At 30.3% G+C, this 461,373-nt stretch carries 368 protein-coding genes, 1 other RNA gene, 2 pseudogenes, 1 riboswitch and 7 other annotated features (2 of these 379 running past the window's edge); of the genes and pseudogenes, 333 read left to right on the plus strand and 38 right to left on the minus strand.

Annotated features, from left to right (window positions below; all coding sequences use genetic code 11):
• Both UF10_RS02625 and UF10_RS02630 read left to right on the plus strand, forming a co-directional pair.
• Positions 1 to 373: the 3' portion of a Fur family transcriptional regulator gene (locus tag UF10_RS02625; RefSeq protein ID WP_106776267.1), read on the plus strand. 17 nt of this gene lie to the left of the window's left edge; 373 of the gene's 390 nt are visible here — the last part of the coding sequence; its start codon lies off the left edge, out of view; its stop codon occupies positions 371 to 373.
• 12 nt (positions 374 to 385) lie between these two features.
• Positions 386 to 772 (plus strand): desulfoferrodoxin family protein, encoded by a 387-nt coding sequence (locus tag UF10_RS02630; RefSeq protein ID WP_106776268.1) that lies wholly within the window; start codon positions 386 to 388, stop codon positions 770 to 772.
• A 123-nt stretch (positions 773 to 895) separates the two neighbouring features.
• Here the strand turns inward: UF10_RS02630 and UF10_RS02635 are convergent, their stop codons facing one another.
• Positions 896 to 1,978, minus strand: a complete 1,083-nt coding sequence (locus UF10_RS02635) for a DEAD/DEAH box helicase (RefSeq protein WP_106776269.1) — start codon at positions 1,976 to 1,978, stop codon at positions 896 to 898.
• A gap of 995 nt (positions 1,979 to 2,973) precedes the next feature.
• On the opposite strand from UF10_RS02635, the gene nifV reads away from it, so the two are divergent.
• From nifV to thrS, 6 genes are all read left to right on the plus strand, one after another.
• A complete protein-coding gene (nifV, locus tag UF10_RS02640) occupies positions 2,974 to 4,131 on the plus strand; it encodes a homocitrate synthase (RefSeq protein ID WP_106776270.1) in 1,158 nt (385 codons plus the stop codon).
• A 157-nt stretch (positions 4,132 to 4,288) separates the two neighbouring features.
• Positions 4,289 to 6,220 (plus strand): aconitate hydratase, encoded by a 1,932-nt coding sequence (locus tag UF10_RS02645; protein WP_106776271.1) that lies wholly within the window; start codon positions 4,289 to 4,291, stop codon positions 6,218 to 6,220.
• Between the two features lie 91 nt (positions 6,221 to 6,311).
• Positions 6,312 to 7,349, plus strand: a complete 1,038-nt coding sequence (locus tag UF10_RS02650; protein ID WP_106776272.1) for an isocitrate/isopropylmalate dehydrogenase family protein — start codon at positions 6,312 to 6,314, stop codon at positions 7,347 to 7,349.
• 396 nt (positions 7,350 to 7,745) lie between these two features.
• A complete protein-coding gene (locus UF10_RS02655) occupies positions 7,746 to 8,972 on the plus strand; it encodes a glycosyltransferase family 4 protein (protein WP_106776273.1) in 1,227 nt (408 codons plus the stop codon).
• Positions 8,973 to 9,146: 174 nt separating this feature from the next.
• Positions 9,147 to 9,887, plus strand: a complete 741-nt coding sequence (locus tag UF10_RS02660) for a DUF6873 family GME fold protein (protein WP_106776274.1) — start codon at positions 9,147 to 9,149, stop codon at positions 9,885 to 9,887.
• 440 nt (positions 9,888 to 10,327) lie between these two features.
• Positions 10,328 to 10,540: a binding site (T-box leader), on the plus strand.
• Between the two features lie 58 nt (positions 10,541 to 10,598).
• Complete coding sequence (thrS, locus tag UF10_RS02665) at positions 10,599 to 12,524, plus strand: threonine--tRNA ligase (protein ID WP_106776275.1); 1,926 nt, start codon at positions 10,599 to 10,601, stop codon at positions 12,522 to 12,524.
• A 275-nt stretch (positions 12,525 to 12,799) separates the two neighbouring features.
• Here the strand turns inward: thrS and UF10_RS02670 are convergent, their stop codons facing one another.
• Positions 12,800 to 13,420 (minus strand): ECF transporter S component, encoded by a 621-nt coding sequence (locus UF10_RS02670; RefSeq protein WP_106776276.1) that lies wholly within the window; start codon positions 13,418 to 13,420, stop codon positions 12,800 to 12,802.
• A gap of 494 nt (positions 13,421 to 13,914) precedes the next feature.
• Between UF10_RS02670 and UF10_RS02675 the strand changes: the two genes are divergently transcribed.
• From UF10_RS02675 to rplT, 4 genes are all read left to right on the plus strand, one after another.
• Positions 13,915 to 14,781: a methionyl aminopeptidase gene (locus UF10_RS02675; protein ID WP_106776277.1), complete on the plus strand. Its 867-nt coding sequence runs from the start codon at positions 13,915 to 13,917 to the stop codon at positions 14,779 to 14,781.
• Positions 14,782 to 15,031: 250 nt separating this feature from the next.
• Complete coding sequence (infC, locus tag UF10_RS02680) at positions 15,032 to 15,523, plus strand: translation initiation factor IF-3 (protein ID WP_456299414.1); 492 nt, start codon at positions 15,032 to 15,034, stop codon at positions 15,521 to 15,523.
• 26 nt (positions 15,524 to 15,549) lie between these two features.
• A complete protein-coding gene (gene rpmI / locus UF10_RS02685) occupies positions 15,550 to 15,747 on the plus strand; it encodes a 50S ribosomal protein L35 (RefSeq protein WP_106776279.1) in 198 nt (65 codons plus the stop codon).
• A gap of 33 nt (positions 15,748 to 15,780) precedes the next feature.
• Positions 15,781 to 16,137, plus strand: a complete 357-nt coding sequence (gene rplT, locus UF10_RS02690) for a 50S ribosomal protein L20 (RefSeq protein WP_106776280.1) — start codon at positions 15,781 to 15,783, stop codon at positions 16,135 to 16,137.
• Between the two features lie 255 nt (positions 16,138 to 16,392).
• Here rplT and UF10_RS02695 read toward each other — a convergent pair whose 3' ends face one another.
• Both UF10_RS02695 and alr (UF10_RS02700) read right to left on the minus strand, forming a co-directional pair.
• Positions 16,393 to 17,481: an Ldh family oxidoreductase gene (locus UF10_RS02695; protein ID WP_106776281.1), complete on the minus strand. Its 1,089-nt coding sequence runs from the start codon at positions 17,479 to 17,481 to the stop codon at positions 16,393 to 16,395.
• A 418-nt stretch (positions 17,482 to 17,899) separates the two neighbouring features.
• Positions 17,900 to 19,063, minus strand: a complete 1,164-nt coding sequence (gene alr, locus UF10_RS02700; protein WP_106776282.1) for an alanine racemase — start codon at positions 19,061 to 19,063, stop codon at positions 17,900 to 17,902.
• 387 nt (positions 19,064 to 19,450) lie between these two features.
• Between alr (UF10_RS02700) and UF10_RS02705 the strand changes: the two genes are divergently transcribed.
• Complete coding sequence (locus tag UF10_RS02705) at positions 19,451 to 20,116, plus strand: TetR/AcrR family transcriptional regulator (RefSeq protein WP_106776283.1); 666 nt, start codon at positions 19,451 to 19,453, stop codon at positions 20,114 to 20,116.
• A gap of 265 nt (positions 20,117 to 20,381) precedes the next feature.
• Here UF10_RS02705 and UF10_RS02710 read toward each other — a convergent pair whose 3' ends face one another.
• Both UF10_RS02710 and UF10_RS02715 read right to left on the minus strand, forming a co-directional pair.
• Entirely contained in the window at positions 20,382 to 20,720 is a 339-nt protein-coding gene (locus UF10_RS02710; protein WP_106776284.1) for a hypothetical protein, read from the minus strand.
• Between the two features lie 17 nt (positions 20,721 to 20,737).
• Positions 20,738 to 21,223 (minus strand): YtxH domain-containing protein, encoded by a 486-nt coding sequence (locus UF10_RS02715; RefSeq protein WP_106776285.1) that lies wholly within the window; start codon positions 21,221 to 21,223, stop codon positions 20,738 to 20,740.
• A 439-nt stretch (positions 21,224 to 21,662) separates the two neighbouring features.
• Here UF10_RS02715 and UF10_RS02720 point away from each other — a divergent pair, with 439 nt between their 5' ends.
• Positions 21,663 to 22,382, plus strand: coding sequence for a 3D domain-containing protein (locus UF10_RS02720; protein WP_106776286.1), 720 nt, complete (start codon positions 21,663 to 21,665; stop codon positions 22,380 to 22,382).
• Positions 22,383 to 22,814: 432 nt separating this feature from the next.
• Here UF10_RS02720 and UF10_RS02725 read toward each other — a convergent pair whose 3' ends face one another.
• Positions 22,815 to 23,384: an XRE family transcriptional regulator gene (locus UF10_RS02725; RefSeq protein WP_106776287.1), complete on the minus strand. Its 570-nt coding sequence runs from the start codon at positions 23,382 to 23,384 to the stop codon at positions 22,815 to 22,817.
• A 554-nt stretch (positions 23,385 to 23,938) separates the two neighbouring features.
• Here UF10_RS02725 and ruvA point away from each other — a divergent pair.
• The 43 genes from ruvA (at position 23,939) to UF10_RS02940 (ending at position 79,540) form a co-directional block, all read left to right on the plus strand.
• A complete protein-coding gene (ruvA, locus tag UF10_RS02730; protein WP_106776288.1) occupies positions 23,939 to 24,553 on the plus strand; it encodes a Holliday junction branch migration protein RuvA in 615 nt (204 codons plus the stop codon).
• A 72-nt stretch (positions 24,554 to 24,625) separates the two neighbouring features.
• Positions 24,626 to 25,639: a Holliday junction branch migration DNA helicase RuvB gene (gene ruvB / locus UF10_RS02735; protein ID WP_106776289.1), complete on the plus strand. Its 1,014-nt coding sequence runs from the start codon at positions 24,626 to 24,628 to the stop codon at positions 25,637 to 25,639.
• Between the two features lie 20 nt (positions 25,640 to 25,659).
• Positions 25,660 to 26,685 (plus strand): tRNA preQ1(34) S-adenosylmethionine ribosyltransferase-isomerase QueA, encoded by a 1,026-nt coding sequence (gene queA / locus UF10_RS02740; RefSeq protein ID WP_106776290.1) that lies wholly within the window; start codon positions 25,660 to 25,662, stop codon positions 26,683 to 26,685.
• Between the two features lie 29 nt (positions 26,686 to 26,714).
• Complete coding sequence (gene tgt, locus UF10_RS02745) at positions 26,715 to 27,833, plus strand: tRNA guanosine(34) transglycosylase Tgt (RefSeq protein ID WP_106776291.1); 1,119 nt, start codon at positions 26,715 to 26,717, stop codon at positions 27,831 to 27,833.
• A 188-nt stretch (positions 27,834 to 28,021) separates the two neighbouring features.
• A complete protein-coding gene (yajC, locus tag UF10_RS02750) occupies positions 28,022 to 28,342 on the plus strand; it encodes a preprotein translocase subunit YajC (protein ID WP_106776292.1) in 321 nt (106 codons plus the stop codon).
• Positions 28,343 to 28,422: 80 nt separating this feature from the next.
• Positions 28,423 to 28,566, plus strand: coding sequence for a six-cysteine ranthipeptide SCIFF (scfA, locus tag UF10_RS02755; RefSeq protein ID WP_106776293.1), 144 nt, complete (start codon positions 28,423 to 28,425; stop codon positions 28,564 to 28,566).
• A gap of 258 nt (positions 28,567 to 28,824) precedes the next feature.
• Positions 28,825 to 29,781, plus strand: a complete 957-nt coding sequence (locus UF10_RS02760) for a cell wall-binding repeat-containing protein (RefSeq protein ID WP_106776294.1) — start codon at positions 28,825 to 28,827, stop codon at positions 29,779 to 29,781.
• Between the two features lie 16 nt (positions 29,782 to 29,797).
• Positions 29,798 to 32,077, plus strand: a complete 2,280-nt coding sequence (locus tag UF10_RS02765; protein ID WP_106776295.1) for an LTA synthase family protein — start codon at positions 29,798 to 29,800, stop codon at positions 32,075 to 32,077.
• 365 nt (positions 32,078 to 32,442) lie between these two features.
• Entirely contained in the window at positions 32,443 to 33,816 is a 1,374-nt protein-coding gene (locus UF10_RS02770) for a TrkH family potassium uptake protein (protein ID WP_106776296.1), read from the plus strand.
• Between the two features lie 63 nt (positions 33,817 to 33,879).
• Positions 33,880 to 34,545, plus strand: coding sequence for a potassium channel family protein (locus UF10_RS02775; RefSeq protein ID WP_106776297.1), 666 nt, complete (start codon positions 33,880 to 33,882; stop codon positions 34,543 to 34,545).
• A 23-nt stretch (positions 34,546 to 34,568) separates the two neighbouring features.
• Entirely contained in the window at positions 34,569 to 35,351 is a 783-nt protein-coding gene (locus tag UF10_RS02780) for a TrmH family RNA methyltransferase (protein WP_207654560.1), read from the plus strand.
• Positions 35,352 to 35,486: 135 nt separating this feature from the next.
• Positions 35,487 to 35,704: a binding site (T-box leader), on the plus strand.
• A gap of 109 nt (positions 35,705 to 35,813) precedes the next feature.
• Complete coding sequence (pheS, locus tag UF10_RS02785) at positions 35,814 to 36,845, plus strand: phenylalanine--tRNA ligase subunit alpha (protein ID WP_106776298.1); 1,032 nt, start codon at positions 35,814 to 35,816, stop codon at positions 36,843 to 36,845.
• Between the two features lie 15 nt (positions 36,846 to 36,860).
• Complete coding sequence (pheT, locus tag UF10_RS02790; protein ID WP_106776299.1) at positions 36,861 to 39,257, plus strand: phenylalanine--tRNA ligase subunit beta; 2,397 nt, start codon at positions 36,861 to 36,863, stop codon at positions 39,255 to 39,257.
• Positions 39,258 to 39,444: 187 nt separating this feature from the next.
• Positions 39,445 to 40,086, plus strand: coding sequence for a cell division protein ZapA (zapA, locus tag UF10_RS02795; protein ID WP_106776300.1), 642 nt, complete (start codon positions 39,445 to 39,447; stop codon positions 40,084 to 40,086).
• A 245-nt stretch (positions 40,087 to 40,331) separates the two neighbouring features.
• Positions 40,332 to 42,812 carry a U32 family peptidase gene (locus UF10_RS02800; protein WP_106776301.1) on the plus strand — a complete coding sequence of 827 codons (2,481 nt, stop codon included), beginning with the start codon at positions 40,332 to 40,334 and terminating at the stop codon, positions 42,810 to 42,812.
• Between the two features lie 19 nt (positions 42,813 to 42,831).
• On the plus strand, positions 42,832 to 44,364 hold the full coding sequence (locus UF10_RS02805) for an NAD(P)H-hydrate dehydratase (RefSeq protein ID WP_106776302.1): 1,533 nt from the start codon (positions 42,832 to 42,834) through the stop codon (positions 44,362 to 44,364).
• 27 nt (positions 44,365 to 44,391) lie between these two features.
• Positions 44,392 to 44,847: an NfeD family protein gene (locus UF10_RS02810; protein ID WP_106776303.1), complete on the plus strand. Its 456-nt coding sequence runs from the start codon at positions 44,392 to 44,394 to the stop codon at positions 44,845 to 44,847.
• A 98-nt stretch (positions 44,848 to 44,945) separates the two neighbouring features.
• Positions 44,946 to 46,052 (plus strand): SPFH domain-containing protein, encoded by a 1,107-nt coding sequence (locus UF10_RS02815; protein ID WP_106776304.1) that lies wholly within the window; start codon positions 44,946 to 44,948, stop codon positions 46,050 to 46,052.
• Positions 46,053 to 46,407: 355 nt separating this feature from the next.
• Positions 46,408 to 46,758 carry a DUF6483 family protein gene (locus UF10_RS02820; protein WP_106776305.1) on the plus strand — a complete coding sequence of 117 codons (351 nt, stop codon included), beginning with the start codon at positions 46,408 to 46,410 and terminating at the stop codon, positions 46,756 to 46,758.
• Positions 46,759 to 47,075: 317 nt separating this feature from the next.
• On the plus strand, positions 47,076 to 48,575 hold the full coding sequence (locus tag UF10_RS02825) for a DUF1846 domain-containing protein (protein WP_106776306.1): 1,500 nt from the start codon (positions 47,076 to 47,078) through the stop codon (positions 48,573 to 48,575).
• 339 nt (positions 48,576 to 48,914) lie between these two features.
• Positions 48,915 to 50,174 (plus strand): 30S ribosomal protein S1, encoded by a 1,260-nt coding sequence (locus tag UF10_RS02830; RefSeq protein WP_106776307.1) that lies wholly within the window; start codon positions 48,915 to 48,917, stop codon positions 50,172 to 50,174.
• A gap of 107 nt (positions 50,175 to 50,281) precedes the next feature.
• Positions 50,282 to 51,670 (plus strand): DUF3329 domain-containing protein, encoded by a 1,389-nt coding sequence (locus UF10_RS02835; RefSeq protein WP_106776308.1) that lies wholly within the window; start codon positions 50,282 to 50,284, stop codon positions 51,668 to 51,670.
• A gap of 51 nt (positions 51,671 to 51,721) precedes the next feature.
• Entirely contained in the window at positions 51,722 to 52,204 is a 483-nt protein-coding gene (gene ybaK / locus UF10_RS02840) for a Cys-tRNA(Pro) deacylase (protein ID WP_106776309.1), read from the plus strand.
• Between the two features lie 11 nt (positions 52,205 to 52,215).
• Entirely contained in the window at positions 52,216 to 53,055 is an 840-nt protein-coding gene (locus UF10_RS02845; protein ID WP_106776310.1) for a fumarate hydratase, read from the plus strand.
• A 10-nt stretch (positions 53,056 to 53,065) separates the two neighbouring features.
• On the plus strand, positions 53,066 to 53,590 hold the full coding sequence (locus tag UF10_RS02850) for a Fe-S-containing hydro-lyase (RefSeq protein ID WP_106776311.1): 525 nt from the start codon (positions 53,066 to 53,068) through the stop codon (positions 53,588 to 53,590).
• Positions 53,591 to 53,696: 106 nt separating this feature from the next.
• Entirely contained in the window at positions 53,697 to 54,872 is a 1,176-nt protein-coding gene (locus UF10_RS02855) for an NAD(P)-dependent malic enzyme (protein ID WP_106776312.1), read from the plus strand.
• Between the two features lie 13 nt (positions 54,873 to 54,885).
• The gene (locus UF10_RS02860; protein ID WP_106776313.1) at positions 54,886 to 55,731 is read left to right on the plus strand and encodes a CvfB family protein; all 846 of its coding nucleotides are present in this window, start codon (positions 54,886 to 54,888) and stop codon (positions 55,729 to 55,731) included.
• Positions 55,732 to 55,898: 167 nt separating this feature from the next.
• On the plus strand, positions 55,899 to 56,648 hold the full coding sequence (gene nagB, locus UF10_RS02865; RefSeq protein ID WP_106776314.1) for a glucosamine-6-phosphate deaminase: 750 nt from the start codon (positions 55,899 to 55,901) through the stop codon (positions 56,646 to 56,648).
• Between the two features lie 600 nt (positions 56,649 to 57,248).
• On the plus strand, positions 57,249 to 59,612 hold the full coding sequence (secA, locus tag UF10_RS02870; protein WP_106776315.1) for a preprotein translocase subunit SecA: 2,364 nt from the start codon (positions 57,249 to 57,251) through the stop codon (positions 59,610 to 59,612).
• A 2-nt stretch (positions 59,613 to 59,614) separates the two neighbouring features.
• Complete coding sequence (locus UF10_RS02875) at positions 59,615 to 60,973, plus strand: DUF5009 domain-containing protein (RefSeq protein WP_106776316.1); 1,359 nt, start codon at positions 59,615 to 59,617, stop codon at positions 60,971 to 60,973.
• A 13-nt stretch (positions 60,974 to 60,986) separates the two neighbouring features.
• Complete coding sequence (locus tag UF10_RS02880; RefSeq protein WP_242969026.1) at positions 60,987 to 62,339, plus strand: phosphatidylinositol-specific phospholipase C/glycerophosphodiester phosphodiesterase family protein; 1,353 nt, start codon at positions 60,987 to 60,989, stop codon at positions 62,337 to 62,339.
• A gap of 207 nt (positions 62,340 to 62,546) precedes the next feature.
• On the plus strand, positions 62,547 to 64,412 hold the full coding sequence (locus UF10_RS02885) for an N-acetylmuramoyl-L-alanine amidase (protein ID WP_106776317.1): 1,866 nt from the start codon (positions 62,547 to 62,549) through the stop codon (positions 64,410 to 64,412).
• Positions 64,413 to 64,808: 396 nt separating this feature from the next.
• On the plus strand, positions 64,809 to 65,906 hold the full coding sequence (locus UF10_RS02890) for a cell wall-binding repeat-containing protein (protein WP_106776318.1): 1,098 nt from the start codon (positions 64,809 to 64,811) through the stop codon (positions 65,904 to 65,906).
• A gap of 245 nt (positions 65,907 to 66,151) precedes the next feature.
• Entirely contained in the window at positions 66,152 to 66,814 is a 663-nt protein-coding gene (locus UF10_RS02895) for a sugar transferase (RefSeq protein WP_106776319.1), read from the plus strand.
• Between the two features lie 13 nt (positions 66,815 to 66,827).
• Entirely contained in the window at positions 66,828 to 67,598 is a 771-nt protein-coding gene (locus tag UF10_RS02900; protein ID WP_106776320.1) for a glycosyltransferase family 2 protein, read from the plus strand.
• Between the two features lie 10 nt (positions 67,599 to 67,608).
• A complete protein-coding gene (locus UF10_RS02905; protein WP_106776321.1) occupies positions 67,609 to 68,421 on the plus strand; it encodes a glycosyltransferase family A protein in 813 nt (270 codons plus the stop codon).
• 91 nt (positions 68,422 to 68,512) lie between these two features.
• A complete protein-coding gene (locus UF10_RS02910) occupies positions 68,513 to 69,619 on the plus strand; it encodes a hypothetical protein (RefSeq protein ID WP_106776322.1) in 1,107 nt (368 codons plus the stop codon).
• A gap of 28 nt (positions 69,620 to 69,647) precedes the next feature.
• Positions 69,648 to 70,412: a glycosyltransferase family 2 protein gene (locus UF10_RS02915; RefSeq protein WP_106776323.1), complete on the plus strand. Its 765-nt coding sequence runs from the start codon at positions 69,648 to 69,650 to the stop codon at positions 70,410 to 70,412.
• 94 nt (positions 70,413 to 70,506) lie between these two features.
• A complete protein-coding gene (locus UF10_RS02920; protein WP_106776324.1) occupies positions 70,507 to 71,964 on the plus strand; it encodes a polysaccharide biosynthesis protein in 1,458 nt (485 codons plus the stop codon).
• Positions 71,965 to 72,065: 101 nt separating this feature from the next.
• Positions 72,066 to 73,619, plus strand: a complete 1,554-nt coding sequence (murJ, locus tag UF10_RS02925; protein ID WP_106776325.1) for a murein biosynthesis integral membrane protein MurJ — start codon at positions 72,066 to 72,068, stop codon at positions 73,617 to 73,619.
• Between the two features lie 469 nt (positions 73,620 to 74,088).
• Complete coding sequence (locus UF10_RS02930) at positions 74,089 to 75,618, plus strand: C40 family peptidase (RefSeq protein ID WP_106776326.1); 1,530 nt, start codon at positions 74,089 to 74,091, stop codon at positions 75,616 to 75,618.
• 354 nt (positions 75,619 to 75,972) lie between these two features.
• Positions 75,973 to 78,093: a family 10 glycosylhydrolase gene (locus UF10_RS02935; RefSeq protein ID WP_106776327.1), complete on the plus strand. Its 2,121-nt coding sequence runs from the start codon at positions 75,973 to 75,975 to the stop codon at positions 78,091 to 78,093.
• A 97-nt stretch (positions 78,094 to 78,190) separates the two neighbouring features.
• On the plus strand, positions 78,191 to 79,540 hold the full coding sequence (locus UF10_RS02940) for an alanine/glycine:cation symporter family protein (protein ID WP_106776328.1): 1,350 nt from the start codon (positions 78,191 to 78,193) through the stop codon (positions 79,538 to 79,540).
• A 114-nt stretch (positions 79,541 to 79,654) separates the two neighbouring features.
• Here UF10_RS02940 and UF10_RS02945 read toward each other — a convergent pair whose 3' ends face one another.
• From UF10_RS02945 to UF10_RS02955, 3 genes are all read right to left on the minus strand, one after another.
• Positions 79,655 to 80,227, minus strand: a complete 573-nt coding sequence (locus tag UF10_RS02945; RefSeq protein ID WP_170062433.1) for a YdcF family protein — start codon at positions 80,225 to 80,227, stop codon at positions 79,655 to 79,657.
• A gap of 192 nt (positions 80,228 to 80,419) precedes the next feature.
• Complete coding sequence (locus UF10_RS02950) at positions 80,420 to 81,394, minus strand: LCP family protein (RefSeq protein WP_106776330.1); 975 nt, start codon at positions 81,392 to 81,394, stop codon at positions 80,420 to 80,422.
• Between the two features lie 373 nt (positions 81,395 to 81,767).
• Entirely contained in the window at positions 81,768 to 82,811 is a 1,044-nt protein-coding gene (locus UF10_RS02955; RefSeq protein ID WP_106776331.1) for an LCP family protein, read from the minus strand.
• Positions 82,812 to 82,970: 159 nt separating this feature from the next.
• On the opposite strand from UF10_RS02955, the gene UF10_RS02960 reads away from it, so the two are divergent.
• From UF10_RS02960 to UF10_RS02990, 7 genes are all read left to right on the plus strand, one after another.
• Complete coding sequence (locus tag UF10_RS02960) at positions 82,971 to 83,765, plus strand: HAD family hydrolase (protein WP_106776332.1); 795 nt, start codon at positions 82,971 to 82,973, stop codon at positions 83,763 to 83,765.
• An 8-nt stretch (positions 83,766 to 83,773) separates the two neighbouring features.
• Complete coding sequence (locus UF10_RS02965) at positions 83,774 to 84,814, plus strand: N-acetylmuramoyl-L-alanine amidase (protein ID WP_106776333.1); 1,041 nt, start codon at positions 83,774 to 83,776, stop codon at positions 84,812 to 84,814.
• Positions 84,815 to 84,833: 19 nt separating this feature from the next.
• Positions 84,834 to 86,546 carry an Eco57I restriction-modification methylase domain-containing protein gene (locus UF10_RS02970; RefSeq protein WP_106776334.1) on the plus strand — a complete coding sequence of 571 codons (1,713 nt, stop codon included), beginning with the start codon at positions 84,834 to 84,836 and terminating at the stop codon, positions 86,544 to 86,546.
• A gap of 151 nt (positions 86,547 to 86,697) precedes the next feature.
• Positions 86,698 to 86,961, plus strand: coding sequence for an HPr family phosphocarrier protein (locus tag UF10_RS02975; protein ID WP_106776335.1), 264 nt, complete (start codon positions 86,698 to 86,700; stop codon positions 86,959 to 86,961).
• A 135-nt stretch (positions 86,962 to 87,096) separates the two neighbouring features.
• The gene (ptsP, locus tag UF10_RS02980) at positions 87,097 to 88,815 is read left to right on the plus strand and encodes a phosphoenolpyruvate--protein phosphotransferase (RefSeq protein WP_106776336.1); all 1,719 of its coding nucleotides are present in this window, start codon (positions 87,097 to 87,099) and stop codon (positions 88,813 to 88,815) included.
• Between the two features lie 736 nt (positions 88,816 to 89,551).
• The gene (locus tag UF10_RS02985) at positions 89,552 to 90,205 is read left to right on the plus strand and encodes a hypothetical protein (RefSeq protein ID WP_106776337.1); all 654 of its coding nucleotides are present in this window, start codon (positions 89,552 to 89,554) and stop codon (positions 90,203 to 90,205) included.
• 593 nt (positions 90,206 to 90,798) lie between these two features.
• A complete protein-coding gene (locus UF10_RS02990; RefSeq protein ID WP_106776338.1) occupies positions 90,799 to 91,821 on the plus strand; it encodes a helix-turn-helix domain-containing protein in 1,023 nt (340 codons plus the stop codon).
• A 63-nt stretch (positions 91,822 to 91,884) separates the two neighbouring features.
• Here UF10_RS02990 and UF10_RS02995 read toward each other — a convergent pair whose 3' ends face one another.
• Positions 91,885 to 92,952 carry a hypothetical protein gene (locus UF10_RS02995; RefSeq protein ID WP_106776339.1) on the minus strand — a complete coding sequence of 356 codons (1,068 nt, stop codon included), beginning with the start codon at positions 92,950 to 92,952 and terminating at the stop codon, positions 91,885 to 91,887.
• Positions 92,953 to 93,268: 316 nt separating this feature from the next.
• Here UF10_RS02995 and scfB point away from each other — a divergent pair, with 316 nt between their 5' ends.
• The 20 genes from scfB to UF10_RS03095 all read left to right on the plus strand — a co-directional run bounded on the left by scfB (position 93,269) and on the right by UF10_RS03095 (position 120,954).
• Positions 93,269 to 94,642: a thioether cross-link-forming SCIFF peptide maturase gene (gene scfB, locus UF10_RS03000; protein WP_106776340.1), complete on the plus strand. Its 1,374-nt coding sequence runs from the start codon at positions 93,269 to 93,271 to the stop codon at positions 94,640 to 94,642.
• A 136-nt stretch (positions 94,643 to 94,778) separates the two neighbouring features.
• On the plus strand, positions 94,779 to 96,455 hold the full coding sequence (locus UF10_RS03005; RefSeq protein WP_106776341.1) for an ABC1 kinase family protein: 1,677 nt from the start codon (positions 94,779 to 94,781) through the stop codon (positions 96,453 to 96,455).
• A 55-nt stretch (positions 96,456 to 96,510) separates the two neighbouring features.
• Positions 96,511 to 99,027 carry a single-stranded-DNA-specific exonuclease RecJ gene (gene recJ / locus UF10_RS03010; RefSeq protein WP_106776342.1) on the plus strand — a complete coding sequence of 839 codons (2,517 nt, stop codon included), beginning with the start codon at positions 96,511 to 96,513 and terminating at the stop codon, positions 99,025 to 99,027.
• A gap of 24 nt (positions 99,028 to 99,051) precedes the next feature.
• Positions 99,052 to 99,573 (plus strand): adenine phosphoribosyltransferase, encoded by a 522-nt coding sequence (locus UF10_RS03015; RefSeq protein ID WP_106776343.1) that lies wholly within the window; start codon positions 99,052 to 99,054, stop codon positions 99,571 to 99,573.
• Between the two features lie 58 nt (positions 99,574 to 99,631).
• Positions 99,632 to 101,857, plus strand: coding sequence for a RelA/SpoT family protein (locus tag UF10_RS03020; RefSeq protein WP_106776344.1), 2,226 nt, complete (start codon positions 99,632 to 99,634; stop codon positions 101,855 to 101,857).
• 18 nt (positions 101,858 to 101,875) lie between these two features.
• On the plus strand, positions 101,876 to 102,325 hold the full coding sequence (gene dtd, locus UF10_RS03025) for a D-aminoacyl-tRNA deacylase (protein WP_106776345.1): 450 nt from the start codon (positions 101,876 to 101,878) through the stop codon (positions 102,323 to 102,325).
• A 9-nt stretch (positions 102,326 to 102,334) separates the two neighbouring features.
• Complete coding sequence (locus UF10_RS03030; protein ID WP_106776346.1) at positions 102,335 to 102,961, plus strand: MBL fold metallo-hydrolase; 627 nt, start codon at positions 102,335 to 102,337, stop codon at positions 102,959 to 102,961.
• Complete coding sequence (hemZ, locus tag UF10_RS03035) at positions 102,961 to 104,637, plus strand: coproporphyrinogen dehydrogenase HemZ (protein WP_106776347.1); 1,677 nt, start codon at positions 102,961 to 102,963, stop codon at positions 104,635 to 104,637. Before UF10_RS03030 ends, hemZ begins: the two co-directional genes overlap by 1 nt.
• Positions 104,609 to 105,871, plus strand: coding sequence for a histidine--tRNA ligase (hisS, locus tag UF10_RS03040; RefSeq protein ID WP_106776348.1), 1,263 nt, complete (start codon positions 104,609 to 104,611; stop codon positions 105,869 to 105,871). The genes hemZ and hisS overlap by 29 nt, the downstream gene beginning before the upstream one ends.
• Before the next feature lie 15 nt (positions 105,872 to 105,886).
• A complete protein-coding gene (gene aspS, locus UF10_RS03045; protein ID WP_106776349.1) occupies positions 105,887 to 107,680 on the plus strand; it encodes an aspartate--tRNA ligase in 1,794 nt (597 codons plus the stop codon).
• Between the two features lie 57 nt (positions 107,681 to 107,737).
• Positions 107,738 to 108,196 carry a SoxR reducing system RseC family protein gene (locus UF10_RS03050; protein WP_106776350.1) on the plus strand — a complete coding sequence of 153 codons (459 nt, stop codon included), beginning with the start codon at positions 107,738 to 107,740 and terminating at the stop codon, positions 108,194 to 108,196.
• 35 nt (positions 108,197 to 108,231) lie between these two features.
• On the plus strand, positions 108,232 to 109,203 hold the full coding sequence (gene pta, locus UF10_RS03055) for a phosphate acetyltransferase (RefSeq protein WP_106776351.1): 972 nt from the start codon (positions 108,232 to 108,234) through the stop codon (positions 109,201 to 109,203).
• Between the two features lie 313 nt (positions 109,204 to 109,516).
• Positions 109,517 to 110,725 (plus strand): CDP-glycerol glycerophosphotransferase family protein, encoded by a 1,209-nt coding sequence (locus tag UF10_RS03060; protein WP_106776352.1) that lies wholly within the window; start codon positions 109,517 to 109,519, stop codon positions 110,723 to 110,725.
• A gap of 43 nt (positions 110,726 to 110,768) precedes the next feature.
• On the plus strand, positions 110,769 to 112,073 hold the full coding sequence (locus UF10_RS03065; RefSeq protein ID WP_106776353.1) for a UDP-glucose dehydrogenase family protein: 1,305 nt from the start codon (positions 110,769 to 110,771) through the stop codon (positions 112,071 to 112,073).
• Positions 112,074 to 112,095: 22 nt separating this feature from the next.
• Positions 112,096 to 113,253 (plus strand): glycosyltransferase family 4 protein, encoded by a 1,158-nt coding sequence (locus UF10_RS03070; RefSeq protein WP_106776354.1) that lies wholly within the window; start codon positions 112,096 to 112,098, stop codon positions 113,251 to 113,253.
• Positions 113,254 to 113,255: 2 nt separating this feature from the next.
• The gene (locus tag UF10_RS03075; protein ID WP_106776355.1) at positions 113,256 to 114,464 is read left to right on the plus strand and encodes a nucleotide sugar dehydrogenase; all 1,209 of its coding nucleotides are present in this window, start codon (positions 113,256 to 113,258) and stop codon (positions 114,462 to 114,464) included.
• A gap of 106 nt (positions 114,465 to 114,570) precedes the next feature.
• Positions 114,571 to 115,671: a non-hydrolyzing UDP-N-acetylglucosamine 2-epimerase gene (gene wecB, locus UF10_RS03080; RefSeq protein ID WP_106776356.1), complete on the plus strand. Its 1,101-nt coding sequence runs from the start codon at positions 114,571 to 114,573 to the stop codon at positions 115,669 to 115,671.
• A complete protein-coding gene (locus tag UF10_RS03085) occupies positions 115,672 to 116,880 on the plus strand; it encodes a glycosyltransferase (RefSeq protein WP_106776357.1) in 1,209 nt (402 codons plus the stop codon).
• Positions 116,870 to 118,432: a murein biosynthesis integral membrane protein MurJ gene (gene murJ / locus UF10_RS03090; RefSeq protein ID WP_106776358.1), complete on the plus strand. Its 1,563-nt coding sequence runs from the start codon at positions 116,870 to 116,872 to the stop codon at positions 118,430 to 118,432. The genes UF10_RS03085 and murJ (UF10_RS03090) overlap by 11 nt, the downstream gene beginning before the upstream one ends.
• An 8-nt stretch (positions 118,433 to 118,440) precedes the next feature.
• Positions 118,441 to 120,954 (plus strand): cell wall-binding repeat-containing protein, encoded by a 2,514-nt coding sequence (locus tag UF10_RS03095; protein WP_106776359.1) that lies wholly within the window; start codon positions 118,441 to 118,443, stop codon positions 120,952 to 120,954.
• A gap of 51 nt (positions 120,955 to 121,005) precedes the next feature.
• On the opposite strand, the gene UF10_RS03100 is transcribed toward UF10_RS03095, so the two are convergent.
• On the minus strand, positions 121,006 to 121,968 hold the full coding sequence (locus tag UF10_RS03100; protein WP_106776360.1) for an Abi family protein: 963 nt from the start codon (positions 121,966 to 121,968) through the stop codon (positions 121,006 to 121,008).
• 978 nt (positions 121,969 to 122,946) lie between these two features.
• Here UF10_RS03100 and UF10_RS03105 point away from each other — a divergent pair.
• The 9 genes from UF10_RS03105 (at position 122,947) to aroD (ending at position 132,439) form a co-directional block, all read left to right on the plus strand.
• Entirely contained in the window at positions 122,947 to 123,789 is an 843-nt protein-coding gene (locus tag UF10_RS03105) for a pirin family protein (RefSeq protein ID WP_106776361.1), read from the plus strand.
• Between the two features lie 187 nt (positions 123,790 to 123,976).
• Complete coding sequence (locus tag UF10_RS03110) at positions 123,977 to 124,552, plus strand: nitroreductase family protein (RefSeq protein ID WP_106776362.1); 576 nt, start codon at positions 123,977 to 123,979, stop codon at positions 124,550 to 124,552.
• Between the two features lie 551 nt (positions 124,553 to 125,103).
• Positions 125,104 to 125,412, plus strand: coding sequence for a hypothetical protein (locus UF10_RS03115; RefSeq protein ID WP_106776363.1), 309 nt, complete (start codon positions 125,104 to 125,106; stop codon positions 125,410 to 125,412).
• Positions 125,413 to 125,911: 499 nt separating this feature from the next.
• Entirely contained in the window at positions 125,912 to 127,297 is a 1,386-nt protein-coding gene (locus UF10_RS03120; protein WP_106776364.1) for a TldD/PmbA family protein, read from the plus strand.
• An 11-nt stretch (positions 127,298 to 127,308) separates the two neighbouring features.
• Positions 127,309 to 128,637, plus strand: a complete 1,329-nt coding sequence (locus UF10_RS03125; RefSeq protein WP_170062435.1) for a TldD/PmbA family protein — start codon at positions 127,309 to 127,311, stop codon at positions 128,635 to 128,637.
• A gap of 440 nt (positions 128,638 to 129,077) precedes the next feature.
• Complete coding sequence (locus UF10_RS03130) at positions 129,078 to 129,611, plus strand: GNAT family N-acetyltransferase (protein ID WP_106776366.1); 534 nt, start codon at positions 129,078 to 129,080, stop codon at positions 129,609 to 129,611.
• 620 nt (positions 129,612 to 130,231) lie between these two features.
• Positions 130,232 to 130,519, plus strand: coding sequence for an amino acid permease (locus tag UF10_RS09495; RefSeq protein WP_334293813.1), 288 nt, complete (start codon positions 130,232 to 130,234; stop codon positions 130,517 to 130,519).
• Entirely contained in the window at positions 130,510 to 131,592 is a 1,083-nt protein-coding gene (locus UF10_RS03135) for an APC family permease (RefSeq protein ID WP_330403913.1), read from the plus strand. The genes UF10_RS09495 and UF10_RS03135 overlap by 10 nt, the downstream gene beginning before the upstream one ends.
• 118 nt (positions 131,593 to 131,710) lie before the next feature.
• The gene (aroD, locus tag UF10_RS03140; protein WP_170062436.1) at positions 131,711 to 132,439 is read left to right on the plus strand and encodes a type I 3-dehydroquinate dehydratase; all 729 of its coding nucleotides are present in this window, start codon (positions 131,711 to 131,713) and stop codon (positions 132,437 to 132,439) included.
• A 454-nt stretch (positions 132,440 to 132,893) separates the two neighbouring features.
• On the opposite strand, the gene UF10_RS03145 is transcribed toward aroD, so the two are convergent.
• From UF10_RS03145 to UF10_RS03155, 3 genes are all read right to left on the minus strand, one after another.
• Complete coding sequence (locus tag UF10_RS03145) at positions 132,894 to 133,952, minus strand: M42 family metallopeptidase (protein WP_242969027.1); 1,059 nt, start codon at positions 133,950 to 133,952, stop codon at positions 132,894 to 132,896.
• Positions 133,953 to 134,179: 227 nt separating this feature from the next.
• On the minus strand, positions 134,180 to 135,037 hold the full coding sequence (locus tag UF10_RS03150; protein ID WP_106776368.1) for a threonine/serine exporter family protein: 858 nt from the start codon (positions 135,035 to 135,037) through the stop codon (positions 134,180 to 134,182).
• A gap of 1 nt (position 135,038) precedes the next feature.
• Positions 135,039 to 135,815 carry a threonine/serine exporter family protein gene (locus UF10_RS03155; RefSeq protein ID WP_106776369.1) on the minus strand — a complete coding sequence of 259 codons (777 nt, stop codon included), beginning with the start codon at positions 135,813 to 135,815 and terminating at the stop codon, positions 135,039 to 135,041.
• A 734-nt stretch (positions 135,816 to 136,549) separates the two neighbouring features.
• Here UF10_RS03155 and UF10_RS03160 point away from each other — a divergent pair.
• The 19 genes from UF10_RS03160 (at position 136,550) to UF10_RS03245 (ending at position 159,218) form a co-directional block, all read left to right on the plus strand.
• Positions 136,550 to 138,196 carry a cell wall-binding repeat-containing protein gene (locus tag UF10_RS03160; protein WP_106776370.1) on the plus strand — a complete coding sequence of 549 codons (1,647 nt, stop codon included), beginning with the start codon at positions 136,550 to 136,552 and terminating at the stop codon, positions 138,194 to 138,196.
• Positions 138,197 to 138,532: 336 nt separating this feature from the next.
• Positions 138,533 to 139,831 (plus strand): cell wall-binding repeat-containing protein, encoded by a 1,299-nt coding sequence (locus tag UF10_RS03165; RefSeq protein WP_106776371.1) that lies wholly within the window; start codon positions 138,533 to 138,535, stop codon positions 139,829 to 139,831.
• 370 nt (positions 139,832 to 140,201) lie between these two features.
• The gene (locus UF10_RS03170; RefSeq protein WP_106776372.1) at positions 140,202 to 140,741 is read left to right on the plus strand and encodes a helix-turn-helix domain-containing protein; all 540 of its coding nucleotides are present in this window, start codon (positions 140,202 to 140,204) and stop codon (positions 140,739 to 140,741) included.
• Between the two features lie 22 nt (positions 140,742 to 140,763).
• Complete coding sequence (potA, locus tag UF10_RS03175; RefSeq protein WP_106776373.1) at positions 140,764 to 141,807, plus strand: spermidine/putrescine ABC transporter ATP-binding protein; 1,044 nt, start codon at positions 140,764 to 140,766, stop codon at positions 141,805 to 141,807.
• Positions 141,808 to 141,809: 2 nt separating this feature from the next.
• Positions 141,810 to 142,685 (plus strand): ABC transporter permease, encoded by an 876-nt coding sequence (locus tag UF10_RS03180; RefSeq protein WP_106776374.1) that lies wholly within the window; start codon positions 141,810 to 141,812, stop codon positions 142,683 to 142,685.
• A 103-nt stretch (positions 142,686 to 142,788) separates the two neighbouring features.
• Positions 142,789 to 143,472: an ABC transporter permease gene (locus tag UF10_RS03185; protein ID WP_242969054.1), complete on the plus strand. Its 684-nt coding sequence runs from the start codon at positions 142,789 to 142,791 to the stop codon at positions 143,470 to 143,472.
• A gap of 50 nt (positions 143,473 to 143,522) precedes the next feature.
• Positions 143,523 to 144,551, plus strand: coding sequence for an ABC transporter substrate-binding protein (locus tag UF10_RS03190; protein ID WP_408633953.1), 1,029 nt, complete (start codon positions 143,523 to 143,525; stop codon positions 144,549 to 144,551).
• A 249-nt stretch (positions 144,552 to 144,800) separates the two neighbouring features.
• A complete protein-coding gene (locus UF10_RS03195) occupies positions 144,801 to 145,541 on the plus strand; it encodes a glycoside hydrolase family 73 protein (protein ID WP_106776376.1) in 741 nt (246 codons plus the stop codon).
• A 136-nt stretch (positions 145,542 to 145,677) separates the two neighbouring features.
• Positions 145,678 to 146,013: RNase P RNA component class A (gene rnpB / locus UF10_RS03200), an RNA gene on the plus strand.
• 183 nt (positions 146,014 to 146,196) lie between these two features.
• Positions 146,197 to 149,394: an SPOR domain-containing protein gene (locus UF10_RS03205; protein WP_106776377.1), complete on the plus strand. Its 3,198-nt coding sequence runs from the start codon at positions 146,197 to 146,199 to the stop codon at positions 149,392 to 149,394.
• Between the two features lie 41 nt (positions 149,395 to 149,435).
• Positions 149,436 to 151,421: a hypothetical protein gene (locus UF10_RS03210; RefSeq protein ID WP_106776378.1), complete on the plus strand. Its 1,986-nt coding sequence runs from the start codon at positions 149,436 to 149,438 to the stop codon at positions 151,419 to 151,421.
• Between the two features lie 204 nt (positions 151,422 to 151,625).
• Complete coding sequence (locus UF10_RS09190; protein WP_170062430.1) at positions 151,626 to 151,784, plus strand: hypothetical protein; 159 nt, start codon at positions 151,626 to 151,628, stop codon at positions 151,782 to 151,784.
• 17 nt (positions 151,785 to 151,801) lie between these two features.
• On the plus strand, positions 151,802 to 152,824 hold the full coding sequence (gene galE / locus UF10_RS03215; RefSeq protein WP_106776379.1) for a UDP-glucose 4-epimerase GalE: 1,023 nt from the start codon (positions 151,802 to 151,804) through the stop codon (positions 152,822 to 152,824).
• Positions 152,788 to 153,972 (plus strand): DUF3798 domain-containing protein, encoded by a 1,185-nt coding sequence (locus UF10_RS03220; RefSeq protein ID WP_106776380.1) that lies wholly within the window; start codon positions 152,788 to 152,790, stop codon positions 153,970 to 153,972. The genes galE and UF10_RS03220 overlap by 37 nt, the downstream gene beginning before the upstream one ends.
• An 11-nt stretch (positions 153,973 to 153,983) precedes the next feature.
• On the plus strand, positions 153,984 to 155,171 hold the full coding sequence (locus UF10_RS03225) for a DUF3798 domain-containing protein (RefSeq protein ID WP_170062438.1): 1,188 nt from the start codon (positions 153,984 to 153,986) through the stop codon (positions 155,169 to 155,171).
• A 39-nt stretch (positions 155,172 to 155,210) separates the two neighbouring features.
• Entirely contained in the window at positions 155,211 to 156,215 is a 1,005-nt protein-coding gene (gene asnA, locus UF10_RS03230) for an aspartate--ammonia ligase (RefSeq protein ID WP_106776382.1), read from the plus strand.
• 196 nt (positions 156,216 to 156,411) lie between these two features.
• Complete coding sequence (gene hpt / locus UF10_RS03235) at positions 156,412 to 156,942, plus strand: hypoxanthine phosphoribosyltransferase (protein WP_106776383.1); 531 nt, start codon at positions 156,412 to 156,414, stop codon at positions 156,940 to 156,942.
• A 98-nt stretch (positions 156,943 to 157,040) separates the two neighbouring features.
• Positions 157,041 to 157,826: an HAD-IIB family hydrolase gene (locus UF10_RS03240; RefSeq protein ID WP_106776384.1), complete on the plus strand. Its 786-nt coding sequence runs from the start codon at positions 157,041 to 157,043 to the stop codon at positions 157,824 to 157,826.
• Positions 157,827 to 157,982: 156 nt separating this feature from the next.
• Entirely contained in the window at positions 157,983 to 159,218 is a 1,236-nt protein-coding gene (locus tag UF10_RS03245; protein ID WP_106776385.1) for a BaiN/RdsA family NAD(P)/FAD-dependent oxidoreductase, read from the plus strand.
• A gap of 283 nt (positions 159,219 to 159,501) precedes the next feature.
• On the opposite strand, the gene UF10_RS03250 is transcribed toward UF10_RS03245, so the two are convergent.
• Positions 159,502 to 159,966: a hypothetical protein gene (locus UF10_RS03250; protein WP_106776386.1), complete on the minus strand. Its 465-nt coding sequence runs from the start codon at positions 159,964 to 159,966 to the stop codon at positions 159,502 to 159,504.
• Between the two features lie 234 nt (positions 159,967 to 160,200).
• Here UF10_RS03250 and UF10_RS03255 point away from each other — a divergent pair, with 234 nt between their 5' ends.
• From UF10_RS03255 to UF10_RS03270, 4 genes are all read left to right on the plus strand, one after another.
• Positions 160,201 to 161,979, plus strand: coding sequence for a GAF domain-containing SpoIIE family protein phosphatase (locus UF10_RS03255; protein WP_106776387.1), 1,779 nt, complete (start codon positions 160,201 to 160,203; stop codon positions 161,977 to 161,979).
• A 511-nt stretch (positions 161,980 to 162,490) separates the two neighbouring features.
• On the plus strand, positions 162,491 to 166,027 hold the full coding sequence (gene nifJ / locus UF10_RS03260) for a pyruvate:ferredoxin (flavodoxin) oxidoreductase (RefSeq protein ID WP_106776388.1): 3,537 nt from the start codon (positions 162,491 to 162,493) through the stop codon (positions 166,025 to 166,027).
• 252 nt (positions 166,028 to 166,279) lie between these two features.
• A complete protein-coding gene (gene licT, locus UF10_RS03265; protein ID WP_242969028.1) occupies positions 166,280 to 167,128 on the plus strand; it encodes a BglG family transcription antiterminator LicT in 849 nt (282 codons plus the stop codon).
• A gap of 345 nt (positions 167,129 to 167,473) precedes the next feature.
• Entirely contained in the window at positions 167,474 to 169,618 is a 2,145-nt protein-coding gene (locus tag UF10_RS03270; RefSeq protein ID WP_106776389.1) for a PTS transporter subunit IIABC, read from the plus strand.
• 154 nt (positions 169,619 to 169,772) lie between these two features.
• Here UF10_RS03270 and UF10_RS03275 read toward each other — a convergent pair whose 3' ends face one another.
• Positions 169,773 to 170,375: a Maf family protein gene (locus tag UF10_RS03275; protein WP_170062439.1), complete on the minus strand. Its 603-nt coding sequence runs from the start codon at positions 170,373 to 170,375 to the stop codon at positions 169,773 to 169,775.
• A gap of 488 nt (positions 170,376 to 170,863) precedes the next feature.
• On the opposite strand from UF10_RS03275, the gene UF10_RS03280 reads away from it, so the two are divergent.
• The 4 genes from UF10_RS03280 (at position 170,864) to UF10_RS03295 (ending at position 175,634) form a co-directional block, all read left to right on the plus strand.
• Positions 170,864 to 171,952: a putative ABC transporter permease gene (locus tag UF10_RS03280; RefSeq protein WP_106776390.1), complete on the plus strand. Its 1,089-nt coding sequence runs from the start codon at positions 170,864 to 170,866 to the stop codon at positions 171,950 to 171,952.
• 226 nt (positions 171,953 to 172,178) lie between these two features.
• On the plus strand, positions 172,179 to 173,396 hold the full coding sequence (locus UF10_RS03285) for a carboxylate--amine ligase (protein WP_106776391.1): 1,218 nt from the start codon (positions 172,179 to 172,181) through the stop codon (positions 173,394 to 173,396).
• A gap of 19 nt (positions 173,397 to 173,415) precedes the next feature.
• Positions 173,416 to 174,129: a cysteate racemase gene (gene cuyB / locus UF10_RS03290; RefSeq protein ID WP_106776392.1), complete on the plus strand. Its 714-nt coding sequence runs from the start codon at positions 173,416 to 173,418 to the stop codon at positions 174,127 to 174,129.
• Between the two features lie 11 nt (positions 174,130 to 174,140).
• Entirely contained in the window at positions 174,141 to 175,634 is a 1,494-nt protein-coding gene (locus tag UF10_RS03295; RefSeq protein ID WP_106776393.1) for a UDP-N-acetylmuramoyl-L-alanyl-D-glutamate--2,6-diaminopimelate ligase, read from the plus strand.
• Positions 175,635 to 175,759: 125 nt separating this feature from the next.
• Here UF10_RS03295 and UF10_RS03300 read toward each other — a convergent pair whose 3' ends face one another.
• Positions 175,760 to 176,323 (minus strand): HdeD family acid-resistance protein, encoded by a 564-nt coding sequence (locus tag UF10_RS03300; RefSeq protein ID WP_106776394.1) that lies wholly within the window; start codon positions 176,321 to 176,323, stop codon positions 175,760 to 175,762.
• A 345-nt stretch (positions 176,324 to 176,668) separates the two neighbouring features.
• Between UF10_RS03300 and UF10_RS03305 the strand changes: the two genes are divergently transcribed.
• From UF10_RS03305 to trmD, 77 genes and pseudogenes are all read left to right on the plus strand, one after another.
• Positions 176,669 to 178,072, plus strand: coding sequence for a sulfurtransferase (locus UF10_RS03305; RefSeq protein WP_106776395.1), 1,404 nt, complete (start codon positions 176,669 to 176,671; stop codon positions 178,070 to 178,072).
• A gap of 742 nt (positions 178,073 to 178,814) precedes the next feature.
• Positions 178,815 to 179,912: a redox-regulated ATPase YchF gene (ychF, locus tag UF10_RS03315; protein WP_106776397.1), complete on the plus strand. Its 1,098-nt coding sequence runs from the start codon at positions 178,815 to 178,817 to the stop codon at positions 179,910 to 179,912.
• A gap of 515 nt (positions 179,913 to 180,427) precedes the next feature.
• Positions 180,428 to 180,883 (plus strand): leucine-rich repeat domain-containing protein, encoded by a 456-nt coding sequence (locus UF10_RS03320; RefSeq protein ID WP_106776398.1) that lies wholly within the window; start codon positions 180,428 to 180,430, stop codon positions 180,881 to 180,883.
• 16 nt (positions 180,884 to 180,899) lie between these two features.
• Complete coding sequence (yfmF, locus tag UF10_RS03325) at positions 180,900 to 182,159, plus strand: EF-P 5-aminopentanol modification-associated protein YfmF (RefSeq protein WP_106776399.1); 1,260 nt, start codon at positions 180,900 to 180,902, stop codon at positions 182,157 to 182,159.
• A 183-nt stretch (positions 182,160 to 182,342) separates the two neighbouring features.
• Positions 182,343 to 183,650 (plus strand): EF-P 5-aminopentanol modification-associated protein YfmH, encoded by a 1,308-nt coding sequence (gene yfmH, locus UF10_RS03330; RefSeq protein WP_106776400.1) that lies wholly within the window; start codon positions 182,343 to 182,345, stop codon positions 183,648 to 183,650.
• 129 nt (positions 183,651 to 183,779) lie between these two features.
• On the plus strand, positions 183,780 to 184,517 hold the full coding sequence (lgt, locus tag UF10_RS03335; protein ID WP_106776401.1) for a prolipoprotein diacylglyceryl transferase: 738 nt from the start codon (positions 183,780 to 183,782) through the stop codon (positions 184,515 to 184,517).
• Positions 184,507 to 185,442, plus strand: a complete 936-nt coding sequence (gene rsmH / locus UF10_RS03340; RefSeq protein ID WP_106776402.1) for a 16S rRNA (cytosine(1402)-N(4))-methyltransferase RsmH — start codon at positions 184,507 to 184,509, stop codon at positions 185,440 to 185,442. The genes lgt and rsmH overlap by 11 nt, the downstream gene beginning before the upstream one ends.
• Before the next feature lie 212 nt (positions 185,443 to 185,654).
• A complete protein-coding gene (locus UF10_RS03345) occupies positions 185,655 to 187,067 on the plus strand; it encodes a UDP-N-acetylmuramoyl-tripeptide--D-alanyl-D-alanine ligase (protein ID WP_106776403.1) in 1,413 nt (470 codons plus the stop codon).
• On the plus strand, positions 187,061 to 188,026 hold the full coding sequence (gene mraY, locus UF10_RS03350; RefSeq protein ID WP_106776404.1) for a phospho-N-acetylmuramoyl-pentapeptide-transferase: 966 nt from the start codon (positions 187,061 to 187,063) through the stop codon (positions 188,024 to 188,026). Before UF10_RS03345 ends, mraY begins: the two co-directional genes overlap by 7 nt.
• 10 nt (positions 188,027 to 188,036) lie before the next feature.
• A complete protein-coding gene (murD, locus tag UF10_RS03355) occupies positions 188,037 to 189,434 on the plus strand; it encodes a UDP-N-acetylmuramoyl-L-alanine--D-glutamate ligase (protein WP_207654561.1) in 1,398 nt (465 codons plus the stop codon).
• 24 nt (positions 189,435 to 189,458) lie between these two features.
• Entirely contained in the window at positions 189,459 to 190,565 is a 1,107-nt protein-coding gene (gene murG / locus UF10_RS03360; protein WP_106776406.1) for an undecaprenyldiphospho-muramoylpentapeptide beta-N-acetylglucosaminyltransferase, read from the plus strand.
• Between the two features lie 210 nt (positions 190,566 to 190,775).
• Positions 190,776 to 191,945 (plus strand): cell division protein FtsZ, encoded by a 1,170-nt coding sequence (gene ftsZ, locus UF10_RS03365; protein ID WP_106776407.1) that lies wholly within the window; start codon positions 190,776 to 190,778, stop codon positions 191,943 to 191,945.
• An 86-nt stretch (positions 191,946 to 192,031) separates the two neighbouring features.
• A complete protein-coding gene (nrdR, locus tag UF10_RS03370) occupies positions 192,032 to 192,502 on the plus strand; it encodes a transcriptional regulator NrdR (RefSeq protein WP_106776408.1) in 471 nt (156 codons plus the stop codon).
• Between the two features lie 24 nt (positions 192,503 to 192,526).
• Positions 192,527 to 193,192 carry a response regulator transcription factor gene (locus UF10_RS03375; protein ID WP_106776409.1) on the plus strand — a complete coding sequence of 222 codons (666 nt, stop codon included), beginning with the start codon at positions 192,527 to 192,529 and terminating at the stop codon, positions 193,190 to 193,192.
• 150 nt (positions 193,193 to 193,342) lie between these two features.
• Positions 193,343 to 194,698 carry an ATP-binding protein gene (locus UF10_RS03380; RefSeq protein ID WP_242969029.1) on the plus strand — a complete coding sequence of 452 codons (1,356 nt, stop codon included), beginning with the start codon at positions 193,343 to 193,345 and terminating at the stop codon, positions 194,696 to 194,698.
• Positions 194,699 to 194,776: 78 nt separating this feature from the next.
• Positions 194,777 to 196,102, plus strand: a complete 1,326-nt coding sequence (gene der, locus UF10_RS03385; RefSeq protein ID WP_106776410.1) for a ribosome biogenesis GTPase Der — start codon at positions 194,777 to 194,779, stop codon at positions 196,100 to 196,102.
• Positions 196,103 to 196,117: 15 nt separating this feature from the next.
• The gene (gene plsY, locus UF10_RS03390; protein ID WP_106776411.1) at positions 196,118 to 196,729 is read left to right on the plus strand and encodes a glycerol-3-phosphate 1-O-acyltransferase PlsY; all 612 of its coding nucleotides are present in this window, start codon (positions 196,118 to 196,120) and stop codon (positions 196,727 to 196,729) included.
• Positions 196,730 to 196,779: 50 nt separating this feature from the next.
• Positions 196,780 to 197,790, plus strand: a complete 1,011-nt coding sequence (locus UF10_RS03395; protein WP_106776412.1) for an NAD(P)H-dependent glycerol-3-phosphate dehydrogenase — start codon at positions 196,780 to 196,782, stop codon at positions 197,788 to 197,790.
• 136 nt (positions 197,791 to 197,926) lie between these two features.
• The gene (locus UF10_RS03400; protein ID WP_106776413.1) at positions 197,927 to 198,628 is read left to right on the plus strand and encodes a YggS family pyridoxal phosphate-dependent enzyme; all 702 of its coding nucleotides are present in this window, start codon (positions 197,927 to 197,929) and stop codon (positions 198,626 to 198,628) included.
• Between the two features lie 29 nt (positions 198,629 to 198,657).
• Entirely contained in the window at positions 198,658 to 199,173 is a 516-nt protein-coding gene (locus tag UF10_RS03405; RefSeq protein ID WP_106776414.1) for a cell division protein SepF, read from the plus strand.
• Positions 199,174 to 199,193: 20 nt separating this feature from the next.
• Positions 199,194 to 199,451, plus strand: a complete 258-nt coding sequence (locus UF10_RS03410; protein ID WP_106776415.1) for a YggT family protein — start codon at positions 199,194 to 199,196, stop codon at positions 199,449 to 199,451.
• A 7-nt stretch (positions 199,452 to 199,458) separates the two neighbouring features.
• The gene (locus UF10_RS03415; RefSeq protein ID WP_106776416.1) at positions 199,459 to 200,244 is read left to right on the plus strand and encodes a YlmH family RNA-binding protein; all 786 of its coding nucleotides are present in this window, start codon (positions 199,459 to 199,461) and stop codon (positions 200,242 to 200,244) included.
• Between the two features lie 13 nt (positions 200,245 to 200,257).
• Positions 200,258 to 200,902 (plus strand): DivIVA domain-containing protein, encoded by a 645-nt coding sequence (locus UF10_RS03420; protein WP_106776417.1) that lies wholly within the window; start codon positions 200,258 to 200,260, stop codon positions 200,900 to 200,902.
• 125 nt (positions 200,903 to 201,027) lie between these two features.
• Positions 201,028 to 201,256 (plus strand) — a binding site (T-box leader).
• An 84-nt stretch (positions 201,257 to 201,340) separates the two neighbouring features.
• Complete coding sequence (ileS, locus tag UF10_RS03425; protein WP_106776418.1) at positions 201,341 to 204,463, plus strand: isoleucine--tRNA ligase; 3,123 nt, start codon at positions 201,341 to 201,343, stop codon at positions 204,461 to 204,463.
• Between the two features lie 231 nt (positions 204,464 to 204,694).
• Positions 204,695 to 205,894, plus strand: coding sequence for an exodeoxyribonuclease VII large subunit (gene xseA / locus UF10_RS03430; RefSeq protein ID WP_106776419.1), 1,200 nt, complete (start codon positions 204,695 to 204,697; stop codon positions 205,892 to 205,894).
• A 12-nt stretch (positions 205,895 to 205,906) separates the two neighbouring features.
• Positions 205,907 to 206,131, plus strand: coding sequence for an exodeoxyribonuclease VII small subunit (gene xseB / locus UF10_RS03435; protein WP_106776420.1), 225 nt, complete (start codon positions 205,907 to 205,909; stop codon positions 206,129 to 206,131).
• Positions 206,131 to 207,021, plus strand: coding sequence for a polyprenyl synthetase family protein (locus UF10_RS03440; protein WP_106776421.1), 891 nt, complete (start codon positions 206,131 to 206,133; stop codon positions 207,019 to 207,021). Before xseB ends, UF10_RS03440 begins: the two co-directional genes overlap by 1 nt.
• Positions 207,022 to 207,041: 20 nt before the next feature.
• Positions 207,042 to 207,476, plus strand: coding sequence for a divergent PAP2 family protein (locus UF10_RS03445; protein ID WP_106776422.1), 435 nt, complete (start codon positions 207,042 to 207,044; stop codon positions 207,474 to 207,476).
• Between the two features lie 13 nt (positions 207,477 to 207,489).
• Complete coding sequence (dxs, locus tag UF10_RS03450; protein ID WP_106776423.1) at positions 207,490 to 209,406, plus strand: 1-deoxy-D-xylulose-5-phosphate synthase; 1,917 nt, start codon at positions 207,490 to 207,492, stop codon at positions 209,404 to 209,406.
• Positions 209,406 to 210,284, plus strand: coding sequence for a TlyA family RNA methyltransferase (locus UF10_RS03455; protein ID WP_106776424.1), 879 nt, complete (start codon positions 209,406 to 209,408; stop codon positions 210,282 to 210,284). Before dxs ends, UF10_RS03455 begins: the two co-directional genes overlap by 1 nt.
• A gap of 13 nt (positions 210,285 to 210,297) precedes the next feature.
• On the plus strand, positions 210,298 to 211,983 hold the full coding sequence (gene recN / locus UF10_RS03460; RefSeq protein ID WP_106776425.1) for a DNA repair protein RecN: 1,686 nt from the start codon (positions 210,298 to 210,300) through the stop codon (positions 211,981 to 211,983).
• Positions 211,984 to 212,018: 35 nt separating this feature from the next.
• Positions 212,019 to 213,140: a putative cytokinetic ring protein SteA gene (gene steA, locus UF10_RS03465; RefSeq protein WP_106776426.1), complete on the plus strand. Its 1,122-nt coding sequence runs from the start codon at positions 212,019 to 212,021 to the stop codon at positions 213,138 to 213,140.
• Between the two features lie 55 nt (positions 213,141 to 213,195).
• Complete coding sequence (locus UF10_RS03470) at positions 213,196 to 214,062, plus strand: copper transporter (RefSeq protein WP_106776427.1); 867 nt, start codon at positions 213,196 to 213,198, stop codon at positions 214,060 to 214,062.
• A gap of 12 nt (positions 214,063 to 214,074) precedes the next feature.
• Complete coding sequence (locus UF10_RS03475; RefSeq protein WP_106776428.1) at positions 214,075 to 214,764, plus strand: glycosyltransferase family 2 protein; 690 nt, start codon at positions 214,075 to 214,077, stop codon at positions 214,762 to 214,764.
• A gap of 2 nt (positions 214,765 to 214,766) precedes the next feature.
• Positions 214,767 to 215,594: a glycosyl transferase gene (locus tag UF10_RS03480; protein WP_106776429.1), complete on the plus strand. Its 828-nt coding sequence runs from the start codon at positions 214,767 to 214,769 to the stop codon at positions 215,592 to 215,594.
• Position 215,595: 1 nt separating this feature from the next.
• Entirely contained in the window at positions 215,596 to 216,681 is a 1,086-nt protein-coding gene (locus tag UF10_RS03485; protein ID WP_106776430.1) for a DUF3866 family protein, read from the plus strand.
• 98 nt (positions 216,682 to 216,779) lie between these two features.
• Positions 216,780 to 217,592, plus strand: a complete 813-nt coding sequence (locus UF10_RS03490; protein WP_106776431.1) for a purine-nucleoside phosphorylase — start codon at positions 216,780 to 216,782, stop codon at positions 217,590 to 217,592.
• 20 nt (positions 217,593 to 217,612) lie between these two features.
• Positions 217,613 to 218,776 carry an endolytic transglycosylase MltG gene (gene mltG / locus UF10_RS03495; protein WP_242969031.1) on the plus strand — a complete coding sequence of 388 codons (1,164 nt, stop codon included), beginning with the start codon at positions 217,613 to 217,615 and terminating at the stop codon, positions 218,774 to 218,776.
• Between the two features lie 107 nt (positions 218,777 to 218,883).
• Positions 218,884 to 219,540, plus strand: a complete 657-nt coding sequence (locus UF10_RS03500; RefSeq protein WP_106776433.1) for an O-methyltransferase — start codon at positions 218,884 to 218,886, stop codon at positions 219,538 to 219,540.
• Between the two features lie 113 nt (positions 219,541 to 219,653).
• On the plus strand, positions 219,654 to 220,886 hold the full coding sequence (locus tag UF10_RS03505; RefSeq protein ID WP_106776434.1) for a peptidase U32 family protein: 1,233 nt from the start codon (positions 219,654 to 219,656) through the stop codon (positions 220,884 to 220,886).
• 101 nt (positions 220,887 to 220,987) lie between these two features.
• Positions 220,988 to 221,353, plus strand: a complete 366-nt coding sequence (locus UF10_RS03510) for a hypothetical protein (RefSeq protein WP_106776435.1) — start codon at positions 220,988 to 220,990, stop codon at positions 221,351 to 221,353.
• Between the two features lie 151 nt (positions 221,354 to 221,504).
• Complete coding sequence (locus tag UF10_RS03515; protein WP_106776436.1) at positions 221,505 to 222,032, plus strand: hypothetical protein; 528 nt, start codon at positions 221,505 to 221,507, stop codon at positions 222,030 to 222,032.
• Positions 222,033 to 222,047: 15 nt separating this feature from the next.
• Positions 222,048 to 222,530 carry a hypothetical protein gene (locus tag UF10_RS03520; RefSeq protein WP_106776437.1) on the plus strand — a complete coding sequence of 161 codons (483 nt, stop codon included), beginning with the start codon at positions 222,048 to 222,050 and terminating at the stop codon, positions 222,528 to 222,530.
• A gap of 231 nt (positions 222,531 to 222,761) precedes the next feature.
• Positions 222,762 to 223,289, plus strand: a complete 528-nt coding sequence (locus UF10_RS03525; protein ID WP_106776438.1) for a hypothetical protein — start codon at positions 222,762 to 222,764, stop codon at positions 223,287 to 223,289.
• A 163-nt stretch (positions 223,290 to 223,452) separates the two neighbouring features.
• Positions 223,453 to 223,920 carry a ribosome maturation factor RimP gene (locus UF10_RS03530; RefSeq protein ID WP_106776439.1) on the plus strand — a complete coding sequence of 156 codons (468 nt, stop codon included), beginning with the start codon at positions 223,453 to 223,455 and terminating at the stop codon, positions 223,918 to 223,920.
• An 18-nt stretch (positions 223,921 to 223,938) separates the two neighbouring features.
• Positions 223,939 to 225,099: pseudogene (nusA, locus tag UF10_RS03535) on the plus strand (transcription termination factor NusA); the annotation flags it as partial.
• Between the two features lie 372 nt (positions 225,100 to 225,471).
• Entirely contained in the window at positions 225,472 to 225,765 is a 294-nt protein-coding gene (gene rnpM, locus UF10_RS03540) for an RNase P modulator RnpM (protein WP_106776441.1), read from the plus strand.
• A 1-nt stretch (position 225,766) separates the two neighbouring features.
• A complete protein-coding gene (locus UF10_RS03545; RefSeq protein ID WP_106776442.1) occupies positions 225,767 to 226,078 on the plus strand; it encodes a L7Ae/L30e/S12e/Gadd45 family ribosomal protein in 312 nt (103 codons plus the stop codon).
• Positions 226,079 to 226,121: 43 nt separating this feature from the next.
• Entirely contained in the window at positions 226,122 to 228,062 is a 1,941-nt protein-coding gene (gene infB / locus UF10_RS03550) for a translation initiation factor IF-2 (protein WP_106776443.1), read from the plus strand.
• 35 nt (positions 228,063 to 228,097) lie between these two features.
• Positions 228,098 to 228,445 carry a 30S ribosome-binding factor RbfA gene (rbfA, locus tag UF10_RS03555; protein ID WP_106776444.1) on the plus strand — a complete coding sequence of 116 codons (348 nt, stop codon included), beginning with the start codon at positions 228,098 to 228,100 and terminating at the stop codon, positions 228,443 to 228,445.
• Positions 228,446 to 228,560: 115 nt separating this feature from the next.
• Positions 228,561 to 229,559 (plus strand): DHH family phosphoesterase, encoded by a 999-nt coding sequence (locus UF10_RS03560; RefSeq protein WP_106776445.1) that lies wholly within the window; start codon positions 228,561 to 228,563, stop codon positions 229,557 to 229,559.
• Positions 229,560 to 229,605: 46 nt separating this feature from the next.
• The gene (truB, locus tag UF10_RS03565) at positions 229,606 to 230,523 is read left to right on the plus strand and encodes a tRNA pseudouridine(55) synthase TruB (RefSeq protein WP_106776743.1); all 918 of its coding nucleotides are present in this window, start codon (positions 229,606 to 229,608) and stop codon (positions 230,521 to 230,523) included.
• Positions 230,524 to 230,533: 10 nt separating this feature from the next.
• A complete protein-coding gene (locus tag UF10_RS03570; RefSeq protein ID WP_106776446.1) occupies positions 230,534 to 231,535 on the plus strand; it encodes a bifunctional riboflavin kinase/FAD synthetase in 1,002 nt (333 codons plus the stop codon).
• Between the two features lie 123 nt (positions 231,536 to 231,658).
• Positions 231,659 to 231,916 carry a 30S ribosomal protein S15 gene (gene rpsO / locus UF10_RS03575; RefSeq protein ID WP_106776447.1) on the plus strand — a complete coding sequence of 86 codons (258 nt, stop codon included), beginning with the start codon at positions 231,659 to 231,661 and terminating at the stop codon, positions 231,914 to 231,916.
• A 200-nt stretch (positions 231,917 to 232,116) separates the two neighbouring features.
• Positions 232,117 to 232,962 (plus strand): DegV family protein, encoded by an 846-nt coding sequence (locus UF10_RS03580; protein WP_106776448.1) that lies wholly within the window; start codon positions 232,117 to 232,119, stop codon positions 232,960 to 232,962.
• A gap of 22 nt (positions 232,963 to 232,984) precedes the next feature.
• A complete protein-coding gene (gene pnp / locus UF10_RS03585; protein ID WP_106776449.1) occupies positions 232,985 to 235,078 on the plus strand; it encodes a polyribonucleotide nucleotidyltransferase in 2,094 nt (697 codons plus the stop codon).
• Positions 235,079 to 235,388: 310 nt separating this feature from the next.
• On the plus strand, positions 235,389 to 237,392 hold the full coding sequence (locus UF10_RS03590) for a cell wall-binding repeat-containing protein (protein WP_106776450.1): 2,004 nt from the start codon (positions 235,389 to 235,391) through the stop codon (positions 237,390 to 237,392).
• 300 nt (positions 237,393 to 237,692) lie between these two features.
• Positions 237,693 to 238,955: a M16 family metallopeptidase gene (locus UF10_RS03595; protein WP_242969032.1), complete on the plus strand. Its 1,263-nt coding sequence runs from the start codon at positions 237,693 to 237,695 to the stop codon at positions 238,953 to 238,955.
• A 12-nt stretch (positions 238,956 to 238,967) separates the two neighbouring features.
• On the plus strand, positions 238,968 to 241,619 hold the full coding sequence (locus UF10_RS03600) for a DNA translocase FtsK (RefSeq protein WP_242969033.1): 2,652 nt from the start codon (positions 238,968 to 238,970) through the stop codon (positions 241,617 to 241,619).
• Positions 241,620 to 241,637: 18 nt separating this feature from the next.
• On the plus strand, positions 241,638 to 242,960 hold the full coding sequence (gene rimO / locus UF10_RS03605) for a 30S ribosomal protein S12 methylthiotransferase RimO (RefSeq protein WP_207654572.1): 1,323 nt from the start codon (positions 241,638 to 241,640) through the stop codon (positions 242,958 to 242,960).
• 207 nt (positions 242,961 to 243,167) lie between these two features.
• Positions 243,168 to 243,707 (plus strand): CDP-diacylglycerol--glycerol-3-phosphate 3-phosphatidyltransferase, encoded by a 540-nt coding sequence (gene pgsA / locus UF10_RS03610; protein WP_106776452.1) that lies wholly within the window; start codon positions 243,168 to 243,170, stop codon positions 243,705 to 243,707.
• Between the two features lie 286 nt (positions 243,708 to 243,993).
• Positions 243,994 to 245,082 carry a recombinase RecA gene (recA, locus tag UF10_RS03615; protein WP_106776453.1) on the plus strand — a complete coding sequence of 363 codons (1,089 nt, stop codon included), beginning with the start codon at positions 243,994 to 243,996 and terminating at the stop codon, positions 245,080 to 245,082.
• A 344-nt stretch (positions 245,083 to 245,426) separates the two neighbouring features.
• On the plus strand, positions 245,427 to 246,965 hold the full coding sequence (rny, locus tag UF10_RS03620; RefSeq protein ID WP_408633954.1) for a ribonuclease Y: 1,539 nt from the start codon (positions 245,427 to 245,429) through the stop codon (positions 246,963 to 246,965).
• A gap of 152 nt (positions 246,966 to 247,117) precedes the next feature.
• Complete coding sequence (locus UF10_RS03625; protein ID WP_106776455.1) at positions 247,118 to 247,816, plus strand: MBL fold metallo-hydrolase; 699 nt, start codon at positions 247,118 to 247,120, stop codon at positions 247,814 to 247,816.
• Between the two features lie 357 nt (positions 247,817 to 248,173).
• Positions 248,174 to 252,484 carry a PolC-type DNA polymerase III gene (locus UF10_RS03630; protein ID WP_106776456.1) on the plus strand — a complete coding sequence of 1,437 codons (4,311 nt, stop codon included), beginning with the start codon at positions 248,174 to 248,176 and terminating at the stop codon, positions 252,482 to 252,484.
• Positions 252,485 to 252,495: 11 nt separating this feature from the next.
• Complete coding sequence (locus UF10_RS03635; RefSeq protein WP_106776457.1) at positions 252,496 to 253,365, plus strand: DMT family transporter; 870 nt, start codon at positions 252,496 to 252,498, stop codon at positions 253,363 to 253,365.
• A 226-nt stretch (positions 253,366 to 253,591) separates the two neighbouring features.
• The gene (gene efp, locus UF10_RS03640) at positions 253,592 to 254,152 is read left to right on the plus strand and encodes an elongation factor P (protein WP_106776458.1); all 561 of its coding nucleotides are present in this window, start codon (positions 253,592 to 253,594) and stop codon (positions 254,150 to 254,152) included.
• A gap of 167 nt (positions 254,153 to 254,319) precedes the next feature.
• Positions 254,320 to 255,030 (plus strand): ribonuclease III, encoded by a 711-nt coding sequence (gene rnc / locus UF10_RS03645; protein ID WP_106776459.1) that lies wholly within the window; start codon positions 254,320 to 254,322, stop codon positions 255,028 to 255,030.
• Positions 255,030 to 256,100 carry an elongator complex protein 3 gene (locus UF10_RS03650; protein ID WP_106776460.1) on the plus strand — a complete coding sequence of 357 codons (1,071 nt, stop codon included), beginning with the start codon at positions 255,030 to 255,032 and terminating at the stop codon, positions 256,098 to 256,100. The genes rnc and UF10_RS03650 overlap by 1 nt, the downstream gene beginning before the upstream one ends.
• Positions 256,101 to 256,115: 15 nt before the next feature.
• Positions 256,116 to 259,667: a chromosome segregation protein SMC gene (smc, locus tag UF10_RS03655; RefSeq protein WP_106776461.1), complete on the plus strand. Its 3,552-nt coding sequence runs from the start codon at positions 256,116 to 256,118 to the stop codon at positions 259,665 to 259,667.
• 9 nt (positions 259,668 to 259,676) lie between these two features.
• On the plus strand, positions 259,677 to 260,927 hold the full coding sequence (ftsY, locus tag UF10_RS03660; protein ID WP_106776462.1) for a signal recognition particle-docking protein FtsY: 1,251 nt from the start codon (positions 259,677 to 259,679) through the stop codon (positions 260,925 to 260,927).
• Between the two features lie 113 nt (positions 260,928 to 261,040).
• The gene (gene ylxM, locus UF10_RS03665; protein ID WP_106776463.1) at positions 261,041 to 261,400 is read left to right on the plus strand and encodes a YlxM family DNA-binding protein; all 360 of its coding nucleotides are present in this window, start codon (positions 261,041 to 261,043) and stop codon (positions 261,398 to 261,400) included.
• Positions 261,400 to 262,758 (plus strand): signal recognition particle protein, encoded by a 1,359-nt coding sequence (gene ffh / locus UF10_RS03670; protein ID WP_106776464.1) that lies wholly within the window; start codon positions 261,400 to 261,402, stop codon positions 262,756 to 262,758. The genes ylxM and ffh overlap by 1 nt, the downstream gene beginning before the upstream one ends.
• A 164-nt stretch (positions 262,759 to 262,922) precedes the next feature.
• Positions 262,923 to 263,195, plus strand: coding sequence for a 30S ribosomal protein S16 (rpsP, locus tag UF10_RS03675; protein WP_106776465.1), 273 nt, complete (start codon positions 262,923 to 262,925; stop codon positions 263,193 to 263,195).
• Positions 263,196 to 263,215: 20 nt separating this feature from the next.
• On the plus strand, positions 263,216 to 263,449 hold the full coding sequence (locus UF10_RS03680) for a KH domain-containing protein (protein ID WP_106776466.1): 234 nt from the start codon (positions 263,216 to 263,218) through the stop codon (positions 263,447 to 263,449).
• Positions 263,450 to 263,495: 46 nt separating this feature from the next.
• On the plus strand, positions 263,496 to 264,014 hold the full coding sequence (gene rimM / locus UF10_RS03685; RefSeq protein WP_106776467.1) for a ribosome maturation factor RimM: 519 nt from the start codon (positions 263,496 to 263,498) through the stop codon (positions 264,012 to 264,014).
• 13 nt (positions 264,015 to 264,027) lie between these two features.
• A complete protein-coding gene (gene trmD, locus UF10_RS03690) occupies positions 264,028 to 264,780 on the plus strand; it encodes a tRNA (guanosine(37)-N1)-methyltransferase TrmD (protein WP_106776468.1) in 753 nt (250 codons plus the stop codon).
• 21 nt (positions 264,781 to 264,801) lie between these two features.
• On the opposite strand, the gene tyrS is transcribed toward trmD, so the two are convergent.
• Positions 264,802 to 266,031, minus strand: coding sequence for a tyrosine--tRNA ligase (gene tyrS / locus UF10_RS03695; RefSeq protein ID WP_106776469.1), 1,230 nt, complete (start codon positions 266,029 to 266,031; stop codon positions 264,802 to 264,804).
• Positions 266,032 to 266,383: 352 nt separating this feature from the next.
• On the opposite strand from tyrS, the gene rplS reads away from it, so the two are divergent.
• From rplS to UF10_RS03730, 7 genes are all read left to right on the plus strand, one after another.
• Positions 266,384 to 266,737, plus strand: coding sequence for a 50S ribosomal protein L19 (rplS, locus tag UF10_RS03700; RefSeq protein ID WP_106776470.1), 354 nt, complete (start codon positions 266,384 to 266,386; stop codon positions 266,735 to 266,737).
• Between the two features lie 94 nt (positions 266,738 to 266,831).
• Positions 266,832 to 267,725, plus strand: a complete 894-nt coding sequence (gene ylqF / locus UF10_RS03705; RefSeq protein ID WP_106776471.1) for a ribosome biogenesis GTPase YlqF — start codon at positions 266,832 to 266,834, stop codon at positions 267,723 to 267,725.
• Positions 267,726 to 267,746: 21 nt separating this feature from the next.
• Positions 267,747 to 268,910, plus strand: coding sequence for an alanine racemase (alr, locus tag UF10_RS03710; protein WP_106776472.1), 1,164 nt, complete (start codon positions 267,747 to 267,749; stop codon positions 268,908 to 268,910).
• Between the two features lie 24 nt (positions 268,911 to 268,934).
• On the plus strand, positions 268,935 to 269,732 hold the full coding sequence (locus UF10_RS03715; protein ID WP_106776473.1) for a ribonuclease HII: 798 nt from the start codon (positions 268,935 to 268,937) through the stop codon (positions 269,730 to 269,732).
• A gap of 16 nt (positions 269,733 to 269,748) precedes the next feature.
• The gene (locus tag UF10_RS03720) at positions 269,749 to 270,771 is read left to right on the plus strand and encodes an alpha-hydroxy-acid oxidizing protein (protein ID WP_106776474.1); all 1,023 of its coding nucleotides are present in this window, start codon (positions 269,749 to 269,751) and stop codon (positions 270,769 to 270,771) included.
• Between the two features lie 39 nt (positions 270,772 to 270,810).
• Positions 270,811 to 271,182, plus strand: coding sequence for a VOC family protein (locus tag UF10_RS03725; RefSeq protein WP_106776475.1), 372 nt, complete (start codon positions 270,811 to 270,813; stop codon positions 271,180 to 271,182).
• 716 nt (positions 271,183 to 271,898) lie between these two features.
• Entirely contained in the window at positions 271,899 to 273,374 is a 1,476-nt protein-coding gene (locus UF10_RS03730) for an aldehyde dehydrogenase family protein (protein ID WP_106776476.1), read from the plus strand.
• Between the two features lie 151 nt (positions 273,375 to 273,525).
• On the opposite strand, the gene mgtA is transcribed toward UF10_RS03730, so the two are convergent.
• Positions 273,526 to 276,243, minus strand: coding sequence for a magnesium-translocating P-type ATPase (gene mgtA, locus UF10_RS03735; protein WP_106776477.1), 2,718 nt, complete (start codon positions 276,241 to 276,243; stop codon positions 273,526 to 273,528).
• 736 nt (positions 276,244 to 276,979) lie between these two features.
• Between mgtA and UF10_RS03740 the strand changes: the two genes are divergently transcribed.
• From UF10_RS03740 to UF10_RS03765, 6 genes are all read left to right on the plus strand, one after another.
• Positions 276,980 to 277,333: a YraN family protein gene (locus tag UF10_RS03740; protein ID WP_106776478.1), complete on the plus strand. Its 354-nt coding sequence runs from the start codon at positions 276,980 to 276,982 to the stop codon at positions 277,331 to 277,333.
• 222 nt (positions 277,334 to 277,555) lie between these two features.
• Positions 277,556 to 279,145, plus strand: a complete 1,590-nt coding sequence (locus tag UF10_RS03745; protein ID WP_330403917.1) for a YifB family Mg chelatase-like AAA ATPase — start codon at positions 277,556 to 277,558, stop codon at positions 279,143 to 279,145.
• A gap of 4 nt (positions 279,146 to 279,149) precedes the next feature.
• Positions 279,150 to 280,328 carry a DNA-processing protein DprA gene (gene dprA / locus UF10_RS03750; RefSeq protein WP_106776479.1) on the plus strand — a complete coding sequence of 393 codons (1,179 nt, stop codon included), beginning with the start codon at positions 279,150 to 279,152 and terminating at the stop codon, positions 280,326 to 280,328.
• Between the two features lie 15 nt (positions 280,329 to 280,343).
• Positions 280,344 to 282,404 (plus strand): type I DNA topoisomerase, encoded by a 2,061-nt coding sequence (gene topA / locus UF10_RS03755; RefSeq protein WP_106776480.1) that lies wholly within the window; start codon positions 280,344 to 280,346, stop codon positions 282,402 to 282,404.
• A 300-nt stretch (positions 282,405 to 282,704) separates the two neighbouring features.
• Positions 282,705 to 283,481 carry a GTP-sensing pleiotropic transcriptional regulator CodY gene (codY, locus tag UF10_RS03760; RefSeq protein WP_106776481.1) on the plus strand — a complete coding sequence of 259 codons (777 nt, stop codon included), beginning with the start codon at positions 282,705 to 282,707 and terminating at the stop codon, positions 283,479 to 283,481.
• A 65-nt stretch (positions 283,482 to 283,546) separates the two neighbouring features.
• Positions 283,547 to 284,806, plus strand: coding sequence for a replication-associated recombination protein A (locus UF10_RS03765; RefSeq protein ID WP_106776482.1), 1,260 nt, complete (start codon positions 283,547 to 283,549; stop codon positions 284,804 to 284,806).
• A 306-nt stretch (positions 284,807 to 285,112) separates the two neighbouring features.
• Here the strand turns inward: UF10_RS03765 and UF10_RS03770 are convergent, their stop codons facing one another.
• Positions 285,113 to 285,301, minus strand: coding sequence for a hypothetical protein (locus tag UF10_RS03770; protein ID WP_106776483.1), 189 nt, complete (start codon positions 285,299 to 285,301; stop codon positions 285,113 to 285,115).
• A gap of 25 nt (positions 285,302 to 285,326) precedes the next feature.
• Positions 285,327 to 286,652 (minus strand): MocR-like pyridoxine biosynthesis transcription factor PdxR, encoded by a 1,326-nt coding sequence (gene pdxR / locus UF10_RS03775; protein WP_106776484.1) that lies wholly within the window; start codon positions 286,650 to 286,652, stop codon positions 285,327 to 285,329.
• 180 nt (positions 286,653 to 286,832) lie between these two features.
• Between pdxR and pdxS the strand changes: the two genes are divergently transcribed.
• The 8 genes from pdxS to UF10_RS03815 all read left to right on the plus strand — a co-directional run bounded on the left by pdxS (position 286,833) and on the right by UF10_RS03815 (position 296,553).
• Positions 286,833 to 287,672: a pyridoxal 5'-phosphate synthase lyase subunit PdxS gene (gene pdxS / locus UF10_RS03780; RefSeq protein ID WP_106776485.1), complete on the plus strand. Its 840-nt coding sequence runs from the start codon at positions 286,833 to 286,835 to the stop codon at positions 287,670 to 287,672.
• Positions 287,673 to 288,110: 438 nt separating this feature from the next.
• Positions 288,111 to 288,572: an RrF2 family transcriptional regulator gene (locus UF10_RS03785; RefSeq protein ID WP_106776486.1), complete on the plus strand. Its 462-nt coding sequence runs from the start codon at positions 288,111 to 288,113 to the stop codon at positions 288,570 to 288,572.
• Positions 288,573 to 288,790: 218 nt separating this feature from the next.
• Entirely contained in the window at positions 288,791 to 289,849 is a 1,059-nt protein-coding gene (gene mnmA, locus UF10_RS03790) for a tRNA 2-thiouridine(34) synthase MnmA (RefSeq protein ID WP_106776487.1), read from the plus strand.
• 97 nt (positions 289,850 to 289,946) lie between these two features.
• Positions 289,947 to 290,153: a binding site (T-box leader), on the plus strand.
• A gap of 67 nt (positions 290,154 to 290,220) precedes the next feature.
• A complete protein-coding gene (gene alaS / locus UF10_RS03795; RefSeq protein ID WP_106776488.1) occupies positions 290,221 to 292,857 on the plus strand; it encodes an alanine--tRNA ligase in 2,637 nt (878 codons plus the stop codon).
• Positions 292,858 to 293,012: 155 nt separating this feature from the next.
• Positions 293,013 to 293,273: an IreB family regulatory phosphoprotein gene (locus tag UF10_RS03800; RefSeq protein ID WP_106776489.1), complete on the plus strand. Its 261-nt coding sequence runs from the start codon at positions 293,013 to 293,015 to the stop codon at positions 293,271 to 293,273.
• Positions 293,274 to 293,277: 4 nt separating this feature from the next.
• A complete protein-coding gene (locus tag UF10_RS03805) occupies positions 293,278 to 295,548 on the plus strand; it encodes a hypothetical protein (RefSeq protein ID WP_106776490.1) in 2,271 nt (756 codons plus the stop codon).
• Positions 295,542 to 295,964: a Holliday junction resolvase RuvX gene (gene ruvX / locus UF10_RS03810; protein ID WP_106776491.1), complete on the plus strand. Its 423-nt coding sequence runs from the start codon at positions 295,542 to 295,544 to the stop codon at positions 295,962 to 295,964. Before UF10_RS03805 ends, ruvX begins: the two co-directional genes overlap by 7 nt.
• Before the next feature lie 139 nt (positions 295,965 to 296,103).
• Positions 296,104 to 296,553: a Fur family transcriptional regulator gene (locus UF10_RS03815; RefSeq protein ID WP_106776492.1), complete on the plus strand. Its 450-nt coding sequence runs from the start codon at positions 296,104 to 296,106 to the stop codon at positions 296,551 to 296,553.
• 172 nt (positions 296,554 to 296,725) lie between these two features.
• Here UF10_RS03815 and UF10_RS03820 read toward each other — a convergent pair whose 3' ends face one another.
• Positions 296,726 to 297,454 carry a metal-dependent hydrolase gene (locus UF10_RS03820; protein WP_106776493.1) on the minus strand — a complete coding sequence of 243 codons (729 nt, stop codon included), beginning with the start codon at positions 297,452 to 297,454 and terminating at the stop codon, positions 296,726 to 296,728.
• 392 nt (positions 297,455 to 297,846) lie between these two features.
• Between UF10_RS03820 and UF10_RS03825 the strand changes: the two genes are divergently transcribed.
• From UF10_RS03825 to UF10_RS03845, 5 genes are all read left to right on the plus strand, one after another.
• Entirely contained in the window at positions 297,847 to 299,517 is a 1,671-nt protein-coding gene (locus UF10_RS03825) for a ribonuclease J (protein ID WP_106776494.1), read from the plus strand.
• A 172-nt stretch (positions 299,518 to 299,689) separates the two neighbouring features.
• Positions 299,690 to 300,295, plus strand: a complete 606-nt coding sequence (locus tag UF10_RS03830; RefSeq protein ID WP_106776495.1) for a site-2 protease family protein — start codon at positions 299,690 to 299,692, stop codon at positions 300,293 to 300,295.
• A gap of 15 nt (positions 300,296 to 300,310) precedes the next feature.
• Positions 300,311 to 301,159: a segregation and condensation protein A gene (locus tag UF10_RS03835; RefSeq protein ID WP_106776496.1), complete on the plus strand. Its 849-nt coding sequence runs from the start codon at positions 300,311 to 300,313 to the stop codon at positions 301,157 to 301,159.
• A 146-nt stretch (positions 301,160 to 301,305) separates the two neighbouring features.
• On the plus strand, positions 301,306 to 301,833 hold the full coding sequence (gene scpB, locus UF10_RS03840; RefSeq protein WP_106776747.1) for an SMC-Scp complex subunit ScpB: 528 nt from the start codon (positions 301,306 to 301,308) through the stop codon (positions 301,831 to 301,833).
• A gap of 196 nt (positions 301,834 to 302,029) precedes the next feature.
• Positions 302,030 to 302,470, plus strand: coding sequence for a MarR family winged helix-turn-helix transcriptional regulator (locus UF10_RS03845; RefSeq protein WP_106776497.1), 441 nt, complete (start codon positions 302,030 to 302,032; stop codon positions 302,468 to 302,470).
• Between the two features lie 78 nt (positions 302,471 to 302,548).
• Here the strand turns inward: UF10_RS03845 and UF10_RS03850 are convergent, their stop codons facing one another.
• Both UF10_RS03850 and UF10_RS03855 read right to left on the minus strand, forming a co-directional pair.
• A complete protein-coding gene (locus UF10_RS03850; RefSeq protein WP_106776498.1) occupies positions 302,549 to 303,286 on the minus strand; it encodes an NAD-dependent protein deacylase in 738 nt (245 codons plus the stop codon).
• A gap of 296 nt (positions 303,287 to 303,582) precedes the next feature.
• Positions 303,583 to 304,062 carry a QueT transporter family protein gene (locus tag UF10_RS03855; protein WP_106776499.1) on the minus strand — a complete coding sequence of 160 codons (480 nt, stop codon included), beginning with the start codon at positions 304,060 to 304,062 and terminating at the stop codon, positions 303,583 to 303,585.
• 378 nt (positions 304,063 to 304,440) lie between these two features.
• On the opposite strand from UF10_RS03855, the gene UF10_RS03860 reads away from it, so the two are divergent.
• The 10 genes from UF10_RS03860 (at position 304,441) to UF10_RS03905 (ending at position 318,065) form a co-directional block, all read left to right on the plus strand.
• A complete protein-coding gene (locus UF10_RS03860; RefSeq protein WP_242969034.1) occupies positions 304,441 to 305,934 on the plus strand; it encodes an SH3 domain-containing protein in 1,494 nt (497 codons plus the stop codon).
• 286 nt (positions 305,935 to 306,220) lie between these two features.
• The gene (locus UF10_RS03865) at positions 306,221 to 306,748 is read left to right on the plus strand and encodes a MarR family winged helix-turn-helix transcriptional regulator (RefSeq protein WP_242969035.1); all 528 of its coding nucleotides are present in this window, start codon (positions 306,221 to 306,223) and stop codon (positions 306,746 to 306,748) included.
• A gap of 308 nt (positions 306,749 to 307,056) precedes the next feature.
• The gene (gene gltX, locus UF10_RS03870) at positions 307,057 to 308,703 is read left to right on the plus strand and encodes a glutamate--tRNA ligase (RefSeq protein WP_106776501.1); all 1,647 of its coding nucleotides are present in this window, start codon (positions 307,057 to 307,059) and stop codon (positions 308,701 to 308,703) included.
• A 332-nt stretch (positions 308,704 to 309,035) separates the two neighbouring features.
• On the plus strand, positions 309,036 to 309,740 hold the full coding sequence (gene purC / locus UF10_RS03875; protein WP_106776502.1) for a phosphoribosylaminoimidazolesuccinocarboxamide synthase: 705 nt from the start codon (positions 309,036 to 309,038) through the stop codon (positions 309,738 to 309,740).
• 9 nt (positions 309,741 to 309,749) lie between these two features.
• Entirely contained in the window at positions 309,750 to 311,183 is a 1,434-nt protein-coding gene (purF, locus tag UF10_RS03880; RefSeq protein ID WP_106776503.1) for an amidophosphoribosyltransferase, read from the plus strand.
• A 297-nt stretch (positions 311,184 to 311,480) separates the two neighbouring features.
• A complete protein-coding gene (locus UF10_RS03885; protein ID WP_170062441.1) occupies positions 311,481 to 312,647 on the plus strand; it encodes an NAD(P)/FAD-dependent oxidoreductase in 1,167 nt (388 codons plus the stop codon).
• Between the two features lie 203 nt (positions 312,648 to 312,850).
• Positions 312,851 to 315,100: a type IA DNA topoisomerase gene (locus UF10_RS03890; RefSeq protein ID WP_106776505.1), complete on the plus strand. Its 2,250-nt coding sequence runs from the start codon at positions 312,851 to 312,853 to the stop codon at positions 315,098 to 315,100.
• A 45-nt stretch (positions 315,101 to 315,145) separates the two neighbouring features.
• Positions 315,146 to 316,066 carry a tRNA 2-thiocytidine biosynthesis TtcA family protein gene (locus UF10_RS03895; RefSeq protein ID WP_170062442.1) on the plus strand — a complete coding sequence of 307 codons (921 nt, stop codon included), beginning with the start codon at positions 315,146 to 315,148 and terminating at the stop codon, positions 316,064 to 316,066.
• A 93-nt stretch (positions 316,067 to 316,159) separates the two neighbouring features.
• On the plus strand, positions 316,160 to 316,681 hold the full coding sequence (locus UF10_RS03900; RefSeq protein WP_330403919.1) for a 3'-5' exonuclease: 522 nt from the start codon (positions 316,160 to 316,162) through the stop codon (positions 316,679 to 316,681).
• 82 nt (positions 316,682 to 316,763) lie between these two features.
• Positions 316,764 to 318,065 carry a biosynthetic peptidoglycan transglycosylase gene (locus tag UF10_RS03905; RefSeq protein ID WP_242969036.1) on the plus strand — a complete coding sequence of 434 codons (1,302 nt, stop codon included), beginning with the start codon at positions 316,764 to 316,766 and terminating at the stop codon, positions 318,063 to 318,065.
• 127 nt (positions 318,066 to 318,192) lie between these two features.
• On the opposite strand, the gene UF10_RS03910 is transcribed toward UF10_RS03905, so the two are convergent.
• Positions 318,193 to 319,275, minus strand: coding sequence for a PTS transporter subunit IIC (locus UF10_RS03910; protein ID WP_106776507.1), 1,083 nt, complete (start codon positions 319,273 to 319,275; stop codon positions 318,193 to 318,195).
• Between the two features lie 189 nt (positions 319,276 to 319,464).
• Between UF10_RS03910 and UF10_RS03915 the strand changes: the two genes are divergently transcribed.
• Positions 319,465 to 321,096 (plus strand): M3 family oligoendopeptidase, encoded by a 1,632-nt coding sequence (locus UF10_RS03915; RefSeq protein ID WP_106776508.1) that lies wholly within the window; start codon positions 319,465 to 319,467, stop codon positions 321,094 to 321,096.
• Positions 321,097 to 321,162: 66 nt separating this feature from the next.
• On the opposite strand, the gene UF10_RS03920 is transcribed toward UF10_RS03915, so the two are convergent.
• A complete protein-coding gene (locus UF10_RS03920; protein WP_106776509.1) occupies positions 321,163 to 322,662 on the minus strand; it encodes an IMP dehydrogenase in 1,500 nt (499 codons plus the stop codon).
• Positions 322,663 to 322,953: 291 nt separating this feature from the next.
• Here UF10_RS03920 and UF10_RS03925 point away from each other — a divergent pair, with 291 nt between their 5' ends.
• The 11 genes from UF10_RS03925 (at position 322,954) to UF10_RS03975 (ending at position 337,864) form a co-directional block, all read left to right on the plus strand.
• Entirely contained in the window at positions 322,954 to 323,526 is a 573-nt protein-coding gene (locus UF10_RS03925; protein ID WP_106776510.1) for a xanthine phosphoribosyltransferase, read from the plus strand.
• 58 nt (positions 323,527 to 323,584) lie between these two features.
• A complete protein-coding gene (gene fsa / locus UF10_RS03930; RefSeq protein WP_106776511.1) occupies positions 323,585 to 324,235 on the plus strand; it encodes a fructose-6-phosphate aldolase in 651 nt (216 codons plus the stop codon).
• Positions 324,236 to 324,333: 98 nt separating this feature from the next.
• Positions 324,334 to 325,833, plus strand: coding sequence for a phosphohexomutase domain-containing protein (locus UF10_RS03935; RefSeq protein WP_106776512.1), 1,500 nt, complete (start codon positions 324,334 to 324,336; stop codon positions 325,831 to 325,833).
• Between the two features lie 181 nt (positions 325,834 to 326,014).
• Positions 326,015 to 326,671, plus strand: coding sequence for a hypothetical protein (locus UF10_RS03940; protein ID WP_106776513.1), 657 nt, complete (start codon positions 326,015 to 326,017; stop codon positions 326,669 to 326,671).
• A gap of 233 nt (positions 326,672 to 326,904) precedes the next feature.
• Entirely contained in the window at positions 326,905 to 328,758 is a 1,854-nt protein-coding gene (gene asnB, locus UF10_RS03945) for an asparagine synthase (glutamine-hydrolyzing) (RefSeq protein WP_106776514.1), read from the plus strand.
• Between the two features lie 63 nt (positions 328,759 to 328,821).
• Positions 328,822 to 330,414, plus strand: coding sequence for a fibronectin type III domain-containing protein (locus UF10_RS03950; RefSeq protein ID WP_106776515.1), 1,593 nt, complete (start codon positions 328,822 to 328,824; stop codon positions 330,412 to 330,414).
• Between the two features lie 21 nt (positions 330,415 to 330,435).
• Complete coding sequence (locus UF10_RS03955; protein ID WP_106776516.1) at positions 330,436 to 331,287, plus strand: MurR/RpiR family transcriptional regulator; 852 nt, start codon at positions 330,436 to 330,438, stop codon at positions 331,285 to 331,287.
• A 57-nt stretch (positions 331,288 to 331,344) separates the two neighbouring features.
• Positions 331,345 to 331,570, plus strand: a binding site (T-box leader).
• A gap of 53 nt (positions 331,571 to 331,623) precedes the next feature.
• Positions 331,624 to 333,024, plus strand: a complete 1,401-nt coding sequence (asnS, locus tag UF10_RS03960; protein WP_106776517.1) for an asparagine--tRNA ligase — start codon at positions 331,624 to 331,626, stop codon at positions 333,022 to 333,024.
• 178 nt (positions 333,025 to 333,202) lie between these two features.
• Complete coding sequence (locus UF10_RS03965; protein ID WP_106776518.1) at positions 333,203 to 334,141, plus strand: alpha/beta hydrolase; 939 nt, start codon at positions 333,203 to 333,205, stop codon at positions 334,139 to 334,141.
• A 10-nt stretch (positions 334,142 to 334,151) separates the two neighbouring features.
• Complete coding sequence (gene glpK / locus UF10_RS03970) at positions 334,152 to 335,648, plus strand: glycerol kinase GlpK (protein WP_106776519.1); 1,497 nt, start codon at positions 334,152 to 334,154, stop codon at positions 335,646 to 335,648.
• A 20-nt stretch (positions 335,649 to 335,668) separates the two neighbouring features.
• The gene (locus UF10_RS03975) at positions 335,669 to 337,864 is read left to right on the plus strand and encodes an amino acid adenylation domain-containing protein (RefSeq protein WP_106776520.1); all 2,196 of its coding nucleotides are present in this window, start codon (positions 335,669 to 335,671) and stop codon (positions 337,862 to 337,864) included.
• Between the two features lie 83 nt (positions 337,865 to 337,947).
• On the opposite strand, the gene UF10_RS03980 is transcribed toward UF10_RS03975, so the two are convergent.
• On the minus strand, positions 337,948 to 338,847 hold the full coding sequence (locus tag UF10_RS03980; protein ID WP_106776521.1) for a D-alanine--D-alanine ligase: 900 nt from the start codon (positions 338,845 to 338,847) through the stop codon (positions 337,948 to 337,950).
• A gap of 309 nt (positions 338,848 to 339,156) precedes the next feature.
• On the opposite strand from UF10_RS03980, the gene UF10_RS03985 reads away from it, so the two are divergent.
• From UF10_RS03985 to UF10_RS04065, 17 genes are all read left to right on the plus strand, one after another.
• The gene (locus UF10_RS03985) at positions 339,157 to 340,431 is read left to right on the plus strand and encodes a competence/damage-inducible protein A (protein ID WP_106776522.1); all 1,275 of its coding nucleotides are present in this window, start codon (positions 339,157 to 339,159) and stop codon (positions 340,429 to 340,431) included.
• Between the two features lie 23 nt (positions 340,432 to 340,454).
• Complete coding sequence (locus UF10_RS03990; protein ID WP_106776523.1) at positions 340,455 to 341,258, plus strand: Cof-type HAD-IIB family hydrolase; 804 nt, start codon at positions 340,455 to 340,457, stop codon at positions 341,256 to 341,258.
• Between the two features lie 181 nt (positions 341,259 to 341,439).
• Complete coding sequence (locus UF10_RS03995) at positions 341,440 to 341,997, plus strand: DUF308 domain-containing protein (RefSeq protein WP_106776524.1); 558 nt, start codon at positions 341,440 to 341,442, stop codon at positions 341,995 to 341,997.
• The gene (locus UF10_RS04000) at positions 341,998 to 342,930 is read left to right on the plus strand and encodes a TIGR01212 family radical SAM protein (protein ID WP_106776525.1); all 933 of its coding nucleotides are present in this window, start codon (positions 341,998 to 342,000) and stop codon (positions 342,928 to 342,930) included. It begins immediately after the preceding gene.
• Positions 342,931 to 343,191: 261 nt separating this feature from the next.
• Positions 343,192 to 343,767 carry a zinc dependent phospholipase C family protein gene (locus tag UF10_RS04005; protein WP_106776526.1) on the plus strand — a complete coding sequence of 192 codons (576 nt, stop codon included), beginning with the start codon at positions 343,192 to 343,194 and terminating at the stop codon, positions 343,765 to 343,767.
• A gap of 118 nt (positions 343,768 to 343,885) precedes the next feature.
• A complete protein-coding gene (locus UF10_RS04010; protein ID WP_242969037.1) occupies positions 343,886 to 344,638 on the plus strand; it encodes a TVP38/TMEM64 family protein in 753 nt (250 codons plus the stop codon).
• 16 nt (positions 344,639 to 344,654) lie between these two features.
• Positions 344,655 to 345,308 carry a ribonuclease H1 domain-containing protein gene (locus UF10_RS04015; protein WP_170062443.1) on the plus strand — a complete coding sequence of 218 codons (654 nt, stop codon included), beginning with the start codon at positions 344,655 to 344,657 and terminating at the stop codon, positions 345,306 to 345,308.
• A 167-nt stretch (positions 345,309 to 345,475) separates the two neighbouring features.
• Complete coding sequence (locus UF10_RS04020) at positions 345,476 to 345,814, plus strand: hypothetical protein (RefSeq protein WP_106776528.1); 339 nt, start codon at positions 345,476 to 345,478, stop codon at positions 345,812 to 345,814.
• A 388-nt stretch (positions 345,815 to 346,202) separates the two neighbouring features.
• The gene (locus UF10_RS04025) at positions 346,203 to 347,648 is read left to right on the plus strand and encodes a VanW family protein (RefSeq protein ID WP_242969038.1); all 1,446 of its coding nucleotides are present in this window, start codon (positions 346,203 to 346,205) and stop codon (positions 347,646 to 347,648) included.
• A gap of 206 nt (positions 347,649 to 347,854) precedes the next feature.
• Complete coding sequence (locus UF10_RS04030) at positions 347,855 to 348,721, plus strand: YitT family protein (RefSeq protein ID WP_106776529.1); 867 nt, start codon at positions 347,855 to 347,857, stop codon at positions 348,719 to 348,721.
• 176 nt (positions 348,722 to 348,897) lie between these two features.
• On the plus strand, positions 348,898 to 349,857 hold the full coding sequence (locus UF10_RS04035; protein WP_106776530.1) for an MORN repeat-containing protein: 960 nt from the start codon (positions 348,898 to 348,900) through the stop codon (positions 349,855 to 349,857).
• A 33-nt stretch (positions 349,858 to 349,890) separates the two neighbouring features.
• The gene (folB, locus tag UF10_RS04040; RefSeq protein ID WP_106776531.1) at positions 349,891 to 350,253 is read left to right on the plus strand and encodes a dihydroneopterin aldolase; all 363 of its coding nucleotides are present in this window, start codon (positions 349,891 to 349,893) and stop codon (positions 350,251 to 350,253) included.
• A 287-nt stretch (positions 350,254 to 350,540) separates the two neighbouring features.
• Positions 350,541 to 352,364, plus strand: a complete 1,824-nt coding sequence (dnaG, locus tag UF10_RS04045; protein ID WP_106776532.1) for a DNA primase — start codon at positions 350,541 to 350,543, stop codon at positions 352,362 to 352,364.
• Positions 352,365 to 352,379: 15 nt separating this feature from the next.
• Positions 352,380 to 353,552 carry an RNA polymerase sigma factor RpoD gene (gene rpoD / locus UF10_RS04050; RefSeq protein ID WP_106776533.1) on the plus strand — a complete coding sequence of 391 codons (1,173 nt, stop codon included), beginning with the start codon at positions 352,380 to 352,382 and terminating at the stop codon, positions 353,550 to 353,552.
• An 88-nt stretch (positions 353,553 to 353,640) separates the two neighbouring features.
• Positions 353,641 to 354,342 (plus strand): tRNA (adenine(22)-N(1))-methyltransferase, encoded by a 702-nt coding sequence (locus UF10_RS04055; protein ID WP_106776534.1) that lies wholly within the window; start codon positions 353,641 to 353,643, stop codon positions 354,340 to 354,342.
• Between the two features lie 3 nt (positions 354,343 to 354,345).
• On the plus strand, positions 354,346 to 355,149 hold the full coding sequence (locus UF10_RS04060; protein WP_106776535.1) for a Nif3-like dinuclear metal center hexameric protein: 804 nt from the start codon (positions 354,346 to 354,348) through the stop codon (positions 355,147 to 355,149).
• Positions 355,150 to 355,326: 177 nt separating this feature from the next.
• Positions 355,327 to 355,579: a binding site (T-box leader), on the plus strand.
• Positions 355,580 to 355,680: 101 nt separating this feature from the next.
• Positions 355,681 to 356,232: a tryptophan transporter gene (locus UF10_RS04065; RefSeq protein WP_106776536.1), complete on the plus strand. Its 552-nt coding sequence runs from the start codon at positions 355,681 to 355,683 to the stop codon at positions 356,230 to 356,232.
• Positions 356,233 to 356,484: 252 nt separating this feature from the next.
• Here the strand turns inward: UF10_RS04065 and UF10_RS04070 are convergent, their stop codons facing one another.
• Complete coding sequence (locus UF10_RS04070) at positions 356,485 to 358,869, minus strand: YhgE/Pip domain-containing protein (protein ID WP_106776537.1); 2,385 nt, start codon at positions 358,867 to 358,869, stop codon at positions 356,485 to 356,487.
• Between the two features lie 402 nt (positions 358,870 to 359,271).
• On the opposite strand from UF10_RS04070, the gene UF10_RS04075 reads away from it, so the two are divergent.
• Both UF10_RS04075 and UF10_RS04080 read left to right on the plus strand, forming a co-directional pair.
• On the plus strand, positions 359,272 to 360,444 hold the full coding sequence (locus tag UF10_RS04075; protein WP_106776538.1) for an iron-containing alcohol dehydrogenase: 1,173 nt from the start codon (positions 359,272 to 359,274) through the stop codon (positions 360,442 to 360,444).
• A gap of 83 nt (positions 360,445 to 360,527) precedes the next feature.
• A riboswitch (Lysine riboswitch) is annotated at positions 360,528 to 360,698 on the plus strand.
• 144 nt (positions 360,699 to 360,842) lie between these two features.
• Positions 360,843 to 362,603 (plus strand): Na+/H+ antiporter NhaC family protein, encoded by a 1,761-nt coding sequence (locus tag UF10_RS04080; RefSeq protein WP_106776539.1) that lies wholly within the window; start codon positions 360,843 to 360,845, stop codon positions 362,601 to 362,603.
• 223 nt (positions 362,604 to 362,826) lie between these two features.
• Here the strand turns inward: UF10_RS04080 and UF10_RS04085 are convergent, their stop codons facing one another.
• Complete coding sequence (locus tag UF10_RS04085) at positions 362,827 to 363,483, minus strand: DNA-binding protein (RefSeq protein ID WP_106776540.1); 657 nt, start codon at positions 363,481 to 363,483, stop codon at positions 362,827 to 362,829.
• Positions 363,484 to 363,703: 220 nt separating this feature from the next.
• Here UF10_RS04085 and UF10_RS04090 point away from each other — a divergent pair, with 220 nt between their 5' ends.
• The 31 genes and pseudogenes from UF10_RS04090 to UF10_RS04240 all read left to right on the plus strand — a co-directional run bounded on the left by UF10_RS04090 (position 363,704) and on the right by UF10_RS04240 (position 402,612).
• Entirely contained in the window at positions 363,704 to 364,378 is a 675-nt protein-coding gene (locus tag UF10_RS04090) for a response regulator transcription factor (RefSeq protein ID WP_106776541.1), read from the plus strand.
• Positions 364,365 to 365,630 (plus strand): sensor histidine kinase, encoded by a 1,266-nt coding sequence (locus UF10_RS04095; RefSeq protein WP_106776542.1) that lies wholly within the window; start codon positions 364,365 to 364,367, stop codon positions 365,628 to 365,630. Before UF10_RS04090 ends, UF10_RS04095 begins: the two co-directional genes overlap by 14 nt.
• Positions 365,631 to 365,741: 111 nt before the next feature.
• Positions 365,742 to 366,059: a thioredoxin gene (trxA, locus tag UF10_RS04100; RefSeq protein ID WP_106776543.1), complete on the plus strand. Its 318-nt coding sequence runs from the start codon at positions 365,742 to 365,744 to the stop codon at positions 366,057 to 366,059.
• Positions 366,060 to 366,543: 484 nt separating this feature from the next.
• A pseudogene (locus tag UF10_RS04105) lies at positions 366,544 to 367,965 on the plus strand (alanine/glycine:cation symporter family protein).
• A 337-nt stretch (positions 367,966 to 368,302) separates the two neighbouring features.
• The gene (locus tag UF10_RS04110) at positions 368,303 to 369,997 is read left to right on the plus strand and encodes a phospho-sugar mutase (protein ID WP_106776544.1); all 1,695 of its coding nucleotides are present in this window, start codon (positions 368,303 to 368,305) and stop codon (positions 369,995 to 369,997) included.
• Positions 369,998 to 370,248: 251 nt separating this feature from the next.
• A complete protein-coding gene (locus UF10_RS04115) occupies positions 370,249 to 371,097 on the plus strand; it encodes a YihY/virulence factor BrkB family protein (RefSeq protein WP_106776545.1) in 849 nt (282 codons plus the stop codon).
• Positions 371,098 to 371,239: 142 nt separating this feature from the next.
• The gene (locus tag UF10_RS04120) at positions 371,240 to 372,598 is read left to right on the plus strand and encodes a 3'-5' exonuclease (RefSeq protein WP_170062445.1); all 1,359 of its coding nucleotides are present in this window, start codon (positions 371,240 to 371,242) and stop codon (positions 372,596 to 372,598) included.
• 705 nt (positions 372,599 to 373,303) lie between these two features.
• Complete coding sequence (locus UF10_RS04125) at positions 373,304 to 374,044, plus strand: alpha/beta fold hydrolase (protein ID WP_106776547.1); 741 nt, start codon at positions 373,304 to 373,306, stop codon at positions 374,042 to 374,044.
• Positions 374,045 to 374,071: 27 nt separating this feature from the next.
• Positions 374,072 to 374,449 carry a hypothetical protein gene (locus UF10_RS04130; RefSeq protein WP_106776548.1) on the plus strand — a complete coding sequence of 126 codons (378 nt, stop codon included), beginning with the start codon at positions 374,072 to 374,074 and terminating at the stop codon, positions 374,447 to 374,449.
• A gap of 18 nt (positions 374,450 to 374,467) precedes the next feature.
• Positions 374,468 to 375,145: a TIGR04282 family arsenosugar biosynthesis glycosyltransferase gene (locus UF10_RS04135; protein WP_170062446.1), complete on the plus strand. Its 678-nt coding sequence runs from the start codon at positions 374,468 to 374,470 to the stop codon at positions 375,143 to 375,145.
• Positions 375,138 to 376,223, plus strand: coding sequence for a phosphotransferase (locus UF10_RS04140; protein ID WP_106776550.1), 1,086 nt, complete (start codon positions 375,138 to 375,140; stop codon positions 376,221 to 376,223). Before UF10_RS04135 ends, UF10_RS04140 begins: the two co-directional genes overlap by 8 nt.
• A gap of 79 nt (positions 376,224 to 376,302) precedes the next feature.
• Positions 376,303 to 377,040, plus strand: coding sequence for a TIGR04283 family arsenosugar biosynthesis glycosyltransferase (locus UF10_RS04145; RefSeq protein ID WP_106776551.1), 738 nt, complete (start codon positions 376,303 to 376,305; stop codon positions 377,038 to 377,040).
• 112 nt (positions 377,041 to 377,152) lie between these two features.
• A complete protein-coding gene (locus tag UF10_RS04150; protein WP_106776552.1) occupies positions 377,153 to 377,623 on the plus strand; it encodes a YbaK/EbsC family protein in 471 nt (156 codons plus the stop codon).
• 350 nt (positions 377,624 to 377,973) lie between these two features.
• Positions 377,974 to 378,615, plus strand: coding sequence for a YitT family protein (locus tag UF10_RS04155; protein ID WP_106776553.1), 642 nt, complete (start codon positions 377,974 to 377,976; stop codon positions 378,613 to 378,615).
• A 355-nt stretch (positions 378,616 to 378,970) separates the two neighbouring features.
• Positions 378,971 to 379,993, plus strand: coding sequence for a type I glyceraldehyde-3-phosphate dehydrogenase (gene gap, locus UF10_RS04160; RefSeq protein WP_106776554.1), 1,023 nt, complete (start codon positions 378,971 to 378,973; stop codon positions 379,991 to 379,993).
• Positions 379,994 to 380,422: 429 nt separating this feature from the next.
• Positions 380,423 to 384,724 carry a 2-hydroxyacyl-CoA dehydratase gene (locus tag UF10_RS04165; protein WP_106776555.1) on the plus strand — a complete coding sequence of 1,434 codons (4,302 nt, stop codon included), beginning with the start codon at positions 380,423 to 380,425 and terminating at the stop codon, positions 384,722 to 384,724.
• 69 nt (positions 384,725 to 384,793) lie between these two features.
• Complete coding sequence (locus UF10_RS04170; protein WP_106776556.1) at positions 384,794 to 386,101, plus strand: hypothetical protein; 1,308 nt, start codon at positions 384,794 to 384,796, stop codon at positions 386,099 to 386,101.
• Between the two features lie 85 nt (positions 386,102 to 386,186).
• Positions 386,187 to 386,431: a binding site (T-box leader), on the plus strand.
• Between the two features lie 178 nt (positions 386,432 to 386,609).
• Positions 386,610 to 387,407: an amino acid ABC transporter substrate-binding protein gene (locus UF10_RS04175; protein WP_106776557.1), complete on the plus strand. Its 798-nt coding sequence runs from the start codon at positions 386,610 to 386,612 to the stop codon at positions 387,405 to 387,407.
• Positions 387,408 to 387,441: 34 nt separating this feature from the next.
• Positions 387,442 to 388,059: an amino acid ABC transporter permease gene (locus tag UF10_RS04180; RefSeq protein ID WP_106776558.1), complete on the plus strand. Its 618-nt coding sequence runs from the start codon at positions 387,442 to 387,444 to the stop codon at positions 388,057 to 388,059.
• Positions 388,060 to 388,069: 10 nt separating this feature from the next.
• Positions 388,070 to 388,729: an amino acid ABC transporter ATP-binding protein gene (locus UF10_RS04185; protein ID WP_106776559.1), complete on the plus strand. Its 660-nt coding sequence runs from the start codon at positions 388,070 to 388,072 to the stop codon at positions 388,727 to 388,729.
• Between the two features lie 366 nt (positions 388,730 to 389,095).
• Entirely contained in the window at positions 389,096 to 390,247 is a 1,152-nt protein-coding gene (locus UF10_RS04190) for a THUMP domain-containing class I SAM-dependent RNA methyltransferase (RefSeq protein WP_106776560.1), read from the plus strand.
• A 21-nt stretch (positions 390,248 to 390,268) separates the two neighbouring features.
• The gene (locus tag UF10_RS04195; protein WP_106776561.1) at positions 390,269 to 391,624 is read left to right on the plus strand and encodes a VCBS repeat-containing protein; all 1,356 of its coding nucleotides are present in this window, start codon (positions 390,269 to 390,271) and stop codon (positions 391,622 to 391,624) included.
• Between the two features lie 9 nt (positions 391,625 to 391,633).
• The gene (gene walR, locus UF10_RS04200) at positions 391,634 to 392,329 is read left to right on the plus strand and encodes a cell wall metabolism DNA-binding response regulator WalR (protein ID WP_106776562.1); all 696 of its coding nucleotides are present in this window, start codon (positions 391,634 to 391,636) and stop codon (positions 392,327 to 392,329) included.
• Positions 392,329 to 393,756: a sensor histidine kinase gene (locus UF10_RS04205; protein WP_106776563.1), complete on the plus strand. Its 1,428-nt coding sequence runs from the start codon at positions 392,329 to 392,331 to the stop codon at positions 393,754 to 393,756. Before walR ends, UF10_RS04205 begins: the two co-directional genes overlap by 1 nt.
• Positions 393,757 to 393,778: 22 nt before the next feature.
• Complete coding sequence (locus tag UF10_RS04210) at positions 393,779 to 395,116, plus strand: MATE family efflux transporter (RefSeq protein ID WP_106776564.1); 1,338 nt, start codon at positions 393,779 to 393,781, stop codon at positions 395,114 to 395,116.
• A gap of 3 nt (positions 395,117 to 395,119) precedes the next feature.
• Positions 395,120 to 396,001 carry a DUF368 domain-containing protein gene (locus tag UF10_RS04215; protein WP_242969039.1) on the plus strand — a complete coding sequence of 294 codons (882 nt, stop codon included), beginning with the start codon at positions 395,120 to 395,122 and terminating at the stop codon, positions 395,999 to 396,001.
• Between the two features lie 353 nt (positions 396,002 to 396,354).
• Positions 396,355 to 398,283: an OPT family oligopeptide transporter gene (locus UF10_RS04220; RefSeq protein WP_106776565.1), complete on the plus strand. Its 1,929-nt coding sequence runs from the start codon at positions 396,355 to 396,357 to the stop codon at positions 398,281 to 398,283.
• Positions 398,284 to 398,288: 5 nt separating this feature from the next.
• The gene (locus tag UF10_RS04225; protein ID WP_106776566.1) at positions 398,289 to 398,627 is read left to right on the plus strand and encodes a PqqD family protein; all 339 of its coding nucleotides are present in this window, start codon (positions 398,289 to 398,291) and stop codon (positions 398,625 to 398,627) included.
• A 217-nt stretch (positions 398,628 to 398,844) separates the two neighbouring features.
• Complete coding sequence (gene miaB / locus UF10_RS04230) at positions 398,845 to 400,290, plus strand: tRNA (N6-isopentenyl adenosine(37)-C2)-methylthiotransferase MiaB (protein WP_106776567.1); 1,446 nt, start codon at positions 398,845 to 398,847, stop codon at positions 400,288 to 400,290.
• A gap of 20 nt (positions 400,291 to 400,310) precedes the next feature.
• Positions 400,311 to 400,871 carry a hypothetical protein gene (locus UF10_RS04235; RefSeq protein ID WP_106776568.1) on the plus strand — a complete coding sequence of 187 codons (561 nt, stop codon included), beginning with the start codon at positions 400,311 to 400,313 and terminating at the stop codon, positions 400,869 to 400,871.
• A gap of 76 nt (positions 400,872 to 400,947) precedes the next feature.
• On the plus strand, positions 400,948 to 402,612 hold the full coding sequence (locus UF10_RS04240) for a glutamine--tRNA ligase/YqeY domain fusion protein (protein WP_106776569.1): 1,665 nt from the start codon (positions 400,948 to 400,950) through the stop codon (positions 402,610 to 402,612).
• Positions 402,613 to 402,892: 280 nt separating this feature from the next.
• Here UF10_RS04240 and malQ read toward each other — a convergent pair whose 3' ends face one another.
• Both malQ and UF10_RS04250 read right to left on the minus strand, forming a co-directional pair.
• Positions 402,893 to 404,410 (minus strand): 4-alpha-glucanotransferase, encoded by a 1,518-nt coding sequence (malQ, locus tag UF10_RS04245; RefSeq protein ID WP_106776570.1) that lies wholly within the window; start codon positions 404,408 to 404,410, stop codon positions 402,893 to 402,895.
• Between the two features lie 24 nt (positions 404,411 to 404,434).
• Positions 404,435 to 406,342: a glycoside hydrolase family 13 protein gene (locus UF10_RS04250; protein ID WP_106776571.1), complete on the minus strand. Its 1,908-nt coding sequence runs from the start codon at positions 406,340 to 406,342 to the stop codon at positions 404,435 to 404,437.
• A 685-nt stretch (positions 406,343 to 407,027) separates the two neighbouring features.
• On the opposite strand from UF10_RS04250, the gene glgB reads away from it, so the two are divergent.
• From glgB to UF10_RS04305, 11 genes are all read left to right on the plus strand, one after another.
• Positions 407,028 to 408,893, plus strand: a complete 1,866-nt coding sequence (gene glgB / locus UF10_RS04255; protein WP_106776572.1) for a 1,4-alpha-glucan branching protein GlgB — start codon at positions 407,028 to 407,030, stop codon at positions 408,891 to 408,893.
• 34 nt (positions 408,894 to 408,927) lie between these two features.
• Positions 408,928 to 410,115: a glucose-1-phosphate adenylyltransferase gene (locus tag UF10_RS04260; protein ID WP_106776573.1), complete on the plus strand. Its 1,188-nt coding sequence runs from the start codon at positions 408,928 to 408,930 to the stop codon at positions 410,113 to 410,115.
• Position 410,116: 1 nt separating this feature from the next.
• Complete coding sequence (glgD, locus tag UF10_RS04265) at positions 410,117 to 411,223, plus strand: glucose-1-phosphate adenylyltransferase subunit GlgD (RefSeq protein WP_106776574.1); 1,107 nt, start codon at positions 410,117 to 410,119, stop codon at positions 411,221 to 411,223.
• Between the two features lie 48 nt (positions 411,224 to 411,271).
• Positions 411,272 to 412,702 carry a glycogen synthase GlgA gene (glgA, locus tag UF10_RS04270; protein ID WP_106776575.1) on the plus strand — a complete coding sequence of 477 codons (1,431 nt, stop codon included), beginning with the start codon at positions 411,272 to 411,274 and terminating at the stop codon, positions 412,700 to 412,702.
• A 24-nt stretch (positions 412,703 to 412,726) separates the two neighbouring features.
• Entirely contained in the window at positions 412,727 to 415,114 is a 2,388-nt protein-coding gene (locus tag UF10_RS04275; RefSeq protein ID WP_106776576.1) for a glycogen/starch/alpha-glucan phosphorylase, read from the plus strand.
• A 203-nt stretch (positions 415,115 to 415,317) separates the two neighbouring features.
• The gene (locus UF10_RS04280; protein WP_242969040.1) at positions 415,318 to 416,931 is read left to right on the plus strand and encodes a potassium/proton antiporter; all 1,614 of its coding nucleotides are present in this window, start codon (positions 415,318 to 415,320) and stop codon (positions 416,929 to 416,931) included.
• A 131-nt stretch (positions 416,932 to 417,062) separates the two neighbouring features.
• Entirely contained in the window at positions 417,063 to 418,424 is a 1,362-nt protein-coding gene (locus tag UF10_RS04285; RefSeq protein WP_106776577.1) for a GTP pyrophosphokinase, read from the plus strand.
• Positions 418,425 to 418,439: 15 nt separating this feature from the next.
• Positions 418,440 to 419,315, plus strand: coding sequence for a radical SAM protein (locus UF10_RS04290; protein ID WP_106776578.1), 876 nt, complete (start codon positions 418,440 to 418,442; stop codon positions 419,313 to 419,315).
• Between the two features lie 151 nt (positions 419,316 to 419,466).
• Positions 419,467 to 421,095: a Na/Pi cotransporter family protein gene (locus UF10_RS04295; protein ID WP_106776579.1), complete on the plus strand. Its 1,629-nt coding sequence runs from the start codon at positions 419,467 to 419,469 to the stop codon at positions 421,093 to 421,095.
• 238 nt (positions 421,096 to 421,333) lie between these two features.
• Positions 421,334 to 422,362 (plus strand): adenosine deaminase, encoded by a 1,029-nt coding sequence (gene add, locus UF10_RS04300; protein WP_106776580.1) that lies wholly within the window; start codon positions 421,334 to 421,336, stop codon positions 422,360 to 422,362.
• Positions 422,363 to 422,480: 118 nt separating this feature from the next.
• Positions 422,481 to 423,314 (plus strand): Mrp/NBP35 family ATP-binding protein, encoded by an 834-nt coding sequence (locus UF10_RS04305; RefSeq protein WP_106776581.1) that lies wholly within the window; start codon positions 422,481 to 422,483, stop codon positions 423,312 to 423,314.
• 150 nt (positions 423,315 to 423,464) lie between these two features.
• Here UF10_RS04305 and UF10_RS04310 read toward each other — a convergent pair whose 3' ends face one another.
• On the minus strand, positions 423,465 to 423,731 hold the full coding sequence (locus UF10_RS04310) for a hypothetical protein (RefSeq protein ID WP_106776582.1): 267 nt from the start codon (positions 423,729 to 423,731) through the stop codon (positions 423,465 to 423,467).
• A 186-nt stretch (positions 423,732 to 423,917) separates the two neighbouring features.
• Between UF10_RS04310 and UF10_RS04315 the strand changes: the two genes are divergently transcribed.
• The 8 genes from UF10_RS04315 (at position 423,918) to UF10_RS04350 (ending at position 430,754) form a co-directional block, all read left to right on the plus strand.
• Positions 423,918 to 424,520: an NUDIX hydrolase gene (locus tag UF10_RS04315; RefSeq protein ID WP_106776583.1), complete on the plus strand. Its 603-nt coding sequence runs from the start codon at positions 423,918 to 423,920 to the stop codon at positions 424,518 to 424,520.
• Positions 424,487 to 424,810, plus strand: coding sequence for a GIY-YIG nuclease family protein (locus UF10_RS04320; protein ID WP_242969041.1), 324 nt, complete (start codon positions 424,487 to 424,489; stop codon positions 424,808 to 424,810). The genes UF10_RS04315 and UF10_RS04320 overlap by 34 nt, the downstream gene beginning before the upstream one ends.
• 331 nt (positions 424,811 to 425,141) lie before the next feature.
• Complete coding sequence (locus UF10_RS04325) at positions 425,142 to 425,567, plus strand: GntR family transcriptional regulator (RefSeq protein WP_106776584.1); 426 nt, start codon at positions 425,142 to 425,144, stop codon at positions 425,565 to 425,567.
• Between the two features lie 28 nt (positions 425,568 to 425,595).
• Entirely contained in the window at positions 425,596 to 426,315 is a 720-nt protein-coding gene (locus UF10_RS04330; protein WP_106776585.1) for an ABC transporter ATP-binding protein, read from the plus strand.
• The gene (locus UF10_RS04335; protein WP_106776586.1) at positions 426,308 to 427,144 is read left to right on the plus strand and encodes a hypothetical protein; all 837 of its coding nucleotides are present in this window, start codon (positions 426,308 to 426,310) and stop codon (positions 427,142 to 427,144) included. The genes UF10_RS04330 and UF10_RS04335 overlap by 8 nt, the downstream gene beginning before the upstream one ends.
• A gap of 9 nt (positions 427,145 to 427,153) precedes the next feature.
• Positions 427,154 to 428,035 (plus strand): hypothetical protein, encoded by an 882-nt coding sequence (locus UF10_RS04340; protein ID WP_106776587.1) that lies wholly within the window; start codon positions 427,154 to 427,156, stop codon positions 428,033 to 428,035.
• A 1-nt stretch (position 428,036) separates the two neighbouring features.
• The gene (locus UF10_RS04345) at positions 428,037 to 429,479 is read left to right on the plus strand and encodes a hypothetical protein (protein WP_106776588.1); all 1,443 of its coding nucleotides are present in this window, start codon (positions 428,037 to 428,039) and stop codon (positions 429,477 to 429,479) included.
• Between the two features lie 171 nt (positions 429,480 to 429,650).
• Positions 429,651 to 430,754 carry a DUF3810 family protein gene (locus UF10_RS04350; RefSeq protein ID WP_170062447.1) on the plus strand — a complete coding sequence of 368 codons (1,104 nt, stop codon included), beginning with the start codon at positions 429,651 to 429,653 and terminating at the stop codon, positions 430,752 to 430,754.
• A gap of 106 nt (positions 430,755 to 430,860) precedes the next feature.
• Here UF10_RS04350 and UF10_RS04355 read toward each other — a convergent pair whose 3' ends face one another.
• Together UF10_RS04355 and UF10_RS04360 are read right to left on the minus strand one after the other, a co-directional pair.
• On the minus strand, positions 430,861 to 431,409 hold the full coding sequence (locus UF10_RS04355) for a chromate transporter (protein ID WP_106776590.1): 549 nt from the start codon (positions 431,407 to 431,409) through the stop codon (positions 430,861 to 430,863).
• Positions 431,406 to 431,972, minus strand: a complete 567-nt coding sequence (locus tag UF10_RS04360) for a chromate transporter (RefSeq protein WP_106776591.1) — start codon at positions 431,970 to 431,972, stop codon at positions 431,406 to 431,408. The genes UF10_RS04355 and UF10_RS04360 overlap by 4 nt, the downstream gene beginning before the upstream one ends.
• 545 nt (positions 431,973 to 432,517) lie before the next feature.
• Here UF10_RS04360 and UF10_RS04365 point away from each other — a divergent pair.
• From UF10_RS04365 to UF10_RS04375, 3 genes are read left to right on the plus strand one after another with little or no spacing between them, the layout of a single operon-like run.
• Complete coding sequence (locus UF10_RS04365; protein ID WP_106776592.1) at positions 432,518 to 434,368, plus strand: tetratricopeptide repeat protein; 1,851 nt, start codon at positions 432,518 to 432,520, stop codon at positions 434,366 to 434,368.
• A 26-nt stretch (positions 434,369 to 434,394) separates the two neighbouring features.
• On the plus strand, positions 434,395 to 435,330 hold the full coding sequence (locus UF10_RS04370; protein WP_106776593.1) for a magnesium transporter CorA family protein: 936 nt from the start codon (positions 434,395 to 434,397) through the stop codon (positions 435,328 to 435,330).
• Positions 435,331 to 435,351: 21 nt separating this feature from the next.
• Positions 435,352 to 436,047 (plus strand): methyltransferase, encoded by a 696-nt coding sequence (locus UF10_RS04375; protein ID WP_106776594.1) that lies wholly within the window; start codon positions 435,352 to 435,354, stop codon positions 436,045 to 436,047.
• A gap of 37 nt (positions 436,048 to 436,084) precedes the next feature.
• Here UF10_RS04375 and typA read toward each other — a convergent pair whose 3' ends face one another.
• Complete coding sequence (typA, locus tag UF10_RS04380; RefSeq protein WP_106776595.1) at positions 436,085 to 437,923, minus strand: translational GTPase TypA; 1,839 nt, start codon at positions 437,921 to 437,923, stop codon at positions 436,085 to 436,087.
• A 406-nt stretch (positions 437,924 to 438,329) separates the two neighbouring features.
• Between typA and UF10_RS04385 the strand changes: the two genes are divergently transcribed.
• Positions 438,330 to 440,603 carry a heavy metal translocating P-type ATPase gene (locus UF10_RS04385; protein WP_106776596.1) on the plus strand — a complete coding sequence of 758 codons (2,274 nt, stop codon included), beginning with the start codon at positions 438,330 to 438,332 and terminating at the stop codon, positions 440,601 to 440,603.
• 182 nt (positions 440,604 to 440,785) lie between these two features.
• Here UF10_RS04385 and UF10_RS04390 read toward each other — a convergent pair whose 3' ends face one another.
• Positions 440,786 to 441,076 (minus strand): Dabb family protein, encoded by a 291-nt coding sequence (locus UF10_RS04390; RefSeq protein WP_106776597.1) that lies wholly within the window; start codon positions 441,074 to 441,076, stop codon positions 440,786 to 440,788.
• Between the two features lie 192 nt (positions 441,077 to 441,268).
• Here UF10_RS04390 and UF10_RS04395 point away from each other — a divergent pair, with 192 nt between their 5' ends.
• From UF10_RS04395 to UF10_RS04465, 14 genes are all read left to right on the plus strand, one after another.
• Positions 441,269 to 441,940 (plus strand): response regulator transcription factor, encoded by a 672-nt coding sequence (locus UF10_RS04395; protein ID WP_106776598.1) that lies wholly within the window; start codon positions 441,269 to 441,271, stop codon positions 441,938 to 441,940.
• Positions 441,933 to 442,907, plus strand: a complete 975-nt coding sequence (locus UF10_RS04400; RefSeq protein WP_146130768.1) for a sensor histidine kinase — start codon at positions 441,933 to 441,935, stop codon at positions 442,905 to 442,907. The genes UF10_RS04395 and UF10_RS04400 overlap by 8 nt, the downstream gene beginning before the upstream one ends.
• A 40-nt stretch (positions 442,908 to 442,947) precedes the next feature.
• Entirely contained in the window at positions 442,948 to 444,321 is a 1,374-nt protein-coding gene (locus UF10_RS04405; protein WP_106776600.1) for an NCS2 family permease, read from the plus strand.
• Positions 444,322 to 444,547: 226 nt separating this feature from the next.
• Positions 444,548 to 446,167 (plus strand): ABC-F family ATP-binding cassette domain-containing protein, encoded by a 1,620-nt coding sequence (locus tag UF10_RS04410; RefSeq protein WP_106776601.1) that lies wholly within the window; start codon positions 444,548 to 444,550, stop codon positions 446,165 to 446,167.
• Between the two features lie 330 nt (positions 446,168 to 446,497).
• Positions 446,498 to 447,079, plus strand: coding sequence for a recombinase family protein (locus UF10_RS04415; protein WP_106776602.1), 582 nt, complete (start codon positions 446,498 to 446,500; stop codon positions 447,077 to 447,079).
• Positions 447,080 to 447,146: 67 nt separating this feature from the next.
• Entirely contained in the window at positions 447,147 to 447,761 is a 615-nt protein-coding gene (locus UF10_RS04420) for an NUDIX hydrolase (RefSeq protein WP_106776603.1), read from the plus strand.
• 162 nt (positions 447,762 to 447,923) lie between these two features.
• Positions 447,924 to 448,214, plus strand: coding sequence for an MTH1187 family thiamine-binding protein (locus tag UF10_RS04425; RefSeq protein ID WP_106776604.1), 291 nt, complete (start codon positions 447,924 to 447,926; stop codon positions 448,212 to 448,214).
• Between the two features lie 34 nt (positions 448,215 to 448,248).
• Positions 448,249 to 448,950, plus strand: a complete 702-nt coding sequence (locus UF10_RS04430) for an ABC transporter permease (protein WP_242969042.1) — start codon at positions 448,249 to 448,251, stop codon at positions 448,948 to 448,950.
• Positions 448,951 to 449,071: 121 nt separating this feature from the next.
• Positions 449,072 to 450,094, plus strand: a complete 1,023-nt coding sequence (locus UF10_RS04435; protein WP_106776606.1) for an ABC transporter substrate-binding protein — start codon at positions 449,072 to 449,074, stop codon at positions 450,092 to 450,094.
• Positions 450,069 to 450,791, plus strand: coding sequence for an ABC transporter ATP-binding protein (locus tag UF10_RS04440; protein WP_106776607.1), 723 nt, complete (start codon positions 450,069 to 450,071; stop codon positions 450,789 to 450,791). The genes UF10_RS04435 and UF10_RS04440 overlap by 26 nt, the downstream gene beginning before the upstream one ends.
• A 357-nt stretch (positions 450,792 to 451,148) precedes the next feature.
• The gene (gene mutS, locus UF10_RS04445; RefSeq protein ID WP_106776608.1) at positions 451,149 to 454,070 is read left to right on the plus strand and encodes a DNA mismatch repair protein MutS; all 2,922 of its coding nucleotides are present in this window, start codon (positions 451,149 to 451,151) and stop codon (positions 454,068 to 454,070) included.
• A gap of 51 nt (positions 454,071 to 454,121) precedes the next feature.
• The gene (gene mutL, locus UF10_RS09345; protein ID WP_242969043.1) at positions 454,122 to 456,392 is read left to right on the plus strand and encodes a DNA mismatch repair endonuclease MutL; all 2,271 of its coding nucleotides are present in this window, start codon (positions 454,122 to 454,124) and stop codon (positions 456,390 to 456,392) included.
• An 83-nt stretch (positions 456,393 to 456,475) separates the two neighbouring features.
• Positions 456,476 to 457,402, plus strand: a complete 927-nt coding sequence (miaA, locus tag UF10_RS04460) for a tRNA (adenosine(37)-N6)-dimethylallyltransferase MiaA (protein WP_207654562.1) — start codon at positions 456,476 to 456,478, stop codon at positions 457,400 to 457,402.
• Between the two features lie 267 nt (positions 457,403 to 457,669).
• Positions 457,670 to 458,959, plus strand: a complete 1,290-nt coding sequence (locus UF10_RS04465; RefSeq protein ID WP_106776609.1) for a methionine gamma-lyase family protein — start codon at positions 457,670 to 457,672, stop codon at positions 458,957 to 458,959.
• Positions 458,960 to 459,100: 141 nt separating this feature from the next.
• Here UF10_RS04465 and UF10_RS04470 read toward each other — a convergent pair whose 3' ends face one another.
• A complete protein-coding gene (locus UF10_RS04470) occupies positions 459,101 to 459,598 on the minus strand; it encodes a prolyl-tRNA synthetase associated domain-containing protein (protein WP_106776610.1) in 498 nt (165 codons plus the stop codon).
• Between the two features lie 1,090 nt (positions 459,599 to 460,688).
• On the opposite strand from UF10_RS04470, the gene nrdD reads away from it, so the two are divergent.
• Positions 460,689 to 461,373, plus strand: partial view of an anaerobic ribonucleoside-triphosphate reductase gene (gene nrdD, locus UF10_RS04475; protein WP_106776611.1) — the start only. Its footprint extends 1,436 nt past the window's final position; only the first 685 of its 2,121 coding nucleotides appear in the window; the start codon lies at positions 460,689 to 460,691; its stop codon lies off the right edge, out of view.

Genomic DNA, 461,373 nt, shown 5'->3' on the forward strand with positions numbered 1-461,373 from the left:
ACAAAGAGAATTGATTTTACGCACGGTTTTAAGTAGCAATGAACACCTAACAGCTGATAATATTTATGAAAGATTGAAATCAAACAATCCTAATCTAAGTTTAGGAACAGTCTACAGAAACTTGACTCAACTAGAAGAGCATGGATATATTAAGAAGATAAATATTCCAGGAGATCCTGTTAGGTTTGACGGTAATACCGATGAACATGATCACTTTATATGTGAGAACTGCAAAACCATAATAGATATAAATAAAGGTGAGATAGAGTGTGTAGATGATTCGCTTAGAAAAAAAGGATTGAAAATAAATTCTACGGAAATAATTTTAAGAGGTATCTGTAATAATTGTAATACAGATGCACAAAATAAATAAGGAGGTAATATTATGGCAAAGACTTTAGCGTTTTATAAGTGTCAAGTATGTGGTAATGTAACAGAAAAGGTAGTAAATGGTGGAGGACCATTAGCATGTTGTGAACAGGATATGGTTCGTTTAGAAGCTAACTCAACTGATGCAGCTGGTGAAAAGCATGTTCCAGAAGTAGAAGTTAATGGAAACAAGGTTTCAGTTAAGGTTGGTAGTGTAGAACATCCTATGACTGTAGAGCATCATATTGCTTTTATAGTACTAGTAACTGAAAAGACTGTACAGAGAGTTGATTTACTTCCAACTGGAAAGCCAGTAGCTGAATTCGTTATTGCAGATGATGATAAGGCTATTGCAGCATATGAATACTGTAATCTTCATGGATTATGGGTTGCTGAAATATAATTCAAAAACATATAATTTATATAATTGATTAATAAAAAGGGCAACCGTGAACTCTAAGAGTTTGCAGTTGCCTTTTTATATTTTATTTATACTTTATGGATTTTATAGAAATTATAAATCTTATTATTTAATATTTTGTACTTTTTCATATACATCCATATTTTTGTCTGTGATAAATGAACAAGAACTTCCTTCATGCCCTATTCTTCCGGTTCTTCCTATTCTATGTATATAATCTTCTGCTGATTCAGGGAAGTCATAATTATAAATATTGCTTATACCTTCTATGTCAAGACCTCTAGATGCTAAATCAGTAGAAATCAAAAATTGTATTTTCATATCTCTAAAGTTTTTAAGAATTCTTTCTCTTTTTGACTGACTTATATCACTATGTATTTTTTCACAATTATAACCTGCTTGTGCAAGTTTCAAGTCCAAGTTATTTACACGAGCCTTTGTTCTACAGAATATAATCGCCATAAAAGGCTTGTCTATTTCTATTTTTTCACATAAATCATCGAATTTTTTTCTGTCAGTAGTAAATATAAACTCTTGATTTATAAGCTTTGGGATATCATATTCTGACTTAGAGCTAATAATTTCGAAATTATCTGCATATCTATAGGCTAGCTTTTTTACTTTGGAGTCTATAGTGGCGGATAAGAGCATAATTTGATCTATAGATCTAATATCCTTCAAAACAATATCAATTTCGTTTCTAAATCCCATTAAGAGCATCTGATCAGCCTCATCTATTATAATAGATGACACATCTTTTAGATCAATAGTTTTTCTATTCATATGATCTAATAGTCTTCCTGGGGTAGCAATTATAATATTTATCTTATTCTTTAATTTATTTATTTGAGATTTTATATCTTTTCCACCATATATAGCAAGAGTATTTATACTAACATCTCCAAGTAAGTCTATTATCCTTTCAGTCTCAGAATGAATTTGAATAACAAGTTCTCTTGTCGGTGCCAGGATTAATACTGAGTCTAACTCTTCTTTATATATCTTATTTATTATTGGAATAAGGAAAGAAAGAGTTTTTCCAGTTCCGGTATTTGATTCTGCTACTATATTCTTATTTTCTAATATATTTGGTATGACTTGCTTTTGTATAGGTGTAGGCTCATTAATCCCCATTCTGTGCAATGCATCTAGCAAGTTTTCATTAATTCCCATTTCTTTAAAATTCATATATTTTGGGCAATAACCTGAGAGTTATTCGCTTTGGGATTGCCCATCCTCCTTTTATTTATTTTAGGTAAAATATTACCCGATACGAATTATATTATATCACATAGCATATAAAAACGGTGAAAATAGCTATATATATAGATATAAAATATAAAATAATAAGGTAAAGACTTATTTTTCTTATAGGAAATAATATAAAAAATTAAAAGAAATAGTATAAAGAAATAGTAAAAAAAATTGTAAAGAGTAATTTGAAAAAAATATAAGAAATAGCATAAAAAATTGTAAAAAATAATATGAAAAATAAATAACTTGAAATCTAGAAAAATTATATAAAAGCAATTCATATAAAAGCAACTCATATAAATGTAATTAAATTTATATAAATAAAATACTATTAATGTAGATGGAGCTTGCGAGAAAAAAATTAAAGAGAGATAGACTGATATTCAATTACAGAAAGAGAAAATTATTTTGTAAATATCTATTTATAAAATAAAAAAATACAAGTTAAATACAGATAAAAAGCATATTAATAAAAGAAATAACTTCCGTATAAGATATTAAACAAAAAGGTATTAAGTATACAAAAATATAAAAACATAATATCTAGACTAGCCAAAAACTTATGGAAACTATCACAGTTGTCAGTGAATAGTGAAATTAGTATAAAAAAAGAATCTTTATTCATATTTTACAATAAAAGAATAAGGCTTATTTATAAAAAATGAAGATATTAATAATTTATAAAAAAGCAACTATGAAAGTTATAACAATATAGTTGCAAAAAAAGAGTGTATTTACCTTTTAATCATGACTTAACACTCAAAAATGAAAGTAAAATAAAAAAAGTATCATAAAAAAGCTAAAAAGGCTTGCAAATTTATTGTTAAGCAATTATAATAATATTTAAGCAAATGAATGCATAAATAAAATACTTGCAAAAGTGAAACTATATAGAATTATAAGAGTTAATTAATTAGGAGGTTAGTGTTATGTGTGTGATTGATAAGATTCAGGGAAGAGAGCTAAAAATAGTAGATACTACTTTGAGAGATGGAGAACAGACTGCTGGAGTAGTATTTGCGAATAGTGAAAAAATCATGATAGCAGAAATGCTAAGTGATTTGGGCGTAAATCAACTTGAAGTTGGAATACCTACTATGGGCGGAGATGAAAAAGAAGCAATAAAGCAAATAGTAAAAAGAAATCTTGATTCTAGCATTATGGCATGGAATCGTGCAGTAGTTAGTGATGTTCAGCAAAGTATTGATTGTGGTGTTGATGCAGTAGCAATCTCTATTTCTGTTTCTGACATACACATTCAAAACAAACTAAGAACATCTAGAGAATGGGTTTTAGAACAGATGGTAAAGACTACTGAGTATGCTAAGAAAAATGGACTATATGTATCTGTAAATGGTGAAGATGCTTCTAGAGCAGATGATGACTTTTTGATAGAGTTTATTGAATGTGCAAAAGAAGCTGGTGCAGATAGGTTTAGATTCTGTGATACAGTAGGGGTAATGGATCCATTCACAATTAGAAAGAAAATAGAAAAAATATATAAAGCGACTAACTTTGATATAGAAATGCATACTCATAATGATTTTGGTATGGCTACGGCAAACGCTATCGGAGGCGTGTTAGGTGGAGCAAACTATGTGGGTGTAACAGTAAATGGTCTAGGTGAAAGAGCTGGAAATGCTGCTTTAGAAGAAGTGTTGATGTCTCTTATTCATGTATTAAAATATGAATCAAAAATAGATACTAGAAAATTTGTAGAGTTATCTGAATATGTTTCAAAAGCTTCTGGAAGAGAAATGCCTGCTTGGAAGGCAATTGTGGGTAGCAATATGTTTAGACATGAATCAGGAATACATGCTGATGGAGCTTTAAAAAATCCAAAGAATTATGAAGCTTTTGATCCAGCAGAAGTTGGACTAGAAAGACAGATAGTAATAGGTAAGCATTCAGGTAAGGCTGCAGTAGTCAATAAATTTAAGGAATTTGATATAGATATAAGTGATGAAGATGCAAACCTAGTTCTTGAAGAAATAAGAAGAACTTCTGTTAGGCTAAAGAGATCTTTATTTGATAAGGAAATAGCTTCAATATACAAGGATATATTGGCGGAGAGAAAAAAGAAATAATTAGGGCAATATAAAATTAATTTAAAGGGTGTTATTCTCTTAGAATGATGCCCTTTATTAAAATATTTCACAGCAAGGCTGTTGAGTAATGTTAGATATTATATTGAAAAAAATAGTTAGATAGCTTAACTAAAAAATATTATAGAAGGTGATTGTTTTGGGAAAAAATATAGTAGAAAAAATATTATTAGAACATTTGGTAGAAGGAGAACTGAAAAAGGGAACTACAGCAGGGATTAGAATTGATAGAACTCTTACACAGGACTCTACAGGAACTATGGCTTACTTACAATTGGAGGCTATGGGAATAGATAGGGTTAAAACAAAAAAGTCTGTGGCATTTATAGATCATAATATGCTTCAGCAGGGATTTGAAAATGCAGATGATCATAAGTTTATACAGACTATTGCAAATAAATATGGTATATATTTTTCAAAACCAGGAAACGGTATATGTCATCAAGTAAACTTAGAAAGATTTTCTGTACCAGGAGATACACTTTTGGGTTCAGATAGTCATACTCCTACCGCTGGTGGAGTTGGAATGCTTGCTATAGGTGCAGGTGGGCTAGATGTTGCACTTGCAATGGCTGGAGAAGCCTATTATATCAAGGTGCCTCAGGTGATCAAGGTAGAGCTAAGTGGAAAGTTAAATCACATGGTATCTTCTAAGGATATCATATTGGAAGTATTGAGAAGGCAAACTGTAAAGGGTGGAGTAGGCAAGGTATATGAATATGCTGGTGAAGGATTAGAAAATCTTTCAGTACCTCAAAGAGCGACTATTACTAATATGGGTGCTGAACTTGGAGCTACTACTTCAATATTTCCAAGTGATGAAAAAACAAAGGAGTTCTTTGTAGCACAGGATAGACTTGAGGACTGGAAGGAACTATTGGCAGATGAAGATGCTAACTATGATGAAGTTATCAAAATAGATCTAGATAAACTAGAGCCTATGGTAGCTGCTCCTCATAGTCCAGATAATATTAGAAGATGTAGAGATGAAGGAAAAATAAAAATAGATCAAGTAGCAATAGGAAGCTGTACAAATTCATCATACGAAGATTTGATGAAGGTATCAAAGATTTTAAAGGGAAGAAAGGTTGCGGATAATGTAAGTTTAGTAATAGCACCAGGTTCAAGACAAGTAATGGAAATGATTGCTAGAAATGGAGCACTTGGAGATATAATAAGTTCAGGGGCTAGAATTCTTGAGAATTCTTGTGGTCCTTGTATAGGTATGGGGCAATCCCCAGGTACAGATGCTGTGAGTATAAGAACTTTTAATAGAAATTTCTATGGTAGAAGTGGGACTAATTCTGCACAAGTATACCTTTCAAGTCCAGAAGTAGCAGCTGTAAGTGCTATATATGGATGTCTAATGGATCCAAGAGATGCAGATTTTGAAGTGGATTTTGACGGGATAGCTGTAGACAACTTCCTGATAGATGACAGTATGATAATAGCACCGAGCAAAGATCCAGATAGCGTAGAGATTGTTAGGGGACCAAATATAAAGCCTTTCCCATTAAATACAGCATTGGAAAATAGTTTGGATGGAAAAGTTATAATAAAAGTTGAAGATAATATTACGACAGATCATATTATGCCATCAAATGCAAAATTACTTCCATATAGAAGTAATATTCCTCACCTATCAAAGTTCTGTTTCAGCACGATTGATGAAGATTTTGCTGAAAGGTCTCTAAATAATAAGGGTGGATTTATTATAGCTGGAGATAACTATGGTCAGGGATCATCTAGAGAACATGCAGCACTTGCACCACTTTATTTAGGAATCAAGGGTGTAATTGCCAAGAGTTTTGCAAGAATACACAAAGCCAACTTAATAAATAGTGGAATTTTGCCTATGGAGTTTGAAGATTTAGCCGATTTTGAATCCATAGATCAGATGGATGAACTATTTGTAGAAGATATATTTGATGGAATTAAGTCAGGAAGATTAAAGATAAAAAATAAAACTAAAAATAAAGAGTTTTTCGTGAAGGCTATATTCAATCAGAAGGAAATAGATATGCTGATGGCTGGAGGAAAGCTAAACAGTATAAAAATGAAGAAAGATTAATACTCAATTATATAAGATTGAAGTTGTGAATAAAAATAAAATTATCAAAAAAGATAAGGTAAATAATTCAAAATATAATTGGAGGTAAAAAATGTATAATATTACTCTAATTCCTGGAGATGGAATAGGTCTAGAAGTTACAAAAGCAATGAAAAAGGTAGTAAAAGCTAGTGGGGTTGATATAAATTGGGAAGAAGTAGCGGCAGGAGAAAGTGTTATTGAGGAGTACAACACTCCTCTTCCTGAGTATGTTTTAGATAGTATTAAGAAAAATAAAATAGCTATTAAGGGACCAATTGCAACACCAGTAGGTAAGGGATTTAGAAGTGTTAATGTGGCTCTTAGAAAGTCTTTGAATCTATATGCAAATGTAAGGCCAGTTAAAACTTTTGAAGGTATAAAGTCAAGATATGAAAATATTGATCTGACTATTATAAGAGAAAACACAGAAGACTTATATGCTGGAGTAGAGCATATGGTAGGAGATATAGCAGCTGAAAGTATAAAAATAATAACAAAAGAAGCAACTGATAGAATAGTTCAGTTTGCGTGTGATTATACAAAGAACAATAATTACAAGAGATTATCTTGTGTTCACAAGGCAAATATAATGAAACTATCAGATGGATTATTCCTTAGAGAGTTTGACAGAGTATGCGAGGAAAACAAAATATTTAGATTAAATGGAGAAGATGCAGCAGCTAGAAAATACTATGCAGATGATGTAATAGTAGATGCAGCAGCAATGAACTTGGTTTTGACTCCTGAAAATTTTGATGTTCTTGTAATGCCAAATCTTTATGGAGATATATTATCTGATTTATGTGCAGGCCTAGTAGGAGGTCTTGGAATAATTCCAAGTGCCAATATAGGTAAGGATTGTGCAGTATTTGAAGCAGTTCATGGAAGTGCACCTCAAATAGCAGGACAAAACATTGCTAACCCTACTGCTATAATTCAATCAGCAGTGATGATGCTAAAGTATATAGGGGAAAATAAAGCAGCAGAAAAAATAGAAGATGCTTTAAAGAAGATATTTATAGAAGGAAAAATACTTACTGTAGATCTAGGAGGAAGTGCTAGCACAGATGAGTTTGCAGATGAATTATGCAGACTTATGGAAAACTAATTTTGCCTAATCAATCACTATAATACATAATAAAGAGGAGTTGGAACTTTCAGCTTCTCTTTATTTATATGGGGATTAATATTATATGAGAAGATTATGCAATAAAAAATTATAAAGTTTGGAGATTATATAAGGTCAAATAATAATAAATGTATTTGAAATTTAAAAACTATTAAAAAAGGCCCTAAAAGAGCTAAAAATAAATAGACAAAACTTATTTACATATACTTTAAAATAGTAAAAAACTATATCAAGTGAATATATCTATCAAAAACTGTATTTATATTGAAATAATAGTTTTTTTTACTTATAATTAAAATTATAAATTGTATATGCTTACGAAATATATTTTTTCTATAAACATACACAATTGATTATTATTGGTGGAGGTAGGAAATGAAGGTTCTTCATGTAAGTGCTCAAAAACCGGATTCTACTGGAAGTGGAATATATCTCAGTGGAATAATAAACGGTATGAAAAGTTTATGCGAAAAACAGGTCTTAGTTGCTGGAATAGACAGAGAAGATTGTATAGAAAGTATAGAAAAAAAGTATAATAATGAAGTTGATTTTTTTCCTGTAATATATAATTCTGGAGAACTAGACTTTAATGTCCCTGGTATGAGTGACAATATGCCTTACTCTAGTACTAGGTATATGGACATGGACGAGGAGATGGCAGATAGTATGAAGTCTGCTATTGTAGAGGCTTTGAAAGAGGCTACAAAGGACTTTAATCCAGATATAATTGTATGCCATCATTTATACTTTGCAACATCTATAGTTAGGGAGTTATTTCCAAGTAAAAAAATTGTTGCAATATGTCACGGAACATGTATAAGGCAGATGAAGAGGATAGATTTTAAAAAGTCTTATATAAAAGATAAAATTAGAAAGTTGGATATGATTTTTGCTCTTCATTTTGAACAAAAAAAGATTATAGAAGATTTATATGAAATTGATAGTTCTAAAGTAAGGGTATTGGGAAGTGGATATGATAGCTCCGTATTTTATAATAAAAATTATAAAAAAGATGGACCTATAAAGATATCCTATGCAGGCAAACTATCTTTTAGCAAGGGATTGATGCCATTTATAGATGCTATTAATCAGTTGGATTATCCAAATGATTCATTGGAATTTATTTTTGCTGGAAATGGAAGTGTAAAGGAAGAATGTGATGCTATAAAAGAGTCTGGATCAAAATCAAAATACAAAATAGACTTTATAGGCAGAGTTAATCAGTTTCGTTTATCTGAGGAGCTAAATAAATCAGATATATTTGTGTTGCCATCTTACTATGAAGGTCTTCCTTTAGTAATATTGGAAGCCTTATCTTGTGGAAACTATGTGATATCTACTGATGTAGATGGAGTAAAGCAGTGGCTAGGAAGCAAGGTTAATGAAAGTGGTTTGATTGATTATGTTGAGCTACCAAAGATGAAGGAAGTATCACTTCCATATGAAGAGGAAATATCACCTTTTACAGAAAGATTAAAAAAATCTCTAGAAAAAGCAATCAACTATAGAAAGTTGAGAAGAAAAAAGCACTTGAATATAGAAGAGTTATCTTGGAAGGGATTGGCAGAGAAACTTTATGCTTATCTAGTAGAAATAAAATAAAAAGCAAACATCTACTCTAATGTATTGTATACTAGGAGTAGATGTTTTTAATTGCACATATTTGAGTGATAATATTTATATACCATAAGACTAGTTCGGGAAAACACCTGCTTAGTTTTAGATTCTAAGTGATAAGTTTTGAAAATATAATTTATAAGGGAAGAAGTGATTTTGATGGATAAAAGTAAATATGCAGTAGTTGATTATAGAATGGATATTGAATGTAGAGAGAATATAGAAAGGCTTGGAATAAAACTTATAGACTCTTATAAAAATAAAAATGTATACAAGGCCATAGAAGGACATGTGGATATAAATATGTTTAAAATAGGTAAAAATTTATTTTGTTCTCCAGAATCATATGAGTACTATAGGGATATTTTTGTAAGAGAAGGAATTATTGAACATATAAATCTTATAAAAGCTAGGACAAGACTAGATAAAAAATATCCAAAAGATATTGCCTACAATATATGTTTTACAGAAAGATATGCAATTGGAAGATTTGCAGATATTGACCCATTAATATTAGAGTTTTTAAAAAAGCTTTCTTATGATGATAAAGGAAGTAAATTAGAATTAATAGATATCAATCAAGGCTATGCTAATTGTTCAATTTGTCAGATAGATGAAAACTCAGTAATTAGTGCGGATAAAGGTGTATGTAGAGAATTAAAAAAGAAAAATATAGATGTTTTAGAGATATCTCAAGCCCATATTGATTTATTTGACTTTGATTATGGTTTTATAGGTGGAGCCTCTGCATTGATAGATGATAAAGTTTGTTTCTTTGGTGACATAAAAAGTCATCCGGATTTTTTAATAATAAAGGAATTTATAGAGAAAAAAGGTAAAAAAATTGTGTCTCTTTCAAATAAAAAATTAACCGATTATGGAAGTTTAGTAATCATATAGAATGGATTAAATTATAAGTAAATTTATGAATTTTGAGTCAGAAAAAGAAGAAGTTTAAATAAAATGATAGAGATTAGGATAATCATAAATCAAAAGTTCAAGCTTAAATAAAATGATATAGTTTAAGGAAAAATAAAGCTTAAAATTGAAATAAAATGATATAGTTTAAGGCAAAAATAAAATAAAGCTTAAAATTGAAATAAAGTGATAGGGATTAGGATAATCACAAATCAAAAGTTCAAGCTTAAATAAATTGATAAATTAAAAAATAAAATAAAGCTATATAGTTATAGTAAATAAAAAGTTTATAAAAATAAGAAATAATAAAAGTAAATACTAGCTTTAAATATAATATATAAAAAGTTTTGAAAATATTCTATTATTTTTAGAAAAAACTTGAAATTTTTTTGCCCTTGTGTTAGTATTAAATCAACATAATAATAAATGCTTTGATAAAGGAAGAGTAAGATATGTATCGTCTATAAGAGAAGTGAATCATCGGCTGAAAGTTCACGAGAAATGAGATATCTGAAAACTACCTTTTAGCAGAGTTTAGTAGCTTTGGTGAAAAGACTCGGTTGACTGCCTTAAAGTCTTATCGAGAGGGTGCATTGCATCAACTTGGGTGGAACCGCGATTTATTCGTCCCAATATTTTTATATGGGGCGTTTTTTTTTATACAAATTTTAAATGATATGGAGGATATTTATAATGATAAAAGTTGAATTAAAAGATGGTAGTTTATTAGAAGTAGAAGATGGATCATCACTATTTGATGTAGCTAAAAATATAAGCGATGGATTTGCAAGAAGTGTATTGGTTGGGTCAATAGATGGTAGACTTGCAAGTTTAAATGAAAAGCTTGATGGAGACTGCAAGGTGAACTTCTTTAAGTTTGAAGATGCAGAGGGTAAAGAAGTATTTAGACATACAACTGCTCATATATTTGCTCAAGCTGTAAAGAGAATTTGGCCAGAAACTAAGTTGGCTATAGGACCAGCTATAGACAATGGATTTTATTATGATATAGATTTAGATCATAGATTGGTACCAGAAGATCTAGAAAAAATAGAAGCTGAAATGAAGAAGATAGTTAAGGAAGACTTATCTATAGAAGGATTTGAAGTTCCTAGAGAAGAAGCGATAAAGATGATGGAAGATATTGGAGAAGACTATAAGGTTGAGATGATAAAAGACCTTCCAGAAGAAGAACATATATCAATGTATAGACAGGGAGAATTCCTTGATTTATGCCGTGGACCACACCTAAAGAGCACTAAGAAGATAAAGGCATTTAAGTTACAGAGTATCGCAGGTGCTTATTGGAGAGGTGACGAAAAGAACAAGATGCTTCAGAGAGTATATGGAACTTCTTTTGAAAAGAAGAAAGATCTTGACGCACATCTTAAGATGTTAGAAGAAGCAAAGAGAAGAGATCACAGAAAGATTGGTAGAGAATTAGATTTATTTATGATTCCAGAAGAAGGTCCAGGATTCCCACTATTCTTGCCAAGAGGTATAGAATTAAAGCAAGCACTTATGAAGTACTGGGAAGAAATACATAGAGAAGATAGATATGTAGAAATAGAAACTCCTATTATATTAAACAGAAGCTTATGGGAAACTTCAGGACACTGGTTCCACTATAAAGAAAATATGTATACTGTAAAGATAGATGAAGAAGATTACGCTATCAAGCCAATGAACTGTCCAGGAGCAATGATATTTTATAAGAGTCAGCTACATTCATACAGAGATTTCCCAATGAGAGTTGCTGAAAGAGGCAGAGTACATAGACATGAGTTATCAGGAGCACTTCATGGATTGATGAGAGTGAGAGCATTTACTCAGGATGATGCACATATATTTATGTTACCAGAACAGATAAGAGAAGAAATAAAGGGTGTAATTAAACTTATAGACAAGGTATACACTAAGTTCGGATTTTCATATCATGTAGAGCTATCAACTAGACCAGAAGATTCAATGGGTACTGATGAAGAATGGGCAGTAGCAGAAGATGGTCTAAGAGGTGCACTAGAAGAGTTAGGTATGGATTATATAGTAAATGAAGGTGACGGGGCGTTTTATGGTCCAAAGATAGACTTCCACCTAAAGGACTGTATAGGAAGAACTTGGCAGTGTGGTACTATTCAGCTTGATATGCAGCTTCCACAGAGATTTGATGCAACATATGTTGGTAAAGATGGAGAAAAGCATAGACCAGTAATGATACATAGAGTTTGCTTAGGTTCTATAGAAAGATTTATAGGAATACTTATAGAAAACTATGCTGGTAAGTTCCCAGTTTGGTTAGCACCTTGCCAAGTAAAGGTAATATCTGTATCAGATAAGTACAATGACTATGCAAATGAAGTTATGGCAAAGCTATTTGATCAGGGAATAAGAGTAGAACTTGATAGCAGAACTGAGAAAGTTGGATTTAAGATTAGAGAAGCTCAGTTAGAAAAGATTCCTTATATGATAGTTGTTGGAGAAAAAGAAAGCTCAGAAAAGAATATAGCTGTAAGATCTAGAGATGAAGGCGAACTAGGATCTATGCAAATAAATGAATTCATATCAAAGATTGATAAGCAGATAGAAGAAAGAGAAAATGTAGAGGTAGAAGTACTTTAAGCAAATCTACAGACTGGAAAAGTTTTACGAAATTACTATAAGATATATATTTTATAAATGAGAATAAAAAAAGGAAGCTAGAGATTATCTAGCTTCCTTTTTATTATGACAAATGTTTATATATTTATTTATATCATTACTATCATTATATATCAAGCAAATATTCACGTCATATATTGGGGGATGACGTGAATATTATACAGAAAAACACATTAGATTTGGCAAGAAGAATATGGTTAAACTCGCCAAAGGATGTATTTAACTTTGCGTGATTATTATTTTAAATTCTTACTACTTTTGACCTTATAGTCAATTAAAAGATTTGACTTTATTAGTATTGGTCTAAGTGCTGAATATATTAATGTAGCTATTATTACTGTTGTAACAGCGTTAAAGAATGTAACGCCAGCACTAAGCTTTGCTAAAACTTCTGCAACTTCAGCAGGTTGACCTAAAAGATATCTTTTATAAAAGTAACCTACAACTGGATCTGCAACAACATTAAATGCCATACCGCATATAGACGCTATTAATGACCATTTAAAAACATATTTTTTATCATTTGTTTCATTAATATGAGCCATTTTATGAGCAATTGCTCCAACTATAAGTCCAATACAAAACTTGAGTATAAAAGTTTTGGGTGCTACTAAGATATATACTGGATCCATAAGGTCTGCTATTGTCATACCTATAGCTCCTGCCATTCCTCCATAGAAACCACCAAGTAGTAATGCTGCTAAAACTAAAAATACATTACCAAAATGTATCGAAGTCATATCCCCTCCACCTGGTATAGGAATTTTAATTTGCAAAAATGTAAAAGTAATAAAACATAATGCCGCAAGTATAGCTGTTTGCGTTAGTTTTGAAAGCTTTTCACTTTTATTATTCATCTTACTCTCCTCCATAAAACAATAATTATAAATTATTAGTACACTACAATCTTATTATTATTGTATACAAAAGTCAACAATTTACAGTACAATAGGATAAAAAAAGAAAGTGAACCGATACAATTTGAACTTATTTAATGATTTTAAAAAAATAAGTTGAAAAAAATATATATATTATAAATAGTATATATTATATAAAGAAAAATAAGCAAAGAGGATATAAAAAGATATTTATAAGACTATGAAAATAGATATCATTATTAAAAAAATTTATTATAATTTTGTATTAATAGTGATAATTTGTGGTATTATATTAAATAGGAATATTTATTGTTGATTTTAAAATTGAATATAAGTTTATCTAAAAGACTTATAAAATCTAAGTTATTTGTTTACTAATTCAATATTAAATCGCAGAAATAAAATGAATGTTTAAATGATACTTGCTATATTTATAGCTTGAAATTAATAAAGTTGTGTTTAGGAGGAAAGATATGTTGAATAGAAATGAGATATGTTGGTGTGGTAGTGGGTTAAAGTATAAAAAGTGCCACATGGATTTTGATGAAAAATTAAGAGAACTTGAAATAGCGGGCAATATTGTTCCAGATAAATTTATTATAAAAACACCAAAAGAAGTTGAAATGATCAAAAAAAGTGCAGTTGTTAACACTGGTATTTTAGATCATGTGTCTGAAAATATTAAAGCAGGTATGAGTACTGCAGATATAGATAAGCTGGTATATGACTATACTATTGAACATGATGCTATACCAGCAACATTAGATTATGAAGGTTATCCAAAAAGTTGTTGTACATCTATAAATAATGAAGTTTGCCACGGTATTCCTTCAGAAGATATTATCTTAAAAGAGGGAGATATAGTAAATGTCGACGTATCAACTATAAAAGAAGGCTATTTTTCTGATGCATCAAGAATGTTTATAATTGGTGAAACTAGTGAAGAAGCTCAAAAATTAGTGGACATAACAAAGGAGTGCTTGGAAAAGGGAATTGAACAAGTAAAGCCTTGGGGACATATAGGTGATATAGGAGCGGCTATATATGAGCACGCTACATCAAATGGATACTCTGTAGTAACTATGTTTGGTGGCCATGGTATAGGAAATGAATTCCATGAAGAACCTTTTGTATCTCACGTAGGTAGAAAAGATACTGGCATGGTAATGGTACCTGGAATGGTATTTACAATAGAGCCGATGATAAATATAGGTAAGCCACAAGTGTATGTAGATAAGAAAAATGGTTGGACATCTTATACTAGAGATGGTTCCCTATCAGCACAGTGGGAACATCAATTACTTGTAACAGAGGATGGATATGAAATAATATCACATTAATAAAAAAGTGAAATAAAATTGTAAAATAACTTGACAATGCTATAAACATCATCTATAATAGATAGAGTAGTGAAAAGAAGTAGAATCCGTTCTCACCTTACAGCACAATAGGTAGCTAGTTTGGTTAAATAAGTGAAGTTGGCAAAGTATTTTGCTATTTTATTTTGAGAATTAAGACGGATTTTTGTCCGTCTTTTTATTTTATTATAAATGAAAGAAGAGGTGCTCTAATATCAGTAAAGAACTAATAATCAACGAAGGAATCAATGCAAAGGAAATAAGAGTTATTTCCGAAAGTGGAGAACAACTTGGAATAATGAGTTCTAAGGAAGCTTTAGAATTAGCAGGTCGTAAAAATTTGGATTTAGCTATGATATCGCCAAATGGGAAACCACCTGTTTGCAAGATAATGGATTATGGAAAATATAAGTACGAGCAAGCAAGAAAAGAAAAAGAAGCTAGAAAGAATCAGAAGACTATTAATGTTAAAGAAATTAGACTAAGACCAGGAATTGGTGACAATGACCTTAAGACTAAGGCAAACAATGCAATCAAGTTCCTTAAAAAGGGTGACAAGGTGAAGGTTGAGCTTAGATTCAGAGGTAGAGAACTTGGACACAAAGATATAGGTAGACAAGTAATGATGAATTTCATTGAGATGTTAAGTGAGTTTGGAGAACCAGCTAGACCCCCTAAATTTGAGGGAAATAATATGGTTACAATTATAGATCCAAAGAAATAGATAATGATTGAGAGGAGGACTTTGTTATGCCAAAGATGAAAACACATAGAGGTGCAGCAAAAAGACTAAGAAGAACAGGAAGCGGAAAGCTTAAGAGAGCTAAAGCTTATAAAGGTCATATACTTACAAAGAAGTCTGCTAAGACTAAGATGAACTTAAGACAGTCAGCTTTAGTAAGTGACGGAGATGCAAAGAGAATTAAACAGTTATTACCATATAAGTAAAATATAAGGAAGTGGTATCGAGGAGGAATTATAATGGCAAGAGTAAAAAATGGTATGAATGCCCATAAGAGACACAAAAAGGTATTAAAGCTTTCAAAGGGTTATAGAGGATCAAGAAGTAAGCTTTATAAGACTTCAAATCAGTTCGTGATGAAGGCTTTAAGTAATGCATATACAGGAAGAAGACTAAAGAAGAGAGATTTTAGAAAACTTTGGATTCAGAGAATAAATGCAGCTTGTAGAATGAATGATATGTCATACTCAAGATTCATGAACGGTCTTAAGAAGGCTGACATAGAAGTAAACAGAAAGATGCTTTCAGAATTAGCTATAGCTGATCCAGCTGGATTTGCACAGTTAGTAGAAGTTGCAAAGAGCAACTTAGCATAATCTTTTATAAGAATAATAAATAGGTTTAACGCATTGAATTGTGTTAGGCCTTTTTTTGTTTTTGAAAATATTTTAATATCTAAAAAGATAAACAAAAAACTAAATATAATAGATATAAATTTATATCTGGAATAAAGAAAAAATTGTGATTATAGAAAAAAATGTGATTATAGAATTAATTTAAATTATTTAGTGAAATATAAAATATATTGTATACAAAAAAAGACCGTAAAATACGGTCTTTTCATATTAATATTACTTAGGTAAATTAATTCCAAAATCTATATCAAGTTGTTTTGCTAAGTTTTTCATTTCATCTATAGTCTTTGGAAGAATTGGAACTCCATTTTTTATTCTATCCTGATGTTGTTCTTCTTCTTTTTCTCCGTGGATATAAATTCTATCCTGTTGGTATGCCTTTTCAGATGTTCTTACCTCTTCTAGGTATTTGCTCCAGTGAGTTTTTATAGATTCAGGATCACCAAATAACTTTGGATCAATTGCCATAAAGTAATGACAAATACCTGATACACCGCCTTCTTCAGAGTGGTTTGAAGTAATACCTGAAGATAATACACCAGTTAAATACTCAACAATTAATGAGAATCCAAATCCCTTATGGCTTCCGAATAGCTGAGTAGCACCACCTAGAGTATTTAGACCACCAGTTCTATCAAATATACAGTCTATAAGGTTTTGTGCATCTAAAGCATCCTTACCGTCTTGATTAACACCCCAACCTACAGGAAGCTCTATGCCTTTTTTGTTTCTTACTTCTACCTTACCAAAAGCAACCACAGAAGTAGCGACATCAAAATTAAAATCTACAGGTTCAGCAGGTATAGATACAGCAATAGGATTTGTTCCCATCATAGGACGTCTTCCAAATGTTGGTACTACTGCTGGGAATGAGTTTGTCATAGATACCCCTATAAGACCCTCTTCACAAGCCATTTTGCTATAAAAGCTAGCGATTCCATAGTGATTTGAATTACGAACACTTACCATTCCTATTCCAGACTTCTTTGCTTTTTCAATAGCAATTTCCATAGCGTACTTACCAACAACGTGTCCCATAGATCTATTTCCATCTACAACAGCTGACACAGGTGTTTCAAAGGCAACACTAGGTTGATTTTCAACGTGTATAAATCCTTTCTTAATTTGCTGGCGATACATCTCTAATCTTTGAGAACCATGAGTATCTATACCGTATAAATCTGCTGCTAATAAAACATCAGTTACAGTATTGGCATCCTTTTCATTAAAACCATATTTCTTGAAAGCTCTTTGGCAAAAGCTTGTTAGTTCTTCAACATTAACTCTTATTGGTTTTGCTTCCATATCAAGCACCTCTTTCTTATTTAATTTTATATTAAGTATTCTACTACTAATTAATCGTTTTTTCAAGCCTAAAAACTTATATATATATTTATAAAAAAATACATAACAGTATATTTTAAGTAAAAAACAGGAATATACTTTATAAAAATATGAAGGTATAAAATGAAAATGATTTCATAGATATCAAAACTTTAAATTAAAAAGTTAAAAATAATAAAGTTATAATTTCAATAAATTAAAGTACGAAAATATATACTAATTTGAAATTTTGTATAATTAAAGAGTAGGGCAAAATAAATCTAATATCTTGTCCTACTCTTTAATTAGTCCATTTAAATCAAGTCCAATTCAATAAAGCCCAATAAAGTCCAATTCAATAAAGTCAAGTCTAGTCCAATCAAGTCCAATCAAGTCCAATCTAATCTAATACATAGTCAACTACATCTATTATAGTATTATTTTTTTTATAGATTCGTTGAACCCTTCTATCAATTCTACACATAATTTCACATTCTATAGTGTCACAGTCTCTAGCAATATCTTCAATAGTCACTAAATTATTTCCGAAAATCAAAACATCATCATCTATTTTCACATCCATTTCCATAGGGACTCTAACCATACACTGATCCATACAGATTCTACCTACAACTGGACATTTTTCTCCGTGAATATATACATATGGATTTCTTCTAGCTCTTAAAAATCCATCAGCACATCCGATAGCTACTGTTACAATTTTTTCAAGAACAGTGGTGAAGTATGTTCTACCATAGCTAATAGAACTACCTGCCTGTAAAACCTTCACATTAGATACTTTTGCCTTAAAACTCATAGCAGCTTTTAATTTTATTGAGTGTGAAACCTTATTTGAAGGGTAGATGCCATATTGTATAATACCGACCCTGACCATATTATATTTTTCTTCTGTATCTAAAATTTCAGCACTATTAGAACAGTGTATATATTTAGGTTTAATATTAATTTCTGCTAAAGCTTCAATCATTTCAGAAAATCTATGCATTTGAAGGTTTTCAAATTCTTTGTTTTTAGCATCTGCAGTTGCAAAGTGAGTATAAATACCTTCTATTTCGATAAATTCTAAGTTGTTTATTTTTTTTATCTCATTTGTAATTTCATCTAGCCTATCATCCAGTACAACATAACCTAATCTTGACATACCAGTATCCAGTTTTATATGAACTTTAGCTTTTTTATTTAGTTTTTTTGCAACTTCATTTATTTTTTCAGCAAATTCATATCTAAAAATAGTCATAGAGATGTCCTCTTTTATACTAGGTTCAATAGAGGACATATTACTATATCCTAGATTAAGAATAGGAAGTTTTATGTTATTTTTTCTGAGTTCTAATCCTTCTCTTGTTCTAGCTATTGCAAAAAAATCAGCGCCTAGATCCTCATATAACTTTGCCAATTTTACGGCACCATGACCATATGCATTTGATTTTAATACCATACACATTTTTGTTCCATTTGAAAGCTTGTTTTTTATTTCTTTAAAATTATATTCTATAGCATCTAAATCTATTTCTAAGCAATTTGAATCATCTATGTAATCCATATTAAAAGCACCTCCAGAATTTATATATTAGAAACAATTATAGCACAAATTATCATAAGTTTTTTAAAAATATAAAAAATTCTGTAAAGTAAAAATAAAAAGATAAAAAAGAAAAAAGGATTAGCATAAATGAATTAAATAAAGCTAATTATATAATAACTTGATTTAAAAAATAAGCTAGAAGGGAATAAAAAACTTTTTTGTCGGATTTAGAGGGGGGAATGTATTGTAATTTAATGATTTTGGAATGAAAGAACATACTTAAAAATAAGAAATGAAAATTAAAAAATTTTATAGATTCCTTTTGCTTTATGCCCTTTATTAGTATATAGAAAGAATGTATAATATTACTTAGAATAACAAAATATAATAGTAGGAGAAGCATTAATGGAAAATTTAAGTACCTATAAAATAGGCATAATGAAGAGCCTAATAAATTCAGCAAGAGAAATTATGAAAGAAGAAGGACTTGATAACATCACCATAAGAAAAGTAGGAGAGAGGGCTAGGTTAAACAGTGCTACTATATATAATTACTTTGAAAATTTAGAGCATCTAAAGATATTTGCGTGCTTGTTTGTCTTTGATGAATACATTGAGGATATAGAAAACTATATAAAGGAAGATGGTAATGTTATAGAAAATTACTTTGGAATATGGGAATGTTTTATAAAACATACTATTATAGATGCGGAAGTGTATTACAATATATTTTTTAATAAATTGGAAAGAAAAATTTCTGAATATGTTGAAGAGTACTATTTATTATTTCCCTTTAAAAATAAAAACTATGGAAAATCAATAGATAAAATGTTAAGTAGCTCATCGGTAGAAAATAGAAATATAATACTTTTAGAAGAAATGGCTGATAAGGGTTATTTAGATAAGAAAGATATAAATTGGGTAAATGATTTGTCTGTATACTCTTATGAATCTATTTTATTTAGAGTCTATAAAAATAATATTGGAAAAGAAGAAGCAGCAAAAAAAATGTTTAACTATATTAAGAAGATATTGAAAGAAAATATGTTATTAAATGAAAAAGACAAATAATATAAATTATGAATAGTTATAAAATATTCTAAAAAAAAAAATATGTATTAAAATATTGCTTAAAATTAGAATAGTAGCTTTAACCTTATTTATAAAAGTAGAATCATTGATTTTGAAAATTATATAATTTCAACATAATAGATAAAGCTATGAAAAATAAAAATCATAAAAAATAAAGGTAGTAAAGAATTACTAATATATAAAAAGATAGCTGCTATAAAGCCAGCAACGTAAAAATCACCCACTAAAAATGGGTGATTTTTACCTATTTTGAAAAAGTATCTTTTATTATACCGGCAACTGCTGTTGTAGTTGCAAAGCCTGATTTAACCTTTTCTTTTGCTGTTATAACATCTGCAGCTACATCGACAGCTACATTAGATACGTCCTTAGCATTATCTACAACGGAATCAACTTGATCAAGTATTCCTGGAAGCTTGGCTATTGTTAAGCCAACATTTGTAGAATTTTGTGTAATTATTGTATCTATGTTTGTCATTAATGCAGACAACCTTCTTAATAAAACTATCAAAAATATTAGCGCTACACATCCAAGTATTGCAAGGACAAATAGTACTACCTGTATATTGATTGTAACACTCATTTAATTACCCCTTACTTTTACTTAGATTTTATATCGTTTTTTATATCTTTTGCTGTGTCTTCAAGATCTGATTTTACTATCTTGACATCTTCTACCACATCATCTTTTGTAACTTCTAGGTCATCCTTTAAATCTCCAGAATGATCAGTTATATCATCAAAGCATTCTTCAAGAGAAACATCTACTTCATTTTTCTTTTCGTCGAAGTAGTCCTTTATTTTAGCTTTTGATTCGCCAAACTTATCTTTTGTATTTTGGATAGAGTCGCTAGTTTTGTCTTTTATATCTTTTGACTTGTCGCTAATAGCTTGACCAGTATCTGTGATACCTTCTACTATATCTTCTCTTGTTTCCTTTCCTGACTTTGGAGCCATTAGTACGCCGCCTAGAGCACCTAAAGCAGCTCCTACAGCACCGACTTTAACTAATTCGCCGGCTTTCTTTTTCTTTCTTGCCCTTTCAGCTTCTTTTCTTTTTTTTCTTATCACATTTGTTAGTACCATAATTACACCTCCAATTATAATATCTAGTTAATATAATATTATATTCAAAATCAAATTATGTCAATGAATTGTCGGATAATAATATAAATTCAAACACATTTAAATTAAATCTTTTGAATATTTTGAAATAAAAGGGAGTGATATTTACAAAAAATAATTAAAAACTTGCAACTTTTCAACTTTAAATGGCTATAAATATGTAAAATTTCATAAAAATAGTAACATTTTGTAATTAATATAGTATAAAGAAAATGTGTATATTTCAACACTTATAGAAAAATACGAAAAAAATATGCTTAAAAAGGTTGCTTTTTTGTCATCTTTATATTAAACTATGAAAGTATCAGAGTTAAAAATTACAAATTGTAACTAATTTTAATTTTAATTAAAAAATAAAAGTAGTAAAAATTTAAAATAAAACTACTGAAAAGGAGAAGTTATGAAAAAAATATTTTCGATAGCAGCGGCAGTATTGATAATTTCATCAGTATTTTTCTCTGCATCAACATTGGACATAAAGGCAGACTCAAAAGAAGGTGTAAGATTTTCTTCTGAAATGGGATGGAAAAAAACAGGTAATAACTACAGCTATATAAATTCTTCAGGAAAGAAGGCTGTTGGATGGAATAGACTAAATGGACTTTGGTATTATTTCAATCAAAATGGTGATATGGTAAGAGGGACTCAAACAATTTCAAATAAAACATATATTTTTAATGAAAATGGTAGTTTAAACAGGGAAATAACATCTGATAAGCAGAGTAATAATTCAACTGGATCAGATCAGGTAAATAATTCAAAGCCAAATGTATCTACTGAAGTTGTAAATAAACCTGAAAAGAAAGATCCAAATATGGTTTATGATAAGAGTGGCAATGCACTAGGAAGTGGTAAGAGATACATATCTAATGCAAGTGCTTATAGCGGAGATACAATGACAGCTTCAGGACAAAGACCTAGATGGGGAACTATAGCAGTAGATCCTAAGGTAATTCCACTAGGTTCCAAAGTTTATGTACCTTATTTTGACAAGGTGTTTATAGCGAATGATACAGGCGGAATAATAAGAGGTACTATGATAGACATCTTTATGAAGTCTGCTACTAATATGAATAACTTTGGTAGAAGAAATATAGAAATATATGTACTAAATAAATAGTATATGATTAACAGTGTTTGTAAAAAGAAATTCTATGCTGAGATAGAATATTAAATCTATATGAAACAAAGATTGTATTCGGTTTGCTGTATTTTGCGAATTAGAAAATAAAAATAGTAAAAACTGTATAGCATGATAAAAGTAAGAGAGAATATAATTTTGAGAGAATTAAAATCGATATAGAAACATACAATTAACAAAAGTGAATATAGCAAATGGGCATAGAGTGGAAATCTATATAATTTGCAAATAAAAAAAGAGGGATCCCCTCTTTTTTTATTTGATTTTTGTACTATTAAAATCGAATTGATAATATTTGGCTGAAGTGAAATAATAAAAAATTACATAATAATGTATTCTGTATAAATCTAGTATGATTTCGAATTATTATTTGTACACCAAATGTTTAAGTGATTTATCAAAAAAACCCTATTATAAGACATCTTTTGCATTGCTAACTATGTATAATATTATGGCATTGTGAGATGATGAGTTTTTAATCTTGTATCTAAGCTTAGGTGCAAGTCTCATAGTATCTCCCTTTTTTAATATTACTGAATCACCGCTATCACTATAAACAGCCAACGAACCCTTTTCAACTAAAATTATTTCTTCACACTCATTTGCACCAAATGGATAATATGGTGTTTCTGCGTGTGGCCTAATAATTACTCTTATTAAATCATCGCTAACCTTGCTTGATTTAATGGTTAGTAGTTGGAATTCGAGATTATCTTTCGTAGAGTCGCATAGAACCGGTTGGTCCGCAACCCTTTTTACAAGATTGTCTAGCTTGACAGCATCTTCAAATAGAGTAGATATAGATAGATTCATTGTCTCAGCAATTGAATTTAATACGCTAAGACTAGGGTTCCCCATACCACGCTCCAGTTGACTTAGGAGTGCTGTACTGACACCAGAAAGCTGTGAAAACTCTTTAATAGTCATATTATTATTCTTTCTATAATTTGTCAGCCTAGTTCCTATTTGTTCGACGTTCATAAAAATCCTCCTTATATTAAGAGATTAATTGAAAAACCCAACTATATTATATCATTTTTAAAGAAAAAAAAATAGTTGCAAAGTGAAAAAAAGTTAATAAATCTAACGTTTTTTACTTAATTTAAAATGATTTGTCTAAAGTTTCCATCTGTGATAAAATGAAATGATAATGTAAAAAATCAGAAGTAACACTCAATGTTTCTCATTTGAATTTATTCTAGGAGTTTAAAAAGTTAACTTTAAAAATAAAAGTATCAATATTTTGCACTGAATAAATTAAAGTTGAAAATATGTCTACATCTACTTTATTGTAGTTAGTGTTTCCAAGTCGAGTATGTTGCAGATTATATGGCTGTGGCAATTTGTCACGCTTATTCTAGGAAATTTGATAAGTTTGGGTATATAATATCATAGGTGACACTTAATAATTAATATTTTTGTAGTTTTGCATTTTGCAAATTCAATAGAGATATTCATAATATAGAAATATCATTTATAAAATGTGTAATTATAAAAATATTTGTATGTGCTAATTTGCATAGAAAGGACGAAATATGATTGGATATATTAAAGGGATTGTTGAAGAGATAGGAATTGACTATATAATTTTGGAAAATAATGGTATTGGATATAAATTAAATGCTTCTTCAAATACGATTGCTCATATGACTATGGGAGAAGAAACTAAAATTCATTCTAAAATGATTGTGAGAGAGGATGATATTAGTCTATGTGGATTTTATTCTAAAGATGAAGAAGAGATGTTCAATTTACTAACATCAGTCTCAAAAATAGGAACTAAGGTGGGGATGTCTATACTATCATTTGCGACTGTAGATGATTTATCTAGGCATATATTGACTTCCGATATAGCGGCTTTATCAAAAGCACCAGGAGTAGGTAAAAAGACGGCACAAAGAATAGTATTAGAACTAAAAGATAAGGTCAAAAAGATTTCGCTAGAGAATGACATTGAAGAAGTAGTAGAAGGTGAAAATATAGCTAACAATGATGAAATAGATGCTGCAATAGAAGGTTTAATTCAGCTTGGATATTCAAATACTGAAGCTAAAGAAGCCGTATCTTTTGTAAGTCAAGCAGGTATGAAAGTGGAAGATATTATTAAAAAGGCACTTGAGTATATAATGAAAACTGCTAAAAAATTCTAGAAGTCACTCAGAATACTTGTTAATGTAGTTTAATTTGTGTTCCATTTAGAATTATTGATTAAGGAGGACAAAATGCTTGAAGAAGAACGTATAATCACTTCTAGTATTAAAGAAGAGGATTTTGATATAGAAAATAGTTTGAGACCGAAGTCGTTAGATGAGTACTTGGGTCAAGAAAAGTCAAAAGAACAATTGAAGATTTTTATAGAGGCTGCTAGGAAAAGAAATGAGTCTTTGGACCATGTGTTACTTTATGGACCTCCAGGACTTGGTAAAACAACTCTAGCAGGTATCATAGCCAATGAAATGGGGGTTAACCTTAGGATTACATCAGGACCAGCCATAGAGCGTGCAGGAGATTTAGCGGCAATATTGACGAATCTCCAAGAGGGCGATGTTTTATTTATAGATGAAATCCATAGAATAAATAGAAGTGTAGAGGAAGTTCTATACCCAGCTATGGAAGATGGTTGTTTAGATATTATTATTGGTAAGGGACCATCAGCTAGAAGTATAAGGTTGGATTTACCAGAATTTACATTGATAGGAGCAACTACTAGAGCAGGAATGTTGACAAATCCTCTAAGAGATAGATTTGGTGTTATTTGTAAGTTGGATTATTATAAGGAAGAAGAGTTAGCAGAAATAGTTAGAAGATCGTCTACAATACTTGACGCAGGTATAATGGATGATGGTGCTATCCAAATTGCAAAAAGATCTAGGGGAACTCCCAGAATTGCAAATAGACTACTAAAAAGAGTAAGAGATTTTGCTCAGGTAAAGGCAGAAGGAACTATTACAGATCAAGTAGCACAAGATGCTCTTGAATTAATAGGTGTTGATAGTTTAGGCCTTGACTTTATAGACAAGAAGTTATTATTGACAATTATAGAAAAATTTAGAGGTGGTCCAGTAGGTCTAGATACACTGGCAGCATCTATTGGTGAAGATAGAAATACAATAGAAGATGTTTATGAACCATATTTATTGCAGTTAGGATTTATAAATAGAGCACCTCGAGGAAGAATAGCTATGCCTAGAGCATATGAGCATCTAGGTATACTGTATGATGCAGATAATAAATAAAAAGGGAAAGAGGAAGTTTCATGAAGACAAGTGACTTTAATTACAATCTACCAGAGGAGCTGATTGCACAAGTTCCTATCGCTGATAGATCAAGTTCAAGATTGATGGTTGTAGATAAAAAAAGCGGAGAAGTAGAGCATAAAATTTTCAAGGATATTATAGACTATCTTGAAGAGGGTGACTGTCTAGTATTAAATGATACTAGAGTTATTCCTGCAAGATTAATAGGATCTAAGGTGGAAACAGGGGGAAAGATAGAATTTTTACTCCTTAAGAGAAATGAAGACGATACATGGGAAACATTAGTAAAGCCTGGCAGAAAGGCCAAGATAGGATCTGAATTTACATTTGGAGACGACAAGCTAATAGCAAAGGTTGTAGGAATGGGAGATGATGGATCTAGAATAGTAAAGTTTAAATATGATGGTATATTTGAAGAAATTTTAGATGAATTGGGCAATATGCCACTTCCTCCATACATTACAGAGAAGTTAGAGGATAGAGAAAGATATCAGACAGTATATTCAAAACATAGTGGTTCAGCCGCAGCACCTACTGCAGGGCTACATTTTACAGAGGATTTACTAGAAGAAATAAGAAAAAAGGGTGTTGACGAAGCTTTTGTGACTCTTCATGTTGGGCTTGGAACATTTAGACCTGTTAAAGTAGATGATGTTTTGGAACATAAGATGCATTCAGAATATTTTATAGTAAATCAAGAAGCAGCTGACAAGATAAATAAGGCAAAGAAAAATGGAAAAAAAGTAATCTGTGTAGGGACTACTAGTTGTAGAACTATAGAATCAGCAAGTGAGGAAGATGGAACTTTAAAAGCTAAAAGTGGCTGGACTGAGATATTTATATATCCGGGATATGATTTTAAAATTATGGATAACTTGATTACAAACTTCCATTTACCAGAGTCAACATTGATAATGTTAGTGAGTGCTCTATCTTCAAAAGAAAATATATTAAATGCATATGAAGAAGCTGTTAAAGAAAGATATAGATTTTTCAGCTTTGGAGATGCTATGTTTTTAAAATAGAAAATTAAAAGATTAGAAAGGACATAAATATGTACGCAGTTAGATATGAATTAATAAAAACCTGTAAACAAACAGGTGCTAGATTGGGGAGATTACATACTCCACATGGTGTTATAGATACACCAATATTTATGCCAGTAGGTACACAAGCTACTGTAAAATCTCTTACACCAGAAGAACTAAAAGAAATTGAAGCTCAAATAATTCTTAGTAATACATACCACCTATATCTTAGACCAGGACATGAAATTGTTAAAAAAGCTGGCGGACTTCATAAATTTATGAATTGGGACAAACCAATACTTACAGATAGTGGAGGATTTCAGGTATTCAGTCTTGGACCTCTTAGAAAAATAAGTGAAGAAGGTGTTGAGTTTAGATCTCATATAGACGGATCAAAACATATGTTAACACCTGAAAAGGCAGTTGAAATTCAAAATGCACTTGGTTCTGATATAATGATGGCATTTGATGAGTGTGCACCTTATCCAGCAGATAGGGAGTATGTAAAGAACTCCTTGGAAAGAACTACTAGATGGTTGCAAAGATGTAAGGATGCTCATAAAAATACAGAAAATCAGGCTTTATTTGGAATAGTTCAAGGAGGAATGTATAAAGACCTGAGAGAACAATCAGCAAAAGAGATAACATCTATAGATTTGCCTGGCTATGCAGTTGGTGGCTTGAGCGTTGGGGAACCGAAGGAATTAATGTATGAAGTATTGGACTATACTGTGCCATTGCTTCCAGAAGATAAACCAAGATATTTGATGGGAGTAGGAACTCCAGATATATTGATAGATGGAGCCATAAGAGGTATAGATATGTTTGACTGTGTTTTACCTACTAGAATTGCTAGAAATGGAACAGCAATGACTAGTCAAGGTAAGGTAGTAGTAAGAAATGCTGTTTATGCAGAAGATTTTACAACTTTAGATCCTGAATGTGATTGTTACGCTTGCAAGAATTATACAAAAGCATACATAAGACATTTAATAAAGACAAATGAAATATTGGGAGCTAGACTCCTTTCTATACATAACTTAAGATTTTTAATAAAATTGATGGAAAATGTAAGACAGGCAATTATGGAAGATAGACTTATGGATTTTAGAAATGAATTTTTTGAAAAGTACTATGGAAAATAAATTTATTATTAGAATAATAGTATAGGTAAAAAAATAACAAAAAGAGCTTTATGGACACAAAAAATATTTATCTTAAGAAGCATATATAAAAAATGAGTTTCTATTTTTTAAAAATGATATGGTAAATAAAGGTTTTTTGGTTTATAATGTTTGTTATAAGATTAAATAGGTATCCAAGGAGGTTTAAAATGCAACAGAAACAATTAATAATGAGTATAGCTTTGTGGGTAGTAGTATTTGCTGTATTCTATTTCATACTTATAAGACCACAGAAGAAAAAAGATCAAAAGCTTAGAGAGATGAGAAATGCAATAGATAAAGGAGATACAGTAGTAACAATTGGTGGAATAATAGCCAAGGTTGCCAAGGTAGAAGAAGATAAGGTTGTATTAGACTTAGGTCCTAGTAGAACTAAAGTTCCTTTTGAAAAATGGGCTATAGGTAGAGTTGTAGAAAAAGCAGCTAAGGATGAAGAAGCAATAGAAGTAGAAGATAAGATCGAACAGTAGTAGGACAAAATACTGTTAATTATTCTATATATGTGATATAATGTAATACACAAATATATTATGTATGGGGGTATTTTAAGATGGAAAAGAAGCATATAAGAACTCTTTCAAAGGCTACTTTAAAGGAAAGCGCAGCAAAGGGTGGATGTGGTGAATGTCAAACTTCTTGCCAGTCTGCTTGCAAGACTTCTTGTACAGTTGCGAACCAAGAGTGCGAAAGATAGTATTTTAAAGAAACAGCCCTTAGGGCTGTTTCTTTTTTTGATAAAAACAAATATGCTAAGATTATAATCAATAGTAAATAAACAATATAGTTATATAAATAAAACTTAATATATTGAAAAACTTTTAAAAAATACAAGAGATATATATAAGACAAAAACATATAAGTTTTTTTATGAATATAAGTTTTCTTTAAGCTATAGATGTTATAATGTAAAAAGGTAGCTTGTAAATTAAGTTAGTAAGACGAGGAGGTAAATATGAAAATAAAAAAGAAATTATTATCGGCAGTTCTGGCCATAACTTTAGTTGCTAGTTTTTCAATTAGCGCAAATGCAATTGGATATGAATCTATTCAGCAAATAAAGGGAAAAGATAGATATGCAACTGCAAGTGGTATAGCAGGACAAATGGGATCTTATGATTCAGTAATACTAGTAAATGCAGATGGGAGTATGCTGGCGGATGGTCTTAGTGCAAGTGGACTAGCAGGTGCTATTAAAGCTCCTATATTATTGGTTCATAAAGATAGTATTCCCAATGAAACACAGTTAAGAATTGATATAGCAAAAAATATCTATATAATAGGATCTGAAAACTCTATCAGCTCAAATCTTGAACATAAATTAAGAGATGAAAATATGGGTGGATTCAACGTTAAAAGAATAGGTGGAAAAAACAGATTTGAAACAAGTAGCAATGTTGCTAGAGAGATTTTGAGTGTAAAGGGATCTATTGGCAAGACATTTGTAGCTAATGGATATGGTGGAGAAGCAGATGCAATGAGTATATCTGCCGTAGCAGCTAGAGATGGAGAACCAATTATACTTACAAACGGAAGAAACTTGGATAATGCGAGTGCCAATATAGTTGAGCAAACTAAAAATATATATGCAATTGGTGGACGTAATAATATAACACCAGGACTTGTTAGTTCTTTGGGAGCTAAAAGAATAAGTGGTGAAAATAGATATTTCACAAATGTAGCTGTAATAAATGAGTTTTACAAGGAAGCGCCAACAAGATATTATTTAAGTGACGGATATAAGCTAGTAGATGCATTGACTGGTGGGCCTCTAGCTGGAAGAAATATAAGTCCAATAGTATTGGTAGGACCTAACAATAATAAGAGTGTACTTAATGGAGCAAAAGAATTGGTAGCTCTAGGTGGTATACCAGAATCTGTACTAAGAAAATGTGCAGAAGCAAGCAATTAATTATTAAGAAGTGACTATGAAAAATATTAGAAGGAATAAAAAAAATAAGATTCATTTTGGAGAATCAAGCCTTCTTTTAGATAAAATATCAGTTAATAGAAAAAAAGATAAGAAAGCATTAGATAATATAAAGTTCTCTTCTGATACTGATTATAGTAGGGAAAATGCTAGAAAAAAGAAAGATTTCAATAAATTAAATTCTACTAGAAGTTCTAGTACTAGGACTTCTAGTAGAAAACGTGGTGGAAAACATACTGTTGATAAAAAGAGAAGGAGCTTGTATCAAAAAAAAAGAGAAAGTAGTGAGCTGAAATTTGCATTTATATATCCCTTGCTGCTTCTTATAATTGTTGAATCGATATCTAGAAGAGGTATCTTAGAATCCTTTAACTTTTTAAAAGAGTATCCTATTCAATTTATTGCAAACTATCTGCTATTATTTATAATATTTTCTTTTACAATATTTTTTAGAAGAAAAAGATTTGTAAGGTTTTTAACATCTTTTATAATAATAGCTCTAGCTTTTACAAGTGGAATTTTGATGGTCTTAAGAGGTATGCCATTATTTCCCTATGATATATTTTCGATTAAAGAAGCTATCAAAATATCAAGTATATTTTTGAGCTTGAGGTTAGAGTTGATAATTGGGATAGTAGTGGTAGCATTTATTTCTTTATTGATTTTTCTATTTATGAAAGAAGGTAAAAAAGATAGGTTTGTAGGTAAAAAAAATATTATAGCTCTTATAGTAGCTTTATCAATATATATCATAGCTATTCCTCAGCTAAGTTCTGCAAAAATTATGTCTCCTATGGCTTGGAACCCAAATGGCTCTTTTGAAAAAAATGGATTTACATATTCATTTCTAAGAGAAAGTGTATTTGCCATTAGAAAAAAGCCAGATGGATATAATAAAGAAAAAATGGAAGAGCTAAGAAGTAAGCTTGATAAGAAAGTAGCTGAAGATGATAGAGTATTGCTGAGTGGAAATAAAAAGCCTAATATTATTTTTGTGCAATTAGAAGCTTTTATGGATCCGACAAGATTAGCTGGAACTAGCTTTAACAAAGATCCTATGCCAAACATGAGAAAATTGATGGCTAATTATACATCAGGACTTGTAGATGTTCCCGTTACTGGTGGTGGAACAGCCCGTACAGAGTATGAAGTACTGTCTGGATCGAGTTTTGACTATCTAAATCCAGGAGAGATTCCTTATCAGACATTTTTATCTGAAAAACCATCTTTATCAATGGCTAGGAATTTAAATGATAGTGGCTATAAAACGGTCGCAATACATAATTACTATCAGAAATTTTATAATAGAAATAAAGGTTTAGAAAACTTAGGCTTTCAAAAATTTGTACCGTTAGATGTAATGACAAATGTTGAGTATACACCTATGTATTGGCCGAAAGATCATATACTATCCAAGTATATTGAAGAACAACTGGAAAATAGAAACAACAGGGTCAAAGAAAATGTTACTGCAAATAGTAAAGCTAAGCCTAGTTTTGTATTTACAGTGTCAACGCAAGGGCATAGTAAATATCCAACAAGAGAGCTTAAGGGAGAATATCCTATAAAATTAGTAAACTCTAAGTTGCCTAAGTCAGATCAAAATCAAATCACATACTATGCCAATCAGGTAAAAGAAATGGATGATTTTGTTGGTGAGCTTGTAGAAAATACAAATAAAAGTAAGGAACCAACCGTATTAGTCCTTTATGGAGATCATCTTCCAGCATTAAATATTATAACAAGAGGTGATGCTGGAGTTAATAAATTCAAATCATTGTTTACAATCGTAAATAATTTTGGACCTAAAAAGATTGAGATACCAAAAGATTTTCAGGCATATCAGCTTTCTACGATGGTGCTCAAGATGGCAGGTCAACCGTATGGACCTTTGAATTTAGTACATGCATATATGCAAGATGATAAGGACTATCAGAAAAATCTTCATTTAATAGAGTATGACATTCTATTTGGCAAAAAGTACTTTTTAAAAGAAAATGAAATGCCAGAAAAAACAAGTATGGAAGTAGCTAGTAATGAGTTGAAGTTAGAAAAAGTTGAGCAAAGAAATGGTGATTTTTTCATTTTAGGTCAAGGATTTAATAGAAACACTGCTGTCTACATAGATGGCAAAAGAGTGGAGTCTGACTACTATGATGATAAAACTTTAAAGTTATATGATAATTTTTATAGTGGCGAAAAGGAAGTATCTTTAGAACTGCTTGATAACAATGAGAATAAGATACAGGAAACAAATAAAATAAAATTTAAATTCTAATTTTAATTTTTAATAAAAGGAACTTCTAGAATGAATATGATTCTAGTGAGTTCCTTTTTTTATATTAATATTTATCCAAAAGAAAAGGATTTTATATAGAGTCTGCTAGCAAGTTTATAATATGTTATGTTTATGTTATACTTAAGATAATTATCTATACAATAGATATCATTTGGAGTATAATATTATGGTGTTACAGAGAAATGATCGATCAAATAGAAGAAAAAATATATTAAATATACTTATAAACTCTTAGTATATTTATTCTAGCGCAGATACAAAGTATCTGTGCTAAATTATAAACATATAAATAAGATACATTACATACTTTCCTTATCATGTAATGTGTAATTTTGGAGGGGGAAATGGATAAAACAAAAAAGGTGTATACGTCATTTTTGTATAGGTTAAAGCCAGCACAGATGATGGTGCTAGGGTTTGGTTCAGTAATTCTTATTGGAGCGTTGCTTTTAATGACGCCATTGGCTACAAACTCTGGCAATAGTACTAGTTTTATTGATTGTCTATTTACAGCTACATCAGCAGTATGTGTTACAGGATTGATAGTTGTAGATACAAGCATGCACTGGAGTATTTTTGGTAAGGTTGTAATAATACTTTTGATACAAATAGGTGGTCTAGGTTTTATGGCGATAAGTGCAAGTATAGCAATTATCTTTGGTAAAAAAATCAATCTGAGACAAAGAATTTTGATTAAAGAGGCATTAAATCAAAACCATTTATCTGGATCTGTGAGACTTATAATGACTGTAATTAAATTTACATTTATTATTGAAGCAGTTGGTGCATTGCTTTTATCAACAGTATTTATACCTCAATTTGGACTTGTTAAGGGGATTGGATTTAGTGTATTTCATGCAATATCAGGCTTTTGTAATGCAGGTTTTGATTTAATGGGGCAGACTACTGGAGCATATTCATCAATAACAAGTTACTATAATAATCCAATAGTTGTATTCACTATATCAGCTCTAATTATATTAGGTGGTATAGGATTTGGTGTTATGGTGTGTGTAGTAGGCAAGAAAAAATTTAGAGACTATGACCTTAGTTCAAAGTTAGCGATAATAACGACTTTAATATTATTATTAGCGGGTACAGCTTTGATTTTCTTTGGAGAGTATACAAATACAGGTACTTTAGCGAATTTAAATATGTGGGATAAGTTTCAAGTATCATTTTTCCAATCGGTTACGACTAGAACGGCTGGTTATACAACAATAGATTTTACACAGTTAAGAGAAGCAACTTTGTTTGTTATGATTATTTTAATGTTTATAGGTGCATCACCAGCTTCAACAGGTGGTGGTATAAAGACAACAACTGTTGCCATAATTGTAATGGCTGTAAAATCCTTTGTAAAGGATAAAAATGAAATTACAGTCTTTAAAAAGAGTATAAATAAATATACTTTTAGAAAGGCTTTAGGGGTATTTGTTATAGCAGTAGTAACTGTTGTGACCTCTACTTACTTATTAACGATTACCCAAGGTGGCAAATTTAATCTATTATCAAGTGCTTTTGAAGTTGCATCTGCATTTGCTACAGTAGGTTTGTCGCTAGCGGGTTCTTATAATCTTAATTTATTTGGCAAGATTTTAATTATATTTTTAATGTTTGCGGGGCGTGTAGGCTCTTTAACAGTATTTACAATATTCCTACATGAGCCAGAACCAGATAATGTTAGGTATCCTGAAGGAAAGGTGCTAGTAGGTTAATAAGCATTTTAGATTTAATTTTATGTTTTAAATATATTATATTGATATCTCTGGGAGGATTTTATGAAACAGTATATAGTAATTGGAGCAGGAAGATTTGGTACTTCTTTGGCTACCTCACTTGTAGAAGCAGGTCAAGAAGTAATGGTAATAGATGATGATGAAAAAGTAATACAGCAATTATCTGAAGTTATGGATAATGTGGCAATTGTAAATGCTACTGATGAATCAGCTCTTAGAAATATTGGACTGAGAAATTTCGATGTTGCTATTGTTTGTATTGGTACTGATTTAAGGGCCTCTATTATGGCAACTCTTCTTGCAAAAGATCTTGGGGTCCCATATGTTATAAGTAAGGCAACTGATAAACTTCAGGCAGATGTTTTAAGAAAAATAGGTGCTGATAGAGTAGTATTTCCCGAGCATGATATGGGAGTAAAATTATCGAAAGCATTAACATTTGATAATCTAGTTGATTATATGCAGCTAGATGATACACATTCAATATTTGAGTTAACAGTTCCTAGTTCTTGGGTGGGGAGTAATCTAAAAGAATTAAGTGTAAGAAAGAAGTATGCAATAAATGTTGTAGGTATAAAAAGAGGAGACAAGTTTGAAGTTCCAGCAAATCCAAATAAAGTATTTGAAGAAGATGATATCATTGTAATTGCTGGTAACACAAAGTTGATAGAGGGTATAGCCTTGAAGGTATCTTCAGGCAAATGGTAAAATATACAGTTTAAGGAAAAAATATGATTTTTATAAAAAGTAAAGATAATGATAGATATAAATTGGCAAAGTCCCTTTTAAAGGGAAAGTTTAGAAATAAAGAGAAAAAATATTTAGCTGAAGGGCTTAGAACTATTGAGCTTGCCCTTCAGTACAATGCAAGTATTGATTGTGTATTTGTAAATGAAGATTTTTCTAAGGAAGAGACAAATAAAAAGATATTAGAAAGTCTAGATAGAAGTAATACTTGTTTTGTTCTGTCAAATGATTTATTTGATAAAATATCTAGTACAGAAAATACTCAGGGGATTATAGCCATAATTAATATGAGTAAGATAAGTATAGATGACTTTGATAGAGAAAAGCATAAAAAAATAATTATATTAGATAGGGTGCAAGATCCAGGAAATCTTGGGACTATTATTAGAACGGCTGATGCTGCAGGTTTTGATATGATAATTATGACAAAGGGATGTGTAGATGTCTATAATCCAAAGGTTGTAAGATCAGCTATGGGATCTATGTTTTATATGGATATAGTATCATCAGATGATGAAGATATTTTGAAGATTTTAAAAGAAAATAAAGTTGAAATAATATCTAGCTACCTAAATACTGATAATTATTTTAATGAGATAAAGTACTCTGATAGATCGGCCCTTGTAGTAGGTAATGAAGCTAATGGTATATCAGACTTTTGGATAGATAATTCTGATATTCTTGTCAAAATTCCTATGATAGGCAAGGCAGAGTCTTTAAATGTAGCAATATCAGCAGCTTTATTGATGTATCAAATTAATTTTTAGATGAAAAAACAAGATTTTTAAAGTGCTAGATATAAAAAAATATTGCAAAATTTAAAAACATTTGATACAATACATACAAGGTTGATATATTAAATCACTTAATTTAATTATCAAAAGACTATAAATTATAATAAATTAAATGCTTTGAAAGAGAAGAGTACTTTTGTGTTACAATGCAGAGAATAGCTGTTTGGTGAAAAGCTATTTGTGATACTTTTGGAAGTTCGCTCTGGAGCAGCTTTTCTGAAATAATAGTAAGTAAAGACGTGATGTGCGTTAAACTTTTGAGTGGTCTATAGAAATTTTATAGACTATTAGGGTGGTACCGCGATTTCAGACCTTTCGTCCCTATGGATGAAAGGTCTTTTTTTATTACTCAAATTAAAAGAATTCTCTAAAAAGTTAAAAGAGATAAAGTTATTAAAAGAGTTCTTATATTAGAATTTAGAAAGGAAGAATAATATGCAAGAAAAATTAAAAGAATTAAGACAATTGGCAGAAGAAAGAATTAAATCTGTTGAGACTATGGAAGATGTTGAAAAACTAAGAGTTGATTTACTAGGTAAAAAGGGTGACTTAACTAAGATTTTAAAAGGAATGGGGCAGTTATCAGCTGAGGAAAAACCTATAATGGGTAAGCTTGGAAATGAAGTAAGAGAGATGATTACTAACTCTGTAAATGAAAAAAAGGAAGCAATCAAGGCTTCTATGCTAGACAAGAGATTAGAGCTTGAAAAAATAGATGTGACTATGCCTGGAAAAAGCTATGATATAGGCAAAAAGCATATAATAAGTAAGATGATAGATGAGGTAACGGAAATATTTATGGGGATGGGATTCTCTATAGCTGAAGGTCCTGAAATCGAAACAGTAGCTAACAACTTTGACGCTTTAAATGCACCAAAAAATCATCCATCAAGAGATATGTCTGATACTTTCTATATAACTGATGATATACTCCTTAGAACACAGACATCTCCAGTTCAGGTAAGAACTATGAGAGAAGTGGCAAAAAACAATGATTTACCATTAAAAATAATAGTTCCGGGTAGATGCTTTAGAAGTGATAGCCCAGATGCTACACATTCACCAATGTTTCATCAGATAGAGGTGCTTGTGGTTGGAAAAGATATTACATTTACACAGTTTAAGGGTACTATGGAAACATTTGTACACAAGCTATACGGATCTGACACAAATACAAAGTTTAGACCACATAACTTCCCATTTACAGAGCCAAGTGCTGAAATAGATGTTACTTGCTTTAAGTGTGGCGGTAAGGGTTGCCCAGTATGTAAGGGTGAAGGTTGGATTGAAATATTAGGAGCAGGAATGGTTCATCCTAATGTATTAGAAAATTGTGGAATAGACCCAGAAATTTATAGCGGTTTTGCAGCTGGTATGGGAGTTGAAAGACTTGCAATGTTAAAGTATGGAATAGATGATATAAGACTGATGTTTGAAAATGATATAAGATTTTTGGATGAGTTCTAAATAGGAGGTATGTAGATGTTAGTTTCATTAAAATGGTTAAGAGAATATGTAGATATAGATGTAGATGCACAAACATTTGGGGATAAAATGACTATGACAGGTACAAAAACTGAAACAGTTGAATACCTTGGAGAAAATATTTCAAATGTTGTTGTTGCAAAAATTGTTGAAATAGAGAAGCATCCGGATGCTGATAAATTAGTTGTAACTCAGGTAGATGTTGGAGAAAAAGAGCCAATACAAATAGTTACAGGAGCTAAAAATATTAGAGTTGGAGACTATATTCCTCTAGCACTTGACGGGGCAAAACTTCCAGGTGGAGTGGAAATATATAATGGAGTTCTTAGAGGAATCCAGTCAAATGGAATGATGTGTTCTTCAAAAGAATTAGGCATAGATGAAAAGTATATAGAAGAATATAAAAGAGATGGTATATTTATCTTAGATATGGAAGAAAACTATACTCCAGGACAAGATATTAGAGAAGTACTTGGCTTAACTGATGCAATTATAGATTTTGAACTTACTTCCAATAGACCTGACTGTAGATCTATTATTGGAATAGCAAGAGAAGCAGCAGTTACTCTTGATAAAAAAATAAAATATCCTGAAATTGAAGTAAAAGAAGAGTCTGATGCACAAAATGATGTAAGTGTCAGTATTGAAAATCCTGAACTTTGTCAAAGATATATAGCGAGAAGAGTTACAGATGTAAAAATAGAGAGATCACCTTATTGGATGCAAAGAAGATTGATTGAATCTGGAGTAAGACCTATAAATAATATAGTAGATATTACAAACTATGTAATGTTAGAGTTTGGTCAACCTATGCATGCATTTGATATGAGAGAAATAGAAAATAATACTATTGTTGTAAAGAATGCAAACGATGGAGATACTTTTATAACTCTTGATGAGCAGGAAAGAAAGCTTGACTCTACAATGCTTATGATAACAAATGGTGAGAAAAATCTTAGTATAGCAGGTATTATGGGTGGAGAAGAGTCTGGAGTAAAGGCTGACACTAAGGAAATTATGTTAGAAAGTGCATGCTTTGATCGTGAAAATATTAGACGTACATCAAAGTCTCTTGGACTTAGAAGTGAATCTTCTTCAAGATTTGAAAAAGGAATAGCAATATCTACTGCAGAAGTAGCTATGAAAAGAGCACTACAATTGATTGAAGTACTAGGAGCAGGTAAGGTGATGAAGGGTGAAGTTGATGTTAATCCAGTGAAACAAGCTGAGCAAACTATAACAATAAGCCCAAAGAGAATTAACAATAGAATTGGTATTGATATATCTATGGAAAAATTCTGTAAGATACTAGAAGATTTAGAGTTTAAATGTAACTTAATAAGTGAAGATGAATTAGTTCTTGGAATACCAGATTTTAGACTAGATATACAGCAAGAAGCAGATGTATTTGAAGAAATAGCTAGAATATATGGTTTTGAAAATATACCTTCAGTTCAGCTACAAGGAAATACTACAGCAGGAGTGAAAAGTGATAAGCAAAAATATATAGACAAGGTAAAAGAAACTGCTATATCATGTGGACTTTATGAGACTTTAACTTATTCATTTGTTAGCCCTAAAGGATTAGACAAGATAAGAGTTCCACAAGAGTCAAAGCTAAGAGAAGTAGTAAAATTAATAAATCCTCTTGGAGAGGATACATCAATAATGAGAACTACTATGATACCAAATATGTTAGATGTATTGTATACTAACACTTCTCGTAAGGTAGAAAAAGTTTCTATATTTGAGTGCGGTCATGTATTTACTCCAGAGGATATGGCAGGAGTGGAAGAGACTCGTATATGTATAGGTCTTTGCGGTGATGAAGCAGACTTCTTTAGCTTAAAGGGTATTGTTGAAAAAATATTTGAAAGAACAGGTCTTGGTGAGCACGAATATATTTCTGATTCTAAAAACACTTCTTTCCATCCAGGAAGATGTGCAAATATAGTATCTAATGGTACACACTTAGCGACTATTGGTGAGATACATCCTCTAGTTCAAGAAAACTACGGTATCTCTAAGAGAATATATATAGCAGAGATTAATTTAGATGAAGCCTATAAAATATCAGATCCTACTATAATATTTAAGCCACTACCAAAGTATCCATCAATCACAAGAGATATAGCATTATTAGTAGAAGATGATATTGAAGTAGCACAAATTGAATCTGTAATTAAAAATAATGGACAAGGACTTGTAGAAGCTTGCGAATTATTTGATGTATACAAGGGTGATCAGATTGAAAAGGGTTATAAATCAATAGCGTATTCAATAGTTTACAGAAGTCTAGAAAAAACTCTAACTGATTCAGATATATCATCTGTACATGAAAATATATTGAAAGAATTAGAAGAAAAACTAGATGCAAAGTTAAGAGAACAGTAAAAATATATAAATGAATTAATTTCATAATATATTGATCTAACAAAGTTTTGAGAAGATAAGATAATATAAAAGTTGCTAACATATTGAAATATAAGGATGTTAGCAACTTTTTTGATTCAATAAATTATAGAATTATAAATCTCTTTATGATATAATAGAATTGATAATTACAATGAGGTGAATATGAATGAAAAAAGTTAATGTGACAATTGATGGTGTGGAATATCAGGTAGTAGGTGAAAGAGAAGAGGCGGAAATTGTCAAAGTAGCTAAATATATTGACAATAAGCTAAACAAAGTAAGAGAATCAGCTCCTAAATTAAATAAAGTTGACGCAACAATATTGACTTCAGTAAATATTGTAGACCAACTATTTGAGGGTCAAAAGAAAATAGAAGAATTACAGACGAGAATAGATTCATTAAAAGATGGATATCACTCTACAACAGAAGATGTTGAGAAAGAATTTGATTCTGTTCTTGCCAAGTTAGCAGATTCAGAGAGAAATTCTAAGGAACTAGAAAGAAAGATTAAAGAGCTAGAAGATGTTATAGAAAAGAAAGATAAGGAAATTGAAACTCTTAAAAAATCTAAAGTTCAGACAAAGGCAAAAGCAACTAAGGAATCTGATGAAGAATCAGAAAAAAAGATAAAGTCTTTGGAGATGAAAGTAAAGGATATGGAAAAAAAGGTGGCTGTAGCTGAAAGTATGGCAACTGAGTTTCAAAATAAGGCATATAATCTTCAGTTAAACTATGAAGAATTAAAAAATGAGAAACAAAATGTAAAAGAAGACGAAAAGAAAAATGATAAGCAAAACGAAAAATAGTTTTTAGGAAGGGGACTACAGTAAAATATTTGTAGTCCTCTTTGAAATTTTATATAATTGAGTAAAAGTAAAAGTAAAAGTAAAAGTAAAAGTAAAAGTAAAAGTAAAAGTAAAAGTAAAAGTAAAAGTAAAAGTAAAAGTAAAAGTAAAAGTAAAAGTAAAAGATAAGACATTTTATAAATGTTTATATGAAGGATTGAAAGGAGGTCAAGGGCAATTTACTATATGTAAAATGTCTTGATTGTATGAATAAAAAATTAGAATTACTGGCTCCAGTTGGAAGCTTTGAGTCGCTAAAGGCAGCCGTACAAAATGGTGCAAATGCAGTATATTTGGGTGGAAAAGAATTTAGTGCTAGAGCAAGTGCAAATAACTTTGATAGAGAGGAATTAAAAGAAGCTGTAAGATATGCTCATATAAGAGGAACTAGAGTATTTGTAACAGTTAATACTTTGATAAAACAAGATGAAAAGGAAGCTTTTTTAGAATATATTAAGTTTTTACATAATGAAGAGATAGACGCATTGATTATTCAAGATATAGGTATGGCTAGTATGATTAAAAAAGAATTACCTGATTTTGAACTACATGCGAGCACTCAGATGTCAGCTCATTCTTTGGAAGATGTATTATATTTAGAGAAAATAGGTTTTAGCCGTGTGGTGCTGGCGAGAGAGTTAAATGTTGATGAATTAAAATATATCACTGATAATTCGAATGTTGATATAGAGGTTTTCGTTCACGGAGCCTTATGTGTTTGCTACTCAGGTCAGTGCTTGATGAGTTCAGTACTTGGAACAAGATCAGGTAATAGGGGAAGATGTGCTCAGCCATGTAGACAAAAGTATCAACTGTATAATATAGAGCAAGACTCATATATAGAAACAGATGGTCAGTACTTGTTGAGTCCTAGAGATTTAAACACAATAGAGAATATAGGAGCTATTATTGATTCAAATATATTATCTTTGAAGATAGAAGGTAGAATGAAAAGGCCAGAGTATGTTGCCACAGTAGTATCTGCATATCGTGATGCAATAGTAAACTATATAGAAAATAATGAAAGTAAAGTAGATGATGAAAGATTAGAAGAACTATACACTATATTCAATAGAAAGTTCACTCATGGATATATATTGGGAGAAGTTGGTGCATCTGTGATGAACTCAGAAAAACCAAATAATAGAGGTTTATATATAGGCAAGGTCTTGTCATGTAATACAAAATCTAAGAGGCTTAAAATAAAACTTGAAAAAAGTTTGAAAAAAGGTGATGGTCTTAATATAGGCGGAGGAACTGTTGGTAGGGTCTTAAAAGGAAAGAAGGTAATGGAATATGCAGCTCCTGGAGAAATAGTAGAAATTGATTATATAGGAGATATTCCAAAGGGAACAGAAGTATTTAAAACCAGTGATGGAATGCTGATGGATAGAGTAAGAAAAACATATGAAGAAGACAAGGAATATATAAAAATACCTTTAAAGGCAAGTTTAAAATTAAAGCTAGGAGAAAAGGCTCAGCTTATTTTAGAGGATATAGATGGAAATAAAGTGGAAGTTCAAGGCGACAAGAAGGTTGAAAAGGCACTAAAAGTATCTATATCAGAAGAAAAAGCTAGAAAACAAATTGCAAAAATGGGAGATACTCCATATATGCTAGAAGAGTTTACTCCAATTATAGAAGATGGAGTAAGTCTTCCGATTAGTGAATTAAACAATTTGAGAAGAATGGCAATAGACACTTTATCTGACAAAAGAGTCTATGTAGATAGAAGTAATATTTTAAAAGAGTATAAATCTAAAGAAAAGATAGAAGATAAATCAATTAAAAAATATGAAAATGAAGAATTGAAAAGTGAAGCTCTGTTGGTAAATGTTTCTTGTAATACAATAGAAGAAGTAGAAGCAATAAAAGATATGGATATAGATTGTATTTATTATAGAGATGTCTACAGTTTAGAGGAAGCTATAGATCTAGCCAAAGAAAGTAATAAAAAAATAGCTTATTATATGCCAAGAATAATAAGAAGTATGGAGAAAAATATATATAGAAAGCTTTTAAGCATTTCAAAAGAAAAAATAGACTACTTAGAGGCTTTTAGAGTGGCAAACTATGGTGAAATGTCCTTTATTGAAAAAAACTTCCCTAATAAAAAAGTATTCATATCTTCTTGGATGAATGTTATGAATGATGAGTCTATAAACTACTATAATAAATCAGTTGGAAAGATATGTCTTTCTCAAGAGATGTCTATGATGCAGATAAAGAATCTATCAAAAGAAATAATTAATAACTCAAATATAGAATATTTAGCATATGGAAAGACTGAGATGATGATTAGCGAGTACTGTCCTATGGGAGTATTAACTAAAGATTGTAAAAAAAATAAAAGAGATGCAATGTGTAAAAAAAGCAACTATTTATTGGAATCTGAACAGGGAGAAAAATTTAGACTTGCTCAGGATGAAAATTGTAGAACTACAATATACTCAGATGAGACAGTACTTTTGATAGATGATTTGGAAAAATTATACAATGAAGGAATTAATTCTATAGAAATAGCTTTATCATTTGAAAAAAAGGAAGAAATTCAAGAGATTGTATATAAATTTATAAAAACAGCAAGATATGCAAGTGGTTTGGATTATAATATAGATATAAAAGATTCTAAGATAAATATAGACAGAGAGTTTAGTAAGGGTCACTTATACAAAGAAATTGATTAACTGAAAAGGAGAGGATTTTATGTATATAGCAGAATCGGAATTTACTTCAAAGATGGACAAGTATTGTATTGAAAAATATAAAATACCAGAGATAATTTTGATGGAAAATGCTGCTAACTCTGCATTTGAAAGAATAGTGAAGATAGGACATAAAAGAAACATTGAAGTAGAGGAAATTTCAATTATATGTGGAAGTGGAAATAACGGTGGTGATGGCTTTGCAATAGCCAGAAAATTATCTAATATGGCTAAAGATGTAAAAATTATTACAATAGGCAATCTAGATAAAATGAGTCACTGTGCAAAAATAAACTTTGATATATGTACCAATATGGGAATTGATCATATTCATATTGATAGTCTAGATAAGAGAAAAGAAGAAATATTAAAAGTGTTGAAGTCTACTGACCAAGTAATAGACTGTATATTTGGGGCTGGGTTAAATAGAAATATAGAAAATGATTATAAAGATTTGATAGAAATGATTAATGAAAATAAGGAAAAATATAACTACGACACAATATCAATAGATATTCCTTCAGGTCTAAATGGAACAACAGGAGAGGTGATGGGAGTTTCCATTATAGCTGACTATACTATAAGTTTTGAGTTTTTTAAAAGAGGATTCTTGAGATATAGCAGTGAAAAATACTTAGGAGAAATATATGTTGAGGATATAGGTGTACCATATAAATTCTATAATGATATTGACATACTGCCTAGCTTTATAGATGAAAACTATATACTAGACAATTTGATGATAAGAAAAGATAGTATGCACAAGGGAGATTTTGGAAAGGTAGCAATAGCAGCGGGTTCTACTGGATTTTACGGTGCAGCATATATATCTAGCTCTGCAGCAGTAAATACTGGATCTGGACTGACTACTCTTATATGTACAGAAGATACTCAAAGGATTGTAGCTTCAAAGCTGACAGAGGCGATGACTTGCCAATACTCAGATAGTGATAGATTGGAAAAGATTTTGAGGGAAGTAGATGCCCTTGCAATAGGTCCTGGAATGGGAAATACTGGTCAAACAAAGAGTTTTCTAAAGAAAATGCTAGATAATATAGATGTGCCAGTAGTTATTGATGCTGATGGGATAAATGTATTTGAGAAGGGCTTTTTAAATAAAGACTCTCAGTGTATACTAACTCCTCACTTGGGAGAGTTTTCTAGACTTACAGGACTGAGTATTGAAGAGATAGAAAGTGATAGAATTTTTTATGCTGAGAAATACGCAAAAGAAAATGAAATAGTAATAGTTTTAAAGGGGAAAAATACCATTGTTACAGATGGAATAAGAACTATGGTAAATACAACAGGTAATAGTGGAATGGCCAACGGCGGAATGGGAGATGCTCTTACTGGCATTATTACCTCTCTTTGTGGACAAGGATATGACATATTTGTAGCAGCTTGCATAGGAGTATATCTACATGGACTTTGCGGAGATAAGATATATAAAGAAAAACAGGTGGTCACAGCAAGCGAATTATTAAAAGTAATAGCAAGTGAGTTAAAGTTACTGTATAATAAGATTAAATAATAAGAAAATTAAAAAGGAGAAAAAGCTATGATACTAAGTATAAAAGGAATCTGGATTTTAATTGCGATTGCATTTGCAATTATTGAGGCTGCTACACTTAGTCTTACTATGATTTGGTTTACAATAGGAGCATTTTGTGCACTAGTAGTGTCTTATTTTACGAATAGTATTCCAATACAGATAGCCGTGTTTCTAGTTATTTCTTTTTTATTACTATTTTTGGCAACCAAAAAATTAATTAAAATTGATAGAGATAAAGACAATACTCACTGGGTAAGTGTAGATACAAATATTGATGCTGTAATAGGAAAAAGAGGCTTTATTGTAAAGGAAATAACTCCTCAAGAAGTAGGAATAGTCAAAGTAAAAGGTGAGGAGTGGACAGCAGTATCCTTAAATGATAATGAGACGATTAAGATTGGTTCTGAGGTAGTAGTAAAGTCTATTGAAGGTGTAAAGCTGATAGTAGAAGAGATTAAGTAGTTTTGCAAAAGATAAAAGCTATACTTTATTGAAAAAAATTGTTTAGAAGAGAAATTTATTTAAAAAATTAGAAAGTCTATTGTTGATGGGAGGAAAGTATGTTTAAAAATATTTTAATGGTTTTACTAATTGCTTTTTTAATTATCCTAGCTTTTAGGTGTATTAGAATCGTGAAACAGGCAAGAGTTGGGATAATAATGAGATTAGGTAAGTTTTATAAAGAAGCAAAAACTGGGATACATTTTTTAGTTCCATTTATAGATTCAATGAGTTATATGATAGATATGAGAGAAAAAGTAGTAGATTTTCCTCCACAACCAGTAATAACTAAAGATAATGTTACTATGCAAATAGATACAGTAGTTTATTACAAGATAACAGATCCTAAGAGCTATGTATTTGAAATAGCGAATCCTATATCTGCAATTGAAAATCTAACAGCTACTACACTAAGAAATATCATAGGAGATCTTGATCTTGATGAAACACTTACTTCTAGAGATCTTATCAACACAAAGATGAGAACGATATTAGATGAAGCAACTGATATCTGGGGTATTAAAGTAAATAGAGTGGAACTTAAAAATATTATGCCTCCAAAAGACATTCAGTCAGCTATGGAAAAACAGATGAGAGCAGAGAGAGAAAGAAGAGAGTCTATTCTTCAGGCAGAAGGAGAAAAGCAATCTAAAATTCTAATAGCAGAGGGAGAGAAACAGTCTGCAATACTTAGAGCAGAAGCCAAAAAAGAGTCTATGATAAGAGAGGCTGAGGGCGAAAGACAATCAAAGATACTTGAGGCACAAGGTGAAGCAGAGGCAATAAGAGATACTTTTTCTGCTAGAGCAGAGGGTGAAGCAGTCATTATAAGAGAGACTCAAAGAGCTAAGGCAGAAGGAATTGAAATAGTATTTAAGGCTATAAAGGATTCTGATGTAGATGATAATATACTTGCAATTAAATCTATGGAAGCTCTTGAAAAACTTGGTGAAGGAGAGTCATCAAAGCTTGTATTGCCTTCAGAAGCTGTGAATTTTTTAGGAACATTTAAGGGAATTAAGGAAGTTATGTCTGATGAGACTAAGAATAAAAAAATATCTAAAGAAATAAAGAAGCTCGCAAATGACTTAGATAAAAAAATAATAGACAGTGTTGAAGAATCTGATGAAAAATTAAATAAAGACGATAAAAGTGATAAAAAGTAGATATAAAAATGAAATATATGAGTAATATTCAATATTAAGTATAGTTATGTATTAAAGGGGCCTCTGATATAGGGGCTTTCTTTTATGTGAAAAACAATAGTTTATAATACTGTAGTTGTATAATGGATATGATAGTTTAAAATAATACTATGATTATATAGTAATGTAAAATCTTAATAATAAAAATATGATTGTAATTTGTAATAATTAACTTAAAATCGTGTATAATATTGTATAGAAGTATAGAAGTATAGAAGTATAGAAGTATAGAAGTATAGAAGTATAGAAGTATAGAAGTATAGAAGTATAGAAGTATAGAAGTATAGAAGTATAGAAGTATAGAAGGGGTGATAGTATGGGCTTGGTGGATAGATTAAAAAATGAAAACAGAGAATTGGTATTTAAAGAATTATTGGGTAAAAAATATAGTGATTTAGATGATTTTGATATAGTATATTCTCCAAATGAAGAGTTTATATTGATTGATATTAAAAGGCTAGTTTTAGAAAGTAAAATCAATGAAGCTGAAGATGTTTTGTTTGCAAGTTTGGAAAAAAGTAGATCTATAAATATGCTTTTTATTGCAGGAGAATTCTATACGATGCTTATGGATTTAAGCGATGATGAGTTGAATAGAAATAATTTTTCAAGATCTGAAATCAAGGATGGAATGAATGACGTTAAAAGTATGTTCAGTAAGTCATAATTTAAAAAGAAAAAATATTAGTTTTGATAATTAATAAAATTTAAAAAAAAGAGAAAATACTTTAAAAAGGGCTTTAAATAAAGATAATACTATTTTTTTGATTAATAAAATAAATATATAACTTGAATTTTAAAAAGAAAAGTTGTATAATAAATACTTAGTTAAAAATTCGAAAAAAAAACACGCAGCAAAAAAGCCACATGTCAATGTATAAAATGAATTTGTGATGGAATTCTATTTTATTACATTATTTTTGAATTGTCAATGTTTTTATTAGAATTTATCTAAAATAATTTAATTAATATAGGAGAGTGCAGATGAAAATAGGTTTTGACCACAATAAATACTTAGAGGAACAGTCCAAATATATTTTAGAAAGAGTTAACAATTATGATAAATTGTATATAGAATTTGGTGGTAAACTAATAGGTGACCTACATGCAAAGAGAGTTTTGCCTGGATTTGATGAAAATGCAAAGATAAAAGTTCTTAGCCATATGAAGGATCAAGTAGAGGTAGTTATTTGTGTGTATGCAGGTGATATAGAAAGAAACAAGGTAAGAGGAGATTTAGGTATTACTTATGATATGGAAGTAATGAGGTTGATAGATGATCTTAGAGGCTACAATTTAGATGTAAATTCAGTAGTAATTACAAGATATGAAAATCAGCCAGCTGCAACGATATTTATAAATAAGCTTGAAAGAAGAGGTGTAAAGGTATATAGACACCAACCTACAAAGGGATATCCTACTGATGTAGATACAATAGTAAGTGAAGAAGGTTTTGGAGCGAACCCATTCATTGAAACAACAAAGCCGATTGTAGTGATGACGGCTCCAGGTCCAAATAGTGGTAAGTTAGGTACTTGTTTAAGCCAGCTTTATCATGACAATAAAAGAGGTGTAACAGCTGGATATTCAAAGTATGAGACATTTCCTGTGTGGAATTTACCTTTGAAGCATCCTGTAAATATAGCTTATGAAGCAGCTACAGTAGATTTGAAAGATGTAAATATGATAGACTCTTTCCATTTAGAAAAATATGGAGAAACAACAGTAAATTATAATAGAGACTTGGAGTTATTCCCAGTTTTAAAGAAAATAATAGAAAAAATAACTGGTAAAGAAAGTGTATTCCAATCACCTACTGATATGGGCGTTAATAGAGTTGGCTTTGGAATAACAGATGATGAAGTAGTAAGAGAGGCTGCTATACAAGAAATAATAAGAAGATATTTTAAAACTCTTTGCGAATATAAAAAGGGTGGAATAGATAAAGAAGCTGTTTCAAGAATGAAAATGATAATGGAAGAGCTTGGATTAAAAGACGAAGATAGAGCTGTTGTAAAAGTTGCAAGAGCTTATAGAAATGATGACTGTGACCATGTAGATGGAATATGTCCTGTTGTAGCTCTTGAATTGGCTGATAAGAAGATTATGACTGGTAAGTTTTCTAGCCTTATGAATGGTTCGGCAGCTGTAATATTAAATGCAATTAAATATTTGGCTGAAATTCAAGATGATATGCATATTATATCTCCTGCTGTATTGGAACCAATTATTAATTTGAAAAAGAATGTACTAAAGAGTAGAAATGTGTCTTTGAGTGCAGAAGAAGTATTGATGGCATTAAGTATTAGTGCTGTTACAAACCCAGTTGCACAATATGCTATGAATAGATTATCTTTGCTTAAAAATTGTCAAGCTCATTCGACAGTAATATTATCTAAAAGTGATGAGCAGGCATTTAGAAAGTTGGGAATAGATGTAACTTGTGATGCAGAGTTCCAATCAAGCAATTTATATGAAGGTTAATAAAAAATATAGTAATAAAACATACAAAAAGATATAAATATAAAATCAAAACTGCACACAAAATAGTTTGTTTTAAAAAAAACAATAGGTGTGTGGTTTTCTTTTAGATTGAAATAAAAGATAAAAAGATACTTTATTAAAAAAAAAGCTGAAAATATTAAGAAAAGTATGCTATAGCTAGTTACAATTATTAATTTTATGATTTTAATTAAGAAAAGTAAATTATAACAAAATTTTTAAAATTTATTAAAAAAATATGCAAATTAGACTATATAATAATGCTTAGTATATGCTATAATAGTATATATGGATATCACGCAGCGAAAGGATGTTATTATAATGGAAAACAATTTAACAATGCAAGAACTACTTGACATGCAAGAGCAGGAGTTAAGTAAAATTAATGTAGGTGATGAAATCACTGGAAAGGTAACACAAATAAACCAGGACAATCTAGTTTTAAAGCTAGATGTTGACTTTGATGGTGTTATACCTGAGGGTGAACTTAATCTTGACAGAGGTCAGAGTATAGCAGATGTTTACAAAATAGATGATGAGGTAACTGGAGTTATAACAAATATCAGTTATAAAGATGCAACTATCAAAATCTCTAGATTGAAGTTAGAACAGAAAAATGATCTTAAGGAACTTATAGACGCTATGGAAGAACGTACAAAGATAAATGTTCATTCATTCAAGGCTTTAGAAAGAGGTTTATATGTAAGATATAAGTCTCATACTATGTTTATGCCTATTTCTCAGATTGACACAAGATTTGTAAAAGATACAAATGAATATGTAGGCTTAGATATGGACGCTTATGTTAAGGAAGTTAATCCTAGAAAGAACAGAATAATAGTTTCTCATAGAGAAGTTGCTCAGGAAATATTAGATGCTGAGAGAAAAGAAAGAAGAGAAAGCAGAAAGGCCGAAAGAGATGCTGAAAGAGCAAAGATAAAGGCTGAAAAGGAACAGAGAAGAGCTGAAAGAGAAGCTTTATTTAATGAACTTGTTCCTGGAGAAAAGAGACACGGTAAGGTAACTAATATAATGCCTTATGGTGCATTTATCGATTTAGGTGGTATAGAAGGTCTTGCTCATATAAACAATTTATCATGGACAAGAGTTGAATCAGTTGAATCTGTAGTAAGCGTTGGAGACGAAGTTGATGTGTTCATACAAAATGTTGAGCCAGAAACTCACAGAATAGCACTATCACTTAAGGATCCAGCACAAGACCCTTGGAAGTTAATAGCTGATGAAGTAAGTGTAGGATCAGTTGTTGATGCAAAGGTACTTAGAATTATAGACAAGGGAGCTTTTGTTGAAGTAAAGAAGGGCGTAGAAGCATATTTACCAATAGGTGAATTAAGCGAAAAGAGAGTTAACAAAGTTGAAGATATAGTTAATATTGGAGATACTGTTAAGGCAGCAATAATAAAATTCAACCCTAACAATAAGAGAATGATGCTTTCTATAAGAGAATTAACAAGAGAGCCTGAAGAAGATTTATCTAAATATATGTCAATAGGTGATGATACTATTGGTACTATTGGTGAGGTTCTAAAGGAAAAGACTGGATCATTAGACGAAGAATAATAGTTTCGTATAAATAAAATAATTAAGAAATTTTAAAGGGGGGTGCGTAGGCGGCCCTCTTTTTATTAGCAGCAGTATTTATAAAAAATTAATGAAGAGGTATTAAGATGGAGAAAAAGCGTAATATAAATTATCTATCAATTATTATATTTATATTAATTTTCATATTAATATTTTTTTTAAATGTAAATACGCCTTTTGTAGCTGATGACTTTAATAATATGTTTGTTGAAGGTAATATTAGGATTACGAATATATCTCAAGTTATAAGTAATCAAATATATAGATATTACAATACAAATGGTAGAGTAATAGCACATATTATTGGCGGTGTAATTTTAATATTTGATAAAAAGATTATTAATGTAATTAATTCAATTGGATTTTGTCTATTATTATATATAGTATATAGATATACAGACCTAACTGAGTCATATGGAGAAATAAAACATAAAAAACATAAAAATATAATCAATGAAAGCAAAATGAAGATAAATATACATAATGCCCTTTTTATTTTGCTAGTATTTTTACTTATCTGGAAATTTACACCAACATTTGGTCAAGATTTTCTATGGGTAATAGGTGCGGCAAACTATATGTGGACAAACATTATTTTATTATCAGTGCTATTTATTGCTAGAAAAATTGCAGTTTTAGATAAAGCTATAGAAAAAACATCTTTTTTATTATTTACGATAGCCCTATCTGTGATAGCAGGCTGGACAAATGAAAATTCAGTTCCTGCAGTGTTATTGATATTACTATACTATATAGTTAAAATGTACATAGATGAAAATAAAAATATAATAATTATAGTCTTTATATTTTTTAGTATGTTATCAGGATTTTTGATAATGGTAACAGCTCCAGGAAATTTTAAGAGAGTGCAGCTTTTTAATGAACCTGATGAGATATTTTTAAAATATTTTTTAAGATTATCCAAAATGAATGAAAATTTCACTGAATATTTTTTAATTTTGTTTTTTATATCATTAGCTTTAATAATAATAGCTAGAATTGTGCATATAGGCAAATCTATTGAGACGGAAGTATATTTTATAGCAGCTCTTGTGTCTTTTTATGCTATGATAATGGCTCCAACTTATCCTTGTAGAGTGATGGTTATTACTGTATTGCTATTTGTCATATCTATAGTCATGAATATAGCAATTATATCCAGAATCAACCTAAAAGTTTCATTGGCAATACTTATATCAGGGATACTTGTATTTGGATATTACTTCTCACAAACTTATCTTGAAGCCTTAAAAGACAGTAGTGAATATCTATCTAGATACAATGCTAGAGAAATAATAATAAAAGACAATAAGAATATGGGACATATAGATGAAATAGAGGTTCCAGCGATTACTAGTAACAGTCCATATACGGCTGCATATAATCTAGAAGATTCTAAATATAATAAGGAAGATTGGATTAATGTTACTATTGCAAGATACTATGGTGTAAATTCAATAGTCTTAAGAAAATAGAGCAAAAAATATAGAATATTTAAAAGTAATATATAGATTGGAGGAAGTATTATGTCCAAAAAAAAAGTTAAAACAAATGCAATGAGAATTTTAGAGCTAGAAAAGATAGAATATATAGAGCATTCATATCCAGTTGACAAGGACCATGTTGATGGTATTACAGCAGCAAAACATATAGGCAAAGATCCTAAAACTGTATATAAAACACTTGTAACTCAAGGTCAAAGCAAGGAGTATTATGTATTTGTAATACCTGTTGCAGAAAATCTAAATATGAAGAAGGCAGCCAAAGCATCTGGAGAAAAAAAGGTCGAAATGATACATGTCAAGGATATAAATAAAATAACAGGATATATACGTGGAGGTTGTTCTCCAATAGGGATGAAAAAGCAATATTCTACTTATATAGATAAATCAGCAAAATCTATAGAAAGTATTACTGTAAGTGCAGGTAAGCTAGGATATCAAGTGGAATTATCTCCATCAGATTTAATAAAGGCCTCTAAGGCTGAGTATGCAGATTTATTGATGTAGGCGGTGAAAAAATGAGAGAAGTAAATTCAAAAGTAATAGAAGATTCAGTTATGAAAATGTGCATTGACGGATGTATTAATTTAGATAAAAGTGTAATAGATAGCTTTAAAGAGAATAGAGAAAAAGAAAGCAGTGAAGTAGCAATTAATATACTGGATATTCTAATTGAAAATGCAAACATAGCAAAAGAAACAAACAAGCCCCTATGTCAGGACACAGGTATGGCCGTTTTCTTTGTTAAAATTGGACAAGATGTTCATATTACAGGAGATAATATTACTGACGCAATCAACAAAGGAGTATCTAGAGGATATACTGAAGGCTATTTAAGAAAATCAGTGGTTAGTCCAATAGAAAGGTTAAATACAAATGACAATACACCTGCTGTTATTCACTATGATATAGTGAATGGTGATAAAATTGAAATAGACTATGCAGCTAAAGGGTTTGGTAGTGAAAATATGAGTCAGATGAAAATGTTGAAACCATCTGATGGGATTGATGGAATAAAAGAATTCATTTTAAAAGTTGTAAAGGAAGCAGGTCCAAATCCTTGCCCTCCAATTGTTGTAGGAGTAGGTATCGGTGGTACTGTTGATAAATGTGCACAGATAGCCAAAAAATCATTGTTTAGAGAAATAGGCGTTCATAATAAAGATAAATTTATAGAAGATTTAGAAAAAGAGATGCTTGAGAAGGTTAATAATTTGGGCATAGGACCACAAGGTTTAGGTGGAAAGACAACAGCACTAGCAGTCAATATTGAAAGCTATCCAACTCATATTGCAGGTCTTCCTGTAGTAGTAAATATAAACTGTCATTCATCAAGGCATAAGAAAGTAATAATATAGGAGGAAATGTATGATTGAACTAAGCACACCTTTTGACCAAAAAGAAATAAAATCTTTAAGAGCGGGAGATATAGTAAAGGTAACAGGAACTCTCTATACAGCAAGAGATGCGGCACATAAGAGAATGTGTGCAGCAATAGAAGAAGGTAAAAGTCTTGCATTTGATCCACAGGGACAAGGTATTTATTATGTTGGACCTTCTCCAGCCAAGCCAGGGGAAGTAATTGGTTCAGCTGGCCCAACTACAAGCTATAGAATGGATGATTTAACAGTACCACTTTTAAAGAAGGGTTTAAAAGTAATGATAGGAAAAGGTAAGAGAAGTGAGGAAGTTATTGAAGCTATGAAGAGTTATGGAGCAGTTTATCTAGTTGCCATAGGTGGTGCAGGAGCATATATATCAAACTCCATTAAAGAGTGCGAAGTAATTGACTATGATGATCTAGGAGCAGAGGCTCTTAGAAGGCTTGAAGTAGAAAATATGACCTTGACAGTATGCATAGATTCAAAAGGAAATAATCTATATGAAAGATAGGCTAAAGGCTTCAAAATATAAAAGTAAAGCCTATTCAAAATCAAATTTTAAAAGTATAATATAGTTTAAACGGAATTATTTAAAACTAATTAGATTGGAGAAATAAATGAACTATTCAGAAGAAGCATTGAAAATTCATTCAGAAAAAAAGGGTAAGATAGAAGTTATAAGTAAGGTTAAAGTAGAAAATAAAGATGATTTATCTGTAGCCTATACTCCAGGAGTTGCAGAACCTTGTCTTAAAATAAATGAAAATAAAGATGATGTATATAAATATACGTCAAAGGGGAATATGGTAGCAGTTGTAAGTGATGGATCGGCTGTACTAGGACTAGGTAATATAGGAGCAGAAGCTTCAATACCAGTTATGGAAGGCAAGGCAATTCTTTTTAAAGAGTTTGCAAATGTAGATGCTTTTCCTATATGCGTATCATCTCAAAGTGTAGAAGAAATAGTTAAAACTGTTAAAATGATTGAGCCAGTATTTGGAGGTATAAATCTAGAGGATATTTCAGCTCCTAGATGCTTTGAAATAGAAGATATACTAAAAGAAGAGTTAGATATACCAGTATTTCATGATGATCAGCACGGTACTGCCATTATTGTTACAGCAGGTATAATAAATGCGGTAAAATTGATAGAAGGCAAAGAGATGCAAGACTTAGAAATAGTAATAAATGGTGCAGGATCAGCAGGTATAGCTATCTGTAAAATGCTTTTGAATATGAATGTTAAAAATATTGTTCTATGTGATAAAAATGGAATAATACAGGAAGATTCAGAAGAACTTAACTGGGCTCAGAGAAAAATGTTAAAATATATTAACAAGAAATCTGAGAAAGGTAAGCTATCAGATGCTATAAAGGGTAAAGACGTCTTCATAGGAGTTTCTCGTCCAAATATGTTGAATGAAGAAATGATAAAGACTATGAATGATAGGGCAATTGTATTTGCTTTAGCAAATCCTACTCCTGAAATAATGCCTGATCAAGCTAAAAAAGCAGGAGTGTTTATTATAGGAACTGGAAGAAGCGATTTTCCTAATCAGGTAAATAATGTACTTGCATTTCCAGGTGTATTTAAGGGAGCGCTTGAATGTAGAGCTTCTCAAATAAATGAGGAAATGAAGGTAGCAGCTGCTAAGGCAATAGCAGAATTCATACCTAGGGAAAAGTTAAACACTGAAAACATACTTCCAAAGGCGTTTGATATAGGAGTGGCAGAAGCAGTGGCAGAAGCTGTCAAAAAAGCAGCTATTGAAACTGATGTAAATAGAATTTAAGAGAGGTACAAAATTGATAGAATTCGGAAAGATTAACAAATTAGAAGTAATAAAGCAAAAAGAATATGGATACTTTGTAGGAGTTAAAGACGCTAGTGAAAAGATTGAAATACTATTGCCAACATCTAACATAGTAGATCCAGAGTCTATAGTAATAGGAGAAGATGTGGAAGTCTTTGTATACAAAGATTCACTAGGTAGACTAGTTGCTACACAAAAAACACCTAAAGCATTTGCAGAGGAAATAGCAATATTGACTGTCGCTGAAAATACTGAAATAGGTAGTTTTGTTAATATAGGTCTAGAAAGAGATGTTCTTGTTCCTTTTAGGGAGAAAAAATATCCTATATTTGAAGATGAAAAATATCCTTTCTATATATACGTAGATAAGTCAGAAAGACTTGCGGCGACAACTGATATAGAGGAACATCTATCTTTGGATAGCAAAATGAACTTAGGAGATACTTGTAGCGGCTATGTATATGGCTTCCAAAGCAATCAGACAGCACTTGTATGTGTAGAGCCAAATATATCAGGGATAATATTAAGAGACGAATACTATACTTCACTAAAAGAAGGAGATTATTTAAAAAATCTTAGAGTTATAAAAATCTATGAAGATGGTAAGCTTGGTTTAACAACTAGAGCTGAAAGAAAAGAAGAGATGGATTCTTTAGAAAAGAAAATTCTTAGCTATATGGAAGGTAATGATGGATTTATGAGGTTTAATGATAAATCTAATCCTGATGATTTAAGAATGGTCTTTAATACAAGTAAAAAGAATTTTAAGAGAACATTGGGAAATATGATGAAAAACAATATAATAAGACAAGATGAAGATGGAACTTGGTTAATCTAAAGCGAAATTATTGCCGAATATATTGAATAAATGAAAATAAATTGCAGAAAAATAATATAATGAAAAAAATTATCTTGAATAAATTGCAGTAAGAATTTATAATATAGTTATAGCATTAAATATTTACACAAAATAACATTTGAAATGATAGAGAGAGAGGGATTTTTGTGAAAATTTACGTTTGCAAGGATTATGAAAGAATGGGTAGAGTAGCAGCGAACTATTTAGCAGCCCAAATAAATATTAAGCCAGATTCAGTATTAGGTCTAGCAACAGGTTCAACGCCAGTAGGAATGTATAAGGAGCTAGTTAAAAAATATGAGTCTAGAGATATAAGTTTTAAAGATATAGTGACTTTCAATTTGGATGAGTATGTAAATCTACCAAAAGAAAATATAAATAGCTATTATACTTTTATGCATGAAAATTTGTTCGATAAGATTGATATAAATCCAGAGAATATAAATATGCCTGATGGAAATGCTAAAGATTTTGATAGTTATTCAAAGGAATATGAAAAAGCAATAGCATTAAAAGGTGGAATTGACTTGCAAGTACTGGGAATAGGGAACAATGCTCATATAGGATTTAATGAACCTGGTGAATATTTTTCTAAAGAAACAACTGTTGTTGACCTGACAAGAAGTACAATAGATGCAAATTCAAGGTTTTTTGATTCTATTGATGAAGTTCCAAATCAGGCAATTAGCATGGGAATTGGCACTATATTTAAGTCAGAAAAAATAATTTTATTGGCATCTGGTAAGACAAAGGCTGAAGCTATAAAAAATACTGTAAACGGACCTATAGATCCACATGTTCCAGCATCAATACTTCAACTACATAAGAATGTTTTACTTATTATAGATGAACAAGCTGCATCTTTGCTAGATAAAAATTGCTATGAGACTGTATAGTTTTTACATAGATTTATTAAAGTTAAAAAATTACGTGCAAAATAATGTAAAAAAGCTTATAATAGAAGAGTAGCATTGTAATTTTATTATAATGTTGCGTTTGACTCCCAACGATTTTGTTGTAGAGGAAAAACACCACTAAAACAAGTGGTGTTTTTCCTTTTTTATAAGATATTTTAATAAATAGTGAATAATAGCAAATATAATGAAGTTTTATAAGATCTATACACATCGAGAGTTTGTATGCTACATATATATTGCAAATGTAATAGAATAGAAATTCACAATAGTATAGTCTAAAAATATAAAAACAAATAAATAAAGGAAAATATTGATATTTAAACAAAAAAAAAGAACGGTTGAAATATCAACCCCTCTTTTTCTGTGAGAAATACTTAAAAAGAAATGTAATTTTTTAAGTATCTTTATTATACAATAAGTTAGTCAAAAAGTCTAATAAATTTTATTATAAATCTCTATCTTGTGATATAATAAAATAGATTTGTAAGTTATATATTAATTATAAATTTGTAAATATAAGTATTAAACATTGCAATAATATTAGCATTAAAAAAATTATAATACTAAAAGGAGAGTTATATGTCATTTTTAGATACATTTCTAAGTAAACAAGATAATGTTGAAATTAAGAAGTTAAATAAAATAGTTGAAAATATAGAAGGATTGGAAGAAAAAATATCATTACTTTCAGATGAAGAGTTGTCAAACAAGACCTCTGAATTTAAAAAAAGATTAAAAGATGGTGAAACTCTAGATGATATTTTGGAGGAAGCTTTTGCGGTTGCAAGGGAAGCTTCTAAGAGAGTATTGGGAATGAGGCAATATAAAGTTCAGCTTATAGGTGGAATAGTACTTCATCAGGGAAAAATTGCTGAAATGAAAACTGGAGAGGGTAAGACTCTAGTTGCGGTTGCACCATGTTATTTAAATGCACTTTTAGGTAAGGGTGTACATGTAATAACAGTAAATGATTATCTAGCCGAACGTGATGCCGATACAGTTAGACCAGTATTTGATTTTTTGGGAATGACAGTTGGTACTATAATAGCAGGTCAGGATCCAAACACTCGAAGAAAGCAATATAGCTGTGATCTAGCTTATGGTACAAACGCTGAGTTTGGATTTGATTATTTGAGAGATAATATGGTTAAACGCCTATCTGATAAGGTTCAGGCAGAATTATCATACTGCATTATAGATGAGGTAGACTCAATACTTATAGATGAGGCAAGAACTCCTTTGATAATTTCAGGTGAAGGAGATCCTATAAGTGATCTTTATTATAGGGCAGATGATTTTGTAAGAACAATAAATGAAGATGATTATGAATTGGATAAAAAAGAGCATACAGCTTCTTTTACAGAATCTGGATTCAAAAAGGCAGAACAATTTTTCAAGATAAGAAATATAACTAACATAAATAATATGGCTATCTATCATCATATGAATCAAGCACTTGTGGCCCATAAGTTGATGGATATAGATGATGATTATGTAGTGAAAGATGGAGAAGTATTTATAGTAGATGAGTTTACTGGTAGAATTATGGATGGAAGAAGATTCTCAGATGGACTTCATCAGGCTTTGGAAGCCAAAGAAAAAGTGAAAATTAACTCAGATAATAAAACTATGGCAACAGTAACTTATCAGAATTTCTTTAGAATGTATGACAAGATGTCTGGTATGACAGGTACTGCTAAGACTGAAGAAGGTGAATTTGAACAGACATATCATACAAATGTTGTTCAAATACCTACAAATATGCCAGTAATTAGAAAAGATTTAGATGACAAGGTATATACTACAGAAAAAAATAAGTTTGAAGCAGTAGTAGAAGAAATCATAAAAATACACTCTACAGGTCAGCCTGTATTAGTAGGTACAGCTACAGTAGAGAAGTCTGAGTATTTATCTTCATTATTGAAAAAGAGAGGATTAAATCATGAAATTCTAAATGCTAAAAACGACAAAAAAGAAGCAGAGATAGTAGAAAAGGCAGGCTGTATAAATGCTATTACTATTGCTACAAATATGGCAGGTAGAGGTACAGATATAAAACTTGGTAATAATGATCCAGAAATGGAAGAAAAAGTAAAAAATCTAGGTGGTCTTTATGTTATAGGTACAGAGAGACATGAAGCAAGAAGAATTGACAATCAGTTAAGAGGTAGATCGGGCAGACAAGGTGACCCTGGTGTTTCTAGATTCTTTGTAAGTATAGAAGATGAAATAATAAAGCTATATGGTGGTGCCGCTATTAAAAAAGCAAGTAAGAGGTTGAAAGAAGATGAGCATGGAGCCATTTCTAGTAAGAGACTTAGCAGAGCTATAGAAAATGCTCAAAAGGGAATTGAAGGTAAGAACTTACAGCAGAGAAAAGATGTGTTAAAGTATGACAATGTTATAGATAAGCAGAGAAAGGTAATTTATGCAGAGAGAGATAAAGTTCTTGAGGGTGTAGATCTTACTGATACGATCATGCATATGGCAAGGGAAGTTGTAAATGAATTTGTAGATAAGTATATAGATTGTAAGCCAAGAAATTACTTTAAGTACTATAAGAGTATGTACAATGCATTTATGCCAGACTCAACTCTTATTATCCCAAATGCAAGTCAGATGACTTCAAAAGAGTTTGCAGAAAGTACTCTTGATATTGTAAAGAGAATATATGAATTAAAAATGATGCTCTTGACAGAAGAAGAGTTCTATATGCAACAAAAAGAGATACTATTAAATGTTGTTGATAAGTACTGGGTAGATCATATCGACCTTATGGATCAAATGAGACAGAGTGTAGGATTAGTATCTGTTGCACAAAAGGACCCAGTAAAAGAATATACTATTGAAGCTTATGAAATGTTTAAAACTCTAAATAGAAAAATTAGAATGGAAACACTAAAATTTGTGTTCTCATTTGAAGGGTTAGAGGAAGAAGAATAAATATGGAAACAAATGAGACAAACAGCCTTAAAAAGCTATTAGGTGAATACTATATAAAAATTAGAAATTACTATTTAAATAAAAAAAGAATTGATCAAGAATATGCACAGCTTAGAGTAGAGTCGATTGATTTATTAAGAGGAATTGCAGTTATATTTTCCATATTTTTAATTTGTCAGGGACTTGAAAGCAAAGTTAATCCAAAGTATATGATTTCTACTTGGAATGGAATGGGGTTTGCAGACTTATTACTACCATTTTTTATATTAATAATGGGTATGTCAATACCATTTTTCGTAAAGAAGAATCATCAAAATGGAAAGAGTGTATCGGAAATATCTAAAAAGGTATTTAAAAGATCAGTGATTTTATTTATTATTGGCCTATTTTATAGTATTTTATTCTTAGCATCTAATAAGGTTGTTAGATTGACAGGGCCGTATCAGTTACTGGCAATCAACTATGTAATATGTACAATGATTTATTTAGGGTTTCTTAAACTAAAAATTAAAAATAATGCTTTAACATATGTATTTATTGGGATAGGTACTTTTGTATCGCTTATTTTTACAGCGATTGCATTTAAAAATGGGTATTCAATAGAAAAAAGTATATTTCTACTAGTAGATAAAACAATCCTCAATGGATTTTCTAGCAACTCACTAGCAAATCCAGAAGGTATACTTGCAACATTTTCTGCCGTGCCTTTGACTATGTATGGTTTGGCTATAGGATGTATATTAAATAAAAAGCCTATAGAAAATAAAAAATATATAAAATATAAAAGAAAAAGAATGGTAAAGGAACATGGTTGGAGCTTTGAAAATTTAGGAGCTGATATAAAAAGTTGGATAAATCTAAAATCAATAAAGTCACTACTTAGCAATTATTATAGGTTAAATAATGAAGCTAAAAAGATAATAAATTTACTTCTTATGGGGCTTGGATTTTATATAGTATCTAAGATTTTAGGAGTGTGGATTCCTCTTAATAGAAATGTATTTAGCATAACATTTGTTATGAGAGTAAGTTCTTATATGTTTTTTATAGAAACAATAGCTTATGTGTTATTTGATATTATAGGCTTTGAATTTGGAACATATCTGCTAAAAAGAATAGGTAAAAATGCGATTTTCGTGATTCTATTTATTTCACTATTCCATAGATTATTGAATTTAATAAAGATTAAATCAATCTATACAGGAACTTGGATGGGATTTAACAATTGGTTTACAAATGATTTTATACTTCCAATATCAGGTGCTGATTCAGCATCTGCAATATACGGTATTGCAGTGACTCTGGTATGGGTTTTAATTATGAATTTACTTGAGAAATACGAGCTTAAGATTAATATATAGTAGTGGAGGAAATATGTTTAAGAAGAATATAGGAAAAAAAAGGATAAAAATAAGAATAAAAAAGATGGTAATTCTTATTGTTTCTTTGATTTTGATATTAGGTCTATTCAAACTATTCCACTATTATGGAAGTCAAAGAAAGATAATATCTGAATTTAAAAATACAAAGATAAGAGAAAGATTAATAACAAATAACAAAAAAGTACAGATGGACAAGCCTTACAAGGTTAGAAATGATATCGTATATGTGCCAGTATTAGAGCTTTGTAAAAACTTCAATACTAGTGCAAGTTATAAATTTCTACCAGGTGGAAAAATAGAACTAAAATACAGAAAGTCAAGCTATATATTAGAAAGAGGATCCAATGAAGTAAGATTTGAAGACAATCACAACATTATAAAAATGGATGGAATTGTTGAATTTATGGACGATACTCTTTATGTACCGCTTGATTTTATATACAAAATACTTGATGTAAATGTTGTTCAGGCAAGTGATGGAACTGTCTATATGGATAATTATCCAAAGAAGTTCAACTATTCTTGGGTAAAGGAAAATAGATACATAGCACATGCTCTAGGTGGTATAGATGGGAATGTATATACAAATTCTAGGCAAGCAATGGAAAAAAGTTATAAAAAAGGTATAAGAGTAATGGAAGCGGATATGTCACTTTCGTCAGATGGAAAGTTAATACTGCTTCACTCTACAGATGCAACTAGCTTATCAAACCTTGGATTGCCAACTTCTTGGAAGAAGGAGATGCCTTCAGAAAAAGAATTTTTAGAGACAAAGATATTAAATAAGTATAACACTCTTAACTTTAAAGAAGTTGCTCAGTATATGAAGGAACACCCTGATATGTATCTTGTAGTTGATTTAAAGAAAAATGATATACATGAGGTTGAAGGTTGTTACAAAGAGTTGGTTAAGGTTGCTAAGCAAGTAGATCCAAGCGTCTTAAATAGAATAATACCTCAGATATATTATGAAGAGATGTATAGGCCGGTTATGAATATATATGATTTTAAATCTATGATATTTACAACTTATAGAATTGAAGAATTAGAAGTAAATAAAGTAGTAGATTTTTCATATGAACATGGGATAAAGATAGTTGCAGCAAATAAATTTAAATTCTCTAAGGAATTAACTACAAAACTAGTTGATAGAGGAATTAGTCTTTATATGTTTACATATAATGATGAAGAGGCTGTAAATTCATTGAGAAATAGTTATGTAAGTGGATTCTATACAGATTTTCTACCTAAAGAAAAAATCGAAAGAGATTCTGAAGGCAAAGTAATAGTTGATAAGAAAAAGATGAATGAAGTAAAAGAAAATAAAGAAAATGATAAGCAATAAAGTTATAGGAAGAAATATATTTGTATAGTAAATTTAACAAATACAAAAAAATAAATTAATATTATTATCTTAGGTTACAAACTGTAACTTTTGTGCTATAATATATCGAGTAGAGTTGATATAAAAGTATGATGAGTTACAGAATGTAACCTTTGTATTTTTAAAATTATATTTGTAATTATTAAATGTTTTTAAAGGAGGACGAAAGTGAAGTATATTGCTAAAAAATGTGTGGCAATTGCTCTAGTTATGATGATGGTTGGATCATCTGTAGCCCCGTCTGTATTTGCTGAGTCTAATGTATCGGGAAATAGAGAGGAAGCAATTGAAACTATTGATAATAATTTAAAATCAGATCCTAATAAGGAGATAATTGATGAGGATTCATCAAATGAACTAAATAGTTCTATTGAGGAGTCAAATATGACTTCTGAGAGCAGATTAGATGCTGATTATTCAAAACAAGATTCAGGTGTAAAATATTTATATGGAAGTAATAGATTTAAAACAGCAGTAAAGGTAAGTCAAGAAGGTTGGCCAAGTGGTTCAGATAATGTAGTTATAGTAAATAGTAAAAATACTATAACAGGAATAATAGCGACTCCTCTTGCAACTGCTCACAATGCACCTATACTAATGACAGAACAAAATAACTTGATAGGTGATATATCAAATGAATTAAAGAGACTAAAGCCTAAAAATATTTATATAGTGGGTGATAGAAGTATAATATCAAAAGAGGTTGCTGATAAAATGAAGGCGGCTACTGGGGCAAACATAGTGAGAATTTTTGGTAAGTACCCAGGAGAAATCTCTGCAGCAGTAGCACAAAATATAGCGAAGGTAAAGAAGGTAGATACTGCATATGTAGTAAGTGTTACAAATGGTGTAGCAGATGCATTGACTATATCTTCTAAGGCTGGAGAAACTAAAAATCCAGTAATAGTTGTGGATCAAAACTATATAAATGCAAATGCATTTACTTTCCTATCTACTAATGTATCAAGTGTATATTATGTGGGAGGAGAAAAATCAATATCTACTTCTCTAATAAATCAAATAAATGGAGTAGTAAATAATGCAGGTGTAGGAAATAGAGTTTACGGATCAAGTAGACATTCCACAAATGTAAATGTTGTGAATAGATTCTACAAGGATGTAAATCTTCCAGCAGTTACAGTAACAAAGTCTGATAATATAGGGCTTGTTGATACTGTTCCAGCAGGACCTTTGGCAGCTAAAAAGAATTCTCCTATAGTTTTGACTGAAAAAAATTCAGTTCCAAAAGTAACGGGTGAACTATTGGAATCAAGAAAAACAAATAGTATTTATCAAGTTGGTGGTGGAATATCACCTTCAGTAACGAATACTATAAAGGCTAAGCTATCGGAAAGTACAAAACCACTTCCGGAGAAACCTAAGCCAGAGACGGAACCAGAAAAGCCAGTCACACCGCCAAGTAATGGAGGAAATAATAATGAAAACCCTGGAATAGTAAATTCAATAAAAGGTAAAAAAATTGTAATAGATGCTGGCCATGGTGGAAGTGATAGTGGTGCAATTGGACTATATGGTGTAAGAGAGAAGGATTGGACTCTAAAAACAGCTAAAGCGTGTGCTGACTACCTAACTAAGGCTGGAGCTATTGTTATAATGACAAGAACAACAGATGTTTATCCAACACTTCAGGATAGGGCAAACTTAAGTAACAATAAAAATGCAGCATTTTTCTGTAGTATACACTATAATAAGGGTGGTAATGTAATCAATTCAGCTACAGGAGAGTTAAGTGGTACAGGAGTAGAAGTATTTAAGGGTGAAGGAGCATATTCTAATAGAGCTTCACAAAATGTCTTAAATAGTATACTTCAAGGATTTAACCTTAGAAACAGAGGAACAAAAGATGGTACTCAGCTATATGTAATTAGAAATACAAGTGCACCAGCAATTCTTGTAGAAGGTGGTTTCTTATCAAATTCTAAAGATGTTTCATTATTAAACAATGATGCAGGATTAAAGAAAATGGGTGAACAGATAGCTAAGGGAATCATATCAACATTTGAAGGAAAATAGAAAAGTTTATTTTTAAATAATAAGATGGCATATAAAAAGTGTGCCGTCTTTTTTTATTTAATAATTTATCCAATAAAAGACAAAAGCTATTTTTTACATTAAATATTGAAAATATTGAAAATAGTGAGAGATTATTAAGTATAGATAGCAATATAAACTTAAAATAGTAAGATCTGCATTTAAAAAATTATATTATAATATGAAGTTTTATAGCAATTATATTAAAAAATAGTATCTTTCTTTAATCTGAAAAGTTATTTTGCTTTTTATTATTATCTTTTTATGCTTTTATAAAGAGATAAAGAGCTTATTAAGAGTTTTAAAAAAATCTAATCTATAGTATAATAGAGAAGTGAAAATTATTGATATAAATTATATAATATTAGGAGATAGTAAATGAAGAAGTATTTAAAATATATAGCCATAATCTTGGTTTTGGCAGTAGGTTACAAGTTAGCAGATAAAGCCTTAGACAAACTGTATTTGTCTAAGTATGACATAATAGATTATACAGGAGATACCAGATACTCCACTGTAAATAAAGTAATGGATAAAAGATTTAAAAAATCAGAAACTGCGATTTTAGTCAATACAAATTATCTAAATCAAGCAATAGCAGTATCACCATATGCATATTCAAATAATATTCCTGTTTTGTATACTGAAAAAAATAAAATGCCAGAGCCAGTGTATGAAGAACTAGAAAGATTGGGAGTAAAAAAAGTTATAATGATTGGTGGAGTAAACTATATTTCAAATGTTGTAACTAGATCTTTGGATAGGTTAGGCTATGAAACTGATAGGATAGTAGATTCAGGGGGAATTAATCTGTCTATTAAAATGGCAGAAATGATGGATAGTCAAAAAAATATTGACTCAATAGCAGTTGTAACAGATGATGAACTAGATATTCCAAATGGAATATCATTTTTACCTGTTGCTCAGACAGAAAATATTCCAATAATGGTAACAACAAATAATGAAAATGATATAATAAAATTACAAAAGTTTGTTAAGAAACACAATATAAAAAAGACATACCTAGTTGGAATAAATAATTATTATAACACTAATATAGAAAAAACTCTTCCAGGTGTCGTAAGAATAGCTGGAAAAGATAGGTATGATATAAATAGGAAGATAATGGATAAGTTCTTTAGCGATAAGAGTAATAAAAAAGTATATGTGTCTAAAGGTGGAGAAGTAATACATAAAAGACATATTGCTCCAGGGCAGCTAATAAATGCTCTAGCAGTATCTCCTCTTGCGGCTGACAATAAGGCTCCTCTTATGTATATAGATGAGAATTACTTTAGCTCTGATGAGTCCAAATTGATAAAGCAAAAAGGCTATAAAGAAATTAATCAAGTAGGCTTTAATATAGAAAGAAGGAACTTTTTCAATGTAGAAAGATTTAAGGTATTTACTACTATTGTTTTGATTCTTATATCATTATTAATGGTTATTAGATTGATTAGCTTTAAAGCAAAATAGATATGTCAATTATAGATACAAACTAGATATGTATTCTAACATTAGATAACTTGTATTATAACTGTTTTTTTAGTATAATATCATTTGGCGTATAATGTGAAGATTGATGTTGGGCTGTATTTATGCAGTTTTTGAAATTATTTCCGATATAATTTTCTTTAGAGTTGGAGATTATACATAATCGAAATTAATTTTACATAGTACAAATATAATGCAGTACTTTGTAAATATGGAGGGAGGACAGTATGTCTTTTAATAAATATTCAGGAGAAGACACTGTATTAAAGGAATACATTGATAGCATAGACTATAGTATTGTCAAGCATGGTAAGTTATTTGAATCTTACCAACGCTTTTTTGATATTTTGCTATCGCTTATAGGGCTTATTGTAGGTGTGCCAATAATAATTATATTTGGTATACTAATAAAGATAGAGGATAGAGGTCCAATTACATACAAGCAAGAAAGACTTGGAAAAGATGGGGAAGAATTCTATGTATATAAGCTAAGATCTATGAGAACTGATGCAGAAAGATTTGGTGCTCAGTGGGCAGAAAAAGATGACCCAAGAATAACAAAGGTAGGTAAGTTTATAAGAAAAACTAGAATTGATGAGATTCCTCAGCTTTGGAATATTCTTAAAGGCGATATGGGAATTATTGGGCCAAGACCAGAGAGATCTATATTCACAAAAGAGTTTGAAGAAAAATACCCAAACTTTGTTTATAGATTAGCAGTAAAGCCAGGGTTGACTGGATGGGCTCAGGTAAATGGTGGTTATGAGATGGATCCTGGTGAAAAGTTAGAATGTGATTTATATTATATAAAAAATAGAAGCGTGCTACTAGACATTAAAATAATATTGATGACTGTGAAGGTTGTCTTTACTGGTGATGGTGCGAGATAGAAAGGAAATTTGAATGAGTAAAAAATTTATAGATAATCTGGTTTCTGTGATTGTGCCTATATATAATGCTGAGGATTTTATGAGAGAAACTTTAGATAGTATATTAGCTCAGACATATAAGGACATAGAGATAATGTGTATTGATGATATGTCGACAGATTCTTCGAGAGATATTATAGCTGAATATGCATCAAAGTATGATAATATAAGACCAATACTTTTAGAGGAAAATGCTGGAGTATCAAACGCTAGAAATACTGGTATTGCAAATGCTAGGGGAAGATATATTGCATTTTTAGATAGTGATGATGTTTGGCTTCCTGAAAAGATAGAAAAGCAGATTAACTTTATGAAGGAAAACAACTATGCATTTACTTTTACAAGCTATCGTTTTATGGACTCAGATAGTAATCTACTGAATACTATTGTTAGAGCAAAAGATGAACTAACATATAAAAAATTATTAAGACATAATGCTATATCTTGTCTGACAGTAGTAATTGACAGAGAGCATATAGAGGATATTTATATGCCTAAAATCCATCATGAGGACTATGCAGCATGGCTTCGTATACTTAAAAGAGGTCATAAGGCATACGGTTTAGATGAGGTTTTAGCAAAATATAGAAGCAGACAAAATTCCTTATCTGGAAACAAGATAAAGGCTGCTGGATGGACTTGGAATATATTGAGAAATGAAGAGAAGCTAGGTTTATTTAAAGCTATATACTGCTTCTGTTATTATGCAATAATAAATGTTTACAAACACTTTATTTCTAAGTAAAGGAGGTAGTATGAAGTTTAGTTTATTACTTGGAACATATGGCTCCAGATTAAAGGAATTAGATTATCTTTTTGATAGTCTAGACAGACAAAGTTATAAAAATTTTGAACTTATAGTTGGCTCTCAAACAAACTTTGATAGTATTGAGGAACTTTTAAGTAAACATAAATTTGAATATAAACATGTGCATGCAGATGGAATAGGATGTGCAAATAGTAGAAATGCCACTATGGATTTAGCTAGTGGAGATGTATATACATTCACAGATGATGATTGTTGGTATAAGGATGACTCATTAGAAATTGTAAAAAAATATTTCGATGAATATAATCCAGATATTGGAATATTTCAGCACTATGATCCAATAAAAGAGAAGTCTACGATAAATTATCCAAAAGAAAAGATACTTGGTTTAAGCAAGTTACAGACATTAAAGCAAGCTACTCTTGATATGTGGTTTAATTCATCTAGTATAGATCCACATACTCATAAATTTGATGAAAGATTTGGTATTGGAACTAAGTATAATTCTGGTGAAGAAAATATATATATAATGGATGCTTATAATGAAGGAAAAAGAAAAATGTATTATTTCCCTGAAATAGTAGCTTATCATCCATATAAAGAAGTAAATTATATAGATAAAAAATCAATGCTGGGAAAAGGACCTTTATTTAAAAGATTATTTGGATCATTTATGGGCTTTTTTATGTTTATAGCATTTGGATTTAAAAAGAAAAAAGAAATAAAAGAAAATAATAACGGTGAATTTTGGGGTATATTTAAAGACTCCCTAAAGGAACAATTGAAGTTTAAATTATAAAATCTTAATCTGGTATTAAAGTAGTTACGAGATTAAATAAAGAAGTTTATCTTAAGACAGAAATGTCTATATAGAAATGAGGTTTTAATACATGTTAAACGATAAATGTAAGAATAGCTTGGGAGTAGCCGTTATATTCTTAGCCATTATGAAATATTATGGAGTATATTTTGGGTTTAGTAATTTCTCAAAATATTTTATGTTGATTTCTTTATTGTTATCAACAGTACTTATTATTTCTAATAGAAAACAATACAACATTGTACATATAGGATTTTTATTACTAGCTGGTCTACAGTTTGTAATATCCAAAAATATTACAGTAGTCTATACATACTATCTATGTCTTGCTCTTTATGCAGCAGACTTTCGTGTGATAGTAAAATGGTTTACGATTACTAATGCTGTATTATTTTCTATATATTTAGCTATGAACGTAGTCGGAATACATCCTACAGAATATTTAGAAGGAAGAAATGACTTTGGATTTGGAAATCCGAATACAGCGTTTATAAGTATGTTTTTGATATGGTCTGCATATTTTTATTATATTTATAATAAGAAAAGAAAGATTGATTATATACTTTTGTTTGCTCTGATATTTTTGATGTACACTCAGACAACTACAAGGACTGGACTTCTTACAGCAGTAATGACGATTATTGCATTTATTATTCTTGAGAATATGAATTTAAGTAATCGATATGCTAGGATGTTTGTGTCGTCATTTCCAGTATTGATGTCATTGTTAAGTTTGGTAATTGCAATATTTTTAAGTGACAACTACTTCTTTAACAGTGTGCTTTCTCATAGGCCACTCTACTGGCATTCATATGTGATGCATCCCACTAGAGGGATAAATTTATTTGGATATGCTTCCAATATAAGAGATATACTCTTTACTCAAAGGATGCCACTTGATAGTGGATATATCTGGTCTTTATATAGTTCTGGAATACTAGTGTATACAGCTCTTATAGCCATGATGTGCTATACTTTATATCAGCTGTGTAAAAAGAATAAAAAGGCAGAAATACTTTTGATTGTCAGTCTTTTGATATACTGCTTTGCTGAAAGTATAATGTTGGATTTGGCAACAAATATAGGACTTGTATTGATAGTTGCTGGAGTATCAAATCTTAATCTCAAAAATATAAAGAAGATGAAATTAAGAGTAAAGTCAAAAAAAACCGTATAATTTCATATGGTCAATGAGGAGAATATAAATGAAAGATGCTTTAGTATCAATAATAACTCCTGTATATAATGCTGAGAAGTTTATAAGGGAAACAATTGAGTCAGTACAAAATCAGACATATACAAATTGGGAGATGTTATTGATTAATGATTGTTCTACAGATTCTTCAGCTGAAATAATAAAAGAAAAAGCTGCGGAAGACTCTAGAATAAAATATATAGAACTTGATAAAAACTCTGGTGCAGCAATAACTAGAAATACGGGTATATCAAAAGCTCAAGGCAGATATATTGCATTTTTAGATAGTGATGATATCTGGAAGTCTGATAAGCTGGATAAACAACTTGCGCTTATTAAAGAAAAAGACATTGGCTTTTGCTTTACTTCCTATAGGTATGTAATGCAAGATGGAGTTCCTACAAACAAGGTTGCAAGAGCACCAGAAAAAATAGACTATAATGGTTTACTTAAAAATACTATTATAGGTTGCTCGACTGTCCTAATAGATAGAGAAGTGATGGGTGATTTTAGAATGACTAATGTTAGACGTGGTCAAGACACAGCTACTTGGCTTCAACTTCTAAAAAGGACAGAATATGCATATGGAATTTATGAAGATTTGGTATGGTATAGAGTGGTTGATGGATCGCTTTCACATAATAAATGGAATGCCATAAAAAGAACTTGGAATACATATAGAAATGTAGAACATTTAAGTTTACCAAAAGCTATGTATGTTTTTGTTTTTTATGCATATAATGCTCTTAAGAAGAGAATAAAAAATGAAAAGTAATGAATATAGTAGGGCTTTGTATGGTTTTGTTAATTTATTTGAAATTAGACAGGCTTACAAAGTCCTTTTTAGTTTATATTAAGAGGGGTATGCTATGTGTAATAACTATAAAGTATCAAAAGTTATGATAATAGGGGCTGGTGAAGCTGGCCAAATGGTAATAAGTGAAATAAATAAAAATAGAAAAAAACTAAAAAGAGAAGTAGCCGTAATAATTGATGATAATAAAAATTTATTAGGAAAAACAATATGTGGTCATAAAGTTATGGGGGATACTTCTAAAATTTTAGAGCTAATAAAAGAAGAAGATATTGATGAAATAATATTTTCGATAGCAAATATTAAGAGTAGCAAAAAAAGAGAAATACTGGATATTTGTAAGTCTAGTGGATGTAATACAAGAACTATACCAAGTATGACTGAAATTATAGACTGTAAAGTTGACTTTAAAATAATAAGAGAAGTTGAAATAGAGGACCTTCTGGGAAGAGATCCCATATCTCTAGACACATGCAAAATTAGTCAACAGATAAAGAATAAAACGATAATGGTTACTGGTGGCGGAGGTACAATAGGATCTGAGCTTTGTAGACAAATATCAAAGTATGGACCTAAAAAACTTATTATACTTGATAATTTTGAAAATAATGCCTATGCAGTACAGCAGGAATTAAAAATGAAATATAAAGATGATCTTGATTTAGAGCTTGTGATAGCGACTATAAGGGAAGAAAAGAGACTAGAAAAAGTCTTTGATAAATATAGACCAGACATAGTATATCATGCAGCAGCACATAAGCATGTACCTTTGATGGAGTACAATAAGACTGAGGCAGTAAAAAATAATATATTTGGTACATTGAATTTATTAAAAGTGGCAGATAATTTCAAAGTTAAAAGATTTGTATTGATATCAAGTGATAAAGCAGTTAATCCAACCAATATTATGGGAGCTACAAAAAGAGCTGCAGAAATGTTGATACAGACATATAATGATTTAAGTAATACTGAGTATGTGGCAGTTAGATTTGGTAATGTATTGGGAAGTTCTGGATCAGTTGTACCGCTGTTTAAAAAACAGATAGCAGCAGGAGGTCCTGTGACCGTCACACATAAGGAAATAATAAGATACTTTATGACAATACCTGAAGCAGTGTCTCTAGTGATGCAGGCAGGTGCTATGGCTGAAGGTGGAGAGATATTTGTTTTGGATATGGGAGAGCCTGTCAAAATAGATGATTTAGCTAGAAATATTATAAAACTTAGTGGATTTGAACCTGATGAAGATATAAAGATAGAATATACTGGCTTGCGTCCAGGAGAAAAACTGTATGAAGAGCTATTAATGGCTGAAGAGGGGTTAAAAAATACAGATCATAAAAAGATATTTATAGGAAAGCCAAAAACTTTTAACAAAGAAGAAATATTTTTCTTGTTAGAAAGTTTAAAAGAGGCAGCTTTTAATGAGAGAGAAGAAGATATGGATCCTATTATGAGAAAATTAGTTACAACTTATATTAGACCAGAAGATGTAAATGAAAGTTATATATAATTAAATTATTTAATTTATATATAAATATTTAAGAAAACAAATTAAATTTATATAAAAATATTTAAGAAAGAAAGAATTAGTAATAATTAGAGGAGAAAAAAATGTCAAAAACAGCAAAAGCGACCTTTCTTTTGATGGTGGTCACTATTTTGTCAAAGATTTTTGGGTTGGTTAGAGACAGTGTTTTGGCAGCTGCATATGGTACAGGCACCTACGCCGCTGTATATGCAACTGCCAATAATATACCAACCGTTCTATTTGCAGTAATTGGTTCAGCCCTTGCAACGAGCTTGATACCACTATATAGTAAGCTTGCAAATGAAGATTCAGAAGAAAGAGCAATGTCTTTTTTGAATTCAATAATAAATATGGTAGTGTTGATTTGTTTGGCTCTATCTATAGTAGGTATTATATTTGCAGAGCCATTGGTAACTATATTTGCACCTGGATATAAGGGAGAGGTATATACTTTATGTGTCCAATATACAAGGATTTTACTTCCGAGTATTATATTTGTAGGACTTGCAAATATATTCACTGCTTATCTGCAAATAAAAAAGAGATTTGTTATACCAGGTTTTATTGGAATGCCATATAGTATTATAATAATAATATCAATATTTTTAAGTTTGAAGACTAGTCCTATGGTACTGATAATAGGAACATTAGTTGCAATAGCTTCAAAAGCATTGTTTCAAGTTCCATTTATCTATAAGGAAGGATACAGATATTCTCCAAAAATTAATTTTCATGATAAAGTTATGAAGGACATGCTTATTTTGGTAGTTCCTGTAGTAATCGGTGTTGGAGCAAATCAAATTAACTCAGTGGTTGATAAATCGTTGGCATCTTTACTAGGAACAAATGTAGTAGCATCATTTAGTTATGCCATGAGACTGTATGAGTTTGTACAGGCTTTATTTATCACATCTGTACTGGCAGTTGTATATCCGAAATTTTCTAAGCTAGTTGTTAGTGATAAAATGGAAGACTTTATGGGAAGTATGTCACAGACTATGAATGTAATAATTGTAGCCTTAGTTCCTATAATAGCTGGTTGTATAGTACTTTCTAAGCCAATTGTAGAAGTTTTGTTTCAGAGAAATGCATTTACAACAGATGATACTATAATGACAGCAAATATATTGGTAATATATGTAACTGGAATACTGGCATTTGCTTTAAGAGATATTATGAGTAGAGGATTTTATTCCTTAGAAGACAGTAAGACACCTATGATTAATAGTATAATAGCGATTATATTTAATATAGTATTAAATCTTATATTTATAAAACCTCTAGGATACAGGGGACTTGCAATAGCTACTGCTACATCGGCTTATATAGGCCTGATTTTGTTTAATAGAAGTATGAAAAAAAAGATAGATATATACACACCAAAAGAGAATATCATTGTATTTATTAAGAGTTTAATATCATCTGTGCTTATGGCTATAGTTGTAAAGTTTGTTTATGGTGCACTAAATCCATACCTAGTAGGTGGACTTTTAATGAAGGTAATCAACTTGGGCATTGGAGTTGCTTCAGGAGTGCTAGTATATGCTATAGTAATGTATTTTATGAAAATAGATGAATATACTATGATGATTAATTTAGGTAAAAATAGTATAAAATCAAAGTTAAAAAAGAAATAGTAATTTTATAATAAAAAAATAATAGATTATTAATCAGGAGATTTAATATTAATATTAGATCTCCTAATTTAATTTTATAATAGATAGTTTAGAAAATAAATAAGAAAAGATATTTATATAAAAATACAAATATTTCTATTAATTACATAGTGCTTGGAAAATAATTTTGCTAAAAAGATACTAAGAAATAAGATGATTCAAAAATTAAAAAACAATATTAGATAGATATATAAACTTTAAAAAAACATAAATATTAGCATGAAAATAAGAAAAACTTTAAAAAAAATTGAATTAAAAAAATAAACTTAGTTAATTTTTTGAATATTTGCTTAAAAAGTTACAAAATAATAAAGAAAAAGCGAAGAATTGTATTCAAAAGTTACAAAATGTAATTTATTCCTTGCATATTGGAATATGATGTGATAAAATTAAATTTGTCGAATAACAGAAGTGATAAGAGGAGGTTGTGATGCAGTTTAGTAAAAAGAGAAATAAAAAGATAATAGCTGTAGCCTTGGTTACTATGATGATGGCCTCTGGTGTAGGGACTTTGGTCTCGTCAGCAGATACTGTAGAGCAGACAGAATATATTACAGAGTTTACGGGAAATCAAGATAGTAATGAAGTTACAGATAACAATAGTATAGAAGACAATGCGGCAGATGAGAATATAAGTAATATTAATACAAATGCCAGTTCTGATGGAAATACTAATTTGGGTGGCGAACAAAGCTCAGCCAATAGGGCAAATAGTATTAATGGAGAAATAATACAAAATGCTCCGGATAATGTAATTGAGGAAAGTTCAGGTTTAGAAGCAAATGATCTTGAGATGGCAGCCAAGATGAATCCAAAATCTTTTAATGGATTTTCAAAAGAAGATGGAAAGTGGTATTTATACTCTAATGGTGTAAGACAAAAGGGATGGGTTGATTATAATGGTGTTAGATATTATATTTTAAATACATATCAACTTCCACAAGATATGTGGAGAATGATTCAGGGTCATAAGTATTACTTCAATAAAGATGGTGTTATGATTAGGGATCAGAAGATGAGTATAAATGGAAAGATATATCAGTTTAATAAAGAAGGACATCTGATAGCTAATGATAATACCACACACGTAGGTATTATGACAGAAGAGCAAAAAGCATTATATGCCAAAGGTGAGAAGAACCTTATTGATGCTGAAAAGAATTTAAAAAATGGTATATTCCAGGAGAATGGAAAATATTATAAATACGTGAATGGTCAAAAGACAAGAGGATGGTATCAGGAAGGAAATAAAAAATATTACTTTCTTAATACTTTAAATAGAGCAGAAAATATGTGGAGAAAAATAGATGGTAAGTTATACTATTTTGATAAAAATGGTGTTATGTATGCTAATACTATCAAGTATATAGGTACACAGACATACAAGTTTAATCCAGATGGCTCTCTAAATGCTAATGCGGCTACGACAATTGCTCTTATGGATATATCTATTAGAACTAAGGCAGATAATAGCTCTCAGATAATAGGTAAGTTTATAAAAGGTAATGGAGTAGAAGTAATTGATAAAAGTGGAAATTATTCAAAGGTAAGAACTGGTGATGGAGGAATCACAGGTTGGATACCAAGTAACTCTATAGTTACTTTATCACAAGAAAAAATAAATAGTGTAATATCAGTAGCTAAATCTAAGCTAGGAAGTCCATATGTATGGGGTGCAACTGGACCATCTACATTTGACTGCTCAGGGCTTATGTTGTACTCATTTAAAAATGGTGCAAATATCACCTTGCCAAGAGTATCTAAGCATCAAGCTACTGTAGGTAGGTATGTATCTAGATCTGAACTTAGACCTGGAGATATGATTTTCTGGGGAAGTCCAGTTCATCATGTAGCTCTTTATATAGGAGATGGAAAGTATATTCATGCTCCTCAGCCAGGTGACTATGTAAGGATAGCAAACTTAGGTTCATATACTACTGCAAGAAGAGTAATAGAATAGTAAATAGTTAACTAAGGTGAGGTTTTCCTCACCTTTTTTTAATTATACAAGGGAGATATATAAAACAATTGCTAAAAAACTAATTAAATAAACTTGAAAAGGAAAAAACTTTAAAAATAAAGAATTATTCAAAATAGTCTTAAAAATTAAAAAAAAACTATTGTTTTTATTTATAATACATGATAACATTGATATAAGATATAAGAAACAACAAAAATACATATAAAATACACTAAGACTTTCTCAAAATAATAATAAGATCTAGAATTTTATATTTATTTTCAATTTGCTTGTATTATATTCAACCCTTGTGTTAAATTATATTTAAAAGTATAAATTTAGGAGGGGAAAAGTATGAAAAAATTAATATCAATAGCGATGTCTATTGTATTAGCACTAGGTATAATTATTATACCTAAATCTCAACAAAGTACTGTTAAAGCTGATAGTACAGAAATGAGAGCAGCATGGATTTCTACAGTCTATAATATAGATTGGCCATCAGATTCTTCTAAGGGGAATCCAGAGATGCAAAAAAGACAGTATATTGAGCTATTAGACAAGCTAAAGCAAGCGGGTATAAATACTGCTATAGTTCAGGTGAGACCAGAGTCAGATGCTTTGTATCGCTCAAAGATTAACCCATGGTCAAGATTTTTAACTTCTAGTCAAGGAAAAGATCCAGGCTATGATCCACTTGCATTTATAATTCAAGAATCTCACAAGAGAGGTATTGATGTTCATGCGTGGTTTAATCCATATAGAGCTAGTATTTATGCTGATAAATCAAAGTCAGCTGCTAACAATCCGCTTAATCTACATACAGATTGGACTATAAAGCACAATAATAAATGGTATTACGATCCAGGTAATCCTGAGGTAAATAAATACATTGTAGATACTGTTGCTGAAGTAGTTAGCAATTATGATGTTGATGGAATTCATTTTGATGATTATTTCTATCCAGGAGCAGATTTTCCAGATGAAGCAACTTTCAAAAAGTATGGTTCTGGAAACAAGGATAACTGGAGAAGATCAAATATAAATAATATGATTAAAAGTGTAAGAGATAAGGTTCACTCTATAAAGCCAGATGTTTCTTTTGGTGTGAGTCCTGCAGGAATATGGAGAAACTCATATAATGATCCAAATGGATCAAACACTTCTGGTGGAGAATCTTACAACAAACAATATGCCGATACTAGATATTGGATAAAAAATGGACTTGTGGACTATGTAGTACCTCAGGTTTATTGGAGAATAGGACACCCTAAGGCAGATTATGCTACTTTGGTAAAGTGGTGGTCAGATCAAGTAAAGGGCACTGGAGTAGATTTGTATATTGGACAAGGAATATATAAACACGGTCAAAGTGAGTATGGTGGCGAAAATGTTGCTAGAGAGATTAAAAAGCAGATAGAGCTAAATAGAAAATATCCTGAAATAAAAGGAAGTATGCACTTCTCTGCAAAGGATATTATAAATCAGCCTCAGGTATATAGTGACCTAAAAACTCTATACAAAGATCCAAATGAAAGACTTCCATATCAAAATGCAGTAATGGGGAAAGATAGATCAGTAACAGCAATAGAGGTAAGTAAAAAGGGATGGGCTAATGGTACTAAGAATGCAATACTTGTAAATGGCGAAGATTTAATGTCTGGAGTAATTTCAAGCCCATTGGCTGCTAGCTATGATGGACCTATACTTTTAAGTTTCCATAATAAGGTTAGTCAGGATACAATTAATGAAATGAAAAGGTTAAAAATAGATAAATTGACTATTTTAGGTAATAGTAATTCAATATCTCAAAATGACATAGAAAACATAGAAAAAAATATACCAAATATATATATAAATAGAGTATTTAGTACAAATCCACAAGATGAATCTACTAAAATAGCAGATTTGCTAGAAAAGGAACATAGAGCAGATACTGTGTATATAGCAAGTGAAGAAGCGATGGTAGATGTACTATCTATAGCACCTAAGGCTGGAAATGAAAGAAATCCAATACTTATAAGCGGAAAAGATAGTATGAGCCAAAACAATATCAATTGGATAAAAGAACGTAATATAAAAAATATTTACTTTATAGGAGGGCCAAATGTTCTTTCCGACAAAGTAGTAAATCAAGTTGCAAAGGCAACTGGCTTAGATTTAAGTCATAATAGATTCTTTGGTTCAAATAGGATAGAAACAAACTCTAAAATAATTGATAAGTTATACAATGAAAAATTCTCATTGAAAGCATTTGTAACTAGAAGTGATGCACCAATAGATGCTATCACAGTAAGTGCCTTTGCACAAAAGACTAACTCACCTGTTATACTTGCTGGAAATAGTGTTTCTTCTTATCAAAGAAATGTTTTAGAACCAAGAAGTGCAAGCTTAGTTTATAAGGTTGGTGGTGGAATTAACCAAAATTCTTATAATCAGATATACAATTTGCTTGGTGGTATAATGAAAAACTAATTTAGATAACTATGTATATACCCCCAAGTAATAAGCAGAGAGTATTATTCGGAAAGGCCGATTAATATAATTTAATAGTACTTTGGGGGTGTTTTACGTGAGTGATAGTTTATTAAAAATTGTACAATCCATAAACGGTGTTTTATGGGGCTACGTTCTTATCGTAATGCTTGTAGGTTGTGGAATCTTCTTTACTTTTAATTTAAGAGGCATTCAGATAAGAAAGTTTGGAAAGGCTTTTAAGCAGGCCTTTGGTGGTTTTACACTTAGGGGTAAAAAGGCTGGTAAAGATGGTATGTCTTCATTTCAGTCCCTTGCTACAGCAATTGCAGCACAGGTTGGTACAGGTAACCTTGCTGGTGCAGCAACAGCAATAGTATCAGGAGGTCCAGGAGCAATATTTTGGATGTGGATAAGTGCCTTCTTCGGTATGGCTACTATATTTGCCGAGGCAGTACTTGCACAAACATTTAAAAAAGAGGTGGACGGACAGATTACAGGTGGTCCAGCATACTACTTAAAGTATGGTATGAAGAGTAAGTTCTTATCTTCATTATTTGCAGTATCTATTATAATAGCGCTAGGATTTATAGGTAATATGGTTCAGGCCAACTCAATAGGTGTTGCATTTGAATCTGCTTTTAATACGAATCCTTTAATTATAGGTATAATTTTAGCAATAGTGGCTGGATTTATATTTATCGGCGGAATAGGAAGAATAGCATCTTTCACAGAAAAGCTTGTGCCTATTATGGCTGCTTTTTATATAATAGGTGGTATCATTATATTAATAATGATGGGTGGAGCTACAGGAGATGCATTTAGACAGATATTTGTAGGTGCATTTGATCCATCAGCTGTTCTTGGTGGTGCAGCCGGTGTAGCAGTTAAGGATGCTGTTAGATATGGTGTTGCTAGAGGATTGTTCTCTAACGAAGCTGGTATGGGTTCAACTCCACACGCACATGCAGTAGCTAAGGTTGATGATCCAACTCAACAGGGGCTTGTTGCTATAGTTGGCGTATTTATAGATACTTTTGTAGTATTAACAATTACAGCTTTAGTAATAATTGCAACAGGGGCAAACCTATCTGGCGAAACAGGTATTGCAGCTACACAGAAAGCTTTTGAAATAGGATTTGGTAAATTTGGATTAATATTTGTTGCAATAGCTTTATTGTTCTTTGCATTTTCTACTATTATAGGCTGGTACTTCTTTGCAGAAGCAAACGTTAAATTCCTATTTGGTAATAAGGCTCTTAATCCATTTAGAATAATAGTTTTATTGTTTATAATAATGGGTACAACTATGCATGTTGAGCTGGTTTGGGAACTTGCAGATATGTTTAATGGTATAATGGTAATACCAAACGTTATAGGTCTAGTTGGACTATCTAAGATAGTAAAGAAGGCTATGACAAGTGCTGAAGAAAATCATATGATATAATTTAAGTTATAGATATATATAGCATATAGATAAACTTTTATAAAAATATAGTTATTACAGATATTCCTCAACAAAACCCCCAATGAGTTTTAACTCATTGGGGGTTTATTTATCTTATCTATCAAATATATAGGATTTTACAAGAGCAAGTGCTTCACGTAAATAGGATTTTACTAAGACTGATTTAGGTGTTTTTGCAGGAATTCCATATGCTTCAAAATTATTTCTACTAGCTAGCATTTTAGATCTTAAGATATGGTATCTATTAGATACAATATTAATTTTGATCATTCCATCTTTTTTTATCATTTTTCTTGACAACTTCATATTTTCAAAAGTGTTTTCAGATTTATCTTCTACTAATATTCTATTTTCATTAATTCCTTTTGAAATAAAGTATTTTTTAATTGCCTGACCCTCAGCAATTGTTTCATCATAACCTTGACCACCTGTAGCAATCAGTATTAGATTTGGATTGCTTTGCATGTATCCTAAAGCGGTATCCATTCTATACTTCAAGGACCTTGAAGGTCTATCTCCATGTAACTTTGCGCCCAAAACCATTATATAATCAGCATCACTATTATAGTTGTTTCTGCTTCCATATATAATGATAGCTTCAAGCAAGACTATTGTGGATATAAATATTAAAAACAAAGTCTTTATAAATAAGACAAGTTTATTCATAGTAATTTCTCCTTTTATAAATAATAGAGTCATATTCATGACTCTATTATTTCTATTATAGATTTTTTGTTTCTAGCTAATAGTTTTATTTAAGTCTATCTAACAAGGAATATAGTTAGGACAATATACAGTAAAATATAAAAATATTTAATATATTAATCAATAATCCTTGTGTAATAATAAATATTGCTATTATTTACTTTCATCAAATTCGATATCATTAAAGATAAAGTCTTTTAAAAACTGTATAGACTCATCTTCAAATCTAATAACCCAACCATAATTACCGTATATTCCACCTGTTGAATACTTTGGAGATGAAACAATAGGGAATTCCATTTGCTTCATATTATCTGGGCCAATTCTTAATATATCTATACCGTATTTTAGCATATCCATTGTTTTCATATTTGTGCTTACATAAGGAGCAGCAGCCTTAAGTATGAAAGGATATTTAAGTTTAGGAGTATTTTTCATTTCTTTTATAATGCTCATAACAATCATACGCTGTCTATTATCTCTTCCAAATGCACTGTCATTATGTCTTATTCTTGCATATGATAAAGCTTGATATCCGTTTAATTTTTGTTCTCCAGTATTTTCTATTAATTTCATCTCGCCCTTGTCTTTATTTGTACTCCAATTATAGGTCTCTGGTATAAACTTATTTAATTCATTAATTTCATTTGCTGTAACATCAAGAGTTACGCCATCTAAAGCATCAATAATAGCTATAAATGACTCGAAATTAATTAAGGCAAAATCATTGATATCAATACCGAAGTTTTGTTCAATTGTTTTGATTAAAAGATCTTCCTTTCCAAATGCATAAGCATGAGTAAGTTTTGAATATCCATGACCTGGGATGTCAACAAAAGTATCTCTTGCAAGTGATGTAATCTTTATATCCTTATGTATTTTATCTACTGTAAGAATCATCATAGAGTCAGTTCTTGCACTTGTATCTCCTGGTCTAGCATCACTTCCCATAATAAGTATATTGTTGATACCTTCTTTATTGGAGTGGGAGAGGCTGTCTAAGGAGCTAGTCTCAATATTAGAGTCATGCATATCTCCTAGCATGGAGGAGGTTAATCCAAAGGCGGCTATGGGTAGTCCAATTACTAATACTAGTAAAAAGACTACTATTTTTTTTAGTTTTGACATATTTTTTATCATCCTTCCTGTTTAATAAGTGAAAGAGTATTTCACTTTCTAGTAATTTCTTTTGATTTAAATATATAGCTATATACTTAGCCTGTATTCAGTTTTGAAAATTAATAATAGCAATTATATCATAAAATGAGAAAGTTTTATATACATCACATAGGATGTCCATAATATTTTACAATAAAAAAATTAATTTAAGCATAATAAAATATCATAAAAAAATAATTTAAATATAATAAAAATAAAAAATAATCAGAAAGAAAATCTAATAAAAAAATTATAAACATAGAAAAGATAATAAAGTTTTATAAAAAATAGCTTACAAGCTTAGAGAATATAAAAAAGACTGCTTTAAGCAGTCTTTTAATATTTAATATGAAACGCTTGAATATTCTGGGTCAGATGAGTACTGTGATTCCTCACCACTTTCTTTCCATTTATTGCTGGCACTTTCAATATCTTCTTTTGTTGGTTTTTTATTATCAAAAATAAATCCATGTAAAAGAGGAACTTCATATTGTTCAAATGGAATAACATAACCAGACTCTGGAAGTCTAATTTCATTTTCAGGGTGTAGAGGGAACTGCATTGTATTTAGATGTAAGTCTCCAATTCCTAAAACTTCCTTTCCAAGAGCCATTATGGAACCTGGATCCATATTTGTTTGAACATATGGTAGAACTGAATTTAATAATTTTGGATATCTTGTAACAGACATTTTACTTACTTTTGTTATAATTGCTTCTATAACCTGTCTTTGCCTATCATCTCTTTCCATAGTACCATCATTATGTCTTATACGAGCAAAGGCAAGAGCCTGGTATCCTGTAAGACTCTGTACACCAGTTTTCTTCATGTATCTAATAGGATCTTTGTTGCTCTTTTTATCCCACTGATAACACTCGTATATAAACTTGTTCATTTCTACAATCTCTGGGTCTGTAATTTCGACTTCTATTCCACCTACCGCATCTACTATGTCGATAAATGAGAAGAAATCAACCTTCGCATAATTTTGAATATCTAGCTTAAAGTTTTGCTCAATAGTCTCAATGAGCAGTTTTTCTTTACCATACGCGTAAGCATGAGTTAGCTTCTGAAATCCATGACCAGGAATGTTAACATAGGTATCTCTACCAAAAGACGTTAGCTTTAGGTTCTTGTGTTTATTATCAACTGTCAATATCATCATTGAATCAGATCTTGATACAGTTTCTCCTGGACGCGCATCGCTTCCGACCAATAAGATATTGGTAATTTCATTATCATATTTGTATTCGTTTGAAGCAAGCATATCGAAGTTACCATCGATTTGCATGGTTTTAAGTTTTGAGTATACTACTCCAGCACACGAGGCAGGGATAGCTACTACTAGCACAGCTAGAAAGATTACAAACTTTCTAAGACCGGACAAAAAATCACCTTCTTTTCATTTTAAGTTACACATTAACTATTATATTAAATAAACTCATTATAGTAAAGGGATAATATATAAATATTTCTCTATTATGCAAGTAGAAATCTATAACTCTATGTTATAATAATAATGATACTAAAATTTAAGGAGGATTGAATGGTAAAATTAGTAGTTGTTGATATGGATGGGACTTTTTTAGATGATAGTAAAAAAATGAGTCCAGAATTTGATAAGGTCTTTAAAAGCTTAAAATCCAAAGGAGTATACTTTTGTGTTGCAAGTGGAAGACAGATGGCGAGTTTGAAAAAAGAATTTGCAGGTTATGAAGAAGATATTTTATTTATTGCTGAAAACGGTACAGTTGTAGAGTTTGACGGTGAGTTGATATCAGTGGATGAGTTAAGCATAGAAGTCACTGAAAAAATACTAAATAGAATAAAATATTTGGGTGATAAAAAGAAGGTAGTATATTGCACTAGAGAGTGCTCTTATATAGATGGATTAGACGATGAGCAGGCTATAAAAAATGCACAACAATATCTTCCAAGTCATAAGATAGTTGATAGTTTTGATGAAGTAGATTCACTTCCAGTTAAGGTATCATTTTATTCGGAAAATGGATATGATCATGACTTTGAAGCTATTGTTGAAGAGTTTGGAGATTTAGCAACAGTTTGTACATCGGGATTTGAATGGTTGGATGTTATCCCTAAAAATGCAAGTAAGGGAAATGGAATTCAAAAGATACAAAAGTTGTTAAATATAGATGACAGTGAAATTATGGCATTTGGAGATCAGATGAATGATTTTGATATGCTCAGCAAGGTATATTATAGCTATGCTATGGATAATGCAATCGATGAAATAAAACAAATTTCAAGATTTAGTGCTCCTTCAAACAATGAGTATGGCGTTATTCAAGTTTTAAAGGAATTCTTTGAGATAGATTAGGAGTAGCTATGAAAGAAAAAAATAGAAGCAGAAAAAGAAAGAGGATAAATAAGAAAAAGCTTTTACTAGTTTTTATTGTATTGGCTCTCTTGATTTTCCTTATTTTTAAATTGGCAATTGGAATAAAAGGAATAGTTAAACCTAAGGAAAAAGAAAGTCTGCCTGTAAAGTCTGAACAGGATATAAATCAAGAAGAGAAGAAGATAATAAATATTATGATAGATCCAGCAAAGGGTGGATCAAATGCTGGAATGTCAAATCCAAATAAAACTATGAGTGAAAAAGAGATAAATTTAGATATTGCCAAAAAGATGCAAGCTTATATTTTAAAACACAAAGATGTAAGGGTAATGCTTACAAGAGAATATGATGATGATAAAAGTTTGAAAAGTAGAGCAGACCTTGCAAAAGAAAATGAAACTGATATATTTGTATCTATAAGGTTAAATGCTCAAGGCTCATCAGATCAGGCAGAAGGACTTGATACATATTATATTGCTCCAAAGGCTAAAGTATTGAAGTCATCTAATAAGTCTCAAAAAAAAGAAGACAAAGGTTCAGAGTCAGATAAAAATGATGAAAGTAGTTCTAAGTTGGAAAAAACAGATAAAAATAAATCAGAAGATGAGAGGTCAGATAAAGAGTCTGCTGAAAAAGAATCTTTAGATAAAGAAAGCTCAGATGAAGTATCTTCAGACAAAAAATCCTCAGAGAAAGAAAGTTCAAATGAGGACTCTTCAGAGAAACAAACTGTTATAAAAAGAAAAAATTTATCAGAAGGTCTTGCAAAGTCTATTCAGTCTACAACTTTATCTTTTGTAGAGATGAAAGATAGAGGGGTGATACAAAATAGTTTTGATATTTTAAATTACACAGAGATGCCAGCAGTTATAGTTCAGTGTGGATTTATATCAAATAAAAAAGACGCTGAAAAGCTCTCAAATGAGGCTTTTAGACAGGAGTTAGCTGATGGCATAAGTGAAGGACTTCTTTGCTTTATAGATGAAAATAGAAATGAAATAATTAAAGATAGGGTAAATTATAGATAATTTTGGAAGGAGATAATTCGTGGATCTTTACAACACTTCAAGGGACTATAGAGAACGATTGAGTAAAGAAAAGTGTAAGGCAAATGGTATATACTACACTCCAGAGCCAATTGTAAAACTAATGGTAAAAGAAGTTCTACAAGAAAAAGAAGAGTATAAAAATTTAAAGATATTGGATATAGCTTCTGGTTGTGGTGTTTTTTATAGTGAGATTTTAAACTATTTAATTGATGATAAAAGTGATATTGAAGAGATGCTTGATATCAAATCTTTTATATCGAGCAATTTATATTCAATAGAAAAAGATAAGGGATCTGTTGAAGTGTTGAAGAATTATCTTCAAAAAAGATTCGGCTTGGAAAAAGATTATAAGAATAATATAATTACTGATGATGCTCTATTTCCAAAGAATAAGAAAATAAAAGAGGGGATGTTTGATATTATTATCGGCAACCCCCCATATGTTGGGCATAAAAGTATAGATGTTGATTATTCTAAAAAGCTGAGAAAATATTATCCGGAAGTCTATGTCAATAAGTCAGATATATACTATTGTTTTTTTAAGATTGCAATTGATTACTTAAAAGAAGGTGGTGTGGCATCTTTAATTGTCCCGAGATATTTTCTGGAGTCACAATCAGCCCTACTAGTAAGAAAATTCATAGAAAAGAATGTTGAAATAATTAGCATTGTTGACTTTAGAAATAGTAATGTTTTTTTGAATGGAATAGGAGTATCTCCTTGTATCATTACTTTTAAGAAAAATATTTCGAGATTACTAGAAAAAGATAATAAAGAAAAGGAAGTAGTGGACAATAAAAAGGAAGTTTTACTATTGAATTTACCGAATATTCGTATTATAAAAAATAAAAAAGATTTAGACTTGCTTTTATCGGGTAAACTAATAAGAGCTAATGGGTATATGGATATTGATGATACTTCTTGGTCTCTTCTTACCAATAGTGAAAAGGGGATAATGGATGCAATTAGAAAAAAGCAAAGTTATAGATTGGCTGATATTGTCGACAACTATCAAGGAGTAATAACTGGTTGTGATAGAGCCTTTATAGTGGAAAAAGACTCAGAGCTTTTAGAGGGGATGGATAAAGAAACGATAAAAAGATGGATTAAATCCAAGGATATCAACCCATACTTTATTAATGATTCAGATAAAGTAATTGTATATACTGATGATATGAAGTATTCGGATATACCAAATATTTACAAAGCACAGCTTAAAAAATATGAAGAAAGATTAAAATCTAGAAGAGAAGTATTAAGAGGGATTAGAGCCTGGTATAAACTTCAATGGGGCAGAGAATCTATGATATTTGAGCAAGAAAAAATAATATATCCATTTAAATCTAAAACAAATAGATTTGCTTTGGACTTAGATAAATCTTTTTTTAGTGCAGATGTATATTTTTTTACCATAAAAGATGAGTTTAAAGAAAAAATTTCTTATATTTATCTTTTATCTATTTTAAATTCAAGAATATATCAAATATATATGCAGTCTTTTTTGAAAAAAATGGGAAACTCAATATATGAATATTATCCATATCGTTTATTGGAGACATATATATTTATAGATGATTCTTATAAAGAAATAGAAAATTTGGGCAAAAAAATACTTTTGGAAGAAAATGAAAGTAATATACAGATTTTGATGAATAAAATAGATATTATTTTAGAAAAAAGTTTAAATATAACAGACTTTATAAAAAAATAGGAAAAATGTGGAAATTTTTCTGTAAATGTTATAAAATGAAATTATAGGTTTTAATTTGATATGCTTTTAAATAAATAGGGACATAAGTTGACCATGAGGGTCAGCGGTGCTGAATAAAAGTTAATAATGAATATATGATGGAGGTTTTATTATGAAGAAGGAAGTAACAATAATCAATGAGACAGGTTTACATGCTAGACCAGCAAGTATGTTTGTAAAGAAGGCATCAGAATTTAAGTCTTCTGTTGAATTAATTCATGAAGACGAAAAGGTAAATGCAAAATCAATAATGGGAATAATGAAGCTTGGTTTAGCCAAGGGAACAACTGTTACTATAGAAACTAATGGTGAAGATGAAGAATTAGCACTAAATTCTATGGTAGAATTAATAGAAAACGGCTTTGGCGAAAAGTAATATAAATAAGACTGAATGTTAAGGGCTGAGCCCTTAACATTTTTTATAAATTTTAAAGTTTTATAGAGATTAAATTTTGAATGTACAGAGGCAAGTAATTTTTCTTCTGTCTGATACAGAAAATTTGGAGGTAGAATTATGATGAAAGGTATAGGAGCATCACCAGGAATAGCAATAGGAAAAGCTTTGGTAGTAGAAGAGAGTGAAATAGTAATAGAAAAAAAATCGATATCAGATATAGATTCTGAGCTTAAAAAACTTTCTGATGCTGTATTGATATCAAAAGAAGAGCTAACTAAAGTAAAGGAAAAAGTTGCTCAAGAAGTTGGTGAGGAAGAGGCAGAAATATTTGGAGCTCACTTACTAGTTCTTGAAGACCCTGAATTTATTGGCGAAGCAGAAAATAAGATAAAAAATGAAAATATAAATGCGGAATATGCATTAAATGAAGTTAAAGATATGTTTGTATCTATATTTGAATCTATGGATAATGCATATATGAAGGAAAGAGCAGCAGATGTAAAGGATGTTACTAATAGAGTGCTAAGACATATATTAGGAATAAAGGTAGTAGATTTATCATCTTTATCTGATGAAATAGTACTAGTAGCTCATGATTTAACTCCATCGGATACTGCAACTATGGATAAAGCAAAAGTTTTAGGATTTTTAACTGATATTGGAGGCAGAACATCGCATACAGCTATTATGTCAAGAACCCTTGAGATAGCAGCTATAGTTGGGCTAAGTGATGTAACTAAGCAGGTAAATGATGGCGATATGATAATCTTTGATGGTGATGTTGGAGAAGTGTATATTAATCCAGATCAGAAACTTATTGAAGAATATGAAGAAAAGAAAAGACTGTTTGAAGAGGAAAAGAAGGCTCTTGAAGAATTAAAGGGCAAGGAATCCGTAACACTAGATGGAAAGCGCGTTGAGTTAGCCGGTAATATAGGAACTCCTAATGATGTTGAAGGTCTTATCAAAAATGATGCTGAAGGAGTAGGGCTATACAGAACAGAATTTTTATATATGAATAATGATAAATTCCCAGAGGAAGAGACACAGTACGAAGCTTATAAGGCTGTTCTTGAAGGAATGAAGGGCAAGCCTGTTGTAATAAGAACTCTTGATATAGGTGGGGACAAAAAACTAAGTTACTTTGAAATGGAAGAGGAGATGAATCCATTTTTAGGTTATAGAGCAATCAGACTTTGCCTTGATAGAACAGATATATTTAAAACTCAGTTAAGAGCCCTATATAGATCTTCTGTTCATGGAAAATTAAGAATAATGTTTCCTATGATATCTTCACTAGAAGAGTTATTAAAGGCTAAGGAAATCTGTGAAGAAGTGAAATCTGAGCTAAGAGATGAAAATATAGCATATTCAGATGATGTTGAAGTTGGTATGATGATAGAGATACCTTCAGCAGCGATTATCTCTGATGTTCTTGCAAAACACGTAGATTTCTTTTCAATAGGAACAAATGATTTAATTCAGTATACTTGTGCAGTTGACAGAATGAACCAAAAAATAAGTTATTTATATAATCAGTTTAATCCAGCCGTTCTTAGATTGATAAATTTAGTAATTAAAAATGCTCATGCTGAAGGAAAATGGGTTGGCATGTGTGGTGAATCTGCAGGAGACCAAAAAATGATACCAATTTTACTAGGATTTGGTTTAGATGAATTTTCTATGTCACCAATATCTATCTTAAGAGCAAGAAGATTGGTAACATCAGTAAGCCAAGCTGATATGAAAAAATTATCTGATGAGATTCTTGGACTTACAAGAGCAGAAGAAATAGAAGCCTATATGGATAAATTTATAGAAAATAATAAATAAGACTAGTATAAAATATTATAAAGTTTAAATTATAAAAGACAGCATTTGCTGTCTTTTTTTTATAGAAATATTTAAAAGTTATAAAAAATAAGTATAAAAAGCTTGTAGACAGCAATAAATATAAAAAGATTATGAGAATATAACTATAAAAATAGAGATAAATAAAGTAAAACTATAAACAGTGCTATCAAAACAGATATCTAAAACAAATGTATCAAAATAGGGATCTAAAACAGATATTGTAAAATTGAGATTAAAAGATACACATAAAAAATAGAGATATATAGATATCTAAAAGAAATATAAAAATAAAAAAAGATTATAAAAAATATATAAATTATTAATTAGAAATAAAAAAGAGTATAGCATAATAAGCCCTAGTAGAATAAAAACAAAATAATTAAAATAAAAAATATTGATTTTTTTCTTTTAAAAAATAAACTACTTGTAAGTATTGGAATTTCAATATGCAATTTTTTAACTAAAATTAATGGTCAAAAAAAGTCCATTAGGGACAAAAAATACACTAATAGAATATATATTAGTCTTTTTATTTATTTTAGACTATATATGATATACTATATATCAAAAGTAGGCATATATGATAGTATATATAGCTTTAAATTTGATTAAAAGTATAGACAAGTAGAAAAAACTATGCTAATATAAAATTATAAAAGAAATCAAACAGATTTAACATTACAAATAAAATATATTAAATTACGGGAGGCACAACATGCTAGGAGATATTGTAAGATATAATTTTTTCGCGTTGGACGATGCTAGTGAGGAGACTTACTTATTAGATTATGCCATAGTTTTAGATGGTGATGATGAAAACGATAACATCAAGATATTGCCATTTACGAGCAGTTATCATAAGGACTCTATAGAATCTTTTTGCATTGGATGTATTCCTGGTTTTGTAGAAGTAAAAAATGAGGGATATGTAAATAACAGACAGTATGTACACTTTAATAAGATACTTGATGTAAAGAGAGATGAATTATATCCAGTTCATCACCAAGATGTATATGGACGTATTCAAAAAAATAATACTGGTAATCCTATGAATGTAAGATTAGCTCAAGAACAGTTAGATAAAATAGTGGATAGATATGGAATTTATGAGGAAGGTGAAGAAAAAAATCTTATCAACTTACTTATAAAATCTGATGCAGCCTTTGCTTTGAATAATGAAGAAAATAATATTGCTGAGTTAAGAGAAGTTTCTGCTAAAGAAATGGATAAGTATAGAGAATATAATTTTACTGATAAAAAGGTAGTAGTTTTCTTTGTAGACGGTAAAAGGTATTCAGTAGTTATGAACGCTACAAATAATAAAGATTTAGATAGTAGAAATAATAGTTTAAAAAAACTACTAAGTTAATATAAAAATAAGCTTATAAGAAAAAACAATAATTTACTAATACGTTTTGTTTACAAAACTACCATAATCACTCAAAAAATAGTCAGTTGCCAGCTGGCTATTTTTTATATTCAAAATAATATTCAATATACAAAAAATAAAGAAAATATCTAGAAACTATGACAATTAATTATTGTATGAAAAATAAAAAAGATAATATTTGTATGAAATCAAATTATATAAAAGAGCAAATTGTAGAAAAAGAGAAAATTGCATGTAAGAGTAAGTCAGGTTGAGAATAAAAGAATATCATTAAAAAAGCAGGAAAAAGAAAGTAACAAACAAGTAAAAAAATAAGTGATATATCTAATATAAAAGTAAAATTGAAATTTTGAGTGAGGAAAAATAAATAAAAACACAAATTATAAGAGTATAAAATATAAGAATTTATAAATAAATACAATTTAAATGAGTGTGAAAGCCTTGGAATAACTAAGTGCAACCAATAGTTGACAAATTGACATGTATGCTTGCTTGCTATCAACTAGATAAATTTATATAATTAATGCAAGAGTTAAAATAAAAAACACACTATATTGAGAGGGGTATTAAAAATGATACTGGCAGATAAATTAATTCTACTTCGTAAAAAAAATGCTTGGTCACAAGAGGAACTTGCCAACAAACTTGATGTTTCTAGACAGGCAGTTTCAAAATGGGAAGGTGCTCAGTCCACACCTGATTTAGAAAAAATAATAAAACTATCTGAAATATTTAATGTAAGTACGGACTATCTACTAAAAGATAACTTGGAATTTGATCAAGACACTTTAGGGACAGAAGATAATACAATAGGATTGCAAGGTGAGTCTAGAACAAAAGAAGAAAGTTTAGTAAGGTGGATATCAATGGAGGAAGCTTCGGAGTTTCTGAGCATAAAAAAGAAAAATTCAAAAAAAGTTTCATATGCAGTATTTTTATGTATCATATCCTCAATAACACTAATCGTACTTAGCTCTATTAGTGAAAATAATAAGTATCTACTTTCTGAAAACCTTGCAAGCGGGATAGGACTTAGCGTGTTATTTATATTTATATCTATAGCAATTGCCATATTTATGTCTAGTTCTAGCAAAAGTGCACGCTTTGATTTTTTAGAAAAAGAAACTTTTAAAACTAGCGATGGAGTTACTAGTATGGTAAATAAGTATAAGGAAGATTATAGAGAGAAATACTCTAGAAATAACATTATAGCAAGTATTATGTGTGTTCTAGGTGCCTTACCCATAATTATTGGATCTTTGATAGATGGAGAAGATGAAGTATTTATTTCTATAATGCTTTCTTTTACACTAATAATTGTGGGAGTTGCTGTTTTAATATTTGTTAGGAATGGAATAATTTGGACAAGCTTTGAAAAGTTGTTAGAAGAAGGGGACTATTCGAAAGAAAAGAAAGAAGAAGGAAAGAAATTTTCTAATATAAGCACAGCTTACTGGCTTATTGCGACAGCTATATATTTGGCTTATAGCTTTATTAGCTATAGTTGGGCTTTGAGTTGGATTGTATGGCCAGTGGCAGGAGTGCTATACCCAGCTATGATAGCTATATTAAAATTATTTACTAATAAGAAATAAAAAAACACCTATCTGATATCAGATAGGTGTTTTAAATTCATTGATTTTAAAAGAAATTACTAATTAATTTCCATTGTATCCTTGTTTAAATGCACTTACAAATATTGATCTAGCTTCTGCAACTTGACCACCCTGTATTGGATTATCTCCTTCAAGGTCATTAAATAGTTGGGACGCAAATTGATCAACATTAGAAGGGCTGCCTCCACTTTGCTTGTAGTTAACACCCTCTCTATATCCAGTGCTTCTTATTTCACTTTTAATATTATTATTTAGACTTGAAACAGGTGGTACAAATTCATCTCCACCGCCAGAACCTCCAGAGTTACCTCCGCCAGAGTTTCCACCACCAGAACCTCCAGAGTTACCTCCGCTAGAACTTCCTCCTCCAGAACTACTTCCGCCAGAATTATTATTTCCACTAGAATTGTTATTTCCTGAGTTATTCGAGCTGTTAGATCCAGATTTATCATCATCATCGTCGTTTTTATTTTTGCTAGAATTCTTAGAACTGTCTTTATCGTTTGAGTCCTTATCAGAATCATCATTTAAAGAGTTGATATCAGAATTTTTCTTTCCATCCGTATCCTTACCTTCAGAATTCTTGTCATCAGTAGGTGACTTTCCACGAACCTTCTCAACGTCAGAACGTATCTGGTCCATCATATCCTTAAACTCTTCGAATAACTTATCGTATTCTTTTTGCTTTTCCTGATATTTACTAGGATCTGTTACCACTGTATCTGCTAGTTCTAGAGATATACCATACATCTTCACTAAAACAGATTTGGCCTCAACTAAAGGCTTATATAAGGTTTGAGTATTCTTTAGCAGCGTAACACCATTTTTGATAGAGTCTTTAGCAGTGACTGCATCTCTTTCAAGGTCAGGGTTTTTGCTGACATCATTTATTGTCTTTAGATTATTTTTCAAATCATTGTAATAAGAAAGAATTTCCTTATACTCAATTACAACCTCTTCAACATTATCTTTTGTTATTTCAGTTATATATTCAATTTTTTGATTAGCCTTGTCTGTATTGTTACTTTTCTTTTTTGGACCACACGCAACCATAGTTGCAGACATAGTCAAAGCAAGCAACGTTACCATCGATTTTTTGAATAATTTCAAAATATTCACCTCCATTTGTACATATGTATCATTATAACATAGAATTTTAATTTAAAATATAAAAAATGTCAAATTGAGGATCTTCTAAGATGTAAGAAATATAAGTTGAAATATATTAAAAATAAGTAGAGCAAAGGCTTTAACAGTAGATATACTTCATATTAATAACAATATATAAAAAATAGCAAAAATATATAAATATTTATAAGAAACTGCTTTTTAAATTATATGAATTTCCTATTATTTTTAAAACCCTTGTATATTTATGATATAATGTTATTTGAATGATTTATAGAAATTAAAGGAGGAATATATTTTGAAAATGATACATAAGTATAATATGAACGGCTACAACATAGTAGTGGACGTAAATGGCGGTGCAGTTCATGTTGTAGATGATGTGACTTATAGAGTTTTAGACTTTTATGAAGATAAAAATTTAGAAGAAATAATATCACTATTAGCAGATGAATTTGACAGACAAAAAATAGAGGAATCATACAATGAAATAGAAGAGTTGGTTAAAGAAGGTCTTTTATATACAGAAGATGAATATGAATTTCATCCAAGTTTTGTAAATAGAGAACCAGTAGTAAAGGCTCTCTGTTTAAACGTTGCTCATGATTGTAACTTAAAGTGCAAGTACTGCTTTGCAAAGCAGGGTGACTTTGGAGGAAATGCTGAGCTGATGTCTTTGGATGTTGGTAAAAAGGCAATGGACTTTCTAGTAGCAAACAGTGGAAATAGAAGAAATCTAGATATTGACTTTTTCGGTGGGGAACCACTTATGAATTGGGAAGTTGTAAAAGAGTTGGTTAAATATGGTAGAGAAATTGAAAAACCAGCTGGAAAGAATATGAGATTTACGATTACTACAAATGGTGTTTTATTAGATGATGAAAAAATTGATTTTATAAATGAACATATGCATAATGTAGTACTTTCTCTAGATGGTAGAAAAGAAATAAATGATCAAATGAGATTAACTATAAATGATAGAGGTAGCTATGATACTATAGTACCGAAGTTCCAAAAATTAGTTAGCCAAAGACCTAAGGATAAATATTATTATGTAAGAGGAACATTTACAAGAGATAATCTTGACTTCTCAAAAGATATTAATCATTTTGCAGACTTGGGATTTGAACTTACATCTATAGAGCCTGTTGTGGATGACGAGTCAAATCCATTTGCTCTTAGAGAAGAGGATTTACCTAAGATATTTGAAGAGTATGAAAGCTATGCAGCTGAACTTGCACAAAGACAGTTGGAAGGCGAAAAGTTAAAGTTCTTCCACTTTATGATTGATTTAAATCAGGGTCCTTGTGTAATTAAGAGAATTACTGGTTGTGGAGCTGGTAATGAATATGTATCAATTGTTCCAAATGGTGATATATATCCATGCCATCAGTTTGTAGGTAAAGAAGAGTTTGTTATGGGAAATGTTCATGAAGATGAGATAACACTTCCAGAATCAATGAGGGAAATGTTTAGAGAAGCTCATGTATATAATAAAGAAAGTTGTAAAACTTGTTGGAATAAGTTCTATTGTTCAGGTGGCTGTCATGCAAATGCAATTAACTTCAATGAAGATATTAGAAAGCCATATGAATTAGGTTGCGAAATGCAGAAAAAGAGAACAGAATGTGCAATAATGATACAAGCAAAACTATTAACTGAAGGAAAATAATTTAAACATAAATATGAAAGACTGCAATCTTGTATAATTAAATAGATTATTATAGGTGCAGTCTTTTTTTATATCAATTAACTTTTGAGTAGTAGTTCTTGCTTTAATAAATATTTTAAAGGGTGAAGATTAGAATATGAGAGTAAGCTATAAGTATTTAGGCAGGTATAAGGAAATTGCTACGGTTTTGATCAAGTATGGATTTGGATTTGTAGTAGAAAAACTAAATAAAGACGCAGTTGCCTCCAAAGTAAATACACATTCTCCAAAAGGTGAAGTAAAATCGATGACTACAGGCCAGAGGATGAGATACGCATTTGAAGAATTAGGTCCTACCTATATTAAAATTGGTCAGATTTTAAGTACAAGAAAAGATATTTTTGATGATGAAATAATATCAGAGTTATCAAAATTGAGGGATCATGTAGTAGCAATAGATAATGATACAGCGATGGCTATATTAAAAGAAGAGCTTGGCTGTGAATTAGGAGATGTATTTAAACGTATTAGCAAAGAGCCACTTGCAGCAGCTTCTATAGGCCAGGTATATGAAGCCCAACTATTGGATGGAACAGTGGTAGTAGTTAAAATACAAAGGCCAGAGATTGAAGAAACTATAAAGGCAGACTTGAATATATTAAAAAGATTGGCTGACAATCTTAGTTTTTTAAATAAAGATTGGAATATAGATGCTCAAGAGATGATAGCTGAGATGGAGATTCAACTACTAAGGGAATTGGATTATAAATTTGAAGCTATAAATGGCATAAAATTAAGAAAAATATTTAAAGATAGTAAGGAAGTTTTTATTCCTAGAATATTTGATGAATATACTACAAAAAAGTTATTAATAATGGATAAGGTAGAAGGAATCTGTTTATCTGATATTGATGAATATCAGCTTAGTGAGTCAGATAAAAAAAACATTGTAGATATAGGAGTGAGGTCATTTTTTAGGCAGGTTATGACTTGTGGCTTTTTTCATGCGGATCCTCACCCAGGTAATATATTTATTGTTGGGAATGGCAATAATAAAAAAATTTCCTATATAGATTTTGGTATGATTGGACTGATAGATGAAAAGACTTTAAAATATTTAAATCAGTTAATAGTAGCTTCAACAAATAAGAATATATATAAAATTGTAAGGATATTAACAGATATGAAAGCCATGCCAGCTGAATCAAATAGTGAGACACTGAGAAGAGATTTGCTTTATTTGATACACTATTATTATGATATTCCTTTTGATAAAATAAGTATTGCAGAAATTTTAAATGAAGGATTTAGATTTATGAGAACTCATAATATAACACTTCCGTCTCAGTTGGTTCTATTGGGTAAGACAGTTATTACCTTGGAAGGGACTTCTAGAGGTCTATATCAAGATTTTAGCGTTGAGACTATAGCAAAGTCATATATGAAATACTACAGAGATGAAAAGTTAAATCTAAAAAGAAATATATCAAGGCTAAAGTCAGATTTAGATGAATATTATTATGATATGGTGACAGTTCCAGGGCAACTAAAAAACATCTTAAATATATTAGAAAAAAATAAGTTGAAACTTGAAATAGGCGAAGTAAAAGCTCCTAAAATGGAGGAAAATATTACTAATTTTACAACACAAGTATCTATGAGTATAATGCTTGCTGCTTGTATAGTTGGATCCTCACTTATACTATCATCTGGCAATATAAAATCAAATAAAATGATTAAATATATAGGGATTATGGGATTTATTCTATCCTTTATAATAGGTATAGCACTAGTTATTTTGATACTTAAAAGCAACTACAGAAAAAATAAATAAGGGGAAAAATTAAAAAAGCTTGAACTGGGATTTGAACTGGGAAGGGAGGTGCTTTATGAAGAAATGGAAACTATTAAATAAGACAAGTGCAAGTGGAAATGAAGTTACAAGGAAGTTAAATATAGATGATAATATTGCACAAATAATGCTAAATAGAAATATCTCAGAATATGAAGACATAGAGATGTATATAAATCCTTCATTTGATTTTTTGAGAGACCCTTTCTTATTAATGGATATGGAAAAAGCAGTCACTAGAATAAAAAGTGCAATTAATAATAATGAGAAAATATGTATATATGGGGACTATGATGTTGATGGAGTATCTTCGACATCAGTTTTAAAGATATATTTTGATTCTATTGGATATCCTGTTGAATACTATATTCCAAATAGATTAGAAGAAGGTTATGGACTAAATAAAGATGCTATAGATTATATTCATAGTATGAAAGCAGATCTTATGATAACTGTTGACTGTGGGATTACATCTATATCTGAAGTAGATTATGCAAATAAATTGGGTATAGATGTAATAATAACAGACCATCATGAGTGTCAAGGTCAAATACCAAATGCCTATGCTGTAATTGATCCTAAGAGAGATGATTGTAAGTATCCATTTAAGGGGCTATGTGGCTGTGGAGTTGCATTTAAGTTAATAAGTGCCCTTAGTGGAGAAAATAAACTTAAGGAAAATATAAATGATTATCTTGAGATAGTATCCTTGGCTACAATTTGTGATATTATGCCAGTCTTAGATGAAAATAGAATAATTGTTAAGAATGGTCTGGAAATATTGGCAAGTGGAAATAATGTTGGAATGAAGGCCTTGATAAAGGTTTGTGGGCTAGAGGGTAAGAAAATAAAAAGTTCTCATCTTGGTTTTGCAATAGGGCCCAGAATAAATGCTTGTGGAAGGTTAGGTTTTTCAAATTTAGGAGTAGAATTATTTACAGAGAAAAATCCAGACAAAGCAGAAAAATTAGCAGAATTAATGGATTTGAAAAATCAGGAAAGACAGGATATAGAAGCTAGAATATATAAAGAGGCAGAAAACTTGATAAGTTCAAATCAAGTACATCAAGACGGAAAAGTTATCGTTTTGGCAGCTGAAAACTGGCATCATGGAATAATAGGTATAGTAGCTTCTAAACTAACAGAAAAATACTATAAACCATGTATTCTTCTTTGCATAGAAGGTGAAAGTGCAACTGGCTCAGCTAGATCTATTAAGGGATTTGATTTATTTAGTGCCCTTTATGAATGCAGAGATTTGATGGAGAAATTTGGAGGTCATGAGCAGGCAGCGGGGTTAACCATAAGTGTAGATAATATAGATGAGCTTAGAAATAAAATAAATGGCATAGCGGACTATCAACTAGAAGTAGAAGATTTGATTGAAGAAATAAAGATAGAGTATGAAATAGATGCAAAAGATGTTACTTTGGATTTTGTAGATAAACTACATATGCTAGAGCCGTTTGGAATCAAAAATCCAACTCCATACTTTATGATGAGAGACTGCTATGTGAAAAATGTATACTTGATAGGAAAAGATAAAAGCCATCTTAAAATGACTATATCTAAAGACAAGGACATTGAATGTATTGGATTCTCTTTAAGCTATTTAATGGAGAAGTTTAATATAGAGGATATGGTTGATATAGTATTTCAGGTAGATGAAAATACTTACAATGGAAATACTAAAGTTCAGCTATTAATAAAAGATATTAGGTTAAATAGACCAAAAGATATTTTAAAAAGACCAACTTACTTAAAAGAAATTGATAAACTTCTAAATCTTGATAGAGCTTATTTAAAAGAAGAAGATTCTTTAGAACTTGAGAAATCTAATATAGCTAAAAAAGAAAAAAAGAAAAAAATAGAAGATAATAACGAAAAAATTGAAGTCAATAAGGATATTGATATAGAATATATAAATAATAAAATAAGTGAATATCTGTATAGATCAAATATAAACATATCTAGGATAGCAAATATAGTCGATATACTAAGCAAAGATACATTATTAGTTATAAATAGTATGAATGGATTTTTTAGGGCTATTTCCGATATAAACATAGCTTCAGATGAAAAAATCGACTACATATTTTTATCCAATATTGATAAAATTGATTTAAAAGTATATAATAAAATTATTATGTATGATTATTTTGATAATTATCAAGAAATAGAATATATTTCGAAAAATAAAAAAGATAATTCGGAAATTTTAATTAATTTCAATAGTAGTGATTATATATATATAAGGAATAAATTTAGGGAGATTGACTTTGTGAGAGACAATTTTGTATTAGCTTATAAGTTTTTTATGTTAAATAAGAAAAAAACTATGGGTTATAGCGAATTTATCGAGATACTAGGACTTTCTCCTATTAAAGTTTATACTATATTAAAAGTATTAGAGAGTGAAAAATTACTTAAATATAAGATAGACTATGATAAAGATTTATTTGAATTTGAGTTATTGCCAAAACCAGATAAAAAGTTGGATTTAGAGCAAAATAAAATTGTTAAGTTTCTCAATTCGAAAATACAAATTGACTAAAAAGCCAATATTATGGAGGAAGAAATGAATTTAGAAAAAAAGATTAGAAATATACAGGATTTTCCAAAGCCTGGTATAGGATTTAAGGATATTACTACTTTACTAGAAGATGGAGAAGCTTTTGAATACACTATAAAAAAAATAGCAGAGAATATAAAGGATCTAGGGGTAGATGTTATAGTTGGACCTGAAGCTAGAGGCTTTATATTAGGAACTCCTGTAGCATATGAATTAGGGATAGGTTTTATACCTATAAGAAAGCCTGGAAAACTTCCTGCAGAAGTAGAATCATATGAGTATAGTTTAGAATATGGAACAGATCGTCTTGAGATACACAGAGATGCAATAAAGCCAGGTGATAGGGTTGCAATTGTAGATGATTTATTAGCAACTGGCGGGACAATAGCAGCAGCCACTAAGTTGGTAGAAAACTTAGGTGGTGAAGTAGTAGCGATAGAATTTTTAATAGAGCTAGATTTCTTAAATGGTAGAGGCAAATTAGATGGGTATAATGTAAACTCACTAGTACATTATTCAGAAGAATAATTTTGGGTCCTGTTACTTTTTGTTTGAATTAGCGAAATATAATAAGAGGGGTGACATTATGTATGATGAAGATTTAAAAAAATTAATAGAAAAGATAAAGACATATTCACCAAATGCTGATTTTGATAAGGTGGCAAGGGCTTATAATTTAGCAAAAGAAGCACATGAAGGTCAGTTTAGAAAATCGGGTGAACCGTACTTTATACATCCAAAAGCTGTTGCCAATATACTGGCAGATATGCAATTAGATGAGGATACAATTTGTGGTGGCCTTTTACATGATGTAGTTGAGGATACTGATTATGAGTTGGATTATATAGAAGAACAATTTGGTAAAGACGTTGCGATATTGGTTGATGGAGTCACTAAGTTAGGTAAAATCAAGTATATGACAAAAGAAGAGTCACAATCTGAGAATTTAAGAAAAATGTTTTTGGCTATGGCTAAGGATATGAGAGTAATACTGATAAAATTAGCTGATAGACTTCATAATATGAGGACTCTTGAATATATGAATCCAGAAAAAGCTAAATATAAGGCTCAAGAAACACTTGATATCTATGCGGGGATTGCTCACAGATTAGGTATTTCTAAGATTAAATGGGAATTAGAAGATCTTTCTTTGAGGTATCTTAATGGCGAAGGATATTATGAATTAGTAAACATGGTAAAAATGAAGAGAGAGCAAAGAGAAAAGTATATAAAAGATATTGTGGATTTGCTTGAAAAGACCTTCAGTGATATGGATATAAATTGTGAAGTGTATGGAAGACCAAAACATTTTTATAGCATATATAAAAAGATGCAAAAAAAACATAAAAGTTTCGATGAAATATACGACTTGACAGCGGTTAGAGTATTGGTAGATTCAGTAAAAGATTGTTATGCTGTGCTGGGGGTAGTTCATACTTTATGGAAGCCGATTCCTGGTAGATTTAAAGACTATATAGCTATGCCAAAGCCAAATATGTATCAATCACTTCATACAACAGTAGTAGGACCAGATGGAGAACCTGTAGAGATACAGATTCGCACTCATGAAATGCATAACATTGCTGAGTATGGTATAGCGGCTCACTGGAAGTACAAAGAAGGTAGAGCTGATGATGAAATGTCAAAGGCTGATGAGAGATTACAGTGGCTAAGAAGAATGATGGAATGGGAAAAAGATGTTACAGATCCTCATGAATTCTTAGATGCCCTAAAAGATGATGTCTTTAGTGCACAAGTTTATGTATTTACACCACAGGGAGATGTAATTGAACTTCCTAATGAAGCGACACCAATAGATTTTGCCTATAGAATTCACTCAAAAGTTGGTAATGCTTGTGTTGGTGCAAAAGTAAATGGAAGAATTGTTCCACTTGATTATAAGTTAAAAAATGGAGAAATAGTAGAAGTACTAACTTCATCAAACTCTCCAGGACCAAGTAGAGACTGGCTAGGACTTGTAAAAACACCAAATGCAAGAAATAGAATAAGACAGTTCTTTAAAAAAGAAAGAAGAGAAGAAAACATTGAACGTGGAGTAGAGATACTAGATAAAGAGTTCAAGAGAAATCATATAAATAAAAATGATGTAGAAACAATAAATATTCTAAAAGAAGTGGGTAAAAAATTCAATCAGCCAGATTACGATGACTTTTTGGCCACTATAGGATATGGTGGAATAGCTGCAAACCACGTTTTGACCAAGGTAAAAGATGTATTGCTTAAAGAAGAAAGAAAGCAAGAAAAAGAAGAAAGAGCAACTCAAGAAGAGGACCTTGAAAGACATAATATTGGTGAAACAGATAAGGCAAAGAACAAGTCTAAGAGAACAGAAAAAAGACACACAGGAGTACAGGTTGATGGACTTGAAGGTATATATGTTAGATTTGCCAAGTGTTGTAACCCACTTCCAGGAGATGATATAGTTGGTTATATCACAAGAGGTAGGGGAGTAACTGTTCATAGAGTAGACTGTGAAAATATCATTCGCGATAAAAAAGAAAATCAGAGCAGAATGGTAAAAGTTTCGTGGATAGATGATAATAAATCTAGATTTGAAGCTGAAATAGAAGTAAAAGCTGCAGATAGAAGAGGAATTGTAAATGAAATTACTCACGTTATATCTAATGAAAAGATTGGTCTTGCAGGAATATATGCAAGAAAGGGTCATGAACTTGGAATAACTGTAAATATAATACTAGAAGTAAATGGTATTGAGGAGTTGCAGCATATAATAAAGAAAATAAAAAATGTACCAGGTGTTGAAGATGCATTTAGGGTACATGGAAAATAAATTCTAAAGGAGTATCTTATGAGAGCAGTAGTTCAAAGAGTAGTATCATCAAATGTAAAGGTAGATGGTGAAACTACAGGTGAAATTGACAAAGGTTTATTGGTTTTGCTAGGAGTAGGTGAGGATGATACTCCCAAAGATACCGCTTATATGGTAGATAAAATAGTTAACCTTAGAATATTTGAAGACGAAGATGAAAAGATGAATTTGTCTTTAAAAGATGTTGGCGGGGAACTTTTGGTAGTTAGTCAGTTTACCCTTTATGGTGATTGTAAAAAGGGTAGACGTCCAGGTTTTAGTGACGCAGCTAGACCTGACAAGGCTGATGAATACTATATAGATTTTGTAAATAAGGCAAGAGAGCTAGGAGTCAAAACAGAAACTGGAAAATTCCAAACACATATGATGGTGGAATTAATCAATGATGGACCTGTTACACTTCTTGTTGACTCTAAGAAAAATTTTTAGGAGGAAAGAATGAAGATAAAAGTATTTGTAGACTCGGTTATGCAGGAAAATTCATATATCTACTATGATGAAAAAACTTTGGAAGCGGTAATAATAGATCCTGCACTTTGCTTGGAAAAAGAAAAGAAGTTTATTGATGATAATAAACTAAACGTTAAATATATAATGCTTACACACTCACATGCGGACCATGTAGCAGATGCAGAGGCACTGAAAGAATATACTGGTGCAGCTATAATTGCTAACAAGGATGAAAGAGAGATGTTAATAGACGCTAAAAAGAATTTGAGTAGCGACTTTTTTACACATGGCATTGAGTTTGAGGCGGATAAGTATGTTTCTGAAGGTGATAAAATTCAGTTAGGAAATAATACTTTTACCTTTATAGATACTCCAGGTCATACAACTGGTGGAATGTGTATAAGGTGTAATAATGACTTATTTACAGGGGATACACTTTTTATGGGATCTATAGGTAGAACGGACCTATATGGTGGTAACTATGACAAAATGTTGAAATCACTTAAAAAGCTAAGCAAGCTAGAAGATGATTTAAATATATATCCAGGTCATGGGCCAGCCAGTACTATAGGGACAGAAAAAGCAAGTAACTATTATATGAAATTGGTGATTTAATGATAAAAGTACTATTGCAAGGACATAATTATAGCTATGAAATTGCAGAGTTCTTGAAGTTATTTTCTTCTGAGTTTTCCTTTTTGGATGGCTCAGAAGTTTTTACTGTTAATCAAGATATGCAAGATTCAGAAGTATTAGTAAATAAGTTAGAAATTATAAGGAAAAGAGATAGAGTAGATATCTTTACAAATACTAAAGTTTTTCTAGGTGGGACTGAGTTATACAATAGAGAAATAAAAGAAAGTATTGATATAGAAACTCTTGATAAAAGCTTTGTAGATATTGATAAAAATTCAAATGACAGTGAAAATATAAAAGATAATACAGAAAAATATTTAGTAAAAAAAGTAATAGAAACAGAACACAATAAAAAAATATTTGCAAAAACCAACAAAAAATTAGATAATAATATTAAGACAATATCAAAGCGAATAATTCAAAGGAGTATGTATTACTATCTACTGGATAGATTTGATGCAAACGTTCCGTGGGGGATACTTACTGGGATTAGACCCGTAAGTATTGTAAACGCGCTATTTGATATGGATATGACAGAAGACGACATCAGAGAAAATATGAAAAGAGAGTATCTTATAAAAGAAGAAAAGCTAGATTTAATTATAGAAATAGCTAAGAGGGAAAGAAAATATATCTATCCTCTTTCAGAAGATAAGATTTCTTTATATGTAAGTATACCTTTTTGTCCAACAAGATGTCTATACTGTTCATTTCCATCACATCCTTTAGCTAAATTTGGAAGTCTAAGACATAAATATATAGAGACACTATTAAAAGAAGCAAAGGGTGTAGCTGAACTAATAAAGATGCAATCAAAAGAGATAGAAACTCTTTATATAGGTGGAGGAACTCCAACAGCATTAGAAGCAGATGATTTGAATTATTTAATTACAGGTCTATTTAATATATTTGATTTATCTAAAATAAAGGAATTTACTGTGGAGGCTGGAAGACCAGATACTATTACTGAGGAAAAGCTAAGAACTCTTAAAAAGCACAATGTTTCTAGAATAAGTATTAATCCACAAACTATGAATCAAGAAACTCTAGAGACTGTTGGAAGAAATCACAGTGTAGAAGATATTAAAGATTGCTTCTATATGGCTAGAAAACTAGATTTTGATAATATAAATATGGATATAATACTGGGACTTCCTGGTGAAACTCCAGATATGGTAGATAGTACAATGAAAGAAATCATTGCACTAGATCCAGAAAGTGTAACAGTTCACACTTTGGCTCTAAAAAGAGCATCTGATTTAAATATAAATATGAATAGTTATAAGGATGCCTTGGCTAGTTATCAAAAAATGATAGAGATGATAGCAATTTCAAGAAAACATATGAAAGATAATAATTATAATCCATATTATATGTATAGGCAAAAACATATGCTTGGAAACCTAGAAAATATTGGTTATTCAAAAGAAGGATATGAATCCCTTTATAATATGCAGATTATGGAAGATAGACAATCCAACTATGCAATAGGTGCTGGTGCAGTATCAAAGTTTGTTTATTTGGATGAAACAAGAATTGAAAGAGTAGATGACGTCAAGAATCTAGAGATATATCTAGAGAGAGTAGACGATATGATAGATAAAAAATACAGGGAGGTAGAAAAAAATGCTAACAAAAGCTCCAAGAGGAACTAAGGATATTACACCTTCAGAATCATATAAATGGAATTACTTAGAGTCGAAGTTTAAGAATCTTTGCTCACTATATGGATATGAAGAAATTAGAACTCCAATATTCGAGAATACAGAACTATTTCAAAGAGGCGTAGGAGATACGACAGACATTGTTCAAAAGGAGATGTACTCTTTTAAGGATAAGGGAGATAGAAGTATCACTCTAAAGCCTGAGGGAACAGCAGGTGTTGTGAGAGCCTTCATAGAAAATAAGATGTATGCAGATGCTCAACCAACAAAATTATTTTATATCACACCATGTTTTAGATATGAAAGACCACAATCTGGTAGACAGAGACAGTTTCATCAGTTTGGTATAGAAGCGATTGGAAGTGATACACCTTCACTTGATGCAGAGGTTATAGAACTAGCAACTCAATTTTTAGGGGAAGTAGGTCTAAAAGATTTATCTGTATCTATAAATTCAGTGGGTTGCCCTGTATGTAGGGAAAGCTACAATGAAAAATTAAAAAAATATTTAGCTAGTAAAGAGGATGTTCTTTGCGACTTATGTAATGAAAGACGTGAAAAAAATCCTATGAGAGTTATAGATTGTAAAAATGAAACTTGTCAGGCTAATATTCAGGATATACCTCTTATAGCTGACAATCTATGTGAAGACTGTCAAAATCATTTTGACACTCTTAAGAGTTATCTTGATGAAATGAATATCAAGTATGAGGTTGACAAAAAGATAGTAAGAGGACTAGACTACTATAAGAGAACTGCTTTTGAGATTATTTCAAATGATTTAGGAAGTCAGTCAACTGTGTGTGGTGGTGGAAGATATGATGGACTAGTAGAACAGATAGGTGGCCCAGAAGGATTCAGTGGTATAGGATTTGGATTAGGTGTAGAAAGACTATTGTTGACATTAGCAGCCAATAATATTGAGATAGCTAAGCCAGATAGCACAGATATATTTATAGTTACTATTGGTGATACTGCAAAGCTGAAGGCATTTAATATTTTAAAAGCACTAAGAAGCAATCATATATCTGCAGATAAGGATCACCTTGATAGAAGTGTAAAAGCTCAGTTTAAGTATTCTAATAAAGTAGATGCAAAATATACAATAGTAATTGGCGATGATGAACTTGAAAAAGATGAGGCAACGCTTAAAAATATGAACACTGGTGAACAAAGATTAATTAAGCTAAGTGAACTGGTTGAAGAACTAAAAAAGGAACTATAATTCGGAGGTAACTAATTGGATAATTTAAAGGGATTTAAAAGAACTTGTTATGCAGGAGAATTGAGATCTTCTGATATCGGAAAAGAAGTAATAATAATGGGCTGGGTCCAAAAGAAGAGAAATCTTGGTGGACTTGTATTCGTTGACCTAAGAGATAGAGGCGGAATATCACAGGTTGTATTTGACTCTGATGTGAGCCAGGAAGCATTTGAAAAGGCCGAAAAGCTAGGAAGTGAGTACGTAATAGCTGTAAGAGGTAAGGTATGTGAAAGACAGTCTAAAAACCCAAATATTCCTACAGGAGAAATTGAAATATTCGCTGAAGAACTAAGAGTATTAAATGAGTCTCAGACACCACCAATATATATAAAAGATGATGATGATGTAAGTGAAGCTTTAAGACTTAAATATAGATATTTAGATCTTAGAAAACCTAAGATGCAGAGAAATTTAATGTTAAGACACAAGGTTGCAAATGTTGTAAGAAACTATCTATCAGACAATAATTTCTGTGAAATAGAAACACCTTTCCTAGTGAAGCCAACTCCAGAAGGTGCTAGAGATTACTTGGTACCATCTAGAGTGAATCCAGGAAGATTTTATGCACTTCCACAGTCTCCTCAGCTATATAAGCAGTTGTTAATGGTTAGTGGAATGGATAGATATTTCCAGATAGTAAAATGTTTTAGAGATGAAGACCTTAGAGCAGATAGACAGCCAGAATTCACTCAGATAGACTGTGAGATGTCCTTTGTTGAAGAAGAAGATGTTATGACAATGATGGAAGGTATGTTGAAAAAGATATTCAAAGATGTAATGGATAGAGAGATAAGTATACCTTTCCCAAGAATGACATATGCAGAGGCAATGAGCAGATATGGATCAGATAAACCAGATACTAGATACGGATTAGAATTTGTAAATATCACTGATAAGGTTGCAAATTGTGGATTCAAGGTATTTTCAGGATGTGCTAAAGAAGGATATTCTGTAAGAGGAATAAATGTTGAAGGTGGAGCAGATGAGTTTACTAGAAAGGGAATTACCCATCTAGAAGATCATGCTAAAACTTATAAAGCAAAGGGACTTGCTTGGATGAAAATTACTGATGAAGGCGTAACTTCACCAATAGCAAAGTTCTTTAATGAAGAAGAATTAGATTCAATAATAAAATCAATGAATGCAAAGGTTGGAGATTTACTTTTATTTGTAGCAGACAAAGATTCAGTTGTATTTGATGCTTTGGGACAGGTGAGAATAGCTGTTGCCAATAAATTAAATCTAGCTGATAAAAACCAATTTAATATGCTTTGGGTAACTGAATTCCCAATATTTGAAGAAGATGAAGAAAATGGTAGATTTACAGCTATGCACCATCCGTTTACTTCACCATTAGATGAAGATGTAGATCATTTAGAAAATGGTGATAAGTTAAAACTAAGAGCAAAGGCGTATGATATAGTAATGAATGGATATGAAGTAGGTGGAGGGTCAATTAGAATATCAGACTCAAATGTTCAGCAAAAGATGTTTAGAGCTCTTGGATTTACAGATGAAGAAGCTTATAACAAGTTTGGTTTCTTAATTGATGCATTTAAGTTTGGAACACCACCACATGGTGGATTAGCATTTGGTTTGGATAGACTAGTAATGCTTCTTGCAGGAGCTGATAATATTAGAGAAGTCATTGCTTTCCCTAAGAATCAAAATGCAGTTTGTCCAATGACAAATGCACCTTCATTAGCAGAAGATGAACAATTAGAAGAATTAAGCATAAAGATAGATATAAACGAAGAAATAGAAGATTAGTTTATATAGATCTATTTGCTTTTGTAGCTATAATTATTTTAGAAAAAGAGGTTGCAAATGGATCAGAGAGGATATATTGTAGACGTTGTAGACGATAAGACTGCGAAATTTAAGATGCAAAGACAGTCAGCCTGTGCAAAGTGTGGAAAGTGTTTTGGATCAAAAAGTAGTGAGTCACAAGATATAGTTGTTGAAGTAGACAATGAGCTAGGTGCGAAAATAGGAGACTATGTTGAAGTAAGTATGGAGCAAATAAACGTTATGAAGGCGATTGGAATTGCTTATGGCATACCTTTGATAGCACTATTAGTAGGAACAATAGGATCATACTATGTATTACAGAATTTTGTAGGTGGAGGAAGACTAGAACTTTATAGTATTGGAGTGGGTCTAGTACTTACTGCACTTGCATATCTAGGAATAAAGCTTAAAGATGCGTCAATTAGAAATAGTAGGAAATATATGCCTACAATAACACGCATTATGATAGATTTAAGTACACAAAGTGCAAAATAAGATTTTGTTACTAAATAAAAATTTGGAGGGAAAACATGGAATTAATTGATAGCTTAAAAGCTCAAATTGAAGGTAAAAACGTTAGAATCGTATTACCAGAAGGAACAGAACCTAGAATTATAGAGGCTGCTTCTAGACTACATAAGGAAGGAATACTAGTACCAGTATTAGTTGGTAGTGTTGATGCTGTTAAGGCTGTTGCTAATGAAAAGAATATAGATTTAGATGGAGTTGAAATACTTGACCCAGCAAACTATGATGAATTTGACGCTATGGTTGCAGCTTTTGTAGAAAGAAGAAAGGGCAAGGCTACAGAAGAAGATGCTAGAAAGAAACTTTTAGATGAAAACTATTTCGGAACAATGCTTACATATATGGGTAAGGTTGACGGTATGGTAAGTGGTGCAGTTCACTCAACTGGTGATACTGTTAGACCAGCTCTACAGATAATAAAGACTAAGCCAGGGGTATCTAGAACTAGTGGTGCCTTTGTAATGATAAAGGAAGACACTAAGTATATATTTGGTGACTGTGCTATAAATATAGAACTAGATGCTGAAGGTCTAGCAGGTGTAGCTGTAGAAAGCGCAAAGACTGCTAAGATGTTTGGAATAGATCCAAAGGTAGCAATGTTAAGTTTCTCTACTAAGGGATCAGCAAAGCATGATCTTGCAACTAAGGTTGAAGAAGCAACTAAGTTAGCTCATGAATTAGACCCAGAATTAGCTTTAGATGGTGAATTACAGTTTGATGCTGCTATAGTAGAATCAGTTGGACAGCAGAAGGCTCCAGGATCTAAGGTAGCAGGTAATGCAAATGTATTTATATTCCCTTCTCTAGAAGCTGGTAATATAGGATACAAGATTGCTCAGAGATTAGGTGGATTTGAAGCTTTAGGTCCAATACTTCAGGGATTAAACAAGCCTATAACTGACCTATCAAGAGGTTGTAATGCTGAAGATGTATATAAGTTAAGTATAATAACTGCTTGTCAGAGCGTTATATAATTTAATATCTAAACAGTACCCCTAGGGGTACTGTTTTTTTATATAAATATATTTTATAATTTTTACTTTTGAGAGTATGAATAAGTAAAATATACCATAAAAAACAAAATCTTCAATCATAAAAAATATAAAAAGAGCATTTAAAAGAAAAAAGTTAGTACTTATTAGTATTTTTCAGAAAAAATTAACTAAGTAATAACACATTCTAAAATCGGCTCAAAATAGTAGTTAATTTATGTTATAATATAAGAGGTTAACTTATGAAGATTTTTAGTTAAAATATATTTTGAGAAATAGGACAGGTTAGAAATTTATGGGAATTAAAAATAAATTGGAAAAAATTGCCAGATTAGCTATGCAGTCTGTCAATATGATATACTATAATTTTAAGGCAAAAGCATACAAAAATGATTCCAAGTATAGGGACCTTTGGATAATATCTGAAAGAGGTACAGAGGCTAAGGATAATGGCTTTTGCTTTTTTGAATACCTTTGTAAGAATCATCCAGAAATAAATGCAAGGTATGTAATTGATAAAAAAGCAGCCGGAGAGGATTATAAAAAGCTTCTTCCATATGAAGATAGATTGATAGAATATGGTGGAGAAGAGCACAAGATAGCCTATATTTTGGCCAGCCATGCAATATCGTCTCATGCAGGTTTTTTAGAGCCTTGGAGCTATAGATTATACAAGCTTTTACTTGATAGAAATGATAAAAAAATATTTGTATTTTTACAACATGGTGTGATTTTACATGACCTTAGTGATTTTGTATCAAAGGAAAAAATAAGAGCAGATCTATTCATAACTACGACGAAAAGAGAGTTTGAATCTATATCATCAGATATATATGGATATAATGATGGAGAAGTTGTTCAAACAGGAATTGCAAGATATGACAAACTTAATGAATTTAAATTGAAAAATGAAATACTGATAATGCCTACTTGGAGAGAAAGTATTATTACTCCATCGTATAAAAAAAGTGATAAGAGAGATGTTGATTTATTTATTAATAGTGAATACTATAAGAGATTTAATTCACTTATAAATAATAAGCGTTTAGAGTCTGCTTTAAAAAAGAACAATATAAAGTTGGTGTTTTATCCTCACTATGAAATACAGCCATATTTGCAGTGTTTTAAGAAGTTAAATAGTGAGCTGATACTAGCTTCAAAGGAAGAATATGATGTTCAGGGGCTTTTGAAAAGTTCAAAGGCTTTGGTTACAGATTTTTCTTCAATACAATTTGACTTTGCCTATATGAGAAAGCCACAAGTATACTATCAATTTGATTCTATAGAAGAGCATTATAAGATGGGTTATTTTGAATATGACCGCGATGGATTTGGTCCAGTCTATGATAAAGAGGAAGAAGTCGTTGACTATTTAATAGAATTGATGGAAAGTAACTTTGAAATAGAAAAAAAGTATCTTGAGAGAATCAATAAAGATTTCAATATTAGAGATTCACACAATTGTGATAGAATATTTGATGAAATAATGAAGATAAAAAAATAAATTAGAAAAAATGAAATAGATTTAAAAAGAAAGAGGAGATTATATGAGGATTGCTATTGCTGGAACAGGATATGTCGGCCTAGTGACTGGCGTATGTTTAGCACATAAGGGCATTCATAATGTCGTTTGTGTTGATGTAGACGAAGAAAGAATTGAAAAGTTAAAAAGAGGCGAATCTCCAATATATGAAAAAGATTTGGAAGAATTGTTGATAGATAGCCTAGAAAAAGAGAGTATAGAGTTTAGTAGTGACAGTAAGTCTGCCTATGAGGATGCAGACGTGATTTTTATAGCTGTAGGAACACCTGAAAGATCAGACGGCTCAGCCAATTTAGAATATATCAAGCAAGTAGCACGTCAGATAGCAAACTTTGCTCAAAAGGATTGTTTGGTAGTAATTAAATCAACTGTTCCAGTTGGAACGAATGAAGAAATTGAAAACTATATAAAAACACACCTTAAAAATAATATTTGGGTGGAACTTGCTTCTAATCCAGAGTTTTTGGCGCAAGGAACTGCTGTGAAAGATACACTACATGCATCAAGAATAGTAATAGGAGCAGAAAGTCATAGAGCCAGAGAAATACTTGAAAAGGTATATGAAGGTTTTGAATCTCCAAAAGTAATTACAAATAGAAACTCTGCAGAGATGATTAAGTATGCCTCAAATGATTTTTTGGCTCTTAAGATATCTTATATGAGTGATATAGCAAATCTGTGTGAAATAGTTGGAGCAAATGTTGAAGATGTAGCTCACGGTATGAGTTTTGATGATAGAATTGGATCTAAATTTTTAAGAGCAGGTATAGGATATGGTGGTTCTTGTTTTCCAAAGGATACAAAGGCACTTCACTGGCTATCAAACTCAAATGGATATGAGCTTAAAACTATAAGTGCTGCAATTGAAGTAAATGAAGCTCAAAAGTTAAAACTTATAAGAAAAGCAGCTCAAGAGATAGATAACTTTGATGGATTAAAGGTTGCTGTTTTGGGAGTGACGTATAAGCCAGGAACAGATGACTTAAGAGAGGCACCATCAATTGTAAATATCAATAATTTACTGGAAAGAAATGCCTCTGTATATGCGTATGATCCAGTTGGTTTAGATAATGCAAGAAAAATTTATGATGATAAAATAAATTACTGTGATAACATAGAAGAAGCTCTTAAAGATGCAGATATGTGTTTTATAATGACTGAATGGGAAGACATTAAATCTATAAAGCCTGAAGAATTTTTGGAATTAATGAATGAAGCGCTTATATATGATGGAAGAAATTGCTATGATCCAAAGGTTATGGCAGATAATAATATCAAGTACTATTCTATAGGTAGAGCAAGTTACTAAAAAGTGGAAGAGGAAATATATAATGAATGTATTAATAATAAGAAATGCTGAAGCAAGTACAAATGCAAATATTCGTAGGGTGGTTTCAGCTCTTTTATCAGCTGGACATAAGCCTATTATTTTATCTAGGGCAAGAATCTGCCAAGAAGATGAGCCTGTATATATGAAAAAAGATATATTAATTGACGGTGTTAGAGTAGACAACTTCGAACTTCAATTAAAAGGTAAAACTGAAAAGGGTCTAAAGAATATAACAACAGTGTATACATATATAAAGACCGTAACAAGATGGATGATGGAAAATATAGATAGCTTTGATGCCATACATGCCTTTGACTTAGATAGTGGGCTAGCTGCTCATAAACTTGCTGGCAAAAAATACTTTATTTATCATATAGCAGATTTTTATGCAGATAGTAGAGCAAAAATACCAAAGGTTCTAAAAGATATGATTAAAAAGATGGAGTTTGATCTTATAAAAAACGCTGATCATACAATAATATGCACAGATGAAAGAAGAAAGCAAATAGAGGGTTCTAAGCCTAAAAAGCTTAGTGTTGTATATAACTCCCCAAGTATAGACAAAGAAATAAGAGAAAAATTAAATGAGAATATAAATAAAAAACCAAGTGAAATGAAGAAGTTGAAGCTTTCTTACATAGGTATGCTTTCAAAAAGAAGATTTATTGATACTGCCTTAGAAGTAATATCAGAGTTTGATGATGTTGAACTAACACTTGCTGGAAGTGGCGACTTGGTGGATATGAGCAAGGAATATGCAGATAAATATAAAAATATACATTATCTTGGTCAAATTCCTTATGAGAAAACTTTCGATATATATAAAGATTGTAACCTTATGTTTGCTATTTATAATCCAAATATAAACAATCATAAGTATTCTGCTGCAAATAAGATTTATGAGGCAATGCTTTTAAAGAAGCCTATAGTAGTTGCAAAGAATACATCTATGGATGAGATAGTTGATAAGCATGATATTGGATTTAGCATTGATTATTCAAAGGAAAGTTTTAGAGACTTGATAGAAAAATTAAGAAATAATTTAAATATATTGGATGAAAAATCCGACAATATGGAAGCTGTATATGAGGACTACTCTTGGGAAAAAATGAAAGAAAGACTAGTTAATATATATGCTGAATTAGGAGATGAAAATTAAATATGGTAAATGTGGTTGGTTTGGGCTATATAGGACTTCCTACATCTTTGATGCTTGCTGCACATGGAATAGAAGTTGTGGGAACCGATGTAAATATAGATATAGTTAAAAAATTAAAAAATAAAGAAATAACATTTAAAGAAGAAGGTTTAGAAGAACTTCTTGATAAAGCAATTGAAAAAGGAATAGTATTTAGCAATGAATATCAAAGCTTTGATTATTATATAATTGCAGTGCCTACTCCATATGACTCTATTACAAAGAGAGTGGACACTATATATCTTAAAAAAGCAGTAGAGTCAGTACTGAAAGTATGTAATGAGAATGCTACAATTATAGTTGAGTCAACTGTATCTCCTGGAACAATTGATAGAGTAGTAAGGCCTATTGTAAGTTCTAGCCATAAAAAATGTAATATAGTGCATGCTCCTGAAAGAATACTTCCAGGAAATATGCTATATGAGTTGGAAAATAATTCGAGAACAATCGGTGCAGATTCAAAAGAAGTAGCAAAAAAAGTAAAGAAAATATATGAATCATTTTGTAAGGGTGAAATAGTTATAACTGATATAAGAACTGCTGAAATGACAAAAGTGGTAGAAAATACATATAGAGATATTAATATTGCTTTTGCAAATGAACTGGCCAAAATATGCAGATATGACAATATGGATGTATATGAAATAATAAAAATAGCAAATAGACATCCTAGAGTAAATATATTAAGCCCTGGGCCTGGAGTAGGTGGGCATTGTATATCAGTAGATCCTTGGTTTTTAGTTGGTGACTATCCAAAGCTTTCAGAACTTATATCTACTGCTAGGCATATAAATGATTCGATGCCGCTATATGTAATTGATAGAATTAAAGAAATAATGGACAATAACGATATAAAATCATTTTCTGATGTAGGTCTATATGGATTAACATATAAACCAAATGTAGATGACACAAGAGAATCACCAACTATTCAGTTATTGAATAACTTGGATGAAGATAGCAGAGATAAAATAAAAATATATGATCCAATGATTCAAAAAAAGATGTACAAAAGTCAGGTAGAAGATCTACAGGATTTTATCGATGATATAAAGCTTCTTGTGGTAATGGTTGATCATAGAGAAATACTTGAATCAGAAAAAATCTTAGAAAATAAAATAATATTAGACACTAAAAATGTAATAAAAAGCTTACCAACATATAAATTATAAATATAGCTAGAAGTATTATTTATAGTTTAAGCACCAAATAAAATTGTGTTGAAATATGTTAGAGAATCGAATTTTTAATTTTGGTGTCAAAATGTGAGGTAAATATATGAAAAAAATAATGTTGGTTTTTGGAACCAGACCTGAAGCAATAAAAATGGCTCCTTTAGTAAAAGAATTAGAAAAACGTGATGGTATAAAAACTTTAGTTTGCGTTACAGCTCAACATAGAGAGATGCTAGATCAGGTATTGGAGATATTCAATATAGTTCCTGACTACGATCTAGATATTATGAAAGAATCACAGACTTTAAGTTATATTACGAGTAGCATATTAGCTAAGATAGATGAAATAATGAAAAAAGAATTGCCAGACATTGTTGTTGTGCATGGAGATACGACAACTACATTTGCAACTTCCTTGGCAGCTTTTTATAACAAAATAAAGATAGCACATGTCGAGGCTGGACTAAGAACTTACAAGAAATATTCTCCATATCCAGAAGAGATAAATAGACAGATGGTGTCTTTAGTATCTGATTATAATTTTGCTCCAACAGAGTTGACAGCGGATAATTTAATCAAAGAGGGCAAAGATGCTAGCTCTATATTTATAACTGGAAATACAGCTATAGATACACTATCTTACACGGTGAATGAAAATTATGAAGATGATAATACGAAATGGGTAGGGGATAGTAGGCTGATATTACTCACAGTACATAGACGTGAAAATATTGGAAAGTCAATGGAAGATATATTTGATGCTGTAAAAGATATAGTAGAAAAATTTGATGATATTAAGGTAATTTATCCTCTACATAAAAATCCTGAGGTAAGAAAATATGCCAGAAAATATTTTGAAGGTATGGAGAGAGTAAGATTGATAGAGCCTTTAGATGTTATTAAATTTCATAACTTAATAAATAAATCATATCTGATAATGACAGATAGTGGCGGTATTCAAGAAGAAGCTCCAGCACTTGGAAAACCAGTATTGGTACTAAGAAATGATACTGAAAGAAAAGAGGGTGTCGAATCTGGAACACTAATACTTTTGGGTACAGATAAAAATAATATCTTTAAAAATACTTGTGAAATTTTGGAAGATGAAAATATATATCAAGAAATAGCTCAATCAAAAAATCCTTATGGAGATGGTAGGGCAAGTAAAAAAATAGCTGATATTTTGCAAAGAGAGGATATATAGATGAATATATTGTATTTAGTGAATATGAATGAAAATAATATAAAAGGTCTCTTTACTGCTAATCATGAAAAAATAATGGCTATCAAAACTTTATTAGATAAAGATGATGTTTTAAATATGTACTCTGTTCAATTTTATGATGTTGGGCTAGGTAAAATATTTAAGAAGTTAAGTGGGAAAAAAATATTTGTAAATAATGGCGATTCATTTGTAAAAGATGGAATAACTTATAGAAAAGAGTATTTGAAAGTCAACCTTAGAAATAGACTAATAGAAAAAGAAGACAATGACTATGAAAAATACAAAGATTTTATAGAAAAACATGAAAAGGAAATTTTAGAGTGTGATGCAGTTGTAGCTATGTGGGGTTACCCTCATGGTAGACTTGCCTATCATATCGGTAAAAGATACAATAAACCATACTTTGTTCAGTATTATGGAAGTGATATTCATACTAATCCATATAAAAATGAAAATGTAAAAAAGAAGATTGTAGAAGTATTAAATAATGCTGAGAATAACTTTTTTGTAAGTAATAAGCTAAAAGAAAGTGCAAATGGACTAGGTTGGAATAAAGATAACTGGTCAATAACAAAAAACGGAGTAAATTTCGAGAAGTTCTATCAGATAGATAAAAGTGAGAAAGAAGAACTAAAAAAGAAACTATCTATTAAAGATGAGTTAGTAATTGGCTATGTAGGTAGCCTAACAGAAGTAAAAAGATCAGATTCTTTGGTAAAGATATATTCGAAAGTAAATGAAAAAAAGAAGTGCAAATATATTTTTGTTGGTGATGGAGATATGAGATCTCAAGTAGAAAAAGAAGCAAATGAAAATAATTTGGATAGTATTTTTACAGGGAATGTAGATATTACAGATGTAAATAAATATATGAATTTAATGGATATAATGATACTCCCAAGTAGAAGAGAGGGCTTTGGTAGTGTAATTGTAGAAGCCAATTCACTAGGCGTATTAACTATTGGATCAGATGCTGGTGGAATACCTGAAGTAATAGGTGATGAGCGTTACATAGTCAAGGAAGGCGAAGATTTTGAAAAAAGATATGCTGATACAATAATTAAGTTTATTAATTCTGGTTGGGATAAAGAAGAATTAATAAACAGGGTTAAAATGGAGTATGATTGGAAAAATATTGCAAGGAATGATTTGGATATAATCAGGAGAGTAGTTAAAGATGAAGAGTAAAAAAATGGTTAAAAATGTAGTCCTTCTTATGGCTTTAACATTGTTATCAAAATTTATTGGTTTTTTTAGGGAAATAGTGATGGGCTATTGCTATGGTGCATCTATGCATAGTGATGCTTATTTTACAGCTTATGATATACCAAAAGTACTTTTTTCCCTGATTGCTACGGCTATTGCGACTACATTTATACCACTTTATTACAAATCTAAGGAAGAAAAAGGCGAACAGGGTGCTATAGATTTTACAAATAACATAATAAGTATTACTTTGTTATTTGGTATCATAATATCAGTGTTTGCCTTTATATTTATGGAAAAACTGGTAAATGTATTTGCAATAGGTTTCAAGGGAGAAATACTTCACGAAACAGTATTTTTTGCAAGAGTTATGCTTCTGGGATATATATTTTCTGGATTAAGCAGTATTATGAGCGCCTATCTTCAGAGTAATGAGGAATTTTTTATACCAGGAATTATAGGTATTCCCTACAATTTGATAGTAATTACATCTATGATTGTAAGTGCATATACGAAGAATATCTATATACTACCTGTAGGTGCTTCTTTGGGCTTGATATCTCAATATTTAGTCCAAATACCTAAATCTATAAAGTTAGGATATAGACCAAAATTAAAGATTGATTTTAGAGATGAATACATAAAAGAAATGATGATCTTAGTTTTGCCTGTATTAATTTCAGTATCCGTCACTCAGATAAATACGGTAGTAGATAGAACATTGGCATCTACTTTAGTAGTTGGAAGTATGTCATCTTTAAACTATTCCAATAAATTAATGGGATTTTTCATTGGATTATTTATAACAACAATTAGTATAGTTATATATCCTCAACTGTCTGAGTTATCAAGTAAATCAAATAAAGATGAATTTAATGAGCTTATAAGAAAGTCAATAAATATAGTATTTATTTTAATGATGCCTATAACTTTTGGATGTATAATCTTGGCAGAACCAATTGTATCAGTCCTATTTATGAGAGGGGCTTTTGATACACAAGCAGTGAAGCTTACAACCAATGCCTTGATGTTTTACTCGGTAGGTATGATAGGTCTTGCTGTTAGAACAGTTATTACAAAGATATACTATTCTATAGGAGATACTAAAACACCAATGATTAACTCTACACTAGCAGTATTGATAAATATTGTTTTGAGTTTAATCCTTATAAAACCTATGCAAAATGGTGGTCTAGCCTTTGCTACAAGTATATCCTATATTATAAGTATGACTATGTTATTGATAAAGTTAAAGGGCAAGGTTGGAAATTATGGAGTATCAGAAGTAAGGAAAACAATAATTAAAACAACTCTAGCATCGATTATTATGGCTCTTGCAATAAAATTAGAGTATACTTTCTTATTTGATATGTTTGGAAATGGTAAGTTGGAAAATCTTATATATCTGATTATCGCGGCGGGCACAGGAATAGTCGTATACTTTATTTCTTCAAATATACTTAAAATAAAAGAAATAAAATATATTATATCTGAGTTTAAAAATATAAAAACAAAAATAAAGAAAAAAAATTAGGGGGGCATATGAGTAAAAAGATAAAAGTTTTATTATGCTCTGCTCTTCTATCTTGCAATTTTGTGTTATCTGTATCCGCAGTAGAAAGTGATACAGATGAAGCTTTTGAAAACAAGATGGAAGTGAGAGACAGTTTAAATCCAGAGTCATTAAAAGCGTATAATAAATCTAAGGATATAAATTTTAATATAGTAACAGGAAGAGATAGATATGAAACTTCAATAAATATATCGAAAAAAACATTTCATTCTTCAAGATATCTAGTCTTAGTGAATGGTGATAAATATCCAGATTCTATAAGCTCTATAGCGGTGTCAGCCAAGCTAGAAGCACCTATTATATTGACAAGAGGGCAAGAACTAGAAGAAGATATAAAAAAAGAAATAGGGAGACTCGGTGTAGAAAAGATCTATATAATTGGAGGTAGCAACTCTGTATCCGATAATATGGAAAGAGAATTAAAAGAGTTAAAAGAAGACAAAATAGAAGTAGAGAGATTTAGTGGACAAAATAGATATGAAACTAACAGAAAAGTAGTCGATGAGATCTTTAATCAAGAATTTGATAAGTGTGTATTTGCAAGTGGTGAAAACTTTGCGGATTCAATATCTATAGCCAGCTATGTACATAAAGAGAGAATACCGATACTTTTAATAGCAGACTGTGAAGAAAAGAATGATTTTGAATATATTGCAGAAAAAAAGATTAGAGACTCACTTGTTATAGGTGGAGAAAAAGCAGTATCCAAGGCAGATTTTGATAAATTAGAAAACCCAAAGAGATATAGCGGAATGAATAGATATGAAACTTCTGAAATAATTAATAGAACATTTTTTAAAGGAAAATCTAATTTAACAATGACTACTGGAGATAGCTTTGCAGATGCCTTATCTGGTGCCCCATATGCAGTTAAAAATAACTCTAATCTTGTTTTATATAATAGAAATCCAAAAACTTATCCATCAGTAGAATCCTATGAAACTATTAATGTAGTTGGCGGCTCCCTGGCTCAAAAGATAAAAGATCTTGTTCAGGGGAAAATTCTATATAATGATGATTATATAAAATATGCAGATTTATTACTTAAAAACAAAATAGCAAAAGATGCCAATATGGATGAGTTCTTTGTATTTGATGGTGACTTTAAAAAAGCCTATAGTGAGACTCGTACGGATCAAAGAAGAATTTATGGCTTTTTCTTTTTAAATGATTTAACTAATGCTTATAATGATACTGGAAAAAGAGAGTATATAAGAGCAGGTATTGAATATATAAAAGCATTTGAAAGTCAAAATAAATTTGATTTATCAAGTATGATGTGGCACGATGAAACTGCTGGAAGAAGGCTAAATTATTATCTGAATTTTTATAAGTCAGGCTATAATGTGATGACTGCAGGCGAATTGGATTTACTTAAAGAAAAAATGTCGGATATAGCAAATAAGATTGCCTATACAAATTTCTGGGCTGGAATTAATAATCACGGAATGTTCCAAGACTTGGCACTTTTATACTATGCAGATGACTTTGAAGACAAGGCAATGTATAGGTTGGCAGCTAGGAGATTAGAGACTTACTTTGAAAAGTGTTTTGACAAGGACGGGGTACATCTTGAAAATTCACCAGAGTATCATTTTGTTATTCTAGGTGAATTAAAACATGTGATAGATGATGTTGATAAAAATGCATTTAAAGATTATAATCATCTTTATAAAACCTACAAAAATTCAGAAGAATTTTCTAGGGCAATAATACTACCAAGTGGATACCTTCCTAATATTGGTGATACGAAAACAGAAAAAATAAATTTGAGTGATTACTATGATATAGATAGTAATAAGGAAAAGTTTTCTGGTAGAAAAACGTTCTATGACGCAGGTTATGATATAGTGAAAAATAATCAGTCTTACTTACTATTTAGAGCAGGTTATAAAAATGATGTTCATCATCACAATGACGACCTATCAATATGGCTTTATAAAAATGGAAATATAATTACTGAGGTAGGCTCTTTTGGATATGAATATTCAAATCCTTATGCAGATTACTCAACTTCATTTGAAGCACACAATAACCTAGTTGTAGATGGTAAAAATATAGCAAGGGGAAAAGATGTAGTATTAGAAGAATCTTCAGCAGACAATATTATGAAGGGTGTAAGCAATAGAATAGAGAATATAAAATTTGAAAGAGAAGTAGAATATAACTCAGATCTTACAAATATTAAAATATCTGATAATATAAAAGCATTTGATAAAAAAGAGCATACTTATGAGTTGAGATTCCATTTAGATCCATCAATAAAGGCGGAAGTAGTTAGCGACTCTAGTGGGAAAAAGTCGATTCAATTATTTAGAGGAAATATCCTTATTGGGCAAGTAAAGGTAGATAAAGGGGATCTTTCTATAATAAATGATGTTTATTTCCCATACTATTATGCTAAACCAGAAACAACAGACGTTGTTTATATTAAATTAAGGGCAAAAGATACAAGTATAGAGACAAATATAGAGTTAAAATAAATAATTTAAACTATTTAAATAAAAAAATCCTAGATGAATGTCTAGGATTTTTTATCTTCTGAGATTTTTTATAAAGTCTTGAAAATCAGATATTGATTGAGCATTTTTAAATCCATATCTTCTGGCTATGTGATCACTATCATTAATTAGTTTCTTTATAGGATTACATATGTTATCAAAAGAGCTATTAGGATTAATTTCATGAGCTAGGTAAATAATTATACATATTACAAGGGCAACTCTATTTGTGGGAGCATTATTTTTAAATAAAAACATAAAATCTTTCCATTCTTCTCTAACAATAGGCATTGTATTTATCTTTAAATCAATTCCATTTTTATTATGAGCACATATATTTCTCACTATTTTTATTAAATTCATCCAAGTAACAAGCTCATTTTTTGTACAACGATAATGGTTGGAAATCTCCTTTAAATTAGCTGTTGACATGCAGTCTAAAAGTTTAATAACTTCTCCAAATGAAATTATATCTACCATAACCCAAACAGTAGGGAACTCTCCTTCTATTTTGTAATGCTCAAATTCAGATTTTTTTACTCTTTTTACAGAGTTACGCAAGGTATATTTAAATTGTTTTTCAATAAGTTTGATAGTTTTTTTATTATATACCTCTCTATTTGACCAAGAAGAAAAATTAAGATAACCCATAGCTCCGTAACGTGCACTCAGTGTATGTGCAATTTGAGTCTTGATAGAAACCTCAATATCCTCGATTGAATGTAGCAAAGAGAGCCTGAAGTCTTTATCTTGATTATATCTAAAAATGACCTCATTAAAGGAAATATTGCTATATCTAATTTTTAGTTTTTTATCATATGTATCTGAAATGCTTGCAAATGGATATGTAAAATCTTTGAGTTTATAATATCCTATGTCTTGTAATATATTTGCAGCTCTTTTTCTATCTTCAACATACATCCCCCTGTCAATTAACAAGTCAATCTGTTCTTCAAAAGTAAGATGCTTTTCATATTCTTGGTAGTTTTTAGTCATAAATTTATCCTCAAATTCTTTTTAAAATTAAGATTATAATAAAGAATTAAATATTTAAAGAAACTTTAAGTATAATCTTTTGCATAAAAAAACCTCCACATCAGAGCGTATCTGTAATTTGGTGGAGGTATTGAAATCTTTTATAAAAACTATATCTTTTATTAATTAAATTATACTACAAAAAAGTATTTTTTGCAATAGTATTTAAATATTGAAAATTAGGAATATTATAGTAGAAACTATAGCAACTAGTTGACATTGATTCCTTAGGGAAAGAGTAGGATATATCAAGATCAAGAGACATTATTAGTAAGTAGATAATTATCTAAAATGTATTTTTGATAGTTAAGATAATAGTAAATTGTATAATTGTAAAGATAAAAATAGCATTGAAAGTAGTAAATAAAGACTATGACTCGACATATAGTAATACTAGAGGCACAGACATATATTAAGATGAAAATAGATGGGGCTAAATAATAGAAAAGGAAAATATAATAATATATTCCAAATACATATTTAAGCATATTGATTTTTATTAAAATCAGTGTAACTATTCCAATATCATTTGAATTTATATATTATTATAGTAATATAGGAGTATGCATAGTTGAAAATATTTAATAAGTAGTTAGTAAGAAAGCAATCTATAAAAGTAAAACTATTATAGTTTATAGTTAAGATTTCAATAATTATAATAATTATAATTTAGAAAATAATTTGCGTTTTCTGAATAATATGATATAATATATTTATAATTCATTTTAAGAGTTCCTTTAAAAAATTGTTTTTTTGTTTAAAAGTAAAGGCTGTCCATTTTGGGCAGCTATTTTTCTGTTTAAAGATAGAAAATATATAATTGATTATACTTTTTTAAAATATAAATTAAAAATTGTATTTTGGGGTATTATTATATTATAGATAGAATTAACAGAATATTTATTCGAAAGTATAGTAAGTTGAAAATGGAGGATTATTATGAAAAGAAACATATTATCTGAAGTTAAAGGATTTGAAACTACAGATGGAGCAGGTGTTCGTTTGACAAGGGTTCTAAGTAGAAGGTCTTCTGAAATGTTTGACCCTATACTTATGTTAGACTCTTTTGATAGCAAGGATCCCAAGGATTATATAGCAGGATTTCCTATGCATCCACATAGAGGTATAGAAACAATTACATACGTTTATAATGGGAATATGATACATAAAGATAGCTTAGGTAATCAAGATGCCATTACAGATGGAGAGTTACAGTGGATGACTGCAGGGTCTGGTATTTTACACTCAGAAGAAATACCAGCATCTGAAAGAATGTTAGGTGTTCAGCTTTGGTTGAATTTACCAGCAAAAGACAAAATGGTGGCCCCAGAATACCATGCTATTAAAAATAAAGATATTGAAGAAATAAAAATAGATGGTGGTAAGTTGAGATTATTGGCAGGCAAATATAAGGATAAAAAAGCTTATAAGTCAAAATATCTACCACTAAACTACTATGATATACATTTGGCTCCAAATAAAAGCTTTAATATTGAAACTGAAAAAGATTCATCAGTCTTGTTATTTACTCTAGTTGGTGAAGCCTTAGTAAATGGCAAACATATAGGAGAAAAAACAGCAGTTAAACTTGCTGAAGGTGATGAAGTTTTAGTTTCAAGCACTGATAAGTATTTGCAACTACTTTTTATAGAGTCAAGATATCTAGGAGAAGAAATAGCTTGGGGAGGGCCTATAGTAATGAATACTAAAGAAGAGCTAGATAAGGCCTTTGAAGAATTAGAAAATGGTAGTTTTATAAAAGATGAAATGAAATATGAATAATTATAGTAAAAACTATCATATATAATGAGCTTAAGAGTAATTATTTATTTGGATATAATTATAACTAAGTAGCTTGATATACTTTATAATTTAGATTATCTTTTAGAAGATATTAGCTTTTAAAAAATTTATAGATTAGCGAAGATAGTAGCTAGTAAAAAGATAAAGAAAATAAGGAGGTCATTTTATGACAAAAATAAATGAATCATTAAGAAAAAGAAGAACCTACTACAATATAAACGGAGAATCTCCGGTGTCAGAAGAAAAGATAGTAGAAACTATAAAAGAGCTTACAGAATTAGTTCCAGATGCTTTTAATATGAAGTCTCAGAGGGTAGTAGTAGCTTTGGGTGATAAGCATAAAGAATTGTGGGATGGAGTCTATGATGCATTTGATGGACAAGTTTCTAGAGAAAAGCTAGATTCATTCAAGGTAGGTGTTGGAACAGTATTATTTTTCTATGACAATAAGACTGTACAGGCAATGAGAGAAAAATATTCTTTATATGAAGCTCAGTTTGAAAAGTGGGCATTGCAGTCAAATGGAATGCTACAAATATCTGTATGGTCAGCACTTGAAGAGCTAGGTTTTGGAGCATCTTTACAGCATTATAATCCAGTAATTGATGAAATGGTTAGAAAAATGTTTGATGTTGATGAAGATTATATTATGCTTGGTCAGATAGTCTTTGGTGGAATAGAAGCTGATGCTGATCCTAAGGATGGAGAAGATATTGATAAGAGATTTAAGTTAGTTAAATAAGTATAGATACATATTTTTAAATTAATATATAGAAATATTTTAAAGTGGTCTTAATTGATAAGGCCACTTTAATTATATGTAAACATAAATAATATAAGAACTAATATAAGAAACAATAAAATACTATATATAAAAATTCAATAAAAGATTAAGTGCTAGTAATATAGCTTTAATAAAAAATAAATATTATAAAATAGCAGTTTTTTATTAAATATCTATATAACAAATTTTTATACAAGATCTTTTTATATAGAAAAATAATAGTCAAACTTATTTTAAGAAAAATCTGTATAGTTTTAAAAAGAAAAAAATATTTCTTATTAATAAGTAATATTAAATACAATTTTCTAAAAAAAGTTAATAGATTATTATATAATGATAAAAGTTTAATAAAGTATAATTGCTAAATTGATAATAGAATATCTATTTTTTATTTAATAAAAAACATTTTCCTTAAAAATCAAAAATACTATTTACAAAACTATAAAAGAGAGAGTACAATATAAAGAGACATAAAAAGATGTATTATAATGTGAAATTTGGGGGTGCTTATGAAAATTTCAAGTATAAATAAAAGTATAGCAATTTCATTTAGAGAGCTTATGTCAGAATTACGCCCAGAGATTGCGATAGAAATTTTGGATGAAGATTATGAGTTATTGAGATTAGGAATGATTGAAGAGGATGCTTCTTGCACGGTGGAAATCGATATTTCAGATGACGAAGTAGAGTCTTTATGTGATGAAATTGTACAGTTTCAGGCAGATTCATATAATGTCTTGGAAGATATTCCTGACTTTAGTAGTGAAAACTATAAAAAATATGAAAGATATAGATGGTTACCTAGTATGTTTTTATAAGGTTATATTAAGATTATAGCTTTATATAAAAATAGATTGTATATTTATATAACTTTAATGTATTTATCATTAAAACTATATAAAGAATGTTGAGAGTATCTATAAGAGACTTATAAGTACTTGATTAATAAAAGGCTAACAAATATATGGTTTAAAAGCAAACTCTGATTAATAGAGTTTGCTTTTTTATTTATGATAATTGGGTAATAATATATAATAGTAGACTAAGCTTAAGCAAAGAAGTCTATGTTATAATAATTATAAATTAACTAATAATTATAAATACAGTAGTAAATTATCCTAGAAAGTAATATTAAATAAGAATATAATAATAGGTTATTATATGCAATAAAATAAGAATACAGCAATAAGCTACTAAAAAAGGTAAAACAATAATTTATTATAGAAAACTAAATTTAAAAACGATAATAATACATTGTAGAGGATGAAAAGAAATAAAAATGAAATAAAAAGAATAAGATAAATAGAGGAGGAAGTTATGTTAGATAAAAGAATTTTATTCAATGTTATTACTTCTGCTATGCAAAATGGTGCAGACTTTGCAGAAGTATTTGTTGAAGATAGAAAAAATACTACACTGGTATATTCTGATAAAAAAATAGAAAATGCTGTGTTGGGAAATGATTTTGGAGTTGGAATTAGAGTTATTAAAGATTTCAATAGAGTATATGCTTATACAAATGATGTAAGTGAAAAAAATCTAATAAAGGTTGCAAAAGATGCAGCATTAGGATTGAAATCTGGATCTTTAAATAAAGTTATGGACTTTACAAATAAAAATATTGAAAGAAATAATACTCCTATTAAGATATATCCAGCTGATATTGATCTATCTAAAAAGCTTGATATAATAAAAGAAACTCATGATACTATTATGAATTATGACGATATTATAGTACAGGCAAGCACTGGATATCTTGATTCTGATCAAATGGTTCAAATAGCAAATAGTGAGGGTTTGATGGCAAGTGATAGAAGAGTTAGAACTAGGTTGATTCAAAATGCGGTTGCATCATATTGCGGAGAAATACAGTCTGCTGGATCAAATCCAGGTGCTGCTATGGGATTTGAATTTTTTGATACAATAGATATAAATGATGTAGCCAAAGAGGCAGCAAGAATCGCAGTTACAATGGTGAAATCACCTTTTGCACCTTCAGGAGTGATGCCTGTAATAATGGATAATGCCTTTGGTGGAGTTTTATTTCATGAAGCTTGTGGACATGGATTAGAAGCTGAATTTGTATCAAAAGGATCTTCTGTATATGCAGGAAAGATGGGTGAAAAAATCGCATCTGATTTAGTAACTGCAATAGATGATGGAACGCTTGAAAATCAGTGGGGAAGTACAAATATAGATGATGAAGGAAATGAAACTCAAAGAAATATTTTAATTGAAAACGGCATATTAAAATCTTATCTAGTGGATGAGTTTAACGGAAAAAGAATGGGAATGAAGTCTACTGGGTCAGCTAGAAGACAATCATATAGATATGCACCTACTTCAAGAATGAATAACACATTTATAGATAGAGGAAATTCAAGTTTTAGTGATATGGTATCAGGAGTGGACTACGGTCTATATGCATCAAAACTTGGTGGTGGATCTGTAGATGTAGTAACAGGTGAATTTAATTTTGCAGTTATGGAAGGCTATATAATTAAAAATGGTAAGATTGATCACCCAGTTAGAGGAGCTTCCTTAGTAGGTACAGGATTAGAAGTTCTTCAAAATATTGATATGGTAGGTAAAGATTTAAAACTTGGCGAAGGAATGTGTGGAGCTAGTTCAGGAACTATAGCAGCAGGCGTTGGACAGCCGCAAGTTAGAATAAAGGGTCTTACTGTTGGTGGAAGAGATTAGGAGGAGTAATTGTGAAACATACTGAATTAAAAGATAAAGTTTTTGATAGAGCTAAAGAAAAATTTGATGATTATGAGATTTTTATAAATAATATAAATACAAGTGTTGTATCTACATATAATGAACAGTTAAATAAATATACAATCTCTGAAAGTGGTGGAATATCTTTTCGTGGAATAAAGGGAAATATGGAAGGTTATGCCTATAGTGAGAATATATCTGAAGAATCTATTGATTACTTAATAGAAATGGCTTATCAAAGTATGATAGCTGTTGGAGAAAAAGAAAATATTTATATTTATAATCCGAAAGAAAAGGAAGAAGCTAATATTCTATCTAAAAAAAGCAATTTGAGTTCTGATAAAAAAATAGAAAAAATACTTTCTATGTATGATATTGCTAAATCTGAATCAGATGAAATTCATCAAGTAGATGGACAGGGAGTTGAAATTTTTGAAGAAAAATATATAGCTAATAGTCACAAATTAGAAAAATATGAAGAAAATACATATGCCTATGTATATGCTTATGTGATATTGAAGAGAAATGACGAAATGAAGTCAGGTATAGAGTTTGCATTTAAAGATAACTTTATGGATTGTGACTTTGAATATATTGCAAAAAGTGCTGTAAATAAAGCAAAAAGAGAATTTGGAGCAAGAGCAGTGGACAGTGGTAAGTATGATATAGTTCTTATAAATGAAGAGGTATCTAGCCTAATATCTTCACTTAGCCCTGCATTTTCAGCAAAAAATGTTCAAAAGAAGATGTCTCCACTTGAAGGGAAATTAGGTGAGTCTATTGCATCAGATAAACTAACAATTAGAGATCTAAGGTCCCTACCTGAAACAAAAATCACTGAAAGTTTTGATGATGAAGGTATTGAAACTAAGGATTTTGAGATAATAAAAAATGGAAAGCTGCTGTCTTATGTTCATAATATGGAAACAGCAGAAAAGGATAATATAGAAACTACTGCAAATGCTTCAAGGTCATATAAATCTGTTTCTAGCCCATCTATTAGAAATATGGTTATAGATGAAGGTAGTCTAGACTTTGAAGGCCTATTAAAGAAGCTAAATAATGGTCTACTTATAACATCTTTGCAGGGGCTTCATTCTGGATTGGATCCAGTATCGGGGGTATTTTCTCTTCCTTGCAATGGTTTTTTAGTAGAAGAGGGCAAAATCAAAAGAGCTGTAAATCAAATTATAATATCATCGAATATAGAAGAGTTTATGAAGTCAATTGATGAAGTAGGAAATGATAGAAGAATTACTTTAGATGGATCTTATGTTGCGAGTTTATTGATAAAGAATATAAGTATTTCGGGAATATAATAGATTAGAAATTTATAAATATCTTGATAGAACTTTAAAGTTCTATCAAGATATTTTTTTGCAAAAAATCCTATAAAAAATCGTCTAAAGAATTAAGTTAGACAAAGTTTATTTGATAATAAAGAGAAAAGATAAGAATTATTCTAATAAAAATATATTTATGATAGTTATACTATTTTTTTGCTTATAAAAGTTTATAGGTATTTTTACTTATAATAAGACTAAAAGAAAGCAAAAAAATAAAAATCCTTCTTAAAAGTAATTCAAAAAGGAAAAAACGCTTTTTCTGACTTTAATATGCATTTAATGTAGGAGAAATGAATAGGTTACAGTTTTAAAAAACTATTGAAAAATAAATAGAAAATTGATAAAATATAAAAATAATAGTTAGAAATAAGGTATTATTTTTTAAAAATAACATAAAGATAGGAGTGGTGTAAATGTTAGCGTTGGAGTATTTTAATCGCACAGATTTTGGTCAATTGATTAGTTGGATTGACTCTCCAGCATTCTTACTTCATTGGGGTGGTCCTAAGTTTGATTATCCAGTAGATGAGTTACAACTGGAAAAATACATTAAAGATTCAAATAATAGTAATTCAGAAAATTTGATTTACAAAGTAGTAAGTGTGGAGACTGGAGAGGTTATTGGACATATTTCTTTAGGAGAAATTGATAGAAAGAATAAGTCAGCAAAAATAGCCAAGGTTTTGATTGGAAATAAAGATGTTAGAGGCAAGGGAATAGGTCAAAGAATGATAAAGGAAATATTAAGAGTAGCATTTGAGGAACTAAATCTTCATAGAGTAAATTTAGTAGTACTAGAGACCAATAAGTCTGCTATTGAATGCTATAAAAAAGTTGGATTTGTTGAAGAGGGCAGAATGAGAGATGCAAGAAAAAAGGATGATAAATACTATAGTTTGATAGAGATGAGTATCCTAGAGGATGAATATTATGCAAGCAAAACCTAAGAGAGTTAACTTGTAAAAATAATTGAATCATCTAAAAAGTAATAGAAAATATCTGAAAATTATAATTGAAATTTATTTTAAGTAGAAGCTATATATAGCTTCTACTTTTTCTTGCTAAGAAAAATTAAAATATATTTATAGTTATATTTCAAACAATATTTTTTCATGAATTTCAAAAAAACTAAAGTATATTTAAATTTAAGTAAGAAGAAATTTAAATATATTGCACTAAAAAATAGAAAAAACTATTTAAATATAAAGATATATAGTGATTTTCAATAGCATTTTTCTTTTGATATAAGCTTTTAAAGGTATATTAAAATATTGCTTAAAACTTAACAAAAATAGGGTAAAAAAATATTTTTTCTATAAAAAACGTATTAAAAACAACTTGCTTTATTTTTAAAAATAAAAATAGATTTAAAATAAAGTATTTGAAAAAGAAAGGTATTTATTTAATAAAAAAAGAAAAATGATAATGTTTTCTTTCTTATTAATCGAGGTAAAAAAATGTTATTATATTTAATATTATTTAGCGGTAGTATAGTTACTGTAATAAAATAAAAAGGAAAGAGGGTTTTTATATAGAAAAGAAAATCGGTTTAAAAAGCTTGGTTTTTATGAATGTTTCTGTCCTATACGGAATTAGATGGATAACAAAATCTACATCTAATAGTTTCGGACTAGGTCTAGGAGCAATACCTACATGGTTTATTTTTGCAATAGTATACTTTATACCAGGATCATTAATATGTGCTGAATTAGCAGCTACATTTAAAGATAAAGATGGTGGACTTTACGATTGGGTAAAGGAAGCTTACGGTGAAAAATATGGATTTATGATTTCTTGGTTGAACTGGGTAGCTAAGATATTTTGGACTCATCATTCCTTACATTTTTGGCTATAAATGTATCTTATACTTTGGGAATACCAGCTCTTGCTGATAATAAGTACTTTACAATTATATTCTCTATAGCAATTTTCTGGGTATTATCAATATTATCTACAAGAGAAATAAGTTTTGCACAGATATTCACTAATACAGGAGCTTTAGGTTCTACAATTCCTAGTTTAGTATTAGTTATATTTGCTGTTTTAGGAGTATTAGTTCTTCAAAAGCAAGCTCCAGCATCTGTATATAGTGTCCATACATTAGTTTCAAAGATGAATGCAGATTTTTTTGTTGCGATTTCATCTATTATGTTTGGTTTTGCTGGTGCAGAAACATTGGCTCCTTTCATAAAAAATATTGATGAGCCAGAAAAGAATTTCCCTAAGGCTATATTAATGTCAGCACTTTTAGTTGCAGTTTTATATGTAGTTGGAACAATTTCTATAACACTTCTTATTAGTCCTGATGAAATAACAGCTTCTAAGGGCTTACTAGATGCGATAGGTAGAGGTTCAGCTTTACTTGGAATAGGACCATTCTTCCTACAAATAATTGCAGCAGGAATTTCATTCTCTGTAATTGGAGCTATAATACTATACATATCATCTCCTATTAAGATGTTATTTGGTTCTGTTGATGGAGTATTTAGTGAGAGATTAACTAAGACTAATAAGTACGATATACCTGCAAATGCAGTATATGGTCAAGCGGCCTTAGTAACTATAATATTGCTTCTTACAAACTTAATGCCATCAGTAGATGCAATATACAATGTATTATTAACTATGACAGCTCTTGCTTCTTTATTCCCATACATTATTTTATATGCTAGTTATATAAAATTAAAGAAGGAAAAGCCAGAATTAGAAAGACCTTATAAGATGGTTAAAAATGATAGTACAGCAATATGGATAGCAAGATTTTTATTGACAGTTACAATAATAGGTCTTGTACTTACAGCTTCTCCAGTTATGAACACATTTGCAGAAAATGTAATATATGAAATAGAAATGATAGGTGGAGGTATATTAATAATAATATCAGGCCTATTAATGTGGAGACGTAAAGAGAAAAAAGCAATCAATTAATATTATATAATGAAAATAGCGCATATATATGCTCTATTTTTTTGTCACTTTATAAAAAATAGTTTGTAAGTTAATGAATTTATATAGTATAATGAACTTGTTTTCGAAGGGAGTGAGTATGATTTTGAAAATTAGAGGACTGGAATTAGGGGGATCCTTACCCAAAATATGTGTTCCAATAACTGGAAAGAATAGATTAGAAATACTAGAGTTAGCAAAAAAAATAAAAGATGAAAATGTTGAGATTATAGAGTGGAGAAGTGACTATTACGAAGATATACTAGATTGTGATAAGGTAATATCTTTATTGAAAGAATTAAGAGTGATACTAGATAATACGGTAATAATATTTACTCTTAGAACACTGGATGAAGGTGGAAATATTAATATAGATAATAAGTACTATGAGAGGCTTAATCTGAGGGTAGCAGAAAGTTCTTTGGTGGATATAATCGATATAGAGTGCCTGAGAAAAGATCAATCCTTCAAATTATTAATAGAGGGGATTAAGCATAGAAAGGTTAAAGTTATCGGATCGAGTCACAATTACGATTTTACTCCAAGTATAGAAATTATAGAAGAAAATTTAATGAAAATAAATAGTTTTGGAGTAGATATCCTAAAAATAGCCACTATGTCAAATAGTGAAGAAGATTCATTAAATATGCTTTTGGCCAATAAAAATATATCTGATAAGCTATCTAATAAGGCGATTATTTCAATTTGTATGGGAAGTTATGGTATGTCAACAAGACTTTTGGCATCAGCTATAACTTTTGCACATATTGGTGAAAAATCTGCACCTGGTCAGCTTTCAGTTTTAGATTTAAGAAAAATATTAAAATAGATATTATAAAACACTAAAAATAGCAGTGATATCACTGCTATTTTTAGTATTAATTAAATTATTATATAGAAAATAACCCTTATATATATAATGTTTGCATCACACTATAAATATAATAAGTATATTACTCTTGCATCAAAGATATTTTTTAAGTACAACAAATTATAATGTTGATATATTCTCTATAAATAAATATATATATAGAAAAATATTTTAAATCAGGATAATATGTAAAGATATATCTATAAAATACTTTATAGTAATATAATCTAAAAAAATATTACAAACATATTATACTAGAAAAAGATATTACTTGCAAGAATATAGCATAGATATAGAATATCTTGATAGTAAGTTGCTAGTTTATATCTATTTCAATAAAGTAAAGACAGCTCTTTTTATTTTGAGCTGTCTTTATTATACTAAAATATTTTAAATTAAGTCTTATTAGTTTTTAATCTTCAAGGTAGGCTTGAATTAATCTAAATGTATTTTCAGCACCTTCAATATGGCTTCTTTCATAACCGTGAGAAGCATAAACTCCTGGTCCTATAAGTCCGTGCCTAATATCATGACCTGCTGCTAGAGTAGCTTCGACATCAGAGCCATAGTAAGGGTATATATCAACTGCATATCCTATATCATATTTATCTGCCAAATCAATCAGTCTATTAACTACATCATAATTATATGGGCCACCTCTATCTTTTGCGGCTATTGATACTTCTTTTTCTGTACAATTTAATTCTTCGCCCACACAACCCATATCTACTGACCAAGCTTCTGTAACTCCATCTGGACAAGGTGAAGCACCGCCGTGACCAACTTCTTCATAGATAGTAAAGTGCATATAAACAGTTCTATCTAATTCAATTTTATTATCTGAGACATACTTTGCATATCCAAGAAGTACAGCAGCAGAAAGTTTGTCATCTAAAAATCTACTTTTTATATAACCTGACTTTGTAACTCTAGTTCTTGTTTCAAAACATACATAGTCTCCAGATCTTATTCCTAATTTTGTAACATCTTCCTTTGAAGATACATCTTCATCAATTACAATCTCTATACTATCCCAATTACGTTCTGTCTTATTGTATTCGCCATTTACATGAAGAGAGGCATTTATTAACTGGCAAGTACCTTCGTATATATCGCCCTTTCTTGTAATAATTCTTACATTTTCAGCTTCAGCATTATTTGGGTTCATTCCTCCAATATTAGTCATTTTTAGACGTCCATTAGACTTAACTTGATGAACCATAGCTCCTAATGTATCACAATGAGATTCAAATAGTATTGCATCATTTTGATCTTTACCATCAAGTCTTGCAACAACACCGCCTTTTATAGTCTGGTAGGCATATACACCCATATTACTTAGTTCTTTCATAAGATAGTCCATAACAAATTTTCCATAACCTGATGGACTGTCAATGTTAAGTAAGTTTTTTGCCTCTTGGATTATATAGTCGCTGTAATCCTTATAAGCATCTTTTTTAAAATTATTCAAAATAAAATCCTCCTGTAATTAATAAATTAGTAAATTCCAGTTTATATAATTGAAAAAATGGAATACTTAAGTTATATTTTTTATTAATAAGTATAATAATAAATATAACCTAATTATATAATACTACTTATTGTAGTATATTTATATAGATATTTCTAAAAATTTAGAAAAATATATATAAAGAAAATAAAAAAGCTCAACAGTAAAATGCTGCTGAGCTAATAAGTTTAATTATTTTTTTTGTCGTCTTTTTCTTTGATAGATATATCATTGCTTTCATCTAAGTGTTGACTTTTTTTGCAAGTAGAATTTGAACATTGCTTATCTTCTTTAATATTTTTTTCAATACAATTTTTTTCCTGGCAGACTTGATCAGGCTTACAAGTACATTTTGGAATATCTTCATTTTTTTTATGTTTTTTGTTTTTTGATAGACCTAAATCTACTGCAAAGTCTTCAGTTCTACTTCTTTCCATTTTTTCTATATCTTCTCTTTCTCTAGAAGCAACATCTATATTTAAACTATTTAAAGATTCGTTCATTTCTTTTCTATCAAGAATAAATCTATTTCTAGTTCTGTTCTTTCCAAGATTCACCCAATTTTCATACTTAAAAGAGTCATTTTTCATAAATGCTTTTTTAAGCTGATAGAGGTTTAATACCTTTGACATAGAAGACATTACTAGTATTCCAAGTGCTATACCAAGGCTAGTTATAAAAGCTCTAGTGCCGACAGTAGCAGCTTGTAAATATTCTTTTTGAATTACATAGTATACGGTGTTATAGAGACCAAGTCCTGGAACAAGCGGAAGTATACCTGGAATTACAATTATAATAGCAGGTTGTTTTAGCTTTCTTGCTAAGTACTCTGCTGACAGAGATACAAACCCTGCAGCTAGGAAAGAAAATATCATAGGATTTTCATAGTGTTGGGAGGCAATTACATATATAAGCCAACCGATACCACCAACTATAGAGTCATAAAAGAGTATCTTTCCTCTTACATTGAAAAATATGGCAAAACCACAAGTGGCTATTGCAGAAAAAACAAAATGTTGCCATAGTGGAACATCATATATACTCATTTTATACACCTCCTATTCCAAGTACAAGCGCTACACCAGAAGCTATTGCAGTCACGATTACGAACACCTCAAACAATCTCGAAGTTCCTGAAACTAGATTTCCTGAGATTAAATCTCTCATTGCCTTTACGAAGGAAACTCCAGGAAGAAGTGGCATAATAGAACCAACAATCAAGGCTGATGGTCTAGGAATTAACCCCCAATTATGCATAATAACTCCCATACCTGTAATTACAATTGAAGCTAGAAGTACAGAGAACATCATTATAGAACTGTATTTCATTGTTTTATCATATACAAAAGTACCAATTATAGATACTAATACAGTTAACATAAAGGTATGAATTTGATTACCACCTAAAGTTGCTGCAAAACCTGCAGATGCAACTCCTGTTCCTAAAAAATATATAAGACTGGGGTAAGCATTAAGCTTGTCAATCCTATGTAATTCTTTTATTTCTTCATTAATATCCGGGTCAACTTTGTTTACAAATTCTCTTGAAAAGTTATTTAATAGAGAAATTTTATCTAAATTCATTCCTCTCGTATCAATTGTCTTCATAAAACATAATCCATCAAACTTATCATCTGATATAATAATTACAGTTGGAGTAGTAAAGCAGTTTATATGATTGTATCCTCTAGATTTACATATCCGTAAAACACTGTCTTCTACTCTGTATGTTTCAGCTCCATTTTTTACCAATAATTCTCCAAGAAAAAGTGCAAGTTTAATAGTTTGCATTTTGTATTCTTTATCTTCAAGTTTATTTACCACGGATGTCCTCCTTTCTATACATATGTATACATCAATTAATTTTTATTATACTACAATAATTACTTGTAAAGTCTTAGTTTTAAGATGTTTATGAATACATGATTTCTATAAAAACTATATGAAAAATGCATTCACAAAAAAATGAAGCCTTTATGCTTCAAAATACATAAATACTATACAACATGTAAGTAGAAATGTATATACATATTTTAAAAAAATACATATATATATTATAACCAATAAAATAAATAATTCAATTGATAAAATAGTTTTTATTTTAAATAAAAAAAGAAATCTCTTTTACTAGGAATTACTTTTAAAATAGAAGAAGGATATAATGAATAAAAAAGATTTATATAAATAAAAAAATAAAAAAACATGTTCTTTGTATCTATATTTGTATAGATACAAATATAGATACAAATATAAACTTCTATAGATAGCTAATATTAATGAAAAAACTATTTTTATTAATATTAAATATAGTTTTTAAAATAGGAATTTATGGTATAATATTGAGTTGGAAATAGATACGTATATTTGATTTGTAGATTCGCTTATATTTATCCTATAAAGGGTGTATTTATAAGAAGCTTACAAATCATATTTTCTCTAGAGATACTTGACTTATAAGTAAAAGATAGAGAGATGTATATTATACGATAAAGCTTGCCATATTAAAAAATTTAATATTCAAGCTTAAAGATAGTAGTTTTAAAATAGGAGGAATATTTATGAAGAAGAAAATGTCAGTAGTTCTTTCGGCAACTTTAGCTCTAAATTTAATGGCTTTTAGTGCTAGCCAACTTTCAAGAGTAAATGCTGAAGAAGAAACAAGTCAGTTTGAAACGATTTCTAGCTTAGAAATAGATAATGTAAAAAGAAGCGAAGTAGAAGATAGTATATTAAAGCCAGGAATTCCAAATGCCCCAGTTCTAAAAATAGATGACTATGCAAGCGCAGTAGCGGATATAAGAAAAGATTTGAATAAAGATATCGAACTACCTTTATTTGTTAGCTCTTCTCAAAGTGCTATAAAAGGTAAGTTAATGAAGGGTGTGGGTGTAGCTCTTTATAAGCTTAGTGATGAAGATCTAAAGAAAAATGAATTTACACCAATAGCCAATGGAACAAATAGCGATAATCTAATATCTGATAGTAAATTCAGTATCCAATCAGAAAATGGGGATTTTTTACTTCCTTTTAAGAATGAAAATTTAAAACCAGGAGATCACATAGGAATATGTGTTTCATACTCAGTTAATAATCAAAATAAAACTTTTATAATTGATTCTATATACTTGGGTATAAACTCTCCTACAATAGCCCTTAATGAAAAGGTCGATGTTAAAACGCTAATAACAGGTCTTCCAAGTGATGCAATAATTGAGACTGTTAAGGAAGTAGACAGCTCTACAATAGGAAGTCATGAAGCTAAAATCAATATTAAGTATAAAAATACATCAACACCATTATCACTAGCTGTTTTAGTGAATGCTAATGGAGGCACAGGTCAGGAAAATATAGTTACAAGTCCTTATAGAGTTGCTGGAAGTAATAGATTTTCAACAAATATAGAGTCTATTAATAGAAACTTTGAAAAGGGGAAGGTCGACACAGCTATAGTAGCTTCTGGATTTAACTTTGCAGATCCACTAGCAGCTGGACCTTTAGCAATGAAGATGAACGCTCCAATAGTATTTTCTGGTGATAAAGGCTTAAACGCTGAAGCTATTAAGACAATAAATAATTTAGCTGTTAAGAATGTAATAATAGTTGGTGGAAATAACACAGTTCCAGCAAATGTAGAGACACAATTAAGCGGTCTAAATGTTAGAAGAATAGCAGGTGTGAATAGATATGAAACATCTAAGTTGATAGCAAAGGAATATGGTCCTTCTAGAAGTGCAATATTTACTGATGGTAGAATGTTTGCGGATGCACTATCAGCAACACCTTTGTCCAAGAAAATATCTGCACCAATAATTTTACTTAGAAATGAGAACAATATACCTGCAGATGTAAATAAATATAAAGATGCTTATATAGTTGGTGGTAAAAATTCAGTAAGTGTAGGAATCGAAAATAAATTAAAGAACTCAATAAATCCAGACAAGGTTTATAGGGTGTTTGGTGCAAATAGATCACAAACATCTACACAGGTAGCAAAACTTGTTAAATTCGAAAAAAATATTATAGCAAATGGAAATAGCTTTGCAGATGCTCTAAGTTCAGTAAATATGCTGAATACAGGTGGTAAAAACCTAGTCTTAGTTGGAGATACAAGAGCTTCAAATGATGCAATAGAGTTTATAAGTGGAAAGACTAATTACATAATAGGTGGTTATTCTACAGTTCCAAAATCAATATTAGGATTTTAATTAGAGAGTAGCTATTTAAAATCAATCGTATAGTAAAAGTATTATTTCTTTAAAAAGAGCCCTTTAGTGTGTACTAGAGGGCTTTTTTATTGTGAACATAATTTAGTGTAATTAAACTTTAAGTATTCAGAAAATATTGATTTTTATATCTATATATGTTAATCTAAAACTATAAGACTGCATTATTTTCTTTTATTTTATAATGTTGATTGAAGTAAAAAATTATTATTTATTAATAATTTGATATTTTACAAGAATTTATTTAAAAAGTATTTTATTTTTTTAATTGAAGGATATAATTTTAATTAAAAAAAGATTAATTAAGGAGGGGATTATATGAATAGTCGTAAAAAAATTAGTGTTTTATTGATTTCTAGCATTGCCTTATCATCTGGATTTATCCAAACTCCTGTTATGGCAGATACTAGTCAAACAGAGCACGTAGGGGATATAATCAATTACTCTCCTGAAATGATGGCGAGTGGTGAGGGGATAAACCCTAGAAAAATTGTAGATAGAAGCTCTATAAAAGAGATAACAACTTTGTATAGGGAATCGGAAAAAATAGAATTAGATAGTTCAAAGATTTTAGATAATTATGATCTATATTTGAACTTTGCCAATAATGTTACCATAGGATTTAGAACGAAGGAACTGGACGGAGATTATTTGGGCTATTGTACTACTGGAGGTCAAATAGTTCCTTTTAAAACAAAAGAAAATATAGCTGTGAAAATATTAGAGATAATTAGAAATACAAACAAGTTTACTGATTATTATGATGACGGACAATCAATACGTGAAGGAGACTCTGTTGCAAAAGCAATTGAGCTAAGTAGAGCAAGCTATTCTTCAGCTGAAAACGTTGTAATTACAGGCGTAGATGGTATTGCAGACTCACTTGCATCAGCACCATTATCAAGCTTTTTAAAAGCACCAGTACTTGTTACAGAAAAAGAAAGTTTAAGGAGCGATTTAGAAGCTGAAATCAAAAGGTTGGGAGCGAAAAATATATACTTTACATCTGGAAACAATGTTATAAGTTCTGGAATAAAAGATAAATTAAAGAAAAATGGGTATAATATAAATGATCTCTCTTCTAGAAATAGATACGAAACTGCTGAAAAGATAGCACAGTATTTAATTTCAGAGGATGGAAGTGGAGAAAAAACTATTTTAATTAATGGGAAAAATTATGCCGATGCACCTTCGATATCAGCATTTTCTTATGAACATAGAGCTCCCATACTACTTACAAATGGTAAAATATTAAGAAAAGAAACATTTGATATCATTAAGAAAAATGAAAACCTATTGATAGTAGGGGGGTACAATTCTATACCAGAAGCTATGCAAAATAAATTAAGTGATAATTATATCAAGAATGCTAGACTGGATGGTAAGAATAGATACGAAACTTCTAGAAATATAGTATCTGGATTATTTACCGATACAGATAAACTTTTGATTGCTGATGGAAACAAGGATTTAGCTGCAGGAATAATATCAGCAGGATACTGTGTCAAAAATGATAGGCCATTATTACTTATAAAAAAAGGCGACAAAAATAATGCTTTGCTAAAAGATAAGGGAGTAATGTACTTATCTATCAAATCATACGAAAATTTACATTAATAATATTAACCAATACTTTAAGATAGCTTACTGAAATATTCCTCAGTAGGCTATTTTTGTTTAAAATAAAAAAGTTTATATCTAGTAAACAATTAAGCATCTTTTATTAAACTTCGATAATTTTAAAAGCTCCATAAGGTGTTGAATATACGGCTTTGGGTGAGAAAATATTTTTTCTTGATTATTTCAAAAAAATCATTGATTTTTTTCTGTCTAGCATATATAATTAATCTTGTTTAATAATTATAAACAAATAGTTTAGTGTTTGCTAACTTAAATGCGATAATATTTAAGGAATTAAAATATTATACATAAATATTTTTAAGTACAAAAACATTATATAAAGCTAATAGGAATGGAGGGAATTTAGATGGATATTGGTGAGAAGATTAAAAGACTGCGTACAGAAAAACAGCTGACCCAGGAAGAATTGGCAAATCGATGTGAATTGTCAAAGGGGTTTATTTCACAATTAGAAAATGACTTAACATCACCGTCGATTGCTACATTGGTAGATATATTAGAGATACTAGGAACGAACTTGAGAGACTTTTTTGCTGAAGAGGTTACAGAAAAAATAACTTTCAAAAAAGATGATATGTTTGAAACAGAAGATTTTGAACTGGGATATAAATTTAAGTGGCTGGTTCCAAACTCTCAAAAAAATGATATGGAGCCTGTTCTAGTGAAGGTCGAAGCAGGTGGAAGGTATAAGGAAGATAAGCCTCATGAAGGTGAAGAGTTCGGATATGTTTTGAAGGGAACAATATGCCTATATATAGGCGATAAGAAGTTAAAGGTAAGAAAAGGCGAAAGCTTTTATTACAAACCAAAAAAGAATCATTATATTACGAATGAAGGGAAGACTCCAGCTGAATTAATATGGATTAGCTGCCCACCGTCATTCTAATTTTAATAAAGGGGTGAAGTATTTGAAAAATAAATTAATAGAGTTGAAAAATATTTCAAAATCATTTGATGAAAATACAGTGTTAGATAATTTTAATCTTACTATAAATGAAAATGAATTTTTAACACTTTTAGGTCCAAGTGGATGTGGTAAAACGACACTTTTGAGGATAATAGCAGGATTTGAGTTTGCTGATGAGGGAGATGTGTACTTTGGCGGTTACAAGGTTAATAGTGTGCCAGCTTATCAAAGAAATATAAATACAGTATTTCAGAAGTATGCTCTGTTTCCACATATGGATGTCTATGATAATATAGCTTTTGGTTTAAAAATCAAAAAGCTAGATAAAGAAACTATAGATGAAAAAGTAAAAAATATGTTAGCTTTAGTATCTTTGGCTGGCTATGAAAAAAGATCTGTAACAAGTTTGTCTGGAGGACAGCAGCAGAGAGTAGCTATAGCTAGGGCTCTAGTAAATGAACCAAAGGTATTATTATTGGATGAACCTTTGGGTGCGCTTGACTTGAAATTAAGACAAGAAATGCAAAGCGAACTAAAAAAAATACAGAAAAAATTAGGAATTACATTTATATTTGTAACACATGATCAAGAAGAGGCTTTGAGTATGAGTGACACCATAGTAGTTTTAGACAAGGGTGTTATACAGCAAATAGGAAGTCCAGTAGATATATATAATGAGCCACAAAATGCATTTGTAGCAAACTTTATCGGAGAGAGTAATATAGTAGATGGAGTGATGCATAATGACTTTGATGTAGAATTTTGTGGAAAAAGATTTGAGTGTGTTGATAAGGGATTTAAAAAAGATGAAGAAGTAGAGGTTGTAATTAGACCAGAAGACATATCTATGGTAAGTGCAGATGAGGGAATGCTAAGAGGTATAGTCAAGTCATCAATATTCAAGGGTGTTCATTATGAAATAGAAGTAGAAGAAGAAGGGAGAAAATGGCTTCTTCAAAATACTAAAAGTGCCAGAATAGGAAGCGAACTAGGGATGGCATTTACACCTGAGGATATTCATATAATGCATAAAGGAGATGCATAGATATGAAGAAGATAAGAAAAAATACAGAGGCAGACAAGAGAACTAGTAGAATGGCCTATCCCTATGCACTATGGTCAGTAATCTTTATTCTTGTACCGCTAGTATTAGTTGTTTTTTATAGTTTTACACAAACATCAGATCTTGGTGTTACTTCTTTTACTTTTGACAACTATAAAGAAGTATTTAATCCTTTGTTTTATAAGGTATTTTTTAGATCATTTATCTTGTCAGGAGCAGCTACAATAGTCTGTATATTAATAGGATATCCAGTAGCATACATAATATCAAAGATGGATATTAGCAAAGGCTCAACTTTAATTTTGCTATTTATACTTCCTATGTGGATGAACTTTCTTCTTAGAACATATGCATGGATAGCTATATTAGGTAAAAATGGGCTTTTAAATAATTTTTTAGCTTTATTTGGGTTACATCCAAATTCTATATTATATACAAGTACTGCAGTTTTGTTGGGTATGGTATATAACTTTTTACCTTTTATGGTACTTCCTATCTATACAACTTTACAGAAGATAGATGGTGATTTGATTAATGCAGCCAAGGATTTGGGTGCAAATGATATTACTGTTTTTAGAAAAGTAATATTCCCCCTTAGTATTCCTGGAGTAATGAGTGGTGTGACTATGGTATTTATGCCTTGTGTTACAACATTTGCAATATCAAGGTTACTTGGTGGCGGAAAGACTATGCTAGTGGGTGATTTAATTGAACAGCAGTTTACTACAGTAGGAGATTGGAACTTTGGTTCGGCAGTTTCTATTGTTATGATGTTGATTATACTAGTATTTATGGGGATTATGAATAAGGTTGATAGAGAAGCTACGGAAGGGGGCGAACACAGTGTTAGGACAAAGTAAGAGAAGAAAGATATTCTCAAATATATATTTAGTATTAGTGTTTATTTTCCTATACGCACCCATAGCAGCCTTGATTATTTTCTCTTTTAATAAATCAAAATCAATGGGTCATATTACAGGATTTACTCTACAGTGGTATAAACAACTTTTACAAAATGATACTATAATGAGTGCACTTTACTATACATTGACAATTGCCATACTTGCATCAGTTATTTCTACAATTTTTGGAACAATAACATCTATTGGTATATTTAAGATGAGGGGCAAAGCAAGGATGACTCTTTTAAATATAAACTATCTTCCAGTTCTTAACACTGAGATAGTAACAGGTATTGCGATAATGAGTTTATTTGCATTTTTTAAAATGAACTTCGGCTTTAAGACTATGCTTTTATCACATATAATGTTTTGTACGCCTTATGTGATATTATCGGTTCTTCCAAAGTTAAGGCAGCTTCCTGAAAATGTAGAAGAAGCAGCACTTGATCTTGGAGCAACACCTTGGTTTGCCATAAGAAAGATTGTTATACCACAGATTAAGCCAGGAATTATTTCAGGGTTTTTGATGGCGTTTACAATGTCTATAGATGACTTTGTAATATCATTTTTCAATACAGGAAATGGAGTAAGTAATCTATCTATAGAGATATATGGTATGGCTAGAAGAGGTATAAAACCAGAGATAAATGCCCTGTCTACTCTTATGTTTACTACTGTTTTGATACTTTTATTCCTTGCAAATAGAAGGGATTCTATTATCAAGCAGGCTTCTAATAGAATGTAGGTGAAGAGGAGGATATTATGAGAAAAAATAAAGCATTAAAAATAATATTTATGCTATCAATAATTATATCAACTTCATTTTTCTTTTCAGGATGTAAGTCTGGTGGGCAAGACTCTTCAAAGGTATTAAATGTATACAATGTTGGTGATTATATAGATGAAAGTCTTATAAAGGAATTTGAGAAAAAAACAGGTATAAAAGTACAGTATTCAACTTATGATACAAATGAAATGATGTATCAGAAAGTAAAAAGTGGAAGCACAAAGTATGATTTAATATTCCCATCTGATTACATGGTGCAAAAGATGAGTAATGAAGGTCTATTAAAAAAGATAAATTACAATAATATACCAAACTATAAATATATAGATAAAGAATTTTTAAACAGTAAGTACGATCCAGAAAATCTTTATTCTGTACCATATATGTGGGGTACTCTAGGTATAGTTTACAATAAAAATTTAGTAGATGAAAAAGTTGATAATTGGGATATACTGTGGGATCAAAAATATAGAAGAAATATACTTATGTTTGACTCAGTAAGGGATACTATGGGAGTAGCTTTGAAAAAGTTAGGATATAGTATGAATACGAAAAACCCAAAAGAAATTGAGGAAGCTACAAAGCTTTTAATAAAACAAAAACCTTTAGTTTTGGCATATGTTAATGATGACGGTAAGGACAGAATGATAGGAAATGAAGCGACTATGGGTATCTTTTACTCAGGAGATGTTCCTATGATGAAAGAAGAAAATCCAGACCTAGAGTATGCTATTCCAAAAGAAGGTAGTAATATCTGGACAGATGCTATATGTATTCCTAATACAGCAGATAATCAGGATTGGGCAGAGGCTTTTATAAACTTCTTGTGTGATCCAGATGTCAACGCTAGAAATACAGAATATATAGGCTATTCAACTCCAATATCAGAAGGTAGAAAGAAATTACCTAAAGAGATGAGAGAAGATCCTAGTCTATATCCAGATAAAGACATAATAAAAAAATGCGAGGCCTTTCTAGACCTTGGGTCAACGATTAAGATCTATGATAAATCTTGGATACAATTAAAAAGTAATTAGTATATAAGTCGAAGTGAGTTTTTTACTTCGACTTTATTTTTTATTATTCTTTAGAAAAGCTTAAGACTTGATTTATTGACATAATTAACATTATTTAAGATAATATCATTAGATTTAAGAATGTACTTAAGCTAAAGTATAGACTTTTGTATAGAATAGACTAAGGTATATTATTGTTAGTTAATTTTACTATTTTATTATATATAAGATGATAAAATTATAAGGAGCAATAAATTCAGAGGAGATAGTATGGATATATGTATAGAAAAAAGAAGTTTATTTTCTGAAGAAGAAATAATAAATAATATCAATAGAAATAACACTTTATATAGAAGTGGAAAGGTATCTAAAAGTAAGAAAAGAATTAAAAGAAAGAGAAAGAGAAATAAGAAAAGAAAAAAATGGCCAATGCTTATTTTAATATTATTCTTTATATTTGTCTATGGAACAGTAACAAATATAAGAAATTCAAATAATTTAATGATTGATAAAAATAACATTGATAAAGAAGAATTTATATCTAGAGTGGAGAAGGTAGCAGTAAGTGAGTATGAAAAAAGTGGTATTTTGCCTTCAATTACAATATCTCAGGCTATTTTGGAGTCGAGTTGGGGTAATTCTAGATTATCAATGGAAGGTAATAATTTATTTGGAATTAAGGCCGATAAGTCTTGGAGTGGAGAGAAAATCAACTTTACCACAGAGGAGTATAAAGATAATTATGAAAAAGCTGATTTTAGAAAGTATAACTCTTGGGAAGACAGTATAAAAGACCATAGTAAATTCCTTATGGAAAATAAAAGATACTTAAATAGCGGACTCTTTAATAGTAAAGGATATAAGGAACAAGCAAAAGCACTTGAAGATGCAGGCTATGCAACAACAATAGATTCGGCTGGAAATAAAATCTATGCTGAAAAATTAATCAGGGTAATAGAGAGCTATAAATTATATGAAATAGATAATAAAGTAATTAATAAAAGTGAATAATTTAAAGTAATTAATAAATTGTAGATTTTAAAATAAAAAATAGTATACTTTATAGTCGTATTTTAAAATATAAATAAATTATGTTTTTATAAAAAGGTTTATTTTTATTGAAAAGTATGGTAAAATAGTTAATTGTTGAGTACAGCAGATGATCGCAGGCAGAAATGCGTGAGGAAAGTCGGAGCACCACAGAGCAGGGTGCTAGGTAACGCCTAGTGAGAGCAATCTTAAGGACAGTGCAACAGAGAGATACCGCCGTTTTATACGGTAAGGGTGGAAAGGCGAGGTAAGAGCTCACCAGCGCATAGGTGACTATGTGGCTATGTAAACCCCACCTGGTGCAAGGCCAAGTTAGGAATTAGGAGTGTAGCTCGCACTCCCCAGATGGTAGGCCGCTTGAATCTATTGGTGACAATAGGTCTAGAAAGATGATCATCTAATACAGAACTCCGCTTATAGCTGTGCTTAATAAAAATAGCTGCATTGTTTTTTCAATGCAGCTATTTTTATTAATAATGTGAAATAGGTCTAAACAAATACATTGAGGAGTGTATCAGTACATATTTATATGGATTTATACAGCCAGATATTGTATAATAGAAATGTATATTGCAAAACATTTTTTGCGAAACTTAACTAGTAAGGAGTGAAGGTTTTGGATAACTATGGAAAAGAATTAATCCAATCTGCTGTTAAAGAGGTAGATAGGAAGTTTATAGAAAATAAATATGAATTTAATCGCGAACTAAATAACGCACTAAGAAACAAATACAATAAAGTAGAGAAAGATGAAGAAAAATATATAGGACTTTTAAAGTTTAATGTGATCTACTATAAAGCCATTATAAAAAAATTGGAAACTATAATGGAAATGTGGATACAAAACGGGGTAATATCAAGTACAGAATCTGTAGATAAAAGTATAGAAAATATTACTAGATCTTCAAGAAAGTATGTCAATGAGGCTATGAAAGGTGGTCCTCAACATCTAAATGACAAGGACAAAGAGATATTCTTCTCTTATGATAATAACAGTGGATTAGAAAGAATTGAAAAAGTAGAAAATGACTATAAAATATTAAATATCTACAAGGATATGCTGGGAATGGTAATAACTGAAATTTCTAGTAATGTAGACAAGTATAAAGTTATTTTGGATATGAATGTAGCTGAAGTAAAGATTGACACAATGGATGAAATATTTAAAATGGTCAATGAAATCCTATTTAGCGAAGATCCTTCTAAAAGTGAATTTGAAGATGAAGCATTGGTAGGGGATGAAGAAATTACAAGTACTAATGTTGAAGACTCAGATAAATGCACAAGCTTTAAAAAGTATGTATCAATGATTAGTACACCAGAAATTTCTGTTAAAATTAATGATATGTTCAGAAGGTCAAATGATTTAGAAGGGGTTGAAGAAGGAGATTCATATCTTTTTTCAGTTGGAATGAAAGATTATGTTTCTTGTATGGTTCTTTTGCAAGATTATCTACCAGAAGACAATAGAGCATTTATAAAAAATATTTTTAGAATGTTTGTAGTGGGTAAAATCAGTGAAGAGAAGTTCAAAGAAATATGTGACAGTTTTATAAGAGACTATACTTTTCTTGATAAAAGAACTTGGTTGGAGTGTCAGAAGAATGTAAAGTCAGATTTTAATTTAAAAAACAATAACTTCTTTGGTGAAAGAAGTATAGATCATAATATAGAAGGACTTTCCAATGATGAAATAATAGAACTACTAATTCATCTTGAAGATGGAATGAGTATAGCAGAAGGTATAGAGTATGCAATAGAAGATTCTTTTGTAAGACAAGATGAAGAAAATATTACTGGATTTGCTCAAAAAATCAAGCAAGGTTTTTCTTCTCTTTCAGATAAGTTAAAAATAAATGAAAGTCATGGAGATGAAGAATATGGTGACTTGGAAGAAGACTTTGATGAAGAGTTTTATGATGATGAATTTGAAGACGATATAGATGATTATAACGAAGAGTATGATGACAAAGAAAGTTTTACTAGCAAAATAAAAAATCTATTTAGTAAGCATAAATATGATGATGATCTTGAAGATGAGTCGGATGATTATTATGATGAGGATGAATTTGAAGATGATGTCGAAGATTATGAGATAGATCCAGAAATGTTTACTGGAGATGAAGCGATTCAAGATGAAGGCGCTATCGAAATACTAAAGATGCGAGAAAAAAGTAAGAGAAGAGAAGACGAAAGAATTAAGAAAGAATATGATAAGTTACAAAGTGAAAGACAGTTAACTGAGGAAATAAATAAAAATGGTTCGATGTCTTTTGTAGAAGATGAAGATATAATATTTGATGAAAATGACTATGTATATAAAAAAGACAAGGAAGTAAGAAGAGATTCATCAGAAAAAATAAATAAGGATCTATTTGATAATACTATAAATGGAGAAATATCTTTAGATGAAGAAAGAATACAAGAAGATACTGAAAAGGAGTCAAGTATAAAACAATCTATCACTCCTGATGATCTTGAAAAGTATAATAAGGAAGAAAAAAATGAGTTTAAACCTATCTTAGGAGAAACTCAAAGACTTCATACTGGTAATATCAGAAGATCTGATGATGAGACAACAGTAATAGAATTAGGAGCTTTGGATAGTGTTAGAGAAAAGAATAAAAAACATCCTCATATAAAAGATGATGTGCAGAAGATAGATAGAAAGAAAAAAATCTACTCTTATGAGGAGTCATTGCCATCAAAGTTAAAAGCGGATGAAGATAAAAAAGAATCTGAAGTAAAAAAAATAGAAAAGAAAACAGATGATAAAGATGCGAAGCTTAAGAAAATGAATGATGGACATGTATTTGAAGAGTTGGAAGCTATGAAGGCTATGAATTGCAAAGATATCTCTGTAACACCAACTGATTCAAATAAGAAAGAAAAGGTGGACCTATCTTCTTTTGGAAAAAACAAACACAAAAATAAATCTAATAAAAAGCTTAGCGTAGATAAAGTGACTAGCACTGAGAAAGTAGCTAGCAAGAATGACAGGCCGAAAAAAGAAGAGTTAAAGCAAGAAAAAGAAAATAAAAAATCAATAGATATAAAAAGCAAAATAGGGAATATAGGTAAGGGAATTGTAGGAGATGATACTGGTGAAACTGTTATGTTCTCTAAGAAGAAGATGATAAGAGATACTGTAATAGTAGTGGCAATAGTAGTATTAATATTCTTCTCATACATATTTATTATCAAAGGATTTAAGGTTCCAACAGTAGAAGAGACTAATAAGAATACGAAAATAGCACAAGAAGCAAAGAATAAAACAAATGTAGACTCTTATAATAAGGGATTAAATAAGGACACAAAGGACATTACTCAAAAGACTGAAAAAGAAAAAGAAAAAGATGAAATTGAAGCTAAGGCAGGAGAACTGGATAGAGAAGCCGCAAAGTATAAAGGGCAAAAGGGTGTTTACTATACAGTATTTGTTGGAGCTACAAAGGATAAGGATGGTGCTGAATCTGTTGCATATAATTTTGCACAAAGAGGTATAGACTCTAAAGTTGTAAGAAATGGTGGTTATTATATGCTAAAGGTAGGAGAATACTTTGATTATAATCAAGCATACTCCCAGTCACAAAAGATTAGTTCAAAAGGAATACAAAATTATATAGCTGCTCAGAATAAATATTATGATTTAAAGATTGAAGCATATCAAACTAGAATACCTAACTTGTCTGCGGATCAGCTTAAGACTGATTATGAAGATCTCAAAAATCAAATATCTTCAACAGGAAAAAATTCTCAATATGTTACAAACTTAGATGAAATTTATTCAGAGGCTATAAAAGAAAAACAATAAATTCACTGTATTAATATACTGATATTAAGGAGGAACAGGTTTTGTTAAAACTTGGAGAAAAAATAATATTTAGTATAAAATCTGGATTCAGTCTAAATGGCGGTTACGATTACAATTTAGATGATAAGTGCTTGCAATTAACAAACCTTGGAAACATATATGTTTCCAAGGTTGATTGTTTACCAGAAGAATGTTCAGATTTTATTATGTATGACTATTCTGAAGAAGGAATTAATCTGTATTCAGAGCTAGATGGCGAAAGTATTAATATTATTTCTGAAGAATTACCATTTAAACTCATAGAGGGTAATCATAAGACAGAAATAAAATTAAGCCTAATTATGATATTAGATTTCGAAGAATTTGCAAAAATTGATGAAGAAATCAAAAATATGATATTTGATTTTAGGCAAGGTGACATTATAATGACAGCAGATGGTAAGCATATATTTGCTGGAGAGCTAGAAAAAGAAGATGCAAGGCTAATATTTAATAGTGGAAGAAATCGATTTGAATTGAACTTTGAAGATGTTGAAAGCTTCTCTGAATCGTTTAATCGAATAAATTTTAAGGGATACTTCTATATGGATACAAACTCCATAGTTATGAGAAATATTTCTTTTGTAGGAGCGATCGAGCAATATCTATTACCGAGAGACTTCGAAAAAATACTATCTGAAAATAAAAAAATTGGAAGACTACCGAAAGAAGATCCTGTGGTTTTTTGTAAGGTTACGGGAAGAATAAAAGAAAAAACATATTTATCTAAGAATATGTTTCTTATAAACCATGATGATTTATTTGTGTTTTATGAAAAGAAACAAAAGAATGAAGTTATATGTAAGGAAATTAGCAACTTTACTAAATACGATTTGGGAAATGGAAATTATATAATTTACGACGGTGATGATGTATACAATATGTACATTAATAAAAATGACGCAGAAATGGTAGGGTTTAATAGTATGGGCGAAATTAATGAGAAATATATAGGTTATACAGAAGGTATGAGACCTTTCTTCATAGAGATTGACAAAGATTTAATAAAAATAGGCAACTCTAAAGAAAATTCTGTACTAAATATTAAAAAAGAAGAAATTTCCGAAATAAATATTCATGAAGAAAAGAAAACAGTAAATGAAAATCTGATCAATATTCAAATTAGGTATGCGAATAAAAAAGTAAACTTGAACTTAAGTAGAAAACTAGTTCCAGAGTTAATTGATGATGTATTTTCAGGTTATCAAAACTCACTATTTGACTATGTGTCAGTAGAAGAAAGTTATCTAAATTGGGTTAAGACCGTTTCTGATATGGTAGTTTACAATCTATTTGGTGAAATATATGGATTAAGCGGCAAGCTACCTATGGGTAGACCAGAAAACTATGACACACTAGAATGGGTAGATTTTATTAACGATTTTCATGAGGAAATTGAGTCCCAAAAAAGAAATACTGATGAAATCACAGTATACCTTACAGATATACTAGAAAAAAATGAGTTGAAATACTTTAAAGGTTTAGGGAAAGAATGTGATACATCTAGTCTCGAAAAGTTAAGCTCACTTTTAATTGAAATGAGAAGAGATTTAAATTATGATTTAAATGATATCCTTAAGAAATTTGAGATGTTAGATTATTTAATTTTGCCTAAAAACATGAGAAAATCATCAATCAGACTTCTAAAAGAAAGTCAAATATATCAAATAGAATATTTTGGTAAGATGGCCCTTAAAAAGATAAGACATTTAATTTATGCTATGCTACCATATTATATAGAAAAGACTATAAAGAGTATATTTGAAATATACTTTAAAATATATGAAAATTATGAAGGAATAGATGAAATAGAATTAAAAACTGAGTTAATGAATAGAATAAAATCTGCTTATATATTTAAACAGTTCTCTATCAGTGAAGAATCCTGTGTATTGAGAAAAGATGCAATAGATGACTTATATTCACTGGTTAAATTTTCTTCTATGAGAATTGATAGTGAATTTTACTATACTGGTGGATACAGATAGAAAGTTATTTTATAGCTTATAATAAATAAAATTGTATGATTTATGGAAAGCTATGAGAAAATGTAGTATTATAGGTAGTATATTCTTTTTGTATATTATTTTTAGTTATAGTTAGTAATTAATAAAGACAGTGCTTGTATAAGATATAATATATTTATAATTGACTTGAAGGGAATGGTTAAAGTTATGTTGATAAGCGATATAATGAATAGAGAATATAAATTATGTGAATTTGATGAAAGAGAAAAAAGCGTGTTATATCGACTAGTAGATTTAGATGATCTACTTTTAGAAGATGCTAATATTGATGAAGATAATATTTTGGAAATTGTGGATCCAGATATAGCGGGCAAACTTATTTAGAGGAGATGATAAATTTTATGGATACAATATTATTAGCGGGTGGTGCAGGCTATATAGGAAGTCATACTGCCGTAGAACTATTAAATTCTGGTTATAAAGTTATAATAGTTGACAACTACTCTAATAGCTATCCAATTGTAATAGATAGGATTGAAAAAATCACTTCAAAGAGACCTACTGTATATGAAACAGATACTAGAAGTAAAGATTTTGAAAAAGTATTTAAAGAAAATAAAATAGATGCAGTAATAGATTTTGCAGCATATAAATCAGTTGGAGATTCAGTAAAGGAACCTTTAAAATATTATGATAATAATATTTTATCACTTTTAAATACATTGAATCTGATGAAGAAATACAATGTCAATAACTTTGTTTTCAGTTCATCGGCAACTGTATATGGAAGTGTTCCAGATGAGGATCTTCCAGTAGATGAAGATTATGGTAGAACTACTACTAATCCTTATGGAAACACAAAGCTAATGGGAGAAGAAATTCTTGAAGACTTATCACATTCAGATAAACAATTTAATAGTATTATTTTGAGATACTTCAATCCAATAGGCGCACATAAATCGGGGCTTATTGGTGAGGAGAGTACAGAAGTTCCAGCAAACATTATGCCTTATCTTACAAAGGTGGCTATTGGTGAGCTTCCATATCTTAGAGTGTTTGGAGATGACTATGAAACAGCTGACGGTACTGGTGTAAGAGATTATATACACGTTGTAGACTTGGCAGTTGGTCATGTAAAGGCTCTAGAGAGAATCTTACACAAGAATACAGGGCTAGAATATTATAATCTTGGAACAGGTAGAGGCTACAGTGTGATGGAACTTATAAATGAATTCTCAGCTGTTAGTGGAATAGATATTCCATATAAGGTTATTAAAAGAAGAGAAGGAGATGCAGCATCTTCTTATGCAGATTCGTCAAGAGCAAAGAAAATATTGGGCTGGGAAGCAGTTCATAACTTGAAAGATATGTGTGAAGATTCTTGGAGATGGCAGAAGATGAATCCCAAAGGATATATAGAGTAACAGTTGTAAATCAAAAAGATAGTGGAGGAGGATTTATGTTCAAAAAACTTGTTTCTGTTGTTTTGATTACAATGCTAGTTATTCTTATACCTGGATGTAGCAATGACAAAAGCGTGAAATCAGACAACAAAGATATCACTAATAAAAAGGCTGAGGTAACAATATATTTGCCTGAAGGACAGGATATAGATAATAAGTATAAAGATGATATTGATATAGCGGTCAACTATCTTCCAGATAATGGTAAAGATTTTACCAAAAAAGATGTAGACACTATTGTAAATAATATAGATAAACACGTAAAGGTATTAGTTATTAGCACTGAAAAAAGTGGTCTAAGCGATGTGTTTAAAAAGGTGAAAGAAAAATTGCCAGGTGTAATAACAGTAGCAGGCGATATAGGAGAAATGCACAATGATAAATTCGCTTCTCTTTTGAAAAACCCGAATCTAGATGTAGGATTTAGAGTAGAAAAAAATAAGTGTGGGAAATTAGCAGCTGAAATGGCCGAGCAGATGAATGCAAATAAATTTTTATATTTATATTTAGAAGACACTAAAGAAAATCCAAATCTATATGAAGATATTAGTCAAGCAAAAGCATACTGTGATAAAAATGGGATGGCTTTTTCAAAGCTTGCAGTAAAAAAAGAAGATATAAACTCAGGACTTGCTGAAAAAATAAAAGCTATACAGCCTGATAAGATTGAAAATTTAGCAGTATATCCTGCTAGCTCAGCCTTATCAAAGGAAGTACTTAACGGTGCAGTTAAGAATTCTTATATAATTCCATATCTAAATAGTGGACAAGACGGCAATTTGCTATCTGACAAACTGAACTTGGATAAGGAATATAAAGAGCTAAGTAGATTATCATTTGATAAAAAAGTTCAGGACAAACTAAGTAAAATAAATATGGATGGAAAAATAGCTGGAATATCAGAAGGTGTTGATTCAGTGCCAGCTGAACTAACAATAGAAATAGCAAAATATATGTATGAAAGAAACTATATGATAGAAGAATGCTATACTGATGATTCTGTAAAAGACAGAGCGAATAGAATGCTAGATTTATCGATACTTCCAGAATACATCGGAGCATCTTCAGGATATATAAAGAATCTATCAATTAGTCCAAGAGTGTATTAATGGAGGGAAAGATGAATAAAAAATTTAAAAAAATTCTTCTTGCATCTACTTCTATAGTTTTATCATCACTTCTATTGATTGGATGTTCAGGAAAAGAAAGCAAAAACCAAGCTGAACTACTAGACAGTAAAAAAGATTTAAATACCAAAGTAGCAATAGTAACTCAGAGTAAGAAGGAAAATGAAAGAGCATTTTCTTCTGCAGAATCAGAGAAACTAAACAGTCTATACAGAATAGAAAGAGATCCAAAGAAAAAAAGTAGTGTAGAGCACTTTGTTTTGCCAGACAACTTTGAGAGTAATGAAAAAGCTACTAGAGATGTATTTGATAAAATAAAAAAAGATAAAAAAATAAATGTTTTAGTTTTATCTTCAAACAAATCAGGAAGCCTACCGTACATTAAAGATTTAAAAAAAGAAAGAAAAGATATAATGACTATTTCAGCTAACTTAAATGAAGATGACAATAGTCTTATCGATACTTTTGATTTAAACTTTGAGACCGCTGATATTGACAGAGGTGAAAGAATAGCCGAACTTGCAAAGTCACTGGGTGCTGAAAGATTTATTTACTTTGCTTCAGATAAAGATTTAAGTAATGAAAAAAATAAAAAAATACTGGATGGAATAGTATCTAAGTCAAAACAATGTGATATGCCTACTGAGGAGATAAAAATAGCAAATGAATTGAACTCCTATGAAAAGAAAGCTTTCCTATCAAATAAAATTGATGAGTTAGTGAAAAAGTATGGAAAAGATATAAATATATATAGCTTTGATAGCGAGTTAGATGAAGTGTTGGCTAGTAAACTTTTGGAGCAGAAATTTTTTGTTGCTGAGTTTTCCAAGCCAAATGTATCAAAGCTACTGATGAATATATATGGAATAAAGGGAATTTCAAGAATGCAGGAAAATTTTGTATGGATGAATTCTCAAATAGGAACATTTTTAAGAGTTAATCATGATATAGAAAGAAGAGTGGGATCAAGTGGAGTGGATGCAGACTCTTATATTATTAAATTTGCTTCTGACCTAGGAGCAAATCTTAAGAGCAAGAATAAGGGAGCTCAAACAGCCTATAACTCATACTTCTTAGAAAAGATATCTAGAGCAAGAGGAAAAACTGAAAGTGGATTTGTGAATAAGTATAAGGGTGTGGGTAATTTTAAAATTATTGATCCAGACCAAATAGTTTATTAATACTTATACGCAAAAATAAATTATTAGGAGAGATTTAATATGGTTATGATTATACCGAAAGATTACAAGTGTAAACTTGGAGTATTGGAAACACAGAAAGCTATAAAGAATTTAAAGGACTTTTTTCAAACAGAATTAAGTAAAGAACTAAATTTATTGAGAGTTTCTTCACCTTTATTTGTATTGCCTGAATCAGGTACAAATGATAATTTAAGTGGAGTAGAAACACCAGTAAGTTTTAGTGTACCCTTTTTAAATAAAAAAGCTGAAATAGTACAGTCACTTGCAAAGTGGAAAAGAGTAGCAATTAAAAAGTATGGTATTCCAGTAGAAGAAGGAATATATGCAGATATGAATGCTATAAGAAAAGATGAAGAGTTAGACAATATACATTCATTTTATGTTGACCAGTGGGACTGGGAATATAGAATCAATAAAAGCGATAGAAACTATGAAAAATTAGTTTGGATAGTAGAAAAAATATATAAGGTTTTCAAAGAAACAGATATGTATATATCAGAGCAGTATCCAGTATTTGAACCAATGCTACCAGAACATATCACTTTTGTATCTTCACAGGATTTGGAAAGTGAATGGCCAAATTTGGAACCAAAGGAAAGAGAAAGAAGAATTGTTAAAAGACACAAAGCTGTATTTTTAACTGAAATAGGAAAAACTCTAGAATCAGGAGAAAAACATGATGGAAGATCACCAGATTATGATGACTGGGAATTAAATGGAGACTTTTTATTCTATAATCCTACTCTAGATGATGTTATAGAACTATCATCTATGGGTATAAGAGTAGATGAAGACTCTTTAGAAAAACAGTTAGAAATTGCTGGTGCTGAAGACAGAAAAAATCTTGAGTATCATAGACTTCTATTAAATGGAGAGTTGCCTTACACAATAGGTGGTGGAATAGGACAATCAAGAATATGTATGTTTTTCCTTAGAAAAGCACATATAGGTGAAGTTCAGGTTGGTATATGGCCAAAGGGAATGATTAAGGATTGTGCAGCAGCAGGGATTGACCTATTATAATAGCTAGATAGCTTATATTAATAAATGGAGTATATTGATAGAAATTTTAATTAGTTATTACACATCACTTATATTTAAATCTATAGTATAGATTTGTTGTGATATGTAATAACTAAAATGTTTTGTTGGTGAAATTGAGTAAAAGTTTACTCAATTATTATACAAATTTAATTATTGATGGAAATTTGGAGGGAAAATGTATAAATTAACAGGTGTATTACTAAGTGAAGAAGAAATAAAGGCGAAGGTGAAGGAGCTTGCTTCAATAATTGAGAAAGATTATGAAGGACAGTCAGTATTATTAGTAGGAATACTAAAGGGTGCAAGTGTTTTTGTAGCTGACTTAATGAGAGAAATTGATTTGAATGTAAATATTGACTTTATGAGTGTATCTAGCTATGGAAGTGGAACAGAATCTTCAGGTACTGTAAAGATATTAAAAGATTTAGATGTAGATATAGAAGGCAAAAATGTATTGATTGTAGAAGATATTATTGATTCAGGGGCAACACTTAGAAATCTTTACGATACTTTGATGACTAGAAATCCTAAGAGTTTGAAGCTTTGTACACTTTTAGATAAGCCACACAGAAGAAAAGTAAAGATAAATGTTGATTATGTTGGATTTGAAATTCAAGATAGATTTATAGTTGGTTACGGAATTGACTATGATGAAAGATATAGAAATCTTCCATATATTGCAATAGTAGAAGATGTTCAAGAATAATTAATAGACTTTAAGAAAAAGCATGGCATAATTTTGTATTTATTTACAGATTTTACCATGTTCTTTTTCTAATTAGATATATTTAAATGGGGTGTAAAATGAAAACTAAAAAATATTTTTTCTTTGATATTGACGGAACTATAGCTGTTGGAATGCCTAGATATGTTCCAGAATCTACGGAAAGAGCACTTAATAAGCTAAAGGAAAAGGGGCATTTTATAAGCATTGCAACTGGAAGAATGCATGTGATGACTACTGAGTTTTGCGAAAAATTTGATATAAGAAATATGGTAACAGATGGTGGAAATGGAATAGTTTTGGATGGAAAAAAAAGGATTGAGGCTTTAGATAAAAAAATGGTTGAAAAAGCTATACAGGCTTTTGAAGATAATGACATACCATGGAGTATTTGTATAAAAGATGAAAGAGTTTGGCATACAAAGGATGAAAGATTTCCAGAAGCTATTAAAGAAGTTATAAAAATCCCAAATTATATGCAAACAAATATTAATCCAGATCTAGATATTAAAAAAATAGATACTGTTTATAAGGGCTTTGCATATCTTAATAGGGAGCAAGAAGGTAAGATTAAGGAATTAAAAGATGTAAGTTATACTAGATATAGTGATGAATATATTATAATTGAAGCAGATGATAAGTCAAAAGGTATAAAAGAGATTATGGAAATTATGGATATTGAGGATAAAGATGTTGTCGTATTTGGCGATAATACAAATGATATTAAGATGTTTAGACCTGAATGGACATCAATAGCTATGGGAAATGCTGTAGATAGCTTGAAAAAAATTGCTGATTTTGTAACTACAGATGCTGATAAAGATGGTATCGAAGTAGCTTGCAAGCACTTTGGATGGATAGACTAAATACATGTATAGACTAAATACCTTATTGAATGAATATTATAAAATATGAAATAAAATAAACAGAAGTTTTTCTATTATTTATAGGGTCTATAAAAATTCAAAAAATCAAATGCCTAAAAAATTAGGCAAATAGAAATAAAAAATTTAGGAGTATATATGAAAAAAGTATTAGTAATAGGTGCAGGAGCATCTGGAACAATAGCTGCTTATTTTGCAGCTAAATCAGATGCAAATGTAACTATTTTAGAAAAAAATAAAATGATAGGTAAAAAATTAAGAATAACAGGTAAGGGCAGGTGCAATCTTACAAATGCTGCAGATGTCGAAGAGATAATAAAAAATATCTACAGAAATGGTAATTTTATGTATAGCTCTTTATATTCTTTTAGCAATGATGACTTGATGAGCTTGTTTGAAAGCTATGGATTAAAGTTGAAAGTTGAAAGAGGAAATAGAGTATTTCCAGAAAGTGACAAGGCTATAGATGTAGTAAGAACACTAGAAAAAATGCTGGAAGATAAAAAAGTAAATGTGGATTATAAAAAAAATGTAGAATCAATCATCATAAAAAATGATAAAGTTGAGGGAGTAAGACTAATATCAGGAAAAGAGTTATTAGCTGACTCTGTAATTATTGCTACAGGCGGGGCAAGCTATCCTATAACAGGATCAAATGGTGATGGCTATACGATTGCCAAGAAATGTGGACATAGTGTCACAAGACTTAAGCCAGCACTTATAGGTATGGAAACAAAAGAAAGACCTAAGGCTGAAATGATTGGCTTGAATCTAAGAAATATCAGCATAAGTCTTAAAAGGAATAATAAGAAAATATATGATGATTTTGGAGAGTTAGAGTTTAGAGATTATGGTATAGATGGTCCTGTTATAAAATCTGCCAGTTGTTATGTTGAAGATATAGAAAAAAATAACTATCAGATTGAATTAGACTTAAAGCCTGCCTTATCTTTTGAAAAATTGGACAATAGAATACAGAGAGATTTTAAGAAATATATGAACAAAAAATTTGAAGAATCTTTAGTTGAACTTTTACCAAGGACAATGATTGATTTTGTTATACATAAAAGTGAAATAGATAGAGGTAAAATGGTTCATCAAATAACAAAGAGTGAAAGACATCAGCTCATTCATAGCATCAAAAATATTGTGTTTGATATAAAGAGTTTAAGACCTATTGATGAAGCTATTGTGACTTCTGGTGGTGTAGAAATAAAGGAAATAAATCCTAGCACTATGGAGTCAAAAAAAGTGAAGGGCTTATATTTTGCGGGAGAGATAGTTGATATAGATGCATATACTGGAGGTTACAATCTACAGTCTGCATTTTCGATGGGATATCTTGCAGGAATTTCATCTGCAATAGATGATTAGAAAAATATAATATAGGGTTTTAAAATAGGAGAACTTATAATTTAAGTTTATATTGACTAGTTTTAATAAGTATAGATCCTTAATATTTTAAGAAAAAATAGCGTTTTAAATAAGTAAAGGCTGATGTTATGTTGAAGTATTGTAACAACTATAACTCAGCCTCTCTTAAAACTATTAATTATAAAATGCTCAAATCTTTTTAAATAATTAAGCCTAGAATTCAGCAAAAATATAACCCTAATATAAAACATATAGGGTGGATTTACTGACAAGTAAAAACCATCTAAACAGTCTTTACAACATAATTGAATATTTTTTCGTTTCCTAAATCGATGTTTCCTGTCTTAACGAATTTCTCAATACAATCTATGTCACATTGCGTCAAATACTGTGCAGGTATAGACAAATCATATCCATTATCTAGCAAAACTTCATTTAGTTTGAAAATACTAGAAAAAGATGCTCTTTGTGAATAATATCTTGATTGTTCCTTTTGTTTAGCCAAACTCTTATTCTGTATTTCAATTAATGTGTCCACATACTCTTTGTAGGTGTCCCTAAATTCAGGTACAGATACATTTATGCCTTTCAAAATATCCGTCATATCTGGATCTTCTAGCATATTGTCTACAAATTGCTCAGATGTAAGCTTACCAGAAACTATTCCCTTTTGGTACTTACGCAATACTTTTTTTGTTTGAGCATAGATCTTATAACGCGCATCTAAATTCAATTGTAAGAATTTCATCCGAATCACCTCTACTACAATTATACTATAAGGAATTGTTAAAATCTATAGCTTTGAAGAAAATAAAAAAATTTACAGAAAATTTTTGAAATTTATTTATAATATAAAATATAAATAAAGCTAATAAATAGCAATAAAAAAATAAGCAAAGTATAATATTTTTGAAATTAGTATAAAAAGTTGTGAGACTATAGTATAATGAGAAGTAACGTAATAATATTTGGAGGATTGATTATGAGCGATGTGAAAAAAATGAAAAATCTAGTAGAAATATCCAAAATAGTAACTAGTTCAGATAATTTTTTTGAGATAAAAGATCTAATAATCAATAAAATGCTCAATGTTGTTCACCCTACCAAGGCTTGTGTAAACCTTTTTTATGATAAAGACTATAATTATTCTCACTTGGTATGTTCTGCAACATTGGATTATATACCTAAATTATTTCCAAAAGACGAGGAGTACGGAGCTAAGATTGATTTTAATATTTATCCAGAATATATTCATGAGGCTGTATTTCAGCAAAAAGTGGTAGTGATTAAAGATGTTTTAAATGATAAAAGAGCTGACGGCGAGCAGCAAATGGCAATAAAAGAGGACTATATTGGTCGAGCGGTTTTTCCATTTGTTATAAATAATGAAACGGTAGGTTTTATGACCTGTTATTTACAAAAAAATGAATCTATAACACAAAGTGATATAGATTTTATTACTCAGGTGGCATCATTGATGTCTCTATCTATTTCAACAACTAATAAAAATAGAGATATTCAAGGCTTGATTAACAAGCTAAGAACATCGATTTCAAACATAAATAAAGCGGCTAGAAAATTATATTCATCTAAGGATATATTTTATTACCTAAACAAGATGGCTTCAGTAATAGCAGATACAACTAATAGCAAGTATGCAGTTATAAATGTCTACAATACTGGCGATAAGGGAGAAATTTTGGGGCAAAAAATTAGTACAGCCTTCCCTAAGGACAAAATGAATCAAATAAATTCAATAATGCCACAAATTATAAAATCCAATCAATTTTCAGGACTTAACAATTCTATAAAGATGGAACTACCAGATGGAACAATAGTGGAAAATTATTTGTTTTATAAATTTGTTATAGATTCAAAGTCAGAATTGGTGGTTGTATGTGCTGGAAGTGAAAATTACAGTGCGGATGACGAAAATACTATTTCTATACTGTCAAAACAAGTAAGAAGTAGTATACAGGTATATGAATATTATCAAAATGAAGAAAAACACAAAGATATAGAAAATGATCTGTCAATATTGAAAAGACAGCAGGGATTAATAATGAATAGTAATAGCGATTTAGAGGTATTTTCAGATAATCAAATGTACTTTTATCATGAAACAGCTAAATTAGTAGGAGGAGATTTTTATAATGCTATTGACTTAGGAGAGAAAATTGTATTTATTGTAGCGGATGTAATGGGTCATGGAGTGGTATCCAACTACATAGTAGCAATTATTAAAGGGGCTTTTGATATCTTAGCAAGATATACCAGCTCGCCAAAGGAAATTCTAAGACAGATGAATGACTATTTATACAATGAATTTGATAAAATGGGCATATACTCTACTGCTATAGTGGGGGTTTTTGATAAAAAGAGATTAAAACTTACCCTAGCAAATGCTGGACATTACTTTCCGATTATTGTATACAATGACTCCACAATTGTAAGTGATCAAGAGGGTGAAAGAGGTATACCTATAGGAATAATGCAAGGTTCACCTTACACAGATGTTAGTTATGAACTATCGAACGTCAAAGAACTATGTTTTTTTACAGATGGTATATTGGAAATGAAAAATAAAGAAGGAGTAGAATTTGGATTAGAAGGTCTAAATAATTTCTTGATTGAAAATATTGATAGTGATAAAAATGAAACTTTGGAGAATATGAAAAATTGTATTGAGGGTTTTGTATACAATCAAGAAAAGTTAGATGATATCCTGGTTGTATTTATAAAAGATAAAGAACCAAAGTAGAAATAATAAAAGTAAAATAAATCAATGAGTATTGTATTAATTTTTAAAAGACGTGAACGAATTAACGATAAACATATTATTTATTGGAGAAATTATTTTAATAAATTTTTTTGATAGAGAATAAATTAGTCTAAAAAAATGAAAATTACTTTTAAATGTTTAAAAGTCAATATGTTTATAAAAATAAATGGGAGATCGTAATCATGGATTAAATATGAAATTAGTATGATTATAAATAGACAAAATAAATTTGTTTATCAAGTTGATTTTTTTTATTTTTTTTAGTATAATTAAGTCTGTAGTTGAAAGATAAGTAAAAAATACAAGTTATTTATATATAACTTTTCAACTATTACTGTTATTAGATTAAATATGGAATAAATTGCTAAATCAATTTGAATTCGTTTTTTTTAAAAAAAACGTTATCCAAATTATCGGCTAGCAATTTATTTTATATTGTATACAAGAAACATTATATTAATAATTGAAATTCTTAAGGAGGATTTAAATCATGGCTAAATTTATGAAAACAGTTGATGGTAATACAGCTGCTGCTCATGTATCTTATGCATTTACAGATGTTGCTGCTATTTACCCAATCACTCCTTCTTCAACAATGGCAGAAGTTGTTGACGAATGGGCATCTCAGGGAAGAAAGAATATATTTGGACAGGTAGTAAAGGTTGTAGAAATGCAGTCTGAAGGTGGAGCAGCAGGTGCATTCCACGGATCTTTATCAGCAGGTGCATTAACATCTACTTATACTGCATCTCAGGGTATGTTACTAATGCTTCCAAACATGTATAAGTGCGCTGGTGAATTACTACCAGGTGTATTCCATGTTACAGCACGTGCTCTAGCTTCACAGGCACTATCAATATTCGGAGATCATCAGGACGTTATGGCAGCTAGAATGTCAGGATGTTGTTTACTAGCATCTGGATCAGTTCAGGAAGTTGCTGATATAGCTCCAGTAGCTCATTACGCTTCTATAGAAGGTAAACTACCATTTATACATTTCTTCGATGGTTTCAGAACTTCTCATGAAATTCAGAAGGTTGAACTATTTGAAAATGATGACTACGCTAAGTTATTAAACTTTGACGCAGTTAAGGAATTTAGAGATAGTGCACTTTCTCCAAATAAGCCAATAACAAAGGGTACTGCTCAGAACCCTGATATATACTTCCAGACAAGAGAAGCATCTAACAAGTACTATGACAACATTGTAGGAGTAGTTGAAAAGTACATGAATAAGATGTCTGAAATGACTGGTAGAAAGCACGGATTATTCGATTACTACGGTGCAGAAGATGCTAAGTATGTAATGGTAGCTATGGGATCAGTTACAGAAGCTGCTGAAGAATTAATCGACGTATTAAACGCTAGAGGCGGAAAATACGGTATAGTTAAGGTTCATTTATATAGACCATTCTCTAAGAAGCACTTCCTAGATGCTATGCCAAGTACTGTTGAAAGAGTAGTAGTACTAGACAGAACTAAGGAACCAGGTGCTAATGGTGAACCACTATACTTAGACGTAAGAGATATCTTCTACGGAGAAGAAAATGCTCCTATGGTTATAGGTGGTAGATACGGATTAGGATCTAAGGATACTATACCTACAGATCTAAACGCTGCATTCGAAAACTTAACTTCAGATGCTCCAAAGGATAGATTCACTCTAAGCATAACTGATGATGTTACAGATCATTCAATTGCCGCTAAGGAAGAAATAAAGATAGCTCATCCAGGAACAGTAAGATGTAAGTTCTGGGGTCTTGGATCAGATGGTACTGTTGGTGCAAACAAGCAGGCTATAAAGATAATAGGTGATAACACTGATAAGTATGTTCAGGCTTACTTTGATTATGACTCTAAGAAGTCTGGTGGTGTTACAATGTCACATCTAAGATTCGGTGATGAACCAATCAAGTCTACTTACCTACTAGATGAAGCTGATTACATTGCATGTCATAAGCAGAGCTATGTATACCAGTATGATACTATAAAGGGATTAAGAAAGGGCGGAATATTCGTTCTTAATACTGTATGGACTCCAGAAGAATTAGATTCTCATTTACCAGCTGACTTAAAGAGATATATAGCTAGAAATGATATCAAGTTCTACACATTAGATGCTGTTCATATCGGTAAGGAAATAGGATTAGGAAATAGAATAAACATGATTTGTCAGGCTGCATTCTTCAAGCTAGCTAACATAATACCAGAAGAAGATGCTGTTAAGTACCTAAAGGATTCTATAAAGAAGACTTACGGTAAGAAGGGTGACAAGATTGTTAACATGAACTACGAAGCTGTTGATCAGGGTATGGGAGCTCTAGTTAAGATAGATGTTCCTGCAGCTTGGGCAGACGCAGTAGACGAAGAAAAGACAGAAGCTGTTGAACCAGCATTCATAAAGGATATATTAAGACCTATGACTGCAGTTGAAGGTAATAGCCTTCCAGTATCTGCATTCAACGGTAGAGAAGACGGACGTTTCCCAGCTGGTACAGCTGCATATGAAAAGAGATGTATAGCAGTAGATGTTCCAGAATGGCAGTTAGATAACTGTATCCAGTGTAACCAGTGTTCACTAGTTTGTCCTCACGCTGCAATAAGACCATTCTTATTAACTGAAGAAGAAGCAGCTAATGCTCCTGAAGGTTTCAAGACTAAGAAGGCAGTAGGTAAGGGATTAGAAGGATTACAGTATAGAATACAGGTATCTGCTATGGACTGTACAGGATGTGGAAACTGTGCTGACATATGTCCAGCAAAGACAAAGGCTCTAGTAATGAAGCCAATGGAAGAACAGAAGGAAGTTCAGGAAGAAAACTGGTACTTCGCTACTGATTTCTCTAAGGTATCTGCTAAGCCAGACGCTATGCCAAACACAACTGTAAAGGGATCACAGTTTAGACAACCACTTCTTGAGTTCTCAGGAGCTTGTGCAGGTTGTGGAGAAACTGCTTACATGAAGTTAGCTACTCAGTTATTTGGACCAAGAATGATGGTTGCAAATGCTACAGGATGTTCTTCAATCTGGGGTGCTTCAGCTCCATCAACTCCTTACACTATCAACCACGAAGGTAAGGGTCCAGCATGGGCAAACTCACTATTTGAAGACAATGCTGAATACGGATACGGTATGTACTTAGCTGTTAGCCAGTTAAGAGATAAGGTTAAGAATTTAGCTGAAGAATTAGTTGGATTAGTTTCTGATGAAGCTGAAAAGACTGTTATAAATGAATACTTAGCAAACATGTTCAATGGCGACACAACTATTGCTACAAGTGAATCATTCACTTCATTAGTTGAAAAGTATGCTGCTGAAGGTAAGTACTCAGATGTAGTTGCTGAATTAGTAGAATTAAAGGACTACTTCGTTAAGAGATCTCAGTGGATCCTTGGTGGAGACGGTTGGTCATATGACATCGGTTACGGTGGATTAGATCACGTTCTTGCTTCAGGAGAAGATGTAAACGTACTAGTATTTGATACAGAAGTTTACTCTAATACTGGTGGACAGTCTTCAAAGGCTACTCCAGCTGCTGCAATGGCTAAGTTCGCTGCTGCAGGTAAGAGATCTAAGAAGAAGGATCTTGGTATGATGGCTGCTACTTACGGTAACGTATACGTTGCTCAGGTATCTATCGGTGCTGATAAGAACCACTTCTTAAAGGTATTACTAGAAGCTGAAAGATATGATGGACCATCTCTAATAATAGCTTATGCTCCATGTATCAACCACGGAATTAAGAAGGGTATGGGTAAATCAGTAGAAAACGAAGCTGATGCAGTTAAGGCTGGATACTGGCACCTATACAGATACAATCCACAGCTTAAGGCTGAAGGTAAGAACCCATTCTCATTAGATTCTAAGGAACCAACAGAATCATTCAGAGAGTTTATCTTAGGACAGAACAGATATGCTTCAATAGCTAAGATGTTCCCAGAACAAAGTGAAGAATTATTCACTATGGCTGAAGAGAATGCTAAAGAAAGATATGAAGGCTATAAGAAAATGGCTGAAAGTAAGTAATTAGCTACTGTTTTCATAAACTAGAAATAGTACATGATAAGATAGTTATGATTTGATATATGATGCCCTGTGAGTTTGAAATATAACTCTCGGGGCATCTTTTTATTAAAAATCATATTTTGAGTAGGAATCAAAGGTAAATGATATAAGTATTTTTTATTGCTATTTAATTTTGTTCAAAAGTATGATAATATTTCTATTAGAGAGTAAAATATATTTAGTGGATTTTTATGGATATAAGGAGGTATGAATGTGCTTATCAAACAAGTATACAATAATAATGTAGTACTGGTTTTGGATGCTTATTCTAAAAAAGAGTATATTCTAACTGGAAAAGGCATTGGCTTTCAGAAAAAAAAGGGAATGCTTGTAGATGTAGATAGAGTTGAAAAGAAGTTTATATCAAGCGATGCAGGTGTTAAAAATAGATTGATGTCTTTGGTTGAGGAAATAGATGAAGAAGTTTTTGAAGTTGCAGCTGAAGTCATAAAAATATTAGAGACTAAGCTTCAAGAAGAACTATTTCAATATATTTATATATCTTTAACAGATCATATAGAATTTGCAATAAAAAGGGCAAAAAATGATATGCTTATAAGAAATACTTTTTTGCATGAAATAAAAAGGGTATACAAAAAAGAATATGAAGCTGCTCAGTTGGCTGTAGATCATATTAATGAAAGTTTTGATATTGAGCTTACAGATGATGAAGCTGCGTTTATTGTTACACATATAATAAATGCTTACTATCAAGGAAATAGTGATAAACGCGATGAAGATATGAAAGTTTTAAAAATTTTGAAAGATGTCTTGAATATTATCAGATATTATTATAAAATAGATTATATAGAAAACGATTTAGATTATGATCGTTTGGTAACACATATTAGGTTTTTTGCTAAAAGACTTCTTTCAGGAGAAAATTCTTCTGATGGTAATGGTGATTTACTTGATGTGGTTAAAATTAAATATGATAAGGCTTATGGATGTGTTCAAAAGATAAAAGTATATATCAAAAATAACTATAATTATGATATTAGTAAAGATGAGGAGCTTTATCTTATGATACACATTGATAGAGTCACTAAAAAATTACAATAGTTTTACTAAGATTGTTACTGAAGAAGGCAAGACTTAGGTATATGTAAGAGTAAATAGTATTTTAAGGGAGTTAATTTGTCACAATTACTTTCTAGAAATCTATTATTTATTGTTACATGTGCTTAAGTCTTTTTTATTATTATAAATATGAATGATTAGAATGCTTTATAATTTGGTATATATACAATGTAGGCAGAATATTCATAAAAAGGTGTTTTTTGAATATTGCTTGATTTTATTAGAAATTATAAAATATTTAGAGTTTATTGCTTGTTTGTATTGATAATATAAAAAGGCTTACATATGATAAATATAAAAGTTTTTATTTTAATTAAGGAGGATCTCATGGGAGAAAACAAAATTTTTGGTGTTTTACAAAGGGTTGGTAGATCATTTATGCTTCCGATAGCAATTCTACCAGTTGCAGGTCTGTTCTTGGGTATTGGTGGATCATTTACTAATACTACAATGTTAGAGGCCTATGGATTAATGGGCGTATTAGGACCTGGAACATTTGCAAATTCAATACTGACTGTAATGAAAAGTGCAGGTGATATAGTATTTGCGAATCTACCTATATTATTTGCAATGGGAGTTGCAATAGGTATGGCTAAGGCAGAAAAGGCTGTTGCAGCTTTATCTGGTGCAGTGGCATTCTTTATTATGCACGCCTCAATAGGTGCGATGATTGAAGTAAATGGCGGTGTTGAAAAGATGATGGAAGGTTCTACTGCATTGACAGTAGGTATCAATTCATTACAAATGGGTGTGTTCGGTGGTATTATAGTAGGTTTAGGAGTTGCAGCCTTACATAATAGATTTTATAAACAAGAATTACCACAGGCATTATCATTTTTCGCTGGTACTAGATTTGTTCCAATAATATCTGCAGTAGTATTTTTAATTGTTGGAGTATTGATGTTTTATATTTGGCCAACGGTTCAATTTGGAATAAATGCAGTAGGTAATGTGGTTAGAGTGTCAGGTTACTTTGGAACGTGGGTATATGGATTCATGGAAAGAATATTGATTCCATTTGGACTTCATCATGTATTCTATCTACCATTTTGGCAAACATCTGTAGGTGGTACTATGATGGTTGCAGGTAAGATGGTAGAAGGTGCACAGAATATATTCTTTGCTCAGCTTGCCGACCCAAATACAACAGTATTTAGTGTTGAAGCTACAAGATTTATGTCAGGTAAGTTCCCACTTATGATATTTGGTTTACCAGGAGCAGCTTTAGCAATGTATAAAACTGCCAAGCCTGAAAAGAGAAAAGTTGTAGGTGGACTACTATTTTCAGCAGCACTTACATCTATGCTTACAGGTATTACTGAACCAATAGAATTTACATTCTTATTCGTAGCTCCATTTTTATACTTAATTCACTGTATACTAGCAGGGCTATCTTATATGTTGATGCATATACTTCAGGTAGGTGTAGGTATGACTTTCTCAGGTGGATTAATAGATATGACTTTATTTGGTATTTTACAAGGGGATGCAAAGACTCATTGGCTTAGAATTGTGATGGTTGGTATTGCATATTTTGCAGTCTATTATTTCTTATTTAGTTTCTTGATTAAGAAGTTTGATTTAAAGACACCAGGTAGAGATGACAGTGCTAATGAAGAAGTGAAACTTTATACTAAGGCAGATGTAAATGCTAAAAAGGGTAAGGGTGGATCTAAAGAATCAGAGGCAGTTATAGATGAACTTTCAATGGCAATCGTTCATGGTTTAGGTGGAAAGTCAAATATAGAAGATGTTGACTGTTGTGCAACAAGATTAAGATGTACTGTGGCAGATTCTGCTAAGGTAAAAGATGATATTTTAAAGGCTACTGGTGCTGCTGGTGTAGTAAAAAGCGGTGGAGGAGTACAAGTTATATATGGACCTAGAGTATCTGTTATCAAGTCAAACTTGGAAGAATATATAGAGGCATCTAGTGTTGACGATGCATACCTTGATTATCAAAAGGAAGAAAAAAATATAGAATCAACAGATGAAACTAAGAAGGTAGATTTATCTAATAGTGATATAAAAATAGTTTCTCCTGCTAAGGGAGAACTTTTGGACATATCAAAGGTTGATGATGAAGTATTTTCACAGAAATTAATGGGAGAAGGCTTTGCAGTGAAGTCAGTTGATGGAGATATATTTGCCCCAGTTGCAGGTGAAGTTGGAATGATATTCCCAACTAAGCATGCGATTATAATTGCTACAGATGATGGACTAGAAGTTTTGGTACATATGGGTATAGATACAGTTAAATTAGAGGGAGAAGGATTTGATATAGCTGTAAATGTAGGTGATAAGGTAGAGCTTGGAGACAAATTGGCTCATATGGATAATGAGTTTATAAAGTCAAAAGGATATGATACAATAACACCTGTTATATTTACAAACTTAGAGTCTGGAAAGAAAGTAGAAGTTGAAGAAGGAAAAATTGCTGCAAAAGAAGAAGGCAGAATTGCAGTTAAATAAAAAGTAAAGAATTAAGATTAATTAAAAAAACCCAAAAGAGACACTTAAATTTAAGTGTCTCTTTTTATGTTAATTTACTCATTTATCTATAAATACAAAAATAAATCTAGAAAGTATACTTTAGATAGTATGCTATGAATATTAAAAGTATAACTTAAATATAAGGAAGAAGCTTTCTGTATAGTCTTGAAATTGGTAGACCCATAACAGTGTAATAATCGCCCTTGATTTCCTTAATTAAAAGAGATCCCATATCCTGAATTCCATATGCTCCAGCCTTATCCATTGGAGAAGCTGTTTTTATATACTCTCTTATTATATTTTCCATATCTTCATCATATTTAAAGAATTCAACCTCTGTGTAGTTTGTAAATGTAAATTCTTCTTCACCATTTATAAACAGACTCACAGCAGTATAGACTCTATGAACTTTTCCACACAATTGTAACAATGTTTGATAAGCATCTGATTCATTTAAAGGTTTGCCTAGTATTTTAAGGTCGCTGGCAACTACTGTATCAGATCCTATAACAATATGATTAGGATTCCTTAATGAAACTATTTTAGCCTTGTTATATGCCAAAGAGGCTGTTAAACTATCTGCTTGAGCATATATATTATCGTCTTTTTTTTCTTTTAAAATTTTTTTCTCTATTTCTTTTTCATCTATATCAGAAACAAGAGTTTCAAATGAAATATTACACATTTCTAGAAGCTCTTTTCTTCTAGGTGATTTACTTGCAAGTATTATATTCATTTATATTTCCTTTCTTAAAAAATTATAATTATTATCTCTTTAAGTAATATCTTAATATATTTCACAAAAAAAATAAAGTTAATAGTTGGTAGACCCTTATAGAATGAGTAAAACAGTGAGTAGATAGGAGCAATAAAATTATAAATTGCTATTTTAGAAACTGTCTTATATATGGATTTGAATTGTACTTTATAAGAACATCTGAAGTTTGCTAGAAAGAGGCTATAAAGCAAGTGATACAAGGCTTTAAGAGAAAAAAAGTCCTGTATATTTTACCTAAAATAAATATTTTTATGGTATAATAATTAATATATAATGTAACTTTATACTAAAAAATAATGAATTAGGCTTAGATATATATACTAAGTGAATTATTTTAAATTTATCATTTAGCATTAATTTTTATATAAAAGGTATATATATGCTTATATAGTTTGTTGCTAAATCGATTAGTTAAACTTATTTGAGTAAAGGCTAAGGGAGGTTTTATGGAACAGTTACTAAACAGAGAAGTGATAGAATTTGTAATGTATTTTTTTATATATGCATTTTTGGGGTGGACTGTGGAAGTTTCCTATCACGCCCTTAAGTGTGGTAAATTTATAAACAGAGGTATGTTAGCTGGGGCAGTATGTCCGATTTATGGATTTGGAGCAGTAATTATTGTTTATTTTTTAGAGCCAGTAAAAGATAATTTACTTTTATTATTTATTGGGTCCGCAGTTTTGTGTAGTGTTTTGGAATATTTTGCAGGCCTTATTTTAGATAAATTATTTAATAAAAGGTGGTGGGACTATTCAGATGTTCCCTTCAACTTAGGAGGCTATGTAAGTTTGCAGTTTAGCGTTTATTGGGGTATAGGAGGAATTATACTTATAAGGGACATTCAAGAGCTTATAGAAGCATTTGTATCTTTGTTCAGTACAGATATTTTATTTTTATTTACAATTATATTTGCTATTACAATGTTTATAGATGCACTTGCAACTGTTTTATCAATCAATAAGTTTAATAGAAAGCTAGAGCTTTTGAGTGAGATACAAGGTCAGATACATAGGGTAAGTGATGTGATTGGTGAAAATGTAAGTGAAGGAACTCTTGAAATAGTGGATAGAGGTCAGCCAATAATTGATAATATAGAAACTAAGACGTCTGATATGAAGGAAAAAACAAGTCAAGTAAAGGAAGACTTTGTTGGAAGAAAAGAAAAGTTACTATATGATATGCAAGAGTACTCTAATGAAAAGAAAAAAGAAAAGGAAGAAAGCAAGAAAAACAGAGAAGTTACAAGGGAAAAATTCAAAAAAGACTTATCGAGCAGAATTTATAATAGAGAGATAAAAATCGAGAAATTTACAATAGATAAAATGAATAAACTATATCGCAATATCTATGGTGAAGATGGATTTGCAGATGATAAAAAATATACTGCTTCTGAGCTTAGGGATAAAAAGAGAAAAATACACAACAGTCTAAAGCATAGTGAAAGAAGGCTTTTAAAGGCATTCCCTAATCAAAAAGAACATAAGCGTGAAGAAGAATTTAATGAAATAAAAGAAAAATTAAAGAATGACTAGATAAACTTTAGAACTAGAAATCTTGCAAATATTTTAATTATAATATATTATAGGTAATGTATATTTGTATATTTATGGTATTTTTAATCCTGCTTTTGAATAGAAAAGAAAAGTTGAAAATATATAGAGCAGTTTTTTAAAAACAATTGATTATATAGATATATTGATTATAAAATTAAAAGAAGACAATTTGTCTAATGAATAATAAAAAGAGGTGGACATTAAAATGGAAAATAAGAAGATACAGCCGATATTATGCGGGGGTGATTTGAACTGCTATAGTGTTGCTAGAGCCTTTCACGAAGAGTATGGGGTCACTTCAATAGCTTTCGGAAGGTACTATCTAGGAGCTACTAACCACAGTAAGTTTATTGATTTTAGGGAAACTCCAGAGATTACAGATGAGTCAAAATTTGTTAGGATATTACTTGATGAAGCTGACAAGCACGGTGATGATGAAGTATTGATTCTTATGGGATGTACAGATGAATATGCAGAGTTAATTATAGATCATAGGGAGGAGCTAAAAGATAAGTTTATAGTTCCTTATATAGATTCTGATCTGAAAAACAAACTAGTAGAAAAAGAATCTTTCTATGACGTTTGCGAAAAATATGGTTTGGATTATCCAAAGACATATATATATAATAAAGGTGACAAGACAAGAGAGTTTGACTTTAAGTATCCAGTTATTATAAAGGCATCTGATAGTATATCTTTCTTCCAGAATCCTTTTGAAGGTATGAATAAGGCTTATATAGCACATTCTGAAGAAGAATTTGGAAATATTATGGATGAAATATATTCACATGGCTATGAAAAAAGTATGATTGTACAAGATCTTATTCCAGGGGAAGATGATCATATGAGAGTGCTGACTTGTTATTCAGACAGATTTGGAAAAGTAAAGATGATGTGTCTAGGTCACGTACTTTTGGAAGAACATACACCAAAGGGAATAGGAAATCATGCAGCTATAATAACGGAGTATGATAAGGAATTGATGGAAAAATATAAAAAATTCCTAGAAGATATAGGTTATGTAGGATTTTCAAATTTTGATATGAAGTATGATGATAGAGATAATAAATATAAAGTATTTGAAATAAACTTAAGACAGGGAAGAAGCAACTACTATGTAACATCATCAGGAAATAATGTTGCAAAGTATGTAGTAGAAGATAGAGTATATGAGAAGGATATGGATCTTAAGATACAAAAGGATGAATTTTACTGGCATGTAATTCCAAATGCAGTAGTTTATAATTATGTTTCAGATAAAAAGCTTGTAAATAAATGTAAGAAACTAGTGTCAAGTGGAAAAAGTGCACATTCATATGAATATGATTATGACTTAAAGGGTAACTTTAAGAGAAGCCTTTATATCAAATTGTATGGAATAAATCAAAGAAAGAAATTCAAAAAATATTGTGGCAAGAAATAAGTAGTTTGGAGATAGTAATATGAAAAAAAATAAAACTGTAGGAGTACTAGGCGGATTAGGTCCAATGGCAACTGTTTATTTTTATGAGTTAGTAGTGGAAATGACTGAATCAGCTAAGGATCAAGATCACGTAGATATGATAGTGGTTAATAGAGCAAGCACTCCAGATAGAACAGCATATATAGTGGGTGAATCAGAAGATTCTCCATTAGACTACATTGTAGAAGATGCCAAAAGATTAGAGTCTATAGGTGTTGACTTTCTAGTATTGACTTGTAACACAGCACATTATTTTCACGAAAAAATAAATAATAGTGTAGCAATACCACTTTTAAATATGATTGAAGAAACAGTTGACTATGCAATAAAAGAGAATCATAAAAAAATAGGTATACTAGCTACTACTGGCAACATTAAGACAGGACTTTATCAGGATATGTGTGAGAAAAAAGGAGTAGATTATCATGTTTTGGATGATGAAAATCAAGAAAAAATAATGAAAATAATCTATGAAGATGTTAAGGCTGGAAAAGATGCTGATATGGATATGTTTAATGAAGTTATCAGTGTATTAAAAGAAAATGACTGTGACTGTGCTATATTAGGATGTACAGAGCTATCACTTATAAAGAGAAATGAAGGCCTATCAGATGATTTTTTTGTAGATTCATCTGAGGTATTAGCTATGAACACAATAGTAAAATCAGGAAGAAAACTTAAAAAGAGAGTTTAAGAGGTGTAGATATGAAACTCAGTAACATATTGGAAGGGATTGAATATATATCTAGTATAAATCCCTCTGAAACAGATAATATAGATATTGAAGATATAGTATATGACTCAAGACTAGCAAAAGAAAACTATATTTTTATAGCCATAAAGGGCGAAACTATGGATGGGCATGATTTTATAAAAAATGCTTATGATAATGGATGTAGAGTGTTTGTTGTAACAGAAAATATAGAATTACCAGAAGGAAGTATAAAAATTCTTTTAAAAGACACTAGATTAGCCTTGTCAAAGATGTCATCTAATTTCTTTGGTGATCCATCTAGCAAGCTTAAGGTGATTGGTGTTACTGGTACAAAGGGAAAGACTACGATTACAAATTATATAAGAACAGTTCTTTGTGAATCTGGATTAAATACAGGTGTAATAGGAACAAATGGAGTATTCTATAATGATGTGAAATCAAAAACTGTAAACACAACTCCTGAAAGTTATGAAATTCATAAAACAATCAAGGAAATGCTTGATGCAGGAGTAGAATGCGTAGCTATGGAAGTTTCATCTAGTGGTTTAATGATGGACAGAGTTCACGATGTAAAATATGATATAGGTATATATACAAATCTATCACCAGATCATATAGGTCCAAAAGAACATCCTACATTTGAAGACTATAGATACTGTAAGAGTAAGTTGTTTTCACTTTGCAAGCATGGAATAATAAATATAGATGATGAAAATGCTTGGTATATGATTGAAAATGCAAAATCAGACATAGCAACATTCTCTATACATAAGGAAAGTGATCTTCAAGCAGAAAATATAGATCTTACAAGAGATGAAAAAGCTTTAGGAGTAAACTTTGACTATATAGAAGATGGATCTGAAAAAACAAATGCACATATATGTTCACCAGGTGAATTTAGTATATACAATGCTTTGGCCGTTATTTCAGTTTGCAAATATCTTGATATAGATAAAGAAAAAATGCTAAAGTCATTATCAACTGCAAAAGTTGATGGAAGAGTAGAGGTATTGCCTGTATTACCATATGCAACAGTTGTAGTAGATTATGCTCATAATGGAATGAGTTTAGAAAATGTTCTTGAAACACTACATATGTACAAGCCTAATAGAATGATTTGTCTATTTGGTTCAATAGGTGGTAGATGTGTAATCAGAAGAAAAGAGCTAGGTGATGTAGCAGCAAAACTAGCAGATATAACAGTTATTACAACAGATAATCCAGACGATGAAGAACCAATGGACATAATAAACGATATAGCAAAATCTTTTGTTGACTCAGAGTGTGAAATATATAAAATAGCTGATAGAGCAGAGGCTATTTATAAAGCTCTTAGCATAGCTGAAGAGGGAGATATGATTCTTATTACAGGAAAAGGTCATGAAAAGTATCAAATTATAAATGGTGAAAGAGTTTTCTATGATGAAAAGGGCGAAGTAATTAAAGCTGCTAAAAGAGTAAGAGAAGAAAAGGGACTAGAATAATATAAGTGTATAAATAAAACATTTAAATACTTATAAAAATTTGATAATTGATAAAAATAAACAGGCTACTTTTAAATTTCAATAGTTAAAAGCAGCCTGTTTTTATTTATAGATACATTTAAAACTTATTTTAAGTTTCTAGATGTAAAATTAGTACTTTTATTAGAATCTTTTCTACCTGTTATGGCAAAGATAGTATATTCTATTCCGGATACTAAAAACGTAACCCCAAGTACGATTGCTAAGGATATACTTGCAACCCAAGGGTTTATTATAATACAAATACCACCGATAAGAAGAAGGACATTTGCTAAAATTCCAAGTATATATAGCCCAAAGTTGATTCTCTTTAGTAGATTTATAGAGAAGAAATTATTTACTGAATCGTAAATAAACCAGATGGCTAGTATATAGGCAAATACATTATTTGCAAATATAGGTTTTAATATAAAAATAAATCCAATAATAGAAAGTAGTATTCCAAGAACTAGGAAAGTATTGGCTTTAAAAGCCATAAAATCTCTATTTTTGAAATATAAATAGATAAAGTGGATTCCCTTTAAAATTGCGGCTGATCCAATAATGTATCCGAGTACTGTAAAAGTAGCAGTTGGCTTTGTAAAAGTAAATACGGAACATATAATCAATAAAATTCCTAAAATTAATTCAATAGCACTTCTTTTATTCATAATAAGACCTCCATGGTAAATTAATAATATTATATCATAAAATTAAAAGAAATTGTAATGTAAGAGCTGATCATTTTAAATACTAATGATATAATATAAATATATTAAAGTATAAAGCTGATAATAATTTATATGAAAAATATAAAAGATAGAATATAGTAAAAAATAAATAAAAATATTTATAAATTATAACAGAAAATATCATAAGAGAAATAAACTATATAATGAGAGTATCTAATAGAAAAAATCTATGATTAGAATTTTCTTATTATAGCATTATTGTGGTATTATAGATATAATATATAAAAATATAGAGAGTTTATATTAAAAAAGAAAGGGAAAAGTATGTTATCGAAGAAAAGTATTTTAAAAACAGTATCATGTGCTATGATATTAGGTTTATCCTTGACTGGATGTAACAGTAAAGTTAGTTCAAAATCAAGAGATAAGAAAGAGGATACTGTACAATTTTCCAGTATATCTACAGAAGATGCTGAAAAGTATGCCTTAGATGATGATTATATATTTGTAGATACAAGGAATGATAGTTATTATAATGGTTTTAAACAAGATGGATTAGCAAGAGGTGGTCATATAGAGGGTGCACTTCAGTATAGTGCTGACTGGATAGGAAGGGTAAATGATAATAAGCTTGCTAAATTTGTTGAAGATAAGGGAATAGATAAAAAGAAAAAGATTATTGTCTATGATACAGATTCAGAAAATACTAAAAAGGTTGCTAAAATGTTAAAAGATTTAGCTTATGATGTATCAATTTACAATAAACTCAATGAGTTTTCAGAGAATGAAGAAAATAATATGATTAGCTTTCCAAGATATGAACAGCTGGTAAATGCACAGTGGCTAAAAGACTTAACTGATGGAAAAGAAGTGGAAAGTTTAGAGAATAAGGATTATATGATATTTGAGGTATCTTGGGGTCCAGTGAGTCAGGCAAAGGACTATAAAAATTCACATATAAAAGGAGCATATCATTTCAATACAGATTGGATAGAAAACGGTCCTGACTGGAATATTTCAAAAGCTGAAGTAGTTAAAAAAAATCTTGAAAAGGCTGGCATATCAAAAGATAAGACAATAGTTCTTTATTCAAGTGATTCGTCTGCAGCTGCTAGGGTGATGTTTGCATTGAAGTGGGCGGGCGTTGAAGATGTAAGAATATTAAACGGTGGATTGAAAGCTTGGCAAGAGGCAAAGTATCCAACTGAATCAAAAATAAATAAGCCTAAAAAAATAGATAATTTTGGAGTAGTAGCTTCTAACTCTCAAATAAATATTTCGACAGCTATGGAAGTTATAGAAAAAATGGGTAGTGAGAAGTTAAAATTAATAAGTATAAGGTCTTGGGAAGAGTATATAGGTAAAACTAGTGGATATGACTATATATCTAAAGCTGGAGAACCAAAGGGAGCTATATGGGGATTTGCTGGAAGTGATGCATCTAGTATGCAGGATTATTACGACCCAGATGGAACATTTAGAAATCCATTGGAAATGGCAGAACTTTGGGAGAAGCAAGGAATACAAAAAGATGATAAGGCAGCCTTTTACTGTGGAACTGGATGGAGAGCCGCAGTGCCTTGGGAAATGACACAGATGATGGGCTGGGATAACTTTGTATTATATGATGGTGGTTGGAATATGTGGCAGATGGATGAAGAGTTGCCTGTTCAGCTTGGTGCACCAAATAATATGAAAAAGCCAGACTCAAAAAATGATTTTAAATAGATTAAGAAGAAAATAAATGAAACTTTTAAAAACAATGATGTATATAATAGAACTTACCCCTTTTTTCTTATTTGCACTAATAAACTATCTCGCAAACACTAAAATGTCTATGATGAGATATGTAACATATAAAAATATATACTTTGAAGAAAAAATATTTACTGATAGTATAGTAAATTTATTAATTTATTTATTGATTTTTTTAATATTAATAAATTTATTTTTGCTGATAAAAAGAAAATATACTTTTCAAAAGATATTTTAATAAATGTTTTAATTCTTTCTTTGATGATATTTTTCGCCAAATATTTTAGTATAGAGAAAGTTTTTACATATTACTATATGCTTATATCAATCTCAATAGTTTTACTTTGCGAATTTATAAAAATTATAGCAGTTATGGTGTATGAAAGTAGGAAAAATATTGGTAAATTTTAATGTATAAATAAAAAGAAATATGCTTATAAGTTAGAGGCTATTGTCGATCAATAGCCTCTAACTATTATATAATGAATTAATATAAAGTTAAAAAATATCTTTCAAAGCAAAAATAGTAAATAATAAAAAGCTTAAAAGAGGTCTAAAACATTGATTTTATAATATTTATAAGATATAATATAGAGTGTTAAAAAGCGTGTTTTTTTATTATATATGTTTTATTGAGCATTTTTTTATTTATAAAAATCCTTTAAAATATAATTAATAACACATAAATTGATTTATTTAGTGGAGGTAATATATTATGAAATTAGGTATCGTAGGATTGCCAAATGTTGGTAAAAGTACTTTGTTCAATGCAATTACACAGGCTGGTGCTGAATCTGCCAACTATCCTTTCTGTACAATAGATCCAAATGTAGGAGTTGTGTCCGTACCAGATAGTAGACTTAACAAATTGAAAGAACTTTATGATTCTAAAAAAATTGTTCAGACAGCTATAGAGTTTGTAGATATAGCAGGTCTTGTAAAGGGTGCATCAAAAGGAGAAGGTCTAGGAAATAAATTCCTATCAAATATAAGAGAAGTAGATGCTATTGTTCACGTAGTAAGATGTTTTGAAGATTCAAATGTAGTACACGTAGATGGAAATATAAATTCTTTAAGAGATATTGAAACAATTAATCTAGAGCTAATATTCTCAGATGAAGAAATATTAGATAGAAGAATAACTAAGACAACAAAGGGATTAAAAGCAGATAAAACTTTGCAGTCTGAGTTGAATATATTGAAAAAATTAAAAGAAACTTTGGAAGAAGGTAAGAGTATAAGAACTATGGATCTTACTGAAGATGAATGGGATTATGTAAAAACTTTGGATCTATTAAGTTCAAAGCCAGTTATCTATGTATCTAATGTATCCGAAGATGATTTAATAAATGATGGTGCAAATAATGAAATGGTTAAGGCAGTAAGAGAGTTTGCAGCAACTGAAGATTCAGAAGTTGTAGTTGTATCAGCTCAGATTGAAGCGGAAATTGCTGAGTTGGAAACTGAAGAAGAAAAGCATGAGTTTTTGGAAACATTAGGATTAGAACAATCAGGTCTTGATAAGCTTATACAGTCTTCATATCATCTTTTAGGATTGATATCTTTCCTTACAGCAGGTCCTCAGGAAGTAAGAGCATGGACTATCAAAAAGGGAATGAAGGCTCCACAGGCAGGTGGTAAGATTCATTCTGATATAGAAAGAGGATTTATAAAGGCTGAAACTATTGCCTATGAAGATCTTCTTGAATACGGAACTATGTCGGCTGCTAAAGAAAAAGGATTAGTAAGACTAGAAGGAAAAGAATATATAGTTAAAGATGGAGATGTAATTTTATTTAAATTTAATGTATAAAATAAATTTAAATATCCATATTAAAAAGCTAGTTGTTCATATTGTGAACGGCTAGCTTTTTTGATTTTAAAATATATTTTTAAAGCATCTAAAGAATTATAGTCCTTTAAAAGATTTTATATATTTTGCTGAACCTAGGCTCAAACTTAAGTAGTATTAAGGGATATTTATATAGCTAACTTATAGAAAGTTTGATTAATTATATATTAAAAAGAAGTTTATATATATAATTTAAATAATAAAATCAATTTAAAAAGAAAATATATGGAATAGTTTAGCTATAAACTGCTTTTCTTTTAAATATATAAAATCATATATTTGAAAAGTGATAGTTATATTTTGATTGTTTCATAACTGAAAAACAATATAAAACTTTTGGATATAAATAATTAACGATAAAAAATTAATAGTATTCAGCTGTATTTTTAAAATTCTTGGAATTTAACAAACTATGATTTTATGTTATAATAACTAGATAGACGTTTTGGTAAAATACAAGAAAAGAGGGAGTATAAATGTTTGTTGATTTTGAATGTGAGAATTTAAAAAAAGCAATAATAAAAAATTATAAAGAAAAGATTGATCCTAATTTTGATGGTGTGGAAGTGACACCTGAGATGATGGAAAAGTTTGACTTATTAGATTTAAATGAATCAGATATCAGTAGTTTGAAGGGAATAGAATATGCTAAGAATTTAAGGCATTTATATATGGCTTTTAATTCAATAAATAATATAGAACCTTTGAAGGCTTGCCAAAATCTAGAAAAGTTAGATTTTCATGGAAATGATGTGGTTGATATATGGCCTTTAGAGGGTTTAAGACGTTTAGAGTTTTTGAATATTGCCAATAATAGGATTACAGATGTTATGGCATTAAATGATATTGCCAATATTGACGCTATAAACATAAAAGGAAATACAATAGAGAATCAATTACCACTGCGTCATATAAGATTTGTAAAAAAATAAGGAGAAAAATTTTAATATGTCTAATATAAGTATATTTGACTTAGACAAAGGAGTGTCTTTAGGTCTTATAAAGAATGAAAAGTTTAAATCGAATTTGATTTCAATATATTTTGCAAGAAACCTGAAGAGAGAAGAGGCAACTAAGGTATCATTGTTATCAAATATGCTATCTGTGGGTACAATGAAATACCCTACTATGAGAGATATATCTAGAAGGTTGGATGAACTATATGGAATGTCAATGAATGTAGGAGTAAGTAAACATGGTGAAAAAGCATTAACTTACTTTAAATTTTTGAGTGTATCAGATAAATATTTAGATGAACCTATATTTGAAGAGGTAGTAGACTTTATAAATGAAATAGTCTCAAATCCCTTAGTAATAGATAATAAGCTAAATCCAGATATGTTTGATATAGAAAAAGAAATATTAAAGGATGAGATAAATTCAAAAATAAATGATAAGAGAAGCTATGCATCTTTAAGATGTATAGAAGCAATGTGTTATGATGAGCCTTACTCTATAGATCAAGTAGGTTATGTGGAGGATTTAAAGTCAATAACTGCTGAAAATATGTATGAGATGTACAAAGAATTTATAGCTACATCAAGAATATTTATAACTGTAGAAGGCGACTTTGATGAAAAAGAAGCACACAAAATTTGTCATGACAAGTTTAAGTTTGACAGAGGTAACATAGAAAATATTGAAAGAGAAAGGTTTGATATAGTTCCTCATGATCCGACTTATCTAACGGAGATAATCGGTGCTAATCAAGGAAAACTAGTAATTGGATACAGAACAGGTGTTGATTATAAGGATTATGAAAACTATTATAGCTTGATGGTTGGCAATAGTTTGTTTGGTGGTGGACCACATTCAAAACTATTCAATAATGTAAGAGAAAAAGAAAGTATTTGCTACTATGCAAGCTCTGTTTTAGAAAAGTGCAAAGGTCTAATGATTGTGAGTTCAGGTATAGAAGTTAACAATTATGAAAGAGCATTAGAACTTATAACAAAGGAATTGCAAGATGTAATAAATGGCAACTTTTCAGAGGAAGATGTAGATAATTCTAAAAAGAGTATATTAAACGCTCTAAAGGCATCTTATGATTCAGTATCAGGAGAGTCTGACTTTACTTATAATCAATTTATTAGTGGAACAAATCTAGAGATTGAAGAAGTTATAAATTATGTATCAAATGTAGATAAAGAAAGCATTGTTAGGTCCATGGCAAATATTTTTGAAGATACTGTTTACTATCTAAGGTAATTAAGCTAATAAGATTACTGTAAAGAAATCTACAAAAAGAATTTGTAAATAAAAATGTAATGCAATAGTATTTCTGTTATTAGCTTTATTAATTTTTCTTAATATATAAAATAGAATAAGAAATTTATAAGCTAGCTGAAAGAATATATGCAATAACATTTTAAAATATTTGGGAGGACTTTGATGAATAAAATTTACAATGATATTATAAATGAAGAGCTATATTTTGATAAAATGGAAAATGGCCTTGAGGTATTTTATATACCCAAAAAGGGATTTGTGAACAAATATGCGGTATTAGGAGTAGACTTTGGGTCAAATGACTTAGAGTTTGTTCCAATAGGAGAAACTGAGAAAATAAGGGTAAGTGAAGGAATAGCACATTTTTTAGAACATAAAATGTTTGAACAAGCAGATGGTTCAAATGCTTTTGATGAGTTTTCTAGATTAGGGGCAAGCGCAAATGCATTTACAGGCTTTACAATGACGGCATACTTATTTTCAGCTACAGAAAATTTCTATCCTTCTTTAAAGCACTTAATTGAATATGTTGAAGCACCATATTATACTGAAGAAAATGTCGAGAAAGAAAAAGGAATAATTGCACAGGAAATAAAGATGTATCAAGATGATCCTGACTGGAATGTTTATTTTAACTGTTTAAAGGCGATGTATTCTAAACATCATACTAATATAGATATTGCAGGGAGTGTAGATAGTATATATAAGATTACTCCAGAAGAATTATATAAGTGTTACAATACTTTTTATAATCCAGCAAATATGAAGCTATTTATTGTCGGTGATTTAGATCCAGACAAATTGATTGAGACTATTAAAGAAGCCAATAATGATGATATTGACTTCTCTGAAAATATAGAGAGATTTATGGAAAAAGAACCTTTAGAAATTAACGAAAGTCTGATAGTAGACAAGTATACAGTATCTATGCCAATGTTTTATATAGGTTATAAAGATGAATTTGTAAAAAGGGAAGCTAGGGAAAGTTTGAAGTTAGAAATAATAACAGATATGTTGTTCGATATAATCTTCTCAGAAAGTGGAGATCTTCATCAAAATCTATATAATGAAGGATTGATTGTTGGTGGAATTTCTGGAGGTTATCTATCTCAAAAGGATTATGCATATGCAGTTGCTTCAGGAGCATCAAAAGATCCGAGAGAAGTGAAGAAAAGAATAGATGAATACATAGAAAATCTTAAAAAAACAGGTATAGATAGCTATGAATTTGAAATCAATAAGAAAAAGAAAATCGGTGGATTTTTGAAGTCTTTTGATTCAATAAACTATATAGCAAACAATTTTTTGAACTATATGTTTAGAGGAATCAATTTCTTGGAGTACTTTGAAGTATTAAAGGAAGTTGAAATAGAAGATATAAATAAAAGACTGTATGAGTTTTTTAAGGAAGATAATAGTGTTTTATCTATTGTAGAGCCAAAAGAAACTACTAGAGAATTCAACCAATAATTTAAAATTAAATCAATGCTAAAAGATTTAAAGTTTTTGTATTGAAAAAAAGACTATATATTCTATTCAATATAATTTATAATTGAATAGAATATATTATTTTTAGAGGGTAAATACTAGGAGGAAGAGATGAATAGAGTAGCATTTTCTGTTTTTGGCATAGATGTAATGTGGTATGGAATACTTATAGCTATTGGTATGCTCTTGGCGGTTGTAATCGCAACAAGAGAAGCAAAAAGAGTAGGCTATAAGGAGGACGATGTAATAGATTTAGCGTTGTTTTTAATTCCTCTTGGTGTAATTGGTGCTAGAATATACTATGTTATATTCAGTTGGGACAACTACTCAGGAAGTATATCAGCAATGTTTAACATACGTGGCGGAGGTTTGGCAATACACGGTGGTATAATCGCAGGAATTATTACAGGAGTAGTATTTGCAAGAGTAAGAAAGCTGAATTTTTTTAAGCTAGCAGATATAGTAGTATTAGGAGTTCCCTTGGCACAAGCAATTGGAAGATGGGGAAACTTTATAAATCAAGAAGCACATGGTGGACCAACTAATTTACCTTGGGGTATAATAGTGGAAGGGCAAAAAGTTCACCCTACGTTTTTATACGAGTCAATATGGGATTTATTGATATTTATATTTATATTTGCCAGAAGAAAAGAAAAAAAATATGAAGGCTATATATTAGTAGAATACTTGTTATTGTATTCTTTTGGTAGGTTTTTAATAGAGGGACTAAGAACGGATTCCTTAATGTTTGGACCTATTAGAATGGCTCAATTAATCAGTTTGATTGGGATAGCAGTAGCGATTGTATTGCATATAGCTTTATTAAAAAGGAGTAAAAATGGAATTTAATCATGTTTCTGTACTCTTAAATGAGTGCATAGAAAATCTTAATATAAAGCCAGATGGTGTATATGTTGATTGTACGATGGGTGGAGCAGGTCATAGCAAGGAGATAGCAAAAAAATTATCTGAAGATGGAAGACTTATTTGTTTTGATCAAGATATAAATGCTATTAATGTTGCAAAAGAAAGATTGGCAGAGTTTGGAGAAAAAGTAATACTTGTTCATAGTAATTTTGAAAATATAAAAGATGAGATAAAGTCTTTGGGGATAGACAAGATTGATGGAGTTTTGGCTGACTTAGGAGTATCATCACATCAGCTAGATGAGGCTTCAAGAGGATTTTCATATATGAATGATGCACCACTTGATATGAGAATGGATAATAGATGTGAAAATTCTGCGTGGGACATAGTAAATAATTATTCTGAAGAGAGTCTTCACAAGATTATAAAAGAATATGGGGAAGAAAACTGGTCTAAAAGAATCGCTAAGTTTATAGTAGAAGAAAGAAAAGACAAGACAATAGAAACTACATATGACTTGGTAGAAATAATAAAAAAGGCCATACCTAAAAAAGCCAGAATGAATGGACCTCATCCAGCAAAGAGGACATTTCAAGCTATAAGAATAGAAGTAAATAATGAGTTGGGTGTAATAAAAAATATGATAGATGATGCAGTAAGTATTATGAATCCAACTGGAAGAATTTGTATAATAACATTTCATTCTTTAGAAGATAGAATAGTAAAGAATGAATATAAATATTTAGCTCAGGACTGTATATGTCCACCAGAGATGCCATTTTGTCAATGTGACAAAAAAAGTGAGGTAAAAATAATCACTAGAAAGCCTATTTTACCTAGTGAAGAGGAAGTAAATGTCAATCCAAGGTCAAGAAGTGCAAAATTAAGGGTGGCAGAAAAAAAGTAAAACTGGTAATATAATAGATGTTGAAAAAATATGGTCTGTAGATAAGAGATAACTTTTATGATTGAGTAATAATAAATATTCATTGCTACTTACAGTATAAATGGATATGTTTAGAAATAGTTATATTAATAGATTATAGCTATTTCTAAAATTTATTAGCGATTATAAATCATTTGTTATTTACAGTTTCCATTTATTTTAGGAGGAATAAGATGATTAGCTTAACAGTTGAAGAAATACTCAAGTCAACAGAAGGCAAATTGATCTATGGTGATGAAAATAATGAGATCAAAAAAATTGTTATAGATAGTAGGATGGCAGATAGTCAATCTTTGTTTGTAGCAGTCGTAGGTGAAGTTCAAGATGGACATAAATACATAAAAGACGCCTATCAGCTTGGATGTAGAGCATTTTTGATTAGTGATGAATCTTTTGTTGAAAAAGAATTGGAAAACTCATCAGTAATTGAGGTGGAAAATACAGAAATAGCACTTGGCAAAATTGCTAAATATTATAGAGGGGCTTTTGATATTCCAGTAGTTGGTGTTACTGGAAGTGTAGGAAAGACAACTACTAGAGATATGATTTATTCTGTTTTATCCAATAAATTTAACACATTAAAAAATGAGAAAAATTTAAACAATCAATTTGGGGTGCCTCTAACTCTATTTAATTTAAATAGAGAAAATGAATGTGCCATTATAGAAATGGGAATGTGTGGATTTGGTGAAATTGAATATTTAGTTGATATAGTTAGACCAAAAATAGGTGTCATATCTAATATAGGAATGTCACATATAGAACTTCTTGGATCACAAGAGGGAATTTTCAAAGCAAAAATGGAAATTGCTAGCTACTTTGATGAAGCTTCTACTCTAATAGTAAATGGAGATGATAAGTTTTTATCTGAAGTTTATAAGGAATATAACAAGGGTGATAAAGAAGGATACACAGTATACTCATTTGGAAAAGGAAGAGATAATACTGTTTCATGTAGAAAGATAGTATCAATAGGAGATGAAAAAACATTATTCACTCTTTCTATTGAAGGCATAGAAGATGAAATAGAGTTTGAAATACCAACTGTTGGAGAACATAATGTATATAATGCTATGTCTTCTATACTTGTAGGGTTGATTTTAGGGATGACTATTGAAGAAATAAAGGAAGGTTTGCTAAATTTCCAAGCAACTAAAGATAGACAGGATATAATAAACACAGATGATTTTACAATAATAAATGATGTTTATAATGCAAGCCCAGATTCTATGATAGCTTCAATGAAAGTTCTTAGCCTATATAATGACAAGAGAAGAGTAGCAATACTGGGAGATTGTCTTGAAATGGGAGAATTTGCAGAAGAAGCTCATAGAAAGATTGGAGTTCAAACGCTTGACAAAGTGGATGTCATAATCACTACAGGAGAATCTGCTGAATTTATAGGCACTGAAGCTAAGGAACGTGGATTTGATCTAAGTAAGGTATATCATTTTAAAACTAAGGAAGAATTAATAGCTTCTCTATCTGATATATTAAAAAAAGATGATGCTATATTAGTAAAGGCATCAAGAGGTATGAAATTTGAAGATATAGTAAAGTATATAGAAGGAGGCTGTAAATGCTAGGATTTAAAGATTTAACCTTAACAGCTATAATTGCATTTGTTTTGGTGATGGTTATGGGGCCAGTTTTAATACCATTTTTACATAAATTTAAGTTTGGACAAACGGTAAGAGATGATGGACCTCAATCACATCTAAAGAAAAACGGAACGCCTACAATGGGTGGAGTAATGATGATGTTGGCAATTCTTATTGCAACACTTATAAGAGCAGATTTAAGCACTGAAATATTTATGGCTCTTTTATGTATGTTAGGATTTGGAATGGTTGGCTTTATAGATGATTTTGTAAAAATAAAAATGACAAGATCACTAGGGCTTACTGCTAAACAAAAGATTGTATTACAGGTAATACTAGCTTTAGTAATTTCAATTTATAAATATAAAGCAATTGGAAGTGGTATACAGTTTATAGTTCCATTTTCACAGGCAGGAATTAATATAGGCATAGCTTATGTTCCTGTAATGTTAGTTGTAATACTTGGAACTGTAAATGCAGTAAACCTTACTGATGGATTGGATGGATTAGCCAGTGGTATAACAGCTATCGTATCTACTTTCTTTATGGTATTTGCTCTTATGATAGCAAATAATATGGGTATGTCTCAAATGGCAGCAGCTACTTTAGGGGCTTGTATAGGCTTTATGTGGTTCAATGTAAACCCTGCTAAGGTATTTATGGGGGACACAGGTTCAATGGCACTAGGAGGCGCTGTTACAGCATTTGCAATATTTACCAATTCAGTACTTATTATTCCAATAGTTGGAGGAATATACTTTGCAGAGGCACTATCTGTTATAATACAGGTTCTTTATTTTAAGAAGACTAAGAAAAGAATCTTTAAAATGGCTCCTCTTCACCATCATTATGAACAGTGTGGATGGCCAGAAACAAAGGTTGTATTTATATTTTGGATAGTTTCCATCGTTCTTGCATGGATCGGTGTTGTAGCAATGTTTTAGTAATACATAAATGAATAAAGAGGTGACGGCGTTGTTTAGTAAAAACAAGATATTAGTTGTAGGTATGGCAAGGTCTGGCATAGCTTCAGCTAAGTATTTATTAAGAAGTGGAGCCGAAGTAATAATTAACGACTCAAAAGATAAAGAAAGTTTAAAAGATATAATTAAAGAATTTGATGAATTTGAAAAGGTAAAGTTTATATTTGGAAGAAATCCAAATAGTAAAGACTTATCAGATATAGATTTTGCAGTAGTATCTCCAGGTGTACCACTAGACCTTGATTACATATTAGAAATAAAAGAAAATGGTAAGGAAGTCTTTAGTGAGATAGAGTTAGCTTATAGGGCTAGTAGAGAAAAAGACCTTGATTTCATAGCTATTACAGGTACTAATGGGAAGACAACTACAACTTCAATAGTTGGTGAAATATTTGAAAAAGCAGGCTATGAAACTTATATAGTTGGAAATATAGGAAATCCTGCTATAAGTGCAGTTGAAAAAGCAAGTGAGAAAGCTGTTTTAGTAACTGAATTATCAAGCTTTCAATTAGAGAGTGTAGTTGATTTCAATCCTAAAGTTTCTTCTGTTTTAAATCTTACAGAAGATCATTTAAATAGACACCATACTATGGAAAATTATGCAAAAGCAAAGATGAATGTATTTAAAAATCAGTTTGATAGAGAAGTTTGTGTTTTAAATTATGATGACGAAACTACTAGGAAAATGGCTGAATATTGCAAGGCTAAAGTAATATATTTTTCTAGAAAAGTTCAGCTAGATGAAGGCATATTCTTAGATAAAGATAATAATATTGTAATGAAAATGAATAATAAACTTCAAAAGATAATGAGTTCAAAAGAATTAAGCCTTCCTGGAGGACACAATTTAGAAAACTGTATGGCTGCTATAGCTATTTGCTATGAATATGGTATAGATATAGAGACTATTGTAGATTTACTAAAAAACTTTAAAGCAGTTGAACATAGATTAGAGTATGTAGACACTGTAGAAGGAGTTTCATATATAAATGACTCAAAAGGTACAAATCCAGATTCGACAATAAAGGCAGTCCAGTCATATGAGCACCCAATAATTTTAATAGCAGGTGGATATGACAAGGGCAGTGACTTCAATGAGCTATTTGAAATAGCTAAAAAATATGTTAGAAGTGTTGTTATTTTAGGTCAGACATCAGATCTTATAGAAGATACAGCAAAGAAACATGGTCTTGATGATATATATAGAGTAGAAACTATAAAAGAAGCTGTATATAAGTCACATCAAATAGCTAATGAAAAAGATATTGTACTACTATCGCCTGCATGTGCAAGTTGGGGAATGTACAATAACTATGAAGAAAGAGGAATAGATTTTAAGAAGAGTGTTCAGGAACTTAAAGAAAAATAATCTTAAAATTAGAAGGGAAGTATTATGAGAGTTATATTATCAGGTGGGGGAACTGGAGGCCACGTATACCCCGCAATTGCAATAGCCAATAAAATAAAAGAAAAAAATCCAGACACTGAAATTTTATTTGTTGGAACACAAGAAGGTATAGAGTCAGAGATAGTACCTAAATATGGTTACAATATTGAATTTATAAAGGTAAAAGGATTTAAGAGAAAAATAGATTTTGAAAATGTTAAAAGAGTTTTCATGTTTATAAAGTCTCTAGGAGATTCTAAAAAAATAATAAAAAAATTCAATCCAGATATAGTAATAGGAACGGGAGGCTATGTAAGTGGTTCAGTAGTCTTAAAAGCTAGTAAAATGGGTGTAAAAACTTTTGTTCATGAACAAAATTCATTTCCTGGAATAACAAATAAGATGCTTTCAAAGAATGTTGACTTTGTTATGACAAGCTTTGAAGATTCACATAAAAGATTTCCAGAAAAAGCCCATAATAAATTGTATCTTACTGGAAATCCAGTGAGAGATGATATATTAAATGCAGATAGAGAATCATCAAGAAAGAAACTAAATATACCGATGGATAAAAAAATGTTTCTAGTTGCAGGTGGAAGCGGAGGGTCAGAAGAAATAAATGATGCACTGAGCTTGGCACTACCTAAGATGATAAAAGAAGACTTTGCCTTTACAATATCAACTGGAAAAACATACTATGAAAAATTTATGAGTCAATATGGTAATTTGGAATTTAAAAGCTATCAAAGAGTAGTTCCTTATTTAGATGATATGGCTGATAATCTAGCAGCATCAGATTTAGTGATTGGAAGTGCTGGGGCTATATCTATGGCAGAGATGACCTCTGTCGGAATACCTGCTATAATAGTACCAAAGGCATATACTGCGGAGAATCATCAAGAGTATAATGCAAAAAGCCTTGAAAGTGCAGGTGGTGGAGTTTGTATTACAGAAAAAGAATTAACTCCTGAAAAATTAGACTCAATAATCTTTGAGCTATTATCTAATGATGAAAAGTTAAAAAGTATGTCAGAGTGTAGCAAAAAATTTGGAAAAAGAGATGCTATTGATTTAATATATGACAAAATCAGCAAAGAATGCTTTTCCAAATAGATAAAAGCTATAAAAATGCAAAAAAAATTAAAAATATGTTGCAATAAAGGTGTTTTATAGGATATTATAGAATAGATAGAATGATATTTATTTGATGATAATATATATAATAGTATTTGTTTGAAAATTTTTAGATATAAAAACATTATTTGTTAATAAAAAGAAAATATTAAATCAGACATAGACTATAGTGTGAATGGGGGTTTATAAATGTTGAACTTTGTTGAAGAGCAAACAGGCTCTGCCAATATTAAAGTTATTGGAGTCGGTGGTGGCGGAAATAACGCTATTAACGTTATGATCAGCTCTGGCGTAAAGGGTGTTGAGTACATAGCTGTAAATACTGACAAACAGGCTTTAGATTCTTCTAAAGCGGAACATATATTACAGATTGGTGAAAAACTGACTAAAGGACTAGGTGCAGGTGCCAATCCTGAAAAAGGAAAAAAAGCTGCAGAGGAATCTGCTGATGAACTAGCAAAGGCTATAGAAGGCGCAGATATGGTATTTGTAACAGCTGGTATGGGTGGTGGAACAGGAACTGGTGCCGCTCCAGTAGTAGCTCAAATTGCCAAAAATGCAGGTGCTCTTACAGTAGCTGTTGTTACAAAACCTTTTTCTTTTGAAGGTAGAGTAAGAATGAAAAAGGCTGAAGAAGGTATTGCAGAACTTAAGAAGAATGTTGATACATTGATTACAATACCAAATGATAAAATACTTCAAATAATAGAAAAAAGAACTACTATTACAGAAGCTTTATCAAAGGCAGATGATATATTAAAGCAGGGTATACAGGCAATATCTGGCTTAATATCAGAAGCCGCTCTTATCAACCTTGACTTTGCGGACGTTGAAGCAATAATGAAGGATCAGGGACTTGCTCATATGGGTATGGGTACTTCTTCTGGTGAAGATAGAGCTCTTGTAGCTGCAAAGCAGGCAATAGAATCACCTTTATTAGAAACTACAATAGATGGCGCAAAGGGTGTTTTAATAAATGTAACTGGTGGAACAGACTTAGGATTGCTTGAAGTAAGTGAAGCAACAGAAATAATAAGAGAAAAATGTGACCCAGATGCTATGATTATATTTGGTGCCGCTACTAGAGAAGATTTTGGTGACGAAATAGTTATAACTGTAGTTGCAACAGGATTGCAAGATGATACTGAGGATATATTTAATACTCCACAGTTGAGAAGACAGCCATCTCAGCAACCTCCTATAACACCAAAATATAATGAAGTACAAAGAGTTAAAGAGCCACAGAAAGTTGAAAAAGCAAAGCCAGCTGAAGAGACTTTCACAAATAGTTTTGACGATACTGTGACAGCAGGAGATGACGATATGGTTATCCCTACTTTCCTAAGAAGAAAGAAGTAAAAATATCAATATAAACGGAATAGGGCTCAGCGTATAGTTGAGCCCATTTTATTAATAAATTAAGTTTTTAGAAAGAGGTGAAAAGTATGCTTTGTCCTTACTGTGAATGTAAAGAGTCGAAGGTCCTTGACTCAAGGCATATAGATTCTACATCTATAAGAAGAAGACGTGAATGTGAAAAGTGCAAAAAAAGATTTACAACTTACGAAAAGATAGAAATGGTTCCAGTGATGGTAATAAAAAAAGATGGAAGAAGAGAAGCTTTTGATAGAGATAAAATTAAGTTTGGCTTAATAAGATCATGCGAAAAAAGGCCAGTATCTATTTCAACAATAGATCAGTTGGTAGACTCTATTGAATCAGAAATAAATAAAATGTATATTGATGAAATTGAATCTACTAGAATAGGCGAGATGGTTATGGAAAGATTAAAAGAAGTCGACGAGGTAGCCTATGTTAGATTTGCATCAGTATATAGGCAATTTAAAGATTTAAACACTTTTGTCAATGAATTGGAAAGCATACTGAGTGAAAAAGACAAGAAAGAGGAAGAATAATCTTTATATAGAGGGGGTATCACTATGGCAAAAATACTTGTGATAGATGATGAAGAACATATATTGGAGCTTCTAAAGTTCAACTTGGAAGTGTCAGGTCATCAAGTCATATGCTGTACTAATGGCAAAGATGGTCTTAAGATGGCTAGAGAAGAAAATCCTGACTTGCTATTACTAGATTGGATGCTTCCCAACATAAGTGGAATAGATGTTTTAAAAATTATAAGAGAAGACGATAAAATAAGTGATTTACCAGTAATAATGCTGACAGCTAAGAACATGGAAGATGATAAAATAGAAGGCTTAGATAGAGGAGCAGACGATTTTATTACTAAGCCCTTTAGCGTAAAAGAGCTGATGGCTAGAATAAAAACAGTACTCAGAAGATATCATGCATCTGATGAGACTGCATTAAAAGCTGGTAAGATATCTCTGTATTTAGAGAGACATGAGGTTTATTTAGATGGAGAAAAAATAGAACTAACTCTAAAGGAATTTGAACTATTAAAGCTTCTGATACAAAATAGAGGAAAGGTATTAACAAGAGACTATTTGTTGGATAAAGTATGGGGCTACGAGTTCTTTGGAGAAACAAGAACTGTTGATGTCCATATAAGATATCTAAGGAAAAAGCTTGGTGAAAATTCAAGTATAGAAACAATTAGAGGAGTTGGCTATAAATTGAATTAATGTGTTTTAAAATTTTGACCGATGATGGGATTTATAAAACTCTAAATTATAAAAAAATAATTATGAGTATTAAAGTAAGTTATCAATTGAGTGAGATATTTTTATTAGAGGACATTTAAGTAGTTGTTCTGATGAAAGCGGGTTAAATAATTGGAAACAATAAGTATGTATAAAATAAACCATCTTATAGCAATAATTATGATAATATCCTGGATAGTCAGCCTTGTCTTGTATAAGGAAATAAGAAACTTAAGAGATTTTATGCATGATGTGATTAATTCATCAAAAAAAGTAAAGGATATGAATTTTGATGCCAAATTAAATATATCTAAACATGCAGAATTCAATACTTTTGCAGGCGACTATAATGATATGATTGGTATGCTAGAAAGATCTTTTGAGCAAGTGGAAGGTAAAAATATTCAATTAAATTCGATATTAAAGTCAGTATCAAATGGAATTTTAGTTATCGACGTATCTGATAGAGTTTTCCTTATAAACGATAAAGCAAAAGAATATCTAGGCTGCCCTATAGATAAGTCTATAGAGCTAGAGTCTATACATGATGTTATTAATGACAAAAAAATATTGGAGTTTATACAATACAATATAAATATAGATACAAGTACGAGCAAGGAAATAAAATTAGAAGATGGAAAAATATATAATGTCAAAGTAGATCCTTTAAGTATGGAGAGTCGAAAAGAAATATTGATAGCATCTGTAGTAAATATAGAAGATATCACGGAAAGAATTAAGTTAGAAAATATGAGAAGTGACTTTGCAGCAAATGTAAGTCATGAGCTTAAAACTCCACTTACATCGATACAGGGTTTTGTGGAGACACTAAAGACTAATGATGATACAATTAGTCCAGAAATGAGAAAAAGATTTTTAGAAATTATAGAAAATGAGTCATATAGATTAAGAATTTTAATAAATGATATTTTACTATTGTCCTCAATCGAAGGAGATGAAGAATTAAATCTTGAATGGGTTGATCTTGAAAAGGTAAATGAAAGAATATTTAATATGTTAGCGGATAAGGCTAAAAGTAAAGATCTTAATCTTGAGGTAGAATATCAATTGGAAAAAAATGACGAGGGAAAGTTTCTCTTATTAACACATAAACAATATTTTAAAGAGTTAATAATAAATCTTATGACTAACGGTATCAAATACAATAATCCAGGCGGATACGTGAAGATTGTGTATGGAGAAGACAAAGATAATTATTATATAACAGTTAAAGACAATGGTATAGGTATTAGCGATAGTGAAAAAGATAGGATATTTGAAAGATTTTATAGGATTAGCAAATCTAGAAATAAAGATATAGATGGCACGGGTCTTGGACTTGCGATTGTAAAACATATATTAATATCTCTAGAAGGTGATATAAGCCTAGAATCTAAATTAGGAGAAGGGTCTTCTTTTAAGATAACACTTCCCAAAAATTATAGTAAAAATAATGATACTATATATTTTGGCTCAAATAATGTATAATTATAAATTGATTGAGAAATAGACTAAGCCTAAAAATAAAAATAAATGAAATAAGAATTTAAGATAGGAAGTGATATATTGAGTAATGAAAACAGACCAATAGTAGCAGTGGTAGGAAGACCAAATGTTGGAAAATCAACAATTTTCAATAAATTGACAGGAAAGAAAATATCTATAGTAGAGGATACTCCAGGTGTAACTAGAGATAGAATATTTGGTGAAGTAGAATGGCTAAACAAGTACTTTACAATAATAGATACAGGTGGTATAGAGCCTGATTCTGATGATATAATAGTATCTCAAATGAGAGACCAGGCAATGCTTGCGATAGATATGGCACATGTAATACTATTTATAGTTGATGGTAAAGGTGGGCTTACTGCAGCAGATAGAGAGGTTGCAGAAATATTAAGAAAGACAAAGAAAGCAGTAATTTTAGTTGTAAACAAAGTGGATTCAAAGAGCCAAGAAAACTTAATATATGATTTTTATGAGTTAGGTCTAGGGAATCCAGTGCCAGTTTCAGGTGCAAACAGTATAGGTTTGGGCGATTTGCTAGATGATATAGTGGAAAGTTTTCCGGATGGATTAGATACACAGTATGATGAAAGCATTATAAAGGTAGCTATAACAGGTAAGCCAAATGCTGGAAAGAGCTCTATATTAAATAATATATTGGGTGAAGAAAGAGTTATAGTTTCACCGATAGCTGGTACTACTAGAGATGCGATTGATACATATGTAGAAAGAGATGACAATAAATTCCTTCTAATAGATACTGCGGGTATAAGAAGACGTAGCAAAGTCTATGAAAGAGTAGAGAAATTCTCTGTTTTAAGAGCGATGACAGCTGTTGATAGAGCAGATGTAGTGCTTATAGTAATAGATGCCACTGAGGGTGTCACAGAACAGGATACAAAGGTTGCAGGGCTAGCTCATGACGAAGGTAAAGGCTGTATATTTGTAGTTAATAAGTGGGATTTAATAGAAAAAGATAATAAAACCATGATAAACTTTAGAAATCAAATCAAAACTAAATTCCCTTTTATGAACTATGCACCGATACTATTTGTATCAGCTCTTACAAACCAAAGAATTAATAAAATATTACAGACAGTTATGGACGTTTCCTATGAACAGAATAGAACTGTAACAACATCTGTTTTAAATGAAGTACTTGGTGAAGCTGTTATGTTAAATCAGCCACCTTCAGATAAGGGTAGAAGATTAAAAATTTATTATGGAACACAAACAGGAACAAAACCTCCTACTTTTACATTATTTATTAATGACAAGAAGCTTACTCATTTTTCTTATACAAGATATTTAGAAAATAGACTAAGAGAGAATTTTGGCTTTGAAGGTACTTCTATAAAAATAGAGTACAAGCAAAAAAGAAGATAACAGGGGGGAAGTAATGTGCTTTTATTATATGTTTTAATTATAGTATTGTCCTATTTAATAGGAAATATCTCTAGTTCATATATAATTAGCAAGGCAATATTTGGCAAAGATATAAGAATGCAGGGGTCAAAAAATGCTGGAACGACTAATGCACTTAGAACTTTTGGCTTCAAGGCAGGATTAGCGACTTTTCTTGGAGATTACTTTAAGGGGACGATTGCCGTATTAATAGCTATGCTTATAGCAAGAAAAGCTAATTTAGATATAGATCTTGCCAAATATATTGCAACTTTAGCAGTTGTGGCTGGTCATAACTGGCCAGTACTATTGAAGTTTAGGGGTGGAAAGGGTGTTGCCACTACATATGGTGCTTTACTTGCCATAGCACCCCTACCTACATTAGCTAGTATGCTATTTTTTATAGTACTAGCATTGGTAACTAAATATGTTTCAGTAGCTTCAATTTTAGGAGTATGTTTATTTCCAATTCTTATGATTATGAGAAGTGACTTAGGCGGAGTATGGGTATGCCTTTTACTTTCTGTATCAGTTATTTATAAGCATAAAGAAAATATAAAAAGACTACTAAAAGGTGAAGAAAGTAGATTGGATTTAAAGAAAAAATAACCAAACATAATTTGGGCAAAGAAAGTCAGATTTGAAGGGGGTTATAATAGATGAATAAGGTATGTGTATTAGGAGCTGGTAGCTGGGCTACTGCTTTAGCAAAAGTATTAAATGATAATGCCAATGAAGTAATACTTTGGGCGAGAAGACAGGAGCAATGTGACGAAATAAATAATAGTCACACTAACAATAAGTATCTGGAAGGATTCGAATTAGATGAAAAATTAAAAGCTACTACTGATATAGCTGAGGCAATAGCAGATTCTAAAGTTATTGTTTTAGCTGTTCCTTCTCAACAAGTTAGGTCAGTTTGTCAAAAGATAAAGAGTTTAGTTTCATCTGACCAAATAGTAGTCAATGTAGCAAAAGGTATAGAAAATAAGACTGGAAAAAGAATATCTCAGATATGCCTTGAGGAACTTCCAAATAATAAATATTGTATGCTATCAGGGCCTTCTCATGCTGAAGAAGTCTCTAGAAATATTCCTACAGCAGTAGTAGCTGCTTCAGAATGTATATATACATCACAGACGATACAAGATTATTTTATGAATAAATACTTTAGAGTATATACAAATAATGACCTTATAGGTGTGGAGTTGGGCGGTGCTACTAAAAATATAATCGCTTTCGGAGCAGGTATATTGGATGGTTTAAACTATGGCGATAACTCTAAGGCAGCTCTTATGACTAGAGGCTTAACTGAAATCAGTAAGTTTGGAGTAGCTATGGGAGCGGAGCTGTCTACATTTTCGGGCTTATCAGGAATAGGAGATCTTATAGTAACTTGTACAAGTATGCATTCTAGAAATAGAAGAGCAGGTATACTAGTAGGAAAGGGTCTTTCTATTGATGAAACAAAGAAAGAAATAGAAATGGTGGTAGAGGGAATAACAGCTACTATAGCAGTATATGAAATGGCAGAAAAAATGAATATCGAGATGCCAATTACTGAGTGTATATATAGAGTTATTACCACAGATCTTAATCCAGAAGAGGGTGTTATGGAGTTAATGACAAGATCAAAAAAACATGAAAATGAATCGATATTTAAATTATAATTCATAAATTTTAAAATAATACATACAATCTTATAAGTTTTTGATATAATAATATATATATGTTATTATGCTTATTGAGATTTAATTATTTTCATCATGATTTTTTAAAAATAATACTATGAAAGTAGGTGTATTAATGATGAGTATTGATAAGAATTTAGATAAGATAAGGCATAACATAGAGGATGTAGCCCAAGGATGTGGCAGAGATTTTAAAGATATATTACTGCTTGGAGTTACTAAAACTGTGGATACAGATTTAGTAGAAGAAGCAATGAAATATGGCATTACTGATGTTGGAGAGAATAAACCCCAAGAGCTTAGTAGAAAATATGAGCTTATTGGAGATAGAGTAAAGTGGCATCAAATAGGATCTTTACAGACCAATAAGGTAAAATATATTATAGATAAAGTTGAGCTTATACATTCTTTGGATAGAATAAGTCTCGCAAAAGAAATTCAAAAAAGAGCAGAACAACACGATATTACTGTAAAATGTTTAGTACAGGTAAATGTTTCAAAAGAAGAATCAAAACATGGCATATATGCAGAAGATGTAGAGAGCTTCATTAGAGAATGTTCTGAAAAGTACGATAGAATTAAAATTACGGGATTAATGACAATGGCACCGTTTGATGCGGAAAAAGAAGAAGTAAGATCAGTATTTAGAGATTTAAAAAAATTATCAGATGATATTTCTAAATTAAAGCTTCCGAATGTCGAAATGAAGGATCTTTCAATGGGAATGAGTCAAGACTTTGATATAGCTATTGAAGAAGGAGCAACAATTGTCAGAATAGGTACATCCATTTTTGGAAAGAGAAACTATAATAAATAAAATATACAGACATTGCTAGGAGGTAAATTATGGCAGGTTTTAAAGATAAAATGGGAAAATTAAAAGACTGGATGATAACAGACGACGAAAACTCTGATGAAGAATACGATTCATATGAAGATGAATATGATGATAGCTATGAAGAATATGATGATAACTTTGAAGAGTACGAAGAAGATACAGATATTACATCTACATCGTCATCATATGCAGCAGGTATAGCTGCAAGCAGAGTAGCGGATTATCAGGCTCATAACCAAATGAAGGTTGTAATTGTTGAGCCAAAAGTATACGATGATGCAGCTACAATTGCTGACCATCTAAAGCTTAGAAAAACTGTAATAGTAAATCTTGAAAATATGACACAGCAAAATACTAAAAAGTCTATATTTGACTTTATGAATGGAGCCGTATACGTATTGGATGGTAGCATACAGAGAGTTTCAAAATCTATATTTATTCTTGCACCGAAAAATGTTGATGTGGATGCAAGCATAAAAAAAGAACTTGAAAGTAAGGCTATTTTTCCTTGGCAAAGTAGATAATTTAAAGCGAGGATAATAATATGGGAATAGTGAAAGTTGCATTGCAATATCTAATAAATATTATAGTTTGGGTGATTATCGCAAAAGCTATACTTTCTTGGTTTCCTGGTGCACAAAGTAGTAGCCTATATACTATGTTAGATCAATTTACGGAACCTGTAGAGGCGCCTATAAGGAAGATTTTTGGCAAGTATATATCTGGACCTTTAGATTTTACTCCTATGATAGCGATTATATTTCTTATGATAATAGGAAAATTAATTATGAGATTTTTGTAGGTGTAAAATGGATAAATTAAGGGTTACAAATCATATCAAGGATGATGATTTGAGAATTAAGATGTATAGGGTTGTCGATATCTGTAATTCGGTGCTTAAAAACTATGAGTATAGACAAACTGATTTTTTAAATCCATTTGAAATAAAAAATGCAGTGGCAATAGTCAATTCTAATCAGGATTTAGCTTGTAGGATAGATGGTGGATATGATGATGCAGAAAGGTCTGTATTATCAATTTTTCCATATTATCAGCAAGTAGAAAGCCCTGATGTTGAAATTAGTTTTTTACAGATTGATGGGAATTTTAAATTTTCATCTGTTTCACATCGAGATTACTTGGGGGCTATACTAGGCCTAGGTATAAAAAGAGAAAAAATTGGGGACATACTAGTACATGAGGATTACTGTCAGCTAATAGTTGAAAGTGAAATATCAGACTATATAATATACAATCTAGATAAGGTTGGAAATAATAGAGTTAGCTTAAAAAGTATAGACAGAAGTGATATAATAAAGTCAAGTCAAACTTTTGATGAGAGATCACTTACTATATCTTCTCTTAGACTAGACAATATTATTTCTTCAGTATTTAAGCTATCTAGACAAGAGGCAACTAAGCTTATAGATTCAGGGTTTGTTTCAGTTAATTATGAAAAAATCTACAAAAATTCAAGTTTAGTCGAGGGAGAGTCGGTAATCTCAGTCAGGAAAAAAGGAAAGTTTATTTTGAGTGAAGTAGGAGATACTACTAGAAAAGGCAAAATCAAAATAAAAACAAAAATATTCGTATAGGGAAGTGAGATAAATGATTACACCAGAAGAAATAAGCAATAAAGAATTTAAAAAGGGATTTAGGGGTTACAGCGAAGAAGAAGTAGATGTATTTCTAGATCAATTAAAAGATGACTATGAAGTTATTGTAAAAGAAAATGAAGCCGTAAAAGAAAAATTACTTATGTATCAAGAACAAGTAAGTAAATATTCTAGCATAGAGGAAACATTAAAAGAAACTTTAATCACAGCTCAAAGTGCGGCAGAAGATACTACTAGTGCTGCCAATAAAAAGGCTAGAATAATAGTTCAGGAAGCGGAACTTCAGTCAAAGCAAATAATTGACAGTGCAAATAATAAGGTTGTAGAAATAAGAAATGAGTATGAATCTCTTATAAAAGAATTTAAAGTATTTCGAAATAAATTTAAATCTTTATTAGAAGATGAAATGCAAAATGTTGATGATATCTTTAGTGATATAACTAATGAAAATGATGGCTTTAATCAAGTGAATTCACCAACAACTTTTGAAGGTACAGGAACAATGAGAATGTCAGTTCTAGAAGATGTTCAGGAAGAAGAAGAAAATAACATCGGTATTCAGACAGTTGAGGATATACAAGAGTCTAAGCCAGAAGACGAATCAGGTTCTCCTGAAGATATATTTAAGATAAAATAGTATTTTGTCTGATTTAAGAGTAAATACTTTATAAAAAGTGTAGTATTTTCAATAAAATTGAAAAAGGTTTATAAAAACTATTGACGATTTGTTTTTTTTAACATATAATCAATGACAATAGATTTATAAAAGCTATGACGAAGAGAGTAGTGTATATAAACTTTTTAGCGAGTCGGGTTTGGTGCAAGCCGATAAAGTATTGTATACATGAAGATCACTTCTGAGCAGAAGGCTGAAAGTTTTTTACAATTAAGCCAACCGGGTGGTTTCGATATAGACCTTTGAGAGTTCAGTTACAGAGTTTATCTGTATTTGAGAATTAGGGTGGTAACGCGATTTTAGCTCGTCCCTTGCATTGCAAGGTGACGGGTTTTTTTATTTGCAAAATATCTGAAAATCATCTTGCTACTATAAAATTTATAAAAAGGAGATAAAGAGATGGAAAAAGAATTAGTATTCGATAAGCTTTATGATGGAAGTATAGCTCAGGCCGAAGAAGAAACTTTAAAAACTTGGAGAGAAGATAATATTCTTGAAAAAGTCCTTGAAAAAGGAAAAAATGATCCGACTTTTGTGTTTTATGAAGGACCTCCAACAGCAAATGGTAATCCTGGAATACACCACGTTATATCAAGAACATTAAAAGACTGGGTATGTAGATATAAGACAATGAGTGGTTACAAGGTGCCAAGAAAAGCAGGTTGGGACACTCATGGACTACCAGTTGAATTACAGGTTGAAAAGCAGTTAGGATTATCAGATAAAAAGGCCATAGAAGATTATGGTATAGAAGAATTTTGTGATAAATGTAGAGACTCTGTATTTTCATATGAGAAAGAATGGAGAGAAATGACTGAAAGAATGGCTTATTCAGTAGATTTGGATGATCCATACATAACATTAGATAATGACTACATAGAAACTTTATGGTGGATATTAGATAAAATGAACAATGATAATCTTCTGTATGAAGGACATAAAATACTACCATATTGCCCTAGATGTGGAACTGGACTAGCTTCTCATGAGGTTGCTCAGGGATACAAGGAAGTAAAGACTAATACACTTGTGGCTAAGTTTAAGAAAAAAGGAACAGTAAATGAGTACTTCTTAGCATGGACTACTACTCCTTGGACATTACCTTCAAATGTAGCCTTAACTGTAAATCCAGATATTGACTATATCAAAGCCCAAAAGGGAGAGGAAATATATTATATATCAAAGGATTTAGCAAATAAGCATTTGGGTGAAGGTGAATATGAAGTCTTAGAGACTATGAAGGGTAAAGATCTTGAATATCAAGAGTATGAACAGTTGATGCCTTTTGTAGAAGTTGATAAGAAAGCATTCTTTATCACTTGTGGAGATTATGTAACAGTAACAGATGGTACTGGTATTGTCCATTCAGCACCTGCATTTGGTGAAGATGACTACACAATGGGAAGAAAGTATTCACTTCCATTTGTACAACCAGTTGATGATGAAGGTAAGTTTACTACTACTCCTTGGGAAGGCAAGTTTGTAATGGAAGATGGTCTAGACGTAGAAATCATCAAATGGCTAGCCAAAGAAAACAAACTATTCTCAAAGGAAAAAATGCTTCACAACTATCCACATTGTTGGAGATGTTCAACTCCACTTGTATACTATGCAAAACCAGGCTGGTATATAGAAATGACAAAATTAAAGGATAAATTAATAGAAAATAATAATGGCGTAAATTGGTACCCAGAATTTGTAGGTCAGGGAAGGTTTGGAAACTGGCTAGAGGAATTAAAGGACTGGGCAATATCTAGAACAAGATATTGGGGAACTCCACTACCTGTATGGAAATGTGAGTGCGGATCAAAGAGTACTGTTGGATCTAGACAGGAATTAGCTGATAGAGCTATAGAAGAAGTAAATCCAGAAACAATAGATCTTCATAGACCACACGTAGATAATATACATCTAAAATGCCCTGATTGTGGAAAACCAATGACTAGAGTAACTGAAGTAATAGACTGTTGGTTTGACTCAGGTTCAATGCCTTTTGCACAGTGGCATTACCCGTTTGAAAATAAGGAGAACTTTGACCAATTATTCCCAGCAGACTATATATGTGAAGGTATAGACCAGACTAGAGGATGGTTCTACTCACTATTAGCAGTATCAACATATGTAACAGGAAAAGCACCTTATAAAAATGTATTGGTAACTGATTTGGTACTTGATAAAAATGGAAAGAAAATGTCAAAATCTAAGGGAAATACAATAAATCCATTTGAAATGTTTGATAAGTACGGTGCAGATGCCTTGAGATGGTATTTGCTATACGTATCACCACCTTGGACACCAATTAAGTTTGATGAAGACGGTTTAAAGGAAATAATCTCTAAGTTTATAGGAACATTAAAGAATACTTATAACTTCTTTACACTATATGCTAATACAGATAATCTAAATCCAAAGGACTTCTTTGTAGATTATAAGGAAAGACCAGAGCTAGATAGATGGATTCTTTCTAAGTTCAATAACTTGAAAAAGGAAATTGAAGAAAATCTTGAAATATTTGAAGTAAATAAGTCTATAAGAAGAATGACTGAATTTTTAAATGATGACTTATCTAATTGGTATATAAGAAGAAGTAGAAGAAGATTCTGGGGTACTGAATTAACAGAAGATAAGATGGCAGTTTACAATACTACTTATGAAATATTAACAGAGTATTGTAAGATGATTGCTCCATTTGCTCCATATTTATCTGAAGAAATGTATAGAAAGTTAACTGGAGAATATTCAGTTCACTGTGCAGAATATCCAAGATATGATGAAAGACTAATAGATGAGCGTCTAGAAGAGAAGATGGACCTTACAAAGAACCTTGTTACTCTTGGTAGAGCAGCTAGAGAAAGCTCTAAAATAAAGGTAAGACAGCCTATCTCAGAGGTGCTAATAGATGGTAAGTATGAAAGCTTAATATCTAACCTTGTTGGACTTATAAAAGAAGAACTTAATGTTAAGGAAGTAAAATTTGTGAAAGATCTTAGCGAATTTATGAACTTCACATTGAAGCCTAACTTTAAGGTATTAGGACCAGTACTAGGTAAGAATGTAAATAAGTTTGGTAAGTTGCTTTCAACTCTTGATTCTCATGAAGTTGTAGCAAAAACTGAGTCAGGAGAAAAGATAAAGGTTGATTTAGATGGCGAAGAATTTGAGTTTGGTAAAGAAGAAATATTGATAAACATAGAATCAAAGCCAGGCTTCAACGTTGCTATGGAAAACAATCTATTTGTGATACTAGAGACAGTTCTTACTGAAGAATTGATCAATGAAGGACTTGCCAGAGAGTTTATATCTAAAGTTCAGCAGATGAGAAAATCTAGCGGATTTGAAGTTTTAGATAATATAAATGTTTATTACAATGGTGATGCTGATGTTCAAAGATCAGTAGAGTCATTTGATGAATATATAAAGAATGAAACACTTTCACTATCTATCAATAAGGTTGATGAAGAAGGATTAGAAGTACAAAATCTTAATGATCATGAAACAGGAATAAAGGTAGAAAGAGCATAAAACTTAGAAGATATTAATTTTTACAGCTAGCTAATTGTTGAAATTTAACTTCTGTTTTTTAGTTCAAAATAGTGTAAGTAGATAATATTATTTTATAAAAAATGAAAAATAAATATATATCTTAAAGAGTTGTTGCCTTTGCAGCAACTCTTTTTTATAAAAATTATGAAACTAAGTGTCTAAATATGGTATAATATACCTTAGGAAATTATGCAGTTTGGTGGTGATTAAATGAGGATTAGAGCACTAGATGTTACAGAGCTAAATGAATATATAAAAAGGCTTTTAAATGATGATCCAATACTAAGTAATATCAAGGTACGTGGAGAGATTTCTAACTTTAAAGTTCACTCTTCTGGAAACGTATATTTATCTTTAAAGGATGAAAACTCAAAGGTAAACTGTATGATTCATAAAAATAGTTTTGATAAAAATCTGGAATTAGAGGACGGTAAAAAAATAATTGCAGATGGGTACATATCTTCATATATTAGAGGTGGAGTATATCAATTATATATTAGAAAGATAGAAATAGAGGGCGAAGGTGAGCTTTATAGAGAGTTTATTAAGTTGAAAAATAAACTAGAAAAAGAGGGTTTGTTTGATTATGAATATAAAAAACAAATACCGACCTTTCCTAAAGATATAGGTGTAATAACTTCTCCCACGGGGGCAGTTATTAAAGATATAATAAATGTAGTCAAGAGAAGATATCCCAAAATTAATATAAAGCTTTATCCAGTATTAGTACAAGGACCTAGATCCAAAGATAATCTTGTAGAAGCTTTAGAGTTTTTTAATAAAAATAAAAATGTTGATATCATAATTATAGGAAGAGGCGGTGGATCTTTAGAAGAGTTATGGTCTTTCAATGAAGAGAGTGTTGCTAGAGCAGTATTTAATTCAGAAATACCTGTAATATCAGCTGTAGGTCATGAAACAGACTTTACGATTTGTGACTTTGTATCTGATATGAGGGCTCCGACTCCATCTGCTGCTGCAGAGATTGCAACGCCAAATTTAATGGATATCTTGAACTATCAAAACAATATATTAAAAGCTATGAAAAGCTCCGTTATTAATACGGTCAATTATCAAAGGCAAAAACTAGATTCAAGTATTCATAGATTTATTCTTTACAAGGAAAGATCTTTATTTACAGATAGGTATATGGAACTTGATAGATATCAAGAAAGAATAGAAAATACAATGAGCTTATTGTTGAGAGAAGAAAGAGAAAAGTTGAATATGTTTTCAAATAGTATGGCAAACTTAAATCCATTTTCAGTTCTTGAAAGAGGTTATTCCCTTGCACAAAAGGATAATATCTTGGTATCAAAAGTAGAAGATGTTTCGCTTGGTGATAAAATAGACCTAATGGTGAGCGATGGAAGTATAGAGTGTGAAGTGATAAATAGTAGAAAGAAGTAGTGAGGTTGATTTATGAAAGATATAGACTTGAAAGATTTATCTTATGAAGAAGCAATGTATAAAATGGAAGATATACTTAAAAAGTTAGAATCGGGGAATAATAAATTAGATGACTCCTTAAAGCTATATGAAGAAGGAATTAAGTTATATAGATATTGCAATGAAATATTAGACAAGGCTGAATTGAAAGTAAGCAAGTTTAATGATCAAAATGAAGAAGTTGAGGTGAATATATAATGAACTTTATTTCTGAATTAAAAGAAAAGAGTAGCTATATAGATGAAAAATTAGAAAAATATATGCCAGAGGAAGTTGGATATCAAAAAACAGTGCTTGAAGCTATGAACTATAGTTTGAGAGCTGGTGGAAAAAGATTAAGACCGATATTATTAATGGAATCTTATAGAATCTGTGGTGGAAGTGATGAAGCATTTATTCCATACAGTGTAGCTATGGAGATGATACATACTTATTCTTTGATACATGATGATTTACCAGCTCTTGACAATGATGATTTGAGAAGAGGAAAAGCAACAAATCACAAAGTGTTTGGAGAGGCAATGGCAATATTAGCAGGTGATGCACTTTTAAGTCATGCCTTTGAAATAATGCTAGGTGAAAGTGTAGTATCTAAGTATCCAGAAAGAGGCTTAAGTGCTAGTTATGAAATATCTAAAGCTGCTGGTATATATGGAATGATAGCAGGGCAAGTAGTAGATGTAGAAAGTGAAGGAAAGAATATTGATAGAGAAAAGCTAGATTTTATACATATGAATAAAACTGCAAAAATGATAATTGTAAGTATGAGAGCAGGTGCATTGCTTGCTGGTGCAGATAACGAAAAACTAAATGCAGTGAGTATATATGGTGAAAGGATAGGTCTCGCTTTTCAGATAGTAGATGACATATTGGATATAGTTGGAGATGAAAAAACTTTAGGAAAGCACATTGGTAGTGATCTAGAGAACGAAAAATCTACTTACCCTTCTATTTTTGGTATAGAAAAGTCATGGGAAATTGCTAGAAATTTAATAAAAGAAGCAAAGGAGATGTTGGATATTTTTGATAGGAAAGATAGTCAGTTCTTATCAAGCTTATCTGACTATATTATTAATAGAGAATATTAGATTTATTATAGGGGGAAATAATGAATTATTTCATAGATTTTTTTGCAAACAAGACATTATGGATAAGTGTACTTTCATGTTTTATTGCACAGTTCTTTAAGATGTTTACAGGAAGAAAGAGAGTAGAAATATCCAGAATATTTATTTCTGGTGGTATGCCTAGCTCTCATAGTTCATTTGTTAGCTGTATGACTACAATGATAGGACTGAGACATGGATTTAATTCAGATATTTTTGCCGTAGCTGCTGTTATCTCATGCATTATAATGTATGATGCATCAGGTGTGAGACAGGCAGTAGGTAAACAGGCTACAATATTGAACCAACTTGTAGATGCTTGGCAGAGCAAAAGACCTATTCAACAAGAAAAATTGAAGGAGTTAATAGGGCATACTCCTAAGCAAGTGCTTTTTGGGGCTTTGTTGGGAATTGTAGTTGCAATAATATTTTATTAGTTAGGTGATAAAAATGTATAAACTATTAGAGGGTGTAAATTCACCCCAAGATATAAAAAAAATGAATATGAAGCAATTGAAAGAACTGTCAAAAGAAATAAGAAAGTTTTTAGTCAGAAATATTTCAGAGACAGGGGGGCATTTAGCCTCTAACCTAGGAATAGTTGAAGTGACTCTTGCTTTACACAAGGTGTTTGATAGCCCCGTTGACAAGCTTATATGGGATGTAGGACATCAGTCATATGTCCATAAGATGATAACTGGGAGAAAGGAAAAATTTCCTACACTAAGGCAGTACAAGGGATTGTCTGGTTTTCCTAAGGAAAGTGAAAGTGAACATGATATATTTGACACTGGACATAGCTCGACATCTATATCTGCTGCACTAGGTATTGCAAGTGCTAGAGATATCAAAAAAGAAGATTATGATGTTATTGCAATTATAGGTGATGGAGCTATAACTGGTGGAATGGCAATAGAGGCATTAAATAATCTAGGCTATATGGAAAAAGATATGATAATAATATTTAATGACAATGAAATGTCTATAGATAAAAATACAGGTGCTTTTTCTTCTTATATGTCAAAGATTATTAAAAATAGTGAAGCGATGTCCTTTAAGGACAATATAGATAAAATAATGAATATGACATCTGTTGGGGAAGCTTTTTCAAAAAGAGCAAACAGGCTCACTGATTCAATAATATCTAGTATATCACCATCGGAGTGTAGCTTTATGGATGCACTAGGTGTGAAATATATTGGTCCAATAGATGGACATAATATTGAAGAAATGATTGATATATTAGAGTATGCAAAGCATATTAAGGGTCCAAAGTTCATACATGTAAAAACTGTTAAGGGCAAGGGGTATAGATTTGCAGAAGATAGACCAGATGCCTACCATGGAGTAGGTAAATTTGATTATCGAGAAGGTGTGAAAAAATCAGAAAAAAGATCTATTTCATCAATGGTAGGAATGACTCTTTCTGATATGGCAGATTCAAATGAAAAGATAGTTGCTATTACAGCAGCTATGCCATCAGGAACAGGACTTAATATATATGAAAAGTTCCATCCAGATAGATACTTTGATGTGGGAATTGCAGAACAGCATGGAGTTACCTTTTCTGCAGGACTAGCAAAGGCTGGTATGAAACCATATTTTGCAGTATATTCAACATTTTTACAAAGAGCTTATGATCAGTTGATACATGATGTATGCATTACAAATAAGGCGGTTACTTTTTTGGTAGATAGGGCAGGTTTGGTAGGTAATGATGGAGAAACACATCACGGTGAATTTGATTTATCCTATCTAAATCCAATACCAAATATAACAGTAATGGCTCCATCCGATACAAGAGAAATGATGGATATGATCTACTTTTCACAGAAGATACTTTCACCGTTAGCGATTAGATATCCTAGGGGAAGTGAGTATTACTTAGATAAAGATGATTATAGCTTTATGAAGTGCTCAAAGATTGAAAAATTACCTTTAACTATGGAAAATATAGGTAGACCACAGATTATATATGATGGCATAAAAGAAGGCACAAAAAAGATAGCAATTCTTTCTATAGGAAATATGCTACTTCCATCTATGGAAGCGGTAGATATGATACTAAAAGAAAATGATAATATCTCCTTCAAAATAATAAATGCTAGATACCTTAAGCCATTAGATGAAAAAGTATATCTGGAAATATTACAAGGGATAGATAAGGTCTACACTATTGAAGACAATGTAGTAACAGGTGGATATGGTAGTAGTATAGAACATTTGATAGCATCAAATGATTTAAAAATAGATTTAGAGATAATAGGTATTCCAGAAAGGTTTATATCGCATGGAAATACTGAAGATCTTATGGATGAAATAGCTATGTCATCCGAAAAATTAAAAGAGAGAATAGAGGTTTTTTAATGAAAAAAAGAATAGATGTTTTACTTGTAGAAATGGGCTACTTTGAAAGCAGAGAGCAGGCGAGAAGACATATTATGGCTGGTAGTGTATTTGTAGACAATCAAAGAGTTGACAAGGCAGGTACAGCAGTCAAGATCGATTCTGATATAAGAGTAAAGGGAAAGTTGATACCATATGTAAGTAGAGGTGGATTAAAGCTTGAAAAGGCTCTTAAAAACTTCGATCTAACAGTTAAAGATAAGGTATGTATGGATATTGGAGCATCTACTGGTGGTTTTACTGATTGTATGCTTCAAAATGGAGCAAGAAAAGTATATTCAGTTGATGTTGGCTATGGTCAGTTGGCTTGGAAGCTAAGACAAGATGAAAGAGTAGTTTGCCTTGAAAGACAGAATATAAGATATTTAGATGAGAGTCTTTTAGATGAAAAACCTAATTTTGCATCTATAGATGTATCTTTTATATCATTAAGATTAGTACTTCCAAAAGCTTGGAGTATATTGGCTGACTCAGGCAGAATAGTAGCTCTTATCAAACCTCAGTTTGAGGCTGGAAGAGAAAAAGTAGGTAAAAAGGGTGTAGTTAGAGAAAAGTCAACACATATTGAAGTTATAGATCATATATCTAAAATTGCATTAAAAGATGGCTTTAGAATATTGGACTTGGATTTTTCTCCTATAAAGGGACCTGAAGGCAATATAGAGTACCTAATATATCTAGAAAAAATAGAAAACAAGCTAGAAGAAGATGCTTCAGCAGACGAATTTGAAAAATACATAGCTGATAATGATTCATTGAGTGGATATGAAGGCTCATATGATGATTATTACAAAAAAATTCTTGAGTTAGTAGAGGAGTCACACTCTTTAGACAAATAGTTTGGGGGAAGTTATGATTTACGAATTATATATGAAAAACTGTGCCTTGGTAGAGGAGTTAAGAGTAAACTTTGGAAAAGGTCTAAATATACTCTCGGGAGAAACTGGCTCTGGAAAGTCTATAATTTTGGAAGCTCTAAATCTCTGTTTAGGCGGAAAATACGATAGAACTTTTCTTAGAAGAGGATCTCAATCAGGGGAAGTTGAGACTGTTCTATTTGTTGAAAATGATAAATTTTTAAATAAAATAAAAGACTTAGATATAGAAATAGATGAAGATAATTTGCTAGTAGTTTCAAGGAAACTTTTTTCCGATGGCAGAAGTACTACTAAAATAAATGGTAAAAATATCAAAGTATCAGATCTAAAGAAGCTGATGTCTTTAGTTGTAGATATGCATGGACAGCATCAAAATCAAGCTCTCTATAGCAAAGAAAATCACTTGGAGTTTCTTGATTTATATGGTAAAAATGAGATAAAAAGCAGGCTAAATAATTATAAAAAAGGATACAAGGAATATAATGATATAAAAAAGCAGATATTAAAGCTAAATGATAATAAGTCTGAGATGGAAGTTCAGCGAGAGAGAGATCTGTTAAAGTTTCAAATAAATGAAATCGAAGCAGCAAATCTAAGTCTTGAGGAATACAATGATTTGAAAGTGAAAAAAGAAATATTTGTAAATAGCGAGAAAATATTTAATTCACTTAATGAAGCATATTCCCTACTGCATGCAGGACAATTTAATTCAGAGGAACAGGTAGGTAAGGTTTCAAACTCATTATCTTCCATATCAAAATATGATAAGGAATTGGAAGAAATAGGAATATCTACAAATAATGTACTTTATGAACTAGAGGATATCTCAGCCAATATTAGATCTTATCTTGATAATATAGATTTTGAGCCATATTTGTTAAATGAGATACAGGAAAAATTAGATGTAATCAATAATCTAAGAAGAAAATATGGAGATACAATAGAAGAAATTTTAAGCTATTGTGATAAAATTAAGGAAAGACTTGATGATATTGACAATAGAGAAGAAAAAAATACTGAATTACAATTGAGTTTATTGAAAAAAGAGAAAGAGCTAGCTGTAAAGGCGGAAGAACTTTCAGAGGGTAGAAAAAAGATGGCAAGTAAGCTAGAGGAGGAACTTTTAGAAGAGTTATCTAGCTTGAATATGAAAAACACAAAATTTAAGGTTGATTTTAAAAAGATAGAGTATAATGAAAACGGGTATGATGATGTTGAGTTTTTAGTATCATTTAATCTAGGTGAAGAAATGAATCCACTATACAAGGTAGCGTCCGGTGGAGAAATGTCTAGGTTTATGCTAGCTTTTAAATCAATATTGTCAGATGTTGATAAAATAGATTCATTGATTTTTGATGAGATAGATTCAGGTATTAGTGGAAGGGCTGCACAGACTGTAGGTGAAAAGTTGTCTAGAATATCTAAAGATAAACAACTTATATGTATAACACATCTACCACAGATTGCTTCATTTGCAGACGAACATTTCTATATAGAGAAAAATGTAGAAAATGATAGAACATATACAACTATCGAAAAGTTAGATAGAGATTCAAAGAAAAATGAGATTGCAAGGTTAATATCTGGTATGACAATTACAGAAAAAACGATAGAACATGCTGATGAAATGCTAGATATAGCTGATGAAATAAAAAAATAATTCCCATTTTATTATGGTGAATCTAGGAGGTTAAGATGCGAGTAGAAGCGAAATTGAGAAAAGATAGAAAAACAAAAAAGCTCGCAAAGAGGATAATGGCTGGTGAAATAGCCCTTATTAACCACATTGATATAGATGAAGTGGCTGCAAAATCTTTGGTAGAAGCTAAAATAAAGTTAGTAATAAATGCAGCAGAATCTATAAGTGGTAGATATCCAAATGCAGGACCTAATATATTGGTCAATGAAAATATACTTATAATTGATAATGTTGGAGAAGAAATATTTGACTCTCTTGAAGAAGGAGATACAATTATTGTTGAAGATGGAAAGATTTATCGAGACAATGAACTTATTGGAGAAGGAGAGCTTATGACATCTGATGTCGTTGCTCAAAAGACTAAGCACGCCTATGAAAATATAGGTGCAGAGTTGGATAGATTTATAGATAATACTATAGAATATGCAAGGAAAGAAAAAGGAATGATTTTAGGTGATGTAGAAATACCTAAAATGAAAACAAACTATGATGGCAAGCATGTCTTAGTCGTGGTAAGAGGCCATAATTATAAGGCTGACTTACAGGCAATAATATCTTATATAGAGGAAGTTAAACCTGTACTTGTAGGTGTTGATGGAGGAGCGGATGCACTCTTGGAATTTGGTTATAAGCCTGATGTTATCGTTGGAGATATGGATAGTGTTTCTGATGAAGCATTAAAATCAGCTAAAGAAATAGTTGTACATGCTTATACAAATGGTAAGGCTCCTGGTTTAAAGAGAGTTGAAGAATTAGGTTTAAAGGCTGTGATATTTGCATCTCCAGGTACTAGCGAGGATATTGCAATGTTAGCAGCATATGAATATAATGCAAAGCTAATAGTTGCACTTGGAACCCATTCGAATATGATCGATTTTTTGGAAAAAGGAAGAAAAGGAATGGCATCTACATTTTTAGTAAGGCTGAAAATAGGTGCAAGACTTATAGACGCAAGAGGTGTAAGTATGCTTTACAAGAGCAGATTAAAGCTAAAGTATATCCTAGCTCTTATTGTAACGGCACTTTTTCCAGTGCTCATATTAATCTCATTATCTCCAAAGGTTCAAACTTTTATGCAGCTAGTAGAGATAAAGATGAGGTTATTATTAGGAATGTAAGATGTTTATTTTAAAACATCTTTATATAAATAATTAAAATAGGAAGGTTGATAAAATGCATATTAATTTTAAATATTTCATTGTCTCAATTGGATCAATATTTTTAGCTTTAGGAATAGGAATACTGGTTGGATCAAGTCTTGGTAATAATGAGACTATTCAAAAGCAAAATGAAGCAATTGTAAAAGACATTGATGAGCAATTTAATGAATTGAAGACAAAGGATGAAAAACTAAGTAAAGAAAATATTTCTTTAAAGGAGAATACAGACAGGTATAGAAAGTACATAGAATCAAATGAACTTCTACTAACTGCAGGAAAATTAACGGGTAGACAAATAGGAATTATATCTTTTAGTGAGAAGGACTCCCTAGATAATTTGGATACAGTAATAAGTAATGCAGGAGGAAATGTGGCTTTTAATATTGTAATTAATGAGTCACTATTTGAAAAAGGGAGTGCTCAAAAGATAAATGAAAAGTTACAAACAAATATATCTAAGAATTCAGAGTTAATAGATCTTGTATCAAGTGCTATCAAAGAGTCTGATATAAATGGAAAGTTAAACATTCTTTCTGAACTAGGTTATATAAAAGTAGAAAAGTATACAAATCAGTTTGATACAGTAAACAATATAGTTGTATTTAATAACCCAGTTACAAAGATGAAAAATAAGTTAACGATACTTGAAAAACCTATAATTGAAAATATGAAAGCTGAGAAAGCAGTATTGGCTGTTCAGAATTCATCTTCAAGTAAAGATAGTCTTCAAGAATTATCTAAGTTAAAAATAGCTACTATAAATAACGTTGATCAGTCAATAGGACATATATCTCTTATAACATGCTTGGCAAATGACAAAATAATAGGAGATTTTGGAAAGAATGATGATAATATCGTTACAATACCAGTAGCTAAATAATGGAGGAAAAAGATGTTTACTAGTATAATAATACCAGCATATAATGAAGCTGGGAGAATAAAAGATACTTTGGATCACATAGTCGACATCGATATAATAAATGAAATATTAGTAGTCGATGATGGTTCAAAAGATAATACCGCAGAGCTTTTGGCAGCGTATAAAAATAGTAAAGTTAAATACTGGAAACAAAACCCTAATCAAGGTAAGGGTAAAGCATTAGAAAAAGGACTTGAAATGCTAGATAAAGACAGCGAAATAGTAGTCTTCTTAGATGCTGATATAGGAAAAACATCTTCAGAAGTTATTAAAATTATCCAGCCAGTTATTAATGGTGAGTGTGACGTTGCAATAGCAAAGTTTAGACCAGCCAAGAAAAAGGGTGGAATGGGATTTGTGAAAAGACTAGCTAGAGATTCTGTGTATGAACTAACTGGTGTAAAACTTGATTCAACAATATCTGGTCAAAGAGCTTTTAAAAGAGAAGTAATTGAGAAATTTGACTCAATACCAGATGGATACGGTGTAGAAGTAGGTATGACTATTGATATTTTAAAATGGAATTATAGTGTTAAAGAATATCTGGTTGATATGACACATAATGAGACTGGAAGAGATTTAAGTGGATTTATTCATAGAGGAAAACAGTATTTACATATTAAAAAAATAGTAAAACAGAAAAAACAAGAATGGGGGAGATAACTTTGTACACTTACTTAATGACCCTAATGTTATTTTTTGTAGGAGCATCGGTAACACTGTTATCAATACCATTATTATCTGGAATGCTAAAATCAAGTGGGATGTTAAGGTCAAATTATAGGGGAGAAAAAATTCCAGTTAGTATGGGAATATGTTTTATACCAGCACTTATAATAAATTCAACAATACTATTATATTGTAATGTTGATACAATAAGACTTTTTAGAATATATATATTATTATTTGCTATAATGTCAATGTGTTTTGCAGGTATAATAGATGATAGTATAGGAAATAGAGATGTAACTGGTCTGAAGGGACACTTTAAATCCTTGTTAAAAGGAAAATTGACTACAGGAGGATTTAAGGCTCTTTTGGGAGGTTTGGTAGGTCTTTTAATAACTGTTTCAATATCTAAGTCAATTTCTTATATATTGGTTGGTACTTTAGTAATTGCACTTTCAACTAATTTTATGAATCTCTTAGATTTAAGACCAGGTAGAGCAATTAAAGTTTATATATTGATTTCCATTATAATATTTATATTTAGTTCAGTATTTGAAAAAGAAGTAATGATGTTAATACTTCCAGCTGTTGTGGCATATTTTTACTATGATTTAAAAGCAATGGCTATGATGGGAGATGCTGGTTCAAATGTATTGGGTATCTCTATTGGTGTATTTATAGTTACATCTTTTGATCTAAAGGTACAAATATTTTACTTAGCTATTTTAGTGGCAATACATATTATAGGGGAAAAATTTTCTATAACAAAGCTTATAGAAAATAACCATATATTAAACTATATAGATAAACTTGGAAGGAATTAATATGATTAGTAAAAAATTAGGAATAGTAAATAAGATTAAAAGTGAAAATGAATCAATACAGGATTTGTTAGTTGAAATTGACGGTAATATTGAAAGAGCTTATAATTATATTCAATTGACAGGAAAAGCCAATATAGGTGATAAGATAGTACTTAATACAACTGCTGTTGAACTTAGTCTAGGAACAGGTGGATTTCATTTTGTAATACTTAATATTGACAACCCTGAGTCCCAGCTTTCAGACGGTGGTCATATTATGAAGCTTAGATATACTCCTATGCAGGTAAAGGTTGATTCTGTTGAAGAGCAAGAAAGTAAATATCATGATATATTTAATGATTTTGTATGCTTGGAAAAACTTCCTGTAGCTGTAGGAGCACTTCATAGTATATTGCCTCCATTTGCAGCTACTTTTAAGAAAAACTGTCCAGATAAAAAATTAGTATATATAATGACTGATGGAGCAGCATTACCTATGGCTTTTAGTAAGAACGTAGAAAATCTTAAGAAAAAGGGTTTGATAGATTCAACTATAAGCTATGGAAATGCCTTTGGAGGAGATTATGAGTGCGTAAATATATATACTGCTTTAATTACAGCAAAAGCAATTTGTAAGGCAGACTGTGTAATTGTAGCTATGGGTCCTGGAATTGCTGGTACTGGAACGAAGTATGGATTTAGCGGTATAGATCAAGGTATGATAATAGATGCTGTTGAAAAATTAAATGGGGAATCATATGTTATACCAAGAATAAGTTTTGCAGATTTAAGACCAAGGCATATAGGAATTTCCCATCATTCAGTAACCATTTTAAGTGAAATAACAAGTAAGTCAAGCAATCTTGTTATAAACTCAGGCTATGAGCAGTCAAAGTTAAATATAATAAAAGATCAGATTCTTTGTAATAGTATTGCGGAAAAGCATAAAGTTACATTTACAGAGTATGAATCAACAAAAGAAGATCTTGATGCTTTTGACCTAAAGGTAAAGAGTATGGGAAGAGGATTTGATGAAGATAAGGAATTTTTTGTTGCAGCTTCAACAGTTGCCAGTGAAATTTCAGAAAAAATAAATAAAAATAAATAAAATAATGTTAGAGTAACTTTAGATAAAATCTATTTCAAGGGGTGTTATTTTAAGTTGAAAGATAGATTAACATTAATTTGATAGAAAGGTGTTTTGATATGTATAATAAAGTCAAAGAAAGCGTTGAATATATAAAAAATAAAATAGATGATAAGCCAGAAATTGCCCTAATACTGGGTTCAGGATTAGGTGATTTAGCTGAGGAAATAGTTAATCCAACTATAATACCATATAAGGAAATACCTCACTTTAAAGTATCCGAAGTGGCAGGTCATAAAAGTCAACTTGTAATAGGGCAGCTTTGTGGCAAGTGTGTCTTGGTTATGCAAGGAAGATTTCATTTTTATGAGGGATACTCACAGTCTGAGATAACTTACCCAATAAGAGTATTTAAAGAAATGGGTATAGAAAAATTATTGGTAACAAATGCAGCTGGTGGAGCAAATAAAAACTATAAAGCTGGCGATTTGATGATTATAAAGGATCATATAAATATGAGCGGATCAAATCCATTAATGGGAACAAATGATGAAAAGTTTGGACCGAGATTTCCAGATATGTCACAAGCTTACTCTAAAGCTGGTGTGGAGCTTATAAGACAGTGTGCAGATGAATTATCATTAGATCTAAGAGAAGGTGTATATATGTTTTTCTCAGGACCAAATTATGAAACTCCTGCAGAAGTAAAAATGGCATCTATACTAGGAGCGGATGCAGTAGGTATGTCTACTGTCCCAGAAGTTATCGTAGCCAATCACAGTGGAATGGAAGTATTTGGAATATCTTGTATAACAAATATGGCTGCAGGGATACTAGACCAGCCTCTAAATCATAAAGAAGTAATAGAAACTACAACTAGAGTAAAATCTGATTTTTCAAGCTTAGTTAAGAGATTTATAGAAAAAGTATAAGTTTAGAAAGGAAATTGCCCGTGAGTAGAAGAGAGACGCAATCTAAGAAAGTACTTAGAAAAAGAAAAAAGAAGAAAAAAATAAGGGTTTTTAGGCTTTTAATAGTAATATTTGTATTTCTAGCAATAGTAGCTACTGTTGGAAATTTATACTATAAAAGAGCGTCAAAGGCAGTAGACCCAAAAACTAATAAAGAGATAATAGTTGAAATTCCAGAAGGATCACGTGCAAAAGATATTTCTACGATCCTTAGAGATAAAAAATTAATTAGAAACAAAAGAGTATTTATATCAAATGTAAAAAACTCTAAAAATGCGGAAAAAGTAAAGGCTGGAAAGTATAAGCTTTCTCAAAATATGGACAATAAAGCTATAATAGATAAATTGGTTGCTGGAAAAGTATATCAAGATGGTATAAAAGTAACTTTTCCTGAGGGAAGTGTATCAACTGACATAGTTGATAAGCTTGTAAAAAGTGGTCTAGGAAAAAGAGAAACATATGTAAGTTTATTTAGAAATCCAAAAGAGTTTTCAAAAAAATATACCTTCCTATCAAACAATAAAATAACAACACTTGAAGGATTTTTATATCCTGAAACATATTTTTTCAAAAAAGGAACTAGTGAAAAGCAAGTGTTTGAAAAAATGTTAGCTGAGTTTGAAAAAAAATACAATAAAAATATAATGCCTATTGTAGAAAAAAATAAGCTTGATTTTTATGATACTATAATAATGGCTTCTATTGTAGAAAAGGAAGCAATTAATGATGAAGATAGAGATACAATAGCAGGTGTATTTTATAATAGACTAGATAAAAAAATGAAGCTTCAATCAGATGCAGTACTTCAGTATGGCTTACCAGAACGTAAGAGCAGGGTTTTGTACAAGGACTTAAAGGTAGAAACTCCTTATAATCTTTATCTAAATGCGGGTCTTCCACCAACTCCAGTAGCAAATCCAGGTCTAGAGTCACTTATGGCTGCTGCTAGTCCTAAAAAGACAGACTATCTTTACTTTGTAACTGGAACTGATGGTAAAAACTACTACAGTAAGACATTTGAAGAGCATAAGGTTCATGCGGATAAGTATCGTAAAGATCTAGATGAACAGGAATTAAAGAACAAAAAAGAAACAAATAAAAGTAAAGAGTCAAGTAAAGAAAAAAGCTCTAGTGATAAAAAATAAAAAAGTTTAATTTTGAAGAGTATATGCGGGGAAAGATTTCTTTCCCTGCTTTTTAAAGCAATAAGTAGAGAAAAGACAGGTTTTTAGTTTAAATAGAAGGTGATACAATGAGTAATATAGTAAATGATGCAGTAGAAGATTATATAAGGGGAACATTGGCAGAAAATACAGGTCAGATTAAGGATATGGAAAAATATGCCAAAGAAAATAGTGTGCCAATAATACACAAAGAGGTATCTGAGTTATTAAGAGTTATTCTTAATATACATAAACCAAAAAGAATATTAGAAGTAGGTTGTGCTATTGGATATTCATCTATATTTTTCTCTTCAGTATTAAAAAATGATGTTGAAATCATAACCACAGAAAGAAATCCAGTAATGTTAAAAGAAGCTGAGAAGAATATAGAAAAGGCAGGTCTAAGTGATAAGATAAATATTCTAGTTGGAGATGCCCAGGAAACACTAAAAGATGTAGATGGCAAATTTGACATGATATTTATAGATGCAGCAAAAGGTCAATATAAGATGTTTTTTGATTTAGTAATTGACAAGCTAAATGTAAATGGTATAGTAGTATCAGATAATATATTGTATAAGGGTATGATTGCTGATGACGGATTGGTTGTCAGAAGAAAAAGAACAATAGTAAAAAGAATGAGAGATTATCTAGATTATTTGTGTCAAGCTGAATATTTGGATACATCAATAATACCAATAGGCGATGGAGTTGCTATTAGCTACAAAAATAGTGATAGAAAGTAAAATAGTAGGGTATCTAATATACAGAATAAGGGTATAACTTTATATAGCTGCTTATTGATTAAGTTTAAAGAATTCTTATCAATATTTATAATTAATAAATGGAAGGTGAAAATATGGAAAAAGTTGAATTATTAGCTCCAGCAGGAGACCTTGAAAGATTGAAGGTTGCCTTTGAATATGGTGCAGATGCAGTATATCTAGGTGGAGAGCAGTTTGGAATGAGAACTGCAGCGAAAAATTTTACAATAGAAGATATTAAGGAAGGTGCAGATTTTGCTCACGAGAGAGGTAAAAAAGTATTTGTAACAGTAAATATAATACCTCACAATGAAGATTTTGAAGGATTTGAAGACTATTTAAGAGACTTAGAATCAGCGGGCGTAGATGCTTTAATAGCATCTGATCCTGGAGTAATAGATCTTATAAAGTCTACTATTCCAAATATGGAAATACATCTAAGTACACAGGCAAATACAACTAATTACAGAAGCGCAAACTTCTGGTACAAGCAAGGTGTAAAGAGAGTTGTAGTAGCTAGAGAAATGTCTTTTAAAGAAATAAAAGAGATAAGAGAAAATATACCAAAAGAAATGGATATAGAAGCTTTTATGCACGGTGCTATGTGTATATCATACTCAGGGAGATGTCTAATTAGTAATTATATGACAGGAAGAGATGCAAATAGAGGTTCTTGTGCACAGTCTTGTAGATGGAAATATAGCTTGGTAGAGGAAAAAAGACCAGGGGAATACTTCCCAATATATGAAGATGAAAGAGGAACATTTTTCTTCAACTCAAAAGATCTTTGTATGATTGAATACATCCCAGAATTAATTGAATCTGGAATAACAAGTTTAAAAATAGAAGGAAGAATGAAAACAGCTTACTATGTTGCTACTGTTGTAAGAGCTTATAGAATGGCAATTGATGCATATTATAAAGATCCAGAAAACTGGAAATTTAATCCTATCTGGCTAGAAGAACTAAAAAAGGGAAGCCATAGACATTTTACGACTGGATTTTATAATGATAAGCCAGGAGATGAAGAACAAAACTATGCTTCAGCATCTTATGTAAGAAATTATGATTTTATAGGAATCGTATTAGAAGATAGAGATGAAAATGGACTTGTAACAGTGGAACAAAGAAATAAAATGATGCTAGGTGACGAAATAGAAATAATGGGTCCATACACAGATACTATCAATACCACTATAACTGAAATGTATAATGAAGATGGAGAGTCTATAGAGTCAGCTCCTCATCCAAGACAAATAGTAAAAATGAAGTTCCCAGAAGTAGTAGGAAGAAACTTTATACTTAGAAAAGCAATAGAAGAAAAATAATAAAATAATAAACAAAAAAACATCGTTACTTTGCGATGTTTTTTTATTTTTGCCTATATTCATACAAGAAGATATAGAGTCTTAATTTTAGGAGGAAAAATATGAAAAGAGATGCTAGTTTATCAATGGACACAATATTATCAGTATTATTAATTTCTGCAATTACTTATTCAATGGTTTTATCTTTTTCAAATCTAATTCAGATGAATGAAAATATAGATGATGAAAATGACTTGTTGGGATTGCTTGTAGGAATTGCAGAAAAGGAGAATGAAAAAATAGCACTTAGCAGTATGGATTCGCTTGATACAGAAGATAGGCAGGAAATTTTGGAAGGATATAATATTAGAGTAAGAAGAACTATCTTAGAAGGAAAATTTGGTCTAGTAAAAAGTCAGATAACCGTATTAAAAGAAGGATCAGAGGAGTCTTTATCTACTTATTCTGTAATAGGTGCTAGTTTATAGTTTTTATTGATAAGTTTCAAGACTTTTTAAATACCTATTATAAATAAGGCCAAAAAGTAAGTAATAAGCTTTACTTGTGGATTCGCTATCAAATAGCTATATAGATATTTTAGATAAGAAAAGTTATTATTAAAATAATGAGGCAATTTAAATGAAAAAAAGAGGTTCAATGACAATTAATAGTGTTATAAGTATGTTTTTTGTAATGTGTGTAATTGCATCTTCAATTGTCGCAACAAGGGGATATTATAATTTATCTTTTGAAAATAGGGAGTTGACTATAAATGACTATGAATCTAGTCTTGCTCAATCTGTATGTCAGATAAATTTTTATTATTCAATTGAAGATGCATATCTAAAATCAAAAGACAGTGAAGATTTTATGAATTGTTTTAAGAATTTTGATCAGCAGAATTTTATATATGTATTTGAGAAAAAATACTATTATAGTGATAAGGTAATAATTAATTACTTTTATGACGGAAAAAATATAAATATAGAAGACGACTTTATTGAATTCTCAATTGTACTAAATTACAAAGATAAGTCGATTAAAAGAAAAACTGTTAAAAGGTGTCAGATTCTTAATCCTTACAAGGTTTTTGATATTGATAATGATTATGAGAAGTTAGATTTAGAAAACGAGGAAATAAAGAAACTATTTAAGTATTTGGATTAGAGGTTTAGTTGAGCTATGAAGTTAAGAAAGGGATATTTAATGCTGGAAATAATAGTTTCAGTAACTATTATCGGAATTATTTTTTTTATAAGCACACCTATTATGAAAAGAAGTAGTATGGAGTTTGATAGTTTAATTTATGAATTTAAATCAGACCTTAGAACAGTAAGTACAAAATCTATGAATAGTACAGACTCGTATATTATTTTGATGAAGAAAAACAGTTATTCAATATATAAAAATAATAAAAAAATTAAAGACAAAAAATTTCATAGCGGATACTATATCCTTTCCAGTAAAAAAAGAATAGAGTATTTTGATACATCCAGGTTGGGAGCACCAGATAGAGGAATGAGCATATATATGTTTGATTCTAAGGAAGAGGAGCTAGAAAGAATAACAATAATGATTGGAAGTGGTAGGATAATGTCTTATAGAGAAGATTACTTAGATAAAGATATGAAAAAAGTAATAGATCACTTTATGGAAGAAAACTAGTTATAAAATTATGGAAAAAAGTAAATATAAAAATTATCTAGTAAGGTTAAATCTAAAGGAGAAAGTATTAAAGTTAATTTATATAAGGATTTACGATAGATTAGTTTTTTAAAAAGCTCAGAATTATATAAAAATTATAATTCTGGATTATAAAAAGTGTATGGCTATTTTATGTAAAAGAAACTTTCAAAGAAGTATTAATCACAATATTTAATTTAAAAGAGGATAAAAATGAAAAATAAATCTAATCAAAGAAAAGGATATATTTTGATAGAAAGTTTGTTATATATTAATGCGGTATTTATAATTTCATTATCACTAGCTTTGATTATATTTTTTTCTATAAAAATGTATAAAGACACAATAATAATTAATGACTTGAAAGAAACAGCGCTTGTTGTTGAAGATAGAATAAAGTATGACATAAGAGAATCTATCGGCTTTGATTCTTTTAGAGTTGATAACTCAAGTAAAGTTAATCAAAAGTTTTTGGAAGATGGTTATAAAAAAATAAAAGTTCTTTATTATAATAGCTATGACAGTGACAATGGAAGTTTAATATGTAAAAAGAAAATAATAAATAATAATAATACAATAAGTATAGGTATGAAGGGTCAATATCAGATAGGTAACTATGTGAAGGCAATGTATATAAAGGAGAAAAAAAATGAAAAAGAAAAGGTGTATAAAGTTTCTTTTATAATTGTCTATGAGAATAAAAATAGAGAATATAGTAGTTATTTTGATGCATATTTCTAAAGAATTGCTATAAAGCCTTGTAAAATCAAGCAAAAGATGATATTATAATAAGAGAATATTTCGTGTGGAGTGTGAGGCATTTTTGGCTCACATTTTTTATGCACATTTTTTATTTGGGTGTTATAAAACACTATTTTACAATTGAATATGGAGGTGTGAGTTTATGAAAAAGAATACTGCACAAAAAGTTGAAGAACTAACTCAACCAATAGCAGACCAGTTTGGTTATGAACTAGTAGACGTAGAATACGTCAAAGAAGCAGGTATGTATTATTTAAGAGTGATACTAGATGATGAAAATGGTATCGGGCTAGATGAGTGTGAGAAGGTAAGTAGACAACTAAATCCATTGTTGGATGAAAAGAACTTTATTAATGAAAACTATTTTTTGGAAGTGTCTTCTCCAGGTGTTGATAGGATACTAAAGAGAGATAAGGAATTTTCCAAATATGCAGGTAGACAGGTTGATGTAAAGTTATATAAAAATGATGAAGAATTGAAAACTAAACAATTTGAAGCAGTTCTATCAGGACTTGATGAAGATGGAAATGTCGTTTTGTTAGTAAATAATAATGAAAAAAAACTATCTAGAAAAGAAATAGCACAAATACGTCTTTCCGTGATATTTTAAGTAATTGGAGGAATAAAAATGAATACAGAATTTATGCAGGCTCTTGATGAACTTGTAAAGGATAGAGGGATAGACAGAGATGTGTTGCTTGAAACTATTGAACAAGCACTAATTTCTGCATATAAAAAGAACTTTGGATCAGCTCAGAATGTTAGAATTGATTTAAATAAAAATACTGGTGACATAAAGGTATACTCACAAAGATTAGTAGTTGATGAGTCAGACTTATATGATAATTTCTTAGAAATAGAGCTAGCAGAAGCTAGAGAAATTAGTCCAAATTATGAACTAGGAGATGTTGTAGAACATGAAGTTACTCCTAGAGATTTTGGTAGAATAGCAGCTCAGACAGCTAAGCAGATAGTCGTTCAAAAAATTAGAGAAGCTGAAAGAGAAATGACTTACAATGAATTTGTTGAAAAGCAAGATGAACTAGTAACAGGTGAAGTATCAAGAATATCACACAGAGAAGGAAAACAAATAGTCTTTGCTCAGGTTGGAAAGGGAGAGGGAATACTTCTTCAAAGTGAACAGATACCTAGAGAAGAATACAATATAGGACATATGATGAAGTTTTATGTAGTAGAAGTTAATAAGACTAACAAGAATCCTCAAATAGTTTTATCTAGAAGTAATCCAGGGCTTGTAAAGAGATTATTTGAAATGGAAGTTCCTGAGATACAAGAAGGTATAGTACAAATAAAGTCAATATCAAGAGAAGCTGGTTCAAGAACTAAAATGGCTGTAAAATCAGTAGATCCTAAGATTGATCCTATTGGTGCCTGCGTTGGTACACAAGGATCAAGAGTTAGAAATATAGTTGATGAGCTTGGTGACGAGAAAATTGATATAGTTAAATATAGCGATGATATAGGAGAATTTGTAGAAGCAGCTCTTAGCCCTTCAAAAGTTACAGAAGTCTTTGTAAATAATAGAGAAAAATCTGCAGTTGTAATAGTTCCTGATTATCAACTTTCACTTGCAATAGGTAAAGAAGGTCAAAATGCAAGACTTGCAGCAAGACTTACAAACTGGAAGATAGATATAAAGCCAGAAAATGATTTCAGTGAAGAAGACAAAGAAGCCTTATTAGCTAAAATAGAAGCAGATGATATAGTATATGCTGAAGAAGTAAAGGCTGAAGAAATTGCAAGAGAACAGGCAGAAAAAGAAGCTGAAGAGCGTGCTAGAATAGAAGCTGAACAAGCAGCTATTGAAGAAGCTAAAAGACTTGAAGAAGCTGAAAATACTGAAGAGTTAGAAGTTGAAACAGAAGAAACTTTGGATATAGATAAATCAGAATTAGAAGAAGATATTGAAGAAAAAGCTATAGACAGCTTTGATGATGACTTTGAAACAAATATGGCTAAAGAAGACCTTGTTCTTTCGGATGAAGAAAATGAAGAGTTAAAATATCTTAACATTGACGATAAAGACTTTGAGTATGAAGAAGACGAAGATTTTTATGAAGAAGATGAAGAAGAGTTCTATGAAGAAGACGAAGATGAGTTTTAGTATAGGCAACTGTAATTAAGTTAAGGAGGTGTAGCTATGAATAAATCTAAAAAGATACCTCAGAGAAAATGTATTGCTTGCCAAAAAAGAGGCGATAAAAAGACTTTAATTAGAATAGTGAAGAATAAGGAAAATGAAATTTTTCTAGATCCAACTGCTAGAGCTAATGGAAGGGGCGCATATATTTGTGCTACTAATGAATGTCTTGTAAAAGCTATCAAGAGCAAGGCTTTGAATAGAGCTTTCAAAATGGATGTAGACGATCAAGTTTATGAACATCTTATAGAAGAACTAGACAAGCTAAAAGAAACAGAAAAGAGCGAATCATAATATGAATGAGAAAAAAATATACTCTTGGCTAGGATTAGCTAGGAGATCTGGAAATCTTGTATCAGGAGATGATACTACTCTTAGGGAAGTAAAGAAAAAAAGAGTAAGTCTAGTAATAATAGCAAGTGATGCATCAAAGAATACTAAGAAATTATTCTCAGATAAATGCAGCTTTAGAAGTATTGAATTTTATGAATTTGGTGAAAAAAACAAAATTGGAAGTTCAATAGGAAAGAGCCCGAGAGCTGTGTTAGGAATAATGGATAAAAATATAGCTATAGAGATAAAAAAATTACTAACTGAAAGTGAATAATTTTTATTTCATATAGAGGGCCAATTTGTAGGAGGTGGTATTTATGTCTAAAACTAGCATAAAACATATTGCCGAAGATTATAACATGAGCGAAAAAGAGCTTATGAATAAGATTAATGACTTTGGTATTGAAATAGTAGAAAACGAATATGTAGAAGAGGGAAATGTAGAGCTTCTAGTTGAAATGTTAAATGAAGAAATAAAAGAAGAAAAAGGAAATGTAATTGAAGCAGGTAAGAGCATAACAGTTCAGGACTTAGCTACAGAAATGGGTAAGTCTGTATCTGAAGTCATAATGAAGTTGATGAAGATGGGAACAATGGCAACTATAAATCAGGAGATAAGCTTTGAGATAGCATCATTAATATGTAATGAGTTTGGCTATAACTTAATAAAGAGTGATACTTCTGAAATAGAGGAGCTAGAAATAGAGGCTCTTATGGAAATAGAAGAAGACGATGAGAAAGACCTACTTCCAAGACCACCAGTAGTTACTGTTATGGGTCACGTTGACCATGGTAAAACATCTTTACTAGATGCTATCAGAGACACAGATGTTACATCTGGAGAAGCTGGAGGAATTACTCAGCATATAGGTGCCTCTGAAGTAAATGTAAATGGTCAAAAGATAGTTTTATTAGATACTCCAGGTCACGAGGCCTTTACATCTATGAGAGCAAGAGGAGCTCAGGTAACAGATATAGCTATATTGGTTGTAGCAGCAGATGATGGTATAATGCCACAGACTGTTGAAGCAATCAACCATGCTAAGGCTGCAGGTGTTCCTATTATAATAGCAATCAATAAGATAGATAAGCCAGGAGCAAACCCAGAAAGAGTAAAGCAGGAATTATCTGATCAAGGATTATTGGTTGAAGACTGGGGCGGAGATGTAATCTCAGTTGAATTATCAGCTAAAAAGAGAATTAATATAGAAGGTCTTCTAGAAATGGTACTTTTAGTAGCTGAAGTAGAAGAATTAAAAGCAAATCCAGAAAAAAGAGCTGTTGGTACAGTTATAGAAGCAGAACTTGATAAGGGAAGAGGACCAGTTGCAACTGTTTTAGTACAGGGTGGTACTCTAAGAGTTGGAGATCCAATCGTTGCTGGCGTAGCTAGTGGTAAGGTAAGAGCTATGATAAACTATAAGGGTAGAAGAGTAAAGCAAGCAGGACCTTCTACAGCAGTAGAAATACTTGGTTTATCTGAAGTTCCTTCAGGTGGAGACCAGTTTGTTCAGGTTCCTAATGACAAGGCTGCTAGATTAATAGCTGAAAAGAGACAGGAACTTAGAAGAGAAGAAATGCTAAAGGCTTCATCTAAGATATCTCTTGATGATTTATTTGAACAATTGAGTGAAGGTAAGGTAAAGGATCTAAACATAGTAATAAAGGCAGATGTACAGGGTTCTGTTCAGGCCGTTAAGCAGAGTTTAGAGAGACTTTCAACTGATGAAGTTCAGATAAAGGTAATACATGGTGGTGTTGGTGCAATAACTGAATCAGACGTTTTACTTGCATCCGCTTCTAATGCTATAATAATAGGATTTAATGTAAGACCAGTAGCAGGTGCAGACCAACTAGCAGAAAAAGAAACAGTAGATATAAGAACATACACTATAATCTATAAGGCTATAGAGGATATGAAGGCAGCTATGAGTGGTATGCTTGATCCTGAATATGTTGATGAAGATACTGGTAAAGTAGAAGTAAGAGAAGTATACAAGATTTCTGGCGTAGGTACTATTGCTGGATGTTATGTTTTAACTGGAAAAATCTACAGAAATTGTAAGGTTAGAATAGTTAGAGATGGTATAATTATTCATGAGGGTGAATTAGACTCTCTAAGAAGATTCAAGGATGATGTTAAGGAAGTAGCTCAGGGCTATGAGTGTGGTTTAGGGTTTGTAAACTACAATGACATTAAAGTTGGAGATATAGTAGAGGCTTATATTGTTAAAGAAGTAGAGAGAACAATAGACTAATTACATTTCTCATATTTAAGAAAGAGGTGTAGAAAATGGCTTCAAATAGAATAAAAAGAATAAGTGAAGAAGTTAAAAAAGTTATAGGTAAGATGCTTATAAATGGAATAAAAGATCCTAGAGTAACATCTATGGTCAGTGTTACTGATGTAGAGGTTACTAATGACTTGAGATATGCCTTTGTATATGTAAGTCTATTAGGTGGAGATGAAGAAGAGTCACTTAAGGGTTTAAATAGTGCAAGAGGATATATAAGAAGAGAAGTAGGAAAAGCTGTCAAGTTGAGATACGTTCCTGAAATAATGTTTAAGATAGATGATTCTATTGAAAAGGGAATGCAAATGGATGAGCTAATCAGAAGTGTAAGATCCAAGGAAGATTAGTTTTTCATAAAAGCATTAAACATTATAGTGATATAATTTTAATTTTGATGTATAATAAATGATGTCAGTAGTTCTTGCTGACATCATTTTTATTTTATGTAAAGGATGTGATTTAATGAATAATTTTATTAAGGATATAGACAATATACTTGATTATATTGAAGAAAATGATAAATTTTTAGTGACATCTCATGTAAGCCCTGATGGTGATAATATAGGATCATCACTTTCTATAAATAATTTCTTGAAGAAAATAGGTAAGGAAGTAATATATGTGTTAGACGATAACTATCCTGAAAACCTTATGTTTCTTTATGATGAAGATGTAAAGAAAGAGTCTTCAGATGTAAAGAGTAGCGATTATACAGTGATTGCTCTAGATGCAGGTGATTATTCAAGGATATGTGTTGACAAAAATATATTGGAAGATTCCAAGGGAATAATCTGTATAGATCATCATGTAACAAATGGAAATTATGGATTTTTAAAATACATAGATGTGGAAGGTTCATCTACATGTGAATTAGTATATAATTTGATAATGAGATATGAGGAAAGATTTAATAGAAAAATTATTGATGAAGATATTGCTACATATCTTTATGCAGGACTAATAACAGACACTGGTAATTTTCAATATTCAAATACAGAAGAATCATCATTTTTTATGGCAGCAGAACTTATATCTAGAGGAGCTAAAAAAAGTTATTTAGTTGAAAAACTATTTCAGAGTAATTCATTAGAATTTTATAAAATTTTGGGAGAAGCTTTAGAAAATTTAGAAATAATTGATTCTAAGATTTCTATAACTGCTGTTGCAAAAGAAATGATGGATAAACATAAGGTTAAATATGATGATATAGATGGAATTACACCCTATACAAGAGATATAAAAGGTGTAGAGTTGGGTATTTTTATAAAAGAGAAAGAAATAGGAGAGATTAAAGTTAGCTTTAGATCTAAAAACTATGTAGATTGCTCTAAACTTGCCTCAGAATTTGGTGGTGGCGGACATATAAGAGCTGCAGGATGTACAATCAAGGATTTAAACATAGATCTTGTTAGAAAGTTGTTGATTGAGAAGGCTGTTGAATATATAAATATAAAAAATTAGAGTAACTCATGTATAACTATATATGAAGGATGGTATTAATAGAAATATGGATAGAGTTTTTAATATTAATAAGCCTGTAGGTATGACATCTCATGATGTTGTCTATAAGGTTAGAAAGATTCTTGGAACAAAGAAGGTAGGACATACTGGTACATTGGATCCAGATGCCCAAGGAGTTCTTCCTATATGCGTTGGAAGGGCGACTAAGGTCAGTGATCTAATATTGAATAAGGATAAGAAATATATTTGTGAATTGACTTTGGGAGTCAGTACAGATACATATGATGCTTCAGGTAAGATTGTAAGTGAATGTGACTGCAGTCATCTTCTAGAAGAAGAAGTTTTGAAAGCAATTTATTCATACAAAGGAGAAATAGATCAATACCCACCGATTTATTCTGCATTAAAAGTAAATGGTAAAAAAATGTGTGATTTAGCAAGAAGTGGAAGAGCCGATGAAATTGAAATAAAAGCAAGAAAAGTAAATATAAAGTCTATTGATATAATAGATATAAGCCTTCCAAAAGTAACATTTGAGGTAGAATGTAGCAAGGGAACATATATAAGAAGCCTATGTCATGATATAGGAGAAAAGTTAGAAGTAGGTGGACATATGTCATACCTTCAAAGAACAAAGAGCGGTATATTTGAAATTGATAGATCAATCACACTAGAGGAGTTGGCTCTGTTAAAAGAAGAGGGCAAACTTTTAGAAAATAGCTATTCAGTTGAAAGTGTTTTAATCGAGTTTCCAGAGTTAGTTTTGGATGAAAGTGCGGTTACCTACTATTCAAATGGTGGTAAGATAGAAGAAAGAAGATTTATAAAAGGTGATTACAAGAATTCTTCTTCGGAAAGAGTTAGGGTCTATACACCAGAAAAAGAATTTATAGGTGTTGGAAAACTTACCTTAGAAGATGGATCATTAATGGTTAAGAGCGAAAAAATATTTAAATTGGGATAATGGTGGTAAAATGATAGTATTTAATAGTTTAGACGATATAGATATTCCATTTGAAACATGTGTCACAATAGGCAACTTTGATGGAGTACATAGAGGACATCAGACCTTAATAAATAAGGCCATTGACTATTCAAAAGAAAACGATGTAAAAAGTGTAGTGTTTACATTTTCAAATCATCCAGTAAATTTCTTTAAACCTGGATATGTAAAAAATATAATTTCTGCTGAGGAAAAGGAAAGAATAGTAGAGAGTATGGGAGTAGATATTTATATATGTATACCATTTGATGAGAGTATGACACAAATATCTGCCAGATATTATGTTGAAAATATCTTAATAGACAAACTTCATGTCAAAAAAATGGTAATAGGTCATGATTTTAGTTTTGCTAGAAAAAAAGAAGGTAGTCCAGAGCTTCTTAAGAGTTTTGGAGAGGAGTTAAAGTTTGAAGTAGAAGTTGTAACTCCAGTTCTTTTAGATGGTAAAAGAGTAAGTTCAACGGATATTAGAAAACACATAGCAGAAGGTGATGTTGTAGCTGCTGAGCATTTACTTGGGCGTTATTTTGCAGTTGAAGGCAAGGTTGTTAGAGGAAGACAAATTGGCAGAACTATAGGCTTTCCAACTGCAAATATGGAGTATGAAAGTTGTATGATAATTCCTAAGATAGGAATATATGCAACACTTGTAATAATTGATAACGAGATTTATTGTGGAGCCACTAGTATAGGGACAAACCCTACTGTTAATGGTAAAAAATTAAGTGTAGAGACTTATATACTTGATTTTGATAGAGAAATTTATGATAGAGAGATTAGAGTTGAATTTGTTGAAAAAATGAGAGAAGAAATTAAATTTGAAAGTAAAGAAGCTTTAAGAGAGCAGCTAGTTAAAGATACTCAGTACGTTAGAGATAACTATGTTAAGTGCTTAAGAGGCAGTATAGATAAATGTGAAGAGTTTAATAATAAAGTAGAAAATATAAGACAAATTTTAAAAATAAAAAACTAAATCATTATCTTGAACTAAAAACCTTACTATGATATAATGATATAGGTTTCAACCTAAGCTCGGCTTTTGAAATCTCCATTCGAGGCTTAGCTTTAGGCGATTATAAAATTTAGGAGGAAAATAATAATGAACAAAGAACAAATAATCAAGGATTTTGGAAGAAAAGAAGGGGACACTGGTTCTCCAGAAGTACAGATAGCTTTATTAACAGCTAGAATAAACGAATTAAATGAACATTTAAAGGTTCATAAGAAGGATCACCACTCAAGAAGAGGTCTTTTAAAGATGGTTGGTAGAAGAAGAAACTTACTAACTTACTTAAAGAGACACGATCTTGAAGGATACAGAGCTTTAATAGCTAAATTAGGATTAAGAAAATAGTTCTTTTTAAGCAGATATGATTTATTTCATATCTGCTTTGTTTTATGTTCTATAATAAGCTTTTCTTATCATTTTAGATATAAATCTACTTTTATAGCTCAAAATGTGATAAAATGTTTTTATAATGTGTTACGTATGTGCAGAATTATTTCATGTATATAAATGCATAAAACGATAATAAAAAGTTAGGAGGTACTACTTTGGACATAAAATTAGTATGTGATAGTTTGTGTGACATTCCTGATGAGATAGAGAAGAAGGAATATTTGGAAATAATTCCTCTTACCCTTATTATGGATGGCAAAGAATATAAAGATGGTGTTGACATAAATAAGGAAGAATTTTATGAGATTGTTTTAAAGTCTGGAGAAATTCCTAAAACTTCTCAAGCGACATATATGCAGTTTAAAGAAGTTTTTGACAGAAATATTAAGGAAGATAAAATTGTACTTTGTTTGACAGGAGCATCAGCTGCAACTGGAACATATCAAAGTGCTATGCTTGCAAAAGATGATACTGAGGGTGAAGTTTACGTATTTGATACAGGAAATTTATCTCTTGGTGCAGGACAATTTGTAATAAGAGCATGTGAAATGATAGAAGAAGGAAAAAAAATTGATGAGGTGATAGAGGGACTAAACTCTATAAGAGATAGTGTTGAAATATTATTTGCACCAGCATCATTTGATTTTCTTAAAAAGAGTGGTAGAGTACCGCTTACAACTGCTATAATAGGAAATATGCTTAATATAAAACCTATTTTCAAGATGAAGGAAGGGAAGATAAGTTTAGAAGCAAAGGTTAGAGGAATAAAAAAGCTTGTATCTAAACTAGTAGACTTGACACTTGAAAAAAACAGTGAAAATTTATCTAATATTACCGTTACTATAGGACATGGTTGTAATTTAGAGGATTTTCAAAAACTAAAAAAAGAAGTAGAAGAAAAATTAAAAGGTAAAGTGAAAAATATAATGGTTACAAAGGGTGGAGTATGTATATGTTCTCATACTGGTCCTGATATAATCGCAATAAGTTTTTCAAAGTAATTATAATACTAAGGAGGAAACTATGTTCGAACATAGAATTTTTGAAACACAATTAGCTGGTAGAACACTATCAGTTGAAATAGGAAAGATATGTGAAATGACAAATGGTAACTGTATCATAAGATGTGGAGACACAATGCTTATGGTAAATGCTACTAAGTCTGCACAGCCAAGAGATGGGATTGACTTTTTCCCACTAAGTGTAGATTTTGAAGAAAAATTATACTCAGTAGGTAAAATACCAGGTGGATTTTTAAAGAGAGAAGGTAAGCCTTCAGAAAAGGCAATACTTACATCAAGATTAATTGATAGACCCTTGAGACCTCTATTCCCAGAAGGATTCAGAAATGATGTACAGATAGTTGCAACAGTTTTATCTGTAGATCAGGATTGTACACCTGACATATTGGCTATGATTGGTTCATCAATAGCACTTTCTATATCAGACATACCTTTTGATGGGCCAACTGGATCAGTTCTAGTAGGTAGGATTGATGGAGAGTTTGTTGCAAATCCAGATCAAGAACAAAGAGAAAAGAGTGATCTTCATCTTGTAGTTTCTGGAACAAAAGATGCCATAATGATGGTTGAAGCTGGTGCTGAAGAAGTAGATGAAAAGGTAGTCTTAGACGGTATACTATTTGCACATGAAGAAATCAAAAAGATTGTAGCATTTATAGAAGATATAGTGGCGGAAGTAGGTCATGAAAAGTGTGAGGTAGAACTTCATATACCTTCAGATGAAACAAGAGCTATGGTAGACGAATTTGCTAGAGAAAAGATGCGCGAAGCTGTTAAGACTGTTGAAAAAATGGAAAGAACAGAAAAAATGGATGCAGTTAGTGAAGAAACTTTAGCTTATTTTGAAGAAAAGCTAGAAGATTTCGAAGAAGTAGCAGGAGATATAGAAGATGTTCTTCATGAAATAATAAAAGATGAAGTTAGAAGCTTGATAGTTGATGACAATGTTAGACCAGATAATAGAGCTTTAAGTGAAATAAGACCAATATGGTGTGAAACTGGTATGATACCAAGAACTCATGGTTCAGCTATATTTACAAGAGGTCAGACTCAGGTTCTTAATGTTACTACACTAGGTGCTTTAGGTGATGTTCAGAAGTTAGATGGATTAGATGAAGAAGAAAATAAGAGATATATGCATCATTACAATTTCCCATCATACTCAGTAGGTGAAACAAGACCTTCAAGAGGTCCAGGAAGAAGAGAAATAGGACATGGTGCCTTGGCTGAAAGAGCTTTAGTTCCAGTGATACCTTCACAGGAAGACTTCCCATATGCTATAAGATTAGTATCAGAAGTACTTAGCTCAAATGGTTCAACATCACAGGCTTCTGTTTGTGCTTCTACTCTATCGCTACTAGATGCAGGTGTTCCAATAAGAGATATGGTTGCAGGTATTGCTATGGGGCTTATAAAGCATCACGATAAGGTAGCAGTTCTTTCTGATATACAAGGTATGGAAGACCACTTAGGTGATATGGACTTTAAGGTAGCTGGTACTGAACATGGTGTTACAGCTATACAGATGGATATAAAGATAGACGGTATAGATGAAGAAGTTCTTAGAACTGCTCTAAAGCAGGCTAAGGAAGGAAGAATGCATATCCTAGGAGAAATGAAGAAGGTAATATCTCAGCCAAATGAAGAGCTATCTCAGTATGCTCCAAAGATTGTAAAGATGTCAATAAACCCAGACAAGATAAGAGATGTAATAGGACCTGGTGGAAAGATGATCAATAAGATTATAGATGAAACTGGTGTTAAGATGGATATTGAACAGACTGGTGAAGTATTTATAGTTGGAGTAGAATCAGATATGATTGCAAAGGCAAAGGCAATGGTTGAAGAAATAGTTGCTGAAGCAGAACCAGGAAAGATATACAAGGGTACTGTTACAAGAATAGAAAAGTTTGGTGCATTTGTTGAAATTCTTCCAGGAAAGCAAGGATTACTTCATATTTCTCAGATATCAAATAATAGAGTAAATAAAGTTGAAGATGTATTATCAATAGGTGATGTTGTTGATGTTTTAGTAACAGAAATTGACGATAAGGGAAGAATAAACCTTTCAATAAAAGCAATTAAAAATAATTAATATTATTTAAATATCTAAATCAGTGGATTTTTTCACTGATTTTTTTATTTTTTGAAAAGAAGACTTTGAGTATCATATAAATAATATTATTTAACAGCTAGTATAATTTATTTAAAATTAACAGAAAATTTGCAAAGAAAATAGAAATCAAAATCAAGTAATATCTAATCGAAAAAATATTAATTTCATGTTATACTGTCTTTATATGAGTATCTGGATACTTTAATGTAGTGATATTTTAAAGTTTGAGAATATACTTTTATAAAACTTCAAAAATATAAAAATAAGCATAAAAATATGGAGGTGTAGTTTGAGAATAAAAAAGTGTATAAGTAAAAAAATAAAATTTAATAGATTAGCTATAATTATTTCGATGACATTTTTATTTGTATTTTCTAGCTATGTAGAAAAATCTAATGCTCAATACAATAGAATAGCAGGAAATAATAGATATTCTACAGCAGTTGAAATCTCTAAAAAAATAGTAAATAGTGAAAATATAATACTTACAAGTGGATCTAACTATATAGATGCACTTTCTGCAACGGTTTTAGCAAATGCAACAAATTCAAGTATTTTATTGATAGATAATGGAAAAATAGATAAAAAAACTTTTGCAGAAATAGATAGAGTGTCTCCTCAAAGAATTTATATATTAGGTGGAGAAAATAGTGTTCCAAAAGATATTGAGGAGAGCCTTGAATATAAAGGTATTGAAATATCTAGGATTGCAGGCAAAAATAGATATGAGACATCTATAAAGATTGCAGAAGAAATTAGTAAAGTAGTTGATATAGAGGAAATAGCTCTTGCCAGTAATGAAGCAGACTTGATAAGTGCAAGTTCATACTGTAGAGGAAATATACCTATAATATTGCTTGATAGTAAAAAACCAAATATTGATTATATAAACTCGAAAATGGGGATTAAAAAGACAGTGTTTGGAGGAGAAAATTCAGTAAGTAATAAAGTGTATGAAGAAGTTGATGCAAGCCGTAGAATTGCTGGAAGTAATCGATATAGCACCGCTATAGAAATTGCAAAAGCGAGTGGAAAAAGTACAAAGGCCTATATAGCAAGCGGAGAAAATATAATAGATGCACTTACACTAGGGCCACTTGCAAATCAAGAAGATGCAAATATAATACTATCTAGAAAGATAGGCTTATCAAAAGAAACAATAGATTATGTTGAAAATTCATATAAATATAATATCACAATTATAGGTGGAAAAAATTCTGTTCCAGATGATATCTTTAGAAAAATAAAGCCACAAGTAGCACCAACAGATAGGACAAGCTTTGAATATTGGGATTATTACAATCACTATAGAAGGGATATAATAATGTCTCAAGAAGAAATAAAAAAGAAGAATAAGCACAATATATCAGCATCAAAATATCTTTATACTGTGGAAAATATAAAGGGTGAATATGGAGTTATATCCAAAAGAGTAGTGATGAAGGCAAAGCCAATAGCTAGTAAAAACCCAGATTCTTTTGATGATTATAGTGCTTTAACGGGGCTTTTTCCTTGGGATGAAGTAGCTATAGTAGGCTATAATGCTGATAAATCTTGGGCACATGTATTTACGACTGACTATGAAGGATGGATTCCAACAAATAGCATAATGAAACTATCAAGAGAGAAGATGATAGATCTTAGAAGTAAAGATTTTATTACCTATATAAATAGACAAATAAAAACAAATACAGCTGATGTAATAGATATGGGGAGTTATCTTCCTTTAAAAGAAGAAAATAGTAGTTACTATAAAGTTTTTATGCCTATAGCAGGAAATAGTTATAGAACAAAAACTGTAGATATTCCCAAAAATCAAGCTGTAAAGGGATATTTAGATTTTACAGAAGCAAATGTAATCAAGCAGGTTTTAAAATTTCAAGGTGAAAAATATGGTTGGGGGCATAGTAATTTAAGTAGAGATTGCTCAGGACTAATAAGAGATGTTTATAGAAGTTTTGGAATAGTAATGTCAAGAGATGCTTCTTCACAAGAAAAAGATATAATTGGTAAAAAAATAGACTTTAGGTCTGCGAAAGATCAGAAATCAAAAGAAGAACTTCTATTAAAGCAAAGAGCAGGTAGCGGATTTTATCTCCCAGGACATGTATTTATGTATCTAGGAAAGGATCAAAATAATAGACCTATGATAATACATCAATATGGTTATAGCTATATTAATGGAAAGAAGCAAGCTAGATTCAGAACTGAAATTACAGATGCAAATCAAAAGTCAAGCAAGCATCATTCATTTCTGTATTATGTAAATACAGCGGTTAATTTCTATGAATAAATAGGAGTTAAAGAATATATAAGTATTATACAATATGGTAGGTGATTGCTTTAGTAATTTAAGCAAAACCTACCATATTATAATTCTAATGAAAATTATGATATATAAAAAATAATATTTTAATCATATTTCACCTAAAATATCTAAGTTAAAATCAAGAAAAAAATGATAAGATATGCTATAATGGTATGATATGTAAATTAACAAAAATAGTATTTTAGTTGAAAAAAAATCTATAAATGGATTATAATATAAAAAGATTTATAAAATTATAGATAAGACTATTAATAAATAAAAAATATGGAGGTGAATACTATAAAATATAAACAGTTGGATAATGGGCTTAGAATTGTTGCCGAAGAAATACCTTATGTAAGGTCAGTTTCTTTAGGAGTATGGATAAATATTGGTTCTAGAATGGAAAATAATGAAAATTCAGGCGTGGCTCATTTTATTGAACATATGCTCTTTAAAGGAACTGAGCAGAGAACTTCTAAAAAAATTTCAAATGATATAGATTATTATGGTGGGAATATAAATGCATTTACTACACATGATCATACTTGTTATCATGTTAAGATGCCCTCAAATCATATAGATCGAGGTATAGATGTTTTATCTGATATTATAATAAATTCCAAATTTGATGAATCTGAAATTGAAAAAGAAAAATTAGTTATATCAGAAGAAATAAAAATGTATCAGGATTCTCCAGAGGATTATGTTTATGATGAACTTTTAATGAGAACCTTTAAAAATAAGGGCATAGGAAGAAACATACTTGGTACAATGGAAACGGTTGAAGCTATGAATAGAAAAACTATTGTAGATTTTTTTGAAAACTATTATGTAGCAAATAATTCGGTGATAGTTATAAGTGGTAACTTTGTATTTGAAGATATAGTCAAAAAGATAGAAGATGGTTTCAAAAGTTGGAAGTCAAAAGAATTGACACCTGTTAGAGAGGGACAGTCATTTCATATGACAAAGTTTTTAAAAGATAAAGATGATGAACAAGCCAATATAGCGATTATATACGAGTGCCCAGATGACAAGATAGATAAAGATTTTTACTCTATTAAATTACTGGGAAATATATTGGGAAATAGTCCTAGCTCAAGGCTATTTCAGCACATAAGGGAAGAGAGAGGCTTATCTTATAGCATCTATACTTCTGATACCTTTTATGTTGATTATGCTGAATTTGGCATATTTTCTAGTGTAGCATCAGAGAATCTTCTTGAGGTCTACACGCTAATCTTAAAGGAAATAGAAGATTTAAAGGAAAACTATATATCTGAAGAAGAATTAACCTTCGCTAAGGAACAATACAAGGGCAGTGTCATAATGAATTTAGAAGACACAGAAGATAGGATGATGTTAATAGGTGAGTATGAAGTTGTCAATAAAAGGTTGAAAGAGATCGATGAAGTAATAAAAATTGTTGAAAGCATCGATATGGATTACATGAAGAGTATAATAGACAAGATATTTAAGTCGGATATGTCGATAGGAATTACAGGCAAATCAGTAAAAAGTATTATGAAAAAAATAATGAAATAAAGAGGTGGTCTAATGGCTAAAAAAACTAAAGGAAAAAAACCTAATAGACGTCCTAGCACTAATAAAAAACCAACAAATAGAAAAAAGAGCAAAAAGAATCCTAAAAAAATGACATTCAATTCTGAGTATCATAATTTAATATTAATATTTTTGGGTCTGTTTTTCGCTTACGGGCTATTTTCAAGTTCTGGGGCCTTAGCTCCGAGAGTAATACAAACAGTATTTAAAGGATTATTTGGAGGACTAGCGATACTGGTTCCAATAGTAATGGTCATAATTGGTGTTCTAGGATTTATTGATGGTAATGAAAAGATTGATAGATTAAGGGAAACAAAAATATCTTATATTATTGCTGTGTTTTTAATAATATATTATGGTCTAATTAATTATGCTCAGACGCCTTCCGAGGGATTAATGGATATAGATGTTATTCAAGATACTATAAAAATGGGTGTAACTAGAGAAGGTATGGGTCTTATCCCGTCATTTGTTACATACTATTTAACACATATCTTAGGTTTGATGGGAGCTTGGTTGCTGACAATATTTGCCAACATAATAGCATGTTTATCTATATTTAAGATTTCAGTTGATGATGTTTTAAATCTTATTCGTAATCCTAAAGAAGGAAAAACAAATATATTCTCTAAGTTGAAATTATTTAAGAGAAAGAATTTAGATGGCGAAAATACAGTAGACGATGCTACTATAATTAGTAAGACTTCTTTCTTTGACAAGGTTAAAGAAAAGTTAGGGAAAAACTCTGACGAAAGTTTCGATGATGGTGTTGATGAGGGTGACAAAACAATAAAAATAGTTGGCTTTAATAAAGCAGATGATGATTATCTTGAAATTTTAGAGGGAACTCAGGGACTTTCTGACCTTGAAATACTTCAAAAACTTCAAAATGAAGAGCCTGTTTTAAATGGAATAGTGTCTGAAGAAGATATAAGTAATGAAGATAACTTGCCTGCGGAGTCACTATTTGATGATCATAATTTTGAATTTGAAAATGACTTTAATAAAGATTTTGATACAAATTCAAATACTAACTTTAATGATGGGGAATTTCAAGAAGATGGATTTAAGTCTACTAAAGAAGCTGGTGATTTTGATAAGTTGAAAAATCTTCAGAACTCAGAAAATTTAAATGCTATTTCTGATTTAAAGAAAAAGGCCTCTATAACAAGTAGAGAAGATTTAATGAATTTTAGTGAAGAAGACGGAATTGACGAAAATGAACACTTGAAATATATAGATTATAAGAAACCATCTGTATCTCTTTTAAATAAAGTAGTAAATAAAAATGATAAAAGATCTAAGCAAAAAGTTTTAGAAAATGCAAGGCAGTTAGAGCAGACACTTAGAGATTTTGGTGTAGATGCATCTATAAATCAAGTAACGGTTGGACCTACAATCACAAGATATGAAATACAGCCGAAGCCAGGTGTAAAAGTAAGCAAGATTGTAAACTTAACAGATGATATAGCTCTAAGTCTTGCAGCAAAGAGTATCAGAATGGAAGCACCTATACCAGGAAAGAGTGCGATAGGAATAGAAGTTCCAAATGATGAACCACAAATGGTAAGTGCAAGAGAAATTATTGAAAGCAGTGAGTTTAATAATTTTAAATCACCACTTGCCATGGGGCTTGGAAAAGATGTTGCTGGAAATATCATAATTGGAGATATAGCTAAGATGCCACATCTACTGATAGCTGGGTCTACTGGATCAGGTAAGTCAGTGTGTGTAAACACTTTAATTACAAGTATACTTTATAAGGCTAAGCCAGATGAGGTGAAGTTAATGCTTATAGACCCTAAGGTTGTAGAGCTTGCAAACTATAATGGAATACCTCATCTATTAATACCAGTAGTAACTGATGCCAAAAAGGCTGCTAATGCACTTTGTTGGGCAGTAACAGAGATGAATAGAAGATATAAGTTATTTGCAGATGCTCAAGTAAAAGATATTACTAGCTATAATGACAAGACGGACAATCCTCTTCCAAAGATAGTAATAATAATAGATGAGCTTGCTGACTTGATGATGGTCAGTGCAAATGAAGTAGAAGATTATATATGTAGACTTGCACAGATGGCTAGAGCGGCAGGAATGCACTTGATTGTAGCGACTCAGAGACCTTCTGTAGATGTTATAACAGGAGTGATTAAGGCCAACATACCATCAAGAATTGCATTTGCTGTATCGTCCCAGACAGACTCAAGAACTATTATTGATATGGGTGGTGCAGAAAAACTTCTAGGTAAGGGTGATATGTTATTCTATCCTCTTGGAGCGTCAAAGCCAAGAAGACTTCAAGGTGCCTTCATATCTGAAGAAGAATCTGATAGAGTAATAGAATATGTAAAAAAAGAAGCTGGAGATATAACACCAAGTTATTTTGGTGAAATAGAAGAGTCAATATCAAATATAAATACAATTAAATCTGATGATACAGATGAATTTCTTTATGATGCGATAGAGTTTGTGGTAAACAACGGACAAGCTTCAGCATCAATGCTTCAAAGAAAGTTTAAAATAGGATTTAATAGAGCCGCTAGATTAGTCGATGATATGGAAGAAAGAGGTATTGTTGGACCTAGCGAAGGAAGTAAACCAAGAAAAGTTCTAATATCAAAAGAAGAGCTTTCACAATTATAAGAAATAACGGAGGAATAAATTTTGAAAATAGCGTTAGAATCATTAGGATGTTCAAAAAATCTAGTAGACGCAGAAATCATGCTAGGAATATTAAATAAAAGCGGTCATCAATTAGTTGGTGAATGCGAAGATGCAGATGTGGTAATAGTAAATACTTGTGGATTTATTGAAGATGCCAAGCAAGAATCAATTGACACAATAATAAGCTATGCAGACTTGAAAAATGAGGGTGTAATCAAATATTTATTGGTTTCAGGCTGTCTAGCCCAGAGATATACAGAAGAATTATTAGAAGAAATTCCTGAAATAGATGCCATAGTAGGAACTGGTAGTTATGATAAGATAACAGAAGTAGTGGATAATTTAGTAGACGATGGAAAAGTAATAGAAAAAGGAGATATCAATTTTTCTTTTGATGAAGAACTTCCAAGATATATATCAACACCACCTTATCTTGCATACTTAAAGATTGGCGAAGGATGTGACAATAACTGTACATACTGTATTATTCCAAAGCTAAGAGGAAAGTATAGAAGTAGAGAAATGGAAGACTTGATAGAAGAGGCTAAGGAACTAAAAAAATCAGGAGTAAAAGAATTAGTGGTTATAGCTCAAGATACTACTGTTTATGGAACTGATTTATATAAAAAGCCAACTCTAGCAAAATTATTGGATGAACTAGCCAAACTTGATTTTGACTGGATTAGAGTACTTTATTCTTATCCAGAAGGAATAACAGAGGAAATAGTAGATGTTATTGCAGCTAATGATAATATATGTAGCTATTTTGATATACCTATGCAACATGCAAGTGACAGTGTATTGAAATTGATGAACAGAAAAACCTCAAAAGAAGAATTGAAATCTAAGGTAGAGATGATAAGAAATAAAATACCTGATGCAACAATTAGAACCACTTTGATAGTAGGATTCCCTGGAGAAACAGATGAGGATTTTGAAGAGTTAGTTGAGTTTGTAAAAGAAATGAAGCTTGATAGAATGGGAGCATTTAAATATTCTAGAGAGGAAGATACTGCAGCAGACAAGCTTCCTAATCATATAGATGAAGAATTAAAAACGGAAAGATTGGAAAGAATAATGATGGTTCAGCAGTCTATATCAGAAGATCTTAACCAACTTAAGCTTGGACGTGTATATAAGACTTTGATAGAAGATAGGGTCGATGATAGCTTGTTAATAGGAAGAACTCAATGTGATGCTGAAGATATAGATAGTGTTGTATATGTAGAAACTAGAGAAGATATAGAAATCGGCGATATGGTTGATGTTGAAATAGAATCTGCATATGAATATGATCTAAAGGGTAGAATTAAAAAATAAGAGTAAAAGTTATAAATTTTTATAAAACCTATTTTAAATAGCTATTTAAAATAGGTTTTTTTATAGAATTTTTATCGATAAAAAGAAATATTACACATACTCAAAGTGAAATATGATAAACTATATATACACAGTATAATCAATTAATATATTTTTATTTTAAAATTTGATTTAGCTGTGTATATAATAAATTAAGGAGGGATTATAATGAACCTACCTAATAAACTAACGGTTTTTAGAATGTGTATGGTACCATTATTTGTATTATTTATGTACTTACCAATACCTGGAAAGTATTTAATATCATTGATAATATTTGCCGTAGCAGCTGTTACTGATGCTTTAGATGGAAATATTGCAAGAAGGTATAATCTTGTTACTGATTTTGGTAAATTTATGGATCCATTGGCCGATAAGCTATTAGTTATAGCAGCTCTTATATGTCTAATAGAGGTAAGACTGATTCCTGGATGGATAGTCCTTATAATTGTAGCAAGAGAGCTTGCAGTAAGCATTATGAGAGCAATAGCAGCCGCTGATGGTAAAGTAATAGCAGCTGGCGGTAGTGGTAAGCTTAAAACAATCGTACAGATGGTGTCGATAGTATTTTTACTTTTCGGTGCACATATAGATTCTTCAACTATATTAACTATAGGAACAGTACTTATATATATAGCGGCAATTCTTACTGTATATTCAGGATATGAATACTTTGCAAATAATAAGTCATTATTTGAAGATAGATAAAATAGTTAAAAAGCTATTATATAAACACATAAAACCGGTAAAGCATTAATGTTTTACCGGAAATTTATGGATTTTAAATTAAAATTTTTATAAAAAAATAAAAGTCTCAAAAAAAGGACCATAAAAAAATAAAAATGACTATATAATATATAGTATTGTAGTTTGAGATTAGCAAATCAAAAAGTATTCATTAAAAGAACAAATGTTCTTGACTAAGAGGGAAGTAATAGGTATAATATGTTATATAATGAACGTGTGTTTATATAACATAAGAAAGGATAGTATTATGACAATAGATAAAAATAAAATGGATGCCCTAAATGATGCACTAGGAAAAATTGAAAAGGAATACGGAAAAGGGTCTGTAATGAAACTTGGAGAAACAACTTCTCTTGAAATAGATGCAATATCAACAGGATCAATAGGTCTTGATATAGCTTCAGGAATAGGTGGTTTACCTAGGGGAAGAATAATAGAGGTGTATGGCCCAGAATCTTCTGGTAAGACAACAGTTGCTCTTCATTGTATAGCAGAGGCTCAGAAAAAAGATGGAATAGCAGCTTTTATAGACGCAGAGCATGCACTAGATCCGGTATACGCAAGAGCTCTTGGAGTAGACGTTGATAACCTTGTAATCTCTCAGCCAGATACAGGTGAACAGGCACTAGATATTGCAGAATCACTAATAAGATCAGGCGCAATTGATATATTAGTAGTGGACTCTGTTGCAGCCTTGGTTCCAAAGGCAGAAATAGAGGGCGATATGGGAGATTCTCATATTGGTCTACAGGCAAGACTTATGTCTCAAGCTCTTAGAAAGTTAACAGGTTCTATAAAGAAGTCAAACTGTGTTGTTATCTTTATCAATCAGTTAAGAGAAAAAGTTGGTGTAATGTTTGGTAATCCAGAAACTACAACTGGTGGTAGAGCCTTAAAGTTCTTCTCAAGTATGAGAATAGAAGTAAGAAGAATTGATAGTATCAAACAAGGCGATAAGATGCTAGGAAGTAGAACCAGAGTTAAAATAGTAAAAAACAAGGTTGCACCTCCATTTAAACAAGTGGAGTTTGACATCATGTACGGAACAGGAATATCTAAGACTGGTGATTTACTTGATGTGGCGGCAGGTATAGATGTAATTAAAAAAGCTGGTGCTTGGTATAGCTATAATGATGAAAAAATGGGTCAAGGTAGAGAAAATTCAAAGAGATTCCTTGAAGAAAATGAAGATATAGCTAGAGAAATAGATGCAAAGGTAAGAGAATACTATGGCCTAGAATTTGATCCGACTGCTAACATAAGTAGCACTGAATTAGAAGAAGAAAAATCAGAAGGGGCAGCGAATTCTAAAAAGGAAAATAAGAAAGAAGCTTAAAGAAGAGTTGCTTATATAATAGAAAAAAATAAATCAAAAAATATATTATTTTATGGTGTGGGCTAGAAAATTCTTTCTTTTCCACACTATTTTTTATATTTAAAAATTAATCTTTAAAGCCTTAAAATAGTTCATATGTGAACCTTTTCCAAGCTTTTATATTTATCATAATATTTTTATTCAATTGACATAAGCAGTAAAAAATAATAAAATAAACATATAGGTATGACCTATACTTTTAATTTATGACTTTTTAATAAAAAAGCTAGAGCATTTTTGCATTAAAATGCTTTCAAAAAGAATTAGAACATTGAAAACAGAATAGTACAAAGGAGGTGGACACAATTATAGTATATATTATATTAACAGCAGTAATTGCTATAGTATTAGGACTATTAATTGGTTATGTTATCAGAAAAAATATCTCTGAAGCTAAGTTGGGACAGGCTGAAAGTCTAGCAAAAGAAATAATTGAAAAAGCCAACAGAGATTCTGAAACAGTTAAGAAAGAAAAACTTCTTGAAGCGAAAGAAGAAATTCATAGATTACGTACTGAAGGAGAGAAAGAAAACAAGGAAAGAAGAAACGAAGTACAGAAATATGAAAAGAGAGTTTTGCAAAAAGAGGAAAATTTAGATAGAAAGGTTCAGTCTTTGGAACAGAAAGAAATTTCTTTATCAAAGAAAAATGAAGCGGTATCTAAGAAGGAAAAAGAAGTAGAAGAAATTAAGGAAAGACAACTTCAAAAATTGGAGAGTATTTCTGGATTTACGACAGAAGAAGCTAAAGAGATTATTCTTTCCAATGCTGAGAGAGATGTTAGAAGAGAAATGTCTCTTATGATTAAGGAAAAGGAATCACAGGCAAAGGAAGAAGCTGATAAGAGAGCTAAGGAAATTATAGGATATGCTATTCAAAAGTGTTCAGCAGATCACGTAGCAGAGACAACAGTCTCAGTAGTCAATCTACCTAATGATGAAATGAAGGGTAGAATAATCGGAAGAGAAGGTAGAAATATTAGAGCTTTAGAAACATTGACAGGCATTGATTTAATTATAGATGATACTCCTGAAGCTGTAATATTATCTGGATTTGATCCAATAAGAAGAGAAGTTGCAAGAATAGCACTTGAAAACCTAATCAGCGATGGTAGAATACATCCAGCAAGAATAGAAGAAATGGTTGAAAAGGCTAAAAAAGAAGTTCAAGATATTATTAAAGAAGCTGGTGAGCAGGCTATGTTTGATACTGGCGTGCACGGATTACATCCAGAGCTAGTTAAGTTACTAGGTAGATTAAAGTACAGAACTAGTTACGGCCAAAATGTATTAAAGCACTCTATAGAAGTTTCTATATTGGCAGGAATAATGGCCGAAGAAATCGGTGCTGATGTGAAGTTAGCCAAGAGAGCAGGTCTTGTTCATGATATAGGTAAGGCAGTAGACCACGAAATTGAAGGAACACATATAGAAATAGGAATGGATCTACTTAAGAAGTACAAGGAATCAAAGGATGTTATACATGCTATGAGTACTCATCACGGGGACTATGAACCTCAGTCTGTAGAAGCAGTTCTTGTTACTGCTGCAGATGCTATTTCAGCTGCTAGACCAGGGGCTAGAAGAGAAACTCTTGAAGCATATATCAAGAGACTTGAAAAGCTAGAAGAAATTACAAATTCTTATGAAGGTGTAGAAAAATCATTTGCTATCCAAGCGGGTAGAGAAGTGAGAATTATGGTTAAGCCAGAAGAAATTAATGATGAAGAAATACATTTATTGGCTCGTGATGTGACAAAGAGAATTGAGGATGAACTTGATTATCCAGGTCAGATCAAGGTTAGTATAATAAGAGAAACTAGAGCAACTGACTATGCAAAATAGATAAAATTGAATATAATTTTATTCAGCCCCAAAAGTTATTTAATAGCTTTTGGGGCTTTTTAATTTTAATATGTTTGCAATCTTTTGATAATGGGAAAGTATATTAAAAGAGGATAAATTTTTAGTGTATAGAAATTGATGAGGAGGAAAATATGATTTTAAAATATATATATCACAGTTCTTTTCTTTTAGAGATGGAAGATTGTTCATTTATTTTTGATTATTACAAAGGTGATATTCCAGAAATAAATAGGGATAAGAAGTTATATGTGTTTAGTACACATGCACACGATGACCATTACAATGAAAAGATTTTTGAATTGTTTGGAGGCTATAAAGATGTTGAATTTATATTATCAGATGATATAGAAGTAAAAAATCCAGAGTTTAAAAAATTGGCAAAGTTTATATCTATTAATTCAAAATATGATATAGGTCAGATAAGTATTGAAACTTTTGAAAGCACTGACGAAGGTATAGCAGTTATGATAGAAACTGATGGCAAGACTATATATCATAGCGGGGATCTAAATTGGTGGACTTGGCAAGGATTTGAAAGTGAAGAAGAATACCAAAATATGACAAATAGATTTAAAAAAGAAATATCTAAGATGAAGGGTAGAAATATAGACTTAGCAATGATGGTTTTAGATAGCAGGCAGGGAGAGAGATTTGATTGGGGTATGAAATATTTTTTGGAAAATACCAATACGGCTTATGTTGCTCCTATGCACTGTTGGAATAAGTTTGAAGTAATTCAAAAATTCAAGGATAAACATCCTGAATTAGCATCAAAAACTATTATGATAGATACTCACAAGATAGAGAAAGAAGGATACTCAATAGATTAGACTTTTAAAAGCTTATTGGAAAGTGAAATTCTTTCTTATAAAATTTTAATAAAACTATAAGCAAGTTTTAACTTTGATAGTATAATGAAAATACCTATATCTAATTTTAGATATAGGTATTTTTGAATTTAATATACTATAAATAATAATTAAAATTATAGCTGTATAAATTATAGTCAAGATAACTAGAAAAAAAACTCAAAAGGTATTATACTAATTACTAGATGTTTAAAATTTTAGAATATGATTTATGTATTGAGATTTAATATATAATAAATAATTTTTATATTCTTAATGGAAGATTAGATAGTGCATTAAGGATATATTTATATTAATAATAAAAGGAGAGGGGGATATATGAAGAATTTTGTTGAGTTTTTGGAATCTATAGAAATAACAAAAGAAAACTTAATTAGAGGTTTTGAAGAAGTTATAATAGAAAAAACTATATATAAAAAAAGAACTGGAAAATGCTCTTTTTATATAAAATCAAAGTCTATACTACTGCATGACAGACTAGATAATGTATGGCAAGAGATGGAAAACAAGCTATGCCCTCCTCTTGGATCTATAAAGCTAATACTAAGGGTAGAAGGTTTGGAGAAGAAAAGTTTAAAAAGTATTATGAAAAAATATTGGCCAAATATTTTTTATTTAATAAAGACGGAGTGTCCTTCAGTTTTAGCTTATGGACGAGACTTAGAACATCTTTGTATAGAAGATACCCTTAAGATAAAAGCACCAAATTCATTTATTTATAATAGGCTTTTAGATAAGAAAATTGATGAAAAAATAGAAAATATGATTCTAGAAGAGCTAGGAATAGAAGTAGATGTATTTCTTGAAAAAGCAAAGAGCAACATTAACGATAAAAATGAGATTGAAAAGATTTTAGAAAAGCAAGAGTTAGAAGCTCAAAAGATTATATCGAGACTAGAGATAAAAAGCGATCTAGAAAAAAATATAGAAGCAGAAGATAAATATGTAGTAGAATTTGAGAATGACCCAGATATAATATATGGTGAAAATGCAGATGCTTTCCATAAAGATATTAAGGATATAGATGAAAATACTAATACAGTATCTATAACAGGAAAAGTCTTTACTGTTGAATCAAAGGAATTGAAAAATGGTAAAACTCTATATAGTATTTTTATAACTGATTATAGCTCTGCAATATGCTGTAAGGTTTATCTAAATGATATGAACAAAGATTCGGTAATTAGTCAAACAAAAGTAGGAAGCTATCTAAAGCTTAAAGGTGATATTTTAAAAAATTATTATACTGGTGATATAGAGATGAATATTACAGGCATAAAAAAGGAAAAAGAAGTTATAAAAAAAGATACTTCAAAGGAAAAAAGGGTGGAGTTACATGCACATACTCAAATGTCTGCTATGGATTCTGTTGTGCCTGTAAAAGAGCTTATTAATAAAGCTTTAGACTGGGGGCATCCAGCTGTTGCTATCACAGATCATGGTGTCGTACAGGCTTTTCCAGATGCTATGAATGCTTCAAAGGGCAAGGATATAAAGATATTGTATGGAGTAGAGGCATATTTAGTTGATGATAGTCAAGATATTATACAAAATGCAAATGATGGAGACTTTAATCAGCGTTTTGTTGTTTTTGATATAGAGACTACGGGTCTATCTCCAGTAAATGATAATATTACTGAAATAGGAGCAGTCCTTGTTGAAGGTGGAACAATAAAGGATCAGTTTAGTACTTTTGTTAATCCTCAAATGGATATTCCATACAAGATTCAGGAGTTGACAGGAATAACTAATGAAATGGTGGAAGATGCACCTTTAGTAGAAGAAGCACTTGCAGATTTTATGGAGTTTTCAAAAGACGCTATTATGGTAGCACATAATGCTGACTTTGATGCTGGGTTTATAGCTGAGAAATGTGCTTTGGTGGGGATAGAATACTCTCATGAAAAAATAGATACCCTAATGTTAGCAAGAGTATTACTGACTAATATTAAAAGGTTCACTTTAGATAAAGTATGCAAGGAGCTGGGAATAAATCTGAAAGGACATCATAGAGCTGTAAATGATGCAGCTGCAACAGCAGAAATTTTTATAAAATTTTTAGAGCGTTTTAAAAAAGATGGTGCAAAAAAGTTGTCTGATGTAAATAAAATTTATGGCAAAGTAGATTATACTAAGTTAAGACCAACTCATGCCACTATTTATGCTCAAAATCAAATTGGTTTAAAACATCTATATGAATTGATATCAGATTCTCATATAGAGCATTTTTATAAAAATCCTAGAATATTAAAAAGCATTCTTTTGGAGAAAAGAGAAGGTTTAATAATAGGTAGTGCATGTTCAAGTGGAGAAGTTTATAGTGCAGTTCAAAGAAATAAAAGCGAGAAAGAAATAGAAAAAATATTGGAATTATATGATTTTATAGAAATAATGCCTCTAGAAAACAATAACTATATGATATTAAATGGAGAGGTAAAAGATGAAGATGAACTTAAAAAAATAAATAAAAAGCTAGTTGATCTTGGAGAAAAGTATAATAAGCCAGTAGTTGCTACAGGAGATGTACATACTATGTATGCATATCAAAAAATATATAGAAATATATTGAGATATTCCCAAGGATTTAACTTTCTTGATTCAGGGGAGTGCCTAAACTTTAGAACTACTGATGAGATGCTTTTGGAATTTGATTATCTTGGTGAAGAGAAGGCTTACGAAGTTGTAGTAACAAATACTAATAAGATAGCGGATATGTTTGAAGAGGTGCTACCGATACCAGATGAAACCTATCCACCAGTTATAGAAGGTTCAGAAGATGAATTAAGAAGAATGTGTTTTGAAAAAGCTTATAGAATATACGGTGATCCTCTTCCAGAGCTAGTAAAGGCTAGATTAGAAAGAGAGCTTAACTCTATAATAGGAAATGGATATGCAGTAATGTATATTATTGCAAATAAACTAGTTGCAAAGTCAATGTCAGATGGATACTTGGTTGGTTCAAGAGGCTCAGTTGGATCATCTTTTGCAGCAACTATGAGTGATATTACAGAAGTAAATCCACTTCCAGCTCATTATATTTGTCCTAATCCTGAGTGTAAACACAGCATTTTCTTTGGTGTTGGAGAAATAGGCTCAGGTGTCGATTTAGAGCCTAAAGATTGTCCAAAGTGTGATACTCCTATGATAAGAGATGGGCATGATATTCCTTTTGAAGTATTTCTAGGCTTTGAGGGTGATAAGGAGCCAGATATAGATTTGAATTTCTCGGGTGTCTATCAGCCAGTAATCCATAAATATACAGAAGAATTATTTGGTGAAGGCTATACATATAGGGCTGGAACTATAGGAACTGTCAAAGAAAAGACGGCTTTTGGGCATGTAAAAAAGTACTCTGATGAAAATAATTTAGACTATACTTCAGCGGAAAAATCATGGTTATCACAGGGATGCAGTGGTGTCAAAAGGACTTCTGGTCAACATCCAGGCGGTGTAATGGTAATACCTGACTATAAGGATGTACACGACTTTACTCCTATACAGTACCCTGCAAATGACAAGGAGTCAGGAGTAAAAACAACACATTTTGACTATCATTCAATAAGTGGTAGAATTTTGAAGCTGGATATATTGGGACACGATGGTCCTACTATAATAAGAATGCTTGAGGATATGACTGGAATAAAAATAACAGATATACCTCTAGATGATAAAGAAACAATGTCGCTTTTCACATCGACAAAAGCTCTTGGTGTTACTGAAGAAGAAATAGATACACCAGTTGGAAGTCTTGCAGTGCCAGAGTTTGGTACTAAATTTACCAGACAGATGCTTATAGATACTCAACCTACAACATTTGCAGAGCTAGTAAGAATTTCTGGTCTTTCTCATGGTACAGATGTTTGGGTAAATAATGCACAAGACCTAGTTAGAGGTAAGATTGTTGGTCTAAAGGAAGTAATATCTACTAGAGATGATATTATGAACTATTTGATTTTTAGTGGACTAAAGCCTAAAATGGCCTTTACAATAATGGAAAATGTAAGAAAAGGTAGAGGTTTAAAGCCAGAATTTGAAAAAGCTATGATAGATAATAATGTTCCAGACTGGTATATTAACTCTTGTAAAAAAATAAAGTATATGTTCCCTAAGGCACATGCAGTCGCCTATGTTATGACTTCATTTAGAATAGCTTATTGTAAGGTAAACTACCCAGAAGCATTTTATGCCACTTACTTTACAACAAAAGTAGAGGATTTTGATATAGAATTGGTCACAAGGGGAATTGACGTAGTAAAGGCGAGAATGGAAGAAATAAGGGAGCTTGGAAATGATGCAACTACAAAGGAGAATAGCCAGTATACAATATTAGAAGTAGTTGTAGAAATGTATGCAAGAGGTATAGAGTTTTTGAAAGTAGATCTATATAATTCACACGCCTCTGAATTTCATATAGCAGGAAAAGGAAAAATTTTGCCACCTATGGTATCTCTTCAGGGAATGGGGCAAAATGCAGCGGAAAGTATTATAGAAGCAAGAAAAGAAGGAGAATTCCTATCGAAAGAAGATCTTCTAAAGAGAACCAAAGTATCTAAAACTGTAGTTGAAAAGCTTACAGAACATGGAACTCTTAAAGATATGAGCGAAAAAAATCAAATATCATTTTTTTAAAGGAGAGTGTTATGAATAAAAAAATCAAAATAAACTTATTAAGTATTGGAACAGTGTTTTTCTGGTCTTTAGCCTTTCCTTTTTCAAAAGTGGCTATGCAACATTTTTCTCCATACGCCTTAGGTTTTTTAAGAGTATGTATTGCATCAGTGACATTATTAATTATAGGAAAATTTGCGGGAAATAGACTTCCTAAGTTTAAGGACTTGGGCTGGTTATTTCTAGCGGGTGCTTGTGGATTCGGTATATATCTATTTGCATTTAATAGAGGTATTCAAACTTTAACCTCAGCCTCATCCAGTATAGTAATTGCGCTTACACCAGTTATGACGGCAGTGCTTGCACATTATTTGTATAGTGAGAAAATAAATAAGTTGGGTTGGACGATGTTATTTACAGCATTTTCTGGAGTTGTAATTATGATGCTTTGGGATGGCGCACTTTCTATAAATACTGGTATGTTATGGACTTTAGGGGCATCTGTAGTATTTTGTGCTTATAATATACTAAATAGAAAGCTATCTGCTATGGGCTATAAAGCAATAGAAATAGTTACATATAGTATGATATCAGCCATAATTGTACTATCTCCATTTTCTTTTCAGGGGGCAAGAGAGCTGATGAGTGCAAGTACAAAGGATATAGCAGTACTATTAATGTTAGGAGTATTAAGTAGTGCACTGGCATATTATCTATGGAGTTTGGCCTTGACTATGACTGAAAAGACGAGTGATGTTACCAATTATAGTTTCTTGACTCCATTTGTAGCTACACTTATGGGATCAATAGTCCTAGATGAAATACCAGGTATGGGTACTATTATTGGAGGAATTATAATAATAGCTAGTATTATTGTTTTCAGTAAAAAAGGTAAAGTATAGAGATTAAATGAGATTTTAAATTTTTGTTTATTGGGAAAAAATATTAAACTAATAAGTATAATAAGAGTAAGATTTAGTAAAAAGCTATTAAACTAATAAATAGTAATTGATTTTTAAGTATTATTAAGCAATCTTAAGCAATATATAGACAAATCAATGGTTTACGTGATATAATTATTTGGATAACTATTAATATAATATATAATAATAAATTGGAGGAATTAAAATGATAACAGCAAGTGATTTTAGAAAAGGCGTAACTTTTGAAAAAGATGGTCAGCCTTGTCTAGTAGTTGATTTTCAGCATGTTAAGCCTGGAAAAGGTGCTGCGTTTGTAAGAACAAAGTACAAGAATTTAATTACAGGGGCTACAAGAGAAGAAGCTTTCAACCCAAGTGATAAGTTCCCAAAGGCTAATATAGAAACAAAGCAGATGCAGTATTTATATAATGATGGTGAATTATATTACTTTATGGACCAAGAAACTTTTGATCAGATACCTCTAAACTATGAGCAGGTAGAAGATGCAATAAAGTTCCTTAAGGAAAATGAAGTTGCAACAATAAGATTCCACCAAGGAATGCCTTTCCAGGTAGAAGGTCCTAACTTTGTTGAGTTAGAAGTAGTAGAAACTGAACCAGGAATTAAGGGCGATACAGCTAGTAATGTTACAAAGGCTGCTACAGTTGAAACAGGTGCAGTAGTACAGGTACCATTATTTATTAATGTTGGTGACAAGGTTAAGATAGATACAAGAACAAGTGAATATCTATCTAGAGTAAACTAGTTAAAAAATAAAAATACCTGTTCATTATACAGGTATTTTTATTTTTTAGAACATAGCTATAGTGAAGTAATTCATAAATAAAATAAGAAGTCATAGTGGGAGAAAAGAAATTCTTTTCTTCCTGCTTACTATTAAGAATAATTAATTAAATTTAAGGAGTGATGGCCATGGCATCGTTTGAGGATGCAATTAATCGAAATATTGATGAATTTGAAAAGAAAATAGAATATGATTTTAAAAATAGAGAGTATATACAAATAGCACTTACACATTCTTCTTTTGCAAATGAGCATAAGCAGTTTAAGTATAATGAAAGACTAGAATTTTTAGGTGATTCTGTTCTTGGTTTAGTAATAAGTGATTATTTGTTTAATGAAAGAAAAGACTTACCAGAGGGCAAGTTAACTAAGTTGAGAGCTAATGTAGTTTGTGAAGAATCTCTTAGTAGAGTAGCTAAAAAATTAGATGTTGGAAACTTCCTTTTTTTAGGAAAGGGTGAGAAAATCTGTGGAGGAAGAGAAAGAGACTCAATACTTGCAGATGCAACAGAAGCGATAATAGCAGCTATTTACTTAGATGGTGGTATTGAATGTGCAAAAGAATTTATACTATCAAACCTAAGGGATATAATATCAAATACAGTAGATGGAAATATCTTCAGAGACTATAAGACGATCTTACAGGAAATCATACAAAAGAAAAATGGAAAGCTTTCTTACAGACTTGTAGAAGAAAATGGTCCAGATCATAACAAAGAGTTTGAAATGGTGGTAAAAAGTGGACACACAATTTTGGGGCAAGGAAGAGGAAGAAATAAGAAAGAAGCAGAAAAAGAAGCAGCAAAAAATGCACTAATAAATATGGGAGAAAATATATAATGGCAAGGAAAAAGATAATACCTATCTTTGTACCACATCAGGGTTGTCCTCATGATTGTATATTTTGTAATCAGCAAAAAATAACAGGTGTTTCTACTGATATGACCGGTGAAAAGACAAGGGAAATTATAGAGGAAAGTCTAAAGACTATAGATCTAGATGCAGAAATAGAGATTGCATTTTTTGGAGGAAGCTTTACAGCAATTGATAAGGAAAAGCAAATAGAACTTCTTTCAGTTGCAAAGGAATACAAGGATAAAAAAATAGTTAAAGATATAAGAATGTCAACAAGACCAGACTGTATAGATGAAGAAGAACTTCAACTTATCAAGGACTATGGAGCGACGATTATAGAGCTTGGAGTACAGTCAATGGATGAGGGAGTTCTTTTAGAAAGTTTAAGAGGACATAAAGCAGATGTTGTATATAAAAGTTCGAAGTTAATTAAAGAATTTGGATTTACATTGGGTCTTCAGATGATGGTTGGTCTTCCAACTGATTCTGAGGAGAAGTGTATCTATACAGCCAAGGAATTTGTAAAAATAAAACCTAGCTTTGTAAGAATATATCCAACATTGGTTATAAAAGATACAGGTCTTGAAAATGCATACAAAGAAGGATATTATAAATCATTTGAATTAGATGAATCCATTAATATAGTTAAAAAGCTTATAGTGCTTTATATAGTAAATGATATAAAGATTATAAGAGTAGGGTTACAAGCAACAGATGATATTCAGTTAGGAATAGATGTTATAGCAGGGCCATATCATCCTGCCTTTAGAGAGCTTGTAGACTCAAGAATGATAAGAGATTATTTGGAGTCAATACTTCCAAGAGAATTTAAAGAGATTGTAATAGCCTCTTCAAATTCACATATTTCTACAATAGTAGGGAATAAAAGATGTAATAGAAAATTTATTAATGATGAGTACAAGGCAAAATTCAAAACAAGAAGAGATAATAGCTTGAAAGACAAGATGTCAATAGAAGTAGACGGTAAAGTAATTGATGAAATTTCTTTTAAAGAAATGATTTCAAAGCTAGAAAAAATATATGGCCTGTGTTAATCGAAAGGAGATAGAATGTATTTAAAAAAGCTATCATTAAAAGGCTTTAAATCTTTTCCAATAAAAACAGATATATTCTTTGAAGAAGGTATTACTGCGATAGTGGGTCCTAATGGTAGCGGAAAAAGTAATATTTCGGATGCCATAAGGTGGGTACTAGGAGAACAAAGTGTCAAAAGTCTTCGTGGTGAAAAGATGGAAGATGTTATCTTTTCTGGAACAGATTTAAAAAAACCATTAAACTATTGTGAAGTAGCTCTTACCCTAGATAATCATCTAGGGAAAATTGATATAGACTCAGATGAGTTTATTATAAAAAGAAGAGCTTACAGAACGGGTGAATCTGAGTATTATATGAACGGAAAGAGCTGTAGACTAAAAGATGTAAAAGAAACATTAATGGATACAGGTATAGGAAAAGATGGTTATTCAATAATAGAACAAGGAAAAGTTGATGAAATTTTAAGTAATAATCCTGCAAATAGAAGAAGAATATTTGATGAGGCGTGCGGTATAGCCAAGTATAGATATAGAAAAAATGAGGCAGAAAAAAATCTAACTAAAACAAGTGAAAATCTTGCAAGAATACTTGATATATTTACAGAAATAGAAAATCAGTTAGAGCCATTGAAAGAACAGGAAGAAAAGGCTAAAAAATACATAACTCTTAGTGAAGATCTAAAAAAACAAGAGTTAAATGATATAATAGCCCAGCATAAGGATTATGAAAATGCAATAAATGATTTATCTTTTGAAAGTCTTGAAGTTGAAAATTTATTAAAGAGCCAATATAAAGAAAAAGAAGATCTTGAAATAGAAATCAAAGAGTATGAAAAAGATATAAAAGCTTTAGAGAATCATATTGAAGAATTAAACCAAGAAGCATTTAGAATCAATGACTCTGTAAATATGAATAAGTCTGACTCTGAACTTACTCTTGAGAAAATTAAAAACTATGTAAATAATATAGATAGAAGTAAGAGTGAAATTGAAATTATAGATAAAAAAATATTATTAGCTAAGAAAGAGCTAGAAAAAGCTAATAATAAAGCTGATAAAAACTCTTATATTATTGAAGACTTCGAAAAAGAATTGGATAAAATTTATGAAGAAAAACTTGCTTCAGAAAAAAAATTAAATGAATTAAACAGCGAGCTAGAAAAAAATAAGAGTTTATCTATGGATTTTTTAAGAAAAAGAGAAGAAGTCTCAAATAAAATAACTAAAATATCTGCAGATATAGAAAATAGCAATTCTAAAATATTAGACTTGAAAGCAAGTATAGAAATACACGAAAAAGAGTCTAGACTAGTAGAATCAGAGATAAAAGAAAAAACCGAAAAGAAAAATAGTTTAGAAGAAAAGTTAGTAAATATAGGAGATAAACTTCTATCATATAACAATAAAGTTCAAACTATAAATGAAGAAATTGATATTCAAAATAAAGAGTATCAGAAAAATAATATAGATATAGGATCTTTAGAAGCTAAGAAGAATACATATATAGATATGGAAAATCACCATGAAGGTTTCAATAGAGGTGTTAGAGAAATTCTTAAAAACAAAGATATAAGAGGTATTCATGGAGCTTTTGGAGAGTTAATCAAGCTAGATAAAGAGTATGAAAAAGCAATAGAGGCATCTCTTGGAGCAGCTATTCAGAATGTAGTAGTAGAAGATGAGACTATAGCAAAACAATCAATTAGCTATTTGAAAAAAAATAATCTAGGCAGGGTAACATTTTTACCTATTAGTATTATGAATGGTAAAAAGTTTGATATAACAACTATGAAGTCAAGTGTTAGACCAATAGGAATTGCATCTGACTTGATTAGCTTTGATGAGAAATATAGAGCTATTGTTGAAAGTTTGCTTGGAAGAGTGGTAGTTATAGACAGTATTGATAATGCTGTAATATTTGCCAAAGACACTGGGCATAGATATAAAATAGTAACATTGGAAGGTGATATTTTAAATCCAGGTGGATCAATGACTGGAGGAAGTCTGAGAAACAGTGGAAATATTTTGTCTAGAAAGAGAATTATTAAAGAACTAGATGAAGATATAAAGAAAAAAAGAAAGATATTAAATGAAATAAAGCTATCCAATGATGAAAAAATAAAAGAAAAAAATGAAATAAAAGAAAAGAGAAAGCTACTTATAGACTCTAAGAGTGAAATAGAGGGAGAAAAGATTTCCCTAGAGACTCAAGTAAATATGATAAAAGCTTCTCTAGACAATAAATTGAAAAGTATAGAAATTAGTAAAAAGAAAATACTTGACCTTGAGAAAGAGTTGTCTAAAAATAAGGAAGTATATAATTCTTATAAGGAAAAAATAGATAAGATTGCAGATGAAAGCACTAGTAATACTTCGAGTATAGAACTTATAAGTGAAAATCAAAAACAACAGAGCTTAGAGTTTGGAGAAATAGTAAAGAGATTTAATGATAAAAATATTGAGCTTGCAAGATTAAAGCAAATATTTGAAAATAATATAGTTGAAATAGAAAGAATAAAGTCTGACATAGACTTATCTCAAAGTAGAGATCTAGAAATAAAAAGAAATATAGAAGATAGTAAAAAGGAGATAGAAACTTTAAGAGAGTTATCAGAAAAATACATAGAAGAATATGAGAAAGAAAAAATTAAATATGAAGAAATCTCTAAGCTAATCGAAAGAAAAAAAGAGGAGAGAACTACTTTAAAAGAAAAGTTTGAAGATATAAAGTCTATCCTTAGAAATAAAGAAAGAGATATAATGCAAAGCAAGGAAGAAAAGTTTAAACTTGATTCAAAGCTAGAAAGAAATAAAAATAGCAGGGACAATCTTCTTTCAAATTTATTTGATAAGTATGAAATGACTCTTGTACAGGCTCTAGAGTTTAGAGACCCTTCCGTTAAAGTTGATCATAAGAGAATCGAAAAGTTGAAAAGAGCTATAAGGGAATTGGGTAATGTAAATATAGATTCTATAAAAGAGTATAAAGAGGTAAAGCTTCGTTACGACTATTATAAAGAACAAAAAACAGACTTGGAACAGTCAATAACTTCTTTAAATGAGTTAATTGATGACTTGTTAGAAAATATGGAAAAAGAATTTCTTGAAAAATTTGAGATTATAAACGAAAACTTTAAAAATGTTTATCAAAAATTATTTGCTGGTGGTAATGCCAATTTAAAGCTTTCAGACAAAGATAATGTCTTGAATTGTGATATTGACATAACTGCCCAACCTCCAGGAAAAAAGATGAAGAATCTTTCATTATTGTCAGGAGGGGAAAAAGCTTTAACAGCAATAAGTATATTGTTTGCAATATTAATTTCTAAACCAACTCCATTTTGTATTTTGGATGAGATTGAAGCTCCATTGGATGATGTCAATGTCTATAGATTTGGCGAGTATCTAAATGAACTTAGCTCGGACACACAATTTATAGCAGTTACTCACAGAAGAGGAACTATGGAAGTTGCAGATTTTATATACGGTATTACTATGCAAGAAAAGGGAGTTTCATCAGTTATAAGTTTAAAGCTTAAAGAAGCTACTGAAATTATTGATAAGTAGGAGGATTAGATGTTTAAATTTTGGAAGAAAGAAAAAAAAGATGACTTAGGCTTGGAAGATTTATTGGATTCAGAAATAGTAGAAGAAGATACTTCATCTGCTAATGAGGAATCTGAGTTAAAAGAAGAAGATACTATTGAAAAGAAAGAATCTGAGACTAGTGAAGAAATAGCAGATGATGAAGATCTTGAAGTCAGAAAAAATAAAGATTTAAAAGAAGAATTTTCAGAAGAATCTTCAGAAGAAATTAATAATGATCTAGAGGAAGATATTAAGTCTGATGAAGTGAGTATTAAATCAGAAGGGGCATCTGAAGAAGCTTTAGAAAATCAGGGCAATGAAAAGCCAAAGGGGATTTTTTCAAGACTACTAGAAGGACTTTCAAAGACAAAGGACAATATTACTGGAAGAATAGATAGCATACTAAATTCTTATACAAAGATAGATGAAGATTTGCTAGAAGAACTAGAAGAGATATTGATAACTGCAGATGTTGGGGTAAATACTACAATGATTATAATTGATCAGTTAAGAGATATGATTAAGGAAAGAGGAGTTAAAGATCCTATGCAAGTAAGAGGACTTTTGAAGGAAATTGTGGAAAATATTCTTAGTCAAGGCAATTCCAAATTAGATATAAATCCAGCTCCAGCAGTTATAGTAATGGTCGGCGTAAACGGTGTAGGAAAAACAACTACTATAGGAAAGTTAGCTCAAAGATATAAAGATGATGGCAAAAAAGTGATGCTAGCAGCTGCAGATACATTTAGAGCAGCAGCCTCAGAACAGCTAGAAATTTGGGCTAATAGAGTGGGTGTAGATATTATAAAACATGGTGAGGGAGCAGATCCTGGTGCTGTAATATTTGATGCAATAAAGGCATCCCAAGCAAGAGGAGTAGATCTACTTATATGTGATACTGCAGGTAGACTACATAATAAGACAAATCTTATGAATGAGCTCGGAAAAATATTTAAAATAATTGAAAGAGAGTACCCAGAAGCTAAAAAAGAAATACTTTTAGTGGTAGACGCAACTACTGGACAAAATGCAGTTTCGCAGGCAAAGACTTTTAAGGAAGTAGCCAATATAACAGGAATAGCCCTTACTAAATTGGATGGAACAGCCAAGGGTGGAGTAGTATTGGCGGTTAAGTCTGAACTAGACGTACCTGTGAAATTAATAGGTGTTGGAGAGAGCGTAGAAGACCTTCAAGACTTTGATCCTAAGGCATTTACTGAAGCTTTATTTGGTGAATAAGACTGTAAGGTAAAAAAACCTTACAGATATGAAAAAAAGTATTGACTTTTGACTTATGATGTTATATTATAATACTTGTGTAAAGTGAAAGACCTTTACAGAGAGGAGTAGCTATGAATATTGATAAGATGGTAGAAATAGAAATATTAAATTCACAGTATTCTCCCTTATTGACTAGTAAGCAAAGAGAAATAATTGCTATGTATTATGAAGAAGATTATTCTCTTGGAGAAATTAGTCAAATGTTAGATATTTCAAGACAAAGTGTCTATGATAGTCTTAAAAGATCTGAAAAGTCATTGAAAGACTATGAGAATAAGCTTGGAATGGTAGAAAAATTTCATAAGCTAGAAGATTTGTTAAATAAGCTAGAGGAAAAAATTGATGTTTCTTCCGAGAGTTTTGACAAGTATGACGCTGAAAACTCAACTCAGCTTAAAGTAATAGTAGAAGAGATTAGGGAGTTGTTATAATGATATTTGAAGGACTATCAGATAAATTACAAAGTGCCTTTGGTAAACTAAAGTCTAAAGGTAAATTGACAGAAGCAGATGTAAAAAGTGCAATGAGAGAAGTAAAAATGGCTCTTCTTGAAGCTGATGTAAACTATAAGGTTGTAAAAGATTTTATAAAGAAAGTTCAAGAAAGATGCATAGGTGAAGACGTTATGAAAAGTCTTACACCAGGCCAGATGGTCATTAAAATTGTAAATGAAGAACTAACTTCTTTGATGGGAGACGTTCAAAGTAAAATTACAATGGCATCGAATCCACCAACAATTATAATGATGGTTGGTCTTCAAGGTGCTGGTAAAACTACAACATCAGGTAAGCTAGGTGGCTATCTTAAAAAAGAAGGCAAGTCACCTCTATTAGTAGCTTGTGACGTCTACAGACCTGCAGCTATAAAACAGTTAGAGGTTGTTGGAGAAAAGTTGGATCTTCCAGTATTTTCTATGGGGGATAAAGAGTCTCCAGTAAATATCGCGAAGGCAGCTGTAGAGCATGCAAAGAAAAACTCAAATGATGTAGTGATTATAGATACTGCTGGTAGACTTCATGTAGATGAAGTATTGATGCAGGAATTGAAAGATATAAAATCGGAACTAAATCCACAAGAAATTCTCCTAGTAGTAGATTCTATGACAGGTCAAGATGCAGTTAATGTATCTGAAAGTTTCAATGAAACACTTGGAATTGATGGTATAGTTCTTACTAAGCTAGACGGTGATACTCGTGGTGGAGCAGCACTTTCCATCAGAGCAGTTACTCAAAAGCCAATTAAATTTGTTGGTATGGGAGAAAAGCTAGATAATTTAGAGCCTTTCCATCCAGATAGAATGGCATCTAGAATACTTGGTATGGGAGATGTTTTAAGTCTTATAGAAAAAGCACAAGATGCTATGGATATGGAGAAGACTAAAGAGTTAGAGGAAAAACTTCGTAAAAACGATCTTGATTTTGAAGATTTTCTAACTCAGCTAGAACAGATTCAAAACCTAGGTCCCCTAGATAAACTATTAGACTTGGTTCCTGGTATTGGATCAATGAAAGCTCAACTAGGTGAAGTAGATACCAATGGAAAAGAAATAAATAAAACAAAGGCAATAATTCAGTCAATGACTGTAGAAGAAAGAAGAAATCCACAGATTATGAATGGTTCTAGAAAGAAAAGAATTGCCAAGGGAAGTGGTACAAGTGTTCAAGATGTAAACAGATTGATAAAACAGTTTAATGAAATGAAAAAAATGATGAAAATGTTCCAATCTGGAGGTAAAATGGGTAAATTGAAAAAGGGTGGATTCCCTAAATTACCAAACTTACCATTTTAAGCACTAGTCAATAAAGGTTTTTATTAGTAAATAAAAAAGTTAATTTTATTTACAAAATCAAAAAGTTATGATATAATTTCTGAGTATTTTATTTGGATAATAAGTGGAAACTCGGGGGTTATCTATAATAAATAAAAGTTAAAATTAAATTTGGAGGTATTTTAATGTCAGTTAAAATAAGATTAAAAAGAATGGGTACTCATAAGAGACCTTTTTACAGAGTAGTAGTAGCAGATGAAAGAGCACCAAGAAACGGTAGATTCATAGAAGAAATAGGATATTACAATCCACTAACTGAACCAAAGCAGGTTAAGATAGACGAAGAAAAGGCTATAAAGTGGTTGGTAACAGGTGCTCAGCCTACAGAAGTAGTAAAGAAATTATTCACATCAAACGGTATAACTGAAAAGTTCGAAGCTACAAAGACATCTAAGTAATCCTTTTTGGAGATGATAATATGAAGGAACTAATTGAAGGCATAGCTAAGGCTCTTGTTGACAATCCTGATGAGGTATTAGTTGAAGAAATAGTTGATGGCAAGGATATTTTACTTAAATTGAAGGTTGCAGACTCAGAAATGGGTAAAGTGATTGGTAAAAAAGGTAGAATAGCCAAGTCTATGAGAACTGTTTTAAAATCAGTTTCCAACAAGAAGAAAGTTAATGTAACTTTAGAAATAGTAGAGGATTAGGCGTTGCCTAATCCTTTTTAATATTTAAATTAAAGAGAGGGTAGAGATGGAAAATAAATTAGAGTACTTTAAAATAGGCAAGATAGTAACTACAAAAGGATTAAAGGGAGAATTAAAAGTCTATTCACATACAGATGAGATAGAAAGATTTTTAGAACTTGAATATTTTTATTTAGGAAAAGATAGAGAAAATAAATACTATATAGATAAAGTAAATATTATAGCAAGCAATATGGTTAGCATTAAAATTAGAGATTATAACACAGTTGAAGATGTACAAAAGTTTGTGCAGAAGTTTATGTATATAGATAGAGAAGATAGCTATGAACTATTAGAAGACGAGATGTTTATAGTAGATATGATAGGTATGCAAGTAAAAAAAGAAGATGGGACTTTGATAGGTATTCTAGAAGATGTACTACAGTATAGTGCCAATGATGTATATGTAGTGAAGTCAGAAGATGGTAGCGAATATCTTATACCAGCTACTTATGAAGTAGTGCCTGAGATTAATTCAAAAGAAAATTATATGATTGTAAAGCCTATCCCTGGACTATTAGATTAGGTGGGATTTGTTTATGAAAATTAATGTAATGACGCTTTTTCCAGAAATATTTAATTCCTATATAGGTGAAAGTATGATGAAAAAGGCTGTAGATAATAATATATTGGCTGTAAATATATACAATATAAGAGATTTTTCGGAAAATAAACATAAAAAGGTAGATGACTATCCATTTGGGGGAGGAGCGGGTATGGTTATGACTCCTCAACCAATACTATCTACATATAGGCACATTATAGAAGAAAATAAATTGGAAAAACCAAGAGTAATATATCTTTCTCCAAAGGGAAAGACCTTTACTCAAGATATGGCAAAAAGTCTATCCAAAGAAGATAATTTAATATTTCTTTGTGGTCACTATGAGGGTATAGATCAGCGTGTAATAGATATGATTGTAACGGATGAATTGTCTATAGGGGACTATGTTTTAACAGGAGGGGAACTTCCTGCCTTGGTGATGATAGATTCTATATCAAGACTTATACCTGGAGTTTTAAATAAGAGTGAAAGTTATGAAGATGAAACTTTTGAGGGTGACTTATTGGAATATCCTCAATATACTAGACCTAGAGAATATGAAGGTCATAAAGTACCAGATGTAATATTATCTGGAAATCATCAAAAGATTGATCAGTGGAGAAAAGAAGAATCAGAAAAACTAACAAAAGAAAGAAGACCAGATTTATGGACTAGTTATATTGAAAAAAATCCAGTTAAAGAAGTTAAAAAAAATAGAAGAAAAAGAAAAAAAGAAAGGTTGGATTAAAATCCAACCTTTTAATATACATTATTTTATTATTGCTTTGTGATATGTTTTTTTACCCTTACGTATTATAACCTTATCTTCAAGCAATTCTTTTGTTATTTGTGCGCTTATATCATCAATGCTTTCGTCATTAACATGAACTCCACCCTGATTTATAAGTCTTCTTGCTTCACTCTTTGATGGAACAAGACCACACTCTAACATTAAGTCCATTATATTAATAGATCCGTCAGTTAGCTTGTCAGCAGAAATTTCTGTAGTTGGCATAGAAGAGTCATCGCTTCCATCTTCAAACAGTGCCTTAGAAGCAGTTTGAGCCTTGTCAGCATCTTCTTCGCTGTGAACTAATTTTGTTAATTCATATGCTAAAATTTCTTTTGCATCATTTAGCTTTGCACCTTCCCAAGAACTCATTTTTTCAATTTCTTCTAAAGGTAGGAATGTAAGCATTCTTATACATTTCATAACATCAGCATCTGCTATATTTCTCCAGTACTGATAGAAATCAAATGGAGAAGTCTTATTAGGATCTAACCATACTGCACCGCTAGCTGTCTTACCCATTTTCTTACCTTCAGAGTTAGCAAGAAGAGTAATAGTCATAGCAAAAGCGTTTTCACCTAACTTCTTACGAATAAGATCAGTACCAGCAAGTAGGTTTGACCACTGGTCATCTCCACCTAACTGCATATTACATCCGTATTCTTGGTATAGATGATAGAAGTCGTATGATTGCATTACCATATAATTAAATTCTAAGAATGAAAGTCCTTTTTCTAGTCTCTGCTTATAACATTCTGCTCTTAACATATTATTTACAGAGAATTGTGCACCTACTTCTCTCAATAGGTCAATGTAATTTAGGTCCAATAGCCAGTCAGCATTGTTGACCATCTTTGCCTGTCCAGGTCCTTCGCCGAATTCTATAAATTTTGCCATCTGTACTTTAAAACAATCACAGTTATGCTGTATTATTTCAGGAGTCATCATTTTTCTCATATCTGTACGTCCTGATGGATCTCCAACATACCCTGTTCCTCCGCCTACAAGAACTATAGGAGTATTGCCAGCCATCTGAAGTCTCTTCATAAGAGAAAGTGCCATGAAGTGACCTACGTGAAGTGAATCTGCAGTTGGATCAAAACCTATATAGAAAGTGGCTCTACCTGTATTGACTAATTCTTTGATTTCTTCTTCGTCTGTAACCTGTGCAATTAGACCACGGGCTACTAATTCTTCGTAAATTTCCATTTTCTACACCTCTTTCAAATTTTGTTGGTAAAATAATGTCAAATATCAATATAGTTTACCATATATTATATAATAAAAGAATGCGATTGACTAGATGTCTTTCGAATTCTTTAATATCAATTATATGAAACTAATTTATATTATACACTAAAGATTTTAAAAATAAAAGGGATAAGCAAGCTTTTTTATAAAGTAAAAAAAGTGATTATATTATTGTAAATAAAAAGCTTTTTTTACTTAAAAAATATTGACATTTTAATCAATTAAGGGTATAATTTAATAGTTATTGAATACGAGCGTACCTCTGTTACAGGATTAAGTTTTAAGTACGTCGACGATTTAGGAGGAAAAGATGAACGAATTAATTAGAGCAATTGAAGCAGAACAGTTAAGAAATGATGTTCCTAATTTTGGAGCAGGAGACACAGTAAAGGTCCATGTTAAGATAGTAGAAGGTAAGAGAGAAAGAGTTCAGATCTTCGAAGGACTAGTAATCAAAAGACAAAACGGCGGAGCAAGAGAAACTTTCACAGTTAGAAAGAACTCTTTCGGTGTAGGCGTTGAAAGAACTTTCCCAGTTAACTCACCTAAGATTGAAAAGATCGAAGTGACTAGACACGGTAAGGTTAGAAGAGCTAAGATTACTTACATAAGAGGTAGAGTTGGTAAGGCTGCTAAGATTAAGGAAGCTAGAAACAATAGATAATCTGGCGTAATATTGCTAAAGGAAAGGATGTCTCTTGAGACATCCTTTTTTATAATTTATAATATAGTTATATAGTAATGAGAGGAGCTACATTATGAGCTACAATGAAGAATATTTAAGAAATGATAACTTAAACATAAACTGGTATCCAGGTCATATGAAAAAGACGAGAGAGCTGGTACAAGATAATTTAAAGTTGGTAGATATAGTAATAGAACTTTTAGATGCTAGAATACCTTATAGTAGTAAAAATCCAGACATAAGTCAATTAGTAGGTGATAAACCTAGAATTGTTCTTTTAAATAAGTCTGATTTATGCGAAAAAAAGGAGCTTGATGAATGGATTGCCTACTATGAAAAAATAGGTATAAAGGCAATACCTATAAATGCTATGACTGGATCAGGCGTGAATAAGATCGTCACAGAGTGTAAAAATCTAGCTGGTGAAATAATGAAAAAATATGCTGAAAAAGGAAGAAAAGCAAGAGGCATAAGACTGATGATAGTAGGTGTTCCAAATGTTGGAAAATCTTCACTTATAAATAAACTTTCAGGAAGAAAGAGCACTCAAACAGGTGATAGACCAGGTGTTACAAAGGGTAAGCAATGGGTTAAAATAAGAGGCAATATGGAACTTTTAGATACTCCAGGTATACTTTGGCCAAAGTTTGATGATCAAAAGGTTGCTTTAAATCTTGCATTTACAAGAGCTATAAAAGATGAAATATTAGATGTTGAAACACTAGGACTTAGATTAATAGAAAAACTTATTGTATTGGCACCAGATGACTTAAGAGCTAGATATAAGCTAGAAGAAATATATCCAAATGGTGTAGATACAATGGAAGCAATTGGTAAAAAGAGAGGCTTTATACTAGGGAAAAATGAAATAGACTACACTAGAGTAGCAACTACAGTACTAAATGAATTTAGAGAAGGAAAGATAGGAAAGATAACGCTAGAAAGTCCTGATGAAATAGTAGACTAACTATTGTTTGGAGGTAAGAATATGGATGATGTATTAAGAGGATCGGATTGGCTGGAAATAAACTTAAATAACATAGAGTATAATCTTAAAGGAATAAAGAATAAGCTGCCAGAAGACGTAAAAATATGTATGGTGGTAAAAGCTAATGCATATGGTCACGGAGCTGTAGAGTTGGCTGGCTTATATCAAGATTTAGGAGTGGATTTTCTCGCTGTTGCCAGAACAAGAGAGGCTATTGAGCTTAGAAATAATGAAATTAATCTTCCCATATTAAACTTGGGTTATACAAATCCTGTATCTATAGAAGAAAGTATAAAAAATGATATATCTATGACGATTTTTAGATATAACTTTGCTAAAGAAATTAATGAAACTGCTAAAAGACTAGGAAAGCGTGCCAAGGTACATATCAAACTTGATACTGGGATGTCTAGACTTGGATATGTCGTTTTAGCTGATAGAATAGATGAAATAAAATTAGAAATACAGAAAATAAATAATCTCGAATATATAGATATTGAGGGAATTTATACTCACTTTGCAACTGCAGATGCAGAAAATAAGGAGTTTGAAAATCTTCAAATTCAGAGATTTTCTGAAATGATTAATTCATTGGAAAATATTGGAATAAAGCCTAAGTATATACATTGTTCAAATAGTGCAGAGATACTAGATACAGAAGAGAAGTATAATATGGTTAGGGTTGGAATAATACAATATGGTATTTATCCATCAGATGAAGTTTCTCGTGAAATAGACTTAAAGCCTGTTATGAGCTTTAAAACAAAGGTATCTAATGTCAAAGTTTTAAATCCAGGAACGTCTATAAGCTATGGGAGAACATATTTTACCACTGTCATTGAAAAAATTGTGAGTATTGCTGTTGGATATGCAGATGGATTTTTGAGAGGCAGAAGAAATCCTTATGTATATATTCACGGAGAAAAATGTCCAGTTGTTGGAAAAATATGTATGGATCAATGTATGGTTAGAGTTCCTATGAAAATGGATGTTAGGATTAACGATGATGTATTAATTTTTGGAGAAGAGTTAGTAACTGTTTGTGATATAGCTAGAGATTGTGATACAATAGAATATGAGATTATGTGTAGAATCGACAGAAGAGTTCAAAGAGTTTATACAAGAGATGATGAAATAGTTAAAATTACTGACTACTTGATATAAGTATGGAAGGAATTGGAGAATTAGATGTTAATAGACTACAAGATAGAAGAAACTTCAAAGCTTAAAACAAAGGAAATAAAGAAAATATCTGATGAAATATCTGAAGAAGAATATCTAGAATTTGTATCTATTTTTAGGTCAGATGACAGAAAGTCTGTTCAAGCAATATGTGATAGACTTCTTAAGAAATTGGAAAAGATACATCTAGAAGATGAAAGACTTAAAAAAATGAATAACTATGAAAATAGTGCATATAATGAAGGATTTATTTATGTAGGCGGTGTTGATGAAGCTGGAAGAGGTCCTCTTGCAGGGCCAGTAGTAGCTGCAGTAGTGGTATTTGACCCACATACAAAGATACGTGGAGTAAATGATTCAAAGAAGCTTTCAGAGGCTAAAAGAAATGAACTCTATAAAGAAATTATAGAAAAAGCAAAGGACTACGGGATAGGTATTGCAGATCATAAGGAAATTGATAAGTACAATATACTAAATGCTACTTATATGGCTATGAGAAGAGCTATATCTAACTTGAAAAAGGCTCCAGACTGTCTTTTAAATGATGCAGTCAAAATACCTGGGGTAGATGTAAAGCAGATATCTATCATTCAAGGTGATGCAAAGTCTATTTCTATTGCAGCTGCAAGTATATTGGCTAAGGTTACAAGAGATCAAATGATGTATGAATATGATGAGCTTTATCCTGGCTATGCATTTTCATCTAATAAGGGTTATGGTACGAGTGATCATTATGCCGGAATTAAAAGACTAGGTATAACACCAATACATAGACATAGTTTTCTTAAAAATTTTGAATATTAAAAAGTGAGGTTCTAAAATGAAGTACGAAGAAGTATTAAAAAACGCTAGAGAAAAATTTAATGGTTCATGTAGAGTTTGTAGAATTTGTGATGGAGTTGCCTGCAGAGGTGAAGTTCCAGGAATGGGCGGAAAAGGAACGGGAAATTCTTTCATAGAGAATGTAAGGGCGCTTGATAGAGTAAAGATAAATATGAGAACTATTCATAATGTTTCAGATCCAGATACTTCTATAGAGTTGTTTGGTCAAAAGTTATCTCTACCAATAATGGCAGCTCCGATAACAGGAACTACTATTAATATGGGTGGACAGGTAACAGAAAGAGAATACATAGAGCCAGTAGTATTGGGCTGTAAAAATAAGGGAACTTATGCTATGGTCGGTGATACTGCTGTACCACAGTTTTTATTAGATAATTTAGATGTAATGAATAAAAATAATGCCCCTGGAATTGTTTTTATAAAACCATGGGAAAATAAAAATATAATAGGAAAAATCAAAGATGCTGAAAAAGCAGGAGCAGTTGCGGTTGGAGTGGATATAGATGCATGTGGATTAGTTACTTTAAATCTTCATGGAACACCAGTCAAGGCTAAAAGTATAGACGAGATAAAAGAGCTTGTAGCAAGTACAGAGCTTCCATTTATATTAAAGGGCATTATGACTCCAGATGAGGCACAAAAGGCAGTAGAAGCGGGAGTATATGCAATAGTTGTATCAAATCACGGCGGAAGAGTTCAAGACTATACACCAGGAACTGCAGATGTTTTAGAAGAGATATCAAAGGCAGTAGACGGTCGTATCAAGGTATTTGTAGATGGTGGAATTAGAACTGGTGTAGATGTTTTGAAAATGTTAGCACTAGGTGCAGATGCCTGTCTTATAGGTAGACCATTTGTTACAGCTTCTTTTGGTGGAGAAACTGAAGGTGTAGAGCTATATATAGATAGATTAGAATCTGAACTAAAGGGAGCAATGACTCTTACAGGATGTCAAGATTTGAAATCAATAGATTGCAGTGTCTTATATCAGGGTAAGTAGTTAATGTAAGCAAAAGTAAATTAAATAAGGAGGTAGTCTATGAGATTTGAACATTTTAATTTTAATGTTTTAGACTTAGAGAAGAGTTTAAAATTTTATGATGAAGCTTTGGGATTAAAACCTGTAAGAGAAAAAAACGCTGAGGACGGTAGTTTTAAGTTAGTTTATCTAGGAGATGGAGTAACAGATTTTCAACTCGAACTTACTTGGTTAAGAGATAGAACAGAGCCTTATAATTTAGGTGAATGCGAATTTCATCTAGCTCTTAATACGGACAACTATGATGAGATGTTTAAAAAACATACAGATATGGGTGTAGTTGCATTCGTAAATGAGAAAATGGGAATATATTTTATTACAGATCCAGATGGATATTGGATAGAAATATTACCAGCAGACAGAAATAAATAAAAAATTAGTAGATATATATAAATAGAGCCGATAAAATATTTTGTTGGCTCTATTTTTGTGTAAGTAAGCATTTTGTGTAAGTAAGCATTTTGTGTAAGTAAGCATTTTGTGCAAGTAACTATTTTGTGCAAGTAATCTACCTACTATATAGGTAATATATCTATATATAGAATTCTTTTTAATTCTCTAATAAGATTTTTATAAGTTCGCTTGAAGATTAAAAACTACAATATCATTTGCTTAGCTAATCAATATAAAGTAATGGATAAATATATATAAATTAAAAACTATAAAAAATAATAATAAATTCTCTTTAAATGTTTTTTTTATTTATGTTAGTGTAGTACTTTATATCTAAATAGTATATCATATATGAGGGATATAAAAGCATAAAATATAGCATATTAGTTAAAAAGAATACATATATAGTGAAAGATTTAAAAAATTAAAAAAACATTTTGAAAAAAAGAAAATATATAAAAAAGGCTAAAAAGCTTGAAAACAAATAAAGTCAGTTCAATATGCTTAAAATATAGTAGTTATTTAGGCTTGTTTATATTTAGATAAACAAATAAATTTTGTATATTTATGTTTCTTTTTAATTGTCACGGGTATAATTTATACTAACAATATATATCGATAATAAATAACAAATAATAATAAAAATCGAATAATATTTATTATTATTAAAACATAAAAATTAGGAGGTAATTTACATGACAATTCTTACAGAAAATAGATACAAACTTTATATCAACGGTGAGTGGAGAGAATCTTCTACAGGAGACGTAATTAAGTCTTACAATCCAGCGAATGGTGAATTTTTAGCAGATATTGCAGATGCTTCAGAAAAAGATGTGGATGATGCAGTAAAGGCTGCAAAGGAAGCTTTTAAAACTTGGGGTCAAACAACAACATCTCAGAGAGCTGATATATTAGATCAGATAGCTGAAATAATACTTGCAAATCAGGAGTTTTTATCAAAGGTAGAAACTTTAGATAATGGTAAACCTATTCGTGAAACTAAAAATATTGATATTCCATATGCTGCAGAACACTTTAAATACTTTGCAGGAGTTATCAGAAGTGAAGAAGGTTCAGCAAATATACTAGAAGGAAATAAGTTAAGTCTAGTTCTAAGACAACCGATTGGTGTAGTAGGTCAGATAGTACCTTGGAATTTCCCATTCTTGATGGGTGCTTGGAAGTTAGCTCCAGTAATTGCAGCAGGTGATACTACAGTTTTAAAACCATCTAGCTCAACATCTTTATCAATTCTTGAACTTATGAAGTTAATAGGGCACTTACTACCAGAAGGTGTAGTAAACGTAATCACAGGTAAGGGCTCTAAGTCAGGAGATTACTTAGTAAAGCATGAAGGTTTGGATAAGCTAGCATTTACAGGATCAACTGAAGTTGGTAGAGGTATAGGTATAGCAGCAGCTGAAAGAATTATTCCAGCTACTTTAGAACTTGGTGGAAAGTCAGCAAATATATTCTTTGATGATTGTGACTTAGAGCAAGCATTAGATGGAGTACAATTAGGAATATTATTCAATCAGGGTCAGGTTTGCTGTGCTGGATCTAGAATATTCGTTCAAGAAGGAATATATGACGAATTTATTGAAAAGGCAGTAGAAAGATTTAAGAATGTAAAGGTTGGAGATCCTATGGATGAATCAACAGTTATGGGATCACAGATAAGTGTAAGACAAGCTGAAAAGATTTTAGGATATGTTGATATAGGTAAGAAAGAAGGAGCAAGAGTGGCTGTTGGTGGAAACAGAGCTTGTTCTGTAGGATTAAAGGAAGGTGCATTCGTTGAACCAACATTGTTGGTAGATGTAACTAATGATATGGCAGTAGCTCAAGAAGAGATATTTGGACCAGTTGGAGTAGTGATAAAGTTTAAGGATGCAGACGATGTAATCAAAATGGCTAATGACTCAATCTACGGCTTAGGTGGTGGTGTATATACTAAGAATATTGATACAGCACTTTATGTAGCAAGAAATGTAAATACTGGTAGAATTTGGGTAAATACATACAATCAGATACCTGCAGGTGCACCATTTGGTGGAGTAAAGCAGTCAGGTATAGGTAGAGAGACTCACAAGATGATATTAGATCACTATACACAGGCAAAGAATATAATGATTGATTTAACTGGAAAGGGAAGCGGATTTTATTAAAAAGAAATCTAAGTACTACTTAGATCAAAAATAATAAAGCTACTATATAAATAGAATAGAATAAAATAGATATAAATAAAAATGGAGCACAATGTGCTCCATTTTTATTTTTCTTTTATATATTATTAATTTCTTAATAGCTACAATAATATTATAAGAGTTCGCCATATTTCCTTATGAATTTTCTCTTAAATAAAGTAACAAGAAGCATGTATGCAACAATAGTTACAGCAAGCCATATAAAGTAAGCTCCTGATAGTGGCAACAATCCAATTGATTTTCCAAATTCTGTAAATGGAATAGTTGTAAGTACAGCAATTCCAGTAAATGTCAATATCATTACAGGAAGTGAAGCTCTACTTTGAATAAATGGAACCTTTGGAGTACGAATCATATGTATAACCAAAGTCTGGCTCCACATGGACTCTACAAACCAACCAGCTTGGAATATAGCTATATAAGCAGCTTGTGTAGCAGGGTCGCTAATTTGACTAAACAACAATCCACCTGTCATAGCAGGGCAAATTATAAAATACATTAATAGATATGTTGTTATATCAAAGATTGAACTTGTAGGTCCAAACCAAACCATAAATTTACCGATTGAAGTAGCGTCCCATTTCCTAGGAATCTTTAAAAACTCCTTATCCACATTGTCCCATGGTATAGCAGTACAAGATAGGTCATATATTAAATTCAATAGTATCAGATGAATTGAAAGCATTGGTAAAAATGGTAAAAATGCACTAGCTATTAATACTGAAAATACATTACCAAAGTTGGAACTTGCAGTCATTTTTATGTATTTAATCATATTTGCATATGTTTTACGACCTTCAACAATACCTTCTTCAAGCACCATTAAATCTTTTTCTAATAGTATTACATCAGCAGATTCCTTTGCTATATCAACGGCTGTATCAACTGATATTCCAACATCAGATGCCTTCATAGCAGCCGCATCATTAATACCATCCCCCATATATCCAACACTATGGCCCTTTCCTCTTAAAACTCTGATAATTCTTGCCTTTTGCTGAGGCGATAACTTAGCAAATACACTTATTTTCTCAGCAACATCACCAAGTTCATTGTCAGTCATTAGTTCAACCTCAGAGCCAAGTAGTATTTTTTTAGAAGGAATATTTACGTGACGACATACAGACCTAGTCACCTTGTCATTGTCACCAGTAAGAACCTTTACACCGACACCGTGTTCTCTAAGAGCCTTGATAGCTGAAGCAGTAGATTCTTTTGGTGGATCTAGGAAGGCAAGATAGCCCATTAAAACCATATCACTTTCATCTTTAACTGAAAACTCACCAACTGGTGATGGATTAGTTTTTTGAGCAATTGCAATTACTCTCATACCGTCCTCATTAAGTTTGTCAACTTTATTTAAAATATATTTTTTAAGTTCAATAGTTAACTCTCTAACTTCACCTTTAAACTCTACATAACTACATATAGAAATCATCTCTTCAACAGCACCTTTGGTAATCATTTGAGTTTTACCGTTTTCTACTACAACGCTCATACGACGACGTTCAAAGTCAAAAGGAATTTCATCTATTTTATTATATTTTTCTGATAAACCCTGTAAATCAGGATGATCTTTTTTTTCTTTTTTTGTTCGATCTATAATGGCAATATCCATAAGATTTTTTAAACCAGTCTGATAATAGCTGTTTAAAAAGGCATGCCTTAGAACTCTAAAGTCCTCTTTGCCATGAATATCAAGATGATAAAGTAACACAACTTTATCTTGTGTAATAGTACCAGTCTTGTCGGTACACAGTATATCCATGGAGCCTAGATTTTGTATAGAGTTTAAATTTTTTATAATAGTTTTTTTCTTAGACATTGTTACAGCACCTTTTGCAAGAGAAGTAGTAACAATCATAGGTAACATCTCTGGAGTAAGTCCTACGGCTATAGAGATAGCAAATAGACCTGCTTCTAACCAGTCACCTTTAGTAATTCCATTTATAAAAAATACTATTGGTACCATTATCAACATAAACTTGATAAGTAGCCAAGATACTGAATTGACACCCTTTTCAAAACTTGTTTCTATAGCATCTTCACTGATATCCTTAGCCATATCACCAAGTATAGTATCATCTCCAGTAGCGACAATAATAGCATTTGCACTTCCACTTACAACATTAGATCCCATAAAAGCAAGATTTTTTGTGTCTGTTAAGGAATCATGAGTTTTTGAGCTACTTTCTGAAAATTTTTCAACAGCAACACTTTCTCCTGTCAGTGCTGATTGGCTTATAAATAAGTCTTTTGATTTAAAAATTCTCACATCAGCTGGAACCATATCTCCTGCTGATAGATGTATTATATCGCCGACAACAACTTCATCCATTGGAAGTTCTTTTTCAGCAGTTGACGGTCTAATTACACATGTAGTAGTAGTGATCATTTTTAAAAGATTTTCTGCAGCATTACCACTTCTAGTTTCCTGAACAAATTTTAATATACCTGATATCATAACCATTGTAACAATAATTATGACAGTCATAGGATCTTCTTCGCCTGCCTTTGCCCAAACTATATCTGTCATAGTAGAGACTAGAGCTAAAGCGATTAATATCACAGTAAATGGGTTGATAAATGCAGCAATGATACGTTTAAAAAGAGAATCTCCCTTATCATAAGTAACTTCATTTTTACCATAAAGATCTCTAGATTTTTCTATAAAAGATTCATTAATACCATCAGAGCTACTATTGAATCTTTCAAATACACTATCTATATTTTCTGAAGAAGCAAACTTTAATCTATTTAAAACTTCTTGTCTTCTAGAAATATAAGCAGGTTTTTTTCTTATTTCATTTTTTTTATTTAGCTTTTTCATTTTTCTGTACCTTCCTTTCAAAAAAAATTTAATCAGAAAGTACAGCCTAAATTCACTTAGCTTATATAGTTATGGCAACGGAATGGAAATAAAATTCCTCAAAAAGATTTCCAAACCGGATGCATTTTTAATTAGCCTACACGAATCGGGGCCGTATTTTTCTGATTTACCTCGCTCGGAATCCATTCCGTACACCTCCTTAAATTCAAATTAATATTAAAGATATGATAAAAATATAATTTTATTAATTAAAAAATCATTTAATACTTAAGTTTATTTTAAGTTTAAATCTGAATTCATCATACCTAAACCAATTTTAATCAAGAAAAATTATATTGTCAAGCTATTAAAAATAATATCTATAGATTTTTATGGTTTTTAATTTAATTTTTTGTTATGCGAAGTAAAGATAAATTTATTAATCCTATTCAAATAGGATTAATAAAAAGAGTTATTGCAAAAAATAATAATGCTTTTTTATAAATGTACTTAAATAAAAAATAAAGTAAATATTATGCTTTTTTAAGTATAAAAATTTATTTGAAATAAAATAATAAACTTAAAAAATACAGAAAATATAGATAAATTTATAAATTTAAAGAAAGTTTTATATAGAGAGATTAATCATAAATTGAGTTTAAATATATTAATTCAAGAAATTTTAAAAATAAAGTACAATTTAAAAATAAAATGCCTATAAGGTATTAATGGATTAAATAATAATGTGGAGGTATTTATGAATGACTATGAGATAGGGATGTTGGGTGAAGATGCTGTGGAGTGTTATTTGGACAAAATAAGTTGCAATATACTTGAAAGGAACTTCAGAACTAGAAGGGGTGAGATCGATATAATATTTGAAGAGTCGGGATATTTAGTATTTGGAGAAGTAAAAACAAGAAGAAATGCTAAATATGGCAGACCCTTGGAGTCAGTTGATTACAAGAAAAGATTGAAAATAATAAATACTGCAAAAGAGTATATATTCAAACAAGGGCTTAGGGATGTAAATATAAGGTTTGATGTATTTGAAGTATTTTTTTATGAAAGAAAAATAAGACATATCAGAAATGCATTTTTTAGTGTATAAAAACCTTATAAAATTTTAGTAAAAAAATTCAAGGAATAATAAGTTACATAAAAATATTAATATATAAGAGTATAAAAAAATAATATAAAGTTAAAAAAGAAAGTTTTTAGAATGAGTTTTCAAAGTGTTTTATGTATGAATTATATATATTTCAATACTAATATCATAACATACAAATGATTTTAAATCAAAATGTTAAAAAGGTTTTGAAAAGGTAAAGGGGTGATTATTATCATTAATAAAATAAAATCAGGTATATTAAATGGTGTGCAAGGTTATTTAATTGAAGTTGAAGTAGATATTTCAAAAGGACTTCCTTACTTTAATGTGGTTGGCTTGGCTGGCACTCAAGTAAAAGAATCGAAAGAAAGAGTTCGTTCAGCAATATCAAACAGTGGATATAAATTTCCTTTGAGTAGAATAGTTGTTAATTTATCTCCTGCAGATATGAGAAAAGATGGATCATATCTTGACTTGGCTATATGTATGGGGATTTTAAAAGAAAAAATTAATGAAGAGGAAGACTTTTTTAATGAAACAGCTTTCTTAGGAGAACTTTCTCTTGATGGACAAATAAAATCAATGAAAGGAATTATTTCTATAGCAATTTCTTTTTCACAAATGGAGTTGAAAAATTTATTCATTCCTTATGATAACTATATGGAGTGCAGTGAGTTGAGCAACATAAATATAATACCAGTAAAGTCTGTAAGAGATTGTATAAATATACTAAAAATGGATAAAGTTAGTAGAGAATTATATATAAAAGAAAGAATAGAAAAGATAGTTGAAAAATCTGGGATTAACAAGCAAGGTGAGGAGGAAGAAAAGGATTTATTAGAAGATGACTTTTATTTTATAAAGGGAAATAAAATTGCCAAGAGGTGTGCAGAAATTTCTGTAGCAGGAGGACATAATTTTTTGATGATAGGACCTCCTGGAACAGGTAAAACTATGATTGCCAAGGCTATGAAAAATATATTGCCGACTCCAAGTAAAGATGAATCATTGGATATTACAAGAATATATAGTACAGTTGGAAAACTTTATGACGGCAATGGACTGATAAAGAAAAGGCCTTTTAGAAGTCCACATCATAGTTCAACGCTGACATCTATAATAGGAGGGGGTGTAAATGCAAGTCTAGGAGAAGTAACTCTTGCTCATAATGGAATATTATTTTTAGATGAGTTACCTGAATTTGGGCGAAAGTTGATAGATAGCCTTAGGCAGCCAATAGAAGATGGGCAAGTCAATATATCGAGATTAAATAGAAGCGTTACATATCCGGCAAATTTTATTATGTTGGCAACGATGAATCCCTGTCCTTGTGGATATTTTAATAGCGAGAAAACTTGTGTATGTAGGGCATCTGATATTGATAGATATAGAGCTAAGTTGTCTGGACCAATTTTAGATAGAATAGATATATTTTGCGAAGTAAGTGAAATTAACTTTAATGAATTCAATGAGGACAAAGATAAAAGACTAAGTTCTAAAGAAATTAAAAAACATGTTGAGCTTGCAAAAGATATTCAGGAGCTTAGATTCAAAGAAAAAGATATTTATAATAATTCTCAGATGAGCCCAAAGGATGTTTTTATCTATTGTAATCTATCTGATGAAGCTGAAGAGACTTCTAAGTATATTTATGATAAATATAAATTAAGCAACAGAAGTTATATAAGATTGCTTAAGATATCTAGAACAATAGCCGACCTTGATAATAGAAAGGAAATAAAGGAAAAAGATATAATGGAGGCTTTTTCATATAGAAGAGCCTATTATAAATATTTTTATTCAAAGGAGTAAAGTTATGTATGAAGATTTTTATATTTGGGCAAATGCTGTAATGCATATGTCTGCTAGCGTGATGAATAGAGTTAGAAATTCAATAGGAAATGAAATTAAAAATTTTGATGAAGGTATATATAAAGATATAATAAAAAGTGATAAGCTAGATAAATATGTTTTGGATCGATTTAAAAAATATCCTTACTCAAAGTCATTGATAGAGGAAATGAAATTGGAATTAAGAAGAAATAATATGGGATATATAACTATAGATGATGATAATTACCCGGAGTCTTTAAAAAATATATATGATCCTCCTTATATACTATATTATTTAGGAAATATAGATCTGATAAATGAAAAAATTATAATAGCTGTAGTTGGATCTAGAAAGGCAAGTGATTATGGAAAAAATGCAAGTAAAAAAATAGTTGCAGACTTATCCAATGCAGGTGTGATAATAGTGAGCGGTATGGCTAAAGGAATTGACTCACTAGCCCATAGAAGTTGTCTGGATTCAGGAGGTCTTACAATTGCTGTTATGGGAACATCTATAGAAAAAGCCTACCCCAAAAGCTCAATAGGATTAAAAAAAGATATAATAAATAATAAAGGATTAATTTTATCAGAATATTTTATAGGAGCTCATACAGAACCATCATTTTTTGCTATGAGAAATAGAATTATAAGTGGATTATCGAAGGGGGTACTTGTAGTTGAGGCAGAAAAGAAAAGTGGTGCCCTGATTACTATGGATTGTGCCTTACAACAAGGTAGAAATGCTTATGCAGTTCCAGGAAGTATATTTTCATCTACAAGCCAAGGTTGTAATAATATAATAAATGAAGGTGCAAAAGCAGTGGAAAATGCAAGTGATATTTTGGAAGATTATTATGACTATTTAGATAATAAAAATCTAGCAAATAAAAATAATAATAAAAAAATTTGTAAAAATAGTGGAAAAATTAGTAGTAGTTGTGTTAATATAGGGTTTGACGATATTGATGGAGAGAATATTTCTAAAGAAGAATTATTTATTATTAAAATATTAATATCAAAAGGTGTGCTTAATATAGATGATCTATCTGTTATCACTGGATATGAAATTACAGAGTTGATTTATATAGTGAACAAACTTCTCATGAAAAATCTCATAGTAGAGGAGGGCTTCAATAAGTATGCACCTAATATATTAAGATAACTGGAGGTGTTGCCTGTGCCAAAGGCATTAGTAATAGTTGAGTCTCCTGCAAAAGCGAAAACAATAGAGAAATTTCTTGGAAAAAGTCATTATGTTGTAAAGGCTTCAGTAGGTCATATAAGAGATTTACCTAAAAGTAGGTTGGCTGTTGATATAGAAAATAATTTTGAACCAGAGTATATAAATATTCGAGGTAAGGGCGACATAATAAAAGACTTAAAAAAAGAAGCAAAAAAAGCCAAAAAAATATATCTTGCGACTGACCCCGACAGAGAGGGAGAAGCAATTTCTTGGCATCTTACTCATATACTAGGTATAGATGTAGACTCAGAATGTAGAATAGAGTTCAATGAAATAACTAAGGATACTATTAAAAAATCGATTAAAAATCCTAGAAAAATAAATAGAGATTTAGTGGATGCCCAGCAAGCAAGAAGAGTTCTTGATAGATTGCTGGGGTATCAAATCAGCCCAATTTTATGGCAAAAGATTAGAAGAGGTTTGAGTGCTGGTAGAGTCCAGTCTGTAACAACTAAAATAATCTGTGATAGAGAAAAAGAGATAGAAAAATTTATACCAGTTGAATACTGGAGCATAGATATTGTATCTGAAAAAGAAAAAGAAAGAATTGATTTTTCTTTTTATGGAAAAGATGGTAAAAAAATGGATCTATCTAATGAAAATCAGGTAGATGAAATTATAGAGAAGTTAAAAGATGAAAGTCTAGATATAGTTAAAATAGATACAAAGACTAGAAAAAGAAGTGCTGTAAAGCCATTTACGACATCGGTCTTACAACAGGAAGCTGTAAATAAATTAGCTTTTACCACTAAGAAAACAATGAAAGTTGCTCAAGAACTTTATGAAGGTGTTGATGTATCTGGAGAAGGAACAATTGGTCTTATATCGTATATAAGAACAGATTCTCAGAGAATATCTGATGAAGCAAAGTTATCAGTAGACGAATATATCACTGACTCATATGGAGATCAGTATTTGTTTAAGGGAAAAAAGAAAAAAACAAAGTCAAATAAGAATTCTCAAGATGCTCATGAGGCAATTAGACCAACATCTGTATTGAGAACTCCTGATAAGATAAAAGAATCGCTTTCAAAAGATCAGTATAAACTATACAATCTTATTTGGAGAAGATTTGTTGCGAGTCAAATGTCAGATGCTATATATGAAACTCTTACTATAGAATCAAAAGTTAAAGAGTATACATTTACGGCTACAGGTTCTCAACAAATATTTGATGGTTATACAAAAGTATATAATTTCACAAATAGGGAAGATAAAATATTACCAAAAATTGAAGTTGGTGATAAATTGCCTATAAAAGAAGTTAACCCATTACAGCACTTTACACAACCGCCTGCTAGATACACTGAAGCAAGCTTGGTTAAAACATTAGAAGAGCTAGGTATAGGTAGACCTTCAACTTATGCTCCTACAATTGCTACCATCTTAAATAGAGAATATGTTGAAAAAGAAGGTGCATCTATAAAGCCTACAGAGTTAGGAATAATAGTAACTGAAATTTTAGAAGAAAACTTTGAAATGCTGACAGATGTTGATTTTACAGCAAAGTTAGAGGATAGACTGGATGAAGTTGCTGAGGGCGAATTAGAGTGGAAGAGTGTAGTATCAGAGGCATATAAACCTTTGGAATCTTCAATTAAGGAAGCTGTTGAAAAGATAGAAAAAATTAATATGGATGTAGAAACAGATGAAATCTGTGAGGATTGCGGTGCCAATATGGTTATAAAACATGGTCGTTTTGGTAAATTTATGGCATGCAAAAATTATCCTGAATGTAAAAATACAAAGCCTATTATAGAAAAAATAGGGGTAAAATGTCCTAAATGCAAGGACGGAGATGTAATAGTTAGAAAGACAAAAAAAGGAAGGCATTTTTATGGTTGTAGCAACTATCCGGATTGTGACTTTATAGAGTGGAAAAAGCCAACGGGTGATTTCTGTAAAGAGTGTGGCTCTTACATGATTGAAAAGGTTACAAAGAAGGAGAGCAAGTTAATTTGTTCTAACAATGAATGTCCAACAAATAAAAAATAAAACGGGGAGATGCCTACCCGTTTTTTTTAAGGCTTTTAAAAATAAGTTTTTATAAAAAAGCCAAAAAAGTATTTTCTTTGATATAAATTGGGTATATAGGGAGTATAGGTATTTTATTTTAAAATTACGAAAATTGAAAAAATATATTGAACTTTTTTTAAAAGTATGATAATCTTTGTATTGTAGCATATTGATTGAAAGATGTGTATATTGAAAATATTCAAAAATTTTACTTTAAATTCAAAGAAGAATAAATAATAAACAAGGAATAATCAAGCAGGATAAATTAGGAGGAAAATTATGACAAACAAATTATTAACCAATACTAGAAGAATAAACAAGACTCTTCAGACGACAGCAGGAACAGCGGTATCTTTTGATCAGCTAACAAGTGTTTTAGGTGATGTATTAGAATCGAATGTATATGTAGTAAGAGTTAGAGGAAAGGTCTTAGGATACTACTTATCTAATCCAGAAGATAGCTCGGTAGTTCTTGATGAAGAAAAGAATCTATCAATGTTTCCTGAAAAGTATACAGAAAGTTTACTTACAATAAATGAAACAAAGGAAAATATATCTGAAGAAGATACTTTAAAGATGTTTCCTTTTGAACAAGATAGATTGGAAAAGTACACAACTGTGGTTCCAATATGGGGAAGCGGTGAAAGACTTGGAACATTAATATTATCTAGATATGACAGACCTTATACTGATGAAGATATTGTAGTAGCTGAATATTCAGCTACAGTAATTGGCCTTGAAATATTAAGAGCAATTAGTGAAGAGTTAGAAGAAGAGATGAGAAAAAAGGCTGTTGTACAGATGGCAATAGGAACTTTATCTTTCTCAGAATTAGAAGCAATTGAACATATATTTAAGGAATTAGATGGAACAGAAGGCTTATTAGTTGCAAGTAAGATTGCTGATAAGGTTGGAATCACTCGTTCAGTAATAGTAAATGCATTAAGAAAGTTTGAAAGTGCAGGAGTTATAGAATCTAGATCTCTTGGTATGAAGGGAACTCATATTAAAATTCTTAACGATAAATTATTAGAAGAATTAGATAAAAGTAAATAAATTTAATTAAAATATATAATTTTGGACTGCATAATATGCAGTCCTTATTTTTTGGAGGGATAAGTATGCCATTAGCTGATAAATATAGACCTATAATAATAGATGATGTTGTAGGACAAAGTCATATTATTGGAGAAAATAAAGTTATTAACAACATGATTGAAAAAAATTATTTTCCTAATATGATATTTTATGGACCACCAGGGGTGGGAAAAACTACAGTTGCAGAAATAATATCCAAAACGTCTGATAAAAAATTTTTTAAAATAAATGCAACAAATTCATCTTTAGATGATATAAAGAGAATAATTAAAGAAATAGGAAGCTTTGGAACAAGCAATGGAATATTATTATATATAGATGAAATTCAAAGTTTTAATAAAAGACAACAACAATCAATACTAGAGTTTATAGAAAGTGGAGAAATAACTTTAATTGCTAGTACTACTGAAAATCCATATCACTATATTTATAAGGCAATTCTTAGTAGAAGTATTGTAATGGAATTTAAGATGATTGATAAAAAAGATATAAATGACGGTTTAAAAAAGTTATTAGCTAGATATAATTCAGATAATATGGCTAAAGTAATAATAGACGAGCAAGCAGTGGATACTATAGCGAATGCATCTTCTGGTGATATGAGATCTGCAATTAATATTTTAGAGCTAGCAATTAATGAGGCAAGTCTTGACAGAGATGGAAATCTTAAAATCGATACAAGTACAATAGAAAAGCTAAGTATTGCAACTTCATATAATTTTGATACAGACGGAGATATACACTATAATTTGCTAAGTGCATTTCAAAAGTCTATTAGAGGAAGTGATCCAGATGCAGCAATTTACTATTTGGCAAGATTGTTAAAAGGAGGAGATTTGATAAGTATATGTAGAAGACTTCTTGTAATAGCCTCAGAGGACATAGGAATGGCATATCCGAATGCTATAACAATAGTAAAGGCTTGCGTTGATTCTGCAATGCAATTAGGGCTTCCAGAGGCAAGAATAGTGCTATCACAGGCTTGTTTAATTCTTGCTACATCTCCAAAATCAAATTCTTCTTATATGGCTATAAATAGAGCCATGGAGGATATAGAAAGTACAGTTCAGGATGATATACCAGAATATCTAAAGGATTCCCATTATTCAGGGGCCTCAAAGATGGGGAAGGGTGTAGGATATATTTATCCTCATGATTTTCCTAATCATTATGTAGAACAAGAGTATCTTCCTAAAAATATCAGCCATAAAAAATATTATGAACCACAAGATAATAAATTTGAGATAAATATAAAGAAGTATTTAGAAGCATTAAAGAAATAAAATAAATATCTATTTTAAAGAATAATATTAAATATTTTAAAATCGTTAAATTTACATATAAACAGCATATGTATTTAAAATTATTAAGCCAAATAAAAATAAGGATTTTTTATGGAACTAGATATTACTTAGAAAAGTGTAAAGTCTATCTAGTTTTATAAAATTTTAAAATATTAAAGTCCAATAGTATTTAAAATATTAAAGTCCAATAGTATTTTGATATTTTTAGAATAATAAATTTGATTTTAAATGTATAAGATAATTTTAAATTTAGGCAAAACTAGGCTAGGGGTTATAACCCCTAGCCTAGTATATTTCGTCACTATCAACATCTAATACACGTATTAATTCTTCTATCTGCATACCATCTAAATAAATGTCTAGCTCATCAGAGTCTATGGCAAGCTCTAAGTCATAATCACTGATATTTAAAGCTGCAGCTAAAATATCTATTGTAAGATCTTTTGAATTCATTATTTTTCTTATTTTGTTCATAATAATCACCACCTTAAGTTTTATTTTATATATCTTTTAAAATATCCATTGATTTTTTTAACTCATCAAGGCTTAGTGTTGCAAATCCCAATAAAATAGATGGGTGGCTTCTTTTTGAACCATAAAACTCAAGGCCGTATAGTTTAAGACCCTTTTTACTTGCAGATTCTATAATATAGTCTTCTCTATAACTATCGGGATATTCTAGTACAACATGAAGTCCTGCATCTGCACCAGTTATTTTTATATCTTTTCTACACTTTAAAGATTCAACAATAACTTGTCTTTTTTTTGAATATATTTTTCTCATTCTATTTAAATGCTTTTCAAATTCTCCACTTTCAATAAATTCAGTAAGTATTTTCTGAACAATAATAGGAACAGGGCATACAAAGCAATTATAGAGTTCATGATATTTATTTAAAAGCTTACTTGGAAGAACCATATAACTAAGTCTAAATGCTGGAGAAATCGACTTTGAGAATGAACCCATATATATAACCTTGTCATTATAGTCAATTGACTTAAGAGCAGCCACAGGGCGATTAGAGTATTTAAATTCACTATCATAGTCATCTTCTATAATATAATCAATACTTTTTTTATTCAAAAGATCAATTCTTCTTTTCATGCTCATAATTACTCCTGTTGGAAATTGATGAGCAGGCGTAATAGCACATATATTAGCATCTATTTTATCTAAATCATCAACTCTTAGCCCGTATTCATCAACAGCTACATACTCATAAGCTATATTATTTGCATCCATAATATTATGAAGCATTTGATAGCCAGGGTCTTCTATGGCGTATTTACCACCAACTAATTTAAATATAATTTGAAAAAGATACTCCGAGCCGCTAGATATAACTATTCTTTTTGGGTCAACTGAAAAACCTCTTGATTTTTCTAGGTATTTAGAAATTTGAACTCTAAGTGGAAGATAGCCTTGATAGTCAATTTTGGACAAAAGGTCTATATCTAAAATTATATTATTGCTTATTTTCTTGAAAACTTTATAGGGAAAGCCCTCCTTAGAAACACCACTATAAGAAAAATCATACTTAGTAGTTTCTATTTTTTTCTCAACAATTGTAGGCTTATTATTTAGAACATAGAGTTCTCCAACATCTGAAACGTAGTAGCCGCTTCTTTCTTTTGAATATATAAAACCTTCTTCTAAGAGTTTTGAATATGCATTTTCAACAGTATTTATTGAAACTTTATATTCATCTGCAAGACTTCTTTTGCTTGGAAGTCTATAATTTGCGGGGAAAGTTCCATTTATTATTTCCTCTTTATAATAATTATATATCTGTAAATATAGTAAACCCTTCTTCAATTGAAGCATTATTATCCTCCTAAATACTTATACTTATACTTATACTTATACTGGTATTATAACATTTTAGATATATATTTGAGATGAAAAAATAATTTTGGTCCCATAAAATAATATTAAATTGAGCCTACCAAGAGTATCAAAATCCCTATATACTAGATTGTAGAAAAAGAATTTAGGAGGTTTAGTATGAATACAGATAAGTTTTTAGGTGGGGTAATTATGGATGTAACTACTCCAGATCAGGCAAAAATTGCAGAAGAAGCAGGTGCAGTAGCAGTAATGGCCCTTGAAAGAATACCTGCTGATATTAGAGCTGCTGGTGGAGTTTCTAGGATGAGCGATCCTAAAATGATAAAAGAAATAATAAAAGCAGTAGATATTCCAGTTATGGCCAAGGTAAGAATTGGACATTTTGTAGAAGCACAGATTCTTGAATCTATTAATGTAGATTTTATAGATGAATCAGAGGTTTTATCTCCAGCTGACAATGTTTACCATATTGATAAAACAAAATTTGATACATCTTTTGTATGTGGAGCGAGAGATTTGGGTGAAGCATTAAGAAGAATACAAGAGGGTGCAACTATGATTAGAACAAAGGGAGAAGCTGGTACCGGAGATGTAGTTCAAGCTGTGAAACATATGAGAACTATTCAAAATGAAATAAGATATGTCTCTTCTCTTAGAGAAGATGAGTTATTTGATATAGCAAAAGAATATAGAGTTTCTTATGATTTAATAAAATATGTACATGAAAATAATAAATTACCAGTAGCAAATTTTTCTGCTGGAGGCGTTGCCACACCAGCAGATGCTGCACTGATGGTTCAATTGGGGGCAGATGGAGTGTTTGTAGGAAGTGGAATATTTAAATCAGGAAATCCAGAAGAAAGGGCAAAAGCTATAGTAAAGGCTGTAGAAAATTATAATAATCCAGAAGTTTTAGCCAAAGTAAGTGAGAACCTAGGTGAAGCAATGGTTGGATTAAATGAAGATGAAGTCGATGTAATAATGAGTAATAGATAGTTGACTATCTATTATATAGAAGAGAGAATTTTAAATTAAGAAGGATTATTAAAATTCAAATAGTATTTATCCTTTGAGATAGTACTTTCCATAGATATCAAATATAAAATATATTAGCTCAGGGACAGATAGAAGATTTATGATAGTAATTTAAATATTTTTCACTTAATTATATGTAAAAAAGACTCTTATTAAACAAAAATAATAGTCTTTTTTATTTTTCTTTTCAAAAACAAGATGATTTGGATATAGAAATTAGTCATATTAAATCGGATAAGTCTTAGATTAATTCATTTTTAAAAAGTTATTTATTTTTTTAGAAAAAAACTTTAAAAAGTTTCAATTTAATCTTGACATTTCTAGTAGGATATAATAATATAAAGCTATAGTTAATTCATAGTCTTTTACTAGGAATTGATTTTAGGAGGGGTGATATAGTTGAAGCTTTCTACTAAAGGAAAATATGGACTAAAGGCAATGTTTGAGCTAGCTTTAAGCTCTAATGGTGAGCCTATATCTTTAAAGCATATAGCTAAGGAACAAGGTATATCTGATCAATATCTTGAACAGATATTTTCATTACTTAAAAAGGCAGGTCTTGTAAAGAGTGTAAGAGGCGCTCAAGGAGGATACTACATTTCTAAGGATTTAAATGAAATAACAGTAGCAGATATATTGAGGGTTCTTGAAGGAGACATGGCTTTTACAGAGTGTCTACTTGATAAGGATGCATGTGAAAACTTTGATTCTTGTTCAACAAGATATGTTTGGGCAAAGATTAAAGAAAGTATAGAAAAGGTTACACAATCTATCTCATTACAAGATATGATAGATGATTATAAATCAAATTTCAAATATAGAGATGATGATATTATTAGAGATATGAAAAAAGTTAAATAACTTTTAAAAAATCATCACAGAATGACTCTAAGTTCGACATTTGTACACAAATATATTTTATCGATTAAAAAAAGAGCCTCTGGCTCTTTTTTTTATATCATTCGATTGTTATAGCCAAAAATATTATATAATACTTCAAATTAAGTATATAAAAAAACTACTATACATTAAAATATGTATTATAATTGAGATAAATTTATAAAAAGGAGAAGTTGCAATTGGAAAAGAAGAGAGTACTATTAGGTATGAGCGGTGGAGTAGATTCATCTGTTGCTGCATACTTATTAAAAGAACAGGGATATGAAGTAGTTGGTGCTACAATGAAACTGTGGACACCAAAAAGTATAAATGGAAATTTGGCAATAGAAGATGCGCGTAAAATGGCTGATAAGTTAGGCATTGAACATCATGTATTGGATTTTGAGGACAAGTTTAAAAATACAGTAGTAAAACACTTTATAGATGGATACTATGAAGGAATAACACCAAATCCATGTGTGTTTTGTAATAAGCATATAAAATTTGATATAATGTTTGACAAAGCAAGGGAATTAAATTGTGAGTATATAGCTACTGGGCACTATTCTCGTATTAAATATAATGAAGAAACAAAAATGTATGAATTAATAAAGGCTGTTACAGATAAAAAAGATCAGTCATATATGATGTATAATTTAAATCAAGAAAAATTAGCAAAAATTCTTTTCCCTGTAGGAGAATATGATAAAAGCGAAGTAAGGGAAATAGCAAAAAAGCTAGGATTAGAAGTATATAATAAGCCTGATAGCCAAGATATTTGCTTTATTCCAGATGGCAACTACGAAGAGTTTTTAAATGAATATTCAAATAGAGACTCTAAAAAGGGTAAATTTGTTGATTCACAAGGAAATATGCTTGGCGATCATAAGGGAGTAATCAACTACACAATAGGTCAAAGAAAGGGTCTAGGAATTACTTTTGGAAAACCAACTTATGTAATAGATATCAATGGAAGTAACAATACAATTGTCCTAGGAAGTAATGATGAGCTATTTAAAACAGAGCTTATTGCAAGTGATGTAAACTTTTTAGAGCTTAATTTTGAAGAGTTGACAGAACCTTTAAAAGTAGAAGCTAAGATTAGATATTCATCAAAGCCATCAGAAGCGACTATCACTAAAATAGGTGAAAATAGAGTGAAGGTTGAGTTTGTTGATTCACAAAGAGCAATAACAAAAGGACAGAGTGTTGTGTTTTATAAGGGAAATAAACTTGTCGGTGGAGGAATTATAGAATAATATTCTATAATATATATTAATATATTGATTAATTTGACAAAGTGATGTATCATATATGATATAAGAAATTTATTATTATAAACTTATTATTAATACAACAATAACTTTGAAGGAAAGTAGTATGATATGACGGTTTTATAGAGAGAGGTTGTCGGTGGAAATACCTTAAATACGATATTTGAAGCAGTTCCCGAGTTTTTCAGATGAAACTAAGTATTCTGAGACGTATAGCTGCGTTAAAGCGACTTGAGATATCACTAATGTGATAATCAGGGTGGTACCGTGAAGATTATTCGCCCCTGTAGTATTTATACTATAGGGGTTTTTTATTGTTGTTTTATTTTTAAATTAAAAACACTGGAGGAAAAATAATGGAAAAATTAGGTTTAAATGAAATTAGAAAAAGGTTTACGGAATTTTTTAAGACAAAAGAACATTACATAGCACCTTCTCACTCTTTAGTTCCTAGCAATGATAAATCTTTATTGCTTATTAACTCAGGTATGGCACCGCTAAAAAACTATTTTTCAGGAGTAGAGACTCCACCTAAAAATAGAATGTCAACTGTTCAAAAGTGTATTAGAACGGGTGATATAGAAAATGTAGGTGTAACTGCAAGACATGCAACTTTCTTTGAAATGATGGGTAACTTTTCTTTTGGAGATTATTTCAAGAAAGAAGCAATTATTTGGGCCTGGGAATTTATTACTGAATGGCTAGAAATTCCAGAAGATAAAATATGGGTAACAGTATATGAAAGTGATGATGAAGCTCATGATATGTGGAGAGATATTGTAGGTTTTCCTGAAGAGAGAATAGTAAGACTTGGAAAAGATGATAACTTCTGGGAAATAGGCCTTGGACCTTGTGGACCTTGTTCAGAAATATACTTTGACAAGGGCGAAAAATATGGTTGTGGATGTGAAGACTGTAAGCCAGGATGTGATTGTGATAGATTCCTAGAATTTTGGAACTTGGTATTCACTCAGTTTGATAAGCAAGAAGATGGAAGCTATGCAGATCTTGAGCACAAAAATATAGATACTGGTATGGGTCTTGAGAGAATGGCTTGTATAATGCAGGATGTGGATACTATATTTGAAGTTGATACAATAGATAGAGTTTTACAGAAGGTTACATCAATCGCTGGAATAAAGTATGGTGATGATCCAGTATCTGATAAGTCTGTCAGAATAATTACTGACCATGTAAGATCAGTAGCTTTTATGGTAACTGATGGAATACTTCCATCAAATGAAGGAAGAGGATATGTTCTTAGAAGACTTCTAAGGAGAGCTGCTAGACATGGAAAATTACTAGGTATTGAAGGAGAATTTTTAAATAGTCTACTTGATATAGTAATAGAAACTTGTTCAGATGCTTATCCTGAACTTGCAGAAAAGGAAAGCTATATTAGAAAAGTTATAGGTATAGAAGAAGAAAAGTTTGCAGAAACACTTCAGCAGGGATTGGATATACTAAAATCATACACTGAAGAAAACAAGAAAAATGGATTAAAAGAAATTTCTGGAGAACAGGCATTTAAGCTTTACGATACATATGGATTCCCACTTGATCTTACAAAAGAAATCTTAATGGATGAAGATTTTACTGTAGATGAAGAAGGATTTGCAAAAGAAATGCAGATTCAAAAAGATAGAGCAAGAGCAGCAAGAGGAAATCGTGAAGGTGATGCTTGGAAGGAAGATCCGCTTACATCTATTAAGGATGCAAGCTCAGAGTTTGATGGATACAAAAATCTGGAAATGGGATCAAGTATAAAGGCTTTAGTTTCAGAAAATAGTATCGTTCATAGTATAGAAGAGGGCGACGAGGCAATAATAGTATTAGATAAAACTACTTTTTATCCAAATGGTGGTGGACAGATAGGTGATAGTGGACAGATTGCATCTAGTGGCGGTGTTTTTGAAGTAAGAGATACTGTAAAGGGTGCCGGATCAAGCATCAAGCATATTGGTAAAGTAGTTAGTGGTTCATTTAAAACTGGAGAAAATGTAGCTACAAGTGTTGATAAATCAAAGAGAATGGATGCTGCTAGAAACCATACGGCAACGCATCTTCTTCATTCAGCATTAAAAACTGTTCTAGGAGAACATGTAAATCAGGCTGGTTCACTTGTGGAAGCGGATAGACTAAGATTTGATATCACTCATTTTGAGCCTATTACAAAGGAAGAACTGGATAAGATAGAAAAAATGGTAAATGAATTTATCTTAGAATCAAATCCTATATCAGCTACAGTAATGAATATAAATGAAGCTAAAAAAATGGGAGCAACTGCACTATTTGGTGAAAAATATGGAGATAGTGTAAGAGTTGTAAGTATGGGAAATGTATCAACAGAACTATGTGGAGGTACTCACTTAGAAAATACTTCGCAGGTAGGATTGTTTAAAATTATTTCAGAAGGTGGAGTAGCTGCTGGGGTAAGAAGAGTTGAAGCTATCACAGGAAGAATGGTATATAACTATATTATAGAAAAAGATAATATAATATCTAGTGTTGCAGAAGCTTTAAAGACAAAAGAAGATAATGTATTAAATAAAGCAGAAACAATAATAGAAGAAAATAAAGAGCTTGAAAAAGAACTTCATAATATAAAGGCTAAAATGAGCATGCAAAATGCTGATTCAGTATTGGATTCTAAGCAAGAAATAGATGGTGTAAATTTAGTGACAAATAAGTATGAAGGAATGGATATGGACACTCTTAGAGAGGCAGCAGATAGCCTAAGAGATAAATTAGAAAATGGTGTAGTAGTCCTTGCTAATGTAAATGAAGGAAAAATAAATTTTGTAGCGACTGCTAGTAAGGAAGCAATCTCTAAGGGAGTTCACGCTGGAAACCTTGTAAGAGAAGTCTCAAAAATTGCAGGTGGAAAAGGTGGAGGTAGACCTAATATGGCACAAGCTGGTGCAAGTGATCCATCTAAGCTAGATGAGGCTTTATCAATTGCAGTTGATGTATTAAAATCTCAGATAAAATAATGCTTAAATCTTAGATTCACTTTGGGCTTTCTATAGTACAAAACCTTGCTATAGAGAGCCCATTTATTAATTTGATTACTTGATAATTTTCATAATTTAATGTAAAATCTAATGTAAGCAATTTAAAATTGTTAAGTGAATAGGAGGTAACTATTATGGGAAACGATATGGATTATACTGTAAAGTTTGAAGGAATAAACGATGATAAAATGGATGTAGCTGAAACTATTGCCTATGTTTATGATGCGTTGTTAGAAAAGGGATACAACCCAGTGAACCAGATAATAGGATATTTATTGTCAGGAGACTCTAGCTATATAACTAGTTATAATAATGCTAGAACAGCAATAAAAAGATTTGAAAGAGATGAAATATTAGAAGAAGTGATATCAAAATATTTAAATATTGAGGAGTAAGAATATGCTAAAGAGAATTATGACTTTTATAATCTCTCTAATGCTTTTATCTTCATCATTGATACCCGTATATGCAAAGGATAAGTCTGCTGATTTACAATTTGCCACTGAGATGCAAAGAGCTAGTGGCGAAAAGGATCCATCAGCAGACTCTAATACGGCAAAAAATGGTGGAAAAGTAATAATAATAGATATTAATAGGACAAGTTTTGAGAACTTTGAAAATATCAAAATACTGAGAGAAAAGCTTGATAAAGAGGGATATATAGGTTTAATGAATATTCGTGGAGATAAAGGTTATGATGATAGGAGAAACTATGCCACTATTGGATCTACTGGTAGAGCAGATATAAGAAGTGACATATCTATGAAATTTAACCACTCCAACAAAGAAAGTGCCAATATATATAAATCTGCGACTGGATTAGAGCCGGGAAAAATCAATCTAGAAAATATTAATAGCATGGATTTGTATAACCAAACAAAAGGAGAATATAAGTCTAAAGTAGGATACTTAGGTGATTCACTTATTAGCGGTGGTAAAAAAATTGCAGTGTTAGGCAATAGTGACCACTATGATGAAGATGGTAAAGCTTTAAATAATAGAGATTTTTGTTTGAGTGTTATGGATAGTAAAGGTAGAATATATGCAGGAAATATAGATAATATAAATAAAAGTAACTATGATTTTCCATATGGTATATCTACAGACTATAAGAAGTTAGAAGAGGAAACAAACAAATATTATAAAGAAACAGATTTATTATTTGTTAACTTAGGTGATACATATAGATTAGATGAGTATAAAGAAAATTTAAATGAAAAAACCTACAAACAAATGAAATTTTCAATTTATAATAAAGTTAGCGACTATATTGAACATGTATTTAATATGGTAGGTCCAAATGACACTGTCTACATAATGAGTTCTTTTCCAAGTAAACTCGATTATGTAAACAATAGAAGATTAGCTCCAGTAGTTAGATTTGATATGTCTGATAAGAGTAAGGGAATACTTCAATCTTCTACAACAAGAAGAGATGGTGTATTGGCAAATATGGATATCGGAGTAGATGTTCTTAATAGATTTGGATTAAAGAATAAAGAAATGGTTGGTAAAAAGCTTATAGGCAAGAAGATGGATAATAATATTGAATTTTTATTGAAAGACTATAAAAAAATAGTAGCTGTGTCATCAATAAGAATGGATATTATAAATATATACGTAACATTTATATCTATTTCTTGGATAGTTGCGGCTATTGCTCTATGGCAAAAAAATAAACTACCTGCTAAGTATAGAAACAATGTACTGCTTGTGCTAAAAGAACTGGTTAAATTTGGTTTAATAATGCCTTTAGCATTTCTTACAGCACCGATATTTAATCCGACATCAGGATTCCAAATATCAATTTTGATAGTAGCAGTATCGCTGATTTATTACTTGCTCGCAAGGAAATTATTTAAAAATGATGATATCATGCAAATTGGTTTCTTCTCTTTGCTAATGATATTAATTATAACAATAGACTCGTCCATATCGACGCCTCTAATGCAAAGTAACATTATGAGTTATGACCCTATGATAGGAGCAAGATATTATGGCGTAGGTAACGAGTACGAAGGTGTAACAATAGGAAGTGCAATATTAGGATTTGCAGTGTTAGTTGAAAGAAAGAAAATTCCTAAGTGGCTAACAACAATATTGTTGGCTATAATATTATTTATATCAGCTTATCCAGGTATGGGAGCAAATGTTGGTGGTGCGATATCAGAATGTATAGCCTATCTAGCCTTTGTACTGTTGATATATGATGTTAAAATAGACTTTAAAAAATCGATGATGATTTTAATTATAACGGCACTTTTGGTAGTCGTATTTGCAGGTGCTGATATAATGTTGGGTATGGAATCCCATTTAGGTAATTTCGTGGAACAGATTAGAATAAATGGACCTATGGAAGTTGTGTATGTGTTTGGAAGAAAGATAGCAATGAATGTACAGCTTGCACAAACTACTATATGGGTAAATATATTATTAGTAGGTATAGTAATCCTTGCAATTACTATATTTAGACCAAATAAGAACTTCTCTTTAATAAAGAAAAATCATGGAACTATTTATAATGGTTTCTTGGCAACAATAGTTGGTTGTTTGGTTACTTTATTGGTAAATGACTCTGGAATAATAGCAGCTGCTACAGACTCAATATATTTACTAATTCCTATCTTAATAATATTAATTAATAAAGGAGTAAAAGATAAAATATGCTAAAAGGCAGAATAATGGGCTTGGACATAGGCGATAGAACTATAGGAGTTGCCGTAAGCGATCTTATGGGACTTACAGCCCAAGGTATTACTACAATAAGACGTGAGAGTAAGAAGAAGGACTTGGCACAACTGAAAGAGATAATCAAAGAAAAGCAAGTTGACTATATAGTATCAGGTCTTCCTAAAAATATGAATGGAACTATTGGACCTCAGTCTGAAAAAGTAATGAAGTTTTGTGAGTTTCTAGAAAAAGAAACTGGTTTAAGAATAGAGTATTGGGATGAGAGATTAACTACAGTATCAGCAGAAAAAATGTTGATAGATGGTGATGTAAGCAGAAAAAACAGAAAAAAAGTAATTGATAAGCTTGCAGCTGTTTTAATTTTACAAAATTATCTTGATTTTAAAAAATTCTAAAATAATAAAGACAGAAGATTTTTCTTCTGTCTTTAACTTTATAAAAGATTTATAACAAAATGAGAAGGACTATTGACATAGAATAAAATTTAGTCTATATTAAGATTATGTATTATCAATTGAAAAAGGTGGTTTTGATATGGAAAACACAATGGCAGTTTTAAAAGAAAAGCTAAAAGCTACTGGATTCAAGATTACTCCTCAGAGAAGGGCAATCATTGAAGTATTAATTGAGAATGAAAACTCTCATTTAAGTAGTGAAGAAATTTATGATAAAGTACGTATTAATTGTCCAGAAATAGGTTTGGCAACTGTATATAGAACCATGCAGTTATTAGATGAGATAAATGGAATATCTAAATTAAATCTAGATGATGGATGTATAAGATATGAATTGAATCTTGAAGGTGAAGATACTCATCACCATCATCACTTAATTTGTAAAGATTGCGGAACTATTATAGAGGTAAAAGAAGATTTATTAGATGAAATTGAAACAAAGGTAGAAGATATGTATAACTTTAAAATAAAAGATCATGATCTTAAATTTTATGGTATTTGTGGAGATTGTGCTAAAAAATCTGAATAATTTTGATTATTAATAAAGACACACATTCATTATAATGAATGTGTGTCTTTTTGTTTTCCGTTAATTACTTTCTAATAAACTATATTTATAAATAAGTTACTAGATTAATATTATTTAAAAATAAATAATTAGATCTTAATCTTAAAATATAACTGCACAAGCTATATATGTTCTAGGCAAAGTGAAATAAAATTGATAAGAATAATAAAAAAATAAGCAATATCTCAATAAAATTGCACATAAAGCTTCCAACTCTCAAGTTAGCAATGCTAAAATATTTTTTTGAAAATGGGTAAAACAAGGGGACCCCTCTTTTTGTTATAATATCACACATTAAATGACTTGAATATGCAAAAGTTCCTATAATAGATAAATCAGCTATCTTTAAAGTGTTTTCAATATAACTTAATAGTAAATATATCAAAAAAATCATTGATAATGAATGAGTAAAGGAACGATGGCTCATAATTGGAAAGCTTGCTATTAAAAACGTAAGAACAACTATACCAATATTAAGCTTATAAAACAACATTATAAATCCAATAAATATAATAAGCAGGCTCAATACAATAGACCGAACCTTATTTGCAGTTACTTTTTTTTCTACAATACTGATAAAGATAAAGGAAATAATTATGCCAATATATATATTGCTAGAGGTTTTCATGTATAGATAAAAAGAAAAAATTAAAAGAGAGTATATCAAAAACGAATGAATTCTCTTAGTAGTTTTTTTACTTACGAGTGCATTTAATACATTAGAATTTGCTTCATCAATATCTGGAGCAACTGAAAGAAATGCTGCAACGGATAGAGTAATAGGTGTTAGGTTCAAACCCATAGCAAGAGAAAGTTCTAGGCTTGATAGAGTACCTATTATAAGGTGTGATTTACTTTTCATAGCAACTCCTTTTAATAACTTTAATTAAAATTAATAATACCACCAGTTGAGAGAAGGTGTCAATATATAAAAGATTAGTATTAAGAATATAAAAACTGGGTATATATTTTACAAAGGAAATAAAATTCTTAAATTTAAGAAATAAATTAAAATAATAATGAATTTTACTATAAAAAAATATGAAATCGTTTACTATTTCAATAAAGTATTTTAATAAAAAGAATTTACTTAAAATTCAAGTATTAAGAGTATTAACTATCCAATTGTATTTAATAATTAAAATTGCATTTATAAAAAAAGATATTTATTTTTTATGAATATGTGGTATTATAGTACTAACGGTATTTTGTGTTCGTGATTAAATTAAGTAGGAAAGAAGAGGAGTAAGAAATTTGGCAAAAAATAATAATGATAAAATTAAAGTTATACCACTAGGCGGAATGAACGAAATCGGGAAAAATATGACCGTTATAGAGTATAAAGACGAGATAATAGTGATTGATGCGGGTCTTAGCTTCCCAGAGGATGAGCTCTTGGGAATAGACATCGTGATACCAGACATTACTTATCTTGTTAAGAATATTGATAAGGTGAAGGCTATAGTTATAACTCATGGTCATGAGGATCATATAGGAGCTATACCTTATATCCTTAAAAAGATTAATGTTCCAGTATATGGATCAGCACTTAGCATAGAATTGATTAGAGTGAAGCTTAAGGAGCATAGAATTACAAATGCTAAGCTAAATATAGTTAAGCCTAAGCAACACATAAAATTAAAAAATATGAGTATAGAGTTCATAAAGGTAAATCATAGTATACCTGATGCTTATTCAATAGCAGTTCATACAAATCAAGGTGTAATTTATCATACGGGTGATTTCAAGATTGATTTAACACCTATTGATGGAGAGATGATGGATATACACAGAATATGCGAAATAAGTGATAAGGAAGGTATATTATTGATGATGGCAGATAGTACCAACGCGGATAAGGCTGGTATGACAATGTCAGAAAAGAGTGTTGGAGAGGGATTAGAAGACCTATTCAAGAAAGCTCAAGATAGTAGAATAATAGTAGCTACCTTTGCTTCAAATATACATAGACTTCAGCAAATTGCTGATGTTGCAAAGATGTATAATAGAAAGGTTGCTGTTTCAGGAAGATCAATGGTAAATATTGTTGGTGTAGCAAAAGAATTAGGCTATTTGAATACTGACGAAGATATTATAGATTTAAATGATATACACAAATATAAAGACAGTGAATTGGTAATAATCACTACTGGTTCACAGGGAGAGCCTATGTCAGCATTGGCAAGAATGGCAAATTCCGAACACAAAAAAGTTGAAATTAAAAAGGGTGATTTAGTTATAATTTCAGCACATCCAATACCAGGCAATGAAAAGACAGTATCAAAAGTGATAAACTTTTTACTTGAAAAGGGGGCAGATGTAGTTTCTAGTGATATTGCAGATATCCATGTATCTGGACATGCTAGAAGAGATGAATTGAAACTAATGCAGGCATTTGCTAAACCTAAATTTTTCTTACCAGTTCATGGTGAATATAAAATGTTAAAAAGACATTCAGAATTAGCTAGTGAAGTGGGAACTGATCCAAATAACATATTCATAATTTCAAATGGTGATGTGTTAGAAGTAGATAAAAAGTCTGCTAGAAAAGCAGGTAGAGTACCTTCAGGTAGAATTCTTGTCGATGGATTAGGTGTAGGTGATGTAGGAAATATCGTTTTAAGAGATAGAAAGCATTTATCTGAAGATGGCTTAATGACTATTGTAATAACACTTTCTAAGGAAGATGGTAGAATTCTTGCAGGTCCAGATATTATATCAAGAGGATTTGTATATGTAAGAGAATCTGAAGGATTGATGGAAGGTGCAAAAGAAGTTGTTTTAAAAATATTTGAAACTTGTGATAGCAAGAAAGTCAAAGAGTGGGCATACATTAAAAATACCATAAAAGATGAATTAAAAGAGTATCTTTATGTTAAAACAAAGAGAAATCCAATGATTTTACCGATATTGATGGAAGTATAATTAAGTGCTTATAAACTTTAAAAGGGGGATTTTCCCCCTTTTATTTTTATTAAAATTAAAAATAAATCTATTTGTTAAGGAATAATTAATATATTATAATTAGAATAGTATATATGAAAATTAAAACTATATACTATTAAAATAAAATTAAATAATAAACGGAGGTAACAATTTGAGTTTTGAATTTTTGAATAGTGTATCTGATTTTTTGATAACACTATTAGCGATTTTGTTTGCAATATCAGTCCATGAGTTTGGTCATGCATTTGTAGCACACTTAAATGGAGATAATACTGCAAAGAATGCTGGTAGAATGACTATAAATCCTATCAACCATATAGATCCTTTTGGAATGTTGATGATGTTTCTGGTACGTTTTGGATGGGCGAAACCAGTTCCAGTAAATCCAAATAATTATAAAAGTGAAAAAATAGGAAATATTACAGTTTCATTAGCTGGTATAGTATTTAACCTACTATCAGCAATAGTATTTGCATTAGTTAATAAATATGTGGCTATGGAATCTATAAAGGCAGTAAGTTATGCTCTAGTAATGTATAACATAGGATTTGCCGCATTTAATATACTTCCAATACCACCTTTGGATGGATGGAACCTTATAGCTACATTCTTACCAAGAGAAACAGTTTACAAGGTGTATGAGTATTCTAGATATACTACTATCATTTTTATTATTTTAATTATGACAAATGCTTTTTCATATATTTTAAATCCTATATATATGTTTTTCTATAGAATTGTCATGTTATTTCTATAAGATGAGGTGAAGGGAATGGATTATAGTATTCAAACAAAAAAATATGAAGGTCCTATGGAACTTCTTATGGATCTTATCCATAGAAATAAAATAGATATTTCAGATATTTCTATATTTGAAATTACAGAACAGTATGTTGACTATATAGATAATATGGAAAAATTTGATCTTGATATTGCAAGTGATTTTATAGATATGGCATCAAAGCTATTGGAAATAAAATCTAGATATATACTTTATTTAAAGTACAATTTAGAGGAAGATGAAGATCCTCGTAAGGAATTGCAAGAAAAAATTGAGGAGTATCAAAAAATAAGAGAAATAACAGATGAACTAAGAGAAGAAATTAAAGAGTACGAAGACAGATTTTACAGGGAAAAAGAGGAATACCTAGAAGAAGATGATTTAGATTTGGCTGAGATAAGTATTGAAAGTATCAAAAATATTATTAATAAATTATTTAAAGAAATAGATGAGCAAGATACAGAAGAAGTCTTAAATAAAAATCAAAAGCTAAAAGAAATTATAGAAATTAAAAATATTAGTGTTGAATCTAGAATGGATTCTATCAGAAATAATATAATAAGCAGAAAAAAAATTAAGTTTAGCGATCTTATAAAGTCAGGAAGTAAGAAAGAAATAATAGCTAACTTTCTTGCAGTTTTAGAACTAATAAAATTAAAAGAGATAGTTATAAAACAAAAAAGTATTGAAGATGAAATACTGATAGAAAAGAAAGAAAATAGCCAAGAAATACTAATAGAAGAAAGTAATATTGATAAAGAGTATGAAAAAATAGAAAGAAAAGCAAATAGAAGATTTGAAAAGAAACAAAAAAAGATAGCAGACAATGATGTAATATAAAATGATAATTAAAATAAAAATAATACTCTTCATAATTTTAATAGAGTATTTATAGTATTTATTTAAGAAATATTATTCAAAAAGATAATAATCTTTAAAAGATAATCAATAGATACGAAAGTGGTGTAATAATGGAAAAAAAAGATATAAAAAGAAGTGAAATAAAAAGCATAATTGAAGCAATTATGTTTTCATATGGAGAACCTCTAAGTATAAAGGATTTAAATCTAGCAATAAATGAAGAGCTTGCTCCAAAAGAAATAGAAATTATGCTTGATATCTTAATTGAAGAATATAAAGAAAATAATAGAGGGATTAATATAATTAAGTTGGGAGATAAGTATCAGATGTGTTCTAATCCTGAATACGCCGATTTCATAAAAAAAATAATTGAACCAACAAGAAAGAAAACTCTGAGTCAAGCTACACTAGAGACATTGATAATAGTAGCATATAAGCAACCTATAACAAAAACAGAGATAGAAAGTATTAGAGGAGTAAAGTGTGATAGAGTAATATCTACTTTATTAGATCAAAACCTTATTTATGAGTCAGCTAGACTTAATAAAATTGGAAAGCCAATTCTTTTTAAGACGACTGATGAATTTTTAAAGTTACTAGATATTGAATCTTTGGATGAGTTACCAGATAAAAGTTTAGTTTCAGGAAATTAAATTTATTTATAATACAATGAATTTATTGTATTGTGTATATGAAATAAATATGTAATTTCATTTAAAAAATTACTTTTTTCAAAAAAATATGATATAATATTATATAGCATACAAAATATTTACTATTAATTTATTTTTAAGTCGAAACAGAATAAATATAATAATCTGCTTTAGTTAAGAGAGTAGGAGGATAGTTATGGAAGATAAGGAATTAGCACTACTTTTGCTTGAAAATTTCAACATATTTGATAATATGATAAAAAATGTTACTGGCTCTGGCATGAAGAAAATACAAAAGTTTACTACAAAACAATTTTTTACTTTAGAGCAAATGAAAAAATATGATAAAATTGAGCTTAAGAATTTAAGTAAGGATTTATATGTATCTACATCAAGTCTTTGTATACTATTAAATAAAATGGTAGATAATGACTATGTATTTAGAGAAGAAGATCCTAAAGACAGAAGAAATACCTTTTATGGTATGACTGAAAAGGGAAGAGAAGTATTAGCTGAAGAAGAGGATAGGATTGCTTCAGTATTAGTTCAAAATATGAATGGATTTGATGAGAAATTTAAGAAGAATTTAGAAAAAAGTTTAATGGTTCTTATAAAAGCAGCAGAAAAATTATATTAAAATTGATTGTATTTAAATGCTTTAATTAAAAATCAGCATGTTTGATTATCAAATATGCTGATTTTTGTGATTTTTATATTATTTTATAGCCTTATCTAAAACAGAGCCGATAGAATCATTTATTATTAAATTTGCATCTTTATCCATCATAGTGGAACTTTTGTTTATTAAAACTAAATACTTTCCTTTGAAATAACTCAAAAATCCTGCTGCAGGATATACAACAAGAGAAGTACCACCAACTATCAACATGTCGGCTTTTGAAATAGCATTAATAGAATTTACAATTGTTTCTTCATTTAAAGATTCACCATATAACACAACATCTGGCTTTACTCTTGCTCCACACTCACTACAATGTGGAACATTCCCTTTTAGATTTAAAAATTCTTCTAGGTTGTACTTTGCATTGCAACGTTCACAAGTATTTGAATTTACTGTTCCATGAAGCTCATAGACAGTTTTACTAGCAGCCTTTTGATGTAGACCATCTATATTTTGTGTAATGATAGACTTAAGCTTTCCTTGGGCCTCTAGTCTGGCAAGTGCCATATGTGCCTTATTAGGTTTAGCATCGGGGTAAATCATATTATCTTTATAAAATTTGAAAAAATCTTCTGGGTAACGCTCATAAAAAGTATGTGATACCAACTCCTCGGGTGAGAAGTGCTGATTTAATTGCTTGCTAAATAGACCGTCAGAACTACGAAAATCTGGTATATTTGACTCAGTAGATACGCCAGCACCACCAAAAAATACAATATTATTTGATTCATCTATAAACTCTTTTAGCTGTTCTATTTTTTTATCATTCATAATATTACCTCCTTTTTGTCTTAATTATACCATATAGAAGAATAATATTAAAATTCAAGATAGCTAATCGATATATTGTATATAGTTTTCTATATAAAATAGTATTATATATAATGATTATATTATTTCTTTCTTATTTTGAACTTTAGATTTTTATTTGCTATTCTTTTATATCATCAGTTTTTTCAAAGTAAACACATAATTAATTTTTTAAATCATATAAAAAATCATCCATTAAAATAAATAGATATCTGAAATCTATAGTTATAATAATGGATGATTTAGCTAATTATTTATTATGCAGTTGCATCAATTTTTCTAAAAAAAGATGTTTTTTGACCTATTCTTTTAAATACTACAACACCGATAACTGTAACTACAAGTTGACCTATTAAGACACTTGTTCCAGTAATAAGCAGTGGTGCATTTACAATAAAATAGAGTTCACCACCTACAAAAATACCACATAAAACAGAATAAATTACTGCATTTGCATATGGATTTTTGATAAAGTAACTAATTGTATAAGATATAATACAAATACCCACGCCGACCATTACATCAACTACACCTATCTGACTAAATAAATTGGCGATTAAAACTCCTAGAGTTACTCCAGGTATATACTTCCTGTTAAAGAAGGGAAGTACAGCCATTACTTCGCTGAATCTAAACTGAACAGCACCATAGCTAAGTGGGTTAATCAAAGTTAACACCACATAGATTGCACATACGAGTGCATTTCCAACCAAATCTCTTACATTAAAATTTTTCATAAAAATTCCTCCTAGTTTTATTTATTGACAGGATGGTTACGAACTGTCATACATATGCTAATAGAACTTTAAAGATTTCTTTTAGCAAACTACACATAGTATTATACATCAATTATGAAAAAAATAAAGTCTCGTATCTAACTTATAATTAAAAAAAACAAAAATATAAGAAAAATATTGACACTTTATAAAAATAGTATTAATATGTAGAGAATTGTAATGAATGCCTTGTAATTATAGCAAAGTAAGCCATAAAAAATAGATGGAAATAAATTAGCTTTTTAACTATGTGTAACTTTTTTGTAACTTTTAACATTTATTATTTACAAAGTTGTAATTATTTGCTATAATGAGTTTATTAATTTTTAGGAAGAGAGTGTGATATTTTTGAGAACAAAATTAGCTTTATCTACTTTGGCAATGCTTCCAATATTGGGTGTAGTTGCTTCTGCAGATAGTATGGGAATAGTAAATTATGAATTTGTTAATATAAGAATAAATCCAAGTGTAAATGATAGTGTAAAGTTCGTATTAAAAAAAGGCGATAAAGTACAAATAGTATCAGAAAAAGATGGTTGGGTAAATATAAAATCCAATAATAAAGATGGTTGGGTACAAAGTAGTGCAATATCCAAAATAGATGAACCAAGCAATATTAAAAGTGCACCTAGATCAATTAATATGATTGTAAATAATGATTCTTTAAACCTTAGAACAGCACCTAGCACAAATGGTAAAATAATAGCTGTATTAAAAAAGGGAGACAAGGTTAAAGTCTTAGAGGAAACAGTAGGTTGGTCAAAGGTTGACTGTAATGGTAAGGTTGGTTATGTATCTACTAAGTTTCTAGTACCTGATGGAAGTGCAAATAAATCTAAGTCAATGACAGTTACATCGAATAATCTAAATGCTAGAAAAACTACAAGTATATCTAGTGAAAAAGTATTTACCTTAAAAAAGGGAGATAAAGTTGAGTTTGTTTCTGAAAGCAACGGATGGTCTCAGATTAAATTTGATGGTAAGGTAGGATATGTTTCATCATACTATCTTGAAGAGGGGATAGATGATATAGAAGAGAATCCAGATAATAATGGAAACAATCCAGATACTCCAGATGTAGAAGAAAATGAAAATCCAGATAAAACTTCACCTGATGGAACAGTAAATTATGTTAATATGGGTATGAGTTTGTCTAAATTTGTAGATCTTCAGATGTCAACTTCCTTGAATGTTAACTCTGCAGGTGGTTGGAAGCCAGCTACAAAAGATGAGTTGACAAATTATATGAATCCTAATAACTTTACAGATGATGCAGGTATGATGCAGTTTGCAGAACTAAATAGATACACTGAAGATTTAACAGTAGATCAGTTAAATCAGTATCTAAATAAAATGTGTAAACCAGGCAATGTATTTCATAATCAGGGAGCATCATTTATAAATGCTGCAAAGAAAAACAATGTAAATGTTCTTTATCTTGTAGCACATTCTATGCTTGAAACAGGAAATGGAACTTCAACTCTTGCAAAGGGAGTAATGTATAATGGAAAGAAAGTATATAACTTCTTTGGAATCGGAGCAGTAGATGGAAATGCAGTAAATGGTGGAGCAGCAACGGCATATAAAAATGGTTGGACAACAGTAGTAGCAGGTTTAGATGGAGCTGCAAACTGGATATCAACAAAATACATTCACAATGATCAGTACAAACAGTACACACTTTATTCAATGAAGTGGTCAAAGGATGTTATATGGCATCAGTATGCAACTGATATAGCTTGGCCTAGTAAAATAGGTAATAAAATGCATGATATATCTAAATACTCTACAAATCTTCATGCAATAAATTACTTAGTTCCACAATATCAGTAGAAATGTTATTGTTTGACTTTAACAAATATTTGAAGTCCTAGATATAAGTAAAATATTTCTAAAATCCTGATTAGAGATTCTAAAAAACATCAGGTAAACAATAATATAAAATAAGATTTAAAGAGTTGGTTGTTTTTATAAGCTATCAACTCTATTTTTATATTGATATCTAATTTAAATCTTATATTGTTGACAAGGTTAGAGTAGAAGTTTATAATTTAATGTACACTATTTTTAAAATAAATTATTGTTGTTTATAAAATGAATAATGAGAAGAGGTAATAATATGAGTGATAATTTTGAGTTTGAGAAGGAAACTATGAATATAGAAGAATCGGAAAAATCAATTACTGAAGATAAGTCTTTTGAAGATTCTAAGAAAATAATCAATGAAATCATAGTAGAGTTATTTAATAATATTATGATGATTGAAGAAAAAGCAGTTAGGATGAGGGGGATATCTGACCTATTAATGAGTGAGATACATGCAATAGATGCAATAGGTGTAGGAGAAGGTAAGATGATGTCAGAAGTTGCAGAGGAGCTTCATATAACTATGGGGACACTGACAGCTACTATGACAAAACTAGAAAAAAAGGGATATGCAAAAAGAGAAAAGGATCCAACAGACAGACGTGTTGTATTGGCATCTCTTACAAGAAAGGGAGAACTTGCCAATAAAATACATAAAAACTTTCATGATGAGATGATTGATAGAGTTATGATTGACTTAGATCTTCATGAAGATAAAATTTTAATTAAATCTCTAAAAAATATTAATGAATTTTTCATAAAAGAATATTTGGCAGATTAGATATAGTAAAAGAAGTACTTATAGTTTTATAAGAACTTCTTTTTTTCATGAAAAAATATTTACAAGAATTTTGTAAATAAAAATTTAATCATAAGCAATCTGATAATAAAGTAATAATATCATAAAATATAAGGCTTATAAATTGAGACTAGTACAGGAGATTGTTCTTGTGTTTATTGAGTCAAGCTCACTAAAATTCTTTATAAACTATATTTATTATGGTATAATGATAAAATGTAAATAATTATGTAATTATTAATATAAAATATATAAATATAGGAGGTATTAGGGAATTTCCCGAATAAATTATGAGCAAAGAATTAGCTGAATTATTATTCCCAAATATTGATAAAACAATAGAATATTATGAAGAATTATATCCTGAAAGAGAATTAGGAAAAAAGGCAAAGGTAACTAGACTAGGACCAAGTCCTACAGGATTTATACATCTTGGAAACCTTTATGGTGCACTTGTCGATGAAAGAATGGCACATTTAAGTGAAGGTCCAATGTTACTTAGAATAGAAGACACTGACCATAAAAGAAAGGTTGAAGGATCAGAAGAATTAATAATAAACTCTTTGAAGTTCTTCGGAATAGAGTTTGATGAAGGTGTTACTTTAGACGGTGAAGAAGGTTCTTACGGTCCATATAGACAAAGTGACAGAAAAGAAATTTACCAAACTGCTGCCAAATATCTTACAGAAAAGGGTTATACATATCCATCTTTTGTAACAGAAGAGGAAATGGCTAGCTTAAGAGAAGAGCAGGAAAAAGAAGGCGTAAATACTGGATACTATGGCAAGTGGGCAACAGATAGAGATCTTACTTTTGATCAGATAAAAGAAAAAATAGAAGCAGGAGAAGCTTGGACTCTAAGATTAAAGTCAGGCGGAGATCCTGAAGTAGCTATGAAGTTTAAAGATGGAATACGTGGTGAAATAACAGTTAGACAAAATAATCTAGATGTTGTTTTACTTAAAAATAATGGTATTCCTACATATCATTTTGCTCATGTAGTAGATGATCACTTTATGAGAATAACAGATGTTGTAAGAGGAGAAGAGTGGCTTTCAACTCTACCAATACATCTAGAGTTATTCTTTGTTATGGGATGGAGAAGACCTAATTATAACCATACAGCACATCTAATGAAGATAGAAGATGGTGGAAAGAAAAGAAAGCTTTCTAAGAGAAAAGATCCAGAACTTTCACTAGAGTACTATATGAGAGATGGATATTTCCCAGAAGCTGTAACAGAGTATTTAATGACTCTTATGAACTCAAATTACGAAGAGTGGAGAATGAAAAACCCAGATAAATCATATAAAGAGTTTAATTTCAAGACAAAGCATATGAGTTCTTCAGGGGCTCTATTTGATTTAAATAAGCTAAATGATATATCAAAGGATGTACTTGTAAAGATGTCAGAAGAAGATATAATGGAATTTATGATGGAATGGTCATCTAGATTCAATAAAGAAGCTCATACTCTACTTACAAAGTACCATGATGATATAATAAAGCTTCTTTCAATCGGAAGAGGTGGAAAAAAGCCTAGAAAAGACTTGATGAACTGTACTCAGATAATGGACTTTATAGGATACTATTTTGATGAGGACTTTAAGCATGTGGATTCTCTTCCAGAAAGAGTATCTAAAGAAGATGCGAAAAAAATAATTACCCAGTATTTAGATATGTATAATCAGGAAGATACAAATGAAGAGTGGTTTGAGAAAGTAAAGGAAATTACTGATAGTAATGGATTTACTTCCAACAATAAAGAGTTTAAGAAAAACCCAGAAGCATATAAGGGAAATGTAACAGATGTATCAACTGCAATTAGATTGGCAGTTGTAGGAAGAACTCAATCACCTGATCTTTGGAGTATTCAACAGATAATGGGAGAAGAGAGAGTAAAAGCTAGAATTAATATGTTTTTAGAAACTTTATAAAATTATGGCGTCTATAGTATCTTACTATTGACGCTTTTTTATTTAGAGATATAGAAATATAGATAAAAACGAACAAAACAAAATAAATACATAATTATTTTTCGTAAATTTCATTATTTATAGACTATTATAAAGATAAAACACGAACTATAAGCCTGTTATTTCTTGTAAATAATTCGTAAAAAGGCTTATTTTGACCAAAAATTATAAAAAAAAATAAATAAAATACGAATTAGCCCTTGCAAAAAAACAAGAATACGAATAAAATAGAGATATAAGGTTAAAACATACGACTTATATCGTTTATAATATTTATATAGGGAGCTGATGATATGAAGAAATTAGAACAATTATACGAAGGTAAGGCAAAAAAAGTTTTCAAAACAGATGTAGAGGATTATTTAATAGTTTCATATAAAGATGATGCTACTGCTTTTAATGGATTGAAAAAAGGAACAATATCAGGTAAGGGAGAAATTAATAACTTAATGTCTAATCAATTATTCCAATATTTAGAAAAAAATGGAATATCTACTCATTTTGTAGAAACAATAGATGAGAGAGACACAGTAGTTAAATCAGTTGATATAGTACCTCTTGAAGTAATTGTAAGAAATGTTGCAGCTGGTAGCTTTTCTAAGCGCTTAGGTGTTGAAGAAGGTTTGGAATTTGAACAGCCAACAGTAGAGTTTTCATATAAGAATGATGATTTAGGAGATCCACTAATTAATGATTCATTTGCAATCGCACTTAAGCTTGCTAGTCAAGATGAAATAGATAAGATAAAAGAAATGGCTCTTAAGATAAATGATTTACTTAAAGCATATTTTATAGAAAAAAATATAAAGTTAATAGATTTTAAGTTGGAATTTGGAAGATTCCATGGAGATATAATATTAGCTGATGAAATATCACCAGACACATGCCGTCTTTGGGATAAAGATACTAATCAAAAACTGGATAAGGACAGATTCAGAAGAGATATGGGCGATGTAGAAGGCGCATACTCAGAAGTAAGAAATCGTCTTGGATTCTAGGAGCAGAATATGAGAGAAGATATTATGACAGGTTTGGGTGAAGAGTGCGGCGTATTTGGTGCATATGATTTTGACGGCGAAAATGTTGCATCATATATCTATTACGGCTTGTTTGCTCTTCAGCACAGAGGACAGGAAAGTGCAGGTATATCTGTAACAAATACCTCTGAAAATTGTAAAAATGTTATGTTTCACAAAGATCAAGGCTTAGTAGATGAAGTATTTACTAAAAAGACTCTAAATTCCTTAAAAGGAAATCTTGGAGTAGGACATGTAAGGTACTCTACGGCAGGTGGTGGCGGTATTGAGTGTGCCCAACCATTTGTTATTCATTATATAAAGGGTATACTTTCTATGGCTCATAATGGAAACTTAACAAATGGTGTTGAGTTAAAGCAAGAATTAGCTACTACAGGTGCTATATTTCAGACAACGACTGATTCAGAGGTCATTGCCTATTTGATAGCAAGAGAGAGATTACATACACTATGTATAGAAGATGCGGTTAAAAGTGCAACTCAAAAGTTAGAAGGGGCATTTTCTCTAGTAGTATCTAGTCCTGCCAAATTAATCGGTGCAAGAGATAGATTTGGTTTTAGACCTTTGTGTATAGGTAGAAAAGATAATACTTATTTCTTAAGCTCAGAAACTGCAGCTCTGGATACTATAGGAGCTGAGTTTGTTAGAGATGTAGAGCCTGGAGAAATAGTAACTATTACTGATGGAGTTATAAAATCAGAAAAATTTGCTGATTCAAAAAAGACAGCTAGATGTGTATTTGAATATATTTATTTTGCAAGAACAGACAGCTATATAGATGGGCAAAGTGTTTATTCATCTAGAGTAACTGCTGGAAAGCTGCTTGCAGATAAATTTCCAGTGGATGCAGATTTAGTAGTTGGAGTGCCAGAGTCGGGCTTAGCTGCGGCAGTGGGATACTCACAAGGATCTAAAATACCTTATGGTATGGCTTTTTATAAAAATAGTTACGTAGGAAGAACATTTATAAAGCCAAGTCAGAATGAAAGAACTTCTGGTGTACAGGTTAAATTAAATGTTATCAGAGAAGTAGTTAAAGGAAAAAGGATAGTAATGGTAGATGATTCTATTGTTAGAGGAACTACTATTAGAAATATAGTAAAGATGTTAAAGGATGCTGGAGCTTTGGAAGTACATGTTAGAGTAAGCTCACCACCTTTCAGACACCCTTGTTATTATGGGACAGACGTACCTAGTAGAGAAAACCTCGTAGCAGTTAATCATACTGTTGAAGAGATCAGAGAGAGTATAGGTGCAGATTCACTAGGATACCTTGAAATTGATGATTTAGATAAGCTATGTCCAGGATTAGAGTTTTGTGATGCTTGCTTCACAGGTAACTTTGTGGGCGGAGTAGCATCTGAAGAAGAAGGAAATGGATGCTGTCTTACAAAACTAGTTTAAATTGTTATAGCTTTTAAAGAAAATATTGTCAAAAAAAGAATAAGTAAATATTGGAATAAAAAGGACGGTCAATATAAATGATCGTCTTTTCTTTTTAAGCTTAATTTTAATGCTTATATGCTAGTAAAAAATGGCTAAATTACTTTTATATTGAAAAGTAAAATATTTAATAATTGAGATATAGAAAAAGACTATTCAAGCAATCTTATTTATTTATAAAAAAAATACTTTTTTTAAACAAAAAATCTTAAATAAAGGTATAATATGTAGTGATTAAAATATTTTTAGGAGAGTATGATGAAAAAAATAGTATTAGCTGGTGGTGGACATGGGCATATCAATATCTTGAAAGAATTGGCAAAAGATCCTTTAGTAGATTTTGAAGTATGCTTGATAACTGATTTTAATAAACAGTATTATTCAGGTATGTTACCTGCTTTTGTAGAAGGTATATATAAAGAAGAGGAAATATCTTTTGATGTAAAACAACTTTGTGAAAATGCGAATATAAGCTATATAAATGAGAAAATAATAAGAATTGATGCCGATAAAAAAATGGTTAGCACTATATCTATGGAGGATTATATCCATATTAAGGAAAAGCCCTCAAGTTATAAGAAAAAGTGGTATTTAGAAAATGAGTCAAAAATTAATAACTATGAATTTGACTTTATATCTATGAACCTAGGCTCTTATTCAAAAAGATACTTTCAAATAGATTCAAGAAATTCCAGTTATGTAAAACCTATATGCGAAATAGTGGATTTTAAGAATTTATTAGATTATAAAGAGAAATTTATTGATAAACTAAGTTTAAAAGAGATGATTATTATAGGAAGTGGTGCATCTGCCATAGAATTAGCAATTTCAATTAATATTAGATATCCAAATATAAATATAAAGATGATCTCTTCAAGCAAGGAACTTGCAAGCAGATTTAATCGTAAAAGCAAAAGCAAGCTAAAGGAAATCTTAAAGTCAAAAGAGATATCACTACAACTAAATGAAGAGCTAATTGATGTAGATAGAGAAAATAAAAGAATAAAGACAAGTAAAGGGTATTATAGTTATGATTATCTTATAATATCAAGTGGTGTAGAAGCTTGTGATATTGAATATAGAGCTTATGAGACAACTGAGGACAATTATATATTAGTGGATGATAATTTATGTGCAAATGAATTTTCTATATGTATGGGGGATATGATATCTTTAAAGTCCAATCCAAATATGCCAAAAGCAGGTGTTTTTGCCATTAGACAAGCTCCTATTTTATATAAAAATTTAAAAAATATGATAAGTAATAAAGAAGCAAGTTATAAATATACAGTTCAGAAAAAATATTTACAAATTTTAAATTGTGGATCAAAAAAAGCAATTATTAACTATGGTAATATATCCGTGTATGGTCATTTAGCTTGGCTTTTAAAAAATAATATTGATAAAAAGTATATGAAAAGATAGATTTTTTGTCAATATTAAAAATTCTTAAAGCTTGCTATATGGCTAGCTCTATATATGGAAAATAGGACTATTAAAAAGCATATGTATGGATATTAATCACTTTAAAGTTCCTCTTTTTCATAAAATTGACTATATCATTATAAATAGGTTATAATTAAGTTTAGTTTAATTTTAGACTAGGGATAGTAAAGTGAGGTAAGAAAATGATTTTAATACTAGCAGAAAAGCCTTCTGTAGCTAAAACGATAGCATCTTTTTTAAATGCAAAAACTAGGAAAGATGGCTATTTTGAAGGGAATGGATATATAGTTACCTACGCTGTAGGGCACTTGATATCTCTTTGCGACATGAAGGATTATGATAAAGAAAAGTATTCTGGTTCTTGGAAGATGGAAAATTATCCATTTATTCCTACAGATAAATTTAGATTCAAAGTAGATAAAACGAAAAATAAGCAGTTTAAGATAATAAAAAGTTTATTATCTAGAGATGATGTAGAATATATAATAAATGCAACTGATAATGATAGAGAAGGAGAGCTAATCTCCTTTTTAATCTTTATGAAAGCAAAAAATAAAAAACCTATAAAACGTATACTTGTAAATGAGTGGACTCCCGAGGATATAACTAGGGGAATGAACTCATTAAAAGATGATAATGAAATGAGAAATATGCAGGCAGCTGGCTATACACGATTATTAACAGATTGGTTAATAGGAATTAATTTTACATGTATAGCGACTTTAAAGTATGGCAATGGTAAAATGTTAAATATAGGTAGAGTAATACTGCCTACAGTGAAATTAATTTATGATAGAGAAATGGAAATAAAAAATTTTATTCCAAAGATTTATTATGAAATTGAAGGTAAATTTAAAGCTGAGAACGGTGAATATATAGGAAAATATCAAAATAAAAAAGAAAGTAAGTTTGATAGCCTAGAAGAAGCAAGGGAAATTGTAGAAAATATCAAAAAAGATGACGCTTTTATAAAAAATAAAAAAATAAGCAATTCAAAGGAATATTCTCCAAAACTATTTTCTTTGACATCTTTGCAAGGTTATATTACATCCAAATATTCATCATTTACATCTGATAAAGTTTTGAGTGTTTGTCAAAGTTTGTATGAAGGAAAAGGAAAGGGTGGATTTATAACATACCCTAGAACAGACTCTATGTATCTTGAAGAAAGTCTTGCGTCCAAGGTTGAAAAAAGTTTAAATGTTATAAAAAGTGGACATAGATGTGAAGATAGTATAAAGTTTTCTAAAAGTAAAAGGGTATTTGATTCATCTAAAGTAGAAAGCCATAGTGCTATAATTCCCACTTATATACTTCCATCAGGACTAAGTGGAGATGAAAAAATAGTTTATGAAGCTATTAGAGATAGATTTTTAAGTAACTTCATGCCTCCAGCAGAGTATGAAAACACTGAAATAACGACAGATGTTGATGGTCATGAGTTTATATCTAAAGGAAAAGTACTAATCAAAAAAGGATTTTTAGAGCTATATAATAAGGAAAGTAAAACTAGCTTGCTTCCTTTAGTGACAAAGGGTGAGAAAGTTGATATTTTAAATATTTCTCCAGTAGAAAAAAGCACCACAGCACCAAAGTCTTATACAGAAGATACCCTTTTGAAAGCAATGAAAAATTGTGGTAAAAATGTATCTGAAGATGATACTACAGTCTTATCAGGTTATTCAATAGGTACTTCAGCTACTAGAGCAGATGTATTAAAAAAAATACGTCAAGTGGGCTATGTCAAAAAAAATGGAAAAAGCTATGCTATTACAGAGTTAGGTAGTAATTTGGTCGAGATATTTCCAGTAAAAAACCTTTTTGATGTAGACTTTACAGGTAAATTGGAAAAAAACCTGCTAGATATACAAAAAGGGGAATACAATAGAAAAGAATACCTAAATATGATATGTAAGTTTGTATATGAAAATGTAAATAAAATAAAAATAGGTCCAAATGCCAGTATAAATACAGATAAAATTGTTTATAATCCTAAAACAAAAAAATTTGTAAAGGAAAGCAGTTTTGCTTTAGCCAAAAAAAATGCTAAAGGCTATAAAAAAAATACCAAGCAAGTAAATAAAGCTAAAGCACAGGAAAAAAGCACTAAAAAGAAAGCAAAAGATATAGATGAAGCTACTGGCCTAGAGATTATAGCCAAGTGCCCAGAGTGCGGAAAAAATATTCTAGAATCAAAAAAAGCATTTGCCTGTGAAAATTATAGAAGTTGTGGCTTTACAATATGGAAAAACGATCCACTTCTTTCTTCATTTAGTAAGAAGCCAAACAAAACATTTGTTAGGGGACTTTCAAATAAAAAAAAGGCTACTTTAAAGTCTTTGTTGGATTCAAAGGGCAATAAATTTGATTCGGAGTTCACATATATAATAGATGAAAATAATAAGTTAAAATTACGCATTTTGACCGAATAATTTAATTATGATATAATTATTCTGAAAAAAATGTTAGGAGGAGAAATGGGAGAAAATAAATTAGCTGGAACAGGTTGTCAAGCACCTATACCAGATGAAGATAAAAAAACATTAAAAGAAATAGAAAAAAGTATAACTAAAAGATATAGAAAGAAGATATGGTCAAAATTTATAAAGGCCATAAAAACATATAATCTTGTTCAAGAAGGAGATAAAGTTGCAGTAGCAATTTCAGGTGGAAAAGATAGTATTTTGATGGCTAAAATGTTTCAAGAACTAAAAAGGCATTCTCCTGTTAATTTTGATGTAGTATATATAGCGATGGATCCAGGATATCATACAAGTATTAGAAAACTTTTAGAGGAGAACTGTGAGTATTTGGAGATACCGATAGTTACTTTTGAATCACAGATATTTGAAGTAGCAGATAGAATAGCAAGTGATTATCCTTGCTACATGTGTGCTAAGATGAGAAGAGGAGCTTTGTATAATAAAGCTCAGGAACTAGGTTGTAATAAGCTAGCCTTGGGACATCATTATGATGATGTAATAGAGACTACTATGTTAAATATACTTTGCTCAGGAAACTTCAAAACGATGCTTCCAAGATTAAAGTCAACTAACTTTGATGGTTTAGAGTTAATTAGACCACTATATTATATAAGAGAAGAAGATATTATAAAATGGATTAAGTATACAGGTATATGGCCACTTAATTGTGCCTGTATGGTTGCCGCTAAAAAAACAGGAAATAAAAGATTTGAAATAAAAGATTTGATAAAAAATCTATCTAAAGACTTTGTTAATGTTGAAAAATCAATATTTAAAGCGGCTGAAAATGTGAATGTAGATTCTATTTTAGGATGGCAAATAGATGATGAAAAGCATAGTTTTATGGAAAGATTTGATGATGATATAGAATTTGATGAAGCAGTTAAATTAAAAAATAAATCTAGAAAAAAATAAAAGCTATAAAGACTGTGTAAAATCTATAAAAGATAAATCTTGAGAATATTTTGATTAAAGCTTTAATATTCTTTTAATATGGAGGTGTACTTTATGATGAGTTTTTATAAAAATGAATATATAGTTGTTGATTTAGAGACTACCGGTTTAAGTCCAAATAACGGAGATGAAATAATAGAAATTGGCGTAACAGAGATAAAAGATGATAAAATAAAGCTTAACTATTCAAGATTAATAAAACCAAGAGGATTTATTTCTTCTACTATAACAAATATAACGAACATAACAAATGAAATGGTATCTGATGCTGCTTCTATAGAGGATGTTTTGCCTAAATTCAGAGAGTATATAGGTGAGAGAACTTTAATAGCACACAATGCCAAATTTGATATTAAGTTTTTAAATCACTACTTAAATAAAATGAATTTAGATCCGATAACAGATTATATATGTACTATGGAGATGTTAAAGAAGAATAAAAATTATCACGGTAAAAATAAAAAACTTGCAACTGCTTGTGATTATTATGGTATAGTAAATGAACAAGCACATAGAGCTGATTCAGATACTTTAGCAACAGCAAAGCTATTCTTTGCTATTAGAAATGAAATATAAAATATATTAGAATGATTTCTTAATATAGGATATAATGATTTAAGGTGACAATTTATACAGAAAATAATTTACTGGAGGTAGTATGTCAGATAATAAAGATAAAAATAAAATAAGACGAAGAGCTATTTCCTCGCTTGATTCTAGAACTCCCTCAGACGATTTGGGGTCTGAAAAAAGAAGAAGCAAATCAAATGAAAGTTCGAAAAAAAATAAATATCCTAAGAAATACAATATTGATGAAGGTTTAGACAGTAGAGAGATTGATAACTTTGATATACAAAATGATATAAAAATGTATAATCCAAGAAGATCTACTCAAGAATCACGAAAAAAGGTAATAAGAGAATCTTCTTACAAAAATAGTGATGATGATTTAAAGATGTATAAACCAAAGAGAAGTAGAAGTTCTCAAGAGGTTTACAATGAAAGGTCAGAAGAGTCAAGTCTAAATAAAAAAGGAAAAATAAGAATAAAGAAACAGGCCAGCAGTGGTTCATCTTCTAGGGAATCTTTGGAATATAGACCAAGAAATTCAAATAAGTTTGATAGGGAAAGCATAGAAAGAGCCAAGAAAAACAACAACAATGTTGTACAATTTAAAGCAAACAATGAAAATAGAAAAAGATATGATGATTATGATGAAGATGATTTTGATTCGTATGAATACCCATCATTATTTAGGAGAATAGTCAAAAAACTTTTAGTTGTATTTTTAGTCTTATTCTTGATAGGAGGTTCTGCAGGATTTTTATATGTTAGAAGTATAGTAAGTGATATGCCAGTTTTAACAAAAAAGATGGTTTATCAAAGTTATATTAATGATGATCCAGTTCCTCTTTCGAAAATTCCTAAGACTTTACGTAATGCAGTAATTTCAATAGAAGACCAGAGATTTTACAAGCATGGTGGTATAGATACAAGGTCCTTAATTAGGTCTTTTGTAAATAACCTAACTAGCGACTCTACTCAAGGTGGAAGTACGATAGATATGCAACTATCTAAGAATCTTTTAACCAATAATGAAAGAACTATGAAGAGAAAGATTCAGGATATGTACAATGCGAAAATGTTAAATAAAATTATGACAAAAGATGAAATACTAGAAGCATATTTAAATAATATATACTTAGGTAAATCGGCATATGGAGTTCAAGATGGAGCTCAATTATATTTTGGAAAAGATGTTTCTAAACTGACATTTGGACAAAGCACTATGTTGGCAGGAATAACAAATAATCCAGGAGTTTATCAAAACTATGAACAAGCAAAGAAAAGACAGGCTGTTGTTTTGTACAAAATGTATGAGCTTGGCTATATAAAGGAACACGTATACAAGGCACAGTTATATAGGGATACCCCTTTTAAATCAGAAATAGATAGATAGAAAATATAGAATAAATAAGTAAAAGTCTACTAAGTTTTAGTAGACTTTTACTTATTTAACAGATTTTTTACTTTAAACAAAAAATATATTATAAATTATGGCAAATTATTAATTAAAAAATATTTAATTAAAGTTCCAATTTATAATCACTATCCTTGATCAACCCTCTTTTTTTCATTATTTTAGCTACAAATAGAGAAATAACAGCAGGGAGTATAAAGTGGAGTAAAATTATTTGAACAATCAAAACTGTATGATCCCTACTTACAGACATAGTCTGCCATGTCATCAACTGACCAACCAATCCTGACGTTCCCATTCCACCACCGGCAGCATTGTTTTCCATTTTACATATAACAGTTGCAACAGGACCTAAAATCGCACTAGCAACTATTGGAGGAATCCATATAATTGGTTTTCTCATAATATTTGATACCTGTAACATAGAAGTTCCGATTCCCTGAGCAAATAGACCGTTCCATCCATTTTCCTTAAAGCTTATAACAGCAAATCCAATCATTTGAGCACTACAACCTACAGTAGCTGCACCTGAAGCGATGCCAGCAAGTCCAAGAATTATAGAAAGTGCAGCTGAACTAATAGGTAGAGTAAGAACCATCCCCATTACTACCGAAACTATAATCCCCATTAAAAATGGTTGTAACTCTGTTGATACCTGAATAAAATTGCCTAAAGCCTGCATACCTTTAAATAGATATGGACCGATAAAGTAAGAGATTAGCGCCCCGACTATAATTGTTACAAATGGTGTAATCAAGATATCAATTTTTGTTTTGCCAGATACCAATCTTCCAACTTCTGCTGCAATAACTACAGCTATAAAGGCTCCTAAAGGATCTCCAGGACCAGATACTATTATTTGGCCTGTATCAGAAACAATGTTGCCACTAGCAAAAGCAGAACCAAAAGCTCCTATAAAACCTGTCACTCCCGATGCCAAAATTACAAGCTTTGGAGAATTAAGAGCATGAGCTACACCTATTCCAATTACCGGACCAGTAAGTGAAGTTGCTACACTTGCAGATGCTATTAAAAACATAGATATTGGACCTGATAAGCTTGTTCCTATTTGTTTAATAATGAGTCCTATAATAAGCGTACAAAATAGTCCCAAAGCCATACCATTTAATCCTACGATAAAGTATCTATGAAAAAATTTCCAAGCTAAATTATTCTTTTTTTTAGACATAAAAGCCTCCTATTTATTTTTTTGAGTATACCTCTGTCATGACATATATATTATATCTTAATTCTATCATATATTCAATATAATTAAGATATCGTATTAATTTTTAATATGAAGTATAATAATAATTTGATAAAAATGATTATTTGATATATAATTTATTTGAATTTAATTAAATATACGGAGGCAGAAATGAATTTTAATGATATAGAGTATGAGAGAGTAGATTATGAATATATAAAAAAGCAGTATTTAAAAATACTACATAAAATAGAGAACAGCAGTGATTTTTCAAAAGTAAAAAATCTTATTAGGAAGTTAAATGTTTGTAGAAAAACAGTTCTTACTATGAGTACAATAGCTAGTATAAGATTTTCTATCAATACAAATGATGAATTTTATAAGGATGAAAAAAAATATTGGGATGAATATTCACCTTTATTTTCTGATTTAGACATAAAGTTTTATAAAGTTCTTTTAGATAGTCCTTTTGAAAGTGAGATAAAAGATGAGTTTGGTGAACAATTTTATAGATATATAAAAACATTAGTAGATTCATTTTCAGAAGAAATTATAGAAGACCTTCAGGAAGAAAATATCTTAATGTCAGAGTACACTTCACTTTTGGCATCTGCTAAGATTGAGTTTGACAGTAAAGTGTGTAATCTTTCAGATATGTCTATATACACAAGCTCCAATGATGAAAAGCTTAGAAAAAGTGCGATAAAAGCCCATACAAGATTTTTTGAAGAAAATGAAGATAAATTCGATGAACTGTTTGATAAACTAGTAAAAGTTAGAGATAAAATGGCGAAAAAGATGGGATTTGATAACTTTATAGAACTTGGATATCTTTTGATGAATAGAACTGATTATAATGAGAAGATGGTGGATAATTTAAGAAAAAATGTAATTAAAAAATATATTCCTCTTGCAAATGAGCTTTATAAAGAGCAGGCTAATAGGATAAATATAGATAAGTTAACTTATTATGATGAACAATTGGAGTTTTTAGATGGAAATGCAAAGGCAGCTGGTGACGGAAATTATATAATGAATCAAGGAAGAAAAATGTATGCGGAAATGTCCAAAGAAACAAATGATTTTATAAGCTTTCTTCTTGAAAATAATTTATTTGATATTGAGGCTAGAGAAGGCAAGGCAATGGGAGGATACTGCACTATAATATACGATTATAATGAACCTTTTATTTTTGGAAACTTTAATGGAACAGTAGATGATGTAGATGTTCTTACTCATGAAGCAGGACACGCTTTTCAGGTATATATGTCTAAAGAGGAAGAAATGCCTGAATTGGTTTTTCCAACTTTAGATAGCTGTGAAATTTTTTCTATGAGTATGGAGTTTTTCACATATCCTTGGATGGATTTATTCTTTGCTGAAGATGCAGAAAAATATAAGAAGTATCACTATGATTCAGCAATTAAATTTTTACCATACGGATCTCTAGTAGATCATTTTCAACATGAAATATATGCTCATCCAGAATATAGTTCAGAAAAGAGAAAAGAAGTATGGAGAAATTTAGAAAAGATATATCTTCCTCACAGAGATTATGCTGATTTAGATTTTCTTGAAAAGGGTGGATTCTGGTTTAGACAAGGTCATATTTTTAAAAATCCTTTTTATTATGTCGATTACGTTTTAGCTCAAATATGCGCACTTCAATTTCATGATTTGATGGAAGTTGATAGGCAAGATGCTTGGCAAAGATATTTAAAGATAAGTAAGCTCGGTGGGAGATATTCCTTCCTTGAGCTAGTAGATATAGCAGGATTAGAAAATCCATTTAAATTAATATAGCATAGAAAAACAGACTGTGTATACACAGTCTGTTTTTAAAATTATATAATTTTATTAATCAAGCGATTATAAATTCTTATTGTCCTTTAATATAACATCATGAGCTCCACCTTCTACTATTGAAGTTGAAGATACTAAAGTAAGCTTTGCGTTTTTCTGTAGATCTGGTATTGAAAGAGAACCACAGTTACACATAGTTGATTTAACCTTAGATAAAGTCATATTAACATTGTCCTTAAGTGAACCTGCATATGGAACATAAGAGTCAACACCTTCTTCAAAAGAAAGTTTCTTGTCTCCACCAAGGTCATATCTCTGCCAGTTTCTAGCTCTTGCAGAACCTTCACCCCAGTATTCCTTCATATATGCACCGTTGATATTTACTTTGTTTGTTGGTGATTCATCAAATCTTGAGAAATATCTTCCTAACATTACAAAGTCAGATCCCATTGCAAGTGCAAGTGTGATGTGATGATCGTATACTATACCACCGTCAGAACAAATTGGTACATAGATACCAGTTTCTTCAAAGTATTCATCTCTAGCTTTTGCTACGTCTATAATTGAAGTTGCCTGTCCACGTCCGATTCCCTTTTGTTCTCTCGTGATACAGATAGAACCGCCACCGATACCAACCTTTATAAAGTCAGCACCTGCTTCAGCTAAGAATCTAAATCCATCTCTGTCTACAACATTACCAGCACCGATTTTTACAGTTTCTCCATACTTTTCTCTTACCCAAGCAATTGTTCTAGATTGCCATTCTGAGAAACCTTCTGAAGAGTCTATACAAAGAATATCTGCACCAGCTTCTAATAAAGCAGGGATTCTTTCTTCATAGTCTCTAGTATTAATACCAGCACCTACTACATATCTCTTTAGCTTATCATGAAGCTCATTTGGGTTTTCCTTATGAGAATCATAATCTTTTCTAAATACCATATATAACAACTTACCTTCATCATCCAATATTGGAAGAGAGTTAAGCTTGTTATCCCAAATTATATTGTTTGCTTCCTTTAAAGTAACATCCTTTGGAGCAAATATAATTTTTTCAATAGGTGTCATAAAGTTACGAACCTTAGTATCAGGGTCCATTCTGCTAACTCTGTAGTCACGGCTAGCAACTATACCTAATAATTTACCATCACTTGTTCCGTCATCTGTTATTGCAACAGTAGAATGACCTGTTTTTTCCTTTAAGTCTAAAATATCACTTAAAGTATTTTCTGGAGTAAGATTTGAGTCACTTACTACAAAACCTGCCTTATGAGATTTAACTCTTGCAATCATAGCAGCCTGATTTTCTATTGATTGTGAACCATAAACGAAAGAAATACCACCTTCTTTTGCAAGTGCGACAGCCATCTTGTCGTCAGATACCGCCTGCATAACTGCAGATACTAGTGGTATATACATCTTTATTTCTGGTTCTTCACCCTTCTTAAATTTTACAACTGGAGTTTCCAAACTAACATTTGCTGGGACACACTCAGCAGATGAATAACCTGGAACTAATAAATACTCACTAAATGTTCTTGATGGAGTATCAAAGTAAAAAGCCATTAATTTCATCTCCTTTTAACTAAATTATACGTCTTTTACATTATATTAAACTTAAATTTTAAATTTTAATAATGTATAAACAGTTAAAGAGAATTTTAGCACTAAATTAATGAATTGTCCACTAAAAAGTAGAAAAATTTATAAATTTGTGTAAATAGATAACCAAATACTAAGCTTTACTAATAAAGATATGGAAAAAGGGCTATTTATGATATATAATAGAAAATAGAGTTTTAATATATGGATTATTTTTAGTTTATATCATTATATTGATAGTTGAAAGGAAATTTTATGGAATTATTAAAGAATAAAATATTAACTGACGGAACAGTTAATAATGAAGAAGTGTTAAAGGTAGATAGTTTTTTGAATCACCAAATAGAGGCAGCTCTTTTAAATGAAATTGGAAAAGAATTTAAGAGAAGATTTGCTGATGTTAAGGTAGATAGAATCCTCACAGTAGAAGCTTCAGGCATTGCTATAGCAGTTATGGCTGCTCAATATTTTGGGAATGTACCAGTAGTATTTGCCAAGAAGCAAGAGTCTAGAAATCTAGATGCAGATATATATAGATCAAAGGTTTATTCTTTTACAAAAGATAAAGAATACGAAATTATGGTGTCAAAGAGGTATATATCTGAAGGTGAAAATGTACTTATTGTAGATGATTTTCTTGCAAAAGGCGGGGCAGTTTTAGGTATGACAGATATTATAAATCAAGCAGGAGCCAACTTAGTTGGTGTTGGTATAGTAATAGAAAAATCATATCAAGATGGTAGCCAGATACTTCAAGAAAAGGGTATTAGAGTTGAGTCTCTTGCTTGTATAAAGTCACTTAAGGATAAAACAATTAGATTTAAATAATTAGATTTAAATAATTAAAGTTAAAAATAGTTAAATTTAAATTTTGGAGGTTATATATATGAAGTTTTTTATTGATACAGCAAACATAGAAGAAATAAAGGAAGCTAATGAGCTTGGTGTTATTTGTGGAGTAACTACAAATCCATCACTAATAGCAAAAGAAGGAAGAGATTTTACTGAAGTTGTAAACGAAATAGTAGACATAGTAGATGGACCTATAAGCGCTGAAGTATTGAGCATGAATCACGAAAAAATGATTGAAGAAGCTGAAAAACTTGCCGATATCCATGAAAATATAGTTATTAAAATACCTATGTGTGCAGAAGGATTAAAGGCAGTTAAGGCACTTTCTGATAAGGGAATAAAGACAAATGTTACTCTTATTTTCTCAGCGAGTCAAGCACTTTTGGCAGCAAGAGCAGGAGCTTCATATGTTAGCCCATTTGTTGGAAGATTAGATGATATATCTTTTGATGGTTTATCATTGATAAGCGAAATAACTGAAATATTTGCAACAAACTACATAGCTACAGAAGTTATAGTAGCAAGCGTAAGAAATCCTCTACACGTTATAGAGTCAGCTAAGATGGGAGCAGATATAGCAACAGTGCCATATAAGGTTATTATGCAGATGATAAATCACCCACTTACAGATAGAGGAATAGAAGCTTTCAATAAAGATGCTGAAAAGGCCTCATTAAATATATAATTATATATTTTATAGATTGGCATTTTAAATTTTTTATTTAAAAGAAAAATGTATATCTGATTATATACTAGAAAATATAAAAAAGAGGGAATTTATTAATGGACAAACTATATAGATTACAAAATGGAACAGATATAAGAGGAGTCGCTTATAAAGATGAAAATAGCGAACTTGAAATAACTTTAAGAACAGAAGATGTACAGGATATAGCTTCTGGATTTGCAACATGGCTTACTGATAAGCTTAAAAAAAGCAATATAAAAATAGCTATAGGTATGGACTCAAGAATAACAGGTCCAGCTCTTAGAGAGGCTTGTGCAGAAAGATTTGTAGAGCTTGGAGTAGATATAGTTGATTGCGGGCTTGCAACAACTCCTGCTATGTTCATGTCTACTATAATGGATGACTATAAATGTGATGGTGCCATAATGTTTACCGCAAGTCATATGCCATACATATATAATGGAATGAAGATGTTTACGAGCGAAGGTTGTCTAGAAAAATCTGATCTTAAGGATCTATTAGATATAAGTGTCTCAGGGAACTTTATATCTAGTAATATCCAAGGTATAAAGACAGAAAGAAACTTAATAGATGACTATTCTGCTTTACTTGTAAATAAAATAAAAAAGGGCGTTAACTCTAAGGACAACTTTGATAAACCACTTGATGGGATGAAGATAGTTGTCGATGCAGGTAACGGTTCTGGAGGTTTCTTTGCTCAAAAGGTTCTTGGAGAACTTGGTGCAAATACAGATGGAAGTCAGTTTTTAGATCCAGATGGAATGTTTCCAAATCATATACCAAACCCTGAAAATAAAGAGGCAATGAAAAGTATTACTGATGCAACTTTAAAAAATAATGCCGATATGGGTATAATTTTTGACACAGATGTTGATAGAGCTGCAATAGTTGGATCTAACGGAAAACCTATAAATAAAAATGCATTAATTGCACTTATATCAAAAATAATCTTGAAGGAACATCCTGAAAGTACTATAGTTACAGATTCTGTTACATCTAATGGTCTTGCAGAATTTATAAAAGAGAATGCTGGGATACATCATAGATTTAAAAGAGGATATAAGAATGTAATAAATGAATCTATCAGACTTAATGAAGAAGGTATAGAGTCCTATCTAGCAATAGAAACATCAGGACATGCAGCACTTAAAGAAAATTACTTCCTTGATGATGGAGCTTATTTGGTATCAAAAATACTAATGGAAGCAGCAAAGCTTCATAAAGATGGTAAGGATATTGCAGATTTAATAGATGGATTAAAAGAAGCAAAGGAAGATTGTGAGTATAGAATAAAAATCAACAAAGAAGATTTCAAAGATTATGCAAATGAGATTCTTGAAGATTTGAAGCTATATTCATCAAAGATATCTAATTGGGATAGAGTAGAAAAAAACTATGAAGGTATCAGAGTTAATTGTAACTCAGAAGATGAGAAGGGATGGTTTTTAATGAGAGTATCTCTTCATGAACCACTTCTTGTTTTAAATATAGAGTCAGACCTAGATGGTGGATGTGAAAAGATATATTCAAAACTTTCTAACTTTTTAAGTGACTACAGTTTATCCTTAAAATAAAAGAAGATTAAGTAATACTTTTGAAAAATTAATTATAAATAGCATATTAACTAAAAAGGTGTTTTTTTAAATCTTTGTAATAATTCTGTAAATATGTTGACGACCTTGTAATCGATTAAAAACCTATTTATGTGGTATCATATAAGTATAGGATAAATTAAATTGAAAAGGGAGTGATATTATGAAGAAGAATTTATTTGCTATAGTATTAATACTAGCAGGGGCACTATCTATAAGTCCTTTAACTTTTGCACTGGAGGGTCAGCAAGCAAAAGAGGAGTTACCAGATGTTATGTATGCTACTAACAGAGAAGCTGCAGAGAAAAATATTGATAAGTCAGAAGTAGAAAAAGATAATAGCAAGTTAGATTACGATTCTAGTATTGCTAAAGATACAGATTCATCTGTAAATACAGTTAAAAATAGCACTGATAATAATGCTATTGTAAGTCAATCTAACAACAAAGATACTAATAAAAATATATCAAGCACTAATAGAGATGTGAAAGCTAATAATAGTTATGTAGCTAATAAGCCTTCTCAAAAGTCTGATGTAAATAGAAGTATAGAAGCTAATAAGCCAAATACTGATGTAGATTATAAAAATAGAAAAGCACTAAGTAAGGAAGAAGCTCTTGATTTATTAAATAAAGAAAATGATAATAATCAAGAATACGGATACATGGGTGACGAAAATGCTTTTAATGTTTTAAAAGAAAAAGGTCATGAAGGCTATGTATTTGTACCAGATGTTTCAACAGATTTAGGTCTTTTCGTAGATAAAAATACTAGCGAAGTATATGTATTCCATCCATCTGGAAGTTTAGATCTTTACTAAAGTTACTATATAGATAAGAGGATGATTTGATACTTTCTAGGTACTTGTTACTTAATATCAAAATAAATTAAGCACTCAAATCCATATAATGGATCTTGGGTGCTTTTTCTAATAGTGTTATTGAATGTGCTATAATTTTATGATATTATAAAATGTGAGAAAATATATTATTTATTATATATTTTAAGTTTAAAAAAAATAAAACTAATTATAAATAGGAAAGGATAGAGAATATGTGTGGATTTGTTGGATTCTTTGATAACAATGAAAATAAAGAGGTTATCTTGGATAAAATGATGGATAGAATAATCCATAGAGGCCCTGATATGGGGGGAAAATTTTATGATGATAATGCAGCTTTAGGGTTTAGAAGATTAAGTATACTTGATCTATCTGAGGCAGGTTGTCAGCCTTTGTACAGTGAGGATAAGAACTTAGTTCTAGTATTTAATGGAGAAATATATAATTATTTGGACATAAAGGAAGATCTAATAGCTAAAGGATATAAATTTAATAGTAATACTGATAGTGAAGTACTAATACATGGATATGCAGAATATGGAGAAAAATTAGTGGACAAGCTTAGAGGTATGTTCGCATTTTGCATATGGGATAAAGCTGAAAAGAAAGCATTTGGTGCTAGAGATCATTTTGGAATAAAACCATACTATTTCTATGAATACGAGCAAAATGGAAAGAAATCAATGATGATAGCCTCTGAAATTAAGAGTTTCTTAGATCATCCAAATTTTGTTAAGGAAGTTAATGAAAAAGCATTAAAGCCTTATATGACTTTCCAGTATTCATCTCAGCCAGATGAAACATTTTTCAAGGGAGTGCAGAGATTAAGACCTGGTCATTTCTTTACTTATCAAGATGGAAAGATGGATATAAAGAATTATTGGGATATAAACTTTGATGATAAGCATAATACAGTAGAAGAAAATATTGCCAAAATAGAAGAGGTTGTAGAGGAATCAGTAAGAGTACACAACCATGCAGATGTTCCAATAGGATCATTTTTATCTGGTGGAGTTGACTCAAGCTATATAACTGCTTGCCTAATGCCAGACAAGACTTTTTCAATAGGATTTGAACAAGAAAAATTTGATGAATCAAATCTAGCAGCTGAGCTTTCTCAAATATTGGGAATAGAGAATGTAAGAGAAACAATTACAGGGGACGATTGCTTAGGTAAACTATCAGATATACAATATCATATGGATGAACCACAATCAAACCCATCTACGCTTCCTCTTTATTTCTTATCAAAGTTGGCAAGAGATCACGGTGTAACAGTTGTCTTATCAGGAGAAGGAGCAGATGAAATATTCGGTGGGTATGAGTGGTATGATCTAGATGAAGGACAAAAGAAACTAAAGAAGCTTCCTTCATTTATGTTAAAGGGAGCAGCATCTATTGCAAAGCACCTTCCTCAGTTCCATGGTAAAACTACACTTCTTAGAGCAGGTAGACCTGTAGAAGAAACATTTATAGGTGAAGCTGTGATATTTGATGAAGAAGAGGCAAAAGATATATTAAAGCCAGGATATCAAAATTCAAGGACTATAAGGGAAATAACTCAACCAGTATATGATATGGTTAAGGGTAAAGATGATGTTACTAAAAAACAGATGATAGATATCAAATTATTTATGGAGGGTGACATACTTCAAAAGGCAGATAAGATGAGTATGGCTCATTCTCTTGAATTAAGAGTGCCATTTTTAGATAAGGAAGTAATGAAGGTTGGAGAAGAAATAGGCTCTGATCAAAAAATTAGCAATGGTACAACTAAGTATATCCTTAGAAAAGCTGCTGAAAAGAAACTTCCAGAAGATTGGTATAAGAGAAAGAAAAAGGGATTCCCTGTTCCTATAAAGTTATGGTTTAGAGAAGAAAAACATTATAATTATGTTAAGGAATACTTCAATGCAGACTTTGTAGACCAGTTCTTTGATAAGCAAAAGATAAATCAGCTTTTAGACGATCACTACAATGATGTAACAAATAATGCTAGAAAGATATACACAATACTTGTATTTTTAGTATGGTATAAGAGATACTTTGTAGACGAAGCTAATTAATAAATTAAATAAATGTTTGATAATATATAAGAAACAATGTACCTAAGATGGGGCGGTGATATTATGAATAAAAAAAAGATTGGAATGATACTCGCTATACCACTAATGTTAGGAATTTTATATTCTGGTTTAAGATTTGGATATATAAGTCCAATGGTAAAAGGCCTAGATGTGCATATACTAGGCGGTACATTTATAACAAATATAAATAAATATGTTATCAAAGTGGGGGATAAAGTTGGTTTGTCAGCAGGTAATTATATTGTTGTACCAACTTTTTCCAAAGAACCCACTTTGAAGTTTGCTGTGCTTGATGATAGTGGTGTACTGTCAGTAGAGAATAATACTTTGATAGCCAATAAAGAAGGTATTTCATCTATTGGTATATTAAATAAAAATAGAGTACTTAAAAAGACTACTATAATGGTAGTTAATCCAACTATAAAGAATATGGAAACCGCTGTCAACAACAGAATTAAGTACTATGGTGATAAAGCTAAAATTGCAAGCACAGTAAATATTGATGATTATAAAAAACTGGAAAAAGGTTATAAACTTAATTACTCAACAACAGATCCAAATATACTTAAAATTAGTGGTGATACAGTTGAGGCTGTAGGAGTTGGAGAGGCAAAACTTATCAGTAGATATGATAGAAAAGAAATTCAAACTAGCTTTAATATACTTCCTAGAGTAGATAGTCTTAATATTGATAATATATACAGCCTTGAAGAGGGTCAAAGTATACAGTTACACCCGAAAATAGTTACAAGCCCAGAAGGATCAAAGTCGAATATTAAATACAAGGTTTTGGGAAGTTCGAATTACAAGAAATTTGATAAAGATAAATATGACGAAAATAAACTTGTACACTTTGGAGATATTGGTCTTGAAAAAAGCTTAGGTATAACTGTTGATAAAGATGGAAATATTAAAGCGAATAGAATAGGAACTTATCTGATAGAACTTTCTTCTGGTGAAAAAAGTAAAAAAACTAGTGTGGAAGTAAAGGAACGATCATTTGAAAACATTGAAGTTAAAAATCTTCAGTATTTATTTGAAAAGAAAAAAGACGAGATAGATTTGGAGCTAGGATGGGACTATAATGATAGAGTCAATAACTATAGAATATATGTTAAGGATGCTTCTGATGAAGAGTTTTCTATCTTTACAACAATTAAAACAAATAAAAACTTTGTATCAAATGGAAACAGAGTTTCTGAACTTCTAAAATTGAGTTTAGACAAAGAAAACTCTGACTCATATGACTTCCAAGTGTATGTAGTGGGATATAATGGAGCGAAAGAGACAAAAAAAAGCAATACAATTAGAATAAACAATAAGAGCACAGAGGACTTCCAAAAGAAACATGTAAGCAATATAAAGTATAGAACTGACAGAGAAAACAGTACAATATCTTTCAAATGGAGTCCAATAGATAATAAAAAGTATACTTACAGAATATATTATAAAAATATGGAGCTAAAAGAGCCAGGATATAAGCTTGTAGCTAAAAATATAGAAAAAAATACTACTACTATAAGGGTAGATGACAATATGATTAACTATAATTTCTATATTGTTGCTATAAATGAAGAGGGGCAAATTTCTGCTTTTAGTAAACCTGTAAGAATTAAGGAGAACTTCTCCGAATAAACAAATGGGGATGATATATAAATGAGCATTATAGGAAGTATAAACCGTCCGAAATTTAGACCGACAAAGTCCGATAAATTGATTATGCGGTATATTTTAGATAATATAGATAGTGTGCCATATATGCAGATTTCGAATATGGCTAAAAATATCGGGACAGGTGAAGCTACGATTACAAGATATGTAAAAAAATTGGGCTGTAATGGATTTCAGGAATTTAAGCTGGGATTAGCAAAAGAAATTACTATTAGAGAACAAAATAATATCTTAGATAGTAGTATAAAGCAAAATGAACCAACTATAGAAACGGCATCTAAGTTAGTATCTTCAAATTTAAAGGTTCTTGATGAAACTTTATGTTTGCTAGATAGTAGTAAAATTGAGATGGCTGCCAAACATATATTAAAAGCAAGAAAAGTATGTTTTATTGGTATAGGTTTTTCTGGCATAGTTGCTCTTGATTCCAGCTATAAATTTATGAGAATAGGTATAGATTGTTCTAGCTATGACAATAATCACATGATGGTTATGATGGCATCTATTATAAGAGAAGGGGATCTTGTATTTGCTATATCAAACTCAGGAGAAACTAGTGAGTTGATAAATACAATCAGAATTGCAAAAGATAATGGAGCCAATATAGTTTCGATTCTAGGAGATGAAGATTCAACTCTAGCAAAGATATCTGATCTATTTATTTCATACTATTCAGATGAATCTCTTTTGGAAGCTGGCTCTATGTCAACTAAGATGTCACAGATATTTATAGTCGAGTTGATATACACTGAAGTTGTTAAGTTCAATATTATTGAATCTACAAATAATAAATTGAGAACAACAGATGCTATAAAAAAATTAAGTGATAACAAATAATTTATGATATTGACAAATAGTTGTAAACTTGCTATACTCATAAATATTAAAAGAGAATATAAAACGAAGAAGAGAAGAGTAGCTATCTATCCCTTATACAGCGAGTTGGTGACGGTGTAAGACCAATATAATATGGTTAGTGAAGAACCCCTCAGAGTTTCTGACCGAACGTAATCTAGTAGGCTCAGACGGTTTGATACCGTTAACATCATCTAAGATGCCAATGAGTTATTATTGGTAAATTAGGGTGGTACCACGATTATATACACACATCGTCCCTTTCACAGGGATTATGTGTGTTTTTTATTTATATTATAATTATTTTTAGGAGGAGTTATGCAAAAAGAATTTTTAGAAGTAAAAAATTTATACAGAGATAAAGAAGAATACCTTGGTAAAACTATTCGTGTAGCAGGTTGGATGAGAACATCAAGAATATCTAAGAAATTTGGATTTGTAGAATTAAATGATGGATCGTTTTTTAAAAATATTCAGGTCGTTGTAGATGAAGCAAAGGTGGACAATTTTAAAGAAATTTCAAAACTAGCAATTTCATCAGCAATAATAGTAGAGGGTGAGCTTGTATCAGTAGATAATGCTAAAAACCCTATAGAAATACAGGCAAGCAAAATAATAATAGAGGGAGAATCTGATTCTTCTTATCCACTACAAAAGAAAAAACATTCTTTTGAATACCTTAGAACAATTGCTCACTTGAGACCAAGAAGTAACACTTTTTCAGCAGTATTTAGAGTAAGATCAGTAGTAGCATATGCTATACATAAGTTCTTCCAAGAAAGAAATTTCGTATATGCCCACACTCCAATTATAACTGGTAGTGATGCTGAAGGTGCTGGAGAAATGTTCCAAATTACAACTTTGGATATGAAAAACCCACCTTTAACAGAAGAGGGTGCTATTGATTATTCAGAAGATTTCTTTGGCAAGGAAACTAATTTGACAGTGTCAGGTCAGCTTAATGCAGAAATAATGGCACTTGCATTCAGAAATGTATATACTTTTGGACCTACTTTTAGAGCAGAAAACTCTTATACAGGTAGACATGCTTCTGAGTTTTGGATGGTTGAACCTGAGATAACTTTCGGTGATCTTGAAGATAATATGGAACTTGCAGAGGATCTTATAAAGTATATAATCAACTATGTTTTAGAGAATTGCCCTGAAGAAATGGACTTTTTCAATAAATTTATAGATAAGGGACTACTGGAAAGATTAAATAGTATAGTAAACTCTGATTTTGTTAGAATAAGCTATACAAAGGCTGTTGAGCTATTAATTGAATCAGGACACAAATTCGATTATCCTGTAGAGTGGGGATGTGACCTTCAGACTGAACATGAAAGATTTATAACTGAGCAAATATATAAATCTCCAGTGTTTGTAACTGATTATCCTAAGGACATTAAGGCATTCTACATGAGAATGAATGAAGATGGAAAAACTGTAAGAGCTATGGATTTATTAGTTCCTGGAGTTGGTGAAATAATAGGCGGATCACAAAGAGAAGAAAGATATGATGTTTTAATGAGTAAGATAAAGGAAATGGGACTACATGAAGAAGAGTATTGGTGGTACCTTGAACTTAGAAAGTTTGGTACAGCAACACACTCTGGATTTGGATTAGGATTTGAAAGAATTATAATGTATCTGACTGGAATGTCAAATATAAGAGATGTAATACCTTTCCCAAGAACACCAAAGAACGCAGAATTCTAAAAATAACAGTGATTTTTAAATTACAGCATCTTGAAGGATTACCTTTTAGATGCTGTAAATTTTTTAAAAAGGAATAATTACTAAAGTATTTTATTATAAATTTTTATAGACTATTAGATTACTATCCTTATATTTCGGGTGAGTATTTATGTAGATTTATACTTATATATATCGTATAATGTATATAGAAAGTAGAATTGGATGGTGGTATGACTTGAAAGAGATAAAAGAATCAAAAATAAGAATTAAAAAGGACGAAAAAAAAGATGAGTATGATACTTTAGGCATAACTATGGAACTCGAAAAATCTTTGAGAATAGATGATGAAGTCAAGAAGGAAAAGCATCGCAAAAAAGAAAGAGCTCGTAAAAAAATATTGAAAAATATTACAATTTTATTGTTAGGCCTAGCAGTTACAGCTGTTTGTATATTTTTTATATGGCTAAATGATACTTATAAAACAAATGAGTATTCTAGTCACTATATGCTTTCCACAGGTCATGTGGAAGTTAAAACTGAAAAAAATGGTTCTGTAGAATTTATTCCAAAAGCGAATGCGAAAAATGTTGGTGTAATAATTTATCCGGGACAAAAAATAGAACCTAAGTCTTATGCAAGGCTTTCAAATATTATAGCTAATAGCAAATATAATGTATTTGTACCTAAGCTTAGATTTAATTTTTCTCCGTTTTCATCAAACTTAGCTACTAATATAATTAAGGATAACCCTGAAATAAACACATGGTATCTAGTAGCACATTCAAGTAGTGGAGATATTGCTTTAAATGAAGCTGCCAATCAAAAGAAAATTTCGGGAGTGGTATTTTTAGGAACATATCCAAGTGGAGATGATTTAAAGCTTATCAACAAGCCTGTTTTATCTATTTGGGGAACTAAAGATGGAGTATTGGACTTAACTAGATTTAATGAATATAAAAACAATATGCCAGCAAATGCCCATTTTTATGAGATAATTGGTGGAAATAACACTAACTTTGCAGATATAGAAACCGTTCAAGGTGATAACAAAGCTATAATAAGTGCTGAATCACAGCAGATGCAATCTGCTAATGAGATAATAGCATTTATAAATAACTCAATGAAAACTAAAAATTAGGAGACTCTATATGAATAAAAAATATATAATGGCTCTAGATGCGGGAACAACAAGTTGCAGGGCCATATTGTTTGATAAAGAGGGAAATATAGTAAGGATTTCTCAAAAGGAATTTACTCAGTACTATCCACATTCAGCTTGGGTAGAACATGATGCTATGGAAATATGGGGAACAATGATGGGGGTAATGAGAGAGGTAATTGAAACTTCTCTTATTTCACCTGAAGATATATCATGTATCGGAATAACAAATCAAAGAGAAACGACTGTTGTATGGAATAAGGAAACTGGAAAACCTATTTATAATGCAATTGTATGGCAGTGTAGAAGAACTGCAGATTATTGTGAAGAGTTGGAAAAAGAGGGTTATTCAGAAGTTGTAAAGTCTAAGACTGGATTAAAAATAGACGCTTATTTTTCAGCAACAAAAATAAAATGGATATTGGAAAATGTTGAAGGTGCTAGAGAGTTAGCAGATGAAGGTAAACTTTTATTTGGAACGATAGACACTTGGCTTATATGGAATTTAACTAGAGGAAAATCTCATGTAACAGACTATACAAATGCATCTAGAACTATGATATTTAATATTAATGACCTAACTTGGGATAAAGATTTAATAGAAAAGTTTGATATTCCTGAGAGTATGCTCCCAGAAGCAAAAGCTTCTAGTACAATATTTGGTCATACTGATGAAAAGATGCTTGCAGGAGCAAGGATACCAATCTCAGGCTGTGCAGGAGACCAACAAGCATCTATGTTTGGGCAGGCTTGTTTCGATATTGGAGATGTCAAAAATACATATGGTACAGGCTGTTTTGTGATGATGAATACTGGTAACAAGCCTATATATTCAAATTATGGCTTGCTTACTACAATTGCTTGGGGAATAGACAATGAAGTGGAATATGCACTAGAGGGAAGTATATTTATAGGTGGATCTTTAATACAATGGTTGAGAGATGAACTTAAAATGATTGATACTTCTGAGGATAGTGAATATTATTCAAATAAGGTAAAAGATAATAATGGTGTATATATAGTGCCAGCATTTACAGGCTTAGGAGCTCCTTATTGGGATATGTACGCCCGAGGAACTATTGTGGGACTTACTAGAGGAGCAAAGAAGGAACATATTATTAGAGCGGCTCTAGAGGCTATAGCATATCAGAGTAAGGATGTAATGATGTCTATGAAAGATGACTCTAATATTGATATAAATAAGCTAAAGGTAGATGGAGGAGCTAGCAATAATGGATTTCTTATGCAATTTCAATCTGACCTTTTAGGTATAGATGTATATAAATCAAAGCTTTCTGAAAGTACTGCTTTAGGAGCTGCCTTTTTAGCAGGACTTGGAATAGGTATGTATAAAGATAAAGAAGAAATAAAAAGCATTTGTTCATATGACAAAATATACACTCCTAGTAGTGAAAATGATAAATTTGATGAATACTATAATACCTGGAAAAATGCAGTTAAAAGATCACTTGACTGGGCTAAATAAAATATAAGGTGGTGAGCTATTTGGCTAAGAATAAACATTACCGTCTTGCTGAAAAATATTGGACTAAATTACTAGGAGACTATATTACACTAGCAAGAGTTCCAAATGATTTTTTAAAAGAAGACAATGGAAAGTTTAATATGATACAAAAGAGTATTAAAAAGTCTATGTACAGTGAAATTCTTCAATATTGTGATGATAATGAATTGTCACTGGAATCTGTACTAGATACAATATATGGAATCGTGCTTCAAAGGTTTACATATGAAGATGATGTTGTTTTTGGAAAAAATAATATCATGACACCAGTAAGAGTAAAAACAAAAAATCCAAAAATGAAATTTATTGATTTATGTAAGATAATAATGAAACAAACAGAGGAGTCAAAGGAATATGACTATTATATGATGTCTCAGAGCAACTATAAGAATGCTCTCAATGACAAGCTTATAAATACATTGTTTATAGTAAACATACTCGGAGAACCGATGGTAAAGTCTGAACAAGCTAAAAAACTTGATATGTATCTCAAGGTTAGTGTATCTAACGGAATAAGGCTTAAGCTTATGTATAAGTCATCTTTCTATGATAAAAGAACTGCCAGAAGTATAGTCTATTTATATAGGTATATACTTAAGCAAGTAATTTCAAATAAGGATATAAAGTTAGATGAAATTCAAAATATGAAAGAAGAGCACAAAGAAAATTTCTCTCATATGTTTGATGAAAATAAATTTGAGTTTGACAAAAATATAAGTTATGTAAGTCTTCTTAAAGAACAAGTTAAAAAGACTCCAAATAATATAGCAATATCTGATTTTGATTCAAATATAAGCTATAAAGAAATGGATGAATTGACTGATAAGGTTGCTGCATACTTAAATCATCTAGGTATAGGAGAGGGCGACACAGTCGCTGTATTGCAACAACGTGACAAACACGTAGTATTGTCTGCTATATCTGTTTTAAAGGCAGGAGCCATATTTTTCCCAATAGATAGGACTAACCCAGATGAGAGGCTCGGGTATCTGTTGGAAGATGGTCAAACTAAGCTTATTTTGACATGCAAATCTATGCTTCCAAGAATAAATAAAAGATTTCCTGAATACAATGTTTTAAGTATAGAAAATGAAGATTTAATAAAACATAATTATGAAGTAACAGGCAAGATCTATCCTGAAAATGAAGCCTATAGAATCTCTACTTCTGGTACAACGGGAAGGCCAAAGTGTATTAGTATAAGACATGATAGTTTGATGAATATGTGTCATTACTCTATTGACTATATTGATGCAAATGAAAATGACAAGTGTGGTGTATATCTTAGTTTTAGTTTTGATGCAATTATGAAGCAAATTTTTCCATATTTACTTGTCGGTGCAAGCGTTGATATTTTACCAGAATATGCACGTATAAATGAAAAAGAAGTAGAAGGGTATTGTATTAGAAATAATGTTACAATACTCGCTTTACCTGCTATAATGGGAAAATTATTTATGATGAATTGCCCATGTAAGGGACTAAGAGTTCTTCAAGTTGGTGGAGATAAATTTAAGGGGTATGTAAAAAGAGACTATAAAATTTATAATGAGTATGGACCTGCAGAATTCACTGTACTATGTACTCAGTTTCATGTGGATAAATACTATGAATTAGTACCTGTAGGGAGACCTATATACAATACAGAAGCTTATATACTAGATAAAAACAATAATGTATGTGCGATTGGTGTTCCAGGTGAGCTCTGTCTTTCGGGAATACAGATTTCCAATGGCTATTTAAATAGAGAAGATCAAAACAAATTAACATTTGTCGATAATCCATTTGCCCACGACAGCTACACTCAGAAAATGTATAGAACAGGTGACTTGGCCAAGTGGATAGATGAAGATGGTACAATAGCTATTTTAGGAAGAATGGATTCCCAGATTAAAATTAACGGTATAAGAATAGAAATTTTCGAAATCGAAAATATGATCAATATGATTCCTGAAATTAAAAACAGTGTTGTTGCAAAGAGGGAAGATGAAAATGGAGATAAGTATCTTGATGCTTATTTTGTTCCATATGAAGATTATTATGACCCAGATAAGGTAAGAAAATTCTTGGAAGATAATCTACCTCCACATATGATACCAAAAAACATTACAAGACTGTGTGTATTACCAGTCACTCCAATAGGTAAGGTAGATAAGAAAGCTTTACCAAAAGTATAGTATAAATATATAATTGAAAATTATTGTAAATATAAAATAAAGTAAAATAAAAATGTCGACCTAATTAGGTCGACATTTTTATTTTATAGACTATATTCAATTAGTTTATCAAGTAATCCTGAATAATCAAAACCTCTAGCTTTTGCACTCTTTGGTATAAGGCTTGTCTCAGTCATTCCAGGAAGTGTATTTAGTTCAAGTAAATATATATCACCGTCATCTGTTATAATATAATCTGCTCTTACATATCCCTTACAATTGAAGGCTTTCCAACATTTTTCTGAGTAAGACTTTAGTCTTTTATCCAAGTCTTCAGGAAGTTCAACAACAACTTCTTCAGCACCCTTTGTAGTAGAATATTTAGCTTCATAATCAAAAAATTCATTATCAGAAGTTATTCTAAGTGTGGGGAAGACCTCTCCATTTAGTATAAAAGATGTATGTTCTACTCCCTTTATGTATTTTTCAATCATTACTATTTCATCATACTTAAGACCTTCTCTTACAGCATTTTCCACGTCTTCTTTAGATTTTATAAAAAATGTTGCAACACTTGATCCTCCAGAATTAGGTTTGATAAATACAGGGTAACCCATATTTTCGATTGCCTTATAATCTATATCCTCAACACTCTTAACAGTCAACCAATCAGCAGTTAAAACCTCATTTTGTCTCGAGATTATTTTAGTGAAATTCTTGTCCATAAGTATACCACTAGTCAAAGGATCGCATCCACAATATTTGATTCCCATAGCTTCTAGAATCGATTGAATTGATCCATCTTCACCAAACTTGCCATGAAGTCCAATTAGGGCTATATCAATGTCCATTTCATTTAACTTAAAGACATCAGTCATTTCATCAATTTTAAAATCTATAACCTCATACTTATTTCTATCAAGGTTTTTTACCATAGAGGCACCAGATTTTAAAGAAACTTCTCTCTCAGAAGAAACTCCTCCATATATTACTGCAACTTTCATATATACTTCCTCCTATTTTATTCAATTATCTGTTTTTTAGTTTTATCTCAATTTTAATCTACATATATCATTATATACACAAGAAGCATTTCTTTGCAAGAAAAAAATCGAAAAAAACAGATTAAACTTTATGTTATTAAACTTGAAAGCTTTAAAAAAGATTTTTAGCTTTAAAAATATACCGTAAATAGGTAAATATAATTTGTTTTTAAGTAGCATTTTGAAATGTTATCATTTTTGCAACTTGTTTAATTATAATATATTTGATAAAATAATAATATTATAGGTTATTACTTAGGAGGATTTCTAATGAATATTGAAATAATTTCTGTAGGTACAGAACTACTTTTGGGAGATATTGTAAATAGCAACTCGCAATATTTATCTAAGCAATTAGCTCTTTTGGGCATGAATGTATATAGACAAGTAACAGTTGGTGACAATATAGATAGACTTGTAAAATGCTTTGAAGCAGCATTTGATGCAGGGGCAGATGTTGTAATTACTACTGGTGGACTTGGTCCAACAGCTGATGATATAACTAAGGAATCAGCTGCTAAATATTTTGGACAAGAAATGTTTTTAGATGAGGAATCTTGGGAAGATATTCAAGAGAAGTGCTCTAAATTTAGTGGCAGTAGAAAGAATATACCAAAAAATAATATAAAACAGGCAATGTTTCCCCTAGAAGCAGATATTATACCTAATCCAAATGGTACTGCTCCAGGGGCTATATTTAAGGATAAAAGTGGTAAAAAAAGAATTATGGTTATGCCTGGACCACCTAGGGAAATGAGATCTATGTTTTTAAATAGTATCTTGCCTTTATTAAGATCTGATGCGGATGTGGTATTTAAATCAAAATATATTAGGTTCTTTGGAGTTGGCGAGTCTGCACTAGAAATTCAATTGATGGATCTTTTAACAAAGCAAACTAATCCGACAGTTGCGCTTTATGCAAAGGAAGGTGAAGTTCTTATAAGAGTCACTGCAAGTGCTTTTTCAGAAGAGAAGTGTGAAGAGATGATTCAAGAAAAAATTGATGAAGTGTCAAGTATATGTGGCGATAAAATATACTTGATAGGAGATGATAGTATTTCGTCAACTCAAACAGAAATGGATAACGTGGTTGCAAAGATGTTGTTAGAAAGAAAAAAAACAATATCTGTTGCAGAATCTTGTACAGGAGGACTGATTGCCTCTTATCTTGTTAATTACTCAGGAATATCAGACTCGCTTTTAGAAGCATGTGTTACATATTCAAATGAGGCCAAAATAAAAAGGTTAGGTGTATCTAAGGATATATTGGATAACTATGGCGCAGTAAGTCCTCAAGTTGCAGAAGCAATGGCAAAGGGGGCGGCAGAGTCTCTAGGCTCTGATATAGGTATTTCTACCACAGGAGTCGCTGGACCAGATGGAGGAAGTGATGAGAAGCCTGTGGGACTAGTATACATAGGTGTATACTATCAGGGAAAGTCTACTTCAATTAAAAAAATATTTAGTGGAGATAGAAGAAAAGTAAGAGAAAGAGCCGCGAGAGAGGCCTTAAATCAAGTTAGACTTTTGCTTTTAAATAAATAAAAAGTAAAAAATGGAGGTAATATATGATAAAGCATATATTTTGCGATCTAGATGGAACACTTTATAGAGAGGGTATAACAGATAAAGATCTTGAATCAATTCTTATGGCTCAAGAAAATAATATTAAATTTCACATAGCAACAGGTAGAGTATACAGCCATACTGTATCAATTATAGAAAAGGCTCAAGTGAATGGATACTCTATATGTGAAAATGGATCATATATATATAGTAATGATGGAAATTGTATCTATAGTGCAACAATGAGTGATATTCAAATAAAAAAAATAATTGATTTATATCAAAGACTAGATTATATAAATAAAGAAGATGATGTAATATACTTTAAATATGATGGAACGATTGTTGTTCCAGTAGATACATCTTCTGTGGAGTATTTTTCAAAGGGATATACTGTTGATGAAGACATACTAGAAAAGGAAAGTTACAACTCTTCAGTAGGAAATATAGGTATACTTACTTATGATACAGAAAAACTCGAAAAGTTAGTCAAGGAGTATAGATCTGCCTATGGAAATGAATTTGATGTTTATATATCAGGGCCAACAACTATGAATATAGTTCCAAAAGGAGTTTCAAAGTTAGAAGCAATAAAAATTGTCTGTAAAAAAGAAGCTGCCGGAGTGGATGAAATAGTAACAATTGGAGACTCACCAAACGATATATCAATGCTTAAAAATATAAAAATGAGCTTTGCTATGTCTGAGGCTCCAGAATCAGTAAAATCAGTTGCAGGCTTTGAGACGCCATCTGTTGCAGATGCAGTAAAAATGGTAGTTGATTTTAATAACGAAATTTTAAAATAAAGATTTTGAAATAAATAGAGATAAAATACATTATATGTATGGATTATGAGTTTATAGTAAGCTATAAATATTAAAAAACAATATATTTACTTGCTATAAAGAAGGAAAAAACTCTACTTATCTTCAGTGAAAATCTTATAGATACATTTAGTAATTATTTATATTTTGTAGGTGGGTGGTGATGTATATGTTTTTAAACTTTAATTTAAATAATTTATACAATAAAAAAAATAGTCGAAAGTTGATAATCTTAGGAGTAATACTTTTAGCTGTGGGTGCTTATTGCTTGTCTAGAAAAACAGTTGGTGTCAACGTGTTTTCTTGGGGAATAGCTATTGCTTTTTTATATGGTGCTTGGCTAAAGCTAAAAGATTTCAATGAACTAAGCAGATATGCAGATAAGTCAGAAATTAAAAAGGCCAGAAATATTAGTATAATCCTGTTTATTATAGCTTTATTATTATTTATATTTCCAAAGTATATAAATATGGCACTATCGATAGCACTAGGTGCCTATATTTTATACTATGAAATGTCTAGATACTTAAGAAATAGAAGGTATTCAACATATTATTTCGGGACATGGAATATGTTGAAAATAGTAATAGCTGTTCTCCTAATAGTATCCCCTTTATTTTTGACTAAATTCTTGGTAAGTATATTATCATTTATAGCAATAATATTTGGGATAAACTTTATGACTACAGGAATAAAATTAAGAAATGGTGAGAGGTTTTAAATGACGAAATTTAAATATAGTATAGAGAATAAAAGATACCATACATGGAATTACTATTTAAGGAAAAAATTTAATAGTAAGGTATTCAAAGTCTCTATAAATGCTGGATTCACTTGTCCAAATATAGATGGAACAATCGGCTATGGTGGATGTAGCTATTGCAGTAAGGAAGGGTCAGGAGACTTTGCAGGTAATCCAAATGATAATCTAATCAAGCAGTTTGAAGATATAAAGGAAATGATGAAAAAAAAATGGCATAATGCTAAATATATTGGATATTTTCAAGCATTTACAAATACTTATGCCCCAGTAGAAGTTTTGAAGGAAAAATATGAAACTATTTTGAAGCAAGAAGATGTAGTAGGCTTATCTATATCGACAAGACCAGATTGTATTCCTGATGATGTTTTAGAATACCTTAGTGAGCTAAATAAGAAAACAAATCTATGGGTTGAATTGGGGCTTCAAAGCATTCATGAAAGTACATCTAAAATAATCAATAGAGGACATGATTTTGAAGCCTTCAGAGAGTGCGTAGAGCGATTGAGAAGCCATAATATTGATGTTGTGGTACACATTATTGATGGACTTCCTGGTGAGGACTATGATATGATTATGGAAACAACAAAAAAAATAGCCAAGATGGATATTCAAGGAATAAAAATACATCTTCTACATGTAATTAAAAATACACAAATGTCAAGGATGCTTGATAATGATGAGATAAAACTTTTAGAAAAAGATGAATATGTAAAACTTATTTGCGATCAGCTTGAAGTATTACCTCAAGAAATGGTTATACATAGGCTTACAGGCGATGGGAAAAAAGAAGATTTGCTAGGCCCTCTATGGAGTCTCAAAAAATGGGAAGTTCTAAATGCAATCGATGATGAGTTAAAAAGAAGAGATAGTTGGCAGGGGAAATACTTTTAAGTATTTCCTTTTTTAAAAATATTGAAACAATCTTATCTTATATTCTTTATATAATAAAATGATAATATTATTTTGTTATATAAAGAATATAGCAAAAAAACTTTATCTATAGAATTTCTTTAGAAATTCTATAGATAATCTTATGTATATTATCGATATAAAACTATTGAAAAATTGATGATTTAGTATTACAATCAGTTTATAGAGAATTTGTATACACAGTCTGTATACATTATATGTTTGAAATGAGGGCGATAACAAATGATGATGAAGACGCATATTATTATATCAAAGTCTTTACTAGATAATACAGATGATGATAAAAAGTTTTTTTTAAGTGAAAAGAACTTTACATATGGAAATATAAAACCAGATATTCTATCAAAATATAAATTAAAAAAACATTATATGTATGAATCATATGATATGGTAAAAAATAAAATAGAATTTTTAAGTAGCTTAGATCTAGATACACTTGAAAAACATTATAACAGAGCCGAATTTTCTCAGGAGATGGGAGTAATCTGCCATTTTTTAACGGATTTTTTCTGTGTTGCTCATAGTGAAAGATGGGAGTTTAAACACAGTCTAAAAATTCATGTCAAATATGAAAGCGGACTAACAAAGGTTGCTAAAGATTTTAATATTAAAAATGATAGAACACAATATGTTGATAATATAGACAGATTTTTTGAAAAGCTGTATACTGAATATAAGGCTAATGGTAACTTCGAAGAAAATGATTTAAAGTATTCTACATATATGTGCAATACAGTTACTAATTATATATTAGACTGTATACTTAGTAATACTGTTAAGTCTCATTCAGTAGCATAATTAAAGAAAAATACTATGGAGGAATATTATTGATTCCTCCTTTTAAATTAATAAGATTTTTTAAATACTAGATAATTTATATAATTGCCTAGTATTTTTATTAAAAAGAGGTGATATTATGATGCAATCTATTGAGCACATTTTATACCTAGCACAAGATTATTGGATATTATCAATTGCTTTGGGATTTTTTGCAGCTTTTGTAGAAAGTTTTATACCAGCATTGCCCCTGATGGCTATTGCAGCTATAAATGCAGCAATTAACGGTTTTATCATAGGATTTACTACTTCTTGGTTGGGCTCGTGTGTCGGAACAATTACAGTTTTTTATATAATTAGAAAAATTTTGGATACAGAATTTTTTCAAAGAATTTGGATGCAAAGGTTAAAAGATAAGCTAGATGTCATAATAAGTAAGGTAAATCGTTCGGAATTTAAAGCTTTATTTGTTTTCTATGCAATACCAGTACTTCCAAGTTCTCTTCTTACTCTTGCTTCTGCAATTTGTGATATAAAATATAAAGTTTTTATACCACCTATGATGTTCGGTAAGTTTCTGATGATGTTTTTGGTAAGTTATGTTGGAAGTGATATTAAAGGTTTTTTACACAGCCCAGTTAAAATTTTAGTAGTTGTAGCGATTTCAGTTCTTTCTTATTTTATTGCCAATAAAATGAAAGATGATATGGAAACACATGAAGATGAAGCCCTTATTGAGTATAAGAGGTTTAAAAATAAGAGACTTATAAAGAAACAAACAAATAAATTAATCAGTAAATACCACAGTGAAAATCAACTATCTAGACAATATCTTTCAAATGAATTTTTAAGATTAATTGAAAGGATAATAGAATTTTTCAGAAGAAGGTAAATATTAAGAGGTGAATATGTCTAAACAGAAATATTATGTTGTGAAAAATGGAAAAATTAATGGAATTTTTTTAAATTGGGATGATTGTAAGAAAATGATACATGGTCATAAAAATGCTTTATACAAATCATTTTTTGATCCTCATGAAGCAATTGATTATTTGATTTCTAATAACTCAACTATATTGAAAGAAGAAAATAGTTCTAGTGATGAAAAGCTAAATATAAAAGAAAATGCAAATACGGACTCTTTAGATCTAATAGAGGCCTATGTAGATGGGAGTTTTGATGTTTCGTCACAGAGTTACGGATCTGGTGGAGTATTACTAAAAGACGGTAAAATTATAGAAACTTTCTCTAAAAAAGGAAGTAATAAAGAAAATGTTTCAATGAGAAATGTTGCTGGTGAAATAGAAGCTGCTATGATTGCAATGCAGTACTGCTATGATAATAATTATAAAAATTTACGTATATATTTTGATTATAATGGTATTGAAAAGTGGTGTACAGGAGACTGGAAAGCCAATAAAATTGGAACAAAAAAATATAAGGAATTTTGTGATGAAATGAAGAAAAAAGTAAATATTTCTTTTCAAAAGGTAAAGGCTCATAGTGGAGTTGAATATAATGAGCTTGCCGATAAACTAGCAAAGGAGTCTATTTTTTACTAAGATAAGGGGTTTTTATGAATAATTTACGAATTTAATCCACTTTTTTTAAAAAATTGTTAGAAATATTAAAAAACTAATTGATAAAAGTGTCATAATTTGTTATTATGTTATTAGTAATGATTAAGATCCTAGTTGGTATTATAAAAATACGCTAGAATAAGGGGAGGATGGTGAAAATATTGAAAGACATTATAGTCAAAGCTAGCAGTTTTTTTAGTCGTGCAATTAGATACTTCGTATTTTCAACATTAATTTCTTTTAGCGTATGTACTATATTAGTGGTAGCAAATCTTTTTATGGGAGTGAGAGTATCCCTAGGTTTTTACATGCTGTTATCCCTAGCTTTTGATTTGGCACTAACGACACTTATCTGCATATATAATGGTCATAAGTTATTCTTACCTATCAACAAACCTCTAATAATGAAGTTAGAGCGTGAAAGAGTTGAAAGAGCTAGACAGTCTAAGAAAAGACAAGAGAGAAAATATAAAAAGAAAATATCTTAGTTTGTATATATAAGCACAGCTTTTAGCTGTGCTTTTTTAATAGAATTTTTATTATTAATAGCTAAAACTTTTATTTTAAAAGTAAATAAATACGTTTAAATATAAAACTATTGGATAATAATATATATTAGATGTATCTTAGGATAGTTGTACATATAAACTTAGAACCATTCAAATTGTAATGATTTGTAATGCTTTTTTATCGGTATATATATTGATTGACTTGAGTTTGATATGATATAATTAGTATCGTTCAAAGTATTTTGAAAATATATTTTTTAAATACTAAAATTAACTTACACATAATTTGTGTTAGTTGCTATCTTTATTAATATTAAAAGTAATCAGAAAGGAGATTTACCTATAGTATATTTAAATTTAAAATTTAGTGGCTATAGTAAAAGTGAATAAAATGGACTTTTTAAAAAAGAATAAGAAAATAATTATCCCAGTTGCAATAGTTATTGGCGTGATTGGAATCGGAATGGCAGCTTTAAGCGCACAAGTAAATTCTGATAAAATAGCAAATAATATAGAGGTTTCTGGAATTGATATAAGCGACCTAAATAAGCAGGAAGCTATTAAAAAGTTAGAATCTCAAAAAAAATTCAAAAATGTAAATCTTAAATTTGGAAATAGCAAGTGGACTATAGACAACTCCGAAATAGATTTAAAAATAGATTTTAAAAAAACTGCTGAAAATGCATATAATATTACAAGAGAGAATTCATATTTTTCCAATCTCGGAAAAACTTTAAAATCTGACTTGGGAGATAAAAATATAGTCAATCTTGAAATGAGCTATAATAAAGAAAAATTAGAGAAAAAACTGGAAAGAATAAAAAAAGAATTAGACTCCCCAATGAAAAATGCAAGCCTTGAATTTGTTGATGATAAAATAAAAATAATAAAAGAAGAGCCTGGAAGAGATATGATAGTAAAATCATCACTTCATGAGATAGACTATAATTTAAAGCAAGATAACTTCGATATAGATTTGATAGTAAAATTAAAAGAATCAGCTATTAAGTCAAGTGACTTAAAGGGGATTGATAGTTTACTTGCTGAATATTCTACTACATTTGCAGGTATGCCTAGCAGAGATTATAATATAAGAAAATCCGCAGTAGATACAAGTGGAGTACTATTAAAGCCAGGGGAAGAGTTTTCTTTCAATGATATCGCAGGAGAAAAATCTATTTCAAATGGATATAAAAATGCACCAGTAATAGAAAGTGGTAAGTTGGTTCCTGGACCAGGCGGAGGAGTTTGTCAGACTTCTTCAACTATATTTAATACTGCACTTCTTTCTGGTATGGAGATTACTACTAGAAAAAATCACAGTATTCCTTCAAATTATGTTGATTTAGGAAGAGATGCAACAATAGTAGATGGAGATCCGGGTCAGGACTTTAAATTTAAAAATCCTTATAAGCATCCAGTTTATGTTCAAAATCTAGCTTATGATAATAAGATTGTTTCTCAAATATATGGTGCAAGTGAAGATAAGCCTAATATAGATATCGCTACAGAGATGACAGGGTCATTTGGCGGTGGAAATAGAACAATTGCAGATGCAAGTCTACCTGCTGGAAGCAGAGTTGTAGAAAAATATGGAAGACCTGGATATAATGTAGTCACATATAGAATATTTAAAGATGAAAAAGGAAATAAAATAAAAACTGAAAAAGTAGCAGTTAGTAGCTATCCTTCTCAAACAGGTATTATAAGAGTAGGTGCAGCTGCTCCTAAAAAGCCAGTAGCTAATCCTGTAGCTCAAGGTCCAGCAATTGCAGCAGCTCCTAGGAAAGCTCCTGTATCAGCTACAAATTAAATAAAATAAAATAATTTTTTATAAAAAGAATATATGTAAGCATTTTATAGATATAAAACAAATTATAAGTAATATTATATTATAAAAATTAAGTTGGAAAGCTCAGTTTACTGGGCTTTCTCTTTTTATATTTTTATATTTTTTTGCAAAATTAATTCATATGTTATAAAATAGTATAAAAGATTATAATTAATTTGGAGGAGACAATGAGTCAAGTAAAAGATAGATTGCGTGAGCACCCAAGTTTAAGAATGGTGACAATGATACTGGGTCTATTTATATCTGCACTAGGTGTAAATGGTTTTTTAAGACAGGCACATTTACTGAGTGGTGGAGTAACTGGTTTTGCTACAGCAATCAACTATGTAAGCGGAATTAATGTCGGTTTAATGGCATTTCTATTAAATATACCTATATTTATTATTGGTTTTATATATCTTGAAAAAGATTTTTGCATATTTAGTTTAATAAATATGATAATTTATTCCCTTATATTAGGTCTTACTCAGGACATAGGTTCTATTATTCCCGTACATGATAAGTTTATTCAAACAATATACGGTGGTTTCTTAAACGGACTTGGAATAGGCTTAGTATTTAGAGCAAAAACATCAACAGGTGGAACAGATATAATAGCTGCAATACTAAAAATAAAAAAGAATATAGAAATAAAAAATACAAGTTTTGCTGCAAATGTTATAGTTGTTCTTTTGGGTAGTGTAATGTTTGGACTGACTCTTGGTTTATATACTTTAATTGGTTTTTATATAAATTCACTGGCCTTAGGATTTATAAAGGATGCAATGAATTATCAAAAATCACTTATAATTATATCTGATAAGCCAGAAGAGATAGCTGATGACATTATGAAAGAACTAATAAGAGGGGTAACTTTCCTGCATGCAGAAGGTGCATACACAGGTGAAAACAAAAAGCTTGTATATACTATTGTGTCGTCAAATGAAATTCCTAAGATAAAGGAAATAGCTTTTAAACATGACCCTAGAGCTTTTGTAACGATAAATGAAGTAAATGAAGTAAAGGGGAGAGGGTTTAAATCAAAAGATTTATAAAGTAAATGGCCATTGCGAATTTACAGGAAAAGATATTTCTTCCTTTAAATTTTTTATTTCAATGGTCTTTAATTTTGTTAGAAATATTTTTCTTGTTTTAAAAGTTAAGGAAATATACTATAATAGATATAATGAATATAAATTAAAAACAAACAATTATGATTGGAGGTATTAATTTGAGCCTATCAAAAAATTATGTAGAGCTTTATAGCAACTACTTTAATGAAATAGATGATATAAATAAAAGTTTAAAAATGTTCAAATTAAAGAAGAATAACGCTCTGAAAAAAGGTATTTTTGCTTCTGATGAAGAAGTATATGAATTGGAAACTCAATTAATGGGTCAACCTTCAGATAAATTAGAGAAACTAATAGAAACAACAAAAGCTGACAACGAATATGTAGAGTCACAGAAGGAAGAAATATCTAAAAATAAAAATTTAGCAGATGTATTAAATATTCTCGAAGATTCTGATGAAGATAAGTTGGAAATGGCAAAAGAAAATGATATGGTACAGATATATAGATTTAGCAATGGAGATATGTATATTGGCCGTTTATTAGATGGAAAGATGATAGGAGTTGGATCTTATATATTCTCTCCAGATAGCGAAGAGAATGATGGCAATATAAATACTGAGTATATTGGTAACTTTGTAAATGGTATTAGAGATGGTAAGGGAATCTTTACATTTTCTAATGGTAATGAGTATATCGGTAGTTTTAAAAATAATAAAAGCACTGGTATAGGTAGAATGAAGTACAATAATGGAGATGAATATCTAGGAAACTGGCTAGATGGAAAAAAAGATGGTCTAGGAATATATACGTGGAATGACGGATATATTTATATAGGTAATTTTAAAGACAGTAAAATGGATGGTATTGGATCTTGTTTCAATTCAAAAGGAGAGCTTGTCTATGATGGCGAGTGGAAAAAGGGTCAAATACACGGAAAAGGTAGATATATGTGGAGCAAGCATAAGTGGTACGAAGGTGAATTTCAACAGGGGCAAAAGCATGGTGAAGGTATCTTTTATTTAAACAATGATCCTATCTATAATGGGACTTGGAAATATGATAAACCATCTATCTTTAATAAAACGTTTGAAGAGGTTTTTTCGAATTTTAATTAGTTATTCTTGTGAATATTTTAGGGAGGCGGTTATATGGATAAACTTATACTAAAATCATGTAAGTTCTATGGATATCACGGTTCTGCCGAGAATGAAAGAATGTTTGGTCAATCTTTTATCGTTGATGTTGAACTATATCTTGATACTCGTTTGGCAGGAGAAACCGACCTTGTATCTGATGCCGTTGATTATGGTAGGGTCTACGATATTATTGAAGATCACGTAGAAAATGAATCTTTTTCACTAATAGAGTCTTTAGCTGAAAAAATTTCATCTAATGTTTTAGAGGAGTTTGCTATTGTAAATGGTATTTTGGTTAGAATTAAAAAACCACAGTCAAAGATTATGGGCAAGTATGACTATGTTGCAATCGAAATAGAACGTTTTAGAGAATAGCAAGTTATAAATTGATAAGGATTCTTTGTTTTTTTAAGGCAAAGAATCCTTGTCAATTTAAGAGAAAAATAAATATATATGGAGTATATAGAAATCTGATTATTCTATATAATTTAAATATATTTTCTTAATTATACAAATAATAAAAGTTTTTTCAAAAAAAAAATTATTATTTGTGGATAAAAAAAAGGAGTTTTGACTTATGTGTCGAAATGTATATATTATGGCTTGACAAATATTATATTTAATGTGACAATATAATATTGTCAGCAATAAAGGATGATATTATGGAAGATTTTAAGGATATAATTGAAGAAATAAAGATAAGAAATGATATTTCTGAAATAATTTCAGGATATATACAATTAAAGTCATCGGGTTCAAATTATAAGGGATTGTGTCCTTTTCACAATGAAAAAACACCTTCCTTTCACGTAAATACAGCAAAGCAAATATATAAATGCTTTGGTTGTGGTGAAGGTGGAGATGTTATATCATTTATAATGAAAATGGAAAATCTCGATTTTATGGATTCTGTGAAGTTTCTTGCAAATAGAAGTGGTATTGAAATCAATGATAATATTGATGAGGGAACGAAAAAGAAACTTGAAAAAATAAAAAGGTTTCAAGAGATTCATATCACTAGTGCAAGATTTTTTTATGCTAATTTGATGGATAAAAAAAACATAGGCTATAAATACCTTATAAAAAGAGGCCTTGATGAAAAGACCATTAAGAACTTTGGTCTGGGTTATTCATCAGATTCTTGGGATGCTCTTAAAAATTATCTCTTATCAAAAAACTATAGCATAGAAGAGATTCAAGAGTGCGGACTTATAGGACAAAGCAAGAAAAATAATAATTATTATGATAAATTTAGAAATCGAGTGATGTTTCCAATATTTGATTACAAGGGAAATGTAATTGGCTTTGGTGGTAGAGTATTAGATGACTCACTTCCAAAATATTTAAATTCACAAGATTCTCTTATATTCAATAAAAGATATAACTTATATGGGTTAAATTTTGCTAGGAAACATATTACTAATAGGACTCTACTTCTTGTAGAAGGATATATGGATTTGATTTCAATGAATCAATATGGAATCAAAAATGTTGTGGCAACTCTTGGAACTGCACTCACTGATGCACAAGCTGAGTTGATAAAAAAGTTTGCTGATAATGTAGTATTGTCTTACGATTCAGATCAAGCTGGAATAACAGCTAGCTTGAGGGCTATAAAAATTCTAGAAAAAAATGGTCTAAAGGCAAAAGTTTTTAATCTAGGAAAGAGCAAAGATCCAGATGAATATATAAGAGCAAATGGACTTTCTAAAATGATGAATGGAATAGAAGCAGCGGATGAGGCAACTAAATTCAAGATAGATACACTGCATAGAAATTATAATTTAGATGATAGTAAGGAATCTGTGGAATTTCTAAAAGAGGCTGTTAAAGTTTTAAATACCATAAAAAGCCCCTTGGAATTGGATTATTACATTAAGTATCTTTCTAGTATGACTGGGATAGAAGCTAATATTATCAAATTAGAATTAAATAATAATAGTAAGCCTAGAGGCAATAAAAAAACAAATCGTTTAATTAATAAAAAACAAGATTTTATTAGGGTAAAGAAAATGAAAGAGGTTGAAGATGGTAACATCTTTGTAGAAATAAACCTTATAAAGGCAATGTTAGAAAGCAAAAAAGCAAGAGATATTATACCCTTAAAAGTCAGTCTAGAAGATTTTTCTGATGAAAATAACAAAAAAGTATATTCAAAAGTTTTATCTCTTGACAAACAGGGCATTATTAAGGTAAGCGACTTAAATGATGATAGCTTTGATGTTGACTATCTTAAAAAATTAGACGAGGTGGATTTATCCGAAATTAACTTAGAAGATGCCTTGGAAATAGGTAAAATCGTCAATCAACTTTTGAATTTCAATTCAAAAGAGAAAATTAATAAACTATCTGATAGGCAAAAAATACTTGAAGATAGAAGAAAGACTATAAAAAATAATACTGAAGAAGCAAAAGAGGTAGATTTGGAAATTATGAAAATAGCTTTAGAAATTGTATCTGAAAACAAAAAATTGAAATCTTTATAGGAGGGGAGGTTAATTATGGCTGAAGAAAAAAAGAAAATAGTTATGAATAAAGCGGCCCAGAAGAAACTTTTTGAAAAGGGCAAAAAAGAAGGAACTGTAACACTTATGGACGTCATGGAGGCATTTCAGGATACCGAAATGGATAAAGAAGTTGCAGAAAACCTTTATGAAACATTGGGAAGTCTTGGGATCGAAGTAGTCGATGGTAAAGAAATAAAAGCAAACATAGATTTAACTGAACCTGATGATTTAGATATCAAGTCAATTGACAAGGAAGAAGAGGAAGATGAAAAGGAAGAAAAGTCATCAAAAACTAAGAAAGAAAAAAAATCTGCAGAAATTGCAGTTCCTAAGGGAGTTAGCATTGATGACCCAGTAAGAATGTACTTAAAAGAAATTGGTAAAATTCCTTTACTTAAGCCACATGAAGAGGTTGAATATGCTAAGAGAATGGGTGAAGGAGATGCTTATGCTAAAGAAAGACTTGTTGAAGCAAATCTTAGACTAGTTGTTAGTATAGCCAAGAGATATGTAGGTAGAGGTATGTTATTCCTTGATTTAATTCAGGAGGGTAACCTTGGACTAATTAAAGCAGTTGAAAAATTCGACTATACAAAGGGCTTTAAGTTCTCTACATATGCTACATGGTGGATTAGACAGGCAATAACAAGAGCAATAGCTGACCAGGCTAGAACTATAAGAATACCTGTTCATATGGTTGAAACTATAAATAAGTTGATAAGAGTTTCTAGACAACTATTACAGGAGCTAGGAAGAGATCCAAAGCCTGAAGAAATTGCAAAAGAAATGAATATGTCAGAAGACAAAGTAAGAGAAATAATGAAGATTGCTCAAGACCCAGTCTCATTAGAAACACCTATAGGTGAAGAAGAAGATTCACACTTAGGAGATTTCATACCAGATGAGGATGCTCCAGCACCAGCTGAGGCAGCAGCTTATTCTTTATTGAGAGAACAGATAGCAGTTGTGCTAGATACTCTAAATGAGAGAGAACAGAAGGTATTGAAGCTAAGATTTGGTCTTGAAGATGGCAGATCTCGTACATTAGAAGAAGTTGGAAAAGAATTTGATGTAACTAGAGAGAGAATAAGACAGATAGAAGCCAAAGCACTTAGAAAGCTTAGACACCCTAGTAGATCTAAGTTAGTAAGAGACTTTTTAGACTAATATCACAATTATATGAATTTATTAGGTATATGTCTATGTTATTATTGACATATACCTTTTTAAACTAAAAATTTATTAGGAGAAATATATGAAATTAACAAAAAGATTAGAAAAAATTGCATCTCTTGTAAGTGCTGATATAAAACTGGCAGATATAGGCACTGATCATGGCTATATACCAGTATATTTATTAAAGGAAGATAAAATAAAAAGTGCTATTTTAGCAGATATTAATAAAGGTCCCTTAAATAATGCTCGTGAAGAAATAAAAAAAATGTCTTTAGAAAGTAAAACTGATTTAAGATTGGGCAGTGGAGTAAGTGTGCTAGAAGCTAATGAAGTAGATGAAATTATTATTGCAGGCATGGGGGGCGTTTTAATCTCTGAAATAATAGAAGATGGATTGGAAGTATGCAAGTCTTGTAAGAAGCTAATATTACAGCCAATGCAGGCCCCAGAAGAGCTAAGAAGATACTTATTAGATAATAACTTTGAAATACTTGATGAACATATGGTAAACGAAGATTTTCGAATATATGAAATTATAGAGGCAAGGTATAATCCTGACTATAAGATTGAGACTGAAGATATTTACCTAGAACTAGCAAAACCACTTATAGATAGAAAAGAACCTTTAATGAAAGCTGTGATTTTGAAGAAAATAAAGGAATGCGAATCAATTTTAGAAAAAATTTCAAATAATAGTGGTGAAAGCATAGAGGCGAGAGTAAAATATTTGAAGTTGAGAAAAGAAAAGCTTGAAAATATTATTAAATCAATGGAGGATTAAGTAATGATTTTAAATGAAGTTTTAGATATTATAAATCAAAAATACCCAGAATACATTCAATATGACTGGGACAATTCTGGACTTAATATTGGTGATGAGGATTCAGAAATAAAAAAAATAATGCTTACTCTAGAGATAACTGAAAAGGTAATTGATGAGGCTATAGAAAATAAGGTTGATCTAATTATTTCGCATCATCCATTTCTATTTAGCAAAATAAATAAAATTAATAAAAAGGATATTAAAGGAAATCTTATCTATAAATTAATATCAAATTCAATCTCAGTTTATTGTATGCATACGAGCTATGATCTTGCTGCAGACGGTTTAAATGACTATCTTCTCAAACTTTTGGGTATAAGTAGTGACTATACTCTAGAGGAAGTATCTTCAAATGAAAACTATCAAAATGGTGAAACATATGGTTTAGGAAGAGTTGCTAGTCTGGAAAAAAGTATGGATGTTAGGGAATTTATATTAGAATTAAAGTCAAAACTCAACATTGATAATGTTAGATATGTGGGTAGATTAGATAAAAATATTAAAACAATAGCAATCGTAACTGGATCAGGTGCAGATTTTTTTGAAAAAGCAAAAAAACTTGATATAGACCTTTTAATTACAGGGGATATGAAATACCATCAAGCAATGGATGCCCTAGAAATGGACATGAACGTTGTTGACTGTGGACATTATGGAACGGAGCATATCTTTGCAGATTCAATTATAACTTTCCTAGAAGATAGTTTAGAGGATATAGAGATTACGATTAGCAAAAATATAGTAGATCCTTTTATGGATTTATAAATATTTTAATCAGCTAGTTTGTTTATATACTTTGATATCGGCATATAAACAAAAAATAAAGCTTATTAAATATTTTTTATATTTAGATTATACTATTTAAATTTATAGAAAAGTTCAAATAATATAAAAAAAGTACTTGACTTTATAAATTTTTTGTACTATCATTAAATCATAATAATTAATCCATTGAAGAGAAGGAGTAGCTTAATTATTCTTTTATAGAGAGTCGATGATGGTGGAATATCGACAAAGGGTACTAAGTGAATGGGTCTCAGAGGAGTGAATCGAAATTTTAGTAGACTTCACCGTGGGCTGCACGTTATAGCGGATAGGGAATCATGTCGTTCCCGAAATAGAGATATGCAGATATATATTTTTGGTATAGCTGTATAAATTAGGTGGCAACGCGAATTAGTACTTCGTCCTATTATTAGGACGGAGTTTTTTTTTACCCAATTATTCTCAATGTAGATAATTATTATAGGCATATTTAAGTCAATAATTTTAAAAGAGGAAAATGGAGGATTAAAAATGAGAAATTCAAGAACAAAGAAAATGATTTTAAATGCAATTTTATTGGGGATAGGCTTGATTATACATCAAATATTCCCTGCTCTTGGAGGCGGTGTGACACCTGATGTATCACTTGTTATGCTATTTTGTATAATGATAATGAATAGAGATGATTATAAAACATGTCTTATGTCTGGTATAATTGCAGGTATTTTTGCAGGTATGACTACTAAGTTTCCTGCCGGTCAGCTTCCAAACTTTATAGATAAGTTAATAACTGTAAATGTGATGTATGGTGTTATGAAATTAATATATGTAACTCCTTTGATTCAAAAGCTTGGAAAAAAAGGAGATCAAATAGCTATTATTATAATGACATTTATAGGAACTTTAGTCAGTGGATTTGCATTTTTATCATTAGCTTCTATAATGGTTGGCTTACCAGTAGCACTTACAAAGCTTTTTATAGCTGTGGTTTTACCAGCAACTCTAATAAACGTCGTATCAGCAATAGTTTTATTTAATGTAATTGTTACTTCTCTTAAGAGAACAAGTTTTCAATTAAATTAATAATTAACTTAATTTATATATAATAATCGTATTTACGATTTTATAAATAACAGATTTTATATAATATATAAAGTTTACCTAATAATGGCAAAGTGTATACTTTCACTCAGTATATACTTTGCCATTATATTTTTTATAAAGTACTTTTAAATGCATTATAAAAAAAACAAAAATACTAAAAAAGGAGAGATAATTATCTCTCCTTTTTCTTTTATATACTAATATCTTAATTATTTACTTTAAAGTTAAATTTTAGTGACCAATTAAGAAACTATTGTTAAACATCTTATTTAGAGGGTGTCCTAGTCTGTTAATAGGACCTTTAAATAAGATTGCAAATACAAGCGGTATAATCATAAATACCAATAGTGCCCTTAAATCATGATATAAGTTTGGAAGGTAAATACCTCCGACAGCCTCTCTACAAGCATTAATACCATATGTAAATGGTATTACACTATTTATTGCCTTGAAGAAGTCTGGTGTCATCTGTATAGGGAATGTACCTCCTGAACCACCTATTTGTATAACCAGAAGGAAGACACAGATTCCCTTTCCGACCGTTCCAAACAAGGACACCGTAGAGTATATGATGACGGTAAACACAATACTACAGAAGACCAGTATAAGTGTAAACAATACTGGATGCTTTGCGGTTACTCCTAATATAAAGAAATCTCCTAAAGCAATTATTAAAGACTGTCCTATTGCAAGTGTAATGTATAACATCATTCGCCCAAAATACTCATCAACAGCTCTATTCTTTCCAGGCACCTTAGTTGATAGGACTGCAACTAGCACTAGTCCTCCTACCCAAGCTGCAAGTACACTGTAGAAAGGTGTCATAGCAGAACCATAGTTTTCCATTTTATAAATCTTATTTTCTTTTAAGTTTATTGGATTTTTCAAAAAATCAACTCTATCAAGTATATTTGACTTAATTATACTGTTGAAATCCTTAAAATCTTTATTATTTTGTATATCTTCTATATTTTTTATTGAATCACTAACTTGTTCTTTAAGAATCTTAATCGAATCTTGAGTTATAGCTGTAGTTCCCTTAAGGGTAGAAGTGATTGATGTTGCATCTGATAGCAAGGTATTTATACCAGGATATATTTTGTTAGCATCATCCATAACCTTACCTAAATCATTTGTAACAGTCATAGTACTTCTATGAATCTTATTGATTGGATTTGAAATCTTCGTATCGAAATGTGATAACAAATCGTCAACTCGTCTATTCAAGCTATCTGATAAAAGAACCATCTTGCTAAGTGCATCACTTGATAAATCATGACCAGATTCTGCCAATCGTATAGAGTCAGATATGGTATTATTTAAGTCTTCAAGTATTTTCAAACTATCATTTAAATCTGATATAGCACTGTTAAGCAGAGGAGAGTCCCTTCTGTTTATTCTTTCTAGAACATCTATAAGTCCTTCAATCATATTTATCGTACTGTTTGTTTTAGACTTCATTCTAAGAAGCAAAGCTATAGCATCTTCATTTACTATTTCACCCTTATCCGATATTCCAGATGCCAAGTCGGAAAGCTGGCCTATCAGATCACTTGTGAGCTCTAAATCAGTTTTGATTTCAGGTGTTATATCATTGAAAGAAGTGTTTGCATCCTTAAGACTATTTTGTATACTGGAGTTTAATTTTTTAGAATCATTTATAGTTGCTTGTATATTTGGCATACCATTCTTTGTAGTATTCAAAGTTTTTTCTAAATCATTTAAAGTTTTATCTCCTGTACTAGACAGCTTATTCAAGTTATCTAACTGCCTGTCTAAACGTCTAAGAGTATCTTTCATTTTATCTAGCTTTGGATCCATATCGCCTATAGCGTTGGATACACCGCCCAAGGCTCCTAATGAAACCTTACTTACCGTTTCAACCAAAGTTTTATTTATCTGCTGGGTAATAGCATTTGCTCCACTATCAGTTATTTTAGGAGCAACAGCATTTATTTTTTCATTGACTGTATAATCTATAGTTGCTTTTTTAACCTCTTTTTTAGTTACAGAAGTTAAATCGCTTGAAAACTCAGGTGGAATAAGTATGATTGCATAGTATTCACCAGTTTTTAGGCCTACTTCAGCCTTACTTTTACTAACAAACTGCCAATCTAGAGCAGGGTTTGATTTTAAGTTTTCTACAACCTTTTCACCCATATTTAGTTCTTGCTCTCTAAACTTGTCTCCTTTATCTTGATTTACAACCGCAACTTTTAGATATTTTGTGCTTCCGTATGGATCCCAAAAGGCTTTTATATTAAACCAAGCATATAATGAAGGAACAATTGTTAGTCCCAAAATAACTACCAAAACTGCAAAATTTCGACTTAATTCTCTAAGGTCATTTTTATAGATATTGAAAACCACACGAGGGTTCATTAGATATCTTTCTTTCCATAGTTTTGGATTAAAAAACTTCTTCTTTTTCTTAGAGTTTGTTACTCTAGAAGTAGGAGTAGTTTCATTTTTATTTTTTCTATCTTTGTTTTTGATATTAGTATTTTTTTCTTTTTCTTTTACGGAACTTAGAGATTCTTTAGTATCCTTAACTGTCTCAGAATCATTCCGTACATTTTTTTTAGTATCAATATTGTTTGTCTCATTTTTTTTCATCGCATCACCTTCAAATATTATTTTTTCTAACTTCTTTTTAGAAAATTTAATATTATTATTTCGCTTTTAAATAATAATAAATCTTATCACCACCTATAAGATTATAATATAACTCTTGCTCAATGTAAAGCAAAAGAAGAAGTCTCTTTTTTTATGCTATTTTATATTAAATATATACATATAATTTTATTAATCATTTTTCCATATTTACATTTAAAAATATTATAAAAATAGTAGATATTATATAAATTATTAATATCTATAAGTTTAAAAATATTAAACTACTTAATAACATGTTAACATATATAAGTTGAAAAAAAAATAGCAAAATCTTGATTATTAAACAAAGTATAGACTATAATATAATTATAGTAATAAAATTTTATTAAGAGGTGACATAATATGTATAATTTCAATTTTCAAGTAGCAACAAAAGTGTTGTTTGGTGAAGGTCAAATAAAGCATCTTGGTGAGGAAATAGCCAAGTATACAGATAAAGTATTATTAGTTTACGGTGGAGGAAGTATTAAGAGAAATGGAATATATGATTCTGCTGTTGAACAATTAAAAAAACATAAGGTAAAGGTATTTGAACTTTCAAATGTAGATCCTAATCCTAGAATAGAGTCTGTAAGAGAAGGTGTAGCTATATGTAAGGAAAATTCAATAGGTGGAGTACTTGCTATTGGCGGTGGTAGTTCAATTGATTGCTCTAAGGTTATTTCTGCTGGTGTTAAATATGATGGAGATCCATGGGACCTTGTAGTAGATAAAAGCTTGGTAAAGGATTCTATACCAGTATTTACTGTGTTAACACTTGCGGCAACAGGTTCTGAAATGAATGGAAATGCTGTTATATCAAATATGGAGACAAATGAAAAAATTGGCACATATGGAAGATGCCTTATTCCAAAACTTTCTGTCTTAGATCCTACTTATACTTTTTCTGTTCCAGCCAGACACACTGCAGCAGGAACAGCGGATATAATAAGTCATACATTTGAAAACTACTTCACTAATGTAGATGGTGGATACTTACAGTCAAGAATGGCAGAAGCTATTTTGAAAACTTGTTTTCATTATGGTCCTATTGCCTATAATGATCCTACTAACTATGATGCAAGAGCAAATTTAATGTGGGCATCAAGTTGGGCAATAAATGGTCTTATATCTGCAGGCTCAGCAAATAACTGGTCAGTTCATCCTATGGAACATGAGCTTAGTGCTTTTTATGATGTTACACATGGAGAAGGTCTAGCAATTCTTACTCCACACTGGATGAGACACATACTAAGTGATGATACAGTTTCTAAATTTGTAGAATATGGTGTAAATGTTTGGGGAATAGATTCTTCTTTAGACAGATTTGATATTGCAAATATGGCAATAGATAAGACAGAAGAGTTTTTCACAAAAGAGTTACATATACCAGCTACTTTAAGAGAGCTAAACTTAACTAACAAAGATTTTGATAAGATGGCTAAAAAGGCAGTTCAAGTAAAGGGAGGATCTATACAAGGATTTGTAGAACTTCACGCTGAAGATGTAAAGAAAATATATGAAATGTCATTATAAAGCTGTATAATGTTTTTAAAATTAAAAATAGCTTGACATTTACTTTTATTACGATATACTTGTATATAGTGATAAGTAATTAAATAAAAGGTAGAGGAGCAAGTATTATTAGTAACTGCGTAAAAGATTGAAGCATCTGCAGCGAAAGGAGTATTTGCCGAAGTGGTGTAGTTAGCTTTATGACTATATCTACTGGGGGTGTGTATAATATGCGCATCACTGTCACAGTATTTCTGTGTTGGGCTATCATGAGTGTTTGAATCCAAGCCTCGGAAGCCTACTTCCGGGGCTTTTAATTTTGAATATTTTTATAGCTTCTAATATAATTATCCCCACTAATCAATTAATTTTGATCAGAAATTTTTATTTAATGCATATATTAAAAGGGAGGTTCTATTATGAACAAGAGAAATTTTAGAGTAGTCTTAACATCTTTAATGTTACTGGCAATGACGGTTGTTCCTGCATTTGCAGAAGATATTGACAAGATTGCACAGGCTAACTCAAACAAGTTTGGAATAATCACTATTATTCCACCATTATTAGCCATATTATTGGCATTTATTACAAAGAATGTTGTAATATCATTATTTTTAGGTGTTATGTCAGGATGTTTAATTCTTCAAGTTGGAACTGGTACTAATTTATTATCCGCAATTGTACTTTCATTTTTAGATTTTATCTCAAGAGCATTAAACTCACTAGCTGACCCATGGAATGCGGGTATTATACTGCAAGTTCTATGTATAGGAGGAGTAATCAACCTAGTTGGAAAGATGGGCGGTGCAAAGGCAGTTGCTGAATCATTAGCTGACAAGGCAAAGTCTTCAAGAAGCGCTCAGATTATATCATGGTTTTTAGGAATATTAGTATTCTTTGATGACTATGCAAACTCATTAATAGTTGGTCCTATAATGAGACCTGTATTTGATAAGATGAATATCTCTAGAGAAAAGTTAGCATTTGTAATAGATGCTACAGCAGCTCCGATTGCAGGTTTAGCTATTATATCTACATGGATAGGACTTGAAGTTGGTTTAATACATGATGCCTTTGGTAGTATTGGAGTAAATGTTGATGCCTTTGGTGTTTTTCTACAAACTATACCATATAGATTCTACAATATACTGATACTTGCTTTTATATTAATTAGTGCAATTATGGTAAGAGAATTTGGACCAATGAGAAAGGCTGAGTATATAGCTCACAGAAAAGAAAATATTACTAGTGATTTAGATCAGGGAGTAGAAGAATTAGATGATATGGCTCCTAAAGAAGGAGTAAAGCTAAGTATATGGAACGCTATAATTCCTATAGGCGTGCTAATTGTAAGTGCTCTTGTTGCATTTTATTACAGTGGATATAGCTCTATAATGGACGGAAATAACCAAGGTCTTATAACTTCTATAAATGCTAGTCCATTTTCTTTTAACAGTATAAAAGATTGTTTCTCTGCATCTGATGCATCTGTAGCACTGTTTCAATCAGCACTATTTTCTTCAATAGTAGCTATATTAATGGCTAAGTTCAAGAAAATATATACAGTATCAGAAGCAATAGAAGTTTGGATTGATGGAATGAAGACACTGATGATTACAGGTGTTATATTAATACTTGCTTGGTCACTTAGTTCTGTAATCAAGGAAGTTGGAACAGCAAAGTTCTTAATACAGTATCTATCAGGATCTATTCCAGCATTCTTATTGCCAAGTATTATATTTATACTAGGATCAATAATTTCATTCTCAACAGGTACAGCATACGGTACTATGGGTATTTTGATGCCTCTAGCAATACCTCTTGCTCACTCTATTTCACCTGAAATGGGATATGTAGTAGTTTCAACATCTGCAGTTCTTACAGGAGCTATATTTGGAGATCACTGTTCTCCTATATCTGATACAACTATTCTTTCATCAATGGGAGCAGGTTGTAATCATATAGACCATGTTAAGACACAGATGCCTTACTCATTATTCATAGCAACTATAGCTATACTGTTTGGATATATACCAGCAGGAATGGGTCTTCCAGCTATAGTAGTGCTACCAGTTGCTTTATTGGCAGTTGTACTAGGTCTTAGAATATTCGGTAAGAGAACTGATGTAGATGATAAGACTTTTGAAGCTAAGTTAGAAAAAGAAGGTATAACTTTTTAAATTTTAAAAGTTATATATTTTAAAAGACTAGGATATTTATCCTAGTCTTTTTTATATTAATTATAAAATTTTTCTTATTAAAAATTATATCTTCAAAGCCTTCGATCTATACTATATTAAACAAAATTTAATTACTATGCAAAAACAGGGTCAAAGTCTCGATATTAGATATTCACATAGTTTTAGACAAACATTTTCTTACTATTTAATATATAATCTTTAACTATATAAGATCCTTATGCTTCAATAAAAAATCCTTTATTGCAAATGTGAGCATTTCTCCCTTTTTTTCTTCTGTATTATTGCACAATCTATCAAATGCTGCCCAAACATCATTATCTACAACAGCACTTATTCTTTTCTTAGTCTTTATAATATCATCTTCAATTTTTATAGACGTTTTTTTTATTTTTGTCTTTTCTTTTATAATATCTAAGTCTTTTACTTGCATATACCAGTCATATACCTCACAAAGCTTGTCCATATCTTCTTGTGAAACAGAGACCTTGGAGTTTCTACCCTTGACCGTTCTTTTTGAACTAGCTTTTTTTGCGGGGGAAGCAGTAGTTTTTTTACTAGTAGCAGCATTTTTTTTATTTGTTGTTTTCTTTGAGCTAACACTCTCTTTCTTAGAAGCTTTTTTTTCAGTAGAACTTTTGCTATTTGCGTCTTTGTTTTTGCTATTTACTTTTTTAATTGTACTCGCTGTCTTTTTATTTGTACTTTTTGTCTTCTTTTTTAAATCTGTTGATTCAACTTTATCCTTGCCATTTTTTATATTTTCACTATTTTTTTTTCTTGAAGATTTGGCATTAGAATTTTCGTTTTTTTTCAAATCGCTTTCTAATAAATTCTCAAATTTCACTTGTTTGTTAGCCATTATATTCTCCTCTTAGTTTTATTATAATTGATTTAGTATTTATTATTATATCACAATAGATATAATGGTGTAAAAAAGCAAACTATCAATTGAAATAATTATTATAGATATGATATTATATAATATATAAAGATTTTTTATTATTTGATATTGATATAATTAAAAACACATCCAAAATAAAAAATAATTTAGCTTTAATCTTGTAAAGGAGATGAAAAAAATGAAAATATTAATAGTAGAGGATAACAAAACTCTTCAAAATGATATGAAAAAAGAGTTATCCAAGCATTTTGAAATAGAAACATGTATAGATGGAGAAGAGGGTCTATATTTAATATCACAAGGAATATATGATTTAGTAGTTTTAGATTTAATGTTGCCAAATATGGATGGAATAACTATTTTAAAAGAAGCAAGAAAGCAGGGGATAGATACTCCTATACTGATTTTAACAGCTAAGGAGTCTCTGGATGACAAAATGGAGGCCTTTACACTTGGTGCCAATGATTATCTTACAAAGCCATTTTATATGGATGAATTGGTCGCTAGAGTCTTTGCAATACTAAGGACAAACGGTAAAATAAAAGATAATAAATATCTAGAATTTAAAGATTTAAAGATAGACTCTGAGAAAAACACAGTTTATGTAAATGAAGAAGAATTAGAACTTCAAAATAAACAATTTAAATTGTTAGAGTACTTTGTTTTAAATAAGGGTTCTATTTTATTGAAAGAACAAATATATGATAGAATCTGGGGGATAGACTCAGATGCAACCATTGAAATTGTAGAAGTATATGTAAGTAACCTAAGAAAAAAATTATCAAAATATGGATATGATAAATATATTAAGACAAAAAGAAAGGTTGGATATATACTAGATGATAAACAATAATGTATTTATAAAAACTCGAAAAAAATTAATTATAAATATTATGCTAGTTGTTGAAATTTTTATGATTCTTATGAGTTTTTTTATATATAATTATTTTAAAGTAGGTATATATAATACAATAGATAGAGCTTTGCTTGATGAATTTCATTTTGTAAACAATCAATTTAGTGGTCAGTCTATAATGGATCCAATTGTACTTCAAGATCCTAAAGATATAGTGTATATATATGAAGGTAATAAAGTTATTTATTATACACAGAATAGATATTTTAGTGGAAGTGTTCCTTTAAATACTATAAATAGAGATTATGGAAATTTCTTTGAGGGATACAATGGATATAATTTTAGAACTGCGATTATAAAAAATGATCATTATGAATTTAGAATAATGAGAAATATTGATTCAGAAAAAGAAAGTCTTAGTCATATGCTAGTTCTTTTAATTTCCGCAGACTTTTTCTCTTTATTGCTAGTATATATTATAGCAAAATATCTCTCAAAAAAAGCATTAAAACCTATTGAAATGTCCTGGAACAACCAAGTTAAATTTGTTCAAGATGCATCTCATGAGCTTCGTACACCAGTGGCAATTATTCAATCAAAATTGGAAAGTCTTTTAAAAACTCCTGAATCTACAATTGAAGATGAGGCTGAAACAGTTGCTGTGGCTATGAGAGAAACTAGGCAGCTTAAAAAAATGATTTCAGAACTATTGTCTCTTACTAAGGAAGAATCAATTGTATCTGTAAATAATAGTCTATTTAGCATAGAAGATTTGTTTGCTGAAATATTTGAAAGCTATCATGAAATAGCAGAGTATCAAAATAAAACATTTGATTATAGTATAGACATGAAAAATTATAATATTTATACAGATAGAAATAAAATGACAAATCTTATAAGAATTTTAATAGATAATGCCTTTAAATATACTGAAGAGGGTGATTTTATTACTATAAAATCGTCTGAGAAGGGGAGAGATAGAATTCAAATAATAGTATCAGATACTGGTATTGGAATATCTGAAAATGATCAAAAACATATATTTGAAAGGTTCTTTAGAAGCAGTAGTGTTCGAGCAACAGAGATAGAGGGCTCTGGGATAGGGCTTTCTATTGCAGCTATTATAACTAATACCTTGGGAGGGCACATTAAGGTTAAATCTACTCTAGGAGAGGGTACGAGCTTTATAATAGACCTTGCTAGAGGCAGGGAAGTAAAAAAGAAAAAATCTAACAAGAAAAAAATGTAAGATTTTTTATTACTATTTAATTAAAAATGTTTGAAAGACCTTTTTTATGGTATTATATATAATATAAGAATACGATAAAATCGATAAAATAAAAATTTTGGAGGTAATGATATGGCAAATGTAATTAATGCACAGGATTTCGCTAAGAATGTAAAGGAAAATAAGGGAGTTGCAGTTATAGACTTTTTCGCAACTTGGTGTGGACCTTGTAATATGTTAGGACCAGTTTTCGCAGAGACAGCAGAAGAAAATAAGGATGAAGCTTTCTTTGCAAAGGTAGACATTGATCAGAGTATGGAATTAGCTCAGGAGTTTGGAGTTAATACAGTTCCTACTGTTATATTCTTTAAAGATGGTAAGGAAGTAAATAGAGAAATTGGTTTTATGCCTAAGGAAAAAATAGTAGCTGGATTAAATGCAGCTAAGTAAGTTGATTTTTTCAGTAAAATTACAACTTTTAAAAAAACACTTTCATAAAGTGTAATATAATTTGCTAATAAAAAGAGGTAGGATTTAATTTATCCTATCTTTTTTTTATTTTCAGCACACTTTAATAATAAAAATATTAAATTTATTTTAAGAAAATTCAGTGCTTTTACAGGCAATTTACTTTAAAAAATATTATTATAGCTATATTTATTTATTATATTTAAAAGTATTCCTAGTATTTAATGTAAATATGACACAAATAATAAATATTATGTAATTTGTTAAAAATATAGAATAATGCAATTGATTTTAAAAACTATGCAAAAAATATTGTAAATATGGGTATAATATTGTATAATAGTTATAAATTATGAATAATTTATTTTTACAATGTTATTTAGAGTTATTTAGAAAATTTATTTTAAGGTAACATTGCTTAGAGGAGGATTTTATGGGAATTATAAATGGGATTTATAGCGCGCTAATGTCTTTTAGTGACTTGCTATGGTCAAAAGTACTGATAATACTTCTAGTAGGAGCAGGTTTGTTTTTTACAGTCAAGACAGGCTTTGTGCAATTTAGGTATTTCAAAGAACAGTTCAAGCTTTTGATTGATAAGGAAAGTATCAAGGATGCAAAATCAAAGGGAGCAATATCATCTTTTGGAGCTTTTTGTATAAGTACTGCTTCTAGAGTTGGTACTGGAAATATAGCAGGAATAGCAATTGCAATAGTCGGTGGTGGACCAGGAGCGATTTTCTGGATGTGGCTAATAGCCATTATTGGATCAGCATCTGCTTTTGTTGAGGCTACACTTGCTCAAATTTTTAAGGTTCCAAATGGCACTGCAACAAAAGGTGGGCCAGCATACTATATGGAACAAGGTTTAAATGCAAGATGGTTAGGTGTAGTATTTGCAATATTAATAACTGTAACATATGGCTTTGTATTTAATGCTGTTCAGGCAAATACAATGTCAATTGCACTTAACAATTCATTTGGAATAAACAGAACAGTATTAGGACTTATAATTGCTGTTTTAACTGCCTTGGTAATATTTGGTGGAGTTCATAGAATATCTAAAGTAAGCGAAATAATAGTACCAATATTCGCACTATTATACATAGCTGTTGCATTAATAGTTATTTTATTGAATTTACCAGCTATTCCTTCAGCAATCAAATCAATATTTGTAGGAGCTTTTAGTACAAAAGAGTTTCTTGCTGGTACAGGGGCAGGTTTAATGACAACAATACTTACTGGTGCAAAGAGAGGACTATTCTCAAATGAAGCTGGTATGGGTTCTGCTCCAAATGCTTCAGCTACTGCTGATGTTTCTCATCCAGTAGTTTAGGGATTGATTCAATCACTAGGTGTATTTACAGATACAATTGTTATATGTAGCTGTACTGCATTTATAGTATTATTATTTAGTGGATATGGAGCTAGTGCAAACGAAGGAATTCTTCTTACTCAAGAAGCTCTAAATTTCCATCTTGGACCAGTTGGTGGAATATTCCTATCAGTGTGTGTATTTTTATTTGCTTTCTCTTCAATTGTAGGTAACTATTACTATGGAGAATCAAATATACAGTTTATGTGCAATGGAAATAAAAAGAAAGAAAAGATAATACTAAATGCTACAAGAGTTTTCGTATGCTTATTCGTGTTTTATGGATCACTAGTAAAAATGGAAGTTGTTTGGAATTTTGCCGATTTATTTATGGCACTGATGGCACTTCTAAACTTAACAGTAATTATAATTCTTGGTAAGTATGCATATTCTGCACTTAATGATTATACTTTACAAAAGAAAAATGGTATAAGTAAACCTATATTTTATAAAAATACAATACCAGAATTAAAAGATATAATAGAAATGTGGCCAGAAGAAAAAGAAAATTAATTTATTATTAAAATAAAGGAAAGGAATCGATTTCAATCGGTTCCTTTTTTAAATAGAAAAATTAGTTTTAAGTATAGAAAGCTAGATATAATAAGTATAGAAAGCTAGATATAATAAGTATAGAAAGCTAGATATAATAAGTATAGAAAGCTAGATATAAATAGTTATTATTTTTTTTTGGTATTTATAGCATATATTAACTTTTATTAAGTAAACTTTTTATGAAAGATTATTAAATAAAAATTCAGAATTTAAAAAACTCTTCTTTACTTAAGTGGGGAAAAAGCTTAAAATAAGAATAAGATTGAAATAATAAAAATACATAAGGGGTGATTTTATGGATTATATGAAAATTTATAATAATTGGCTTGAATCAGATTATTTTGATAGAGATACCAAGGAAGAACTTTTATCAATTAAAAATGATGAAAAAGAAATTGAAGACAGATTCTATCGTGATTTAGAATTTGGTACTGCAGGTCTTAGAGGTATAGTGGAGGCTGGTACAAATAGGATGAATCTGTATACAATCAGAAAGACTTCTTATGGACTAGCAAAGTATTTTTTAAATAATCATGTTGATGCAAGCGAAAGAGGAATAGTAATAGCACATGATAATAGAAATATGTCTCGAGAGTTTTGTATGGAAGTAGCTCAAACATTTGCTTCAGCAGGAATCAAAGTATATTATTTTGACAATCTAAGAACTACACCGATGCTTTCTTATTCAGTTAGAAAGTTAAACTGTATTGGTGGTATAGTTATAACTGCCAGTCATAATCCACCACAATACAATGGATATAAAGTTTATGGTGAAAATGGTGCACAGATTATGCCAGATGTTGCAGATAAAGTACTAAATGAAATTGAATCAATAAAGGATTTTTCAGATATTCCAACTTTCAAAGAGGAAGATTCCTCAATGATGATTCTTTTAGATAAAAGCATAGATGATGACTTTATAGAAGCAGTCGAAAAAAATCTAATAAGAAAAGAAATGATAAGTGATTATGCAAAAGACTTTAAGGTTGTATATACTCCTTTATGCGGTACAGGTAGAGTAGCAGTTTTAAGAGTTCTAAAAGATAGTGGCTTTGAAAATGTTATCGTAGTTCCAGAAGAAGAGATGCCAGATCCAAACTTTGCAGGTATTAAGACTCCAAACCCAGAGGAAAGTGTAGCTCTTACTCGTGGTATAAATTTACTTAAAAAAGAAGACGCAGATATATTAATTGCCAATGATCCAGATTGTGATAGAGTTGGTGTAGCTGTTAAAAATTCAGTGGGCGAAGTAGTACTTCTTACTGGAAATCAGATCGGTGGTCTTTTAACAGACTATGTAATTGAAGGATTAAAAGAAAAAGATAGACTAGCAGATAATGCTTGTATAATTAAAACAATTGTTACTTCTGAGTTTGGTTCTGATATAGCAAAAGCTAATGGGGTAGATGTTGTAAGTATTTTAACTGGATTTAAATTTATGGGTGATAAAATGACTCAATATGCTCGTGATGGCTCAAAAACTTTTATTATGGGTTATGAGGAAAGTTATGGATACTTAATTGGCGATCAGTGCAGAGATAAGGATGGAGTTGTTGCAACACTAATGATTGCTGAAATGGCGATTTACTATAGAAGTAAAGGTAAAAGCCTATACGAAGCTTTAATAGAATTATATGAAAAATATGGATTTTATAGAGAAAAAACAACTTCAATATACCTAGAAGGCAAAGAAGGTAGTGAAAAAATAGATAGAATAATGAAATATCTAAGAGAAAATCCACTTAAAGAGATTGCATCTATAGATGTTTTAAAGTTAGAAGATTTTAAGTTGGGTGTGGATGGATTTCCAAAATCAAACGTTCTAAAATACTATCTAATAGATGGATCATGGATAGCCTTAAGACCATCAGGAACTGAACCAAAGATAAAGATTTACATAGGTACTCATGATAAATCCGATAAAATTGCTACTGAGAGATTAAATAGTATCGATACTTTTGTTTTAGATATAGTAAAATCAATTAATTAATCTACTAAAAAACATTAAGTTAAAATAATCATTATGATTACTATATATTAATTAAGTAAGAAGGTAAGCAAGGGTAAATTTAAAATTTAATAGAATAGAAAAACTTATAAAGCGTATATATTTGTTTATTATAATCAATATTGCGCTTTGTTTTTTTAAAAATAAATTATTTTATCTTTTTATATCGTAAATAAAATATTTAAGTGCAAAAGACTAGCCAATATGATAAAATAAAGCTAAAGGAGGTTGACATGCAAAAAATTTGGTTAATACTCAAGCCTTTAATTAAACAATTTAATCTACCAGATTTATATTCAAGGACAGCTGAGATGGCTTTTTATTTAACCGTGTCAATTTTTCCTTCAATGATATTTATAATCTGTGCCTTAGCATATATACCAGATGTTAATTTGATCAAAATACAGACCTCACTAGCTCAATTAATTCCAAACGAGGCTTTTATAATTGTTCAAACTCTTATAACATCTGCTGTAAGTAATAGAAGTTTACACCTGTTATTTTTTTCATTCATGTTGGCTACATGGACTTTTTCTAAGGCAGTAAAGTCTATGATTAAAGGACAAAACATGGCTTTTGGGTTTAAAGAAACGAGGTCGTTTATAAAACTAAATATCTTCTGCATTGTATATGCAGTTGGTTTTTTTATAGTAACTTTATTATGTGTTGCATTTTTAGTATATGGTAATAAACTGAGTTTTTTATTTAGAAAGGTTGTAGGTGATTTCTTTATATTGAATTTGCTCTACAACTTAATGAGATATTTAATCCCGATAGCTGTTATGATATATATTTTTATAAATTTATTTACACTTGGTCCTTGTGGAAACTTAAAGTTCAAGCAAGCTATTCCGGGTGCGATTACAACAACATTGTTATGGTTGATATTTTCTTTAATATACTCATTTTATGCGAATTATTTCTTTAAATCAAAAGAAATTTATGGTAGCATATCATCAATTATAATACTTTTAACATGGCTCTATCTCTGTGGTATGGCAATAACTATAGGTTATAAGTTAAATGCTATAATATACCATCAAGAAGCTGCTAGAAGAAGGTCTAATTCAAGAGTTAATTAATTTTTTTAAAATAAAAAGCACTTTTAAAAGGGTGCTTTTTTTATTGCCAATAATTACTATTTTCTTTCATTAAAAAGTCTATTTTATTGATTGTTATATATGCTATAATAGAATAGTAACTTAAAAAATGGAGGAATATAAATTGACAACTACAAAAAATAAGTACAGTACTTGTACGTATTTTCCAAGGGAATATGTTGTTTTAGACCTAGAGGCTACAGGAACGTCTGAGTTTAACTATATAATAGAGCTTAGTGCATTTAAGATTTCAGATGGGAAAATTATTGATGAATATAGCACACTTGTCAAACCACCTAGATATAGATTGTTTAGCAAAAGAAGAAGAAAGGTTCAGTCTTTTTGTGAGAAAAACGGAAAAAAGATTTATTACATAGATAAATTTATAGAAAATCTTACTGGAATAGATAATAAAATGATTAGCAGTGCTAAAAATGAAGCAAATGTAATCAAGGAATTCTATGAATTTATAGGGGAATCCGTACTGGTTGGACACGGAATGGGAAATGACTTAACTATTATAAATAAATCATTCAATAGAGTTCTAAAGAAAGAACTTACTAACAATTATCTAGACACATTTGTAATTGCACTTTTTCTAGATAATAAGGAATATTCACTGGTAAATCTATGCAATCGATTTGGAATTGAGAATCAAGATATACATAGGGCTAAATCAGATGCATATAGAACTTACTTATGCTATGAAGCCTTGATAAAAGAGTTGAAACAGAAGTATCCAAACTCTGTAAATGAGGATTTTATTACTTGGAATACAATTAGACAACAAAAGCAAACAAAGATACTAAAAAATAAGGTAATGAGATCTTTAAATAAAAAAAGATGGTCAGACCTAAAAAAATATATGTTTGAACATGGCAACTGTGAAGAGGTTTTAAATGGTACCAATGTAGTAATATCTAATAAGATAAGCAAAAATGATCAAGAGTATATAGTAAATCAATTGAATCTTATAGATGCCCATATAAGTAACAGACTAGGCATAAAAACAGATTATTATATATCAGAAAAGAAAGAGTTTTCTATTGGTAATATTAATTTAGAAGATAAAAAATTAAGAAAAATTATTAATATGAATAAGAAGGGAAGTCATATTCGTATATTTGACAGTGATGAAGTAATTGAAATTTTCAAAAAAGAATATAATCCTTCATATATCTATGAAGGTGAAAGTTTCAAAAAAATAGATTTTTCAAATCAATATTTCTATATATATAATGATTTTTTATCACTTACAAATGATGAACTGATAGAAAGCATTCAATTAAGGTCTGGGATTGTAACGGACAAGTTAGATAGCAAGGTGAATTGGATAATAGTTGGTGAGAATCGAGATAAAGATATTTTTAATGATTCTTATGAAAATGAAGTTTTTTTATCACTACTTGCTTTTGGTTGTGATATCTCGGTTTCAAATGAAGCATTTTTTATAAAAAGTATTGAAAAAAATGAAAATAACTAATATTAATAAATCTATAATAAGCAGCTTTTTAGTTTAAAACGAAAAGCTGCTTATTTTTTAAAAGAATATCTTTATTGTAAAGTAGTGTATATTTGATTTTAAAGCAAATCTTGCGTATAATATAGATAATGGAAATCTAGTTTTGTAATTTTTATTTTTTAAAGCTATATTAATAGCAGGAGGTAGTGAGATCTAATATTTTTGTATTAATTTATATTCAATGAATATATTAAGAGCAATTTTTTAAAAAATATCTTTAATATACAATTAGTTTATAATTTACTACAGCTTATATTCAATCAAATTCTATAAAAATGATGAATTATTTTTTATAATTCCGTCAGCATTTTACTTATTGAGTTATATATAGGACTTAAGTATATATTTAATAGGCAATATATACTTTTAAATTATAGCTAAACAATATTAATAAATATGAATAAATGCTATGCTTAAAAATATATTTTAGCAAAAATCACTAATATTTTTATATATAAAGCTTAATTTACCTAGATAAATATTACTAAATCCTTGAAAATACTTTTAGGAAAACGGTATAAAACTTTAGAAATATATAGAACTTTGCAAGGAAATAAAAAAATAAATCATTATGATTAAGTGATTGACAATTAATACCTTAAGATGTATATTAGTGGATATAAATAACATTATTAATTATTACTAATTTATTTTTAGGAGGAAAAAATGAAAGTAGATACTTTTGGTAATCCTGAGAAGCCAGTGGCTTTATTAGTACACAGTATTTTTTACCCAGGCGTTACCAGCTATAAATCAATACTTCCAATATTGATTGAAAAATATTATGTGGTAGTACCTAATTTAAATGGACTAACATACCCACACACGGATTTTACATCAACTAGAGAACAAGCAGATGAAATAATAGAGTGGTTAAAGGAAAATGACATTAAGCACATACATTTCTTGCTTGGATCCTCATATGGATCATCAGTTGCTTTTGAAATACTTAAAGAGCAATGGTTAGAGATAGATAATGCTGCGCTTGATTCGCCAGCACTTAAAAATAGTAAATTTCATGGTCTTTTATTTTATCATGAAATGAGAAAAATGGTTAAAAAAATAAAAAGAGAAGGTCTTGAGGCTTTAAAGGAGTCCGTTAAATACAGATATCTTACAAACAAAGATGAAGAATATTGTATGAAAGTATATCAATGTATGGATGAAAAAACACTTAGAGATATTTCTTTTTCATGTTATGAATATATATTACCTTCACAACTATATAGGAAGGGAACAGAAGTTAAATTTTTGTTTGGAGAAAATGATAAAGCAAAAGTAAATCTGCCTGAAGTAAGAAAACTTAAATCAGGTGAAATTAAAATTGTAGATGGTATGGATCATCTTCAGTTTATGTTTGAAAAGCCAGTTGAGTTTCTTGAAGAATGTGGACTTGACTTAGGATAATACATTATTATGCAGGAGGTAAAGACTATGAAAAAAATGTTTTTAGGAGTAGTGCTAGGAGCTGTAGCTGGAGCTGTCGGTTATAAGCTATATAAAGAAAGAGAAGATGAAATAAAAGATTTTTTAGATGAATATATAACAGATGATGACTTTGACGTTGATTCAGTTGACGTTGAAGATTTAGAAGATTTACGTGACTGCATAGATGAAATGATTGATACAAAACTAAATGTTGAGAATTCATTTACTGAAGATAAATTTACATCTACAGATGACTTTGTAAACGATGAAAATAAAGATGATGAAGAATATATCTTTATAAATAATGATGATCATGAAATTATAGATTTAACTAAAGAGTCTTCTAATCAAGAAAGTAAATTTTCAGATAATAATCTAAAGTAAATAGGAGGAGTATTAATTTTGAAAAGAGGTCTAATAATTTTTACTAGGCTACCAATTGCAGGCAAAACAAAAACAAGATTGGAAAAAAAGCTTGCCCAAGATGAATGTGCTTCTCTTCATATAAATATGTTAAAAGATTTAAACGAAACAGCAAAATCAGTAGATGCTGATATTTTTATATCCTTCACACCAAATGGAGATAAAAGTTTAATATCAGAAATTTTTACTGTTAAAAACAAAATGTTCCTTCAAAAAGAAGATGCTGATATATGGGAAAGAATGTTTTTTGCTATGGAAAATGTTTTTAATAGAGGATATGATCAAGTAATTCTTATTGGAGCTGATATTCCAGAGATTACTTCTGGATATATAAACAGCTCTTTTGATAAATTAAGAGATAATGACCTTGTTATAACACCGACAGAAGATTATGGATACTGCTTAATTGGGCTGAATGCTCCAAATAAGGATGTTTTTAAATTACAAGGTTTTAAAAAAGGAAATGTTTTTTCAAATACTTTAAATCTTGCATTTGAGTCTGGAAATACAGTACATATAAATGAAAAGCTTTTAGATTTAGATGAAAGTGAAGACTTGCATATGCTCGTAACTTCAGGAAGATATGACAAAGACTCTTGTAAAAACACATTAAAATATTTGAAAAGTTTAGGATATCAGGAGAAAATCAATGCTTAATATTGATAAGGTGAAAAAGCTTGTAAATACAGCAGAATTTATAGAAAAATATGCTCAGGGGAGAAATTTTCCCCTGAACTTTTATTGTTATAAAGTATCTGTAGAAAATCTTGCAAATGGTGAGTACAATTTTAACTATAAAATAAATATTGTGATAAAATATCATGAAATAGAAGAAATAAATGAAAGTGCAGTTTTTAGAGTAAATTATGGAAGTCAAATGAATTTAGAAAATCAATTAGAGTATGAATATGAAGCTCTTTTGTATTTAAAAGATAGTTCTTTTACTCCAAAAGCAATTTTTCTAGATACTTCCAAAAGCTTAATTGATAAAGATTATCTTGTAATGGAATTTCTTCAAGGCAGAAGCTTAGACTATAAAATTGACTTAGATAAAGCAGCAAATTGTTTGGCTGGAGTACATAAATATAATAAGATTAGAAATTTTGAATTTATAGAAGCAGAAAATCCTTTTGAGGCTATATTAGATGAATGTTACTCTATGTATCAAAAATATCTCGATAGCGATTTATTTGATAGTAGAGTAGATAAAAGAATAAAACTTGTTTTTAATAAAGTGGAAAGTATATTAGAAGATAAGAAAACTTCTTCCAAAGAACTTTTTAATCTAGATAAAACCTTAATAAATACCGAGGTCAACTCTTCTAACTTCATCGTAAATAATAAAGACTGTTACTTAATAGATTGGGAAAAACCAATTATAGGGGAAAAAGAACAAGATTTGGGACATTTTTTAGCCCCAACAACTAGTTTTTGGAAGACTGATATCGTATTTAATAGAGATGAAATTGATTCATTTTTATATGAATACTATCTCATTTACAATAGTTTAGATGTTCAAGATAAAAAAGATGATGATTTTATAAAATTCAAAAGAAAAGTATATGATTATATAATATTCAACTGTCTGAGAGGTTTAACTTGGTGCTCTATGGCTTGGGTAGAATATAATAAGAATGAAAAAGAACTTATAAATGAATTTACTTTTAAAAAACTACAAGGCTATTTAAATATTAGCTTTATAGATAATATAGTAGAAAACTTTATAAATATTTAACTTTGAGTTGCTATATAGTATATTTAATATGTTATTAGCAACTCATAATAAAATACTTATAAAACTAGAGGTATGATGAATGTATAGAAAATTATCAATTATAATTCCAATATATAATGAGTTTGAAAATGTAAAAAAAATAATAAACAACTTGAAAAATATAGATAATATTTATGAGGTTATCTTTTCGGATGCATCGAATGACTATAAATCTAAGAGAGAAATAGTTGAAGCAGATAGGAAAAATAATAGCACTGTCTTTAAGTACGTTCAATCTGCTAAGGGAAGATCCATTCAAATGAATGAAGGTTACAAACATTCAAATGGAGATATAGTAATGTTTCTTCACTGTGATAGTATTGTAGAAGAAAACTTTGCTTCAAAGATTATAGACTCTATTAATAAGAATGTGGAGTTTGGTTGTTTATCTATATATTTTGATGATAGTAGACTTTTGATGAAAATATGTGGATATATGTCTAGGAGAAGAGCTAAAAATAGAAAAATCGCTTTTGGCGATCAAGGGATGTTTTTTACAAGGCATATGTTTGAACTACTTGGAATGTTTCCTGAAATAGCTCTTATGGAAGATTATGAAATGTCTATAAAGGCCAAAAAAATCACTGATTTAAAACAAATAGATTCTAAAATAATAACTTCTTCTAGAAAATATTATTCAAATAAGGGGATATTCAATAAAGGGCTATTGAGCTTTATAGGTATTTTAAAAACAATGTTGGATATGCAAATTTTCCAATATCAATATAGAAAGGGAATATCAGCTGATAACTTATATAAAAGATATTATAAAAATTGATATTTAGACTTCAAATAAGATTATATTTTGAAGTTTAAATATAATTATCGGAAAATTCATAAATATGTGATATAATTATAATAGTACTATTTATAATTTTATGGAGGTTGTTATGAGTTTAGAAAATGTTAAAAAGTATTTTAAAGCTTTTAAAAGAGACAATGATATTATAGTTTTTGATAAGAGCAGCGCAACTGTAGAACTAGCTGCTATGGCACTCAAGACAGAAGAGGCTAGGATCGCCAAAACCCTTGCTTTTATAAAAAATGATTCATTAATTTTAGTTTTAACTTCAGGTGATATGAAGATAGATAATAAAAAATATAAAAATGAATTTGCCTGTAAAGCAAAGATGATTCCTTATGAAGACACGGAGAAACTTATAGGACATCTGCCTGGAGGAATATGTCCATTTGCTATAAAAGATAATGTATTTGTTTATTTAGATGAATCTTTAAAAAGATTTGAAACATCTTTCCCAGCGGCAGGTAGTGCTAATTCTGCAATAGAACTCAACTGTGAAGAGTTGATGAAATACTCTCAGAATTTTATAAAATGGGTGGATATTTGTAAAAGCAAGTGATTCCGTGGTTTAGTTATAGTAAACAAATAAAAAAATTTAAAAAACATAAGTTCATAGATACTAAATTTTTTAGTTATATTGATAAATTTACTTATTAGTTAAAAACTCTATAACAGTTGAATTCAAAAGCTTTTTAAATAGTTTTTATTTTCGAGCTTAAAAAGCCTTAAATCCAAGTCAAAAACTTAACGAAAAAAGTCTTTTTTTGAAATAGTATTTTTGCTATTGTAAAGAGTCTTTTTTTTATGTATAATTAATTAACGTTAAGCTTAACAAATGAATATTAGGTAGGTAGCGCTTCCATAAAGAAGTAATTGCATTTTATTGCAAAAGAAAAGGAAGGTATTTTTATGGACAAACGGTGTGTTATAAAAAAGTTATGTCTAATGACAATTGGTACTTTTATATTATCGTTTGGAGTATATAATTTTTATTATCAAAATAGCATTACAGAAGGAGGAGTACTAGGAATACTTCTAATTCTTAAAAATCTATTTGATGTAAATCCGTCTATATCAAATGTTATAATAGATGGATTATTGATTTTATTAGGATTTAAATTTTTCGGAAAAGAATTTTTCGGATTTACTATATTTGCATCTCTATGTTTTTCAACTATGTATGCCATATGTGAAAAAGTAGGATTTTTAGTTACGATTAATAATAACATTATAGCTGCTATTTTAGGTGGCCTATGCGTAGGAGTAGGGTGTGCTATAATAATGAATGCAGGTGGTGCATCTGGTGGAGATGATGTATTGGCTATTGTTCTATCAAAGATATCAAAATGGAGAATAGGTGTAATATATTTATTAACAGATATCTCTGTTTTATTACTTTCACTTATATATTTACCTTTGGACACAATGGTCTATTCAATAATAGCTGTTATAACAAGTGGTCAAGTGATAGACTTATTATATAAAAATGAGAATGCTTTTATTTCGGAAACTATCTTAGCAGAAAAAGCAGATGAAAAATTAGCAGCATAATTTTATATAGTGTATCACAATATAAGTAAATTCATATTTAAAAGCAGATTATTCAGCTTTTAAAACTATATAACAAACATTTAAGGCTTGATCTATCTTGATTTAGTCTTTATTTATGTAGGTTTTTTCCTATTTTTTTATGTTTTTCTTTGACAAAATAGAATATTTTGCATTTTTTCTTAAATCATTACGAAATATTAAAAAATAGAATATATATATTGCATTATTAATATAAATAGTATACAATAAATATGTAAGAAGAAAATATATTACATACTATTGAGTTGTGATATCGTTTTTTTAGATATTAATGCAACAATAATATAATTATCATATACTATACGGAGGAATTTAAATGAAAATAAAAGTAGGTCTAAATGGATTTGGTAGAATAGGTAGAGCAGTCTTAAGAATAGCAGAAAGTTCAAATGATTATGATTTTGAAGTTGTAGCTATAAATGCAAGAGCAAATGCAGAAACTCTAGCACACCTTTTCCAATATGATTCAAGTTATGGAATTTTCCAGGGTGATGTAGAAGTAAAGAGCGAAGACTGTATATCTGTAAATGGAAGAGATATAGCAATCACTAGAGAAAATCATCCATCAGAAATACCTTGGAAGGATCTAGGAGTTGACATAGTAGTTGAAAATACAGGTAAATTTAAAACTAGAGAAGATGCTATAGGACATATAGAATCAGGTGCTAAGAAAGTTGTTATAACTTGCCCAGCAAAGGATGAAGACATAACAGTAGTTCTAGGAGTAAATGATAAGGATTATGATTCAGATTTACATAATATTATATCAAATGCTTCTTGTACAACTAACTGTCTAGCTCCAGTAGCAAAGGTAATCGATGAAAAGTTTGGAATTGAAAACGGTATGATGACAACTGTTCATGCATATACTAACGACCAGCAGGTATTAGATAAGACTCATAAGGACTTAAGAAGATCAAGAGCTTGTGGAGCATCAATAATACCAACAACTACTGGTGCAGCAAAAGCTGTTTCACTAGTATTACCACAGTTAAAGGGTAAATTAAACGGTTTTTCTCTAAGAGTTCCTACTCAGACTGTATCAATTGTTGACTTAGTTGTAAATGTAAATAAGAAGGATGTTACAGCTGAAGAAGTAAATGCAGCTCTTAAGGAAGCTTCAGAAAATGAATTAAAGGGTATATTAGGATTCTCAGACAGACCTTTAGTATCAGTTGACTATAAGGGAGACGCTAGATCTTCTATAGTTGATGGATTATCTACTATGGTTATGGAAGATGGACTTGTAAAAGTATTATCTTGGTATGACAATGAATGGGCATACGCTGTTAGATCTGCAGACCTAGTTAACCTAATCTGTAAAAAATTAAATAAGTAATCTTGCTTAAATAAGCTAATGGTTTAAAATATTTTAATCCCAATATAGAATTCTGTATTGGGATTATTTTTATAGTTGATTTTAATATTAGTATATATTTTTCATACTATAATCTAAATAAAATATATAAACTTAATATTTCTAACGGTATATTTTGAAACATTAAGAAAGAATATAACTTAAACTGAAAGATATAATAAAGTAAAAACAGAAAAAATAAATATTTCAAATGAGCTTATTACTTGCTTTTGGCAAGTGAGAAATATTCTTAATTTTCAAGTTTATTTACTTTTATTCATTGCTAGTGCGATTTTTATTAAAACTCTGGGTATATATGTTATAATAAGAGGATATAAATGCTACTTAAAAAGTGGTGTCTATATCATTATTTTATGTAATAATTAGATTTTTATTTTAGGAGGTATTAAGATGGAAGGGATCTATAATTTAGGAATAGATATAGGATCCACGACTGTTAAAGCCGTTGTACTATCGGATGAAGAAGATGTTGTATATAAGGAGTATAGAAGACATCTTTCTGATGTAAAAAAAGCTGTCAGCGATCAATTAAAAGATATATTTAAAAAATTAGGTAATATAAATGTTAAAACCGTAATTACTGGCTCAGGTGGTATTGGATTGTCAAAAAAAATAGGAATAAAGTTTGAGCAGGAAGTTATTTCCAGCACAGAATCTATCAATCACTATCATCCAGAAACTGATGCAGTAATAGAATTAGGCGGAGAAGATGCAAAGGTGACATTTTTATCTGGAGGAATTGATCAGAGAATGAATGGAATCTGTGCAGGTGGTACAGGTGCATTTATTGATCAAATGGCATCTCTTCTAAAGACTGATGCTTCTGGTCTAAATGAACTTGCAAAAGACTATAAAGTTATATATCCAATTGCATCTAGATGTGGTGTATTTGCTAAAACAGATATACAGCCACTTATAAATGATGGTGCAAGTAAATCAGATATTGCTATGAGTATATTTAATTCTGTAGTAGTGCAAACAGTAAGCGTTCTTTCTTGTGGTAGAAAAATAGCAGGTAAAGTTGCTTTTTTAGGAGGGCCGTTATATTTCTTATCAGAACTTAGAAAGCAGTTCTCTACTGTATTAAAACTTGACGACGAAGATATTATATTCCCAGATGATGCCCAACTATATGTTGCTCTTGGAGCAGCTCTTTTATCTAAGAAAGAAGAAGCATTTTCTATAAAGGATTTGATTCAAAGAGTAAGCTCTATTGATTCACTTGAGGATGGAAATAGCGAAGAAATAGTTCCTTTATTTAAAGATGAAGATGATTATAGAAATTTTACAGATAGACACTCAAAAGCTACTGTAAAAACACGTGATATAAACACTTATAAAGGTCGATGTTTTCTAGGTCTAGATGCTGGATCTACAACAACTAAGGCTGTATTAATTAGTGAAGACGGAGATATATTGTATACTCACTATGGAAGTAATGAAGGTAGTCCATTAGATATGAGTATAAAGATACTTAAAAATATTTATGAAGTTTTACCTGAAGGTTCAAGTATATCCAGAGCCACTGTTACCGGATATGGTGAAGAACTTATCAAGAAAGCCTTGAGATTAGATGAGGGCGAAATAGAGACAATTGCACATTATAAGGCAGCAAAATTCTTTGATCCAAAAGTTGATTTTATTTTGGATATTGGTGGTCAAGATATGAAATGTCTAAAGATAAAAAACGGAGTAATCGATCAAATAATACTTAATGAAGCCTGCTCTTCAGGTTGTGGTTCTTTCTTAGAGTCTTTCGCTAAGTCACTTCATATGGATGTCGTTGATTTTTCAAAAGAAGGTATTTCGGCTGATAATCCTGTTGATTTGGGATCTAGATGTACAGTTTTTATGAATTCAAGAGTTAAGCAGGCTCAAAAAGAAGGTGCTACAGTTGCAGATATATCTTCTGGTCTAGCTTACTCAGTAGTTAAAAATGCTCTTTTCAAAGTTATAAAGTTAAGAGATGTTGAGGAGCTGGGTCAAAATGTGGTTGTTCAAGGTGGGACATTCTACAATGACTTGGTACTTAGATCATTTGAGATACTTACAGGCAGAGAAGTAACTAGGCCAGATATAGCAGGGCTTATGGGAGCTTTTGGAGCAGCATTGATTTCAAAAGAAAACTTCAAGGGGATTAGATCTAATATACTTAATATAAATCAGCTAAATGACATCACTGTTGAATCAAGTGTAACAAGATGTAAGGGTTGCCCTAATAAATGTCTTTTAACTATAAATAAATTCTCTGAATCAGAAATATTTGTTTCAGGAAATAGATGTGAGGTTGGAGAAGCAATATACACTAATTCAAAGGTAAGGAAAGATAAAGATGTAATTAATCTGTATCAGTATAAGTATGATAAATTATTTTCTTATAAATCTCTAGATAAAAAACTTGCTCCTAGGGGAGAAATTGGAATCCCAAGAGTTCTAAATATGTATGAAAATTATCCATTTTGGCATACTTTTTTAACAGAACTAGGCTTTTCAGTAGTTTTATCTAGTAAATCTTCAAAGAAAATATTTGAAAAAGGGATAAGCTCGATAGCATCAGATACAGTTTGTTATCCTGCAAAGCTTGTACATGGTCATATTGAAGATTTAATTGAAAATGGAATTGAAACTATATTTTATCCATCCATAACTCATGAGTTTAAAGAGGATAAAAATTCTGACAATCACTTTAACTGTCCAGTAGTAACTTCATATCCAGAAGTTATCAAAAGTAATATGGACTCAATAGATGAAAATAATATTAAATTTATAAACTTCTTTATCACACTAAATGATAAAGAAAAATTAAAAAAGAGAATTTATGGTGCTATGAAATATCATTATCCTGATATTTCAAGAAATGAAATAAATAATGCTGTAGATAAAGCGACTAAAGCATACGATGATTTTAAGGAAGATATTAGACAAAAGGGTGAAGAAGCGGTAAAAACTTTAACGGAAGAAAATAAAAAAGGAATAGTTCTTTCAGGACGTCCATATCATATAGACCCAGAAGTAAATCATGGAATACCAGAGTTGATTAATTCACTTGGAATGGCGGTTTTAACAGAAGATTCCGTGTGTCATTTGGCAGATATGAAAAGACCTCTTAGAGTTGTTGACCAGTGGGTATACCACTCCAGACTCTATAAAGCAGCGGCTTTTTGTAATGAACATGATAATTTAGATATGGTTCAATTAAATTCATTTGGCTGTGGCTTAGATGCTGTTACAACTGAACAGGTGGAAGATATACTAAATGAAAGATCAAAGATACATACAGTTATAAAAATAGATGAGGGTAACAATCTTGGTGCAGCAAAGATTAGACTTAGATCTTTAAAGGCTGCTATTAACGAAAGAGAAAAAAGTGGAATAAAGCCTTCAAAGATAGAGCCTAAGCCTGTTGAATATCAGAAAAATACTAGATTAAATCCAGAACATACACTTTTAGCGCCACAAATGGCACCAATACAGTTCCAGTTTATAGAAAAAGCCGTACAAAATTCAGGTCTAAAAGCAGTTGTTCTTAATGAAAATTCCTCAGAGATAATAGAAGAAGGTCTAAGATATGTAAACAATGATGCTTGCTATCCAGCTATAATAGTTATAGGGCAGATAATACATGCACTTAAATCTGGCAAATATGACCCTGAAAATACAACTGTATTGATGAGTCAAACAGGCGGAGGATGTAGAGCAACAAACTATATCGCTTTTCTTAGAAAAGCACTTAAGTCTGCAGGATTTGAAAATGTAGCCGTTGTATCTATTAGTGCACAAGGAGTAGAGGATAACGGACTCAAAGAACATGTAAGTCTATCACTACTTAACAAATTAGTAATGGGTATAATATATGGAGATCTTTTAATGAAGGTCCTACTAAGGGTTAGACCTTATGAAAAATTCCATGGAAGTGCAAATGCTCTTTATGAAAAATGGGTAGAAAAATGTAAAAATTCTTTGGCAAATGGAAATATGAGAGAATTTAAGCAAAATATAAATCAAATTGTTAGAGACTTTGATAATTTGGAAATAACAAATGAAAAGAAACCTAGAGTTGGTCTTGTAGGAGAAATTCTAGTTAAGTTCAGCCCAATTGCTAACAATGACTTGATTTCTATACTAGAAAAAGAGGGTGCTGAGGCTGTTGTTCCAGAGTTGTTAAATTTCTTCTTAGCAGCTGCATATAATACAGTCTATAAAAAAGATAACCTTGAAGGTACTTTTAAATCTATGGTTGGTGGAAAAGCAGTTGTTAAGATAATCGAAACTTATCAAAGAACTTACTACTCAGCCCTTAGAAAAAGTAAAAGATTTGAAGCTCCTCAAAGAATTTCTGACTTAGCAAATCACACTAAGAGATTTGTTTCACTTGGTAACCAAACAGGAGAAGGTTGGTTGCTTCCAGGAGAAATGCTTGAACTTTTAGAGTCTGATTGTAATAATATAGTTTGTATGCAACCCTTTGGCTGCTTACCAAACCATATTATAGGAAAGGGTGTTATAAAAGGTATTAAAAAAGAATATAAAAAGGCTAATATAATACCTATTGATTACGATGCTTCAGCTACATCTGTCAATCAGCTAAATAGAATTAAACTTATGCTTTCTACAGCCTTTGATGAAATAAATGGAAAAATTGAAGAAAAAAATGACTTCAAGCCAATCGATTTAAATTCGGCAAGTAGATAGTATATAAAATAGTATGCCTTATAATTAAGGCATACTATTTTCTTAAAAATTTTTAATAAAGGGGTAATTATGAATATAACTAATGAAGCTATTGAGTCACTTTATAAGGATAATCTAATAAATGAGGAACTTATTATATATAGCGGTAAGTTTTGTATATATACAGATATACAAATAAAATGTGACGGTATAATATACTATAAAATTACAGACCCCGTAGCAATTAATTTCAAGGCCGATGTCTTCCAATATGAAGACTTGCTTGATAAACTTGATGAGCAGTCACTAGATAATGTCAAATTAGAAATTACAGGATACAAACTCATAGACGCAGAAATTGTTTCCTTTAGCAATGGAAGAATAAAAGGATATGTAAATGATTTACTGATGAAATCAAAAGATAGTACAGTAGATTATATACAATTTGACATAGTTAATATGGATAAAATACCAGGTAAATTGGTAAATTACGGGGAATTAGTATATGCTGGGAGAATCGAATTCTCTATAAATGAATTTAATATTGTTATAGATAAAAGTTATGACTACAATAAAGAACTTCATGGAGAACTTGTATCAAAGAACGCTTGTATTATAACTCATACTGGGAGAATATATAAAAATGATTTCGAAGCTTTTAAAACTAAAAATATTGATGGTTTAATCCATAGAATAGCTACAGCTATGAGCTTTGCCTGTGGTAGGTATATCAATATTCCATATGCATATGGATATAGAAAAAACAAAAATACATACAGAGCTTGGTATAGGATGTTATCTAGTGATTATAGATTTGTTTTCAAATGGACAACCACAATTGCCAACTATCATAATTTTGAAAAATATCTATCCATAATGTGTAAAAAATTAGAAAACGACTATTATAATGACGCTATTACCAGCATAATCGATTGGTATATAGAAGCACTAAATGGTTTAAATATGGGGAATAATGTAATTTCTATACAAACTGCATTAGAAATGCTATCTTATGTTGTTTTGGTTGAGGAAGAAGAGTTTTTCTCACAAAGTGAATATGACTCGCACATCGCTAGCCATAATATAAGATCCCTATTAAAAAAATGTAAAATTGATTATTCAATACCAGATGGTGATTGTTTTTCAGATGAGATAAAAGAATCATTTGATGATGGAGTTGATTTAATTACTTATTGTAGAAACTCAGTTGTACATCTTAGCAAAAAGAAAAGAAATGTAGATTTAGAGTTTGAAGAAATATGGAGTGTTATTCTTTTAGGTGTTAATTATATAGAATTATGTATTTTATATATAATTAACTACAGAGGGGAGTATACCAATAGGTTTAAGGACTTTTATTTCGGTGATATAGAAATTGTACCTTGGGCAAAAAAATAGAATTTTAAAAACTTTATATTATTTTATAAAATTTACTTGACAATTATCAGAATTTGTAATAAACTCAATACAACATCAAAATAACTTAATGACATTGATGAGAAATAGTAATTATGTTGATTTAAACAGAGAGTTGCTGGTTGGTGAGAAGCACATGTATGACACATAATGAACACATCTCGGAGTCTGGTACCGAATTTAAGTAGGCTATCACGGGAGCACCCGTTACAGTGCCAGGGTATGATTGTACCTAGTGAGGTCATTATCGTGAGGTAATGATAAATAGAGGTGGGAACACGAAGTATTGTAATTGATACTCTCGTCCTCTGACAGAGTCAGAGGATGGGAGTTTTTTTTATTTCTTTTTTTAAAAGATTGAATATTAAAAGTGTTAGAAAAATTCTAATTAAAATTGCGCGCATCACGAAATTAAGGCTTCCATACTCTAAGACTCAGATAAATCTTGATAAATATAAATAGAATGAATTAACTGTAGGAGGTATTTAAAATGAAAAAATCAATTTTTAAAAAAATATTACTAGCTACTTTAGGAGTAGTATTAGTATCGAGTCTAGTGGCATGTGGTTCAGATAAGGAAGAAAAAACGAAAGATGTTGCAAAAGATAAGGAAATAATAGTTGGATTGGATAATACATTTGTTCCAATGGGATTTTTAGATAAAGATAACGAGCTTGTTGGCTTTGATATAGACCTTGCCAAAGAAGCTTTTAAGAGAGCTGGCTACAAAGCTAAGTTTGAAAATACAGATTGGTCTATGAAGGAACAATCTCTAAAAAATGGAAGTGTAGACTGTCTATGGAATGGATACAGCGTAACAGATGAACGTAAAGAAAAAGTTGCTTTTTCTAAACCTTATTTAGATAATAAGCAAATAGCAATCAGCTTATCTAAAGAAGCATTCAAGAATTTAATGGATCTAAAGGATCAGCCAGTAGGAACTCAAGCAGCATCTTCAGCATTAGAAGCTATAGAAAATGATAAAGATTTTATAGATATCATCAAAGATAAGAAACCTGCTACATATGACACTTATGACAAAGCCCTTAGAGACTTAGAAATTGGAAGAACTAAAGCGGTTATAGGAGATGAAGTATTATTGAAGTACTATATAAAACAAAGAGATCCTGAAAAATATAAAGTTCTTGAAGGCGATTTAGGAAGCGAAAAATATGCGGTTGGCTTTAGAAAAGACGACAATGAATTAAGAGAAAGTATTGATAAGGCTCTTGATGAAATGAAAGAAGATGGAACTTTTAAAAAGATAGAAGATAAATGGTTCAAATAATTTTTAAAAAAAGTAACTAGGAGGAAATAAATAAATGATTGATGGAGTGAAGATAGTATTGGAATTATTCTTTTTTACAACTATATTTTCAATACCACTAGGAATAGGAATTGCCTTTATAAGAATTTCAAAAAATAAAGTAGCCAGAAGTGTTACAAGCCTTTATATTTGGATTATGAGAGGTAGCCCTTTATTATTACAAATGATGTTTCTATATTATGGACTTCCGCTTTTAAGCGATAAACTTGTATTTGATAGAATGCCAATTGCTATAATAGCATTTTCAATAAACTATGCAGCTTATTATGCTGAAATATTTAGATCTGGACTTGAATCAATTGACAAGGGTCAATTTGAAGCGGCACAGGTATTAGGCTTTGACAAATTAACTATGTACAAAAGGATTATTCTTCCACAAGTAATTAAAAGAGTTCTTCCGCCAATATCAAATGAATTCATAACACTTGTAAAAGATACTTCTTTGGTATATATATTAGGTCTTAATGATTTGTTAAGAATAGCTACGGCAGCAAGCAATAGAGAAGCAAGTCTAATGCCATTTGTATATGCAGCAGTAATATACTTAGTAATGACGGCAATACTTACAAAGTTACTATCTATTGTTGAGAAGAAATATTCATATTATATTTAGGGGTGTTAAAATGTTAAAAGTTGTAGATTTAAAAAAGAGTTTTAATAGTACGAATGTCTTGAAAGGAGTCTCATTTGATATTTCTGCAGGAGAAATTGCCGTAGTACTTGGTAAATCTGGTGCAGGCAAAACTACTCTTATGAGATGTATAAATGGACTTGAGTCATTTGATAGTGGGAAAATTATAGTAGATGATATTCAAATTAATAAAAGCTCTGATATGAAAAAAATAAGAGGTCAGGTTGGAATGGTCTTTCAAAATTTCAATTTATTTCCTCATCTTACTGTTTTAGAAAATATAATAGAGTCTCCTATAAATGTTTTTAATAAAAATAAAGAGGAAAGCATTAAATTAGCTATGGATTTACTTGAAATGGTTGACCTATCAGATAAAAAAGATTTCTATCCTTTTGAACTATCTGGAGGCCAGCAGCAAAGAGTAGCAATAGCAAGAAGTTGTGCCTTGATGCCAAAAGTTTTATGCTTTGATGAACCTACATCAGCTCTAGACCAAGAAAATATAGAAAAAGTAATTGATATTATAAAAGCCTTCAAAAAAAGAGGAATGGCTATACTAATAATTACTCATGATACTGTTTTTTCAAAGAAAATAGCAGATAAAACTCTTTATATAGAAGATGGCTTATTGATAAATAAGACTTCAGTTTAGAAATTTTGTTTTAGTTAGATCCATCAATCATTATAAATCCCCATTGTCGTAATTTACGATGGTGGGGATTTTATATGTTTATATAGAATGTATAATTTTTTTAAATTAAGTAATAAAAGAATTTTACACAGCAGAAAAGTAACTTTATTCTTTTTATATCACTCAAAAAGTCATATAAAACTTTATATAAATATATACTTTTAAAAAACTATGAGGATATTTTTATATCAATATTATTTGATTAAGTTTAAAAAGAATCAATCAAATATAGCATATCTTTTCAAGTTATACTCTTGTATGATATAATTGAAATATTGGATATTTATAGATATAAATATGGAAAATAATATATTACTTGGAGGTACTATGGATTATAAATATACGTTAATTTCGCCGTGTTTTTTTGGTATGGAAAAAATGTTGGCAAATGAAATAAAAGCTCTCGATTTTGAAATTGAGAAAACAGAAGATGGAAGAATTACATATAAAACAGATAAATATGGAATCGCAAAGGCAAATATGTGGCTTAGATGTGCAGAGAGAGTAAATCTTAAGGTTGCAGAGTTTAAGGCTAAATCATTTGAAGAGTTGTATGATAAGACGAGATCAATAGATTGGTCAAGATTTATTCCTTATGGAGCAGAGTTTCCTGTTTCAAAGGCTTCTTCTATTAAATCAAAACTTTACTCTACTCCCGATATACAGTCTATTGTAAAAAAGGCAGTTGTTGATAGTCTTAAGGAACATTATCAAGAAGAGGGGATGCTAAAAGAAGATAAAGAAAAATATCCTATATTTGTATTTATTCATAAAGATAAAGTTGTTTTATCAATAGATACAAGTGGTACTGCCCTTTATAAAAGAGGGTATAAAGAAAAATCTAATAAGGCTCCTATAAGAGAAACTCTTGCAGCAGGTCTAGTATATCTAACTCCTTGGAGAGCAGGAAGAACTCTTGTCGACCCAATGTGTGGCTCTGGTACTATACTTATAGAAGCGGCTATGATTGGAATGAACATGGCACCTGGATTAAACAGAGAATTTATATCTGAAAAATGGAGAACAATAGATAAGAAAATTTGGTGGGATACTAGAAAAGAAGCATTTGAACTACTTAAAGACGATGAAGACTTCACGATTTATGGATATGATATAGACCCTGAATCTATAAAGATAGCAAAACATAATGCAGAACTCGCCGGTGTAGAAAACTACATAAAATTTGAAGTGGGGGATGCAACTAAGTTTACTAGTGATGAAGAATATGGCTTTCTTATAAGTAATCCTCCATATGGAGAAAGACTAGAAGATGAAGAAAGTATAAAGATACTATATAAAGAACTTGGTTATATGTGTAGAAAGCTTAAAAACTGGTCATACTTCATCATTACTTCTTTTGAAGAGTTTGAATATGAATTTGGTCAAGACTCTACTAGAAAAAGAAAACTATATAATGGTATGCTAAAGACTTATTATTATCAGTATCTAGGTCCAAAGCCACCTAGAAAAGAAAATTAAAAATAAAGGAGGCTTGATAAATTGAAGATTAGATATAAAGTTTGTATGCTTTTTTCTTGCTTATTTTTGTCTGCTTTTTTGACAGGATGTAAGACAGAATCTATGAAATCACCAGAAAAGCTCTTGGAAAAACCAATCACAAATGAGTTTAACTATAAAATATATAATGAAATAAGAAAATTAACTCCTATAGACACTACATTTGTTCTTCCTAAAAATGCTATTGATGTTGGCAGAATTAATAAAGTTGATTTAAATTCAAATGGCAATAAGGAAATTGTTGCTTTTAAAAAAAGAACTAATGAAAACCAAGGCCTAAACAGTATATATATGTATATATTTGAAAGTCAGGGTGATTCAATTGTAGATGACTCTGAGAAAATGGTTAGAATCTCTGGAGATACTATAAAATATGCTAACTTCATAGATTTAAATAATGATGGGAAGAAAGAAATTGTCTTACATATATCCAACAGAGGATTTGAAAATGTATATATCTATGAATATAGCAATAATGTAGTAAAGAAAAAAGCAGAATATAATACTTCTAAGTATTCTATAAGGCTAAACTTCTTTGACTATAATGACGATGGTAAAAAAGAATGCTTGGCTGTACTTCAAGATTTAACAAGCTATGATGTTATATTCTCAAAAATGGATGTTATTGATGGAGATATTATATTTAATAAGTTTGAAACCTCTAAAAATATAGACAGTCTAGATAAGGTGGATATTGTAAATGGAAAAGTTGCAAAAGATTTAAATGGAAGTATTTTTATGTATCAAAGTTTTAATGGTTCTGTAATATCACAAGTTTTGATATATAAAAACGGTAAATTCATTAAAACCTTAAATGAAGAAAATCCTAAGTTGAAAAATCCTTTCTTTATGAGACCACAGGATATTGATGGAGATGGTGTTTTAGAAATACCTAAGATTGAGTTTAAGTTCTCTAACAATACACCTAAAGAGTCTAATGTTGTAACCTGGTATAAATGGAATGGTGATCAAAGTGAGAATAGTCGCCTAGATATTTCAAAGCAGATTTTTTATTGCTATGATTATAATTTTAAGGTAGAGGGGCCATCGAACTTAAATAATAAATTCTTTATACAACAAAAATATCGTCAGGATAATAGTGTATTTGAATTTTCATATAAAAATTCAAATAAAAAGCTAGAAAAACTATTTAACATTACAGTTATTGTTAAGAACGGAGAAGACTTAGATAAAAAGAAATCAGAACAAGAGAATAATATACTCTATGAAGATGAACAATATATTTATTTGTATAATCCTACAAATAGTAAATACTTGGATAAATATAAAATCGATTTTAACACTGTAAAAAAACATTTTGAAATTATAAATAGGTAGGGAGGAAATATGGAAAAGATTTTGATTTTAGAAGATGAAATTGGCATTAGAAGCTTTGTTAGCATCAATCTAAAAAGAGAAGGATATGAAGTAATTGAAGCTGGTACTGGAGCAGAAGCTATAGAAAAACTTGACTCAGAAAAAAACATTTCAGTAGCTCTTTTAGATATCATGCTGCCAGATATGAGTGGTATTGATGTTTGTAAATATGTGAGAGAAAATCACGATAATATTGGTGTTATTATGCTTACAGCCAAGTCTCAGGAAGAGGACAAAATAGAAGGTCTTGTATCTGGAGCAGATGACTATATTATTAAACCTTTTAGCATTAAGGAGCTTCTTGCAAGAGTGGCAGCCCTTATAAGAAGAGTAAAGAAAAATAATGATTCAAAGAAAAATAATTTGATAGATTCACCACCATTTTTATTGGATCAAAATAAAAGAAAATTATTTAAAAATGGAGATGAAGTAGACCTAACTCCTACTGAATTCTCAATAGTAAAATACCTTATGCTCAATGACAATCAAAGCTTGAGTAGAGAGCAGATATTGGATGAAGTATGGGGATCTGTCGTTTTATATGACTATAAAATAGTTGACGTAAATATAAGAAGAATAAGAAATAAAATTGAAGACGATCCTTCTAAGCCTAAATATATTCAAACAATTTGGGGCTATGGATATTCATTTAGGAGAGGGGAATAATGGTTTTACATTTTGGTGGATTAAGAAAAAAAGTTTTAAAAAATTTCATCATTGTTATACTATTAGTAGTTTTATCCTTTGAGGTAATATTAATATTATTTGCAACTAGACATTACTATACATCAGTCAAACAGGCTCTTATGTCACAGGTTGCGTATACAAATGCTGTGTACAACTCAACTTCTTCCGACAAAGTAAACTTTTTAGATAAGGCAGAAGCTGTATTTGAAAATCAAGGCTACTCTCAAAACAATAAAATAGCAATAAATGTTATAGATAAAGAAGGAAACATTCTTATTGAACAATATGGATTTAAAAGCAATAATAAATGTCAATATGTAGATGTGAAGATGGCCATTAGAAATTCTAATAATATCGTTCCCTATACCTATACTGAAAAAGATACAAACGAAAAAGTAATGAGTGTATCTGTTCCAATAAAGGTAAATGGCATAGTTGAGGGCGTTATAAGGTACAGTATATCTATGAAGTATATAGATAAAGAAATAATAAAAATAGTAGCATATCTATTTCTATTAGGTGTATTAATATTGATGTTTAGTGTTGGTCTTAGTTTGAAATTTGCAGATAGTTTAATAGAACCTCTCAGTGAGTTAAAGATTTTTTCAAATATGCTTGCAAAGGGAAATTACAATATCAAAATGAATAAAGAAAGAATATCAGATGATGAAATAGGCGAACTTGCTAGAACATTTGAAAATATGGCTCAGGAAATTCAAAAGAGTGAAAAATTAAAAGATGAATTTATTTCATCAATATCTCATGAACTTAGAACTCCGCTTACATCAATAAACGGTTGGAGTGAGACATTACAACTTGATAATATATCTAAAGAAGAGCTTAGTATGGGACTAAATATTATACAAGATGAAGCTCAAAGACTTATAAAACTAGTAGAGGAGCTTCTTGATTTTTCTAGATTATCCTCTGACAGAATAAAACTAAATGTAGAGGAAGTAAATATAGAGACTTTAGTTGTTAGCGTAGTTAATCAATTGAGGTCAATGGCGGTTGAGAAAAATATCAGGCTCACATTTGAATTTGTAAATCAGAATATGAAAAATATATATGCAGATAAAAATAGATTACGTCAAGTCTTAATTAATTTGCTACAAAATTCTATTAAATTCACACCTAATGATGGAAATATATTTGTAGGTGTAAATCAATTTGATCATACAACTGAAGTAGTAGTTAGAGATAATGGTATCGGAATCTCAGAACAAAATCTTTCCAAGGTCTCTAGCAAATTCTTCCAAGAAGACTTTCACAAGTCAGGAAGTGGCCTAGGTCTTGCCATCAGTGATGAAATTATTAAGCTTCATGGAGGTAAAATGGTCATAAGAAGCAAGAAGGATGAAGGAACAGAAATTACATTTAATGTACAAAATGACAGTAGAAAATAGAATATAACTAGCGGAGGTAACTTTGAAAAAAGATCTAGGAAATGATAGTATTTCCAAATTATTATTACAGCTAAGCTTACCTGCAATATTGGGTATGCTTATAGCAGCTATCTACAATATAGTGGATAGAATTTTTATAGGTAGAGTTAATCCTCTTGGACTAACTGCTATAGGGATAACAATGCCATTTCAGGTTATACAAATGGCATTTGTTCTTCTTATAGGAGTTGGTGGATCAACCTTAGTATCAATTAAATACGGAGAGGGAGATATAGATTCTGCAGAGGAGATTTTATTTAATTCTCTTATATACATTATAATCTCTGAATTAATACTTACAGCTTTGTGTATATTGTTTATGGAGCCTATTTTTAAAGTTTTAGGTGTTTCGGATTCAGTATATCCATTGGCAAGAGATTATATAATTATAATATTATTGGGCGGTGTTCCAGGTTTAACTGGCTACTGTTTAAATAATATGGTAAGAAGTTTAGGGTTTTCTAAGCAATCTATGTTTATTGTGTTGATTAGTTCAATTGTAAACATTGTATTGGATGCTCTATTTATATTTGCTTTTGGATGGGGTGTTAAAGGTGCTGCAGTTGCAACAGTTATATCTCAGTCTCTAGTAACAGTAGCTGTTCTTCACTTTTTTATAAAAAATAGAGAAGTTCCTATTAAACTAAGATTCAAACATAATAAATATAGTTTTAACACAATAAAAGAAATAACATCAAATGGTTTACCAAATTTTTATATGCAGATTTTTGGAACTATTTTAGGAATTGTACTCAATAGATTTATAATAAAATATGGTGGAGATTATCATCTTGCATCGATAACCATAATTACATCTATAATGATGTTTTTCACTATGGTAATCTATGGTATAAGTCAAGGAGCACAACCTATTATAGGATATAACTATGGTGCAAAAAAAATTCATAGAAGCATTTTAGCTGTTAAGATTACTACTGGAGTAATTATTGCTATATCTATTGCATCTTTAGTATTTTTAGAATTGTTTCCAACAGTTTTCGTTCAACTGTTTACAAATGAACAAAGCTTGCTTGAAATAACAAACCATAACATTAGAATCTACATACTTGGCCTGCCTTTTATAGGAATACATTCTATAACTACAACATATTTTCAATCAATAAGAAAACCTAGAACATCATCAGTATTATATATACTTAAATATGGGGCAGTCTTAATACCTTTATTGTATATAATTCCTAGGTTTGTAGGCATAGATGGTGTTTACATTTCAAATGCACTAAGTGATTCTATTGCTGGAATTGTAGCATTAATATTTCTAGTAAAAGACATTAAAAGAATGTCAAAAAAGGAGGTGTAGTCCTTGTTTGCAAATGTTTTTAATGGTTTTTGTATGGCTTTAGCAGACAGCGTCCCGGGTGTATCTGGAGGAACAATAGCATTTATACTTGGTTTTTATGAAGATTTTTTAGAATCTATAAATAACATAACAAGTGGAAATAAGAAAGAACTCAAAGAATCTATTATTTTTTTAGTAAAACTTTTTATAGGCTGGCTCATAGGTATGACACTGTCAGTATTATTCCTTTCTAGTATGTTTGAGAAAAATATATACTTTCTCAGCTCTCTATTTATGGGATTAACAACAGCATCTATAGTTTATATTATAAAAAGTGAATTTAAAATTATTGACAGAAAAAATAAATATCTGATTTTTTCTATTATGGGTATTATTATTGTTGTCTTAATCCCTGCATTAAGAGGAAAGCTAATGCCAAGTGGGAATATGGATTTTTCAAATCTCAACTTCCCAGAATATATTTACATATTCTTTACTGGCATGATAGCTGTTTCAGCTATGGTACTTCCTGGTATTTCCGGATCGACACTTTTACTAATTTTGGGAGTATATATTCCTGTTATAAATGCATTAAATAGTGTCCTTAGACTTGACTTTAGTGCGCTTTCAGGCTTATTAATTTTTGGATTTGGGATTTTATGTGGTTTTATAGTATCAGTTAGAATTATAAGGCATGCATTTAGAAAGCATCGATCTAAAATGATTTATCTCATAGTTGGTCTTACAATAGGCTCTTTGTTTGCAATTATTCAAGGCCCTACAACACTACTTATCCCAAAAGAAAGTGTTAGTATATCAACTTTCAATCCACTTGGTTTTATATGTGGAGTAGCTCTATTATTGACACTGGAATTATTTAAAAACTATTCAAGAAAAAATAAATAAATATAATTCCGATATACAATTTAAATTATTTAAAAATTTCATAATTAAAGATTTAATCAGTTGTTAACCATTTCTGTAAAATCAGATATATAATATTTTATAATAGTAGAAATATATAAAGTATTTAATTAAAAGTACTAATTTTAGCAAAAACTCCTATAATCATAGGTATTTTGGATGAAATTAGTACTTTTTTAATTTTATTTTTTTAGTATAAAAAACATTTTTTATTAATGTATATAATGTGTTTATATTAAAAAGTTTATGAAATCGTTAACTTTTATTTCTAGTAGCATATTTTTTTTAATTATGATATAATATAAACGATTTAATATAAAAGGAGGTTCATTATAATGAGCGATAATATCAAAAAGTTACCAAAGGAAGCTTATGGTGGTGTTGCAGGTAAGGACTATGTTCCTTATATAACTGACAAAACCAAGACTGGTGCAAACCCAGCGGTTATTATCATAGGTATTATTTTGGCAGTAGTATTCGCAGCTTCAACAGCATACTCTGGTATGAAGGCTGGTTTGACGGTTGCAGCAGGTATACCTGGATCAATAATTGGTTCAGCACTTGTAGCAGCTTTTGCAAACAAAAAAGGTATTTTAGGAAAGAACTTAGTACAGGGAATGGCCAGCGGTGGAGAATCAGTAGCTAGTGGTATGATATTTGTACTTCCTGCTGTCTTTCTAATCGGGGCAAAGGTAACATTTTTAGAAGGTCTGCTTGTTGGTGTAGGTGGTGTTTTATTCGGTATAGGAGTAGCATCTCTTGTCCATAATTACCTAATAATACAAGAACACGGAGAACTTATGTATCCAGAAGCAATGGCTATTTCTGAGACTCTAGTTGCATCTACAAATGGTGGAGACTCTATGAAGTACATGATAAAGGGATTTGGTATCGGCGGTCTTTTAACTGTAGTTACTGGATCATTCCTAAATGTAGCAAACAGTGTTTTCAGTATTGTAGGTAATAAATTCTATAAGTTTAAATTTGAAGTTGATGCAAATCCACTTTTACTAGGTATAGGATTTATAGTTGGTTTAGAGGTTGCTTTGACAATGTTTGCTGGATCTTTACTTGCAAACTTTGGTATTATGCCTCTTATCGGTTACTTTGCTGATATGGCAGGACAGGGTTCTACAGTATGGAATGATGCATCAATGACAATTGCACAGATGGATGTAAATGCTATATCAGGTAACTATGTAAAATACATAGGTGCTGGAATGATGCTTTGTGGAGGTATTATAGGAGCTATAAAGCTTATACCTACTATTGTTTCTTCAATAAAGGAAACTATGAACGCTAAAAAGTCAGGCTCTGGAGAAAAGGGATTAATACAGACTATAATCTTATTAGGTGGAATAATCATCGCAGTTGTTGCTGCCTTCCTTATATCTAATGGTCCTGTAATGGCTATTGTAGGGATATTAATTTCTATGATACTAGCTGCACTATTTGTTATAGTTGCTGGCCGTCTAACAGGTACTATAGGTACTTCAAATCTACCAGTATCAGGTATGACAATTGCAGCCTTAGTTATAGCTACTTTGGTATTTGTAATCATGAAGTGGACTACTAATGCAGATAATAGAAGTCTTTTATTATTCTCTACATTCATAGTTGTCGCTATTGCAATGGCTGGTGGATATGCTCAGTCGCAGAAGGTTACTTTCATAGTTGGTGGCAACAAGACAGAAATGCAAAAATCATTTACATTAGCAGGTATTGTTGGTGTAATTGTAGTTGTTGGTATGATGATTCTTTTATCAGATCAGCTAGCAATCACTGGAGATAATCCTCCATTTGCACTACCACAGGCAAACTTAATGTCTACACTTACTTCTGGTATTATGTCAGGTGAATTACCTTGGGTAATGGTTATAGTCGGTATAATTATTGCTCTAGTTATGTTCTTCCTAGATCTACCAATAATGACAGTTGCTATAGGTTTCTATTTACCAATAGCTACTACAACTATAATCTTAGTTGGTGCATTAATTCGTGTACTTGTTGAAAAGACATCTAAGTCAGACGAAGAAAAGGAAGCCAAGGTATCTAATGGTATAAGTTTATCATCTGGACTAGTAGCTGGTGGATCTATTATAGGTCTAGTAGGTATAATACTTCAGATTTCAGGCGTTATAAAGAGCGCTGGACCATCAGGATTTGCAGCAGGTAATGGTATGGCTATTATCCTATTAGCATTACTGGTAATTCTTACACTAATACCAATAATGAATTCTAAGATTAAGAAAGAAAACGAATAATTGAAATGAATACAAATGAAGAAGTTTTAAATATAGTATTCAGAAAAAATCCTAATGTAGATTTTGAAATTAGTTCAGAGGGTATCGTGACTATACTTGAAAAGCAGGACCATAAAATTCAGAGATTCTTCAGAAAGATAGGCTTTAAGATTCCTTTGTATAAGAAACTTGGTCTTGATAAATTTGGAAGCTTTGTTTTTATCAATGTTGATGGTAAAAATACTGTTGAAAAAATAGGGATACTTGTAGATGAAGAGTTTGGGGAAGAATCACATCCACTTTATGAAAGACTCTTGCTATTTTTAAACTACATAGACGTTGAATGCAGTTATATTGAAAAATAAATAATCATAAAATACCGAGGGATTTTGACCTCGGTATTTTTTATAAGTACTTGCAAAATATAGAACTTTAAATATATTTATTTTTTAATTAAATCTATTAAGCTTCTCTCAATATAGAAAAAATACTATATTTATGATAATATATAATATGTATTTCTAAATTTAGAAGTATAAATATTATTTAAAGTTGCAATTACGAAAGAAGGAGATAAGCTATATGGAAGATAGAAAACAAATAGAGGTCCCTATAGAAAAAATAGAGGCTCAAGAAGAATATATAGAGCAAATTCATAGATGGAATGAAGATGCCTTCAACAAAAAGGGAGTAAGAAGAAAATGGCATATGAGCACATACGGTTGTCAAATGAACGAACATGACTCAGAAATGCTGATATCTATGCTAGAATCAATGGGCTATATACAAGCCCTATCTGAAGATGAGGCTGACCTTGTAATATACAATACCTGTGCAGTAAGAGAAAATGCTGAATTAAAGGTATATGGAAATTTAGGTCATTTAAAAAATAAGAAAAAAAGAAATCCTAATATGAAAATAGTTGTATGTGGATGTATGATGCAGCAAGCTCATGTAGTAGAAGAAATAAAAAATAAGTATAGCCATGTTGATTTAATCTTTGGTACTCATAATCTCTATAAATTCCCTCAGATGCTATCCAGTACTTTCAACAGAGATTCTATCCTTGTTGATGTTTGGGACGTTGACGGAGAGGTTGTAGAAGGTCTAAAGAGCAATAGAAAGTACAATATCAAGGCATATGTAAATATTATGTACGGTTGTAATAACTTCTGTACTTATTGCATAGTTCCTTATACAAGAGGTAGAGAAAGAAGTAGAAGACCAGAAGAAATAATAGAAGAGATAAAAGATCTTGTAGCAAACGGAACAAAAGAAATTACTTTACTAGGTCAGAATGTAAACTCATATGGTAAAACATTAGATGAGTCCGAAAGAATAAACTTCGCACAGCTTCTTAGAATGGCAAATGAAGTAGAAGGGCTTACAAGACTAAGATTTATGACTTCACACCCTAAGGATATCTCAGATGATGTAATATATGCTATGAGAGACTGTGAAAAAGTATGTGAGTATCTACATCTTCCATGTCAATCAGGAAGTACACCTTTGCTTAAAAAGATGAATAGACACTACACTAAGGAAGACTACTTAAGAATAATAGAAAAGGCTAGAAAAGAAATTCCTGATATAGCTTTCTCTACTGATATTATGATTGGTTTCCCTGGAGAGACAGAATCAGATATTGATGATACAATAGATTTGTGTGAAAAAGTTAGATATGACTCTGCCTTTACTTTTATTTACTCTAAGAGAAGAGGTACTCCTGCTGCAAAAATGGAAGATCAAATCCCAGATGATTTAAAGCATAAAAGATTTGATAGGGTACTTGATGTAGTAAATAGAATATCTACTGATATAAATAGAGAATATAATGGAAGAGTAGTAGAGGTATTGGTTGAAGGAGCAAGCAAAAAAATAGATAATGTTCTAACTGGTAGAACAAGACAAAATAAAACAGTCAATTTCACTGGTGGAGATGAATCTCTAGCTGGTAAATTAGTAGATGTTTTGATTACTGAGCCAAGATCTTTCTCTCTAAATGGAGAACTAGTCAAGATAAAATAGCTTAAAAATAGAGGTAATATATGAAAAACAAACTATTAGCACTAATATTAATCACTTCGACACTACTTGCCGGATGTAAAGAGAAAGTATATGAAGACCAAAGAATGGGAGACTCTCGCAAAAGAGCAATGAAGATAGAGTACAATATATACACTGCAAATATAATTGATAGTGGATACAATTGGTATTCCAACTTTGTAAATGAATTCCTAGAGTCAATAAAGGATAGTGACTATAAGGTTGATCCTTCCTTTGTAGAATCTCAGATAAAAAAATTGGAAATCAAGAAGAAAGAAGTTTCGGATATTAATACAGTTTATGTTAAAAATGCAATAGAAAACATTTCTGAGGACATATCAAAAGGTGAGAAAAATGATAATAAATTTAAGAAAAAAATAAAATTATCAAAGGAAAACATCAACAAAAATAAAGAAACTATGAAAAATATGCTGACATCAATTGAAGATGCACTTAAATTAGGTTTAGATGGATCTTATAGTGAAGAAGATTTAGCAAAAATAAAAGATTTACAAATAAATTTGATAAAAACATATGATGAAAAACTAAGAGATAATAATTAATACTTGTTTTCGCTTTATTTTTTCAGCAAAATGCTATAAAATGTTATTATAAAGAATTAAATTTAGGAGGTATAATATGTCATTTGAAAGAGAAAATTCTAATTTTATTAGAAATATCGTTATAGATGATTTAGAATCAGGAAAACATGATAGTATTATCACAAGATTTCCACCAGAACCAAATGGTTATTTGCATATAGGCCATGCAAAGAGCATATGCTTAAATTTTGGCTTAGCAAAAGAATTTGAAGGAAGGGTTAATCTTAGATTTGACGATACAAATCCTACAAAAGAAGACGTTGAATATGTAGATTCAATTAAAGAAGATGTCCAGTGGTTAGGTTTCAACTGGAATGAGCTTCATTATGCTTCAGACTACTTTGAAGAAATGCACAAAAGAGCAATTCTTTTAATAAATAAAGGTCTTGCCTATGTAGATGATTTAAATGCTGATCAGATAAGAGAGTACAGAGGTACTTTAACTGAGCCAGGAAAAGAAAGCCCTTATAGAAATAGAACGGTTGAAGAAAATCTTGATTTATTTAATAGAATGAAAAATGGCGAATTTGCTGATGGAGAAAAAGTTTTAAGAGCTAAAATCGATATGGCATCTCCTAACATTAACCTTAGAGACCCAGTAATATATAGAATATCTCATACTAGTCATCACAATACAGCTGACAAATGGTGTATCTATCCAATGTATGCCTTTGCACATCCACTAGAAGATGCTATTGAACATATTACTCATTCAATTTGTACTTTGGAATTTGAGGATCAAAGACCATTTTATGATTGGGTAGTAAGAGAATGTGAGATGGAGGCTGTTCCTAGACAGATAGAGTTTGCTAGACTAAATATGACAAACACTGTTATGTCAAAAAGAAAACTAAAGCAAATAGTAGACAATGGAATAACTGATGGTTGGGATGATCCTAGAATGCCCACTATATCAGGCCTTAGAAGAAGAGGGTATACTCCGGAATCAGTGAGAAAATTCTGTTCTGAAATAGGTATTTCTAAGGCAGATTCAGTAGTAGATAGCCAAATGTTAGATTTCTTCCTTCGTGAAGATTTACAGCCAAAAGCACCGCTTGCTATGGCTATAATAAACCCACTAAAACTTGTTATTACTAACTATCCTGAAGGGGAAAGTGAATTAATAGAAATAGAAAACAACGCTAAGAATGAAGAAATGGGAACAAGAATGGTAAGTTTCTCTAGAGAATTATACGTTGAAAGAGATGACTTTATGGAGGTACCAGTAAAGAAGTACTTCAGACTATTCCCAGGAAATGAAGTAAGATTAAAGGGTGGATACTTTGTAAAATGTAATGATGTTATTAAAGATGAAAACGGAGAAGTAACTGAAATTCATTGTACATATGACCCTGCTACTAAGAGTGGATCTGGATTTGTTGGTCGTAAAGTAAAGGCAACTATACATTGGGTAGATGCGAATAACTGTCTTCCAGTTGAATTTAGATTATTTGAACCATTGATACTTGATGATGCGCCAGAAAACGAAGGTAAACATTTCTTAGAACAAATAAATGAAAATTCTTTAGTCATTAAAAATGGATTCGCTGAAAAAGCTGCATTAGAAGGCGTAAAAATAAATGATAAATTACAATTTTTAAGAAATGGATTTTATTGTGTTGATTCTAAATATACAACAGAAGATAAGTTAGTATTTAATAGAATAGTACCACTAAAGAGTTCTTTTAAGCCAAATAAGTAAGTATTATAAACACTATATTGCTTATTTGAAGTTTTAATTATAAATAATAGATTTTTATCTTTTTATAAAAAGATAAAAGACCTCAGGAGAATTCCTGAGGTCTTTTTTAATAAAAAGTAGATTATTTCAATATCTTAACTAGAGTTAAAGTCTATATACAAGTTGAAATATAAATATGATTTTTATTAAACTTATATATTTTTATTCTTTAAGTATTTTTCGATTTTTATATATTTTTATAAAATAGTTTTCTATAGACTTAACTTTGAGATAAAGCTTACTACCTTTCAAAATATCTGCCATATATCCCACTAATTTCACTTATATATTCTATTAATTTTTTATTTATTTCACCTTCCAGAAGTCTAAACTTCCAATTTATTCCAATAGTAGAGGGGGTATTTATTCTAGCCCAAGATCCAAAATCCAACCAATCTTGTATAGGAACTATTGCAAGATCTGAGCAAGATCCTAAAACAGCCCTTATAAAGGCCTCTGTATACTTATCGTAACTTTCTAACCTTAAGTATTTTTGGGCGTATTCCATTTCACTTGTATTAGCCTTATTTTCTAGCCACTCAAGTAAAGTCATATTATCATGAGTAGCAGTGTAGGCAACTGTGTTTTTATAGTATCTATGTGGAAGATTTAAATTATTTGAATCTGAATCAAAAGCAAATTCTATAACCTTCATTCCTGGAAATCCAGTATAATCGAGAAGCTCTCTCACTTCATCTGTTATAAGACCTAAATCTTCAGCAATTATATTGGCATTTGGAACTTCTTTTGATAATGTATCAAAAAAATCTTTCCCAGGACCCTTCATCCATTCCCCTAACTTCGCATTTTCTGTGCTTTTATCTATGCTGTAAAAACTCTCAAATCCTCTGAAGTGATCAATTCTTAATATATCATATATTTCAAGTGATTTTTTTATCCTTTTTATCCACCAATCATACTTATCAGCACTCAAGTATTTCCAATCATATAACGGATTTCCCCAACACTGTCCTTCACTTGAAAATGCATCTGGAGGAACTCCGGATATTGATGAAGGTTCACCATCTTTATCTATAAGAAACATCTCTTTATGAAAATAAAAATCCGAGCTATCTTGTGATATATAAATAGGTATATCTCCAAAAATTTCTACACCATTTTCATTAGCATACTTTTTTAAATTTAGCCATTGATCATAAAACTTATATTGTAAAAACTTATGATAATCAAATAAATTTTTATAGTCTTTCATCAGTTGATCATCTTTTTCTTTACATAACTCTTGAAAATTACCTACTTTTTCCCACTCCCAATATGCTTTACCTCCATTTATTTTTCTAAGTGACATATATTCACAGTACTCATCCAACCAAAAGCTATTTTTATTAGAAAAATCTATATAATCCTCTTCTTCATAGAGTTTTCCGATTATAAAGTTTTCATAGGCTTTATATAATATTTTTTGTTTTAAATCCCTAACTTTGTCATAATCAACATATCTAGGATCTGTTTTATAATTTGATATATTGATAGAATTTATAAAATCAAAACTTAAAAGTCCCTCTTCAATCAATATATCTATATCTATAAAATCGTAATTTCCAGAAAAAGCTCCATTAGTTTTATAGGGAGAGTAGTATTCCTTTTTACTTGTAGAAGTAACTGGTAATATCTGCCAGACACTTTGACCTGACTCAACTAAAAAATCTATAAAATTATAAGCTTCTTTTCCTAGACTTCCAATACCATACTTGGATGGCAATGAAAATATAGGAAGTAATACACCTGCTTTTCTCATACAAACCTCCAGTACTATTAATTATTAAGCTCTTAAATTAATTGCTTTTTTAAATACCTCTATATCCTCTTCAAGATCTTGATCGCTATCTATTTCAATAGCTGTGTAGCTTTCTGAACCAACAACTATACCATAATCAGTGAAAAATGGCTTTTTATTTCCAAATACCCATTCGCCACTAAATGGATAATCTACTATCATAGCCTTGCTAGAAAAGTTTATGATGCAGAGTATATTATTTCTCCTATAAGCCACGAATCTTTTATTTCCATCTATTAATTTAAAATTACTTATAAAGTTTTTTCTATATTTTTTTCTAAAATTAACTAAGCTTTTATAATATATTAATAGTTCCTTATCTCCACTCTTATAGTCATATCCAGCTCTGTTAAAAGGGTCTCTAAATCCTTGCATAGCTATCTCATCGCCATAGTATATAGATGGAACACCAGGAAGTGTAAACTGTATAAAAGATGCAAATTTATGCATTTTTTTCGCTTCTTTATACTGCTTATCACTCAATCTAAAATCTTTGTGCTTAGCATTATCTACACTAGATATATCTGTACCTAAAACGGTTGTTATTCTTTCTGTATCATGACTTGAGAGAAGGTTCATCATTGTATCTATAGATGGAGTAGGGTAGTTATTTATAATTTCCAATATGCTTTTAGAAAACCCTATAGCATCCTTATTTTTAACAAAGTCAATGATTGCATTTCTCCAAGGATAATTCATAACAGAATCTACTTGTTTTCCTAATAAATATCTTCTCCTAAGACCATATGCAACTTTATTAGATGCATCTTCCCACACTTCTCCAATCATAAGAGTATCTTTATCACTTTTTTTAATAGACTTTCTCATAGAATCAATAAATATATCTGGAAGCTCATCTATAACATCAAATCTCCAAGCTTTTATACCTTTTTTTTGCCAAAAGTTCAAAACACCATTTTCATCTTCACATATAAAATCAATATAATCTTTATTATCTTTATTTAGGGTTGGAAGATTATCAAATCCCCACCAAGATTCATATTTATCTGGATATTCAGTAAATTTAAACCATGGATAATATCTGGATTTCATAGAGTTATAGGCACCAATTTCATCGTATCTACTATATTTATTGAAATAAATACTATCTGACCCAGTATGGCTAAATACTCCATCTAGCATAACTTCTATATTACTATCTTTCAAACTATCACACATTTTTTCAAATGTTTCATTACTTCCTAGATATGGATCTATTTTGAAGTAATCTGCTGTAGAGTACCTATGATTTTCTGCACTTTCAAAAACAGGATTTAAATATAGCAAATCTATATTTAAAAATTCAAGATATTCCCTACGTTCTATTATTCCATCAAGATTTCCCATAAAAAAATCTCTAGCAGAGTAGTCAGGAGTATCAATATTTGATTTTGGAATATCATACCAATACTCATGTCTAAATCTTTCTTCCTCATTTAAAGCGTCTACAGGCTTGTATTTTTCACTTTTTTTAAACCTATCTGGGAATATTTGATAGATAATACCACCCTTTATCCAATCAGGTGTTTTATAATCCTTATCGTAAACCGTTAATTGCCAAGGTATCATATGATCTGTTACTTGTGCCTCACCGTTAACTTTAGATACTATCTTCATATCACAGTCAGATACTATTTCAAAAAAATAATAATATATTCCTATGCCTAGCTTTTCTAGTTTTACTGAAAAGATAGAATAATCCAGAATATCTTCAACAAAATTCATTTCATACTTACTAATATTTAAATCATTGATATCACTATAGATTAATAATGATATTTTATCTTTATTTAGATCTTTTCTAACTAATATTCTTATTTCTTTTGCTTCAATATCACTTATTGCTCCAGGGGGTCGGTTAAATGCAACCGGACTGTAAATTATTTCCTTCATTTTTTATCGGCAATATATTGCCTATCTCCCTTCTAGGCCTATTGCTAAATCTAATTTAAATAAGCCCTATTGATTTTTTTCTATTTCCAATAATTCATTTTAAATTATTCCTATTTATATTATATACCATTAACAGCTTTTTAAACAAACTCTATATTTAAGGTTAAAAAATTATCTAAAAGGTTAGAAAGTGATGATTTTTTATATTGTTTTTTTAAAAATCCTTATTATAAGGTAAAATATCAGTGATCTTTTTATTTCTTTTGTCAGAAAACATTTTCATATCCATTTATAATAAAGTCCGAAAATTGATTTCTAAAACATATAATTATTTCTTTTTGATAAATCTTCAAAAAAATAAAAAAATTTAGTTTTTATCGGTTTTTTGCAAAAAATCTTCTAGCATGTTAAAATTATATGTATTGGAAATACTTTGTTAGAGAAGAATATAAGATAAAAATATATTTAAAAAGCTTTTTAAATAAGCTTATTTAAAAAACCTTTTCATAAAAGTTTTGTTATAATATGATGATTTTTCTAAAAAAACTTGCAAAATAATGGTGGAAAAAAATCATTTATGTGATAATATAATTATAAGATAATAAATATTATGATAGTTATAAAAAATACAATTTATTCATTTATTTGAATTATAAACTGAGTATTTAAATGAGGTGAATACTATATGAAAAATAATAAAAAAACTGAAATGGCTGAATATCTTTTTCACGAAGGAAGAAACTTTAGATCTTTTGAATTTCTAGGTTCTTTCTTGGAAAAAGATTCTTGTACATTCAGAGTTTGGGCTCCTAATGCAAAAAAAGTATATGTAACAGGTGATTTTTGTGATTGGGACGCTTATAAGTATCCTGCAAAGAAAATAACGGACGGAGGAGTATATGAGTGTAAAATAAAGGGTGTAAAGAAATTTGATTGTTATAAGTATGTATTTGAAACATCTGATGGAAGAATAATATACAAGTCTGATCCCTATGCTACACACTTTGAAACAAGACCAAAGACCTCATCTAAGGTATATGATATTTCTGGCTATAAATGGCATGATGACAAATGGATGAGCAGCAGAAAAATTCCTTACAATAAAGCTATGAATATATATGAAGTTCATCTAGGCTCTTGGAAGCAAAATGAGGATAAAAGTTTTTATTCTTATACAAAGCTTGCAAAAGAACTTGTGAGTTATGTCAAATCAATGAATTATACGCATATTGAAATCTTACCAATACTTGAACATCCTTACGATAAATCTTGGGGATATCAAGTAACAGGATATTTTGCTCCTACATCAAGATATGGGCTTCCTCAGGAATTTATGTATCTTGTAGATGAATGTCATCGAAATAATATAGGAGTAATTCTTGACTGGGTCCCTGGTCACTTTCCAAAAGATGAATCAGGCCTTTGCGAGTTTGATGGAGATTATCTATATGAATACTCAGATCCTTTTAAGATGGAGCATAAAGGCTGGGGCACAAGAGTATTTGACTATGGTAAAAATGAAGTTATATCATTTTTAATTTCAAATGCATCATACTGGCTGGAAAAATATCATATTGATGGACTGAGAGTAGATGCTGTATCTTCAATGTTATATCTTGACTATTGTAGGCAAAAGGGAGAGTGGACACCTAATAAAAATGGTGGAAATCATAACTTAGAAGCTATTGAGTTTTTGCAAAATTTAAATAGTTTTGTGAATAAAAAATACCCTGGTGTGATGATGATAGCCGAAGAATCAACTTCATGGCCTAAGGTTACAGCAGCTGTAGAGCACGATGGATTAGGCTTTAATTTTAAGTGGAATATGGGATGGATGAACGACTCACTTAGCTATTTATCTACTGACCCACTTTTCAGAAAGGGTATACATAATAAAATGACCTTTTCTTTGACTTATGCTTTTTCCGAAAACTATATCTTACCAATATCACATGATGAAGTAGTTCATGGTAAAAAGTCAGTTTTGGATAGGGCAGAAGTTGAATTTGAAGATAAGTTCAAAAATATGAGAGCATTTTTGGCTTATATGTATGCTCATCCTGGCAAAAAGTTGACTTTTATGGGCTGTGACTTGTCTCAGGTAATTGAGTGGGATGAAAGTAAGGAGTTAGATTGGTTGCTTTTAGACTATCCATTACACAGAATGAATAACCGCTTTATAAAAGAATTAAATAAAATATATTCATCTACTCCTATGTTATGGGAAAAAGATACTTCTTGGGATGGTTTTAAATGGAATATAGTAAATGATGATAATAATAATATTTTTTCATTTACTAGATTAGATAATAAAAAAAGAGAATTATTAGTTGTTAGTAATTTTTCTTCCCAACACTTAAAAAAATATAAAATCGGACTTGATTCCAAAGAAAAATATAAAATTTTACTAAATACAGACGCGAAAAAGTACGGCGGAGAAGGGTTAGTCAATCGAAATATTGAATCTATTGATGAAGAGCACAATGGCTTTAAATATCATATAAATCTAAATATCGCTCCCTTCTCAACAATATACTTGATAAAAAAATAAATTATATAAATAAAGGTTTAAGGAAGGTATTATTATGAGTCTAAAAAAAGAAATAGTAGCCATGTTACTGGCAGGAGGACAGGGAACTCGTCTTCAAGCACTAACTAAAACTATGGCAAAGCCAGCAGTTCCATTTGGTGGTAAATACAAAATTATAGATTTTCCACTTTCAAATTGTGTTAACTCAGGTATATCAACAGTAGGCGTTTTGACACAATTTATGCCACTTGAATTAAACTCTTATATGGGAAACGGATCTCCATGGGATTTAGATAGAATGGACGGTGGACTTTCTATCCTACCTCCATATACAGGTGGAGAAACTGGAGATTGGTATAAGGGAACAGCAAACGCAATATATCAAAATATGGCCTATCTTGAGCAATATAATCCGGAATATGTTTTAATATTATCTGGAGACCATATATATAAAATGAATTACAATGATATGTTAAAATTTCATAAGGAAAAAAATGCAGATCTTACAATCGCACACATAGATGTTAGTTTGGAAGAAGCAAGTAGATTTGGTATCTTAAACACATTATCAGATCTTTCTGTAAGCGAATTTGTAGAAAAGCCTGAAAATCCAATATCAACAAAAGCATCTATGGGAATATATATATTTAACTGGCTTGAACTAAAAAAATATCTATTTAAGTGCGAGAATGCAGAAGATACAAGCTATGATTTTGGAAAAGATGTAATTCCTATGATGTTAAATGATAATAAAAAAATCTTTGCCTATCCATTTAAGGGTTATTGGAAAGATGTCGGTACTGTAGAAAGTTTATGGCAAGCAAATATGGATCTTTTACACAATGAGGATGCATTTAATATCCACGACCCACTTTGGAGAATATACTGTAGACATTATGAATCTATGCCACAACATATAGGTAAAAATGCTAAACTATCTGCTTGTATGATTTCTGAGGGAACTTCTGTTAATGGAAATATAACTGAGTCAGTAATTTCTTCTGATGTAATAGTAGAGGAAGGTGCAGAAATAGTAAATAGCGTCATAATGAAAAATGCATATATAGGAAAAAATGTAAAGGTTTATAACTCTATAATTGCAGAAGAGGCAATATTGGAAGAAAACTCTGTCATAGGACACCAAAAAGTAGAATCAAACAAGGATATGATTACTGTGGTCGGAAGTAAAAATATAATAAAGAAAAAACAGGTTTATAAAAAGGCTTTATTAGGAGGTAAATAATATGAATGCATTTTGTGTTTTATTTGCAGATAATTTTAAAAATCATGATATTGGGGGATTTGCAAAAAATAGAGCCTTAGCAGCTTTACATGTCGGATGTAGATATAGGATGGTTGATTTTATGCTTTCATCTCTTGTGAAGGCAGATATTCCAAACATAGGATTACTAACTACAAAAGATTATAATTCTCTGATGGATCATGTTGGTTGGGGTAAGGACTGGGATTTGAACAGAAAAAATGGTGGATTAAAGATCATACCACCTCTAGCAATATCAAATACTACAATACCTAGAAGTAAGTTCGAGGCTTTGACTAATGCTGAACCATACATAAATTCAATGCTTCAGGACTATTGTATAGTAGCTGATGCAAATATTATTTGCAACATAGACTTTAGAGAAGTTCTTGATTTTCATAAGAAAAATAATGCAGATGTAACAGTTTTATGTATGAAGAGCAGGCCAAAGCCTGGAGATATAGAAATGATGGTTGATCATAAAAATAGAGCTTATGACTCTCTTTTCCATCAATCTGGTGCTGATTATGAGTGTAATACTCTTTTAAAAATCACTGTTTTACACAAAGATCTTTTCAAAAAACTAATACAAAAAGGAAATACTCTTGGTTGGGAAGATATAGTAAGAGACTATGTTTCAAAGAATTTCAATAAATTAAATGTTTATGCTTATAACGTAAAAAGCTACTGTAAAGTTATAGATAGCTTAGAAAGCTACTTTAATTTCAATATGGATTTATTAAATCCTGAAATAGGTCATGAAATTTTTCTATCTGGTACTGAAATACTTACAAGAGTAAAAGATAGTGTGCCTACTATCTATGGTCAAAATGCAGATGTTAGCTGCTCATTGCTTGCAGATGGTAGCCATATAAACGGTGTTGTAGAAAACAGTATTATCTTTAGAGATGTAACGATAGAAGAAGGTGCAAAAGTTAAAAATAGTATACTAATGTCTGGAACAGTTATAAAATCTGGAGCAGACTTAGACTATGTTATTACAGACAAGTTTGTTACTGTAAGCAAGAATAAGGAATTGAAGGGCGATATTAATTGTCAGTTTACAGTTCCTAAGGACAAAAATATATAGTGGAAATTGATAATTACTTTAAAGTATATCAATTTGTGAGGTGAAAAGATGAAAGTGTTATTTATTGCTGCGGAGTCCGCTCCCTTTATAAAGACGGGTGGTCTCGGCGATGTTATTGGATCTCTTCCCAAGGCATTAAAAAAAGAAGGCGTAGATGCCAGAGTTGTACTTCCTCTATATTCTAGTATTAATAGGGAGAAGTATAAAATAAAATTTGTAAAATATATCTATGTTAGTCTAGGATGGAGACAGATTTACTGTGGAATATTTGAAGGAAAATATAATGGCATAAAGTATTATTTTATAGATAATGAACAATACTTCAATAGAAGTAATATTTATGGAGAAGTAGATGATGGAGAAAGATTTGCATTTTTTTCAAAGGCTGCTCTAGAAATAATGCCACACATAGATTTTCAAGCGGATATAATCAATGCAAATGACTGGCATACGGCCCTGTCAATTGTCTATCTAGACTCATTTAAAAAAGCTAACTTTGATTTTTATATAAATATTAAAAGTGTTTTTTCTATACATAATGTAGAATTTCAAGGAAAGTACAATCCATACGTTCTTGGAAGTCTATTTGGACTAAGTAATGACTATCTGGATATAATGACTTTTGACAATGATATCAACCTATTGAAGGCAGGTGTTCAACTTGCGGACAGGGTAAATACAGTTAGTGAAAGCTATGCGAATGAACTTTTAGATCCATATTTTTCATTTGGTTTAAGTTCTATTTTTCAAGATGAAAGAATAAAATTAAGAGGAATTGTAAATGGTATAGACTATCAAAGATATAACCCCTACAATGATTCAGCTATTGCCCATCGATATTCTAAAAATACTTTTAAAACAGAATATAAAGTTAAAAATAAGCTAGCTTTACAAAAAAAAATGGACCTAGAAGTTAATCCAGATATTCCTCTTATTGGAATGGTTGGCAGGCTTACTGATCAAAAAGGAATAAATATCGTCCTAGAAGTAGCTGAACAAATAGTAGATATGGGAACTCAGCTAATTATATTAGGTACAGGATATGAAACGTATGAAAATGCACTTAGAGATCTTGAATTTAAAAGACATGATAGAATACGTTCAATAATTATGTTTTCAAATGATCTAGCATCTGAGATATATGCCGGATCAGATATATACCTTATGCCATCAAAATCAGAGCCTTGTGGGCTCTCTCAGATGATTGCAATGAGATATGGTTCAATACCTATTGTCAATAGAGTTGGAGGACTAAGAGATACTGTAGAGCCATTTAACTCTGATACAGAAGAAGGAGTTGGTTTTACTTTTGAATCTTTTAATCCTTATGATATGTTAGATGCTATCAAAAGAAGTCTTGATGTATATTACTATGATAAACCTTTATGGAAAAAACTTATTTTAAATGCCATGAACTATGATTCATCCTGGATTAATTCAGCAGATAAGTACATCGAAATGTATAATGAAATTTTATAATTTTAGCTATCAGGAGGTGGTTTTATGGACAGTTTTACAAAAGCAATAAAGAGATATCTTGAAAAGAGATTTGGCAACTCAATTGAAGATGCAAGTGAAAGACAAATTTATCAGGCACTAATGGTAATTACTAGAGATAAGCTTGCCGAAAAGAGATATCATTATATCAACAAATTAAAAGAATCTGAACAAAAGAGAGTTTACTATATGTCTATGGAATTTTTAGTCGGTAAAACTCTTAGAAATAATTTATATAATCTAGGTATAGAAAGTGAAGTTAAAAATTTCTTATCTGAAAATGGGTTTGTTTTGGATAAGATTTATGATATAGAACCAGATCCTGGTCTTGGAAATGGTGGACTTGGAAGATTAGCTTCTTGTTATATGGACGCACTTACTAGTCAGGAATACCCCATTACTGGATTTAGTATATTATATGAATTTGGTATTTTCAAACAAGTTATTTCCAATGGATGGCAACAGGAGTTTCCTGATAACTGGCTAGATCTTGGTAAGTACGGTCTAATATATAGAAGTGATGAAGAAGTTGAAATCAAGTTTTATGGAGAAACTAAAGAGCAGTGGACAAGTGATGGGCTTCGTATTAAATATGAAGATTATACACCAATAATTGCAGAGCCTTATGACTTGATGATTTCTGGATATGAAACAGATGCGGTAAATGTTTTAAGACTTTGGAAATCAAAGGCTAGTGGTGGATTTAATATGAGACTATTTGAACAAGGTGAGTACTCAAAGTCAGTTGAATCCAAAGCAATAGCTGAATCCATTTCAAAACTTCTTTATCCAGCGGATGATAATAACAAAGGCAAGGAACTTAGAATAAAGCAGCAGTATTTCTTTACAAGTGCTTCATTACAACAAATTGTCAAAATGCACTATAAAGCATATAATACATTGGATAATCTTGCAGAAAAAGTGGTAATACATATAAATGATACACACCCTTCTTTATGTATACCTGAATTGATGAGAATATTAATGGATGAATATGAGTACTCTTGGGATAAGGCTTGGGAGATTACTATAAAGACATTTGCCTATACTAATCATACAATAATGGCTGAGGCCCTTGAAAAGTGGTCAGTAGACTTATTTAGACCAATACTTCCTAGAATATACACTATTATAAGTGAGATAAACAATAGGTTCTGTAAATGGTGTAAAGATATTGGAGCTTCTGTTGATTTGGAAGAGATGTCCATTATTCATAACGATATGATAAGAATGGCTAATTTATGTATAGTGAGTAGTTATAGTGTAAATGGTGTCTCTAAACTACATTCAGATATACTTAAAAAAGATACTTTCAAATCATTTAATAGAATTTATCCAGGTAAGTTTACAAATGTTACTAATGGTATTGCTCATAGAAGATGGCTCGGACAGGCTAATCCAGAACTTACAAAGTATTTAAATGAACTGTTAGAAGTAGACTTTATAAAAGACCTTTCTAGCATTGAAAATCTGTTAGAGTATAAATCAGATGAATCAGTTATAAATAATCTAGAAAACATTAAAAAGATTAAAAAGGTACAGTTGGCTGAATATATTAAAAAAAATACAGGCTTAACTGTGGATACAAACTCTATATTTGACGTTCAAATAAAAAGATTACATGAATATAAAAGGCAGCTTTTAAATGCTCTACATATTATCTATCTTTACAAGGAGATCAAGTATAATGCTTTAAAGCCATATCCTAGAACCTTTATATTTTCAGCAAAAGCATCTTCTGGATATGTTATGGCAAAGAATATTATAAAATTAATTTGCTCTATATCAGAAATTATAGAGATGGATCCTGAAGTTAGAAAATATATAAAAGTTGTATTTTTAGAAGATTATAGGGTTTCATTGGCTGAAAAAATAATACCAGCTGCAGATGTAAGTGAACAGATATCTCAGGCAGGTAAAGAAGCTTCTGGAACTGGTAATATGAAACTAATGTTAAATGGAGCCTTAACACTGGGCACTATGGATGGTGCAAATGTTGAAATATACAATGCAGTAGGTAAGGATAATATATTCATATTTGGTTTATCAAGTGAAGAGGTTTCAGATTTGTCTGAGAGAGGTTATAGATCAGAAGAGTTTTATCAAAACAGTTCTGTTATAAAGGAAACTATTGACTTTATGAGAACTCTAGACAATGGAGATAGTAACTTCAATTATATGGCTGATTATCTTGTTTCACGTGATCCATATATGTGTCTAGCCGACTTTGAAAGTTATCTTGAACAACAGAAGTTAATAGAGAAAACTTATCAAGATAGGATTAAGTGGGGGCAAATGAGCCTAGTTAATATAGCAAATTCTGGAATATTCTCTGCAGATAGAGCTACTTCAGAGTATGTCAAAGAGATTTGGAATATAAAAAAAGTTAAATAAATAATTTTTAAACAATATTAGTGTGAGCAAATTTGTTTGCTCACACTAAATTAATGAAAAGATACTTTAGCTTGTCTTTAATAAAATTTTGCTATATTCTCAATATATCTCCAATTCTTTACATTTAAATATTCAAATTAATATAAAAATATGTACAAATAACAAATAATCATCTAATATATATATTAAAGGAGGAGATAATTATGAATATAAATATGTTTTTACTTTTTTCAGCTGTAGTTGTCATTATTTCAACTACCTTTCTAAGTAAAATTTCAAAAAAGATAAGGGTGCCAGCTCTATTGGCTTTCATATTTCTAGGTATGCTCTTTGGTAGTGAAGGAATCTTAAAGGTTGATTTTACTGATTTTAAGTTGGCCGAACAAGTTTGTACAGTTGCTTTAATCTTTATCATGTTTTATGGTGGATTTGGTACGAATTGGAAAATGATAAAGCCTGTGTTTGGAAAAGCCTCAATAATGGCCTCTCTTGGAACTGTATTGACAGCCTTACTTGTAGGTGCATTCTGCCACTACGCTTTAAAGATGGATATTTTCGAAGGATTCCTCTTAGGTGCAGTAATATCTTCAACAGATGCTGCTTCAGTTTTCTCAATATTAAAATCTGAAAGACTTTCCTTAAAATATAACACCGATTCACTTCTTGAAATGGAAAGTGGTGCAAATGACCCATTTTCATATCTACTCACAGTCACTGTTATTTCAATGATACAAGGTCAAACTTCTGCAGTTTCAGTAGCACAATTGCTTTTTTCACAACTTTTCTTTGGAATTGTCTTTGGTGCTTTCATTTCCTTTTTGACTGTTAAAATCTTCAAAAATTTTAGATTTGAAAATGAAGGTTTCCAATCAGCATTTATGGTTGCAATCGCCATTATTTCCTATGCATTACCTGCTGCTGTTGGAGGAAATGGTTTTTTAAGTGCTTACATAGTAGGTGTTTCTCTGGGTAATCGACTAAGAATCAACAAAAAAACTATGGTTCATATGTTTGACGGTATCACAAGTTTGATGCAGATAGTAATTTTCTTTGTATTGGGCTTATTGTCATCACCAGCATTAATTGTAAAATCATTACCAGTAGGTATACTTGTTACACTTTTTTTAACATTTATAGCCAGACCACTCGTAACAATTGGTCTGCTCAAGCCCTTTAAATCCCCCAATAATCAAATTGCGATTATCTCATGGGCTGGACTTAGAGGTGCATCTTCTATAGTTTTCGCAACTGTAGCTGCTGTCAGCTTGACCGATTTAAATATAGATGTATTTCATATAGTATTTTGTATTGTAATACTTTCTATGCTGACCCAAGGAACAACTCTTAAACTTGTATCCCAAAAGATTGACATGATCGACCCTGAAGGTAATGTATTTAAGACATTCAATGACTACAGTGAAGAAATCGATATGGACTTTGTAAGCACAATCGTCGACTCTTCTAGTAATTGGATTGGTAAAAAGATAGCTGATATAGGTATGCCACACGACATACTTATAACGCTTATACAAAGAGATGGACTCGATATGATACCAAATGGAGACACCATTGTTGAGGAAAATGATGAAATTGTACTTACAGCAGTTACCTTTAATAGTAGTATGGGTACTGATTTACAGGAGTTTTATATAGATAAAAAACATAAGTGGGCATATTTAATGCTATCTGAAATATCTGTTCCAAATGATTTTTTGGTTGTAATAATCAAAAGACGGGGACACACTATTGTACCAAATGGAGACACAATGATATTGCCAGGAGATATTGTCGTGTTGAATACTTTAAGAAATTCGTAAATATTAAATCAGATATTTTTTTAAATATCTGATTTTTATTATGCTGTTTATATTTTCAAATATAATAAATTTGTACATCATCAGCAAATTTGGTATAATACTAATGTGTTAGTATATTAATGGAGGATGTTATGAGTTTAAAGGAATTTGAATTTATAGATGCAGCAACTACTATATTGGCTGAACAAAGACCAGCCCTAGAAGTAATAGAAGATGAATTGGTAAAGTTCTTTGGATCTATACCTTTGAAAGAGAATGAATTGATGGCTGTCAGTTCTCGTATAAAATCAGAAAACAGTCTAAAAGAAAAAATAATAAGAAATAGATGTATGGTTGCTTACTCTAATCCAGCAGATCTTATATCAGATATACCAGACCTAATAGGTATAAGAATTGAATGTAAGTTCGTTAAGGAAGAAGAAGACATCTTTATGCAGATAAAGAACTATTTCAATAGAACGGATGATGGAAAATATTTCTATTCTAAAAATAATAAAAATATACGTCTTTATTTATTTGATAAACAACCCTTAAGACAGAAAAATGGCTTTGAAATTTACAAGGTAGATGGAGAGTATACTTTCTTAAATAGAAAAGTCAAGTTTGAACTCCAAATAAAGTCACTAGTAAATGTCTTTTGGAGCGAAATTGAACATAAAATAATATATAAAAATACAACTTACTTACTTGCTGATAAGTTCTTAAAAGATATGATGGTTTCTATAAAGAATAACCTTACAATGATAGATGATCAGCTACTTAGTATATATAATAACTTCAAGCCGAATAAGAGCATAAGCACAGTGGCTGGACGTAAAGAAGTCGAAAAACTTTTTGCGAAATTTTTATATGATACAATTACCTTTAAAATGGAAAAACAATTGTCTTTTGCCATTGACTTTAAACAACCTTGCGATACCATACTCAGCTACTCAATACACAAGTATGAGGACTCTGTAGATGGAATGAGCAGTTTTATGACTGAAGAATATACAAAAATATGTAATTTTATAAAGAAAAAAATTGATTTTAATGAAGCATTAGAACTAGAAAATGAAGTGGAATTTGAAGATGAGTTTTCAAATAATCTTGCTGATATTTTTATAGAAAAAATGAATACAGAAGTTCCTTGGAACTTATTTTTCAGAGTTTTATTTGAATTAGAACCAGAAAACAATGTTGAAGATTTTATGAATTTCATTAGATTTTATAAGAAATCTCTTATCTCAAAAGAAAGTATTTACCATACTGTTGATAAATTTGGAGAGTATAGCGATAGAATTATAATGGATTTATATGATTGTATATATAAAATGATATTACAAATTGGTAAGATTGATATATTTTATGACTGCAACCTTAATAAAATTAACAAACTAACATCAGAAGGTCTTGAATATGTTTGTTATGAATTTGATACATATTATGACTATATGGAGCAGAGAAGAATTATATCTAAAACAATTACTGATAGTCTTATAAAAATTTTTTAAAAGGAAGTGAAAATAATGGATGAGAGCTTATCCTATCTACGTTTGATTGTAACTGAAGAAAATAACTATTCCTTGATGTATAAAAAAACAAATGACGATACGAAGATTATCACTCAAGAGGAACAAGCTATGAAAGTTGATAATTTCAAGTCAATTATAAAATTTTTTGCTGATAGAGGCCTTAAAAAAATCCGATTTGTAGGGGGCGAACCTCTTCTTTATAATGGTTTGGAAGAGTTAATATCATATTCTAAGGAATGTGGGATCAAAGAGATTGCTATCACAACTAATGGAATAGGACTTGGAACTAGAATACTTGATTTAAAAAATCTTGGTTTAACTAGTGTCAATATATCTTTGGATTCACTAAAGGAATACAAGTACCACGCTCTTACAGAAGGGGCAAATTTAAAAGAGGTATTTATCTCTATTGATGCGTGTCAAATGGCAGGTATCAACTTAAAAATAAATTGTGTTGCTATAAAAGATTTTAATGATGATGAACTTATAGATTTTATGAAACTTACTATAAATAATTTAATGGATGTTCGATTGATAGAGCTATTACCTTATAATATTGATAAAAATGTATATGAAAGAGGCTATATGGACCTAAATGAATATATTCAAAATACAGAAGGAATATACGAGGCTGAAAAAGAAAGCCTTAGCGTTACAGAATACTTCCAGATTATGGGTGCAAAGGGAAGAGTCGGAATTATAACAACATCTAGTAGAGAATACAAAGAGGACTTAAGAAGAGTAAATATAAGCAATCGTGGCTATATGAATGTTGGTTCTCTACAGGAAAATACTTATTTTATAAAACCAATTATCAATGACAAAGAAAAACTTGAAGATTTATTCTATAAGATTACATCAAATTTATAGATTCAATTGTTAACTCAATGTTAAATTTAACATTGAGTTAACTTTTTTTGTATGTTTTCTGTACATTTCAATTAAATTCATGCTATTATATTTATTGCGGACTATTTTATTTTATTATAAGTTTGTAAAATTATTTAGATGAGGTGTAAATATGGAAAGTGCTGTTTATCTAATCGGCGGGTTAGGTATGTTCCTTTATGGAATGAATGTTATGGGCGACGGTCTTCAAAAGGCTGCAGGCGAAAAACTGAAAAATATAATAGAAATGTTAACTACAAATAAACTAATGGGTGTATTAGTTGGTACACTAGTTACAGCTATTATTCAGAGTTCAAGTGCAACCACTGTTATGACAGTTGGCTTTGTAAATGCTGGGATAATGAATTTACAGCAGGCAATAGGCATCATAATGGGTGCTAATATAGGTACAACTGTAACTGCTCAGTTAGTATCATTCAATATAGAAAAATTTGCTCCAATAACTATTGGTATAGGTATGTTCTTATGGTTTGTAACTAAAAAGAAAAATGTTAAAAATTTTAGTGAAATATTAATAGGTTTTGGTATACTATTTGTAGGTATGAGTTTTATGAAAGATGCAGCTGCTCCTATTGCAGATATGCCTAAAGTTCATTCAGCTATACTTGCGCTTAGTAAGAATCCTTTACTTGGAGTTATAGCAGGATTTATAATGACAGGTACAATACAGAGCTCAAGTGCATCCATAGGTATATTAATTGTACTTGCATCACAGGGAGTTCTTCCTATTACGGCTGCCTTACCAATCTTGTACGGTGATAATATAGGTACTTGTGTTACTTCATTACTATCTACTGTAGGAGCTGGTAGAAACGCAAAAAGAACTGCTATAATGCATCTTTGTTTCAACATTATAGGTACATTATTATTTATGTTAGTACTTAGCAGACCAATAATTGCATTTGTACAACAGTTAAACCCAACTAATATTCCAAGACAGATAGCAAATACACATACGTTATTTAATATCGTAAATGTTATAGTGTTACTTCCATTTAGTAATTACATTGTAAAACTTGCTACAAAGCTAGTCCCTATCACTCCAGAGGAAGAAGAAGATCGTATATCTACTACAAAATTCCTTGATGAGAGAATTCTTGAAACTCCATCAATTGCTCTTTCAAACACAGTTGATGAAGTAATAAGAATGGCTAGTCGTTCTACAAGGTCTCTAAATGCAGCATATGATGCAATTAAAACGGGTGATTTAGAAAAAAGAAATAAAACTTTCGAGTATGAAAAAGTTATCAATACTTTACAACTAGATATTACAAATTTCCTATTCTTATTGACTACTAAAAATCTTAGTGATCCAGAAAGAATAAAAACAGATGTAATGTTCCATATTGTAAATGATATCGAAAGAGTAGGAGACCATGCAGAAAACTTGGCTGAAATTGCAGGATTTATGCATGATAAAAATATTAAGTTTACAGCAGATGCTCAAGAGGAGCTAGATGTAATATTTAAAATTGCTTCTACCAACTTCTATGATTCAATCACTGCGATAAAGACTAATGACTATGAACTTGCAGGTGTTGTTAGAAAGCGTGAAAAAGAAATTGATGCCCTTGAGAAAAAGGCTAGAAATTCTCATATGGCTAGATTAAGAGCTGGAAATTGTTCTGTTGAAGGTGGTATCTACTTCTCAGATATAATAACAAATCTTGAAAGAATATCTGATCATTCAATCAATATTTTAGAAGAAATGAATAGAATGCAAGGACATGTTTCTTTGTAAAATAATATGAATATATAGAACTCTCTTTAATTTAGAGAGTTCTTTTTTTATACTTTTTATTTCCATGAATTTTTAAATAGCTCAGATAAACAATAAAATATATTGTATAATATAGTATTGAGAAGAGTTAAAGTATTTGATATATGATATCTAAAAAACAAAATCAAATTATAATAGTATAAGTTACTTTAAATCTATTCTGAAAGTAACAAGCATAAAAATATGAAAGGACATTATTATGACAAGAAAATTGACAAAAGAGCAGATAAGTAAGTTGGCAAAAATAGAACTACACTGCCACCTAGATGGATCTTTAAGAAAGGAAAGTATACTTGAAGAGATAGAACTTCAAAAACTAGATTTGAAATCAGTAAGCCCTGAAAATATAGACGATTTTGTCGAAGCATCAAAGAATTCCACTTCATTGATTGACTACCTAAAAGCTTTTGACCTTGCACTTAAAGTTCTTCAGACAGAGAAAAGCATAGAAAGATTTACATACGAGATATTTGAGGATGCCTTTAAAGAAAATATAGTGTATATGGAATTGAGATTTGCTCCTATTCTTCACACAAAATCTGGTCTTTCGCTAGATGAAGTTATACAAGCCGCTATAAAGGGCCTTGATAGAGCCAAGAAAGAATTTAGTATTGATGGTGGACTAATTCTTTGCTGTATGAAAAATCTTACTCAAGAAGATGCCATAGCCACTATAGAGACTGGCAAAAAGTATTTAGATAAGGGTGTGTGTGGAGTGGACTTGGCTGGAGCCGAAGATGAAGCTTTTGCATATAAGTTTATTGAAGCGATGGACTTGGCAAATAAATATGGATACAATATTACTATTCATGCTGGTGAAGCTGGATCTGCACAGAATATATTAGATTCTGTAAATCTTTTACACGCAAAAAGAATTGGCCATGGTGTTAGATTGCTAGAATCAAAAGATATTTTTAATGAAATAAAATCATCCAATATATTTTTTGAAATCTGTCCTACGAGTAATATACAAACAAAAGCAGTAGACTCTATGAAAAATCACCCTCTTATAAAATTTTTCGAGGAAGATTTATTATTCTCTATAAACACCGACAATAGAACAGTATCAGCCACTAGCCTTAGTAGAGAATATGAAATCGTTTCAAAACTAATAGATATGAATATAGACGATTACAAAAAAATGTATTATAATACAGTAGGGGCGATATTTGCCTCGGATAAAGTAAAGGAAAAACTTCTAGATATATTTGAAAAGTCACAAATATAGCTATGTGGCTTATTTGATATGGCTTATTTTAAAAAGATATAATTTTATTATATTATTTTCAAAACATATCAAAGTTATGTATGTCTAGTTGTCTTAAAAACAATTGGAGGTGTTTTATTTGAGTAATTGTGAATCTTGTCCTTCAAAGGGCAGTTGTGATACAAACGCAGAATCATGCGGAATTCAAAATAATCCTAATAACAAAATAAAAAATATTATCGGAGTAATGAGTGGTAAGGGTGGAGTAGGTAAGTCAACTATGACTACGCTTCTTGCTAAACAACTTAGTGCTAAAGGATATAAAGTTGGTATTTTAGATGCCGACATTACTGGACCAAGTATCCCTAGACTTATGAGAATGGGAGATATGAAGGCATTTTCAGATGGAACTAATATAGTTCCAGTAACTACTGCTAACGGTATAAAGGTAATATCACTTAACTTAATGTTAGAAGATGAAAATTCCCCTGTAATTTGGAGAGGACCTATGATTGGTGGAGTAGTAAAGCAGTTCTATACTGATGTTGTATGGGGTGAGTTAGACTATTTATTAATAGATATGCCTCCAGGTACAGGTGACGTAGCATTAACAGTTATGCAGTCAATACCTTTAAGTGGAGTTGTAATGGTTTCTATGCCACAAAACTTAGTATCTATGATAGTTTCTAAGGCTATTAGTATGACTCAGCAAATGAATATTCCTGTTATAGGTATAATAGAAAATATGAGTTATATCCAGTGTCCAGGCTGTTCAGAAAAAATAAGAATGTTTGATGATGCAGATATCAGCAAATTCTTAGAAAGCAATAAGGTTGACTTATTAGGTGAACTTCCTATGTCAAAGGAAATTGTAAAACTTTCTACAGAAGGCGTTGGAGAAATTAGTGGTGAATTAGATAATATAATTGAAAGTATCACAGTTAAAGTAGAAAAGTTCTGCGAAAACAGATAAGTAAAGCAAAGAAGGTGCCATTGGCACCTTCTTAATTATATATTTTTTTGTTTGATTTTAAAGATTTATATTTTTAGTATAGTGAACTGCCGCAGAAGAGGGCCCCCACTAACTAGCAGGAGCTCTCATTAATCTCATTTAAAATTTAATTTAAAGCTTTCTAATATACTTTATTGAATTCAAAGGTATATATAGAGACTCTGTCTCATTATATCTAGGATCTTCTTCATCTAGGTAAGTAATTGTAAGAGTTAGAGATACGTTATCGCTTTCGGAAATTACTCCGTATAGCTTTGAACCACTTAGATAAGAACTTACTTCCACAAAGTCTTGTATATGGTTCTTCGCAAATTTGGAGAAACTCGCTTGGTTTTTTGTTCTTGTCCTTGTATTTGTGTTTGTCTTGATTTCTAGCATATTACTCACTCCTTTATATAAAAATATGATTAACCTAATAAAAAAGATTCTAATTTTGAATTAATAATATAGTATAAAGAGCAATTAAATATTAAATTTTGATTACTTGAAGGAAAATTTTATTATCCTTCCTTATGTTAATTATATATCTTTTTTAATAATAAGTAAATAGTAAAGGAGAAAATTGTGAAAAAATTTAGAAAAATCAATAAAATAACAAAGATAGCTGAAGTTTATAATTCCAAGTTTTTAAATGTGTTTGAAATTTTTTATGAAACAAAGCTTGGGAATCAAAAAAAATGGATCGTTGCCTCTAGGAAAAATCTTAATAGCTATAAAAAAATGTTATTTAAAGAAGAATCTATAAAAATTGATGCTGTATTAATAGCAGCAATAGATGAAAGTAGAGGCTCTCTAGTGCTCATCAAGGAGTTTCGTATGCCAATCAATGATTATGTATATTCTCTCCCTGCTGGACTAATAGACGAAGGTGAAGATATTTATGTCGCCGCCAAAAGAGAGATGAAAGAGGAGACAGGTCTTGAACTATATGATATTGATGAAAACTCTTCTTGTAAAAAATCTTTTGCTTCCGTTGGAATGTCTGATGAATCCCTTGCTCTAGTATATGGTAAGGCTAGAGGTGAGGTCTCTACAGAACTACAGGAAGAGAGCGAAATTATAGAAAGCATCTATGTAGATAAAAAAATGGCAGAAGAGCTACTATCTAGTGATGTAAATATAGATATAAAAGCATGGTTAGTTTTAAAGGAATTTGTAAGACTATAGCTTACACCTATATTTTAAGATGTAAAGATGGAAGCCTTTACTGTGGATACACAACAGATATAAAAAGAAGAGAAAGTGAACATAAAAATAGTATTGGTTCAAAGTATGTTAAAGCACATAAATTTGAATGCTTAGAGATTTTTATAGAATTAGAGAGCAAAAGTTTGGCTATGAAAATGGAATCTGCCATTAAAAAACTTAGTAAATCAAAGAAAGAGGCTCTTATATTGGGTGATATTTCAATACTTGAAAATATAAATATCGAATATATTTCTTACAATAGAGTCTAAAACTTTTAAAGACAGCCTAGCAAAAATTTGCTAGGCTGTCTTTATCTATATAAATTCCAGCAAATATGTTTTGATATCTAATTATTTCACTCAACTTTCTATTCAATGTTAGATAAATTTTAAACAAAGTATAAGTGTTTTTAGGATAATATATAAAATTTTCAAAAAAAGTATTGCTTTAAATCTGTACTAGGTATATAATACAGCTATAAAGTGTACTAGACCATTAGTACACAACTTATATAAATATTTTATAGCGACTTAGTGGTATCCTTGTTTTTTTATAAGCACACTGTACCATCTCGCTAGTACACTTACAGGAGGAAAATATATGAGCAATATAGATTTTGATCTAAACAATAGTTCTCCCATATATCTTCAAATATCTAAATACTTTCAAGCAAAAGTTTTTCTAGGAGAGTTAGAACCCGGAGATATAATAGCTTCTAGAAGAGAATTGGCCAGCTCTATAAGAGTTAATCTAAACACTGTTCAGAAGGCTTATTCACATATGGAAGATATTGGTCTAATAAAAACAGAAAAAAATAAACACAGCATCATTACAGATGATTTGAAAGTATTAGATTTATTAAAAGAAGAGTATATAAAAGAACCTCTAGATATCTTTATTAAAACTATGAAGTCAATAAAAATACCTAAAGAGCAAGTGCTAAATTTGATAAGCAACTACTATGACAAGATAGATTCTAATAGCGACACTAAAGATACTGAATCTATTAAAAAAGAAAGTAATTAAATTTCAAATATAAAATGGAGGAATTATAATGATTGTTTTAAAAAATATAACTAAGAAATATAAAAAACAAGCACATTCAAGAAAAAAATATATGAACTATGCCTTGGATAATGTTTCATTAAAGATAGAAGAAGGAAAAATAACTGCTGTACTTGGTATAAACGGTGCTGGAAAATCAACTCTATTAAAAATAATTGCAGGTATAATAAAGCCAAACTCTGGTGAAGTTATTATTGATGATAAAAAAATAAATGAGTCTATATACAAAAAGCTAATCTTTGTAGCTGATTGCGAAACACACTTTCCAGGCTTTACAATAGGTGAAATGATAGATTTTTATAAAGATTTTTATGAAACTTGGAATGATGAAAAAGCTGATGAAATGTTGGAGTTTTTCAATCTTAATAAAGATGATGTGATTGATTCTCTTTCAAAGGGTAATATAGCAAAGGTAAAATTGGTATTAAGCTTTTCTCTAGATATGAAGTATATTTTACTAGATGAACCTTTTAGTGGAATAGATATTTTCAAGAGAGAAGAATTTGTAAGCATAATGGCAAGATATATGGATGAAAATCAGGCAGTTATTCTTACTACTCATGAAATATCAGAAATTGAACCAATTGTAGACCATGTATTTATATTAAATGATGGAAGGGTTGTATCAGACTTTGAAGCTGAGGAGATGCGATCTACTGAAGGAAAATCCATAGTCGATAAAATTAGAGAGGTGTCAAAAGATGAGTAATTTTTTAAAGGTGATAAAGCTTAATCTTAGGCAAAATAAAAAGGTTTTTATATCTTTAAGCAGCATATCAGCCATATTTATGATTTTATCAGTATTTATATCTAGCTTTCAATTAAAGTGGCTTTTATCTAATACTCATGAAGAAATAGACTATATGAGTCAGATATTAAGGGCATATAATGTAATAGATATGTACAAACTAGCAGCTACTTGCTTGGTTATAATATTTATTGTAATAAATCTATATAAAAGATTATACAATGATGATGGTACTATGTACAATATTTTACAACTACCTGTAAATAGAGGCTATCAAATTTTATCAATGCTGATAGAAGTTATTTTGTTTGTATTGATACAGTATATTTTGGTATTTATAGCTCCTAATGTATTTTTTATCTATGTAAATAAGCTTTTAAACTCTCCAGAGTTTATTAGATTTGCTTCACTTTTACAAGATGTTCCAAGAGCAAAAATATCTATAATGCAAAAAAGTGGAATTGGAATATTTAGCCTTAGCATAGAAAATATATTATATAGAATATTTATTACATGGCCTGCTATAACTGGATTTATAACACTTGTATTCTTTGCTATATATAAATATAAAATAAAAGTTTTACTTGCATTTATAATTGTATTTATGCTATCTATATTTGTAGTAGGGTCAGGAAATATTATTTTTGATATAATTCAATTTGCTATAGAAAACTTCTTTATCGTAATATTTGAAGTTTTTAGTATAAGCAATTTTATTCAATCAATATTAATATTACTTGTTGTGACTTTAATCAATATATATATATACAGAAAAAAACTAGATTTTTAGGAGGAAACTATGAATGATATATTTAAACTATACTACTATGAATTAGTTAAAAACAAAAGAAAGTTTATCATAATGGCTGTATTTTGCCTATTATTCTTTTTGGGTAATCTCTATATAATTAGCTATAACGGTGGAGATATTAGTATTTTAGAAAGTTCAAAAGCATTTAAACTTTTTTCTAGCAATCCAGATTTGCCGAAAGTTTTTACAGATCAGCTTAAGCTCTACGGAGAAGGACAGCTGAATTTTCAACTGATTCAAGAAAACACAAGCTTTATAGTAATAATGTTTGGAGCAGCTATTTCAATTTTAATGTCTATTGATACTGTAAGCAGAAATTATAGGAAAAAAAATAATAGTTCTTATATAGAAGCGAGTCTTCCTGTATCTATTGAAAAAATAAAAATAGCAAGAATACTTTCTTCTATAAGCCTATATATTTTCTATATTATTGTAATGACTATATCTTTAATTCTAGTCAACTTTATATGTAAATTATTAGCAGGATCTGTATATGAAGCTGGGCTGTGGGGGCTGATTATGGATTTATTAATTATACTTCCATACTCACCAAAAATCCCTCTTCTAATATGCTTTATATATGTATCTACTTGTATAATTGGTATACAGTCTCTTACAAGCATTTTTTATATTGAAAATAGTAGGGGTAAACTTTTTAATAAACTAGTATATTTTGTTTTAATGATGGCTTGTGGGTTTTTAATGATTGTTTATTTATTTTTCATAATAAGTAATCAGGAAAGTAACTTTATAATTTTCGAAAAATATAATTTACTTAACATAGGGAGTATAATATTTGTGATTTTATCAATAATTTTATTTAGACTGGACTGTAGAATCACAAAAAATAGATTGAGAGGAGGAATATAATATGTCTAAAAAATCTAAATATGGACTTTCAATCTTTTCTGCACTGATTATTATTTTAATTGCTCTTTCTCTTACATTTAAAAATGCTCAAGATAACAGCGTTAAAGTTACCAGTATTTCAGGTGACGAAAAAGAACTTGATAATATAAATCTTGTTAATTCTAACATTTCAAGCAGAATGTTTTCTGATAGAACTGAAGATAAAGATATTAAATCAAGATCTTATTTAATTTCCAGTAAAAATTCAGAGAAGCTTAATTTAAATAAAGATAAGAATAACAGTCTATATCTATCAAGTAAGACAAAAAAATATATACCGCTAGAAAATGATAGCACTGGTGTATATAGTGATTCTTATATTTCAAATGATAATGATGAACTTCTTATTAATTTCTATGATCGAGATTTTAAGGAAGCTTTATACAATTATGATGATAATCTTTTTAAATTTAAACTTAAAAAGGATAGTGACTTATACAAATATATAAAAAAAGATAGCAATACAAGTGTATACAATATAGGTCATAATAATAAAAAATATTGCATTGTAGTAGTCGATAATGAAAATGAATTTAGAGATAAACAGGAAAAGGACTTGGCAAATAAAAGCTCTACAGAAGGAAAAAAATACAAATATAATGGAAAAATTTTTGTACTTGAAATGAACTTTAAGGATAAAAACTATAAAGAAATTTCTAGTGTAGATATTTCAGATGAGTTTAATGAAATGCCATCTATCGGTTATGTATCTGCATTTGATAAGATAATAGTATCAATAGAAAGTAAATATAAAGGCAAATACTTTATATTTGACACAGAAAAAAATACAGTTGTTCCGCAAAATATTGAAAATCTTCCTAAAAGCGATGATGATAATAGACCTATAAGTGTATTATCAATTGTTGAAGGTAATTTTCCTTATTACGACAAAAAAGATAATAAACTGAATATTATTCATACTGATATAAAAAATGGAAGTATTGTTATTTTCAAGTATATACTTGAGGATAATCAACTAAAATTTTCTGAAAAAGTAGATACAAAAATACCTATGATTAATGATACTTATGCAATTTCTAAAGATAATAAAGTTATAAAAACAGACATTAATAGGCAAAATATGGACGAAGATTCTACTCAAACTCCATATATGATTTCGGTTTCATCAGATATGCCAAACTATTATTTATTACTAAACCAAAGTAAAAATGATAAGATAATATTTTTTAAAGTTGTAAGCATTGATATTTTCAAAAATATGAATCATAAATCAACTGAAAATATAAATTATGGATACCAAAATCTAGGAAGTAATCCCGCTCTAGAAATTAACATCTATGACAAAAAGGCAAATAAAGTAGTATATCAGGGATTGATCGACGGACCTGTAAGATCAAATCTTTTCGACTTTATATTATGTGATGTAGAGGATATCAATAAGTAATCTAATTATATAGTTGTTTTCATAAACATTAATATAATTAGATTTACTAAAAATCACACCTTACTTAATAGTAAGGTGTGATTTTTTAATATTATAAATAAATTTAAATTTTATTATCATTTATGCGATTGTTTATGGTATAATATAGTCTGTTAATTGGGGGTGAGATTGTTGTTTAGGTTTAGGGTCAGGACAATTATTTTATTTGTAATATCGATATTTATAGTAGCTATTTCATCAAACTATAAATCGGCCACTGAACTTATATATACTAATGTTATCAATAGATTTATTAGGGAGAAACTCAGCTTTTTATCAGGTCAGATAGCTTTTCCAATAGGCGATATTTTAACAATAGTTTTTATTGTAGTATTTGTCTATTGTATGGTTACTCTAATCAAAAAGCTCTTAAATACAGCAAATATCTTTAATTTCTTGTATAAGCTATTCTGGATGTTAGTAAATACTTTTTCAATAGTATTCTTTGTATATGTTATACTATTTGGACTTAATTACCACACACCAGAATTAAGCGATGTTTTAATTGATAAATATAATAACAAGTATGCTACTAATGTAAGAGTAGATGTAGATAATGCGAAAAGGGTAGAGGTATATAATATTTTGGTTGAAAAGATAAAGGAAACTAGAGTCTTAGCCAAAAGTAAAGATAATAGATTTACAACAGCAAATATTTTAGGTGCTTCTGAACAAGTTCAAGAAGGATTTAGAGCTATTTCTGATACATTTCCAGTCTTAGCTGGAGAATATTCAAATGCAAAGGTCTCTTTAAAAAGTCCTGTATTTTCATTTTTTGGATTAGATGCCAGACATTATATTTTAACTAATGAAATTAGTTTGAATAAAAGTATACCTAGTGAGTACCTTCCTTTTGTAATAGCAAAGTATATGTCCTATCAAAGAGGTGTTGCAAGAGAAGACGAAGCTATTTTCTATGCATATATGGCTTGCGTCAATAACTCTGATCCTAGAGTTCAGTACTCTGGATATTTGGCAGCCCTAGACCATATAGTTTCTACTCTTAGAGTGTATGACAAAATTGACTATAATAACCTTATTGTGAGTTTAGATCCAGAAATTAGAAAAGATCTAAATAAAATTGAAAGTTATAGGTCTAGATATTCATATGGTGCTAATGCAAAGGATCAATTTATGAATAAGTTCAAAAGATTAAATGGAGATATAAGAGTTGAAGATTTAAACTATCAAGTTACCAACCTTATTTCTACATATTATTCACTATTTACATATTAGCAGTAAAGTTCAATTTTATAGGAAAGAAATTTATTATTTAAATAAAAAAGACAGCTATGGATATCCATAGCTGTCTTTTTCACTCTAAAAACTATCTAATATAGATTTATATAATAAAATGTAGTAATACTCCCAAACTGGCACTTATTACTATTATTTTAATAATATCTACTCTTTTTGATAAGAATAATATACCACCAACAACAAATCCAACAAGACCAACATATTTAATACCTTCTGGAGAAAATACAGATGAAGTAAACATATCAATAGCTGCTATCATTATAAGACCTGGTATTGCAGGCTTTAAACCTTTTAATATATTATCCATAGCCTTTATTTTTCTACCTTTAAATAAGAAATATCCCAAGACTAACATTAATATGCAACTTGGAGTAACCTCTGCTGCAGTAGCTACTAATGCTCCAGGTATGCCTGCAACCTTAATACCTATAAATGTAGCTGCGTTAATAGCTATTGGACCTGGTGTTATTTGGGATAGAGATACTAAATCCGTCAACTCTGCTATAGTAAGCCAACTCATATCATTTACAACATATTTTTGTATAAGAGGCAATACTGCATATCCACCACCAAAAGCGAAAGCACCTATTTTTAAAAATGTAAGATAGAGAAGTGTAAGTTCATTTATCATTTTATTTTATCCTCCTCTACTAAAGAAAATATTATTAATCCTGTAAGACCGCTTATAATTATAATATATACCGTATTTATATTTGTAAAATAAGCAAGTAAAAAGGCACTTATCATTAATATGAAGCCGAATATTTTATGTTTTGAAAGAGCCTTCTTAGCCATCTGAAATACAGTAATAAATAAAACTGCACTAATCGCTCCACTCATACATCCAAGTGCTGATTTTACTATAGTGTTTTCTGATACACTTTCATAAGCATAAAAGAGCAAAGAAATTACTATAAGACAAGGTAGTACGGATGCTAACAAACAGACCAAGGCTCCTTTCCAGCCTCTTAGACGATAACCTGTTAATATTGACGTATTTATAGCCATTGGTCCTGGTCCTGATTGAGCAATTGCCACAATATCTAACATATCTTCATCATCAATTAGCTCTTTCTTATTTACAAATTCATCTCTTATCACAGGAACAATTGTGTAGCCACCGCCAAATGTAATCATATTTATTTTAAAAAATGTTAAAAAAAGAGACTTATAACTTTCACTAGATTCATTCATACAAACACCTCGATTTCTTTTTATATGTTTTATAAGACTATAAATAAAATTATACCATATGATTTAGCGATAGATATAAATTTATAATAAATACAGATGTTTACCGCTTTTATCATATATTTTTCTAATAATAAAATATATGATAAAATTTCTCTTTAGGATATGAAATCATAAATCCTAGCCTTTCAAGTTCTTTTACTTGATTTGACTTATAAAATTTGACTTATAAAAAATTTGTGCAAAAATCTATTCTTTTATATTCATTTAAAGTCTTTCTATATGAAATTAACTTTATTTTAGAGAGGAAAATTCCGATTATCCGACTACTTGATAAATCTTAAAAAAAGTTTTATAGTAATATGAACAGCTATTTTATATATTGACATCTTTAAAAATATATTCATATTACTATATTTTTATATTTTAAAATAGAAGGCTTCCTATCTTTTTAAGGAAATAATACATAGTAGTAAATTAAGTTTTGATATGATATAATATTATGTGTATAATTGTGTTTATTTGAGTATTAAAGGGGTGAAAATCATATGTCGCAAAATCCAAAAATGGATTATTTAAAGGGTAATTTTTATGAGAAAATTGGAAAATCTGACTTGGCAGTTGGGAAATTTGTTGAAGCTGCTGAAGCAGGATACGACAGAGCCCAGCTAATACTTGGACAGTTGTATGATAATGCAGGTGAACTAGAAAAAGCTGAAAACTGGTATAAACTAGCCTTTAATAGTGGTGTTGATTTTGCAGCTTTTAATCTTGGAAATATGTACTATAATAATGAAATATATGATACTTCCTTATATTGGTATGAAAAAGCTTCAGAAAAAGGCATACTATCTGCTAGAAATAATATGGGAGTAATATACTATATACTTGAAGACTATGAAATGGCAGAAAAAGTATTGTTAGAGGCTGCTAGTGAAGGTTTCGCAAAGTCATATTTTAATCTTGGATTATTAAATAAAGAGCTTGGCAATGATGAAATATCAGAAAAAATGTATGAAAAAGGTGTTGAATTAAATGATGAAGATGCTATATACAATATGGCAATCTTAGAAATGAATCGAAAAAATTACACTAGATCTATAGAACTATATAAAAAGCTGACTAAAAAGAAACACATAAATGCCTGTATAAATCTTGGGATTTTATATGAGATTTCTGGCAATGATGAAGAAGCTGAAAAAGCATATATTATAGCGGCTGACGAAGGTAATGAATTAGCTCAATATAGATTGGGGTATCTACTAGACAAATCAGACAAAGCTTCTGATGCAATACATTATTATGAATTAGCTATAGCACAAGGAAATAAGCTTGCTAAGTATAGACTTGCAAACTTGTACAATAAAAATAATGACACTGACAATGCAAGAGTATACTATAAAATGGCAGCAGATGATGGAATTAAAGAAGCTAAAAATAATCTTGCTGGAATTTTATTTGAAGATAAAAATTATAAAGAGGCTGGCTTTTATTTTAAACAAGCAATTGATCAAGGTTGTTATAATTCAGCAGAAAATATGGGGGACTTATGTAGAGCCCTTAAAAATTATAATCTAGCTATTGACTACTATAAAATGATGCCAGATGATATAAATTGCCAAATAAAAATCGCCAACTTATATGAAAGAAAAGGCAATATAGATAATATGATTAGTTGGTACAAAAAGGCTGCTGATAACGGAGATATTGCATCCTGTTTTAAGCTAGCTACAGTGTATGAAAAGCTTGGAAATGAAAACTCGGCTATTAGATACTATAGAGTTGCCTCAGATAGTGGACACGAGCTTTCAAAGCTTTATTTGGGAAGGCTTTTCTTTAAAAGAACTGACTATGAAGAAGCTAGACAGTACTTAGAATCTCCCGCACAAGCAGAAAATATATTTGCATTAAATACACTTGGAATATTATATGATAATTTTTTAAATGAACCCAAAAAAGCTATTGAGTATTATGAAAAAGCTATAAAAAAAGACTGTACAGAAGCCATGTATAATCTTGCCCAGTTATTATTTAGAAGTTATGAATATGATAGGGCTGAAAAATATCTAAAAATGGGTACGGAAAAAGGGAATAAAAGATGCGAATATTTCTTGGCTGCATTTTATTTCAAGAAATCTATGAATATGTTTAACTCTTTAGCAAAGCTGAACTATGAAAATTCTGCTGAGTTAATTAGAGATGTTAAAAATTTAAATTTTATAGAAGATAATCTGTTAATGTCAGATTTTAATATACATCCTTTAAAACAAGAGGGATTTAAAGAAAATATAGAACCACTTTATATCTTAGATATAAATGAAGATATAAGCGAATACTTTGTTGGTCAAGAAACGTGGATGGCAGTTGATCAAGGCGAAGTTGAAAATATAGACGTATAAGCCATTCAAGCAAAGGGGTGATGCTATTGATAAGATACTACAAGTCAATTAACCTAGAACTTGAAAAATTAGATAGTTATGAGGCTGGTTGTTGGATAAATCTTACCGAACCTACATCAAATGAACTGGAAGATATAAGCCATATGCTAAAACTTGATTTAGATGTTTTGACGGCTGCACTTGATGATGAGGAAAGCTCTAGAATAGAATCTGATGAAGATTATACTTTAATTTTAATAGACGTACCTTTTGATATGTCTGACTCAAATTCATCAATATATGTTACTGTTCCTCTTGGAATTATTTTAGCTAATGACAGTATTATAACTGTTTGTTCCAAGCAGGTAAGAATATTAAATGACTTTATAGTTGGCCATATAAAAGATTTTTATACTTTTATGCGAACTAGATTTATTCTTCAGATACTATATAGAAATGCAACTTACTACCTACTATACCTTAGAAGAATAAATAAGACTACCAACTCTATTGAAAGAGAAATTTATCAATCGATGCGTAATAAGGAACTCTTACAGCTCTTGCAGTTAGAGAAATCATTGGTTTATTTTTCAACATCTTTAACTGGAAATGAAGCTACCTTAGATAGACTTTTAAAACTAAATGTAATCAAACATTACGAGGAAGATGAAGATCTTTTGGAAGATGTTATAATAGAGAATAAACAGGCTCAACAAATGGCTAAAATATATGGAGATATATTGAGCCGTATTATGGACGCATTTAGTGCTATTATAAGTAACAATCAAAATAATGTTATGACATATCTAACTGTTGTAACAATAATAATGGCAGTACCTACTATACTTTCTGGTTTTTGGGGAATGAACGTTCCAGGAATACCATTTGATAAAAATCCAATAGGTTTTTGGATGGTAGTGGTAGTTTCTGTAGTTGTATGCACTGTTTCAACTATCTATTTAATCAGAAAGAGATTTTTATAATTTGTAATCGAGGTTTTTAATATGAAAGAATCTGTTATTGAAAAAATGCTTCATATAAACACTTCTAAAGCTGAGACTAGGTTGGACAATATTAAATACTATAGTCGCTATGAACCGACTCCTTATGAAGCCTTAGAAGTATTATTTAAACACTATACTGTAAGTGATAAGGATTATTTTGTTGACTTTGGTTCGGGCAAGGGGAGATTTTCTTTCTTCGTAAACTTCTTTTTTAACTGTGGATGTACAAGCGTAGAGATAATAGAAGAGTTTCACAAGAAGGCTCTTTTGAATTTTGAAAGTTATAATAAGAGAAATCCTAGAGCCATTGATAAATTATTCTATGTAAATGAATATGCTGAAAAATATGAGGTAAGTAAGTTTGAAAATAAATTTTATTTTTTTAATCCTTTTTCAGTAAATATTTTTATAGCTGTAGTCAACCAAATTATTAAATCTGTAGAAAATTTTTCTAGAGAAGTAGAGTTGATACTTTACTATCCATCTAATGACTATATTAATTTTTTGGAAAGAAGAACAGCATTTACACATGTAATGGATATTCCTAGCAAGGATTTTAATAAAGATGTAAGAAATAGATTTTCTATATATAGATTTGGAGAAAACATAGATAGTTTAGAAGAAGAATTCTCTATAAACCTGAATATAAAGTCAGTATTATATCAAGAAACAATTTTGTGTAAAAAAGATAAATAACAATAAAAAGCCGAATCATTTGATTCGGCTTTTCTAATTAATCTATAACCTTATTTGATATAGATCTATTATATTTTATTCTATCTTGTTCATTTAGAACTTTCTTTCTAAGTCTTATAGCATCCGGAGTTACTTCTACAAGTTCATCATCATCTATAAAGTCTAGCGATTCTTCTAGAGTAAACTTCTTTGGAGGAGCAAGTTTAATAGCATCATCTGAACCAGAAGCTCTAACATTACTCATCTTTTTATTCTTAGTAGGGTTAACTACCATATCTTCTTTTCTTGAGTTCATTCCAATAATCATACCTTCATAAACGTCAACAGCTGGCTCTACAAATAGAGTACCTCTTGAAGATAGCGCATTTAATGCATATCCCATTGTTTTACCAGGACTTTGTGATATTAAAACACCATTTAGTCTTGATGGGATTTCACCCTTATATTCTTCAAATCTATCAAATGAAGAAAGTAGAGTACCTTCACCTCTTGTAATATTTATAAATTCACTTCTATATCCAAGAAGACCTCTTGTAGGTACTAAAAACTCTATCTTGACATATCCGCCATCTACTATTTCCATAGATTCCATCATACCTTTTCTAGTATTTAATTCACTGATTACAGTACCAGAATAGTTTTCAGGACAGTTTACTATTACTCTTTCTATTGGTTCAACAGTCTTTCCATTTTCATCTTTGTGCATAAGAACCTGTGGCTTAGATACACCTAATTCATATCCTTCACGTCTCATATTTTCTATAAGTATAGATAAATGAAGTTCTCCACGTCCACTTACCTTGTAACCGTCAGTCGTATCTAAAGCTTCAACTCTAAGTCCAACATTTACTTCCAATTCTTTTTCTAGTCTATCCCTTATGTGTCTTGTAGTAACAAACTTACCACTTCTTCCTACAAATGGAGAATCATTTACCATAAAGTTCATAGATAGAGTAGGTTCTTCTATTAATATTTCTCCCATTGGAAGATTCTGATCTGAATTACAGATAGTTTCACCTATTTCTATATCAGATATACCAGCTATAACCACTATATCTCCACTAGAAGCTTCAGAAACATTAGTCTGAACCAATCCTTCATAAACTGAAAGCTTTGAAATCTTGCCTTTTCTTGGTTCTTTACCTTCAGAGCATATATTAATTTGTTCTGATGAATTAAGCTTCCCCTTGAAAACTCTACCAATACCTAATCTTCCTATATAATCATCATATGCAAGTGCAGAAATCTGTACCTGTAATGGTTCATTATCATAATCAGGATATGCATCTACATGATTTACTATTGTTTCAAATAGAGGAGTTAAGTCCTTACTATCATCGCTCATTTCTTTTTTCGCTATACCTTCCTTAGCTATACCGTACACTATAGGGAAGTCACACTGTTCGTCGTTTGCATTTAACTCAACAAATAAGTCAAATACTTCATTTACTACCTCTTCAGCTCTCTGGTCATTTTTATCAATCTTATTGATAAATAGAATAGGTCTCAATCCCTGTTCTAATGACTTTTGAAGAACAAATCTCGTCTGAGGCATAGGACCTTCAGTAGCATCTACTAGTAAAACAACTGTATCAACTGTCTTAAGAACACGTTCAACTTCAGAAGAGAAGTCACTATGTCCTGGTGTATCAACTATATTTATTTTGTAATCTCCATGTCTTATAGAACAATTCTTAGAATATATTGTAATTCCTCTTTCCTGTTCTATATCATCACTATCCATTACACGTTCTCTTATTACTTCATTTTCTCTAAATACTCCACTTTGATCTAGGAAAGCATCTACTAGGGTAGACTTACCTGCATCAACATGGGCAATTACTGCAATATTAATTATATTGTGTTTCATACTCACTAAACTCGCTCCTTTAAAATCTAATATATAAAATGTAATTTACATCTTGTATTTTATTTACAACAACTTTTATATTATAACAAATAAAATTACTATTGTATACACGTTTTTCTGTTGAAAGCGTTTCGTATAAAGTTTTTTTTTTGCAAAAAATCACTGACTTTCGTTGAAACTTAGTGATTTTTCAAAATACGTTTACAATAGTAGTTGATTTTTGACGGAATCAGTGTATAATAGTTAGTATATGATAGATGTTTTCAAAAGTATAAATATTCTATTTTATACTACTAAGAAAAGTTCTTCTTTATAAAAAATCAATTTTAAATTGTTGAAATTATAAACTAATATTAGGGTATATATAATGTAGATTAATTTTAACAATGTTAATTTGAGAAAGGATAATGCTATGACTAGTAATTCAAAAAATAAAAAATTAGACTTTATGGTCGAAGGGATGACCTGTGCTGCATGCTCAAAGTCAGCTGAAAGATCTCTTAAGAAAACTGAGGGGGTAGTGTCTGCCACAGTGAATATTGCTACCGAAAAGGCAAGTGTGGAGTATGACCCTGAAATAACTAATATAGATGATTTGAGAAAATCAATAGAAAAAGTAGGCTTTCATATGATTTTAGAAGATGAGGAAGATGAGTTAGAGGGCAATGACAATATGCTTAGAAGATTCATCGTCGCAATTGTTTTTGCAACATTAGTCTTTATAGTTTCTATGGGACCAATGATTGGACTTGCACTGCCAGAGTTTATTTCACCTCATCATAATCCTAAAAACTATGCCATTGTTCAGTTGATACTTACAATACCAGTGCTAATAGCAGGAAGAAACTTCTATATAAATGGATTTAAATCAATATTTAATAAATCACCAAATATGGACTCACTAGTTGCAGTATCAACATCAGCAGCCTTTTTATATAGCTTGGCAAATACTTACAGAATGTTTTCCAATGAAACATTTCTTAATATGCTATTAGAAACTCACAAGCATCTACCTCTATATTATGAGAGTGCGACTATGATTATAGCTCTTATAATGTTAGGTAAATATTTGGAAGCTAGAAGTAAAGAAAAAACTTCTCAAGCTATCAAATCACTTATGGAGCTACAAGCAAAGACAGCTATTGTAGAAGTCAATGGCAAGGAAAAAGAAGTTGCAATAGAAGAAGTAAAAGTTGGAGATATAATAATAGTTAAACCAGGTCAAAAGATACCTGTTGATGGTAAAATAATATTTGGTTCAACTTCCGTGGATGAATCAATGCTTACTGGAGAGAGTATTCCAGTAGAAAAAACTATAGATAACTATGTAACAGGATCAAGTATTAACAAAAATGGTTTTATAAAATTCAAGGCTGAAAAGGTCGGTAAGGATACCACTCTTTATCAGATTATTAAGCTTGTTGAAGATGCTCAAAATAAAAAGGCACCTATAGCAAATTTGGCGGATGTTGTGTCAGGTGTGTTCGTGCCGATAGTAATGACTATTGCTATTGTATCTGCATTATTATGGTATTTTATAGGAGGATCAGGATTTGAGTTCGCTCTTACTATATTTATATCTGTATTAGTAATTGCTTGCCCGTGTGCCTTGGGACTTGCTACACCAACAGCTATTATGGTCGGTACAGGAAAAGGTGCAGAAAATGGTATCTTGATAAAGGGTGGAGATTCTCTAGAGTCAGCTCACAAGATTACAACTGTAGCATTCGATAAGACTGGTACAATAACAAACGGCAAACCTATCGTTACTGATTTATATATAGTAGATAATAATTTCTCAAAAGAAGAAATAATATCATTTATATCTTCTGCCGAGTCAAGCTCTGAGCATCCTTTAGCAGATTCAATAGTAGAATATGCTAAAGAAAATAATATTGCTATAGAAAATCCAGATTCATTCAAAAGTATTACTGGTAAGGGTATAGAGGCTAATATTTCAGGAAATAAGGTATTGCTTGGAAATAAAAAACTGCTAGAATCAAATTCTATAAAAATAGAAAGCGATCTTCTTGAAAAATCAGAAAAACTAGCTAGTCAGGGCAAAACTCCTATGTATATATCTATAAATCAAAATGCTACGGCTATCGTTGCAGTGGCAGATACTATAAAGGACAGTAGTAAGGAAACCATAGAAAAGCTTCATAGTATGGGAATAAAAGTAGCTATGATTACTGGAGATAATGAAAAAACTGCAAAAGCAATTGCCAAAGAGGTTGGCATAGATATTGTAAAGGCAGATGTATTGCCTTCAGAAAAATCTCAAGTAATAAAAGACCTACAATCTTCAGATGAATTTGTTGCGATGGTAGGGGATGGAATCAATGATTCACCTGCACTTGCACAGGCAAATGTTGGTATAGCTATTGGAAATGGTACAGATGTTGCCATAGAATCAGCAGATATAGTATTAATGAAAGATGATTTGATGGACGTTGCAAACTCAATCAAGCTAAGTAAGGAAACTATTAGAAATATAAAGCAAAATCTATTTTGGGCATTTGGATATAATATCATCGGTATACCTTTTGCCGCTGGATTTTTCTATATATTTGGAGGACCTCTGCTAAATCCTATGATTGCAGCTGCGGCTATGAGTTTATCTTCAGTGAGTGTAGTAACAAATGCCCTTAGACTGAAGAAATTCCAAGCATATAAAAACAATTAATATTTGAAATATATATTTAAAAAGGGACTACTCTATATAGAGTAGTCCCTTTTATTTATTTTTCTTAAAGCTAGATTCTCTCTCGCTTCTTTTTTCTTTTAATATCAGTTACTTATAATATTCTTATCTTATTTATATTAGATTGATAAAACTTATAAATATGTTTCCTTCCAATGAAATTACTACTGAATATCGATTACCGCCTTATCTACTAATCCCTCTGCTTTAAATTCCTTTAAAAATTCCTGATGAGCAGGATGTTTTATATAATCTTCAAGAATATAATCATCTCCAAGATCAACAAATAATATAATATCCATATTGTCAGTATTTTCTAGACAATTAAGCTTGAATTCGTAATTTTTGATAACATTAAACTCATTTTTAAGCTTTTCATACGTCCCAGTAAGAATTTTTGACAAGTTTTTTTTATTTTCGTTTCTTTTGAATTTAAACAATACTATGTGTTTCATAAAATACCTCCATTAAATTTATATATTTATTTGATTATACACCATAAAATTAAAAAAATACATAGCTTTTTGCTTAATAAAGTAAATTGTAGATAGTGCTTTATAAAATTGATTGAAACTATTTTCTATGCTATAATATTCCCTATCTGATAGAATGATTATAAAATTCCAACAGAAAAAGGAGACAAAATTATGAACCGATATAATATTCTCGTCATTGAAGATGACAAAGACATACAAGAGCTAATGGTCGAGTTTTTGAAAGCAAAAGACTACTATGTAGATGCTGTATCGGATGGAGTAAAAGGTATACAAAAGTTCAAAGAAAAAAAATATGATCTTATTATTTTAGATATCATGATGCCTAATCTAGATGGCTTCACTACTTGTAAAATGATTAGAAACTCTTCAAATATACCTATTATATTCTTGACCGCCTTGACAGATGAAGCCGATCAAATGAAAGGATTTGAACTAGGATGTGATGATTACATAACTAAGCCATTTTCTTTTAATTTACTTGTAAAAAGAGTAGAGGCTATACTGAAGAGAACAACAAAAGCTGACAATAAAGATACACTTGTATTCAAAGATATGACTTTAGGACTAAATACATATACTGTTGATATAGATGGAGAATCCATAGAGCTCACACTAAAAGAGTTTAATATCTTAAAGGAATTAATAGAAAAGTATCCTCAGGTTATTACAAGAGAAAATCTATTGGACAGCATATGGGGATATGACTTTTATGGTGATACTAGAATTGTAGATGCCCATATAAAAAATATTAGAAAAAAGATAAAATTGCCTTATATTAAGACAGTGAAAGGTATAGGTTATACGCTTGAAAAGAATGATTAAATTATGGAGTAAATTAAAATTAAAAAGACGTTTATTTTTAACTACATCTATATTAATTACTTTTCTTACAGCTGTTATAACCACAATGGTTTTTTTAATACTACCTAATATATATTATTCTACTTGTGGATATAAACCTATAAACAAGGTTAAATTTTTTGATATTTTGCCTATGGTTATAGTACTAGTTGTAATTTTTTCCATTATTGCATCTTTTTTATTTATGAGCTTAATTACAAAACCCCTTGTAGATATTATAGATAAAGAGCACTTACAGATGGTTAGAAAAAAGGAGTTTATGGCTGCTATATCGCACGATCTCAAAACTCCTATAACTATTATAAGTGGTCAACTAGAAGGTATGATATATAATGTAGGAAAATATAAAGATAGAGACTTCTATCTAAATAAGTGTTATGAGGATATGCAAGAGCTCAAGTTTCTCATAAATAGAACAATCGAGATTTCAAAAAGGGATTTGCTTACAGACGGCCTGGTCAAAACAGAGCTTGATATAAACGCTTTATTAGAAGAGGTAGTCTCTAAGCACAAGTTCTTATATAATAGTAAGAATATTTCTATGAACTTAAATATATACAATACTAAGAAAATTTTTGCAAATAAGGAAGATATGCAGACTGTTTTAAACAATTTGATATCCAATGCAATTATATATTCACCTGAAAATGAAGATATAATTATTAATTTATTTGAAATTAATAAAAGGGTATCTGAAACGCTTGTCCGATTTTCTATTGAAAATACTGGTATTTCGCTGAACAAAGAAAAACTGACAAAAATTTTTGACCCTCTATATAGAGTTGAGTCCTCTAGAAATAAAAATACTGGTGGGACTGGATTAGGTTTATATTTTGTAGATCAAATCCTAAAAAACCACGAATTTTTTTATAAGATGTTTAGTAGGGAAAATTCTACAATATTTATAGTAGATTTTAAAACCCTATAAAATATAAAATATAATCAATTTAATTAAACGGAGGTATTAAATGAATTCAAATCAAGAATTAAGTGGTATTCAAAAGGCTTTTCCACTACTAACTGAAAAAAATGTAGATATGAAAAAGGAAATAGTTGCCGGTATTACTACGTTCTTAACAATGGCTTACATCATAGCTGTCAATCCAAGTACTCTAGCTGCTGCAGGTATGGATGCGGGTGCCCTAGTAACAGGTACTTGTCTAGCTGCTGCAATAGGATGCTTTATTATGGGATTTATGGCAAACCTACCATTTGCACTTGCATCAGGTATGGGATTAAACGCATTCTTTGCGTACACAGTAGTTCTTAAAGGTGGAGTTCCTTGGGAAACAGCATTAACTGCTGTATTTGTAGAAGGTATTATATTTTTATTCCTTACTTTATTTAAAGTTCGTGAAGCAGTTGTAAACTCTATTCCACTTAACATGAAACATGCTGTTACAGCAGGTATAGGAATATTTATTGCATTTTTAGGTCTTAAGGGATCTGGTTTAGTAGTTGCAAACGAAGCAACATTAGTAAGTATGGGAGCTCTTTCTCCTACAGTCATTTTTGCTTTTATAGGATTATTTATAGTTGGTATTATGGATAAAAAAGGACGTAAAGGGGCAATACTTGCAGGGATAGCCGTATCTTCAGTAATGGCTTGGATATATGCATATATGAACCCAGAAGCAGCCTCTGCACTTGGTATATATCTTCCGGATGGAATATTTAAATATCAGTCAATAAAGCCAATAGCTGGAAAAGTTGACTTCGCATTTTTAGCACATCCAAAAGATATTGGTAACTTCTTTGTAGTGGTTTGTACATTCTTATTTGTCGACTTCTTTGACACAGTAGGAACACTAGTTGGAGTTGCTTCAAGAGCAAATATGCTAGATGAAGAAGGTAATGTTCCAAATGTAGGTAGAGCTCTTTTATCAGACTCTTTAGCTACAATGATAGGTGCTTTACTTGGAGTATCAACTGTTACTACATACGTTGAATCATCTACAGGTGTACTAGCGGGCGGAAGAACTGGATATACAGCAATTACTGTTGGTGTTTTATTCCTTGTAGCAATGTTTTTCTCACCAATATTTATAGCAATACCAGCTTGTGCTACAGCACCAGCACTTATATACGTTGGATACCTTATGATTAGTTCAATGCACGAAATTGATATACACAACGTAACAGAAGGTTTACCAGCCTTTATTACAGTGATTAGTATGGCTCTTACATATAGTATAGGTGATGGTCTTACAATAGGTATACTTTCATATGTTATAATTAATCTTTTATACAATCTATTTTCAAAGCCAGAAGATAGAAAGCACGTATCAGCCGTAATGATAGTGCTTGGAATTTTATTCTTAGTAAAATTATTATTCTTATAAATTGTATCTACTAGACACTTTTCAAAGAATTACTTGTGTTTTTACTAAAAACGCTTGAAAATTAGACTAATTTTGGTTAATATAGAACTAGTAGTAAAATTGGACTATTGAAATTACAATAGTCCTTTTTTAACGCGTAATTGAATTTTAAAGATAACCTAATTTTTGAAAAAGTTTTATTAATTAGTTTAGAAAATATTATGTTTTTATAGAAAGGAATACAATAATGCTACAAGTAACTGATGTAGGTTTAAGATTTGGAGACAAAGAACTTTACAAAGAAGTAAACCTAAAATTTACAAAAGGAAATTGCTACGGTATAATAGGAGCAAACGGAGCAGGGAAGAGTACTTTCCTGAAGATACTATCAGGAGAAATAGAGCCTAATACAGGTAATGTATCTATAACAGAAAAAGAAAGAATGTCTGTGCTTAAGCAGGACCACTTTGAATATGATCAGTGTTCACTAATTGATGTTGTAATTATGGGACACGAAAGACTATGGGAAATTATGAAAGAAAAAGATGCCATATATATGAAGGAAGATTTTACAGATGAAGATGGTATTAAGGCAGCAGAGTTAGAAGGAGAATTTGCAGAACTAGATGGTTGGGATGCAGAAACTAACGCTGAAAAGATACTAATGGGACTAGGTATTGAAAAAGAATTACATTATTCATTAATGAATGAGTTGTCTGGAGGAGATAAGGTAAAGGTATTACTTGCTCAGGCCTTATTTGGTTCTCCTGAGATACTTTTACTAGATGAGCCTACTAACCATTTAGATTATGCTTCAATTAAGTGGCTTAATGAATTTATAATAAATCTTGATGATACTATAGTAATAGTAGTATCACATGATAGACATTTCCTAAATACAATCTGTACTCACATAGTAGATGTTGACTTTGGTAAGGTTCAGCTATATACAGGAAACTATGACTTCTGGTATGAATCTAGCCAGCTAGCACTTCAGTTAATGAAAGATCAAAATAAAAAGGCTGAAGAAAAAGTCGCTCAGTTAAAAGAGTTTATTGCCAGATTTAGTTCAAATGCATCAAAGGCAAAGCAGGCTACTTCAAGAAAGAAGCAGCTAGAAAAGTTAAATATAGAAGAAATACAGCCTTCTAGAAGAAAGTATCCTTATGTTGCTTTTAAGCCTGAAAGAGAAATAGGAAATGAAGTACTAGAAGTAACTAATTTATCTAAGACTATCGATGGAAATAAAGTTTTAGATAATATTAGCTTTAGATTAGATAAAGATGATAAGACAGTATTTATGGGAAATGATATGGCAGCAACTGTACTATTTGATATCCTATCAGGAAAAGATGAAGATTATGAAGGTGAAGTTAAGTGGGGTGTAACTACTTCTCATGACTATTTACCAAAGAATCACAATGAATACTTTGATGGATATGATCTTTCTCTAGTTGATTGGCTAAGACAATATTCTGAAGAAAAGATAGAAAGTTATATCAGAGGTTTCTTGGGAAGAATGCTTTTTAGTGGAGATGAAGCTCTAAAGGAAGCTAGCGTATTAAGTGGTGGAGAAAAGGTTAGATGTATGCTATCTAAGCTTATGTTATCTAATGCCAATGTATTAATATTAGATGACCCTACAAATCACCTTGACCTAGAATCTATTACTTCTGTAAATAAGGCTCTAGAAGATTTTGATGGAGTACTTTTATTTACATCCCATGACCACCAGTTTATATCTTCTATTGCAAATAGAATAATATTTATAGGTGATACTGGAATAGTAGATAGAAAAATGAACTTTGAAGACTTTATCGAAAGTGATGATATACAAGATCAACTTAAAAAAATCGTACAAGCATAAATAAATTTTATATAAATAATATAGGCAAGCAGAAATTTTTCTGTTTGCCTATATTTATTGTCTGTTTTACTAAATATCAAAACTCCTATTTTAAATATAACTTATGATACTAAATCATGAAATATTGAATAGGCTAGGACTCATATCATATTATTAATTTAATTTTACTTATTCATAAGTTATGATTGTTTTAAATATTGTTTTTGTGGTATAATAAATAATATCTATAAATAATTACTTATATTTTAAATTTGAAGTACAATGTTTTTGAATATAACTTATGGGTATTTTTTATGCGTACTAATATATAAACATGGGAGGTGTTATTTTATGATTTATGGCTATTGCAGAGCTACAACGCCCAAGCAGATTGAACTTGGTTATCTAGAAGAACAAGAAAATAAAATTTCAGAAAGATACTTCGATAGCATTATGTTTAAGGAAAAATCTTTAGATATGAATGTCAAACCAGAGTTTGAAAAATTAATGCAATCATTATCTTCAGGTGATACACTAGTAGTAACTAAGCTAGATCGTTTTGCAAAATCAATTGAAGATGCTTATATCATAATAAAAAAATTAAAAGAAAATAATATAAATATTCATATACTTAATATTGGACTTATAGATAATTCTATGTTGGGAAATGTAATATATGATACATTAGCTGCAGTAGATGAATTTGACAAAGCACTTTTGGTAGAAAGAATACAATCAGGCAAAAATAAGGCCAAAAAATCTAATGGATTTAAAGAGGGAAGACCAAAGAAATACTCCCAAGAACAGATAGATGAAGCATTAGAAATGCTAAATTCTTATTCTTATAAAAAAGTTGAAGATATTACGGGTATCTCTAAGAGTACCCTAATCAGAGCAAAAAAAGATAAAAAAAATTTGAATTCTAATAAATAGATTTAATTGTTCCGAGGACTAAAAATTTTCGTTTTGGTCCTCTTATTTTAATATGTGAGGTGATTATATGTACAATTTAAGTGAACTTTTCAGTGACTATGTCCCCACTCTTATAGGTGCTGACAAAGTAATTTATTCATCCGTTGTTATTCCTGTCATATACAAAAATGGTGAAGCTCATCTTATCTTTGAGCTAAGATCAAAGAATCTAAAGCATCAACCAGGGGAGGTCTCTTTTCCAGGTGGTAAGATTGAACACGGAGAAAGCCCAAAAGATGCTGCTGTGAGGGAGTTTTGCGAGGAATTGATGTGTAGTGAAGATAATATAAAAATAATATCTGAAATTGACACTTATTTAGCTCCTGCAAGAGCACTTATACACTGCTTTTTGGCAGAAGTAAACGAAGATATAAACCTAAATATAGAAAATGATGAAGTTGCTGAGATATTTTTGGTGCCTGTTCGTTACTTTCTAGATACAGATCCCGAAGAATATAGAAATTCTGTCTGCGTGGAACCCGATGAAAAATTCCCATTTAAAAAAATGTGTATATCTGAAAGCTATACATGGGGCAATCCAAGCTATCCTGTATACTTTTATGAATATAATGGATATGTAATTTGGGGTATAACAGCTTATATAGCAAGAAATTTTGTAAAAAAACTAGATTCTATGTTATAATATATTTTAGAATAAAAATTAGATATTGATAGGGGAGCTTTTGCTGAGAGGAAAAACTGTTTCGACCCTTAAACCCATTGGATAATGCCAGTGTAGGAATTTTTTTAAAATGTCTCACACTTGTGAGGCATTTATTTATATCTTAAAAAGGAGATGATTAAAATGGTTATAGCTGATATTGCTGTAATGCCACTAAGACCTTATGGAAGTGAAGATGAAATGTATAAAGTAGTCGATGCTTGTATAGAGTTAATTGAAAATAGTGGACTAAAATGTGAAATAGGTGCTAATAGCACAACTGTTGAAGGTGACTTGGATGATGTATTCGAATTGGGTAAAAAAGTTCATCAACTACCTTTTGAATTGGGATGTGAAAGAGTAATAACAATCTTTAGAGTAGACCAAAAGCAGGGCGGAATCACTATAGATGAAAAACTCAAAAATCATAAATAGGGTAAAAGACGCTCTCTATCCTATACTTACTTTTTTGGCACTCTTAGTTATATGGCAAGTATCTGTAAGTAAAATGAATGTTCCATCATATATACTTCCATCACCATTGGATATTGTAGAGGAATTTAAGAAAGACTGGCCCGTTCTTTTGATGCACAGTAAAGTTACTCTTACTGAAACTATTTTAGGACTTTCTATATCTGTAGTTATAGCCCTTTTAATAGGAACATTAATGGACTTTATACCTATTGTCAAAAGATGTTTGTATCCAATAATGTATATCACGCAGATGATACCCACAATTACAATAGCACCATTACTTGTAATATGGTTTGGTTTTGGAATAAAGTCAAAGGTTCTCTGCGTTATACTTACGTGCTTCTTCCCAATTCTGATTAATTTCACGGATGGTATAGATAGTATAGATAGAGATTATTTAAATCTGTTCAAAATTATGAAGGCTAATAAGATTAAAACTTTTATACATCTTAAGTTTCCCATGTCTTTAGATAAGTTTTTTACAGGATTAAAGATATCTTCTACTTATGCCTTTGTCGCTGCCACAGTAGCTGAATGGCTAGGAGGAACGGCTGGACTTGGAGTGTATATGGTTAGGGCAAAGAGTTCCTATGCACTGGATAAGGTTTTTGCTTGTACTATTTTGGTTGTTGCATTTAGCCTTATCTTTGTAGCTATAATAGCACTACTAAAAAAAGTTTTTCTAAAGAAATACTAATTGTTCAATAAATAATATCAAAATAATAAAAAGCAATTATAAAACTTCATCATATCAATTATAAAACTTCATCATATATAGAAAACAAAACTATCTATGATGACTTCAAGGAGGATTAAAAATGAAAATAAAAAAATTATTATCATTAGGTTTAGTTGGAGTACTTAGTTTATCTTTAATCACTGGCTGTACTTCTGGAGATAAGAAGGAAGCTGCAAAGAGTCCTGAAAAGCTTCAGAAAGTAACTCTTATGCTTGACTATACACCTAATACAAATCATACAGGTATCTATGTTGCAAAAGACAAGGGTTATTATAAAGAAGAGGGAATTGACCTAGATATTGTTCAACCATCAGATGGAAACTCTTCTACACTAGTAGCAACAGGTCAGGCTCAATTTGGTGTGAGTTACCAAGAAGATGTTACTTATGCACTTACAAAGGAAAAAGATCCTCTGCCTATTACTGCTATAGCTACAATAATCCAGCATAATACATCTGGATTTGCATCACCAGCATCAAAAAATATTAAAACACCTAAAGATTTTGAAGATAAGACTTACGGTGGCTGGGGATCTCCATCTGAGGAGGCCATAGTAAAACTTGCTATGGAAAAAAACGGTGCTGATTTTTCTAAGTTGAAAATGGTTGACATAGGTCAAGATGATTTCTTTACAGCAACAAAGAAGAATATAGATGTAGCTTGGATATTTGAAGGTTGGGATGGTGTTAAGGCTAAGTTAGTAGATGAAGCTATTAACTATATACCAGTAAAAGACATCGATCCAGCATTGGATTATTATACACCTATACTAATAACTAGTGATGAAACAATAAAAAACGATCCTGAATTAGTTAAAAAGTTTATGAACGCAACAGCAAAAGGATATAAATTTGCAATAGATAATCCAAAAGAGTCTGCTGAAATACTTTCAGCTGCTGTTCCTGAGTTAGACAAAAAACTTTTAGAAGCAAGTCAAAACTTCTTATCTACTCAATATAAGGCAGATGCTCCTAGATGGGGTGAAATGAAGGCTTCAGTATGGGAAAACTATGCTAAATTTATGAAAGATAATGGATTAATAAAGAAGGATTTAGATATAAAAGAGGCATTTACAAATGAATTCTTACCAGAAGAAAAGTAAGGTAGACCTAAAGAATGTTTATAAATCTTTTGGATCTACAGATGTTTTAGAAAATATAAATATTGAACTAAAAGAAGGCGAATTAGTGTCTATTGTAGGCCCTAGTGGATGTGGTAAAAGTACCATTTTTAATATTCTTACCGATTTAATAAAGTTGGATAAAGGTAAGGCTGAGATAAATGGTGAAGTTAGCTATATGTATCAAAAGGATCTTTTACTACCATATAAAACGATACTAGATAATGTTTCTTTACCACTTCAAATTAATGGAGTTTCTAAAAAAAAGGCTAGAGAAGAGGCTTTATCATACTTTGAAGTATTTGATCTTCAAGGTTATGAGAATAGCTACCCTCACGAATTGTCTGGTGGTATGAAGCAAAGAGCAAACTTTCTTAGAACTTTTATCTGTTCTAATGATATTATGCTTTTGGATGAGCCCTTTGGTGCACTTGACTCTATCACTAAGAGATCTATTCAGGAGTGGTTCTTACATATTAGAAAAAAGGTAAACTCTACTATACTTTTAATCACTCATGATATAGATGAAGCCATTATGCTTTCTGATAGAATATACGTACTATCCAACAAACCGGCACGCATAAAAGAGGAATTCGATCTTAATGAAGATATTTTTAACAAAGAAGATCTAGAAAAAAGAGCGCTTTTAAAGGAAAAAATTATTGAATTACTTCGCTAAATATTAAGATAAATCCAATGATACCAACTAGTGTATTGTTGGATTTATTATTTTTTAAAATAAAATATCCAAAATTCTTACTTTTATACTATCTTATTTTAAAATATAATGGTATAATATTATCTAATATATAACAAACAAAAACGTGAATATTTTATTTTTAAATTAATATTAGTTGCTTAGACTATAGCTATTAAAGCTTTAGTTATAAGCAACTTTTTTGTATTTTTATTATATTTTAGTGCAATTACAGTTTTTTATTTTTCTATAAATATAGCATTTCTAATTGATATTCTTTTTTAACACTTTTAATTATATGATATAATATAGTATTGATATAAATTGATGGAGGTAAAGATGAACATAGATAAAGACAAACTTTCTCCTATGATGAGAAAGTATTTAGAGACAAAAGAAGAATACAATGACTGCATTCTGTTTTATAGACTTGGAGATTTCTATGAGATGTTTTTTGATGATGCAATTTTAGCTTCCAAAGTACTAAATATAGCTTTGACAGGTAAGGCATGTGGTTTGGAAGAGAGAGCACCTATGTGTGGTGTACCTTTCCATTCTGCATCTTCATATATAACTACATTGATAGAATCTGGCTATAAGGTCGCTATAGGTGAACAAGTTGAAGATCCAGCTACAGCAAAAGGCTTAGTTAGAAGAGAAGTTGTAAAGATTGTAACTCCTGGCACACTTTTAGAGGATGATTCTTTAGAAAAAGTTCAAAATAACTACTTAATGAGCGTGTATTTTGGAAGTGAAGATCAAGTAGCTATTAGCTATGTAGATATTAGTACTGGTGAGTTAAATGTTACCAAAATAGATTCTTCCAAGGTAAAGGATGAAATAGCAAAGATTTCTCCTTCTGAGATTATATCTAATAGTGATGATTTTAGAAAAAACATCAAGGGTCTTTGTGATATGGCAAATATATATTTAAATGATGATTTTAATAATACTTTACTAGATACTAAGATATTAACAGATACTTTTTCCAAGAAATATTTACAAGATATAGATATTTATGGTGATGCTTTGTTTGAAAAATCTATATCTGTTGCCTTAAACTATATAAAGAACACACAGATGTTGGATTCAACTAATATAAGCAGTATAAATGTCTATAATTCAAATGACTATATGACACTTGACCTATTTACTAGAGTAAATCTTGAACTGACAAAGACTATGCGAGGATCCAAGAAGAAGGGTTCCTTGTTACAGGTCTTGGACTCTACTTCTACACCTATGGGAGCTAGAATGCTTAGGAAGTTTATAGAGCAACCTCTAATAAATAAAGATAAGATAGAGTTTCGATTAAATATTACAGAGGCAATAAAGGATGATTTTATACTTAGAGAAGATCTAAAGGATAAACTATCCAAGATATTTGACTTAGAGAGAATATGTGCCAAGATTGCATATGATAGAGTATCACCAAAAGATTTGATTAATCTAAAAAATAGTATTGCCATGATACCAGAAGTACTAGATACTATCGGAAAGTCCCAATCTAAGATACTATTAGATTTTACAGAAACGGTTGATCCTTTAATAGATATCTATGATGTGATAGACCAAGCTATACTGGAAGATCCATCGCAAAATCTAAAAGAGGGAAATATTATTAAAAGCGAGTTTAGTGATGAACTATCCAAATTAAGAGATATTTCTCAAAATGGTGCATTTGTAATCAAAGATATCGAGTCAAAGGAGAAAGAAAAAACAGGAGCCAAGTCCCTAAAAATTGGATATAATAAAGTTTTTGGATATTATATAGAAATTACAAAGGCTGCACTTTTACAAGCAAAGCTTGATGATAGTTATATAAGAAAGCAAACTTTGGTAAATGCAGAGAGATTTATAACTCCTGAACTAAAAGAAATTGAAGATAAGATAATAAATGCAGAAGATAAAATTAAAAATATGGAATACGAAATGTTTAAAGATATTAGAAAGAAGATATATCATAATATAGAGAGAATACAAAGAGTTGCATCAATTATAGCGGAATTAGACGTATATCTATCAAATGCTCTAGTAGCGAGTAAGTATGATTATGTAAAGCCTCTAATCAACAGTACAGGTAAGCTTGATATTAAAGACGGAAGACACCCTGTTATAGAACAGATAATGGGCTATGAAAACTTTATATCAAATGATAGTTATATAGACAAGGATAATTTTATAAATATTATTACAGGTCCTAATATGTCTGGTAAATCTACCTATATGAGACAAAATGCCTTGATAGCCTTGATGGCACACATCGGTAGCTTTGTTCCTGCAAGTTATGCAAATATACCTATACTGGATCGAATATTTACTAGAGTAGGTGCTAGTGATGACTTATCTCAGGGACAGTCTACATTTATGGTGGAAATGGACGAGGTCAGTCATATACTTCAAAATGCGACTAAAGATAGTTTGATTATATTAGATGAAGTCGGCAGAGGTACAAGCACATATGACGGGATATCACTAGCTTGGTCTATAGTTGAGTTTATACACGATAGAATTGGAGCAAAGACTTTATTTGCAACTCACTATCACGAATTGACAGATTTAGAAAATAAATATGATACAATCAAGAATTATTCTATTGCAGTAAAGGAAGATGGAGATAATATAGTATTTTTAAGAAAAATAGTTCCTACTGCAGCGGATAGAAGTTACGGTATATATGTAGCTAGACTTGCCAAGTTGCCAGAAGAAGTCCTAGATAGGGCAGATTCTATTTTATCTGAACTAGAAAAGAACCACTTGGCAAACTCATCTAGTATTACAAGCTCTTCTCTTGATAAAATCAATAATTCTTCGTCAGTTAACTCTAATAGCAAGGATGGAAATCTCAAGCTAGATAAAGAGGAATTAAACTACGTCTCAAATCTAAATGAATGCCCTGAGTCATCTTTAAATCTTTCTTCAAGGAGTATTAAGTCAAGCTCTGATATGGATAAATCATACCATACAGAAAGCGAAAATAAAGATGAGATTAAAGTATTTGAAAGTGACACTGATAATAAAATTAAAGACGAAGATAAAAATATTAATAAAAATATTAATAAAAATATTCAAGCCGAAAATATAAAGTCAAATAAATCAGATAATATGCAGATAAGCTTTGAGGATGTATGTGGAAATGATGAGTACAAAGAGTTTGTATCTGAGGTACTTTCGGTTGATATGATGAACTCTACACCTTTAGATATTATGAATGTTATGTACGCTCTTCAAAAGAAAGCTAAGGAGCTTTCTGCAAAATAATAAATGCAGTAGATAGTTAATTATATGTAATCAAGTAGATTAGGAGGAAATATGCCTAAGATTAATGTTTTAGATGATATAACAATAAATAAAATTGCAGCAGGAGAGGTAATAGAAAGACCTGCTTCAATAATAAAAGAGTTGGTAGAAAACTCAATTGATGCTGGATCAAAATTTATTTCTGTTGGAATAAAAAATGGTGGAAAAGATTTAATTAAAATTATAGATGATGGATGTGGTATAGATGCCAGTGATATTGAAAAAGCCTTTATGCGCCACGCTACGAGTAAAATTAATAGAGCTGAAGATTTATACTCACTTAACTCTTTGGGCTTTCGTGGAGAGGCATTAGCTTCTATATGCGCTGTTTCAAAGCTAGAGATGATTAGTAAAACAGAGAATTCATTGACTGGAACAAAAATACAGTTAAATGGCGGAAAACTAGTAAATAAAGAAGAAATTGCTGCAAACAAAGGAACACAAATAAGTGTGCTCTCTTTATTTTATAATACACCTGCCAGAAAAAAGTTTTTGAGATCAAATCAGTCAGAGGCTCTAGCTATAACAAACTTAATGAATAAGCTTGCAATTGGAAACCCAGATATAAGATTTAAGTATATTAATAACAGTAAGACAATTTTTGAGACTATGGGAGATGGACTTCTTTTTAATACAATTAGAAAAATTTATGGTAAAGATATCAGTGATAATCTAATTGAACTTGACTATGAATCCAAATATTTTAAAATACAAGGTTATACTGCAAATAATAATATATATAGATCAAATAGAAAATTTCAACACATTTTTATAAATGGCAGATATGTAAAGAGTTCTAATATTATGAATGTGATAAATGAGTCATACAAGGCTATAATACCCATTAATAAATTCCCTGTATATTTTATAAATATGTATATGGATCCTGGTACTATAGACGTAAATATACATCCAAATAAACTTGAAATTAAATTTAATAAAGAAGAGGAACTTTTGTCAGAGTTGAGCGATTATATTAGGGGAATGCTACTTAAAAATAGTCTGATTGGTAAATACAGAGGAAGTGTCAACACTAAAAAAGACCTGTTTACTTATAAGGATGTTTCTAGAACTTTTGATAGTTTTTCTTACAGCGAAGAGGATCAATTAGAAAACTTAAAATCTAAAACATCAGAAAAAAGCTCACAGAATCCTATGAACTCTAGCTCAATTGATGGTGGTGTCAAAAGTGTAGGTTTGAATACTATTGACAATGAAGCTGATAGAGTAGAAAATCCGAATGCCAGTAGTACTAATACTCATACCCATAATGTTTCAGATATAAAAAACAGAGAGATTTCAAGAGAAAAGAGCACTCTAAATACTTATGACACCGAAAAAACTTTTGGAAGTAATCCTAGCAATTCAAATACAAAAGCTTTTCTAAATGAAGACGTGACTAAACAAATAGAAAATCTTTCTGAAATAAAAAATATTAATAGTTTTAAAAAACTTACAGGTTATGACACTTATGATACCAAAACGGATGATGATTTTTTAAAAGATGTTTCTGAAAAATTTAAAAAAGAAAAAGATGAAAATCTAGATAAAGAAGATAAAAAAGATAATTTTAATGGCTATCAAAATCTCAACTATAACTCTGGATATAAGTCAATTCAGGAAAGTAAAAAAAGTTACCTAAATAAAAATATACAAGAAGAAAATCAAATGGATTTTTTAGATAAAAATGATGATGCTAAGAATAGTGATTTTAAAAATTTAATCTTCTCTGGGATAATATTTGATACTTATGTTATATTTACAAAGGCAGATGAAATGATAATGATGGATCAACACGCTGCTCATGAAAGAATCAGATTTGAAATGTATATGAAAAAATTCAAAGATAATACTCTTAGTATACAAATGTTAATAGAGCCAATTATAATGGATTTATCCCCGGTTGATATGGATATTACTATTAGAAATTTAGAGATTTTCAAAAGATTCGGCTTCATAATTGAAGAATTTGGACATAAAAATATTAGCATCAGGGGTGTGCCAAATACATTTGGTACTCCAGAAAGTCAAAGATTTATATATGAAATTATAGATAATCTAGATAAAATAAGTAATATTTATGATACTAAGTATGACAATATTGCAGAGATTGCTTGTAAGTCGGCTATTAAAGCCAATGATAAAATAAGTTATCAAGAGGCTCTTGAACTTGTAAAAGAGCTAGAACTTTGCGAAAATCCATATACTTGCCCACACGGAAGACCTATAATGGTAAAAATGGCAAAGTATGATATTGAAAAAATGTTTAAAAGAAAAATATAAAATTAGCCAAAATCAATTGTAAAAGTTATAAAATGTAGTAAAATAGTAAAGTGGAATGTATTTAGGAAACGGTGGTGATAATTATGAGCAAAATTCCTGTTTTAATACTCACAGGTCCAACTGCAGTTGGCAAAACAAATCTTTCCATAGAGTTGGCAAAATCATTTAATGGTGAAATTATTTCTGCTGATTCCATGCAAATATATAAAAATATGGATGTCGGTAGTGCTAAAATTACTGATGAAGAAATGAATGGAATAAAGCATTACCTAATAGATGTTATAAATCCCGATGAAGAATTTTCTGTTTCCGATTTTAGAGAGATGGCAGAAAAACATATAAAAGATATACACGGCCGTGGTAAGCTTCCAATTATAACTGGAGGTACAGGACTGTATTTAAATTCTTTAATATATAATATGGACTTTGGTAAATCAAATTCAAATGAAGACTTGAGAAATGAACTTTATGACTTATATCAAAAGCACGGAGCTGAATATATGCATAATATTCTACATTCTCTATCAAAAGAGTCTGCAGATAGAATTCATCCAAACAATGTAAAAAGAGTTATTAGGGCTATTGAAATTTATAAATCAGGTGGAGAACTAGGTGACTTCTCTAAAGACCTTCAATATAATGAAAATATAGATGCAAAAGTAGTTGTTTTAAATAGGGATAGAAAATATCTCTATGAAAGAATAAATATGAGAGTAGATATTATGTTTGATCAAGGTCTATTGGCAGAAGTCAAAAAGTTAAAAGATATGGGCTATACACAAGATATGGTTTCTATGAAGGGTATCGGATATAAAGAGGTCCTAGACTACTTTGATGAAAAAGAAACATTGGATAGAACTATTGAAATTATTAAGCAAAGTACTAGAAAGTATGCAAAGAGACAAATAACATGGTTTAAAAAATATAAAGACGCTTTATGGATTGATCTAGGAGAACTTTCTGATATAAATGATCAGATAGCTTTAATTAAAAACTTTATTAAAAAATAAAAAGCTTTATTTTTAGTTTTATGTAATAAATATTACAATTAAAATCTTAAAATTGTTACGACCAATTAAACTTATAGACTTTTATCTATAATTGTTCTATAAGTTTTTATTGGCGTGCAGATATTATGTACAAATATATTCTATTAAATAAATAGCCTAGATAAGAAATTTTATACAATAGAATTATGACTTACCTTTATACTTTGATAGAATATATTTGTACATAATTAATAAAAAATAAGTATATATACTACAAGGAGAATTAGAATGTTAAAAGAAACAGAAGAATTATTATTAAAAAATTATGGAATAAATAAAAATATATTTGAACTTTCTAAGGAAGTGGATAAAGATATCCAACCTCAGTTTGATAGAATGAGACAGATAAGAGAATATAATCAGCTTAAAGTCTTAAATGCTATGCAGGAATCTCATTTAAGTGACAATCACTTTAACTGGACTACTGGATATGGATATAATGACCTAGGAAGAGAAAAGGTTGAAGAAATATACGCCAGAGTATTCCACACTGAAGATGCCTTAGTAAGACCACAGATAGTAAACGGTACTCATGCCTTATCTCTAACAATACAAGGTATAGTTAGACCTGGAGATGAGATTCTCTCTATTACTTCTGCACCATATGACACCCTTCAGGGAGTAATTGGTATTAGAGAAGAAATAGGTTGTCTAAAAGAATTTGGAGTTACATATAAGCAGGTAGACTTCTTAGAAAACGGAAATATAGACATAGAAGGTGCTAAAGCAGCTATAAATGAAAAAACTAAATTAATAATGATACAAAGATCAAAAGGATATGCTTGGAGAAAGTCTCTAAGTGTCAAAGATATAGAGGAAGCTATTCAGGCTGTGAAGTCAGTTAGAGAAGATTTAATAGTTATGGTAGATAATTGTTATGGAGAGTTTCTAGAAACTAAAGAGCCTACTGACGTCGGAGCTGATGTTATAGCTGGATCTCTAATCAAAAATCCAGGAGGAAGCCTTGCATTAGCTGGTGGTTATATAGTTGGTAAAAAGGATATTATAGAATTGATTTCTTATAGATTAACTTCTCCAGGAATAGGTAAGGAGTGTGGCCTAATGTTTGGAACAACTAGAACAATACTTCAAGGACTTTTCCAAGCTCCATATGTTGTATCTCAGGCAGTTATGGGAGCTGTCTTCTGTGCTAGACTATATGAAAAGTTAGGATATAAGGTCAATCCAGCATATGATGATGAAAGAAGTGATATTATACAAATAGTACAATTAAAAGATGCAGATGAAGTAATTAAGTTCTGCGAGGGAGTACAGGCAGCAGCTCCAGTAGATTCATTTGTAACTCCAATACCTTGGGCTATGCCAGGATATGATGATGAAGTAATAATGGCAGCGGGTGCCTTTGTTCAGGGATCTTCAATAGAGTTGAGTGCAGATGCACCTATAAGAGAGCCTTACAATGTATACTTCCAAGGCGGAATAACATATGATCACTCAAAAATGGGATCATTAAAGGCTTTAGAAAAAATGGGAATAATAGACACTGATAATAAATAATATTGCTCTATTTTGATAGATAACAAGTGGATATTGATTTGAAATACAAATATCAGGGTATCTAATTATATAAGTAAAAACTTATTGAATAAAAATAAAGGTGTTGAAAGAAAAACCTTTCAACACCTTTTATTATTGTTTTTATAGCTCGACAGGGTTAATTATTACACCTAAGTCTGATAAGTATTTTTTTAAACCATCAAGAGATATAGTAACCATCTTATGGTTTACATTTGGATGAAAATTTAAGTCCTCTCCATTTATTATACTTTTATCCATGAAGAAAGTAACTACTTTTTCTTCATCATTAATAAGTGAGAAAGGGTTAACTGATCCTGGCTGAAGATTTAAAACCTTCATCAATCTTTCTGGAGAAGCAAAAGATAGTCTTGTAGATCCTATTTTATCTTTTACATCCTTTAGGTTTACTTCTGCGTCATCTTTAGCAGTTATCAGATAGTATTTATTTCCCTTTGCATTTCTTAAAAATAAGTTTTTGCAATGTATTCCATGTGTTCTATCTTTAATAGAATCAAGTTCTGCAGCAGTATATACTGGTTCATGTTCAATTACTGTATATTCTATAGCTAGTTCATCTAGCTTATCATATACTTTTTGTTCATTTTCTAAAATTTCCATATAGACCTCCTGTTGTTGACCTCAATAATTGTTAAATAATATCTATAAGAAATTATAACATATATAAAAAACTTAAACAATATATACAATATATTTTGTATTTTTCTGTTTATCTTTATATTATTTCTTGAAAATGTTTCTTTTTTTAAAATAAAAAGATTTTTTGACCCTTTTGCTAATTGTTTTTTGTTGTATTTACAACAAATTTAACTATATTTTGAAAAAGTAATTTGTTTTTCAAAGTATTTTTTTATATACTTTTTCATTTATTTCAACTCTATAAATATTAGCTTTTTTAAGAGTTTTTTTATAAGAAAATGCTCTGGTTTTCGAGCAAGCAAGCTTTTTAAATTCTATAACTTAACTTTAGAGTTATAAAAAACAAGTATATAGCTAACAATAAATAGCTATAGTGTATTATAATAATCTAATTTGCTGATTGAATTATTAATTCTATAAAGTACCATATATAGTGTTATTTTTAGTTTTTTTCTATTTTTTACATCTATATGTATTATGATAAAATTTTAAAAATTTTTTTGACAGCTTTTTCTTATTATAATAACTTTTATGGGCACTTATTATATTAAAACTATATGTTTTGACAATATTGGTACCGTATAGATTAAGATTTTTCGAAAATTAATGAAATTAAGGCACTTGTTTTATCATCAAAAATATCGTATACTAAATAGCGAAGACACAACATATTGTATTTGACTTACAAATTAATTCTATATATTGTGTATTTATCATAGTATTAGGCCATTACTGACTTTCAGATATATTTACAGTTTTTTATATAAATTTAAGAGTTGGGATAAAGCTTTATTATGATATCTTTACGTGTAAAGAATATGTTTATTCAATTACATCCATTTAAAGATGTGTTTCTTACCATATTTTTTACACAATTCATCATTATGAGCTAATTTTTAAATATTAGTCATAATGGTGGATATAAAATTTAAATATTAAAATAATATTATAAATCAGAAATTGTTTTACGTTTTAAAATAAATTAAATCAATTTCTTCAATTAAAAAGTAAGTATTTAAGAATAAGTATTTAAGAAAGAGAGTGAGTATTGATGTATGTAATCAAAAGAGATGGGACTTCAGTTCCTTTTGACAGATCGAAAATAAAAATAGCAGTTGAAAAGGCTATGAAAAATGGAAGTGGATTATATCACCCTGATATAGCTGAAGCCGTTGCTAGAGATTGCGAGAAGTACTTCATAGACTTAAATGAAACTCCTACTATATATAAGATAGAAGGATACGTTTATGATAGATTGATTTTTTATAATCACAGCGAAACTGCTAGAGCCTATGAGGGATATAGAGCAGTTCAGCAGTTTAAAAGACAAGTAAATACAACAGATGAATCAATAATGAACCTTATGAAAAAATCCAATGAAGATATCATGACGGAGAATTCAAATAAAAATGCTGTTATTTGCTCTACTCAGAGAGACTTAATTGCTGGAGAAGTATCTAAGGATATTGCTAGAAGAAAGTTGATACCACCACATATTGTACAGGCACATGATGAAGGTGCAATACACTGGCATGATATGGATTATACACTTCAACCAATATTTAACTGCTGCCTAATAAATATACAAGATATGTTAGACAATGGAACTGTAATAAATGAAAAAATGGTAGAAAGTCCAAAGTCATTTTCTACTGCTTGTACAGTAACAACACAAATAATGGCTCAGGTAGCAAGTAATCAGTATGGTGGACAGAGTATCACTATAAGACATCTTG

It is taken from the genome of Peptostreptococcus russellii, assembly GCF_003012055.1.
GTDB classification, from domain to species: domain Bacteria; phylum Bacillota; class Clostridia; order Peptostreptococcales; family Peptostreptococcaceae; genus Peptostreptococcus; species Peptostreptococcus russellii.

Bases quoted from the DNA above. Each gene is read 5' to 3' on its own strand.
- UF10_RS02630 (WP_106776268.1), top strand. From the start codon at position 386: ATGGCAAAGACTTTAGCGTTTTATAAGTGTCAAGTATGTGGTAATGTA.
- UF10_RS02635 (WP_106776269.1), bottom strand. From the start codon at position 1,978: ATGAATTTTAAAGAAATGGGAATTAATGAAAACTTGCTAGATGCATTG.
- nifV (WP_106776270.1), top strand. From the start codon at position 2,974: ATGTGTGTGATTGATAAGATTCAGGGAAGAGAGCTAAAAATAGTAGAT.
- UF10_RS02650 (WP_106776272.1), top strand. From the start codon at position 6,312: ATGTATAATATTACTCTAATTCCTGGAGATGGAATAGGTCTAGAAGTT.
- UF10_RS02655 (WP_106776273.1), top strand. From the start codon at position 7,746: ATGAAGGTTCTTCATGTAAGTGCTCAAAAACCGGATTCTACTGGAAGT.
- UF10_RS02660 (WP_106776274.1), top strand. From the start codon at position 9,147: ATGGATAAAAGTAAATATGCAGTAGTTGATTATAGAATGGATATTGAA.
- thrS (WP_106776275.1), top strand. From the start codon at position 10,599: ATGATAAAAGTTGAATTAAAAGATGGTAGTTTATTAGAAGTAGAAGAT.
- UF10_RS02670 (WP_106776276.1), bottom strand. From the start codon at position 13,420: ATGAATAATAAAAGTGAAAAGCTTTCAAAACTAACGCAAACAGCTATA.
- UF10_RS02675 (WP_106776277.1), top strand. From the start codon at position 13,915: ATGTTGAATAGAAATGAGATATGTTGGTGTGGTAGTGGGTTAAAGTAT.
- rpmI (WP_106776279.1), top strand. From the start codon at position 15,550: ATGCCAAAGATGAAAACACATAGAGGTGCAGCAAAAAGACTAAGAAGA.
- rplT (WP_106776280.1), top strand. From the start codon at position 15,781: ATGGCAAGAGTAAAAAATGGTATGAATGCCCATAAGAGACACAAAAAG.
- UF10_RS02695 (WP_106776281.1), bottom strand. From the start codon at position 17,481: ATGGAAGCAAAACCAATAAGAGTTAATGTTGAAGAACTAACAAGCTTT.
- alr (WP_106776282.1), bottom strand. From the start codon at position 19,063: ATGGATTACATAGATGATTCAAATTGCTTAGAAATAGATTTAGATGCT.
- UF10_RS02705 (WP_106776283.1), top strand. From the start codon at position 19,451: ATGGAAAATTTAAGTACCTATAAAATAGGCATAATGAAGAGCCTAATA.
- UF10_RS02710 (WP_106776284.1), bottom strand. From the start codon at position 20,720: ATGAGTGTTACAATCAATATACAGGTAGTACTATTTGTCCTTGCAATA.
- UF10_RS02715 (WP_106776285.1), bottom strand. From the start codon at position 21,223: ATGGTACTAACAAATGTGATAAGAAAAAAAAGAAAAGAAGCTGAAAGG.
- UF10_RS02720 (WP_106776286.1), top strand. From the start codon at position 21,663: ATGAAAAAAATATTTTCGATAGCAGCGGCAGTATTGATAATTTCATCA.
- UF10_RS02725 (WP_106776287.1), bottom strand. From the start codon at position 23,384: ATGAACGTCGAACAAATAGGAACTAGGCTGACAAATTATAGAAAGAAT.
- ruvA (WP_106776288.1), top strand. From the start codon at position 23,939: ATGATTGGATATATTAAAGGGATTGTTGAAGAGATAGGAATTGACTAT.
- ruvB (WP_106776289.1), top strand. From the start codon at position 24,626: ATGCTTGAAGAAGAACGTATAATCACTTCTAGTATTAAAGAAGAGGAT.
- queA (WP_106776290.1), top strand. From the start codon at position 25,660: ATGAAGACAAGTGACTTTAATTACAATCTACCAGAGGAGCTGATTGCA.
- tgt (WP_106776291.1), top strand. From the start codon at position 26,715: ATGTACGCAGTTAGATATGAATTAATAAAAACCTGTAAACAAACAGGT.
- yajC (WP_106776292.1), top strand. From the start codon at position 28,022: ATGCAACAGAAACAATTAATAATGAGTATAGCTTTGTGGGTAGTAGTA.
- scfA (WP_106776293.1), top strand. From the start codon at position 28,423: ATGGAAAAGAAGCATATAAGAACTCTTTCAAAGGCTACTTTAAAGGAA.
- UF10_RS02760 (WP_106776294.1), top strand. From the start codon at position 28,825: ATGAAAATAAAAAAGAAATTATTATCGGCAGTTCTGGCCATAACTTTA.
- UF10_RS02765 (WP_106776295.1), top strand. From the start codon at position 29,798: ATGAAAAATATTAGAAGGAATAAAAAAAATAAGATTCATTTTGGAGAA.
- UF10_RS02770 (WP_106776296.1), top strand. From the start codon at position 32,443: ATGGATAAAACAAAAAAGGTGTATACGTCATTTTTGTATAGGTTAAAG.
- UF10_RS02775 (WP_106776297.1), top strand. From the start codon at position 33,880: ATGAAACAGTATATAGTAATTGGAGCAGGAAGATTTGGTACTTCTTTG.
- UF10_RS02780 (WP_207654560.1), top strand. From the start codon at position 34,569: ATGATTTTTATAAAAAGTAAAGATAATGATAGATATAAATTGGCAAAG.
- pheS (WP_106776298.1), top strand. From the start codon at position 35,814: ATGCAAGAAAAATTAAAAGAATTAAGACAATTGGCAGAAGAAAGAATT.
- pheT (WP_106776299.1), top strand. From the start codon at position 36,861: ATGTTAGTTTCATTAAAATGGTTAAGAGAATATGTAGATATAGATGTA.
- zapA (WP_106776300.1), top strand. From the start codon at position 39,445: ATGAAAAAAGTTAATGTGACAATTGATGGTGTGGAATATCAGGTAGTA.
- UF10_RS02800 (WP_106776301.1), top strand. From the start codon at position 40,332: ATGAATAAAAAATTAGAATTACTGGCTCCAGTTGGAAGCTTTGAGTCG.
- UF10_RS02805 (WP_106776302.1), top strand. From the start codon at position 42,832: ATGTATATAGCAGAATCGGAATTTACTTCAAAGATGGACAAGTATTGT.
- UF10_RS02810 (WP_106776303.1), top strand. From the start codon at position 44,392: ATGATACTAAGTATAAAAGGAATCTGGATTTTAATTGCGATTGCATTT.
- UF10_RS02815 (WP_106776304.1), top strand. From the start codon at position 44,946: ATGTTTAAAAATATTTTAATGGTTTTACTAATTGCTTTTTTAATTATC.
- UF10_RS02820 (WP_106776305.1), top strand. From the start codon at position 46,408: ATGGGCTTGGTGGATAGATTAAAAAATGAAAACAGAGAATTGGTATTT.
- UF10_RS02825 (WP_106776306.1), top strand. From the start codon at position 47,076: ATGAAAATAGGTTTTGACCACAATAAATACTTAGAGGAACAGTCCAAA.
- UF10_RS02830 (WP_106776307.1), top strand. From the start codon at position 48,915: ATGGAAAACAATTTAACAATGCAAGAACTACTTGACATGCAAGAGCAG.
- UF10_RS02835 (WP_106776308.1), top strand. From the start codon at position 50,282: ATGGAGAAAAAGCGTAATATAAATTATCTATCAATTATTATATTTATA.
- ybaK (WP_106776309.1), top strand. From the start codon at position 51,722: ATGTCCAAAAAAAAAGTTAAAACAAATGCAATGAGAATTTTAGAGCTA.
- UF10_RS02845 (WP_106776310.1), top strand. From the start codon at position 52,216: ATGAGAGAAGTAAATTCAAAAGTAATAGAAGATTCAGTTATGAAAATG.
- UF10_RS02850 (WP_106776311.1), top strand. From the start codon at position 53,066: ATGATTGAACTAAGCACACCTTTTGACCAAAAAGAAATAAAATCTTTA.
- UF10_RS02855 (WP_106776312.1), top strand. From the start codon at position 53,697: ATGAACTATTCAGAAGAAGCATTGAAAATTCATTCAGAAAAAAAGGGT.
- secA (WP_106776315.1), top strand. From the start codon at position 57,249: ATGTCATTTTTAGATACATTTCTAAGTAAACAAGATAATGTTGAAATT.
- UF10_RS02875 (WP_106776316.1), top strand. From the start codon at position 59,615: ATGGAAACAAATGAGACAAACAGCCTTAAAAAGCTATTAGGTGAATAC.
- UF10_RS02880 (WP_242969026.1), top strand. From the start codon at position 60,987: ATGTTTAAGAAGAATATAGGAAAAAAAAGGATAAAAATAAGAATAAAA.
- UF10_RS02890 (WP_106776318.1), top strand. From the start codon at position 64,809: ATGAAGAAGTATTTAAAATATATAGCCATAATCTTGGTTTTGGCAGTA.
- UF10_RS02895 (WP_106776319.1), top strand. From the start codon at position 66,152: ATGTCTTTTAATAAATATTCAGGAGAAGACACTGTATTAAAGGAATAC.
- UF10_RS02900 (WP_106776320.1), top strand. From the start codon at position 66,828: ATGAGTAAAAAATTTATAGATAATCTGGTTTCTGTGATTGTGCCTATA.
- UF10_RS02905 (WP_106776321.1), top strand. From the start codon at position 67,609: ATGAAGTTTAGTTTATTACTTGGAACATATGGCTCCAGATTAAAGGAA.
- UF10_RS02910 (WP_106776322.1), top strand. From the start codon at position 68,513: ATGTTAAACGATAAATGTAAGAATAGCTTGGGAGTAGCCGTTATATTC.
- UF10_RS02915 (WP_106776323.1), top strand. From the start codon at position 69,648: ATGAAAGATGCTTTAGTATCAATAATAACTCCTGTATATAATGCTGAG.
- UF10_RS02920 (WP_106776324.1), top strand. From the start codon at position 70,507: ATGTGTAATAACTATAAAGTATCAAAAGTTATGATAATAGGGGCTGGT.
- murJ (WP_106776325.1), top strand. From the start codon at position 72,066: ATGTCAAAAACAGCAAAAGCGACCTTTCTTTTGATGGTGGTCACTATT.
- UF10_RS02930 (WP_106776326.1), top strand. From the start codon at position 74,089: ATGCAGTTTAGTAAAAAGAGAAATAAAAAGATAATAGCTGTAGCCTTG.
- UF10_RS02935 (WP_106776327.1), top strand. From the start codon at position 75,973: ATGAAAAAATTAATATCAATAGCGATGTCTATTGTATTAGCACTAGGT.
- UF10_RS02945 (WP_170062433.1), bottom strand. From the start codon at position 80,227: ATGAATAAACTTGTCTTATTTATAAAGACTTTGTTTTTAATATTTATA.
- UF10_RS02950 (WP_106776330.1), bottom strand. From the start codon at position 81,394: ATGTCAAAACTAAAAAAAATAGTAGTCTTTTTACTAGTATTAGTAATT.
- UF10_RS02960 (WP_106776332.1), top strand. From the start codon at position 82,971: ATGGTAAAATTAGTAGTTGTTGATATGGATGGGACTTTTTTAGATGAT.
- UF10_RS02965 (WP_106776333.1), top strand. From the start codon at position 83,774: ATGAAAGAAAAAAATAGAAGCAGAAAAAGAAAGAGGATAAATAAGAAA.
- UF10_RS02975 (WP_106776335.1), top strand. From the start codon at position 86,698: ATGAAGAAGGAAGTAACAATAATCAATGAGACAGGTTTACATGCTAGA.
- UF10_RS02985 (WP_106776337.1), top strand. From the start codon at position 89,552: ATGCTAGGAGATATTGTAAGATATAATTTTTTCGCGTTGGACGATGCT.
- UF10_RS02990 (WP_106776338.1), top strand. From the start codon at position 90,799: ATGATACTGGCAGATAAATTAATTCTACTTCGTAAAAAAAATGCTTGG.
- UF10_RS03005 (WP_106776341.1), top strand. From the start codon at position 94,779: ATGAGAGTAAGCTATAAGTATTTAGGCAGGTATAAGGAAATTGCTACG.
- recJ (WP_106776342.1), top strand. From the start codon at position 96,511: ATGAAGAAATGGAAACTATTAAATAAGACAAGTGCAAGTGGAAATGAA.
- UF10_RS03015 (WP_106776343.1), top strand. From the start codon at position 99,052: ATGAATTTAGAAAAAAAGATTAGAAATATACAGGATTTTCCAAAGCCT.
- UF10_RS03020 (WP_106776344.1), top strand. From the start codon at position 99,632: ATGTATGATGAAGATTTAAAAAAATTAATAGAAAAGATAAAGACATAT.
- dtd (WP_106776345.1), top strand. From the start codon at position 101,876: ATGAGAGCAGTAGTTCAAAGAGTAGTATCATCAAATGTAAAGGTAGAT.
- UF10_RS03030 (WP_106776346.1), top strand. From the start codon at position 102,335: ATGAAGATAAAAGTATTTGTAGACTCGGTTATGCAGGAAAATTCATAT.
- hemZ (WP_106776347.1), top strand. From the start codon at position 102,961: ATGATAAAAGTACTATTGCAAGGACATAATTATAGCTATGAAATTGCA.
- hisS (WP_106776348.1), top strand. From the start codon at position 104,609: ATGCTAACAAAAGCTCCAAGAGGAACTAAGGATATTACACCTTCAGAA.
- UF10_RS03050 (WP_106776350.1), top strand. From the start codon at position 107,738: ATGGATCAGAGAGGATATATTGTAGACGTTGTAGACGATAAGACTGCG.
- pta (WP_106776351.1), top strand. From the start codon at position 108,232: ATGGAATTAATTGATAGCTTAAAAGCTCAAATTGAAGGTAAAAACGTT.
- UF10_RS03060 (WP_106776352.1), top strand. From the start codon at position 109,517: ATGGGAATTAAAAATAAATTGGAAAAAATTGCCAGATTAGCTATGCAG.
- UF10_RS03065 (WP_106776353.1), top strand. From the start codon at position 110,769: ATGAGGATTGCTATTGCTGGAACAGGATATGTCGGCCTAGTGACTGGC.
- UF10_RS03070 (WP_106776354.1), top strand. From the start codon at position 112,096: ATGAATGTATTAATAATAAGAAATGCTGAAGCAAGTACAAATGCAAAT.
- UF10_RS03075 (WP_106776355.1), top strand. From the start codon at position 113,256: ATGGTAAATGTGGTTGGTTTGGGCTATATAGGACTTCCTACATCTTTG.
- wecB (WP_106776356.1), top strand. From the start codon at position 114,571: ATGAAAAAAATAATGTTGGTTTTTGGAACCAGACCTGAAGCAATAAAA.
- UF10_RS03085 (WP_106776357.1), top strand. From the start codon at position 115,672: ATGAATATATTGTATTTAGTGAATATGAATGAAAATAATATAAAAGGT.
- murJ (WP_106776358.1), top strand. From the start codon at position 116,870: ATGAAGAGTAAAAAAATGGTTAAAAATGTAGTCCTTCTTATGGCTTTA.
- UF10_RS03095 (WP_106776359.1), top strand. From the start codon at position 118,441: ATGAGTAAAAAGATAAAAGTTTTATTATGCTCTGCTCTTCTATCTTGC.
- UF10_RS03100 (WP_106776360.1), bottom strand. From the start codon at position 121,968: ATGACTAAAAACTACCAAGAATATGAAAAGCATCTTACTTTTGAAGAA.
- UF10_RS03105 (WP_106776361.1), top strand. From the start codon at position 122,947: ATGAAAAGAAACATATTATCTGAAGTTAAAGGATTTGAAACTACAGAT.
- UF10_RS03110 (WP_106776362.1), top strand. From the start codon at position 123,977: ATGACAAAAATAAATGAATCATTAAGAAAAAGAAGAACCTACTACAAT.
- UF10_RS03115 (WP_106776363.1), top strand. From the start codon at position 125,104: ATGAAAATTTCAAGTATAAATAAAAGTATAGCAATTTCATTTAGAGAG.
- UF10_RS03120 (WP_106776364.1), top strand. From the start codon at position 125,912: ATGTTAGATAAAAGAATTTTATTCAATGTTATTACTTCTGCTATGCAA.
- UF10_RS03130 (WP_106776366.1), top strand. From the start codon at position 129,078: ATGTTAGCGTTGGAGTATTTTAATCGCACAGATTTTGGTCAATTGATT.
- UF10_RS09495 (WP_334293813.1), top strand. From the start codon at position 130,232: ATGAATGTTTCTGTCCTATACGGAATTAGATGGATAACAAAATCTACA.
- aroD (WP_170062436.1), top strand. From the start codon at position 131,711: ATGATTTTGAAAATTAGAGGACTGGAATTAGGGGGATCCTTACCCAAA.
- UF10_RS03150 (WP_106776368.1), bottom strand. From the start codon at position 135,037: ATGAGTATATATGATGTTCCACTATGGCAACATTTTGTTTTTTCTGCA.
- UF10_RS03160 (WP_106776370.1), top strand. From the start codon at position 136,550: ATGAAGAAGAAAATGTCAGTAGTTCTTTCGGCAACTTTAGCTCTAAAT.
- UF10_RS03165 (WP_106776371.1), top strand. From the start codon at position 138,533: ATGAATAGTCGTAAAAAAATTAGTGTTTTATTGATTTCTAGCATTGCC.
- UF10_RS03170 (WP_106776372.1), top strand. From the start codon at position 140,202: ATGGATATTGGTGAGAAGATTAAAAGACTGCGTACAGAAAAACAGCTG.
- UF10_RS03180 (WP_106776374.1), top strand. From the start codon at position 141,810: ATGAAGAAGATAAGAAAAAATACAGAGGCAGACAAGAGAACTAGTAGA.
- UF10_RS03185 (WP_242969054.1), top strand. From the start codon at position 142,789: ATGGGTCATATTACAGGATTTACTCTACAGTGGTATAAACAACTTTTA.
- UF10_RS03190 (WP_408633953.1), top strand. From the start codon at position 143,523: ATGCTATCAATAATTATATCAACTTCATTTTTCTTTTCAGGATGTAAG.
- UF10_RS03195 (WP_106776376.1), top strand. From the start codon at position 144,801: ATGGATATATGTATAGAAAAAAGAAGTTTATTTTCTGAAGAAGAAATA.
- UF10_RS09190 (WP_170062430.1), top strand. From the start codon at position 151,626: ATGAATAGAGAATATAAATTATGTGAATTTGATGAAAGAGAAAAAAGC.
- galE (WP_106776379.1), top strand. From the start codon at position 151,802: ATGGATACAATATTATTAGCGGGTGGTGCAGGCTATATAGGAAGTCAT.
- UF10_RS03220 (WP_106776380.1), top strand. From the start codon at position 152,788: ATGGCAGAAGATGAATCCCAAAGGATATATAGAGTAACAGTTGTAAAT.
- UF10_RS03225 (WP_170062438.1), top strand. From the start codon at position 153,984: ATGAATAAAAAATTTAAAAAAATTCTTCTTGCATCTACTTCTATAGTT.
- asnA (WP_106776382.1), top strand. From the start codon at position 155,211: ATGGTTATGATTATACCGAAAGATTACAAGTGTAAACTTGGAGTATTG.
- hpt (WP_106776383.1), top strand. From the start codon at position 156,412: ATGTATAAATTAACAGGTGTATTACTAAGTGAAGAAGAAATAAAGGCG.
- UF10_RS03240 (WP_106776384.1), top strand. From the start codon at position 157,041: ATGAAAACTAAAAAATATTTTTTCTTTGATATTGACGGAACTATAGCT.
- UF10_RS03245 (WP_106776385.1), top strand. From the start codon at position 157,983: ATGAAAAAAGTATTAGTAATAGGTGCAGGAGCATCTGGAACAATAGCT.
- UF10_RS03250 (WP_106776386.1), bottom strand. From the start codon at position 159,966: ATGAAATTCTTACAATTGAATTTAGATGCGCGTTATAAGATCTATGCT.
- UF10_RS03255 (WP_106776387.1), top strand. From the start codon at position 160,201: ATGAGCGATGTGAAAAAAATGAAAAATCTAGTAGAAATATCCAAAATA.
- nifJ (WP_106776388.1), top strand. From the start codon at position 162,491: ATGGCTAAATTTATGAAAACAGTTGATGGTAATACAGCTGCTGCTCAT.
- UF10_RS03270 (WP_106776389.1), top strand. From the start codon at position 167,474: ATGGGAGAAAACAAAATTTTTGGTGTTTTACAAAGGGTTGGTAGATCA.
- UF10_RS03275 (WP_170062439.1), bottom strand. From the start codon at position 170,375: ATGAATATAATACTTGCAAGTAAATCACCTAGAAGAAAAGAGCTTCTA.
- UF10_RS03280 (WP_106776390.1), top strand. From the start codon at position 170,864: ATGGAACAGTTACTAAACAGAGAAGTGATAGAATTTGTAATGTATTTT.
- UF10_RS03285 (WP_106776391.1), top strand. From the start codon at position 172,179: ATGGAAAATAAGAAGATACAGCCGATATTATGCGGGGGTGATTTGAAC.
- cuyB (WP_106776392.1), top strand. From the start codon at position 173,416: ATGAAAAAAAATAAAACTGTAGGAGTACTAGGCGGATTAGGTCCAATG.
- UF10_RS03295 (WP_106776393.1), top strand. From the start codon at position 174,141: ATGAAACTCAGTAACATATTGGAAGGGATTGAATATATATCTAGTATA.
- UF10_RS03300 (WP_106776394.1), bottom strand. From the start codon at position 176,323: ATGAATAAAAGAAGTGCTATTGAATTAATTTTAGGAATTTTATTGATT.
- UF10_RS03305 (WP_106776395.1), top strand. From the start codon at position 176,669: ATGTTATCGAAGAAAAGTATTTTAAAAACAGTATCATGTGCTATGATA.
- ychF (WP_106776397.1), top strand. From the start codon at position 178,815: ATGAAATTAGGTATCGTAGGATTGCCAAATGTTGGTAAAAGTACTTTG.
- UF10_RS03320 (WP_106776398.1), top strand. From the start codon at position 180,428: ATGTTTGTTGATTTTGAATGTGAGAATTTAAAAAAAGCAATAATAAAA.
- yfmF (WP_106776399.1), top strand. From the start codon at position 180,900: ATGTCTAATATAAGTATATTTGACTTAGACAAAGGAGTGTCTTTAGGT.
- yfmH (WP_106776400.1), top strand. From the start codon at position 182,343: ATGAATAAAATTTACAATGATATTATAAATGAAGAGCTATATTTTGAT.
- lgt (WP_106776401.1), top strand. From the start codon at position 183,780: ATGAATAGAGTAGCATTTTCTGTTTTTGGCATAGATGTAATGTGGTAT.
- rsmH (WP_106776402.1), top strand. From the start codon at position 184,507: ATGGAATTTAATCATGTTTCTGTACTCTTAAATGAGTGCATAGAAAAT.
- UF10_RS03345 (WP_106776403.1), top strand. From the start codon at position 185,655: ATGATTAGCTTAACAGTTGAAGAAATACTCAAGTCAACAGAAGGCAAA.
- mraY (WP_106776404.1), top strand. From the start codon at position 187,061: ATGCTAGGATTTAAAGATTTAACCTTAACAGCTATAATTGCATTTGTT.
- murD (WP_207654561.1), top strand. From the start codon at position 188,037: ATGAATAAAGAGGTGACGGCGTTGTTTAGTAAAAACAAGATATTAGTT.
- murG (WP_106776406.1), top strand. From the start codon at position 189,459: ATGAGAGTTATATTATCAGGTGGGGGAACTGGAGGCCACGTATACCCC.
- ftsZ (WP_106776407.1), top strand. From the start codon at position 190,776: ATGTTGAACTTTGTTGAAGAGCAAACAGGCTCTGCCAATATTAAAGTT.
- nrdR (WP_106776408.1), top strand. From the start codon at position 192,032: ATGCTTTGTCCTTACTGTGAATGTAAAGAGTCGAAGGTCCTTGACTCA.
- UF10_RS03375 (WP_106776409.1), top strand. From the start codon at position 192,527: ATGGCAAAAATACTTGTGATAGATGATGAAGAACATATATTGGAGCTT.
- UF10_RS03395 (WP_106776412.1), top strand. From the start codon at position 196,780: ATGAATAAGGTATGTGTATTAGGAGCTGGTAGCTGGGCTACTGCTTTA.
- UF10_RS03400 (WP_106776413.1), top strand. From the start codon at position 197,927: ATGATGAGTATTGATAAGAATTTAGATAAGATAAGGCATAACATAGAG.
- UF10_RS03405 (WP_106776414.1), top strand. From the start codon at position 198,658: ATGGCAGGTTTTAAAGATAAAATGGGAAAATTAAAAGACTGGATGATA.
- UF10_RS03410 (WP_106776415.1), top strand. From the start codon at position 199,194: ATGGGAATAGTGAAAGTTGCATTGCAATATCTAATAAATATTATAGTT.
- UF10_RS03415 (WP_106776416.1), top strand. From the start codon at position 199,459: ATGGATAAATTAAGGGTTACAAATCATATCAAGGATGATGATTTGAGA.
- UF10_RS03420 (WP_106776417.1), top strand. From the start codon at position 200,258: ATGATTACACCAGAAGAAATAAGCAATAAAGAATTTAAAAAGGGATTT.
- ileS (WP_106776418.1), top strand. From the start codon at position 201,341: ATGGAAAAAGAATTAGTATTCGATAAGCTTTATGATGGAAGTATAGCT.
- xseA (WP_106776419.1), top strand. From the start codon at position 204,695: ATGAGGATTAGAGCACTAGATGTTACAGAGCTAAATGAATATATAAAA.
- xseB (WP_106776420.1), top strand. From the start codon at position 205,907: ATGAAAGATATAGACTTGAAAGATTTATCTTATGAAGAAGCAATGTAT.
- UF10_RS03440 (WP_106776421.1), top strand. From the start codon at position 206,131: ATGAACTTTATTTCTGAATTAAAAGAAAAGAGTAGCTATATAGATGAA.
- UF10_RS03445 (WP_106776422.1), top strand. From the start codon at position 207,042: ATGAATTATTTCATAGATTTTTTTGCAAACAAGACATTATGGATAAGT.
- dxs (WP_106776423.1), top strand. From the start codon at position 207,490: ATGTATAAACTATTAGAGGGTGTAAATTCACCCCAAGATATAAAAAAA.
- UF10_RS03455 (WP_106776424.1), top strand. From the start codon at position 209,406: ATGAAAAAAAGAATAGATGTTTTACTTGTAGAAATGGGCTACTTTGAA.
- recN (WP_106776425.1), top strand. From the start codon at position 210,298: ATGATTTACGAATTATATATGAAAAACTGTGCCTTGGTAGAGGAGTTA.
- steA (WP_106776426.1), top strand. From the start codon at position 212,019: ATGCGAGTAGAAGCGAAATTGAGAAAAGATAGAAAAACAAAAAAGCTC.
- UF10_RS03470 (WP_106776427.1), top strand. From the start codon at position 213,196: ATGCATATTAATTTTAAATATTTCATTGTCTCAATTGGATCAATATTT.
- UF10_RS03475 (WP_106776428.1), top strand. From the start codon at position 214,075: ATGTTTACTAGTATAATAATACCAGCATATAATGAAGCTGGGAGAATA.
- UF10_RS03485 (WP_106776430.1), top strand. From the start codon at position 215,596: ATGATTAGTAAAAAATTAGGAATAGTAAATAAGATTAAAAGTGAAAAT.
- UF10_RS03490 (WP_106776431.1), top strand. From the start codon at position 216,780: ATGTATAATAAAGTCAAAGAAAGCGTTGAATATATAAAAAATAAAATA.
- UF10_RS03500 (WP_106776433.1), top strand. From the start codon at position 218,884: ATGAGTAATATAGTAAATGATGCAGTAGAAGATTATATAAGGGGAACA.
- UF10_RS03505 (WP_106776434.1), top strand. From the start codon at position 219,654: ATGGAAAAAGTTGAATTATTAGCTCCAGCAGGAGACCTTGAAAGATTG.
- UF10_RS03510 (WP_106776435.1), top strand. From the start codon at position 220,988: ATGAAAAGAGATGCTAGTTTATCAATGGACACAATATTATCAGTATTA.
- UF10_RS03515 (WP_106776436.1), top strand. From the start codon at position 221,505: ATGAAAAAAAGAGGTTCAATGACAATTAATAGTGTTATAAGTATGTTT.
- UF10_RS03520 (WP_106776437.1), top strand. From the start codon at position 222,048: ATGAAGTTAAGAAAGGGATATTTAATGCTGGAAATAATAGTTTCAGTA.
- UF10_RS03525 (WP_106776438.1), top strand. From the start codon at position 222,762: ATGAAAAATAAATCTAATCAAAGAAAAGGATATATTTTGATAGAAAGT.
- UF10_RS03530 (WP_106776439.1), top strand. From the start codon at position 223,453: ATGAAAAAGAATACTGCACAAAAAGTTGAAGAACTAACTCAACCAATA.
- rnpM (WP_106776441.1), top strand. From the start codon at position 225,472: ATGAATAAATCTAAAAAGATACCTCAGAGAAAATGTATTGCTTGCCAA.
- UF10_RS03545 (WP_106776442.1), top strand. From the start codon at position 225,767: ATGAATGAGAAAAAAATATACTCTTGGCTAGGATTAGCTAGGAGATCT.
- infB (WP_106776443.1), top strand. From the start codon at position 226,122: ATGTCTAAAACTAGCATAAAACATATTGCCGAAGATTATAACATGAGC.
- rbfA (WP_106776444.1), top strand. From the start codon at position 228,098: ATGGCTTCAAATAGAATAAAAAGAATAAGTGAAGAAGTTAAAAAAGTT.
- UF10_RS03560 (WP_106776445.1), top strand. From the start codon at position 228,561: ATGAATAATTTTATTAAGGATATAGACAATATACTTGATTATATTGAA.
- truB (WP_106776743.1), top strand. From the start codon at position 229,606: ATGGATAGAGTTTTTAATATTAATAAGCCTGTAGGTATGACATCTCAT.
- UF10_RS03570 (WP_106776446.1), top strand. From the start codon at position 230,534: ATGATAGTATTTAATAGTTTAGACGATATAGATATTCCATTTGAAACA.
- pnp (WP_106776449.1), top strand. From the start codon at position 232,985: ATGTTCGAACATAGAATTTTTGAAACACAATTAGCTGGTAGAACACTA.
- UF10_RS03595 (WP_242969032.1), top strand. From the start codon at position 237,693: ATGGAGGTGAATACTATAAAATATAAACAGTTGGATAATGGGCTTAGA.
- UF10_RS03600 (WP_242969033.1), top strand. From the start codon at position 238,968: ATGGCTAAAAAAACTAAAGGAAAAAAACCTAATAGACGTCCTAGCACT.
- pgsA (WP_106776452.1), top strand. From the start codon at position 243,168: ATGAACCTACCTAATAAACTAACGGTTTTTAGAATGTGTATGGTACCA.
- recA (WP_106776453.1), top strand. From the start codon at position 243,994: ATGACAATAGATAAAAATAAAATGGATGCCCTAAATGATGCACTAGGA.
- UF10_RS03625 (WP_106776455.1), top strand. From the start codon at position 247,118: ATGATTTTAAAATATATATATCACAGTTCTTTTCTTTTAGAGATGGAA.
- UF10_RS03630 (WP_106776456.1), top strand. From the start codon at position 248,174: ATGAAGAATTTTGTTGAGTTTTTGGAATCTATAGAAATAACAAAAGAA.
- UF10_RS03635 (WP_106776457.1), top strand. From the start codon at position 252,496: ATGAATAAAAAAATCAAAATAAACTTATTAAGTATTGGAACAGTGTTT.
- efp (WP_106776458.1), top strand. From the start codon at position 253,592: ATGATAACAGCAAGTGATTTTAGAAAAGGCGTAACTTTTGAAAAAGAT.
- rnc (WP_106776459.1), top strand. From the start codon at position 254,320: ATGGCATCGTTTGAGGATGCAATTAATCGAAATATTGATGAATTTGAA.
- UF10_RS03650 (WP_106776460.1), top strand. From the start codon at position 255,030: ATGGCAAGGAAAAAGATAATACCTATCTTTGTACCACATCAGGGTTGT.
- smc (WP_106776461.1), top strand. From the start codon at position 256,116: ATGTATTTAAAAAAGCTATCATTAAAAGGCTTTAAATCTTTTCCAATA.
- ftsY (WP_106776462.1), top strand. From the start codon at position 259,677: ATGTTTAAATTTTGGAAGAAAGAAAAAAAAGATGACTTAGGCTTGGAA.
- ylxM (WP_106776463.1), top strand. From the start codon at position 261,041: ATGAATATTGATAAGATGGTAGAAATAGAAATATTAAATTCACAGTAT.
- ffh (WP_106776464.1), top strand. From the start codon at position 261,400: ATGATATTTGAAGGACTATCAGATAAATTACAAAGTGCCTTTGGTAAA.
- rpsP (WP_106776465.1), top strand. From the start codon at position 262,923: ATGTCAGTTAAAATAAGATTAAAAAGAATGGGTACTCATAAGAGACCT.
- UF10_RS03680 (WP_106776466.1), top strand. From the start codon at position 263,216: ATGAAGGAACTAATTGAAGGCATAGCTAAGGCTCTTGTTGACAATCCT.
- rimM (WP_106776467.1), top strand. From the start codon at position 263,496: ATGGAAAATAAATTAGAGTACTTTAAAATAGGCAAGATAGTAACTACA.
- trmD (WP_106776468.1), top strand. From the start codon at position 264,028: ATGAAAATTAATGTAATGACGCTTTTTCCAGAAATATTTAATTCCTAT.
- tyrS (WP_106776469.1), bottom strand. From the start codon at position 266,031: ATGGAAATTTACGAAGAATTAGTAGCCCGTGGTCTAATTGCACAGGTT.
- rplS (WP_106776470.1), top strand. From the start codon at position 266,384: ATGAACGAATTAATTAGAGCAATTGAAGCAGAACAGTTAAGAAATGAT.
- ylqF (WP_106776471.1), top strand. From the start codon at position 266,832: ATGAGCTACAATGAAGAATATTTAAGAAATGATAACTTAAACATAAAC.
- alr (WP_106776472.1), top strand. From the start codon at position 267,747: ATGGATGATGTATTAAGAGGATCGGATTGGCTGGAAATAAACTTAAAT.
- UF10_RS03715 (WP_106776473.1), top strand. From the start codon at position 268,935: ATGTTAATAGACTACAAGATAGAAGAAACTTCAAAGCTTAAAACAAAG.
- UF10_RS03720 (WP_106776474.1), top strand. From the start codon at position 269,749: ATGAAGTACGAAGAAGTATTAAAAAACGCTAGAGAAAAATTTAATGGT.
- UF10_RS03725 (WP_106776475.1), top strand. From the start codon at position 270,811: ATGAGATTTGAACATTTTAATTTTAATGTTTTAGACTTAGAGAAGAGT.
- UF10_RS03730 (WP_106776476.1), top strand. From the start codon at position 271,899: ATGACAATTCTTACAGAAAATAGATACAAACTTTATATCAACGGTGAG.
- mgtA (WP_106776477.1), bottom strand. From the start codon at position 276,243: ATGAAAAAGCTAAATAAAAAAAATGAAATAAGAAAAAAACCTGCTTAT.
- UF10_RS03740 (WP_106776478.1), top strand. From the start codon at position 276,980: ATGAATGACTATGAGATAGGGATGTTGGGTGAAGATGCTGTGGAGTGT.
- dprA (WP_106776479.1), top strand. From the start codon at position 279,150: ATGTATGAAGATTTTTATATTTGGGCAAATGCTGTAATGCATATGTCT.
- codY (WP_106776481.1), top strand. From the start codon at position 282,705: ATGACAAACAAATTATTAACCAATACTAGAAGAATAAACAAGACTCTT.
- UF10_RS03765 (WP_106776482.1), top strand. From the start codon at position 283,547: ATGCCATTAGCTGATAAATATAGACCTATAATAATAGATGATGTTGTA.
- UF10_RS03770 (WP_106776483.1), bottom strand. From the start codon at position 285,301: ATGAACAAAATAAGAAAAATAATGAATTCAAAAGATCTTACAATAGAT.
- pdxR (WP_106776484.1), bottom strand. From the start codon at position 286,652: ATGCTTCAATTGAAGAAGGGTTTACTATATTTACAGATATATAATTAT.
- pdxS (WP_106776485.1), top strand. From the start codon at position 286,833: ATGAATACAGATAAGTTTTTAGGTGGGGTAATTATGGATGTAACTACT.
- alaS (WP_106776488.1), top strand. From the start codon at position 290,221: ATGGAAAAATTAGGTTTAAATGAAATTAGAAAAAGGTTTACGGAATTT.
- UF10_RS03800 (WP_106776489.1), top strand. From the start codon at position 293,013: ATGGGAAACGATATGGATTATACTGTAAAGTTTGAAGGAATAAACGAT.
- UF10_RS03805 (WP_106776490.1), top strand. From the start codon at position 293,278: ATGCTAAAGAGAATTATGACTTTTATAATCTCTCTAATGCTTTTATCT.
- ruvX (WP_106776491.1), top strand. From the start codon at position 295,542: ATGCTAAAAGGCAGAATAATGGGCTTGGACATAGGCGATAGAACTATA.
- UF10_RS03815 (WP_106776492.1), top strand. From the start codon at position 296,104: ATGGAAAACACAATGGCAGTTTTAAAAGAAAAGCTAAAAGCTACTGGA.
- UF10_RS03820 (WP_106776493.1), bottom strand. From the start codon at position 297,454: ATGAAAAGTAAATCACACCTTATAATAGGTACTCTATCAAGCCTAGAA.
- UF10_RS03835 (WP_106776496.1), top strand. From the start codon at position 300,311: ATGGATTATAGTATTCAAACAAAAAAATATGAAGGTCCTATGGAACTT.
- UF10_RS03845 (WP_106776497.1), top strand. From the start codon at position 302,030: ATGGAAGATAAGGAATTAGCACTACTTTTGCTTGAAAATTTCAACATA.
- UF10_RS03850 (WP_106776498.1), bottom strand. From the start codon at position 303,286: ATGAATGATAAAAAAATAGAACAGCTAAAAGAGTTTATAGATGAATCA.
- UF10_RS03855 (WP_106776499.1), bottom strand. From the start codon at position 304,062: ATGAAAAATTTTAATGTAAGAGATTTGGTTGGAAATGCACTCGTATGT.
- UF10_RS03865 (WP_242969035.1), top strand. From the start codon at position 306,221: ATGAGTGATAATTTTGAGTTTGAGAAGGAAACTATGAATATAGAAGAA.
- gltX (WP_106776501.1), top strand. From the start codon at position 307,057: ATGAGCAAAGAATTAGCTGAATTATTATTCCCAAATATTGATAAAACA.
- purC (WP_106776502.1), top strand. From the start codon at position 309,036: ATGAAGAAATTAGAACAATTATACGAAGGTAAGGCAAAAAAAGTTTTC.
- purF (WP_106776503.1), top strand. From the start codon at position 309,750: ATGAGAGAAGATATTATGACAGGTTTGGGTGAAGAGTGCGGCGTATTT.
- UF10_RS03885 (WP_170062441.1), top strand. From the start codon at position 311,481: ATGAAAAAAATAGTATTAGCTGGTGGTGGACATGGGCATATCAATATC.
- UF10_RS03890 (WP_106776505.1), top strand. From the start codon at position 312,851: ATGATTTTAATACTAGCAGAAAAGCCTTCTGTAGCTAAAACGATAGCA.
- UF10_RS03895 (WP_170062442.1), top strand. From the start codon at position 315,146: ATGGGAGAAAATAAATTAGCTGGAACAGGTTGTCAAGCACCTATACCA.
- UF10_RS03900 (WP_330403919.1), top strand. From the start codon at position 316,160: ATGATGAGTTTTTATAAAAATGAATATATAGTTGTTGATTTAGAGACT.
- UF10_RS03905 (WP_242969036.1), top strand. From the start codon at position 316,764: ATGTCAGATAATAAAGATAAAAATAAAATAAGACGAAGAGCTATTTCC.
- UF10_RS03910 (WP_106776507.1), bottom strand. From the start codon at position 319,275: ATGTCTAAAAAAAAGAATAATTTAGCTTGGAAATTTTTTCATAGATAC.
- UF10_RS03915 (WP_106776508.1), top strand. From the start codon at position 319,465: ATGAATTTTAATGATATAGAGTATGAGAGAGTAGATTATGAATATATA.
- UF10_RS03920 (WP_106776509.1), bottom strand. From the start codon at position 322,662: ATGGCTTTTTACTTTGATACTCCATCAAGAACATTTAGTGAGTATTTA.
- UF10_RS03925 (WP_106776510.1), top strand. From the start codon at position 322,954: ATGGAATTATTAAAGAATAAAATATTAACTGACGGAACAGTTAATAAT.
- fsa (WP_106776511.1), top strand. From the start codon at position 323,585: ATGAAGTTTTTTATTGATACAGCAAACATAGAAGAAATAAAGGAAGCT.
- UF10_RS03935 (WP_106776512.1), top strand. From the start codon at position 324,334: ATGGACAAACTATATAGATTACAAAATGGAACAGATATAAGAGGAGTC.
- UF10_RS03940 (WP_106776513.1), top strand. From the start codon at position 326,015: ATGAAGAAGAATTTATTTGCTATAGTATTAATACTAGCAGGGGCACTA.
- asnB (WP_106776514.1), top strand. From the start codon at position 326,905: ATGTGTGGATTTGTTGGATTCTTTGATAACAATGAAAATAAAGAGGTT.
- UF10_RS03950 (WP_106776515.1), top strand. From the start codon at position 328,822: ATGAATAAAAAAAAGATTGGAATGATACTCGCTATACCACTAATGTTA.
- UF10_RS03955 (WP_106776516.1), top strand. From the start codon at position 330,436: ATGAGCATTATAGGAAGTATAAACCGTCCGAAATTTAGACCGACAAAG.
- asnS (WP_106776517.1), top strand. From the start codon at position 331,624: ATGCAAAAAGAATTTTTAGAAGTAAAAAATTTATACAGAGATAAAGAA.
- UF10_RS03965 (WP_106776518.1), top strand. From the start codon at position 333,203: ATGTATATAGAAAGTAGAATTGGATGGTGGTATGACTTGAAAGAGATA.
- glpK (WP_106776519.1), top strand. From the start codon at position 334,152: ATGAATAAAAAATATATAATGGCTCTAGATGCGGGAACAACAAGTTGC.
- UF10_RS03980 (WP_106776521.1), bottom strand. From the start codon at position 338,847: ATGAAAGTTGCAGTAATATATGGAGGAGTTTCTTCTGAGAGAGAAGTT.
- UF10_RS03985 (WP_106776522.1), top strand. From the start codon at position 339,157: ATGAATATTGAAATAATTTCTGTAGGTACAGAACTACTTTTGGGAGAT.
- UF10_RS03990 (WP_106776523.1), top strand. From the start codon at position 340,455: ATGATAAAGCATATATTTTGCGATCTAGATGGAACACTTTATAGAGAG.
- UF10_RS03995 (WP_106776524.1), top strand. From the start codon at position 341,440: ATGTATATGTTTTTAAACTTTAATTTAAATAATTTATACAATAAAAAA.
- UF10_RS04000 (WP_106776525.1), top strand. From the start codon at position 341,998: ATGACGAAATTTAAATATAGTATAGAGAATAAAAGATACCATACATGG.
- UF10_RS04005 (WP_106776526.1), top strand. From the start codon at position 343,192: ATGATGATGAAGACGCATATTATTATATCAAAGTCTTTACTAGATAAT.
- UF10_RS04010 (WP_242969037.1), top strand. From the start codon at position 343,886: ATGATGCAATCTATTGAGCACATTTTATACCTAGCACAAGATTATTGG.
- UF10_RS04015 (WP_170062443.1), top strand. From the start codon at position 344,655: ATGTCTAAACAGAAATATTATGTTGTGAAAAATGGAAAAATTAATGGA.
- UF10_RS04020 (WP_106776528.1), top strand. From the start codon at position 345,476: ATGGTGAAAATATTGAAAGACATTATAGTCAAAGCTAGCAGTTTTTTT.
- UF10_RS04030 (WP_106776529.1), top strand. From the start codon at position 347,855: ATGAGTCAAGTAAAAGATAGATTGCGTGAGCACCCAAGTTTAAGAATG.
- folB (WP_106776531.1), top strand. From the start codon at position 349,891: ATGGATAAACTTATACTAAAATCATGTAAGTTCTATGGATATCACGGT.
- dnaG (WP_106776532.1), top strand. From the start codon at position 350,541: ATGGAAGATTTTAAGGATATAATTGAAGAAATAAAGATAAGAAATGAT.
- rpoD (WP_106776533.1), top strand. From the start codon at position 352,380: ATGGCTGAAGAAAAAAAGAAAATAGTTATGAATAAAGCGGCCCAGAAG.
- UF10_RS04055 (WP_106776534.1), top strand. From the start codon at position 353,641: ATGAAATTAACAAAAAGATTAGAAAAAATTGCATCTCTTGTAAGTGCT.
- UF10_RS04060 (WP_106776535.1), top strand. From the start codon at position 354,346: ATGATTTTAAATGAAGTTTTAGATATTATAAATCAAAAATACCCAGAA.
- UF10_RS04065 (WP_106776536.1), top strand. From the start codon at position 355,681: ATGAGAAATTCAAGAACAAAGAAAATGATTTTAAATGCAATTTTATTG.
- UF10_RS04070 (WP_106776537.1), bottom strand. From the start codon at position 358,869: ATGAAAAAAAATGAGACAAACAATATTGATACTAAAAAAAATGTACGG.
- UF10_RS04075 (WP_106776538.1), top strand. From the start codon at position 359,272: ATGTATAATTTCAATTTTCAAGTAGCAACAAAAGTGTTGTTTGGTGAA.
- UF10_RS04080 (WP_106776539.1), top strand. From the start codon at position 360,843: ATGAACAAGAGAAATTTTAGAGTAGTCTTAACATCTTTAATGTTACTG.
- UF10_RS04085 (WP_106776540.1), bottom strand. From the start codon at position 363,483: ATGGCTAACAAACAAGTGAAATTTGAGAATTTATTAGAAAGCGATTTG.
- UF10_RS04090 (WP_106776541.1), top strand. From the start codon at position 363,704: ATGAAAATATTAATAGTAGAGGATAACAAAACTCTTCAAAATGATATG.
- UF10_RS04095 (WP_106776542.1), top strand. From the start codon at position 364,365: ATGATAAACAATAATGTATTTATAAAAACTCGAAAAAAATTAATTATA.
- trxA (WP_106776543.1), top strand. From the start codon at position 365,742: ATGGCAAATGTAATTAATGCACAGGATTTCGCTAAGAATGTAAAGGAA.
- UF10_RS04110 (WP_106776544.1), top strand. From the start codon at position 368,303: ATGGATTATATGAAAATTTATAATAATTGGCTTGAATCAGATTATTTT.
- UF10_RS04115 (WP_106776545.1), top strand. From the start codon at position 370,249: ATGCAAAAAATTTGGTTAATACTCAAGCCTTTAATTAAACAATTTAAT.
- UF10_RS04125 (WP_106776547.1), top strand. From the start codon at position 373,304: ATGAAAGTAGATACTTTTGGTAATCCTGAGAAGCCAGTGGCTTTATTA.
- UF10_RS04130 (WP_106776548.1), top strand. From the start codon at position 374,072: ATGAAAAAAATGTTTTTAGGAGTAGTGCTAGGAGCTGTAGCTGGAGCT.
- UF10_RS04140 (WP_106776550.1), top strand. From the start codon at position 375,138: ATGCTTAATATTGATAAGGTGAAAAAGCTTGTAAATACAGCAGAATTT.
- UF10_RS04145 (WP_106776551.1), top strand. From the start codon at position 376,303: ATGTATAGAAAATTATCAATTATAATTCCAATATATAATGAGTTTGAA.
- UF10_RS04150 (WP_106776552.1), top strand. From the start codon at position 377,153: ATGAGTTTAGAAAATGTTAAAAAGTATTTTAAAGCTTTTAAAAGAGAC.
- UF10_RS04155 (WP_106776553.1), top strand. From the start codon at position 377,974: ATGGACAAACGGTGTGTTATAAAAAAGTTATGTCTAATGACAATTGGT.
- gap (WP_106776554.1), top strand. From the start codon at position 378,971: ATGAAAATAAAAGTAGGTCTAAATGGATTTGGTAGAATAGGTAGAGCA.
- UF10_RS04165 (WP_106776555.1), top strand. From the start codon at position 380,423: ATGGAAGGGATCTATAATTTAGGAATAGATATAGGATCCACGACTGTT.
- UF10_RS04170 (WP_106776556.1), top strand. From the start codon at position 384,794: ATGAATATAACTAATGAAGCTATTGAGTCACTTTATAAGGATAATCTA.
- UF10_RS04175 (WP_106776557.1), top strand. From the start codon at position 386,610: ATGAAAAAATCAATTTTTAAAAAAATATTACTAGCTACTTTAGGAGTA.
- UF10_RS04180 (WP_106776558.1), top strand. From the start codon at position 387,442: ATGATTGATGGAGTGAAGATAGTATTGGAATTATTCTTTTTTACAACT.
- UF10_RS04185 (WP_106776559.1), top strand. From the start codon at position 388,070: ATGTTAAAAGTTGTAGATTTAAAAAAGAGTTTTAATAGTACGAATGTC.
- UF10_RS04190 (WP_106776560.1), top strand. From the start codon at position 389,096: ATGGATTATAAATATACGTTAATTTCGCCGTGTTTTTTTGGTATGGAA.
- walR (WP_106776562.1), top strand. From the start codon at position 391,634: ATGGAAAAGATTTTGATTTTAGAAGATGAAATTGGCATTAGAAGCTTT.
- UF10_RS04205 (WP_106776563.1), top strand. From the start codon at position 392,329: ATGGTTTTACATTTTGGTGGATTAAGAAAAAAAGTTTTAAAAAATTTC.
- UF10_RS04220 (WP_106776565.1), top strand. From the start codon at position 396,355: ATGAGCGATAATATCAAAAAGTTACCAAAGGAAGCTTATGGTGGTGTT.
- UF10_RS04225 (WP_106776566.1), top strand. From the start codon at position 398,289: ATGAATACAAATGAAGAAGTTTTAAATATAGTATTCAGAAAAAATCCT.
- miaB (WP_106776567.1), top strand. From the start codon at position 398,845: ATGGAAGATAGAAAACAAATAGAGGTCCCTATAGAAAAAATAGAGGCT.
- UF10_RS04235 (WP_106776568.1), top strand. From the start codon at position 400,311: ATGAAAAACAAACTATTAGCACTAATATTAATCACTTCGACACTACTT.
- UF10_RS04240 (WP_106776569.1), top strand. From the start codon at position 400,948: ATGTCATTTGAAAGAGAAAATTCTAATTTTATTAGAAATATCGTTATA.
- malQ (WP_106776570.1), bottom strand. From the start codon at position 404,410: ATGAGAAAAGCAGGTGTATTACTTCCTATATTTTCATTGCCATCCAAG.
- UF10_RS04250 (WP_106776571.1), bottom strand. From the start codon at position 406,342: ATGAAGGAAATAATTTACAGTCCGGTTGCATTTAACCGACCCCCTGGA.
- glgB (WP_106776572.1), top strand. From the start codon at position 407,028: ATGAAAAATAATAAAAAAACTGAAATGGCTGAATATCTTTTTCACGAA.
- UF10_RS04260 (WP_106776573.1), top strand. From the start codon at position 408,928: ATGAGTCTAAAAAAAGAAATAGTAGCCATGTTACTGGCAGGAGGACAG.
- glgD (WP_106776574.1), top strand. From the start codon at position 410,117: ATGAATGCATTTTGTGTTTTATTTGCAGATAATTTTAAAAATCATGAT.
- glgA (WP_106776575.1), top strand. From the start codon at position 411,272: ATGAAAGTGTTATTTATTGCTGCGGAGTCCGCTCCCTTTATAAAGACG.
- UF10_RS04275 (WP_106776576.1), top strand. From the start codon at position 412,727: ATGGACAGTTTTACAAAAGCAATAAAGAGATATCTTGAAAAGAGATTT.
- UF10_RS04280 (WP_242969040.1), top strand. From the start codon at position 415,318: ATGAATATAAATATGTTTTTACTTTTTTCAGCTGTAGTTGTCATTATT.
- UF10_RS04285 (WP_106776577.1), top strand. From the start codon at position 417,063: ATGAGTTTAAAGGAATTTGAATTTATAGATGCAGCAACTACTATATTG.
- UF10_RS04290 (WP_106776578.1), top strand. From the start codon at position 418,440: ATGGATGAGAGCTTATCCTATCTACGTTTGATTGTAACTGAAGAAAAT.
- UF10_RS04295 (WP_106776579.1), top strand. From the start codon at position 419,467: ATGGAAAGTGCTGTTTATCTAATCGGCGGGTTAGGTATGTTCCTTTAT.
- add (WP_106776580.1), top strand. From the start codon at position 421,334: ATGACAAGAAAATTGACAAAAGAGCAGATAAGTAAGTTGGCAAAAATA.
- UF10_RS04310 (WP_106776582.1), bottom strand. From the start codon at position 423,731: ATGCTAGAAATCAAGACAAACACAAATACAAGGACAAGAACAAAAAAC.
- UF10_RS04320 (WP_242969041.1), top strand. From the start codon at position 424,487: ATGGTTAGTTTTAAAGGAATTTGTAAGACTATAGCTTACACCTATATT.
- UF10_RS04325 (WP_106776584.1), top strand. From the start codon at position 425,142: ATGAGCAATATAGATTTTGATCTAAACAATAGTTCTCCCATATATCTT.
- UF10_RS04330 (WP_106776585.1), top strand. From the start codon at position 425,596: ATGATTGTTTTAAAAAATATAACTAAGAAATATAAAAAACAAGCACAT.
- UF10_RS04335 (WP_106776586.1), top strand. From the start codon at position 426,308: ATGAGTAATTTTTTAAAGGTGATAAAGCTTAATCTTAGGCAAAATAAA.
- UF10_RS04340 (WP_106776587.1), top strand. From the start codon at position 427,154: ATGAATGATATATTTAAACTATACTACTATGAATTAGTTAAAAACAAA.
- UF10_RS04345 (WP_106776588.1), top strand. From the start codon at position 428,037: ATGTCTAAAAAATCTAAATATGGACTTTCAATCTTTTCTGCACTGATT.
- UF10_RS04355 (WP_106776590.1), bottom strand. From the start codon at position 431,409: ATGATAAATGAACTTACACTTCTCTATCTTACATTTTTAAAAATAGGT.
- UF10_RS04360 (WP_106776591.1), bottom strand. From the start codon at position 431,972: ATGAATGAATCTAGTGAAAGTTATAAGTCTCTTTTTTTAACATTTTTT.
- UF10_RS04365 (WP_106776592.1), top strand. From the start codon at position 432,518: ATGTCGCAAAATCCAAAAATGGATTATTTAAAGGGTAATTTTTATGAG.
- UF10_RS04375 (WP_106776594.1), top strand. From the start codon at position 435,352: ATGAAAGAATCTGTTATTGAAAAAATGCTTCATATAAACACTTCTAAA.
- UF10_RS04385 (WP_106776596.1), top strand. From the start codon at position 438,330: ATGACTAGTAATTCAAAAAATAAAAAATTAGACTTTATGGTCGAAGGG.
- UF10_RS04390 (WP_106776597.1), bottom strand. From the start codon at position 441,076: ATGAAACACATAGTATTGTTTAAATTCAAAAGAAACGAAAATAAAAAA.
- UF10_RS04395 (WP_106776598.1), top strand. From the start codon at position 441,269: ATGAACCGATATAATATTCTCGTCATTGAAGATGACAAAGACATACAA.
- UF10_RS04400 (WP_146130768.1), top strand. From the start codon at position 441,933: ATGATTAAATTATGGAGTAAATTAAAATTAAAAAGACGTTTATTTTTA.
- UF10_RS04405 (WP_106776600.1), top strand. From the start codon at position 442,948: ATGAATTCAAATCAAGAATTAAGTGGTATTCAAAAGGCTTTTCCACTA.
- UF10_RS04410 (WP_106776601.1), top strand. From the start codon at position 444,548: ATGCTACAAGTAACTGATGTAGGTTTAAGATTTGGAGACAAAGAACTT.
- UF10_RS04415 (WP_106776602.1), top strand. From the start codon at position 446,498: ATGATTTATGGCTATTGCAGAGCTACAACGCCCAAGCAGATTGAACTT.
- UF10_RS04420 (WP_106776603.1), top strand. From the start codon at position 447,147: ATGTACAATTTAAGTGAACTTTTCAGTGACTATGTCCCCACTCTTATA.
- UF10_RS04425 (WP_106776604.1), top strand. From the start codon at position 447,924: ATGGTTATAGCTGATATTGCTGTAATGCCACTAAGACCTTATGGAAGT.
- UF10_RS04435 (WP_106776606.1), top strand. From the start codon at position 449,072: ATGAAAATAAAAAAATTATTATCATTAGGTTTAGTTGGAGTACTTAGT.
- UF10_RS04440 (WP_106776607.1), top strand. From the start codon at position 450,069: ATGAATTCTTACCAGAAGAAAAGTAAGGTAGACCTAAAGAATGTTTAT.
- mutS (WP_106776608.1), top strand. From the start codon at position 451,149: ATGAACATAGATAAAGACAAACTTTCTCCTATGATGAGAAAGTATTTA.
- mutL (WP_242969043.1), top strand. From the start codon at position 454,122: ATGCCTAAGATTAATGTTTTAGATGATATAACAATAAATAAAATTGCA.
- miaA (WP_207654562.1), top strand. From the start codon at position 456,476: ATGAGCAAAATTCCTGTTTTAATACTCACAGGTCCAACTGCAGTTGGC.
- UF10_RS04465 (WP_106776609.1), top strand. From the start codon at position 457,670: ATGTTAAAAGAAACAGAAGAATTATTATTAAAAAATTATGGAATAAAT.
- UF10_RS04470 (WP_106776610.1), bottom strand. From the start codon at position 459,598: ATGGAAATTTTAGAAAATGAACAAAAAGTATATGATAAGCTAGATGAA.